Raw genomic sequence first — 461,373 nt, forward strand, 5'->3', positions numbered from 1 at the left:
GAGCCGGGCACGGAGAACGCGGTCTCGCGCAGCGCGAGGAACCGGTCGACGTACCACCGCTTGACGTCGGAGGTCCGCGCGTCGACGTAGATCGAGAAGTCGAAGAAGTCGCTGACGGCGAGCATCGACGAACGGTCGGCGGTGGGCCGCGCCGGCTGGAGGACGTTGAGCCCCTCGACGATGAGGATGTCCGGGTGCGTGACGACCTTCCGCTCGCCCGGCACGATGTCGTACCGCACGTGGTCGTAGACGGGCGTGGACACCGAGGTCGCGCCCGCCTTGACCGAGGCGACGAAGCGCAGCAGCGCGCGCCGGTCGTAGGACTCGGGGAAGCCCTTGCGGCCGAGCAGCCCGCGCCGCTCGAGCTCGGCGTTGGGGAAGAGGAACCCGTCGGTCGTCACGAGCTCGACCCGCGGTGTCTGGGGCCAGCGCCGCAGGAGCTCGCGCAGCAGCCGGGACGTCGACGACTTGCCGACCGCGACCGAACCGGCGACCCCGATGACGAACGGTGTGCGCTGGTAGCTGCCGCCGAGGAAGTGGGCCGTGCCGGCGTGCAGGTGGTCCGTCGCCGCGACGTACTGCTGGAGCAGCGCGGAGAGCGGTCGGTAGACGACGTCGACCTCGGACAGGTCGAGCGGGTCCCCGAGCCCGCGGAGGTTGACGACGTCGGCGTCGGTCAGCGGCAGCGGGGTCGTCTCGGCCAGGCGCGACCACGACTCGCGGTCGAGCTCCGTGTAGGGCGTGAGGTGGCGGCCGTGCTCGGCCCCGTCCCGGGATCCGTCGTCGGGTCGCTGGAGGTCCGCTGACACCCGGACATTCTGCCACCGGCGAGGCAGTTATCCTCGCTCCCATGTGTGGAATCGTCGGCTACGTCGGCCCCAGCGCCCCGTCCACCCGCCCCCTCGAGATCGCCATGGACGGTCTCGCGCGGCTCGAGTACCGCGGGTACGACTCCGCGGGCATCGCCGTGCACACGGGTGAGGAGATCGTCGTCCGCAAACGGGCGGGCAAGCTCCAGAACCTGCGCGACGCGATCGAGCAGGACCCCGTGCCGGACGGCGTGGCCTCGATCGGCCACACCCGCTGGGCCACCCACGGCGGCCCCACCGACGCCAACGCGCACCCGCACGTCGGGGGCGACGGAGCCGTCGCCGTCATCCACAACGGCATCATCGAGAACTTCGCCCCGCTGCGCCGCGAGCTCGTCGAGGCCGGCGTGGAGATGACGTCGCAGACCGACACCGAGGTCGTCGCCCACCTGCTCGCCGCCGCCTACGACGGCGACCTCACGGCCGCGATGCTCGCCGTCGTCGGCCGGCTCGAGGGCGCGTTCACGATCCTCGCCCAGCACCGCGACCAGCCCGGCACGGTGGTCGGCGCCCGCCGGTCCTCCCCGCTCGTGGTCGGGCTCGGCGAGGGCGAGAACTTCCTCGGCTCGGACGTCTCCGCGTTCATCTCCGGGACGAAGGAGGCCCTCGAGCTCGACGAGGACCAGGTCGTGACGATCACGCCCGGCTCGGTCGAGGTCGTCGGCTTCGACGGCTCGCCCGCCCAGGGACGCCGCTACACGGTGGACTGGGACGCGGCCGCGGCGGTCAAGGACGGGTTCCCCACCTTCATGGACAAGGAGATCCACGACCAGCCGGCCGCCGTGCGCGACACGCTGCTCGGGCGCCGCGACGAGGAGGGACGCCTCGTCCTCAACGAGATGCGGATCGAGGAGTCGGTGCTGCGCACCGTCGACAAGGTCATCATCATCGCCTGCGGCACCGCCGCGTACGCCGGGCACGTGGCCAAGTACGCCATCGAGCACTGGTGCCGGATCCCCTGCGAGGTCGAGCTCGCGAGCGAGTTCCGCTACCGCGACCCGGTCGTCACCGAGCGCACCCTCGTCGTCGCGATCTCCCAGTCGGGGGAGACGATGGACACGCTCATGGCCGTGCGGCACGCGCGCGAGCAGGGCTCGAAGGTCCTGGCCATCGTCAACACGTTCGGGTCGACGATCGCGCGCGAGGCCGACGCCGTGCTGTACACGCACGCGGGCCCCGAGATCGCCGTCGCCTCGACCAAGGCGTTCCTCGCCCAGATCACGGGCTGCTACCTGCTCGGCCTCTACCTCTCCCAGCTGCGCGGCAACAAGTACCCGGAGGAGGTGGCGGGCTACCTCGAGGAGCTCGCCGCGATGCCGGACAAGATCGCGGAGGTCCTCGAGAAGGAGGAGGAGCACGTCCGCGAGCTCGCCCGGTCGATGGCCGACACGGACTCGGTGCTCTTCCTCGGCCGGCACGTCGGCTTCCCCGTCGCCCTCGAGGGGGCGCTCAAGCTCAAGGAGCTCGCGTACATCCACGCGGAGGGCTTCGCCGCCGGCGAGCTCAAGCACGGGCCGATCGCGCTCGTCGACGAGGGGCAGCCGGTGTTCGTCGTCGTGCCCACGCCTCGGCGCCCCGTCCTCCACCAGAAGGTCGTCTCCAACATCCAGGAGGTCCGTGCGCGGGGCGCGCTGACGATCGTGGTCGCGGAGGAGGGGGACACGGACGTCGAGGAGGTCGCGGAGCACGTCATCCGCGTGCCGCGCACGCCCACCCTCATGATGCCGCTCGTGACGACCGTCCCGCTGCAGATCTTCGCCTCCGAGGTGGCCGCGGCGAAGGGGCTCGACGTCGACCAGCCCCGCAACCTCGCCAAGTCCGTCACGGTCGAGTAGCGGCCCGCGGTGGGGGTGCGGTCGGTGGGGATCGACGTCTGCTCGGTCGAGCGGTTCACGGAGGCCGTCGAACGGTCGCCGCGGCTGCTCACGCGGTTGTTCACGCCCGAGGAGCGCGACCTGCCGCCGGCGTCGCTCGCCGCGCGGTTCGCCGCGAAGGAGGCCATCGCGAAGGCGCTCGGTGCGCCCGCGGGCATGCGCTGGCACGACTGCACCGTGCGGCGGGTGAGCGGCGGCGCGCCGCTCGTCGAGATCCGGGGCACCGTGGCGGCCCGGGCGGCCGAGCTCGGCATCGTCCGGTGGCACCTCTCGATCTCGCACGACGCCGGGATCGCCGCCGCCGTGGCGATCGGGGAGGGAGACTGATGCGGACCGCACTGACGGCCGGGGCGATCAGGACGCTCGAGGAGCCGCACCTCGCGGCCGGCGTGCCGCTGATGGAACGGGCGGCCGGCACCGTGGCGGCCGCCGTCGAGGCGGAGCTGCGCGCGACCACGAAGGACCTCACGGGCACGCGCGTGCTCGTGCTCGTCGGCCCCGGTGCCAACGGCGGGGACGCGCTGCTGGCCGCGGCCCGGCTCGCCTCGACGGGCGTGCGGGTCGTCGCCCTCACGGTCGGCGACTCCGTGCACCCGCCGGGCCTGTACGCGGCGCGCACGGCCGGGGTCGACCTCCGGTCCGCCCCGGGCTCCGCCGTGCCCGACGTCCCCGAGGCGACCGACGTCCCCGACCTCGTGTCGTGGTCCGAGCTGATCGTCGACGGCATGCTGGGGATCGGGGCCACGGGCGGCCTGCGCGGGCCCGCCCGCGCGGTGGCCGAGACCGTGCTCGCGGGGCCGCGGCGCACGGTCGTGGCCGTCGACGTGCCCTCCGGGATCGGGGTCGACGACGGGACCCTGCCCGGGCCGGTCCTCCACGCCGACGTCACCGTGACGATGATCGCCGCGAAGCCGGGGATCCTCCTCCCGCCGGCGGCCGGCCGCGCCGGTCGCATCGAGGTGTCCGACATCGGGGTGGCGCCGACGGGCGAGCCGGCCGTGGTCGAACCGGGCTGGGCCGAGGTCGCGCGGAGCGTGCACACCCCCTCGTGGGAGGACGACAAGTACTCCCGCGGCGTCCTCGGGGTGGTCGCGGGCTCGGAGACCTACCCGGGCGCCGCCGTTCTCACGGTGGCGGGCGCGCTGCGCACCGGGGTCGGCATGGTCCGGCACCTCGCGGACCGGCGGTCCGTCGACCTCGTGCTCGCCGCCCACCCCGAGGTCGTCGGTGCCGACGGGCGCGTCCAGGCCCTCGTCGTCGGCCCCGGCACGGCCGACGGCGCCGACCGGGAGCGGCTCTCGGCCGCCCTCGAGCGGGCGCTGCGCGACGGCACCCCGACGGTCGTCGACGCCGGTGCGCTGCCGCTCGTGACCGGGCTCGACCGCAGCGGGCACGGGGTGACCGGCGACCTCGCCGGGACGGTGCCGTTCGTCCTCACCCCGCACCCCGGGGAGGCTGCGCGGCTGCTGAGCACGCTGCGGTCGGCGGAGGTGGACCGCGCGGAGGTCGAGGCCGCCCCCGCGGCCGCGGCGACCGAGATCGCCCACGGGACCGGCGCGGTGGTGCTCCTCAAGGGCGCCCGCACGGTCGTCGCCGGGGGCGGACCGCTGCGCGTGGCCTCCGCCGGCGTCCCGTGGCTCGCGACCGCCGGCTCCGGCGACGTCCTTGCCGGCGTGCTCGGCGCGCTCCTCACCTCGGCCGGCGCTCGGGCCGAGGCGGTGGGGCGCCCGCTCAGCCGCGCCGAGCTCGCCGACGCCGCCGTGGCGGCCGCCCACGTCCACGGCAGCGCGGGCCTGCGCGCGGCCGGGGACGCACCAGGTCGGCCGATCGTCGCCGGCGACGTCGCGGCCGCCCTGCCTGACGTCGTCGCCGACCTCGTGGCCGGGCGCGACCCGGCGGGCGAGCAGACGTCGGCCCGCGGCGGTGGGATCCTCCAGCGGTTCGGCCTGCGGTGAGCGGCGCCTGGCACACTGTCGCGGTGACGAACGAGGGCGGGAGCGTGAGCGCCGCGGAGAGCCACTGGCCGGCGCGGGCGCGGATCGACCACGAGGCCTTCGCGCACAACCTCCGCACCCTGCGGGACCGTGCCGGCGGGGTCGACGTCCTCGCCGTCGTCAAGGCCGACGCCTACGGGCACGGACTGCTGCCCGTCGCGCGGACCGCTCTCGAGGCCGGGGCCACCCTCCTCGGGGTGGCGCAGCTGGCCGAGGCGCTGACGCTGCGGCACGGGCTCGGCCCCGGCGGTCGCGTGCTCGCCTGGCTGTACGCCCCCGGCGCCCCGCTCGCCGCGGCGCTCCGGGCCGACATCGAGATCGGCATCGGTGCCCCGTGGATGCTCGACGAGGTCCTCGCCGCGACCCGGGAGACCGGCATCGCCGCGGACGTGCACCTCAAGCTCGACACGGGGATGGCCCGCAACGGCGTCGAGCCACGGCAGGTCGACGAGCTCGCCGCCAGGCTCGGCCCGGCGGTCGCCGAGGGGTCGGTCCGCGTGGCCTCGACCTTCTCCCACCTGGCGAGCGCGGACGAGCCCGGCAGCGGCGTGACGGAGCGTCAGACCGAGCTGTTCCTCGCGCTCGTCGACCGGCTCCGCGCCGCCGGGACCGAGCCCGGGCCGCTGCACCTCGCGGCGTCGTCGGGCGTGCTCCTGCACCCGGCCACCCATCTCGACATGATCCGTCCCGGCATCGCCCTGTACGGGGTCTCCCCGGCCGAGGACGTCGCCCCCGCGGCCGAGCACGGCCTGCGTCCGGTGATGACGGTGAGCGGCCGGCTCGTCCTCACGCGCGAGGCGCCCGCCGGCACGCCCGTGGGCTACGGGCACACCGCCGCCACGGAGCGGGACACGGTCCTCGGGCTCGTCCCGCTCGGGTACGCGGACGGCGTCCCGCGCGCGGCCTCGAACCAGGTCGCGCTCAGCGCCGCGGGGCGGCGCGTCCCTCAGGTCGGGCGCGTGAGCATGGACCAGGTCGTCGTCGACCTCGGGCCGGGGGCGGCGGACCGGCCCGGCGACGACATCGTCCTGTTCGGCGACCCCGCGCGCGGCGAGGCGTCGGCCTGGGACTGGGCGGAGGCGTCCGGGACCATCGCCTACGAGATGCTCACGTCGGTCGGCGTGCGGGTCCCGCGCGTGCACGTGGGCGCCGCCGGCGGCGCGGGGCGGGAGGAACGATGACGGGACGGACCGGGGACACCGGGCAGGTGGGCCAGTACAGACGGACCGGGCAGGCCGAGGTCGCGGGTCGGGGCGGGCAGGCCCGGCAGGTGAGCGCGACCTGGCGCGCGACGGCGCCGACGGCCGAGGACACGCGCGCCCTCGCGGCCCGGCTCGCCGCGCACCTGCGGGCCGGCGACCTGCTCGTGCTCACGGGCCCGCTCGGCGCCGGCAAGACGACCTTCGTCCAGGGCCTCGGGGCGGCGCTCGGGGTGCGCGGGACGATCGCCTCGCCGACCTTCGTCATCGCCCGCGAGCACGTGGGGCAGGGCGGCGGGCCGGGGCTCGTCCACGTCGACGCCTACCGCCTGGCCGGGGCCGGCGACCTCGACGCGCTCGACCTCGACAGCTCGCTCGAGGAGTCGGTGACGGTCGTCGAGTGGGGCGAGGGGACCGCCGAGGCGCTCGCCGAGAGCCGCCTCGACGTGGTGCTCACCCGGCCGGTGGGGGACGTGGCCGGCGAGGCGGAGGATTCGGCGGCCTCCGAGGAGGACGATCAGGAGACCGACCTCGCCCCGCCGGCCGACGAGCCCCGCACGATCGACATCACCGCGCACGGACCGCGCTGGGCCGGTACGGACCTCTCGGACGTGACGGGCCCCGGGTGAGGCGGGCATCCGCGGCGCTGCTCGTCCTGCTCGTCGCCGCGTTCCTCGCGGGACCGGCCGCGGCGTCGCCCGACGCCGGACCGGCCGCGACGGCGCTCGACGCGGGACCGGCCGCGACGGCGCTCGACGCGGGACCGGCCGCGACGGCGCTCGACGAGAGCGCGGCCACGGCGACCGCCGCACGCGCCGAGGTGCCGACCGAGGCCCCCTCGGAGTCCGACTCGGACGGGCCCGTCGAGCCCGACCCCGCGCTCGAGAACCTGCTCACGCTCCCGATGACCGTCGAGCGGTGGTTCACGGTCGAGGCGCAGGCGGTCGCGAGGTCCGGCGCGCCCACCGTGCTGGCCGATGCCGTGGACGGTCGGGCCGAGGACCTGACGGTGGGGACGCCACGACCCGTCCTCGCCTGGTCGTCCGACCTCATGGTCGGGAACGCGGTGGAGCCCGTCGTCGTGGCCACGACGAGGGTCGTGGCACCCGTGCTGCTCGACGGGACGGCGGTCGGCGTCGTCGTGCTGGAGACCGCGACCGGGACGTACGTCGGCGAGGTGCGGGACGTGCCCGGGCTCGGCCCGGCGCTCGCCGAGCTCGACCCCGAGGTCGGTGTCGTCGAGGACGGGCGGACCGGCGCCTGGTACGCCTACGCCCACGGCCGCGTCAGCCCCCTCGACGACCGGGCCGGCGGCATGCTCGCCGGCTCGACGGACCTTGCCGCCTACCTGCCGTTCCTCCTGGACCCGGAGCCTTCCGGAAGCGGCGGGGCGGAGCGCGAGGACTCTGTGCGCTGGGTCGTCGTCGGTGGCGTCGTGGCCGTCGGTGCGGTGCTGCTCGCGGCGGGGATCGCCGTCTGGCTGCGCGGCAGCGAGGAGGAGGACGAGTCGCCGGCCGCCCCGGCCACCGAGCGGCTCCGGGCGCGGGTCCGCGCCGAGCTCCGCGAGGGCCGCTCGGGCCGATGGAGCCACCGCGGCTGACGCGCGCCTACCCTTGACCGGTGCGCGTCCTCGTCATCGACACCTCGTCCCGCCCCGTCGCCGCGATGCTCGTCGCGGGGGACGCGCCCGACGCGTCGCCCCTCGTGCAGCACCTCGGACTGGTCGAGGGTGCCCACGACCGCCGGCACGCCGAGGAGCTCGCGCCGGCCGTCGCCGCGCTCGCCGCCGAGCACGGCCGCCCCGACCTCGTCGTCGTGGGCACCGGGCCCGGGCCGTTCACGGGGCTGCGGGTCGGACTCGTCACCGCGCGGACGCTGGCGCGCGGCTGGGGCGCCGCTCTGGCCGGCGTCCCCTCGCTCGACGCCGTCGCCCGGGTCGCGCTCGACGCGCACCCGGGTGCCACGGTCGTCGTCGCCACCGACGCGCGCCGCCGCGAGGTCTACCACGGGCGGTACCGGGCGGCCGGGCCGGACGAGGTTGAGGTGCTCGCCGGTCCCGCCGTGGCCGCGGGCGCGCAGGTCGGTGCCGATCTCGCGCCGGGCGTCGTCGTCGTGGGGGAGAAGGCCGACGAGGTCACCGGGGGCGACCGGCAGGCCGACGTCCCCACCCCCGACCCGGCCGCGTTCCCGCGCGCGCTCGCCCGGCTCGCCCTCGTGCGCCGCGCCGCCGGCGCGAGCCTCCCCACCGAGCCGCTCTACCTGCGCAGGCCCGACGCCGCCGTCCCCGCCCAGGTGGCGCCGTGAGCTATCGGCTGCGCCCGCTGCGCCCCTCGGACGTGCGCCGGGTCGCGGAGCTGGAGCCGGTGCTCTTCGGCCCCGACGACTGGTCGGCCTCCGTCTACCGCACCGAGCTCGAGCTCGTGGGGCGCACCTACCTCGCCGTCGTCGACGAGGAGGACCGGCTCGTCGGCTGGGCGGGCACGGCCGCGGGTGAGGAGGTCCAGGTGATGACGATCGGGATCGACCCGGACCACCGGCGCCGAGGCCTGGCGACCCGATTGATGGACGAGCTCGTCGACCGCGCGCGGCGTGACGGATCACGCAGCATGCTGCTCGAGGTGCGGGCCGACGACCCCGGCGCCCGCGCCCTGTACGCGCGTCGGGGCTTCGAGGAGATCGGGATCCGGCCGCGGTACTACCAGCGCTCGGGCCGCGACGCGGTCGTCATGCGGCTCGATCTCACAGCCCCCGAGGACGCCGGGAACACCGAGAAGGAATAGCGCACGAAAGGCGCACGAAAATACGCACGACAATTGTTCTTGACCGTGTCGAGAGGCTCCGGAAAGACAATCTCGGGACGATTCGTCTCGCATTCGGCGGGTGCCCGGATCGACCGATCTGCGGGGGTTAGGATCGGCCCGTGACCACCACTGCAGCGCCATCGAGGGCGCAGACGGTACGGAGGACGACGGTCGCGCTCAAGGCTTCGATGGCCGTCACGGGTGTGATCTTCGTGCTCTTCGTCCTGTCCCACATGTACGGCAACCTCAAGATGTTCCAGGGCGCCGAGGCGTTCGACGGATATGCGCACTGGCTCCGCGAGGCGTTCTACCCGATGCTGCCGCACCAGGGGATGCTGTGGATCATGCGGGTCGTGCTGCTCGCCTCGCTGGTGATCCACGCGGGCGCGGCGTTCACGCTGTGGAAGAGGGCCAAGGGCGCCCGCACCACGCGGTACGTCAAGAGGCGGTCGCTGCAGCAGAGCTATGCGTCGCGCACGATGCGGTGGGGCGGCGTCATCATCCTCGCCTTCCTCGTCTTCCACATCCTGCAGTTCACCACGATGACCATCGAGGTCGGCGGCTCGTTCGACAGCCCCTACGCCCGCATGGTCGAGGCGTTCCAGCCGGAGCACTGGTGGGTGTTCGCGATCTACCTCGTCGCGATCGTCCTCCTCGCGTTCCACGTGCGGCACGGCGTGTGGTCGGCGCTCGCCACGCTCGGACTGTCGACGAAGCGGCGCGAGGCGGCCTTCAACGGCCTGGCGATCGTCGTCGCCCTCCTGCTCCTCGTCGGGTTCATGGCGGGCCCGACGGCCATCCTCCTCGGCATCGTGAATTGAGGCGCCCCAGATGACTGCACTGATCCAGGACCTGTACCGCGAGGGCGCTCCGGTCGCGGACACCAAGGCGCCCGTGGGCCCCCTCGCCGAGCGGTGGGAGAAGCGCCAGTTCGGCGCCAAGCTCGTCAACCCGGCCAACCGCCGGAAGATCTCGGTCATCGTGGTCGGCACCGGGCTGGCCGGCGGCTCGGCGGCGGCGACGCTCGGCGAGGCCGGGTACCAGGTCAAGGCGTTCTGCTACCAGGACTCCCCGCGCCGGGCGCACTCGATCGCCGCGCAGGGCGGCATCAACGCCGCGAAGAACTACAAGAACGACGGCGACTCCGTCTACCGGCTGTTCTACGACACGGTCAAGGGCGGCGACTTCCGCTCGCGCGAGTCCAACGTCTACCGGCTGGCCGAGGTCTCCAAGCAGATCATCGACCAGTGCGTCGCCCAGGGCGTCCCCTTCGCCCGCGAGTACGGCGGCCTCCTCGACAACCGCTCCTTCGGCGGCGTGCAGGTCTCGCGGACCTTCTACGCGCGCGGCCAGACGGGCCAGCAGCTGCTCATCGGCGCCTACCAGGCCCTCGAGCGACAGATCGGCGCCGGCACGGTGCAGATGAACACCCGGCACGAGATGCTCGAGCTCGTCGTCGTCGAGGGTCGTGCCCGCGGGATCATCGTGCGCGACATGGTCACCGGCGAGATCGAGACCCACCTCGCCGACGCCGTCGTGCTCGCCTCGGGCGGCTACGGCAACGTCTTCTTCCTGTCGACCAACGCGATGGGCTGCAACGTCACCGCCACCTGGCGCGCGCACAAGAAGGGCGCCTACTTCGGCAACCCCTGCTACACGCAGATCCACCCCACGTGCATCCCGCAGGCGGGCGACTACCAGTCCAAGCTCACGCTGATGAGCGAGTCGCTGCGCAACGACGGCCGCATCTGGGTGCCGAAGAGCGCCGACGACTGCACGAAGGACCCGCGCGAGATCCCCGAGGGGGACCGCGACTACTACCTCGAGCGGATCTACCCCTCGTTCGGCAACCTCGTGCCGCGTGACATCGCCTCGCGACAGGCGAAGAACATGTGCGACGACGGGCGGGGGGTGGGCCCCGAGGTCGACGGTGTGCGGCGCGGCGTGTACCTCGACTTCGCCGAGGCCATCGGGCGGATGGGCCGCGGGGCGGTCGAGGCCAAGTACGGCAACCTCTTCGACATGTACGAGCGCATCACGGGGGAGAACCCCTACGAGGTGCCGATGCGCATCTACCCGGCCGTGCACTACACGATGGGCGGGCTGTGGGTCGACTACGACCTCCAGTCCTCGATCCCGGGCCTGTTCGTGGCCGGCGAGGCCAACTTCTCCGACCACGGGGCCAACCGGCTGGGCGCGTCGGCGCTCATGCAGGGCCTTGCGGACGGCTACTTCGTGCTGCCCAACACGATCAACGACTACCTGGCGGACAACCACGGCTCGCCGGTGGCGCCGGACCACCCGGACGTCGTCGCCGCGGCCGACCAGGTGCGCGAGCGCGTGGAGCACTTCCTGTCCAACGACGGGACGCGCTCCGTGGACTCCTTCCACAAGGAGCTCGGCTCGATCATGTGGGAGTACTGCGGGATGGAGCGCACCGAGGAGGGCCTGCGGACCGCGATCGAGAAGATCCGGGCGTTGCGCGAGGAGTTCTGGCGCGACGTCAAGGTGACCGGCACGAACGAGGAGCTCAACCAGAGCCTCGAGAAGGCCGGCCGCGTGGCCGACTTCTTCGAGCTGGGCGAGCTCATGTGCATCGACGCCCTGCACCGCAGGGAGTCGTGCGGCGGGCACTTCCGTGCCGAGTCGCAGACCGAGGAGGGGGAGGCCCTGCGGCACGACGACGAGTTCGCGTACGTCGCCGCCTGGGAGCACGGCGCCGACGGCGTCCCGGTGCTCCACAAGGAGGACCTCACCTACGAGTACGTCGAGATGAAGCAGCGGAGCTACAAGTGAAGATCACCATCAACGCGTGGCGTCAGTCCGGGCCCGAGGCGAAGGGGTCGATGCACTCCTACCGGCTCGACGACGTCTCCGAGCACATGTCCTTCCTCGAGATGCTCGACGTCCTCAACGAGCAGCTCTTCGCCGCCGGCGAGGACCCGATCGCGTTCGACCACGACTGCCGCGAGGGCATCTGCGGCGCGTGCGGCATCGTCATCGACGGCGTGGCCCACGGGCCCGAGGTGACGACCACCTGCCAGCTGCACATGCGGTCCTTCAAGGACGGCGACTCCATCACGATCGAGCCGTGGCGCGCCGACGCCTTCCCGGTGGTCAAGGACCTCGTGGTGGACCGCGGCGCCTTCGACCGCATCATCGCGGCCGGCGGGTACGTGTCCGTCAACACGGGCGCCGCCCCGGACGCGCACGCCACCCCGGTGCCGAAGAACGACGCGGACCGCGCGTTCGAGGCCGCCGCCTGCATCGGGTGCGGCGCGTGCGTGGCGGCCTGCCCCAACGCCTCGGGGATGCTCTTCCTCGGCGCGAAGGTCACGCACCTCGGGATGCTGCCGCAGGGCCAGCCCGAGCGACAGGCCCGCGTGGTCGACATGCTCGCCCAGCACGACGCCGAGGGCTTCGGCGGGTGCACGAACATCGGCGAGTGCGCTGCCGTGTGCCCCAAGGAGATCCCGCTCGACGTCATCTCCCAGCTCAACTCCGACCTCGGCCGCGCCGCGGTCGGCGGGCGCGCCTCGTCCTGATCGCGCGGCGCTCGCCGGTGGGCGCGCCTCGTCCTGACCGCGGCTACGACCTGACCGGCACGTACATGACGACGTGCAGGTCGACCGCGTCGGCGGGCACGAGCCGGTGGTGCTCGAACTCGAGCAGCCCGAGCTCTCGGTGCCGGAACGTGCGCGTGCGCGACTCGAACCGGGAGACGGCCATCTCGGCGGAGTGGGTGCGGAACTCCTCGCTCGCCGCCGACAGCCGGTCGACGACGGCCCTGTGCTCCGCGCCCGCCAGGCGGACGCCGGACTCCGCCCGGAACTCGGCGAGGAACCGCCGGCTGTCCTGCTCCCAGTCGGGGAGCATCTCCCGCAGGTCTGGGTCCGTGTAGACGAGCCAGAGCAGGTTCCGGTCGGCCGGGTCCACGTCCGCGATGCGCGGGTAGAGCCACGCGTAGCCCGCGTTCCAGGCGACGATCGCCCAGTCCGTCGTCACGACGAAGGCGGGGAAGTCGAGCGCGTCGACGAGCCGGCTCAGGTGGGCCGGGACGGCCTCGCGGCGCACCTGCGGGACGGCGACCTCCTGCTCGGCGAGACCGAGGACGTAGGCGGTCTCGTCGTCGGTGAGGCGCAGGACGCGGGCCACGGCGAGGAGGACCTGGCGCGAGACGTTGGTGTCGCGCCCCTGCTCGAGCCACGTGTACCAGCTGGCGCTCACGCCGGACAGGGTGGCGACCTCCTCGCGGCTGAGGCCCGCGCCGCCGCGGCGGGGCGGGGTCGGGAGGCCGAGCGCGGCACGGTCGGACGCGAGGCGCCGGACCCGGAGGAAGTCGCCCAGCTCGACGCGCCGGGGAGTGCGCGGACGGATCACCCGGAGATGGTACTGCGAGTACCGGTACCACCCGCATCCGGCTCTCGGCCCCGGATCGTCCGGTCGGCCGGCCGGGGCGGGGGAGGATGGGTGGATGCCCGCGTACCGCTCCCGCACCGTCACCCACGGCCGCAACATGGCCGGCGCCCGCGCCCTCATGCGCGCCTCCGGCGTGGCCGGCGGCGACATCGGCCGCAAGCCGGTGATCGCCGTGGCGAACTCCTTCACCGAGTTCGTCCCCGGCCACACCCACCTCGCCCCGGTCGGCCGGATCGTCTCCGAGGCCATCCAGGAGGCCGGCGGCATCGCCCGCGAGTTCAACACGATCGCGGTGGACGACGGCATCGCCATGGGGCACGACGGCATGCTCTACTCCCTGCCCTCGCGCGACCTCATCGCCGACTCGGTGGAGTACATGGTCAACGCGCACTGCGCGGACGCGCTCGTGTGCATCTCGAACTGCGACAAGATCACGCCCGGGATGCTGCTCGCCGCGCTGCGGCTCAACGTGCCCACGGTGTTCGTCTCGGGCGGGCCGATGGAGTCCGGCCGGGCCACGCTCGTCGACGGCACGGTGCGCACCCTCGACCTCGTCGACGCGATGTCCGAGGCCGTCAACGAGAGTGTGTCCGACGCCGACCTCATGCGCATCGAGGAGGCGGCCTGCCCCACGTGCGGCTCGTGCTCCGGCATGTTCACCGCGAACTCGATGAACTGCCTGACCGAGGCGATCGGCCTCTCGCTGCCCGGGAACGGCTCGGTCCTCGCCACCCACACCGCCCGTCGCGCGCTGTACGAGAAGGCCGGCTCGCTCGTCGTCGACATCACGCGCCGGTACTACGAGGACGACGACGACACCGTCCTCCCGCTGAGCATCGCGACGCCTGCGGCGTTCGGGAACGCGATGGCGCTCGACATCGCGATGGGCGGCTCGACCAACACGATCCTCCACCTGCTCGCGGCGGCGAGCGAGGCCGGGGTCGCGTTCGGGCTCGAGGAGATCGACGAGGTCTCGCGCCGCGTGCCGTGCCTGGCGAAGGTCGCCCCCAACGTCGCCGAGGGCCGGACCTACTATATGGAGGACGTCCACCGCGCCGGCGGCATCCCCGCCCTGCTGGGCGAGCTGCGCCGCGCCGGGCTGCTCGACGAGGACGTCCACACGGTGCACGCGCAGACGCTCGGCGCCTGGCTCGACGAGTGGGACGTGCGCAGCGGGCGCGCGACGGACGAGGCCGTCGAGCTGTGGCACGCCGCCCCCGGCGGGCGACGCTCCTCGACGGCGTTCTCCCAGTCCGAGCGCTGGGCCGGGCTCGACCTCGACGACACCCACGGCTGCATCCGCTCCTTCGCGCACGCCTACTCCAAGGACGGCGGCCTCGGCGTCCTGCGCGGCAACATCGCCCCCGACGGCGCCGTCGTCAAGACGGCAGGCGTCGACGAGTCGATCTGGACGTTCACCGGGCCCGCAGTGGTCTGCGAGTCGCAGGAGGAGGCCGTGCAGCGGATCCTCGGCAAGGAGGTGAGCGAGGGCGACGTCGTCGTCATCCGGTACGAAGGACCCAAGGGCGGACCGGGGATGCAGGAGATGCTCTACCCGACCTCCTACCTCAAGGGGCTCGGCCTCGGGAAGGCGTGCGCGCTCATCACCGACGGGCGGTTCTCCGGCGGCACCTCGGGGCTGTCGATCGGGCACGTCTCGCCCGAGGCAGCGGCAGGCGGCACGATCGCGCTCGTCGAGGAGGGGGACACGATCACCATCGACATCCCCCGGCGCAGCATGCGGCTCGAGGTCCCGGACGACGAGCTCGAGCGGCGTCGGGCGGCCCTCGAGGAGGGCGGAGGCTACCGGCCGCGGGAGCCGCGGCCCAGGAAGGTCACCCCGGCGCTCCGGGCCTATGCGGCGTTCGCCCAGTCCGCCGACAAGGGGGCGGTCCGGCTCGTCCCGGAGACCGTCTGAGCCGGAACCGCGCCGCGCGTACCATCCTCGGGTGACCTCACCGCTCGTCCTCGGCATCGAGACCTCCTGCGACGAGACCGGCGTGGCGCTGGTCCGGGGCACGGAGCTGCTCACCGACGTCACGGCGTCGTCGATGGACGACCACGCGAGGTTCGGCGGGATCATCCCGGAGATCGCGTCGCGCGCCCACCTCGAGGCGTTCGGGCCCACGCTCGACGCGGCCCTCGAGCGCGCGGAGGTCGACCTCACGGACGTCGACGCCGTCGCGGTGACGGCGGGCCCCGGGCTCGTCGGTTCGCTCACGGTGGGGGTGGCGGCGGCGAAGGCGCTCGCGCTGTCGATCGACCGGCCGCTCCTCGGCGTCAACCACGTCATCGGGCACGCGGCCGTCGACGCCCTCGTGCACGGGCCCGTCCCCGCCCGGTCGGTGGCGCTCGTCGTCTCCGGCGGGCACACGACCCTGCTCGCCGTCGGGGACGACATCACCGACGTCACGCTGCTCGGCGAGACCCTCGACGACGCCGCCGGCGAGGCCTTCGACAAGGTGGGTCGCCTGCTCGGCCTGCCGTACCCGGGCGGCCCGCACGTCGACCGGCTGGCCGCCACCGGCGACCGGGAGGCGATCCGCTACCCGCGGGGCCTGACCGCGCCGAAGGACCGCGAGCGGCACGCGTACAACTTCTCGTTCTCCGGCCTCAAGACCGCGGTCGCCCGCGACCTCGAGGCCCGGACGGCGCGCGGGGAGGAGATCCCGGCGGCGGACGTCGCGGCCGGCTTCTCCGAGGCGGTCGCCGACGTCCTCGTCACCAAGGCGCTCCGGGCGTGCGCGGACAGGGGGGCGGAGGTCCTCGTCGTCGGAGGGGGATTCTCCGCCAACTCCCGGCTGCGCGAGCTGCTCGCCGAGCGCGGGGCGGAGGCCGGGGTCGACGTGCGGATCCCGCCGATCAGGTTCTGCACCGACAACGGTGCGATGATCGCCGCGCTGGGGAGCGCGGTCGTCGAGGCGGGTCTTCCGGCGTCGGACCTGGACTTCGGTGCCGACTCCGCGATGCCGACGACCAGCGTGCTCGTCTGACGGGAGGGAACCTCAGCCCGTCAGCCCGTCAGCCCGTCAGCTCGTCAGCTCGTCAGCTCGTCAGCCCGTCAGCTCGCCGGCGAGCCGCAGCGCGACGCCGTCCCACCCGTCCGCCTCCGCCCAGGCCCGCTGACGCTCGTAGGACGCGCCGCGCCCCAGGATGTCCTCGACGAGCGCGAGCTCCGGCGCGCAGCCGAGGCGGTGCGCGGCCGGCGCGAGCTCGGTGAGTAGCGCGCGGACCGAGTCCCGCGCGTCGAGCGAGCCGCCGGAGCTGTCGGTGACGAAGTCGGTGTCGAGGCCGAAGCGCGCCGCGCGCCAGCGGTTCTCGGCCGTCAGCCAGCGGGGGAGCGCGGCGGGCTCCTCGCCGTCGTCGATGGCCTGGGAGACCGCGTCCACCAGGCAGACGTTGAGCGCGGTGAGGGCGGTGACCTCGGCGAGGGTCGGCGGTGAGTCGCAGATGCGGGACTCGACCGTGCCGAACTGCGTGGGCCGTACGTCCCAGCGCGTCTCGTTGCGCCGCGCGATGACGTCGGACGCGACGAGCTGCTCGACCACCCGCTCGTAGTCCTCCCACGTGCGCATGACGTCCGGGAGGCCCGCCGTGGGGAGCTGCTGGAACATCATCGTGCGGTTGGAGGCGTAGCCGGTGTCGGTGCCGCGCCATACGGGGGAGGCGGCCGAGAGGGCGAGGAGGGTGCCGATCCGGTCGAGGACGCCGCGCATGATCGGGAGCGCCTTCTCCCGCCGCTCGACCCCGACGTGCACGTGCAGCCCGTAGATGAGCATCTCGCGGCCCCACCACCCGGTGCGCCTGAGCAGCCGCTCGTAGCCCGTGGTCGTCGGCTGGGCCTGGGGGTCCGCCGTCGGGTGGGTGCCGCCGCCGGCGAGGACGAGCCCGCGCCGCCCGGCCGCCTCCGTGAGCTCGGCGAGGACGTCGCGGACCTCCGTGAGCGCGGAGGCGACGGAGTCGTGCACGCCCGTGACGATCTCGACCGTGTTGGCGAGCAGCTCGTGCGCGAGGCGCGGGTGCGGTGCTCCGCCGGGCGCCCGCAGGTCGTCGATGAGCTCGAGCCCGTCGCTGCGCAGCTCGCCCGTGCCCGCGTCGAGCACCTGGAGCTCCCACTCGACGCCGAGGGTCGAGCGCTCCGACGATCCGAACTCGACAGGCACGGCGACATTGTGCACCGGTGCTCGGCCCGTGCGCGTGCGCCGGAGGGGCCGTCCCGGATCGTGTCAGCGCGGGACGGTGATGTCGCCCGGGGTCTCAGACCGGCTCGACCAGGAGCGCCACGTGCCTGCCCTGCGCGCGCGTGAGCACGAGGGTCGCCCGGTTCGGGCCCGTGAGGCGCAGCCGACGGCGGACGTCCTCGACCTTGACCCCGGAGCCGCGCTGCTTGATGGTCAGATCCCCGATCTCGCGGGCCGCGAGGGCGCGGGCCAGGCCCTTCGCGCCGGCGTCGACCTGCTCGAGGACCCGGTAGGAGCGGGCGAACGGGGAACCGGCGGGCTCGTCGGAGGTGAGGTACGCGATCCGCTCGGAGACGACGCCTGCTCCGAGCCGGCGGCCGAGCTCGGCGACGAGACCGGCGCGGATGACGGCGCCGTCGGGCTCGTGCAGGTAGGCCCCGAGCGGCGCGACCGGCGCCTCCTCGTGCGGGGCGGACGGGGGCCGGGGCCCGCCCTGCTCGGGCGCGAGCAGGTGCGGCTGCTCGTCGGTCAGCACGAGGGCGGAGCGGCCGGGGCCTTCCGGGGCTGCGTCGCCGAACCAGAGGGCGGCCTCGACCACCTCGCGGTCGACGGACACCCACTGCGCGTGCGCGTCGTCGGGGACGTGGTCGAGGTCGATGCCGGGAGCGACCTTGATGCCGGCCGCGCGCACGGACCGGGCGCGGGCGACGACGGCGGACAGCGGCGGTCCCCAGCTCTCGGGGTCCGCGAGGCGCCGACCGGCCGCGTCGCGCCGGGCGGGGTCGGCCCACAGTGCGTCCGCGCCGACGTCGGGCAGGTCGATCTCGAGGGCGTCCCCCTCGCGGACCTCGGCGCCGTCGAAGGGCTCGAGGTTCGCCCGGGCGAACGTCGCGGTGACGGGGTCCCGCTCGACGGCGAGGACGCGCGTGCCGAGGCCCGCGATCGCGAGCGAGTCCAGGCCGAGCCCGCAGCCGAGGTCCGCGACGAGGTCGACCTCGGCGCGGCGGAAGCGGTGCGCGTGGTGCGCGGCGACGACGGTGCGGGTCGCCTGCTCGAGGCCGGTGCGCGTGAGGAGCAGGAGGTCGGCGACGGGGCCGAGGCGGTCGGCGGCCTCGGCGCGCAGGGCGAGCTGGGTGAGGGCGGCGGCGGCGAGGTCGGGGGCCATGCCGTGGGCGCGCAGCCGTGAGTTCATGTGGTCGGCGGTCGCCGCGGAGTAGGGCGGCAGCGCCGCGAGCATCGCGCGGCCCTCGGTCGAGGCGAGGGTGCGTGCGGTCTCGAGCTCCATCCGGTCATGGTCGCAGAGGGTGCCGCCGGCCGACGCCCGCTCACGGTTGGCACTCTGATTGCGCGAGTGCTAACTGGCGACCTAGTCTGGGCACTGACGGACTCACCACGCGCCCGACCCCCGCGACGGCGGGAGCGAGGCTGAGGACGACAGTCAGAGATCCATTCCATACGTAGGAAGGGGAGGTCCGCAGTGTCGGTCTCCATCAAGCCGCTCGAGGACCGCGTGGTCGTCCAGACCCTCGAGGCCGAGCAGACCACCGCGTCCGGTCTCGTCATCCCGGACACCGCCAAGGAGAAGCCCCAGGAGGGCACCGTCGTCGCGGTCGGCCCCGGCCGTGTCGACGACAACGGCCAGCGCGTGCCGATGGACGTCGCCGTGGGCGACGTCGTGCTCTACAGCAAGTACGGCGGCACCGAGGTCAAGTACGCGGGCGAGGAGTACCTCGTGCTGTCGGCCCGCGACCTGCTCGCGGTGGTCGACCGCTGACCAGCGTCACCAGCACAGCGAAGGGCCCCGCGACCATGTCGGTCGCGGGGCCCTTCCGTGTCTGTGGGCCGGCCGGGTGCGTCGGGTGGTCGGGGGTCGGTCCGGCTTCGGCTGGGCAGACCGGGTTGGTCAGCCGGCCTTCGGTGTCGCTCGCCGACGCTCGCTGCGGTAGACCGCCGCGCGCTCGTCCTCGCTCATCCCGCCCCAGACCCCGTACGGCTCGCGAACCGTCAGGGCGTGGTCCCGGCACTGCTCGATGACGGGGCAGCGGGAGCAGATGGCCTTGGCCGCGTCGTCACGCCGGCGTCGGACCCCGCCGCGTTCGCCCTCGGGGTGGAAGAACTGCTCCGGGTCCACCTGGCGGCACGAGCCGTCGGCCTGCCAGCTCCAGACGTCCAGGAGCGGGCCGGGAAGGCGGGACAGCTCGGCCATGGGGGCCTCCTCAGAAGTTCACCGTGGTCCGGACCGGGATCCGGCGCAGACCATTCATCAACAGGTTATTGCTTGCGCGAAAGTTGGGCAAGGGGGTGCGTGGCGGCACACCGTGCCGTCGTCGCTGTGTGTCTCCTGTTGCGCGTGCACCGGATCTGCATAGGTTGGACGTCTACGGATTGCCGACCCGGCCCGACCGACGGAGGATGGAGCATGGCTGCTCGCCAGGGAACCGACGGGGTCGCGCCCGGCGGAGCCATGGGTGAGCTGGCGGACGCGGTCGAGCAGATCGACGGCACGTACATCGACGGGTCCGTGCCGGTCCAGCCCGGGGCCGCCGTCGTGGGCGGATCCCTTAACGGACATGACGATGTTCGCGATCTCACCGGCGAGCGTGTGCGGGTAGGCCTCGACGGCGGAGAGCGCAACGACGCGGGGTCGAACGGTGTCGATCGAGACGTCGCCGCGTCCGACGACGAGCGGCCTGCCGGCGGGGCCGACGACGACGCTGATGCTGATGCTGATGCTGATGCCGATGCCGATGCCGATGCCGATGCCGGTGCGGGTGCGTCGCCCCAGGGCCGTACGCGCCCGGACTCGGGCGCCCGGTTCGACGTCCCGCGCGTTATGCACGGGGAGGCGCCGCTGACCGTCGGTGCGCTGGCCGAGCGGCTCGGCATCGCGACCTCGACGCTGCGCAGCTGGGACCGGCGCTACGGTCTCGGGCCGAGCGACCACCGCGCGGGGGACCGCCGTCGATACGGGCCGGCCGACGTCGTGCGCCTGGAGCGGATGCGGGCACTCACGCTCTCCGGGGTGAGCCCGTCCGACGCCGCCCGGGCGGTCACGCAGCGCCCGACCGGCCACGGCGAGGTCATGCCCGTCGCCAGCACGGCAACCAGTCTCGACGTCCAGTCCCTCGGCGCCGCGGCCGCGGCCGGCGACGTCAACGACGTGCGGCTCGCGATCTCGCGGCACGTCGACGCCCACGGGTGGAGCTCGACCTGGATGCGGCTGCTTGCTCCGACCTGCGACCTGCTCGCCGTCGGCGCGGAGCCGCAGGCTCCGGGCAGCGACGGCATCACGGTGCTCACGGGCTGCGCCCTCGAGGTCGTGCGCACGGACGTCCTGGCGCACGACGTCGAGGATCGCGTGCGGGTCGTCGTGCACACGACTCCCAAGCACGTCCTCGCCGCGCACGTGTTCGCCGGCGCGATGGGGGAGCGCGGGATCTCGAGCCTCCTGCGCCGGGTCGGTCGGCACCGCGTGCCCACGGAGGCGCTCGCCGACCTCACGGTCCGGGAGTCGGGGGTGACCGTCGTCGTCGGATTCGGACGTGCCGCGAGCGTGCGAGCCCTGGCGAGGTCGCGACGTGACCGCCGGCCCGAGGTCGTGCTCGTCGGGCCCGGTCTGCCGCGCCGCGTTCCGCCCGAGGCGATACTGGCCTCCGACCTCCCGTCCGCGGTGTCCACGGTCACTGCGCTGCTCGAGGACGCGGATCTAGCATGAGGGGATGACGGAGACCCCCGCACACGACCCGTTCGCGCTGGTCGGACTCACCTATGACGACGTGCTTCTCCTGCCGGGGGCCACGGACGTCATTCCCTCCGAGGTGACGACCGGCGCCCGACTCACGCGCGAGATCGAGCTGAGGATCCCGCTGGTGAGCGCGGCGATGGACACGGTGACCGAGGCGCGCATGGCGATCGCGATGGCGCGCCAGGGCGGGCTGGGCATCCTCCACCGCAACCTCTCCATCGAGGACCAGGCCCAGCAGGTCACGGTCGTCAAGCGCTCCGAGTCGGGGATGATCACGGACCCCGTGACCATCGGCCCGGACGCCACGCTCGCGGAGCTCGACGAGCTGTGCGCCCAGTACCGGATCTCCGGTCTTCCGGTAGTGGACGGCGAGGGCGTGCTGCTCGGCATCATCACGAACCGCGACCTCCGGTTCGTCCCCGGCGCCGAGATGGCGACTCGCACCGTGCGCTCCGCGATGACGCCGATGCCCCTCGTGACGGCCCCGGTCGGGATCAGCAACGACGACGCCGCCAAGCTTCTTGCCGAGAACAAGATCGAGAAGCTCCCTCTCGTCGACGACGGCGGCCACCTCCGCGGTCTCATCACCGTCAAGGACTTCGTCAAGTCCGAGCAGTACCCGCAGGCGACGAAGGACGCCGACGGGCGGCTGCGCGTGGGCGCGGCGATCGGCTACTGGGGCGACGCGTGGGAGCGTGCGACCGCGCTCGCGGACGCGGGTGTCGACGTGCTCGTGGCCGACACCGCGAACGGCGAGGCCCGTCTGCTCCTCGACATGGTGCGCAAGCTGAAGAACGACCCGGCCTTCGCTCACGTCCAGATCATCGGCGGGAACGTGGCGACCCGCGAGGGCGCGCAGGCCCTCGTCGACGCGGGCGTGGACGCCGTCAAGGTCGGCGTCGGGCCGGGGTCGATCTGCACGACGCGCGTGGTCGCCGGAGTCGGCGTCCCGCAGGTCACCGCCATCCACATGGCGGCCCAGGCCTGCCGGCCGGCCGGCATCCCCGTCATCGGCGACGGTGGGCTCCAGCACTCCGGCGACATCGCCAAGGCGCTGGTCGCCGGGGCCGACACGGTCATGCTCGGCTCGCTCCTTGCCGGCTGCGAGGAGTCGCCGGGCGACCTCGTGTTCGTCAACGGCAAGCAGTACAAGCACTACCGCGGCATGGGCTCGCTCGGTGCGATGGCCTCCCGCGGTCGGGTGTCCTACTCGAAGGACCGGTACTTCCAGGCCGACGTCAGCACGGACGACAAGATCGTCCCCGAGGGCATCGAGGGGCAGGTGCCCTACCGGGGTCCGCTGTCCGCCGTCGCGCACCAGCTCGTCGGGGGGCTGCACCAGTCGATGTTCTACGTCGGGGCGCGCACGACCGAGGAGCTCAAGGAGCGCGGCAAGTTCATCCGCATCACGCCGGCGGGTCTCAAGGAGTCGCACCCGCACGACGTGCGGATGATCGCCGAGGCGCCGAACTACTCGACGCGCTGATCGGAGCTGTCCGGTCGGTCGTCCCGCCGAACGGCGAGCAGGTAGGCCGGCACGCGGGTAGATAGCCGGTGTGGCAGGCGGGAACGCAACCGGGCCGGCACGCGCTAACCAGGTCGGTCAGGCATCGGGTGATCTGGATGACGAGCTCGGTCAGTCACCGGGCTGATCCGGATCCGGAGGGTCGCCGCCCGACGGCCCGCCTGTCGAGGATCCCGAGTCGGTCCGTGAGGGTCGGTCGTCCGGCCGGCGGACGCGCTCGGCCACCCGCTGCCTGAGCGCCTCGTACCGCTCCCGGGTCATCTCGGGTGGTGGCGTGGCCGGCCGCCGGTAAGGGAACGGTGACCGCGACCGCCGGTACCGGTGCCCCGTGGGCGTGCGGATCTCGGCGCTCTCGCCCGCCTCGTCGACCTCGTGGCGCCAACCGGGCCTGATCTTCAGGTAGTAGTGCTCCGCGCACAGCCCGGTGCCGTTGGCGGCGCTCGTCGCCCCGCCCCTCGCGTGCTCGACCACGTGGTCGACGTGCTGGATGGGGGCATTGCAGAAGGGCTCGGTGCACAGGTCGTCGCGCATGAGGATGAGGCGCCGGAGCCCGCCCTCGAACGTGCGACCCTGGGACTCCAGGGACACGACGCCGCCCGTGGCCGGATCGGTCCAGAGGCGACGGAACCAGACCCGACCCGCCTCGCGCACATGGTCCCGCGCCGCCTGTGCCGGCAGCGGCCCCTGGCCGGGCAGCCAGGCCGACTCCCGTCCGCCGGCGAGAGTCTCGCCGGTCATGACGATCGTGAGGTCGACGTCCCGTGGAGCGCTCGACGGCGTCCCGGTCACGTGCTCGACGAGCAGGTCCGCGGCAATCTGGCCCGGTGTGCGTCCATCGGCGTCGCCGGCCGTGACGATGCTCGCGGCCTGCTTGAGCAGCGATGCGTGGACACGGACGGCCTCCGTCATCGGCAGGAGGGCCGTCACGCGGGCCATCGATCCGGTGGCCGGCCGGATGCTCACGTGGCGCTGGCGCTTCTCGCGCAGGCGGCGCAGCTCGGCGGCGTCCTCCTCGCGCTCCTGCGCGGCCTTGCGGGCGTGCCGCCGAACCTGCTTGTCGCCCCAGCCCGGCAGGTCGGGAGCGAGAGCGGCGTCGACCTCTCGGCGGTCCTCAGGAGTGAGGCCGGCCGTCTCCTGGGCGAGGATCGTGGCACGCCACTCGCTGACCAGCCCCTGGGACATGAGGTCGAGGGTGCGGGGGAGCTCGTGGACCAGCGCGCGTGCCAGCCCGAGGTGCTGGTCGCCCCTGCTGGGCGAGTCGTTGCGCGCCAGTGCGACCTCGGCCTTCAGGCCGCGTCCCCGCTCGTCCGCGGGAATGCCACGCATCTCCTCGTCCGCCTCACGCCGCTCGGCGAGATCGGCCGACGCCACGGCCTGGCCGGCGGACGCGACCGCCTTGAGCTCCTCGAGGAACCGGATCTGGTCCACCGCGTCGGCATCGGAGTGGCGTTCGAGCCTGCCGATCGCGTCCCGCAGCGCACGGAGGTCGGCCAGCGTCGGGGGTGGCGGAGGTGTCGCGGTGAGCGCGGCGTCGTGCTCGTCCTGCTCCGTCGTCGTCATCGCCTGCCCCCTCCGCATCGTCGTCGGAACAGAACGCGTGTTCGATATGACTGCCACGCTACCTGCCGGGACTGACATCGAGAGCGGCCGATCCCGCGCCTGTGGATGCGACTGTCACCGGTGGATGTGTGGTGACGGCGTGGCGAGAACCGCGCGGGGGAGCGCGGGACGGCGTGGCGCCACGATCGTCTCAATCGTCGGCGAGCGTGAGAGTGGCGCCCCGTGCGCGACCCACACGTGCCAGTTCCTCCCCGACCTCGTGCGCCGTCGCCGCCTCGCGATCGTCGAACCACTCGACGGACACCTCGTGCCCTCGGAGCCGCCACGTCCCGACGACGACGCCGTCGCGCACGACGAGGTCCGCACCCCTCGACACGGCGGCGCGATGCGCCGTCGGGACGATGCGCTCGTCGGCGGTGCCGGGTCCGAGCACCCACGAGTCGTGGGCCGGCAGCAGGCGCACGACGCCGGACGGCCGGGCCGAGCGGATCTCGTCGAGATCCGCAGGACGCACCCACGAGTCCACGCCGTGCACCGTGACCGGGACCACCTCCGCCGCATCCAGCCAGCGGCGGATCCGGCTGCGCGGCGCGCTCAACCCCTCTCCCAGCCAGTAGAGGAGGTTGGCCTCCGTCGCCGGCGCGTAGGCGGCGAGGTACAGCTCGACCGCGGCGCGACCGGCCGCGTCGATCGCCGCGTCGGAGTCGGCCCCGATGCCGGTCTCGTCGCCCGAATCCGGCGCGAGCCTGAACGTCGCCCGCCCGTCACGAGTCGGCCCGAACGAGAGGTCGCCCCACCAGTGGAGCGGCTTGTACAGGGCGTCCGAGCCGCGCCCGTCGGCGGCCGGGACGAGGTGGGCGAGGGACGGGCTGCCGGCGAGGTGCACGGCGATCTCGTCGCGGCTCGCCGGTCCCTCGCCGAGCAGGTCGCGCACCGCGGCCCGGAAGGGGGCCCAGTCGTCGAGCTCGAACCCCGCCTGACGCTGGTAACGCGCCGACTCCCACACGCGCGTCGTCCGGCGCACCGTCAGCAGCACGGACGCCGCGCGAGCATCCATGACGTACGCGCCGCCGCGGAAGGCGTAGGCGAGCACGAGCTCGTCGTCGTCGAGCGCGGGCCGGAGCATCCCGGGACGCGGCGACGCCAGGCGCACGCCGACGGCCAGGTCGGCGCGATCCGCCGGCCAGCCGCGGAGGGCCACGACCCGTCGTACGACGTCGACCGCGTCCGTCGCGCCCTCGGTGCCGAGCCTGTGCCGGTCGAGCCGCCAGGCGAGTGCCTGGCGGACGTCGAGCCCGATCTCGCGAGTCATCTCTTCGACACTCCCGCCGTCGCCGTCGCCGTCGCCGTCGCCGTCGCCGTCGCCGTCGCCGTCGTCCCGTCCTCGCGTCCTAGGCCACCGGCTCGACCGGCCACGCCCGGGAGATGTGCGCGTCGGCGCGCCCCTTGCCGCGCAGGAACTCCTCGAAGTTCTCGGCCCACTCGGCGTGCCACGCGGCCTGCGACCGGTGCAGGTCGGCTGCCGCCATCTCCGCGACCTGGGGGTACTTGGCCGTCAGTGCCTCGAGCACGGCGAGCGTGTGCGCGACGTCCCCGTCGGCCGTGTGCGCCGCGTCGTTCGCCGCCACGCCGTACGCCTCGCCCATGGCCTCGAGCGTCTTCTTGCCCTTCCTGAACCGCTCGACCTTCCGGTCGACCACCAGTGGGTCGACCACGGGGGAGACGTCCCGGCCGAGCCGGTCCTCGAGCGTGGCCAGCCCGTGCCGGACGAGCTCGGCCCGCAGGATCGACAGGTCGTAGGTCGCGTTGAACGCCACGAGCACCGCACCGGAGCCCAGCGCCCCGGCGATCACCTGCGCGACCTCGTCGAGCACCTGAGCGGGCGGCGCGCCGTGCTCCCGCGCGTACTCGGTGGTGATGCCGTGCACCGCCGTCGCCTGCTCGGGGATCTCGATGCCGGGATCGGCGAGCCACGTCCTCGAGCTGCCGATCGAGCCGTCCGACTCGCGGACGACGAGCGCCGACGTCACGATGCGGTCGTGACCGACGTCGATCCCCGTGGTCTCGGTGTCGAAGCCCAGCCACACGTCCTGCGTCCACCCGGTCATGGATCCTCCTGTCGTCCCGGCCACTGTCGCAGAGCACCCCGACATCGTGCAGGTAGCCTCCACATGTGAGCATCGAGATCGAGATCGGACGCGGTAAGCGGGCCCGCCGCGCATACTCCTTCGACGACGTCGCGGTCGTCCCCTCCCGTCGCACCCGGGACCCGGAGGACGTGTCGATCGCCTGGCAGATCGACGCCTACCACGTCGACATCCCTGTCCTCGCGGCGCCGATGGACTCGGTGATGTCTCCCGCGACGGCCGTCGCGCTCGGACGGTTCGGGGGCATCGGCGTCCTCGACCTCGAGGGCCTGTGGACGCGCTACGAGGACCCCGAGCCCCTGTACGCGGAGATCGCGGGGCTCGACGCCGAGACCGCGATCACGCGCATGAAGGAGATCTACGCCGAGCCGATCAAGGCCGAGCTCATCACCTCGCGCCTGCAGGAGATCCGCGCGGCGGGCGTGACCGTGGCCGGCTCGCTGAGCCCGCAGCGCACCCAGGAGCACTGGCGCACCGTCGTCAGCGCCGGCGTCGACCTGTTCGTCATCCGCGGCACCACGGTCTCCGCCGAGCACGTCTCCTCCGCGGCCGAGCCCCTCAACCTCAAGCGGTTCATCTACGAGCTCGACGTGCCCGTGCTCGTCGGCGGCGCCGCGACCTACACCGCCGCGCTCCACCTCATGCGGACGGGCGCCGCGGGCGTCCTCGTCGGGTTCGGCGGCGGCGCCGCCTCGACGACCCGCCAGTCTCTCGGCATCCACGTGCCCATGGCCTCGGCCATCGCCGACGTCGCCGCCGCGCGCCGCGACTACCTCGACGAGTCCGGCGGGCGTTACGTCCACGTCGTCGCCGACGGCGGGGTCGGCCACTCGGGCAACCTCGTCAAGGCCGTGGCCTGCGGCGCCGACGCCGTCATGCTCGGCGCGGCGCTCGCCCGCGCCGAGGAGGCCCCCGGGCGCGGCTGGCACTGGGGCCCCGAGGCCTACCACCCCGACCTCCCGCGCGGCTCGCGCGTCAAGGTCGGCACCGCCGGGTCGCTCGAGGAGATCCTCCACGGCCCGTCCGACCGCGCGGACGGCACCGTCAACCTCATGGGCGCCCTGCGCCGCGCCATGGCCACGACCGGCTACTCCGACGTCAAGGAGTTCCAGCGGGTCGAGGTCGTCGTCTCGCCCTACCAGGCGTCCTGACCGGGACGCGCGCCAGGCTGGGGGCGCACCTCGCCTGCGCGCCCTCGTCGTCGGGCACCCGCCTTTCTCCCGGGTGCGAGGATGGACCCGGACGGGCGCGCGGACGCGCCTGCGACCCGCGCAGCGAAAGGGATACGACGACGTGACTGAGTACCGGATCGAGCACGACACCATGGGGGAGGTCCGCGTCCCCGCGGACGCCCTGTACGCCGCGCAGACGCAGCGGGCCGTGGAGAACTTCCCGATCTCGGGCAAGACCCTCACGCCGCACCACATCCACGCCATCGGCCAGATCAAGCGCGCCGCGGCGATCGCGAACGCCGAGCTCGGGGTCATCGCCGAGGACGTCTCCGCCGCGATCGTCGCCGCCGCCGAGCAGGTCATCGCCGGCGAGCACGACGCCGAGTTCCCCATCGACGTGTTCCAGACCGGCTCCGGCACGAGCTCGAACATGAACACCAACGAGGTCATCGCGACGATCGCCTCGCGGGACTCCGGCCTCGCCGTGCACCCGAACGACCACGTCAACGCGTCGCAGTCGTCGAACGACACGTTCCCGTCGTCGATCCACATCGCCGCCGTCGGCCTGGCCACGGGCGAGCTGGTCCCGAACCTCACCGTCCTCGCCGAGTCCCTCGAGCGCAAGGCCGAGGAGTTCGCGGACATCGTCAAGTCCGGCCGCACACACCTCATGGATGCCACCCCGATCACGCTCGGGCAGGAGTTCTCCGGCTACGCCCAGCAGATCCGCAACGGCATCGCCCGGATCGAGGCCACCCTCCCGCGCCTGGCCGAGCTCCCGCTGGGCGGCACCGCCGTCGGCACCGGCATCAACACCCCGGAGGGCTTCGCGCCGCGCGTCATCGGCCTCATCGCCGAGAACACCGGACTCCCGCTGACCGAGGCGCCCAACCACTTCGAGGCCCAGGCCGCCCTCGACGCCGCCGTCGAGACCTCGGGCGCCCTGCGCGCGACCGCCGTGTCCCTCACCAAGATCGCCAACGACCTGCGCTGGGGCGGCTCCGGCCCCCGCACCGGCCTCGGCGAGCTCCGCCTGCCCGACCTCCAGCCCGGCTCCTCGATCATGCCCGGCAAGGTCAACCCGGTCCTGCCCGAGGCCGCCGTCATGGTCGCCGCCCAGGTCATCGGCAACGACGCGGCCATCGCCTTCGCCGGCGCCCAGGGCAACTTCGACCTGCTCGTCATGCTGCCGGTGATGGCGCAGAACCTGCTCGAGTCGATGACGATCCTCGGCAACGTCTCGCGCGTGCTCGCCGAGCGGTGCGTCGACGGGCTCGAGGCCGACGAGGAGCGCTGCCTGCGCCTCGCCGAGTCGTCGCCGTCGATCGTCACCCCGCTCAACCGGGTCATCGGTTACGAGGCGGCCGCGGCGATCGCCAAGCACTCGGTGAAGGCCGATCTGACGATCCGTGAGGCCGTCGTCGACCTCGGACACGTCGAGCGCGGCGAGATCACCGAGGCCCAGCTCGACGAGCTCCTCGACGTCCGCTCGATGACGGGTCCGAACAAGGCCTGAGCGGCGGTCGGCGGTTGGTGGTCGCCGGGTGTTCGTCGTCGTCGGGAGTCGCTCGTGGTGCCTTGGTCGAGAGTGCGGTTCAGAGATCTCTGAGCCACACTCTCGACCACTGTCGAACCTCAGGCCCGACGACGATCCTCAGGCCCGACGACGAACCGCAATCTCGGCGGGCCCCAACCGCAATCTCGACGGGCCCCAACCGCAATCTCGACGGGCCCCAACCGCGATCTCGACGACGGAGACCGGGCCCGACGACGACGATCCTCAGGCGCCGCTGACCTCGATCGTATGGCGCGCGATGGCCAGCTCCTCGTTCGTCGGCACGACGAGCACGGTGACGGCCGACCCCGGCGCGCTGATCACGCGCGGCTCGCTCGAGCGCGCGGTGTTGGCGGCGTCGTCGAGCTCGATCCCGAGGAAGCCGAGGGGGGCGAGGACCTCGGCGCGGATCAGCGCGTCGTTCTCGCCCACGCCGGCGGTGAACGTCACCGCGTCGAGCCCACCCATGACGGCCGCGTAGGAGCCGACGTACTTCCGCAGCCGGTGCCCGTACACGTCGAGCGCGAGGCGGGCGTCGGCGTCGCCGGCACCGGCCAGCTCGCGGACCTCACGCATGTCGTTGTGGCCGGTCAGGCCCTTGAGGCCGGACCGCTTGTTGAGCAGGTCGTCGATCTCGTCGACCCCGAGCCCGCCGACCCGGCGCAGGTGGAAGACCACCGCCGGGTCCATGTCGCCGGTGCGCGTGCCCATCACGAGGCCCTCGAGCGGCGTGAGCCCCATCGAGGTGTCGACCGCGCGCCCGCCCACGACCGCCGACGCCGACGCCCCGTTGCCCAGGTGGAGGACGATCTGGCGCAGGTCGTCGCGGCCGAGCATGGTGCTGACGGCGTCGGAGACGAACTGGTGCGAGGTCCCGTGCGCGCCGTACCGCTTGATCGCGTACTTCTTGGCGGTCTCCTTCTCGAGCGCGTAGGTCGCCGCCGCCTCGGGCAGGTCGGCGAAGAACGCGGTGTCGAAGACGGCCACGTGCGGGACGTCGGGCAGCAGCTCGCGCGCCACGCGGATCCCGGCGACGTTCCCGGGGTTGTGCAGCGGCGCCAGCGGGGACAGGGCGTCGATCCGGCTGACTGCGTCGTCGTCGAGCGCGACCGGGCCGGAGAACTCGGCGCCGCCCTGCACGACCCGGTGGCCGACCGCTCGGATCCCGGCGTCGGCGAGGGCCGGCCCGAGCTCGTCGAAGGCCGCGAGGACCGCCGACAGCCCCGCCGTGTGGTCGACCTGCGGCAGGTCGCGCTCGTGCTTCTCGCCGTCGACGGTGTGCCGCAAGTGGCCCGACGGCTCGCCGATGCGCTCGAGCAGGCCGGAGGCGACGACGTCGCCGGAGTCCGGGTCGAGCAGCTGGTACTTGATCGACGACGAGCCCGAGTTGACGACGAGGACGGTGCCGCTCATGCGTTCTCCTTCTGCGCCTGGGCCTGGACGGCCGTGATGGCGACGGTGTTGACGATGTCGCTGACCAGCGCACCGCGTGAGAGGTCGTTGACCGGCTTGTTGAGGCCCTGGAGGACCGGGCCGACGGCGACAGCACCGGCAGATCGTTGGACGGCCTTGTAGGTGTTGTTGCCCGTGTTGAGGTCCGGGAAGATGAACACCGTGGCGCGGCCGGCGACCTCGCTGCCGGGCAGCTTCTTCGAGGCGACGGAGGCATCGACGGCGGCGTCGTACTGGATGGGTCCCTCGACGCTCAGCTCGGCCGCCCGCTCGCGGACGGCCTCCGTGGCGGCGCGCACCTTCTCCACCTCGGCGCCCGCGCCGGACGTCCCGGTCGAGTAGGAGAGCATGGCGATCCGCGGCTCGACCCCGAACTGTGCGGCGGTCTGCGCCGAGCTGATCGCGATGTCCGCGAGCTGGTCGGCGTTCGGGTCGGGGTTGACGGCGCAGTCGCCGTAGACGAGTACGCGGTCCGCCAGGCACATGAGGAACACCGAGCTGACGATCGAGACCCCGGGACGGGTCTTGATGATCTCGAACGACGGCTTGATCGTGTGCGCCGTGGTGTGGGCCGCGCCGGAGACCATGCCGCCGGCGAGCCCGAGGTGGACCATGAGGGTGCCGAAGTAGGAGACGTCCGTGATGACCTCGCGCGCCCGCTCGAGCGTCATGCCCTTGTGCTCGCGCAGTCGCGTGTACTCGGCCGCGAACTCCTCCACGTGCTCCGAGGTGGCGGGGTCGATGACGCGCGCGGCGTCGATGTCGAGGCCGAGCTCGGCGGCCCTCGCCCGCACCTCCGACTCCTTGCCGAGGATCGTCAGGTCCGCGACCTGCCGGGACAGGACGGTCGAGGCCGCGCGCAGGATCCGGTCGTCGTCGCCCTCGGGGAGCACGATGTGCTGCCGGTCGGAGCGGGCGCGGTCGAGCAAGGTGGCCTCGAACATCAGCGGGGTGACCACCTCGCTGGTGGGAACGTCGATGAGGGCGAGGAGCTTCTCGGAGTCGAGGTGCTGCTCGACCACGCCGAGCGCGAGGTCGAGCTTGCGCTGGGTGTTGCGGGAGAGCACGCCCCGCGTGCCCGAGACCTTGAGCGCCGTCTCGAACGTGTCGTCCTCGGTCGTGATGACGGGCAGGCGGTCGACGAGCCCCGACATCAGCTGGCGCACCTGCTCGCTCGGCAGGTGGCCTCCGTTGAGGACGAGGCCGGACAGCGAGGGGAACCCGTCCGCGGCGTGGGAGGCGATGACGGCGAGGACCGCGTCGACCCGGTCGGCGGGCGCGATGACGAGCGTGCCCTCGCGCAGCCGCTCGATGATGTGCTCGGCGTTCATCCCGGTGACGAGGATGTGCTCGGCCTCGCGGGCGAGCAGGTCGGGCTCACCCATGTAGAGCCGCCCGCCGAGGGCCTCGCGCACCTCGTCGACCGTCGGGGCGGAGAGCACGGGGAGCTCGGGCAGCACGCCGGTCTCGAGCTCGTCGTCCGCGAAGGCCGCCCGCACCTCGTCGAGCCGGTCGGACTCGCACCGGTTGACGACCACCCCCACCGTCGTTGCGTGCCCCTGGGCGATCTCGTGCTGCCCGACGGCCACGACCTGCCGGATCTCGTCGATGCTGCGCCCGAGGCCGAGCACCACGAGCAGCACCGGCGCGCCGAGGTTCGCCGCGATCCGCGCGTTCGAGGCGAGCTCCGTCGGCGTCGTCACGTCCGTGTAGTCCGAACCGACCACGACGACGACGTCGGTCTGCCGCGCCACCGCCCGGTACCGCTCGACGATCCTCGTCAGGGCCGCGTCCTCGTCCTCGAACCACTCGTCGTAGGTGACGCCCAGGCACTCGTCGAAGTCGAGGTCGACCGCGTCGTGCTCGAGGAGCAGCTCGAGGACGGAGTCGCGCTTCTCGCGGGACTCCACGAGCGGTCGGAAGACGCCGACCCGGGACGCGCGCCGTGCCAGCTGGTCGACCACCCCGAGCGCGACCAGCGACTTCCCCGTGAACCCCTCGATCGAGGCGATGTACAGGCTCTGGGTCATGCTCAGGGCTCCTATCGGGAGGTGGTGGCTCGCGAGGTCGATGCTTCCAGATCGGCGGCGCGCGTGCGGCACGGGAGTGGCGGGCCACGCAGAGCCCGGACCAGTCAACACCGTGGGCGCTCGCCTACCCTGGGACGATGGACCCCTCGGCCGAACGACCCCACGGCGAGCCGGTGGGCGACGCCGGGCGCGGGGGGCTCGCCGTCGCAGACGAGGGCGCGAGCGCGACGGCGGCACGAACCTCCGCGGACGACGTCACCTCGACGGGGCTCGACCCGGGGACGGACCGCGTGCGTGGGCTCGATCCCTGGCGCGATCCGGCCGCCATCGCCGCCGACGCGGCCGCTGCCGCTGAGGCCAGGGCCGACGCCGCGGCGCGGAAGGGCAGGCGCAAGGGACCGCGACGGCCGCGCGTCTCGGCGGGCGAGCTGTGGCGCTCCGCGATCTCCCCGCGGATGATCGGGCTCCTCGTCCTGCTCATCGCGGCCGCCGTCGTGTGCGTCCAGCTCGCCGCCTGGCAGCTCGACCGCGCCTCCCTGCGTGGGGCGGACCGAGCGATCGCCGCGCACGAGGCCACCCTCGAGGCCGACCCGGTCCCGCTCGACGACGTGCTGCCCGCCCAGTCGAGCTTCTCCATGGACGTCTACGCCACCGGCGTCACGGTGACGGGCGAGTGGGAGCGAGAGAACCAGGTCCTCGTCGTCGACCGGGCCGTCGAGGGCGAGCCAGCGGTCCTCGTCGTCGCCGCCCTGCGCGTGACCGAGGGACCTGACTCGGGTGCCATGATCCCGGTCCTGCGCGGCTGGCTGCCGGAGTCCGACGTCGAGGTGACCGACGCCGGCGCGAGCGTCGCCGCCCCGGCGGCCCTCGAGCTCCCGGACGGCGAGGTCGCCGTCACCGGGCACCTGTCGAACTCCGAGGCGCAGCGCGACGGCGAGACCGCGCCCGGGACCGCCCTGTCGATCTCCACCGCCGGCTTCGCCGGCACGTGGGGCGGGCCGACGTTCTCCGGCTACCTCGTCCAGGGTGCCCACGACGGCGAGCAGTGGGTCCCGCTCGAGGGCGCTCTCGAACAGGCGCCCGACCCCACGATCGCTGTCGAGACCGGCCTCAACCTGCAGAACCTCATGTACGCGATCGAGTGGCTCGTGTTCGGGGGCTTCGCCCTGTGGCTGTGGTGGCGCCTCGTCCGCGACGACGCCCTCGACCGCCGCGACGAGGAGCTGCTGCTCGCGGGTGGCGGCCGGGACCCCGATCGTCGCGACGCCGACGCCGACGCCGACCGGTCCGAGTAGTCCTCCCCGCCGCCCGGGCGGTGACCGCTCCGGCGCCGTCGGTCGCGCCGGCGCCGGGTGAAACGCCGATGTCAGGTGACGCGCCGACGCCAGGCGCGCCGGACGATGCGCCTCCCGGGACGGCTCCTGCTCAGTCCTGCTGCCAGCTCGCCCACAGGGCCGCGTACTCGCCGCCCGCGGCGACCAGCTCGTCGTGCGAGCCGAGCTCGACGATCCGCCCGCCCTCGACGACGGCGACCCGGTCGGCGTCGTGCGCCGTGTGCAGGCGGTGCGCGATCGCGACCACCGTGCGTCCGGCGAGCACGTTCGACAGCGACCGCTCGAGGTGCCGGGCGGCGCGCGGGTCGAGCAGCGAGGTCGCCTCGTCGAGGACGAGCGTGTGCGGGTCGAGCAGGACGAGCCGCGCGAGCGCGAGCTGCTGCGCCTGCGCCGGCGTCAGCTCGAGCGAGCCGGAGCCGACCTCGGTCTGCAGGCCGTCCTCGAGGCGGTCGACCCAGTCGAGCGCGTCGACGGCGTCGAGCGCCCGGCGCATCCCGGCGTCGTCGACACCCGCGTCCGCAAGGCGCAGGTTGTCCGCGAGCGTCCCGACGAACACGTGGTGCTCCTGCGTGACGAGGGCGACCTGGCGGCGCAGCTCCTCCTCGGGCAGGTCGACGAGGCGCACGCCACCGACCGTGACGGAGCCGCCGGTGGGCGGGTGGATGCCGGCGAGCATGCGGCCGAAGGTCGACTTGCCGGCCCCCGACGGGCCGACGATCGCGAGGCGCTCGCCGGGGCGCAGGTCGAGGTCGATCCCGTGCAGGACGTCCTTGCCCTCGACGTAGGCGTACCGCACGCCGCGGGCGGTGAGCTCGGCGCCGCGCGGCCGCTCGTCACGGGCGGTGCGGTCGGGCTCGACGAGGGAGATCCCGAAGATCCGGGCGAGGGAGGCCGCGGCCACCTGGAGCTCGTCGATCCACATGAGGAGCTCGGTGAACGGCGCCCGCACCTGCATCGCGTAGAGCGCCACCGTGGTGACCGCGCCGATCGACGCGAGGTCGTTCTCGATGAGGAACGCGCCCCACACGACGACGGCGCCCAGCGGGAGGACGAAGCTGAGCTCGAGGCTGCGGAACAGGTGCACGCGCAGCCAGATCGTCACGACCTCCCAGTGCCACGCGTCGGCCATCGCGCCGTCCGAGCGGCGCCGGCGCTGCCGCCCCAGGCTCAGGGCGTCGACCGTGCCGGCCTGCTCGACGTTCTCGGTGACGACGCCGTTGATGTCCGCGAAGGCGGCGGAGTCCGCGAGGTAGGCGGGCATGGCCTTGCGCAGGTATCGGCGGGCGCTCCACCACAGCAGGGGCAGCCCGACGAGCAGCCCGATCGCCACCTGCCAGTCGACGAGGAACGCGGCGCCGTAGGTGAGGGCGACCGTCGTGGCGCCGACGAGGAGTGCAGGGATGCCGAAGCGCAGCACCCACTGCACGCGGTCGATGTCGTTCGTCGTGCGGCCGAGCAGGTCGCCGGTCCCGGCGCGCTCGACGGTCGACAGCGGCAGGTGGGTGACCGTGCGGAGGAAGTCCTCGCGCAGCTCGGCGAACAGCTGCTCGCCCAGCACGAGGGAGGCCCGGTGGGCCCAGGCCGCGAGCAGGGTCTGCGCGACCACGGCCGCGACCAGCCAGAGCGCGGTCCGGTCCACCTCGGCGGCCGTCGTCCCGGTGGCGACCGAGTCGACGAGCCGGCCGAGGAGCCACGGCATCGCCAGGGCGGCGACGGCCGCGAGCGACTGGACGAGGACGACGACGGCGAGCTGGCCGGCGTGTCCCTTGAGGAACGCGAGCCCCTGCCGGGTGGTCGTGCGCGTGTCCGCGACGGGCAGCCTCATCGCACGGCCTCCTGCTCGTCGTCGGCCGTGGTCCGCGTGACGACGGACCGGTAGCGGCGGGCCGCGGGGTCGCCCTCGTGCGCCCGGCGGGCCAGCTCGGTGTGCGGGGCGTGCGCGGTGACCCGGCCGCCGTCGAGGAACGCGACGGAGTCGGCGTGCTCGAGCACGAGCGGCGAGGTGGTGACCACCACGGTGGTGCGTCCGGCCCGCCGGGCGGCGAGGGTGGCGGAGATCCGCGCCTCGGTGTGGGCGTCGACCGCCGAGGTGGGCTCGACGAGGACGAGCGCCGGTGCCTCGGTCAGCAGGGCGCGCGCCAGGGCCACGCGCTGGCGCTGGCCGCCGGACAGGGAACGGCCCTTCTCGGCGATCTCGCCGTCGAGCGTGCCGCCGACGGAGTCGAGGACGTCCTGGGCGTCGGCGGCGGCGAGGGCGCCGAGCAGCTCGTCGTCGTCGCCCCGGTCGCGGACGTCGAGCGTCTCGCGCAGCGTGCCGGCGAACAGCTCGGGGGTCGAACCGGCGACGACGACGCGCTCGCGCACCTCGGCCACCGGCAGCCGGTCGACCGGCGTGCCGTCGAGGGTGGCGGGGGAGCGGTCGGTGCCTGGCCGGTCGGCGTCGGGCCGGTCGGGTCCGGGCAGGGGCTCGCTCGCGTCCGGGACCAGCGCGGGGTCGACGAGACCGAGGTCGGACCGCTCCGGGTCGAGCAGCCGGCCGAGGCGCGCGGCGAGCGCGTTCGCGTCCTCGGGCGGGTCGGACACGACGGCGACGAACGTGCCCGCCTCGGCGACGAAGCCCGACGTCGGGTCCACGAGGCGCGCCCCCGTGGTCGCCGGCGCGGGCCACGGGCGCTCGTCCGCGGCCTCCGACTCGGCGAGGGTGCCGGCCGACGGCCCCGTACCGACGACCCGGATGACCTTGTCGGCGCCCACCCGCGCGCGGACGAGGAGCTGGATGAACTGGGTGAACGCCTGGAGCGGGGCCGCCAGGTAGGTGGTGTAGCCGAACAGGGCCACGAGGTCGCCCGGCGACATCTCGCCGGACAGCGCGAGGTGCGCGCCGAACCAGACGACGAACGCGACGAACAGGCCCGGCAGGAGGACCTGGAGACCGCGCATCGAGGCGGCGATCGTCGCCACCGAGACCCCGGCCGCCCGCACCTCCTGGGAGCGGGTGGCGTACCGGTCGGTGAAGACGTCCTCGCCGCCGATGCCGCGCAGGACCCGCAGGCCCGCCACCGTGTCGGTCGCGAGAGCGCCGAGGCGGCCCTGGGCCTCGCGCTGGACGCGCTGCCGGGTCTGGAGCGGGCGGACGAGCAGCGCGACGAGCACCGAGACGAGCGGCATGCCGACGAGCACGACGACGCCGAGCACGACCGAGGACCGCAGGAGCACCAGCGCCACGAACAGGACGCCCGCGAGGGAACCGACGAACCGCTGGGCCATCTCGAAGACGTTGCCGATGTGGAACGTGTCGTTCGTGATGGTCGCGACCACCTCGCCGGTCGCGGCACGGCGCGTGACGTTCGGGCCGATCCGCGTGACGTGGTGGCCGACGAGACGCCCCGTGTGGAACGTGCCGTAGACCCACGCGAGGGTCTCGAACAGGTGCCCGTAGGCGGAGGTGAGGGTCGCGGCGACGCCGACGAGCAGGACCGCTCCCGCGCCCCACCAGGTCGCCGCCGAGAGGCCGTCGGTGAGCCCGGCGTCCAGCGCGCGGCCGAGCACGAGCGGGATCGCCGCCGTCGAGAGGTTGCGTGCCACGCCGAACAGGACCGCGATCACGAGGGTGAGCCGCTGCCTGCGTGCGAGCCACAGCAGGAGCGCGTTCGCGGAGGTCAGCGGCGGCGTCCCGGGGTGGTCGATGGGCATGGTCAGCACCCCCGGGACGCTACGCCGCGCCCCCGACACCGGCCATCGGATTTGGGGTGACGGCCGACTCACCCGCACCGACCCAGGTCCGGGGGACAATGGGCCCATGTCGGAGACCGGTCCCACCACCACCTCGGCCGAGGCGCGAGCCGCCGGTCAGGCGGCCGCGCAGGCCGCCGAGACCAGGGCACACCGCGCGTTCGGCTGGTACCGCGCGATGGCGTTCGTCACGGGCGTCATGCTGCTCGTGCTCACCGCCGAGATGGTGCTCAAGTACGTGTTCGGCGTCGCCGGCTACGAGGACGAGACGAAGTGGTGGACCGCTCGGCCCGTCATGGGTGCGTGGGTGGCGATCCTGCACGGCTGGATCTACGTCGTCTACGCGGCCACCGTGCTCAATCTCTGGTCGGTCATGCGCTGGGGACTCGGCCGGGTGGTCGCCCTCGTGGCCGCCGGCGTCGTCCCCGTCCTGTCCTTCGTCCTCGAGCGCAAGGCGCACGGCTGGGTCGAGGCCGACCTGCCCGCCGTCACGGGACGTGCCCGGGTGGTCGCCGAGCGTCGGACTACCCTGGGCCGGTGAGCACGGACGCGCCGGACACCGCCGGCACCACGAACCACCGCCCGGTCCTCGTCGTCGACTTCGGCGCCCAGTACGCCCAGCTCATCGCGCGGCGCGTACGCGAGGCGAACGTCCTGTCCGAGGTGGTGCCCCACACCGCCTCGGTCGACGACATGCTCGCCAAGGAGCCCGCGGCGATCATCCTCTCCGGCGGCCCGTCCTCGGTGTACGCCGACGGCGCCCCGGGGGTCGACCCCGCGCTGTTCGACGCCGGGGTCCCGGTCCTCGGGATCTGCTACGGATTCCAGGCGATGGCCCAGGCGCTCGGTGGCACCGTCGACCGGACCGGCGAGCGCGAGTACGGCGGCACGATCGTGCGCGTCGCCGAGGAGCGCGAGGGCTCGACCCTGCTCGACGGCTCGGACGACGTCCAGACCGTGTGGATGTCCCACGGCGACGCCGTGTCGCAGGCTCCCGCCGGCTTCGAGGTCCTCGCGACCTCGACCGGGGCGCCCGTCGCGGCCTTCGAGGACCGGGAACGCCGGCTCTACGGCGTCCAGTGGCACCCCGAGGTCCACCACACCGAGCACGGGCAGACCCTGCTCACCCGCTTCCTGCGCGAGGGTGCCCGCGTCGACGCCGACTGGACGCCCGCCTCCGTCCTCGCCGAGCAGGTCGAGGCGATCCGCGCCCAGGTCGGCGACTCCCGCGTCATCTGCGGCCTCTCCGGCGGCGTCGACTCCTCCGTGGCCGCGGCGCTCGTCCAGCGCGCCGTCGGCGACCAGCTGACCTGCGTGTTCGTCGACCACGGGCTGCTGCGCTCCGGCGAGGCCGAGCAGGTCGAGCGCGACTTCGTCGCCGCGACCGGCGTCGACCTGCGGGTCGTCGACGCCTCGGAGACGTTCCTCGAGGCGCTCGCCGGCGTCACCGACCCAGAGCAGAAGCGCAAGATCATCGGCCGGGAGTTCATCCGCACCTTCGAGGAGGCGGCCGCGTCGATCGTCGCCGAGGCGGGGCACGGTGGGGCCGAGGTGAAGTTCCTCGTCCAGGGCACGCTCTACCCGGACGTCGTCGAGTCAGGCGGCGGCGAGGGTGCGGCCACCATCAAGTCGCACCACAACGTCGGCGGGCTGCCGGAGGACATGACGTTCGAGCTCGTCGAGCCGCTCCGCCTGCTGTTCAAGGACGAGGTCCGGGCCGTCGGCCGCGAGCTCGGCGTCCCCGAGGCCATCGTGTCCCGCCAGCCCTTCCCCGGGCCCGGGCTCGGTATCCGGATCGTCGGCGAGGTGACCCGCGAGCGCCTCGACATCCTGCGCGCCGCCGACCTCGTCGCCCGCGAGGAGCTCACCGCCGCCGGACTCGACGAGTCGATCTGGCAGTGCCCGGTCGTGCTCCTCGCCGACGTCCGCTCGGTGGGTGTCCAGGGCGACGGCCGCACGTACGGACACCCGATCGTGCTGCGCCCCGTGACGAGCGAGGACGCGATGACCGCCGACTGGTCGCGCGTGCCCTACGACGTCCTCGCCCGCATCTCGACCCGCATCACCAACTCCGTCCCGGAGGTCAACCGGGTGGTCCTCGACGTCACGTCGAAGCCCCCGGGCACCATCGAGTGGGAGTGACGCCGGGCGGGTGCCCGGCGTCACGCGCGTCGTTCGTCGTCGGGCAGTGCTCCGACCTCGGCCGACGTGAGTGACCTCTCCGGGCCCGGCCGACCGTTCTGACACGGTGACAGATAATCTGGATGCATGGACATCGTCACCGGCATCCTCCTCGTCATCCACCTCCTCGGCTGGGCGATGGCCCTCGGCATGGCGATCGCGGGCATGCGCGGCGGCGAGCTCCCCAAGGGGGCGACCCACGGCGTGCTCACGGCCCTCGTGGCCGGCATCCTGCTCGTCGGCATGGCCGAGATGGGTGACGGCGACGTCAACCACATGAAGATCGGCGTCAAGGCGCTCGTCGCGATCGGCGCGACCGTCGTCGCGTTCCTCGGCGACCGCGACCGCAAGGCCGGCAAGAAGGGGTCGCCGATGATCCCCACGCTCGCGGGCCTCATCGTCGTCAACGTCGCTGTCGCGGTGCTCTGGAACTGACCCCTGCGTACGATCTGAGCCGCGCGGCCGACCGGCGCGCGTCCTCGAGGCAGGAGCGCGACCATGGCCGAGCTGCTCACGATCCTCGCGATCGTCGTCGGGCTGGCGGGTGTCGTCAGCCAGGTCTTCCCCGGCGGCACGATCGTGGCCGGCGCCGTGGCGATCTGGGGCTGGTACCAGGGCGGGACGCTCGGCTGGACGGTGGCGATCGTCGCCGTCGTCGCCATGGTCGTGGCGATGGTGCTCAAGTACGTCCTCGCGGCGCGATACATGGAACGCGGCGGGGTCAAGAGCTCGACGCTCGTGATCGCGGCGATCGCCGGGGTCGTCGGCTTCTTCGTCGTCCCGGTGGTCGGGATGTTCCTCTTCTTCGTCGGCGCCGTGTTCCTCATCGAGCTCGGCCGCGCCCGAAGCGCCGCGCGCGCATGGCCGGCGACCGTCCGGGCGCTCGAGGCTGCCGGGCTGACGATCCTCATCGAGCTCGCGGATGCGATGGTCGCCGTCGGGGCGTTCGTCGTGGGATGGATCGTGCGGTAGTCCCGAGTGGGCATCGGTCTGTCACGAGACCTCCCGCGGACGGCACCAGGTGGGAGGCTGTCAGGCATGACGGGCGACGGACGGCGCGGCGGGAAGCACGTGGACGGGGGCCGAGCACATGCCCGCGCCCGGGCCGGGCTGGTGTCGCTCCTGCTCGTGCCCGCACTCGCCGCGTGCGGATCGTCCGGAGACGACGGGACGACGACACCGGGCGACGTGCCGTCTGCCGGCACCGCCACGGCGGAGTCGCCGACCGTGACCGAGCCGCACGGTGGTGAGGGCCCGACGGGTCCGCCCGTGCCCGCGCGCACGGTCGCAGAGACGGCACAGCCCGGCGACGTGGTGGTCGTCGACGCGGCACTGGTCGAGGACGAACGCGCCGAGCTGTGCGATGTCGTCGGGGAGACGTACCCGCCCGTCTGCTCGCCGGCGATCCTCGAGCTGACCGGTGCTCCGCTCGACGACCTCAACCTGTTCGAGGCGTCGGGCGTGCGGTGGGGAGGCGTCGTCATCGTTGTCGAGGTCGTCGACGAGGACACGGTCGCCTACGTCGACGTGATCGAGCAGAACGAGACGCCGTCCGGGGCTCCCGCGCCGCGCGAGACATGGACCGTCACGGACGCCCTCGAGATCGCGGAGCCGAACCTCGGGCTCGTCGTCGACGGCGTCCTCGTCACCACGGACGCACCCGCGGGTTCGGCGTACGTGTGCGACGAGGTCACGGGGACGGAACCGCCCGCGTGCGACGAGCCCCGGATCGAGGTCTCCGAGGTGCCGCTCGACCAGCTCGACCTCGACGTCTCGGGTGGCGAGCGCAGCGGTCCGGTGCGGCTGTCGATCGGGTTCGTCGACGACGGCACGGCGGTATTCCTCCGGGAGCACTAGACGGTCGCTCGTCTACCGGGCCTCGGGTTCCGCACGGTCGACGACGACGGCCACCTGGGTGCGGTTCGTCGCTCCGAGCTTGGCCTGCACGCTGCTGAGGTGCGACTTCACGGTCGTCTCGCCGAGGTGCAGCCTGCGCGCGATCTCGGCGTTGCCGTCCCCGCGGGCCACGAGCAGGGCCACCTCGAGCTCGCGACCCGTCAGGGTCGCCAACGCCGCGCGCGCCTCCCTGCGTCGGTCGCCACCGGCGTCGCGGATCCGCCGGAGCACGCCCGGCTGGACGCTCGGCGAGATCGCCCCGTGCCCGGCGGCCACCGCGTGGACCGAGGCAAGGATCTCCGCCGGCTCGGCCGTCTTGAGGAGGTAGCCGTCGGCGCCGGCCTGCAGTGCCGCGTCGACACTGGTGTCCAGGTCCCACGTGGTGAGGACGAGGACCGCCGGCGGCGATGGCCGTGCGCGGATCGCACGGGTGGCGGCCACGCCGTCCGTCCCGGGCATCGTCAGGTCCATGAGGACGACGTCCGGGTGGTGCGCGATGACCTCGTCGAGCGCCGCAGCGCCGTCGGTCGCCTCCCCGACCACCTCGAGCGTCGGGTCCGTCCCGATGATCCGTCGCACGAGGGTGCGCACCATCGGGTCGTCGTCGACGAGCACGCGGACCGGCGGGGACACCCGAGCAGTCTAGGAGCGGCCCCCGACATCGTTCACCGGCCACGGGAGGTGGACGGTCACCCGGAAGCGGTCGCCGTCGACCCCGTACCGGACGGATCCACCGAGCAGCTCGGCGCGCTCGACGATGCCGACCAGGCCGGAGGAGCTGCCGTCCGCGTGCCACTCGCCCGGCGAGGCCGCCGGGGCCGGCACGCGGTTCGCGCCCTCGATCTCGACCCCGTGCCCCGGACCACCGGTGACGCGCAGGCGGAGGATCTCACCCGGGGCGTGCTTGCGCGCGTTCGTCATGATCTCGGTGGTGATGCGGTGCACCGCGCGGGCGAGCGTGGCGGGGGCGGACGCGCCGTCGTCGATCCGCACGGTGGCCGAGAGGAGCTGCCCGGCGTCGGCGGACTCGTCGAGCACGGTCTGCAGGTGGTCGAGCGTGACGACCGGCTCGGGGGTGGGCTCGCGGAGCATGCCGACCAGCGAGCGGAGGTCCTCCGTGGCGGCAGCGGCCTGCGAGCGGACGCGGGCCGCCGACTCCGCCAGGCGGGGGTCGTCCTGCACCTCGAGCTGGAGCGCGCCGGCCTCGAGGCTGAGCAGGGAGAGCCGGTGCCCGATCCCGTCGTGGATCTCCCGGGCGACCTGCTCGCGCTCGGCCGTGCGGGACGCGGTGGTCACGGCGTCGTCGCGCTCGCGGCGCGCGTCGGTCTCGGCGGTCCGTGCCTGCTGCGCGGCGCTGCGGGCGGCCTCGGCGGCGGCGCGGGCCCGTCGGGCGTCCGCCCGTGAGCGACGCAGCAGGCCGATCCCGATCGCCGACCCGACGGCGAGCGCCACGAAGAGTGCGACACCCGGCCACGGCGCCGGGGCCGGTGCATGGTCCGACGGTGAGCTCGCGAGCATCACCCGTACCCACGAGGTCCACGTCGTCTGCCCGAGCAGGTCCCGCCACGTGCAGACCACGGTCGCCAGTGCGACGACCGAGCAGGCGAGCACCGGGCGGTCGAGCCGGCGGTGGGACAGGTGGCTCGAGAGGACGACGAGCGCGGCGAGCGGGGAGAACGGCAGCACGAGGGCGATCGCCGTCACCACCACGAGCGTCGCCGTCGGCCGACGGGCTCGGGCGCGCAGCACCAGGCCGTGCAGCATCGCCCCGAACATGAGCGCCATCAGCACGCCGACCTTCCAGCCGGCGACCGTGTCCGGGTCCTCCTCCATCCAGTCCCGCACCCACGGCGTGTAGATGAGGTCCATCAGGGCGACGACCGCCAGGACCACGCCGAGCACGAGCCCGCGTGCCGGGCGCAGCACACGACGACCGACGACGTCGCGCCGCGACGCGCCAGCACGGCCGGCCGGTCCGGCGCTCGCGGCAGACCGTCCGGCGGCGTTCGACATGGGCATGGCGGACATTGTCGCCGCAGGCGCCGACGCCGACCCCCTCCGGACGGTCCGGCAGGGCCGACCGATCGGAGGAGGGGAGCCGGACCGGTCGGGGGATCCGGCAGGCAGGGCCGGCGGGCGAGTCTTCACCCGTACCGCTCAGCCCCCACCGGAGGACATCATGACCACGCAGCACACCCCCGAGACCGGCGGCCCCGCCGCGCCGAACCCCTACGGCACGCCCGCGGCGCCGATGAGCAAGAAGGAGCTCAAGGTCCAGAAGCGGATGCAGAAGGCGGCGCGCCCCTGGGTCGCGCGGCACAAGATCCTCACCGGCGCGCTCGGCATCGTGGGTGTCGCGGCCGTCGCCGGCATCGCGGGCGGCGGCGAGGAGGACACCTCGGCCGACGCGGCCGCAGACTCCACCTCCGCAGCACCCGAGGCCCCCGAGGGCTCGGCCCCCGCCACGACCGAGGTACCGGCGGAGGAGCAGCCCGCCGCCGAGGAGGCCGTCGTCGAGGAGGCGCCGGCCGAGGAGGCCGCCGGCGCGCAGGTCGGCATGCCCGTCCAGGTCGGTGACCTCGACGTCACCGTCACCGAGGTCGAGCCCGGCATCGCGTCGGTCGGCGACGAGTACCTCGGCGAGCAGGCCCAGGGCCAGTTCGTGCTCGTCCAGGTGACGATGACGAACACCGGCGACAGCGCGGCCACCTTCTTCGAGCAGGACGCCGTGCTCGTCGACACCGAGGGCCGGCAGCACGAGACGTCGTCGGCGTCGATCTACCTCGACGAGTCGTCGTCCTGGCTGATCACGGACATCAACCCGGGCAACACCGCCGACGGCGCGCTGCTGTTCGACATCCCGGCCGACGCTGAGGCCGACCTCCTCCAGGTCTCCGCGGGCCTGTTCTCCGACGACGTCGACATCCGCCTGCGCTGACCCCCTGATCGCCCGGCCCGCGACCCTCCCCGGCGCGGGTCGGGCCCCGGGATCGTGCGACCCCCGGCGCGCGGCTCCCGGGCATCACTGCGGCCCGACGACGAACCCCACCCGGTCCGTCGTCGGGCCGCTGGTCGTCGTCCGGCCTGTTCCCGACCGGGGCAGATGGCACCAGGCAGAAGTTCCCGCCCTGGACGCCGTGGTCCCGGACGGTGTGATGGAAGTATCCGTGCGAGGGACGGCCCGAGGGGCGACGACGACCGGGGGAGGCGATGATGAGCGACACGGACGAGGCGGCGGCGAACCGTCGTGCGAGCGATGCCGGAGACGCGGTACCGACGAAGGGTTTGAGCGGGATCCGGGGCGGGGGCTCGACCTGGACGCGTCTGCTCGTCCTTCTCGTCGTCGCGATGGTCGCCGCCAACGTCTATCTCTGGTTCGACGGACGTCGGTTGCCGGCGTCCGGCCAGGCGCCCGACGACGATGCCGAGACCGTGGCGCTCGGTGAGCGGATCCCCGTCGGGGGGCGCATCTCCGCGGCGGGAGAGGACGTGCGCTCGAACGGCACGCTGCGCGTCGACGACGTCGAGGTCGGTGCCGACGTGCCTGCGGGCCTCGGCGAGCCCGACGGCCAGCTCGTCATCCTCGACCTCGTCCTCGAGAACGACAGGGAGGGCTCCACGGTCCAGCTCGACACGGAGCGGTTGAGGGTCGTCGACGACCAGGGCAGGCGTCACGGGGTGGACACGACCGAGGAGCTGTGGCAGGAGCACTCCTGGTTGCTGGAGGACCGCGTCTTCCTCGCGGGCGACGCCCGGACGAGCGGACGACTCGTCCTCGACATCCCCGTGGACGCCGTGCCCGAGCGCCTCTGGGTCCCCGACGAGACCACGACGTCGGGTGTCGGCGACGTCCTCGTGGAGCTGCGATGACCACCCGGACGACGAGAGGACGAGTCACCATGACGCGAACCCAGAAGGGGCTGTCGATCGTCGCCGCGGTCCTGCTCGCAATCGCCGTCGTCCAGGCGCTCGTCCTGGTCGGGGGATCGAACGACCTTCCCGGGCGGTTCGACACGGTCGAGGGCGACGGACCCGGTGTGGGGGACACCGTCCGGGTGGGCGAGCTCGACGTGCGGGTCGTCGAGACTGAGGACGACAACTTCTCGATGACGGTGAGCGACCTGTTCGCGGAGGAGAGCACCGGGTCGTACGCACGCGACGTCGAGCTCGTCACCGTCGCGATCAGCAACCCGACGGACGACCCGCACGAGATCGGACTCGTCAACAGCGTGCTCGTGGACCACGAGGGACGCTGGGACACGACGACCGAGCTCGACTGGCTCGACGGGCCCGGGCTCGCTGGGGTCGTCGCCGGCGACCGGGCCATGCCGCCGTCCCTCCACGTCAATCCCGGGCAGGAGGTCCGCCGCGTGCTCGTGTTCGATGCCGGGCACCTCGGGCCGCTCGACCACGTCCGCCTCGTCGGCGGGACCGAGTGGGGCGACCCGCTGACCGGTGAGCAACTAGTGGCGCTCACGGAGCCGTAGAGAGGCCCACTGCGCTCTCGTCCACAGCCTCGCTCTCGAGTGTCGGCCCGGCCAACTACCCTGGACCGACGATGAGCACCCTGTTCGACGGACTCGACCTCCCCGCGCGCCCGGGCCGCACCACTGCCCTGCCCGCGACCCTTGCCCCGCGCCCGGACGAGGACGGCTGGGTGCCCGCCCAGCCGCCGCCCGAGGAGGACGCGGGCCCCTCGGACTTGCTGCCCACCCAGGCCGACCCGTTCGCCGGGCTGCCGGGCGCCGGCTCGGGCGCGCAGCTGCCCAGCCGGGCGGAGCGCGACGCCGCGCGCGCCGCCGCACGTGGGAGCGACGAGGAGCGCGCCGAGTCCCTGCTCGTCGGCCTCAACCCGCAGCAGCGCGAGGCGGTCACGCACGCGGGCGCTCCGCTGCTCATCGTCGCCGGCGCCGGCTCGGGCAAGACCCGCGTCCTCACGCACCGCGTCGCGCACCTGCTCGCCACGGGCCGCTCCCGCCCGGGGGAGATCCTCGCGATCACGTTCACGAACAAGGCCGCCGCCGAGATGCGCGAGCGCGTCGAGGACCTCGTCGGCTCCTCCGCCCAGCGGATGTGGGTCTCGACCTTCCACTCCGCGTGCGTGCGGATCCTGCGCCGCGAGCACGAGGCGCTCGGCATGCGCTCGTCGTTCTCCATCTACGACTCCGCCGACAGCCAGCGGCTCATCACGCTCGTGGCCAAGGAGCTCGACGTCGAGCTCAAGCGCTTCCCTGCCAAGCTGCTCGCCCGCAAGATCTCCGACCTGAAGAACGAGCTCGTCGACCCGGACGACCACGCGGCCACCGTCATGGGCTCGGGCCAGGAGCTCGACGAGATCGTCTCCCAGGTCTACCGCGGCTACGACGCCCGGCTGCGCCAGGCCAGCGCGATGGACTTCGACGACCTCATCATGCGCACGGTCCATCTCCTCCAGGCGTTCCCCGCGATCGCCGAGCACTACCACCGCCGGTTCCGGCACGTCCTCGTCGACGAGTACCAGGACACCAACCACGCCCAGTACGTCCTCGTGCGCGAGCTCTCCGGCGGCACGGAGGAGGCGACGGCGCCCATGGGTCCCGGGGCGGCGGTCCCACCGGCCGAGCTCACGGTGGTGGGCGACGCCGACCAGTCGATCTACGCCTTCCGCGGCGCCACGATCCGCAACATCCTCGAGTTCGAGGCCGACTACCCGCAGGCCCGCACCATCCTGCTCGAGCAGAACTACCGCTCGACACAGAACATCCTCACCGCCGCCAACGCCGTCATCACGCCGAACCCGGGCCGGCGGCCGAAGAACCTGTGGACCGACTCCGGGTCGGGGCCGCGGATCGTCGGCTACGTGGCGGACAGCGAGCACGAGGAGGCGCGGTTCGTCGTCGAGGAGATCGACCGCCTGCGGGACGACGAGTCCGCGACCACGGGTGGTCCCGGTCCCGGCGAGCGCCGCATGCGCTACGGCGACATGGCGATCTTCTACCGCACCAACGCCCAGTCGCGGGCGCTCGAGGAGGTGCTCGTCCGCGCCGGGGTGCCGTACGTCGTCGTCGGGGGCACGCGGTTCTACGAGCGCCGCGAGATCAAGGATGCCGTCGCCTACCTGCGCGCGGTCGCGAATCCCGACGACGAGGCGAACCTCCGGCGCATCATCAACGTCCCGCGGCGCGGCCTCGGGACCAAGGCGGAGGAGGCGCTCGAGCGGCACGCGGCCCGCGAGCGCGTCTCGTTCGGCCAGGCGATCGCCGACGCCGCCGGCACCGTGGGGGAGGTCGTCGACGGCCGGTCGACCCCCGAGGTCCTCGGACTGGCCACCCGCAGCCGCACCGCGGTGGCCGGCTTCCACGAGCTGATGAGCGGTCTGCGCGAGCTCGCCGAGAACGGGTCGACGACGGCGGAGATCCTCGACGCCGCGCTCGACCGGTCCGGCTACCTCGCCGAGCTGCGCGCCTCGGAGGACCCGCAGGACGCGAGCCGCGTGGAGAACCTCGCCGAGCTCCACGCCGTGGCGCAGGAGTTCGCCGAGGCCGACCCGGAAGCCACCCTGGGGGACTTCCTCGAGCGGGTCGCGCTCGTGGCCGACGCCGATCAGATCCCCGGGCGCGCCGGGGACGAGGGCGTCGTCACCCTCATGACCGTCCACACCGCCAAGGGGCTCGAGTTCCCGGTCGTGTTCGTCACCGGCCTCGAGGACGGCACCTTCCCTCACCAGCGCTCCCTGGGGGAGTCCGACCAGATCGCCGAGGAGCGCCGGCTCGCCTACGTCGCGCTCACCCGCGCCCGCGAGCGGCTCTACCTCTCGCGCGCCGCCGTGCGCACCGCGTTCGGACTGCCCCAGGAGATGCCGGAGTCGCGGTTCGTCTCCGACATCCCGCCCGAGCTCGTCGAGTGGCGGCGCGAGCAGTCCTCGACCGACGCGATCCGCGGCTCCGGCCGGGGCGCCGACGGCCGCACGTGGGCGTCGGGCGTACGCGTCTCCCGGGCCGAACCGCGGTCGGTGCCGCGCGGCGGGGCGCCGAAGGGACCGTGGAAGCCGGGTGAGAACGTGCGCAAGGACGGCGAGGCCCGGTTCGGGTCCGCCACCCCGCGGGCCGACGTCGAGGTGCCCGACCTCAGTCCGGGCGACCGGGTCACCCACGACGCGTACGGGCTCGGCACCGTCGTCAGCCTCGAGAACCCCGGCCCGTCCGCCGTCGCCAAGGTCGACTTCGGCGGGGGACAGGTCAAGCGGCTCCTCCTGCGCTACGCGCCGGTCACCAAGCTCTGACGGAACGCAGCCGCCGATGCTCCGGCCCGGGGTGCGGGCGACGGAGCGTGAGGTGCCTGTGGTGCGCATGTGACGTGCGGGAACAGTGGTGCGCGGGGTCGGCCGATCGGGGACGTCTGTCCGCGCGTCGACCTGTTCGGTGTCGGAACGTGGTCATAGCGTGTGCGCTCAAGACGTGGTTCCGGCACGGCCGGGACAGCGAGCGACTGGTGGAGGAGCGATGGACGGCCGTCACGGGCCGGACGGGGGGTCCGGCGCACGACGCGGCCCCACCGCGCGCTCCGGGTCCCCGTTCGCCGGCGGTCCGCTCGCTCCGGGGCCCGGGGCGTCCGGCCGCTCCGGCCGGGAGACCCCCGGTGAGAGGTCGCCCCGCACCGGCGGTTCGACTCGCACGCACGCACCGGCCGGCAGCCGTGAACCGTCCCGCTCCCGCCAGGCGTCGCCGTCACGCTCCGAGCGCACCGGCGGTCACTCCGATCGCTCGACCGGCACCTCCGGGCGCTCAGCCGGCACCTCCGACCAGGCCCCGCCCCGCGGCGGCACCTCCGCCAAGGACATCGTCCGGTCGGGGCGCATCCCCGGGCTCGACGGCGTCCGGGCGCTCGCCGTCGGGGCCGTGCTCGTCTTCCACCTCTTCCCGGTGCTCGCCCCGGGCGGGTTCATCGGCGTCGACCTGTTCTTTGTGCTGTCCGGGTTCCTCATCACGACCCTGCTGCTGCGCGAGATCGGGCGCTCGGGCCGCATCGACCTGCCCGGGTTCTGGCGCAGGCGCGCGAGACGCCTGCTGCCGGCGCTCGCGCTCGTCGTCGTCGTCACCGTGCCGGTCGCGGCCCTGGTCGAGCGCGACCTCATGGTCAACATCGGGCGGCAGGTCCTCGGTGCCCTGACGTTCTCGTCGAACTGGCTCGAGATCGCCGCCGGCTCCTCCTACGCCGACCAGACCGCTCCGCAGCTCTTCGTCAACTTCTGGTCCCTCGCCGTCGAGGAGCAGTTCTACCTGCTGTGGCCGCTGCTCGCCCTGCCGCTCGTCAAGCTCGTCCGGGCGCCGCGGGCGCTGGCCCTCATCGCGATCGTCGTCGCGGTGCTCTCGGCCGTCCTCATGGCCGTCCTCGTCACGCCGGGCGCCGACCCGACCCGCGTCTACTACGGGACCGACACCCACCTGTTCGGGCTCATGCTCGGCATCGCGCTGGCGTTCGTCGCCCAGGACTCGCGCGGCCCGCTGACGACGCCCGCCTGGCAGCGGGCCCGCCCGTTCGTCCCGCTCGCGGGCCTCGCCGCCCTCCTCCTGCTCTCGACCCTCGTGCCCTTCGAGTCGGTGTGGACCTTCCGCGGCGGCCTGTTCGCGGCCTCGCTCGCCGGCGCCGTGCTCGTGGCCGCCCTGCTCGGCCCGCGCACCTGGTTCACCCGCGTGATGGAGCTGGCCCCGCTGCGCTGGCTCGGCGAGCGCTCCTACGGCATCTACCTGTGGCACTGGCCGGTCGTCATCATCCTCGACGCCCTCGTGCCCACCGCCGAGGGGTCGGCCGCCCGCACCGTGCTCCGGCTCGCCGCGCTCGTCGTCACCCTCGGCGTCTCGGCCGCCTCCTACGAGTGGCTCGAGCAGCCGGTCCGGCGCAACGGGATCCGCGCGACCCTGCGCGGCTGGCTGGCCGCCGTCACCGGCATGCGCCCCTCGTTCACCGCCCCCGCCCGGATCGCCGGCGCGCTCGGTCTCCTGCTCGTGGCCGGCACCGGGGTCGCCGTCGCCACGGCCCCCGAGCAGACGGACACCGCCGAGCAGATCGCGACCAACGAGGAGCGCCTCGCCCAGCAGCGCGCCGAGGAGCTCGCCGCCGCCGAGGACGCCCAGGGCGGGGAGGGGGAGAGCCCCTCCGACGACGCGCCCGCCGAGGGCGACCCGCCCCCCGAGGGCGAGGGATCCTCCGAGGGCGCTCCCGGCGAGGAGCCCGGCGAGGGTGAGACGCCTCCCGAGGGCGAGGAGACGCCGTCGGAGGAGGCCCCCGGCGACGAGGACCCGATCGAGACCGACGCCGACTTCTCCGTCCCCACGGGCGACGAGCTGTCCGTGTTCGGCGACTCCATGGTCGTCACGACCCTCGACGCGCTCGAGTACTACTACCCGGGCGTTCACGTCAGCGCGCTGTCGAACGACCAGTGGCCGCAGGGCGAGGCCGCCGTCGAGGCCGCGTTCGCGACCGACTCCGTGCGCCGCGCCGTCGTCATCCACTACGGCACCAACGGCGGCGTGCCCGACCCCAGCATCCCCGAGCGGATCCTCGACTCGCTCGGCCCGGACCGACCGGTCGTCCTCGTCAACCTCTACGGATCGTCGTCGTGGATCCCCGAGGCCAACGCCGAGCTCGAGCGCCTCGCCGAGGGGCGCGACAACGTGGCGATCGCCGACTGGAACGCGACCGCGTCCGCCAACCCCGGGGCGCTCCAGGCGGACAACATCCACCCGGACATCGACGGGGCGCACGAGTACACGCACACCCTGACCGCCGCCTTCGAGGAGCTCGCCGCACGCCACGGCCAGGGGTAGCACAACACCCCGCCACGGGCGTGCCAAGACTCGGCCACGACCGCGAGAAACGGCGGGAAACCGGCGTCGAACGTGGCCTGGCACACGGTGAGACGGCCCGGGAGGGACCTTCGTCCCGCGCTAGGCTCCGAGCGGTGTCCCGGAGCCGAGACACCGCCAATGAGCGAGGGAAGGAACCATCGGGTGGACCTCTTCGAGTATCAGGCGCGCGACATGTTCGAGAAGCACGGTGTCCCCGTGCTGCCGGGCATCGTCGCCTCGACCCCGGCCGAGGCGCGTGCCGCGTACGAGCAGCTCGGAGGCGAGCTCGCGGTCATCAAGGCGCAGGTGAAGATCGGCGGCCGCGGCAAGGCCGGCGGCGTCAAGCTCGCCCGCTCCGCGGACGAGGCCGAGCAGCACGCCCAGGCCATCCTCGGCATGGACATCAAGGGCCACACCGCCCGCAAGGTGCTCGTCGCCGCCGGTGCCGACATCGACACCGAGTACTACTTCTCCGTCCTCCTCGACCGTTCCGAGCGCCGCTACCTCGCGATGTGCTCCGTCGAGGGCGGCATGGAGATCGAGCAGCTCGCCGTCGAGCGCCCGGAGGCCCTCGCCCGCGTGCCCGTCGACCCGATCGTCGGCATCGACCAGGCCAAGGCCGACGAGATCGTCGCCGCCGCCGGGTTCGACGCGGACGTGGCCCCGAAGGTGGCCGACGCGATCCAGAAGCTGTGGACCGTCTACCGCGAGGAGGACGCCACGCTCGTCGAGGTCAACCCCCTCGTGCGCACCCCGGAGGGCGAGATCATCGCCCTCGACGGCAAGGTCTCGCTCGACGACAACGCCTCCTTCCGGCACGAGGACCACGAGGCGCTGGTCGACGCGGCGTCGGAGGACCCCCTCGAGGCCAAGGCCAAGGCCAAGGGGCTCAACTACGTCAAGCTCGACGGCTCGGTCGGCATCATCGGCAACGGCGCGGGCCTCGTGATGTCCACGCTCGACGTCGTCGCCTACGCGGGCGAGGCGCACGGGGTCGGCCCCGCGAACTTCCTCGACATCGGCGGCGGCGCCTCGGCGCAGGTCATGGCCGACGGCCTCGACGTCATCCTCGGCGATACGCAGGTCCGCTCGGTGTTCGTCAACGTCTTCGGCGGCATCACCGCCTGCGACGAGGTCGCCCGCGGCATCGTGCAGGCGCTCGAGATCATCGGCGACCAGGCGACCAAGCCGCTCGTCGTGCGGCTCGACGGCAACAACGTCGAGGAGGGCCGGGCGATCCTCGCCGAGGCCAACCACCCCCTGGTCACCCAGGCGGACACCATGGACGGCGGAGCGGCGAAGGCCGCCGAGCTCGCGGCTGCGAAGTAAGGAACGGGACCCACACATGTCGATCTTTCTCAACCGCGAGTCCAAGGTCATCGTCCAGGGCATCACGGGCTCCGAGGGCACCAAGCACACCGGCCGCATGCTCGCCGCCGGCACGAACGTCGTCGGCGGGACCAACCCCCGCAAGGCGGGCACGACCGTCGACTTCGACGTGACGCCGGTCGGCCCGGGCGCCGAGGAGCGCACCGGCGGGGCCGTCTCCGTCCCCGTGTTCGGCACGGTCGCCGAGGCCAAGGAGGCCACCGGCGCGAACGTGTCGATCATCTTCGTCCCGCCGAAGTTCGCCAAGGGCGCCGTCGTCGAGGCCGTCGACGCCGGCGTCGAGCTGGTCGTCATCATCACCGAGGGCATCCCGGTCAAGGACTCGGCGGAGTTCTTCACCTACGCCCAGTCCAAGGGCGTGCGCCTCATCGGCCCGAACTGCCCCGGCATCATCACGCCCGGCCAGTCCAACGTCGGCATCACGCCCCCGGACATCACAGGCCCCGGCCGCATCGGCCTGGTCTCGAAGTCCGGCACGCTGACCTACCAGATGATGTACGAGCTGTCCGACATCGGCTTCTCCACCGCCATCGGCATCGGCGGCGACCCGGTCATCGGCACCACCCACATCGACGCGCTCCGCGAGTTCGAGGCCGACCCGGACACCGACCTCATCGTCATGATCGGCGAGATCGGCGGCGACGCCGAGGAGCGCGCGGCGGCCTTCATCAAGGAGAACGTCACCAAGCCGGTCGTCGGCTACGTCGCGGGCTTCACCGCCCCCGAGGGCAAGACGATGGGCCACGCCGGCGCGATCGTCTCCGGCTCCGCCGGCACCGCGTCCGCCAAGAAGGAGGCCCTCGAGGCCGCCGGCGTCCGCGTGGGCAAGACCCCCACCGAGACGGCAAACCTCGCGAAGGAGATCCTCGCGGCGAAGGCCTGACCTTTCCGACGCACGCCCCCGGCGACCTCCGTGGTCGTCGGGGGCGTGCGTCGTCTGCGGGGTCGCGCCGTGGTGAGCGCCGACACCTGGGCGTGGCTCCCGCTCGCCGGGGGCGATCGGCGCGACCATGGCTCCGATGACCGCCACGACGACCCGACCCGAGGCGACCGGTGCCGCCCGCGCCTCGCTCCTGCCCGAGGGCTGGCTGCGCGCGCTCGTCGCCGCGCTCGAGGCCGCGCTGCTCGGCTGGCTCGTCTGCGTGGTCCCCGCGATCGCCGCGTACGTCGCCACCGCCGCCTCGCCGGCGCTCGGGGACAGCACGTGGCAGTCCGGGCTCGGCATCGGTTCCGCCGCCTGGTTGCTCGGCCACGGCGCCCCGGCCGGCTCGCTCTCCCTCGTCCCGCTCGGGCTCAGTGCCGTGCTCGCCGCCCTCGTCATGGGCACCGCCCGCCGGCACGTCCTCCGCGGCGGTGCGCACGTGGTGGTCGCGCTCGGGTACGTCGTGCTCGTCCAGCTCGTCAGCCTGCTCTCGCCGTTCGCGGTCGACCACGTGCGGCTCGCCGTCGGGTCCGCCGTCGTCGCGGCCGCGGGCTGCGCCTGGTCCTGGTGGCGGACCGGCGCGCGGACCCGGGACCTCATCGAGGACGACGCGGCCGGCGCCCCGAGCGACCGGTTCACCCACCGTGCGGGACTCGTCGGTGTGCGGGCGCTGCGCGGGGCGGGTGCCACGCTGGCCGTGCTCGTCGTCGTCGGGCTCGCCGCCGCCGTCGCCGCGATCGCGCTGCACGCGGACCGGGTCCTCGCCCTGCACGAGAGCTACGACGCCGGGATCGTCGGCGGAACCGTCCTCGTCCTCGGCCAGCTCGCCTACCTTCCGACACTCGGCGTGTGGGCGTTCGCCTACGTCGCCGGGCCCGGGTTCGCCGTGGGCACCGGGACGGCGGTCGGCCACGGGGGCGTCGAGCTGGGCGCGGTCCCGGCGATCCCGCTGCTCGGAGCCCTGCCGGAGTCCCCGTCCCCGCTGGGGATCTGGCCCACCCTGCTCGTCGTCCTCGCCGGTGCGGTCGGGGCCTGGTGGATGTGCCGTCCCGGGCACGCGCACCGCCTGCTCGACGCCGTCGCCTCCGCGCTCGGTGCTGCCCTCCTCGTCGGCGTCGCGACGCTGCTGGCGGGCCTCGTGTCGGCCGGCGCCATCGGCTCGGGTCGCATGGCGGACCTCGGGCCGGACGCCCTCGTCCTCGCCGGCCTCGTCACCGGGGAGGTCGCGCTCGGCGCCGTCCTCGTCGCCACCCTCCTCCACCCCCGCACCCGCACCGCGCTGGCCGGGGGAGTGGGCTCGGTCCGGGAGCGCCTCGAGCGCACCGACGGGACCACGGACGAGGCGCCCGACGACGACACACCCTCCGACGACGACACGCGCGGTTCGAGGCCTGGCACCGCCGCGTCGGGCGACGACACGCCCGGTGGAGGCGCGAGTGGCGGTGGTGCGCGCGCTGGTGCGGCAGGAGAGTCGGGCGCGACCGGGACAACGGGTGGCACGGCAACGAGCGGTGCGAAGGGCGCGGGCAGTGCAAAGGGCGGCACGGGCGCGGGCACTGCCGCCGGCTCGACGGGAGCGGGTAGCGCGAAGAGCGGCACGCGCACGGGCACGGGCTCCGGCGCGACCGCCACCCGCACAGCGTCGGCGGCCCAGGGGAACGCGTCCCGCTCCGGCCGCTGGTCGGCCACCGGGTCGATGGCCAGCGCGACGCCGACGCGCCGCGCGTACGGGCACGGCGCGACCGCGAGCGGCACCGCCGGCTGACCCGGGCGCCCCTCGCGTGCCGGCGTCGTCGTCGGTCCGGACCTGTCTCGCCCGGTACGGGCCCTTCGTCAGGCCCGGGGACCTGATCAGGCGCGGCCGGTGACCCGCGTCCCGGTGGCGCTGCGCGCGAGGTCGAGCGCGGCGTGGAGGTCGTCGACGAGGTCCCCGGCATCCTCGATGCCCACCGAGATGCGCACGAGGTCGTCGGGCACCTGCAGCGGCGTGCCGACGGCGGCGAGGTGGGTCATGGTCGCGGGGTGCTCGATGAGGGACTCGACCCCGCCGAGCGACTCGGCGAGGGTGAACAGCTCGGTGGACTCGACGAAGGTACGCGCGGTCTCGGCGTCGCGCAGGCGGACCGAGACCATGCCGCCGAAGCCGCTCATCTGGCGGGCGGCGACGTCGTGCCCCGGGTGCGTGGCGAGGCCGGGGTAGGCGACCTCGGTGACGAGGTCGTGGGCCGTCAGGGCGTCAGCCACCCTGGCGGCGTTCGTACAGTGCCGGTCCATGCGCACCGCGAGGGTCTTGATCCCGCGGCTGACGAGCCAGGAGTCGAACGGGGCCAGGCCCGTCCCGGTGTCGTTCTGCAGGTCGGCGAGCGACTCTCGCCACCGGTCGTCGGCCAGGACCACCGCGCCGCCGACGACGTCGGAGTGCCCGCCGAGGTACTTCGTCAGCGAGTGCAGGACGAGGTCCGCGCCGAGGGTGATCGGCTGCTGCAGGTAGGGCGTGGCGAACGTGTTGTCGACGACGACCACGGCCCCGACCGCGTGGGCGATCTCGGCGACGGCGGCGACGTCGACGATCCGCAGCAGCGGGTTGCTCGGCGTCTCGACCCACACGACGGTCGGCGCCTGCGCGGTCACGGAGGCGCGGACCGCGTCGACGTCCGTGAGGTCCACGGTGGCGAGCGTGACGCCCCAGGCGCCGTAGGTCGACTCGAGCAGCCGGTGGGTGCCGGCGTACGCGTCGTCCCCGAGGAGCACGTGGGCGCCCGGCCCGGTCAGCGCGCGCAGCACGGCGTCCTCGGCGGCCATCCCGCTCGCGAACGTCAGTGCCGACCGCCCGCCCTCGAGCTCGGCGAGCGTGTCCTGCAGCGCGGACCGGGTCGGGTTGCCCGTGCGGGTGTACTCGAAGCCGGCCCGCAGCACGCCGACGGAGTCGTGCCGGAAGGTCGAGGAGAGGTGGAGCGGTCTGCTCACGGCCCCCGTCGCCTCGTCGGGGGACTGACCTGCGTGGATGGTGCGTGTGCTCGGCTGCGTCATGCTCCCGACGCTAACGGTGCGAGCCGGGGGACCGGTGCGCGTGCCTCGCGGTGTCCGGGACGTGGGACGGGGACTTGACGGAGGGCTCGACGCGGGCCGACGCGAGCGGGCGTCGGCCCCGGTCAACCGGTCGGGAGGAGGCCCCGCAGCTGGTCGTCGAGCTCGTTCGCGCAGGCGTCGCGGCCCTGGTTCGTCACGGCGCCGTCGAGGCACTCCTGGTTCTCCATCTGCATGTTCCAGGCGAACGCCGGGACCAGGTGGAGGGCGGCGATGATCGAGCCGATGACGACGGTGACCGTGAGCGAGCGCTCGCGGCGCTGGGCGAGGGTCGGACCCGCGGGACGCTCCGACGACCCGCCGTCCTCGCTCGTGCCCCTGCCGGGAGGGCTGCTCCCGCCCCGCCTCGGCGGCAGCACGCCGGGCACGCCCGTTCCCGGGACGCCGGCACCGCCCCGGGGGTCCGTCGTCCGGCCCGCCGGCGCGCCCGCCGGGTTCGACCGCGCGTCCGTACCGCTCCTCGGCTCCCGGAACCGGCGGGCGTACACGGCCGCCGCCACGCCGAGGAGCGCGAGCACGCCCAGCCCGATCGTCGCGGGGAAGCGGGTGACGACCAGGGTGCCCAGCGCGCTGCCGATGACGAGCACGCTGGCCGCCGTCGACCACCGGCCGAGCTCGTGCGCGCGCTCCTCCTCGGAGCTCCGCGGCGGCGCCGGGTCCGTCGTCGGGGCGGGCTGCCGTCCGTTCGATGGCGTCGTCACCCGGTCATTGTCACCCGCCGGGCGTCTACCGTTGGACGTCGTGACCTCCGCACCCCCGCGCCCGCTCCGCCTCCTCGTGCTCGTCTCCGGCTCCGGGACCCTCCTGCAGGCCGTCCTCGACGCCGCCGCACCGGGCGCGCCGTTCGTCGTCGTCGGCGTGGGGACGGACCGGACCGGGACGCTCGGCGAGGAGCGGGCTCGGCGCGCGGGGATCCCGACCTTCGTGGCCCCCCTCCGTGACCACCCGGACCGCGCCGCCTGGGACGCCCACCTCGCCGGCGAGATCGCCGCGTACGAGCCGGACGTCGTCGTGAGCGCAGGCTTCATGAAGATCCTCGGCCCCGCCGTGCTCGGCGCGCGGCCCGTCCTCAACACCCACCCCGCGCTGCTGCCGTCCTTCCCCGGCGCCCACGGGGTCCGCGACGCCCTCGCCCACGGCGTGCGCGTCACCGGGTGCACGTGCCACGTGGTCGACGCCGGGGTGGACACCGGCCCGATCGTCGACCAGCGGGCCGTCCGGATCGAGGACGGCGATACCGAGGAGACCCTCCACGAGCGGATCAAGGTCGAGGAGCGGGCCATGCTCGTCGACGTCCTCACGCGTCTCGCGCGCAGCGATCTCAGCCTGCCGACCCCCCGGCACGGGGCGGTCCCGCCCGCGTAGACTCGGGGACGGCCGCGACTGGCGAACGAGGTGGGTGACCACCGGGGAGCGGCCGACGAACCCCTCACCGCGCCGCTCGCCTGGGCGCCGGGGCCGGGTGCGCACCGCGCCCGGGACCGCCGAGAAGAGGAGGACCCCGTGAACGCCCAGCCGACCCCCGACGCCGCTGCAGGCACCGCAACCGCCGGACCCGCTGCCGATGGCCCCGTAGCCGCCGGCCCCGTAGCCGACAGTCCCGTGGCCGACGCGACCCCGACCGCGGACACCGCCCCCGGCGCCGGGCCCGAGCGCACGACCCGCGCCGCCGCCGACCGCCACGCCGTGCGCCGCGCGCTGGTCTCCGTGTACGACAAGACCGGGCTGGTCGAGCTCGCGGGGGCGCTGGCGGAGGCGGGCGTCGAGATCGTCTCGACCGGGTCGACCGCTGCCCGCATCGCCGAGGCCGGCATCCCCGTCACCCCGGTCGAGCAGGTCACGGGATTCCCCGAGTGCCTCGACGGGCGCGTGAAGACCCTCCACCCCAACGTCCACGCCGGCGTGCTGGCGGACCGGCGGCTCGCCGACCACCGCGAGCAGCTCGACGAGCTGGGGATCGAGCCGTTCGACCTCGTGGTCGTCAACCTCTACCCGTTCGCGCAGACCGTCGCCTCCGGCGCCGGGTACGACGACGCCGTGGAGCAGATCGACATCGGGGGCCCCACGATGGTGCGGGCCGCGGCGAAGAACCACCCGTCGGTCGCGGTCGTGGTCGACCCGGACCGGTACGGCGAGGTGACCCGGGCGCTCGCCGAGGGCGGCTTCACGTTCGCCGAGCGGCGCGCCCTCGCCGCCGTGGCGTTCGCCCACACCGCCGCCTACGACGCCGCCGTGGCCACCTGGTTCGCCGAGCAGGCCGCCGACGCCGAGACGGCCACCTCCGGGTACGAGGCCGACGCCCCCGCCGCGCAGGCCCCCGCCTACGTCGGGCTCGGTCTCGAGCGGCGCGCCACCCTGCGCTACGGCGAGAACCCGCACCAGGCGGCCGCGCTCTACGCGGCCGCCGGCGTCGAGGGCGGGATCGCCGGCGCCACCCAGCTCCAGGGCAAGGCGATGAGCTACAACAACTACGTCGACGCCGACGCCGCCCTGCGCGCCGCGCTCGACCACGAGCGGCCCGCCGTGGCGATCATCAAGCACGCCAACCCGTGCGGGATCGCGGTCGGCGAGAGCGTCGAGGCCGCCTACCGTGCCGCGCACGCCTGTGACCCGGTTTCCGCCTACGGCGGCGTCATCGCGGCGAACCGGCCCGTGACCGCGGCGATGGCCGAGGCGATGGCGGGCGTGTTCACCGAGGTGCTCGTGGCGACCGAGGTCGAGGAGGCGGCGCGCGAGCTGCTCGCCCGGCGCAAGAACCTGCGCGTGCTCACCGTGACGCCCGAACCGCGCGGCGGCACCGAGATCCGGCCGATCACCGGCGGGGCGCTCGTCCAGGCCCGCGACGCCGTGGACGCGCCCGGCGACTCGATCGAGGGGTGGACCCACGTGTCCGGGGAGCCCGCCGACGAGGCGACCCTTGCCGACCTCGAGTTCGCGTGGCGCTCCGTGCGGGCCGTGCGATCGAACGCCGTGCTGCTCGCCGACGCCGGCGCGACGGTCGGCGTGGGCATGGGGCAGGTCAACCGCGTCGACTCGTGCCGTCTCGCGGTCGAGCGGGCGAACACGCTCGGGGTCGAGGTGAGCTCCGACGTCGAGTCCGCCGGTGGTGCGCAGGCCGGTGCGGAGGACGGTGCGGCCGGGGCGACGCCCGAGCGTGCGCGCGGCTCGGTCGCGGCGTCGGACGCGTTCTTCCCGTTCGCCGACGGACTGCAGGTGCTCATCGACGCCGGCGTCCGTGCGGTGGTCCACCCGGGCGGCTCGATCCGTGACGACGAGGTGACTGCGGCCGCCCAGGCCGCCGGCGTGACGATGTACCTCACGGGCACGCGCCACTTCGCCCACTGACGACGCACGTCCCCTCGTCGAGATTGCGGTTCGTCGTCGCCGAGATTGCGGTTCGTCGAGGTTGAGTTCGTCGAGAGTGCGGTTCAGGTGGCGGCGGTTTCAAGTGGTTGTTGCAACGAGTAGGTCGTTGAGTCGTTTCGCTGGAGTCTGCCAGCCCAGTGTCATGCGTGGTCGTGTGTTGAGCTCGCGGGCGACGGCGTCGAGGTCGCGCTGGGCGTAGGTGCGGAAGTCGGTACTCGAGCGGGGAAAGTACTGCCGCAGCAGGCCGTTGGTGTTCTCGTTCGAGCCTCGCTGCCAGGGCGAGTGCGGGTCGCAGAAGAAGACCCGGCAGTCTGTCGCCAGCGTGAAGTGGGCGTGCTTGGCCATCTCAGCGCCCTGATCCCAGGTCAGAGTCGCGGCCAGCTCGGCCGGCAGGCGGCCCATCGTGTCGATCAGCACGTCGATCACCTGCTCGGAGACCCTGCTCTCCGGTAGAGCGCCGAGCATGACGTACCGCGTGGAACGCTCGACCAGGGTGATGATCGCCGACGCGCTACGCGCACCGATGATCAGGTCACCTTCCCAGTGCCCGGGCACGGCCCGGTCTTCGACCTCGGCCGGCCGGGTGCTGATGTTCAGGCCATGGGTCCAGGCCTTGCCCGAGTGTGCCGCCCGCGCGAGGCGGGACTGGGGGCGCCGCCTGGTCCGCCCGGTACGGAGTGCGACCTGGCGTGCGATCTCGCTGCGCAGCCCGCCACGAGCTTGGTAGTAGATCGCTTGGTAGATCGTCTCGTGGGACACCCATCGCTCCGGCCGGTCGGGATACTCCTGACGAAGCCAGTGTGCGATCTGCTGCGGAGACCACCGCTGTTCGAGCTTGTCCCGCACCAGGGGCCATAGCCGGCCGCGACCCGAGGTCACCCCGCGGCGGCGATCGCCGGTCAACTTGCCGGGCCTGGGCCTGCGGGCCCGCTTGTCGGCCCTGCGCTGCGCGTTCCGGCACGAGTACGCCCACCGGTAGGCGCCACCACGACCGGCGGGATTGGCCTGCCGGCGTCCCGCCGGGGAACGCGTCCCGGGTGTGTCCAGGTGAGCGCCCCGGTAGGAGTTATTGCGAGTGACCTCGCGCCACACCGTGGTCCGGTGACGACCGATCCGCTCAGCGATCTGCGGGAACGTCAATCGCTGACCGAACAGCGCCTCGATCTTCGCCCGCTCCTCAAGTGTCAATCTCTTCCCAGCCATCCGTACACCCTCCCAAGGCGCACGTTGCAACAACCGATTGAAACCGCCGGCGGGAGGACCGCCTGACCCGCACTCTCGAGCAATCGTGGCTCCCAACCGCAATCTCGGCGTGCACCAACCGCAACCTCGATGGGCACCAACCGCAATCTCGACGACGGAGGGGTCAGGGGCGGGCGATCGCGTCGCGGAGGCGGCGGGCCGGGTCGGCGGCGACCTCCAGATCGAGCATCGGACGGGCGTCGCCGGCGAGGGACCGCCGCAGCGGCGGGACGTCGCGCGGGTGGTCCGCCGTCGCGGCCCCGGTGAGCCGGCCGGCCGCATCGGTCCACAGCCAGGTGGTGCCGGCGTCGTCGGACCGGACGACCGCGGGCTCGCCCGCGGGCGCGCCGAGCACCGCCACGTCGTGGCCGAACATCTCGGAGAACACGTACGACGCCGGGCGGGGCGGCGGCTCGAGACCGAGCAGTCCCGCGGCGACGGCCGCGGGATGGTGGAGGGCGCCCTTCCAGTGGGCGCCCGGCTCGACGGAGCCGTCGGGGAGAGCGGTGGCCGCGACGTCGCCGACCGCCCGCAGCCAGGCCGGCCCACCGATCGCGCGGCCGGTCGCGTCCACGAGGACGTGCCCGGAGCCGGTGAGCTCCGCGACGCCGGAGAGCCAGCCCGTCTCCGGCGCGGCGCCGAGGGCGGCGAGCACGGTGTCGGCCTGCAGCTCGCGGCCGTCCGCGAGCCTGACGGTCCGTCCGGCGGGCCGCACGGACGGGTGCGATCGCGCGGCCCCGTCGTCGGCCGATCCAGTGACGTCCCTGACCGCCGCGCCCGTGACGAGCCCGACCCCGGCCGCGTCGAACCACGCGCGCACGTGCGCGCCGAGGACCCCCGGCGCCCGTCCGAGCGGCTGCGCGCCGGCCTCGACCACGGTCACGTCGACGCCCGCCGCGGCCGCCGACCCGGCCACCTCCGCTCCTATCCACCCCGCCCCGACGACGACGAGCCGCGCACCGGGGGCCAACGCCTCGCGCAACGCGGCCGCGTCCGCCGCCGACCGGAGCACGCGCGCACCGGGCCACGGCGGGTCGACCGCCCGCGCCCCGGAGGCCGCGACGACGGTCCTCGCCCTCATGACGGCGCCGTCGTCGAGGGTGATCGCGGCCTCCTCGCCGAGGTCGCTGACCGAGGTGACCCTCGCGAGCCGGTGGTCGACGTCCAGCGCGGCGAGGTCGCCGAGCCCGGCGTCGGCAAGGGCCGGCGGAGCGTCCTGGGTCAGCAGGTGCGTCGAGAGGGTCGTGCGGTCGTACGGCGCGCGGTCCTCGGCCCCGACCAGCAGCATTGACCCGTCGAACCCGCCCTCGCGCAGCGCGGCGGCGGTCCTCAGGCCGGCCACGCCACCACCGACCACGAGCACGTCGACGGCGGTCTCGGGGGTGGCGTCGTCGTCGGAGGGGGAGCCGGGAGCCTGCATCCGGCCACGGTAGCCTCGCCGCGTGACGACCAACCGCGCACCCGTGCTGCCGGGGCTCGCGATCCTCGGGTGGCTCGTCGTCGTCGTGCTCGTGGGTGTCGTCGTCGACGTCCCCACGGCCTGCTACCTGCTCGCCGGGATGCTCGTCGTGGTCGCGGTGGTCCGGGCCGCCTTCGGGGCACGGGAGATCATCGGCGGACGGGCGCTCGCGATCGACCTGGTCACACTGCTCGGCGCGGCGGCGGTCCTCGCGTTCCTCGCGCCCTGGGGCGAGGCCGTCGCGGTCTGACCGGCCCGCCCGCGGGAGCGCGCCGCCCGGCGCGGGAGCGGTGCCCAGCACGAGCGCAGTGCCACACGCGGGCACGTGTCGCTCCCGGGCCCCCGACCTGATAATGGACGGGTGCACCCGTTACTGCAGGACTCCTTGCTCGTTCTCGTCTTCGTCCTCATCGGCGGTGTGTTCGCGGCCTCGGAGTTCGCGCTCGTCTCCCTGCGCGAGTCGCAGGTCCGGTCGATGGCCCAGAAGGGCGGCAGCGGCGCGACCGTCGCCAGGCTGACGGAGAACCCGAACACCTTCCTGTCCGCCGTGCAGGTCGGCGTCACGCTGGCCGGCTTCTTCTCGGCGTCCTACGGCGCGTCGACGATCGCCCCCTACGTCTCCCCGTACCTCGTGGACTGGGGTCTGTCCGAGAGCGCCGCCGGGACGGTCTCGTTCATCGGGATCACCCTCATCGTGTCCTACATGTCCCTCGTCTTCGGCGAGATGGTGCCCAAGCGTCTCGCCATGCAGGGGGCCGAGAAGTTCTCGATGGTGGTGGCCCGCCCGCTCAACCTCATCGCCCTCGTGCTGCGCCCGGTCATCTGGTTGCTCGACGTCTCGACGAACCTCGTGCTGCGCCTGCTCGGCCGCGACCCGCACGCCCGCGCCGAGGAGATGGACGCGGAGGAGCTGCGCCAGATCGTCGTCGGTCACGAGGGACTCGGGGACGAGGAGCGGCAGATCGTCGCCGACCTGCTGGCCGTGGGGGAGCGGTCCGTCCAGGAGGTGATGACGCCGCGCACCGAGGTCGAGTTCCTCGACGCCGACACGACGATCGACGAGGCCCGCGCCACCGTCGGCGCGATGGAGCACTCGCGCTACCCCGTCCGGGGCGAGAACGACGACGACATCCTCGGCTTCGTCCACGTCCGCGACTTCATCAACCCCGGGCCGGAGATCCGGTTCGTCCGCGACCTCGTGCGCGAGACCCTCTACTTCCCCACGGGCAAGGCGGTCCTGTCCACGCTCACCGAGATGCGCCGCACGCACGCGCACTTCGCCGTCATCGTCGACGAGTACGGCGGTACCGACGGCATCGTGACGATGGAGGACGTCGTCGAGGAGTTCGTCGGCGAGATCCACGACGAGTACGACCGGGAGGAGCCCGAGGTCGTCGAGGGCGCCGGTGCGGACGACGTCTCCGGGCTGCTCAGCCGCGCGGAGATCCAGCGGCTCTTCGAGGTCGAGCTGCCCGACGGGCCCTACGACACGCTCGCCGGCTACATCATGTCCGAGCTCGGCCGCCTGCCCGCCGAGGGCGACACCGTGGCCTGGGGCGACGCGACCCTCACGGTCCGCACGCTCGACGGCCGCCGGGTCGACCGCGTGACCGTCACCCGGGCCGAGCGCGACCCGGTCGACGACGGCGGACGCGATCTCGCCGTCGGTGCGGACGAGATCGGCGCCGACGGGCCGAAGGAGGCGGGAACCCCCAGGGGGCCGTCCGGCCCCCAGGTCGAGCTCCGGAACGCGGCGGAGCGGGGCGAGGACCCGCTTGCCGTCGACGGCCGGATCGAGAGCGGCGAGGGACGATCCGGCGCGGGCGGTACCGGGGCGCACTAGCCTGGGGTGGTGCGGGGCTCGACGGGCCGGTCGCGATCCGACCGGCTCGCACCCCACCGACCACGTCCACGTACCCCGACGAAGGAGTCCTGCATGTCCGCCACCCCCGTGAACGTCACCGTCACGGGCGCCGCCGGCCAGATCGGCTACGCCCTCCTGTTCCGCATCGCCTCGGGCCAGCTGCTCGGCCCCGACACCCCCGTGCGCCTGCGCCTGCTGGAGATCCCGCAGGCCGTCACGGCCGCCGAGGGCACGGCGATGGAGCTGGCCGACGGCGCGTTCCCGCTGATGGCCGGGGTCGACATCTTCGACGACCCGACGAAGGCGTTCGACGGCGCCAACGTCGGCCTGCTCGTGGGCGCGCGTCCGCGCGGCGCCGGCATGGAGCGCGGCGACCTGCTCGCCGCCAACGGCGGGATCTTCGGCCCGCAGGGCAAGGCGATCAACGCGGGGGCCGCGGACGACATCCGGGTCCTCGTCGTCGGGAACCCGGCCAACACCAACGCCCTCATCGCCGCGAAGAACGCGCCCGACGTGCCGGCCTCGCGATTCACCGCGATGACGCGGCTCGACCACAACCGGGCCGTCAGCCAGCTCGCCGCCAAGACCGGCGCCGCCGTCAGCGACATCGACCGGCTGACCATCTGGGGCAACCACTCCTCGACCCAGTACCCGGACCTCACGCAGACGACGATCGCCGGGGCGCCGGCGACCGACCTGCTCGCCGACCGCGAGTGGGTGGAGAACGACTTCATCCCGACCGTGGCCAAGCGCGGCGCCGCGATCATCGAGGCGCGCGGTGCGTCGTCGGCGGCCTCGGCCGCGTCGGCCGCGATCGACCACGTGCACGACTGGGTCAACGGTGTGACGGGCTCGTGGACCTCGGCCGCGATCTACTCCGACGGCTCGCACTACGGCGTGCCCGAGGGCGTCGTCTACTCGTTCCCCGTGACCTCGGAGAACGGGGAGTGGAGGGTCGTCGAGGGGCTCGAGATCGACGAGTTCTCGCGCGGGCGGATGGACGCGACGGCTGCCGAGCTGGTCGAGGAGCGCGACGCGGTTGCGGCGCTCGGGCTGATCTGACGGGGTTCCGTCGGCCGATGAGCCGGCGGTTGCCCGGCCGATGTGCTGGCGGAAGATCCGGCACGACGCCGGAGCGGACCTCACGGGGCCGCCACCTTCGGGTGGCGGCCCCGTCGTCGTGGGTCGACCGCCCCTCTTCGCTCGTCGAAGGATCAGGCGTCGATCGACCCCGAGGGGACAACTCCCCGTGGCCTGGATCATCCGTTCTTCAAGCAGGCGTTTTACTTGCCGGAACGCCCCATCTCGACCTGCGTGGCGGATCTTTGCCGATCAATTACCTCGACCATCCAGAAGGAGTCGCATGACCGAGGACAACCATGCCGGGCCGGAGCTCTCATTCGGTGTCGACGAGGGGCAGTTCGCACAGATTGGTGTGGACGAGGCCGGGCGGATCGCCTACGTGGAGATCGACGGCGGTTGGGCGTCCGAGCTGACCCCGGAGGAGCTGGCTGCAGCGCTGATGGAGGCATACGGTGCCGCTCAGATGGCGCGTGTACCGGCTGAGGGGGACGAGCCTGTGTCGGCCGGAGGACGACGGATTCCGCAGGTCACCCCGATCGCGGATGAGGTTCGCGCACGGCTGGAGGCGCGGCGCAACGGGACCGCCGGCGGTGCTAGGGATGCCGCCCGTCGCAGCACCGGTGCGCAGCCGGATAGCGGTATCGGGACAGAACCGAACCGCGGCGACCAGCTCGAACAGGCGAAACGCATGATCGAGCTTGCGCGTCGGGCACGGGAGGAGCGTGAGCTCTACCGCGACCGCCTGATGGAGATGTACTCGACCGAGTTCGAGGATGCGAACTCAGAGAAAAACTTGGCGGTCGTCTCACGTCACGGCTCTCCTGTCAGTTTGTCGATCGGGGAGATCTGGACGCGTCGACGGGCAGAGCCTCTCGCGCGCGCCCTGCTCGAGATCGTCGACGCCGCCGCCGCTCGTCTCGACGAGATGAACCGACGACTCGCGCAGGACTTCCCGGCAACCACCGAACTCATCACGCGCGCGCAGAACCGCTGACACTCTCACCAACGATCGGAGCAATGGAATGAACGTCAGGGTCGACACCGACGACCTTCGCACGGACGCCTCGCACTGGGAGGCGTTCTCGACCGATACCTTCACCCCCACCGCGAACCAGGTCGACGACCTCACGATGCCGGAAGGTGCACTTCCAGGTGCTGCGATCGAGCTCGGCGTGAAGGAGGCGTACGAGGCGGTCCGATCGACGGTCGACACGCTCGCGGGCGACGGGCCGACAGCCTTCACCGCCGTCGCCAGCGTGCTGCGGCGAGCGGCCGACATCTACGAGGACACCGACTACCAGTCCGAGATCGATTTCTCGCGCGTCTGAGCGCAGCACGATAGAAGGGACACCAAGACATGTCGCTCAAGGACTCGATCATCAGCGACGGAGGCGAGGCGCTACTCGAGATCGAGCAGCTCCTTGCCGACTGCACCGAGGTGCAGAACAGCTGCCCAGGCTTCCTCCGATATCTTGTGGACCCGACGATCGATCCTCTCCGTGAGGACGCCGAGGTGCTCATCGAATATGTCGAGGAGCTCATCGATCGTCTGGGCGATGCGGAACTCATCCGAGAGGTCGCACTGGACTGGCAGACCTGGGGCGATGACATGGGCGGTCATGCCACGAGCATCAGCCCGACGGGGACCAATCTTCCCTCGCTCGACTCATGGGACGACAACGGGGACGTCTATTCGACGGTGGCGGGGCAGCAGCACGCAGCAGTCGGTACCGCTCTGCCCGAGATCGCCTATGCGATCCATGATCAGCTCGAAGACATGGCGCAGCACCTGGAAAACTACTGGCGAGAAGCTTTCGAGTTCATCGGCCAGCTCGTTGGTGGGGTCGTCGGGGTCATCGGATCCATAGCGGGACTCATCGCGGCATGCCTTGCGACCGGCCTCACCGCAGGTCTCCTCGCGCTGGGAATCGTTGCGGCTGTCAGTGCGTTGATCGCGTCCATCACCGCGCTGGTCACCCTCCCGGGCAAGTGGGACGATGTCATGGCCGAACTTGATGGCATCACCGTCGATGCTCTCGGTGAGCTCCAGAGGATGCTCAACGATCCCATCGGCAATCACGCCAACCTTGACAGCGGCACGTGGCCGCCGCACATCGCGATCAACTGACGCGTCCGGTCCGGCACGGGACCGGACCTCACGGGGCCGCCACCTTCGGGTGGTGGCCCCGTCGTCGTGCGCGGCGAGGCATCCGTCGACGGCGCGCCGAGCCTCGCCGATCGGTCTCCCGGCAGGGCGTCCGAGGGCCCCGAACCGCACTCTCGACCAGTGAGCGGGGCCGTCTGAAATCGCGTGCGGAAAATTGCAGCACCTCTTGCAGGATGACTTGCAGCCTGGTTGGGTAGGCGCCAGCGCACCGCCGCGCCCGACGAAGGAGTCACCGGTCCATGAGCGTCACCCGACCTCGCCCAGTCACGTCCACCCTCGCCGTCCTCTCGGCGGTCGCTCTGCTGGGCTCCGGCCTCGCGGCCGGCGGAACGCTCGCCGCCGCGACGTCGGCCGGCGCGGTACAGGCCTCGCCCGCCGCCGGGACGGCACTGCCCGCGGCGCCGAGCCCCGCGGCGCCGCTTCCCGCGCCGGACACTCCCGCGGTACCCGCGCCCGACGCGAGCGACCGCCAGGTCGTCCTTGCAGGCGACCTCCAGACCGAACTCGGCTGCGCCGCCGACTGGGACACCGCCTGTGCGGAGACCACACTGACGGGCACCGACGTCGAGGGTGTCTACGAGCTCACCGCCGAGGTCCCGGCGGGCACCTGGCAGTTCAAGGCCGCGCTCGACGGTGTCTGGGACGGCGCGATCGGCGACGGCGAGGACAACTACTCGATCACCCTCGCCGCGCCCACCACGGTCACCTTCCGGGTCGACGACGCCGCCGGCACCCTCGCCATCGATCTGCCCGACCTCCCGGGCGAGTACGACGAGTCCACCGATGACGCGCTCGTCGCCGAGCCCTATCGCGACGCGGGAGCGGGGGAGAGCTTCTACTTCGTCCTCACCGACCGGTTCGAGAACGGCGACCCGTCGAACGACACCGGCGGGATCGCGGGCGACCGGCTCGACCACGGCTTCGACCCGACGAACCGAGGCTTCTACCAGGGCGGCGACATCGCCGGCCTGAGCGAGCAGCTCGACTACATCGAGGGCCTGGGCACGACCGCGATCTGGCTCACGCCGTCGTTCGTCAACCGCCCCGTCCAGGGCGAGGGCGAGGACGCCTCCGCGGGGTACCACGGCTACTGGATCACCGACTTCACGCAGATCGACCCGCACCTGGGCACGAACGCCGAGCTCGAGGCCTTCATCGACGACGCTCACGCCCGCGGCATCGACGTCTACTTCGACATCATCACCAACCACACGGCCGACAACTTCTCGTTCGCCGAGGGGGAGTACGCCTACCGGGACATCGCGACCTACCCCTACACGGACGCGGCCGGCACCGCCGTCGACGTCTCCGCGCTCGCCGGCTCGCCCGACTTCCCCGAGCTCGACCCGGCCACGTCGTTCCCCTACACGCCCGTGCGCAACGACGGCGCCGTCGACATGGTCCCCGAGCTGTTCAACGATCCCACCGTCTACCACCACCGCGGCAGCTCGACCTGGGAGGGCGAGTCCGTCACCTTCGGCGACTTCGAGAACCTCGACGACGTGATGACCGAGGACCCGCGCGTGGTCGCCGAGTTCATCGACATCTACACGACCTGGATGGACCTCGGCATCGACGGGTTCCGCATCGACACCGTCAAGCACGTCAACGTCGAGTTCTGGGAGGAGTTCACCGCCGCCCTCGACCTTCACGCCGAGGCTACGAACCCCGACTTCTTCACGTTCGGCGAGGTCTTCGACGCCGACGCGACGCTCACGTCCCCGTACGTGCGGGACACCGACATGACCTCGGTGCTCGACTTCGCTTACCAGTCCTCGGCCCTCAACTATGCGAGCGGCTACACCGCCCAGGGCCTCGCGGGTCTCTTCGCGTCCGACGACTACTACACGACCCCGCACTCGACCTCGACCTCCCTGCCGACCTTCCTCGGCAACCACGACATGGGGCGCGTCGGCTACCTCCTCCAGGGGCGCGGCGACGAGCTCGCCCGCTCCGAGCTCGGCCACTCCCTCATGTACCTCACGCGCGGTCAGCCGGTCGTCTACTACGGCGACGAGCAAGGGTTCGTCGGGACCGGCAACGACAAGGGCGCCCGGCAGTCGCTCTTCGCCTCCCGGACCGCCGAGTACACCGACCAGACCCTCCTCACCGGGGAGCAGGTCGGCTCCCGCGACCTCTTCGACACCGGCGCCCCGCTCTACACCCACATCGCCGAGCTCGCGCAGCTCCGCGAGGACCACCCCGCCCTCGTCACCGGCGCCCAGGTCGAGCTCTACGCCGAGTCGGGCGGCGGCGTGTACGCCTTCAGCCGCGTCGATCGCGCGGACCCCGTCGAGCACCTCGTGGCCGTCAACAACCTGACGACGCCGCAGACCGTCACCCTCGACACGCTCAGCCGCGACGCGACCTACACCCCGATCCTCGGCGACGGCGCCGCCCTCACCGCCGACGGCGCTCAGGTGACGATCGAGGTCCCGCCGCTCACGGCCCTCGCGTGGGTCGCCGACACCACCGTCGCACCGGTGGGCGACGGCACCCTCGAGATGTTCCCCGGCGGCACCGAGCTCGCCGGGTCCGGCAACACGCCGACCCTGGCACCGATCTCCGCCGACGTCCCGGACAACCACTACCTCGAGACCTCGTTCGCCTACCGGGTCGCCGGCGAGACCGACTGGCAGCCGCTCGGCGTCGCCGAGGACGACACCCCGCGCGTCTTCCACGACGTCGAGGGACTCGCCGCGGGCACCGTCGTCGAGTACCGCGCCGTGGCGACCGACGCCGACGGTGCCTCGTTCGCGGGCTCGACCTTCGGCGTCGTCGGATACGACCTCTCCGGCACGCCGGCGGACGACGGCCCGGGCGACGGCGAGATCGTCACCGTCCCCGGCTCCCACCAGGCCGCCATGGGCTGCCCCGGTGACTGGCAGCCCGGCTGCGCCGACTCCGCGCTCACCCTCGACGAGGCCTCCGGCCTCTACGTCGGCACCTTCGATCTCCCCGCCGGCGACTACGAGTACAAGATTGCGATCGGCGACAGCTGGGACGTCAACTACGGCGCCGGCGGCGTCCCCGGCGGAGACAACGTCAGCTACAGCCACGACGGCGGCGAGATCACCTTCGTCTACGACCCCGCCACCCACCTGTTCACGAGCACCGCCGAGGGGCCGCTCGTCACCCTTCCCGGATCGTTCCAGCCGGCGCTCGGCTGCGGCTCCGACTGGGCGCCCGACTGCCTCGCCTCGCTCATGTGGGACGCGGACGGCGACGGCGTCTACACCTTCACCACCACCGAGATCCCCGTGGGCAGCCACGAGGTCAAGGCCGCGCACGGCCGTTCCTGGGCCGAGAACTACGGGGTCGGCGGCGAGCTCGACGGCGCGAACTACCCGTTCGTCGTCTCCTCCGACGGCGAGGAGGTCACCTTCTCCTACGACCTCGCCACCCACGTGCTCGACATCTCGGTGGAGAACCCGGCGGTGCCGGGCACCGGCCAGACGCTGGCCCACTGGGTCGACCGGGGGACCATCCTGTGGCCCACCGACCTCGCCGGTGACGACCCGACCGGATCGACCTACACCCTCCATCACGCGGCCGACGGCGGCATGGCCGTCGTCGACGGGGCCGTGACCGGGGCTGACGGCTCGATCACCCTGAGCTACGACACGGCCGGTCCCACCGACGAGCAGGCCGCGACCTGGCCGCACCTCGCCGGCATGTCGGCCCTGAGCGTCGACGAGGCGGACCGCGCAGTCTTCGAGGAGGCCCTGCGCGGCCAGCTCCTCGTCACCCGCACCGGAGACACGGTCGAGGCGGCCACCGGCGTGCAGGTCCCCGGGGTGCTCGACGACCTCTACGCCGACGGCGCGAGGCAGACCGCGCTCGGCCCGGTCGTCGAGGGCGGGGTCCCGCACCTCGCGATCTGGGCGCCCACCGCCCGCACCGTCACCCTCCAGCTCTTCGACGACGCCGCCGGCACCGGTGAGCCCACCGAGGTCGAGATGACCCGGGACGAGGACGGCACGTGGTCCGCCGCGGGCAGCGCCGACTGGCTGGGCCGCGCCTACCGCTACGACGTCGAGGTGTTCGTCCCGTCGACCGGGCAGGTCGAGCACAACGTCGTCACCGACCCCTACTCCCTCGCACTGACGACGAACAGCACGCACTCGGTGCTGCTCGACCTCGACGACCCCGCGCTGGCCCCCGAGGTCTGGACGGACAGCGAGGCCCCCGTGATCGAGGACTTCGTCGACCGGTCGATCTACGAGCTGCACGTGCGCGACTTCTCCATCTCCGACGAGACGGTCCCCGAGGAGCTGCGCGGCACGTACGGCGCGTTCGCGCTCGAGGGCACCGACGGGGTCGAGCACCTCGAGGAGCTCGCCGACGCCGGGATGAACACCATCCACCTCCTGCCCACCTTCGACATCGCCACGATCGAGGAGGACCGGGCGGAGCAGGTCGTCCCGGAGATCCCCGACGCCGGACCGGCGTCCACCGAGCAGCAGGCCGCGGTGAGCGCGGTGGCCGACCAGGACGCCTTCAACTGGGGCTACGACCCGCTGCACTACTCCGTCCCGGAGGGCTCCTACGCGTCCGACGGGAACCAGGACGGCGGCGACCGCGTGGTCGAGTACCGCGAGATGGTCGGCGGGCTGCACCGCTCCGGCTACCAGGTGGTCCTCGACCAGGTCTTCAACCACACGGCCGCGTCGGGCCAGTCCGAGCAGTCCGTGCTCGACCGGGTCGTGCCCGGCTACTACCACCGGCTCTCGCTGACGGGGCAGGTGGAGACCTCGACCTGCTGCCAGAACATCGCCACCGAGCATGCGATGGCGGAGCAGCTGATGGTCGACTCGGTCGTCACGTGGGCGCGGGAGTACCGGGTCGACGGGTTCCGGTTCGACCTCATGGGCCACCACAGCCGGGAGAACATGGAGGCCGTCCGGGCCGCGCTCGACGAGCTCACCCTCGAGGACGACGGCGTCGACGGGTCCGAGATGTACATCTACGGCGAGGGCTGGAACTTCGGCGAGGTGACGGACAACGCCCGGTTCGAGCAGGCCACGCAGGGCCAGCTCGACGGCACCGACATCGGCGCCTTCAACGACCGGCTGCGCGACGCCGTCCACGGCGGCGGCCCGTTCGACGAGGACAAGCGGGAGAACCAGGGCTTCGGCACCGGACTGTTCACCGACCCCAACGGCGTCTCGACGGCGACACCCGAGGAGCAGCGCGCCGACCTTCTCCACCGCACGGACCTCGTCCGGCTCGGCATGGCGGGCAACCTGGCGGACTACACGTTCGTCACGAGCACCGGGTCCGAGCAGCGCGGCGACGAGCTCGACTACAACGGGGCGCCCGCCGGGTACGCCTCCTCGCCGTCGGAGTCCGTCAACTACGTCGACGCGCACGACAACGAGACGCTCTACGACCTCGGAATCTGGCGCCTGCCCACCGACACGTCGATGGCTGACCGGGTCCGGATGAACACCCTGTCCCTCGCCACGGTCGCGCTCGGGCAGTCCCCGGCGTTCTGGCACGCAGGCACCGACCAGCTCCGATCGAAGTCGATGGACCGGGACAGCTACAACTCCGGCGATCACTTCAATGCGGTCGACTGGTCCGGGCAGTCGAACAACTTCGGGGTCGGCCTGCCGCCGGAGGAGAAGAACGGCGCCCACTGGGACCTGCTCACGCCGCTGCTGGAGAATCCGGCGCTCACCCCCGAGCCGGCGGACATCGCGGCCGCGCACGAGCAGTCGCTCGACCTGATGCGGCTGCGGACATCGACCGAGCTGTTCCGCCTCGGGGACGCCGATGCGATCCAGGAGATGGTCACCTTCCCCAACGGGGGAGCGGACGCCACCCCCGGTCTGCTCGTCATGTCGGTGGACGACACGACGGGACGTGACGTCGACCCGGATCTCGACCGGCTCGTCACGGTCTTCAACGCCTCGCCCGAGCCGATCACCGAGGCCGTCGACGGACTGGCCGGTGTCGAGCTCGCCCTCCACGAGGTCCAGGCGAACGGCGACGACGAGGTGGTCCGCGGCACCACGTGGGACGCGGCCACCGGCACGGTGACGATCCCGGCGCGCACCGTCGCCGTCCTCGTGGCGGAGCAGGACGCCGAGCCGCCCGTCGAGCCGGCCCCGACCCACGGGTTCTTCCTCGACAACGGCTGGGACGACTCGCCCGACCACATCTTCCGCTTCGGCGTCCCGTCGGCCCAGGTCGTCGTGGGCGACTGGGACGGCGACGGCACCGACACCGTCGGCGTGCGCGACAACGCGACGTTCTTCCTGCGCAACCGGCACGCCGCCGGCTCGGCCGACGTCGTGCTGGTCTACGGGCACCGCGGGGACGAGGTGCTCGTCGGCGACTGGGACGGCGACGGTGTGGACACCTTCGCCGTCCGCCGCGGCAACCGGTTCCACCTGCGCAACTCTCTGACCAGCGGCCCGGCGGACGTCACGCTCGACTACGGCCGGGCGAGCGATCCGGTGCTCGTGGGGGACTGGGACGCCGACGGAGCGGACACCCTCGGCGTACGCCGGGGGAGCCGCTACTTCCTCGACGACTCCCTCGCTGGCGGGTGGGCGTCCCAGGAGTTCACCTACGGACGCGACGGTGACGTCGTGCTCGTGGGCGACTGGGACGGCGACGGTCACGACACGCTCGCGGTCCGCCGAGGCAACCGGTACCTCCTGCGCAACTCGTTCACCGACGGCTGGGCCGACCTCGACCTCACCTACGGACGCGCGGACGACGAGGTGCTCGTCGGCGACTGGGACGGCGACGGGACGGACACGCTGGGGGTGCGTCGTCGGCCGTCCTGACCGGGCCGAAGGTCCCGGCGGGCACGCCCGCTCTCGCGACGCCCGCGCTCCTCGCACTCGGGGTGGCGGCCTGCAGCGGTGACGACGAGCCGGCCGACGGCGACTCCGCGGCCTCCATCGACGAGACGCTGAGCGTCTACGGGCAGTGACCGCGTAGCGGGCAGGACCGCTGTCCGGGTGACGGCCCGCTGAACGCGGGATGACCGTTGGTGGGCGGGTCCGTGCGAGCGGTCCCGGCGTCGGTGCCGCGTGTCACCATGACCGCGCGCGGCACCGGACCGGTGCCGCCGACCGCACACCACCGAGGAGCTGCGCGACGTGACTGATCGCCCCACCACCGGACGACGGGGGGTGGGGCTGGGCGCCGTCGTCGCTCTCGGCCTGACCTCCGTGGTCGTCCCCGTGGCCGCCCTGCCGGCCGCCGCCGCACCCGACGACTCGGCCGTCGTCATCACCGAGTACTACGCGCGCGGCGGGTCCGCGAACGCGCCGTACCAGCAGAAGTTCGTCGAGCTGTACAACCCGACGGACGAGCCGATCGACCTGTCCGGGATGTCGCTGCAGTACCGGTCCGCGACCGGTAGCGGCGCGACGAACAACAACGTCGCCCTCGAGGGCACCATCGAGCCCGGTGAGCACTTCGTCGTCTCCGGTGCCTCGAACGGCGGCAACGGTGAGGACATCTCCGCGCTGGCCGACCAGGACGCTGGGGGCTCGTTCAACCCGGGCGGGACCAACGGGGTCGTCGTGCTGGTCGACGGCACGGACAACGTCACTCTCCCGCAGGGCACCGTGGCCACCGGTGACCTCGACGGCGCGATCGTCGACCTCGTCGGCACCGGCACCGCCACGACCTTCGAGACAGCCGCGGCCGCCTCCGAGGGAAACAACAGCACTCCGCTGTCCTGGCAGCGCGACGGGTTCGCCGACTCGGACGACAACTCGACCGACTTCACGATGGCCGCCCCGACCCCCGAGATCGAGGGCGGCGGCGATCCGGACCCCGACCCGGACCCCGAGCCCGGCGAGCCCGTGACGATCGAGGAGATCCAGGGCGAGGGCGACGCGACCCCGCTCGCGGGCCAGTCCGTCACCACTCGCGGCGTCGTCACCGCCGTCTACCCGACCGGCGGCTTCAACGGCTTCACGATCCAGACCGAGGGCACGGGCGGCGACCTGACGGAGCACACCGCGTCGTCGGGCATCTTCGTCTACGGACCCGACGTCGTGGGAGACGTCGAGATCGGTGACTTCGTCGAGGTCTCCGGCGAGGCCGGCGAGTACTTCGGGCTCACGCAGATCTCGGGCCCGACCGTCACGCCGCTCGAGGAGGAGTTCGCCGCCGTCGAGCCGGTCGAGGCCGCGTGGCCCGAGACGGACGCCGAGCGCGAGCTCTACGAGTCGATGCTCATGCTCCCGACCGACGAGTTCACCGTCTCGAACACGTACTGGACGCTCCAGTACGGCGAGGTCGGGCTCGCCACCGGCGACAGCCCGCTCGTCACCCCGACCGACGTCGCGAACCCGGTCACCGACCCCGAGGGCGTCGCCGCGGCCGAGGCCGACAACGCCGCCCGCGGCGTCGTGCTCAACGACGGCTCGAGCTTCAACCTCATCAACTTCAACTTCGAGGACCACGAGATCCCGCTGCCGTACGTCACGCCGGAGGCGCCGCTGCGGACCGGGGCGTCGGCCACGATCAGCTCGCCCGTCGTCGTTGACTTCCGTCGTGTCCAGAACGGGGACAGCGCGTGGAGCTTCCAGCCCACGACGCGTGCGACCGGCGAGAACTACACCGAGTGGGTCTCGTTCGAGAACGACCGCGCGGAGCACGCCGCACCCGCAGAGGTCGGCGGCAACATCCAGGTCGCCTCGTTCAACGTCCTCAACTACTTCTCCACCCTCGGCGAGGACGAGGAGGGCTGCGAGTTCTACCCCGACCGCGAAGGCAACCCGACGACCGCCGACTGGTGCGACGTCCGCGGCGCCTGGTCGAGCGAGGCGTTCGCCCGCCAGGAGGAGAAGATCGTCGAGGCGATCAACACCCTCGACGCCGACGTCGTCGCGCTCGAGGAGATCGAGAACTCGGCCGAGTTCGGCCAGGACCGCGACGCGGCCCTCGCCACGCTGACCGAGGCCCTCAACGAGGACGCCGGCGCCGGAACGTGGGGCTACGTCGAGTCGCCCGCCGAGCTGCCCGCCGACGAGGACGTCATCCGCACGGCCTTCATCTACCGGATCGACACGATCTCGCCCGTCGGCGACTCGGTGATCCTCACGGACAGCCCCGCGTTCGGCAACGCGCGCGAGCCGCTGGCCCAGGAGTTCGCCGCCGTCGGCGCGGACGAGGAGCTCTCGGAGACGACCTTCGTCGTCACCGCGAACCACTTCAAGTCCAAGGGCTCCGGCACGGACGACGGCACCGGGCAGGGCAACGCCAACCCGGACCGCATCGCCCAGGCCGAGGCGCTCGTCGAGTTCACCGAGGAGAACTGGGGCGCTGAGCAGCCCGTCCTCCACGCCGGTGACTTCAACGCCTACACCGCCGAGGACCCCATGCAGATCCTCTACGGCGCCGGCTACACCAACCTCACCGAGTTCGAGCGTTCCGGCGCCCACAGCTACAACTTCGACGGCATGGACGGGTCGCTCGACCACATCCTCGCCAACGAGGCCGCGCTGGAGCTGTTCACCGGCTCCGCGATCTGGGAGATCAACGCCAACGAGCCGCTCGCGCTCGAGTACAGCCGGCACAACTACAACGTGACGAACTTCCACGAGGTCTCGCCGTTCCGGTCCTCCGACCACAACCCGGGCATCGTCGGTCTCGACATCCCGGTCTCCGGTGGCGAGGAGCCGGAGGAGCCGGTCGTGGTGACTCCTGAGGACGTGGTGTTCACGGACGCGGACGGGACCGACGCGGACACCTTCACGGTCCCGGCGGTCGAGGGCGTGGAGTACCTGGTCGGCGACGAGGTCGTCGAGGCGGGCACGCACCCCGGCGAGGGGACCGTGACCGTCACGGCGCGCGCCGCCGACGGGTACGAGCTGGCCGAGGACGCCACCACCGAGTGGAGCCACACCTTCGACGACAGCACGACGCCGGACCCCGACCCCGAGCCGGTTCCCCCGACCCCGGGTCGTGGGTTCTACCTCAACGACGGCTGGGACATCTGGGCCGACCACGAGTTCTCCTTCGGTCGCCCCGGCGACCAGGTGCTCGTGGGTGACTGGGACGGCAACGGGTCCGACACGCTCGCCGTGCGCCGCGGGAACGCCTACTTCCTGTCCAACTCCCTCTACGGGGGCAACGCGGACATCGAGCTGACCTTCGGCCGCTCCGGGGACACCGTGCTCGTGGGTGACTGGGACGGCGACGGCGTGGACTCCTTCGCCGTCCGACGCGGGAACAGCTACTTCCTCACCAACCGCCACACCGGTGGGGACGCGGAGACCGAGCTGGACTACGGCCGCGCTGGCGACCAGGTCCTCGTCGGTGACTACGACGGCAACGGGACGGACACGTTCGCGGTGCGTCGTGGGGCCCGGTACTTCGTGTCCAACAGCCTGGCCAGTGGCTGGGCGGACGCGGAGTTCACCTACGGGCGCGGCAACGACCAGGTGCTCGTGGGTGACTGGGACGGGGACGGGAGCGACACGTTCGCCTCGCGTCGCGGGAACCTGTACCTGATGTCGAACACCCTCACCGGTGGTTGGGCGGACCGCGAGGTCCACTACGGCCGCTCGGGCGACGAGGTCTTCGTCGGCGACTGGAACGGCGACGGCTCCGACACCCTGGGTATCCGCCGCTGACATGATCGACGGGTGAGCGGGTGTCTGGCTGACAGGTGAGCCAGACCACGTAGCACGAGACAGCGTCCGTCTGCCGGATCCATGGCAGGCGGGCGCTGTCGTGCTGTCTGCCGGCCGAGCTCGGCCTGGTGGTTCGCGCACCGCTCATGCATGGCGGGTCCGTATCGAGCAACCCTCCTGACCAGGCCAGAAGGCCATGCATGGCCCGCTGCTGCCTGGCCGGGACCGTCGGGTGGACGGCAGGTGAACGACCGGAACATAGTTGACGACAAGATGGCGTTGACCGGGCGTTTCGTTTCCGGACGATGTGAGGATGGCTGAGGCGAGTCCTGCGCTCGTCGATTCCCTCCCCCCTGGTCAAGGAGCAGTTCAACGTGTCTCAACGCCCACTCAACGGACGGCGGGGGGTGGGACTCGGCGCAGTGGCTGCGATGGTCCTCACCCCTCTGGCCGTCCCCGTCGTCGCGGCACCCGCGGCGGCAGCCCCCGACGGCACCGACGTCATCATCAACGAGTACTACACGCGCGGCGGCTCCACCGGCCAGCCGTTCCAGCAGGACTTCGTCGAGCTCTACAACCCGACCGACGCCCCCGTCGACCTCAGCGAGATGTCGCTGCAGTACCGCGGACGCGGCAGCGGGCTGTCGCACGGCACGCACGACCTCTCCGGCACCATCCAGCCCGGCGAGTACTACGTCGTAGCCATGCGTGGCGGTGTCGACGCGCACGGCGAGGACCTCATCCCCTCGGCCGACGAGTACGCCGAGAACACCACGGCGAGCTACAACCTCGGCGTCATCGCGCTCGTCGACACGCAGGACACGATCGCGCTCCCGACCGGGTCGATCGACACGACGCAGCACGAGCAGATCATCGACCTCGTCGGCACCGGCTCCGTCAACGCGTACGAGGGCACCGCTGCCGCGGCGAGCCAGGGCGGTTCGACCGACCCCCGGTCGTGGCACCGCACGGACTTCGTCGACACCGACGACAACGCTGCCGACTTCACGATGGCCGCCCCGAGCCCGGGGACCGACGCCCCCGTCGTCGAGGACCCGATCGTCAGCTTCGCGATCAACGGCACGGACGGTGCGGCTGTCAACGGCACGCAGTGGACCTTCACCGACGCCGAGGGCTCGGCGTTCGTCGTCGTCGACGGTGGTACCGCCGACGGTGAGAACGTCCTCGGGGACACCGACCCGGCCCAGGGCGCGATCACGGTCGAGGGTCTGCCCGCCGGCGACTACACCGTGACCGACACGAGCTCGCTGCGCGCCTGGCAGCGCGCCGAGGCGTTCGAGGCGACCATCGAGGGTGGCGAGCAGTCGCTCGAGGACATCGTGCTCGACCTCAACGGCATCGCTCAGGTCCGGACGCACGACGCCGCCGGTGCATACGTCGAGGGCGCAACGGTCCGCTTCACGACCGCCAACGGCACGCAGATCGATGTTGTCGACAATGCCGAGGGCGACCACAACTCGCTCCCGGGTGTCATCAGCGTGGAGGGCCTGCCTCTCGGCGCCAGCACGTACGAGATCGTCGCGGCGCCCGAGGGCTACGAGATCCCGGCCGACGATGCCCGCTCGCGGACGTTCTCGCGCTCGGGCTTCAGCTTCGTCGATTACCGCGCCTTCGTGCTCCCCGCGACCCCCGTCGTTCCCGGCCCGCTCACGGTGAGCGTCGAGAACATGCAGGGCGACACGGTCGGCTCCACGGGCTGGCTGTTCACTGCTGAGGACGGCACGCAGTTCTACCTGGCGGACAACAACCGCAGCAACGGTGGCGAGATCACCACGCTGGAGGACACGGACAGCGCGTTCGGCTCGATCGTGGTCGACGGCCTCCCGGCCGGCGAGTACACGGTGACCAACGAGAGCGCGGGCTCCTCCGCCTACCGCGCTCCGGCGGCGGCCACGGTGACGGTCGACGGCGGCGAGCAGGCGCTCGTGCCGTTCGTCATGCTCGGCAACGGGCGCATCGCGGCATGGGTGACCGACGAGGCGGACGAGCCGATCGAGGGTGTGACCGTTCGGTTCACGCACTCCTCGGGTGAGTCCGTCGAGGTTGTCGACGGGTCCGAGCAGGACCTGGCTCCGGCGGCCGGCACGGTGCGTGCGGGCAACCTCGAGCTGGGTGACTACACGGTCGAGATCATCGAGGCCGAGGGTTACGACGTCGAGGCGGCCGAGGCCCTCACGACGACGATCGACTCCGGTACCTCCTCCCGGTTCGCCGGCGGCTGGGTCCTGACCGAGATCCCGGTCGTCCCGGGCCCGGTGACGTTCACGGTCGCCGACTCGTCCGACTACACCATCAGCAACACGGTGTGGCAGTTCACCGACGCCGAGGGCGAGACCTTCACGGTGGCGGACAACAACGCGCGTCAGGCCGACCTCGACGACGCGAACGACGCGAACGGTCAGGCGTCCGTCTCCGGCATCCCGGCCGGCGAGTACACGGTCGAGAACATCTCGGTGGCCTCGCCGTGGCGTGCCGCGGAGCCGGTCTCGGTGACGATCACCGGGGACGAGCAGGATCTGGGCGAGTTCGTCCTCCCGGGCAACGGGCGCATCGCGGCATGGGTGACCGATGAGGACGACGCGCCGATCGAGGGCGTGACCGTTCGGTTCACGCACGCCGACGGCACGAGCGTCGACGTTGTCGACGGGTCCGAGGCTGACCTTGCTCCGGCGGCCGGCACGGTGCGTGCGGGCAACCTCGAGCTGGGTGACTACACGGTCGAGATCATCGAGGCCGAGGGTTACGACGTCGAGGCGGCCGAGGCTCTCACGACGACGATCGACTCCGGTGCGGCGGCCGTCTGGGCCGGCGGCTGGGTCCTGGCCGAGATCCCGGGTCCGCTGAGCATCTCGGTGCTCAACACCCTGGGTGACACGGTCGGGTCGACGGCCTGGCTGTTCACCGCTGAGGACGGCACGCAGTTCTACGTGGCGGACAACAACCGCAGCAACGGTGGCGAGGTCACGACGTTGCGTGACTCGGACAACGCGTTCGGTTCGATCGTCGTCGACGGCATGCCTGCCGGCGAGTACACGGTGACGAACGAGCGTCACGGTTCCTCGGCCTACCGCGCCCCGGAGCCGGTCACGGTGACGGTCGACGGTGGCGAGCAGTCGCTCGAGCCGTTCGTCATGCTGGGCAACGCGTCCACGACCGTCTACCTGCAGGACGAGGCGGACGAGTACGTGGCGGGTGCGACCTTCCGGATCACCGACGCGGACGGCGAGAGCCGCGACGTCGTCGACGGTGGCGAGGGTGACGGCAACGACCGCGACGGTTACGTCGAGTTCGGTCAGCTCGAACTGGGCACCTACACGGTGACGATGGTCGAGGCGCCGGAGGGTTACTCCTTCGACGAGTCCCAGGAGCTCACGGTCACGCTGACCGCGGGCGCTCCGCACCGCTTCGCCGGTGGCCTCCGCGTCGCGGAGATCCCCGGCCCGGTCTCCTTCACGGTGGCCGACTCGTCCGACTACGCGATCAGCAACACCACGTGGCAGTTCACCGACGCCGAGGACAACGTCTTCGTCGTCGCGGACAACGACGCGCGGAACACTGACATCGCCAACCTGTCCGACTCGGACGAGGCGAACGGTGCCTTCTCGGTGATGGGCCTGCCGGCTGGTGAGTACACGGTGGAGAACATCGGCGTGGCCAGCCCCTGGCGCGCGTCCGAGCCCTTCTCGGTCACCATCACCGGGGACGAGCAGGACCTCGGCGAGTTGGTCCTGCCGGGCAACGGCCGCATCGCGGCCTGGGTGACCGACGAGGACGACGCTCCGATCGAGGGCGTGACGGTTCGGTTCACGCACGCCGACGGCACGAGCGTCGACGTTGTCGACGGGTCCGAGGCTGACCTTGCTCCGGCGGCCGGCACGGTGCGTGCCGGTGGTCTCGAGCTGGGTGAGTACACGGTCGAGATCATCGAGGCCGAGGGTTACGACGTCGAGGCGGCCGAGGCCCTCACGACAACGATCGACGCAGGGACGTCCTCCCGGTTCGCGGGTGGCTGGGTCCTCGCCGAGATCCCCGGCCCGGTCTCCTTCACGGTGGCCGACTCGTCCGACTACGCGATCAGCAACACCACGTGGCAGTTCACCGACGCCGAGGACAACGTCTTCGTCGTCGCGGACAACGACGCGCGGAACACTGACATCGCCAACCTGTCCGACTCGGACGAGGCGAACGGTGCCTTCTCGGTGATGGGCCTGCCGGCTGGTGAGTACACGGTGGAGAACATCGGCGTGGCCAGCCCCTGGCGCGCGTCCGAGCCCTTCTCGGTCACCATCACCGGGGACGAGCAGGACCTGGGCGAGTTCGTCCTCCCGGGCAACGGCCGCGTGAGCGTCTACGCGACCGGTCCGGACGAGGAGCCGGTCGCCGGCGTGACCTACCGCTTCACCGGGTCGAACGGCGACACGCTCGACGTCGTCGAGGGCTCCGAGCAGGACACGAGCGACGCCGAGGGCACCCTGCGTGTCGACGGCCTCGAGCTCGTGACCTGGACCGTCCAGGTCGTCGCGGTGCCCGAGGGCTTCGAGTTCGACGCCGAGGAGACCCGGGAGGCCGTGCTCAGCGCCGGCATCCCGGCGCGCTTCGCCGGCGGCTTCGACCTCACCGAGACGCCCGTCGAGCCGGAGCCCGAGCCGGAGCCGGTCCCGCCGACGCCGGGTCGTGGGTTCTACCTCAACGACGGCTGGGACATCTGGGCCGACCACGAGTTCTCCTTCGGGCGCCCCGGCGACGAGGTCCTGGTCGGTGACTGGGACGGCGACGGGTCCGACACGCTCGCGGTCCGCCGCGGGAACGCCTACTTCCTGTCCAACTCCCTCTACGGGGGCAACGCGGACATCGAGCTGACGTTCGGCCGCTCCGGGGACACCGTGCTCGTGGGTGACTGGAACGGCGACGGCGTGGACACCTTCGCCGTCCGACGCGGGAACAGCTACTTCCTCACCAACCGCCACACCGGTGGGGACGCGGAGACCGAGCTGGACTACGGCCGCGCGAACGACCAGGTCCTGGTCGGTGACTACGACGGCGACGGGACGGACACGTTCGCGGTGCGTCGTGGGGCCCGGTACTTCGTGTCCAACAGCCTGGCCAGTGGTTGGGCGGACGCGGAGTTCACCTACGGGCGCGCGGCCGACCAGGTGCTCGTGGGTGACTGGGACGGGGACGGCAGCGACACGTTCGCCTCGCGTCGCGGGAACCTGTACCTGATGTCCAACACCCTCACCGGTGGTTGGGCGGACCGCGAGGTCCACTACGGCCGCTCGGGCGACGAGGTGTTCGTCGGCGACTGGAACGGCGACGGCGCGGACACCCTGGGTATCCGCCGCTGATCCGACCTGACGGTCACGCGTGAGCGGGCCCCGCACCCTGATGGGTGCGGGGCCCGCTTCGTCGTCGTGGGCGGGGTGAGCGCTCACTCGTCAGACGGACAGCCGCTCACCCGCCGAGGGACCCCCACCCTCGTGACGGAAAGTCCCCGCAGTCGTCAGGGGAGGACGACGGTCCGGTGACCGTTGAGGAGCACCCGGTGCTCGGCGTGCCAGCGCACCGCCCGGGCCAGCACGCGCCGCTCGACGTCCTGCCCGCGCGCCACGAGCTCGGCGACCTCGTCGGCGTGGGTCACCCGTTCGACGTCCTGCTCGATGATCGGCCCCTCGTCGAGGTCCGCCGTCACGTAGTGCGCGCTCGCCCCGATGAGCTTGACGCCTCGCGCGTGCGCCTGGGCGTAGGGGCGCGCGCCCTTGAAGCTCGGCAGGAACGAGTGGTGGATGTTGATGGCCCGCCCGGCGAGCTTGCGGCACAGGTCGTCGGAGAGGATCTGCATGTACCGGGCGAGGACCACGAGCTCGATGCCGAGCTCGTCCACCAGCGTCATCAGCCGCGCCTCGGCCTCCGGCTTGGTCTCCTTCGTCACCGGCACGTGCAGGAACGGGACGTCGTAGAACCGCGCGAGGGGCTCGAGGTCGGGGTGGTTGGACACCACGGCCGCGACGTCGACCTGGAGGCGGTCCGAGCGCTGCCGGAACAGCAGGTCGGTGAGGCAGTGCGCCTCCTTGGAGACCAGCACGATCGTGCGCAGCGGGCGTCCGACGACGTCGAGCGTGTACGTCATGTCGAACCGCTCGGCGAGCCCCTCCACGGCGGCCCGCACGTCGTCGACGTCGTGCTCCGTGCGGACCTGGACCCGCATGAAGAACAGGCCGGTCTCGGGGTCGCCGTACTGCTGGGACTCCGTGATGTTGCCGCCGTGCTCGGAGAGCAGGCCGGAGACGGCGTGCACGATGCCGGGCCGGTCCGGGCAGGACAGGGCGAGGACGAGATGCTGCGGGTCGACGACTGTGGGGTTCACCGGCGGCACCCTAGTCGTCCGCGTCGGGCCGCCGCCGAGGTGACCACTCCGCGCGCCGAGGTCCGACGCGGGGGCGTCGGGGATGGAAGACTACCGACATGGACGTAACCATCGACGTGGTCGACGACGAGCACGCTGGCGAGCTGATGACGGTCCGTCGTGCCGCGTTCGTCACGGAGGCCCAGATCTACCAGGACCCGCACCTGCCGGCCCTCACGCAGTCGCTCACCGAGCTGCGCGCCGACCTGGCGCGCGCCGACGTCGTGACGATCGGCGGCTGGCTCGGCCACCGGCTCGTCGGCTCCGTCCGGGTCGAGCTCGGCGGGGACCGGGCGACCCTCAGCCGCCTCGCCGTCGTCCCCGACCTCCAGAACCAGGGCATCGGCACCGAGCTGCTCATGTCGGTCCTCGAGTACCTGCCCGAGGAGACCGCGGAGGTCTGGATCTCCACCGGCCAGGACTCGGTGCAGAACCTCGCGATGTACCAGAAGAACGGTTTCGAGCACCAGTTCGACCAGCACACCGGCGACCTCACGTACGCCTACCTGCGCCGCATCCTCGGCGAGGGGGACCCGGTCGGGGCGAGCGCCGACGCCGCGCGCAGCGCCGAGTAGCCGGACGGCGGAGGCTCCCGCGGGCCGGTAGGCTGACCACGTCGTGACTGGCGAGAGGTGGATCGACCACCGGGGAGCGACGCGACCGTGGTCCGCCACGGGGAGAAGTCTTCGGCCGTCCGCCTGGGTCGAGGTCACCACAGTCGTGAGAGCTCACGCCGTGGCGTGACCGACCGAGGAGAGAGATGACCACCGAGACCAGCCCCACCGCCCGTTCGCTCGACGCCCCGCTCGCGGAGGTGGACCCGGAGATCGCCGCGGTCCTCGAGGGCGAGCTCACCCGCCAGCGCGAGACCCTCGAGATGATCGCGTCGGAGAACTTCGTCCCGCGCGCCGTCCTCCAGGCCGCCGGCTCCGTCCTGACGAACAAGTACGCCGAGGGCTACCCGGGGCGCCGCTACTACGGCGGCTGCGAGCAGGTCGACATCGCGGAGAACCTCGCGATCGACCGCGCGAAGTCGCTCTTCGGCGCCGGTTGGGCCAACGTCCAGCCGCACTCCGGGGCCCAGGCCAACGCGGCCGTCCTCCACGCGCTGCTCACCCCGGGCGACCCGCTGCTGGGCCTCGACCTCGCCCACGGCGGTCACCTCACGCACGGGATGCGGATCAACTTCTCCGGCAAGCTCTACGACGTCTCCGCGTACGGCGTGGACGAGCAGACCCACCGGATCGAGATGGACGCCGTCCGCGAGACCGCCCTCGCCACCCGGCCCAAGGTCATCGTGGCCGGCTGGTCCGCCTACCCCCGCCAGCTCGACTTCGCCGCCTTCCGCGAGATCGCGGACGAGGTCGGCGCCTACCTGTGGACCGACATGGCGCACTTCGCGGGGCTCGTCGCCGCGGGCCTCCACCCGAACCCGGTCCCGCACTCCGACGTGGTGTCCACGACGATCCACAAGACGATCGGCGGTCCCCGCTCCGGCATGATCCTCGCGAAGGACCCCGAGCCGCTCGGCAAGAAGCTCAACTCGGCCGTGTTCCCCGGCCAGCAGGGCGGACCGCTCATGCACGTCGTCGCGGCCAAGGCCGTGGCCCTCAAGCTCGCCCACGGCGACGAGTTCAAGGACCGCCAGCGCCGCACGGTCCAGGGCGCGCAGATCCTCGCCGAGCGCCTCCTCGCGGAGGACGTCGCCTCGACCGGCGTCTCGCTCGTCACCGGAGGCACGGACGTCCACCTCGTGCTCGTCGACCTGCGCAACCACGCGCTCGACGGCCAGCAGGCCGAGGACCTCCTGCACGCGGCCGGCATCACGGTCAACCGCAACTCCGTCCCGTTCGACCCGCGTCCCCCGCGCGTGACGTCCGGCCTGCGAATCGGCACCCCCGCGCTCGCCACCCGCGGGTTCGGGGAGACCGAGTTCCGGGAGGTCGCCGACATCATCGCCATCGCCCTGCGGGACGGTCAGAGCGCCGACGTCGAGGCCCTGCACGCCCGCGTCGACGCCCTCACCGCCCAGTTCCCGCTCTACGAGGGCCTCGCCCAGTGACCGCCCGGCTGCTCCCCGGCGGCCCGGTCGCCGAGTCGGTCCTCGCGGACGTCCGCGAGCGCGCCGCCCGCCTCGTCGAGGGCGGCACGACGCCGGGCCTGGGCACGATCCTCGTCGGCTCCGACTCCGCCTCGGCCGGGTACATCCGGATGAAGCAGGCGAAGGCCGCCGAGCTCGGCTTCACCTCGCCCCACATCCACCTGCCCGACGACGCCACCCAGGCCGACGTGCTCGCCGCCGTGTCCGAGATGAACGACGCGGCGGACGTCCACGGCGTGCTCCTCCAGCACCCCACGCCACCGCAGATCGACTTCGACGCCGCGCTCCTCGCGCTCGACCCGGACAAGGACGTCGACGGCCTGCACCCGGTCAACATGGGGCGGCTCGCACTGGGCATGCCCGGCCCCGTCCCGTGCACGCCTGCGGGCATCGAGGCGCTGCTCGCGTTCCACGACATCCCGATCTCGGGGCGCGAGGTCGTCATCCTCGGCCGCGGCACCACCCTCGGCCGGCCGCTCGCGCTGCTGCTGTCGCAGAAGCGGGCGACGGCGAACGCCGCCGTCACGGTCGTCCACACCGGCGTGCCGGACTGGGAGCGGTACACGCGCCGCGCGGAGGTCGTCATCGCCGCCGCGGGCGTGCCCGGCATCCTCCGGCCCGAGCACCTCTCGCCGGGCGTCACGGTCGTCGGCGGTGGCGTGCGCTACGAGGGGCGGAAGCTCCTGCCCGACGTCGACGAGTCGTGCGCCGAGGTCGCCGGGGCCATCACGCCGCGGATCGGCGGGGTGGGACCGACGACGATCGCGCTGCTGTTCCGCAACGCGGTCGAGGCGGCGGAGCGGGCGACCGCCACCGGTACGGCCGCATAAGTCGACCCGGCTCCGACCCGGCCCCGACCGGCCCCGGGTGGTCGGTCCGCGGTTGCCGACCCTCGGACGCGGGTCTAGCGTCGAGCGACGCCGCCCACGATCCCGCGGAGGTACCTGTGGATCACCAGCTGGAACTCGTCGTCGACGGCGAGGAACGCACCGTGGCCGTCGACCCGCGCACCACCCTGCTCGATGCCCTTCGGGACCGGCTGGGCGTGATGTCGCCGAAGAAGGGCTGCGACCACGGCCAGTGCGGGGCGTGCACCGTCCTCGTCGACGGCCGCCGCCTCAACTCCTGCCTCGCGCTCGCCCTCGTCCACGACGGGGCCGAGGTCACCACGTCGGACGGTCTCGCCGAGGGCGACGCACCCGCCGCCCTGCACAGGGCCTTCCTCGAGCAGGACGCGTTCCAGTGCGGCTACTGCACGCCGGGACAGGTCTGCTCGGCCGCCGGCATGCTGCGGGAGGCGGCCGACGGCGCACCGAGCGCCGCGAGCGACGACCTCGAGGGACCGACGGAGCTGTCCGACGCGGAGATCCGTGAGCGGATGAGCGGCAACCTGTGCCGCTGCGGCGCCTACGTCAACATCGTGGCGGCCGTCCGGCAGGTGGCGGAGGAGCAGCGATGAGACCCTTCGACTACGAGCGGGCCGCCGACCCGCAGGGCGCGGTCGCCGCCGTCGCGGACCGCCCGGACGCCGCCTTCCTCGCGGGCGGCACGAACCTCGTCGACCACCTCAAGCTCGGCGTGCGCGAGCCGGACCTGCTGGTCGACATCAACCGGCTCGACCTGGCAGAGGTCGAGGACCTGGACGACGGCGGCGTGCGGATCGGGGCGATGGTGCGCAACAGCGACCTCGCCGCGCACCCCCGCATCCGCCGGAACTACCCGGTGCTCTCGCGCGCCCTGCTCTCTGGTGCCTCCGGGCAGCTGCGCAACGCGGCGACCACCGGCGGGAACCTGCTGCAGCGGACCCGCTGCGTGTACTTCCAGGACGTCAGCACGCCGTGCAACAAGCGCGAGCCCGGGTCCGGCTGCTCGGCGATCGGTGGCTACACCCGGTACCACGCCGTCCTCGGCGCGTCCGAGCACTGCGTCGCCACCCACCCCTCCGACATGGCCGTCGCCCTGGCCGCACTCGACGCCACGGTCGTCGTCCTCGGGCCCGACGGTGAACGCCGCCTCCCGGTCGTCGAGCTCCACCGGCTCCCGGGCGACCGGCCCGAGACGGACACGGTCCTCGCCCACGGCGAGCTGATCACGTCGGTGGAGCTGCCCCCGCCGACGCCGTCGTCCCGCTCCACCTACCGGAAGGTCCGCGACCGCGCCTCCTACGCCTTCGCGCTCGTCTCCGTCGCCGCGGTCGTCGACCTCGACGAGACCGGCCCTACGCCGAGGATCCGGGACGCACGGATCGCGCTCGGCGGCGTTGCCCACAAGCCGTGGCGGGCGCGGCCGGCCGAGGAGGTGCTGCGCGGCGCCGAGCCCACGCGCGAGGTGTTCCGCCGCGCCGCCGACGCCGAGCTCGAGGCGGCGAGGACGTTGGAGGGCAACGCGTTCAAGGTCCCCATGGCGCGCGGCACCCTCGTCGCCGTGCTCGCCGAGCTCACCGGCATCGAGGTGAGCGACGATGAGTGAGCTCCTCGCCGCCTCCGCGATCGGCACCGACCCGGCACGCCTCGAGGGCGCCGACAAGGTCCGCGGCCGCGTGCCCTACGCCTACGAGCACGAGGTCGGCACCGCGCTGTACCTCTACCCGCTGCAGGCCACCGTGGCCCGCGGCCGCGCGGCCGGCATCGACACCGCCGCCGCCGGGTCCGTCGACGGGGTCGTGCACGTCCTCACCTACCGGGACGCGCCGGCGCTCGGCGACACCTCCGACGGCGAGCTCGCCGTCCTGCAGAGCGCCGAGATCGGATTCCGTGGCCAGTACCTGGGCGCCGTGGTCGCCACGACGCCGGAGGTCGCGCGGCACGCCGCCGGCCTTGTCGAGATCCGCTACGAGCACCAGGAGCACGACGCCGACTTCCGCGCCGACCATCCGTCGCTGCGCGAGCCGGAAGGCGGCGCGGACGACGTCGACGACGGCGACCTGGACGCGGCCCTGGCCGACGCGGAGGTCGTCGTCGACGAGAGCTACGCGACGCCGATGGAGCACAACAACCCGATGGAGCCGCACACCACCGTCGCGCGCTGGGACGGCGACCGGCTCACCCTGTGGATGTCGACGCAGGGCGCGCACCCGGCACGGGAGGCGCTCGCCCCCGTCCTCGGGATCGAGCCGGAGCAGCTGCGGATCGTGGCCCCGCACATCGGCGGCGGCTTCGGCTCCAAGGGACTGCCGCACGCCGACGCCGTGCTCGCGGCGCTGGCCGCGCGCGGCGTGCCCGGGCGCGCGGTGAAGTACGCCGTCTCCCGGCAGCAGATGTTCGCGCTCACCGGCTACCGGGCGCCGACGCGTCAGCACGTGCGGCTCGGCGCCCGCGCCGACGGCACGCTCACCGCGTTCGGGTTCGACGCGGTCGCGATGTCCTCGCGCACCAAGGAGTTCACGGAGCTGGCCGCCAAGCCGGCGCGCATGATGTATGCCGGACGACACAGGCGGATCACCCAGCGCGTGGTGCCCCTCGACGTCCCCGTGCCGTCGTGGATGCGCGCCCCCGGCGAGGCGCCCGGCATGGTGGCGCTCGAGATCGCGATGGACGAGCTCGCCGCCCGCTGCGGCGTGGACCCGATCGTCCTTCGCGAGCGCAACGAGCCGGACGCCGACCCCGACACCGGCTTGCCGTTCAACCGGCGCCGGCTCATCGAGTGCCTGCACGTCGGCGCCGAGCGCTTCGGCTGGGCCGACCGCGATCCGGCCCCGCGCTCGCGACCCGAGGACGGCTGGCTGATCGGCACGGGGGTCGCCTCGGCGCTCTACCCCTCGTTCCGGCAGCCCGGCTCGGTCGCGCGCATCCGTCGCACGGACGGCGGCTACCGCGTCGACATCGGCGCGGCGGACCTCGGCACCGGAACCTGGACCACGCTGAGCCAGGTCGCTGCGGACGCGCTGCGCGTGCCGCTGTCCCAGATCGACCTGCGGATCGGCGACACGGACCTGCCGAACGCCACCGTGGCGGGCGGCTCGAGCGGGCTGTCCAGCTGGAGCGCCGCCGTCCTGACGGCCGCGGAGAACTTCCACGACGAGCACGGCGCCGACCCCGCCGCCGGGGCCGAGGCGGAGGGGACGGCCGACCCCAACCCGGCGTCGAAGGAGCTGTCGCTCAACTCGTTCGGGGCGCACTTCGCCCAGGTACGGATCAACGAGTCCACGGGCGAGATCCGGCTCGACCGCATGCTGGGCGTCTTCTCCGCCGGCCGGATCGTCAACCCCCGCACGGCGCGGTCGCAGCTCATCGGCGGCATGACGATGGGCGCGGGCATGGCCCTCCTCGAGAAGAGCGAGCTCGACCCTCGGTTCGGCCACGTCGTCAACCACGACCTCGCCGAGTACCACGTGCCGGTGAGCGCCGACATCCCCGAGATCGACGTCACCTGGCTCGACGAGGAGGACCCCGCCTCGGGACCGCTGGGCGCGCGCGGGATCGGCGAGATCGGCATCGTCGGCTCCCCGGCCGCGATCGCCAACGCCGCCTACCACGCCACCGGTGTGCGCGTGCGCGACCTGCCGCTCTTCGGGGACGCCTTCCTGCGCGGCTGACAGTCTCGGTCAGGACCGCCCGGTCAGCGCTTCGCGCGCCGTCCCCGACGCCGGGTGCAGCGGACCGTCGCCGGCGCTGAGCGGTGCGATCCGACGGGTCCCGGCACGGACGCCGAGCATCTCGGCGAGGATCGCGACGGCCACCTCGGCCGGCGTGACGGCTCCGAGGTCGAGCCCGATGGGGGAGTGCAGCCGCGCGAGCGCGGCCTCGCCGACGCCCTGCGCGCGGAGCGCCGCCCGCCGGTCGCGGTCGGCCGGCCGCGAGCCCATCGCTCCGACATAGGCGACGCCGAGGTCGAGCGCCCGGGCGATCGCCGGGAGGTCGACCTTGGGGTCGTGCGTGAGCACGCAGACGAGGCTGCGCGAGTCGAGGTCGCCCGACCGCGCCGCCTTCTCCAGGTACAGGTGCGGCCAGTCGCGCACCACCTCGGCGCCCGGGAAGCCGTCCGGGTCGGTGAAGGCGGGACGAGGGTCGCAGACGGTGATCCGGTGGCCGAGCGGGCGCGCGGCCTCGACGAGCGCGTGGCTGAAGGCGTTGGCACCCGCCACGACCAGGTGCACGGGCCGCGTGCGGGACTCCACACGAGCTCCAGCGGCTCCTCCTGCTCGTGGCCCGGCGATCCGCCCGGCGGCGCGCAGCGCACGCGGCCCGTCCGGCCCGAGCGCACCATCTCGCCCACCTGCGCCGTCGCCTGCTCGAGCGCAGGACCGGGGACCATCGGAGCGAGCGCCGACCGCACAGCGGCCTCGTCCTGGTCGAGGAGCACCACGGCGCCCGGGACCGAGGACGGGCGTCCGCCCCGCCCGCCCGACGTGCCGGACCCGCCGGGACCGGCGGCTCCCGGCAGCACGGCGACCATCGCGACCGGCTCCCGGGTCTGCACGGGCACGGCGTGGTCCGCGGGGAAGAACGGCTGGACCAGCACGTGGACGCTGCCGCCGCACATGAGGCCGACGGCCAGAGCGTCGTCGTCGCTGTAGCCGAACCGGTGCACCGCCGCGCGGCCGGTCGCCAGCGCGTCCTGGCAGGCCTCGAGCACCGCACCCTCGACACAGCCGCCCGTGAGCGAGCCTCGCACGGTCCCACCCGCGTCGACGAGCATCGACGTGCCGACGGGACGCGGCACGGATCCGGTCGTGGCCACGACGGTGGCCAGGGCGCACGCGCGAGGCCGGACAGGGTCGGTGAGCCGTTCCTGCAGCTCGGCGAAGGACTCCAGCACGTTCCCAGGCTAGGCGGGAGCGGAGTCGTATCCGCGCCCGTCGAGCGTCGGCACGTTCCCGGCCCTCGGCAGGGCCTGGCACGATGGCGGGGTGAAGATCGCAACCGTCAACGTCAACGGGGTCCGGGCCGCCTACCGCAAGGGCATGGGGGAGTGGCTCGCGGAGGCCGCCCCCGAGGTCGCGCTCCTCCAGGAGGTCCGCGCCGACGAGGCCACGCTCTCCGGTCTCCTCGGGGACGGGTGGACCGTGGTCCAGCAGGCCAGCGACCTCAAGGGCCGGGCGGGCGTCGCCATCGCCACGACGCTCGACGTCACGGCGGTGCGCATCGGCCTGGGGACCGAGAAGGAGGCCCCGGTCGACACGGGGCGGTGGGTCGAGGCCGACGTCGTCGTCCCCGGCCTCGACGTCCCGCTCACGCTGGTCTCCGCGTACATCCACTCGGGCACGGTCACCGACCAGCAGAAGATGGACAACAAGTACGCCCACCTGCGCCGCACCACGGCCCGGCTGTCCGAGCTCACCGAGCAGCACGCCGCAGGCGAGCGCGAGGTCCTGCTGGCCGGCGACCTCAACATCGTCCGCACCGAGCAGGACATCAAGAACTGGAAGGGCAACCACAACAAGACCTCCGGCGTGCTCGACGACGAGATCGCGTTCGTCGACACCTGGATCGACGAGCTCGGGCTCGTCGACGTCCACCGGCAGCTCTCCGGTGACGTCCAGGGCCCGTACACGTGGTGGTCGAACCGCGGCAAGGCGTTCGACAACGACGCCGGCTGGCGGATCGACTACCAGCTCGTCACCCCCGGGTTCGCCGGGCGTGCCCAGGAGTCGCAGGTCGACCGCGCCCCGAGCTGGGACACGCGCTGGTCCGACCACGCCCCGCTGGTGGTCACCTACGCCTGACCGGGCTCGCCCACCCGTACTCTCGACGGGCGTGGCCCGACCGCGCCCCGCTCGTCGTCGTCGTCGCCCTCGCCCGACCGGTCCGTGAGCGTGCGACGAACGCGCGCGAGGTCGATAACCTGCAGGGTGTGACCGAGACGACGAGGGTGACCGAGGCCGACGACCCCCGGCCCGCCGACGGGGCACCGACCCTGAAGGACCGCGCGCTCGCGGCCTGGGAGTGGGTGCAGAGCTCCCGGCTGTGGCGGGCGAACCAGCGCTACGGGACGGCGCGCGGCGCCATGCTCGCGGGCGGCATCGCGTACTCGGCCCTGTTCTCGATCTTCGCCGCGCTCGCCATCGGCTGGACGATCTTCAGCCGCATCATGGGCGGCAACGACGAGCTGCGCCAGACCGTCATCGACGCCGTCAACGACGCGATGCCCGGCATCATCGACGACGGCACCAACGGCGGCCTCGTCAGTCCCGACCAGCTCGTCGTGTCCACGGCGCTCAACCCGGCGTCGATCATCGCCCTCGCCGTCCTGGTCTGGACCGCGAGCTCGGTGATGAACAACCTCCGGCTCGCCATCCAGGCGATGTTCGGCATCAACGCGCCGCCCGAGAACTTCGTCGTCGGCCGGCTCGCGCGCCCCATCGCCGGGTTCGTCGTCCTCGCGCTCGCGGTGCTCACCACCGCGATCGCGTCGATCATGGTCAACACGATCGGCTCGACGGTGCTCGACCTCATCGGCATCGAGGGACAGACCGGCCAGTGGCTGCTGCGCATCGGGACGATCGCGGCCTCGTTCGTCATCGACGCGCTCGTCTTCGTCATGCTCATCTCCTTCACGGCGTCCGTGAAGCCGCCGCGGAAGGACCTCCTGGCGGGCGCCGCGATCGGCGCCGTCGGATCGGGTGTCCTGCGTGCGCTCGGCACCAGCGCGGTCGGGGCCGTCGACAACCCGCTCCTCGCCGGTTTCGCCGCGATCGCCACCCTGCTGCTCTGGGTCAATCTGCTCGCCCGCCTCATGCTCTACGTCAGCGCCTTCATCGCGAACCCGCCGCTGCCGCAGCTCGCCGAGGCTCCCGAGGAGGTCCACTTCACCGAGCGGCCGAACTACATCACCGAGTCCGTCCCGGAGACCAAGGACTGGCCGCACCAGCAGATCACGGGCGTCATCGACGTCGACCCGTCGCTCAATCCCGACGCCGTCGCGGCCCGCGAGCGCGAGGAGCGGATCGCCGAGGAGATGGGGTCGAACCCGGGCGGCTTCCTCGGGTCGTTCCGCGAGCGCCGCGTGCGCAGGCTCGAGGAGAAGGCCGCGGAGGCCCGCCGGGAGCTCGACGCCGACACGCGCAAGGTCTACGAGAAGTACGGGCCGAAGGACGAACGGTGAGCGTCCCGGTCGAGCCGGACGGCGTTCCGGTGATCCACGCGATCGTCCCGGCCGGCGGGGCGGGCACGCGCCTGTGGCCGCTCTCGCGCCGCGACCGCCCGAAGTTCCTCCTCGACCTCACCGGGTCCGGGCGCTCGCTCCTCGAGGCCACGGTCGGCCGCCTCGCACCGCTGGCGGCGACGACGACGATCGTCACCGGCGTCGCCCACGCGGAGGCCGTGGCCGAGCAGGTGGGGGACCGCGCCGAGGTCGTCGCCGAGCCCAGCCCGCGGGACTCGATGGCCGCGATCGGCCTCGCCGCCGCGATCCTCGCGGAACGGCACGGACCCGACGCGGTGATCGGCTCCTTCGCCGCGGACCACCTCGTCACCGACGAGGCGGCTTTCGTCTCCGCGGTCGCCCAGGCGGCCGTGGCCGCGCGGCGCGGCGACGTCTCCCTCGTCACCGTCGGCCTCACGCCGACCCACCCCGCCACCGGGTTCGGCTACATCGCCGTGGGCGAGCCGCTGGGGGAGGAGCACGCCCCCGACGCCCGCCGCGTCGACAGCTTCGTCGAGAAGCCCGATGCCGCCACCGCACGCACCTACGTCCACGGCGGCGCGCACCTGTGGAACGCGGGCATGTTCGTCGCCCTCGCCGGGGACCTCCTCGACGCGCTCGCGGAGCTGCACCCCGAGCTCGCGACCGGGCTCGGTGCCGTCGGCCGGGCCTGGGACACCCCCGAGCGCGACGCCGTGCTCGACGAGACCTGGCCGACCCTCACCCGCATCGCCATCGACCACGCCCTGGCCGAGCCGCTCGCCGCGGAGGGCCGCGTCGCCGTGGTGCCCGCCGACCTCGGGTGGACCGACGTCGGGGACGCCGACTCGCTGGCCTCGGTCCTCGTCCCCGACGACCGCGGGGTGGCCGCAGCGCCGGGGACCCGCATCGTCGCCGAGGACGCCGAGGGCGCCTTCGTCCACGCGCCCGGTCGCACGGTGGCCCTGCTCGGGGTGCCCGGCGTCGTCGTCGTCGACACCGGTGACGCGCTGCTCGTGACGACCCGCGAGCGGGCCCAGGGCGTCAAGGGGGTCGTCGACTCCCTCGAGGGGCGCGGCCTCGGTCACCTCGCCTGAGGGCACCTCGCACGGGGCGGGCCGGCCCCGGACCGCTCGACACCGGACCGCCCCGCCGGTGGCAGCCTCACCCAGGGCCGCCCGCGGGCCCGAGTACCGTTGAGCGGTGCCTGCCCCCGACCTGCTGTCCGCCGTCGTCTCCTCGATCGACGCCCGCTCCGACGATCTCGTCGCGTGGCGCCGCCGCATCCACATGAACCCGGAGACGGCGTTCACCGAGCACGAGACGGCTGCGTTCGTCGAGGAGGTCCTCATCGGCGCCGGCCTGAGCCCGCGCAGGGTCGCGGGGACCGGCGTCGTCGTCGACCTCGGTCCGGACCCCCGCCGCTCCCACCCCGCCCCGCCGAACGGCGCGAGCACCCCCGCCGACCGGTCCCGCCGATCGGGCGGCCGGCACGTGCCCGGCGGGCGGCTCGCGCTGCGCGCCGACATGGACGCGCTGCCGATCCCCGAGACCACGCGGCTGCCGTTCGCGTCGAAGCGGCGCGGGGCCGCCCACGCCTGCGGGCACGACATCCACACCACCGCCCTGCTCGGCGCCACCCTGGCGCTCGCCGAGCTCGACGCGGCGGGCCGACTGGCCCGCGGCGTGCGTGCGATCTTCCAGCCGGCCGAGGAGGCCCAGCCCTCGGGCGCTCGCACCCTGGTCGAGCACGGCGTGCTCGAGGGCGTGGGCGGGATCTTTGCGCTGCACTGCGACCCCAAGCTCGACGTCGGCCGGCTCGGGAGCCGCATCGGCGCGATCACCGCGGCCTCCGACGCCGTCACCGTCCACGTGCGCTCCGACGGCGGCCACACGTCGAGGCCGCACCTGACCGGGGACGTCGTCAACGCCCTGGCCACCGTCGTCACCGGCCTGCCCGCCGTGCTGCGCCGCCGACTCGACCCGCGCATCGGGGTCGACCTCACGTTCGGCGCGATCCAGGCCGGGACCGCCGCCAACGCCATGCCGTCGACCGGCGTGCTGCGCGGCACCCTGCGCTGCCTCGACGCCGACGCCTGGCAGGAGGCGGGTGCGCTCGTCGAGCCCGCCGTGCGCGCGATGCTCCAGCCCTTCGGGGTCGAGGTCGACGTCGAGGTGCTCCAGGGCATCCCGCCGGTCGTCAACGACGAGCGCGCCACCCGAGCCCTGGACCGGGCGGCCAAGTCGGTCCTCGGCGAGGACTCGACCGAGCTGACCGAGCAGTCGCTCGGTGGGGAGGACTTCGCCTGGTACCTGCGCAGGGTCCCCGGTGCGCTCGCGCGCCTCGGCACCCGCACCCCCGGGGGGACGACCTACGACCTCCACCGCGGGGACGCGCAGTTCGACGAGCGTGCCCTCGCCGCCGGCGCCAAGGTCCTCGCCGGTGTGGCCCTCACGGGTGCCTCCGACGCGTCCTCCTGACCGCCGGCCGGACCTCGCCGGGGACCGCGACGGGACCGGCTCGGCGCCGTCCGACAGGGCCTCCTCACCGCCGCGTCGCGGCCCGCCGGGTCCCACTCCTCGGACCCGCGATCCAGTGGGCGAACAACCGGTGTCGACCGGGTGACCGACGCGACAACGGGGCCGGTCACGGATGCGCATCAACTGGCCGGACGGGGCCGTCCGGGCCACTAGTGTGAGCCGCACTCACCCCGGTGCGTCGGCAATCGGAGCCGACGCCGGACGGATCGGAGATCGCGTGAAGAAGACCCTCACCCTCAGCAGCGTCGCCCTCGCTGCGGCCCTCGTGCTCGCCGCCTGCGGCGACGCGCCCGACGAGGAGGGCTCGGCCGACGGCGACGAGTCCACCCCCGCCGAGGACACGGGCGGCGAGACGGGCTCGGAGAGCGGCAGCGAGTCCGCCTCGGGCGGCGCCACCGGTGCCTCGTCCGACACGACCGCCTGCATGGTCTCCGACCAGGGCGGCTTCGACGACCAGTCGTTCAACCAGTCCGGCGCCGAGGGCCTGCAGGAGGCCGTCGACACGTACGGCATCGGCCAGATCCTCGTCGAGTCCCAGACGGACGCCGACTACACCCAGAACGTCGACTCCCTCATCTCGCAGGGCTGCAACCTCGTGTTCGGCGTCGGCTTCCTCCTCGAGAACGCCATCGAGCAGGCCGCGAACGACAACCCCGACGTCAGCTTCGCGCTCATCGACTCCGGCTTCCAGACCGACGACTTCCAGCCCGTCGAGCTCGAGAACGGCCGCCCGCTCATCTTCGACACCGTCCAGGCGGCCTTCCTCGCGGGCTACGCCTCGGCGGGCATGTCCGAGACCGGTATCGTCGCCACCTTCGGCGGCATCCAGCTCCCGTCGGTCACCATCTTCATGGACGGCTTCGCGCTCGGCGTCGACGCCTACAACGAGGACAACGGCACCGACGTCGCCGTCCTCGGCTGGGACGAGGAGGCCCAGGAGGGCTCCTTCACCGGCAACTTCGAGGACCAGGGGCAGGGCCAGACCCTCGCCGACCAGTTCATCGCCCAGGGCGCGGACATCATCATGCCGGTGGCCGGCCCCGTCGGCCTCGGTGCCGCCGCGGCCGCCGAGTCGGCCGGCGACGTCATGATCGTCGGCGTCGACTCCGACTGGTACGAGTCGACCGACTACGGCGACATCGTGCTCACCTCGGTCCTCAAGGAGATCGGCCAGTCCGTCGTCGACACCGTCGGGGACTACGAGGAGGACAGCTTCGACAACACCCCGTACGTGGGCACCCTCGAGAACGGTGGTGTGTCCATCGCCCCGTTCCACGACTTCGAGGCGGACGTGCCGTCCGAGCTCGTCGACCGGCTCGCGGAGCTCGAGGAGGAGATCATCTCCGGCGAGCGCACCGTGGAGTCGGTGTCCAGCCCGCAGCAGTGATCTCGCCGCGACCCTGAGCGGTCGTACGACCCACGGCGGCCCGGCCCGGTAGGCCGGGCCGCCGTGGCGTCCCCCTCGGTCGGCGCTAGTGTGACGACCGCCCCGACCCGCCCGCCGTCCCGCTCCCCGCGTCGGCCGGCCCAGACGAAGAGCGAAGGAGCTCAACTCCCGTGAAGCTCGAGCTGCGCGGCATCACCAAGGTCTTCGGGCCGCTCGTCGCCAACGACTCCGTCGACCTCGTGGTCCGGCCCGGCGAGATCCACGCCCTCCTGGGCGAGAACGGCGCCGGCAAGTCCACCCTGATGAACGTCCTGTACGGCCTCTACCGGCCCGACGGCGGACAGATCCTCATCGACGACGAGCCCGTCGAGCTCGACGGACCGGGCGACGCGGTGGCCGCCGGCATCGGCATGGTCCACCAGCACTTCATGCTCGTGCCCGTGTTCACCGTCGCCGAGTCGGTCGTCCTCGGCCAGGAGCCCACCGGCCCCTCGGGCCTCATCCGCAAGCGGGAGGCGGCCGGTCTCGTCCGGCAGATCTCCTCGCGCTTCGGGTTCGACCTCGATCCCGACGCGCGCATCGGCGACCTCCCCGTCGGCGCCCAGCAGCGCGTCGAGATCGTCAAGGCCCTGTCCCGCCAGGCCTCCATCCTCATCCTCGACGAGCCCACCGCCGTGCTCACCCCGCAGGAGACGGACGAGCTCATCGCCATCATGCGCGAGCTCAAGGCGGCGGGCACCTCGATCGTCTTCATCACCCACAAGCTCCGCGAGGTCCGCGCGGTCGCCGACACCATCACCGTCATCCGCAGGGGCAAGGTCGTCGCCACCGTCGAGCCGTCCCTGCCGGAGGCCGAGCTCGCCTCGCTCATGGTGGGGCGCCCCGTCGAGATGCAGGTCGCCAAGGAGCCGGCCCAGCCCTCCGGCGAGGGCTTCGCCCTCGAGAACGTCACCGTCCTCGACGACGAGAACCGGGTGGTGCTCGACGACGTGTCGCTCGACGTGCGCCGGGGCGAGATCCTCGTCGTCGCGGGCGTCCAGGGCAACGGGCAGACCGAGCTGACCGAGACGATCCTCGGCCTCACCCGACCGGTGCGCGGCCGCCTCACCCTCGACGGGAAGGACGTCACGCGCCGCGGCGTCAAGCAGCGCCTCCACGGCGGCCTCGGCTTCGTCCCGGAGGACCGGTCGACGGACGGCGTCATCTCCTCCTTCTCCGTGGCCGAGAACTACGTGCTCGACCTCTACGACACCGCCCCCTTCGCCGCGGGGCCGTCGATGCGGCCCGGCGAGGTGGCCCGCAACGCCGAGGAGCGCACGAAGGAGTTCGACGTGCGGCTGACCTCGGTCGACGACCCGATCTCCACCCTCTCGGGCGGCAACCAGCAGAAGGTCGTCATGGCCCGGGAGATGTCGAAGCCCCTGCGGCTGTTTGTCGCCTCCCAGCCCACCCGCGGGGTCGACGTCGGCTCCATCGAGTTCATGCACCAGCGGATCGTCGCCGAGCGCGACGCGGGCACGCCGGTCGTCATCGTCTCCACCGAGCTCGACGAGGTCGTCGCCCTCGGCGACCGCATCGCCGTGATGTACCGCGGCGCGATCGTCGGCGTCGTCCCCGGGGACACCGACCGGGACACCCTCGGGCTCATGATGGCGGGCGTGCCCGCAGACGAGGCGGCCGCTCAGGCCGCGACCCACCGCACGACCCTCGGCGCAGCCGACGAGGAGGAGGTCTCGTGACCGAGTCGAACGCCGCCGCGGCCCGCGTCCCGGGCGACCCGGCCGCCGGGCCCGTGGCCGGCCCGGGGGAGGAGGAGTCGACCGCGAGCGGCCGCCGCCGCGACTGGCCGCGCACGCTGCGGGACATCTCCACCAAGGGCTGGCTCGTCACGGTCCTCGCGATCGTCGTGGCCCTCGTCGTCGGGTCGATCCTCGTCATCGTGTCCTCCCCGCGGGTCGCCGAGACGTCGAGCTACTTCTTCGCGCGCCCCTGGGACACGATCTACGCCGCGATCGACGCCGTGTACGGCGCCTACCAGGCGATGTTCCGCGGGGCCATCTGGGACTTCCGCGCCGACTCGCTGACCGGCGCGCTCCAGCCCCTGTCCAACACCCTGGTCAACTCGGTCCCGCTCATCCTCGCCGGCCTCGGCCTGGCCATCGGCTTCCGCGCGGGCCTGTTCAACATCGGCGGCCAGGGCCAGATCATCCTCGGCGCCATCGTCGCCACCTACATCGGGTTCAGCTGGGACCTGCCGGTCGTCCTCCACCTGCTCGTGGCGATCGTCGGTGGTGCGGTCGGCGGGGCGGCGTACGCGTCGATCGCCGGCATCCTCAAGGCGCGCACGGGCGCCAACGAGGTGATCGTGACGATCATGCTCAACTCGATCGCCGGGTTCCTCGTCCTGTACGTCCTCAAGTCCACGGTGTTCGGCGGCGAGCGGCCCAACGGCCAGACGTCCTTCCGGGTGGACCCCGACGCGACCTACCCGCTGCTGCTCGGTGCCGACTTCCGCCTGCACGCCGGCCTGATCGTCGCGATCCTCGCCGCGGTCTTCACCTGGTGGTTCCTCGAGCGCTCGACCTGGGGCTTCGAGCTCCGCGCCGTCGGTGCCAACCCGGACGCCGCGCGCACCGCCGGCATCTCGGTGCCCAAGGCCACGATCGTGGCGATGGCCGTCTCGGGCGCGCTGTGCGGACTCGCCGCGACCGGCCCCGTCCTCGGGACCGAGAAGTACCTCTCCCTCGGCGTCGCCGGCACGTACGGGTTCGACGCGATCACCGTCGCCCTGCTCGGCCGGTCCCGACCGTGGGGCACGTTCTTCGCCGGCCTGCTCTTCGGCGCGCTGCGCGCCGGCGGCACCCTCATGTCGACGACGAACACCACCCCGCTCGAGGGTGCGCCCGCGGCGATGCCGATCGAGTTCATCCTCGTCCTGCAGTCCGTCATCGTCCTGTTCATCGCGGCGCCCCCGCTCGTGCGGTGGATCTTCCACCTGCCCGACCCGACGCGGCCCGCCAGGAAGCGCCGCGAGAGCAGGCGCAGCGGCACGTCCCGGTCCGCCCGCGGGTCCCGCCGCGGCACCGATGCCACCGCCCCCGCCGACGACGCCGCGGACGCCACCGCCACGGCCGACGCCCGTACCAGCACCTCGGAGGAGTCATGAGCGCCGCCGTCGCCGAGCGCGACCTCACGCCCGACCAGGGGCCCATCGAGCAGACCACGCGGGACGAGCTCGCCCCGCGGTCCTGGCGCTGGACGATCGTCCATGCCGTCCTCGCCCTCCTCGTGCTCGGCTGGTTCCTGCCGCGCACCCCCGAGGGCGCGACCACGTTCCAGTTCTCCCTGCGCAACGACGTCGTCCAGATCCCCAACGTCGAGCTGCCCGGCTTCACCACCGTGCTCGTCCTCGGGCTCGTCATCGTCGCGGTCCTCGGGGTCGTCACCTTCCTCGCGTGGTCCCGCAAGCGGGTGACCGTGTGGCTCCAGGTGATCAGCGTCCTCGCGCTCGTCATCGCGTTCCTCACCTGGGTCGGCGCGGGGCGGCCGACGATCATCCCCGTCACCTCGCTCGTGGCAGGCGGCCTCGCGCTGTCGGTCCCGCTCGTGTTCGGTGCGATGTCGGGCATCCTGTGCGAGCGCTCCGGCATCATCAACATCGCCATCGAGGGCCAGCTGCTCGCCGGCGCGTTCCTCGCGGCCGTCGTCGCCTCGATGACCGCGTCCGCCTACGTCGGCATGGTCGCCGCACCGGTCGCCGGCGCGCTCGTCGGCGGCCTGCTCGTGCTCTTCTCCGTGAAGTACCACGTCGACCAGATCATCGTCGGCGTCGTGCTCAACGTCCTCGTCCTCGGTGTCACCGGCTTCCTGTTCTCCACCGTGCTCTCCGGCGACGGCACGGACCTCAACCAGCGGATGCGGCTGCCCGAGCTGCCGATCCCGTGGCTGTCCGACATCCCGATCGTCGGTCCGGTGCTGTTCAACCAGTCGATCCTCGTCTACCTCATGTTCGCCGGCGTGATCGCGCTGCAGATCTACCTGTTCCGCTCCCGGTGGGGCCTGCGCCTGCGCGCCGTCGGCGAGCACCCCAAGGCGGCCGACACGGTGGGCATCGACGTCATCCGTACCCGCGTCTGGTCGACCATGCTCGGCGGCGCCGTCGCCGGGCTCGGCGGCGCGTTCCTCACGGTCGGCTCCGGGCTCGCCTTCGGCAAGGACATGTCCGCCGGGCAGGGGTACATCGCGCTCGCCGCGATGATCCTCGGGCGCTGGAACCCGGTCGGGGCGGTCGCCGCGGCCCTGCTGTTCGGGTTCGCCAAGAACGTCGGCAACGTCCTGTCGTCGATCAACTCGCCCGTGCCGTCCGAGATCCTGCTCATGCTGCCCTACGCGGTGACGATCGTCGCCGTCGCGGGCCTCGTGGGCCGCGTCCGCGCGCCCGCCGCGGAGAACATCCCCTACATCAAGGGCTGAGGCCCGAGGCCGCGCGGGCCGGCCCGCGCGAGGCAAGGAGTGCGATGGCCACCCCCGAACCGGTCGGGCCCGAGACCTGGGAGCGGCTCACGTCGCTCGCCCGCGAGGCGTGCGCGGCCGCGTACGTCCCCTACTCGGGGTTCCCGGTCGGCGCCGCCGCGCTCGTCGACGACGGCCGGTTCGTCTCCGGCTGCAACGTCGAGAACGCCGGCTACGGGGTCACGCTGTGCGCCGAGTGCGGGCTCGTGTCCGACCTCGTCCGCGGCGGCGGGGGCCGGCTCGTCGCGTTCGCCTGCGTCGGCGGCGACGGTGCGCCCCTGAGCCCGTGCGGGCGCTGCCGCCAGCTCCTCGTCGAGCACGCGGCGCCCGGCATGCCGCTCGCCCTTGCCGCGGGCATCCGCACCATCGAGGAGGTCGTCCCGTTCGCGTTCGGCGAGGACGACCTCGCCCGGGCCGCCCGGCGCGCCGAGCACCGGCCCGCCGAGCAGTGTCCTGCCGAGCACGACCCCGCCGGGGACCGCCCGACCCACGACCGCCCGACCCACGACCGCCCGACCCACGACCGACCGGGGGAGCACCCATGACCGAACGTCACGACGCCGTCGACGTCATCCGGACCAAGCGGGACGGCGGCCGACTGTCCGACGACCAGATCGACTGGGTGGTCGACGCCTACACGCGCGGCGTCGTCGCCGACGAGCAGATGTCCGCGCTCGCGATGGCGATCTACCTGCGCGGCATGGACGGCGCCGAGACCGCGCGGTGGACCGCGGCCATGATCGCCTCGGGCGAGCGGATGGACTTCTCCTCCCTCGGCCGCCCGACGGCGGACAAGCACTCCACCGGCGGTGTGGGCGACAAGATCACGCTGCCCCTCGCCCCTCTCGTGGCGGTCTTCGACGTCGCCGTTCCCCAGCTCTCCGGCCGCGGGCTCGGCCACACGGGCGGCACGCTCGACAAGCTCGAGGCGATCCCCGGGTGGCGGGCGAGCCTGACGAACGAGCAGATCATGGGGATGCTCGGCGACGTCGGGGCGGTCGTCTGCGCCGCCGGGTCCGGGCTCGCCCCGGCGGACAAGAAGCTCTACTCCCTGCGGGACACGACCGCCACGGTCGAGGCGATCCCGCTCATCGCCAGCTCGATCATGAGCAAGAAGATCGCCGAGGGCACCGACTCGCTCGTCCTCGACGTCAAGGTCGGCTCCGGTGCGTTCATGACGGACCTCGACCGCGCCCGCGAGCTCGCCACGACCATGGTCGACCTCGGCGAGCGCGCCGGGGTGCGCACCACCGCGCTGCTCACCGAGATGAGCACGCCGCTCGGCCGCACCGCCGGCAACGCGCTCGAGGTCCGCGAGTCAGTCGAGGTCCTCGCCGGCGGGGGACCGGCCGATGTCCGGGACCTCACGCTCGCCCTCGCCCGGGAGATGCTCGACGCCGCCGGCCGGCCCGACGCCGACCCGGCCGCCGCCCTCGACGACGGCCGTGCGATGGACGTGTGGCGCCGGATGATCGCCGGTCAGGGCGGCGACCCGGACGCGGACCTCCCGATCGCCCGGCACACGCACACCGTGACGGCCGACCGCGCCGGCGTCGTCGGCCGGCTCGACGCGCTCGGGATCGGGGTCGCCGCCTGGCGGCTCGGCGCCGGCCGCGCGCGGCAGGGCGACGCCGTCCAGGCCGGCGCCGGGGTCGAGATCCACGCCCGCGAGGGGGAGCGGGTCGCCGCCGGGCAGCCCGTCCTCACCCTGCACACCGACGACGAGGGGCGGGTCGCTCGCGCGCTCGAGGCGCTCGACGGCGCCCTCGCGATCAGCGACGACGCCCCGTCGGGGGCGGGGGAGGTCGTGCTCGGCCGGATCACCGCCTGACGGTGGCGCCGCGCGGCCGGGCGCGGCACCCTGGGCGCATGCCGACGCCGTCGCCCCGCCCGTGGGCCCACGTCACCCTGTCCACGCTGATCGACCCGTTCGCCCGACCCGTCCGGACCGGCCACCTGGCCCGCCGGCTCTCGAGCGCCGTCCTGCCCGCGCGGGCGGCAGGCCTGGCCGAGGACACCCAGCGGGCCGCGACCGCCGGTGAGGCGCGGGCGCTCGCGGGCGTGCGGGCCGAGATCGGCGGGGCGCACGCCGTCCAGCGCGACCCGACCACGTGCGGGTCCGCGTCCCTCGTGGTCCTCGCCGCGCTCGGGGACCCCGAGCTCGAGCGCTGGATCGCCGAGGGGACGGAGCCGACGGCGCCTCGGCCCGAGATCCCGGACGCGGCCCGGAGCGCCGAGCTCGCCGAGCTCGCCGAGCAGGGGTTGACGCTCGACTCCCCGGAGCACCGGTTCGACGCGGCGCAGCGGCTCGTCAAGGCCGCCACGTCCCACCGAGCCCTCGGGGTGGCCGACTGGCCCGACAGCCTCGGCACGCCGCCGTGGGCCGCCGCCCGCGAGGCGCGGTTCCCGGGCGTGCGGTACCGGTGGACCCCCGTCGACGACCGCTCCGAGCGTGCCGCCCACGTCCTCGCGGCCGTCCACTCGGCCACGCTGGCGGGACTGCCGGTCCCGCTGTACACCTCCGGCGACCTCGGTGGGGGCCTCGGTAAGGCCGTCCCCCGGCACGTGGTGCTCGCCCGGCCGGCGCAGGACCGGGGGAGCGGGCCCGGCCTCGACGCCTCGGGAGCGCCCGCCCTGACGATCTACGACCCGTCCCGCGGGCTCGACCACCTCGTCCCCGTGGCCGACCTCCTCGCTCGTTCAACGCCCCTCAAGGCGCTGGGCTCGTGGAGCCACGTGGTGATCGCGCTGCTCCCGGTGCCGCGGGCCGGCTGAGCGGCAGCTGCGGCCACGGAGTCTGCCGTCGGCGCGCGTGCGGTTGCGGCGCCACCACGCGTGGTCGACGCCGCGTGGGGCGGCGAAGGACCGGGCGCGCGCGGCTGCTACATCCCGATCGCGGCGGCGACGTCCTCGCGCAGGACGGCCATCCGGGTATCGGCGGCCTCGCGGGCGGCGGCGAGCCCGGCCCGGCCGACCGGCTGCACGACCTCGAGATAGCACTTGAGCTTCGGCTCGGTCCCCGAGGGGCGCACGACGACCCGGTCGCCGATCTCGGTCTCCCAGACGACCCCGTCGGTCGGCGGCAGGTCCGCGGACCCGTGGGCGAGGTCGAGGGAGACGGTGACGGGCGACCCGCCGAGCTCGGTGGGCGGCTGCTCGCGGACACGCGTCATCGCCCGGGAGATGAGGGTGAGGTCGGTGACACGGACCGTCAGCGGCGCGGTCACGTGGACGCCGTGGGCGAGCGCGAGGTCGTCGAGGAGGTCCTGGAGCGTGCGACCGGCGCGGTGGGTCTCGCCGGCGAGGGCGGCGAGCCGGACGGCCGCGGAGATGCCGTCCTTGTCCCGCACGCCCTCCGGGTCCACGCAGTAGCCGATCGCCTCCTCGTAGCCGAACACGATCCGCGGGGCGCGGGCGATCCACTTGAAGCCGGTGAGCGTGACGGCGTGGTCGATGCCGTGCGCGGCGGCGATCCGCCCGAGCAGGCGGGAGGACACCACCGAGCTGGCGAGCACGGGGCGCCCGTCGGAGGCGCTTGCGGAGGTGCCGTCCGGCGTCGAGCCGGAGGTCGTCGGGGTGCCGGTCCCCGCGCGTGCGGCCTGGTCGCCGAGGAGGGCACCGATCTCGTCGCCGGTCAGCTGCCGCCACCCGCCGGCCGCGTGCGATGCCGGGATCGCGGCCGAGCAGCGGTCGGCGTCGGGGTCGTTGGCGATGACGAGGTCGGCGCCGGTCCCGCGGGCGAGGGCGAGGGCGAGGTCGAGCGCGCCGGGCTCCTCGGGGTTGGGGAAGGCGACCGTGGGGAAGTCGGGGTCCGGCTCGGCCTGCTCGGCCACCTCGTGGAGCTCGCTCACCCCGGCGCGCGCGAGCGCCGCCCGCGCCGTCTCGGCGCCGACCCCGTGCATCGACGTGTGGACGATCGTCAGGCCCTCCGCGGCGCCCGCGGGCACGAGCGACGCGACCCGGTCGAGGTAGGCCTCGACGATCTCCTCGCCCAGCCCCTCGCGCTCCCCGCGGGGCAGCTCGCGCAGGTCCCCGACGGCGGCGATCGCCTCGGCGATCCGCGCGTCCCAGGGAGCCACGATCTGCGTCCCGCGCTCCTCGGCCGGGACGGCCCGTCCGCCGAGGTAGACCTTGTAGCCGTTGTCCCGCGGCGGGTTGTGGGAGGCCGTGACCATGATCCCGGCGTCGGTTCCCAGGTGACGGACCGCGAACGCGAGCACCGGGGTCGGCAGGGGGCGCGGCAGCAGGAGGGCGCGGCCGCCGGCGCCGGCGACGATCTCGGCGGCGTCGCGCGCGAACTCGTGGCTGCCGTGCCGGGCGTCGTGCCCGATCACCACGACCGGGTCCGGACCGATCTCGGCGGTGAGCGCGGCCATGAGCCCGGCGGTCGCCCGCGTGACGGTGGCCCGGTTCATCCGGGTCTCGCCGGCGCCGATCTCGCCGCGCAGGCCGGCGGTGCCGAACTCGAGCGGGCCGGCGAACCGGCTCGACAGCTCGGCGGCCGCGTCCTCGTCGGTCCCGGCGAGCGCGATGAGCCCCTCGAGCTCGGCCCGCGTGGCGGGGTCCGGATCCTGCTCGGCCCAGGTGCGGGCCCGGCCCAGCACGTCGGGTCCCAGGACGATCGGTGCGGTCTCGCTGCCCTGCGCGTCGGTCATCCCCCGAACCTACTGCGCGTGCGGGGTGCGAGCGACGCGGAGGCCGCCGGAGCGCGGGCGCGAACCGTGCGCGGGAGGGCCGCGACTCTGGAACCATGTCCGCCGTGAGCCAGACGACCAGCGCGCCGCCGAGCGCGTCCGCCGCCCCCGCCCCGACCACCGCGCCGCAGCACGGCGCCGAGCGTCCGGGCCCCTCGGGCGTCCGCGGCGGCTCGCGCGTCGTCATCCTCGGCGGCGGCCCCGGCGGCTACGAGGGGGCCCTCGTCGCCGCACAGCTCGGCGCCCGCGTCACGCTCGTCGAGCGCCAGGGACTCGGGGGCTCGGCCGTCCTCACCGACGTCGTCCCCTCGAAGACCCTCATCGCCACCGCCGAGTGGCTCACCGTCACCGAGTCCGCCCACGAGCTCGGCATCCGTTCCGACGAGGTGCCCGAGAGCGGCGTCGGCGTTCTGTACGCGGACCTCGGCGTCGTCAACGCGCGCGTGCGCGAGCTCGCGGCCCGCCAGTCCGAGGACATCCGCACCCGCCTCGAGCGCGAGGGTGTCGAGATCGTCGACGGCACCGGCGCGCTCGGCGGCACCCTCTCCGACGGCGGCACGCGCCGGGTGACCGCTACGCTCGCGGACGGCAGCGTGCGCGAGCTCGAGGCCGAGATGGTCCTCCTCGCCACCGGCGCGACCCCGCGGGTCCTGCCGACCGCGCAGCCCGACGGCGAGCGGATCCTCACCTGGGCGCAGATGTACGCGCTCGACACGCTCCCGGAGCACCTCATCGTCGTCGGGTCGGGCGTCACCGGTGCCGAGTTCGCCGGCGCCTACAACGCGCTCGGCGCCCGGGTGACCCTCGTCTCCTCCCGCGACCGCGTGCTCCCGGGCGAGGACGCGGACGCGGCCGAGCTCATCGAGGGCGTCTTCCGGCGCCGCGGGATGACCGTCCTGTCCCGCTCGCGCGCCGCGGCGGTGCGCCGGGTGGGCGACGCCGTCGAGGTCGAGCTGACCGACGGCCGCGTCGTCGAGGGCTCGCACTGCCTCGTCGCCGTCGGTGGCATCCCCGCCACGGACGGCATCGGGCTCGCGGAGGCGGGCGTCGAGACCACGGACTCCGGGCACGTCGTCGTCGACCGCGTCTCGCGCACCCGCGCGTTCCGCGTCTATGCCGCCGGCGACTGCACCGGCGTCCTCCCGCTCGCCTCGGTCGCCGCCATGCAGGGCCGGATCGCCATGTGGCACGCGCTCGGCGACGCCGTGCCGCCGCTCGACCTGTCCACCGTCTCCGCCAACATCTTCACGGCTCCGGAGATCGCCACGATCGGCGCCACGGCGCAGGACTGCGCCTCCGGACAGGTCGACGGATCGATCTCGATCCTGCCGCTGGGGCGCAACCCGCGGGCGAAGATGCTCGGCATCACCGACGGCTTCGTCAAGGTCATCTCCGACCGCGCCACGGGCACGGTGCTCGGCGGCGTCGTCGTCGCCCCGAGGGCCAGCGAGCTCATCCTGCCGATCACCCTCGCGGTCACGCACCGGCTGACGGTCGACCAGGTGGCCAACGCCTTCACCATCTACCCCTCGCTCAGCGGGTCGATCACGGAGGCGGCGCGCACCCTGCACGTGACCGGCGAGCAGGGCCAGGAGTGAGAACCACGGGCACCGACTACCCTGGGGCGGTGAGCGACCCCGCCGATACCGGCTCCCACCCCGCGCCGGCAGCCCCCGCCGCGCGCCTGCCCGACCTCGCGACCTGCGACCTCGTCGACCTCTTCCAGGCGGTGTGCGACGCCCCCTCCGTCTCCGGCGCGGAGGCGCCGCTCGCCGACGCGATCGAGACCGCCCTGCGCGCGACCGGTCACCTCGAGGTCCTGCGCGACGGGGACACGGTGGTCGCCCGCACGCAGCTCGGACGGGACTCGCGGATCGTCGTGGCCGGCCACATCGACACCGTGCCCCTGGCGGGCAACCTGCCGACCGAGCGGCGCGTCGAGGACGGCGCCGAGGTGCTGTGGGGCCGGGGGACGGTCGACATGAAGGGCGGCGTCGCGGTCGCCCTCTGGCTCGCGGCCCGGCTCGACGCACCGCATCACGACGTCACGTGGGTGCTCTACGACAACGAGGAGGTCGCCGCCGACCTCAACGGCCTGGGCCGGGTCGTGCGCGAGCACCCGGACTGGGTGACGGGCGACGTCGCCGTCCTCGGCGAGCCCACCGCCGGCGGGGTCGAGGGCGGCTGCAACGGGACGCTGCGCGTCGAGGTCACCACCCGCGGCGTCACCGCGCACTCCGCGCGTGCCTGGCGCGGCCACAACGCCGTGCACGCCGCCGGCGAGATCCTCGAGCGGCTCGCCGACTACGAGCCGGCGGAGGTCGCCGTCGACGGGCTCGTCTACCGCGAGGGCCTCAACGCGGTCGGCATCACCGGCGGGATCGCGACGAACATGATCCCCGACTCCTGCACGGTCACCGTCAACTACCGGTTCGCGCCGTCGCGCTCGGTCGAGGAGGCGACCGCGCACGTGCGGTCCGTGCTCGACGGCATCGATGCCGAGATCGTCCTGTCCGACGCCGCGGGCGGCGCCCGCCCCGGCCTCGACGACCCGGTGCTCGCCGCCGCCGTCGAGCAGCTGACCGGGGCCACCGGCGGGAGCGTCGGGCCGAAGTACGGCTGGACCGACGTCGCGCGGTTCGCCGAGCTCGGGATCCCCGCCCTCAACTTCGGCCCCGGGGACCCGATGCTCGCCCACGCCGACGACGAGCGCTGCCCGACCGCCCAGGTGCGCGACTGCGCGCGGGCGCTCGGCGCCTGGCTCGCCCCGGGTCTCGATCTCGACACCGCGGGCGGGGGAGACTGACCCGCGGATCCGTGCGCGCCGCACGCCGTCGGTGGGCCACACTGATGGCATGAGTGTCGAGAAGCGGTCCGCACGCCTGACGAACGGCACCTATCGGAAGGGACCGGTCCTCCTGAGACGCGACCTGATCCCCGACCAGACCACCGACGCGCGGCTGCTCGCGCCGGACCAGGACGGGTCCTTCGTCCACCAGGACCCCTGGCGGGTCATGCGCATCCAGTCCGAGTTCGTCGAGGGCTTCGGGGCGCTCGCCGACCTCGGGCCCGCGATCTCGGTCTTCGGCTCCGCCCGGCTGGGGGAGGGGGCCGCGGAGTACGAGATCGCCCGCGAGGTCGGCCGCCGGCTCGCCGCCGAGGGGTTCGCCACCGTCACGGGCGGTGGTCCCGGCGTGATGGAGGCCGCCAACCGCGGCGCCGTCGAGGGCGACGGCCTCAGCGTCGGTCTCGGCATCGAGCTCCCGCACGAGCAGGGCATGAACGAGTACGTCGACCTCGGCGTCAACTTCCGCTACTTCTTCGCCCGCAAGACGATGTTCCTCAAGTACAGCCAGGGCTTCGTCGTCCTGCCGGGCGGTCTCGGCACGATGGACGAGCTCTTCGAGGCACTCACGCTCGTCCAGACGCAGAAGGTGACGAGCTTCCCCATCGTCCTCGTGGGGAGCGACTTCTGGGGCGGGCTCGTCGACTGGGTCGCCGGCACGATGCTCGAGCGCGGCACGATCTCGGAGCACGACGTCGACCTCATGCCGGTCGTCGACACCGCCGAGGAGGCCGTCGACGCCGTCCTGTCCCGGGTCCAGCGGCTCGCCGACGAGAAGCGCGCCCAGCAGGCCGCCGAGGAGGAGGGCGACGGCCGGCCCGAGTAGCCGCCGCGCGCCCACCTGGCCCGACCCCGAGGTCGGAGGCCCGCCCCGGTCCGCCGAGCTGCCGGCGCTGTCCTGTGCGTCGCGTCCGTGTCCTCCGCGCGCCCGGGAGGTGGCGCACGCCCCGATCCGGGACACTGGCGGCGGCGGCCCGTCCCGTCGGCCGCCCACGACCACGCGCGCGAGGGAGCAGCACGGATGAGCACGAGGACCGAGGACGACCTGCTCGGGAGCGTCGAGGTGCCGTCGGATGCGTACTACGGCATCCATACTCAGCGGGCGATCGAGAACTTCCGGATCAGCTCGTCGACGATCGGTGACGTGCCGGCGATGGTGCGGTCGATGGTCCAGGTGAAGAAGGCCTGCGCGCTCGCCAACGGCGAGCTGAGGACCATCCCGCCGAAGGTCGCGCGGGCGATCGCCGACGGGTGCGACGAGATCCTCGTGGGCGGCCGGTGCATGGACCAGTTCCCCATCGACGTGTTCCAGGGCGGCGCGGGGACGTCGGTCAACATGAACACCAACGAGGTGGTCGCCAACCTCGCCCTCGAGCAGCTCGGCCTCGAGAAGGGCCGGTACGACGTGGTCAACCCCAACGACCACGTCAACAAGAGCCAGTCGACCAACGACGCCTACCCGACCGGCTTCCGCCTCGCCGTCTACGCGGTGGTGCGTGAGCTGTGGGAGGAGATCGACCGTCTGGCCGCGGCCTTCGAGGCCAAGGGCGAGGAGTTCGCGGACGTCCTCAAGATGGGCCGCACGCAGCTGCAGGACGCCGTCCCGATGACCCTGGGACAGGAGTTCACCGCGTTCGCCGTGCTCCTGCGCGAGGAGGTCCGCCACCTCTCCCGCCTCGCCGAGCTCCTGCTCGAGGTCAACCTCGGGGCCACCGCCATCGGCACGGGCCTCAACACCCCCGAGGGCTACTCGGAGCTCGCCGTCGCGCGCCTCGCCGACGTCTCCGGCCTGCCGGTCGTCCTCGCGGAGAACCTCATCGAGGCGACGTCGGACACCGGTGCCTACGTCTCCATGCACGCCGGGCTCAAGCGCGTCGCCGTCAAGCTGGGGAAGATCTGCAACGACCTGCGCCTGCTGTCCTCCGGCCCGCGGGCCGGGCTCAACGAGATCAACCTGCCCGAGCTCCAGGCCGGGTCGTCGATCATGCCGGCCAAGGTCAACCCGGTGATGCCCGAGGTCGTCAACCAGGTGTGCTTCAACATCATCGGCAACGACGTCACCGTGACGATGGCGTCCGAGGCGGGCCAGCTCCAGCTCAACGTCATGGAGCCCGTCATCGCCCAGGTCCTCTTCGAGTCCGTCTCGCTGCTCCGCAACGCCGCGATCGGGCTGCGCGAGAAGTGCGTCGACGGCATCACCGCGAATCCCGAGGTCGGCCTCGCGGACGTGCTCGGCTCGATCGGGATCGTCACCTACCTCAACCCGGTGATCGGCCACCACAACGGCGACCGCGTGGGCAAGGAGGCCGCCCGCTCCGGCCGGTCCGTCAAGGAGGTCGTCCTCGAGCTCGGGCTGCTCGACGAGGCGCGCATCGACGAGCTCTTCTCGCGCGAGAACCTCATGCACCCGAAGTACCAGGGCGAGATCTTCCCGGCCGAGGACCCCGACACCTACCCACGGCCCGACGGGTCGACCCCGGAGGACGACCGGGTCGGGTGAGGGGGCGCCCGGCAGGGCGCCCGGGTCGTGACGGGGGCGGACCCTACCGCACGATCCGGCACAGGTCCCGGTGTGACCTAGAATGGACGAGGCCATGGTGTCCGCGCAGACGGTTTCGGGGTAGGTCCCCGGTGCTGCGGGCCCGATCACGCAGGAGAACGAGAGGTGCGGCAATGGCAGCGATGAAGCCGAGGACCGGGGACGGGCCGCTCGAGGTGACGAAGGAGGGACGCGGCATCGTCATGCGCGTCCCGCTCGAGGGCGGCGGCCGCCTGGTGGTCGAGCTCAACGCGACCGAGGCCGGTGAGTTGAGCGAGGCGCTCGCCGCCGTCGCCTCCTGACACCGACCGACGCCAGACACCCCACCGACGGCCGGCCGCGCGACGCGGCCGGCCGTCGGCGTCCCCGAAGGAGTCCCGTGCCCAGTGAACCGAGCGACACCCCCGTCGTCGACCTGCCGCCCGTCGGCCTTCCCGGGCTCGACGTCAGCGACCGGCCGTGGTCGGACGCGCTCGCCACGGACCCCGTGCCCGACGCCGTTGCCCTCCTCGTCGGTGCGGACGGCCCCGGACCGCGCGCCGGCGAGGTCGCCGAGCGCTACGGCATCGACCTCGAGGCCGAGCTCACCGACGGCACCGCGGGCAGCGTCCGCACCGTCCGGCTCCCGCGCATGCGCGACGGCGTCGACGTGCCGTGGGCCGGACTGCCGGCCACCGTCCACCTCGTCCGCACCGGCGACGCCGGAGTCGCGGACCTGCGCGCCGCGGGCCTCGGGCTCGGTCGGGCGCTCGCGGGGGCGGCCTCCGGAGTCGTCGTCCTCGAGTCGGCTCGGGCCGCCGACCCGGCGGGCACGGCGGACCCGATCGGCCCCGACGACGCAGCGACCGAGCAGCCCGCCGGCGACCCGGCCGTCCCCGCGGCCCCTGCGGATGCCGTGGCGGCCCTCGCGGCCGGCCTGTGGCTCGACGCCTACCGGCTGCCGACGCGCGCGCGCACGAGCTCCGCGAAGCCCCCGGTCGGGGCGGTCGAGCTGCTCGTGCCCGGCTGGTCGGAGGGGACCGACGTGCCGGCCGCCGCGCGCGAGTCCGTCACCGCCACCCACCACGCGCGGGCGCTGACGGCGACCCGCTCGACCGTCAAGAACCCCGCGTGGACGGCCGCGGCCGCGCAGCACCTCGTCGACGGGCTCGAGCCGGAGGTCAGGGCGCGCGTGAGCGTCGACGTCCAGGACGAGGCGCGCCTCGCGGAGCGCGGGGCCGGCGCGATCCTCGCCGTCGGGGCCGGGTCGCCCACGCCGCCGCGGCTCGTCACCGTCACCTACACGCCCGCGTCGCCCGTCGGTCGCCGGGTCGCGCTCGTCGGCAAGGGCATCACGTTCGACACCGGCGGCCTGTCGAAGAAGCCGACCGACGGCATGCTGACGATGTCGACGGACATGGCGGGCTCGGCGGTCGTCCTCGCCACCGTCCTCGCGGCCGCCCGGCTCGGCCTGCCGCACACCGTCACCGCCGTGCTGCCGCTCGCGGAGAACGCATTCGGCGGCGGCGCCTACCGCCCCGGCGACGTCGTGCGCACGCTGTCCGGCCGCACCGTGGAGATCGGCAACACCGACGCCGAGGGCCGCCTCGTCCTTGCCGACGGACTGACGCACGCGATCGACGTGGCCGACCCGGACACGATCCTCGACGTCGCGACCCTCACGGGAGCCGCCAAGATCGCGCTGGGGACGACGGTCTCGGCGCTGTTCGCCACCGACGACGCGCTGGCGGAGGAGCTGGCCGCCGCCGGTGACGCCGCGGGGGAGAAGGTGTGGCGCCTGCCGATGCCCGACGACTCCGAGGCGGCACTCGACTCCGACCTCGCCGACGTGCGGCAGACCCCGCGCGCCGACGTCCACGCCGTGGGCGGCACGATCTTCGCCGCCATGTTCCTGCGCCGGTTCACCCAGGGGCGCCGGTGGGCGCACCTCGACATCGCTGGGACCGGCCGGTCGACGGGTGGGAAGCGGCTCGCCACGGGCGCGCCGACCGGGGTGGGCGCCGCGCTGCTCGTGCACTGGCTCGTGGGCCTCGGTCCGGACGGGCGCGAGGCCTGAGCCCGGTGGGTCGGACCTGTGTCGGCCGGACCTGTGTCGGCCGGACCCGCGTCGGTCAGACCCGGACGGCCGCGACCACGCCGGTGCCGGCGGTGAGCAGGGTCGGCAGGAGGCGCTCGTCGTCCCGCACGGAGCGGACGAGCTCGCGCGCGGTGACGGTCGTGTCGTCGCGGCGTGCCGGGTCGGCGACGCGGTCACCGGCGAGCGCGCCGGAGACGACGAGGACGCCGCCGGGACGCAGGAGGCGGACGGCCTGCTCGACGCACTCCGGTGCCTCGGCCGGGTCGCCGTCGACGTGGACGAGGTCGTAGGCGCTGTCCGCCAGGCGCGGCGCCACGTCGAGCGCGCGGCCCGAGATCAGGCGGGTGCGGGCGGGACGAACGCCGAACGCGAGGAACGACTCGCGGGCCGAACGCTGGTACTCGCCCTCGACGTCGATCGTGGTGAGGACGCCGTCGGACGGCATGCCGGCGAGGAGCCAGAGGCCCGAGACCCCGGTGCCGGTGCCGATCTCGGCGACGGCCTTGGCCCGGACGGTCGCGGCGAGCAGCCGGAGGACCGCGCCCGTCCCGGCGGAGACCGGCCCGACGCCGAGCTCCTCGGAGCGCGCACGCGCCTGGGTGATGACCTCGCCCTCGGCGGCGAACTCCTCCGCGTAGGCCCACGACTGCGCCTTGTCGACCGACATCCGGTCCTCCCTTCCCACGGCACGGCGTGCCGGACTGCGTCCGATCGTAGGCGGGCGCCCCACGTGGTGCCGGGAGGCGGGCCGGGGACGGGGTGAGGGCCGGGGGTGGGAACCGGGTGCGAGGAGCGGGCCACGAGGGGGCCCGGTGGTGGTGTGAGGTCCGAGGGGGGAGACGGCTCACGACGGGCCCGGTGGTGGTGCGAGGTCCGAGGGGGAGACGGGTCACGACGGGCCCGGTGGCGGGTGTCGCCCGGGGCGGGGACCAGGCGCAGGACGGGGAGCGCTCACCGTGCGTCCGCACCCGCGGGGGCGCCCGCGGCGATACCGTAAGCCCGGACGAAGGAGGGTCACATGGCCGACGAGAGACAGTTCCCCGCCGGGCCGGGTCGAGGCGACGACGCGCAGCACCCGGACGGGCGCCAGGGCCAGGACGGCCCGACGCAGGGGGGCCCGTACTCGCGGTTCGCCCCGCCCACGGACGACGGCGACGAGCCTGGCGGCCGGCACGCCCAGGGGGCGCCCGCCGGTGACCCCGGCCCCGCCCAGCGACCGGCCAACCCGGCGCGTCCCGTGGGGATGCCGCGGGACCGCGCCGACAACGGCGACGGCCGGTGGATGCCCTCCGGTGCGCGCCAGCCGATGCCCTCGGCGCGCCCCACCGGCACCGGCACGCACGAGGTCGGTGGCCGACCAGACTCCCCGATGGCGGGGTCCCCCGAGAGCGGGGCCACACGCCCCTTCCAGGGTGCTCCCGGCGAGAGCGGCCCCACCCCCGGTGGGCCCGGAGCGGCCCCCGGTCCGTACGGGCAGGGGGCGGCCGGCTCCGCCGCCCCGGGCCCGGGGGCCACGGGACCTGGCGCTCCTGCGTACACCTCGCCGAGCAACGGCTCGGCGGCCCACGGCGTGCCCTCCGCCGGTGCACCCGGCGCGGGCAGCTCCGAGACCACCCGGCCCGCGGGGCAGCCCGAGGCGGGCCCCGGTGGGGGTTCGTCGTCGTCCTTCTCCGGCTCCGCCGGTCCCACCGCGGCGGGAGTGGGCGCGGCCGCGGCCGGTTCGGGCTCCCCGGCGTCGGCCGCCGGCGCGGCGCACCAGCCCGGGCACGGCTTCGCGGCGCCCGTCGGGTCGCCCGGTCAGCCTGACCGGTCCGGCTCCTCGTTCGGCGGGTTCGGCAGCCCGTCGGCCCCCGGCAGCGGCTTCGGTGGCGGCTCCGGTGCGGGCCCGGGTTCCGGCTTCGGCGCCGGGTCGGGCGCAGCCGGTGGCTCGGGCTACGGCGCCGACCGCAGCGCGTCCGCGGGAGACGGCGGAGGCTCCGGCCGGTCGCAGCGCCGGGGCGTGGCCGTGCCGGTCGTCGCCCTCATCACGGCGGTCGCGCTGCTGGCGGGCCTCGTGCTCGGCGCGCTCGGCGGCCGCTGGCTGCTGTGGGACGAGTCGAGCGCCGTGATCGGCGAGGACGACTCCGAGGAGTCGGATCCGCCCGAGTCCGCGAGCGGGGCGGTCGGGGTCGACCGGCCCGACGCGTCGGTCGCCCAGATCTCGGACATCGCGCTCGCCTCGACCGTCTACATCGAGGCCCGCAACGGCCAGGTCGGCGGCTCCGGCACGGGGATGATCTACTCCGAGGACGGCCTCATCGTGACGAACAACCACGTGGTCGAGCCCGCGCTGGACGGTGGCCAGCTCACCGTGACGTTCCACGACGGGACGCAGGAGGAGGCCGAGCTCGTGGGCCGCTCGCCGGGATACGACCTCGCGGTCCTCCAGGTCCCGCGCGAGGGCCTCACGCCGCTCGTGCTCGCCGACTCGGACGAGGTCGTCGTCGGCGACCTGGTCATCGCCGTCGGCGCCCCGCTCGGTCTCACCGGCACGGTGACCGCCGGGATCATCTCCGCGCGGAACCGGCCCGTCACCGCGGGCGATCCCGGCGACGAGAGCTACATCAACGCCCTGCAGACCGACGCCGCGATCAACCCCGGCAACTCGGGCGGGCCGCTGCTCAACTACGACGGCGAGGTCGTCGGCATCAACTCGGTCATCTACTCCAGCGGCGAGGGCGGCGCGGGCAGCATCGGTCTCGGCTTCGCGATCCCCGCCAACCAGGTCGAGACCACCGTCGGCCAGCTCATCGAGGACGGCACGGCCTCGTTCGCCCAGATCGGCATCAGCCTCGACCCGAGCTACTTCGGTGAGGGCGTGCGGGTCGTCGAGGACGAGGACGGCGTGGTCCCCGACGGACCGGGTGACGACGCGGGCATCGAGCCCGGGGACATCATCACCGCGTTCGACGGCACGCCCGTGACCGAGCCGTCGGAGGTGATCGTGTTCGTCCGCTCCCACCAGGGCGGTGACGTCGTCACGCTCACCATCGAGCGCGACGGCGAGGAGCAGGAGGTCGACGTCACCCTCGCAGAGGTCGAGGAACCCCTCTGACCCCTGGGGCGGGGCCGGGACCCGGGACCCGGCCCGCCTAGGATGGTGCGTCATGGGGATCAGCGGGAGCGAGCTCGTCGTCCTGCTGCTCGTGGGCTTCCTCGTCGTCGGCCCCGAGAAGCTCCCCGAGCTCTCCCGTCAGCTCGCCCGCATCGTGCGCAAGGTCGCCGCGGTCGCCCGCGACACCGGGGACAAGGTCCGTGCCGAGCTCGGCGACGACCTCGAGGATCTCAAGTCGCTCGACCCGCGCCAGTACGACCCGCGCCGGATCGTCGCCGACGCGATGAAGGAGCCTGCGCGCACCGCGGGCCGGGCCGGCACCGCTACGGGTGCCGGCTCGAGCGCCGCCGCCACGGGTTCGGCGGCGGGCGTCACGGCGACCGCGAGCTCGGGCGCGGGCCCGGGACAGTCGCGCGGGACCGGGGCAGTGTCCGCGGCCGGCGCCGATGAGCGACGCCGCCCCGACCCCTTCGACCAGGCGCGGCCGGCGCCCCACGACCCCGACGCGACCTGACCCCGTCGCCGGCCCGAGCGGGTCAGACCGGCGTGACGCCCAACGAGCGGCCGGCGAGGCCGCGCGCCCGGGTGCCCAGCGTCGCCGCGAGGTCGAGCAGGGCGCCGGTGGCGGGGGAGGATGCCGCGTCGCCGGACAGCGTGGCCGGGACGCCGGAGTCGCCGGACTCGCGGATCGCCACCTCGAGGGGCAGCTGCGCGAGCAGCGGCACGTCGTAGCCGAGGGTCTCGCTCAGCCGCGTCGCGGTCTCCCCGCCGCCGCCCGAGCCGAACAGCTCGGTGCGCGAGCCGTCCGGGCCGTCGAACCAGCTCATGTTCTCGACCACGCCGACCACCTTCTGGCGGGTCTGGGTCGCGATCGTGCCGGCGCGCTCGGCCACCTCGGAGGCCGCGACCTGCGGCGTGGTGACGACGAGGATCTCCGAGCCGGGCAGCAGCTGGGCCACGGAGATCGCGATGTCGCCGGTCCCGGGCGGGAGGTCGAGGAGCAGGACGTCGAGGTCGCCCCAGAAGACGTCGGCGAGGAACTGCTGGAGCGCGCGGTGCAGCATCGGTCCGCGCCACACGACCGGGCTGCGGTCCTGGACGAACATGCCGATCGAGATGACCTTCACGTCGTGCGCGACCGGCGGGAGGATCATGTCGTCGACCTTGGTCGGCGGCAGCTCGACCCCGAGCATGCGCGGGATGGAGAAGCCGTAGATGTCGGCGTCGAGCACCCCGACCTTGAGGCCGGTCGCCGCCATCGCGGTGGCGAGGTTCGCGGTGACCGTCGACTTGCCGACGCCGCCCTTGCCGGACGTGACCGCGTAGATGCGGGTGAGGCTGCCGGGCTTGCTGAAGGGGATCTCCGGCTCCGGCGTGCCGCCGCGGAGCTGCGTCTTCAGCTCCTTGCGCTGCTCGTCGGTCATCACGCCCATCGCGACCCGGACGCCGCTCACACCCTCGAGCGCGGCCACGGCGTTCGTCACGTCCCGGGTGATCGTGTCCTTGAGCGGGCAGCCCGCGGTGGTGAGGTCGATGCCGACCTCGACCTCGCCCGACTCCTCGATCTCGATGCTGCGCACCATCCCCAGCTCGGTGATGGGGCGGCGGATCTCGGGGTCGATCACCGTGGTCAGCTCGGCGCGGACGGTCTCGACGGTGGGGGCGGTCATGCCTCCATGGTAGGCAGCCCCGGGCCCCGATCCTGGTGGCTCTGGTCACCCGCGGGTGCGGAGTCGCCCACCGGGGGTTCGTCGTCGGACATATCGCCCCCGGCCCGGCCACGCAGCTCGGTGACCTCCCGCTCGAGCTCGACGATCCGCCGGTCGCGGTCGGCCACCTCCTCGGCGAGGAGGTCGCGCAGCTCGGAGCGGACGAAGTCGCGGGTGGCGACCTCGCCGACCGCCATCCGCAGCGAGGCGATCTCGCGGGTGAGGTACTCCGTGTCCGCGAGCGTGCGCTCCGCGCGCTGGCGATCCTGCTCGGCCGAGACCCGGTCGCGGTCCACCTGCCGGCTCTGCGCGAGCAGGATGAGCGGCGAGGAGTAGGAGGCCTGCAGCGAGAGCATGAGCGTGAGCAGGGTGAACCCGAACTCCTGGGAGTCGAACCGCCAGGCCACGGGCGCGAACGAGTTCCACACGAGCCAGACCGTGACGAACACGGTGAGGTAGACGAGGAATCGGGGCGTGCCGAAGAAGACGGCCACCGACTCGGAGACGCGGCCGACCTTGTCCGGGTCGGACGGGCGCCGCGTGAACCAGGGGCGCCGGCTGGTGGGGGTGTCGAGCCGGTCAGTCATCGGTGCGCCGCTCCTCCACGCTCTCGTCCATGGCCTCGTCGGTCACGTCCTCGTCGGCCTCGCGCCAGTCCTCCGGCAGGAGGTGGTCGAGGACGTCGTCCACGGAGACGGCGCCGAGCAGGCGGCCGTCCTCGTCCCCCACCGGCAGGGCGGTGAGGTTGTAGGTCGCCAGCAGGCGGGTGACCTTGCCCAGGCCGTCGGTCGGCAGCACCGGGTCGATGTCCTTGTCGAGGATCGTGCCCACCGGAGTGGTCGGCGGCTCGCGCAGCGCGCGCTGGAGGTGGACCACGCCGAGCAGCCGGCCCGTCGGGGTCTCGAGCGGGGGGCGGGCGATGAACGTCAGGGCGCCGAGGGCGGCCGGGACGTCGCTGCGCCGCGCGTGGGCGAGCAGGGTCGCCACGGTCGCCTCCGGCGGGAGGATGACGGGCTCGGTCGTCATCAGACCACCGGCGGTGTGCTCGTCGTAGGCCAGGAGCCGGCGCACGTCCTCGGCCTCCTCGGGCTCCATCCGCTCGAGCAGGGTCGCGGCCGTGGTCTCGGGCAGCTCGGACATGAGGTCGGCGGCGTCGTCGGGCTGCATGACGTCGAGGACGTCGGCCGCCCGCTCGAGGTCGAGCCCGGAGACGATGTGCACCCGGTCGTCCTCGCCGAGCTCCTCGAGGACGTCGGCCAGCCGCTCGTCGGGCAGGTGCCGCGCCACGTCGAGGCGCCGCTGGTCGGGCAGGTCGTGGAGGACGTCCGCGACGTCGGCCGGCTTGAGGTCGGTGAGCTGCGCGAGCAGAGACTCGGTGCCCTGGGCGAGCGCGGCGCCCGTCAGGCCGGTCACCTCGTCGATCCCGACGACGAGGGTCTCCCCGCGCTGGAAGGTCGCGCGCGGCCTGATCCGCCGCACGAACAGCTTGGTGGCGAGCCAGTCGCGGTTGCGCTGCTGCTCGATCGCGATGTCGAGGACCGACGCGTCGCCCGACCCGTCCGTCAGCGTGACGCGGCGGTCGAGCAGCTCGCCGACCACCTGGCGCTCGGCCATCCGGGCCTGGAACCGGCGCAGGTTGAGCAGCCCGGTGGTGATGACGGCCCCGGGCTCGATCGCCGTCACCCGGGTGAGGGGGACGAAGATGCGGCGCCGGCCGGGCACCTCGACCACGAGCCCGACGGCGCGGGGCGCGGCGCGGACGCGGGTGAGCAGGACGACGTCACGGACCCGTCCCACCTGGTCACCGATCGGGTCGAACACGGTGGTGCCGGCGAGGCGGGCCACGTAGACGCGCGCGACGTTGGTCGGGCGGGGCGTGGTGGCTGACACGCGTCGAAGCGTAACCGCGGCCGTGCGGGCGGCGCCGGGGACGGGCCGTGATGACGCGGGGAGCGGGGCGCGGTCACGCCGGGAGCGGAGCGTTGTTTCGCCGGGAGTGGAGCGCGGTGGCGGCCCGGCCGCGCCGGGCGGGATACTGGACCCATGTCGATCCAGAACCAGCCGCTCGGCGCGAGGGCGCTGTCGATCCCCACGGGGGTCCAGCTCGCCGCGTACTCCAGCTACGAGGATGCGCAGCGTGCCGTCGACCACCTCTCGGACACGGACCACGACGTGCGGCTCGTGTCGATCGTCGGCGAGGACCTGCGGCTCGTCGAGCGCATCACGGGGCGGCTCGACTACGGGAAGGTGGCGGGCTCCGGCGCGCTGACCGGCGCCTGGTTCGGCCTGATGATGGCGCTGGTCATGTGGCTGGTCATCGGGAACTTCGGGCTCGTCGACTTCGTCATCCCCGTGCTCGTGGGCGCGGCCTTCGGCGTGCTTCTCGGGATCGTCAGCTACGCCGTGCGCCCCAAGACCCGCGACTTCACCTCCTCGAGCACCGTGGTCGCCAAGCGGTACGTCATCATCGCCGGGCCGACCGTGGCCGACGAGATGCGTGCCGCCCTCCAGAAGGAGGGGCTGCTCGGCAACGCGCCGGCCGCCCAACAGGGTGCGGGGGCGTACGGCGCGGGGCAGGGTGCGTACGGCGTGTCCGCGCACGGGGCACCGCAGCACGCGGGCGGGCCGGCGGGCACGCAGGGTCAGGCGGGCGCGCCCGGACACGGCGGCATGCCCGGACACGCGGGCACCCCCGGGACGAGCGGGCAGCCCGACGGCGGTCAGGACGCCTGGACCCCCGGCGCGCGCGGCGAGGGTGCGACCGGCTCGCACCCCGCCGGCACCCACGACGCGGGAGCGTCGGTGCACGGGGGCCATGACGCCGGCACCCCCGCGTACGGGGCCGAACAGCCCGCGGGTGCCGAGGCCGGCGCGGACAGCGCGCCTCGTCCCGCCCCCGCCGGGTTCGAGCCGACGGCGGACGGGGCGCCCCGCTACGGCGCCCGCCTCGAGGACCTCACCCCCGACCAGCGGGCCCACGCCGAGGCCCAGCTGCGCGCGGCGGACGAGCACCGGGGGGCCGCCGAGAACCGGACGGCCCCCGACGCGGGCGGGCACGACCAGCAGTGAGCATCCCGGTCGGCCTCTCGACGGCCTCGGTGATGCCCGGGTCGGTCGAGGACACGTTCGCCCTCGCGGCCGAGCTCGGCTACGACGGCGTCGAGATCATGGTGCTCACGGCGCCGGAGTCCCGCGAGCCGCGGCTCATCAACGCGCTGTCGAAGAAGTACGGCATCCCGGTCCACGCGATCCACGCGCCCACGCTGCTGCTCACCCAGGGCGTGTGGGGCCGGGAGCCGTGGGACAAGGTCGACCGCTCGGTGGACCTCGCGGGAGAGGTCGGGGCCGGCGTCGTCGTGCTCCATCCGCCGTTCCGGTGGCAGAGGAAGTACGCCAGGCGGTTCGTCGAGGCCATCGCCGAGCGGGAGGCGGCCGGCGACGGCGTGCGGCTCGCGGTGGAGAACATGTTCACCTGGCAGGCCCAGGCCGGCGGCGCCCACCTCAAGGCCTACTCGCCGGGCTGGGACCCGACCGAGCACGACTACGGCTCGGTGACGATCGACCTCTCGCACGCGGCCACGTCCGGGATGGACGCCGACGCCACGATGTCGATGGTGCGGTCCCTGGGGGACAAGCTCGCCCACCTCCACCTCACCGACGGCACGGGCACGATCAAGGACGAGCACCTCGTGCCCGGCCGCGGCAACCAGCCGTGCGCCGAGGTCCTCCACCACCTCCGGGACACGGGGTTCTCCGGCTCGGTGGTCGTCGAGATCAACACCCGGTCCGTGTCCACGCTCCAGCGCCGCACGATGAACATGGAGTCGCTGCGGTTCGCGCGCGAGCACCTGGCGCCGGTGCGAGACGGTGCGGCGCCGGGAACGTCGTCGTCGGGGGAGTCCGGGACCTCCGGGGACTAGGCGGTCCGTCAGCCGCGCAGGGCGGCCATCCACTCCTCGATCGCCTCGGGGGTGCGCGGCAGGGCCGCCGACAGGTTCTCCACGCCGGTCTCGGTGACGAGGACGTCGTCCTCGATCCGCACGCCGATCCCGCGCATGTCCTCGGGCACCTTGAGGTCGTCGGCGCGCAGGTAGAGGCCCGGCTCGATGGTGAAGACCATCCCGGGAACGAGCTCCGCGTCGAGGTACATCTCGCGGCGGGCCTGCGCGCAGTCGTGGACGTCGAGCCCGAGGTGGTGCGACGTCCCGTGGACCATCCAGCGCCGGTGGTACTGCCCCTCCGGCTCGAGCGAGGACGCGGCGTCGACGGGCAGCATCCCCCACTCGGCCAGCCGGGCGGCGACGACCTCCATCGCCGCGGCGTGGACGTCCCGGAACCGGACCCGCGACCCGTCCTCGTTCACCCGCCCGGCCACCGCGAACGCGGCGTCGGCGGCGTCGAGCACCGCCCGGTAGACGCGGCGCTGGGGCTCGGTGAACGTGCCGTCGACCGGGAGGGTGCGCGTGACGTCGGCCGTGTAGAGCGAGTCGACCTCCACCCCGGCGTCGATCAGGACGAGGTCGCCCGCGCGCACCTCACCGTCGTTGTGGATCCAGTGCAGGGTGTTCGCGTGGTTGCCGGCGGCGGCGATCGTGTCGTACCCGATGCCGTTGCCGTCGAGCCGCGCCCGCGCGGCGAACGCGCCCTCGACGATGCGCTCGCCCCGCGCGTGCCCGGACGCGCGCGGAAAGGACCGGACGACGTCCTCGAAGCCCCGCGCGGTGGCCGCGACGGCCGCCCGCAGCTCGCCGACCTCCCAGGAGACCTTGACGAGCCGGAGCTCCGAGAGTCGCTCGGTCAGCTCGGCGTCGACCGTCTCGGTCCCCGTGAGCCCCGCCTGCGCGCGCACCTGGTCGACGAGCTCGGTGACGGCCTGGTCGGCCCCGCGCACGAGCCGGACCTGGACCTGGCCGACCCCGGCGTCCTTCGCCAGGTCGTCGCGCAGGGTGTCGATGTGGGCCGTGCGCAGGCCGGTGGCCGCCGCGACCTCCTCGAGGGAGGGGCGCTCGCCGACCCACAGCTCGCCGTACCGGGCGTCCGCGTAGAACTCCTCGGTGTCCTTGCCGGCGCGTGGGCGGAAGTAGAGGACGGCCTCGTGGCCGGCGGTCGAGCCGTCCTCGCCCGCCTCGGCCGGGTGCAGCACGAGCACGGAGTCCGGCTCGGTCGCCGATCCCCAACCCGTGAGGTGGGCGAACGCCGAGTGCGCCCGGAAGATGTAGTCGGTGTCGTTGCTCCGCACCCGCAGGTCGCCGCCGGGCAGCACGAGGCGCTCGCCGGGCAGGTCGAGCGAGAGCGCCGCGCGGGCCGTGGCCGCCGTCGCCGCCGAGGCCAGCCGCTCCGGGAGCGGCGACTCCCGCTCCTCCCACCCGTCCGCGATGAAGGCGCGGAACGCCGCCGAGCTCGGCCGCTGCGACCGGTTCGACCCCCGGTCCTCGACCGGCTGGTCGTCGGTGGGCGTGGTCGTCGGGTGCTCATCGGCAGCGGTCGTCATGCGCTCATCGTCCCACCGCCGTCAGGTGGCCGGGAACGGGGCCGGCCGCCGGTGACGGGCCCCGGCCCCGCCGTCCCCCGGTGAGGAGCGACGGCGTCGGACCGGCCGCGGCGCGCCTCGTACACTCCGTCCGTGACGACGACGCGCATCGACCCCCACACCCACTCGTCGGTGTCGGACGGGACCGAGACCCCGGGCGAGCTGGTGGCCGCGGCGGCGCGGGCGGGGATCGACGTCCTCGGCCTCACCGACCACGACACGACCGCCGGCTGGTCGGAGGCCGTCGCCGCCGCGCAGGTCCACGGTGTCGCGCTCCTACGCGGCATGGAGATCTCCACCCAGTTCGAGGGGCGCTCGGTCCACCTGCTGTCCTACCTCCACGACCCGGTGAACCCCGCGCTCCTCGAGCGCACCGAACGGGCCCGCAGCTCGCGCGTGGAGCGGGCCCGGGAGATGGTCGAGCGCATCGCCGTCGACTTCCCCATCACCTGGGAGGACGTCCTCGCGCAGGTCACGGACGGCGCCACCGTCGGCCGTCCGCACATCGCCGACGCCCTCGTCGCCGCCGGGCACGTCCCCGACCGCGACGCCGCCTTCGCCCCCGGCGGCCCCTGCGCCAACCGGACGAGGTACTACGTCCCGCACTACGCCCCCGACGTCCGTGAGGCGATCGAGCTCGTCCGCGGCGCCGGGGGAGTGCCGGTGATGGCGCACCCGGGGGCCGTCCGCGGTCGCGCGCTCCCGGAGGCAGGCATGCGCGGGGCGATCGAGGCCGGCCTGCTCGGCCTCGAGGTCGACCACCTCGACCACGACGACGACACGCGCACCGCCCTGCGCGCCCTCGCCGAGCGCCTCGACCTCGTCGTCACGGGCAGCTCCGACTACCACGGCACCGGCAAGTCCAACCGCCTCGGGGACCACCTCACGGCGCCCGACCAGCTTGCGCGCATCGTCGCCGCCGGCACGCTCCCGCTCGTGGTCCCGGGGAACGCCGGATGAGCGGCGTGGTCGACTGGACGATCCTGCTGTCCACGTTCGTCACGCTGTTCGTCATCATGGACCCGGTGGGCAACCTGCCCATCTTCCTCTCCCTCACCTCGACGATGACGGTCAAGGAACGTCAGCGTGCCGCGTTCCTCGCCACCTCGGTCTCGTTCGGGGTGATCGGGGCGTTCGCCGTCGGTGGGCCCTACATCCTCGAGTTCCTGGGCATCACGGTGCCGGCGCTCCAGCTCGCGGGCGGCCTGCTCCTGCTCCTCGTCGCGATGCAGCTGCTCACCGGCGCCGCCGAGGAACCCGGGCCGTCCGGGTCCGGTGCCGCCGTCGCGCTCGTCCCCATGGGCACGCCGCTCATGGCCGGGCCCGGGTCGATCGTCGCGGCGATGCTCGCGGTGCAGCAGGCGGACACGGCACCCACCCTGGTCGGCGTGGCGATCGGCATCGTCGCCGTCCACCTCGTCATCTGGCTGTCCCTGCGGTTCTCCAGCATCGTCCACCGCGTGCTGGGGGCGTCCGGGACCACGCTCGTTACCCGCCTGTCCGGCATGCTGCTCGCCGCCATCGCTGTCCAGCTCATGGCCACGGCGACGTTCGCGTTCGTCGACATGTACCTGGGTCGGTAGGACCGGGCACGACGACGACGACGCCCGCCCGGTGGTCCCGGGCGGGCGTGGTCGGGGCGGCGAACCGCCGAGTGGGGATCCTTCGTCAGTCGCTGGACGAGGCGGGGGCTGCGGAGCCCGACCCGTCGCCGCCCGAACCGCCGGTGCGACGACGACGGCGCCGCCGCGGACGACCCGAGCCGCCCTCGCCGGAGCCCTCGGACCGGGTGCCGCCGGAGCGCTCGGAGCGCGACCGGCCCTCGCCGCCGGAGCGACCGCCACCGTTCCGGCCGCCGGAGCGGTCGCCACCGGAGCGGCCACGGCCGCCGCCGGACCGGGCGCTCTGGCGCGAGCCGGCGGACTTGCCGGTCTCGCCGAGGTCCTCGACCTGCTCGGCGTCGAGCCCCGCGCGGGTGCGGGCGGAGCGGGGCAGGGTGCCGCCGGTGCCCTCGGGGATGTCGAGGTCCGCGTAGAGGTGCTCGGAGGTGTGGTACGTCTCGGGCGGCTCGGCCAGGCCGAGGCCCAGCGCGTTGTTGACGACCGACCAGCGGGGGATGTCGTCCCAGTCGACGAACGTCACCGCGGTGCCGGAGTTGCCCGCGCGGCCGGTGCGGCCGATGCGGTGGAGGTAGATCTTCTCGTCCTCGGGGCACTGGTAGTTGATGACGTGCGTGACGTCGTCGACGTCGATGCCGCGGGCCGCCACGTCGGTGGCCACGAGGACGTCGACCTTGCCGGTGCGGAACGCGCGCAGCGCCTGCTCGCGGGCGCCCTGGCCGAGGTCGCCGTGGATGGACGCGGAGGCGAACCCGCGGTCGGCGAGGTCGTCGGCCACCTTGGCGGCGGTGCGCTTGGTGCGCGTGAAGACGATCGTCAGGCCGCGCTCGCGGGCCTGGAGGATGCGCGCGAGCATCTCGACCTTGTTCATCGCGTGCGCGCGGTAGACGACCTGACGGATGGCCTTGACGGTCGCACCCGTGTCGTCGGGGTCCTGCGCACGGATGTGGGTGGGCCGCGTCATGTACCGCCGAGCCAGCGAGACGACGGCGCCCGGCATCGTGGCCGAGAACAGCATGGTGTGGCGGTTCGCGGGGGTCCGCGAGAGCAGGGTCTCGACGTCGGGCAGGAAGCCGAGGTCGAGCATCTCGTCGGCCTCGTCGAGGACGACCGTGGACACCGAGCTCAGGCGCAGCACCTTCTGCTTGAGCAGGTCGATGAGGCGGCCCGGCGTGCCGACGACGACCTCGACGCCGGCCTCGAGCGCGGCGATCTGCGGCTCGTAGGCGCGGCCGCCGTAGACCTGGACGATCCGCACGGACCGGCGGCGCGAGGCGGCGACGAGGTCCTCGGCGACCTGCTTGGCGAGCTCGCGCGTGGGGACCACGACGAGGCCCTGCGGGGCGCCGGGGTCGAGCAGCTCGTCGTACCCGTCCTCGCCGGGGGCGACCGTGTGCTGGAGCAGCGGGATGCCGAAGCCGAGCGTCTTGCCGGTACCGGTCTTGGCCTGCCCGATGATGTCCGCGCGCTTGAGCGCGACCGGCAGCGTGAGCGCCTGGATGGGGAACGGGTGCGTGATCCCGACGTCGCGCAGGGCGCCGGCGATCGGCTCGGCCACGCCGATGTCGGCGAAGGTCTGCTCGACCGCGGCGGGCACGGTGCCGGCGTCGGTGATGTCGGGGGTGGCGGCGTCGATCTCGACGGGCGCGTGGGCGCCGGAGACGTCGACGACGCCGGAGGTGGCAGCGGTGGTCATGATCCTTCTTCGGTCGATCGGTGGGCGCCGGTTGGCGCGGGCAGCCGATCGCACACGAGGCAGGGCGCAGAGAGGCGCCCGAGGATTCACAAGGACAGCGACCGGTCATGCCGGGACGGGACCGACCATACTCCCCGCGCCGCCGAGGGGCGGGCGCGGGGGAGTGGCACCGGACTCAGCTGAGGCCGAACCCCACGCGGCGGTCCTCGACCGCGCCGATCTCGATGTGGCCGATCGCGGCGGCGGGGACGAGGTAGCGCTTGCCCTTGGAGTCTGTGACGTCGAGCGGCGCGTCCGTGGCGAGCGCCTCGCGGACCGACGCGACGAACGCGTCCTCCTCGGAGTCGATCTCCACGACGACGTCGCGCATGCTCGCCCGCATACCAATCGTGACCTGCATGGATGTCCCTCCGTCCGGCCCGCTGCGGCGGGCCTCGAGCGTGCGTGCGTGGCACCGTGACGGTGCCCCGACATCGTAAGCACGCTCACTGACAACGGTGGCGGCGGGCTGCCAGGATGGACGACGATGTCCACCTCCAGACGACGTTCGACGCTCCTCGGCGCCCTCGGGTGCGCCGCGCTGCTGACGGCTCCGGTCCTCTCCTCGCCCCTGACGGGCGCAGCGCCGGCCGTCGGGGCACACGCCTCCGACCCCGCCGCCGTCACCGCGCACGCCCCCGCGCGAGGCGCGGGCGCCCGGGACACGACAGCCCAGGACACCACCGTCGCGAACGACTCCGACGCGTCGGGCACGCCCGTGCTCTCCCCCCTCCTGCCCGACGACGACGACGATCCCACCCTCTTCGAGCTCGTCCGGCTCCCCGAGACCGCGCGGTCCGCCGCCGACGACCTCCCCGAGGGCGTGGACGAGGACGCCTACGCCGCCGGCATCCGGGGCGACCTCGCGGGCGCGGAGGGCTCCGGCTCGCTGCGCGTCGTCGAGGGCGCCGAGCCGGCCCCCCGCGAGGCGGAGCACACCTACCGGGTGCGGGTCGAGGTCGAGCGCGGCCTCCCGATCGACCGCGAGGCGTTCGCGGACTACGTGATGACCACGCTCAACGACGACCGCGGCTGGGGCCACGACGGCTCGGTCGCGTTCGAGCGGGTCGACGACGCGGACGCGGACTTCGGCGTCACGCTCGCGGACGGCCCCCTGAGCATCGAGCTGTGCGAGCCGCTCGACGTGGGCGGCATCTACTCGTGCGGCCGCAACGGCCGCGCCGTGCTCAACGCCGACCGGTTCGGGGAGTCGATCGAGCCGTTCCTCGAGGCCGGGGGCACGCTGCGGCAGTACCGGGAGTACCTCGTCAACCACGAGGTGGGCCACCTCATCGGGCACCAGCACGTCGACTGCCCGGCCCCCGGGGAGCCCGCGCCCGTCATGGTCCAGCAGTCGATCAGTCTCCAGGGCTGCGTGCCGAACGCCTGGGCCGCCGAGGAGTAGACGCCCGCGCGGATCCGGCCGGGAGGCCGGACCGGGTGTGCGCCCGCGGGCCTGATCGCGGACGGCGTCCTGGGCTCCGCGTGGGCCCGGACGTGGACGGCTCCTCGAGCTCCCTGACCGTCCGTGCGCGGACCGCCCCTCGGGCGCGCCCGGATGTCGGACCTGCGTGGTTGCATGTCCGCATGCCCTCCCCGGTCCGTCCTCGGCTGCGCCTCGACACCGCCCCGGAGGCCGCCGAGGTCCCGCTCGCACCGGCGGCCCGCGCGGTGGCGGACGAGGTCGCATCCGGTGCCGGCCCGCACCTCCTCGTGCTCGGCGCCCCCGGCTCGGGGCGCACCACGCTGGCGGTGCGGACGGTCGTCGAGGCCGCCCGCGCCGGACGGCGGGTCGCGCTCCTCAGCCCGTCGCGCCGGGTCGCCGGCCGGCTGCGGGACGAGGTCGCCCGCCGCGCCGGTGCGCACGACGACGCGGTGCAGGTCGTCACGCCGACCTCCTTCGCGTTCGCCCTCCTCAGGCAGCACGCCGCCTACTGGGGCGGCGCCGAGCCCGCACTCCTGTCCGGGCCGGACGAGGACGGCATCCTCGCCGAGCTCCTCGAGGGCCACGCCTCGGGCGAGGTGCGCGGGCCGGGCTGGTCGGACTCCGTCCCCCAGGAGGCCCTCGCCCTGGACGCGTTCCGCCACGAGCTGCGCGACATCCTCGCCCGGGCCGGCGAGCTCGCCCTCGAGCCGGAGGACCTGCGCCTGCTCGCCGCGCGGCACGACCGCCCCGCCTGGTCCGCCGTGGCCGCGGTCCTCGAGGAGTATCGCGAGACCCTCGGGCACCAGGACGACCCGGACGACGCCCCGACCCTTGGCGGCCGCGGGGCGGAGCGTCGCTTCCGGCGGTACGACTCCGCGCGCCTGGTGGACGAGGCGGCGCTCGTCCTCGCCTCGTGGCACCTTCCGCCGATAGGCGTGCGCGCCTCGGCGACCGACGTGCCGCAGACGCCGAGGTGGGACCTCGTGGTGGTCGACGACTACCAGGACGCCACGCGCTCGACCGCCCGGCTCCTGCGCGTCCTCGTGCGGGACGGCGCCCGGCTCGTCCTGCTCGGCGACCCGGACGTGGCCGTGCAGACCTTCCGCGGCGGCAGCCCCTCGCTCGTGCGCGAGGCGACGGCGGGGTACGCCGACGGCGGCTTCGGGGCCGAGGTCCGGCTCCTGCCCGAGGTGCACCGCGGCACGCCCGCGCTCCGGTCGGCCGTAGCCCGGCTCGCTGAACGGCTCCCCGCCGGGGGACCGGGCGTGGCCCGACGCCGATCGCACGTCGCCGGTGCGGACCGTGATGCGGCCGGTGCCGCGCGCGGTCGCCGTCCGGTCGCCGCGGCCGGAGGTGTGGCGGCAGACGATGCGCCGGCCTTTGGCCCGCCGGTCGAGGTGCTCACGCTGGGCTCCGCGGCGATCGAGGCCGACGCGATCGCGGACGCCGTGCGGCACGCGCACCTCGTCGACGCCGTGCCCTACGCGCGGTGCGCCGTCATCGTGCGGACGAGCGGGCAGGCGAGCGCGATCCGGTCCCTGCTCGGGGCCCGCCGAGTCCCGGTCTCGCCGGGCCGCCTTGGTGCGCTGCGCGACGAGCCGGCCGTCCGCCCGCTGCTCGCCGCCGTACGCGCCGCCGCGGAGGGCCCGACGGGCGCCGCCCTGCGCGACCTCATGCTCTCGCCCGTCGGCGGGGCCGACCCGGTCACGCTGCGCCGGCTCATGCGCACCCTGCGGGCGGCCAGCGAGGCCCGGGGCGGCGCGATCGACTCCGACACCGTGCTCCTCGAGGCCACCCGGGCGGTCGAGACCGGCGGCGTCGCGGCGCTGCCCGGATCGATGCCCGCGCCCTTGACCGACCCGCTCGAGCGGGTCGCCCGCGTGATCGTCCGGACCCGCGAGGCGCTGGCCGGCGGCGCGGGACCGACGCCGATGCTGTGGGCCGCCTGGGACGCGTCCGGGCTGGCCGAGCCGTGGCAGTCCCGGGCCATCGAGGGCGGTGCCGGCGCCGCGCAGGCGCACGCCGACCTCGACGCCGTCCTTGCCCTGTTCTACGCGGCCGAACGGTACGAGTTGCGCGGCGCGGGCGCCGGCGCGCTCGGGTTCGTCGACCGGATCGAGAGCCGGAAGGTCGCCGAGGACACGCTCGCGGCGCAGTCCGGTCGCCGCGACCTCGTCGAGGTGCTCACGCCCGCGCAGGCGGCGGGGCAGGAGTGGGACCTCGTCGTGGTCGCCGGACTGCAGGAGGACGTCTGGCCGGACCTGCGCCGGCGCGACACGATCCTCGGCAGCCAGGCACTCGTCGACGTCGTCACCGGCCGCGGCGACGGCGCCGACCGCTGGACCGAGGCGCGCAAGGAGGTCCGTGACGACGAGCTGCGCCAGCTCGTCCTCGCGGCCTCGCGGGCCACCACCCGGCTCCTCGTCACCGCGGTCGACGGCCCCGACTCGGGCCCCTCGCTCTTCCACGAGCTGCTCGCGAAGGACGCGGCCGGGCCCGGCGAGGAGGGGCATGACCACGGCGGAGCCGACGCCGTCGAGGACGCCGCGGCCGGCCGTCCCGGAGAAGCGGGCGGGAGCGGCGGGTCCACGTCCGCTGCACCGGGACGGACGACGGCGGGCCAGGCGGGACGTTCGTCGTCGGGCGCCGTCCCGGGTTCCGGCCCCCGCCCGGCGGACCGTGAGCAGCTCGTCGCCCGGGACCTGCGCGAGCTCGTCGCGCGGCTGCGCCACCGACTCACCGCCGACCCCGGCGACGCCGACGCCGCCCGGGTCCTCGCCCGGCTGCGGGCCGAGGGCGTGGCCGGCGCGGACCCGCGGGGCTGGGCGCTGGCCCACGAGCCGACCACCGACGCGCCGCTGCGTTCCGGGGACGAGCCCGTCACCGTCAGCCCGTCCGCGATCGAGTCCGTCACCACCTGCGGACTCAGGTGGGCGCTCACCCGGTTCGGCGGGCGCGGCGCCGACTCCGGCAGCCAGGCGCTCGGCACGCTCGTCCACGAGATCGCCGAGCAGCACCCGCACGGGACGCACGACGAGCTCCGCGCCGCCCTCGACGCCCGCATGGACGAGCTCGAGCTGGGAGAGGGGCTCGCGGCCGACCAGGAGCGAGCCAAGGCCGAGCGGCTCATCGAGAAGCTCGCGCAGTACACGGCGACCGACGCCGAGGTCAGGACCGAGGTCGACGTCGACGTGGTGGTGGGCGACGCCCGCATCAAAGGGCAGATCGACCGGCTCGAGACCCAGTCGGACGGCCGGGTCGTCGTCGCCGACCTCAAGACCGGCAACCACATCTCCCAGGCCGAGGCGGACCAGCACGCGCAGCTCGGCGCCTACCAGGTGGCCCTGCTCGAGCAGCACCGCAGGGGCGAGGGCCCCGAGCCCGCCGGTGCCCGGCTCGTCTACCTGGGGACGAGCAACGTTACGGTCGCCAAGCGGGAGCAGGAGGCCCTCGGCGCGCCGGAGGGCACGTGGGCGCACGAGCTGATCGGGCAGGCGGTCACCGAGATGTCGGGGTCCGCCGTCCACGTGCGGACCAACAAGTACTGCGGGTTCTGCGAGGTCAGGACGTCGTGCCCGTTGCAGACCTCGGGCCGGCGCGTCGGCGGGGACGGGACCACGGAGGAGAGCACATGAGCACCCACGGAGCGCACGGGCACGGGGCCGGCGACGCGTCGGGCGCGGGTGCGGCGTCGAGCGAGGGTGCGGCCTCCGGGACGAGCCCGACGTCGGAGACCGCCGTGACGCCGGAGGACACCGCCCGGCTCCTCGGCAGCCGGTACCTGCCCACCGCCGAGCAGGCGGCCGTCATGGCGCACCCGATGGAGCCACAGCTTGTGGTGGCGGGCGCGGGCTCGGGGAAGACCGAGACGATGTCGCTGCGCGTCGTCCACCTCGTCCACGCCGGGCTCGTGCGTCCCGACCAGGTCCTCGGCCTCACGTTCACCCGCAAGGCGGCCGGTGAGCTCGACGTCCGCCTGCGCGAGCGGCTCGGCACGCTGCGGCGGGCGCTCGGGCAGCGGCGGACCGAGCCGCGCGACGACCTCGAGGCCGAGCGCCCCGAGGTCAGCACGTACGACTCGTTCGCCGGCGCGATCTACAAGGACCACGCCCTGCGCCTCGGCCTGGACCCCACCGCGCGGCTCATCACCGCGGCCGAGACCTACGAGCTCGCGCACCGGGTCGTCGCGGGGTGGACGGGCCCGCTCGTGCACGGCGCCGACGCCGCGCTGTCCACCCTCGTCAAGGCGGTGCTCTCCCTCGACGCGGAGATGACCTCGCTGCTCGCCTCGGACCTCACCCCCCGGCTGCTCCGGGAGGAGCTCGAGGCCACCGCGTCGACCCTGCTCGAGGCCCCCGTGTCCGGCCGCAAGAAGGGCCCGAGCAAGGAGGTGAAGGACGTCGCCACGAGCCACCTCGCCCGGGTCGAGCTCCTCGAGATGGTCGAGGCGCTGCGGGCGGAGCGGCGGGCGACCGGCGTGGCCACGTTCGCCGACATCGCCGACGCCGCCCGCCGGATCGTCACGGAGATCCCCGAGGTGCGCGACGAGCTGCGCGCGCGGTACCGGCTCGTCCTGCTCGACGAGTACCAGGACACCTCCGTGGCCCAGACGGACCTCCTCGCTGCGGCGTTCGGCGGCGGGTGGCCCGTGACGGCGGTGGGCGACCCGCACCAGTCGATCTACGGCTGGCGCGGCGCCTCGGCGGCGGCCCTCGACGAGTTCCCCGAGCGGTTCGGCGGCGCCGAGCCCGCCACCGTGCGGAGCCTCGCGGTGTCCTGGCGCAACGACCACGCGATCCTCGACGTCGCCAACGCCGTGGCCGCGCCCCTGCGGTCCGGCGCCGGCCGGGACCTGCCCACGCTCGGCGCGCGGCCCGGTGCGGGCGTAGGCACCGTCCTCGGCGCCTGGTTCCCGACCGACGTCGACGAGGCGGAGGGGCTCGCGCACGCGCTCCGGCAGCGCTGGTACGAGCCGTTCCTCGCCGCCGAGGCCGCAGAGCCGGGCACGGGCCCGACGGCGGCGGTCCTCACCCGGACGAACGCCCAGCTCGCCCTGCTCGAGGACGCGCTGCGGCTCGAGGGCGTGCCGTGCCGGATCGTCGGCGTCGGCGGCCTGGTCACGCGCCCCGAGATCCTCGACGTGCGGGCGGCACTCGCCGTCGCGGTCGACCCCACGCGCGGCGACCAGCTCGTCCGGCTCGTCACCGGGCTCGGGCTGGGGCTGGCCGACCTGCGGACCCTGTGGGCGTGGGCCGGGCACATCGCCCGGCTCGGGCTGCGGCAGGGCGCGGAGGCCGGTGCCGACGGCTCGGGTTCCGACGGTGCCGCGGCGGGCGCGGTGCCGGTCGACGGTCCCGGTGGGGCCGCCGGGGTCGGGCCGGGTTCCGGTGCGGACGCGAGCGACGCAGGCGCCGACCGCGACGAGTCCGCCATCGACCCGCGCCAGGAGCAGTCGCTCGCCGAGGCGATCGACCACCTGCCGCGCGACGCGTTCGCCTCGGCCGGGCACGAGCTCACCGAGGCGGCGCGGGGCCGGCTGACCGAGCTGTCGCGGGCGCTGGCGCGCATCCGGTCCGCCGTGCGACTTCCCGTCCACGACGCCGTCGGCGTGGCGGTCGAGGCGCTCGGGCTCGACCTCGAGGTCGTCGCGGCGTCCACCGAGGACCCGGCGACCGCCCGGGCGGGCCTCGACGAGCTCGTCCGCATCGCCCGGACGTACGCCGCAGGTGTCGACGGCGCATCGGTGGCCGGCTTCCTCGGCTACCTCGACCGCGCGGAGGAGCAGGAGAACGGCCTCGGGGACGCGCCGGACGGCACGGAGGCCGAGGACGCGCAGCGCGGCGTCGTCGAGCTGCTGACGATGCACCGGTCGAAGGGACTCGAGTGGGACGTCGTGGCGATCCCGAGCCTCTCGCTGAAGTCGTTCCCCAAGGTCGACGGGTCGACGAGGGACGGGCCCGAGGCATGGGTCCCGACAGCGTCCGCGTGGCTCACGGACAAGGGCAAGCTCCCGGCGAGCGTCCGCGGCGACGCCGACCGGCTGCCGCAGCTCGAGCTCACGGGCGCCGTCGACCAGCACGGGATGGACGACGCGATCGAGGAGTTCAAGCGGGCGGCCGGGCAGCACGCCCTGACCGAGGAGCGCCGCCTCGCCTACGTCGCCGTCACCCGCGCGCGCAGCGAGCTGCTGCTCACCTGGGCGAGCTTCACCAAGGAGACGACGACGGAGCGGTTCCGCTCGCCGTTCCTCGACGAGGCGGTCGACACCGGCGCGGTGGTGGCGCTCGAGGACCACGTCCTCGACCGGCCCGAGGACGCCCCCACCGAGAACGCGCAGATCGGCCGTGTCCGCGCGGGCACCTGGCCGCTCCCGCCCGAGCAGCAGGGAGCCGCGGCGCGCCGCAGCCGGGCCGCCGCCCACGCTGTGGAGGCGGCCGCCGCGGGGCCGACCGACCTCGACGACGGCGCGGACGCCTCGCGCTGGGACCGGGCGGCCGCGCTGCTGCTCGCCGAGCGCGACGAGCTGCGCGCGCGCCGGGGCGAGGTGCCGCTCGGCGAGCACCTCGCCGCGACCGGCCTGGTCTCGCTCGCGAGCGACCCGGAGTGGTTCGCGCGCCAGATCCTCCGGCCGATCCCCCGGGCGCCGCGCCGCGAGGCCGACCTCGGTACCCGCTTCCACGAGTGGGTCGAGCACCGGTTCGAGTCGGAGGTCCTCACCGGGCTCGTCCCGGACCTCGACGACGCCGAGCGCGGCGCACTCGGCCTCGACCCGGACGTCGGGGACGCGGACTCGCTGCTCGGGGGTCTCGCCGGGTCGACCGGATCGGCGGACGGTGCCCGGGCGGGCGGCGGCGCCGGGGCGGACGGCGAGGACCCGGTGGCGACCTCGGCGGCGCCGGACGACGAGCGCGAGCTCCGCCGGCTCCAGGAGGCCTTCGAGTCCTCCGCGTGGGGGAGCCGCCGGCCGACCGCGGTGGAGGAGCCCGTCGAGGTCCGGGTCGGGCCGGTCGTGCTCCGGTGCCGGATCGACGCCGTCTACGCGAACGACGACGGCACGGTCGAGATCGTCGACTGGAAGACCGGGCGCGTGCCCGGGGTGAAGGATCGGGCGGCGAAGCTCCTGCAGCTCGACGTCAACCGGCTCGCCTGGTCGCGCGCGAAGAACGTCCCGATCGAGGACGTGCGCGCGCACCTGTACTACGTGCTCCACGCCGAGACGATCCCCGCGCGGACCGACGGCGAGGCCGAGGTCGAGGCACGGATCAGGTCAGCGATCGAGAACGGGGTGCGGATCGGCGCGTAGGAGTCAGATCTCGCGGCCCTCGCGCCGCCACTGCTCATACTCCTCGGTGAGGTCGGCCGTCGCGGCCGTCGGCTCCGGCACGCCGGGCGTCTCCGTGGGCTCGCCCGGGTGGACGTCGAACGCGGGCCACGCCTCGGTGTCGAGCCGGGCCCCCGAGCCGTCGTCGCGGGGAGCGGGCGCGTCGCCTCCCCGGTGCGCGTCGTCGTCGGGGCCCGCTCCGTGGGCCGCTCCGTCCTCACCGGGCTCGGGCCAGAACGACTCCCCGACGTCGGCCGCCGCGTCGACGTCGACCCGGCCGTGCCCCCACGGGTCGTCGTCGGTCCCGCCGCCGTGGCCGTGCTGCGCGGGAGCGTCCCCGTGCGCGTCGGACCCGCCCCCGTTCCCGGGCCCCCCGGCCGCGGCGGCGCCCGCCAGGGACGAGCCGGAGGAGACCGGGCCCGAGGAGGCCGAGCGGCCGAGGTGCTCGCGCATCTCGGCGCCGATGGACGGGGCGTCGGCGACGTCGCGCGCGAGCTCGTCGAGCATCTCCCGGGCGTCGCCGACCACCGCGTCGTCCTTCGTACGCAGCCCGAACATCAGCCAGCGGGTGAGCAGCAGCTCCGACGCGAGCTGGGCGCGGTCGAGGAGGAACGGGTCCTCCGGCGCCGCCGTGTGCCGGGCGTAGGACGCGAGGACCTCGTCGACGCTGTCGGGCTCGACGGACGTGACGAGCCAGGCGAGGTCCTCGGCCGGGTCGCCCACGTGGGCGTCCCCGAACTGGGACATCGCGACCACGCGGTCCTCGGACGCGCGCACGAGCTCGGCGTCGAGGTCGCCGTGGACGACCGTCGTGGCGGCGGGCCACAGGTCGTCCGACTCGAGGGCCGACTCCCAGCGGTGGACGAGCTCGGCGGGCAGGTGACGGGTCCGGGAGGCCTCGTCCACCTCGGTGAGTCGGCGCGCGCGGTAGGCCGCCATGTCGTAGACGGGCAGGCCGGCGCTGCCGACGAGGTCGGTGTCGAGGGAGTGCAGCGCGGCGAGGGCGCGGCCGAGGTGCTCGGCGAGCGCCGGGCTCTCCTCGACGTCGCGGGGGTCGATCGCGCGGCCGGGCAGCTCGCGGGAGACCATGGCGCGGCCGCCCTCCGGGAGGACCGTGAAGCCGGCGGGCCGCTCGACGTCGAACGGCAGCTCCCCGGCGTCGACCCGCTCGCCGAGCCGCTCGAGCAGGGCGACCTCGCCCTCGAGGGACGCTCCCGCGGCCGCGGTGCGCGGCATCCGGACCACCCAGTGGCGACCGCGGGCGTCGAGGACACCCGTGGTCTGGAAGTCGGTGGTGGCGCGGACCGGGGGTCGGGTGGCCACCACGTCGAGCCCCGGCACAGCCAGGGTCGCGAGCGCAGCCAGAGCGATGGGCGAGCGAGTCACGCGCCCACGTTAGGCGCTGCCCCCGGGGGCGGTGGGGCTGGCGCGCCGCCGCTCAGCCGATGTCCGGGCGTGCCGAAGCACTCACCAGGGCGGATGCACTCCGCAGGGCCCCGCCCACGGGATCGACCTCGGGAAGGGCGCCGAGCAGCGCGAGCGCGCCCTCGTGCAGGCTGGCGAGCGTGAGCGCGAGGTCGCGCGGGTCGGCCAGCCCGGCCTCCGTCGCGAGGCGTTCGAGCAGGTCGAGTAGCCACCGCTTCTCGTCGGCCGCCACGGCGTGCGCGGGGTGGTCCGGGTCCGGGAGCTCGGCGAGCGCGTTGATGAACGCGCAGCCGCGCGGGCTGGTGGTGGACCACGCGACGAGCGCGGCGAAGGGTGCGACCACACGCTCGACCGGAGACTCGGCGTCCGCGACCGTCTCCTCGACCAGCGCGCGCCACCGGCGGTCGCGGTCACGGAGGTACGTGGCCACGAGGACCTCCTTCGAGCCGAACCGGTCGTAGAGCGTGCGCTTGGTGACGCCGGACCGCTCGGCCACGAGATCCACGCCGACGGCCGTGATCCCGCGGTCGTAGAACAGCTGCGACGCGGCGTCGAGGATCCGCCGCGCCGCGGGGGTGAGGGTGTCGATGTCGAGGGGGGTTGACCTCACTGATCTGTGAACCATAGTGTCGAAGTCTAGTTCACCGATCGGTGAAGTCTGGGAGGAGGAGACCATGTCGGAGGAGACGATGGCCGCGGCGGTGCTGCGTCGGCACGGTGGTCCGGAGGCGGTCGAGCCGGCGCGGGTGCCGGTGCCCGTAGCCGGGGCCGGCGAGGTGCTCGTGCGCGTCGGCGCGGCGGCGCTCAACAACACCGACCTGTGGACGCGGGAGGGCGCGTACGGGAGGCCGGGCGACCCGGACGCCCGATCGGGCTGGCGCGGGCCGATCGGCTTCCCGCGCATCCAGGGGGCGGACGTGGTCGGGACCGTGGTCGGGCGTGGTCCCGGCGTCGACCCCGCGCTGGAGGGCCGGCGCGTCCTCGTGGACCCGGCGATCTACGACGGGGGCGGCGACGACGCGCATCCGGTGGGCCTGCTCGGGAGCGAGTGCGACGGCGGGTTCGCCGAGTACGTCGCGGTCCCGGCCGTGCGCGCGCATCCGGTCGACGACTCGCCGCTGACGGACCCGGAGCTCGCCGCCCTGCCCACCGCCTACGGGACGGCCCTCGGCATGCTCGAGCGCGGCGGTGTGACGGACGGCGAGACCGTGGTGGTCACCGGCGCGTCCGGCGGCGTGGGGCTCGCCCTCGTCCAGCTCGCCGCGGCGCGCGGGGCGGACGTCGTGGCCGTGAGCAGCGGCAACGAGGACGTCCTGCGGCAGGCGGGCGCGCGGGCCGTGGTGGACCGGCGCGCCGGGACCTGCCCGGGCGCCGACGCGGTCGCGCCCGGTGGTGCGGACGCCGTCCTCGACGTCGTCGCCGGGACGGGCGTGGCCGACGGGATCGAGAGGCTGCGCGACGGCGGGCGGTGGATCGTCGCCGGCGCCCTCGCCGGCCACGAGCTCGCGGTCGACGTCCGCCGCCTCTACCTGCACAACCGCAGCATCGTCGGCTCGAGCATGCACACCCCGGCGCACTTCCGCGCCCTCGTGGCGATCGCGCGGGCCGGGAGCGTGCGGCCCGTGATCGCCGCGACGTACCCGCTGGCGGACATCCGCGAGGCGCAGGACGAGCTCGCGTCGCGCCGCCACGTCGGCAAGCTGGTGGTCGACTCGATCTGACCGCTCCTGTCCGGCGGAACGACGCGGGCGCTATGTTGAGTGCGGCTCGTGATCCTCGCTCGCCGGTGCCCCGGTCGGGCGGGTGAACGTGGCGGCGGCCAGGGTCGCGGGTCGACCGGTCCGGCGCGTCGGCGCGGCGCGTCCGCGGGAACGAAGGGCGAGGAAGCCATGAGCGCGACCTACACGATCGACCTCTTCACCACCCTCGACGGCTACGGCTCCTACGGGCCCGGAGGCGACTGGGGCGGCTACTGGGGCAAGCAGGGCCCCGAGCTCCTCGAGCATCGTCGAGCGTCGTTCGACCGCGACCAGCGCATGGTGTTCGGTGCCACGACCTTCACGGAGTTCGTCGACATGCTCACGGACCCTCCACCGGGGTCCGAGGCCCTCGACCCTTGGGTGACCCGCATGCGGGACACCCCGGCGACGGTCGTCTCCGCCACCCTGGCGGGCCCCGTCAACTGGCCGGACGCGACGATCGTCGCCGGGGACGGCGTCGAGGTCGTCTCCCGCCTCAAGGAGTCGTCCGACGTCCCGCTCCGCTCGCACGGCAGCCTGACGCTCAACCGGTCCCTGCTTGCGGCGGGCCTCGTCGACCGTCTGCAGGTGACGCTCTTCCCGGTCGTCTCGGGCGTGACGGGGACGAGCCCGATCCTCGCCGGCGCACCGGACCTCGACCTCGAGCTGCTCGAGAGCACGACGCTCGACGGCCGCACCACGGTGCTCGTCTACCGCCCCATCCTGCATCCGGCGAACCGCTAGCCCGGGCCTCCCGGCGGGCCGGGGTCGGGACCGTAGAGTGCGCCCACCCGCTCGTGCTTTATACCCTCGGGGGGTATATGGTGGCTGCATGTCGGTCGAGCAGGAGCACAGCAGCGGTGGAGGCCACGGGCACGCGCACGCCGGGCATGACGCGCACGCGGGTCACGGTGACCATGAAGGCCACGGGGGTCACGGCGAGCACGTCGGGCACGGCGGGCACGCGGGTCACGGTGACCACGTGGCCCAGTTCCGGCGCCTGTTCTGGATCATGCTCGTGCTCGCGATCCCGACGACCGTCCTGGACCCGATGTTCGCGGACCTCGTCGGCTACTCGCTCCCGGACGCGACCTGGCTGACCTGGGTCGCCCCCGTGCTCGGCACGGTCATGTACGTGTGGGGAGGCCGCCCCTTCCTCACCGGCGGTGTCGACGAGCTGAGGTCGCGCACGCCCGGCATGATGCTGCTCATCGCCATGGCGATCACGGTCGCCCTCCTCGCCTCGTGGGGTGCGCACCTCGGACTGCTGCGGGGCGAGCTGACGTTCTGGTGGGAGCTCGCCCTCCTCGTCGTCATCATGCTGCTCGGCCACTGGGTGGAGATGGCCTCGCTCGCGAGCACCTCCTCCGCCCTCGACTCCCTCGCCGCCCTCCTGCCCGACGAGGCCGAGCGGGTCGAGGGTGACGACGTCGTGCGCGTGTCGCCGGCCGACCTCGTCGTCGGGGACGTCGTCGTCGTGCGCCCCGGGGCCACCGTGCCCGCCGACGGTCGCATCGTCGACGGCGCCGCCAGCATGGACGAGTCGCTCGTCACGGGCGAGTCGGCCGCCGTCCTGCGAGAGACCGGCGACCAGGTGGTCGCGGGCACCGTCGCCACCGACTCCGGGCTGCGCGTCGAGGTCACGGCGACCGGCGACGAGACGACGCTCGCCGGTATCCGTTCGCTCGTCGAGCAGGCGCAGAACTCGACCTCGCGGGCCCAGCGCCTGGCCGACCGCGCCGCGGGATGGCTGTTCTGGTTCGCCCTCGGGGCCGCGGCGCTCACCGCGATCACGTGGTTCGCGCTCGGCAGGCCGGACGCCGCCGTCGTCCGGGTCATCACCGTCCTCGTCATCGCCTGCCCCCACGCGCTCGGCCTCGCCATCCCGCTCGTCGTCTCGATCGCCACCGAGCGCGCTGCGCGTGGCGGTGTGCTCGTCACCGACCGGCTCGCGCTCGAGCTGATGCGCACGGTCGACGTCGTCCTGTTCGACAAGACGGGCACGCTCACGCGCGGCGAGCCCGCCGTCACCGCGGTCGATCCCGCCGCCGGCCGCTCCGAGGAGGACGTCCTGCGCCTGGCCGCGGCCGCCGAGGCGGACAGCGAGCACCCGCTGGCACGCGCCATCGTCGGAGCCGCCGCCGAGCGGAGCCTCGACGTCCCGGCGGCCACCGGGTTCACCGCCTCGCCGGCGGTCGGCGTCAGCGCCGACGTCGACGGCGCACGCGTGTCCGTGGGCGGACCGCACCTGCTCACCGAGCGCGGCGCCGAGCCGATGCCGGTGGCGGAGCACTGGGGCGCCGACGGCTCGACGGTGCTCCACGTCCTGATCGGCGACGAGGTCGTCGGCGCGCTGCGCCTCGCGGACGACGTCCGACCCGAGTCCCGCGAGGCCGTCGACGCCCTGCACTCGCTGGGCGTCGAGGTCGCCATGGTCACCGGGGACGCACGGCCCGTCGCCGAGGCGGTCGCCGCCGAGCTGGGGATCGACCGGGTCTTCGCCGGTGTGCGGCCGGAGGACAAGGAGGCGAAGGTCGCCTCGCTGCAGGGCGAGGGCCGCACGGTGGCGATGGTCGGCGACGGCGTCAACGACGCCCCCGCGCTCGCGCGGGCCGACGTCGGCATCGCCATCGGTGCCGGGACGGACGTGGCGATCGGCTCGGCCGGGGTGGTCCTCGCGAGCTCCGACCCGCGCTCGGTGCTCTCCGTCATCGAGCTGTCCCGGGCGAGCTACCGCAAGATGCGGCAGAACCTGTGGTGGGCCGCGGGCTACAACCTCCTCGCGGTGCCGCTGGCGGCCGGCATCCTCGCGCCGATCGGGTTCGTGCTGCCGATGTCGGTCGGGGCGATCCTCATGTCGCTCTCGACGATCGTCGTGGCGCTCAACGCGCAGACGCTCCGCCGCCTCGACCTGTCGCCCGAGGCGAGCGCGCGCATCGTGCTCGAGCGCGCGTGAGGTCCGGGCCCCGGATGTGTCGGATGCGTGGACGAGGGGGACGGACGGTGCGGTGGGTGTCGGCCCTCCCCGGCCGAGTGGCTCAGCCGTCGACGATCGTCACGAGGCCGTCGAGCCCGCGGTCCGGGTGGTAGGACCACTGGATCTGCAGGCCGTTCCATTCCGCGGTCTGGCGGCCGTCGAGCGAGGTCGTCTGCCCGATGTGGGTATCGATGCTCGCGGGAATGTCGAGCGCGTCGAGCACGCACCTGATCGATGCGTAGTCGGCGCCGAAGACGTCCTCGCCGCCACGGTTGTCGAACGTGATCGTCCGGCCGTCGTCGACGGCTGCGAGGCCCTCGGTCTCGGCCGCCGCGCATTCGGTGGCGGCCGCGCTCATGGCGATCTCGGCGGCCGACGGCCCCGCCGGCGCGTCCGTCGACCCGGCCTCCGCGGAACTTGTACCGCTCAGGGCGACGACCGCGAGGGTGGCACCCACTCCGAGAGCAAGGCCACCGGCACCCGTGAGGACCGCGGTCCAGGTCGGGACACGCCCGCCCCGGGTCCGCAGCTGGGGTGCGGACGTGTCATGGGGGCTCCAGGGCAGGGGGCGGTCCGGTTCCCGTAGCGGGTGTCGGTGGGGTGTGGTGGCGCGGAAGCTGGGGGACGCCGCGCCGCCGGGTCCGACCCTCGCACCCACCACCGACATCGAACCGCTCCCGGCCGATCGTCACGACCTCGACGTGCACCTGCGGGGAGCGTGAGCCGCTAGCTCTCGCCGTCGAAGAGCCCGCCGTCGAGAAGCCAGTGGTGGCGCAGTCGGAGCGCACGCTCGGTGCTGGCCAGGAGTGAGGCCACCACGAGCGAGAAGTTGAACCAGGCGGGCAGCTGGAACGGGGACGTGAAGGTGCCCAACCGCTCGGCCACCGGCGGGATCTGCGAGATCTCCTGGACCAGCTGGGGCACCCCGAGCACGAGCGCGACCGCGAGGATCGTCCACGAGACGGCCCCGATGAGGCGGCTCGCTCCCGGGTGGTTGTGCTCGAGCCGCGCGCGGCGCCCCTCGGCCGAGCGCGGGTCCGGGGAGAGCTGGTACTCCGTCCCGTCGTGGGCGACGAAGTGGCAGCGCCGGAGCCCGTACCCGCTCGTCGCGACCTCGATGGTCCCGCCGGGCACCGGGAACAGCGCCGGGGGCTTCGACCGCGCGTGCTGCTTCCCCGCTCGGTAGAGCACGGCCCAGACCTCGCCGTTGGAGTCACCGCCGTGGCGCACGTCGACGGACCAGATGGGTGCCTCGCCGGCGGCGTCCGGGATGCGCGCGTGGAACAGCGAGCGGAAGAACAGCTGCCACCAGCGGAAGCGCTTGAGCTCGCTGCCGTCGCCGGCCTTGATGCGGCGGGCCGCGCGTCGTCGCTTCCGGTCCGAGGCCACGGCTTCCACCGTACGGGGTGCGGGTCCGGGACCGCAGATCGCTCCGACCGGCGGCCGTCGGAGACGGCGACGGCCCGGACGAGCGGGGGCTCGTCCGGGGCCGTGCGGCCGGTCGTCGTGCGGAGGCACTGCCCGGCGGTGGGTGAGGCCGACGCGTGGGCCAGACCCATGGGGTGGGTCAGGCCGCCTGGGCGAAGGGCTGCGACGCGGCGTCGAGCCGGGCGATCTCGTCCTCGGTCAGGGTGAGCGACGGCGCTGCCATGAGGGCCGGCAGCTGCTCGACCTTGCTGGCCGAGGCGATCGGGGCGGTGACGCCCTTGGCGAGCAGCCAGGCGAGCGCCACGGTCGCGGGCTCGGCGCCGTGCGTCTCGGCGATCTCCACGAGCGCGTCCACGACGCCGAAGGTCGAATCGCCCAGGTACCCGGAGGCGAAGTCCTTGCGGGCGGCGCCCTCGAGGTCCTCGGCCGTGCGGTACTTGCCCGTCAGCAGGCCCGAGGCGAGCGAGAAGTACGACAGGACGGCGACGTCGAACTCCTGCGCGATCGCGCCGTAGCCGTTCTCGACGTCGGCGCGGTGGAGGAGGCTGTACTGCGGCTGGATGGCGACCGGCACGGTCAGCCCCTCGCGCGTCGCCGTCTCGAAGAACTCGCGCATGCGCTCGGGGGAGTGGTTCGACAGCGCGATGTGCCGGACCTTGCCGGACTCCACGAGCTCGTGCGCGGTGCGGACCTGGTCGGCGATCGCGACCTTCTCGTCGTCGTAGTGGAAGTAGTAGAGGTCGACGTAGTCGGTCTGCAGGCGGCGCAGCGAGTCGTCCAGGGCAGCCATGACGTTCTCGCGGCTCAAGCCCGGGCGGGTCGGCAGGCCGCCGACCTTCGTGGCGACCACGACGTCGGCGCGGTTGCCGCGCGCGGCCATCCAGTCACCGATGACCTGCTCGGACACGCCGCCCGTGCCGTCGACCCACACGGAGTACAGGTCCGCGGTGTCGAGGAGGTTGCCGCCGGCGGCGACGAACGCGTCGAGCACGGCGAAGGAGGCCTCGCGGTCCGAGGTCCAGCCGAACGTGTTGGTGCCGAGCGTGAGCGGGAAGATGTCGAGGTCGGTCCGGGGCAGGACAGGCATGTGTCACCTTTCATCGGGTGCGGTTGCGGTGCTCTGGGCACCGGGAGCAACAACGACGACCTGGGGGCACGCATTCCTGCGGGGTTGCTCAGCCCGCGAGGATGAGCCCGACGCCCGCCCCGATCACGCCGACCACCACTGAGATCCCACCGGCGGCGATGCACCAGCGCATTGCGTTCGGGCGCTGCGGGTCCCGGCCGATGACGGACAGGAAGAACCCGAGCGGCATGAGGATCGCGCCGAGCAGCACCCCGCCGGACATCGCCTCCGCCCACGCGGGGACCTCGGCGCCCCGCAGGTAGAGCCCGACGACGAGGCCGAGGATGACGAGCACGCCGGCGTGCGCGTGGCCGGCCCGGAAGTAGGTGCGCTGGAGCTCGTTGGCCGGCACGTCGCCACCGACGACGCGGAGCAGGAAGCTCCCGCCGAACGCGATGGCGACCACGGTCAGCAGGACGATCCCGGCGTTGAGGTCGGTCATGATCGGGCCCTTCGGAGGGGGAGCGGGAGTGCGTGGTGGCCGAGCGCGCGCCGCACGACGAGCGTCGTGACGAGCGCCGAGACGGCGAGGTGGAGGAGCGGGTGCATGAACCAGCGGGCGTCGGGGAGCTCCGCGACGCCGAGCAGCCGGGACGGGGCGGCGCCGTGGAGGAGGGCCTCCGGCGCGTCCGCGCCGCCGTCGTCGGGCGTGGGCGCTCCTGCCGCGAGCCAGGCGGCCGCGAGGTCGAGCGCCTCCGGCGGCAGCTCGTGCCCGACGCCGGGCAGAGAGACCGCAACAAGGTGTCCGTCGAGAGCCGCGCGCGAGCGTCGGACCGCCTCGGTGACGGGCACGATCCCGTCCTCGGCACCCCACAGGCCGAGCACCGGGACGTCGAGCGCGGCGAGGTCGGGCACCGGGACGGTGTCCGTGTAGTCGAACCGGTCGCGACCGGAGGCGAGGGCCGTCGCCGGGATGCGCCGGACCCAGTCGGGCGCGCCGTCGATGCGCGCGTCGGCGATCCAGGAGACCTGCTCGAGCGGGGTGACGGTGGGGGCGACGGCGAGGATCAGCAGATCGACGTCGGTCAGCCGCGCGGCGGCCGGCGCCAGCCACCCGCCCTCCGAGACGGACAGGATGCCCACGTGCCCGGCGCCCGTCCGCTCGCGGAGATGATCGACGGCGGCGGCCAGGTCCGCGGTCAGGGCCGGGTAGTCGCGGGTCAGGGGGGAGGGGCCGGTGTCCCGCTTGTCGTAGGTGAGGGCGGCGATGCCGAGGGCGGCCAGGTGCTCGGCGACCTCCCGCATCCGGTCCCGGTCGGCGGCCCCGGCGCCCGGCTGGAGGACGAGGGCGACGTCCGCGCCGTCGTCGGGCAGGGCGAGCCAGGCGTCGGCCCCCGTGGGGGCGACGACGTCGGAGGTGACCGTGAAGCCGCCGGTCGGCGGTGTCGTCAGGCCGAGATCCGCGACCGGCACCGTGTCCGGTGGGTCGAGCACGGGCGCCCGGCTCCATCCCGGTGCCGCGAGCGAGGACGCGAGCAGGAGGAGCGCGGCGGTCCCGGTGAACGCGAGGACGCCGAGCCCGGCCGCGCGGACCGTGCGCAGGCCGGTGCGCTGGTGCGCGCGGCGCTCGCGGGGCGGGGCGGTGGTCACGTCGGCGACCCGAAGAGCATGCCCGCGGCGCGCCGGGCGAGGTCGGTGACGTCCGGGTCGGGGAGCCGGCCGGAGGTGAGGTCCGCGCGTTCGAGGTTGCCGGTGAGGGCGAGCGTGGTGAGTCCGTGGACGAGCGACCACCCCGCGACGACGGCGGCGTGCGCGTCCTCGATGCGGCCGTTCGCGCTCATCGCCTCGACCCCGCCGCGCAGCTCGTCGAAGGCGCGCTCGCTCGCGCGGGTCAGCTCCGGGTCGTCGAGCAGGAGGTCCGGCGTGAACATCACGGCGAAGTGCGCCGGGTGGGTCGTGCCGTACTCGACGTAGGCGACGCCGACGTCGAGGAAGGCGCCGCCGGACTCGCGGGTGGCGACGAGCGCGTCGGCCAGGCCGTCGAAGCCCTCGGTGGCGATCGCGGTGAGCAGGCCGTCCCGCGAGCCGAAGTGGTGGCGCGGGGCGGTGTGCGAGACGCCGATCGCGGCGGCGATCGCGCGCAGGGAGAGGCTCTCGGGCCCGGTGGCGGAGACGACGCGCAGCGCCTCGTCGAGGACGGCGCGGCGCAGGTCGCCGTGGTGGTAGCTCGCGTGCATGCCGGAAAGTTACCACCGGTAAGTTGCCGGCGTAAAGATTATTCTCGATCGGGTTCGAGGCCGCGCAGGATCGTCGTGGCGACCTCCGGCAGCAGGGCGCCGAGATCGGCACCCAGGTCGCGCTGCAACACCGTGGTGGGGATGTCGATGACGTGCTCCACGAGGTCGACGGCCACGTCGAGCGGCATCCGCCGCACCACGCCGGCGGCCATTCCCTGGTCGAGGATGTCCCGCAGCAGCGCGGTGTCGTCGGTGTCGACCGTGAGGTAGACGGGCGTGCCGTCCGCGTCCCGGTGCGAGATGGCGATCTCGGCCCCCGCCGCGATCTCGGCCCGGTGTGAGTCGAGGTGGGTGAGGTACGCCTCGACGTAGGCGCGCAACCGCGCCGTCGGCTCCTCGTCCCGGCCGGCCGCGGCGGCGAGCGCCACCCCGAGATCGCCCCACACGTGCTCGAGGACGTGCAGCAGCAGGGCGTCCCGCGTGCCGAAGTAGTAGACGACCGCGCTCTTCGCGACGCCGGCGCGGCGCGCGACCTCGGCGAGCGAGGTGCGCGGGTAGCCGACCTCGTTGACGGTGGTGATGGCCGCGGCGACGATCTGCCGGCGCCGGGCCGCGGCCGTGAAGGAGGTGGGAGAGGCGGTCACGGTGTCATCGTGCCCGCTCGGGGACGGTGATCTCGTCGATCAGGCCGGGTGCGAACGCGGCGGCGAGCCCGACCGACTCGCGTGCGTCGACGTCGAACGCCTCGTACGCGCCCCACCCGCCGGCCGTCATCGCAGAGACGGAGCGCAGCCCGAGCCGGCGCTGCAGGAGCGAGCTCCGGACGGCGATCGTGCTCACGGCGTCCCGGCGCAGCGCGGTGGTGGTCCGAGCTGCCAGCCCGGAGCGCACGACGAGGTGCTCGCCCGCGATCGCGTGCCCGAGCGCGCGGTGGGCGATCACCGCGCCGAGCAGCCCGAGCAGCCAGACCACCAGCGGCGTCCACCCGGCCCACTCCGGGACCGATCCGGTGAGCAGGGGCGCCGCCAGGACGGCCGCGGTGACGGCGGCGAGCCCGGTCGCCCACACGGCGCGTCGGACCAGTGCGGTGCGGGGGTGGCGGCGTAGGGGCGCGTCGAACGGTGACGGGTCGCCGAGCACCAGGCCCGCGACCCGGCGGGCCACCCGGACCGGTCCGCGCGGGAGGATCGCCGTCGGCTCGGAGGGGTCCCACACGCTGAGGCCGGTCGTCACGATCTCGGTGTCCGCCATGCCGATGAGCCGCCCGAGCAGCGGCTCGCTGATCGACAGCCCCCTCATGCGCGCCTCGTCCCGGTTGACCTCGCGCGTGCTGAGCAGGCCGCGGCGCGTGCGGAGGAAGGTCGTGCCGTCCGCGGAGACGCGGGCGAGCTCGAAGTACCACCAGGAGACGAGGAAGTTGACGCCCATCCCGACGGCGCCGACCACCGCGCCGCCGGCGAGGACGACGGCGACCCTCCCGAGGGTGTCGAGCGAGTCCCAGTCCACGACGCGGCCGGAGATCTGCAGGAGGTCGACACCAAACGTCAGCGCGAACCAGTACCCTCCCCAGATGAGTCCAGCCGCCATGGCGAAGGACCAGATGCTGAACAGGTGGTAGACCGCCCACCAGGCACGGAAGGTCGCGAACACCGTCGCCTGGTCGTCGTCGGGTGACGGGTCGTCGGCGAGTGCGGACTCGTCGGCGGTCGCCGGCTCCTCCGTGGATGTCAGTTGCTCGGTGGTTGCCGGGGAGTCGACCGCCTGTGGTGCCGGCCTCCCCGGGGTGCGCAGGAGCTCCTCGCGCAGCTGCTCGGCGTCGGCACGTGCGAGCGCGTCGAGGCGCAGCGCCGACTCGCCCGCGGCCGTCTGCTGCCCGGCGCCGATGGCAACGACCCGGAGCCCGCCGAACCGGTGGTGGAGCCTAGCCTCGGTGTCGACGCTGCGGATGCGCTCCCGCCGGATCGTGCGGTGGGAGCGCACGAGCACCCCCGTGGGGCGCTCGACGTGGGTCGGCGTGATCCGGTAGCGGGTGAACGCCCACCGGACGAGGTCGGCGACCGCGCCGAGGACGCCGAGCACCGCGATGAGCACGAACGGCCACAGGGAACCCAGCTCGGGTCGGATGCCGAACGCGAGGGCGATCGGTACGGGGAGCGTGGCCACCAGGCTGCGGGCGAGGTCCACCCAGATCACCCGGTAGCTCAGGCGCAGCCATGGTTCGGTCGCGGCTGCGGTCTCCGTGCCGACGGCGTCGGTCTCCACGGTGTCGTCGGCGACGTCTCCGCTCATGTCGCGTCCCCCTCGGTGAGCTCGGCGGCCTTGGCCAGGCGGGTCGAGGCCTCCTCGGCGACGGCGCGGTCGAGCCCCTGGACCTTGACCGCGCCGTACGAGGACGCCGTGGTCACCCGCAGGGTGGAGAGCCCGAGGAGCTGCTCGAGGGGGCCGCGGACGGCGTCGACGGTCTGGATGCGGGAGGTGGGGGAGACCCGCCACTCCTGCACGAGCCAGCCCGTCGTGGCATAGACGGCGTGCTCGGTCAGCTCCCAGCGGTGCACCCGGAAGCGCCACCAGGGCTCGACGGCGAGTCGAACCACGAGGACGACGCCGACAGCCACCGTGGGCGCGAGCAGCCACGGGCGGGCGGACTCCCAGATCGCGGCGGGGACGAGGAGCGCGGCGAACGCTGCGCCCCAGACGACGAGTGCCCGCAGCGCCCACAGCGCCATGGCACGCCGGTCGACGGGGAGTGCCGGGCGACGAACCTGCAGGGCGTCGACGGTGTCGGTGGTGTCCATGGGTCCTCCAGCAATCTTGACCGATCGGTCCAATCCTATCCCGATCGGTCAAGGCCATTCCGTGACCCCGCTCGGACGCCCCCCACCGTCGACGAATGAGGGGACTTTTCGACGAGTGAGCGGACTTCCGCCTCGCGAATGAGCGGACTTCTGCTCGCCTCGCGTGGCCATGGGGCCGGAGAGGCACATCGGTCGGCTCTTGTGCGCGTGGACGGGTCGGCGAAGAATGGCGCTGGGAGGCCGATATGACCGAGTACCCCAGGCTGCTCCACACCGTCATCGACACGACCGACGTCCGCGGTCTCGCCGAGTTCTACCGCGAGCTGTTCGGCTATTCGTACCGACCGGGCGACGAGCCTGGCGGCACCGGGTTCCTCGACTGGTTGGTGCTCACGGACGACTCCGGAGCGCCGCGGCTCGCGTTCCAGGAGGTCGAGAGGCTCGAGCCCACCACGTGGCCCGACCACGACGTCCCCATGCAGCTGCACCTGGACTTCACGGTGCCGACCCGTGTGCGTACTGGACGTGCGTTCAGATACCCATGACGAGGCGGATGCCGTCGGCGATTCTCGTGAGGAGGTAGGACGGTGTTCGTCCGACCGGGTGTGGTTCGACGAACTCGCGACTGACGGGTCCGACCTGCGACACGACGGCGACGGAGTCCTTGTCGAGCCCGGCGGCGACCGCAGGGAGCAGCACATTCCCGGGGAATGCCTCGAGGGAGGTGTTCGACGTCAGCGGCGTGACGAGGACGGTCGAGATCTGTGTGGCGAGAAGCCAGTCCTCCTGCATGACGACGGCAGGGCGCCGCTTGGCAGGTTCAGACCCGCGAGGTGACCCGAAGTCGACCCAGACGATGTCGCCGTGCGAGATCACCAGTCGGTGCTCCGGAGCATCGTGCGCTCCGACTCGTGCAGGAACGGGCTGTCGGCGCCAGGCTGCCCGGCCCGCTCGATCACGGAGTCCGCCAGGGCTGTGAGTTCGGCTTCGCCCTCGAGCTCCTCGACCAGACGCTGTGCGGCCCGTCGAAAGAACTGCGACCTGTTCATTCCGTGTCGCGCAGCCACGCGCTCGAAGCGCTCGAAATCGCGGTCGGGAATCGAGATGGCAGTCTTCATGGAAGTGAGTATAACTCGTAATACCGTGCCTGCGTTGGCCTGTGGGCGCGCGCTCGCGAGCTCGGTCATCTGGGCGAGACTGGGGTGACATGCACGATCCTTTCGGCGTCACGCAACCCGGGCACTGCGGGCCGTGTCAGCACATCCTCATAGGGGAGAACAGGATGATCGATCCGTTGTCGATGCTCGAGTCCGAGGTGCGCGAGCTCGTCCGCAGGCGAGGCATCGACCCCGCCCGCGAGTCGGAGGCGACCCGGGCGCTCGTCGTCGCCGCGGCGGCCGAGTACGAGGAGCGGTCCACGCGCGGCCTCGTCCCACCCCTGGCCGACATCGACGCGGCGATCAAGCACGTGATGGACGCGGTGGTCGGCTTCGGCCCGCTCCAGTCGCTGCTCGACGACCCGGAGGTCGAGGAGCTGTGGATCAACGAGCCGGGGAAGGTGTTCGCCGCCCGCCACGGCCGTGCCGAGCTGACGACGGTCCTGCTCGACACACAGCAGGTGCGCGACCTCGTCGAGCGGATGCTCCGGTCGAGCGGACGGCGGATCGACCTCTCCTCGCCATTCGTCGATGCTGCCCTGCCGGGTGGGGAGCGGCTGCACGTCGTCATCCCGGAGATCACCCGGGAGCACTGGGCGGTCAACATCCGCAAGTACCTCGTGCGGGCCCGGTCGCTCGACGACCTCGTCGAGCGCGGATCACTCACCCCGCACGCCGCCCGCGTGCTCGACGCCTCGGTGCGCGCGGGCCTCAACGTCCTTGTGTCCGGAGCGACCCAGGCCGGCAAGACGACGATGCTCGCCGCGCTGTGCGGTTCGATCCCGGCGACCCAGCGCGTGGTGACGGTCGAGGAGGTCTTCGAGCTCAACCTCGCGCGCCGCGACGTCGTGGCCATGCAGACCCGCCAACCCAACCTCGAGGGGACGGGCGAGATCCCGCTGCGCCGGCTCGTCAAGGAGTCGCTGCGCATGCGACCGGACCGGATCATCGTCGGCGAGGTCCGGGAGGCCGAGGCGTTCGACCTGCTCGTGGCGCTCAACGCCGGCCTGCCCGGTGCGGCCACCCTGCATGCGAACTCTGCCCGGGAGGCCGTGTCGAAGCTGTGCACGCTTCCGCTGCTCGCAGGTGAGAACGTCACGTCGGACTTCACGGTGCCGACCGTCGCGACGTCGGTCGACCTCGTCGTCCACCTCGATCTCGACCACGACGGGCGGCGCACGGTCCGCGAGATCGTCCACGTCACCGGCCGGGTCGAGGGCGGGGTCGTCGAGACGTCGAGGCTCTTCGAGCGCCGGGACGGACGGCTCGTCCGGGCCGAGGGCCACATGGGGCAGGACCCCAGGTTCAAGCGGGCCGGGCTCGACGTCACCGCCCTTCTGGCCGCCGCCTGAGCACAGCGTCCGGCGCGCTCGCCAGGTTCTCTCGTCCAGTCCGCGAACAGGGTTGTGGAAAACGGCCCGCGGCGAGATGGGCCGAACTACGCTCACGAATGTGTCTCCGGACACCAGGACCACACCCAGGGGGCAGGGATGGCCGACGATCGGGCCAGGGCGTTGCGCGCCGTGTTGCGCGCCGACGCACCCCCGCGCGACGCCAAGCACCAGCGGGCGGGCGGCTGACATGGGAGTGGTCGCAGGACTCCTCCTGGGAGCGGGGCTGTGCCTCGTCTGGTTCTCGTTCTTCGAGCCGGCCGAGCGGACGTCGCGGGACGCGCGGTGGACCGACCACATCCAGGACGCACTCACGCGATCGGGCTCGCCGTCGGTGAGCCCGGCCTCGTTCCTCGCGGTCTCGACGGTGCTCGGGCTCGCGGTCCTCGTCGTCGTCCTCGCCCTCACCGCAGCGGCCCCGGTCGCGGTCGCGTTCGGTCTCATCGCGGCGGTCGTGCCGTGGCTCGTCGTCACCTCGCGCGCACGCACCCGGACGACCCGGCTGCGCGAGGTCTGGCCCGACGTCATCGACGGGCTCGTGTCCGCCGTCCGTGCCGGACGGTCGCTGCCCGAGGCGGTCGGCACGCTCGCCGAGCGCGGGCCCGAGTCGGTCCGGCCCGAGTTCCGCCGGTTCGTCGCCGACCACCGCGCCACCGGGAACCTCGTCGTCTCCCTCGACCGGCTCAAGGCCCGCCTTGCAGACCCGGTCGCCGACCGGATCGTCGAGGCGCTCAAGCTCACCCGGGAGGTCGGCGGCTCCGACCTCACCCGTCTCCTGCGCGCGCTCGCCCACATGCTGCGTGAGGACCAGCGCACGCGCGGCGAGCTCGAGGCTCGGCAGAGCTGGACCGTCAACGGCGCCCGGCTCGCCGTCGCCGCCCCGTGGGCCGTGCTCGCCGTCCTCGCCGGCCGACCCGAGGCGGCCGCGGCCTACGGGACGACCACCGGCGCCGTCGTCCTCGGTATCGGCGCCGGGACATCGGCGCTCGCCTACTGGCTCATGCTCCGCCTCGGCCGGCTCCCCGCCGAGGCCCGGGTGCTCCGATGAGCCCGGCCACCTACGGCGGACTCGCCGGCCTCCTGCTCGCCGTGGGCGTGTGGGTCGTCGTGGCCCGGCTGGGTGCCCGTCGGCCGCGGCTCGCCGATCGGCTCGCGCCCTACCTCGTCGAGCGCCCGACGTCCTCGCGGCTGCTCGCCGAGACGCCGGCGCGCTCGCCGTTCGCCGTCGTCGAGCGTCTGGTGGCCCCCGTGATCGACGACGTCGTGCCGATGCTCGAGAAGCTGGGGTCGACGACCACGACCGTGCGACGACGCCTCGCGGAGGCGGGGTCGACGACGACGGTGGCCCAGTTCCGCACCGAGCAGATGGTCTGGGGGGCGATCGGGCTTGCGGCCGGTCTCGTCGTGGCGCTCACGGTCGGCGCGGTGCGTGACGCCCCGGCCCTCCTCCTGCTGCTCGGCGTGGTGATCTTCGGTGTGGGCGGCGCCGTCATGCGCGACACCCATCTCACCGCCCAGGTCACCAGGCGTCGCGAGCGCCTGGCCGCCGAGCTCCCGGACATCGCGGAGCTCATCGCTCTCTCGGTCGGTGCGGGCGAGGGGCTCGTCCCTGCGCTCGAGCGCGTGCAGAAGGTCGCGCACGGCGCGGTGGCCGATGAGCTGCGGCGCACGCTCGCCGAGACCCGTGCCGGTGCGCCCATGGTCGTCGCCCTGGAGAATCTCGCCGGCCGCACCGGCTCGCCCGCGCTCAGCAGGTTCGCCGACGCCGTGGCCGGAGCGGTCGAGCGCGGCACGCCGCTGGCCGAGGTGCTGCGCGCGCAGGCCCAGGACGCGCGGGAGACCACCCGGCGCGAGCTCATGGAGCTTGCCGGCAAGAAGGAGGTCGCCATGATGGTGCCCGTCGTCTTCTTCATCCTCCCCACCACGGTCATGTTCGCCCTGTTCCCCGGGCTCGCTGCACTCCGGATGGGCCTGTGACCGCCACCGATCCCGTCGACCCGACCCCGTCCACCACCCCGAGAGGCGACCGCCATGCATCCGATCCTGTTCCTGCTCACCTGGTTGGGCGACCGACTCCGGGACGACGACCCGGAGCGGGGCGACGTCCCCGGGTGGGTGATGGTGACCCTGATGACCGCCGGTCTCGTGATCATCATCTGGGCGATCGCGGAGACCCAGCTCGGCGAGCTGTTCCAGACCGCGATCGACCGCGTCCTCGGTGGCGGCAGCTAGCTCGACCCGCCCGACGCGACGCCGAGTCCGGCTCGGCGATCGTCGACTTCGTCCTCGTCTCGGCACTCCTCCTCCTGCTGGTCGCGGCGGTCCTTCAGCTCGCGCTCCTGCTGCACGTCCGCAACACGCTCATCGACTCCGCCTCGGAGGGGGCGCGGCACGGCGCTCTCCTCGGCTCCGACCCCGCAGACGGCGCCGCCCGCGCCGCGGAGCTCATCCGTGCGGGCCTCGCCGACTCCTACGCCGACGACGTCACGGCGCAGGTCGTCACGGCGGACGGGGTCTCGCTCGTCCAGGTGACGGTGCGGGCGCCGATGCCTGTCGTCGGTCTGTTCGGCCCGGGCGACGGGCTCGAGGTCGTCGGCCACGCCGCTCTCGAGGTCGCGCCGTGAGTCGCCGTGCGGCGTCGACCGATCGCGACCCGGAGGCCGGCAGCGCGATCGTCGAGTACCTCGGGGTCGCCCTGCTGCTCCTGCTCCCGCTCATCTACCTCGTGGTGGCGATCAGCCGGATCCAGGCCGCCTCGTACGCAGCAGAGGGGGCCGCGCGGGAGGCCGGCCGGATCGTCGCCCAGGCGGACGACGAGGCCTCGGCGGCGGGACCGGCGGCGTTCGCGGTCGAGCTCGCCTTCGCCGACCAGGGGTTCGACGTCGACGGCGCGGGCTCCTTGGTCATCACGTGCGAGGCCGACCCGTGCCACACGCCGGGCGCCCGCATCGACGTCGAGGTCACGACAGTCGTGGCTCTGCCCCTGCTGCCGACCTCGATCGCCGGGGTCCCGACCTCGATGTCGGTCGAGGCCCGGCATCTCGTCCTCGTCGAGGACCACCGGGGGACCGGGTGAGCGCGTCCCGCGCCGGCAACCTCACCGGACGACCGTCTCCGGAAGCGACCGAGGACCCAGAGTCCGGCCGGATCATGGTGATGGGCATCGGCTTCGTCGTCGTGCTCGTGGCGCTCATCCTCGTCATCGCCTCCGTCTCGGCGATCCACCTCGACCGCAAGCGGGCCCTCGGGGTCGCGGACGCCGCAGCCGCAGCGGCCGCCGACGCCGTCGCGGAGGCCGCCTTCTACGGCGAGGACCGGGAGTCGATGCTCACCGACGAGCTCGTCCGCGCCGAAGCCGCCGAGTACCTCGAAAGGGTCGATCCCACCTCGTCCGGCGGACTGCGCAGCGTCGTGCTCGGCGAGCCAACGGGCACGGTCGACGGGGAGACCGCCGTCGTCACGCTCGTCGCCGTCATCGACCCGCCCTTCGCGCCGGCGCTCGTCTCCGGCGTCGTCGGCCCGGTCGAGGTCACCGTCACCGGGCGCGCCCGCGCGATCGACGTCGAGAACGGGTAGCCGGACCCGAGGGGCCGCGTCGAAATCGGGTGACGGCGGGCCTGTCCCGGGTGACGATGACGGGACCGATCGGAAGGAGAGTCGTGACGAGCGAGGCGCTGCGCGATGTCGGTCCGCTCCCGCGCACGCCCGACGACCGCGCCTGGGGATGGATCGGTCTGCCGCGCGCCACGGAGGAGCACCACCGCACCGCCCGGGCCAGCGCCGTCGTCGTGCTCACCAGGCCTGTCGGCGACGACCTCGCCTACCTCCTCGTGCGCCGCTCCACCCGCCTGCGCCACCACGCGGGCGAGTTCGCGTTCCCCGGCGGCGGGATCGACCCGGGGGAGACCCCGGTGGACGCGGCGATCCGCGAGTGCGGCGAGGAGACCGGGGTGCTCGTCGACCGGTCCCTGGTGATCGGGACGCTTCCGCCGCTCTACCTGTGGGCCAGCGGCAACGTCGTCACCCCCGTTCTCGCTCGCCTCGGGCCCGACGGGCACGTGCCGAGCTTCGCGCACGACGACGAGATCCACTCCGCCCACTGGGTCTCGCGCCGCCACCTCCTCGACCCGGAGAACCGCACCACCGTCTCGTACCGCGGCCGGCATGCGGGCCGGGCGTTCCGGTTCGAGGGCACCTACATCTGGGGATTCACGGCACGGGTGCTCGACTGGATCCTCGCCGAGGTCGACCCGGACAGCCCGGACCCGCCCCACGTGCCCGAGCTGGGCGAGGCGGCGATCGGCGACGGTCCGACCAGCGGCGTCGCGATCAGTGGCAGGGCGACTCGACCGACACCGTGACGGTGTCGGGGTCGACGCTCCAGGCCAGGGTGAGCAGGTAGCCGTCGGCGTCCTGGAAGGTGCGCGCCGTCGTCGCGCTCGTATCGACCGGCTCCCAGTCGTCGCCGAGACGGTCGGCGAGCCCGAGAACCTGCTCCTCCGGGTCCGCCGCGTCCATCTGTCCCCGCCCGGTCCACGACACCGGACCGCCGGAGCGCCCCGAGCACGCCGTGGTCGCCCCGTTCACCCAGCCGGCGGCCGCGACCGAGCCCGCGTCCACCGGCTCCAGCTCCGCTGCGACCTCGCGCACCATCGCCTCGACGATCGGCTCCTCGGCGCGCGCGGCCTCGCGGCCGTCGGGGGGTGAGGTCGTTCCAGGATCCCCGGTGCTCGACTCCTCGGTGCCGTTCTCACCCGTCGGATCCCCGCCCTCCCTCGGCCCGCACGCGCCGAGGCTGACGCCGAGGGCCAGCGCCGCGACCGCGGCCACCATCGAGCGGCGGGTGGCGTGCGTGGCACGGAGTGCCCCGGCGGTCCGATCGGTCACGGCAGCCACGTCTCTCGTCAGATGAACCGGAGCGACGCGGCGCTGCCCGACGCGGTCGCGTCATCCGGCTTGCTCGCGTCACCGTCCTCGCTCGAGACACCGTGCTCGTCGCCGTCGACGTCAACAGCGCCGTCGACGTCGACCGGTCCGGCTGCCTGCCCGTCGTCGTGCTCCTCGTTCTCCGCCCCGTCCGGCATCGGCCGGATCTCCTCGCGCAGGCGCCCCATCCGCTCGTCGAGCTCGGTGGCGAGGCGCGCCGCGTCGTCGAGCTCGCCGAGGAGGTGCTCCGGGATCTCGGCGTCGTACTTGTACTTCAGCTTGTGCTCGACGCTCGCCCAGAAGTCCATGGCGATCGTGCGGATCTGCAGCTCGACGGGCACGTGCTCGGTGTGTGTCGACAGGAACACCGGCACCTGGACGATGAGGTGGAGCGACCGGTAGCCGTTCGCCTTCGGCTCCGCGATGTAGTCCTTGACCTGGAGCACCGTGAGGTCGGGCTGCCGCTCGAGCATCTGCGCGATCCAGTAGACGTCGGACACGAAGCTGCACGTGATCCGGATCCCGGCGATGTCGAGGATCTGCCGGCGGATCGCGGGCAGCGAGAGCTCGTCGCAGGTCCGCAGCGCCTTGGTCAGCAGGCTCTCGGTCGATTTCAGGCGCGTCCGCACGTGCTCGATCGGGCTGTAGTCGTGGATCTGCTCGAACTCCTGGCGCAGGATGTCGACCTTGGTGCGGACCTCCTCGATCCCCGCCTGGTAGTGCATCCGCAGCGCCGCGAAACCGTCGAGCGCCTCGCGCAGCTGCTCGGCGAGGTCCTCCGGGTCGAGCCCCTGGGCGAGCTGCTCGCCGCGGCGCGTGGCCACGAGGGCACGCAGCTGGTCGGCGGTGCCGGGGACGGACTCGTCGGACGATCCGAGGACGAGCGATCGATCGGTGCGCATGGGTCCTTCGTCGGGGGAGCGGGGCGGTCGTTCGAGGGTAGTCGCGCGGTGGATCTCACGGAGATCGCGCGGGGCGGTCGGTCCGGTACCGAGGGTGCTCCGCGGGTGGGGGCCCCGAAGCGCACCCTGAACAGAGAACGATAATGATTCTCAGTAGTGTTAGTGTCGCCCGGTCAGCGTCACCGTCCGGAAGGAGCCGGGCCCGCCACCGCGGCGCCCCACCACCCATGAACACCACCACCGCCCCTCGACGCCGCCGCGCGTTCACCGCGCTCGCCGTCCTCCCGCTCGCCCTTCTCGCGGGCTGCTCCGGCGCCGCCGAGTCGGGGGAGGACGACGCGCCCGCCACCGACCAGGCCGGAGAGGAATCCACCTCCGGGGACACGGCAGCCACGGACGGGGAGACCTCCTCCGACGACGAGACCCCCGCCGACGACGGCCACGACCACGGCGAGGAGGAGGCCGGGGCCGCCACCGAGGCCGCTGCGGCGACGCCCCGGATCGCCCTGACCTACGACGGCGGGATCCAGGTTCTCGATGCCACCACCCTCGAGGTGGTCGAGGACATCGAGCTGCCCGGCTTCAACCGCCTCAACCCCGCGGGCGACGGCCGCCACCTCTACGTCTCGACCACCGGCGGCTTCCAGCTGCTCGACGCCGGTGCCTGGGCCGAGCCGCACGGCGACCACTCGCACTACTACACGGCGCCGCCGGCGCTGACCGAGACGCTGGTCGAGGCCGACATGCCCGGTCACGTCGTCCCGCACGAGGGCCGCACCGCCCTCTTCGACGACGCCACCGGCCAGGTCGTCGTCCTCGACTCCTCCGCGGTCGACGACCCCGACGCCGAGACGCGCGACCACACGACCCCCACTGCCCACCACGGCGTGGCGATCGAGCTGACCGACGGCTCCCTCGTGATCTCCGAGGGCACCGAGGACGCCCGCACCGGCATCCGCGTCCTCGACGGGTCGGGCGAGGAGATCGCCGCCTCCGACGAGTGCCCCGGCGTTCACGGCGAGGCGACGGCGGCGGACGAGGTCGTCGTCATCGGCTGCGAGGACGGCGCGCTCGTCTACTCCGGCGGCGAGATCACCCACGTCGACAGCCCCGACGACTACGGACGCATCGGCAACCAGGCCGGGAGCGACGCCTCCGCGATCGTGCTCGGTGACTACAAGACCGACCCGGACGCCGAGCTCGAGCGTCCCGAGCGCGTCTCCCTCATCGACACGACGACGAACGAGCTCACCCTCGTCGACCTGCCGTCGAGCTACAGCTTCCGCTCGCTGGCCCGCGGCGACGACGGCGAGGCGCTCGTGCTCGGCACCGACGGCAACCTGCACGTCATCGACCCCGAGACCGGGGCGATCACCGCGTCCCACCCCGTGGTCGGGCCCTGGGAGGAGCCGGTCGAGTGGCAGGAGCCCCGGCCCGCGCTCTGGGTGCACGACGGCACCGCGTACGTGACCGAGCCCGCGACGAGCTCGATCCACGCCGTCGACATCCTCACCGGCGAGGTGTGGAACACCGCCGAGCTCGAGGTCGAGCCGAACGAGGTCAACGGGATCTCCGGCAATGTCGAGGCCGGCTCGTCGGAGTACGGCGGCAGCGAGGACGGGCACGACAACGACGACGAGGCGGAGTCCGGCGACGGGCACGACCACGAGCACGACCACGACGACCACGACCACTGATCCGTCACGCCGCGGGGCCGGGTCTCACCGACCCGGCCCCGCGCCGTCCTGGAAGGACCTCCGTGCACCATCGCCACCACCGGACGAGCCGGACCGCCGCCGCGGCGCTCGCCGCCGCGACTCTCCTCGCCGCCTGCTCCGGCACCGGCTCCGCGGACCCCGACGAGGACAGCGACACGATCGAGGTGATGGCCGCCTTCTACCCGCTGCAGTTCGTGCTCGAGACCGTGGGCGGGGAACAGGTCTCGGTCGAGTCCCTCACGCCGCCCGGCGCCGACCCGCACAGCCTCGAGCTCTCGCCCGCGCAGGTGGCCGAGCTCGAGCAGGTCGACCTCGTCGCCTACGTCCCGGGCCTCCAGGCCGCCACGGACGACGCCATCGGGGCGACGTCGCCGGGCGCCGTGCTCGACGCCGCGGACGCCGCCGGGGTCGCCGACGACGACCTCGCCCGCGACCCCCACTTCTGGCTCGACCCCACACTCATGGTCCCGCTCGTCGAGGAGGTCGCCGCCACGCTCGCCGAGCTCGATCCCGCCCACGCCGAGGACTTCGAGGAACGGTCGGCCGGCCTCGTCACCGAGCTGACCGAGCTCGACGACGCCTACACCGAGGGCCTGGCCGACTGTGCCGGCGCCACCCTGGTGACCTCCCACGAGGCGTTCGGCTACCTCGCCGACCGGTACGGGCTCGAGCAGGTCGGGATCACCGGGGTCGACCCGGAGGTCGAACCGTCACCCGCCCGCATCCGCGAGGTCGGCGCAACCGTCCGGGCCGAGGGGGTGCAGACCGTGTACTTCGAGGTGATCGCCGGCCCCGACGTCGTCGAGGCGCTCGCCGGCGAGGTCGACGTCGCCACCGACGTCCTCGACCCGATCGAGGGCCGGACCGATCCGGAGGCCGACTACGTCGACGTCATGCGGTCGAACCTCGCCGCGCTCGAGCAGGGGCTCGTCTGCGAGGGCTGAGCAGGGGAGCGGTGCGCGTGCGACGCGCCGACCGCCGCCCACGGGCTCAGCTCCCGCTCGCGGGCCGCGGCGTCAGTCGCCGGCGCGCTCCCGGCAGGCCGCGCACCGGCCGTAGATGTCCACCACGTGGCGCACCTTCTCGAAGCCGTGCTGCCGGGCGACCTCGTCCATCCAGGACTCGTCCGGCGGCTCGACGTCGACCGTCGCCCCGCACGACTCGCACACGAGGTGGTGGTGGTGCCCCACCTCGCACGCCCGGTACAGGGTCTCGCCGTCCGTGGTCTGCAGCGCGTCGACCTGCCCGAGCGAGACGAGGCGCTTGAGGACCCGGTACACGGTGGCGAGCCCGACCTGACGCTCGGAGCCCTGCATCCTGCGGTGCAGCTCCTGGGCGCTGACGAACGTGGAGTCGGCCCCGATGGCCTCCTCCACGGCGGTCTGCTGCCAGGTGCGGCGCTGGGGGGTCATCGGCCCATCATCGCCGATCGCGGCGCTCGCGTCAGTGGGCGGCGCCACCACCCGGACAGGGGTACCCCTGGTCGGTCGGACGGGTGGCGCGGCCGACTGGCTACGGTGAGCGCGTGAACCAGTGGAGCGCGCAGAGTCCCGGCAGCGGTGCGCCGGGCGGCTGGGGGACCGGACAGGTCCCGCAGGGCGGCGGCTACGCCCAGGGTGGGTGGTCCGGCGGCGACCCCACGCAGGGCGTGCCGTACGGGACCACGCCGAACGAGCCGTACGGTGCCGCCCCGGCGCCCTACTCCGCCGTGCCGGCCGGCGCCTACCAGTCGCCGCAGGGGTCGGGCGGCGGTCCCTGGGGCGGGGGCGGACCCGACGACGGGAACCGCGCCGTCTACGTCGTGCTCGCGATCGCGGCGGTGCTCGTCGTCGTGCTCGTCGTGGTCGGGCTGTTCGTCCACCGCAGCTTCACGTCCACGGCGGGGACCCCGACCGAGACCACCTCGCCCGGCCCGGCACCCGGCCCCGGCGGGGGGACGACGACGGAACCCCCGCAGACGACCGAGCCGCCGGCGCCGACCGCACCGCCCGGGGTCGAGGAGTCGGGGGCGACGACCGTGTTCGACATCGACGTCGGCAACTGCGCCCTCTACTCCGACTACACCGCACTCTCGAACGACCTCGTCCTCACGCCGTGCGCGGAGCCCCATTTCATGGAGTTCTACCACGTGTTCGACGTCCCGGACCGGGAGGAGTTCCCGGGCGTGGACGGCATCCACGCCGAGGCGCAGGAGGGGTGCCGGGTCGCGTGGGACGCCCTGCCGGAGCCCTCACTCGACCTCGCCCGCGTCGAGCTGTCGACCCTCGCCCCGTCCCAGAGGACCTGGGACAACGGCGACCGCGAGGTGCTGTGCGTGGCCCGGACCGTCGACGAGACCGACTCGCTCCAGGGCAACTTCCAGGACGGTTCGGCCGTCCTCACCTCGTGAGCGCGCCGCGCGCGGGCGGCAGTGCGCCACCCGTCGTGCCGGCGGTGGCGGCAGGCATGGGGAGCGCAACCCATCACCCGCGCTGCCGATCGTTCGCCGCGTTATCTATCGTCGCTCCGTGACTCCCGGCTCCGCGCGCCTCCGCGACGGTCGGACCGCGCCCGCGCGGACCGGCCGGGCCGACGCGCACCCCGATCCCGCCCCGCGCGGCGAGGGCCGTCCGGGCGACGCGCAGACGCCGGACGAGGCGAGCCCCCACGCGTCGGCGCCGGACGAGCCGATCCGGGGCGGATCGGCGACGAACGGCGCCGCGTCGGTCGGCACCGCGGCGAACGACAGCCCGACGGACGAGAACCCGCCCGACGACGACCTGCCCGTCGAGCGCGCCCAGGTGCCCCTGCCGCCGGGCGCCGGCTGGCCGGCCCTTCGTACCGTCCCTGCCGCCGGCGGGGGCGCCGCGGACGGGCCGCAGGGCGGCACGGTCGACCCTGCGGCGGGGCGTCCGCACGTCGACGCCGACCCGCGAGCGGGAGCCGCCGCAGCCACCGACGACGCACCGGGCGACGCGTCCACCAGGTCCCGTTTCGCGCCCACGGCGGACTCCCCGCCGTCGGCGCCGCCGGGCGTCGCCTCGCGTCGAGGCTCCGGCGCCCGCCCGGCGCCCCTGCCCGGGACCGCGCGCCCGGCCCCGCGCGGCGCCCGCACCCCGTCCGCAGCGGACGAGCTGCGCAGCCTCGCCGACCGCCCCGCGGCGCCGGACGAGGACCCGCAGTCGACCCACACCGGACCGACCGCGCGCCGCGCGCTCCCGCGCACCGTCTTCCACGGGCTCCAGCCCCGCACCTCGCGCGCGCGTCCCGACCAGGCCAGCCCCAGCGCGGTGCCCACCTCCGTCGAGATCGACGGTCCCGGCGAGAGCGCGGCCCGCGCGGACGACGCGCGCGGCGGGGCGGGCGCGGCCGTGGGTCTGCCCCGCATGTCCGACGACGCCCCAGCGCGGACCGCCACCGGCGGCGCGCACGCCTGGCGGGACGCCCCGCCTCCGGGGGCGCCGCCATCGGGCCGCGCCCGTCCGGGCTCACCGGGCCGGCGGCGCCGGACGACGCGCCTGCTCGCGGCCGCCGCCGCCTTCGTCGTCGTGGCCGCCGTGGGGTGGACGACCTTCGCCTCCCTCGGCAGCGGCGACGACCTCTCGAGCAACCTCGGGCAGGCGCCGGCGGCCCCCGAGGCCACCGAGGCCCCGGCGGCCCCCGAGGCCCCCGGCGCCGCCGACTCCGAGCCGGACGGCGCGGCTCCCGCCCCGGCCGAGGAGGAGTCGGAGGAGGATGCCGAGGAGGAGACGGAGCTCGGCGGCGCGGACAGCGACGCCGACAGCGGTGTGGACAGCGATGCGGATGCCGACGGCGGGACCGAGGACGAGCCCACCCGGGCGCCGGGAGATCCGTACGCCCCGCCGGGCATCCGGCGCGGCGGCGGCATGGAGCTGCGCCCCGAGAGCAGGCCCGAGCGGCTCGGGAGTTCCGGCGACCTCGAGGTCGGCGACTGTCTGACGGCCGCGGCGCTCGCCGACCGGTCCGGGATGACCGTGGTGGTCCCGTGCGACGAGCCCTTCCAGGTGCAGGTCGTCGGCGAGACGACCCTCGCGGGCGACACCTGGCCGGGCGAGACCGCGATCCTGCGGCAGTCGGCCGAGACGTGCTCCCGGATCGTCGACTCCGAGGCGCCTCCGGGGCTCGCTGACGTCGGTGAGGTCGACGTGGTGGCGCTTCCGCCGACGGCCGAGACCTTCGCGGACGGCGACCGCACGATCCTCTGCGCCGTGACGACGACCAGCGACACCGAGTGGTTCGACGGCTCGCTCCTCGACGAGGATCCCGCCGCGGACGCGGGCAGCGGCCCCTCCTCGGACCCCGGGGCGGGCGGCTAGTAGAGTCGGCCCTCGTGGCTACAGACTTCTCCTCCGAGATCGCGGACCTGCGCAGCACCTACGCGACCATCTCGGCCGTGACCGACCCGGACGCCCTGCGTGCGCGGATCGCCGAGCTCACAGAGGAGTCGGCCGCGCCGGACCTGTGGGACGACCCCGAGGCGGCCCAGGTGGTGACGACGAAGCTCTCGCACGCGCAGCACGACCTCGAGCGGCTCGAGCGCGTGGGGGAGAAGATCGACGACCTCGAGGCGCTCGTCGAGCTCTCCGAGGAGGAGGACGACGACCTCGACGCCGAGGTGCAGTCCGAGCTCGCTGCCGTCCGCAAGGTCCTCGCCGACCTCGAGGTCCGCACGCTGCTCTCGGGCGAGTACGACCAGCGCGCCGCCGTCGTCACGATCCGCGCCGGCGCCGGCGGCGTCGACGCCGCGGACTTCGCCGAGATGCTCATGCGCATGTACCTGCGCTGGGCCGAGCGCCACGGCTACCCGACGTCGGTGATGGACACCTCCTACGCCGAGGAGGCGGGGCTGAAGTCGGCGACCTTCGAGGTCAACGCGCCGTACGCCTTCGGCACGCTCTCCGTCGAGGCCGGCACCCACCGGCTCGTGCGGATCTCCCCGTTCGACAACCAGGGGCGTCGTCAGACCTCCTTCGCCGCTGTCGAGGTCATCCCGCTCATCGAGCAGACCGACCACGTGGAGATCCCCGAGTCCGAGATCAAGGTGGACGTCTTCCGGTCCTCCGGACCGGGCGGGCAGTCCGTCAACACGACCGACTCGGCCGTGCGGATGACGCACATCCCCACCGGCATCGTCGTGTCGATGCAGAACGAGAAGTCCCAGATCCAGAACCGTGCGGCCGCCCTGCGCGTGCTCCAGTCCCGGCTGCTGCTCCAGCGCCAGGAGGAGGAGGCCGCCGAGAAGAAGGCCCTGTCCGGGGACGTCAAGGCGAGCTGGGGCGACCAGATGCGCTCCTACGTCCTCCAGCCGTACCAGATGGTCAAGGACCTGCGCACCGAGCACGAGTCCGGCAACCCGTCCGGCGTGTTCGACGGCGAGATCGACGATTTCATCGACGCCGGGATCCGCTGGCGCCGCTCGGGCGACTCCGAGGACTGACCCACCCCCGGTCACGGCGACCTGACGAGGACGGCAACGGTCCGGTGTCGGGGCGGCGTGGCGTCCGGGACCGGCGGCGTGCCGGGACGTAGCATCCAACCGGCCAGGTTCCACCTTCCCCGCCCCCGAGACTGGCCGCCGCTGCTGTGATCCGATTCGACAACGTCTCCAAGGTCTACAAGCGGGGCGCCAGGCCCGCGCTGGACGAGGTGACCCTCGAGATCGAGCGGGGCGAGTTCGTCTTCCTCGTCGGCGCCTCCGGATCCGGCAAGTCGACCTTCCTTCGGCTCGTGCTGCGCGAGGAGCGCGCCACCTCCGGCACCGTGTTCGGGCTCGGCCACGACCTCGCGCGCCTCTCGCGCTTCCGCATGCCGCGCCACCGCCGGCAGATCGGGATGGTCTTCCAGGACTACCGGCTCCTGCCGGGCAAGTCGGTGTTCGACAACGTGGCCATCACCATGCAGGTCACGGGCCGCCCGCGGCACCAGATCCTCACCGTGGTGCCGCAGACCCTCGAGCTCGTCGGGCTCACCGGCAAGGAGAAGCGGCTCCCGCACGAGCTCTCCGGCGGCGAGCAGCAGCGCGTGACGATCGCCCGCGCCATGGTCAACCGCCCCCAGGTCCTCCTCGCGGACGAGCCCACGGGCAACCTCGACCCGGACACGTCCGAGGGGATCATGGAGCTCCTCACCCGCATCAACTCCACCGGGACCACGGTGGTCATGGCGACGCACGACGACGACCTCGTCGACCGCGCACGCCGCCGCGTGGTCGAGCTCGTCGACGGCCGCGTGGTGCGCGACGAGGCCGGCGGCTCCTACCTCGCCGTGGTCGCGGCCGCGCGCCGGGCGGCAGGCGGCCGCGACGAGGCCGCGGAGGTCGCGCGGTGAGGCTCCGGTTCATCCTCGGCCAGGTCTCCCAGGGGATCCGCCGCAACGTCGCCATGACCGTCGCCGTCGTGCTCGTGACGTTCGTGTCCCTCGTCTTCGTCGGCGCCGGCCTGCTCCTGCAGACCCAGGTCGACCGGCTCAAGGACGACTGGTACGACCGCGTCGAGGTCGCCGTCTTCATGTGCCCCACGGCGTCGGAGAACCCGGCGTGCGCGGCGGGGGAGGCGACCGAGCAGGAGATCGACGCCGTCGGGAACCTCCTTCAGTCCTCCGACCTCGAGCCTTACGTCGCGGAGGTCTTCCTCGAGACCAAGGAGGAGGCCTACGAGAACTTCCGGGAGCGGCTCGAGGACTCCGCCTGGTCCCGGCAGGTCACGGCGGACCAGATGCAGGTCTCCTACCGGATCCGGCTCGAGGACCCCGAGCAGTTCCGGATCGTCGCCGACGAGCTCGAGGGCCGCGCCGGCGTCGACGTGGTCGTCGACCAGCGCGAGCAGCTCGAGCCCCTGTTCGTCATCCTCAACCGCTCCACCGCCGTCGCGCTCGGGCTCGCCGGCGTCATGGCCGTCGCCGCCGTCCTCCTCATCACGACGACGATCCGGCTCTCCGCGCTCTCGCGCAGGCGGGAGACGGGCATCATGCGCCTCGTCGGCGCCTCGAACTGGGTCATCCAGGCCCCCTTCATGCTCGAGGGCGCGATCGCCGCGCTGCTCGGGTCCGTCCTGTCCGTCGCGGGGCTGCTCGCGGCGGTACGGTACGGAGTCGAAGGGTGGCTCGCGCCCTCCGCACCCTGGGTCGCCTTCGTGACGACCGCGGACGTGTGGCGGGTGGCCCCACTTCTCGTCCTCGCCGCCGTCCTGGTGGCAGGCGTGTCCTCGGTCGTCTCGCTCGCCCGTTACACGAAGGTCTAGGTCACTGATGTCGACGTCCTCCTCCCACCCCGCGCCCGCGCGCACGTGGCTCGTCCGTCTGCGCGAGCGGGCCGCACTCGCGGCGACCCTCGCGCTCGCCGCGACCCTGGTCGGGCCGGGAGCCGTGGCCGACGACGACGACGAACCCACCCGGGAGGAGCTCGTCGAGCGGCTCGCGGACAACGCCGAGCGGCGCGAGGAGCTCGAGCACGACCTCGAGGGCGTCTCCGCCGACCTCGCGAGCTCGCTGGTCGACCTCCAGCTCACGCGCGAGCAGATCCCGGTGGCCCAGGAGGCGCTGCAGGTCGCCGAGGACGACCTGGCGGCCGCCGAGCGGCACCAGGAGCAGGTCGAGGGGCGCCTCGGGGTGGCCGAGTCCGACCTCGCGGCCCTCGAGGACGAGATCGCCGAGGGCGAGGAGGCCTCCGAGGAGACCCAGGACGCGCTCGGGGAGCTCGCCCGGTCGACCTACCGCGGCGACACCGCGCCCTCGACCCTCGCCCTCATCACCGAGTCCTCCTCGGCCGACGACTTCATCGGCTCCTACTCGGTGGTGAGCACCGCCGTGCGCACGCAGACCGGGCTGCTCGACCGGGTGGCCGAGGAGAACGCGACCAACCGCAACCAGAGGCTGCGCCAGGACACCCTCACCCAGCGGGTCGACGACCTCAACGACGAGGCCGTCGAGGCCGTGGAGACCGCGGACGAGCTGCGCGTCCGGCAGGAGGAGGCGCTCGCCGAGGTCGAGGACCTCGAGGCGCTGCAGGAGGAGCTCGTCGCGGACCTCGAGGACCGCGAGGAGGAGCTCAACTCCGACATCAACGCGATCGGCCTGTCCAGCCTCTCCACGCAGGAGCAGATCGCCGCGATCGACGAGGAGAACCGCCGCCTCGAGCGCGAGCGCCTCGAGCGGGAGCAGCGCGAGCGGGAGGCACGCGAGCAGGCCGAGCAGGAGCGGGCCGCCCAGGAGCGCGCCGAGCGGCTCCGACGCGAGCAGGCCGAGCGGGAGGCCGCCCCGGCCGCGCCACCCCCGCCCGCACCGGCACCGGCGCCCGCACCGGAACCCGACCCGGCGCCCGCGCCCGACCCCGCGCCGGCGCCGAGCGCGACCTTCGTCCCGCCCGTCCCGCGGCCGCTCATCATCACCTCGCCGTACGGGCCGCGGATCTACCCGATCACCGGGGCCTGGTCGATCCACCCGGGCGTCGACTTCCGCAGCGCCTGCGGCAACACCCAGGGGGCGATCGCCTCAGGGACGGTGTCCGCGACCAACCCGTCGGGCACCACCGGCACGAGCGGCAACCAGGTGATCATCAACCACGGGATCATCGACGGCCGCTCCACGGTGTCGATCTACAACCACCTCTCGTCGTTCGCCGTCTCGCCCGGCCAGACGGTGTCGCAGGGCCAGTCCATCGGCTCCACCGGCCAGACCGGCATGGTCACCGGCTGCCACGTGCACCTCGAGCTGTGGCTCGACGGCCAGATGACCGACCCGATGAACGTCCTCTGACCCTCGGCTCCCGCGGGGCTCGTGAGGGGGAGGGGCCGGTGCGTCCGGCGTCGTCGGGCGTCCGGTGGAATGGGCTGGACACGGCTCGGTAGACTCGATCCTCGGCCCAGAGGTCGCCCCTGCACGGGGCGCGGGCGAACGACCGCGCACCCGGCGCGGTCCCGGAACCATCGGACGGACGGAGGTCGGTCATGAGCAGGATGAGCAGGGCGGCCAAGCCGACCGCCGCGGAGAAGGCCAAGGCGGAGGCGGACGCCAAGAAGATCGTCGCCCGCAACAAGAAGGCGCGCCACGACTACCACCTCGACGAGATCCTCGAGGCCGGCATCTCCCTGTGGGGGACCGAGGTCAAGGCGATGCGCGCCGGCCGCGCGTCCCTCGTGGACGGCTGGGTCGAGTTCGATCGCGGCGAGGCCTGGCTGCGGGACGTCCACATCCCCGAGTACGCGCAGGGCACGTGGACCAACCACGCCCCGCGGCGGAAGCGCAAGCTGCTCCTGCACAAGGAGCAGATCGCCAAGTGGGCCGTGGCCTCGCGCGAGAAGGGGCACACCGTCATCCCGCTCGAGCTGTACTTCATCGGCGGCCGGGCGAAGGTCTCCATCGCGCTCGCCCGCGGCAAGCAGGAGTACGACAAGCGTCAGACCCTGCGCGAGCGGCAGGACGACATGGAGGCGCGGCGGATGATGAGCCTGCGCAACCACGGCTGACACCCACCACATCTGGTCGAGGGTGCGGGTCAGGGGCGCGTGGTCCGGCCCCCGACCGGTCGAGAGTGCGGCTCAGCGGCCGCACGGTGGCGTGGGTCGCCGGGAATGTCCTCGCCCGCCGCTACGTTGGGCACGTATGATGGACAGTCGCACCGCGGCAACCCGGCTCGTCCGGACCGCGGGGCGGAACAACTCAACAGGGGATGATCGGTTTCGACGATGGTCGTGCTTCCAGGAGAAGCGGGTAGAGGATGCAGAGTTATCTCTTTAACGCCCTCTGCAAACCAATAGGTGCCGATTCCAAGCGCACCGACTTCGCCCTCGCCGCCTGAGCGAGCCTCGAAGTCCGTCAGCCCGGGCCTGCTCTCGTCCCGGATCCTGGCGTCATCTAGAGAGCCACTGCTCGTAGCCCTCGTCAGCGGGGCTGCGGGAACACTCAGTTGACTGGGCCCGTCAGCAGCTTGTTCGCGTGACTGCTGGGGCCGAGAAAATCTACCAGCGGACTGCACCCGGAGAAGTCCTGTTCTCACGCCGTCGGACGCGGGTTCGATTCCCGCCATCTCCACTCATCCCTGTGAGGCCGAGAGGCCCCGGACCCGCAACGGTCCGGGGCCTCTCGTCGTTGGTGCGCGTGGCGGTTCGTGCGCGGAGCTAGGTCCGTATCAGGTCTGCCCGCCCGGGGCGCACGGCCGGCCGCATCTGCGTGATACCACGCTGGTATCGTTCGGTCATGGCGATGACGTTGCGTCTGAACGAGAACGACGAGCGGGCGCTTGCCGCCCTGGCCGAGGCCGACGGGGTGAGCAAGCAGGAGGCGACCATCCGTGCGATCCACGAGGTGGCGGAGCGCCGCGGGCACGTGAAGGCGGTGTCCGAGGCGTCGGCGCGCGCGCGGAGCCGCTACGCAGAGGTGCTCGAGCGGCTGGGGCGTTGACCGTCTACCTGACCACCGAGGATCTGCTCGCGCTGGTCGACGACCTCGGCGTCGGGCCGGTCAGGGACCTGGGGCTGCTGGGGTCGGCCGCCCACCGGCCGACGACCGTGCTGTGGGGCACGGATGTCTACCCGACCGTCGTCCTCAAGGCCGCCGCGCTGCACGACTCGCTGGTCAACAACCACGCCCTTCTCGACGGCAACAAGCGTCTCGGGTGGCTGGCGATGATCGTCTTCCTCGACGTGAACGGAATCTGGATCGAGGCCCCCGACGACGAGGCCTACGACCTGGTGGTCGCCGTCGCCGACAGGTCCGCGACGATCGACGAGATCTCGGACGCCCTGCTGCGATGGTCGCAGCCCTGACTGAGCCGCCGTGACGTGCGGGCTGCAGGATCAGCTGCCGAAGGCCTGGACGAGCTCGGGCACCTCGCGCAGGTGCGTGGCCACGGTGCGGGCGGCGCGCTCGGCATCGTGCTCCTCGAGGGCGGTGACGATCTCCCGGTGCTCGCGGGCGATCGTCTCGTAGCGCTGCGGCGCGGTGGTGATCGTGCGCAGCGCCAGGCGGATCTGTCGTGAGCGCAGCGACTCGTACATCTGCGTGAGGACGTCGTTGCCGTTCCACTGCACGAGCCGCTCGTGGAAGCGCTGGTCGAGCCTGGCGGAGTCGTTCCACCTCAGCTCCTCCGCCGCCGCGTCCATCTCGTCCGCGATGGCCGAAAGGTCGGGCGGCGCCCCGAGTCTCAGCTCGCAGATGCGGGCCACCACGTGGGACTCGACGACGAACCGCGCCTGGTAGATCTCGCCCATCTCGCGCGAGTTGACCGTCCGCACCTGTGCGCCACGGCGGGGGACGAGGTCGACGTACCGCTCGGCCTGGAGCCGCTGGAGGGCCTCGCGCACCGGCGTGCGGGAGGTGCCCACCCGCTCGGCGAGCGCGACCTCCTCGACGAACTCTCCCTCGGCGAGCTCGCCGGTGAGGATGGCCTCGACGACCCACTCGTAGGCGCGGGCGCCGGCCGGAGGGGTGCGCGGGGAGCGCCTGCGGGGCTCCTTCGCGGTCCGGCTCATGGGGCGAGCATATCGTTGCACCCGGAATATGCGCCGTGTATACATGGCGTGCACATGGTTCCCGGTGGCCACCGCCGCTCTCCGGGCACCTCCGACGAAGGAGGAAGATGAATACCCCCACGAACGCCCGGCACGCGGTCTGGCTCACCGAGCCGTCGACGGCCGCCGTCGAGATGGCACGCATCGCCGGGTACGACACGGTCGTCCTCGACATCGAGCACGGCCTCTTCGACCTCGCCGCCCTCGACTCGCTCATCCCGTTCATCCGCGCCAAGGGCATGCGCGTCATCGCCAAGGTCCTCGGCCCCGAGCGCGGCCCGATCCAGCAGGCGCTCGACTTCGGGGCGAACGCCGTGGCGATCCCGCACATCGAGTCCGCCGAGCACGCCGCCCAGATCTGCGGCTACGCGAAGTTCCCCCCGCTCGGCGACCGCTCCTTCGCGGGCGGCCGGACCTCCGCCTACCGCGGGTTCACCGACCAGTGGGTGACCGACCAGGACACCGGGACCGCCTGCTACCCGATGATCGAGGACGGTTCCGCGTTCGACGACATCGAGGGCATCCTCGCCCTCCCCGTCGTCGACGGCGTGTTCGTCGGCCCGTCCGACCTCTCGCTGCGCCGGGACCGTGGGGCGTACTCCGTGGGGCCCGACGACCTCGCGGACATCCGCACCGTCGCCCGCGCGGCGCGGGCCGCCGGCAAGCCGTGGGTCCTGCCCGCCTGGAGCCGTGCCGAGCAGGAGCTCGCGGTCGCCGAGGGGGCAGACACGATCGTGGCCGTCATGCAGTACGGCGCCATGCTCGGCGGCTTCACCGCGACGAGGGAGGCGCTGCTCGAGATCGAGAAGCGCGGGAAGGACGACTGACATGACTCTCACCGCAGCCGTGGTGCAGCTGGCACCGGGCAAGGACAAGCAGGCGAACCTCGCCACCATCGAGGGGCACCTCCGTGCGGCCGCCGCCCGTGGGGCGCGCCTCGCCGTGCTCCCCGAGTACGCCGTGTTCACCGTGCCCGCGATGGACGACCGGTTCGTCGAGAGCGCCGAGCCGCTGGACGGGCCGACGGTGACCCGCCTCGCGGAGATGGGCACCGAGCTCGACCTGACGATCGTCGCCGGCGTCAACGAGCCCGCCGGCGAGGGGCGCATCCACAACACCCTCGTCGGCCTCCAGGGCGGGGAGGTCCGGGCGGTCTACCGCAAGGTCCACCTCTACGACGCCTTCGGCTACAAGGAGTCCGACAAGGTCGACGCCGCCGACCCGTCCGTGCCCCAGCTCCTCGAGGTCGACGGCTTCACCGTCGGTATGCAGACCTGCTACGACCTCCGGTTCCCGGAGACGAGCCGCACCCTGGTCGACGCCGGGGCCGACGTCCTCGCGCTCCCGGCCGAGTGGGTCCCCGGGCCGCTCAAGGAGTACCACTGGAACACGCTCCTGCGCGCCCGGGCGATCGAGAACACGACCTACGTGCTCGCCGCCGACCAGTGCGCGCCCACCGGCGCCGGGAACAGCGTGGTCCTCGACCCCATGGGCATCGCCCTGGCCGGGGTGGGGGAGGCGGCCGGCATCGCCGTCGCCGAGCTCGACCGCGCCCGGCTCGACCACGTGCGCACGGTCAACCCTGCTCTTCAGCTGCGCCGCTACGCCGTCAACCCTCGGGAGGTGCGATGACGGCGCGCGCCTCGCGCCGTCGTCCGGTCTCGGTGATCGCCCTGGCCGGCGTGGCCGCGAGCCTCGGGCTCGCCGCCTGCGGCGGGTCGGGGGGCGCCGACGGGGACGAGGAGTTCGTCCTGCACTACACGACCTACTCGAACGCGACGTCGGACCAGAGCCGCACCGTCCAGCGGTGGGCCGAGGAGGTCGAGGAGCTGACCGACGGGGGAGTCCGGGTGGAGTTCCACTACTCCGAGAGCCTGGTCGGCGCCGACGAGTCGGTGCAGGCCACCCTGGACGGCCGCGCCGACCTCGCCCAGGTCGGGTCGCTGTACGCCGCGTCCGACCTGTCGATGTACACGGTCTCCGAGCTGCCCTTCGAGACGGAGAACCCGGAGGCCCACATGCGCACCCTCGCGCGGATGTTCGAGGAGGACCCGGTCTACCGGGAGGACTTCGACCGCCAGGGCGTCCGCCAGCTCTTCCCGCTGCCGCTCGCCAGCGCCGTCGTCGGCGTCAACGAGCCGGTCTCCTCCCTGGACGACCTCGCCGGCCGCAGCATCCGTGCCGGCGGGCTCACCTCCGAGGTCATGCTCGCGGCCGGCGCGAACCCGGTGGCGATGACCGCCACCGACGTGTACGAGTCGATGGAGCGTGGCGTCATCGGCGGCTACACCTCGCTCGCGCTCGCCAACCTGCCCACGTTCGGGCTCTCCGACGTCACCCCCTACATCCTCGACCCGGGGATCGGTGCCTACGGGTCGTCGATCGTCGTCGTCAACGAGGAGCTCTTCGACTCCATGCCCGCCGAGTATCAGGACGCGCTCCTCACGGCGTCCGGCCACGCGGTCGACAACGGGCTCGAGGAGCTCGGCGTGCTCGCCGACGAGGCGTGCGCCGACCTGCGCGAGTCCGATGCCGAGTTCACCTCGCTGCCCGACGAGGACGTGGCGGAGTGGCGCGAGCTGGCAGGGGCAGACGACGACTGGGTGGACCGCTACTCCGAGCGTGGCTACGACGCGGCAGGCGTCCTCGAGCGCTACCGCCGCATCATCGCGGAGGAGACCGAGGCGTCCAGCTACGTCGACCCGCTCCACGACTGCATGGGGGAGGCGTCATGACCGCCCCCCGCCTGCCCCGCGCCCTCACGGGCCTCGCCGGTGCGCTCAGCCTCCTGGCCGGCGCCCTCCTGCTCGTCCTCGCCGTGCTCACGGTCGCCGACGTCGCCGGACGGTCGCTGTTCGACCGCTCGATCGTCGGCACGGTCGACATCTCGACGATGCTGCTCGTCGGCGTCGCGTTCCTCGGTCTGGCCGCAGCGCAGGTCGACGGCAGGCACGTCGACGTCGACCTCGTGGAGGCGCGGCTCCCGCAGGGGGCCCGCGTGGTCCTCGCGATCGTGCGCTGCGTGCTTCTCGTCGGCCTCGGCGCCGTGCTCGTCTGGGGCCTGACCGACCAGCTGATGAGCGCCTACGACCGCGGCGAGACGACGAACGACATCCTGCGGCTGCCCACCTGGCCCGCGAAGCTCGCCCTCGTCGTCTCCTACGTGCTCTTCTTCGTCACGGCGATCTGGTCGACCGTCAACGACGTCCGGGTGCTGCGCCGGGGCGAGGACCTCGCGCCGTCCTGGGCCGACCAGGCCGCGGACGAGAGCCTGCTCGTCACGCCGGCGGGCAGCACCGGTGCTGCCGCGGGCGGCACGACCGACACCGCCACAGCCGGCACGACAGACACCGCCCCGGGCGGGACCACCGACACCGAGGGGGGTGCGCGATGAGCGCCGAGAACCTGTTCGCCCTGGCCACCGTGCTCGTCGTCTTCCTCGCGCTGCTGACGATCCGGTTCCACGTGGGCCTGTCGCTCATGCTCGCCGGGATGGTCGGCGTCATCCTGCTCCGCACGACCGACGCCGCCGTCAGCACCGTGGCCAGCCAGCCGTTCTCGGCCTCGGCCGACTACTCGCTGACGATCATCCCGCTGTTCATGCTCATGGGCGTGTTCGCGGTCCACGGCCGCCTCGCGGCCGCCGGGTTCGACGGCGCCTCCCGGATGCTCGGCCGGTTCCCCGGCGGCACGGCGCTCGCCTCGCTGGCGGGCTCGGGCATGTTCGCCGCCGTCACGGGGTCGAGCGTCGCCACCGTCGCCACGATGGCGCGCGTCTCGACCGACGCCATCGTCAAGGCCGGCCACGGCATCAAGCTGGCGGCGGGTGTGGTCAGCGCGGGCGGCACGCTCGGCGTCCTCATCCCGCCGTCGATCGTCCTCGTCCTCTACGGCGTGGTCACCGAGGAGAGCATCGGCCGGCTGCTGCTCGCCGGCATCGGCCCCGGGCTGCTGACGATCCTCGTCTACGCCGTGACGATCGTCCTGCTGGTCGTGCGCGAACGGCGGCGCTCGGCGGCGATCGAGGCCCAGGTGCCCGCGACGGTGGGTGCCGGTGCGGCCGGGACCTCGGCCGACGCGACCGGCGAGGGGCGGGCGAACGACGCGGGCGTGTCCGGCGTCGGGGACTCCGACCATCCCGAGGGTGAGGGGAACGCCCCGACGACGACGAACAGGCCCGACCGGGCCGGCGTCGCCTACCTCGCCGTGATCTTCCTCGTCTCGATCGGCACGATCTACGCCGGCGTGGCCACGCCCACCGAGGCCGCGTCGTTCGGTGCGATGACCGCGCTGATCATCCTGCTCATCCGGACGCGGCCGCCGCGGTGGATGGTCGTGCTCAAGGAGTCGGTGACGGAGGCCGTCGGGCTCACCGCCATGACGTTCCTGCTCATGGCCGGGGCCGGGGTCTTCACGTACTTCCTCGCCCTGTCCGGGGCGAGCAGCGCGCTCGTCGACGCGGTGGTCTCGGCGGAGCTCCCGCCCTACCTCGTCCTCGTGCTGTGCCTGCTCATCCTCCTGCCGCTGGGGATGTTCCTCGACGGCGTGTCGATGATCCTCGTCGCGGCCCCGCTGCTGCACCCGATCCTCACCGAGTACGGGTTCGACGGCATCTGGCTGGGCATCCTCGTGGTCAAGGTGGCCGAGATGGCGCTCATCACCCCGCCGGTCGGCATGAACGCGTTCGTCTACTCGGGCTCGGTGCCCGAGGCGGGCCTCGGCCGGGTCTTCCGCGGGATCGTGCCGTTCATCGTCGCGGACGTCGTGGTGGTCGCGATCCTCATCCTCGTGCCCGACATCGTCACGTTCCTGCCGGACATGGGTAACGCCTGACATCGGTGGGTCGCGAGCGTGCGGCCCGCCCCCGACGAGCCCCGGACCCCTCGCGGTCCGGGGCTCGTCGTCGTCGTGAGCGTGTGCCCGGGGGTGCTCGTGGACGTGGCTCAGAGGCTCCCGGCCGACCGGAAGACGTCGAGGAACGCCGACGCGGCGGGGCTGAGCTCGGTGCTGCGGTGCATGGCCACGAGGGTGAGTCCGACGTCGGTCCGCAGGTCGTTGACCTGGAGGCCCGCGTGCCGGGCGAGCGAGCGCCACCCTTCCGCCATGATCGCGGTGCCCGTCCCGGCGAGCACCATCGGCAGGATCGCCTCGCGGTGCTCGGACTCGATGACGATCGCCGTCGACCGGTTGGCGGCCACCACCTCGTCGGCCACCTTGCGCATGCCCGTCCCGTCCTGGCCGGCGATGAGGCGGATCCCCTCGAGGTCGGCGTAGCTCAGCGTGCGTCCGGCGGGCAGCCGGCTGTCCCGCGGCGCGACGACGATGAACCCCTGCTGCGCCACCGGGACGAGCGTGAGGCTGCCCGCGGAGAGCGGCGTGGTGGTCGCGGCGATCCCGACCTCGACCGCGCCGGACAGCACGAGCGCGCTGACGACGGCCGGGGTGCCGGCGGCGCGGATGACGACCTCGACGTGCGGATACTGGCGGGAGAACACGTCGAGCACGCCGGGCAGGGGGTCGACGGCCTGGGACGGCATCGTCGTGATGACGAGCCGGCCGCGCCGGAGGCCGGAGACGGCCTCGACGTTCGCGCGGGACAGGTCGAGCCAGTGCAGGACCTCGCGCGCCGGTGCCACGAGCGCCTCGCCCGCGGCCGTCAGCCGCAACGACCGCCCCGCGCGCGAGAACAGGTCGGTGCCCAGGCTGCGCTCGAGGGTGCGGATGGACTGGGAGACGGAGGGTTGGGCGACGTAGAGCTTCTCCGCCGCGGCGCGGACACCGCCCTCGTCGACGACGGCGAGGAAGTACTCGAGCTGGCGGGCGTCCACCGGCTGCACGTTACCGTGGCCGAAACCTATCGGCGAAGCGGACGCCACGACGAACGCCGCTCGGGTCGGCGCGTCATCAGATAGGCGTGACCTATCGGAGCGATCCGATGTTGGTCTTGGACGTCACACCCGGTGTCCGGCTCTACTGGTGGAGGACGCCGCGACGACGCGGCGCGCACGAGACCCGCACAGGAGCGAGACGTGACGAACGCGTACAGGATTGCCACCATCCCGGCCGACGGCGTGGGCCGCGAGGTCGTCGAGGTCGGCCGCCAGGTGCTCGAGGAGGCACTCGCGGTCGCCGGAGGCGATGCCACCTTCGAGTGGACGGAGTTCCCCTGGGGCTCGGACTACTACGCCGAGCACGGCGTGATGATGGCCGAGGACGGTCTCGAGCAGCTCAAGGGGCACGACGCCATCTACTTCGGCGCCGTGGGCTGGCCGGGCGTGCCCGACCACGTCAGCCTGTGGGGCCTGCGCCTCGCGATCTGCCAGGGCTTCGACCAGTGGGCCAACGTCCGCCCCGTCACCTTCCACCCCGGCATCACCAGCCCGCTGCGCAAGGCCGACACCACCCCGCTCGACTGGGTCGTCGTCCGTGAGAACAGCGAGGGCGAGTACGCGGGCGTGGGCGGCCGCAACTTCTCCGGACGGGAGTCCGGCGAGGTCGCCGTCCAGAGCTCGCTGTTCACCGAGGCCGGCTGCGAGCGGATCATGCGCTTCGCCTTCGACCTCGCCCGCACGCGCGACCGGAAGAAGGTCACGAGCGTGACCAAGTCCAACGCGCAGCAGTACGGCATGGTCCTGTGGGACGACGTCTTCAGGCGGGTCGCCGCCGACTACCCGGACGTCGAGACCGAGAGCGTCCTCGTCGACGCGATGGCCGCGAAGTTCGTGCTGCGGCCCGAGGACCTGTCCGTCGTCGTCGCCTCCAACCTCAACGCCGACATCCTCTCCGACCTCGGCAGCGCGCTCGCCGGCAGCCTCGGCCTCGCCAGCAGCGCCAACCTCAACCCCGAGCGCCGGTTCCCGTCGATGTTCGAGCCTGTGCACGGCTCGGCGCCGGACATCGCGGGCAAGGGCGTGGCCAACCCGATCGGCGCCGTGCTCAGCGGAGCCCTCATGCTCGACCACCTCGGCGAGACCGCGGCCGCCGATGCGGTGCGCGCCGCCGTCGACGCCGTCACCGGTGCCGGCGTCCTCACGCCCGACGTCGGGGGCACCTCCGGCACCGCCGACATCACGTCGGCGCTCATCGCCGAGCTGCGCGCCGCCGCCGGCTCCCGGCCCGCCGACGACGCGGCAGTCGTCTCCCAGTAGTCCGGCGGGCGCCCACCGCCCGCCGAACCGGTGCGGGAGCGGCACCGCTGCTGCCCTCGCACCCGCACGACCCGGTTCCACCACACGATCCAACGGAGGACGAGAGATGAACCGCCTGACGAAGATTGCCGCCCCCCTCGCCGGGGCCGCCCTGCTCCTGGCCGCCTGCGGCGGTGGCGACGACGCCGCCGACTACCCCGACCGCCCCATCGACTACGTCGTGGCGTTCGACGCCGGCGGCGAGTCCGACATCACCGCCCGGCTCCAGCAGGAGCCGCTCGCCGAGGCCCTCGGGGTCGACATCACCGTGTCCAACCAGCCCGGCGGCGGCGGCGCGCTCGCCTGGTCCGAGCTCACCCGCACCGAGCCCGACGGCTACACCGTCATGGGCCACAACATCCCGCACATCATCCTCCAGCCGATGATGCGCGACGACGCCGGGTACGAGACCGACGACCTCGAGCACGTCTACTTCTTCCAGAGCACGCCGAACGTCCTCATGGTCAGCGCCGACAGCGAGTACGAGACGATCGAGGACTTCATCGCCGCGGCCGAGGAGAACCCCGGCTCCCTGTCCGTCGGCGGCTCCGGCGACTACAGCGCCAACCACGTGGCCACGCTGCTGCTCAACGACGAGGCCGGCATCGAGACGACCTACACCCCGTTCTCGGGCACCGGCGCCGCGACCCCGGCCCTGCTCGGCGGGCACGTCGACGCGCTCATGACCTACACGCCGATGATCGACCAGCTCGGCGACCAGGTCCGGGTCCTCGCCGTCGCGACCGAGGAGCGCCTCCCGCAGTGGGAGGAGTACCCGACCTTCATCGAGAGCGGTGTCGAGCTCGCCGACGGCGCCTACCGCGGCGTCGCCGTCCCGCCCGAGACGCCCCAGGAGATCATCGACCAGCTGGTCACCGCCTTCGAGGAGGTCAATCAGGACCCCGAGCTCGTCGAGCAGTTCGAGCAGCAGGGCTTCGTGCTGGAGAACATCGGTCCGGAGGAGGCGCAGGAGCTCATCGACGAGCGTCGGGAGGTCTACACCGACCTCTTCGAGCGGCTCGGCCTGATCTGACCGTCCTCGACCGATAGCGAGACACCATGCTCGAGATGCTGAGCCAGGGATTCCTGGCGAACCTCGCGCCGTCCATGCTGCTCCTCGTGCTCGTGGGCACGGCGGGCGGCATGGCCATCGGCGCCATGCCGGGGCTGAGCGCCACCATGGGCCTGGCCCTGCTCGTCCCCTTCACCTTCACGATGGAACCCACCAGCGCGATGGTCCTGCTCGGGGCCTTCTACATGGGCGCCATCTACGGCGGGTCCTTCACCGCCATCCTCGTCAACGCCCCCGGCACGCCGTCCTCCGTGGCGACCGCCTTCGAGGGCTACAAGATGACGAAGAAGGGCAAGAGCGAGCTGGCCATCGTCGCCGCCACGATGGGTTCGCTCGTCGGCGGCATCATCGGTGTCATCGCCCTCATCTTCCTCGCGCCACCGCTCGCGGACTTCTCGCTGCGGTTCGGCCCGCAGGAGTACTTCTGGGTGGCGATCTTCGGTCTGACGATCATCGTCAGCATGTCGACCGGCTCGATCCTCAAGGGCCTCATCGGCGGCACGATCGGCCTGCTGCTGGCCACCATCGGGATCGCCCCGGTCGGCGGCGAGGTCCGCTTCACCTTCGGCGAGCCCATGCTCCAGGGTGGTGTCCCGCTGGTGCCGGCGATGGTCGGTCTGTTCACCATCCCCGAGGTCATCAAGCTCATCGCCCGCAAGGGTCGTGAGGCGGAGATGGAGCAGGCCCCTCGCGAGCGGGACAGCGTGTGGCAGATGATCGGTCAGACCGTCGGCAAGCCGTTCAACGCCATCCGTTCCGCGGTCATCGGCACGGTCGTCGGCATCCTGCCCGGCGCCGGCGGCAGCGTGGCCAACCTCGTGGCCTACAGCGAGGCCAAGCGCGCGTCGAAGGTCAAGGAGAACTACGGCAAGGGCGAGGTCGAGGGCGTCGTCGCGGCGGAGTCCGCCAACAACGCCACCGTCGGCGCGGGGCTCATCCCCACCCTGACGATCGGTGTGCCCGGCACGCCGCCCGACGCGATCATCCTCGGCGTGCTCCTCCTGCACGGGCTGCGGCCCGGCGCGGAGCTCTTCGAGACGTCGGGCGACCTCGTCGGCACGCTCATCGTGGCCCTCGCGGTCTCCGCGATCATGATGGTGCCGGTCGGCCTCATCGCGGGTCGCGGCCTGCAGCGCGGCGTCATCGCGCTGCCCGCGCGCTACCTCGCGCCGGGAATCATGGTGCTCACGATCGTCGGTGCGTTCGCCGTGCGCTCGTCGGTCGTCGACGTCGTCATCATGCTCGTGGTCGGCGTCGCCGCGTACTTCCTCGGGCTCGTCGGCATCAGCTCCGCGCCGATCGTCCTCGGCCTCATCCTCGGGACGATCGCCGAGACCGGGCTGGTCCAGGGCCTGCTCACCTCCCAGGGCGACGCCCACCCGTGGATGTCGTTCTTCACCCGACCGATCTGCATCGTCCTCATCGCGATGACCGTGCTCGCGCTCCTGTGGCCGATCGTCCAGGGCGTGCGCCGCCGCCGGGGCACGGGCGGCGACCTCGAGGCCGAGATGATCGATGCCAACGAGGCCGACAGGGCCGCGGCCACCGTCGGCGGGTCGACCGCCGTGTCCACGTCGGACGCGGGCACGACGGCGCACACCGGCGACGCCCGACCAGACGCGCCACCCTCACGGTCCGACCGACCGCAGGGTCACGAGGGGAAGGACTGACATGGCACGCGTACTGTCCGCCACCACGAAGGTCAACGTCCTCGTCGGGATCGTCGTCGTCGCCCTCGCCGGGTTGTTCTGGTCCCAGCGCAGCTACACGACCGAGCACGGCGGCACGTTCGCCGACCCGGTCATCCTCGTTCTCGGTGCGCTCGGGATCGTGCTGGTGATCCTCGGGCTGATCGGCCGCGACATCAGCGGGGGCGACGACCAGGACCTCGAGCGGCTGCCGATCATGCGGCTGGCGATCGCCGTCGCCGTGCTGGCCGCGTGGGTGCTCACGCTGCCCTACCTCGGGTACGTGGTCGGGGGGATCATCTTCTTCGTCCTCACCGCGCTGCTCATGCGCAAGGAGCGACCCTCGTGGAAGGGCGTCCTGCTCGACGTCGCCGTCGCGGTGGTCCTCCTCCTCGCGTTCAACTACGTGTTCAGCGAGTACCTCTACATCCGCCTGCCCGAGCTGGGCCTGTGAGCCCGGCCCGGGTGGCCGGTCCGAGTCCGGCCGACCGTCCCTGAGCCGGAGACCCCGGGCACGACGACGCACCCCTGGTGGGTGTCCGTCGTCGTGCCCGGGCGGGGGGCGGCCGGCCCACCCACGGCCCGCCGGCACCAGCGCCCTGACCGTCCGAACGACCCACCCATGCCCGAACCCGGGCGCCGCCGACCGGCGCCCGATCCCTGTGAGGAGTCCCGTTGAGAATCGTCGAGATCCGCGAGCGCACGTTCCCCATCAGCTCGCCCATCCGCAACGCGTACATCGACTTCAGCAAGATGACGCTCAGCCTCGTCGCCGTCGTCACCGACGTCGTGCGGGACGGCCGCCCCGTCGTCGGGTTCGGGTTCAACTCCAACGGCCGCTACGGGCAGGGCTCGATGATGCGTGAGCGGTTCATCCCGCGCGTCCTCGAGGCCGACCCGGCCTCCCTGCTCGACGAGACGGGCGACAACCTCGACCCGGCGGCCGTATGGGACGCGATGATGAGCAACGAGAAGCCGGGTGGGCACGGGGAACGCTCCGTCGCCGTCGGGACCATCGACATGGCCGTGTGGGACGCGGTCGCGAAGATCGCCGGGGTCCCGCTCTACCAGCTCCTCGCCGACCGGTACGGCGACGGGAGGCCGAACCGGGAGGTCTTCGTCTACGCCGCCGGCGGCTACTACTACCCCGGGCAGGACCTGGCGGCCCTGCAGGACGAGATGCGCGGCTACCTCGACCGCGGCTACACGGTGGTGAAGAAGAAGATCGGCGGGGCCGACCTCGCGACCGACCTCAGGCGCATCGACGCCATCCACGAGGTCATCGACGGCCGCGCCACGCTCGCCGTCGACGCCAACGGGCGCTTCGACCTCCCGACGGCGCTCGAGTACGGGGAGGCGCTGAGCAGCTATGACCTGTTCTGGTACGAGGAGGCCGGCGACCCGCTCGACTTCGAGCTCCAGGCGCAGCTCTCCCAGTCCTACGCCGGGCCGATGGCCACGGGGGAGAACCTGTTCTCCGTCCAGGACGCCCGCAACCTCATCCGGTACGGCGGGATGCGCCGGGACCGGGACTGGCTGCAGTTCGACTGCGCCCTCAGCTACGGGCTGGTCGAGTACCTGCGCATCCTCGACATGCTGCGCGAGCACGACTGGTCGCCGACCCGCTGCATCCCGCACGGCGGCCACCAGATGTCGCTGAGCATCGCCGCCGGGCTCGGCCTCGGCGGCAACGAGTCCTACCCCGACCTGTTCCAGCCGTTCGGCGGGTTCCCGGACGGTGCGAGCGTGGTGGATGGGGTAGTCACCCTGCCCGAGCTGCCGGGCATCGGGTTCGAGGGCAAGACCGACCTGTACGCGCTCATGGCGGAGCTCGCCGGCTGATCCGGCGGCGCAGGAGCAGCGCGACGGCGTCCGTCCGGGTGGGCCGGGCGGACGCCGTCGGGCGTCGCAGGGGCGTCAGCCGATGTTGAACATCCAGCCGATGCCGTAGCGGTCGGTCAGCATGCCGAACGAGGCGCCCCAGGGGGCCTCCTCGAGGGGCTGGGTGGCCTGTCCGCCCTCGGCCAGCCCGTGGAAGGCGGCGGTGAGGGCCTCCTTGTCGTCGGCGTCGCCGACGAGCGAGATCTGGACGCTCGAGCCCGGCTGGTGGGGCATCCCCGAGGGGACGTCCGCGGCCATGACCTGGAAGCCGAACGGCGTGGTCAGCTGGGCATGCATGACGAGGTCGGCGTCCTCGGGCGGCACCATGACCTCGCCGCCGGTGCTCTCGGCGAACGAGGCGTGCGTGTCGACCTCGAGCTCGCCGCCGAGGACGGACCGGTAGTGCTCCATCGCCTCCGCGGCGGTGCCCTGGAAGTTGAGGTAGGGGACGAGTGTGACGGTCATACGGGTTCCTCCCGTGCGACGCCGCCCGGCCGGGCGACTCGTTGTCCGGTCCCCGCGTCGTCGCGGGCACCCACCGGGCACCGGGCGCCCGACGCCGCACACGCTAGTGCGGGCCGCCGACACCGCGGAACCCCGGCACCGCCGCCCCGCGCCACTGATACGGATGTGACTCGTGGGGTCCGCGTGACGCCCCGCACCCCCAGAACGGCGCCACACCGCCAAAATCCGCCCGCCGCGCCACGCATCGGGGCCCATCTGTGCGTAGTCTCGTCGCACTGCGCCCCACCGGGCGCTCACCACGTACGACGAGAGGGATTACATGTCCGTCAACCGCACCGAGCTCGTGGCCGCCATCGCTGAGCGCGCCTCCCTGACGAAGGCCCAGGCCGACTCCGCCCTGGCCGCGTTCCAGGACGTCCTCATCGAGTCGCTCAAGGCCGGCGACCCCGTCAAGGTCACGGGTCTGCTCTCGGTCGAGCGCGTCGAGCGCGCCGCCCGCACGGGTCGCAACCCGCGCACCGGCGAGGCCATCGAGATCCCCGCCGGCTACGGCGTCAAGGTCTCGGCCGGCTCCAAGCTCAAGGACGCCGTCTCCTCGAAGTGACCTTCGGGAGCCCTGACGGGCGCGGTGCGGCTCCGGCCGCACCGCGCCCGTCGTCGTTCCGGCAGGCAACCCCCGCACCGCGCCCGGTCACGGCCCTCGACGACGAGGGTCGGCGCTCGTCGTCGGGCATGGACGTGGAGGCACACCCGGGGACGACGGCGACACACCCCCGTGGCGTTCCCGACCCCGAGGGGGACTGCCCGGCGTCGGACCGGCGTCCTAGACTGACGACCATGACCTCGATCCCGGACGAGAACCAGCCGCACTCCGCCCCGGCGGGCCCGGCGACGTCCACGGACGTCCTCGAGCGCACGGAGACCGAGCACGAGGAGCGGCTCGACTCCGGCGACGCCGAGCGGTTCGCCCACTACGTCCGCAAGGACAAGGTCGAGGCCGGCCGCCCCGTCGTCGCGCTGTGCGGCAAGGTCTGGACGCCGGGCCGGGACCCGAAGAAGTTCCCCGTCTGCCCCACCTGCAAGGAGATCTACGAGGGTCTCTCCGGCGGTGGCGAGGGCGATGGTGGCGGACGCCGCGGCTGGCCGTTCGGCCGGGGCCGCGGGGAGTGACCGCCGGACCCCACTCCCGGTCAGAGCCGACCACCTCGCACGCCGGACCTTCCGCGCCCCAGGCGCCGTCGACGGCGGCAGCCGAGCAGCTCTCGCCCGCGTTCCCGCAGCGCGCCGCGTGGGGCACGGCCGCGCCGCTGCGCGCGTGGCAGGCCGAGGCGCTCGAACGCTTCCGGGAGCGCGACTCGCGGGACTTCCTGGCCGTCGCGACCCCCGGGGCAGGCAAGACGACCTTCGCCCTGCGCGTGGCCACCGAGCTCCTCGCGAGCGGCCAGGTCCGGCGCGTGAGCGTGGTCTGCCCGACCGAGCACCTCAAGTCCCAGTGGGCCGCGGCCGCCGAGCGGGTGGGGATCGCGCTCGACCCCGCGTTCGCGAACGCCCAGGGCCGCCACGCCGCGCACTTCGACGGGGTCGCGCTGACCTACGCCCAGGTCGCCGCCAACCCGGGCCTGCACCGCGCCCGCACCGAGGCCGAGCCCACGCTCGTCATCCTCGACGAGATCCACCACGGCGGCGACGCCCTGTCCTGGGGCGACGCCGTTCGTGAGGCCTTCGAGCCCGCCCGCCGGCGCCTCGCGCTGACCGGTACCCCGTTCCGGTCCGACACGGCGGCGATCCCGTTCGTCGACTACGTGGCGGACGCCGACGGCATCCGACGCTCGCGCGCCGACGTCAGCTACAACTACGGCCAGGCGCTCGCCGACGGCGTGGTCCGGCCTGTCATCTTCCTCGCCTACTCCGGGCTCATGCGGTGGCGTACGCGCACGGGGGACGAGATCGCGGCCTCGCTCGGCGAGCCGCTGACGAAGGACCAGACTGCGCAGGCGCTGCGCACCGCCCTGGATCCCGACGGTGAGTGGGTGCCCTCCGTCCTCACCGCGGCCGACGCCCGGCTCACCGAGGTGCGCCGCACCGTCCCCGACGCCGGCGGGCTTGTCATCGCCACCGACCAGGCGGCCGCCCGGGCCTACGCGCGGGTGCTCGCGGCGATCAGCGGCGAGGAGCCGGTCGTCGTCCTCTCCGACGACGCCGGGTCGTCCGACCGCATCGAGGAGTTCGCGCGCGGCGAGCAGCGCTGGATGGTCGCCGTCCGCATGGTCTCCGAGGGCGTCGACGTGCCCCGGCTGTCCGTCGGCGTCTACGCGACGACGACGGCGACGCCCCTGTACTTCGCGCAGGCCGTGGGGCGGTTCGTGCGCGCGAGGCGGCGCGGCGAGACGGCGTCGCTGTTCCTCCCGTCGGTCGGGCCGCTGCTCGAGCTGGCCGGCGAGCTCGAGGCCGAGCGCGACCACGCGCTCGACCGGCCGGTGCGCGAGGGCGAGTTCGTCGTCCCCGAGGACCAGCTCATGGCCGAGGCCAACCGCGAGGAGAAGGCCTCCGACGAGCTCGCCCTGCCCGGGTTCGCTGCGCTCGGCTCGCAGGCCACGTTCGACCGGGTGCTCTTCGACGGCGGCCACTGGGGGACCGAGGCCGACGTCGGCTCGCCCGAGGAGCAGGAGTACCTCGGCATCCCCGGGCTGCTCGAGCCGGAGCAGGTGACGACCCTGCTGCGCGAGCGGCAGGCCAAGCAGGCCGCGGCGCAGAAGGACCAGGCGGCGGCCGCGCGCAAGCGAGCGGCGAACGCCGGCGTCGACGAGCACAAGAAGCGGGCCCGTGCGCGCAAGGAGCTGTCCTCCCTGGTGTCCGCGTGGTCGCGGCGGGCGGGCACACCGCACGGCGTCATCCACACCCAGCTGCGCTCGACGTGCGGCGGGCCCGAGATCGCCACGGCGTCGACCGAGGAGATCGAGGCCCGGATCGCGCTCGTGCGGAAGTGGTTCGTCGGCGGCCGCTGACCCAAGCTTCATCGAGATTGCGGTTCGTCGTCGTCGAGATTGCGGTTGGGAGCTGTACGACGGGTCGAGAGTGCGGGTGAGAACCGTGAGGCCTTCATCGAGATTGCGGTTCGTCGGTCACCCCGGACGCTGCGGACGCTGCGGTGGGGAGCTCGTCCCGGCGGCCGCCGGCCCATGGGGCCGCTCGCGTGAGAACCTGGACCCGACGTCGAACCTCAGGAGGATCCCGTGGGCTGGTGGCTGACCCCGATGCTGCTCGGCGCGCTCGCGATCACGATCGGCGTCGTCGAGCACGAGATCGGCTGGCTCCAATGGATCGGCGTGGGCCTCGTCGTCGTCGGACTGGCCGTGGGAATCGTCCGCCCCGGCGGCACGCGGCAGAAGCCGGGCCGCCCATCCGACCTGCGTGGGACGTCGACGCCGTACTTCGGCTGATCCCGGCCGGCGGCGAGTCGCGGCTGCCGATCACCAACCTCGCCGTCAACCTCGACGAACCGCAATCTCGACGTGCACCAACCGCAGTCTCGATGGGGCCGGCGCTGAGCCGCACTCTCGACCGTTCGTGCGGCTCCCAACCGCAATCTCGACGACGACGAACCGCAATCTCGACGAGCACCAACCGCTGTGAGTGTGGGGGTGGCTGGTCTGGGACTGGCTGGCAGGGTGGTGGCTGGTCGTTCCGCTCGTGGGTGTGACTCGGCGAACCGCAGACCCCTTGTTGGGGGTGTCTGGAGATTGATCTGTCCGCCCATGGGTGGGGTGGCCGGCACCGTCCTGGCCCATCTCGGAGACCTGATCAGAAGGTTGTCCGCCACTGGTGTGGCGTGACTCGTCACAGTGTTGTCCCGAGGTGACTCCTACCCAGAACGGCACCGGCCACCAGCGACCAGACCATCCACTCATTGGTAGGAAGGACACCAGGCCGCTATGGCTATCGTCGCGCACTCCCATCCGTTCGTCATCGGGGTCGACACCCACGCCCAGACCCATTCGTTGGCGGTGCTGGCCGCCCGCGGCGAGCTGATCGATTCTGCCCAGTTCCCGACCACGCCTGCGGGCATGGCCCGCGCGATCGCCTGGGCCGCTCGCCGCACCGGGGCCGATATGGCCGCGTTGTGGGTCATCGAGGGCGCCGCGTCCTACGGCGCGACCCTGGCCGGCGTTGTCCAGGACGCCGGCTATCAGGTCGTGGAGGCCGCGCGGATGAACCCGCGCGGGAACCGGGGCGTGGGTAAGTCCGATGCCCTGGATGCCTACCGCATCGCGGCCGCCGTCCTCCCGCTTCAGGTCAGCCGGCTGCGGCACCTCCGCGCCGCTAGTGGGGTCCGGGCCGCGCTGCGGGTCCTGCTCACCGCCCGCGAGCAGATGAACAGCGAACGTACCGCGGCCACGAACGCGCTGACCGCGCTGCTGCGCGTCAGCGACCTGGGTATCGATGCGCGCCGGGCCCCGGGCAAGAAGGTGATCGCCATGATCAGCCGGTGGCGCGAGCGCGATGAGGACATCGCCACCGCGACCGCCCGCAGCGAGGCCGTCCGCCTGGCCGCCCAGATCCTGGCCCTGGACGTCGAGCTCGCCACGAACAAGAAGCGCATCACCGTTCTGGTCAAGTCCAGCCTGGCCGCGCCGCTGCTCGAGATGCATGGTGTCGGGCCGATCACCGCGGCCGTGTCACTGACCGTGTTCTCCCACCCGGGCCGGTTGCGTTCCGAGGCCGCGTTCGCGGCCCTGGCCGGGGTCAGCCCGATCCCGGCCTCCTCGGGCAACACCGTGCGACACCGCCTCAACCGCGGGGGCGACCGGCAACTGAACAGGGTCCTGCATACCGCGGTCGTGACCCGGATGAGTCACGACCCCGAGACCCGCGCCTACGTCGAACGCCGCGCCGGCGAGCACCGCACCAAGGCCGAGATCCGCCGCTGCCTCAAGCGCTACCTCGCCCGCCGCATCTTCCGCACCCTCAACAGCACCCCCGAACCCACCATGGCCGCTTGACGAAACATAGAAGGATCAATCTCGACGTGCACCAACCGCAGTCTCGACGAACGGAGGGTGGACGTCAGGCGTGGCCGCTCGGGTCCTCGAGGGCGTCGTCGCTCGGGTCGACGTCGACGTGCCGGGTCGGGATCGCCGGCTCGCCCTCCGAAAGCCGCCACGCCGGGTACGGGAGCGCGGCGCGGGACTCGGCGTGCCGGGCCTTCGCGGCCTCGAGCGCGTCGGGGCCGTGGTGCTCGGCCACGGGTTCGCCGCCGACCACGAGGTCGACCATGAGGCGTCGCGCCCCCTGCCGGTCGACCTCGGCCCACACCTGGTCCGCCGAGGTCCCGGAGACGACGAGCTCCTCGACCGCGTGCCCGGCGCCGTCGACGATCCGCCCCGCGCGCTTGAGCCCGCCGACCGACTTCTTCGACGTCGACCGCTTGGCGACCTCCCGGGGCCGGCCGTCGGCGCCCTCGCGCGAGACGAGCTTGTAGACGAGCTCGGCGGTGGGGTGGCCGGACCCGGTGACGAGCTTGGTGCCCACCCCGTAGCTGTCCACGGGGGCGGCGTTGAGGGCGGCGATCGCGTACTCGTCGAGGTCGGAGGTCACGGTGATCCGCGTCGTCGTGGCGCCGAGGGCGTCGAGCTGTGCGCGCACGGTGAACGCCTGCGCCACGAGGTCGCCCGAGTCGAGGCGCACGGCCCCGAGCTCGCCACCCGCGGCGCGCGCGGCGGCGACGGCCCGCTCGACCCCGCGCTCGACGTCGTAGGTGTCGACGAGCAGCGTGGTGCCCGGCCCGAGGGCGTCGACCTGCGCGGCGAACGCGTCCTCCTCGGAGTCGTGCAGCAGCGTGAACGAGTGGGCGGCCGTGCCGATCGCGGTGATGCCGTACCGGCGCCCGGCCTCGAGGACCGAGGTCGCGGAGAAACCGCCGACGACGGCGGCCCGCGCGGCGGCCACGGCGGAGTCCTCGTGGGTGCGGCGCGCGCCCATCTCGAGCAGCGGCCGGCCGTGGGCAGCGGTCGCCATCCGGGACGCGGCGGCGGCCACGGCGGAGTCGTGGTTGAGGATCGACAGGACGAGGGTCTCGAGGATGACGGCCTCGGCGAACGTGCCCTCGACCACCACGATCGGGGAGCCGGGGAAGAACACCTCGCCCTCGGGGTAGCCCACGACGTTCCCGGTGAAGCGGTACTCGCGCAGCCGGTCGATCGTCTCGTCGGACACGATCTTCGCCCGGTGGAGGTAGTCGAGCTCGTCGGGGCCGAACGTGAAGTCGCCGATCGAGTCGAGCAGCCGCCCGATGCCGGCGACCACGGCGTACCTGCGCCTGGCCGGCAGTCGACGGTTGAAGACCTCGAAGACGCTCTGCCGGTCGGCGGTGCCCGAGCGGACGGCGGCCTCGACCATCGTCAGCTCGTACATGTCCGTCTTGAGCGCGGTCGATGCGCGGTGGCTCATGTGGGGAGAGTAGTCGCGCGTCGGACCGCGGCGGTTATCGTGGACGTCATGGTTCAACCCGCGGTCCCGGCCGCCCCGGCGGCACCCACCGCCCCGGAGACCGACCGGCAGGCCGAGGAGAGCGCCGAGGCGGCGGCACGCCGGGCCCCGTCGTGGCGCTGCGTCGTCCACGACGACCCGGTCAACCTCATGACCTACGTGACCTGGGTGTTCCAGAGCTACTTCGGCTACCCGGAGTCCCGGGCGCACCGCCTCATGCTCCAGGTCCACCACGAGGGCCGGGCGATCGTGTCGACGGGGTCGCGGGAGTCGGTCGAGGCCGACGCGGCCGCGATGCACGGCTACGGCCTGTGGGCCACCATCGAGGAGGGCGAGGACTGACATGGACCCCTTCCGGCGCGTGCGCGGCGGGATCGCCTCCCACCTCGACGTCCACGAGCGACTCTTCCTCGCCCGGCCGTTCTCCGACGTCGCCGAGCTCCTCGGCCATCGCGAGCCGCACACCACCCTGCCCGACGCCGCAGCCTCCTCCGCTGGCGCCGGCACCTCCGGGGGCGGGGCCGCCCCCGGCGACGACGACGCAGCCCCGGCGGACGGTTCCGCGAGACCGGACGGTTCCGCGCCGTCGGCGGGCGCCGCCCGGCGGGGTGAGGGCGCACCGACGGGCGACGACGCCGTCCTCGCCGCCCTCGACTTCGTCCCCTCCGACGCCGGCCCCGCGGGCGACCGGCCCCCGACCGACCCGGCACTGGCCCGGCTGCTGCCCTCGATGTCCGAGGACGAGGCGATCGCGGGCGAGCTGCGCGAGCTCACCGAGGCGCCGCTGCGGGCGGACAAGATCCGGCGGATCATGGCGGTCGTCGACGAGCTCGACACTCCGACCGGCCCGCGGGGCTCGTTCTTCGTCCGGGACGGCCAGGAGGCCGACGTCCTGCGGGCCGTCAACGACGTCCGGCTCGTCCTCGGCACCCGCCTCGGGGTGGGGGACACGCTCGCGGACGACGAGCTGTACGCGCGCGCCGAGGCGGCCGGCAAGGGCGCGAGCGACGGCCCGGACGCCGTGCTCGAGGCCATGGCGATCCTTTACACGTCCTTGACCTGGTGGCAGGAGTCACTGATCAACGCGCTGCACACCAGGCCGCGGTCGAACTAGCGTCGTCGCCATGAACGATGCGCCCATCGGCATCTTCGACTCAGGCGTCGGAGGTCTGACGGTGGCTCGCGCCGTCATCGACCAGCTCCCGCAGGAGGAGGTGGTCTACATCGGCGACACGGCGAACACCCCCTACGGTCCGCGCCCGATCAGCGAGGTCCGCCACCTCGCGCTCGAGGTGATGGACGAGCTCGTCACCGCCGGCGTCAAGCTCCTCGTCATCGCCTGCAACTCGGCCTCGGCGGCCGTCCTCGCGGACGCCCGGGAGCGGTACGCGCTCGACGCCGGGGTGCCCGTCGTCGAGGTCATCCGCCCCGCCGTCCGCCGCGCGGTAGCCGCCACCGGCAACGGGCGCGTGGGGGTCATCGCCACGCGGGCGACCGTCGACTCGGGCGCGTACCGCGACGCGTTCGCCGCGGCCCCCCGGCTCGACCTGACGGTCGCCCCCGCGCCGCGGTTCGTCGAGCTCGTCGAGGCCGGCATCACCTCGGGCCCCGAGGTCCTCGCCGTCGCCGAGGAGTACCTCGCGCCCGCGAAGGAGGCGGGCGTCGACACGCTCGTCCTCGGCTGCACGCACTACCCGCTGCTGACCGGCGCCATCTCCTACGTCATGGGTCCCGACGTCACGCTCGTCTCGTCCGCCGAGGAGACGGCGAAGGACGTCTACCGCACCCTCGTGGCGCACGACATCGAGCGGAGCCCCGACGCCGCGCCGCCGCAGCACCGGTTCCTGTCCACGGGCGACCCGGAGGAGTTCGGGCGCCTCGCCCGCCGCTTCCTCGGCCCCGAGGTGCGCAGCGTCGAGGCCACGCGGCGCGGGGCGGTGGCGCTGTGAGGCTCACCGTCGTCGGCTGCTCCGGCTCGATGTCCGGCCCCGACTCCGCGGCGTCCGCCTACCTCGTCGAGGCGCGCGGTCCGGGGGAGGACGGCGCGGAGCGCACCTGGTCGATCGTGCTCGACCTCGGCCCGGGTGCGATGGGCGCGCTGCTCAACCACGTGGACCCCCGTGAGCTCGACGCCGTCGTGCTCTCCCACCTGCACGCGGACCACATGGTCGACCTCATCGGGATGCAGGTCTACCGGCGGTGGCACCCGGACGGCCCGCTCCCGCCGCTCGACGTCCACGGGCCTGCCGGCACGCTCGAGCGCACGCGGGCGGTCGGCGGGGACGACGAGGACGAGGACTACTCCGACGTCCTCACCTTCCGCACCCTGTCCACCGGCACCCCGGTGGCGGTCGGTCCGATGACGGTCGAGGTCTTCGACGCGTGGCACCCGGTACCGGCGTTCGGGATCCGCGTGACCGGGCCGTCGGAGGACGGCGCCGGCACCGTCTCCCTGGGCTACACGGGAGACACCGACTCCTGCCCCGGCCAGGACGCGATGGCGCAGGGGCTCGACCTCCTCCTGTCCGAGGCCGCGTTCCAGGAGGACCGGGACGAGGCCCGCGGCATCCACCTCACCGGCCGGCGCGCCGGCGAGCTCGCGGTCACCGGCGGGGTCGGGCGCCTCGTCCTCACCCACGTCCAGCCCTGGACGGACAAGCCGACCGTGCTCGACGAGGCGCGCTCCGTGTACGACGGTCAGGTCGACCTCGCGGCACCCGGCGCCACCTGGGTGCTCTGACAGCCTCCCGGTTGCTCTGTCAGACTTCCGGTCGCTGCGTCCCGCTCCGCCGATCCCGCTCCGCCGAGAGCGGATCGGCCGCCGGGCCCGCCGGCGACCGGCCTACCATCGACCATGGCCGAGACCGGACCCGCACCGCTGCGATCCCTGCGTCGCACGCCGCAGGAACCCCTGTGGCGCCACATGCTCGGGGAGCGGCTGCGGGCGCTGCGGCACGCGCGGGGCGAGCGGCTCGGGGACACGGCCGGTCGTGCGGGCGTCTCGCCCCAGTACCTCTCGGAGATGGAGAGGGGCGTCAAGGACCCCTCGAGCGAGATGATCGCCGCCGTCGCGGGCGCGCTCGGTGTCTCGCTCGTCGACCTCACCGTCGCCGTCAGCCGGGAGCTCGTGGCCCACGAGGCGCACGGCGCTCAACGATCGCGTGGGGCCGAGGTGCGGGCGACGCTCGCCGTCGCCGCCTGAGCGACGCCCAGGACCCGGGCGACGTGCAGCACGCGGGCGACGCCCAGGACCCGCGCGACGCTCAGGACCCGGGCGACGTTCGTCTCCCGAGCACCGCTCGCCGCCGTCGGCCGACCGGCGTGCGCGGCCCGGCCGCGCCGCTCACCTGCCCGTGAGCACGCGGTCGACGATCCCGTAGTCGACCGCCCCCTGGGCGGTGAGGACGAGGTCCCGGTCGGTGTCCGCCCGCAGCCGCTCGACCCCCTGCCCGGTGTGCTCGGCCATGATCGACTCCATCTCGGACCGGGTCCGCACGAGCTCGTCGGCCTGGAGGATGAGGTCGGGGATCGAGCCGCGCCCCTGGGCCGCCGGCTGGTGCAGCACCACCCGCGAGTGCGGCAGGACGGCACGCTTGCCCGGGGCGCCCGCGGCGAGCAGCACGGCACCGACGGAGACGGCCTGACCGACGCACGTGGTGGCGACGTCGGGCCGGATGTACCGCATCGTGTCGTAGATACCGAGCATCGCGCTGGGGTCCCCGCCCTCGCACGTGATGTAGAGGTGGATGTCCGCGGCCGGGTCGTCCTGCTCGAGGTAGATGAGCTGGGCGATGAGCGCGCCGGCCACCCCGGAGTCGATGCCGGTGCCGAGGTAGACGATGCGCTCGCTCAGCAGGTGGGAGTAGACGTCCATCGCGCGCTCGCCGCGCGGATGACGCTGGACGACGTTCGGGATCGTGTAGGAGCTCATCGCGCGGCCCCCACGGCCCCGCCGAGCGCGGGGATGCGTCGCGCACGGCGGGGTGCGACGTCGTCGAAGTCGGTGACGATCTCGTCGACGAACCCGTACTCCCTCGCCTCGCCGGCCGTGTACCACCGGTCGTGCAGGGAGTCCTCGAGGACCTGGGCGAACGGCCGGCCCGTGTCCTCGGCGACGAGGCCGAGCACCGTGTCCCGGGTGTGCCGCAGGTCGTCCGCCTGCAGCTCGACGTCGACCGCGCTCCCGGCGATCCCCGCCGAGCCCTGGTGCATGAGGACCCGTGCGTGCGGCATCGCCCGGCGCAGCCCCGGCGTGCCCGCGGACAGGAGGAACTGGCCGGCGCTGTAGGCGATCCCGAGGGCGAGCGTGGCCACGTCGCACGGGATCGTGCGCATGACGTCGCGGATCGCGAGCATCGCCGGGACGGACCCGCCGGGGGAGTGGATCCACAGCGCGATCCCGGCGGTCGGGTCGTCGACGGCGAGCGTCATCAGCTGGGTGGCCAGGAGAGTGCCGTTGTCGTCGTCGAGCTGGCCGTCGAGGACGAGCACGCGCTGGTCGTAGAGCGACCGGCGTGCCTCGGCGTCGAACCGGGGTGGGGGTGGGTTCTCGCTCATGGGGCGACGCTCGCACCCCGGCAGGGGTGAGGTCGCGCCGTGCTGCTCACGGCAGGTCTGCCCTCGGCGGAACGGCCACCGGGTGGTCGCGTCTGCGCCCATGCCGGGCGCGCCGTTAGCCTGCACGCGTGATTGCACCAGGTGACCGCGCGTCCGACCCGCTCGACCCCACCACCGACCCCGCCGGCGGGGCGCCCACGGGCGCCGCACCCGCCGGCACCCCCACGGCGGGCATGCCGTCCACCGGCACGACCACGACGACGCCGAACGGCACCGCGTCCGGCGTCCCCGACGCCATGCGCGCCGACGTCCGCCTGCTCGGCAACATGCTCGGCCAGGTGCTCAAGGAGTCCGGGTCCGAGGGGCTGTACGACGACGTCGAGACGCTGCGCGAGCTCGTCATAGACGCGCGCCGGGCGAGCAGCGCCACGGACATCGCCCGCGCCGAGGAGGTCGTCGCCGGCTTCACGCCCGAGCGCGCCATCGAGGTGGCCCGGGCCTTCTCCTGCTACTTCCACCTCGCCAACCTCGCCGAGGAGCAGCAGCGCGTCCGCGTGCTGCGCGAGACCGAGGGCGGCGGCAGCCGCGGCTTCACGTCCCCCAGCTCGCTGCCGGGCGCCGTGCGCGCGCTCGCCGACGAGGTGGGCGAGGAGGAGGCCCGCCGCCGCCTCGGCGAGCTCCGCTTCCACCCCGTCTTCACGGCGCACCCGACCGAGGCGCGTCGCCGCGCGGTCACCCGGTCGATCCGCACGCTCGGCGAGCTCATCGACGCCCGCGACGACGACCGGCTCGGTCCGTTCGCCCTCGCCGAGATCGACCGCGAGCTCCTCGCCGCCGTCGACACGCTGTGGCGCACCGCCGAGCTGCGCCCCTACAGCCCCGGCCCGCTCGACGAGGTCCGCACCCTCATGCAGACCTTCGACAGCTCGCTCGTCGACGTCATCCCCGCCGTCTACCGGCGGCTCGACGACGCGCTGGACCCCGAGGGCGCCGGCATCGCCGAGCCCGTCGCGCCGGCGTTCGTCCGCCTCGGCAGCTGGATCGGTGGCGACCGGGACGGCAACCCCAACGTGGTCTCGCCCCTGACGATCGAGGCCTCGCGCATCATGTCCGAGCACGCGCTCGCCACCATCGGGGAGCGCACCCGGCACGTCGCCATGCACCTGACCGTCGCGGACTCCTTGGTCGCCCCGGCCGACGCGGTCTCGCGCCTGTGGCAGATGCAGCGCCAGCTGAGCCCGGCGCTCGCGGAGCAGGTCGCCTCGACCTCCCCGGGGGAGACCCACCGGCGCGTCCTGCTGTTCGTCGCCGGCCGCCTCGACGCCACGCGGGAGCGCGACGCCGACCTCGCCTACGCCGACCCGGAGGAGGCGCTCGACGACATCCGCACCGTCCGCGCCTCGCTCGCGGCCGCCGGCGCGCACCGGGCCGCGAACGGCGACATCGCCGACCTCGAGCGCCAGCTCGTCACCTTCGGCTTCCACGGCGCCGAGCTCGAGATGCGTCAGCACAGCAAGGTGCACCGCCAGGCGCTCGCGATCCTCGACGGGGAGGTGGACCCCGAGGAGCACCCGCCGGCCGTGCCGGTCGAGGAGGTGCTCGACACGATGCGGGCCGTCGCCCTCGTCCAGCGCCGGCTCGGCGAGGGGGCGGCGGGCCGCTACCTCGTCTCGTTCACCCAGTCGAGCGAGGACATCGCCAACGTCTACCGGCTCGCGCGGATCGCCGCGGGGGACGGACGCCACGCCCCGGTCATCGACGTCGTGCCCCTGTTCGAGACGTTCGAGGACCTGCGCAACGCGCCCCGGATCCTCACCGAGATGCTCGACATCCCGGACGTCCAGGAGCGGCTCGCCGCGAACGGGCGCCAGATCGAGGTCACGCTCGGCTACTCGGACTCCGCGAAGGACGTGGGGCCGGTGGCCGCCACGATCGCGCTCTACGACGCGCAGCGGCAGATCGCCGACTGGGCGAAGGAGCACGACATCGCGCTCACCCAGTTCCACGGGCGCGGCGGCGCGCTCGGCCGTGGCGGCGGCCCCGCCCACCGGGCCGTGCTCGCGCAGCCGCCGCACAGCGTCGACCTGCGGTTCAAGGTGACCGAGCAGGGCGAGGTCATCTCGGCGAGGTACTTCAACCAGGCCATCGGCATCCGGCACATCGAGTCCGTCGCCGCCGCCACGCTCATGGCCTCCGCACCGAGCGTGGAGCGGCGCAACGCCGAGGCGGCCGAGCGGTTCGCCGAGCTCGCCGAGCGGCTCACCACGACGTCCCGCGAGCGGTTCGACGCGCTCGTCGGCGCCGAGGGCTTCCCCGCCTGGTTCGCCCAGGTCACCCCGCAGGAGGAGGTCGGCCACCTCGCGATCGGCTCGCGGCCGGCCAAGCGCGGCCTGTCGGTCGAGTCGCTCGACGACCTGCGCGCCATCCCGTGGAACTTCGCCTGGTCGCAGGCCCGGACCAACCTGACCGGCTGGTTCGGCCTCGGGACGGCGCTCGCGGAGGTCGGCGACGTCGAGCTCCTGCGCTCCGCCTACGCGCAGTGGCCGCTGTTCGCCACGATGGTCGACAACATCGAGATGTCGCTGGCCAAGGCCGACGACCTCATCGCCGCCCGCTACCTCGCCCTCGGCGACCGCGAGGACCTGTCCGCCATGGTCCTCGAGGAGCTCGAGCTCACGCGCCGCTGGGTCCTCGAGGTCACGGGCCAGGACGAGCTGCTCCAGTCCCACCGGGTGCTCGGCCGCGCCGTGGCGCTGCGCAACCCGTACATCGACGCCCTCTCGCTCCTCCAGCTGCGGGCGCTGCGCGTGCTCCGTGGTGACGTGGACGAGGTGCCGGACGAGGTCCACCAGCTCCTCCTCATCACCCTCAAGGGAGCGGCCGCCGGCCTCCAGAACACGGGGTGACCCACCCCCCGACTCCTCGTCGAGACTGCGGTTGGTGCTCGCCGAGATTGCGGTTGGTGCACCTCGACGTCGGGCGGCTCCGATCGGTTGGTGCACCAACCGCAGTCTCGGAGAACGGATCCCGCGCGCGCTCACACGTGTCGACAGTGCGGTTCAGCGGCCTGAGCCGCACTCTCGACCAACGGCGGTGGAGGGGGGGCCGCCCGGGGTGCCGGACCGGACCGCCCACCTCGGCGCGCGCCGGTAGCCTCGACCCATGACCTCTGACTCGACGAGCACACCCGTGCCCCGCGCCGACGGCCGCGCGCCCGACCAGCTCCGCGACGTGCGGATCACCCGCGGCTGGCAGAAGGCGGGCGAGGGGTCGGTCCTCGTCGAGTTCGGCGACACCCGCGTGCTGTGCGTCGCGTCGTTCACGGCCGGCGTCCCGCGCTGGCGCAAGGACTCCGGCGAGGGCTGGGTGACCGCCGAGTACGCGATGCTCCCGCGCGCCACGAACGACCGCTCCCAGCGCGAGTCCGTGCGCGGGAAGATCGGCGGCCGCACGCACGAGATCAGCCGCCTCATCGGCCGGTCGCTGCGCGCCGTCGTCGACATGTCCGCGCTCGGCGAGAACTCGATCGTGCTCGACTGCGACGTCCTCCAGGCCGACGGCGGTACCCGCACCGCCGCCATCACCGGCGCCTACGTGGCGCTCGCCGACGCGATCACCTGGGGCCAGCGTGAGGGCCACGTCCGCAAGGGCGCCGGCGTGCTCAAGGACTCCGTCGCGGCGATCTCCGTGGGCGTCGTCGACGGGCGCCCCGTCCTCGACCTGCCCTACGTCGAGGACGTCGCCGCCGACACCGACATGAACGTCGTCGTCACCGGGGGCGGGAAGTTCATCGAGATCCAGGGCACCGCCGAGGGCGAGGCGTTCGACCGCGCCGAGCTCGACGCCCTCCTCGACCTCGCCCTCACCGGCACCGCCCGCCTCACCGAGCTCCAGCGCGAGGCTCTCGCCGGCGGGGCCGGCGCGTGACGAACCACCCGAGCCCGACGCCGGAGCCCGCCCCGGGCGGTCACGTCACCGGGCGTGACGGCACAGCCGGGCAGGTCCCGACGCCGGAGCCCGGCGCGGGCGCATCGATCCGTCCGCGGCTCGTGCTCGCCACCCACAACCCCGGCAAGCTCGCCGAGCTGCGCGAGATCCTCGCCCCGCTCGTCCCGGGCCTCGCGCCGGAGGAGGTCGTCACGGCCGGGGAGCTCGGCATCGACCCGCCGGTCGAGGACGGTGTGACGTTCGAGGCCAACGCGCTGCTCAAGGCGCGCGCGATCGCCACGGCCTCGGGCCTGCCCGCGGTGGCCGACGACTCCGGCCTCGCCGTCGACGTGCTCGGCGGATCGCCCGGTGTGTTCTCTGCACGCTGGTCCGGCCGGCACGGGGACGACGCCGCGAACAACGCGCTGCTGCTCGCCCAGCTCGCCGACGTGTCCGACGAGCATCGCGCGGCGCGGTTCGTGTGCGCGGCCGCGCTCGTGGTGCCCGGTGCTCCCGGCGCGACACCGGTCGAGGTCACGCGGTGCGGCGAGATGCCGGGGCGCCTGCTGCGCGAGGCGCGGGGGAGCGGCGGCTTCGGCTACGACCCGCTGTTCCTGCCCGACGGCGAGACGCGGTCCGCGGCCGAGCTCGCGCCCGCCGAGAAGCACGCGATCAGCCACCGGGGTGCGGCGTTCCGTGCCCTCGCCCCCGATGTTGTGCGCGTGCTCGACGCGCGCTGACTCCCGGTCCGGTCAGCTCCCGGTGCGACCCGCGCGTGCGGCCGCCTGTCGCGCGACGTCGGGCCGGTGGTGCGCCACCCATTCGCCGATCCGGTGGCGCGCCCACTGCTCGTCGAACTGGGACAGCGGGATCGCCGTTCTCGACTCACCGCTGTCCGGGTCGGTGCCGTAGCGCGCAGGGTCCTGGGCGTAGGTGCGCTCCGCCAGCGGACCGCCCGTGACCTCCGTGGTGCCGCGGCCCACCAGCCCCAGGCCCTCGCGGCGGAAGGCGCTGAACCCCTCCGTCGGAGCGCCGCCTCCGAGCGGGGTGATCGTCGGGATCACCTCGGCCGCCCGGACGTCGTCCCACGCCATCCGCCGGACGGAGGAGTCACCGACGTACTCGAGGCCGTCGGGGGACAGGGTGAGTGACAGGCCGGCCGCGGAGTCGCGGGCTGCCCGCCGGCCCAGCCAGGCGATGAGCGCGGTCGACACGGCGGCGGCACCCAGTGCGACGAGCACCGACCACGGGATCCCCGCGAGCGCGAAGAGGGGCCAGTAGACCAGGGCGGTCGCGACGAGCAGGCCGGCGATCCGCGCGGGCGTGCGCGTGATCGTCTCGGCCGCGTGTCGGGAACTGGTGCCGGCGACGAACTGCTCGGTGGTCACGAAGTCGTCATCCATCCGGGCTCCTTCATCGCTTGACTGGCATCTGGATCAGGGTGCGCGCGCCGCACGAGAAACGTACCGAGCACCGGCCCAATCAGGTCCGTCGACGCTACCTGCTCCCCGGCCGCGCCGGCGGGGGCTCTGCGGTTGCGTCCAGGATCGCGAGGGGGGGAGGACTCCCCGGCAACGGGGTCACGATTCGTGCTCGATCTCGGTAAAGATCGACGTCCATGACGAGACACCCGACGGCGAGGACCGGCACCACAGCATGAACACCACGAACAGCGGGCACTTCGAGGGCGGGGATTCGCAGGACGCAGTGCTGCTCGTCGTCGATGACGACGCTCGCACGGTCGGCATCGAGCTCGCCGCGGACTGGCCGGAGATCGTCGTAGAGAGGGACCTCGGTCTCCATCTGGTGGAGGCGTATCGCGCGGCGGTCGCCGCGCGCGACACGAGCCAGATGGACCAGGTTGATCTGGACGGGTTGCTCGCCAGGTTGCGGACACTGACCGAGATGACGCCTGAACAGCTCCGGGAGCACCTGGGAACTGCCGCGACCGACGCCTCCTGGCGTTCGTCGAGCGGGTCGGGGAACGACGATCTGCTCGATCCCGAGTTCCGTGCCACCCATGCCGAGCGGCTCCGCGAGATCCACAGTGAGACCGACGAGGTGACGTCGCCGGACGGTCTTCTCACGCTGCAAGGCATCGCAGGGCAGCCGACCGGACTGACGATCGCGCGCGGCTGGTCGACCCGGTACGAGGTCGACACACAGGCCGTACAGCTCTTCGCGTTGCTCGAGGAGCTGGCTCGGCGACATGACGAGCGTCTCGCCCAGCTCGACCTCGAGTTCCCGGGCCTGGCAGACCGCCAGCAGGCCACGATCGACCGTGGGCTCGACCTGGTACGGAGCATCCCGCTGACAGAGGACGACGAAGGACGGAGACAGACCGATGGCTGATATCGAGATCACCTACAGCGTCGTGCGTTCGGTGGCAACGACCTGGAACACGACGCTCGCCGACGAGTACACGAGCCTCAAGGGCCGGGCGGAGTCGTTCACGGTCGACAGCTCCTCCTGGAGCGGCGGGGTCGGCGGCGTCTACGACTCCATCCGTACGACGATGGCTGCGATCGCCGGTGGAGGTAGCGACGAGATGGAACTGATGGCGGGGGCCCTGACGGCCGCGTGCAACCACTACGAGGAGACGGACGAGGAGTCCGAGTACGAGTTCGATACTCGCACCTGACCTCCGCCTCTGGGTATGGACCACCACGACGACTCACCGACGACGAACTGAGAAGAGGACGATATGTCGAGCGCCGAGTTCCTGAGGTCCGAGCTACGCCGAGTCTCGGGCGAGCTGCGTGATGCCGAGGGCGGCCTGCGCAACTTTCCGAACCAGGTCCCGCCGGTGGTCAGCAGTGCGGTCAGTGGCCCCGCGAACGATCTTGCTGACGGCTGCGCGAACGCGGCCGGCGACGCCGATCGCGTCGAGCTGAACGTCCGGGACGACGCCGCGGTGCAGCAGGCGAAGGATGACTGGATCGCGTGGGCGGAGTCCGTGCTCGAGACCATCACGGACTTCCAGACCACCGAGGTCGGACCGCAGCACTGGTCGGCGGACGGTGCCACCGCCTACGCCAACGCCCGCACGCCGCAGAGCGACGCGATGACGTTCATCGAGCAGCACGCCCGCGACATCGCACGTGAGCTGGAGATCTACGGCGAAGCCATCGACGACTTCCGTAACTCGGGCCTGCTGTGGGTCGGGGAGATCGTCCTGCTGCTCGCGTCGATCGTCGCGATCCTCGCCACCCCCGTCACATTCGGGGTCTCGGGGGTCCTCGGCATCATCGGGCTCGTCGGCTCCCTCGTGATGATGGGCTTCACGATCGCCAACCTCATCGAGCTCGCCAACCAGCTGAAGGACACGACGCCGTTCGACGAGCTGCTTGCCACCATCTCCTCGACCCCGTCCCTCCGTTCGGGTGAGTGGCCCTACGCACTCAAGGCGCAGGACTGACGAGCGGAAGCTGCTTCCTCACGGTCGGGTGCGGTCGGAACCGGGTCGAGTCGCAAGCCGGACGACCAGCACCACGAGCCGCCAACCGAGGAAGCCGGCGGCGAACAGGCCGGCAGCCACGAGCACGAACGTCCATGCGGTCCCGCCGCCGGTGAGTGCGCGCAGTGCCATGCCGATCCCGAGGGTGCCGAGCCAGACGAGCACCCCGGTGGGCCACAGCGAGGTCGGGGCACGCCACAGCCGACCCGCCACCCACGTGATCGCGAGCGCGGCGAGGAACGGCCACGCAATGCGAGCCAGGTCCCCGGCGCCCCGCTCGTGGGCGTCCGCACCGCCGAGTGTGAAGGCCGCGACCACTGCCACGTCGAGGAGGAGCGCCCACCACACGACGCCACGACGCCGCGCGACCGGTGTCACGCCGTCGGGTCGGGTGGGCGAGGCTCCGGTCCCCGTACGACCGACGTCGTCGTGACGAGCGGGACGGTCCCCGACCCGCTCCCCGCCTCTCGTCACGGCAGGCGGCCGAGGTGCGCGAGCGCGCGGCGCACGAGGTCGGCGTGCCCCTCGGACATGTCGCCGGTGATCTCCGGGGTCACGACCTCGCGCGGGGTGAACCAGCTGAGCTCGAGGGTGTCGTTGGACGGGCTGCAGTCGCCGGCGACGGGCACGATGTAGGCCAGCGACACCGCGTGCTGGCGCGGGTCGAGGTAGTGCTCGCCGGGCGTGGGGAAGTACTGGCCGATCGCGTACGGCACCGGGGAGACCGGGAGCTGGGGGAGCGCGAGCGGGCCGAGGTCCTTGTCGAGGTGGCGCACGAGCGCCTGGCGCACCGTCTCCTGGAACAGGACGCGGCCGGAGACGAGCTCGCGGGTGATGGTCCCCTCGGGCCGCGCGCGCAGGAGGAGGCCGACCGCCTCGAGGGTGCCGTTCTCGCCGACCCGCACGGGGACGACGTCGACGTAGAGCATCGGCACCTTGCGGCGGACGAGCTCGAGCTCCTCCTCGGACAGCCAGGGACCCATGTCGTCGGACGCGATGTCGCTCACCCGTCGTTTCTACCCCGGCGGCGTGCGTCGGCGCGACTCCGCCGCGGCCGGGGAACGCACGACCTCGCCGGGACCTGTGCACGAGTCGGGACTCGTTCGGGCGCGGTCGCTAGGCCGACAGGCATGGCACGCGACACTGCAGGGTTGATCCGCGACGCGCTCGCGCTCGACGTGGACCAGCGCGCAGTCGTCGCGCGCGCCCTCATCGAGAGCCTCGAAGACGCGTCCGGCGTGGGTGAGAGCGAAGAAGAGTGGCGTGACGAGGCTGTTCGGCGGCTGGCCGAGGTCAGGGCCGGCACGGTGGAGGCGGTGGAGGCGTTGCATGCTGACGAGCACCATGCGCGTCTACGTGCCTCGCTTACTGCATGACCCTGGACCAGCGGGAACCGCAAGGTGCGCGAGGCGGGACTCGAACCCGCACGCCCGAAGGCACCAGGACCTAAACCTGGCGCGGCTGCCAGTTACGCCACTCGCGCTCGCGGGCACGGCCCGCGAAGGACGAGCCTACGTCGTCGTCGGCCGACGATCACCACGTCGACCGACGACGAACACCCCGGTGCTGAACGCGCCTACGCTGCCGCGGCGAGCCCCAGCTCGCGCGCGAGGAGTGCCATGTGCCCCTTGGCCCGCACGTTGTACCGCACCCAGCTCACGACGCCGTCCGGGTCAAGGACCGCGGTCGAGCGGATGAGCCCCTCGTAGGTGCGCCCGTAGTTCTTCTTCTCGCCCCACGTGCCCCATGCCTCGGAGACGGCGTGGTCCTCGTCGGAGAGCAGGTCGAACGGGATCGCGTCCTGCTCGACGGCGCGGGCGAGCCGCTCGACGGGGTCGGGCGAGATGCCGACGAGCGCGTACCCGGCGTCGGTGAAGACGTCGTACCGGTCGCGGGCGTCGCACGTCTGCTGCCGGCACGCCGGGGTCAGGGCCTGCGGGTAGAAGTAGACGATGAGTCCGGTGCGGCCCTCGGCGAGGAGCTCGTCGAGCGTGCGGACGGCGCCGGTGTGCGCGGGCAGCGAGAAACCGGGCGCGGCGCTCCCGATCGCGAGCCGCGCCCCTGCGGGGGCAGTCACGCGCCGAGGACCTCGCGCAGGCGCGCGACGTGGCCGTTGGGGTCCACGCCGTACTCGACGTGGGTCAGGCGCATCTCGGGGTCGACGACGAAGGTCGAGCGCTTGTTGCCCGTCTGGACGCCGAACGGGGTCTCGTGCGTGCCCCACGTGCCGTACGCGTCGCCGACCGCGTGGTCCTCGTCCGACGCGAAGGGGAAGGTCACGTGGTTGTCCGCCGCGAACGACTCGAGGTCGGCGACGGGGTCCGCGGAGATGCCGACCAGGGAGTAGCCGGCGGCGGCGAGGGCCGCCTCGTTGTCCCGGAAGTCGCACGCCTCGGTCGTGCAGCCGGGCGTTGCGGCCTTCGGGTAGAAGTAGACGATCGCGCCCTTGCCCGAGCCGACGAGCTCGGACAGGACGACCCGCGAACCGTCGTGCGCGGGGAGGTCGAAGTCGGGCGCCTGGTCACCGGCGGAGAGAGAAGTCATGCGCCCATCGTGGCATCACCCGCCCCGTCCGCGCCGGTGCGACCGAGGAAGAGACACGACGACGAGACCCGCGATCACGACCGCCGCCAGCAGCGCGCCGGCGCCCGCGGGCGAGGCGGCGAACAGAGGGAGGACGGCGGGTGCGGCGGCGCCGGCCGCGAACTGGGCCGACTGCGTGACCGAGGTCGCGCCGGCCTCGTTGGTGGGTGTCGAGGCGATCGCGAGGCTCGTGCACAGGATCCGCACGCACGAGGCGGTCGCCCCGCACAGCGCGACGGCGAGCACGAGCAGCCACAGTGCGGGGGAGACCTGGACGGCGAACGTGGCCGAGGCGAGGACGGCCGCCGCCACGGCGCCCATGGCGAGCATCCCGAACCGGTCCGCCCAGGCGCCGGCGAGCCGCGCCGTCGCGAACCCCGCCACCCCGAAGGCGACGACGACGAGCCCGCGCTGCGCCGGTGGCAGGCCGAACCTGTCGGTGGCGATGAGGGCGGCCGAGAGCACGACGAAGTTGGCGGCGAGCTGGGCGGTGGCCGCCATCACCGTCACGGAGCCGAGCCGAGGGTTGAGCAGGGCGCCCCAGGCGGCGGGTGCGGTGGGCACACGTGTGGGCCGGCCCGACGGGGTGAGCAGCGCGAGGACCACGGCGGCAAGTGCGGTGGCGACGAAGGCGATCCGCCAGTCGTGGCCGGCCGCGAGGCCCCCGGCGAGCGGTGACAGCGCCTGACCGGCTGCCTGTGCGGCGGCGAACCCGCCCAGCGCTCGCCCGACCCGGCCCCGGTCGGTCGCGGCCACGATGAGCGTGATGAGCACGGGTGTGAGGAAGGCGTTGGCCGCGCCCTGGACCGCGCGGGCGCCGAGGAACAGCGGGAGCGTGGGGACCAGGGCGCACGCCACCGAGGACGCCGCGTAGGAGGCGTAGCCCACGCGGACGACCGTGGCCCGGTCCCACCGGTCGGCCAGGGTGCCGGACACCAGGAGCAGGAGCGCGAAAGGGCCGAGGTACCAGGTGATCGACTGCGAGGCCCCGTGGACGGTGGTGCCGAGCCCCTCGGCGAGCTCGGGCAGCATCGTCGAGACCATCCCGCCGCCGAACGGACCCATGAACCCGCCCACGTAGAGCACCCACAGACGCCGGGGAGCGGTCGGGGGCGGCGTCGTCACCGCGCCAGGGTAGGCCGCGCGAAACGCGGACGCCTGCCGGCCGTCGGTCGTGAGAAGCGGCCTCCGTCTGGGCATCTCGATGCGGACGTCCCCGCTATCGTCAGGGATGGGGGCGCGCAATGCTGCGACGGGCCCCGAACTGCGGGTCGGCCGCGCCGCGGTACGACCGACATCGAGACCGAGCTCTCCGCGGCGCTCGGGGAGGCACAGAGGTGGGACATGGTGTCTGATCCGGTGGGCCGCGGTCCCTCGACCCGCACGGCTCGACGTCGAGCCCTCGTCCTGGTCGCCGGCGCCACGCTGCTGACCGCCGCGTGCCAGGGCGGCGGCGACGGCGGGTTGAGGGCGGGTGACGACTTCTCCGTCGTCGCCGCGATCGGTGAGATCCCGGCCGAGGTGGCGGAGGGCGCCGTCTACGTCAGCACGGCGGATCTCGACTCCGCCTGCGAGGCGAACGGGTGCACGCGTCCGGAGGACGCGGACGACGAGGAGGCCGTCCGGGACTGGATGAGTGCGCTGACCGGGGGGCCGGCCGCGCCCGACGGCCCCGTGCACGTCGATCTGCCCGACTCCTTGGGCGGCCGCACGGGAACGATGGCCGACTTCCGCGATCAGGTGGGCTGGTCGCTCGTCGACGTCGACTCGTACGTGTCGTTCGCGGTGCCTCCGTCCTCCTTCACCGTCGTCACCGGTCCCGAAGCGCTGAGCGACGAGCTCGTCGAGGTCGACGACCGCGTGCTCTCGACCAGCGACGCCGAGGACGGGTGGGTGGACCCGTCGTCGGCGTCGGCGATCGACAGCCTGGGTCGCCCCGTGCGTCTCACGCAGGACGAGGACCGGACCGCGCTCTCGCTCTCCACGGCCTCGGTGGCCGCGTGGCGTGCAGGGCCCGAGGCCACGCTCGCCGACGACGAGTCGCTCCTCGCCGTCGCCGGCGCGATGGACGACGCGGGGGTGGTCTCCTCGGTGCTCGCCCGGGACGACTTCACGGTGCCCGACGACGCGGTGGGTCCCGGGGCCGCGCGCCTGCCTCCCTTCGAGACCGTCGCCGTCGGCTGGAGCGGCGGTGACGACGCCGCGATCACCGTCGCCTACGGGACCGGTGCCGGCCAGGACGCCGAGCAGCTCGCCACCGCGCTGCAGGACATGTTCGACGAGGACGTGACGTCGGCGTCCGCGACGTCGGTGGGCCGCCCGCTGAGCGACGTCCTTGTCCTGGACGACGTCACGGTCGGGGACTCGCTCGTGACGGCCACCGTGCGACCCGCGGCCGAGGGGCGCCCCGGGACGGTCATGGAGATGCTGCACGTGCGCGACCTGCTGTTCAGTCACCGGTAGCCGCTGTCCCGGCCCCGACGGGTTGCCAGTCGGCGCCGCTGTGCGTGACCTCACGGCGTGCGGACGGGCCGCGGACTGGGAGGACGCGCCTCCGAGCGGTAGAGTGATTCCTCGGTTCACACGGGCCGGTCGCGCGCAGCGCGAGCCCCTCGGACCGCGCACCGCTAGCTCAACGGCAGAGCAGCTGACTCTTAATCAGCGGGTTCTGGGTTCGAATCCCAGGCGGTGTACAGCAGGAAGGCCCCGGCCGCGGACATCCGCGACCGGGGCCTTCGTCGTGCCGCTCGCCCGCCGTCGCCGTGCGCGTCCGGCGGCCTCCGAGTAGCGTCGTGTCACGAGGGCGTAACGGCGCACGGGGGAGCCCCGCGGAAGCGGGTTCCCGATGCGGGCGGCGAGCGCCCACACCCCAAGGAGGCACGCCATGAGTCACCACGGCAAGCATGTCGCCGATCCGCACGAGGGCGGCGACGAGGGCGAGGTCGGGTACAGCCCGAGCGAGTACCAGCACCGTCCGGACAACCCGGACCAGCCGGACAACCCGCAGGCCGAGCACACGGACCGTTCCGCCTACAAGCACGACGGGTCGGACGGCGGGGGCGGCGCCGGCCGCACCCACGACGGCGGCGTCCTCGGTGGCGCCGGTGTCGAGGGCGACGCGGGCGGGACCCTGCGCCCGGACGGCACGGACCGGCCCGACGCCTGACACCCCTGCACGTAGCTGAACAGTCCACCCGTACGACACATTCGAACGAGGGAGAAGCATGATCAGCATCAACGATGTCGGTGGCATCCTCGCCGCGAAGACGCCCGTCCACGGAAGCGACGGCAAGATCGGCACGGTGGGGCAGGTCTTCCTGGACGACTCCAGCAACGACCCCACCTGGATGACCGTCAACACCGGGCTGTTCGGCACCAAGGAGACGTTCGTCCCGCTCGACGGGGCGACCTACGAGAACGACGAGATCGTCGTGCCGTTCACGAAGGACGCGGTCAAGGACGCGCCGCGCCTGGACGTGGACGAGAACCTCACTCCCCAGCAGGAGAGCGAGCTCTTCGAACACTACGGACTGCAGGACCGCTACGCGGGCTGGGACCAGCAGCCCGGGGTCGCCGGCGACGCGCGCCAGGACGGGACCGCCCCCGTGGCGGACCAGCAGGGAGCACCCGTCGCCGGTGCCGGCCATGCCGGTGCCCCGGCCGAGGGGGGCGTGGCGGGCCCGACCTTCCGCGACGACCGTCCGGACTCCGCACGCCCGGACGCCCCCACCGCGGACGGTCGGCCCGTCCAGGCCGACTCCGACCTCGCGGCACCGGCTGCCGCTGCCGCCGGTGGCGCCGCCGCGGGTGGCGCGCTCGCCGGCCCGCCGCACGTCGGCCCGGGCCGGGTGTCCGAGGACGGCGCCCCTGCCGGTGCCCACGACGAGCGTCCCGTCCAGGCCGGAGCGCCCGTCGGCGACGCGCGCCTCGGCGACACGCCGGTCCAGCCGCGCGCCGGTGAGCACGGCGGTCCCGCGGGGGCTCCCGCCGCACCCCACGAGCAGGGGCATGCTGGAGCGGGCGAGGTCGACCGTCCGCCGCACGAGCGTGAGCACGGCGTCCCGGGCGAGGCTCCGGTCCCGCCGCACGAGCGTGAGCACGGCGGTCCGGGTGAGGCTCCGGTCCCGCCGCACGAGCGTGAGCACGGCGGTCCGGCCGGTGGTCCACCGGTCCCGCCGCACGAGCGTGAGCACGGCGTCCCGGGCGAGGCTCCGGTCCCGCCGCACGCGCAGGGTGGGGCCGCCGACCAGGCGGGCCAGCCGACGGGTCGGATGCGGCTGCGCCGCTACACGGTGACGGAGACCTTCGCCGAGGACGGCACCCCCGTCACGAGCGAGGACATCCACATCGAGCGCGACCCTGCGGGCCCCGACGCGGGTGCGGACGGGGACGCGGGGCGGCACGCCCGACCCTGACCCATCCTCCACCGGCCGGGAGCCGAGCCGCCTGACCCCCGGGTCGGCGGCCGGCCCCGGCCGGTGCCGTGTCCGCCGCGCGCGCCGTCAGGTGCGAGCGGTCAGCGCTTCTTTCGTCCCATCCGACGACCGGACTTGCGCATCGTGCTGCGCCGCTTGCCACCGCTGGAGCGGGAGCGACGCCGCGAGGACCCGGAGCCGAACCGTCCGCCGGAGCTCCGCCGGCTGGAACGACTCGACCTGAAGCTACCGCCGAAGCTGCCGCGACCGGACCCGCCGGAGCGTCCCGACCTGCGGGACCGGCCCGATCCCCAGCCGCTCCGGCGGTCACGACGGTCGTATCCGCCGTCGTACCCGCTGTGGCCCCTGCGCACGCGCGAGACCCCGCGGGCGATGTTGATGATCGCGAGGATGACGATGAGGATGATGACCCAGGTCATCGCTGCTCTCCCTTCGCACGGGAGCGGAGGTACTGTTCCTCGAGGCTGAGGCCCGCGCCGAACCCGGAGGGTGATCCGGCGTCGTCGGTCGGACCGTGGACCGCCGTCACTTCGGGCGCGGTCGGCTGCCGGCGACGCAGCTCGAGCATGCGGATCTCGTGCTCCCGCCGCCGCTGCGCCTCGCGGTGCGCCATGACGCGCTGAACGATCTTGACGACGATCGACAGCACCATCAGCGCAGGCACCACGTAGAACATCCACGGCACGCCCCCGGGAAAGGCGCCCGGGAAGCCCGCAGTGGCGGGGCCGACAAGGGCGGTGGTCGTCGTCATGGCGACAGCGTGCCACCGAAGAGCTGCCGCAGGAGGGGCTCCACCCGGGGAGTTCAAGCCATCGCCCGGACGGTTCAGCGCCGCATGACCTTCCGCGCCAGCCAGTTGCCGAAGAACTGCACGCCCTGGACGAGGATGACGATCACGATGACGGTGATGATCGTGAGGATCCAGTCGAAGCGCTGGTAGCCGTACGTGAGCGCGAAAGCGCCGAGCCCGCCGCCGGAGATCATCCCGGCGAGCGCGGACATGTCGACGATCGCCACGAAGATGAACGTGTACCCGAGGATGAGCGGTCCCAGCGCCTCGGGGATGACGACCGTGCGGATGATCCGCCACGGCGACGCGCCCATGGCGCGGGCCGCCTCGATGAGCCCGGGGTCGAGCGCCACGAGGTTCTGCTCGACGATGCGCCCGGTCGCGAAGGACGCCATGACCGCGGCGGGGACGATGAACGCCTCGGTCCCGATCCGCGACCCGACGATCTGGATCGTCACCGGTCCCATGACGGTGAGGAAGATGATGAACGGGATCGGCCGCACGAAGTTGGTCAGGACGTTGAGGAACCCGAAGACCCACCTGTTGGCGAGGACGCCGCCGCGCCGGGTGGCGTACAGCAGCGTCCCGAGGATCAGCCCGAGGACGCCGCCGATGAGCAGCGTGGTCCCGACGATCTGCAGCGTGACGAGGAAGGCCTCGAGGAAGACGTCCCAGTTGTTCGCCCAGTCGAACTTCATCGCTGCGCCTCCTCGTCGATGGTCGGTCCATGTGCGGACACGGGAGGCGCGGGGGGTTCGCCGTCGGGCTCGGGGACGTGGATCGTGACCTCCGCGACGTCGTACAGGGCGCCGACGAGCGCCTCGATCGCGGCGTCGGTCCCGGTGAGCGCGAACGTGAGCGATCCGAGCGGGCGGTTGCCGACGTCGGTGATACCGCCGTACACGAGCGCCGCCCGCACCTGTGGGTGCTCGCCGAGCGTCTCCGCGATGAGGGCGGACGAGCCACGCTCCTCGCGCACCGCCACGGTGGTGAGTACCGCGCCCGGGTGGGTCTCGCGCAGGGCGCGCAGCGTGTCGGTCCGGGGCTGGTCGCGCAGCGAGGTCGCGACGAAGCGCCGCGTCGTCTCGTGCTGCGGGTCCGCGAACACGTCGTAGACGGCGCCGGTCTCGACGATCTCGCCGTGCTCCATCACGGCCACCCGGTCGCAGAGGTGCTTGACGATGTCCATCTCGTGGGTGATGAGGACGATGGTGAGGCCGAGCTCGTCGTTGATCCGCCGCAGCAGGGCGAGGACCTCGCGCGTGGTCTCGGGGTCGAGCGCGGACGTGCACTCGTCGGCCAGCAGGATCCGCGGGCTCGGCGCGAGGGCGCGGGCGATGCCGACGCGCTGCTTCTGGCCGCCCGAGAGCTGGTCGGGGTAGGCGCGCTCCTTGTCGGCGAGGCCGACGAAGTCGAGCAGCTCCTTGACGCGGGCGGTGCGGCGCTCCTTCGACCAGCCGGCGAGGCGCAGCGGGTAGGCGATGTTCTCGGCCACGGACTTGCTGTTGAAGAGGTTGAACTGCTGGAAGATCATCCCGATCTCGGGGCGCACCGGCCGGATCTGCCTCTCCCGGAGCCCGGAGATCTCCCGGTCGAGCACGCGGACGCGGCCCGACGTGACCGGTTCGAGGCCGTTGACGAGGCGGACGAGCGTCGACTTCCCGGCGCCGGACCAGCCGATGACGCCGAAGATCTCACCCGCCTCGACGTCGAGGCTCACGTCGCGTACGGCGCGCACCTCCCCGGCCTTGCCGGAGTAGGTCTTCGACACGCCGTCGAAGGAGATGACTGTGCTCATGCGGGGTGCCCCTCACGGTGGCGGCGGAGCGCGACCGTGAGGGGTCGCGCTCCGCCGGTGACGGTTCGTCGGTCGTCCGGTCCCGGTCAGCCCTCGGCGAGGGAGGCCTCGACCTCGGCGAGGATCTCCTGCAGCTCGGCCGGGTCCTGGTCCGCGATCGAGGCGGTGCCGCCCGAGGCCTCCTGGAGCGCGTCGACGACCTCCTGCTCGTGGAAGATCTCGACGAGGCGGGCGTAGGTCTCGTTGTCCGCCTGGTCGGCGGGGGCGGCGAAGACGTTGATGTACGGGCGCGCACCCTCGGACTCGGCGGAGTCCTCGAAGATCGCGTCGGCGGGCGTGAGTCCGGCGTCGGCGACGAAGTCGTTGTTGACGACCGACGCGGCGACGGAGTCAAGCGCAACGACGGTCTGGGTGGCGTCCATCGGGGCGACGGTCACGCGCGAGGCGCCCTCGTCGACATCCGTGGGGTCGGGCACCACGCCGGCGTCCTCGTTGAGCGTAACGAGTCCGGCCTCCTCGAGGACGAACAGGGCGCGCGCCTGGTTGGTCACGTCGTTCGGGATGGCGATCTCGGAGCCGTCCGGGATCGACTCGACGTCGGTGAACTCGGTCGAGTACACGCCCAGCGGGTAGACGGCGGTGGCCCCGATCGGGGTGAGGTCGTCACCGGTGTCGGCGTTGTGCTGCGCGAGGTAGAGCAGGTGCTGGAACTGGTTGAGCTCGAGGTCGCCGTCCGCGAGCGCGGGGTTCGGCTGCGTGTACTCGGAGAAGTCCCCGATCTGGATGTAGATCCCCTCCTCCTCGGCGAGCTCGGTGAAGATGTCCCACTGCGGGTCGGCCGCGCCGACCACGCCGATGCGGATGGGGGAGTCGGCCGAGGCGCCGCGCTCCTCACCGTCGGCCGGCTCGTCGGACGAGCAGGCGGCGAGGGCGAGGGGGAGGGCGGCGGCGAGCGCGAGGAGCGTGCCTGCGCGGCGGGTGCGACGAGTGGTCATGGTGATCCCTGTTCGTGCGGAGAGGCCGGGGGGTGCCCGGGAGAACGAGGAGCACTCTGCATCGCGCCGCCGCGCCGGACGGGGCCGCATCGGGCTGTCTCACATGCTGACCAGGGCGTCGTGAGCCACGGCACGGACGGGCCCGCCGCGGCTCCCGGTGGCGTCGGGCAGCCCCGGTGCGGTGTCGCAGGTAGATTGCGGTTCATGTCGACGACGCCTGTAGTCACCCTTGCCACGTGGTCCGGAGCGCCGGAGCTGAGCGACGACGAGCGAGGACTGCCCGACGCGCTGCGTGCCCGCGGCATCGACGTGCGCGTGAAGGTGTGGGACGACCCCACCGTCGACTGGCAGGACGCGGGGCTCGTGGTGGTCCGTGGCGTGCGCGACTACGCCCAGAAGCTCGACCAGTTCCGCACGTGGACGAACTCGTTGCGCCGGGTGCTCAACCACCCCGACGTCATGGAGTGGAACACCGACAAGCACTATCTGCTCGAGCTCGAGAAGCGCGGCATGCCGATCATCCCCACCGTCTGGCTCGAGCCCGACCACGGCTACAACAAGCACCAGATCCACACGCGCATGCCGGCCTTCGGCGACTTCGTCGTCAAGCCCGCGGTGTCCTCGGGCGGGCGCGGCACGGGGCGGTACACCTCGACGGACGCGGCCTCGCGCCAGGAGGCGATCCTCCACGCCGAGCGTCAGCTGAAGAAGGGGCGCACCGTCATGGTCCAGCGCTACCTCGACCAGATCGACCGCGAGGGCGAGATCTCGCTCATCTACTTCAACGGCCTCTCCGAGCACATGGTCGTCAAGGAGCCGATGCTCCACCCCTCATTCCGTTCGGTCGACGACGTCCACGAGGAGGTCGTCTCCTCCCGGGAGGCCTCGGAGGAGGAGTGGCGCTGGGGCGAGCAGATCCGCAAGTCCATCCATGGCTACATCAAGGACCGGCTCGGCCGCGACGAGCAGCTGCTGTTCTGCCGTGTCGACCTCGTGCGCGACGGCAAGGGCGGCTTCTACGTCATGGAGATCTCGCTCATCGACGGCTCGCTGTACCTCGGCGCCGTGGACGACGGCCTCGAGGCGTTCGCGGACGCGATCGCGGTGCGCGCCTTCTGGTGACGCCGCCGGTGTGACGGAGGGGCCGGGTCCGCAGCGTGGCGGACCCGGCCCCTCGTTTCGTGCCGTTCCCGGTCGGTGACCGGGGTGGTGCGGTCAGTAGCAGCCGCAGCCCTGGCCACCGCAGCAGCCGCCGCCGGTGGCGGAGACGTCGGTGAGCCGGAAGGTCGTGGCGGTGTCCGAGCCGGTGGCGCGGGCGGTGTCCTCGGTCGCGTGCGTGCTCATGGGCACTCCCCTCTCGTCGCGTCGGGCCGCCGGGGATCGACGGCCGTCGGTGTCGACCCTACCCCCATATCGATGCCTGTCGATCCGTTCTATGCTGATCTCATGACGACACACCCCGACCTCGGCCTCGTGGCGGTCTCCCGCGAGCCGTCGGCGGACGGGTGCTGCGCCCCGGACGCTCCGGCGATGACGGAGTCGACCGCCGCGGAGGTCGCCGCTGTCGCGAAGGCGCTGGCCGATCCCGTCCGCGCCCGCCTCTACGCCCACATCGCTGCGACACCGGGCGCGCGGGTGTGCTCGTGCCACATGCCGGAGCAGCTCGGGGTGGGCCAGTCGACGCTCTCCCACCATCTCGGCCGGCTCGTCGCCGCCGGGCTCGTCGACCGCTCGCAGGCCGGTCGATGGGCGTACTACACGGCGCGGACCGTCCCGCTCGCCGAGGCGATCGTCGCGGCGGCCACACCTCCGACGACGTCGCCGCGCGACTGAGCGGACCGGACCTATCGTGGGGCGATGACCGGTCAGCGACCCGTCTGGGAGTTCGTCCACGCACCGCCGCGGTCCGTGCCCGGCGCCGTCACCGCTGTCGGCTACCGCGCCCACGGTGCTCCCGAGACCGTGCACCGTGGACTTCCGTCCGCCGGTCTCACCTTCATCATCGCCCTCGACGACGGGGTCCGCGCCGCCGCCTCGTCCGAGGAGCTGGCCGCGACCCGGCCGACGCGGATCCTCCTCGGCGGGCTGCACCGCACCGCGAGCCTTGTGGACCAGCGCAGCGACCAGGCGGGCGTCCAGCTGGCCCTGCACCCCCTTGCCGCCCGCTCCGTCCTCGGCGTGCCGGCGGCCGAGCTGAGCGTCACCGACTTCGACGGCACCTCTCTCGTGGGCGCGTGGGGCGACGAGCTCGCCGGTCGGGCGGCGGAGGCGAACGGCTGGCGGGAGGTCTTCGCCCACCTCGTCGGCGCCCTGGCCCGCCGGTACGACGATCGGGCGGCCGTCCGGCCGGAGCTCGCCCACGCGTGGCACCTGCTTCAGCGCACGGGCGGGCGGATCCCGGTGCGCCGGCTCGCGGGCGAGGTCGGGCTCTCGGAGCGGCACCTCTCGACCCTCTTCCGGCGCGAGATCGGTGCCGGCCCGAAGGCGGTCGGCGGGCTCATGCGGTTCGAGCGCGTGGTCGCTGCGATCTCCGCGCAGGTCCGTGAGGGTGGCACCGACCTCGCCCGAGCGGCAGCCGAGACCGGGTACGCCGACCAGGCCCACCTCACCCGGGAGTTCACGCGCCACGCGGGGATCCCGCCGACGGCCTGGATCGACGAGGAGCGCCGAAACATTCAAGCCGGCGGGCACGGCGGAACGGCAGCATCGGACCATGAGCGACAACGAGCAGGCCACCACGACCACCACCGACCCGGCCGTCTGGACCACGCTCCAGGCACGTGACGCGAAGGCCCTCATCGACTTCTTCGTCGACGCCCTCGGCTTCGTGTCGACAGCGACCTACGACGACGGCGACGTCGTCCACCACGCCGAGCTCCGCCGACCCGGCACCGCCGGCGGCATCATGCTCGGCACGTACGACGCCGACAAGCCGTGGGGGCGCGAGCCCGGCTCGGGGACGGCCTACGTGGTCGTCCCCGACGTCGACGCGCTGTACGAGCGCGCCACCGCCCAGGGCGCCACGATCATGCGTCCGCTCGACGACACGGACTACGGGAGCCGCGAGTTCGGCGTCGACGACCTCGAGGGCAACAGCTGGACGTTCGGCACCTACCCCGGGGCCCCGCTTCCCGAGTGACGTTGCGGCGGCCCGTCGGCTTGCGGACGCCCTGCCCGGTTGGCACCGTGGCGGGGTGGACCTCTCGCAGCAGATCGCGGCCGTCGGACGCGTCGTCGAGGCCGGGGACGGCGAGCACTCCGTGGTCCTCACCCAGACGTTCGGCGCGAAGGCCGCCGAGCTCTGGTCCGCCTTCACCGACCCGGCCCGCCTGGCGACGTGGCTCGAACCCGTCGAGGGCGACCTGCGCGAGGGCGGCCGCTACCGGCTGACCGGCAGCGGGACCGAGGGCACGGTCGAGCGGTGCGTGGAGCCCGGCGCGCTCGAGGTCACCTGGGAGTACGCGGGCGACTCGAGCCGGCTCGGCGTGTCGATCGTGCCTTCCGGCGGAGGCACCACGGTGACGCTGCGGCACACGGTGCCCGCCGACGACCACTGGGACGAGTTCGGTCCGGCCGCGACCGGGATCGGCTGGGACGGCGCGTTCCTCGCCCTGGCCCTGTTCCTCGCGGGCGACCCACGCTCCACGCCGGAGGCCATGGGCGAGTTCAGCACGTCGGCCGCCGGCCTGCGGTTCGTCGCGGAGCTGGCGCGCGCCTGGGAGTCCGCGCATCTCGCGACGGGGATCGACCCTGGGTCGGCCGCCGCAGCCGCCGCACGATCCTCCGCGTTCTACCGCGGCGAGTCCGAGGAGTAGGTCAGGACCGCAGGTCGATCTCGCCGACCGAGGGGACCACGCTCACGTCCGCGGCGACGTCGTCGGGGTCGATGATCCCGGGCAGGCCGACGAGCCATGCCTCGTAGCCCTCCGCCCGCAACCGCGCGACGAGGTCACCGAGCATCCGGGCCGCCGTCGCGTCGACCGACGTCGCGGACGTGGTGTCGACGACGACCGACCGGTGCTCCGGCGGGTTGTCCGTCACGACGCGGACCACGGCCTCCACGCTCGAGAAGCGCAGGGGGCCCTGGAGGACGTAGCTCGTCGCGGAGCGCCCGTCGATCAGATCGACGCTGCCGCGGTCCCGGATGACCGAGCGCGTCAGCGGCGGGACGCTCATGAGGTGCAGCCCGAAGTCGTGACTGAGCCGCTCGAAGATCTCCACGCCGCGGGCGCTCGACCCGTGCTCGTCCAACGGCGGGGAGAAGGAGGCGACGCCGAGCTGCCCGGGCAGGGCGCCGATGAGCCCGCCCCCGACCCCGCTCTTGGCCGGGATCCCGACGTCGGTGATCCAGTCGCCCGCGGCGTCGTACATCCCGCAGGCGAGCATGACGGACAGGGTCTGGCGCACGACGTCGACGGGGACGACCTGCTCACCGGTCACCGGGTTGGTGCCGCCGTTGGCGAGGGTGGCGGCCATGACGGACAGGTCGCGCGGGCTCGCACGGATCGCGCACTGGCGCGTGTACCCGCGGACGGCGGCGTGGGCATCGATGGTGAGGATGTCGTAGCCGTAGAGCATGTGGGCGATCGAGAAGTTGCGGTGCGCGGTGTCCATCTCGGAGCCGTGCACCTTCTCGTCCACCTCGAGGCGGCGCCCGGCGAACGCGGAGAGCCCGGCGAGGACCAGCTCGTCCCGTTCCTCGTCGGTGATGCCGGGCTCGCCGACGAGCGCGTGCGTGGCCAGCGCACCTGCGTTGATCATCGGGTTGTACGGGCGCTTGGACACCTCCTCGAGCGTCATCTCGTTGAACGCCTCGCCGGAGGGCTCGACGCCCACCTTCTCCTCGACGGCGGCGATGCCCCGGTCGCGCATCGCGAGGGCGTAGACGAACGGCTTCGAGATCGACTGGATCGAGAGCATCGTGTCGGCGTCGCCCGCCGCGTACGTCACGCCGTCCGTCGTGGTCAGGGCGACGCCGAGCAGCGTCGGGTCGACGTGGGCGAGCTCGGGGATGTAGGTCGCCGGTTCGCCGCGTGCCGGGCCCGTGGCTGTCGCGGCGACGATCTCGTCGAGGTACTCGGAGACCTGGGAACGCATGGCACCATCGTCACATGACCGACCCCTACGCGCCGTCGCCGACCGCCGGCGAGAAGCGCTCGTGGCTCGTGCCGCTGATCATCGGTCTCGCGGCGCTCGCAGCCTTCGGCGGGTTCGCCTGGGGCCACGCCGACGCGACGGCCCTCGGGCTCGACGAGGAGGGCGTGCAGACCGCGGCGATGGTGGTGGCCGGGGCGGCCGCCGTCGGCACCTTCGGGCTCGGCAACCTCGTGGCCACGCTGCTCGGGCGGGAGCCCGGCAAGGAACGGGCGGTGGCGGTCGGTATCGGGCTCTCGGTGCTGCTCCTCGTGGTGGCCGCCGTGCTCTTCCTCGTCGTCCACCCGATGGTCGTCGACCTGTAGCCGGTGCGGTCACGGGCGGCGGACGGTGCACCACCGGCAGGAACACGCGTCGCGCACGCGGTGTTGTCGTACACATGGAACCGACAGCAGTGCTGTACGAAGGAACGCCCGGTGCGCGCCTGAGCACGCCGAGCCTGACGGTCGTGGGGGCGGAGGCCAGCGACGTCGTCACCGAGGCCCTCCGGCTCGCGGGGGAGGGGTGGACCCGGCTCGAGCTGTGCGGGGGGCTCCCCGTCGACGTCGCGTCCGAGGTCCTCGACGCGCTCGCGACGGAGGAGCGCGAGGAACCGGTCCGGGTCGGGCTCAACCGCTACGGGTTCGAGTCCCTCGAGCTCGTCGCCGACTTCAAGCGCGCGTTCGACCGTGGCGAGGCCGCACCGCAGGTCTTCCTCGTGCCGGCCCGGCGGGAGGTCGCCCGCGTCGAGCACGCCGACGTGACGATCATCCCGGTCGGCTCGCTCCGCGAGACCGAGGGCCTCGCCGGCGACCTCGCCGCCACCGGCGTCGGGATGATCGAGCTGTACGGCGGGCTGGGGACCGACCACGCCGCCGCGGTCTGGCGCGGGTCGGGCGGGCGCATCCCCGTGGGCTTCGTCGGGTACGACGACTGAGCGCACGAGGAGGCGGCCATGACTGACGAACCCGGTGTCGGGCCCGCGGGCGGGGACCAGGACGGCCAACCACCCAGGATCGACTCGGACGCGACCGCCTCGGACGCCACCGCCGCCGATCGGCGTGCGGTGGAGACGGCCGAGCGTCGGGAGCGCGCGCGGCGCGAGCACGAGCGCGACATCCGGGTCACGCGTGAGGTGACCGAGCGCAGCGGGCAGCGCAACCGCTACTGGATGGTGGCAGTCCTCGCGGCCCTCACCATCTCGGCGGGGTACTTCGGCTTCACCTGGGGGGAGGTCGACGCCGCCGACGCCGGGGCGGACGAGCGGACGGCCACCGACGCGGGTGCCGTGCTGGCGCTGGCGGCGATGCTCGGCACGCTCGCGGTCGGACTGCTGCTCATGCCCCTGGTGCTGCGCCGGCGAGCCGTGACCACGATCGTGCTCGCCGTGCTCGCCCTCGTGCTCGCGGTGGGTGCCGCTGCGCTCGCGCTGTGGGCGTACCCCGCCGCGCTCGGCGGCTAGCACCCGAACGGCGCGAGTCCCGGTCACGTCGGCACCGGCCGGGCCGCCCCGGACGGGCCGGTCAGACCTGCACCGCACCGAGGACGTCGAGCACCTCCTCGGGTGAGCCGGCCGCGCGCAGCCGGTCGACCTCGGCCTCGTCGAGGAAGACCTGCGAGAGCCGGGAGAGCACCTGCAGGTGGTCGTCGCCGCTTCCTGCAATGGCGACGACGAACTCGGCCCGCTGCCCGCCCCAGTCGAGACCCTCGGCGTAGCGGACGAAGGACAACGAGGTGCGGCGGACGAGGCCCCGGGCGTCGTCGGTCCCGTGCGGGATCGCGAGCCCGTTGCCGACGAGGGTGGAGACCGAGCTCTCGCGCTCGTGCATCGCGGCCACGTACTCCTCGGGGACGGCGCCCGCGGCGACCAACAGTCGTCCTGCCTCGTCGATCGCGTCGTCGCGGGTGCGTGCGGTGCCGTCGAGGACGATCGACTCCGGCGCGAGCAGGCCGTGCCTCGGTGGCGCGGCGGTCGCGACCGCAGCGGCGCCGTTCTCGCTGCCGACCGGGGTGGCGGCCTGGGTGCCGGCTCCGCCCGGGGTGGCGCCCCCGCCGGCAGCTGCGGAGCCGTGCGCCGCCCCCGTCGTGCCGTCCGTCTGCTCCTGGAGCAGGGCGACGACGTCGTCGTACCGCGGGCTGGCGAGGAAGTCGTCGACGGAGACGTGGACGGCCGACGGCGTGCGCCCGCGGGCACGCTCGGTGAGGTCCTGGTGCGTGACGACGAGGTCGACGTCGTCGGTGAGGCTCGAGATCGCCCGGTTGACCACGGTGACGTCGGTGAAGCCTGCCGCGTGCACCTTCTTGCGCAGCACCGAGGCGCCCATCGCGGACGAGCCCATGCCGGCGTCGCACGCGAAGACGATCGTGCGGATCGGACCCGACCGGTCCCCGCCGGCGACGAGGGTGGAGGCGATCGAGCTGCGCCCCTTCATCGCCTCCATGTCGGCCGTGGCCCCGGCGAGGTCCTCGGAGCCCGACCGCCCCGTCCGCAGCAGGACGCCGGCGACCACGAAGGTGACGGCCGCCGACAGGACGACGGACAGCGTGACTCCGACGAGGCTGCCGGCGGGCGACTGCAGGAGCACCGCGATGATCGAGCCCGGCGCGGCCGGTGCGCGCAGCCCGGAGTCGAGCAGCAGGTTGGTCGCCACGCCGGTCATGCCGCCGGCGATCATCGCGACGATGAGCACGGGCTTCATCAGCACGTACGGGAAGTAGATCTCGTGGATGCCACCGACGAACTGGATGAGCGCGGCGCCCGGCGCGGACGCCTTCGCCATGCCCGTGCCGAACACGGTGAACGCGAGGAGCAGCCCGAGACCGGGGCCGGGGTTCGCCTCGATGAGGAAGAGGATCGACTGTCCCTCCGACGCGGCCTCGGCCGTCCCGAGCGGGGTGAAGACGCCGTGGTTGATCGCGTTGTTGAGGAAGAGGACCTTCGCGGGCTCGACGAGCACGGACGTCAGCGGCAGGACGCTGTTGTCCACGAGGAGGTCGACCACCCGCTCGGCCGCGCTCGAGAACGCGGAGACGAACGGCCCGGCGGCGAGGAACCCGACCACGGCGAGGACCATGCCCCAGATGCCGGCGGCGAAGTTGTTGACGAGCATCTCGAAGCCGGGACGGATCCGGTCGGCCCACAGCGCGTCGAGCTTCTTCATCGACCAGCCGCCGAGCGGGCCCATGACCATCGCGCCGAGGAACATCGGGACGTCGGCGCCGGCGATCGCGCCCATCGTGGCGATCGCGCCGACCACGCCGCCCCGGGCCGTGTCGCCGTACATCATCCGGCCGCCCGTGTAGCCGATGAGGATCGGCAGCAGGTAGGTGATGGTCGGCCCGACGATCCCGCCGCCCTCGGCGCCGGCACCCCAGCCGCCGAAGTGCTCGACGAACCCGTAGCCGCCCTCGTACCCGAGGACGCGGTCGCCGACGAGGGTGATCCACCCGGCCTCGATGAACAGGGCGGTGATGAGCCCCCACGCGATGAACGCGCCGATGTTGGGCATCACCATGTTCGACAGCGCCGTGCCGAACCGCTGCACGGCCACCCGGGCGCCCCGCCGGGGGCGGGCGTCCTCCAGGGCCGGCCTCGCGTCAGTGGGTGCGGACATCTCTCCTCCTCGAGATCGACGCCGGCCGCCGTCGGCCGACGCTCTGCCACGCGGCAATGTGACGATGAAACCACACGAACCCAACTGAAGCCAAGTAAACAACGCTGGCAGAATCTGTGAGCATGTGGCTATGCTGGGTGCTGGCGGCCGGAACCGGCGCCGACGGTCGACCGAGGAGGACCGATGAAGGCCCTGCGCTTCTACGCACCCGAGGACGTCCGGCTCGAGGACGTGCCGGAGCCGACGTGCGGACCCGACGAGGTGAGGATCCGCGTGCGGAACTGCTCGACGTGCGGCACCGACGTCAAGATCTTCCACAACGGGCACCAGAACCTCAGCCCCCCGCGGACCACCGGGCACGAGATCGCCGGCGAGATCGTCGAGGTCGGCGCCGACGCGGTCACTCCGGACGACCGGCCGTGGCAGGTCGGCGACCGCGTGCAGGTGATCGCCGCCGTGCCGTGCGGCCGGTGCCACGAGTGCCTGCGCGGCTGGATGGCCGTGTGCCAGAACCAGACCTCGGTCGGCTACCAGTACGAGGGCGGGTTCGCCGAGTACATGGTCGTGCCGCGCGAGGTCCTCGCCGTGCACGGTCTCAATCGGGTCCCCGACGGCATCGGGCTCGACGAGGCGTCCGTGGCCGAGCCGCTCGCCTGCGTCATCAACGCCCAGGAGCTCCTCGGGATCGAGGAGGGGGACACGGTCGTCGTGTTCGGCGCCGGCCCGATCGGCTGCCTCCACGTCCGCGTCGCCCGCGGCGTGCACGGCGCCGGCCAGGTCCACCTCGTCGACGTCAACGCCGATCGGCTGGCGATGTCCGCGGCCGCCGCCCGCCCGGACGGGACGATCGACGCCTCCCAGGTCGACGTCGTCGAGCGGGTGCTCGAGCTGACCGGCGGCCGCGGGGCCGACGTCGTCATCACGGCGACGGCGGCGAAGGTCGCCCAGGAGCAGGCCGTCGCGATGGCCGCCCGCAACGGGCGCATCTCCTTCTTCGGCGGCCTGCCGAAGAACGACCCGGTCATCGCCCTCGACTCCAACGTCGTGCACTACCGCCAGCTCCACATCCACGGCGCGAACGGGTCCGCCCCCGAGCACAACCGGCGGGCCCTCGAGCACATCGCCTCCGGGCGCGTCCCGGTCGCCGACCTCATCACCCACCGCGTGCCGCTGGGCGACGTGCTCCATGCGTTCGACCTCGTGCGCACCGGGGCCGGGATCAAGGTGACCGTCGAGCCGTGAGCGCCCGCCGCGCATAGCATCGGCATCGGCCCGTCGGGTCGCGAGGGAGGAGCACGGTGTACGCAGAGGAACGGCAGCAGGCCGCCGCGAGGCTCGTCCTCACGCGCGGCCGCGTCTCCGTCACGGAGCTCGCCGAGGAGTTCGACGTGACGAGCGAGACGGTGCGGCGCGACCTCGGCGTGCTCGAGCGGATGCGGCTCGTGCGCCGGGTGCACGGCGGCGCCGTGCCCGCCGCGTCCCTCTCGGCGATCGAGTCCGGGCTCGACGAGCGCGACGTCACGCGGTCGAGGGAGAAGGAGCGGATCGCGCTCGCGGCGCAGCGCTTCCTGCCGGACGACGGCGGCACGGTGGTGATCGACGCCGGGAGCACGACCGGACGCTTCGTCACTCTCATCGGCCCTGGCGCGACGTTCGTCGCCTTCACCCACGCGCTGCCGATCGCCGCCGGCCTCGCGCTCCTGCCCGAGGTCGACCTCCACCTGCTCCCCGGACGGGTCCGGCACACCACGCAGGCCGCCGTCGGCTCGCCCACGACCGAGGCCCTCGACCGGGTCCGCGTCGACGTCGCGTTCCTCGGGACGAACGGGATCAGCGCCGAGCACGGCCTGTCCACCCCCGACCCGGAGGAGGCGGCGGTCAAGGCGGCCCTCGTCCGGGCGGCGCGCGTCGTCGTCGTGCTCGCGGACTCCTCGAAGTTCGCCCGCGACGCGACGGTGAGCTTCGCCGACCTCGCCGACGTCGACGCGATCGTCACGGACGCGGCGGACGTGCCCCTCCCGCGCGCCCTCCTCGAGGACCTCGGGATCGAGCTCGTGGTCGCATGATCGTCACCCTGACGGCGAACCCGTCGACCGACCGGACGGTGGTCCTCGGCGGCCGGCTCGTCCGCGGCGGGGTCGCCCGCTCGACCGGGGCGAGCGCCCAGGCCGGGGGCAAGGGCGTCAACATCTCGCGCGCCGCGGTCGCCGCCGGCGTCCCCACTCTCGCCGTCCTCCCCGCCGACGAGGGATTCGCCCACGAGCTCGCCGCCGCGGGGATCGAGTGCCGCACCCGGCAGCCGGCCGGCCCGGTCCGGGTCAACCTCACGATCACGGAACCGGACGGCACGACGACGAAGATCAACCACCCCGGCCCGGTCGCGGACAGTCGTCTGCTCGACGGGCTGCGCGACGACGTCGTCTCCCTCGCGGCCGGCGCCGACTGGGTGGTCCTCGCGGGCTCGCTCCCGCCGGGCGCGCCGGACGGCTGGTACGCGGAGATCGTCGTCGACCTGCGGGGGGCCGGCGCGCGGATCGCCGTCGACACCAGCGGGGCACCCCTGGCGGCGCTCGCGGCGGCGCTGCCCGCGGCGGCGCCGGACCTCATGAAGCCCAACGGCGAGGAGCTGGCGAGCCTGACCGGCGCCGAGCCCGAGCGCCTGGAGCGGGACCACCGGGCCGCCGCGGACGCCGCCCTCGAGCTCGTCGCCCGAGGGGTCGGCGCGGTGCTCGTCACGCTCGGCGCCGGGGGAGCGGTGCTCGCCACGTCGGACGGGGCGTGGCATGCCCCGGCCCCGGTCACCGAGGTCGTCAGCACCGTGGGCGCCGGCGACTCCAGCCTGTTCGGCTACCTGCTCGCGAGCGAACGAGGCCTGGCGCCCGAGGAACGGCTCGCCCACGCGGTCGCCTACGGGAGCGCCGCCGCGGGACTCCCGGGCACCACCATCCCGCGCCCGGCCGACGTGGAGCCAGGTCGCGTCCGGCCCGTCCGGGTCGCGGCCGCCCGGCCCGCACCGACCGCCTGATCCGGGCAGGGGGGCGCCGGCCCGTGCGGGTCGGCCTCAGTCCCGCTCGACGGCGAACAGCCCGGGATAGCCGACGACCAGTCCGTCGTCGTCGACCGTGATCTCGCGGGAGAAGTCGGAGTCCATCGACTCGTAGAGGTAGAGGTGCGTGTCGAGGCGCGTGTAGCGCTGGGGGTCGGTCGTCACCTCGAGGGACGGGGTGTCGACGTAGGCGCAGACGATCTCCGCGGAGGCGCCGAGGTCGAGGTCGAGCCGGCGGATCGGCAGGGTGTTCGTGAACGGGCTGAACGACAGGTCGATGTCGAACGCGTCCGAGAGGTCGTCCCGGTCCTGGCCGTCGACGCTCCAGAGGCCCGTGGGTGAGCGATGGACCGACAGGGCGCGGCCGTCGCCGGAGCCCACCGTGAGGTGGAGGAAGTCCCAGTCGTGGGTGAGGGTCGCCCGGTAGGAGTACCGCTCCTCCCCGGCCGCGACCACGCCGATGGCGACGAGGCTCGCCGCCTGGTGGAGCTCGAGGTCCTCGTGCCCCTCGATGTCGAGGCGGTTCCACCTGCGGGTCGACGACTGCATGACGATCCTCCGGACGACGGGGGCGGTCGGGCCTCGACGAGGATCGCGCCGGACGACGCGGTCGTGCAACTCGGGCTGCGTCGTGCGGCCCGGGGTCATGGGGATCGCCCGGGCCGCTGTCGCGCAGGCCCTGCGCGCGGTCAGAGGATCGCGTCGGGCTCCTCGGGAAGGATCTGACCGCCGTCGACGATGATCGTCTGACCCGTGATGTACGCGGCCTCGTCGGAGGCGAGGAACACTGCCGCGGCCCCGATGTCCTTCGGGTCGCCGAGCCGGTGCATGGGGATCGAGCGCGACATCGCGGCGAGGTACTCCTCGCCCTGGGCCTTGAGCCCCTCGGACAGGACGTTGCCCGGCAGGACGGCGTTGACCGTGATGCCGTCCTTCGCGTACTCGAGCGCCGCGCTCCGCATGAAGCCCTGCTGGCCGGCCTTGCTCGCGCCGTAGTGCGCCCAGCCCGGGTAGCCGGTGATCGACCCGGTGATCGAGGAGGTGATGACGAGGCGGCCGTGGCCCTGGGTGCGCATCTGGGCGAGGGCCGGCTGCGTGGCGAGGAACGTGCCCTTGAGGTTGACCGAGTGCATGGTGTCCCACTGCTCCTCGGTCATGTCGGCGATCGACGCCTGCGGGAAGATCCCCGTGTTCGAGCAGAAGATGTCGAGCCGGCCGTGCTGCTCGACCACCCGGTTGACGAGCGCGCGGCACTTCTCGGCGTCGGTGACGTCGACGTGCTCGGCGCTCGCGCCGATCTCCTCGGCCGTCGCGCGGGCCTTCGCGTCGTCGATGTCGGCCACGACGACCGTGGCCCCGGCCTCGACGAGCCGCTCGGCGATGCCGCGTCCGATCCCGGAGGCACCCCCGGTGACGATCGCGATCTTGTCGGTGAGCGTGAACATGGCGGACCTCCGGTCGTCGAGCGGGTCGAGAGTGCTGTCGCCCTCTCAACCTATCGACGACCGACGTCGTCGCCCAGGCCCTTGGTCGCAGGCGCGGGGCGGGTGGCCGGGTGGCCGGGTGGCCGTGCTGTACGGGGAACGCCCTCAGTCCTCGGGCAGCGGGAACACGTCGAGGTAGACGCGGACCCGGCGGGTCTCGGCGTCGTTGCCCTGTGCCTCCGCGTTCTCCCGTCGGTCCTTCGCCGCCGTGACGTGCTCGTGGAGCACGGTCATGAGCGCGTCGCGCAGGTCGCGCATCTCGTCGAGGGTGAGCGAGGAGGTGATGGTCGAGTTCGTGGTCGCCGTCTGCCACGGCAGGGGCTCCGACTCGCTGCGCGCGTACCAGTCGGCGAGCTGGCGGGCGCGTCCCGCGACCTGGTTGCTCAGCACCGCCTCGACAGCGGGTCTCGTGCCGGCGTCCTGCGCGAGCTCGAACCCGTCCATCCGGAACCCGACCGACCTCCACCAGCGCTCGCGGCCGCTGCCCCGGCCCGGGTCCTCGGTGACGAACCCGTGCCGCTCGAGCTGGCGGAGGTGGTAGCTGGTCTGCCCGGTGCTCTCGCCGGTGTGCCGGGCGAGCATCGTCGCCGTCGCCGCCTCGTGATCGACGAGGTAGTCGTACATCGCCATCCGCAGGGGGTGGGCGAAGGCCTTCATCGCGCGCGCGTCGATCGCGGGGGCGAAGAACTCGGGCTCGTCGGGGTCGCGGGAGTCCGTCGGGGGGTTGTGCGTCGCCATATGCAGAGATACCTTTGCAGAGAGAACTTTGCATTGATCCTTCTGCACCGACTCTAGGGGAGACCGCCATGACCACGCCCACCGCACCCACGTCCGGTGTCGAGGACGCCCCGACCGTCCGGGAACCCCTCGGCCGGCGATTCGGCGTCCACCTCACGGGCGTCGGCTTCGCCAACCTGGCCGACGGGTTCGTCCTCGTCGGTGTCCCGCTCGTCGCCGTCACCCTCACGCGCTCGCCGGGGCAGATCTCGCTCATCCAGGCGGCGTTCTGGCTCCCGTGGCTGCTGCTCGGCATCGTCGCGGGAGTGGTCGTCGACCGGATGGACCGCCGGCACGTCCAGCTCCTCGGCATGGTCGTCCGCGTGGCCGTCATGGCAGGGCTGGCCGCGCTGGCCGCCACCGACCGGCTGACGATGCCCGTACTGATCGCCGGGGTCGGGCTCTACGGCGTCACCCAGGTCTTCGTCGACCTGGCCGGGTCCTCGATCGTCCCGCAGCTCGTCCCGCGCTCGCGGCTGTCCGCCGCCAACGGGCGCGTGATGGGGCTCGAGCAGGTCGGCACCAACTTTCTCGGTGCCCCGCTCGCCGGGCTCCTCGTCGCGATCGGCAGCGGATGGGTGTTCGGCGTACCGGCCGCGCTCGGCGTCGCCTTCCTCCTCGTCATCGGCCTCGGCATGCGCGGCAGCTACCGGGCGCAGCGGTCCGAGCCTGCCGCGACGAGGCTCCAGGAGGTGCTCGAGGGCATGCGGTTCCAGGTCCGCCACCCCGTGCTCCGGCCGCTGCTCATCGGCAACTCTCTCCTCAACTTCGCCAACACCGCCTACTTCTCGGTCGTCGTGCTGTGGGCGGTGGGTGAGGAGTCGCGGGTCGGGCTCGAGCCGGAGCAGTACGCGCTGCTCGGTGCGCTCCTCGCCGTCGGCGCCGTCCTCGGCGCGATGCTCGCCGAGCGGCTCGTGGCCCGGCTGCGGGAGGTGCCGCTTCTCGTCGGCAGCTGGCTCGTGTGCTTCTCGCTGCTCATCGTCCCGGTGATCGCCCCCAACCCCTGGGCCATGGCCGGCGCTCTCACGCTCATCGGGATGACCAACATGATCGGCAACGTGGTGTCGCGGACGATGCGCCAGCGGCTCGTCCCGCGCGACAAGCTCGGACGGGTCGGCGGCGCCGGCGGCATGATCGGGTACGGACTCATGCCCCTCGGGGCGCTGACCGCGGGCCTGGTCGGCGAGCTGTGGGGGCTGCCGACGGTGTTCGTCGGAGCCGTCGTGGTCTGCCTCGCCACGGTCGCCTACGTGGCCACCCGGATCAGCACCCGGCTCGTCACCGAGCACGAGATCGAGCACGACGACGCCGCCGCGGCGTGACCGTGCGCCGCTCGCGAGGCGGCGGCGCGGGGCGGCGGTGGCCACGCCGGCGGCGCGGGTCGGGCCGGCCGACCGGTGGTACGGCATCGGTGATGCGGGTCGGTGCCGGACGGGGACTACCGGCGGCGCAGCAGCAGGACTCCGTCCTCGAGCTCCGCGGGCTCGCCGTCCGGAGAGGTGGCGGCCCGGGTCCTCGTCTCGGCGAGCACGACCTCCCATTCGTCGCCGAGATCGAGCTCCGCGAGCTCCTCCGCGGGCGACGGCATGTCGTGGAGGTGCCCCTCCGGACCCGCCCACGGGGGAGGGGCCGCGTGGGTGACGGCGAGCAGGTGCCCGCCGGGTGCGACGGCGTCGGCCACCCGCCGCAGGATCTGCGTCCGGGGGAGCTCGACGCTCGAGTGGAGGAAGCTCGCGGTGACGAGGTCGTACGGCCCTTCCGGGGTCCACGTGGCGAGGTCCGCGACGTCGAACCGCACCGCGTCCTCGTCCAGCCCGAGCTCGCTCGCCGCGGCTCTCGCGCGACCCACGGCGACGGACGAGATGTCGACCCCGGTCGTGCGCCAGCCCTGCCGGGCCAGCCAGATCGCGTCGGCGCCCTCCCCGCAGCCGAGGTCGAGGGCGTTGCCGCGCGGCAGGTCGGCGGCGACGTCCGCCGTCGTCGCGTTGGGCCGGCCCGACCACATCCGCTCGGACTCCCCGTAGCGGCCCTCCCAGTACGCCGTCGGGTCCTGGTCCGGATCGACGCTCGCGTGGCCGCCGGGTGCGGCGTCGTCGTGCGCGTGGTCGTGCCCGTGCGGGCGCGGGGAGGGCGCGGTCATGCCGGGGACGCTACCGGTGCGCCGGGTCAGCCCGTCACGTGCCGCACGACCCGGGCGGGTGAGCCCACGACCACGGCGCCGGCCGGGACGTCGCGGGTGACCACGGAGGCCGCGCCGACCACGGCGTCGTCGCCGATCGTCACGCCCGGGAGGATCGTCGCGCGCGACCCGATCCACACGTTGGTCCCGATGACGACCGGGGCCGGCTTCATGTCGCCCCGGCGGGCCGGGTCGAGGTCGTGGTTGAGCGTCGCGATGATCGTGTCGTGGCCGATGAGGCAGTCGTCGCCGATGGTGATGCCGCCCTGGTCCTGGAACCGGCAGCCGGCGTTGATGAACACCCGCCGGCCGAGCCGGATGTTCCGACCGAAGTCGGTGCTGAACGGCGGGAACATCTGGACCGACGCGTCGACCGGGCGTCCCGTGAGCTCGGTGAGGAGCTCGCGGACCCGGTCCGGGGCGTTGTACCGGCCGTTGAGCTCGGCCGTGATCCGCAGCGCCGCCTGGCTCGCGGCGTGCATCGCCTCGTGCAGCGGCGAGTCGGACGGGATCGTGCGGCCGGAGTCGAGCTCGGCCAGGAGAGCGTCGAGGCTCATGCGGGGTCCTGTCGTCGAGGGGCGGCGGGCTGGCGCCGGCTCAGAACGTGAGCATGGCCTTGATCGCGCGGCGCTCGTCCATCGCACGGTAGCCCTCGGCCGCCTGGTCGAGCGGCAGGGTGAGGTCGAAGACCACGCCCGGGTCGATCTCGTCGGACATCACGAGGTCGACCAGCTCGGGCAGGTAGCGGCGCACGGGCGCCGGGCCGCCGTGGAGGTGGACGCCGGACAGGAACAGGGCGGCGCCGTCGAGCTCGACGCCGTGGCTCACGCCGACATAGCCGACGTGACCGCCCGGCCGGGTCGAGCTGATGGCCTGCATCATCGACTCCTGCGTGCCGACCGCCTCGATCGTCGAGTGCGCGCCGTAGCCGCCGGTGAGCTCCTTGACGCGTGCGACGCCGTCCTCGCCCCGTTCCTCGACGACGTCCGTGGCGCCGAGCCGCGTGGCGAGCGCCTGCCGGTCGGCGTGGCGGGACATCGCGATGATCCGCTCGGCGCCGAACCGCCTCGCGGCGAGGATCCCGAGGAGCCCGACGGCGCCGTCGCCGACGACCGCGACGGTCGTCCCCGGCCCGACGGCGGCCGCGTCGGCGGCGAACCAGCCGGTGCCCAGCACGTCGGAGGCCGCGAGCAGGCCGCGGGTCTGCGCCTCGGTGGGGGTGCCGGGGATCGTGACGAGTGTGCCGTCGGCGTGCGGGATCCGGGCGAGCTCGGACTGGGTGCCGATCGAGGCCATGAAGACGTGCTCGATGCAGCGCGACTGGTAGCCGGCGGCGCAGATCTCGCACGTGTTGTCCGACGCGACGAACGAGCCGACGACCCGGTCGCCGACGGCGAGGTCACGTACGTCCGCCCCGATCTCCTCGACGACGCCGACGTACTCGTGCCCCATCCGGGTCGGCCCGCCGATCTCCTCGAGCCCTCGGTAGGGCCACAGGTCCGAGCCGCACACGCAGGCGGCGGTGACGCGGATGATCGCGTCGGTGGGGTCGACGATCTCGGGGTCGTCGACCGTGTCGACCCGGACGTCACCGGGGGCGTGGAGGACGACGGCGCGCATGCTGGCTCCTTCGGTCGGGGGAGGTGGAGGTCGCCCGAGTGCAACCTCGGTCGTTGCCGAGCGGGACCGCGTGCGGGAGGGACCCTGTGCTCACTCGTCGCGGCGGGCGAGCGCCCGGCGGATCAGGACATAGATGACGAGTGCGATGACCGCGACGACGACGAGCCGCGCGAGGAAGGCGATGGCCTGGAAGACGAAGCCCACCAGCCACCACGCCACGACCACGGCGCCGATGACGATGAGCACCGTGGCGAGCGTGCTCCGTCCCTGCATGGCACCAGTCTCGCATTCGCGGGAGGAGACCGCGAGGGTCGGTGCAGCGGGTGCAGCGGATGCAGCGGGTGCAGCCCGTGCGTCAGGTGCCGGGCCGCTCCCGCCGTCGGACGCGGGTCGACGCGACGTGCCACCATGCCGGGCATGGCCACGGTGACGCGGGAGGAGCAGCGCCTGCGGGACATCGTCGCCATGCGCCGGGTGCGCGACCGCATCGACCGTGAGTACGCCCGCCCCCTCGACCTGGAGGCGCTCGCGCGTGGCGCTCACATGTCGGCGGGCCATCTCAGCCGCGAGTTCCGCCGCATCTTCGGCGAGCCGCCGTACTCCTACCTCATGACACGCCGGATCGAACGCGCGATGACGCTGCTCCGGCGCGGCGACCGCAGCGTCACCGAGGTGTGCTTCGAGGTCGGCTTCACCTCGCTGGGCACCTTCAGCACGCGGTTCACCGAGCTGGTCGGGGTGCCGCCGAGCGTGTACCGGAAGGACCACGGCGCGGCCGGCGCCGGGATCCTGCCGTGCCTCGCGCGGCAGGTCATGCGACCGATCAGGAATCGAGAAGCGAGCACCGAGATCGCGCCCCTAGCGTGACCGCCATGGATCTCACCATCGCCCTGGCCTTCCTCCCGCACACCGACGCCGACGCGGCGCTCGGCTTCTACCGCGACACCCTCGGGTTCGAGGTCCGCAAGGACGTCGGCTACGAGGGCATGCGCTGGATCACCGTCGGCCCGCCCGACCAGCCCGGGACCTCGATCCTCCTCCACCCGCCGGCGCTCGACCCGGGTCTGACGGACGAGGAGCGGGCCACCGTCCACACGCTCATCGCCAAGGGCGCCTACACTGCGCTGACCCTGGCGAGCCAGGACCTCGACGGCGTGTTCGAGGCCCTCGTGGCCGCCGGCGCGGACGTGGTCCAGGAACCGACCGACCAGGACTACGGCATCCGCGACGGTGCGGTGCGCGACCCGGCCGGCAACCTGCTCCGGATCAACCAGCTCTGAGCCGTCGTCGGGCCCTGCCCGCCCAGGCTGTGGCCGCCCCGCCGTCGCCGGCGGGGCGGCCGATCACCGTCAGGCGTGCGCCGCGGCCTCCTGCTCGGCCGCCCATGCCGCCACCCGCCGGGCGCTCTCCTCCTCGGAGAGGTCCTCGACCCGGCTCATGATGGTCCAGCGCACCCCGAACGGGTCGATGATCGAGGCGTACCTGTCGCCGGAGACGAACGTGGCCAGCGGCTCGCGGACCCGGGCGCCTGCGGCCTCGGCGCGCGCGACGACCGCGTCCGCGTCGGCGCAGAAGAGACCGAGCGAGTAGCAGGCGGCGTCGCCGTCGGGCGGCGGGACCAGGCCGTACTCGGGGTTGGGCTCGCCGATCTGGAGGCGGCCGTCGCCGAGGTCGAGCTCGGCGTGGACGACGACGCCGCCCATCTCGGTGACGTCGACGACGCGCGCCCCGAGCACGTCCCGGTAGAACTCGACGGCCTCGACGGCGCGGGGCACGGCGAGGAAAGGTGTGAGGCTCGTCGAGCCGTGCGGGACACCGTCCGTCGTGTGCTCGCCGGTCACCCCGGTGCGGGGTGCGTCGTCGTCGGAGGTCGTGGTGGGTGTGGTGGTCGTCGTGGCCGTGGTCTGCTCGGTGGTCATGGTGTGAGGCTAGGTTCGACGTCGAGAGTGCGGCTTGGAGATTCGCGACGACGTCGGAGGCGGGGGCGAGATGGCCGATCTGGCGGACGGCCGCGGGATCCTCTACCCGGCGCGGCTCCCGACCTTTCACCGCGCTGCGGCCCCGCCGGACCTCGCGGATCGCGTCCGCTGGTTCTGGGTGCCGCGCTGGCGCCTCGCCCCGGGACGGGTCTCGCGGCAGCGGCTCCTCCCGTTCCCCGCGGCCAACCTGGTCGTGGGACCGGACGGCGTCACGCTCTCCGGTCCGACGACGGGCGTCTCGCACCGCGACCTCTCCGGGACCGGCTGGGCGGTCGGCGCGCTGCTCCGGCCGGCCGGGATCGCGGCTCTCGCGGACGAGCCGCGCGACCTGCGGGACTCCGAGGTCGTGCTGGACCTCGCTGGTTGGGGGCTGGGGGAGCTGCACGCCGCGGTCGCAGGGGCGATGTCCGACCCGGACGAGGACGCCGGCCGGGACCGGGCCGTGGCGGCGCTCGCCGACTGGGTGCGTGTTCACCTGCCGGCCCCCGACGACGCGGGAGCGACGGCCAACGCGATGGAGGACCTCGTCGCCACCGACCCCGAGGTGGTGCGGGTCGAGCAGGTGGCGCAGCGGCTCGGGATGTCGGCGCGGGCGGTGCAGCGGCTCGCGCGCAGGTACGTGGGGCTCGCGCCGCTGGCGATCGTGCGGCGCTACCGCCTGCAGGAGGCGGCCCGGCGCCTGAGGGAGGAGCCGGGTCTCGGCATCGCGGACGTCGCGGCCGACCTCGGGTACGCCGACCACGCGCACCTCAGCTCCGACTTCCGCACGGTCCTCGGCCTCACGCCGAGCGAGTACCGGCGGCCCGATGCCGATGCCGATGCCGACGTTGGCGAGTGAGGGGATTCTCCTCCGACGAGTCAGGGGAGGGTCTGATCACCCGCCCTGAGCCGCACTCTCGACACGGGGTGTGCACGAACCGCAATCTCGACGTGCACCAACCGCAATCTCGACGAAGAGGAGCCGGTCAGATGCGGCCGATGTCCTCGCGCTTCTCCGCCTGGAACGCGTCCTCGATGCGGCCGTGCGCCCAGTAGGCCGAGATCGAGAGCTGGTCCTTCGCGAGCCCGCGGTCGTCGGTGAGGTACGGGCGCAGCGACTTCATCGCGCTGCGCTCGCCGTGGGCGAAGACCTGGACGCGCCCGTCCCGCCACGGGGTCTCGCGCACGGCGTCGGTGAGCAGGGAGGTGGTGCCGGGCTCGGCGCCGTCGCGGTGCAGCCACCGCACCTCGATGCCGTCCGGGGCGTCGATCTCCTGGTGATCGGCCGCGGAGTCGACCTCGAGGTGGGCGACGCCCACGGCGTCGCGCGGCATCGCCTCGAGGGCGGCGGCCACCGCCGGGAGCGCGGAGTCGTCGCCGGCGAGCAGGTGCCATTCGGCGTCGGGGTCCGGTGCATAGCCGCCGCCGATCCCGCCGAGGACGACCGCGTCCCCGGGGCGAGCCGCCATGGCCCACGGCCCGGCCACGCCGCGGTCCCCGTGCACGACGAAGTCGATCCAGATCCGACCATTCTCGAGGTCGAACCGCCGGATCGAGTACGTGCGCCGCGTGGGCATGAGCTCGGTCGGGAGCTCCTCGCGCAGCGCCTCCATGTCGTACGGCGGCGTGAGGTCGGTGTCCGGGTGCGGGAACAGCATCTTCGTGTACGCGTCCGTCTTCCCCGCGTCCTCGACCGCGGCGATCCCGGGTCCGCCGGCGACGATCCGCACCATGTGCGGCGTGAGCTGGATCCGCTCGAGCACCTCGAGGACGATCTGGGGCCGCTGCGGACGACGGGGACGCTCGGTGTGGGCAGTCATGTGCACCTTTCGGCTCGGGGGCCCGCCCGGGCGCGCGATGTGCGGGGGGCACGGCAACTTAGGCCAGCCTAACCGCGACCTTCGTGGGCGTCACGTGAGGAGGAGGTCACCCGGACCAGGCGGGGGCCCGCGAGAGGATGGCCGGCATGCGCGTGGTCGTCGAGGGGATGGAGCGGCACCAGGTGTCGCTCTACCTGGTGGCGCTGGTGCTCGGAGCCGCGGTCGGCCTCCTCGTCCCCGGCGCGGCGGGGGCGGCGCGTCACGCGGTCGATCCCGCGATCGCGCTGCTGCTGTACGCGACATTCTTGGGGGTGCCGTTCGCCCGGATCGGCGGGGCGGTGCGGGACGTGCGGTTCGTCGTCGTCGTGCTCGCGGTCAACTTCCTCGTCGTGCCGGTGGTGGTCGCGGTGCTCTCGCGGGTCGTCGCGCACGACCGGGCGTTGCTCGTCGGGGTCCTGCTCGTGCTGCTCACCCCCTGCGTGGACTACGTCATCGTCTTCACGGGCCTCGCCGGCGGCGCGCACGACCGGTTGCTCGCGGCGGCCCCGCTCCTCATGCTCGTACAGATGGCGCTGCTGCCCGCCTACCTGTGGCTGCTCGCCGGCCCCGACGCCGTCGCCGCGGTCGACCTCGCCCCGTTCGTCCGCGCGTTCGTCGTCCTCATCGCCCTCCCGCTCGCCGCCGCCGCGCTCACCCAGGCGATCGCCGCCCGCGCGAGCGCGGCCGCGGCCTGGTCGAGCGCAGTGGCGAGCGCGATGGTGCCGCTGATGATGCTCGCGCTCGGCGTCGTCGTGACCTCCCAGGTCGCGGCCGTCCGCGGAGAGCTCGGCGCGCTTCCGCTCGTGGTCCCGGTCTACGTCGCGTTCGCCGCCGTCATGCTCCCGGTCGGCGCCTGGGCGGGCCGGGTCGCCGGGCTCGACGTCCCCGGGCGGCGCGCCGTCACGTTCGCCGGGGTCACCCGCAACTCGCTCGTGGTGCTCCCGCTCGCGCTCGCGCTCCCCGCCGGCTTCGAGGTGGCGCCGATCGTCGTCGTCACGCAGACGCTCGTCGAGCTCCTCGTCATGGTGGCCCTCGTCCGCCTCGTTCCGCGGCTCGTGCGCTGACGGGCCGCTAGCCTTGGCCCGTGCCACGACACCGCTCGCCCGTCCCACCCGCGGACGGCCCGACTCCGGGCCGCCGCGCATGACCCGGGCCCCTGACGTCCGCGACCACCCGACGCCGATCCTCACCCCCGAGGAGGTCAGGCACCTCCTCGTCGAGGCCAACGCGGACCTCGGCGCGCGCGGGGGAGCGGTCGGCGGAGCCATCGGCGGCGGGATCGGCGGCGCCGCCGCCGGAGCCCTGGGCGGGAGTGTCGGTGGACGCTCCGGCGGCCGCAGCGGCGGCAGGCTGGGTGCCCGGCTGTTCACGAAGGTATACGGCTCGCAGCGCGTCGTCCCGATCCCGCCGACGCCGGAGCGAGAGGCGGCCCTGGCCGCCGTGCTGCACACCGTCCTGCGCCAGGATCGCCAGGCCCTCATCGGGCTCATGGGCTCGGGCTCGATGAACATGAACACGGCGGTCGTCCAGGTCCAGTGGCACCCGAACCAGGCGGTCATCACAGCCCACGGGCTCGAGGGGATCATCAAGCAGCGGACGTCGGGCAAGGCGATCGACCGGCTCGAGGCAGCCATGCGCGAGACCGCTGCCTAGCGGGCGCAGGCGTCCACCCGCGTCTCGCCACCCTCGGCCGGGCCCGCGATTCACCACCACAGGAAAGGACGGCTCGACATGGAGACGGTCGGAATCGGGATGGTCGGCGCGGGATTCGTGGCCGACCTGCACGTCGAGGCGTTCCGCCGGGTCGCGGGCCACGACGTCCGGGTCGTCGCGGTAGCCGCGCCGCCCACGCGGCGCGCGGCGTTCGCGGAGCGGCACGGGATCGACGCGGTCTACGAGGACCTCGACGAGCTGCTGGCCGACGACGCCGTGGACGTCGTCGACATCTGCACCCCGCCGTCGCTGCACGTCGAGATGGCGATCGCGGTGCTCGAGGCAGGCAAGCACGTCATCTGCGAGAAGCCGCTGACCGGGTTCTTCGACGTGCCGGCCGAGGGCGCGGACGGAGTGGATCGTCGTCGGATGGTCGAGTCGGTGACGGCCGAGATGGACCGGCTGCGGGAGGTCGTGGTCCGGGGTGACCGGGTCTTCGGGTACGCGGAGAACTACGTCTACGCGCCGTCGATCCAGAAGAGCCGTGAGGTGCTCGAGCGCTCCGGGTCGCGCATCACGATGATGCTCGGCGAGGAGTCCCACAACGGCTCGCACTCCGAGTACGCGCGCCACTGGCGCCACTCGGGCGGCGGGGCACTGATCCGGCAGGGCTGCCACCCGCTGTCGGCGATGCTCTACCTCAAGCAGGTCGAGGCACGGGCGGCGGGTCGCAGCGTGGCCGTCGAGTCGGTCCTCGCGGACACGACGGCGATCACGCCCACGCTCCCGGACGAGCGGCGGCGCTTCCTCCACGCCCGGCCCGCCGACGTCGAGGACGTCGCGAACGTCGTCCTCGCCTTCGACGACGGCACCCGGGGCGTGGTGACGGCGAGCGACGTGATCGTCGGCGGGGTCCGCAACACCGTCCAGGTCTTCACCACGGACAGCGTCCACCTGTGCCAGATCAGCCAGAACGACTCGATGCGTCTCTTCCACGCGGACCCGGCCTCGGTGGAGGACGTGTACGTCACCGAGAAGCTCGACCACAAGGCCGGCTGGCAGTACGTGCTGCTCGACGAGCTGCTGGCCCGCGGCTACGTCGGCGAGATGCAGGACTTCGTCGACTGCGTCGTCCACGGTGGGACTCCGCAGGCGGACATCGAGCTCGCGTACTCCTCGATGCAGGCGATCTACGCCGCGTACGAGTCGGCCGCCACGGACCGGCGGGTGCGGCTGTAGCGACCGGGTCGGTCAGTCGGCCCGGTCCTTGCGCACCTGCCGGATCTTCTCGTCCCGCCGGGCGTTGCGCTCGTCGACCCAGGCGGGGGACACCGACCCCAGCTGCTTCGGGATCCGCTCGGCGTCGACCTCGGGCAGGAGCCTGCGCGGTGGGTCGGTGAGCGCGCTCCCGCCGTGCGCCAGTCCGGGGAACGGGTCCCGGCCGCCGAGGTAGCTCGCGATCGTGTTGACGGCGGCGATCGCGGGGACCGCGAAGAGGGCGCCGACGATGCCCATGATGTACGAGCCCGTCGCCACGCCGAGGAGGACGACGATCGGGTGGACGTCGACGGCCCGGCCCATGAGGACCGGCTGGAGGAAGTTCGACTCGAGCTGCTGGACGCCCACGACGATGACGAGCATGATGATCGCCGCCGTCAGGCCCTGGGAGCCCAGGGCGACGAGCACGAACAGCGCGCCGGAGACGAACGCACCGACGACCGGGATGAAGCACAGCACGAAGGTCAGCACGGTGAGGGGGATGACGAACGGGACCCCGAGGATCGCCGCACCGATGCCGATACCGACCGCGTCGACGGCGGCGACGAGCGCCTGCGTCTTCGTGTACGTCCCGATGGTCACCCAGCCGCGGCGCGCCGCCTCGTAGGCCCGCTCGTGCCACTGGCGGGGCAGGCGCATGATCGCCCACGTGCCGAGGCGGTCGCCCTCGGCGAGGAAGAAGAACGTGGCGACGAGGCAGAGCACGGCCCCGACGACGACACCCGCCGCGCCGGTCCCGATGCCGACGGCCGACGTGGCGATTTGGGAGGAGTTCTCCTGCAGCCAGGTGCCCGCCTGGTCCATGGCCGACTGCACCTGGGCGGCGTCGACGGGCAGGGGCGAGCTGGCGATCGCGTTGACGATGTCCTGCACCTGCAGGGACGCGAGCTCCCCGACCTCACCGATCCCCTCGGAGATCTGGGTTCCGACGAGCGCGCCGACCCCGGTGAGGAAGGCGAGGGTGATGAGGATCGTCAGTGCCGCGGCGGCCAGGCGCGGCAGGCGCAGCCGGTGGTTGAGCAGCACCTGGAGCGGCATGAGCAGCCCCGTGAGCAGGATCGCCACCGCGGTCGGGATGAGGATCGAGCTGAGCAGCGCGCCGGCCTGGTTGATCGTCTGGACGGCCAGGCCGACCAGGACGATGGTCACCGAGGCGAGGATGACCACCCGGGTGCGTGGGTATCCGGCGAGAAAACCGGCACGGCCCGACGTCGAACCACCCGCGTCCGTGCCCTCCGGCACTGTTCCGGCGGCGGTCACCGCGTGGGCGGCCGAGGTGCGGGTGTCGGCGTCGTGCGGGGTCGATCCTCGGGAGAGGGCCGTGCGGCCGGCCTCGCGCCTGACGCTCCTGCGCGATCGCCTGCGGGGTACGCCCACCTCACGCGTCCGAGACGGCGGCGGCGAGCAGGTTGAGGGACTCCTCGAGGCTCTCGGCGGGGATCGCGGGGAAGACCGACGCGAGCTTCGGGTCCTCCACCTTCGACCAGTCGTACGTGAGGGTGACCTCGGTCGAGTCCGAGCCCTGGGACTTCAGCTCGTACAGCCACTCCCAGCCCCCGGGGCCGTCGGCGTCGGGGCTGTTCGGCTGCCAGCCGACCATGACGTTCTCGGCGTACGCCGTGACGTGGTTGCGCATCTGGTAGTCGCCGCCCTGCGACTCGGCGTGCATGTTCATGACGAACGTGTCGCCCACCTGCTGGATCCGGTCGGCGTAGTCGTCGGACCGGACCATCCCCGAGCCGTCGAACTCGGAGTGACGGGAGGGGAGGGTGAGGACGTCGAAGATGGCCTTCGCCGGGGCGTCGATCGTGCGGGAGACGGACAGGGACGTCTGCTCGGTGCTCATCCCTCCACTCTGCCCCCTCCGGCGTCGGCGCGCATGGTGGATCGGCGCGTCGGCCGGAGACGTGTGAGCGGGGCGACACGGACGGTCCGGCGGGGCCCGGGTCCGGGGCCGGAAGGGGGCGGGCCCCGACCGAGCTGCCTCGGCCGGGGCCCGAACCTGACTCCCTGGGGTGGCTAACGGGGCTTGAACCCGCGACCTCCTCGACCACAACGAGGCGCTCTACCAACTGAGCTATAGCCACCATGCGCCACCGACCGGCGGTAGCGACGCACCATGCTATCCGAGGCCCGAGGGCGTCGGCGCCGTGTGTGCGGTGCGCTCGCTCACGTCCGCGGGGGGTGGCGCGACGTCCCCGAGAGGTCGCGCAGAAAAAAGGTCACGCCCTGTCCGGGTGGGTCCGTAGCGTCCCGGTCATGGATACCAGCGGTACGCGAACCACCGACACCCAGACCGACACCCGCGCCGACGAGACCGTCCGTCCCTTCACCCTCGCCGTCCCCCAGGACACGATCGAGGACCTCCACCGTCGCCTGGCGGACACGCGCTGGCCGGACGAGAACCCGGAGGCCGGCTGGTCCGACGGTCTCCCGCTCGCTTTTGCGAAGGACCTCGCGACCTACTGGCGGGAGACCTTCGACTGGCGGGCGCAGGAGGACCGCCTCAACGCCGTCCCGCAGTTCACGACCGCGATCGACGGCCACGACGTCCACTTCGTCCACGTCCGTTCGCCCCGCCCCGACGCGAAGCCGCTCCTGCTCGTGCACGGCTGGCCGAGCGGACCGACGGACTTCCTGTCGATGATCCCGCTGCTCACCGAGCCCGCGGACGGCGGCCAGGCCTTCGACGTCGTCGCCCCGACGATCCCCGGCTTCGGTGTCTCGGGCCCCGTCGTCGGGTGGACGCTCACCCGGGTGGCCGACGCGTTCGCCACGCTCATGGACCGGCTCGGCTACGAGCGCTACCTGGCCCACGGCTACGACACGGGCGCCGGGGTCGTCCGCGACCTTGGGCTGCGCCACCCCGAGCACGTCGCCGGCATCCACTCCACCGGCCCGCTCGGCGGCGAGGAGCTGACCGAGGAGACCGCGGACATGTCGGTGCCCGCGGAGGCGGCCGCCGTGGCCGACGGGTACCGGTACATGTACGACATCGGCGCCTACGCGATGCTGCAGTCGACCCGGCCGCAGTCGATCTCCTACGCGCTGACGGACTCGCCGGTCGCGCAGATGTCGTGGATCGTCGAGCGGTTCAAGGACTGGTCGTCCGCCGAGGGCGACCCGGACCAGGTGCTCGACCGCGACGAGATGCTCACCGTGGTCTCGATCTACTGGTTCTTCCGGACCGCCGGCTCCTCCGCCCGGTACTACAAGTACGGGCTGCCCGACTGGGCGGAGCCGCTGCAGCCCTCGACCGTGCCGACGGCGATCCTCGTCATGCCGGACGACATCGGCCGGCCCGTGCGCCGGCTCGTCGAGCAGGTCGACCGGGTCGTGAGCTGGACCGAGGCCGAGCGGGGTGGGCACTTCGCGGCCTGGGAGCAGCCCGAGCTCGTCGCGGCCGACATCCGCGCCTCGATCGGGCACCTGGACTGAACCCGGCCGGCGGTGGGCCGTGGGGACGGTGCGCCACCGCCGGTGGGGGCGCCGGTCAGGGGTGGCGCTGGTCGGCGTCGGCTCGGGTCGGTGGCGGAGGTGGCTGGAGCGGTCCGGGGCACCGGGTCAGAGGGTCTCGTCGTCGGGCGTGGTTACGCGTCCGACGGCTTCGCGAGCTCGGTGATCGCGGCGCTCGTCGGGTGGTCGGAGACGGCCTTGGCGGCGGCGCGCGCCTCGGAGGTCGTCGGCCCCTCGCCCTCGGGCCACAGGACCGCGCGGTAGTACCGCAGCTCGTCGATCGACTCGAGGATGTCGGCGAGCGCGCGGTGGCCGCCGTTCTTCTGCGGCGACTGGAAGTAGGCCCGCGGGTACCAGCGGCGGGCGAGCTCCTTGATCGAGGAGACGTCGATGATCCGGTAGTGCAGGTGCTCGACCAGCTCGGGCATGTCCCGCGCGAGGAACACGCGGTCGGTCCCCACCGAGTTGCCGGCGAGCGGGGCGCGGCGCTTCTCCGGCACGAACCGCTTGACGTAGGCGAGGACCTGCTCCGCGGCGTCGGCCATCTCGAGGCCGTCGTCCAGCTCGGTGATGAGGCCGGAGGCCTTGTGCATCTCGACGACCACCTCGTCCATCGTCTCCACCGTGCCGGGGCGCGGCCGGATGACGAGGTCGAGCCCGGCGTCGAGCGGCGTCAGCTCGGAGTCGGTGACGACGACGGCGACCTCGACGAGCGAGTCGCGCTCGGCGTCGAGGCCCGTCATCTCGCAGTCGATCCAGACGATGGGGTCCTTGGCGCGGGAAGCAGCAGTCACCAGGGAATCGTAGGCGCGGACGACGGCGGCGGCGCGGTCCCGGCGTACGTCACACCGACGACCACACCGTCAATCCTTCGGCTGATGCCACCAGACGAGACGCGGTGTCTAGACTCAGCGACGGCGCGGCCGGTGGTCCGGCGCGATCCCCTCCCCGACGACCTCCCGGAGCACGCCCGTGGCGAACCTCGCCCGCTTCTCGCTGTCCAATCGCGCGCTCGTGGCCCTGTCCACGATCATCGCCGTGCTCGCCGGCCTGTGGGCCACGACCTCCCTGCGGCAGGAGCTCATCCCGGACCTCGAGCTGCCGATCGTCGCCGCCGTGACGACCATGCCCGGCGCCTCCCCGGAGATCGTCGAGGACCAGGTGACGGGCGTGGTCGAGGAGGCGGCGCGTGGTGTCCCCGGACTCGAGGGCACCACGTCCCAGTCCGGTCCCAGCGTCTCGGCGGTCATGCTCGAGCTCGAGTACGGCACCGACATTCTCACCGCGCAGCAGGAGCTCCAGGTGGCCCTCGGCCGGGTCGAGCAGCAGCTCCCCGAGGACGCCGAGACCCAGGTCATCGCCGGCTCCGTCGACGACCTCCCGGTCATCCAGCTCGCCGCCACGGGCGGCGCCGACGTCGCCGAGCTCCAGCAGCGCGTCGAGGAGGTGCTCGTCCCCGAGCTCTCCCGGGTCGACGGCGTCCGCCAGGTCCAGCTCTCCGGCATCACCGAGCAGCGCGTCGCCATCGACGTCGACCCCGAGGCGCTCGCCGCCGAGGGCCTCACGCTCGACTCCATCACGAGCTCGCTCGACGAGAACGGCGTGGTCACCCCCGCCGGCACCATCGAGTCCGACGGCAGCGAGCTGACGATCCAGGCCGGTGGCCGCCTCACGTCTCCCGAGGAGATCGCGGGGCTCCCGCTCGTCGCCGACTCGTCGTCGGGCGGCGCCGCGGGCGGGGACGCCCCTGCCGACGGGGGCCAGGCACCCGCCGACCCGGGGCAGGCACCGACCGACCCGGGGCAGGCGCCCACCGACCCGGGGCAGGCGCCCACCGACCCGGGGCAGGCGCCCACCGACCCGGGGCAGGCACCGACCGCCGGTGACGGCGCCGAGCAGGCGCCCCAGGCACCCGCCCCGGACGAGGTCGTGACGATCGACGACGTCGCGGACGTCGCCGTCGAGGACGTGCCCGCCACGTCGCTCACCCGCACCGACGGGGTCGCGAGCATCGGGCTGGCGATCACGGCCACGCCCGACGGCAACACGGTCGAGATCTCGGAGCAGATCCGCGAGCTCATGCCCGAGCTCGAGGGCTCCCTCGGCGACGGCGGCGAGCTCGTCGTCGCGTTCGACCAGGCCGTCTTCATCCAGCAGTCCATCGAGGACCTCGCCGTCGAGGGCGTGCTCGGCCTCGCGTTCGCCGTCCTCGTCATCCTGCTGTTCCTGCGCTCGATCCGCGCGACCACCGTCACGGCGATCTCGATCCCGCTCTCGCTGCTCGTCGCGCTGCTCGCGCTCAAGGTAGCCGACTACTCGCTCAACATGTTCACGCTGGCGGCGCTGACGATCTCGATCGGCCGCGTGGTCGACGACTCGATCGTCGTCATTGAGAACATCGCCCGGCATCAGTCCTACGGGACGTCGAAGCGGCAGTCCGTGCTCACGGGCGTCAAGGAGGTGGCCGGCGCCGTCACGTCCGCGACCGTCGCCACCGCCGCCGTGTTCGTCCCGCTCGGCCTCGTCGGCGGCATGGTCGGCGAGCTCCTGCGCCCCTTCGCGTTCACCGTGGCCCTCGCACTGGGCGCGTCCCTGCTCGTCGCCCTGACGATCGTCCCGGTGCTCGCCTACTGGTTCCTCCGCACGCCCGTCGACCCCGAGCGCGCCGCCACCGCCCGCGTCGAGGCGGAGGAGAAGGAGCGCAGGAGCATCCTGCAGCGCGGCTACGTCTCCTCGTTGCGCGGCGTCCTCGGGCACCGCTGGCTCACCATCGGCGGCGCCGTCGTCCTCATGGCGGCCACCGTGTTCGGTGCGACTCGCCTGCCCACCGACTTCATCGGCGACACGGGCGAGAACGCGATCTCGGTCACCCAGGACCTGCCCACGGGCGTCACGCTCGAGGCCCAGGACGCCGCCGCCCAGCAGGTCGAGGACGTGCTCGCCGACGTCGAGGAGGTCGAGAGCTACCAGGTCACGGTCGGGTCGGCCGATCCCGCGATGGCGGCCTTCGGCATGGCGCAGGACGTCACCTTCTCGGTGACGCTCGACGTCGACGCCGACGCGGGTGCCGTCGAGGACGACGTCCGCGAGCGGCTCGAGGCCCTCGGCGAGGACGCCGGCACCATCACCGTGGCGCCCGGCTCGGCCGGCGGGTTCTCCTCCGGGGTCGAGGTCATCGTCTCCGGGGCCGACGGCGAGGACGTCGCCGCAACCGCCGAGGAGGTCGAGGCGGCGATCGCCGGGATCGACGGGCTGCGCGACGTCGAGAGCTCGCTCGCCTCGGACCTGCCCTTCATCCAGGTCGCCGTCGACCGGCCCGCCGCGGCCTCGCTCGGCCTCACCGAGTCCGCCGTCGGCGGCATCGCCTACGCGGCGATCAACGGCCTCCCGGCCGGCGACGTCGACACCGAGGACGGCACCCTCCCGATCGTCCTGTTCTCCGGGGAGGCGCCGGCCACCGTCGACGAGCTGAGCGCCCTGCCGCTCGGCGGGTCGCCGGAGGCGCCGCTCGTGCTCGACGACGTCGCCGACGTCGCTGAGGAGCGCCAGCAGGCCTCGATCACCCGCCAGGACGGACTCCGCTCGGCGTCGATCACCGCGGCGACCGAGATCGCCGACCTGCAGACGGTCAACGCCGAGCTCGCCACGGCGCTCGACTCGGTCGACGAGCCCGAGGGCGTCAGCGTCGAGATCGGCGGCGTCAGCGCCGAGCAGGAGGACGCCTTCGGCAACCTCTTCCTCGCGCTCGGGCTCGCCGTGGCGCTCGTCTACCTCGTCATGGTGGCGACGTTCCGCTCGCTCGTGCAGCCGCTCGTGCTGCTCGTGTCGATCCCGTTCGCCGCCACCGGCGCGATCCTCGGTCTGTGGCTGACGGACACGCCGCTCGGGGTCGCGGCCCTCGTCGGTGCGCTCATGCTCGTCGGCGTCGTCGTGACGAACGCGATCGTCCTCATCGACCTCATCAACCAGTACCGCACGGCCGGAATGGACCTGCGCGAGGCGGTCGTCGAGGGCGGGCGGCACCGCCTGCGCCCGATCCTCATGACCTCGGCCGCGACGATCATGGCGCTCATCCCGATGGCGTTCGGCATCACGGGCGGCGGTGCCTTCATCTCGCAGCCGCTCGCGATCGTCGTCATCGGCGGCCTCATCACCTCGACGATCCTCACGCTGCTGCTCGTCCCGGTGCTCTACGAGCTGACCGAGGGGCGCGGCGAGCGGCGGGCACGGGAGAAGGAGATCGCTCGGCTGGAGAAGGTCGTGGCGGCGCGCGAGGAGCGCGGCGAGGACGCCGCTGCGCCCCGCGCCGAGCTCGAGCGGCTGCGCGCCGGGGGGGGAGCGGCCCGGGTCCGCGAGGAGGAGCGGGTCGGCGACGACGACGCCCCCGTGCTCGTGCATGCCGGCGCCGGCGAGGCCGAGGCTGGTGCGGGCGCGGCTGGTGCGGACGCTGGATCGGCCCCCGCGTCAGGTGCCCGGGCCGGCGAGGGGCGGAAGCCGTCCGACGGTTCCACCTCCGGGGCCCACGCGGCGGCACCGCCGGACGACGCCCACGTCCTGAACGAGGGTGACGACTCCGGCGGCGGCAAGCACGCCGCCGACTGAGGGTCGCGTCGGCCGGCCGTCGGGGGAGGCCGCCGACCGGCGGACGGCTGTGCCGTCGACGGCCCGCCGGGGGAGAATCGGACCATGACCGACAGCAAGATCGTGTTCCTCGACGTCGACGGCACCTACGCCCACCAGGGCGAGGTACCCCCGGGCCACGTGCGGGCTGTGCAGGCCGTCCGTGCGGCCGGCCACCGGGTGCTGCTGTGCACGGGGCGACCCCGGATCATGCTCCCCGAGCGCATCTCCGCCGCAGGTTTCGACGGGTACGTCGCCACGGCCGGGGCGTACGTCGAGGTCGACGGCGAGGTCGTCGCCGACGAGCGGTTCCCGGTCGAGCTCGGCGACCGGCTCATCGACGTGCTCGAGTCCTACGACGTGACCTTCGTGCTCGAGACGCCTGGGGCGCTCCTGGGAAACCGGCACGCGGAGCAGGTCATCAGCGCGGCGGTCGCCGGCCACGAGGCCTCCGTCGACGGCTCGAGGCACTCCGGTCCGTCCGACATCCTCGCCGGCATGTCCGTCGTCGACGACCTCAGGGGCCGCCCCTTCGCCAAGGCCGTCGTCGTCGAGTCGGGGGTCCCGAACGACCAGCTCGCCCGCGAGGCCGGCGAGGCCGTCCTGTCCCTCGAGGCCTCCGTGCCCGGCCTGCACCCCTCGTCCGGCGAGCTCTACCTCGCCGGTATGCACAAGGCGGTCGGCATGCGGGCCGCGCTCGCGCACCTCGGTGCCGACGTGGCCGACTCGATCGCCTTCGGCGACGGGATGAACGACCTCGAGATGTTGCGCGAGGCCGGCATCGGCGTGGCCATCGAGGGGTCCGACCCGCGTGTCCTGGCCGCCGCCGACCGGACGGCGCCGGGCCCCGAGCGCGAGGGCCTGACCCGCGCGTTCGCCGAGCTCGGCCTGCTCTGACCGCGCCCGCGTCGCCCCGACGCGCGAGGCGTGCGCCCGGGCCGTAGCCTGGCGGGACGACGAACGACCCGTGGCCCGGCGGCCGGAGTCGGGGTGCCCACGGGCCCGAGGAGGACTGCCCCGTGAAGCTCGCCGACCAGATCGTCGCCCAGCTGCAGGCCGTGGGGGTGCGGCGCATCTACGGGATTGTCGGTGACAGCCTCAACCCCGTCGTCGACGCCGTCCGCCGCACCGTCGGAAGCGCCGAGGGCGGCATCGACTGGATCCATGTCCGCCACGAGGAGGCAGCGGCCTTCGCTGCCGCCGCGGACGCCCAGATCTCCGGTGAGCTCGCGGTGTGCGCGGGATCGTGCGGTCCCGGCAACCTCCACCTCATCAACGGCCTGTACGACGCCAACCGGTCCGGCGCGCCCGTCCTCGCGATCGCCAGCCACATCCCCACACCGCAGATCGGCCAGGAGTTCTTCCAGGAGACCCACCCCGACCGACTCTTCACGGAGTGCTCCGTCTACAGCGAGCTCGTCAGCACGCCCACCCAGTCGCCGCGGATCGTGCACTCCGCGATCACGCACGCGCTCGCCGCCCCCGGCGTCGCCGTCGTCACCCTGCCCGGCGACGTCGCGGACGAGGAGGCCACCGCGGACGCACCCGCCTACGTGCCGACCGTGCGCGGCACGCTCGAGCCCGCGCAGTCGGCGCTCGACGCCGCGGCCGAGGCGATCGACGACGCCAAGCGGGTCGCGATCTTCGCCGGCGCCGGGGTGCGGGGCTCGCACGACGAGCTGATCGATCTCGCGGACAGGATCGGCGCGCCCGTGGGCCACTCGCTGCGCGGCAAGGAGTGGGTGCAGCACGACAACCCCTTCGACGTCGGCATGACCGGTCTGCTCGGGTACGGCGCAGCCGCGGAGGGCATGGACGACGCCGACCTGCTGCTCCTGCTCGGGACCGACTTCCCCTACGACCAGTTCCTGCCCGACGGGCCGACGACGATCCAGGTCGACCGCCGGGCCGAGGTGATCGGACGGCGCACCGGCGTCGACCTCCCCGTCCACGCCGACGTGGGCCCGTTCCTGCGCGGACTGCTCGACCGCGTGGCGGCGAAGCGCTCGCGCTCCTACCTGAAGAAGACCCTCAAGCGGCACGAGAAGCTGATGGACTCGACCGTCGGCGCCTACACGCGCAATGCCGAGGACCTCGTGCCGATCCACCCGGAGTACGCGGCCTCGCTCATCGACCAGGCGGCCGCCGACGACGCCGTGTTCACCGCGGACACCGGCATGTGCAACGTGTGGCAGGCCCGCTACGTCACCCCCAACGGCCGGCGCCGTGTCATCGGCTCGTTCCTGCACGGGTCGATGGCGAACGCCCTCCCGCACGCGCTCGGCGCCCAGGTGGCCGACCGGGACCGCCAGGTGGTCGCGTTCAGCGGGGACGGCGGTCTGTCGATGCTCATGGGCGACATGCTCACCGCCGTCCAGTGCGAGCTGCCGGTCAAGGTCATGCTCTTCAACAACTCGACGCTCGGCATGGTCAAGCTCGAGATGCTCGTGGACAAGCTGCCGGACCACGGCGTGGACGTGCCCGCGACGAACTACGCCGCGATCGCCGAGGCGATGGGCTGGCACGCCGTGCGGGTGGCCGACCCGAAGGAGCTCGAGGCGGGCATCGCCGAGGTGCTCGCCCACCCCGGTCCGGCGCTGCTCGACATCGTCACCGACCCCAACGCGCTCTCGCTGCCGCCGTCGATCACCGGCGAGCAGGTCTTCGGGTTCGCCACCGCGATGAGCAAGATCGTCTTCACCAAGGGCGCCGGCGAGGTCGTGTCGATGGCGCGCTCGAACCTGCGCAACATCCCGCGGCCGTAGCCGGGACGAGTGGATCATGACGACGATCGAGCTGATCGGCGTCGTCGGGGGCCTGGCGGAGACGTGGAGGGCACCCGGGCTCCTGCTGCTCGACGGCCACGAGGACACGATGCCGCTCGACGTCGTCGAGGACGGGGAGGCAGCCAACTGCGAGGTCGGCCTTCTCCTGGGGCTGACCGGGCGAACGCTGCGCGACGGGCTCGGGGTCCCGCTCCCGGCCCTCGACACCGACTCGCTGTGCCTGCTGGGGCAGCGGGACGCCGACTGGCGGCGGCGGTTCAACGTCGGCAGCCTCGCCGACCTCGGCGTATGGTCGCGGGATCTCACGTCGATGCGTGCCGATCCCGGTGGTGCAGCCCGTGACGCCGCTCGCCACCTGCGGGAGCGGACGAACGGGTGGTGGCTCCACGTCGACGTCGACGTCCTCGACCCGACAGTCGTCCCGGCGCAGGGCCTGCCCGACTACCCCGACGAGCCCGACGGCCTGGACCTCGGCCAGCTTGCCGTAGCGATGACGGCGGCCGTGGCGGAGGGCGGCTGCCTCGGCCTGAGCATGGCGATCTACGACCCGGACCAGGATCCGGCCGGCGACGACGCCGCCCACCTCGTCGAACTCGTCGGGACCACCGTCCGAGCACTCGCCTGAGGGACGCGTACCGACGCACGCGAGTTTCCTCCCGGCCGTCGTCGCCTCACCGCGAGGACCGCATCGCCGGTCGCTTCGTCACCGACTCGTCGGCCACGAGCTCGTCGTAGCGGTCGGAGCCGGGCTCGACGAGCGCGATGCGCCCCTCGGCGTCGAAGTGCACGGCTCAGCCGTAGGTCTTCGTCAGCGGCGAGGCGCGCAGGCACGGCTGCCCCTTCGAGAAGAACTCCTCCCGCGCCCGGTCGACGTCCGTCGCGGGGATCCCGCGGCGGACCATGTGGACGTCGAGGAGCAGCTCGTCGCTGGTGAGGGCGTAGTCGGTCGGTGCGAGCCGCTCGTACTGCAGCTCCGCGACCGTGCCCTTCCCGGTCGGCGGCTCCGTCGGGTGCGTCGCCCGGGTGTCGGGGGCCGGGGTGATCAGCGTGTCGCGGTAGTCGGTCGAGTGCGTCGCCATGGGGTGCCGTCCGTCCGTCGGGCCCGGGGCGGGGCCGTGTGGTCGGAGGCTAGCGAGGGCCGCCGACATCCGTGGCGAGATCAGGACCTTCTCACCGAGATTGCGGTTGGGAGGCGGCCCCGGGCAGGCCGCGGCGGCCCGGCGGCCCCGCCCGACCCGCCTCGAGGCGCGCGACCGTCAGGCGGCGGCCGCTGCGACCGCCAGGTCGGCGTCGGCCATGACGAGGTCCCCGTTGATGTGGCCCCCGGCCAGCGCCCCCTGCGCGGCAGCGGCACCGACCTGCATCGACACGTCCGCGAGGTTCCCGGCCACCCATACGCCGGGGACGTTCGTCGCGCCGGTCGGGGTGGCTGCGACCGCGGTGCCCATGACGTTCTCGGCGACCTCGAGGCCGAGCGCCGCGAACGGCTCGAGGCGCGGCTGGAGCACGGTCTGGACCGTCACCGCCCCGACCTCGAGGACTCGCCCGTCATCCATCCGTACGCCCGACACCCGGCCGCCCTCACGCACGATGCCATCGGGCGTGCCCGTGACGATCTCGACCCCGCGGGCGGCGAGTCGCTCGCGGTCGGTCGCGGCGAGCTCGAGGTCCCACGCGAACAGCCGGACCCGCTCGGAGAGCTGGCGGAACATCAACGCCTGGTGGACGGCCATCGGACGGGAGCCCAGCACGCCGATGACGCGGTCGCGGACCTCCCAGCCGTGGCAGAACGGGCAGTGCACGACGTCGGAACCCCAGCCCTCCCGCAGGCCCGGCAGCTCGGGCAGCTCGTCGAGCACCCCGGTGGCGAGGAGCAGCCTGCGGGCGCGGACCGTCGAGCCGTCCTCGGTGGTGACGACGAACAGGTCGCCGTCCTGCCGGGCGTCCCGGACCTTCGCGGGCCGGATCTCGCCCCCGTACCGCTCGACGTCGGCCCGCCCGCGGGCGAGCAGCTCGAGGGGCGGTGTGCCGTCGAGGGCGATGAGTGCGTGGACGGCGTCGGCCGGGGCGTTGCGGGGCTCGCCGCCGTCGAGGACGAGCACGCGACGCCGCGAGCGAGCGAGCATGAGTGCGCCGCTGAGCCCGGCCGCACCACCGCCCACCACGACGGCGTCGTAGGTCTCGGGGGAGGGGGAGTCGTTCGTCGTCGGGAGGGTGTCGTCGTTCGTGGCGGGATCGGACGGGGTGGTGGTCGTCGTCGTGGGCGAAGTGGTGCGGTCGGGCGTGGTCATGGTGGTCCTCACATGCGTCGGCGGGGCGCTCGCCCCGGGAGTCGGTGTGCTGACGAGCCTGCGCGGCCATTTCCCGTATGGCAAGCAGAGTTGCCGAATGGCAAACTGGGGGCATGGCACCCGACCTCGACCACACGCTCGACGCCGTCGGGCCGCGGCTGCGCCGCCTCCGGCAGCGTGGCGACGTCACGCTGGCGGAGCTCGCCGAGCGGACCGGGATCTCCGCGAGCACCCTGTCCCGCCTCGAGTCCGGCCTGCGCCGGCCCACCCTCGAGCAGCTGCTTCCGCTCGCCCGGGTGCACGGCGTGACGCTCGACGAGCTCGTCGACGCCCCGCCGACCGGCGACCCGCGCATCAACATGCGTCCCCTTGCCGGGGACCACGGCGCGGTGGTCCTGCCGCTCTCGCGCCGTCCCGGCGGGATCCAGGCCTACAAGTTCGTCCGGCCCGCCGGCCGGCCGGGAGAGGTCCCGCAGCCGCGCACGCACGAGGGGTTCGACTGGGTCTACGTCCTCGACGGCCGGCTGCGCCTCGTGCTCGGTGAGCAGGACATGATCCTCGGGCCGGGCGAGGCGGCCGAGTTCGACACCCGCACCCCGCACTGGTTCGGCGCCACCCCGGACGGACCTGTCGAGTACCTCAGCCTCATCGGCAAGCAGGGGGAGCGGGCGCACCTCCGCGCCGCCCCTTCTGTCGAGAGTGCGCCTCAGGACTGACCAGTTGGTCGAGAGTGCGGCTCAGCGCGAAGACTGGCTGCGCAGCTCTCCTCGAGATTGCGGTTCGGAGCGTCCGGCTTCCTGTCGAGAGTGCTGGGCAGGGGGCGCGTCGATTCGTCAACTGCTCTCGATGTCGGTGATGGTCCATACCTTGGCATCGACGCGTTCCCCCGGACGCGTCGTCCCCCCACCCGAATCAGCCAGGGAGCCCCCGTGCCTGACACCTTCCCCGACGGCGTGCCGCCGTCCTCGACGAACGGCGACGTCGCCGACACCTACGCCCCCGTGTACACGCCGACCTACGCGCCCGACGCCGGTCAGGGCCACGCCGACGCCCCGGCGTACGGCTGCGCCACCGCCACCGCCACCGCCACCGAGCAAGACCCGGCCGACGACGCGCCCTTTGCGACCTCCCCGGCGCGCCGCGGCGGCCGCGCCCGGATCGTCGCCCTCGCCACCCTCGTGGCGGCGCTCGCCCTGGTCGCCGGCTTCCTCGGCGGACGGATGACCGCCGACCCGACCGCATCGGAGGAGTACGCCGGCCTCGAGGGCCGGCTCACCACCGCCGAGTCCGAGCGGGACGAGGCACTGACGACGCTCGGCACCACCGAGGGCGACCTCGCGTCCGCGCAGCAGCAGGTCACCGACGTCACCGCGGAGCGCGACCAGGCGCTCACCGACCTCGACAACGCGACGGCTGGGCACGACGAGCGCGAGGCCGGCCTCGACGAGCGTGAGGTGGGCCTGGACGAGCGCGAGAGTGGCCTCGACACCCGTGAGACCGAGATCTCCGAACGTGAGACGGACATCGGCGAGCGCGAGACCGAGGTCGGCGAGCGCGAGGTCGCCGTCGGCGCCGTGGAGGAGGAGATCGACTCCGCCTCGTTCGGTGCGGGCACCCACCTGGTCGGGACCGACATCGCCCCGGGAACGTACCGGTCGACCGGCACCGGTGACGGGTGCTACTGGGAGCGCCTCGCCGGCACGTCGGGCGAGCTGTCGGACATCATCGCCAACGACTTCACGAGCAACCCGGGGTCGATCGTCACCATCGCCGCCTCCGACGTCGCCTTCAGCTCGAACCGCTGCGGCAGCTGGGAGCCGGTCCAGTAGGTGGGGCGCCGCTCAGCCCTGGAACTGCTGGAGCCCGTTGAGCGCGAGGACCACGCCGACGATGCCGACGACCCACGCGGTGGTCGACGCCGCGTTGCGCGTGAGCCAGCTGTCGAGCCTGCGCAGCGGTCCGTCGAGCTGACGAGCGGCGACGAGCCGGCCCGTGAGCAGGACGAGCGCCGGCGTGATCATCACGAGGCAGTAGGCGGCCAGCCACAGCACCGATGTCGGCCAGCCCGGCCCCTGGGTGGAGATGAGACCGATACCCGCGAGGTAGGGGAGCATCGAGGCCACCTCGATGGCCGCTGCCGCGAGGGCCAGGCCCATGAGCGCGCCGACCGATCCGCGCCCGCGCGTCGTCGTCGAGGTGGGAAGGGCCGACTCGGACCATGACACGGACCCGGTGCTGAGCCGACCGTTCACGGCACTGCCCACGCCACCGCCCCGCGCAGCGTTGTCGTCGGACTCGACCCCCATGGCGCGCTCGCGCCACCGGCCGATCCGACCGCCACCGTGCTCGGCCTGCTCGGCTGCCCGGCGCTTGGCGGCAGGGGAGTCGAGGGCGAAGCTGAGGAGGACCAGGCCGATGCCCACCACCATCATGAGGATCGCTGCTGGCCGGCCGGACAGCAGGTCTCCGAAGGCGCCGAGGAAGGCGTCGGCGCCGAGCATGACGGCGATCCCGACCGCGAGGTAGAACCCGGCGACGGTCCCGAGGAAGACCAGCACGCGCCCCGGGCGCAGGCGGCCGGGGGCGAGCATGAGCCACACCGGGATGAGCAGGGTGCCGAAGCTCGTCGAGTCGATGAGCGCGAGCACGGCCAGCACACCGGCGAGCGCCGGCTGCGACATCGCGCCGTCCGAGAAGGATCCGAGGAAGTCCATGACGCCAGTCTCCGGGGTGGCCCTCGCGTGCGCGTCCGTCGAACGGAGCGACGAACGGGTACATCCTTCGACGGACCTTCTCGACAAGGCGGGCGTGCTGGGATGGACCCCGTGACCCCGGACCGGACCAAGGACGTGCGTGCCGCCGGCTTCGTCGTCGGCATCGGGCTCCTCACGCTCGGGCTCGGGCTCTACCCGCTGACGAACCTGCCGTCGGTCTACGGGGCCGACGCCGGGTCGATCTCGCCGTGGTGGTTCGTCGTCACACTGGTCGCGGGCAGCGCCGTCGTCGCACTGCGCAGCCTCCACGCGGGCGGGTCGCTCGTCGTCGGGACGCTGCTGCTCCTCGTCGACCTCGCGCTCGGTGGAAGCGTGGCGATGCTGCTCGTCATCTGGGAGCTCATCCACCATGCGGCGCTCGTCGGGTCGCGGCGGATGCGGATCGGGTTGCTCGTCGGTGTCGGGGTGGTGGCGGTGCTCGCCGGCGTCGGCACTGCGATCGGTGAGAGCGATTCGCGCGTGTGGATCTCGACCGTGCTCCAGGTCGCCGGACTGGGCGTCATGCCGATCTGGTGGGCGACCGAGGTGCGGCGCGGGCACGAGCTCGCCGAGGTCTCCGCGCAGAAGGCGCGGCTCGAGGCGGAGCGTGCCGACGCCGTGGCCCTGGCCGCCGAGCGGGAGCGGGCCGACGCCGTCCGGGAGGAGCGGACGTCGATGGCCCGCGACCTGCACGACGTCATCTCCTCCCACCTGTCCGCGATCGCCATCCACTCCGGGGCCGCGCTCGCGGTACCGCCCGACGGGGAGCGCGACCGGGCGGCACTGACCGCGGTGCGGCGCGAGGCGGTGGCCTCTCTGGAGGAGATGCGGACGATGGTGGGGCTCCTGCGCTCCGGGTCCGACGAGCCGTGGGCGTCGCCCGCGGGACTTGACGAGCTCCCGGCGCTCGTCGAGCGGACCCGGGACGCGGGGCTCGCCCTCACCGTCGACCCGCACGTGCTCGCCCCGGACGGGAGCGTCGCGGTCACGGCTCCGACGCCGGTCGCGCAGTCGGCCCTGCGCATCGTCCAGGAGGCGCTGACGAACGCGCTGCGGCACGGCGCCGGCGACGCGCACCTCGAGCTCGAACGCACCGGCGGCACACTGTCCCTCGTGGTGACCAACGAGCTCCGCGACCCCCGCGCGGCCGACGTCGATCTTGCGACGCCGTCCCCCGGGATCGGGCTGCTCTCGATGCGCGAGCGCACCGAGGCGATGGGCGGCACGTTCGACGCCGGGGTCCGTGACGGGGTGTGGCAGGTCCGCGCCGATCTGCCGACCGATCCGGCGGGAACGACGGGAGTCCCCGAGCTACCGGGGCAAGCCGCCGGGGACGACGCCGTGACGGAGGCAACCGCATGATCCGGGTGCTGCTCGCCGACGACCACGCCGCGATCCGCGGGGGACTGCGCCTCCTGCTCGACGCCGCCGACGACGTCGAGGTGGTGGGGGAGGCCGCCGACGGTCGCGCCGCGATCCTCAACGCCCGCTCGCTGCGGCCCGACGTCGTCGTCATGGACGTCCGGATGCCCGGCGTCGACGGGGTGGAGGCGACGCGCACGATCGTCGGCGAGGACCTCGCCCAGGTGCTCGTGCTGACGACCTTCGACGTCGACGAGGTGGTGTTCGGCGCCCTGCGCGCCGGCGCGGCCGGGTTCCTCCTCAAGACCGCGGAGCCCGAGGCTCTCATCGACGCCGTCCGGACCGTCGCGGCCGGTGACGGCGTCGTCGCCCCCGAGGTCACGCGCCGGGTGCTCGCGGCGTTCGTCGGACCGGGGTTGCGGGGCGAGGGCGGGGGAGGGCTCGGTGCCGGAGTGGGCGGCGGTGGTCTCGGGGTGGTCGGCGGTGCGGCGGCCGGCGGCGCCGCCGGTGGCGCGGTCGACGACGGCTCAGGTTCAGCTGCAGCAGGCGGGCCCCCTGGTGCGAGCGGTCCGGGTCGTCCCGGCGGCATCGGCGTCGACCTCACGGACCGCGAGCGCGAGGTACTTGCCGCCCTGGGGCGGGGGCTGTCGAACGCGGCCATCGCCGCCGAGCTGTTCATCGCGGAGGCGACGGTGAAGACCCACGTCTCACGGGTGCTCGCCAAGCTCGGGGTCGCCTCGCGGATGCAGGCGGCAATCGTCGCCCGCGAGGCCGGCCTGGCCTGATCGCCGGGGCCGTCCGGACCGCCGGACCGCCCCTCGTCCGGGCCGGCCGGGACGCAGCCCCCGCCGAGGGAACCTCGCGCTCTCGATGTCGGTGCTCGGTGGTCGAATGGGACGAACGGCGGACGGGAGGCCGTCGTCGGGAAAAAGACCTGACATCGCGTGCACGGCCTGGTGAAGTTGTCCCTGTGAGACCGACCGGGACGATCCCGGCGGTCTCACCACCCGTCAGTCCGCACGACGCGAAGGAGGATCAGATGAATGCCACCGGCACTGGTCCGGCGTCGGCGCACGGCGGGGCTCTCCGCCTCGCCTAGCCGACACCGCTGAACGGCCCCGGTCGCCCACGAGCGACCGCGAACGAGGCGACGACGATCACCATCCGCGCAGCCGCGCGGTTCGACGTCGTGCCCATCTCCTCCGCCCGCAGGGGCGGGCATGCACCTCGGCGCGCTCATGCGCGCCGCTCGGGTTGGAGAATCATGAGCACAGCAACCACCACCGTCGTCTGCCCCGAGGCGATCCGTCGGCACGTCGCGACGGTCGTGCCGCGGACGTCCCGGCCGACTCCCCGTCCGTCCGTGGGCGCTCGCGTCGCGGCCGCCGCCCGGCGCACCCTGTCAGCGATCGTCCGCGACGAGGTCGGGGACCGCATCTCGGCCGACCGGACGCACCGCGGGGCGCAGGCCGCGTCGACGAGCTACGTCCTCGCGCGGGCCGACGCCCGCTGAGCAGGGTCGCGGTCCGGCGTGCCGGACGGCGACCCACGGCGACGACGCAGCTCGTCGTCGGGGATCGTCCGGCGCGGTCGACGCGGCCGCCCGGGCGCCCGACCGGATCCTCCTCGTCGAGATTGCGGTTCGTCGCCATTGTGCGACGTCGGGTGCCCGACGTCGCACGGATCCCCGCAGGCCCGCCCCGGGCACGGTGACTCGCACCCACCGTGACTGGGGCGGGCCTGCGCGCATACTGGGGCGAGGACCCAGGAGAGGAGCCGTGATGGCGACCGCGACCACGCCGACCACCGCGCCCGAGGAGGGCGTCGAGAGCCTGCTCGCCGAGCTGCGAGCGCTCGAGGATCCGCGGATGCGGGCCGTCAACGAGCGCCGCGGCGACGACCACGGCGTCAACCTGACGAAGCTCCGCGCGATCGCCAAGCGGCTGAAGACCCGGCACGAGCTCGCGACGGACCTTTGGGCGACCGAGGACACCGCCGCCCGACTGCTCGCACTGCTCGTGTGCCGGCCGAAGGCGTTCGAGCGCGCCGAGCTGGACGCGATGCTGCGCGACGCCCGCGCCCCGAAGGTCCAGGACTGGCTGGTCAGCTACGTGGTCGGCAAGAGCCCGCACGCCGAGGACCTGCGGGTGAGCTGGCTGACCGACCCCGACCCGGTGGTCGAGAGCGCCGGCTGGGACCTCACCTCGGTCCGGATCCGGAAGTCGCCGGCGGGGCTCGACCTCGACGGGCTGCTCGACGTCATCGACGCCCGGATGAAGGACGCCCCCGAGCGGCTCCAGTGGTCGATGAACACCTGCCTCGCCCACATCGGGATCGAGCACCCTGACCTGCGCCCGCGGGCGCTTCTCATCGGGGAGCGGCTCGAGGTCCTCAAGGACTACCCGACGCCGCCGAACTGCACCTCGCCCTACGCGCCCGACTGGATCAACGAGATGGTCCGCCGGTCAGGCGCCTGACGCTCTTCTTCGTCGAGATTGCGGTTGGTGCGCGTCGAGATTGCGGTTCGTCGGCGTTGCGCGTGTGCCCCGCGTGTGTCACGCGTGTGTCCCGTGTGCCGAGAGTGCGGTTGCGGGCCGCGTCATGAGCCAGGAACGGGCCTCCGGACGGACGACGACGCCGGGCCTCCTCGCGGGAGCCCGGCGTCGTCGTGCGTGTATCGGTGCTGACTGCCTCAGGCGGTGTCGGCGCGGTTCGGCGCGTCCTTGATCCCGGCGTCGACCGCGGGCGACGGCCCGGTGCTCTCGGGTGCTGCGTCGTCGGTGGCGGAGCGCTCGCGACGCTCCTCGACGGCCTCACCCACCTTGTCCTTCGCGGTGCGTGCGGCGGAGGCGGCAGCACCCGGCGCCTGCTTCGCGAGCTCCTCGGCCTTCTCGGCCGCCTGCTCGCGCACCTCCGCGACCTTGGGGTTCTCCCAGATCTGCGTGGCCTGGCGCTTCATCTTCTCGTACTGACCGCGGCCGGCGCGTGCGCCGAGCACGAACCCCACGCCCAGTCCGACCAGGAATGACACCTTGCTCATCTGACTGCCTCCTCATGACTCGGGAACGGGTACGAGCCTAGGGGGATCGGCGGCCTGGCGCGCGACGATGGCTGACGCGACGGGCGATCGTGTGCGGTGCCCGCACCTGTGCGCGGCGTCGCGCGGGCATGGTGCCCCCACCCGGACTCGAACCGGGAACCTACGGATTAGAAGGCCGGTGCTCTATCCATTGAGCTATGGAGGCGTGGGTGGCCACGGCCGGCCGCCACCGGGACAGTCTAGGTGTCTCGCTGCCGGCGGATCGGCCGATCCTCGGGCGCGGAGGGATCCTGTGCCGAGCACGGTGTCCTCGACGGGCGCGCGCACCAGGGGTGTGCGACCGTGGCGCCGGATGTCCGATCCGAGCTGCGGACCTCGAGCTCGGTACGGACTCCGCCGGGACTGTCGTGCACCCGAGAGGATCTCATGTCGCCGCCGAAGGATCAGGTGCCCGCTGGATCGGGCGGGCCGGGCCGGGGCGGACGCACCCGCGGACGTCCGGGGGAGGGCTCGGGCAGCCGGCTGCGAGAGCTTCTCGCGCGGCCCGAGCTCACGACCGAGCTGCTCCAGATCCTCAAGGGTGTCGTCGCCGCGACCGGCGCGTGGTGGCTGTCGGTCGCGGTGCTCGACTCCGAGCTGCCGTTCCTGGCGCCATGGACCGCTCTGCTCACCGTCCACGCCACCGTGTACCGGTCGATGTCGAGCGGCGTGCAGCTCACCCTCTCGTCGGCGCTCGGTGTCGGGATGTCGTTCCTCATCGGCAGCTATCTGGGCGTCAACGGGTGGACGTTCGCGCTCGCGATCCTGGTCGGCCTCGCCGTCGCGCGGACCCCGTGGATCCGGGACGAGGGGACGGCCGTCGCGACGACGGCGATCTTCGTCCTCGGCACCGGGTTCGACGAGCAGGCGCCGCTCCTGCTCGACCGCATCCTCGAGGTGGGTGTCGGCGTCGGGGTCGGGGTCGGTGTCAACCTGCTCGTGGTGCCCCCGCTGCGGGACGCGCAGGCCGCTCGACACGTGGATGCCGTCAACCGCCGGATGGGTGAGGTGCTCGTCGAGATGGCCGAGGAGTTCGCCGAGGACTGGGGCACGCAGCGGGCGACCGACTGGTTCGAGGCGACGGAGTCGATGAGCAGGTCCGTCGAGGTGGCGTGGCAATCGGTCGGCTTCGCCCGGGAGAGCAGGAGGGGGAACTACCGACTGTTCCTCCCCGAGCGCCACGCCGCCGGACGGCGGGGCGTCCGGCTCGGGTACGAGGACATCCTGCCGAGGCTGGACGAGGGGGTCTCGCACCTGCGGCACCTCGCGCGCACGCTGTACAACGCGACGTATGCCGAGGGCGAGTGGGACGAGCACTTCCGCGTGACCTGGGTGCGGATCGTGGGGGACTGCGGTCGCTCCGTCGCCGATCCCGACGCCGAGGTCGAGCCCGTCGCCGACAGACTCGAGGCGCTGGCCGAGGAGCTCAGCCGCGACCGGCAGCTCCCCGCACGGTCGTGGCCCGTGTACGGCTCGCTCATCACCAGCGTGCGCCACATCGCCGAGGTGGTCGACGACGTCGCCTCGGCCCGCCGTGCACGTGAGGCGGGTGCCCCGAACCCTGAGGCCTGACTTGCGGCCGACGGGCGATGATGCGGGAGCTCCGAATTGCCTCGCTCGTGCGCGGCGCCGGCTGCTTGGATCGCGGCGTGGATCTCCGTGTCTCCGCCTACGTCGTGGTCGTGCAGGACGACCGGCTCCTGCTCTCGCATCTCCGGGACCATCCGGACGACGCCTGGACGATGCCCGGTGGTGGCATCGACCCCGGCGAGCACCCTGAGGACGCCGCGGTGCGCGAGACACGCGAGGAGACCGGGTACGACGTCGAGATCACCGGCCTGATCGGGGTGAGCAGCATCGTCATCCCGCAGCCCGACCGGGTGCCGCCCGCCGACCGGCCGTTCCAGGGGATCCGGATCGTCTACGAGGCCCGGGTCGTCGGCGGGGACCTCCGCCCCGAGACTGACGGCACGACCGACCGCGCGGAGTGGATCCCGCTCGGCGTACTGGATGACATCGAGCTGGTCGAGCTCGTCGACGAGGTGCTCGAGCTCGCGGGCCTTCGGTGACCCTGCTCGTCGGTGGCTCGGATGGTGATCGCGGCACCATCCGGAGCGGGGGAGGCGAGTGACCTGGCCCTGAACCGCACTCTCGACGTCGCCCCGGCGGAGGGTCGACGACGACGATCCGCTGTGCCGACGTAGCGTTCGGTCCTCAACCGCAGTCTCGACCTACGGGGTGTGCACGAACCGCAATCTCGACGGGCACCAACCGCAATCTCGACGAAAGTAGTTCAGGCGGCGAGGAGGGCGCGCAGGACGTGCATGACGCCGTCCTCGTCGTTGGACGGGGCGACGAACCGGGCGGCGGAGCGGATCTCGGGCTCGGCGTTGGCCACGGCGAACGGCATCCCGACCGACTGCAGCATCGCGAGGTCGTTGAAGTGGTCGCCGAACGCGGCACTCGCCTCGCGGGGGATCCCGAGCGACTCGCGCAGGCGCGTGAGCGCGGCCCCCTTCGAGGCGCCGGCGCGCATGACGTCGGCCCAGTACTCGTGGGAGCGCACGATCGCGGCGTCGAGCTCGAGCGCCTGAAGCGCCGGGACGACCGCCTCGACGATCGGCTCCGCGTCCCAGGTGGCAAGCTTGACGACGTCCTCGGGAAGGTCGGTGAGGTCGTCGACGACCTCGACGACCGGGTAGAAGTGGCGCACGTGCGCGAGGAACGTCGCGTCGCTGCGCTCGACGTACGCCCGAGACGGCGCGCCGGCCACGAGCCCCGTGTCCCGCCCCTGGGCGGCCAGCGCGCGGACGGCGGTGGCGACGCGCACGGTCGTCTCGCGGTCGACGGTCTCGGCGCGCAGCACCTCCTCGCCCTGCCAGGCGACGGCACCGTTCTCCGAGAGCACGGTGATCCGGTCGCCGACGGGCGCCATGGTCTCCATGATCGCGCCGCGCTGCCGCCCGCTCGCGGCGACGAGCACGATGCCGCGCCCGATCAGCTCCTCGGCGACCGGCCAGAACTCGTCGTTCACCGTCTTGTCGGAGCGGACCAGCGTGCCGTCCATGTCGAGCGCCACGAGGCGCAGGTCCCGCGCCTCCTCGGCGGTCGGGAGGTCGAGGGCCGGGGCGAGGGAGGACTGTTCGAGCACGCCCCCAGTCTCCCAGCCTTTCGGGCCGACGTCGTCCGCCCTCGGACGCCGATCGGGTGGCGTCCGACGCTTCCGGACCTCCGGAAGTGCCGCACGCCACCCGAACGGTTCGATCAGCGGATCGCCCACCTCACAGCGCCCACCTCACAGCGCCCACCTCACAGCGCCCACCTCACAGCGCCCACCTCACAGCGCCCGCGTCACGACGACCGCGTCACAACGACCGCGCGAGGCTCCGGCGCATGGCCCACGAGCCGAGCAGCACGGCGAGGGCCGCCATCCCGGCGAGCACCCCGAGCATCGGCAGGATGTCGACGAGCCCGCCGTCGTGCCGCTGGATCTCGGCGAACGCGTCGTAGGCCCAGGCGTGCGGGGTGACGTGGGCGACCTGCCGCATCGTCTCGGGGAACACCTCGAGCGGGGCCATGCCGCCGCCGATGCCGGCGAGCACGAGGCCGAGCCCCACGCCCACCCCGGACGCGGCGCCCTCGTTGTCGAGCACCGAGCCGAGCAGCATCGCCACGCCCGCGGCCACCGCGGCGAACACGGCGAGCACGAGGGCGGACAGGGCGAGGTTGCCCCAGTCCACGCCGAAGAGGATCGCGGTGGCGGCCATGATGTAGAGGCCTTGGAACATCGCGATCACCCACCGCCCGAGGGTGAGCCCGCCCATCATCTGGCTCGTGCGTACCGGCGCGGCCAGCGACCGCCCGATGACCCCGTTGCGGCGGGCCTGGATGAGCGTCCCGGAGGCGGCGAGCGAGATGAGGAAGACGAACAGGAGCAGCTGGGAGACGCCGCCGAGGTCGAACTGGCCGAGACCCGAGAACTCCTGGGCGATCTCGTTCACGTCGGTGACGACGAGCTCCGGCGCCGCGACCTCCTCGCGGGTCTCGCCGAGCGCCTGCTCGGCGTCGGCCTGCTCGGCGCCGGCCGACACGAGCGCGTCGACCTGCGCGCGCTCGAGGGAGAGGGACTCGACGGCGGTCGACACGCGCTGCTCGATCGCGAACGCGTTCCCGCCCGAGCCGGAGACGACCTCGACGGTCACGGGCTCGCCGTCGGCCCAGGAGGTCTCGGCGCCCTCGGGGACGAACAGCCCCACGTCGGTCCGGCCGCGGGCGACGGCCGTCCGCGTCGCATCGGCGTCGTCGGAGGAGACCGTGAGGTCGTGCTCCTCGAGGGCGGTGACGAGCTCGGTGCGCAGCTCGCCGTCGGGTCCCGCCACGGTGACGCTGCCCTGGGAGCCGGCTGCTCCGAACTGGGAGCCGAGCACGAGGACGAGCAGGAGCGGGAAGAAGAAGACGAAGAAGATGTTGGAGCGGTCGCGCAGGAACCGGCGCAGCTCGGTGCCGGCGACCGTCAGGATGGCTCTCACAGCGACGTCCCCCTGTCCGGGACGAGGCGGGACACCGCGCCCATGACGAGTGTGAATCCGAGCAGGACGGCGACCGGGACGGCGATCTCGCCGAGCCCCCCGCCGCCGGAGGTGATCCCGAGTCCGCGCGTGAAGGCGCCGATCGGGTTGAGGTCGAGGATCTGCCCGAGCAGCCCGGAGGCGCTCATCGGGAAGAACGCGCCGCCCGCCATGCCGAGCACGAGCGCGACGATCGACTGGGCGATGTTCGCCTGCTCGCTCGAGCGCGTGACCCGGGCGATGACGAGCATGACGGCGGTGCCGGCGGCGGTCACGCACAGGACGAGCACGGCGACCGCGAACGGGTTGCCGAAGTCGACCCCGAACATCAGGCTGCCCGCGACCAGGAGCACGGTCGTGGCGACCGCGCCGAGGAGGAAGCTCGTCAGCGCCTTGGCGGCGCCGATGTGCCAGGTCGGCATCGGCATCGACCGGAGCCGGGCGAGCGTGCCCTGCTCCCGCTCGGTGACGAGCGCGAGCACGCCGAACCCGACCGTGAACAGGAGGAACAGCCCGGCCTGGCCCGCGACGAGGGTGGCGGAGGCGTCGAGCTGCTCGTCCGCCGTCGTGCCGGCCGTGAGGGCGAGCGCGGTGTCGCCCGCGCCGACCTGTTCGGCGAGCGCCCCGATCTGCTCGGGCGCCATGCCGAGCGCGGACCCGGCGCCGGCCGCCGTCGAGGCGGCGTGCATCCGGGTGAGCGTGCCCTGGAGGATCGACAGCACGACGTCGCCCTCGATCCCGGCGGCGTCACCCTCGATGACGGAGACGTCGAGCGCCTCACCTCCGCGCAGGCCCTCGCCGAAACCCTCGGGCACGACGACGCCGAGCGCGGCGTCGCCCTCCTCGGTCATCGTGCGGGCGTCCTCGGCGGAGGTCTCCTCGACCGTGACGTCGAAGCCCTCGATGCCGCCGAGGACGTCGATCAGGGTGGCGGCGGAGTCGTCGCCGTCGGGGACCGAGGCGGCCACCGTGACGGGGTCGAGCTCGTCGTCCTGCGTCCCGCCGACCACGAGGTTGAGGACCGTCATTAGGGCGAGCGGCACGACGATCGCGAAGATGATGACCGACTTGTCTCGTATGCGTTGACGCAGGTCCGACTGCGTCATGGTCCAGATGGTCCGCATGTCAGTCCCTCAGCGCCTTCCCGGTCAGGTGGAGGAAGACGGACTCGAGGTCGGGGCGCGAGATCTCGACGTCGGAGAGCGTGAGCCCGGCGCCGGTGGCCCGCGTGACGACGTCCGCGACCACGGCGGGCGCGTCACGGACGGTCAGGCGCAGGGTGCGCCGTTCGACGTCGACCTTCTCGACCGCGGCGAGCTCCCGCAGGGCGGCGGCCGCCGCCTCGGTGTCCCCGGTGCCGGACAGGACGATCTGGTCGACCCCGCCCACGATCCGCGTGAGCTCCTCGCGCGTGCCCTCCGCCTGGATCCGCCCGGCGTCGACGATCGCGATCCGGTCGCAGAGCCGCTCGGCCTCCTCCATGTAGTGGGTCGTGTACAGCACGGCCATGCCCTCGACCGAGAGCTTCTCGACCGACTCGAGGATCGAGTTGCGCGACTGCGGGTCCACGCCGACCGTCGGCTCGTCGAGGATGAGCAGCTCGGGGCGGTGGAGCAGGCCGATGCCGATGTTGAGGCGGCGCTGCATGCCGCCGGAGTAGTTCTTCGTCTGGTCCTTCGCGCGGTCGGTCAGGCCGATGAGCTCGAGCACCTCGTCGACCCGGCCCTTGAGCTCGGAGCCGGCGATGCCCTGGAGGCGGCCGAAGTACACGAGGTTCTCGCGCGCTGTGAGCTCGGGGTAGATCGCGAGGTCCTGGGGGACGAGCCCGATGTGACGCTTCGGCTCGACGGCGTGCGGGCCGACCCGTTCGCCGGCGATCGTCACGGTCCCGGAGTCGGCGGGGATGAGCCCGGCGACCATCGAGATCGTCGTCGTCTTCCCGGCGCCGTTCGGCCCGAGGAGACCGAAGGTCTCGCCCTTGTCGATGTGGAAGCTCACGCCGCCGACGGCGGTGAGGTCGCCGAACCTGCGGACGACCTCGTCGACCACGAGTACGGCGCTGTCGGGGACGGGGGTGGGTGGGACGTGCTCGGCCTGCTGCGTCATGGCGCCTCTCCTGGCTGGTGGGACGCTGACGACAGTAGGAGCGCGACGTCCGCCGGTCTCCGACATTTGTCATGCATCGACGGGCCACGTGTCACGAACCGACGGGCCACGTGTCACGAACGTCGCGGCGCGCCGGGCGGTGCGGACATGCACCGACACCGCGCGGGCGGCCACAATGACCCATGTGCCCACCCCCGAGAACCGACGCGCTGCGACGCCCGACGTCGCCCGCCGGTCCGCGCAGGCGGGCGACACCCCCGACCGTCTACCCCGGGTGGCCGTCATCGCCGACACGCTGAGCGACCTGCGCGAGCTGCGGCTCCCGCTCGACATCCCGGGCGCCGAGGAGGCGCGCGGGCGGCGACGACGCGTGCTCACGGAGCTCGAGGTCCGCCTCCTGCCGCGCCTGCGCGAGGACTCGGCGCCGGCGGTGGTCGTGCTGGGCGGCTCCTCGGGGGCCGGCAAGTCGACCCTGCTCAACTCACTCGTGGGCGACGAGATCTCCCTCGCCGGCGTGCTCCGGCCCACCACGCGCACCGCGATCCTCGCGGCGCACCCCGACGACGCCGACGCGCTCGTGGACAACCCGCTTCTCGAGCTGGCCCGCCTCGCGCCGACCGATCAGGTCCCGCGGGGCGTGGCCGTGCTCGACGCCCCGGACCTCGACTCGGTCGAGGCGCGCAACCGGCAGCTGTCCGCGCGGCTCGTCGAGGCCGCCGACCTGTGGGTATTCGTCACCACCCCCGTGCGGTACGGCGACGAGCTGCCGTGGTCGGCGCTCGCCGCCGCGCAGGCGCGCGGGGTGACGGTCGCGGTCGTCCTCAACCGGGCCAACGACCGGGTCCGGCGCGAGGTCGAGCAGGACCTCACCAGGAGGCTCCAGGCCCTCGGCGCCTCGGACGCCCCGATCTTCGTGGTGCCCGACGTCGGACCGAACCACGGTCCGCTCCCGCCCGAGAGGGTCTCCGAGCTGCGGCAGTGGCTCGGCCTCGTCGCGCGCTCCCGGGCGGGGTCGATGCTGCGCCGGCACACGACCCGGACCACGTGGGCGGCCCTTCGCGCCGACCTGCTCGCGATCGCCGACGCCGCCGACGCGCAGGTGCGGCGCGCCGAGGAGCTGACCGGGCTGGTCGACGACGCGATCGCCGGACCGCTGGCGGACGTCCGCGAGGCCGTGACCGACCCGTCGCTCGGGCACGGATCGCCCACCACGCGCTGGCTCGCGCTCGCCTCGACCGGCGGTCCGCTCGCCCGGGTCGCCACCCGTCCCGAGCGGCTGCGCTCCGGTCGCGCGCGGGTCAACGAGGAACGCCGGGCCGCCGCCGTCAGCGTGGGCGCCCAGGTCGACGGCCCCGTCCACGACACGATCCTGCGGCACGTGCGCGCCGCTGACTCGGCGATGACCTCGCGCTGGGAGGCCGGGGGTGCCGCCGAGATCCTCGCCGGCGAGCGGGTCCGCCGCGCGCGCGGCCCCGAGGCGCTCGCCGAGCGCGCTGTCGAGGCGTGGCAGGCCTCGGTCTCAGCGGCCGTCGACCCGGTCGCGTCCGGGACGACGGCGGGCGACGTGCTCGGGGCCGACGGGGTCGCCGGCCTCGTGCGCGCCGCTGCCGTGGGCCTCGCCGGCCCCGCCACCGCGCTGCGTGGGCTGTTCCCGGCCGACGGGGAGCGGCTCGTGACCGGCGCCCGCGAGAGCCTGACCGACCTGGCCCAGGGCGCCGTCCGCGACGTCGCCCGCCCCTACGCCGACGTCCTTGCGGACCTCGCCGTCGACCCCGGCACCGCCGTCCGCCTCCGCGCGGGCGAGCTCAAGGAGTTCACGTGACCCAGACCGCACCGATCGCGGCCGCCTCCGACCGTCCCGTCGCCGAGCGGCTGCGTGCCCGCATCGGCGCCCTCACCGAGGCGCTCGACCGTGCCGGCGACCGGGTGGACGCCGAGGCCGCGGCCACCGCGCGCGAGCGGTGCGCGGAGCTGCTCGACCGGCTCGAGCTCGGCGTGGACCACGCGGTCGTCGCGCTCGTCGGCGGGACCGGCTCGGGCAAGTCGTCGATGTTCAACCAGATCGCCACGCTCGAGGTGGCCGAGGTGGGGCCGCTGCGCCCGACCACCGAGGAGCCCACGGCCTGTGTGTGGGGTCCGGACGCGACACGTCTGCTCGACTTCCTCCTCGTCGAGCCCGGTCGCCGGGTGACGCGCGAGTCGCTGCTCGACGCCTCGGACGAGGAGCTCCTGCACGGCCTCGTCCTCCTCGACCTGCCGGACCACGACTCCCGCTCGGAGTCCAACCAGCGGATCGTCGAGCGGATGCTGCCGCTCGTCGACGTCCTCGTCTGGATCGTCGACCCGCAGAAGTACGCCGACCACGTCCTCCACGACAACTACCTCACGCACCTGCGCGGCCGCGAGGAGCACATGCTCGTGGTGGTCAACCAGATCGACAACCTGCGCGAGCAGGACGTCGACGTCGTCGTCGAGGACGTGCGGGAGGTGCTGCGCCGCGACGGCCTCGACGGGGTCGAGATCCTCACCGCCTCCGCGCTGACGGGGGAGGGGGTCGCCGACGTGCGGGAGTTCCTCGCCCGCGCGCTCGTGCGTCCCACGACTTCGTCGGCCACGCTCGACGCCGGGATCGACCGCCTCGCCGAGCGCCTCGCCGACCAGGTCGCCGACCGGCAGATCACCCCGCCCGCCGACGACGCCGTGGGCGCCCACCTCTCCCGCGCCGTCGGGACCGAGGCCGCCGCCGACTCGGTGCGCACCGCCGTCCGTTCGGGCGGCGCGGCCGCGAGGCCCGAGCCGGTCCGACCGCTCGCCGTGGCCGACGTGCGCGGCGACTGGCTCGCCGAGGTCACCGCGGGCGTGCCCGAGCGGTGGTCGAGGTCGCTCGACGACGCCGTCACCGACGCGCCGGACCTGGCCCGCGCGGTGGACGCCGCCGTCGCGGAGGTCCCGCTGCCCGCCACCGACGTGCCCCGCGCCCGCGGGCTGCAGATCGGGGGCGCGGTGGCGCTCGCGCTGGCGGTCGTCGTGGTGGTCGTCGGGCTGATTGCGTCCCTGCCGCTGGTCGCATGGGTGCTCGGGGCCGTGGTGCTCGCCGGCGTCGGGGCGGGTCTGCTCCTCGCGGCGCCGAGGGTGAGGGCCACGGCGGCCGACGAGCGCGCGACCGGCTACTCCCGCGAGCTCGACTCCCGGCTGCGCGACGTGGGGCGCTCCGCCCTGCGCGAGCCCGCCGAGCCGGTCCTCGCCGATCACGAGTCCCTCCGCACGGCCCTCGCCTGACAGTCCCCATCACTCACCTGTCGTCGAGATTGCGGTTCGTCGTCGTCGAGATTGCGGTTGGTGCCCGCCGAGATTGCGGTTGGGAGCCCCGCCTTCTGGTCGAGAGTGCGGGGTAGCGCCTCGACCTTCTGCCGAGAGCGCGGCTCGGGGTCTCGCTCCTCGTCGAGAGCGCGGCTCAGGGCCGTCCCGCCCGCCACGACGTCCCCACAGGTCCGCGGACTGCACCCTCGTCCACAGCCCCCGACGACGGTCCGCACATCGAGTGGGTCCCTCACGCCACGGTGGGCGCGAGTCGGCACGGCGCCGGCAGCGAAGGAGCACGTCATGTCCAACGAGATCCAGGTGACGGTGCGCGGCAACGCCGCCGCCGACGCCATCCTCCGTACCACCGAGTCCGGGACGCCCTGGGTGTCGTTCCGCCTCGGTTCGACCCCGCGCAAGTTCGACACCGTGAGCAACACCTGGGTGGACGGACCCACCCAGTGGTTCAACGTCAAGAACTTCGGCCGGATGGCGCCCCACATCGGGGCGTCAGTCAAGAAGGGGACGCCCGTGCTCGTACGCGGGAACCTCGCCACCGAGACGTGGACCGGCAAGGACGGCGGGGAGCGCACCAACCTCGTCATCAATGGCGAGTCCGTCGCTCTCGAGATGTCCCGCGGGCTGACCACCTACACGAAGGTCGACAACGGAACGGCGGGCCAGGGCGAGCAGCAGGGTCCGGCGTCGTCGGACGGCGATCTCTCCGGTGCGCCGGAGGTCGACGAGGCCGACGGCGTCGAGACCGGTCACGGGATCGAGTCCGAGCCCCTCGAGGTCGACCGCGAGCTCGAGTCGGCCTTCTGACCGCCCGGGGCGTCCGGCCGCGCGGGGAGAGTGGTCGGACGCCCGGGGTGATCGTCGTCGACAGGTCGGCGCCTCCCGGGTCGGATGCGAGGACGGGTTGGGCCCGGTTCCCCCGCCTCGCCTACGCTGGGGGACAGCGCCGCGGCCGCACGGGCCGGGCACACCCCACCACCCGATCGAGAGGGAGCTACGTGGCCGAGTACATCTACTCCATGGTCCGGGCCCGCAAGGCCCACGGGGACAAGGTCATCCTCGACGACGTGACGATGTCGTTCTACCCGGGCGCCAAGATCGGCATGGTCGGTCCGAACGGCGCGGGGAAGTCCACGATCCTCAAGATCATGGCCGGCCTCGACCAGCCGTCGAACGGCGACGCCGTCCTCACCCCCGGTCACACCGTGGGCATCCTCCTGCAGGAGCCGCCGCTCAACGAGGAGAAGACCGTCCTCGGCAACGTCCAGGAGGGTGTGGGCGAGATCCTGGGCAAGGTCGAGCGGTTCAACGAGATCGGCAACGAGATGGCCGAGCCGGACGCCGACTTCGACGCGCTCATGGAGGAGATGGGCAAGCTCCAGACCGAGATCGACGCCGCCAACGCGTGGGACATCGACGCCCAGCTCGCGCAGGCCATGGACGCGCTGCGCTGCCCGCCGCCGGACTCGCCGGTCACCAACCTCTCGGGTGGTGAGCGCCGCCGCGTCGCGCTGTGCAAGCTCCTGCTCGAGCAGCCCGACCTCCTGCTCCTCGACGAGCCCACCAACCACCTCGACGCCGAGTCCGTCCTCTGGCTCGAGCAGCACCTGTCGAAGTACCCCGGCGCCGTCATCGCCGTCACGCACGACCGGTACTTCCTCGACCACGTGGCCGAGTGGATCGCCGAGGTCGACCGCGGCCGCCTCTACCCGTACGAGGGCAACTACTCCACGTACCTGGAGAAGAAGCAGCAGCGCCTCGAGGTCCAGGGCAAGAAGGACGCCAAGATGGCCAAGCGCCTGGCCGACGAGCTCGAGTGGGTGCGCTCCAACGCCAAGGGCCGGCAGGCCAAGTCGAAGGCGCGACTCGCCCGCTACGAGGAGATGGCCGCCGAGGCCGAGCGCACGAGGAAGCTCGACTTCGAGGAGATCCAGATCCCGCCCGGTCCGCGGCTCGGCAGCGTGGTCATCGAGGCGCGCGACCTGCACAAGGGCTTCGACGACCGCGTGCTCATCGACGGACTCTCCTTCAGCCTCCCGCGCAACGGCATCGTCGGCGTCATCGGCCCCAACGGTGTCGGCAAGACGACGCTGTTCAAGACGATCGTCGGCCTGGAGCCGCTGGACTCCGGCGACCTGACGATCGGCGAGACGGTGAAGATCAGCTACGTCGACCAGTCGCGCGGCGGCATCGACCCGGACAAGAGCCTCTGGGAGGTCGTCTCGGACGGGATGGACTACATCCAAGTCGGCAACGTCGAGATGCCCTCGCGCGCGTACGTCTCGGCGTTCGGCTTCAAGGGGCCGGACCAGCAGAAGCGGGCCGGCGTGCTGTCCGGCGGTGAGCGCAACCGCCTCAACCTCGCGCTCACGCTCAAGCAGGGCGGCAACCTCCTGCTCCTCGACGAGCCCACCAACGACCTCGACGTCGAGACCCTCGGCTCCCTGGAGAACGCCCTGCTCGAGTTCCCCGGCTGCGCGGTCGTCGTCACGCACGACCGGTGGTTCCTCGACCGCGTCGCCACGCACATCCTCGCGTGGGAGGGCACCGAGGAGAACCCGGCCAGCTGGTACTGGTTCGAGGGCAACTTCGAGTCCTACGAGGCCAACAAGGTCCAGCGCCTCGGCCCGGAGGCCGTGCGCCCCCACTCCGTCACCTACCGCAAGCTCACGCGCGACTGACCTCGGTCCCACCGACGAACCGGCCGCGCGCGTCAGGCGCGGCCGGTTCGTTTGTGCTGTCGCGGGTCCGATATGGTCCCTCGCGGCCCATCCTCAACGACTCCAGGAGAGACAGTGACTGAGTACAACCCCTCGGCAGCATCGGCGCCCGGCCCCGGCGGGCAGCCCGGCCCCGACCACGGGTACGGACAGCAGCCGCAGGGCTACGGCCAGCCCGCCCCCGGGGCCGGCTACGGCCAGACGGGCGGCTACGCCCAGGGGCAGCCGGGACAGGCCCCCGCCGGCTACGGTGCGCCGGGTCAGCAGTACGCGCCGCAGGCCCAGGGCCAGGGGAACGTCTTCTCCGCCCTCTTCTCCGGCAGCTTCACCGAGTCGGCCGTCGCGCGATTCGCCTCGACGATCTTCTACATCGGCGTGGCGATCCTCGCCGTCGAGTGGATCGGCGAGATCTTCACCCTGACGAGCGCTTACGGCGATGCCCCGGCCGGCCTGTGGGTGCAGTGGGTGCTCAGCCTCGCCGTCGTGCTCCTCAAGGTCGCCGTGCTGCGCGGCTTCATCGAGATCGTCGTGGCGGTCTCGCGTCAGCGCAGGTAGGACGAGCGTGCGGCGCGAGTCGTCCGCCGCATACGCGAGCACCAGCTCCGACGACGAGTGAGCGCCGCCCGGTCACAGACCGGGCGGCGCTCGTTCGTGCTGGACAGTGGTCCGTTCGCTCGCCCGCCCGCCCGGCGAGTGAGGGGAAGTCCTCCCAACGAGTGAGCGCGTCGCCCCGGGGACGACGAAGCGGGCCCCGCACCCTGATGGGTGCGGGGCCCGCTCACTGGTCGAACCGACAGCCGCTCACTCGTCACTCACGGACGAGCAACCGGCAGTCAGCGGCGGACACCCAACGTGTCGGAGCCGTCGCCGTTCCAGTCACCGACGAAGACCTCGTCACCCGACCGGCCGTAACGAACCTCCTGGTCCGCCCAACCACCCGTGAGGGTGTTCGACATCAGGTACAGGTTCCCGCGACGCGAGGCGAACGTGTCGCTCCCGTCCCCGTCCCAGTCACCCACGAGCACCTGGTCGTTGCCGCGCCCGTAGGTGAACTCCGCATCCGCCCAGCCACTGGCCAGGCTGTTGGACACGAAGTACCGGGCCCCACGACGCACCGCGAACGTGTCCGTCCCGTCGCCGTCGTAGTCACCGACCAGGACCTGGTCATTGGCGCGGCCGTAGTCCAGCTCGGTCTCCGCGTCCCCACCCGCAAGCGAGTTGGTCAGGAAGTACGAGTTACCGCGACGAACGGCGAAGGAGTCCACGCCGTCACCGTCCCAGTCACCCACGAGCACGGTGTCCCCGGAGCGGCCGAAGGTCAGCTCGATGTCCGCGTTGCCCCCGTAGAGGGAGTTGGACAGGAAATAGGCGTTCCCGCGGCGCACGGCGAGCGTGTCGGACCCGTTGCCGTCCCAGTCGCCCACGAGCACCTGGTCGCCGGGGCGGCCGAAGGAGAACTCGTGGTCGGCCCAGATGTCCCAGCCGTCGTTGAGGTAGAACCCACGACCCGGGGTCGGGGGGACCGGCTCGGGGTCGGGGTCCGGCGTCGTGCTGTCGTCGAAGGTGTGGCTCCACTCGGTGGTGGCATCCTCGGCCAGCTCGTACCCGTCGGCGGCGCGCGCCGTGACGGTCACGGTCCCCTCACCGGGGTGCGTGCCCGCCTCGACGACCTCGTCGCCGACCAGGTACTCCACGCCCTCGACCTCGGGAACCGTGAAGGTGTCCGCGTCGGTCCCGTCCTCGTCCGTGAACACCACGTCCTCAGGAGTCACCACCACCGGCTCGGGCTCGTCGGTCCCGCACTGCCCGCTGGCCGCGCCCGCGACCGTGAAGGGCACGCCCGAGTCCGTCGGGACGACCGCGTTGCCCGTGCAGGCCAGCGAGCCGTCGACGGTAAGACCGGAGAGGATGGTCGCCATGCGGCCGCTGTTGTCCGCGATCGTCACGTCGTCGGCGACCTCCGAGCGGTCGATGACGACAGGGCCCGCCGTGCCGGTGACGCTGAGCGTGCCCCCGATCGTCGACTGCTCACACCCGGCGGTCGTGTCGCCCACCGAGACCTGGCCGGTCGTACCAGCGATGCTCACCGGTCCGGTGACGCCGGACCCGCAGATCGCGACGACGGAGGCGCCGTTGGTGGTGACAGAACCGGTGACCTCGGAGTCCTGGACGATGAGCCTGCCACCGTCCGCGACGGTGACGTCGCCGGTGACGCTCGCGTCGTCGAGGCAGAGCCCGCCCGCGCCGGCGGTGACCGATCCGTCGTGGGCGCCGGTGATCGTCTGCTCGCACGGCGGTGCGATCGAGACGTTCCGCGACCACACCTCCCACGGCGCCACACGCCCGCGGTCACCGGCGACGACGACGTTCATCGAGTCGAGCACCGTGAAGGCGCCGTTCTCGGAGTTGTTGTAGTCGACGCCGACCGGGACGCTCCAGTCGTCCCCGCGCCCGCTCTCGGACATCGTGAGCACGAGCCCGGGCCGCCCCACCATGAGGAGCAGCTCGCCCGAGGGGAGCATCTCCATCGTGGGCTGGACGCTCTCCAGGTCCTGCCCGGCCGGGCCGACGTCGATCGGCTCCGGCTCGCTCCAGGTCGCGCCGTCGTCCGTCGAGCGCGAGTGGAGCATCGGCAGGTGCCAGCCGGTGCGCATGACCATGTACAGCGAACCGTCGGCGAGCCGCTCGACCGCGCCCTCGCTCGGTCCGTCGTAGGCGGTGACGTCGGCGAGCTCCGGGTCCGGCTCGGCGGCCGTGCCCGCGACGTCCCAGTTGATGCCGCCGTCCTCGGAGACGAGCAGGAGCTGGCGGTAGTTCTCGTCGCCCTCGTAGTACCCGTAGGCCGAGATGTACAGCGTCCCGTCGGGGTCCTCGAGCAGGGTGTGGAGCAGCACGAAGCCGCCCAGCGTCGTCCCCGGCCGCGGTGAGGTGGCGCCGATCGGCCGCATCGGCTCGGGCGTGTCGAGCACACCGTCGCGGTACTCCCAGGTCGTGCCGCCGTCGGAGGAGACCGCGGTCTCCACGGTGGCCTGCTGGTTGCCGCTCCCGTCCACCATGAACGTGTTGAAGTCGACCGCGATGATGTCGCCGTTGCGGAGCCTCGACACGGTGATGCCCGAGGCGTCCGGCATGGGGTTGAGGTCCACGGCGGGGGTCCAGCTCGCGCCGTCGTCGTCCGACATCCCGAAGAGGAAGCCGGAGGCGTCGATGCGGTCCGGGCTGGCCGAGTACGGGAAGATGATGCGACGTCCGCCGTCGTCGGTCGGGACGAGGATCCCGCCGAGGGGGAAGCCGAGATCCTCGCCGTCGTCGTCGATCGTCACGGTGTCGCCGATGGTGAACGGCGCGGTGCCGACCGCCTCGGCCGGGGTCTCCTCGGCCGTGCCGAACGTGACGTCGTCGATGAAGAGATCGTCGACCGCAGCCCCGACGCCGGTCGCACCCGTGGTGAATGCGAGCCCGGTGATGGCCGTGACCGCGTTGGTCGCGCCCGAGTTGTTGCCGATCGTCGACCCCGCGGAGCCGACGTACTCGCCGCCGACACTCACCCGCGCGGCGGCGTTGTCGCTCGGCACCGCCACCTCGATCTGCGACCACTCGCCGAGCGGGACGCTGCCGGCCGGGGCCAGCTCGCGCCAGGTCCTCGTCCACTGCTCGTACCACTGGATGCTGCCGTCGTCGATCACCCGCAGGCGGAACAGCGAGTTGGCCGGGTGGCCGGTCGGGAGCAGGGAGTCGCCGACGATGTCGAACGTGAATCCCTCGAGTGCCGTGGGGTTGACGTCGAAGGCGAGGTAGGCGCCCTGTTGGGGAGCCACCGGGCAGGTCACGCCGACGGCCGCGTCGGAGCTCGTGTCCTGCACACGGAGCGAGCGCTCGCCCTCGGACGCGGCCTCGTCGCTGACGAGCGCCGGGTCGTAGCCGTCGAGCGTGGAGCACTCGGCCGGCACGGACCCGACGTCGTCGTTTTCGAAGGTGAGCGTGTCGAACTCGCCGGCGACCGTGACCTCCTGGGTGCTGTCGGACTCGTTGCCGGCGGTGTCGGTGACGACCGTGCGCAGCGTGTTGACGCCGGCCTGGGCGAAGGTGTGCGAGATCGACACCGTCACCCACCCGTCCTCGTCGGGCCCGCTGAGCACGGCCGGGATGGTCTCGCCCTGCCACTCGGCGACCGCCGTGTAGTCCGCGACGTCCGCGCCCTCGGGGAGCACGAACCGGGCGATGGGCTCGTCGGTGACCTCCGTGCCGACGGCGAGGCCGCTGTCGTCGAAGGTGGACTCGATGGTGAGGCCGGCGAAGGCGTCCTCGGGCAGCTCGCCGGAGACGGCGAGGTCGTCGATGTAGTAGTCGACGCCGACGGGACTCTGTCCGGCGGACCCGAAGAAGATCTCGCCCATCGTGGGCGACTCGGCGTTGCGTCGGTCGGTCTCGAAGCGGACGCCGTTGAGGACGAGCTCGGCGCGCTCGGTGGTCGCGTTGATGGTGACGTCGACCCACTCGTTGAGGGTGGCACCTCCCGGGATCGTGGCGACGTCGGCGAAGCTCGACCCGTCGTAGGCGGCGACGCGGATGTCGTCGCCGTCGCGGTTGAACGTGAACCGCCAGACGCCGTTGGCGCTGGTGCCCGGTGCGCCCTGGATGGCCACGTAGGGGCCGGCGTTGATCTGGGCGGGGGAGAACCGGTAGGAGACCGAGCGTTCCTCGGTCTGGGGGTAGTTGCACCAGGCGCGCGTGTAGACAGAGTTGTCCTGGTCGACCACGCGCATCGCCCGGTTGGTCTCGGCGGCGCCGCCGAAGGCCGCCTCGGCGACGGTGACGTCGCCGATGATGCGGCAGTCCGCGGGTGGCTCGCCGAGCGGTTCGTCGTCGAAGGTGCGCACGGTGCCGTCGGCCGGCGCCGCTACGGCCGGTGAGCTCGGTACGACGGCGCCCGACACCAGCGTCAGGGCACAGGCGGCCACGGCGGCCGCGAGCGCGGCGCGTCGTGGACGCGATCTGCGGAGTTTCATCTCTTCCACTTCCTCCTCGGTGGTGCGGCCGGCACGGTGTGGCGGCGCCTGGGGTCATGCGGGGGGCCCGCCCGGGGGCGGTGGGGACGTCGGTGATCGGGGGTTTGTCAGCGGCGGATGCCGAGGGTGTCGGTGCCGTCGCGGTTCCAGTCGCCGACGACGACCTCGTCGCCGGTGCGGCCGTAGAACTGCTCGATGTCGGCCCACCCGCCTGTGAGGGTGTTGGACACGAGGTACTGGTTCCCGCGTCGGGAGGCGAAGGTGTCTGCGCCGTCGCCGTCCCAGTCGCCCACGAGGACCTGGTCGTTCGCCCGGCCGTAGTCGAACTGCGCGTCCGCCCAACCCGAGGTCAGCGAGTTGGAGACGTAGTAGGTGGTGCCGCGCCGCACGGCGAACGTGTCCACGGAGTCGGCGTCGTAGTCACCGACGAGGACCTGGTCGGACGCCCGGCCGTAGTCCAGCTCGGTCTCCGCGTTCCCGCCGGTGAGCCGGTTGGTGAGGAAGTAGGAGTTCCCGCGTCGGATGGCGAAGGAGTCGGACCCGTCGCCGTCCCAGTCGCCCACGAGGACGGTGTCGCCGGAGCGGCCGAAGGTCAGCTCCACGTCCGCCGTCCCGCCGTAGAGGGTGTTGGACAGGTAGTACGCGTTCCCACGCCTGACCGCGAGGGTGTCGGAGCCGTCGCCGTCCCAGTCACCGACGAGGACCTCGTCGCCGGGGCGGCCGAAGCTGAACTCGTGGTCGGCCCAGATGTCCCAGTCGTCGTTGAGGTAGAACCCACGACCCGGCGACGGCGGAACGGGCTCAGGGTCCGGCTCCCCGGGCTCGCCCGGCTCCTCGTCGTCGATGAGCGTGACGAGGAACGGGTCGAGCGTGACGTCGGGCGTCTCCTCGGTGATCGCGGCAGTGGCCGTGGTCGCCTCGTGCTCGTAGCCCTCGGGCACGCCGGTCAGCGTGACCTCGTAGTCCCCGGCGCCCTCGACGACCACCGTGATGACGCCGTCGGCCTCGGCCAGGTCGGCCTCTCCGCCGTCGACGACCGTGATCTCCTCACCGTCACCGGGCGCCACGACCGTGATCGCGCCACCGGCAACAGCAGCACCGTCAACGTCCTCGACGGACGCCGTGATCGACCCCGCCACCGGCTCGGGCTCGTTCGGGTCCGCGGGATAGTCACCCAGGGAGCTGAACGTGCCGACGACGGCGTTGATGTTCGTGTCGTAGCTCACCGTGAGGTACTCGTCGCCGGAGACGACGGCGGAGCTCGGATCGCCCTGGTCGACGTTCTGCCGCGACATGTACAGGAGCACGGGAGTCGTGTCGGTCCAGGCCTGCCCCGGGTGCGCGAGCCGGCCGACGACGGGTTCGCTGGACCCGTAGTCGTTGCCGCCGTACGTGAGCAGCATCCGGCCGCCGGGCAGCGTGAGGATGTCGGGAGCCTGCATGCTCCACGGGACCGGGCTCGCGACGGACCACGTGCGACCGTGGTCGAACGACTCGCTGACGAGGCCGGGCCGGATGACGGCGGTCAGGTGGTCGTCGTCCAGGACGGCCACCTCGATCTCGGAGAGGCCGACCCCGGGCTCCGACGGGATCATCACCTCGTTCTCCAGCGGCCAGGTCCGTCCGCCGTCCGTGCTGCGCACGACGCTGGCGCGGCTCAGCGCGGCATCGGGGCGCGTCCCGTACAGGGGGACGAGCAGGTCGCCGTTGTCCAGCTCGACGACGTTGCCGGACTCGGCCGCCCAGCCGAGGAGGTAGTGGCCGCTGCGGGGCCCGCAGCCGCAGCTCATCGACGTCTCGACGAGGGCGGGGTCGGACCACGTCGTGCCGCCGTCCTCGGAGCGTGCCACGTAGGTGTCGATCGTGGCGCCCTCGGCGGGATAGTCGGTCCAGTCCGTCTGGAACCAGGTGAGCACGATGGTGCCGTCGCGCAGCTGCGTGATCTGGGGGTCGCGGTCGTCGTCGGGCGTGTCGATGACGACCCGCGGCTCCGACCAGGTCAGCCCCCCGTCGGTGCTCTCGGTCCACCGGATCTGACCGGGATCACCGCCGTCGCCCGGCGAGTGCCCGTTCGACCAGTAGTAGACGGTGACCAGGCGTCCGTCGTCGAGGCGTGCGACCTCCGGGAAGAAGGGCCGCTCGTCGCCGTCGCCCTCCGCGATGATGACGTCCGGCTGAATCCTGGAGCTCGCGCCGACGGACTGCGCGGCCACCGACTCGGTCCCGTCCGGGCCGGTGACGATCGTGCGCAGGATCCCGCGCTCCCCGTCACCGAAGGTGTGGGAGATCGAGATGGTCGCCCAGCCGTCGTCGTCGGGGCCTGTGAGCTCGGCGGGGATGGTTTCGCCCTGCCACTCGGCGACCGCGGTGTAGTCCGCGACGTCGGCGCCCTCGGGCAGTTGGACGCGCGCGACGGACAGGTCCACGACCTCGCCGGCGTCGATGAAGTCGTCGAGGAGGGGCTCGACGGCGAGGCCCGCGAAGGCATCGTCGGGCAGCTCGCCGGAGACGGCGAGGTCGTCGATGTAGTAGTCGACGCCGACGGCGCTGGCGCCGGCGGACCCGAAGTAGATCTCGCCCAACGTGGGCGAGGGTGCGTTGCGCCTCTCGGTCTGGAACCGGACGCCGTTGACGATGATCTCGGCGCGCTCGGTCGTGGCGTTGATGGTGACGTCCACCCACTCGTTGAGTGCCGCGCCACCCGCGACCCGGGCGACGTCGGCGAAGCTGGACCCGTCGTAGGCCGCGATCCGGATGTCGTCCCCGTCGCGGTTGAAGGTGAACCGCCAGACGCCGTTGGCACTGGTGCCCTCGGCACCTTGGATGGCGACGTAGGGGCCGGCGTTGAACTCGGCGGGAGAGAACCGGTAGGAGACGGACCGCTCCTCGGTCTGGGGGTAGGTGCACCAGGCTCGGGTGTAGACCGAGCTGCTCTGGTCGACCACCCGCATCGCCTGGTTCGTCTCGGCCGCGCCGCCGAAGGCGGCCTCGGCGACGGTGACGTCACCGATGATCCGGCAGTCCGCGGGTGGCTCGCCGAGCGGCTCGTCGTCGAACGTGCGCACGGCACCGTCCGCGGGCGCCGCAGCGGCGGGAGACCCGCGTAGCACCGCCACTGGCGCCAGTGCCAGGACGAGCGCGAGGAGCGCAGCGGTGGCGAGACCGAGCCACCGCCGGTGAGTAGAGGGACTGAACCTGACCAAGGGGAGGGCGATCACGAGTGGCTCCTTTGCCGACCGTTGAGACGCAACTATCAGCATGGACCCCCGTTCCATGTCGAGAGTGTCATGTCGCGTGACCGAATCGTGATGTGCCCGAGCATGGAGGTCTCATCGCACTCCGCGTGCCACGTCGCGACACGCATTCGTGACATGGAATGTGTTTCCATGTGGCCGATCCCCTGTTACGGTCCCCGACATGGAACAGCGTGCCAAGTCGTATCACTCGCAAGGGCTCGTCCGAGCCCTGGCGATCTTGCGACTGCTCGGCAAGGCACCCGCCCCCCTCACGCTGGCCTCGATCGCCACGGAGCTCGAGCTGCCGAAGTCGACCGCGGTCCGCCTCCTCCAGGTGATGGAGGAGGAGGGGTTCGTCCGCCGCTCCGGCGAGCACCCGGCGTACTCGATCGGGCATGCCGTCCACGAGATCGCCGAGGGCTACCGGCCGCCGAGCATGTCCGACGTCGCGGCCCCGGTCCTCAGCCGGCTCGCCGACGAGGTGGGCTTCACCGCAAACGTCGGCCTCCTCGAGGGCCCCTCGGTCCTCCACCTGCACGTGGCGGAGCCGCAGCGCGCGCTCCGCTTCGCCACCGGCGGCACGCTCGACCACGCGTACTGCACCGGACTCGGCAAGCTGCTCATGTCGGTCCTCCCGGAGGACGCCATCGACGCCCACCTCCCGGAGTCCGAGCCCTACTCGAGCTGGACCGCACGCACGATCACCACCCGGGCCGGCATCGTCGACGAGCTCGAGCGGATCCGCCGGGACGGCTACAGCGTCGACGACGAGGAGCGCAACCGCGGCGTCACCTGCATGGCCGTCCTCCTGCCGACGCACGGCGCCCCCACGTTGGCGATGTCCGTCTCCGCCCCGAGCGCCGAGCTCGAGGAGCCGGCCCGTGCGACGCTCCTCCCCGTCCTCAACGCCGCGGCGGCCGAGCTCGTCGCGGCGCCCGGTTTCGACGCCGCGCTCGAGCCGCTGCGCCCCCGGATGGCCACCGCATGATCGTCGACGTCCACAGCCACTGCCACCAGCCGGAGCACTGGGGGAGCGAGCACGAGGACCACTGGCAGGGCGCCTACGGCGGCGAGCCCTACCCGGTGGTCACGCCCGAGTCCTACGACCAGGTCATGCAGGAGGCCGGCGTCGACGTCGCGGTCGTCTTCGGCCTCGCGGCGTCGCAGGCCGGGGTGCGCACGCCGAACCGCTTCGTCGCCGACTTCGTGGCACGGATGCAGACCCCGGCGATCCCGTTCTGCTCGATCGACCCGCTCGACGCCGACTGGCGCGACCAGCTCGACGAGGCCGTCGAGCTCGGCTTCCAGGGTGTCAAGCTCTACCCGGTCCTGTCGCTGTTCGACCCGCTCGCCGACGAGTTCGACGACTTCTACACGACGCTTCGGGCGAACGGCATGGTCGCCCTGTGGCACATGGGCGCCACCCCCAGCCCCGTCGGCCGGCTCGCGGTCAGCCAGCCGATGGTCATCGACGAGGTCGCCCGCCGCCACCCGGACCTCACCCAGGTCATGGCGCACATGGGCCACCCCTGGCAGCGCGACACGAACGTCGTGCTGCGCAAGAACCCGCGCGTCTTCGCCGACGTGTCGGGCGTCCCGTCCCGGCCGATGGACGCGTTCTTCGCATTCGTCGGCGCCCAGGAGTGGCGCACGGTCGACAAGCTCGTGTTCGGCTCCGACTACCCCCTCTGGACCCCCGCGCAGGCGCTCGCCAACCTGCGCGCGATCGCCCGGTTCCGCGCCGGGAACCTGCCGTTCGTGGCCGACGACACGATCGAGCGGATCATCCACTGCGACGCGCTGACGATGCTCGAGCTCACCGCTCCCGCCGGCACGCACTCTTCGACACCTAGGAGCACCTCGTGACATCCGTCTCCCGCAGCCTCGCCGAGGCTGCCGAGCGCATCATCCCGGGCGGGGTCAACTCCGCCACCCGCAGCATCGGCGCACCATGGGCCTGGCGGTCGGCCAAGGGCGCCACGATGACCGACATGGACGGTGGCGTCTACACCGACTACCACGCCGCCTTCGGGGCGATCCTGCTCGGCCACAGCGACGAGCGGGTCAACGACGCCGTCACCCGCGCGATCGCCGACATCGACCTCGTGGGCGTCGGGACCACGGAGCTCGAGGTCGAGCTCGCCCGGCTCGTGGTCGACGCCATCCCGAGCGCCGAGATGGTCATCTCCACGATGAGCGGGTCGGAGGCCACGTTCCAGGCCGTCCGTCTCGCCCGTGGCGCGACGGGGCGCCCCTTCATCCTCAAGTTCCAGGGCAACTTCCACGGGTCCTACGACGCGCTCGCCCGCAACGTCATCTCGAGCCCCGACCTCGCCTGGGGCCGCGACCCGAACTCCTCGGGAATCCTCGACGACGCCATCGACCACACGCTGATCGCCGAGTTCAACGACCTCGCCTCGGTGCAGGAGCACTTCGCCCGGCACCCCGAGCAGATCGCCGCCGTCATCCTCGAGCCCGTGCCCCACAACGTCGGCGCGCTCCTGCCCGAGCAGGAGTTCCTCGAGGGCCTGCGCGAGATCACACGGGCGCACGGCAGCCTCCTGATCTTCGACGAGGTGATCTCCGGCTTCCGGCACGCGCTCGGCGGGTACCAGGAGCTGTGCGGCGTCACCCCGGACCTCACCACCTTCGGCAAGGCGATGGGCAACGGGTTCCCGGTCGCGGGCCTCGCCGGCTCCACCGAGGCGATGTCCCACTTCACGCCCGCCGGCGGCTCGGTCATGCTCGCCGGCACCTTCAACGGGAACGCCGCGTCGATGGCCGCCGCCATCGCCACGATCGAGGTCCTCAAGGACCCCGAGGTCGACTTCTACGGTCACGTGGGCCGCCTCGGCGACCGGATGCGCGTGGGTCTCCAGCAGATCGCCGACGACGCCGGGATCGCCGCGCACGTCACCGGTCTCGGCTCCGTCTTCATCCCGTACTTCCTCGACGGCGAGGTGCGTGGCTACCGCGACCTGCTGCGCAACGACGACCACGCCTACGCGACCTTCCACCGCCGCATGATCGACAAGGGCTCGTTCATGTACCCGATGGCGCTCAAGCGGAACCACATCTCGCTCGCGCACACCGAGGCCGACGTCGACCGCACGCTCGCCCAGGCCGAGGACGTCCTCGGTGCGATGGCGCGCGAGGGGATCTTCGCGGCGCAGGCGGCGAACGCCTGACATGTCCCCGATCTCCTCGACCGTGCTGACCGGAGGCCTCGTGGCCGACGGGCTCGGCGGCGACCCCTTCCTCGGTGACGTGCTCGTCGCCGACGGACGGGTCTCCGCCGTCGTCCCGGCGCGCGAGCGGCCCGCCGGCGGGTACGACGCGGAGATCGTCGACTGCACGGACCGGGTCGTCGCCCCCGGGTTCGTCGACCTCCACTGCCACTCCGACCTCAGCCTGCTCGCCTACCCGGGCAACGAGAGCAGGGTCGGTCAGGGAGTGACCACCGAGGTGGTGGGGAACTGCGGCATGAGCCCGGCCCCCGGGAACGCCGACGCCGCCGGCCTCGCCCGAGTCATCAGCACGATCGACGTCACGCCCGACCTCGGGTGGACCTGGACCGACGTCGCCGGCTGGCTCCAGGCGCTCGACGACTGCGAGACGGCGACCAACGTCGCCGCCCAGGTCGGGCACGGATCCGCACGGTTCGCCGTGACCGGCACGAGCACGGACCCGCTCGACGACGACGGGCTCGCCGCCCTCGAGCGGGAGGTCGAGGACGCCTTCGCGGCCGGCGTCGTCGGCGTGAGCCTCGGGCTGATGTACGCGCCCGGCGCCTCGGCCGGTGCGGACGAGCTCGCCGCCGTCGCCCGGATCGTCGCCGCGCACGACGGCCTGCTCTCGGCGCACCTGCGCGACTACCGCGCCGGGTCCCTGCGGCGCTCGATCGACGAGCTGGCCGGTGCGTCCGGCGAGGGCGGGCCGAGGCTCCAGGTCTCCCACCTGCGGGGCATCGGCGGGCAGCACGGGTTCCCGGAGGCGCTCGCCCACCTCGCGGCGCTGCGGGAGTCCGTCGACATCGACGCCGACGCGTACCCCTACGTCCACGGCCACACCACGCTCACCCAGCTGCTTCCGCCCGAGCTCCGCGACGGCGGGCCGGACGCCGTGGTCGCGGCCTGCCTCACCGACCCGGGCGCGGTCGCGAGGGAGCTCGCCGCCGCCGGGTACGGCCTCGACCAGATCCTCGTGATGAAGGCGACCGAGACGCCCGAGGCCGTCGGATCGGACCTCACGGAGGCGCCCGGGGACCCCTGGCTCTGGCTCGTCGACCTCCTCGTCGCCAACCGCGGCCTCGTCGACGTCGCGGCCGAGAGCGGCCGGTGGAGCGACATCGACCTCATGCTCGCCACCGACTGGGTCTCGATCGCCTCCGACGGCACCGCGCTCGACCGCACCCACCGCGCGTCCGTGGCCCACCCCCGCTCGTGGGGTGCCTTCTCCGCGGGGTACCGCATGCTGCGGCACCGCGGGACCGCGATCGGCGAGACCGTGCGCCGGCTCTCGACGGCGCCCGCCGCGCGTGCCGGCATCAGCAGCGGGATCGTGCCCGGGCGGCGGGCCGACCTCGTCGTCCTCGACGACCAGGCCTTCGACTCCGCGGCCACGTTCGGGGACCCGGCCCGGCCGTCCGTCGGGCTCGACCACGTGTACGTGGGCGGCATCGCCGTCGTCGACTCCGGGCGCCTGACCGGCGCCCGCCCGGGAGCGCTCATCAGAGGGAGAGAGCAGTGAACGAGGACAAGACGCCGCTCGGCGTCGGGATCGTGGGGGTCGGCGGCATCGCCCTGTCCCACATGGCCGCGCTGCGCACGATGCCCGGCGCGCGGCTCGTCGCGGTGTGCGACCTGGACGCCGCCCGTGCCGCCGAGGTGGCGCACACCGAGCGCTGCGCCGGCTACGGGTCGGTCGAGGAGCTCCTCGCGGACGACGAGGTCGAGGCCGTCATCGTCTGCACCCCGAACATGACGCACGAGAAGCTGGGCCACCAGGTCCTTCAGGCCGGCAGGCACCTGCTGATGGAGAAGCCGCTGGCGCTGACCCCGGAGGGGGCGCGCGGCGTCGCCGCCGAGGCCGAGGCGCGCGGGCTCGCGCTCGCCGTGGGCCACAGCCACCGGTTCTCCGACCAGAGCCTCGCGATCCGCGAGGTCATCGACGCCGGGGAGATCGGCACGCCCCGGTTCGTCCGGGTCGTCATCAACGGCGGCTGGATCTGGCCCGGCTGGCAGGCCTGGGTGCTCGACCCCGCCCTGTCCGGCGGCCACTCCCTGCACAACGGCGTCCACCTCGTCGACCTCGCGAGCTGGTGGATCGGCGAGCCCGCCACGAGCGTCCACTCGGTGGGGCAGCACGCCACGAGCGAGGCGCTCGACATCTACGACTACCTCGTCATGGGGCTCGGCTTCGCGAGCGGCGCCGCGGCCGTCTGCGAGATCAGCCGCGGCGAGCGGCCCCGCAGCGCGTCCTACCTCGAGCTCACCGTGGTGGGCACCGACGGCGTCCTCACGCGCTCGTGGGACGCCGAGGGCGTCCTCGCCTGGACCGACACCGGCCTCACCGCCTGGGGCGTCGACGGGTCCGGCCCCCGCACCTTCGTCCGCGAGCTCGAGGCGTTCGTCGCCGCGGCGCGCAGCGAGGCCGAGGTCGTCCCGCCGGTCTCGGCGGCGATCCACGCCGTCGACATCGCCGCGGCGTCCGAGGAGTCCCTGCGCACGGGCCGCACGATCGAGATCGGAGCCCTGTCATGACCGGACCGCTGGCCACCCGCCCGGGCCTCACGCGCGCGCTCGCCGCGGTCCGCAGCGGCGAGATCGGGCTCCTGCGCGCCGTCGCCCTCGATCTCGTCGCGACCGGCCCGGGGGACGCGCTGAGCGAGCTCGGCCCGGACGCGATCGAGGTCCTGCGCGGCGCGACCGGCCCGACCTCGGTCACGCTCCAGGCCCACGCGAGTGCCGACACGGGCGCCGCGACGTTCCTCGGTCGCGCCGACCACGGGGTCGCGGTGAGCGCCCACCTCTCCCTGGTCGCGGGGGAGCGCCGGGAGTATCTGCGCGCCGCCGTCCGGATCGTCGGCACGCACGGGTCGGTGCTCGTCGACCTCCTGAGCCCCGAGCTCGACGTCCGCACCGCGGCCGGCGTGCGCGCGGTGCCCTTCGGCCTGCCCGGCGCGGACGTCGCGCCGGACGAGGCGACCGAGACCCTGTCCGCGATCGCCGGTTCGGCGCGGTCCGGTGCGACGGCAGAGACCAGCTGGTGAGGAAGGAGCGGACATGAAGTGGTTGACGTTCGACGAGGACGGCGCGGTCCGGCACGGGTACGTCGAGGGCGACGAGATCGTCGTCACCGGCGACGGGGACCTGACCGCCGTCGTCCGGGGAGAGGCCGGCACGGCCGAGGCGGGCCGACGCCCGCTCGACGGCGCGCGCATCCTCGCCCCGCTGCTCGCCCCGGGCAAGGTGCTCGCGGTCGCCGCGAACTACCAGGAGCACGTCAAGGAGGCCGGGTTCGAGGCGCGCAAGCAGTCCACCGCGACGCCGCGGCTCTTCCTCAAGCCCGACACCTCGATCACGGGCCCGGGCGCCCCGGTGGCGCTCAACCCGATCACGAGCCAGCTCGACTGGGAGGTCGAGATCGCCGCGGTCATCGGCCGGCGTGCCCAGGGTGTGCCGGTGGACCGGGCGCTGGAGCACGTGTTCGGCTACGCCACGAGCAACGACATCTCGGCGCGCAGCCTCGACCTGGGTGTCGAGCGCGACGGCGAGGCGGCGACCGGGTTCTTCGACTGGCTCGAGGGCAAGTGGCTCGACGGCTCCGCGCCGCTGGGCCCCTACCTCGTCACGAGCGACGAGGTGCCCGACCCACAGAACCTCGGGCTGACGCTCGAGCTCAACGGACAGGTCATGCAGCGGGGGAGCTCGACCGACATGGTCCACACCGTCGCCGAGCTGGTGTCCTTCAGCTCGCGACTCATGACCCTCAACCCCGGTGACGTCATCCTCACCGGCACACCGTCCGGCGTCGGTGCCACCACCGGCGTCTTCCTCCAGCCCGGCGACACCATGGTCGCCGCGGTCGAGGGACTCGGGTCCCTCACCACCCCCATCGTGGCGGCATAGTCGCCGCCCGCACCAGCACCACCCGATCACGAGGAGCAATGATGCGATCACGAATCGCGAAGAGTGTCGTGGCAGTCGGCCTCACGACGGCCCTGCTCGCCGCCTGCGGGGGCGGCGGCGACGACGGTGACGGCGGCGAGTCCGGGTCGGACGGGGGCGAGGCCACGTCGGCGAACCTCTACCTGTACCAGGCGCCCGTCCAGTTCAACCCGCTCGCGCCCGGCCAGGGTGCCGAGCAGCTGACGATGTCGCTCGTCTACGACGGCCTGTTCAACCTGGGCCCGGACTTCGAGCCGGTCCCGCGCATCGCCGAGTCGTGGGACGTCTCGGACGACGCGACCACCTACACGTTCCACCTGCGCGAGGGACTCGAGTGGAGCGACGGTGAGCCGATCACCGCGGACGACGTCGTCTTCACGTACAACCTGTTCGCCAACCCGGACGTCGCCAGCCCCAACGTCGCCCCCTTCGACAACGTCGTCGGGTTCGACGCGGTCCAGGACGGCTCGGCCGAGACGCTCGAGGGCCTCGTGGCGGAGGACGAGCAGACGGTGTCGATCACGCTCACCGACCCGACCCCCGGGTACCTCGCGGAGTTCGGCATCGGCTTCGGGATCCTCCCCGAGCACGTCCTCGGCGAGGTCGCGCCCGGCGAGATCATGGAGCACGAGTTCTGGACGATGCCGACCGTGAGCTCCGGCCCCTACGTCATGCAGGAGTTCAACACCGACCAGAACGTCGTCCTCGAGGCCAACCCCAACTACTGGACCGAGGTCGGCATCGACACCCTCTACCTCCAGATGCTCACGACCGACGTCGCGACCGCGCAGCTCGCCACCGGCGAGATCGACCTCGTCCAGATCGCGCCGCAGGACCTCGAGACGGTCGAGGGGCTCGACGGCGTCACCGTCGGCTCGGCGCCGTCGCCCGGGTTCCTCCGCCTGCTCGTCAACTTCACCAAGTTCGAGGACGAGCGGATCCGTCAGGCGTTCCTCATGGCCATCGACCGCCAGGGCATCATCGACGGCATCCTCGGCGGCCACGGCGAGACGATCAACAGCACGATCATGACGCCGTGGGCGCTGCCCGACGACCTCGAGACGTACGACTACAACCCGGAGGAGGCGACGGCGCTCCTCGAGGAGGCGGGCTTCGACTTCGACCAGGAGGTCGCGATCAGCTACATCCCCGGGACGGCCGATCGTGACGCCGCCGTCCAGGTCGCCATCGAGAACCTCAACGCGATCGGCGTCAACGCCGTCGCGCAGCAGATCGAGAGCGCGAACCAGCTCTCGATGATCGAGAACGCGGAGTACGACCTCATGGTCTCGGGCGGTGGCTTCTACACCCCCGACCCGACGGTCTCTGCCAACGCGCTGACCTGCGACAACGTCTTCCCCGCCGGAGGCAACACGTCCCTGTTCTGCAACGAGGAGCTCGACGCCCTGCTCGCCGAGGGCGCCGTCACCGCCGACGAGGGCGAGCGCGAGTCGATCTACCAGGACGCCGTCCGCATGGACAACCAGCTGGTGCCCTACCTCTGGCTCTACGTCCCCGACACGCTGTGGGCGTCGAGCGACCGCCTCCAGGGCTTCGAGCCGCACGGCGACTTCGCCAACGGCTTCTGGAACGTCGCCGAGTGGACCGTGACGGAGTAGCTGCATGCTGAGAGCCCTCGTCCCACGTCTCCTCTCGAGCGTGGCTGTCTTCCTGCTCATCGCCATCGGACTGTTCGCGCTGGTCCGGCTCGCACCCGGCGACCCCATCGAGATGATGGTGCCGCCGGAGCTGGCCGGAGCCCAACGCGACGCGTACCTCGCGTCGGTCCGCGAGAGGTTCGGTCTCGACCAGCCGATCGTCGTGCAGTTCTGGCGCTGGCTCGGTGGGCTCCTGACGGGGGATCTCGGCTACTCGTACACCAACGGCCGGCCGGTCGGCGACCTCCTCGCCGACCGGCTGGGCCCCACGGCCCTGCTCATGGGCAGCGCCCTGACCATCGGTCTGATCGTCGCGGTCCCGGCCGGCGTCATCGCCGCCGTGCGCCGCAACACGATCGCCGACTACACGATCAGCTCGGTGAGCGTCATCGCGATCGCCGTCCCGAGCTTCTTCCTCGGCATGCTCGCCATCTACACCTTCGCGGTGCGGATGCAGGTCCTGCCCTCCTCGGGGATGCACTCGCCGGGTCGCGACGACCTCGGCGACCTGCTGCTCCACATGATCATGCCGGTGGGCCTGCTCGCCCTGGCCAACGCGGCCAACTTCATCCGGTACGTGCGCAGCGGCGTGCTCGAGGAGCTGAACAAGGACTACGTCCGCACGATCATCGCGAAGGGCGGCACCCGGGCACGGGCCCTGCGGCACGCCCTGCGCAACAGCCTGATGTCGCTGGTCACGGTGCTCGCGATGACGATCCCGATCGCCCTGTCCGGTGCGGTCGTGCTCGAGCAGATCTTCTCGTGGCCCGGGATGGGTCAGCTGGCGATCGACGCCCTCGGGCAGCGCGACTACCCGGTGCTCATCGGGTTCGGGCTCTACATCGCGGTGCTCGTGCTCATCTGCAACCTCATCGCCGACCTGTCCTACACGATCATCGACCCGAGGGTGAGGACCGCACGATGACGAGCCAGACCCCCGGTCCCGCCTCGAGCGTCGACCTGTCCCCGGGCCAGAGCCCCGGTCCCGTCACGGGGGCCGACGTCGCCGGGACGCAGTCGGAGTCGTCCCCCGACAAGCTCGCGGTGCGCCGGTTCCTCAAGAACCCGATCGCGGTGATCGGCGTCATCGCCCTGGTCATCACCGTGCTCGCGAGCGTGCTCGCCCCGTACATCAGCCCGCACCCGCCGAACGCGATCGACCTGACGAACGTCCGCCAGCCGCCGTCCGGGGAGCACTGGCTCGGCACGGACTCGACCGGGCGCGACGTCTTCAGCCGGCTGCTCGCGGGCGGCCAGATCTCGCTCATGGTGGGCTTCCTCGCCGCGCTCATGGCGGTGGTCATCGGCACGCTGGCCGGCGTCGTCGCCGGATGGTTCGGCGGCATCGTCGACGGGATCATCAGCCGCGTCATCGACATCATGCTCTCGGTGCCGCCGGTGCTCGTCATCATCGTCCTGGCCGGCGTCATCGGACCGAGCGTGCCGATGCTCATCATCGTCATCGCCGGCCTCGCGTGGCCCACGCCTGCGCGCATCGCGAGAGGCGTGGTGCTCAGTCTCCGGGAGGAGGAGTTCGTCCAGGCCGCGCGGGCCCTCGGCTCGCGGACCGGGTTCATCCTCATGAGGCACCTCGTGCCCGGCGTGCTGCCCCCGATCGTCGTCTCGGCGACCCTGCTCGTGGCGGAGTCCGTGCTCCTCGAGTCCTCGCTGTCGTTCCTCGGCGCCGGCGTCCAGCCCCCGGAGTCCAGCTGGGGCAACATGCTCAACGAGGCCCAGTCCCTCACCGTCCTGTCGTCGATGCCGTGGCTGTGGGTGCCGGCCGGTCTGATGATCGCCGTCACCGTCCTGTCGGCGATGGCGATCGGGGACGGCGTCCGGGACGCCATCGACCCGCGGAAGAACACCTGACATGACAGACGAGAAGACGACGACGACCACGTCGGACGGGCCGATCATGAACGGGTCGACCACGATCAGGTCGACGACGGACAGCACGTCGAGCGGCTCGACCACGGACGGGCAGACGACGACGAACCCCCTGCTGGCGGTCCGCGACCTCACCCTCGACATCCGGACGCCCCAGGGCAAGGCGCGCATCCTCGAGGACGTGTCGCTCGAGGTCCACGAGGGCGAGATCGTCGGCGTCGTGGGTGAGTCCGGCTCTGGCAAGAGCATGACCGCGCTCAGCGTCCTGCGGATCCTGCCCCCGACCGCCTCCATCCTCGGCGGTCACATCGAGTTCGAGGGCGTCGACCTCGCCACGCTGAGCCAGGGCGGGATGCGCAAGATCCGGGGGCGGCGCATCGCGATGGTCTTCCAGGACCACATGACGACCCTCGACCCGGTGATCTCCATCGGAGCGCAGATCGAGGAGGCCTACCTCATCCACCACCCGCGGGCCGGCCGGGCGAAGGCCCGCGCCCTGGTGGTCGAGACCCTCGAGCGGGTCGGCGTGCCGGACGCCGCGGAGCGGGCGAAGCAGTACCCGCACCAGTGGTCCGGCGGCATGCGCCAACGCGCGGTCATCGCGATGGCGCTCGTCAACGACCCGGACGTCATCATCGCCGACGAACCCACCACGGCCCTCGACGTGACGATCCAGGCGGAGATCCTCGCCCTCCTGCGCGCGATCCGCGACCGCCGCGGCCTGTCGATCCTGCTCATCACGCACGACATGGGCGTCATCGCCGACATGGCCGACCGCATCGTCGTCATGAAGGAGGGGCGGGTCGTCGAGACGGCGGAGTCGCACGCCCTCTTCGCGTCGCCGCAGCACCCCTACACGCGCAAGCTCCTCGACGCCGTGCCGCAGCCGACCGGCGAGGAACCCGTTCCCGCCGAGCCGGAGACCTCCGACCCGGTCGCGCTCGAGGTCACCGACCTCGTGGTCCAGTACAACCGCTCCTGGCGCCGGCAGGGCTTCCGCGCGGTGGACGGCGTCAGCTTCTCGGTGCCCGAGGGGTCCGTCGTCGGGCTCGTGGGCGAGTCGGGATCGGGCAAGTCGACGATCGGCAAGGCGATCGTCGGGCTCGCCCCGATCACGGCCGGCAGCATCCGGGTCGGCGACGTCGACCTCAAGGACCTGCGGGGAGGGGCCGCGCGCCGGTCGCGCGCGAACTACGGCATGGTCTTCCAGGACCCGGCCTCCTCGCTCAACCCGCGGATGACGATCGGCCAGTGCATCGCCGAGCCGCTCGTCGCGCACCGGCGCGAGATGACGAAGGCCGAGCGCAAGGCCCGCGTCGTCGAGCTCCTCGAGCAGGTCCAGCTGCCCGCCGCGTGGGTCACGCGCTTCCCGCACGAGCTCTCCGGCGGCCAGCGCCAGCGGGTCGGTATCGCCCGGGCGCTGGCGCTCGACCCGGAGCTGCTCATCGCGGACGAGCCGACCTCGGCGCTCGACGTGTCGGTCCAGGCCGCCGTGCTCGACGTGTTCCAGGACCTGCAGCAGCGGCTCGGCTTCTCCTGCCTCTTCATCAGCCACGACCTCGCGGTCGTCGAGCTGCTCTCGGAGAGCGTCGTCGTGCTCCAGGGCGGGCAGATCGTCGAGCGCGGGAACGCGCAGGCGGTCCTCAACGACCCGCAGACCGACTACACCCGTCGGCTCGTCGAGGCCGCGCCGGTCCCGGACCCCGAGCGTCAGCGGGACCGGCAGCTCACGCACGTCACCACCCACTAGATCTGCACGACCAACCCCACAACAGGAGTACACCCATGCGCGTCATGACCGTCTACGCCCATCCCGCCGACACGATCACCAACTGCGGTGGCACGCTGGCGCTCCACGCCGACGCCGGCGACGAGATCGTCGCCGTGATCCTCACGCACGGCGGACGGATCCACCCCAACGTCTACGCCGAGGAGGCGCGCAAGGAGGACGCCGCCGACCTCGCCCTCCTCGAGGCCGACCGCGAGGCGATCATCGAGAACAAGAAGGGCGAGCTGCGGCGCGCCGCCGAGATCGTCGGCATCGGCACGATCGAGTTCCTCGACCACGACGACGCCATCAGCGTGGTGCAGGAGGACATGGTCGACGAGGTCGCCGAGCTCATCGCCAAGCACCGGCCCGACGTCATCATCGCGGACTACCCGCAGAACCCCGCGGTGACGAACTCCGCGCACACGATCGCGACGATGACGCTCATCGCCGCCCTCGACCGTGCCTCCCAGTTCCTCAAGAACATCGACGGCAAGGAGGAGGTCAACGTCAAGCAGGTCTTCCTCGGCGGCCTCCCGGTCATGGCGGGCGACGCCCTGTCCACCTACGGCGTGCGCAACGACCTGTTCATCGACATCACCTCGGTGGTCGGCCGCAAGATCGCCGCGATGGACTGCTTCTCGAGCCAGGGCTACGACGGCCCGTTCGCCCGCAAGCTCATCGAGGCGAGCAACGGCGAGTTCGGCCGCACCGCCGGCGTCGCGCTCGCCGAGCCCTACGTCCGCTTCCGTGGCGAGACCCGGTCGCTGCTCCCGCTGACCGAGTACGCCGAGGCGGCCGACCCGCTCACCCGCCACGTGGCGTACTCGCAGTTCGACGTGCGTCGCGAGTTCCCGCTCGCCTAGTCACCCCGACGACGCCGCCGCCTCCGGCGTCGGTCCCGCCCGCCGGCCTGCCCGACCTGCCGACCTGACCGGCCGACCCCACCGAGACGCCCTGGAGGGCCCCGTGACCGTGACCGACCCCGCCGACGTCGTCGGCCGACCGCTCGAGGAGCTGCCGACCCCGGCGGTCCTCGTCGACCTGCCGACCGTGCGGCGCAACATCGCGCGGATGGCGGGGGTGGCGCGCGGCTTCGGCGTCGCGCTGCGTCCCCACTGGAAGACGAGCAAGTCCGCCGAGGTCGCCCGCATGCAGCTCGAGGCGGGGGCGGTCGGGCTCACGGCGGCGACGGCCGGCGAGGTCGAGGCGCTCGTCGCGGCCGGCGTGCCGGACGTCTTCTGGGCGTACCCGCCCGTCGGTCCGCACCGGGTCGCGACGGCGCTGGGCGCCGCGCGGCGCGCGCGCCTGATCGTCGGGGTCGACTCGCTCGCCTCGGCCCGGCCGCTCGCCGAGGCGGCGGCCGCGCAGGGCGTCGAGGTCGAGGTCCGCCTCGAGGTCGACACCGGCCTCGGGCGCACCGGCGTCGACCCCGAGGAGGCGCCGGCCGTGGCCCGGGACCTCGCGGACCTGCCGGGTCTCGTGCTCGAGGGGATCTTCACGCACGAGGGGCACGTCCAGGCCCTCGGGCCCGACCCGGAGCGGCGCCTCGAGGTCGGCACGGCGGCGGGGCGCCTCCTCGCCGATGTCGCCGACCGGCTGCGTGCGGACGGCCTCGAGGTCGGCAGCGTCTCGGTCGGCTCGACCGCCGGCTCACGGTCGGCCCCGAGCGCCGACGGCGTGACCGAGGCCCGTCCGGGCACCTACGTCTACGGCGACGAGAACCAGGTCGCCATCGGCACGATCGACCCGGCCGACACCGCGACGAGCGTGCTCAGCCGCGTGGTGAGCACGCAGCGGGGCGAGCCCGTCGTCGTCGACGCCGGGATCAAGGCCATGAGCTCCGACCCGAGCATGCACGGCGACGGACGGATCGGCACCGTCGTCACCGACGGCGGGGGAGTCCTCGCCAAGGGGTACGAGGAGCACGGCGTGCTCGGCGGCGCTGCGCCTTTGCAGGTCGGCGACCTCGTCCGGTTCCGCCCCAACCACGCCTGCGGGCTCACCAACATGCACAGCCACGTCCTCGTCGTCGACGGCGGTGTCGTCGTCGACGTCTGGCCCGTCCTGGGCCGTCACTAGAAGGGAACACCCCCATGCAGCAGATCACCTCGCCCGAGGCCCCCGCGCCGGCGGGCCCGTACTCGTCCGGCATCGTCAGCGGGGGGTTCCTCTTCCTCGCGGGGCAGGGGCCGTTCGACGCCGACAGCACCCTCGTCGGCGGCAGCTTCGCGGACCAGGTGCGGCGCACGTTCGCCAACCTCGAGGCCGTCGCCCAGGCGGCGGGGACCTCGATGAGCAATGCCGTGCGCATCGGCGTCTACCTCAACGACATGGCCGACTGGCCCGAGTTCAACGAGGTCTCGAAGGAGTGCCTGAGCGAGCCGTACCCGGCGCGGACCTCGATCCAGGCCGACCTCAGCGGCTTCCTCGTCGAGATCGACGCGGTCGTCGCGCTCGTCCCGGAGGCGTGACCGGCATGGAGCTCCTGCGTATCGGTCCGGTCGGCGGCGAGCGACCCGTGGTCCGGCAGGGCGGCACGACGTACGCGCTGGACGGCCTGACCGCCGACATCGACGGCGACTTCCTCGGCGGCGGCGGGATCGACCGCGTCGCCCGCGCGCTCGAGGCGGGCGAGCTGCCCGAGATGAGCATCGACGGCGCCCGCGTCGGCGCGCCGATCGCCCGCCCCACGGCGGTGATCTGCATCGGCCAGAACTACGCGGCCCACGCGGCGGAGTCCGGCGCCGAGCCCCCGAGCGAGCTCATCGTCTTCCTCAAGCACCCCAACACCGTCGTCGGCCCCTACGACGACGTCGTCATCCCCCCGGGCGCCGAGAAGCTCGACTGGGAGGTGGAGCTGGGCATCGTCGTCGGCCGCGCCGCGCACCGGCTCGCCTCCCGCGAGGAGGCGGAGGCCGTGATCGCCGGGTACGTCGTGTGCAACGACGTCTCCGAGCGCGAGCACCAGCTCGTCACCTCGCTCGGGCAGTGGTCGAAGGGTAAGACCGCGCCGACGTTCTGCCCCGTCGGTCCCGCGCTCGTGCCGGCGGGCGAGCTGGACCCGGGGGACCTGCGGATCTGGTCGACCGTCAACGGCGAGCCGCGGCAGGACTCGACGACGGCGGACCTCATCTTCGACGTCCCCACGATCGTCCACGAGCTCTCGCAGTACGTGCGGCTCGAGCCCGGCGACCTCATCAGCACGGGGACGCCGCAGGGCGTCGCCCTGTCGGGTCGCTTCCCCTACCTCACCGGCGGGGATGTCATGGAGATGGGCGTGGACGGCCTGGGCCACCAGCGCTCGCGCCTCGTGCCCGGCGACGGGAGCGCCGCCTAGCCCCGCCCGTCGTCGTCCGGCTCGTCGGTGCCCGTCGGGCGCCGTTCTCGTCGTCGGCCGTCCGGGCCGGTCCCGGTCGTCGGCCGTGCCTCCGCACGGCCGGTCACCATCGGACCCGGACGGTCGGGCGACAATGGCTCCCATGCCTCGCCTGACGATCCCCGTGCGCCTGCGCTGGTCGGACATCGACGCCTACCGGCACGTCAACAACGCGAAGATGCTCGGCATCCTCGAGGAGTGCCGCATCCAGGCGTTCTGGCAGCCGCGCCAGGGGGAGGACTCGCCCGCGATGGGCCCCGGGTCGGGCACGAACACGCTGATCGCCCGACAGGAGATCGAGTACCTCGCGCCCGTCGAGTACTCGCTCGAGCCCCTGCAGGTGGAGCTGTGGATCTCGCACATGGGCGGGGCGTCGATCGACGTCTGCTACGAGATCCCCGGGCCTGACGGGCCAGCCGCGCGGGCGACGACCACGCTCGTCCTCGTCGACGAGGAGACTGGACGTCCGCGCAGGATCACCGCGGCCGAACGTTCAGCGTGGTCCGAACTCACGGATGCTGCGATACGTTTCCGACGCCGGGACCGAGACACGTCCGACGGTGGCTCGTCGACGGTCGAGAACACGGCCTGAACCCCCTCTGGCCAGCTCGATGGAGAGCCCTCGGAGGCACTCATGTCCCACCATCCCCCCGAACCGCTCGGTCACCACCCCGGGCAGCCCGACGACCAGCACCAGGACTCCGGCCTGCACTCCGCGCAGTCGCCCGGGACCGGCCAGTACGCCGTCCATCCGAGCGCACCGTCGCCCGGCGGTCACGGCGGGTACGGGCCGCCCGGGGGCTACGGCGGCCCCGGAGGCCCCGGCCGGGCGGGAGGTCCCCCGGGCGTCGGCGACCCGTACCGCGCCACAGCCCCGGCGGACGCCGCGAAGGGGTTCTTCGCCAAGCTGTTCGACCTGTCCTTCAACGACTTCATCACCCTGACGTTCGCGAAGATCATCTATGTGCTGGTCATCGGGATCGCCGCGATCGGCTGGCTCATGCTCGTGGTCACCGGCTTCGCGACGGGAGAGGCGATGCTCGGCATCCTCGCCCTCCTGCTCGGCTGGGTGCCGGCCCTGCTCTACCTCGTCCTCGTCCGCGTCGGCCTCGAGTCGGCGATCGCGCTCATCCGGACGGCGCAGAACACGACCGACATGGTCCGCCGGGCCTGACGGCAGCCCCGGGGTCCCGGTGCCCCCGCGCCGGGACCCCGCGTGCTCCCCGGTCCTCGCGTGCTCCCGGGGTCTTGCCCGCCCTCGGGAGATCGCATGCCGCGGGGGACGTCTGGGCCGCGGGGACCCGGGTGCGGTGCCGGCGCGCACGAGGCCCGAGCCCGCGCCCGATCGGGCACGTCCTGCCCGGGCGCGCCTCGTCGTCGTGCAGGTGTCTATCGCAGGGACGGCCGGCGCCACTGCTCGCCGGGACCCGACCCCGAGACGTGCGGCTGGGGCTCGGGCACGCGGACCATGCCCTCCTGCCCGATGGTCGACACGAGCGCGCCGGAGCGGTCGTAGACCTCGGCGGTCCCGAGGCCACGGCCGCCCTGCGCGGACGGCGAGCGCTGGACGAACAGCAGCCAGTCGTCGACCCGCAGCTCTCGGTGCCACCACATCGAGTGGTCGAGCGAGGCCATCGAGAGCCCGTCCGTGCGCCACGTCAGTCCCTGTCGACGCAGCACCGGCTCGAGCATCACCTGGTCGCAGGCATAGGCGAGCAGGGCGCGGTGGAGGAGCTGGCTGCTGCCCTCGGGCAACGGGGCACGAGCCCGCATCCAGAGCATCTGCGTGTCGGACCTGTCCGGGTCCGGCCCCAGGTAGATGCTCGGCCCCACGTGCCGGATGTCGAACGCCGCGGTCGAGGACATGAACCGCGCGACGGGGTGGTCGACGGACTCGAACAGGTCGATCGCGCTCGGCAGCGTCTCCGGGTCCGGCGCGTCCGGTGCGGGGTCGTGGTGCTCGAGCCCCGGCTGGGTCTCCTGGAACGAGAAGATGATCGACAGGATCGGCTTCCCGCCCTGGAATGCGTGGCTGCGGCGGGTGGAGAACGAGCGGCCGTCGTGCAGGCGCTCGACGGCAAGGGTCACCCCGTGGTCGGCGTTGCCCGGGCGCAGGAAGTAGCCGTGGGCGGAGTGCAGCAGGCGTGGGCCGTCCCCGTCGTCGACGAGCGTGTCGTCGGCCGCGAGGATCGCCTGGGCGAGCACCTGCCCGCCGTAGATCCGCCCCGACAGCTGCGGCAGGGACTCCGCCGCGTACGTGTCGTCGCCGGTGCGCTCGAGGCGCATGGCGTCGAGGATGCGCCGCATCTGCTCCGAGTCGCTGCTCGGGACGTCGAGCACGCCCGACCGGTCGCCCGGCGGGGGAGGCACCGAGGGCACGCCGACGTGCGTCGTCTGCTCATCGCTCACGGCCGCGGCTCCAGCGTGTTGATCATCGCGTCGGCGGCGCGGACGAAGTAGTCCCACATGGCCTGCTCGGACTCGGGGTCGAGCCCGGCGTCGTCGAGGGCGGCGCGCATGTGCGTGAGCCACCGGTCCCGAGCGTCCGGGGTCACGCGGAACGGCGCGTGACGCATCCGCAGACGCGGGTGGCCGCGCTCCTCGGAGTACGTGGTGGGCCCGCCCCAGTACTGCTCGAGGAACATCCGCAGGCGCCGCTCGCCGCCCTCGACGTCGCCCTCGTACATCGGCGCGAGCACCTCGTCCGTGGCGACGCCCTCGTAGAAGCGACGGGCGAGCAGCTCGAAGGTCTCGTGGCCGCCGAGGCGGGCGAACAGCGCCGCGCGCTCGGCCAGCTGGGTCGATCGGTCGCTCGTCGTCATCGCCCCATTGTCACCCGTGGAACCCTTGCGGCAACACGGCACAACCTCACGGCGTCCGCCGTTCTGCTCTGGCAGGATCATGATGTTCCACCGAACCTCGACGGCCGGCCAGCGCGGGCCTCACGTAAGGAGCTCAATGATGGACGCCGACGACGCCGTGGCACCCTCGCAGGCCCTCGCGCGTCTGGCGGACCTCAAGGGGGTCGCCACCGAGTTCTGGGACTTCCACGGGAAGCACCGGACGATCAGCGCGGCCACGATCCGGTCGGCGCTGCGGGCCCTGGGTGTCCCGGCGGACACCGACGACGAGGTCGCCGAGTCCCTCGAGGAGCACGAGCTGGCGCCCTGGCGCGAGGTCCTGCCCGACTCGGTGGTCGTGCGGCAGGGGCACGAGTCCCGGCTGTCGGTCTACGTCCCGCTGGGCACCGACGTCCACGTCGAGGTGCGCCTCGAGGACGGCGAGCGGTGGGAGCTGAGCCCCGCGGCCGAGCCGCCCGAGATGCGGGAGGTCGACGGCCGCACGCAGTCGAGGGTGGAGTTCGTCGTCCCCGCCGACCTGCCGCTCGGCTGGCACACGGTGGTCGCCAAGCCCGCGGGTGCTCGGCGTCGTCGTGCACCCATGGCCGTGACGCCGGACCGCCTGCAGCTTCCCGAGCTCGAGGGCGGCCGCGGCTGGGGGCTCAGCGCCCAGCTGTACTCCGTGCGGTCGCGCCGCTCCTGGGGGCTGGGGGACGCCGCGGACCTCGCCGAGCTGGCCGCGCTCGCCGGGGGTTCCGGCGCCGACTTCATCCTCATCAACCCGCTGCACGCCGCGCAGCCGGTGCAGGGGATGGAGACGTCCCCCTACCTCCCGGTCACGCGCCGGTTCGTCAACCCGATCTACCTGCGCCCCGAGGAGATCCACGAGGCCACCTACCTCTCCGGCCCCGAGCGCTCGCTCGTGCAGTGGGCGGCGGACGAGGTGCGCCCCCTCAACGAGACGAACGAGCCCCTCGACCGCGACGCCGTGTGGGCGGCCAAGCTCCAGGCGCTCGAGGTGATCTTCGCCGCCGGCCGCAGCGCCGCGCGGCAGCAGGCGTTCGAGCGGTTCCGGGCGGACGAGGGCGAGGGCCTGGAGGACTTCGCCCTGTGGTGCGCGCTGCTCGAGGACCAGGCCGGCGAGCCGTGGCCGGTCGAGCTCACCGACCCCGCAAGCCCGCAGGTGGCGCTCAAGCGCTCCGAGCTCGCGGACCGGGTCGAATTCTTCGCGTGGCTCCAGTGGGTGCTCGACGAGCAGCTCGCGGCGGCGCAGCGCGCGGCAACGGAGTCCGGCATGCGGCTCGGCATCATGCACGACCTCGCCGTCGGGGTGGACTCCCAGGGCGCCGAGCGCTGGTCCGGCCAGGAGGTCTTCGCCGCCGGCATCGAGGTCGGCGCGCCGCCGGACATGTACAACCAGCAGGGCCAGAACTGGTCCCAGCCCCCGTGGCGGCCCGACGCTCTCGCGCGCACCGCCTACGCCCCGCTGCGGCAGATGCTGCGCACAGTGCTGCGCCACGCCGGCGCGATCCGGGTCGACCACGTGGCCGGCTTGTTCCGCCTGTGGTGGATCCCCACCGACGGCGGGGCCGACCAGGGCACCTACGTCAGCTACGACCACGAGGCGATGGTCGGCGTCCTGCTGCTCGAGGCGCACCGCGCGGGCGCGGTGGTCATCGGGGAGGACCTCGGCACGGTCGAGCCCTGGGTGCGCGACTACCTCGAGGAGCGCGGCGTCCTCGGCACGCAGGTGTTCTGGTTCGAGAAGGACGAGGACGGGCGGCCGAAGGAGCCCGCGGACTACCGGCGGCTCGCGCTCGCGACCGTCGACACGCACGACCTGCCGCCCGTCGCGGGGTACCTCGCCGACGAGCACGTCGACCTGCGCGAGCGCCTCGGCCTGCTGGTGGAGCCGGTCGAGCAGGTCCGGGCCGAGTCCGCGCTCGAGCGTCGCCGCACCGTGGAGCGCCTGCGCGAGCACGGGCTGGTCGGCGAGGACCCCTCGGAGCGCGAGATCCTCGAGGCGCTGCACGCCTACGTCGCCGCGACGCCGAGCTACCTCGTGGGCGTCTCGCTCGTCGACGCGGTGGGGGAGCGGCGCGCCCAGAACCAGCCCGGAACGCACACCGAGTACCCGAACTGGAAGGTGCCGCTCGCCGACGGCACCGAGCAGGTGGTCCTCCTCGACGACCTGCACGCCCACCCGCGCGTCCGCTCGCTCGTGGCGACGGTCGAGCGCGCGATGGGCCGCCAGGGTCGCTGACCCGGGCGCGGGTGCCTGCTCCGGCCCTCGACGTAGGGAATCGGGCGGTGAGTGCGGGGATCCGGTCCCCGCACTCACCACCCGATCGCCGCATTCGTCGCTGAGGGTGGTCGCCGGGCTGGTGCTTCACCGGCGGCCCCCTACCTCAGCGGCCCGCGTCGACCGCCTGGGCGCGTACCGCGCGCTCCGCCGTGTCGAGCCGCTCGGCGACGAGGCGGCGCAGGGCGGCCGGCGCGTCGGCGTTCGCCTCGAGCCAGGCGCGGGTCTCGGCCACGACGTCGACGCCGGCCTCGTCCGCGCGTCCCGCCAGTGCGGCCGGGAACGCGAGCGTGGCCACGTTCTGCGCCATCTCGTTCGTCTGCTCGGTCCACACCCGCACCAGCGCGTCGAGGTAGCGGCGCACGTACGGGGCGAGGAGCTGCGGGTCACGCACGTCGGCGAACCCGAGGGCGGCGTACCGCTGCTGGGTGTTCGGCAGGTTCGCGGCCTCGACGATGTTCTCCCACACCCACTGCTTGGCCTCCGCGGTGGGGCGGGCGGCCCGGACCCACACGGCGTACTCGCGGCCGGTCGCCGACGGGTCGGCCGCGAGGGCCGCCTCGACGTCGTCGTCCGTGACGGCCCCGGCGAGCGCGAGCCCGCGCAGGACCTCCCACCGCTGCTGGGCGTCGACCTCCTGGCCGGCCAGAGGCGCGGTGCCGTCGACCCAGCCGCGGACGGTCGCCACCTGCTCGTCGGTGACCACGAGCTGGGCGGCCGCCCGCGAGAGCTGGAGCTGGGCGTCGGACCCGGCCTCGGCGAGGACCGCGAGGTCGTCCGCCACGGCGGCCCGGACCTGGTCGCGCGTGGTCGGGTCGGAGTACCGCTCGACGGCGGTGCGCACGTTCGCGAGCAGCACCCGCATCGCGGTGGGCTGCTGCTCGGAGGCCAGCGCCCGCAGCGCGAGGTCGAGGTACCGGCTCGCGGCCCACTGACCGTCACGCGTCATGTCCCACGCGGACGCGAGCACGAGGGTGCGCGGCATCGCCTCGGCGAACGCGTCGACGTGCTTGGTGGCCGCGGCGAGCGAGCGGTCGTCGAGCCGGACCTTGGCGTAGGAGAGGTCCTCGTCGTTGACGAGCAGCACCGCGGGCCAGGGCCGGCCCACGATCTCCGGCAGCTCGGTGCGCGCGCCGTCGACGTCGACCTCCTCGGACCAGCTGCGCACGAGCCGTTCGCCGTCGAGCTCGTACCCCGCCACCGCGAGCCGGTGCGGGCGCTGGACCGGGTGCGCGTCCGGCACGGACTGGAGGATCGCGGCGGTGGCGATCCGCTCGACGCCCTCGTCGTCCTTCTCGGTCGTCACCTCCGGCGTGAGCGTCGTGACGCCGGCGGACTCGAGCCACACGGTCGACCACGCCCGCAGGTCGCGCCCGGAGGCGGCCTCGAGCTCGACGAGCAGGTCGGACAGCTCGGTGTTGCCGAAGGCGTGCGCGGCGAAGTAGCGGCGCAGGCCCGTGAGGAAGGCGTCCTTCCCGACGAAGGTGACGAGCTGGGTGAGGACCGAGGAGCCCTTGGCGTAGGTGATCCCGTCGAAGTTGACCTCGACGTCCTCGAGGTCCTCGATCGACGCGACGATCGGGTGGGTCGTCGGCAGCTGGTCCTGGTCGAGCGCCCAGGCCTTCTCCAGCGACGTGAAGGTCACCCACGAGTCGTCGATCCCCAGGCCCTCGGCGGCGGCGAGGTGGGACGCGTACTCGGCGAACGACTCGTTGAGCCACAGGTCGTTCCACCACCGCATGGTCACGAGGTCGCCGAACCACATGTGGGCGAGCTCGTGGAGGATCGTGATGACGCGGCGCTCGCGCACGGCGCCGGACACGGGCCCGCGGAAGACGTAGTTCTCGAGATAGGTGACGAGGCCGACGTTCTCCATCGCGCCCGCGTTGAACTCCGGGACGAACACCTGGTCGTACTTCGTGAACGGGTAGGGGCGGTCGAACGCCTCCTCGTAGAAGGCGAAGCCCTGGCGGGTGACGTCCATGATCGTCTCGGCGTCGAGGTGCTCGGCGATCGAGGCGCGCGCGTAGACGCCGAGGGGGATCGTCCGGCCGTCGCTCGAGGTGAGCTCGCCGGTGGTCCCGGCGTACGGGCCGGCGACGATCGCCGTGAGGTAGGTCGAGATGCGGGCGGTGGGGGCGAACGTCCAGGTCCGCGCGTCGGCCTCGGAGTCGCCGTCGGCACCGGGGTCGACCGGGGCGTCGCTCACCTCGGCGGCCGCCTCGTTGGAGAAGACCGTCCAGCTCGCGGGGGCCGTGACGACGAAGCTGAACTCGGCCTTGAGGTCCGGCTGCTCGAAGCACGCGAACACGCGACGCGCGTCGGCCACCTCGAACTGCGAGTAGAGGTAGACGTTCTCGTCGACCGGGTCGACGAACCGGTGCAGGCCCTCGCCGGTGGTCATGTAGGCGCCGTCGGCCTCGACGACGATCTCGTTGGTCTCCGCGAGGCCCGTCAGCTCGATGCGCGAGTCGGCGAACGCGGACGTGTCGACGTCGGACCCGTTGAGCGTGATCCGGTGGACGACCGGCGCGATGAGGTCGAGGAACGTGGACGCGCCGGGGGTGGCCGCGAAGGTGAGCGTCGTCGTCGAACCGAACACCTCGGGTCCACGGGTGAGGTCGAGCTCGACCCGGTAGGTCTGCGTGGCCACGACGGAGGCGCGCTCGGCGGCCTCCGCCCGGGTGAGGTTCTCTGCGGGCACGAGGGCTCCTGTGGATCGGGGGATGACGCACCGGGACCGCCGTGGTCCCGGCCGGGCGCAGGAGCGCCGTCAGGCAGCGTAACCGCGTCCGGGCGCGGGCCGCCGTCGACACCCTGTGCCGCTCCCGCCGACCGGCCCGACCCCGTGGGACGATGAGGTCATGACGGACTCCGCCTCGTTCCAGCCGCACGACGTCGACCTGTTCTTCGACCCCCACTGCCCCTGGGCGTGGATGACCTCCCGCTGGCTCACCGAGGTCGCCGAGGCCCGCGGGCTCAACCTCCACCTCCACCTCATGCCGCTCGTCATCGTCAACGAGGGCAAGGACGTCCCCGCCGACTACCGCGCGGGCCTCGACCGCCAGTGGGGCGTGGTGCGCGTCTTCCAGGCCGCCAAGGAGCGCCTGACCGCCGAGCAGTTCGCCGCGCTCTACACGGCCGTCGGCACGAAGTTCCACCCGGAGGACCGCAAGAGCGAGGAGCTCGCGGTCGTGACCGAGGCGCTCGCCGAGCTCGACCTGCCGGCGGACCTCGTCGAGGCCGCCGAGGACTCCTCTCTCGACGAGGCCTTCCGGGCGACGACGGCCACCGCCCAGAAGCTGGTCGGCGACGACGTCGGCGTGCCGGTCATCAAGTACGGCGACGGCGCGTTCTTCGGCCCGGTCGTCACCCCCGCCCCCACGGGCGAGGACGCGCTGCGCCTGTGGGACGGCTTCGCGCTCGTCGTCTCCGTGCCCGGGCTCTACGAGCTCAAGCGCACCCGGACCTCGGGTCCGATCCTCGCCTGACCCCCTGATCGACCCGACGCGTGCCGGCGCACCGGCACGGCGGTTCGTCCCCGTCCCCTGAGAAGGAGTCCCATGCGGCACGGTCGCACCCTCGGCGCCGGCGCGGCGCTCGTCCTCGCGGCGGCGCTCGCCGCCTGCTCACCCGTCGAGAGCCTCGACGACGAGGAGACGAGCGAGTCCCAGGAGTCCCCGTCCGGGTCCTCGAGCTCCGAGGGTCCGGCGGAGGAGGAGACCGAGGAGTCGAGCACGGCCGACGACGACGAGGGCGCCGGGTCCGCCGCTGAGCCCAACGGCCCCGCGGAGGACGAGCCCAGGGACTCCCCGAGCGACGGGGCCGGCGAGGAACCGACCTCCGAGGAGGGCGACGACGACGCGGAGGGCGAGGCGCCGGCCGCCGACGGCGAGCGGATCACGATCGAGCACGACGCCGGCACCGTGTCCTACGCGCTGCCCGAGGGCTGGAACGACCTGTCGTTCGCCTACGAGGGCCACCCGACGATCGTCCTCGGCGCCGCCCCCCTGGAGACCGCCGCCAACGGCACGCAGCTCACGCTCACGGCGATCGAGGGCGGAGCCGGCTCGTTCGAGGCCTACCGCGAGGCGCTCGAGGCCCAGCGGCCGCCGGACGCCGAGATGTCGGAGGCCGACGCGATCACCGTCGACGGTTCCTCGGTACCCGGCCTGCGGGTGGAGATGTCGACGCCGACGGGCGGGTTCGTCCAGTACACCTACCCGATCTACACGGACGGCTACCAGTGGGAGCTCCAGTTCGCGATGGACGCGGGGGACGAGGAGGCGGACCTTCCGGGCCTTCGTCAGGTCGCGGAGTCGATCGACATCGAGTAGACCCGCCAGGCCCCGGGTGATTCGGACGGACTCCCGGTGATGCCGGACGGTCGCGGTCCGACAGGTAGTCCGACCTGGTCAGACGTCCCCATGACAGCGGTTCACCGGACCTCGACCGGCGGATCAATCTGACGTCAGGACAACGCGAAAGATCTCCCCCCGCCACGCAGCCACCGCCACTCTCGCCCTCGCCGCCACGCTCACGCTCGCGGCGTGCGGTGGTGACGACGAGGTTGCTCCCTCGCCCGACGACGACGCCACGACGACCGAGCCCTCGGAGCCGGCCGAGGAGCCGTCGGAGGACGAGGACAGCGACACCGAGGACGACGCGGCCGAGGCGCCCAGCGAGGACGCCCCCGCGGAGGACGAGGACACCGAGGACGACGCGGCCGCCGCCCCGAGCGACGACGCGGCCGAGGCGCCCAGCGACTCCGACGAGCAGGCCCCGGGCGCCGGCGCGACCGGCGAGCTCCCGCAGGTCGAGGTCACCTGGCCCGACGAGTGGGTCGACATGTCCGACCAGGTCCCGGAGCAGCCCGGCATGGGCATGCAGATCTACGGCGTGCCGAGCCAGGACGGCTTCTCGATGAACGCCGTCATCACGACCTACCCGGCGGGCACCGCCCCCGCGGGCTCGTCCTACGGCGACGTGCTCGTCCAGGAGCTCGGCGGCGACTCCGGCTCCCTCAACGAGGTCGGCGAGCGCGACATCGACGGCCACACCGCGACCGGCTACCAGCAGGACGCGAGCGAGTCCGGCTTCACCTTCCGCCAGCGGCTCTACGGCGTGGTCCTCGAGGACGGCAGCATCGTCGAGTTCGTGCTCTCGGCGGAGGTCGACGAGATCACGGAGGGCATGGAGCTCTTCGAGTCGGTGCTCGACTCGGCCACCATCAACTGACCCGAGACCACCAACGACTGACGTCCGACGTCGCCCGCGGCCCGGGACCCCTGCAGGGGTCCCGGGCCTCGGTGCGTCCGCCGATCTGTGGAACCGTCGAACCGCGGAACCATGGGGAGAACTCGCCGCACGACGCATCTTGTCACCGTGTGCGGGATGAGAGACTTCGGCCATGCAGATCTCGACGTCCCCCCGCCACGCCGCCGCCGCGGCCCTCACCCTCGCGACCGCCCTCACCCTCGCCGCCTGCGGCGGTGACGACGACTCCGCGATCGCGCCCTCGCCCGACGAGAACCCTCCGGCGTCCGAGCCTGCCGAGGAGAGCGAGCCCACCGACGAGGAGACCTCCGAGACGGAGAGCGAGCCGGCGGAGGAGACCGAGCCTGCCGAGGAGACGCAGCCCGCCGACGAGGAGACGAGCGAGGACGGCTCCGACGACGCGACGGAGGAGCCGACCGAGGAGGGCTCCGACGCCGCCGCGGGGTCCGGCGACGTGCCCCAGGTCGAGATGCAGTTCCCTGAGGGCTGGACCGACGTGAGCGAGCAGCTCGCCGCCGGCACGGCACCGCTCGAGGTGCAGGCCTACGCGGTGCCGGACGCGGAGCCCGGGACCTTCACGTCCAACATCGTGGTCGTCGCCTACCCGGCCGGCACCGTCCCGAGCGGCTCGTACCGCGATCTTGCCGAGCCGCAGGTCGCGGACCCCTCCAGCCTGCGCGACCTGCCCGAGCGCGAGATCGGCGGGCACCCGGCCGAGGGGTACTCGACCGACGCGTCGCAGCAGGGCATCACGTACCGCCAGCAGCTATACGGGGTCGTCCTCGAGGACGGCAGCGCCGTCGAGATCGTGTACTCGGCGGGCATCGAGTCCGTCGACGAGCACCAGGAGGCCTTCGAGGCGGCGCTCGACTCGGTCGTCATCAACTGACCGACGCCTCCGCCTCCAGCTCGTCGTGACGAAGGATCCGGCCGTGAGTGTTCCCGCCGCGCGTCCGACCGGCCCGCAACCGTCCGCCTCGTCTCCCACCGCTCCGCGTCCGTCCGCCCGACGTCTCGGCGTCAGCGCTCTCGCCCTCTCCCTCACGTTCGTGCTCGCCGCCTGCGGCGGGGACGACGACTCGACGCCCGGCCCCGCTCCCGAGCCGCCGGCCTCGGTCGGCGCGCCCGAGGGCACCGTGGCCCCGAGCGAGGCGGCCCCGAGCGGGGAGACCTCGACCGGGGAGACGCCTTCGGAGGACGAGAGCGCCGAGGAGTCCGGCACGGACGACGCGACCTCCGCACCCGAGGAGTCGAGCTCGGACTCGCGCGTGACCGGGTCGGCCGGTTCCGACGACGACGCCGTCGAGCCGGGTGATCCGGCAGCCGTCGGGGACGGCCGCGTGACGGTCGCACTGCCCGAGGAATGGGAGGCTCAGCCCCAGGAGCCGGGCAGCGGGGGGGCAGGAGGAGACGCTCAGCGCGCTGACCCTCACCGGCCCCGCCGACGTCCGGATCACGCTGTGGGAGCCGGGCTACTGGGGTGACGACTACGCCGAGTCGATGGTGGATCACTGCCGCTCCACGCCGGACGGGCCCGGGCAGGACGCGGCGCTCATCGAGCCGCGGGAGATCCTCGGCACCGAGGCGGACGGGTACGAGGTCACCATCGTCTTCGAGACCGAAGGCGTGGAGGACCAGCTTCTGCACGGCTACGGGCTGATGACGGAGGACGACCAGTTCCTCGAGGTCGTCGTGGGTGCACCCCAGGCCACGTTCGGCGAGTTCGAGCCGGATTTCCAGGCGATCATCGACTCGATCTCGGTCGACTGAGGGGCGTCGACGGGTACCTCCGCGGCGTGTCGCGTGCGGTTCATCTCACGGCGGGCAGGGATGCGAGATCGCGCCGGTGGTGCAAGCGTGGGGGCGATGAGCACCCGACCGACGCACGTCCGCGCCGCCGCAGCACTCGCTGCGACCGCGGGTTGTGCGCTCCTCCTCGCCGCCTGCGGCGGGGGCGAGGACGACTCCGAGAGCACGTCGGGGGAGACCCCCTCGACGGAGAGCTCGGGCGAGTCGTCGTCCGAGTCGTCGTCGGAGTCGTCGTCGGAGAGCCCGACCGCCGAGCCGTTCGACGGCCCGGAGGTCGAGATCACCTGGCCCGAGGGCTGGGAAGACCTGTCGCCGTACATCTCGACCACCCCCGAGGGGGCCGAGGTCCAGGCGTACGGCGACCCGACGAACCAGTTCGCGACCTCCGTCGTCGTCATGTCGTTCGGGGAGTCCACCACCGAGGGTCGGTCGTACGCCGAGATCCTCGAGGAGCAGGGGACCGATCTCGCCGAGCTCCTCGAGCTGCCCGGACGGGAGGTGGACGGAACCCCCGTCACCCCGTACGAGCGCGTCACCGACCCCGGGACCGGCTCGGTCGTCCAGCACCTCTACCCGGTCGAGCTCGACGACGGCGGTCTCGTGGAGATCACCCTGGTCGCCGAGGAGACCGAGTTCGCCAGCCTCATACCGACCTTCGACGAGATCCTCGCATCCGTCGTCATCGACTGAGTGAGGAAGGTCCCACGGGGAGATCTCCCCGTCGATCCTTCCCGTACTCGACAGACCCCTACCGGAAAGTGGTTCACATGAACATCACCCACAAGCCTGTCCGTCGCTCCCTCGTCGCGGCCGCCGCGCTCGGCGCCGGCCTCACGCTCGCCGCCTGCGGCGGGGGCGACGACGAGGAGACGACCACCACCGAGGAGGAGGCTCCGGAGACCGAGGAGGAGCCCGAGGCTCCCTCGGACGGCGGGGAGACCGAGTCCGACGCCGCCGAGACCGGGTCCGAGACCGAGTCCGACGACGCAGCGGGCCTCCCCCCGGAGACCGAGAGCGAGGCCGGTTCGGCCGGCGCGGCGCCCGGCGGCGAGTCCGAGAGCGGCGCCACCGGCGAGGAGCGCATCGAGATCACCTGGCCCGAGGGCTGGGAGGACCTGTCCGCGGCCGCCGGCGAGATGCCGATCCCGGAGGGCGTCGAGGAGATGCACGCCTACGGCACGACCGACTCGGCCAGCTTCGCCACGAACGTCACGGCCATCCGTTACGCGCCCGGCATCATGGGCGACGGCTCCTACATCGAGCTGCTCGAGCAGAGCGGCCAGGACACCTCGGCCTACACCGAGCTCGAGCCGCGCGACATCGACGGGAACGAGGCCGAGGGCCTCGAGTTCGAGCAGGACGCCCAGGGCACCGCCATCGTGCAGCGCGCCTACGGCTTCCAGCTCGAGGACGGCTCGTTCGTCGAGATCGTCCTCTCGTCCTCCGCCGACGAGTTCGAGGCCAACGAGGAGGACTTCAACGCGATCCTCGACTCGATCACGATCAACTGACCCGCTGAGGTGAGGTCCTGAGGGACCGCCCCGCAGGTCGCACGACGGCGTCGCCCACCTCGGGCGGCGCCGTCGTCGTGCGTGATGGGTGTCGGCACGAATGGTGGGGGAGCCCCGTGCGGATCCCGGTCCCACGCCTGTGGCGCCCTGATGCACAGTGGAGGGCATGAGGATCATGCACACGCCTGTCCGTCGATCCCTTGTCGCGGCCGTCGCGCTCGGCGCCGGCCTCACGCTCGCCGCCTGCGGCGGGGGCGACGACGAGGAGACGACCACCACCGAGGACTCCCCGCAGACGTCGGAGGAGCCCGAGGTCACGTCGGGCGGCGCGGGGGACGGCGCGGAGTCCGGGTCCGACGACGGCGCCGAATCGGGCTCCGGGTCCGAGACCGGGTCCGACGACCCCGCGGGCCTGCCGCCCGAGACCGGGAGCGAGTCCGGCTCGGCCGGCCCCGGTGGAGAGTCGGGGAGCGCTGCCGCCGAGGAACGCATCGACATCACCTGGCCCGAGGGCTGGGAGGACCTGGAGACCGACAGCGCCGGCCTGCCCCAGGGGGTGGCCGAAACCCACGCCTACGCGCTCGACCCGGCCGAGCCGTTCCCGACCGGGGCACGCGTCATCCGGTACGCGCCCGGCACGATCGGCGAGGGCACGTTCATGGAGCTGTTCGCGCAGAGCGGCCAGGACACGTCGGAGTTCACCGAGCTCGAGCCGCGCGACATCGGCGGGCACGAGGCGGAGGGCATCGAGACGACGCAGGACCTGGGCGACGGCGAGATGCGCCAGCGCGCCTACGGCTTCCCGCTCGAGGACGGCTCGTACGTCGAGATCTCGGTCCAGTCCCCGGTGGACGACTTCGACAGCCACGAGGAGGACTTCGAGGCGATCCTCGACTCCATCGAGATCAGCTGACCGGCCGAGGGCCGTCCCGAGGGACCGCCTCGCGGGTCGCACGACGGCGTCGCCGATCGCGGGTGGCGCCGTCGTCGTTCGTCGTGGTGCGCCGTCCCGGTGGATGTGGACAGGTGGCGGTTCGGAGCGGACGTGTGGATGACGAGCCGCCCGAGGTGCTGCGCGCGGCCAGCCTGGCCGCATGCGCACACGCACACGCACACGCTCCGGGTCCAGCAACGCCGCTCGCGGCACCTCCCTCACGGCGCTCCTGCTCGCCGCCGGCCTCGCCCTCGCCGGGTGCGGCGACGGCGAGCCGACGGGCGCGTCGGACGGGACGGTCGCGCCCGACGGGGCCCGGTCCTCAGAGTCCGGGGCCGGGTCGGACACCCCGCCCGACGACGACGAACGACCGGTGGATCCCGACCCTGGCTCCGACACCTCGCCCTCGTCCGTACCCGCACCCGAGCCCGATCCGGAGACCGAGGAGACAGAGACGAGGACCGGCTCCGCATCGGAGGACGCGGCGCCGTCCGGCGACCGCGCCCCGGCACCGGACGGGGCGCTGGCCCTCTCGGTGACCTACCCGGACGCGTGGGAGGAGCAGTCCGCCGCGGCGGCGAACCTCCCGCCGGGCTCGCTCGCCATGGCCACAGCGACCGCGGACGGCACGATCGCCGGCTCGACGGTCGTGGTGGAACCGGCCGACGGTCCGGTCGCGGACATGCCCGGCCTCCTTGCGGCGCGCGGGAACGACCCGGCGAGCATCGTCGAGGCGGGGACGCGGGACGTGGCCGGCGAGAGCGTGACGCGCTGGGAGGCGCGCAGCACGTCGGGGGAGTGGGACACGATCGCCTATCCGGTGCCAGGACCGGACGGCGTCGTCGTGCTCGTCATGTTCGTCGTCACCGCCGAGAGGACCGACGTCGTCGAGGAGGACGTCGCGACCGTCCTCGACTCCCTGGCGCTCGGGTGACGTCGGAGGTCGGGACGGCGACTGCGGCGCACCGCCGTCGTGGCGGCGATGCGCCGTCCTGCGCGACTGTCGGCCGCGCGCTGCCCGCCCGGCTCACCAGATGGCGACGCGCTCCTCCGGGGCCCGGTAGCCACCGTCGCCCGGCTGGACGTCGAACGCCCGGTGGAAGGCGTCGAGGTTGGAGGCCGTGACGTTCGCGCGGAACTCGTCGGGGGAGTGCGGGTCGGTGGACATCTGCGTGCGCAGCACCTCGTCGCGGTGCTTCGAGCGCCACACGCGCGCCCACCCGGTGAAGAAGCGCTGCAGGCCGGTGCGGCCGTCGACCACCGGAGCGTCGTCGAGGCTGTCGACCCCCTGCGCGCGCAGGGCGATCGCGTAGGCCTTGAGGCCGATGTCGAGCCCGCCGAGGTCGCCGATGTTCTCGCCGACGGTGAGGGCGCCGTTGACCGAGACCTCCGAGCTCTCGCCGAGCTGGGCGGGCACGAGGCCGTCGTACTGGGCGATGAGGGCGTTCGCGCGCTCCATGAACCGCTCGCGGTCCTCGTCGGTCCACCAGTTCTCGAGCTGGCCGTCGGGGCCGAACTTCGAGCCCTGGTCGTCGAACCCGTGCCCGATCTCGTGGCCGATCACCGTGCCGATGCCGCCGTAGTTGAAGGCGTCGTCGGTCTCCGGGTCGAAGAACGGGGGCTGGAGGATCGCGGCCGGGAAGACGATCTCGTTCCACACCGGGTTGTAGTACGCGTTGACGGTCTGCGGCGTCATCAGCCACTCCCGCCGGTCGACCTCGCCGCCGTAGCGCGACATCTCGTCGTCCCACCAGTACGCGCGCCCGGCGCGCACGGTGGCGACGAGGTCGCCCTCGGTCACGGTGAGGCCCGAGGAGTCGCGGACGATCTCCGGGTACCCGATCTTCGGGTTGAACGCGGCGAGCTTCGCCTGGGCCCGCTCCTTGGTCTCGGGGCTCATCCAGTCCAGCCCGTCGATCGAGACGCGGTATGCCTCGACGAGGTTGGTCACGAGCTCGTCCATGCGCGCCTTGTGCGTGGGCGGGAAGTGCCGCGCGACGTACAGCCGGCCGACGTCCTCGCCGAGCAGGCCCTCGACGAGCCCGACGCCCCGGCGCCAGCGCTCGCGATTCTCCTGCGCGCCGGTGAGCGTGCGCCCCGCGAAGTCGAACCGCTCGGCCACGATCTCCTCGGTGAGCAGGGACGCACGGGAGGCCGCCGCGTGGAAGGACAGCCAGACCTTGAGGTCCTCGAGCGGCGTCTCCGCCCAGGTCTGCGCGGCGCCGACGAGCGCGGACGGCGTGGCGACCAGCAGCTTGAGCTCGCCCTCGGGCAGGCGCAGCCCCGCGTGGTAGGCGTCCCAGTCGAGCCCGGGGGCCGAGCCGGCGAGCTCGACGAAGGACATCGGGTTGTCGATCTTGTCCGCCTCGCGGGTGGCGACGACGTCCCAGTGGTGCGCGGCGATACGCGTCTCGAGCGCGAGGATCCGCTCCGCGGCGCCCGCGCCCTCCCCGGCCTCGACGGCACCGACGAGCTCGAGGAGCCGGGCGACGTGCCCCGCGTACGCCTCGCGTACGGCGGCGTGCTCCGCCTCGCGGTAGTAGGCCTCGTCCGGCAGGCCGATGCCGTCCTGCGCGAACCACACGAGGTAGTCCGGGTCGGAGATGCCGGGGGAGACGTCGATGCCGGCGATGCCGGAGACGCCCGTGCGCTGGAGCTCGCCCATGACGCGGGCGAGCGAGGAGTGGTCGTCGGCACCGCGGACGAGTGCGAGGTCCGCCTCCAGCGGGGCGGCGCCGGCGGCCTCGATCGCGGCCTCGTCCATGAACATCGCGTACACCGCGCCGATCTTGGGCGCGGCACCCGCGGGGTCGGGGTTCTCCGCGGCGGCGTCGGCGCCGGCCTCGGCGACCGACCCGGCGTCCTCGCCCGTCGCGGCCGCCTCGCCGAGCTCCTCGATGAGGGCGCGGACCCGCTCCTCGGAGCGGTCGCGCAGGTCGACGAACCCGCCGATGCGCGCGCGGTCGGACGGGATCTCGGTCTCGGCGATCCAGCGTCCGTTGACGTGGCGGAAGAGATCGTCCTGCGGGCGGACGCCGCGGTCCACGTAGCTCTCGAGGTCGACGGGCTGCTCGGTGCTCGGTGAGGTCATGGCATCCAGCGTATGCGTGGCATGCCGCGTGCCACACTGTGCGCCATGCGCGTCCACATCGCCGCCGACCACGCCGGCTTCGAGCTCAAGTCCGCCCTCTCGGCCCACCTCGCGTCCGCCGGTCACGAGGTCGTCGACCACGGCGCCGAGACCTACGACGCCGAGGACGACTACCCCGGCTTCTGCTTCCAGGCCGGGGAGGCGGTTGTCGCTGACCCCGGCTCGCTCGGGGTCGTCATCGGCGGGTCCGGCAACGGCGAGCAGATCGCCGCCAACAAGGTGCGCGGCGTGCGCGCCGGTCTGGCCTGGTCGGTCGAGACCGCTCGCCTGACCCGGGCGCACAACGACGCCAACGTGGTCGGCGTCGGCGCCCGCATGCACACCCAGGAGGAGGCGTTCGAGATCGTCGACGCCTTCCTCGCCGAGCCGTTCTCGGGCGAGGCGCGCCACCAGCGGCGCATCGACCAGGTGGCCGAGCTCGAGTCGTGAACGGATAGAGGGGCAACGGCATGAGGTCCATGAGCACGACGACGAACCGCCCGGCCGCCCCGCGCCGTGCCCCTGCGCTCGCGGGCGCCTCGCTCGCGACCGCACTGGTCCTCGCCGCGTGCGGGGGCGATGACAACGACGACACCACCGACGCCGCCACGACCGAGGCGCCGCCGGCAACGACCGAGCCGGCTGAGTCGGAGAGCTCCGACGGCACCGGCCAGGACGACGGCGGTTCGGAGACCGACTCCGACGCGGCTCCGTCCGACGAGGGCGAGGCCGAGGCTGAGGCCTCCTCCCGGGCGGACGAGGCAGCCTCCGATGCGGACGAGGCGGCCTCCGACGCGGGTGCGACCAGCGGCGAGGGCACGCCCGGCGGCATCGCCCCGGTGTCGCTGGTCTGGCCCGCCGAGTGGATGGACCTCACCGACATGCTTGCGCCGCCGCCGGAGGGCGCCGAGATCGAGATGGTCGGCTCCTCGGGGACGCTGATCTACCCGGCCGGGGTGCTCACCGTCTACACCGCCGAGTTCGTGGACGGTCGCAGCTACCTCGAGCTCGTGGAAGCCGACGGCGCCCCCGCCGACGCGCTCACCGAGATCGAGCCCCGCGAGGTCGCCGGCCAGACCGTGACGCCCTACGAGGTCGACCTCACGCCCTACAGCTTTCCGGCGATCCAGCGGATCTACCCGCTCGAGCTCGCGGACGGTGCGATGGCCGGGCTCACGCTGACGGCACCCATCGAGGAGCTCGAGGCGGCCGAGCCCCTGTTCGAGGCGATCCTCGACTCTGTGACGATCGAGGAGTAGCGCGTGGACGGCCGCCCCGCGCCGCTCGTGCTCCTGGGCGGCAGTGGCCTGGGCGGGTGGATCTGGGAACGCGTGACGCCGCTGCTCGAGGCGGCCGGCCACCGGGTGGTCACCCCGCGCCTGCGCGGCATCGACGGCGACCCGACCCCGGCCGCCGAGGTGACGCTGACCTCCTGGGTCGACGACGTCGTCGCCGCCCTTGAGACGGTCGAAACGGATGACGCCTCAGGTGCCGAGAGTGCGGGTGAGGGCCCGGATCTGGGCTCGCCGGGAGTCGAGAGTGCGGCTCAGGGTCCGCCCGGCCCGGAGGGCGTGACGATCGTGGCCCACTCGTTCGCGGCCTTCATCGTCGCGGGCGTCCTCGCCCGGCAGCGCGCGAGCACGCCTCCACCAGCGACGAGTGAGCGGATCTCGGCCCGGACTCCCGCGACGAGTGAGGGGATTCCTGCCCCGCGCACGACACCGGTCCGCAGCGTCGTCATGATCGACGCCGTCCTGCCGACGCCCGGCCGCTCGTGGTTCGACCAACAGGGACCCGGCGCGTCGGAGGTCATGCCGCTGCTCGCCGTCGACGGCGCGACGCCCTGGTTCACCCGCCAGGAGATCGACGCCCTGTTCCCCGGGCACGGCCTCACCGACGACGACTACGCATGGATGGCGGAGCGGGTGAGCGGCCAGCCGCTGGGCACCTACGCCGAGCCGGCCGCCGACCTCGAGCTGACGGACGCCGGGTTCGACCTCGGCTACGTGCGCTGCCTACGGACGGACCCGCCGACGTCGCACGTCACCGCCGAGAGCCCCGGCTGGCGCTACCGGGAGATCGACGCCGGCCACTGGCCGATGGTCACGGCGCCCGACGAGACCGCGCGCGTCATCCTCGATCTCGTGCAGTCACAAGGTTTGTCCAGGGAATGATCGACATCCGCCCACCTGAGGCAGACGACCGCTCCTGACCGCCTCAGCGGCGACGGGCCGAGCCCCGCACGCTGAGCGCGGCGCAGAGCGCGGCCAGGAGGACCACCGCTGCGGCGAGCGGCCCCGACAAGATCGCCGCCACACCCACCGCCGGACCCTGGACGAGCCAGGCGAGCGGCAGGTCGAGCCCCTCGTCCCGGCCGGCGATCGCCTGGACGCGCGCGGCCTCCGCCGCGTCACCCGGCTCGAACAGCGAGCGGCGCCAGGCCACGGTGGCGAGCGCGTCGGCGATCGCCGACGCCGCCCACCACGCGCCGCCCGCGACCAGCGTGGTCCACACGACCGGCGACACCCCGGTGAGCGCCGCCCCGGCGAGCCCGATGACGGGGCCGAGTGCCGCCGTCGTGGCAGCTCCGGCCGCGAGGCCGAGCCGGGAGGACCGGCGACCGAGGTGCCGGACGAGGAGCACGCCGAGCGCCGACGCGATGAGCCATCCGACGGCGACGACGAGCGCGAGGAGCCCGGCGCGCGCGCCGTCCCCGGTGACGAACGTGCCGACGAGCCCGACGACGAGGGGCACGGCGGCGATCGTGCAGACGAGCGCGGAACGGGTGCGTGAACGGCGGGCGGCGGCGGTGAGCTCGGCGCGGACGTCGATGTGCTCGTGGGGCACGGAGTCGTCGCAGTGTGAGCAACCAGCCCCGTGCGCGTCGGCGGAGGCGGGCGTGGGGAGGGTGGAGGAGGACATGATGCTGAGATCATAAGGAGCATGTCCGCACCGCAGCCCGTGGGGATCGCCACGACCGAGCTCGCCGAGCTCGTGCTGGAGGTCGCCCAGCAGGTCCCCGCCGGTCGCGCGACCACCTACGGCCTCGTGGCCGAGGCCGTCCGCGACGTCACCGGCCGGGGCAGCGCCCGTTATGTCGGCACCGTCCTCTCGCGCCACGGATACCGCGTGCCCTGGTGGCGGGTGGTCCGCGCAGACGGGACGCTCCCACGCCAGCTCCGCGCCGAGGCGAGCGCGCGGTACGAGAACGAGGGCACGCCGCTCGAGCCGCTGGTGCCGACGATGATCGACCTGCGCCGCGCGCTGTGGGACGCCCCGACCGAGTGGAAGGCACCCGACCGGCATGCCTGAGGGTCACTCGATCCGGCGCCTCGCGACCATGCTCGACTCGCTGTTCACCGGCGCGGTGGTGCGCGCGTCCTCCCCGCAGGGGCGGTTCGCCGCCGGCGCCGAGGCGATCGACGGGTGGCGCGTGACAGGCACCGGCGCGCACGGCAAGCACCTGTTCGTCGAGCTCGAGCCGCCCACGGGCGGGGAGCCGCGGTTCGTCCACGTCCACCTCGGCCTCTACGGCGCGTGGTCGTTCGTCACCGCGAACGGGTTCGCCCCGCACGCGATCGGGGCGCCGCGCCGGCCCGCGGAGGGTGGCCCGGCGAGCGACGGGACCGGTGCCGTCTCGCCCGGGGCGGGGCGGGGGACGACGCCGGGTGGCGTCGTCGACACCGGCGGGGACGACAGCCTGGCCGTCGACGTCGTGCCCTCCGATCCCATGGACACCGAGGACCACGGCTATGCCGAGCTCGTGGTGCCCGAGCCGCGCCCGACCGTCCGGCTGCGGCTCCTCACCGACGGGGTGGTCGCGGACCTCACGGGCCCGGCGCGCTGCGACCTCATCGACGAGGGTCAGAAGGACGCGGTGCACGAGCGGCTCGGGCCCGACCCGCTGCGCCCCGACGCCGACCCCGACCGCTTCGTGGCCGCCGTGCGCCGTACCCGCCGCGGCATCGGCGAGCTGCTCATGGACCAGTCGGTCATCGCGGGGGTCGGCAACATCTACCGGGCCGAGGCGCTCTACCGTGCGCGCATCCACCCCCGAACCGAGGGGCGGGCCGTGAGCGTGGCGCGGCTGCGGGCGATGTGGGACGACGTCGCGGGGCTGCTGGCCGACGGGGTCGAGCACGGCGTCATCGTCACGACCCGCCCGGAGGACCGCCGCGCGCCGCGGCCGGACTCGTGGGCGCGGGCCGCCGAGCGCGCCACCGACGAGGAGGCCGACTTCCGCTGGTACGTCTACCGGCGTGCGGGGCGCGCCTGCCACGTGTGCGGGCAGGCCGTATCGATCGACGACATGGCGGGCCGCACCGTGTTCTGGTGCGGGAAGTGTCAGCGTCTGCTGCGCTCGCGCGCGCGGGCGGCGTAGACGGGGAGGCGGCCGCCGGTGGCCACCGCCGACGCGGCGGAGGCTCCTCGGTTCGGGCATGCGACCAGCTGTCCCCCAGGGCGCCACCGAGGCACCACGAGACCTGTCGTCGCCTCTATCCTGGGCGCCACCGTCGATGCCGACCCTGGCACCGGCCATGCGGAAGGAGTCACCATGCCCCAGCGCTCAGTGATCGTCGCCTCCGAGCACGGGCTGCACGCCCGTCCCGCTCAGGAGTTCGTCGCGGCGGCGACGGCGTCCGGTGCGGAGGTGACCATCTCGAAGGTGGACGGCGCCCCGGTATCCGCGAGCTCGATCCTCTCCGTCATGTCCCTCGGCGTGAAGCAGGGTGACACCGTGGTTCTGGCGGCGGAGGGCGAGGGTGCCGACGAGGCCGTCGATTCGCTGGCGACGCGCCTCGAGAACCCGCAGGACAACTGATGGACGCGACGACCGAGGGCGTACTGGACGGCATCGGGGTGGGCCGACGCGGCGTCGTCGGCCCCGTGCGGCAGGTCCGGGGCGGGCCCGAGCTGCCTGCCGACGAGCCCGCGCCGGCGGACCCGGAGGCGGCGGTCGCCGAGATCGAGGCGGCGCTCGCCGCCGTCCAGGAGGACCTCACGGCACGGTCCGCTGCCGCGGAGGGCACCACCCTCGGCGAGGTGCTCGGTGCGGCCGCGCTCATGGCGGGTGACCCCGCGCTCTCCGCCCGCGCCGCCGAGCTCGTGCGCGCCGGCACCGGCCGCGCGCACGCCGTCCACGACGCGGTAGAGGAATTCGCCACCACGTTCGAGTCCATCGGCGGCTACATGGCCGAGCGCGTCACCGACCTGCGTTCGGTCGGCGACCGGGTGGTCGCGCGCCTGACCGGACAGCCGGAGCCGGGACTCGACCTGCAGGAGCCGGCGGTCGTCGTCGCGCGGGACCTCTCGCCCGCCGACACCTCGGCGCTCGACCTCGACCTCGTCCTCGGCATCGTCACCGAGGAGGGCGGGCCCACCTCCCACACGGCGATCATCGCGGGCCAGCTCGGCCTGCCGTGCGTGGTCCGGGCCGCCGGCGCGACGGGGCTCGCGGACGGGGAGATCGTCGCCGTCGACGCCGCGCACGGCCGTGTCGTTCTCGATCCCGACGACGAACTTCGGGGCGAGCTCGACCGCCGCTCGGCCGCGCTGGACGCGCTCGAGGCCGACCGGGAACCCGGGGCGACCGCCGACGGGCACGCCGTCCAGCTGCTCGCCAACATCGGCACGGTCGCCGACGCCGAGCGCGCGGCCGCGACCGCTGCCGAGGGCGTCGGGCTCTTCCGCACCGAGGTGCTCTTCCTCGACGCCACCGAGGCGCCGGCCGTCCAGGCTCAGGCCGAGACGTACGCGGCCGTGCTGCGGGCGTTCGCCGGACGGAAGGTTGTCGTCCGGACCCTCGACGCCGGCGCCGACAAGCCGCTCGCCTTCGCCAACCAGGCGGACGAGGACAATCCCGCGCTCGGCGTACGGGGCTACCGGCTCGTGCGCACGATGCCGGAGATCGTCCGCGACCAGCTGCGCGCGCTCGCGAGCGCGAGGGGCCAGGCCGGTGCCGACGCCGCCGAGCTCTGGGTGATGGCGCCGATGATCTCCACGGCCGGCGAGGCGGCGGAGTTCGTCGCGACCGCCCGCGAGGCCGGGCTCACCGACGGCGTGGGGCTCGGCGTCATGGTCGAGGTCCCGGCCGTGGCGCTGCGCGCGGACGGCGTCCTCGCCGACGTCGACTTCGCCTCGCTCGGCACGAACGACCTGGCCCAGTACACGATGGCGTCGGACCGGCTGCTCGGCGGGCTCGCCGACCTCCTCGACCGGTGGCAGCCGGCGGTGCTCGAGCTCGTCGCGCGCACGGCGGCGGCCGGGGTGTCCGCCCGGAAGCCTGTGGGCGTGTGTGGCGAGTCCGCCGGGGACCCCCTCATGGCGCTCGCCCTGACCGGCATGGGCGTGACGAGCTTGTCGATGTCGGCTGGTGCGCTGCCGGCGGTCCGGCACGCCCTGCGCTCGCATACGCTGGCCGAGTGCGAAGCGATGGCGCAGGCCGCGCTCGCGGCCGCCGACGCGGCGGGGGCGCGCGACGCCGTCGTCCATCTCCTGCGACCGGAGGCACGGGAGGTGCTCGCGGTCTGAGTGGACGACGGCGCCGTAGGCGTTTGTCGTGTCCGGCCCGGCTTGTCGTGTGTTCGCCAGGGTCCGATCAGGCGTCGGCGTCGACCGAAGCTGACTCTCTCGCAGCGGTCGCACGGCGTCGCCGACCCACGAGGGCACTGGCGACGAACATGAGGACGACCCCCAGCAGGATGCCCGCGACGATCGCCCACGTGCCCCCGAGCTGGTCGAGCCAGCCGATGAACAGACCGAACCCGTAGTCGGAGTCGCCGAACGTCGCGGCTGCCGACCCGAACTCGCCGAGCATGTCGAGAAGTGCAAGCGGGATGACCGTGATGAGCGCGCCGTTGGCAAACGCGCCGAGTACGGCACCGCGGCGGCCGCCCTGTGCGTTTCCGATGACTCCGGCTGCGCCGCCGGTCATGAAGTGGGCGATGATGCCCGGGATGATGACCGCGGTTCCTGCGAAGCCCATGATGGCCATGCCGATGATTCCGGCGATGAGCGAGGACAGGAACCCGATCATCACCGCGTTGGGCGCGAACGGGAATGTCACGGGCACGTCGAGCGCAGGCTTGGCATTCGGGACGAGCTTCTCGGAGATGCCCTTGAAGGCAGGCACGATCTCGGCGAGGATCACCCGGACACCGGCGAGGATGATGAACACGCCGGCGGCGAACTGTCCGGCTGCCATGAGTGCCCAGACCACATAGTTCTGACCGTCCGAGATCTCCGTCGAGACGTACGCCGGTCCGGCGATCAGCGCCACGACGAGGAAGATCAGCCCCATCGACAGAGCAACGATCACCGTGCTGTCCCGGACGAAGCCCAGTGACTTCGGCACGTTGACCTTCTCGGTCGAGTTCTCGGGGTCGCCCTTCGTCACCTTGGCGACAAGGCCGGACAGGGCGATGCCGACGCCACCCGTGTGGCCGAGCGCGATGTCGTCATTGCCCGTCACCTTGCGCATGAACGGTTGCACGAGCGCCGGAGAGATCGTCACGATCAGTGCTTCGGCGATCGAGCCCCAGAGGATGGCTTCCCACTGAGACATCCCTGCCGTGATGAGGAGAACCGCAATCATCGCGGACTGGTAGAGCGCGACGTGTCCGGACAGGTAGATGTACTTGAACTGCGTCAGACGCGCGAACAGGACGTTGAGGATCATCCCGAAGAAGAAGATGAGTGCGGCTGTGGTGCCGTAGTCGACGAGCACGGGGCCGACGATCGCCTCGTTGTTCGGCACGACACCTTGGACGCCGAACACCTCGGAGAACATGGCGCCGAACGGGTCGAGCGCGGTGACGACGACACCGGCGCCGGCAGAGAGCACGAGGAACCCCACGAACGTGCGGATCGTGCCCTTCATGACGTCCGAGCCGCTCTTGCGCTGCAGGGCGAGGCCGAGCAGCGCGATCAGGGCGACGAGGATCGCGGGTTGACTGAAGACGTCGACGAGGACGTTCAGGAACGAGTTCATGCGGGTCTGCTTCCTGTGTGGGCCGCGGCGGTGCGGCGAAGATTCAGCTCGTGTGGGGGATCCCGAGGCGCTCAGCCGTGGTGCGGACCTTCTCGACCAGCTCGTTCTGGTCGATGATCGAGTCGAGGACGACGACGTCGTCGAAGTGGGCGACCGAGTTCTCCAGGTCCTTGCCGACGAAGAACACGTCGGCGTCGGCGTTGGAGGCGGATCCGAGGTCGGCGTGCTCGACCTCGACGCCGTCAGCCCCGATCGTCTTCAGCGCCTTCTCGATGTTCATCCGGACCATGAGGGACGAGCCGAGTCCGGAGCTGCACATTGCCATGAACTTCACGAGTACTCCTTGAGTGGTGGTGTGCCGCTGAGCGGCGTGGTCGTGACGCCGGGTTCAGGCCGCGTCGACGACGGCGCGGACCTGGGCGTGGGTCGTGGAGGACAGGAGTGCACCGCGCCGCTCCTCGTCGGTGAGCATGGCGGCGATGTCGGCGAGCGTGTCCTGGTGGCTGGAACTGTCGGTCGCTCCCAGGACCACGACGGCGCGAACCGGGTGGTCGGGTGAGTCGGCGAGCTCGGTGGGGCGTGCGAGCAGGAGGAGCGCCACCGACGTGCGGTTGACTCCTGCCTCGGGACGAGCGTGCGCAAGCGTGATCCCGAAGCCGAGATCCATGTAGGTACCGCCGGGTTCGTTCACGTTGGTGACGATCTGATCGACGTAGCCCGTATCGACCGACCCGTCGGCGACGAGCGGAGCGGCGGCGCGACGGATCGCCTCCTCCCAGCCGAGGGTGTCGGCGAAGGTGATCCGATCGTCGGTCAGCAGAGTGGACAACATCATGCTCCTCGGGTCGTGGACGGCAGCCCCGCCGTGGCGGGGTCTCGGAGTGGTGATCCGGACGTGACCACGGTGAAGCTCGCGGTCGCGTCCGCCGAGGCGAATGTCGTCCGACCGTGCACGATCGGCCTGTGGTCGGGCGCGTACGCCGTGGAGGAGGTGTGCAGTCGGAGCGAACCGGCAGGTGCGTCCAGCAGCGCAGCGACGTCGCCCGTGGGGCGGACCATCGACACACTCACGCGGTCCTCGACGAGCTGGAGACCGTAGGTCTCGCGAAGGAAGTCGTACAGCGAGATCTCGTGAAAGTCGGTCGTCGCGACGGCGGGGTAGGCGTCGTGGGAGAGCCACACGCGGCTCAAATGATCCACGGTGCCGTCGACGGAGCGGAGGCGGTCGAGCCGGACGACCGGCGCGGTCGGGTGCACCCCGAGCTCGAGGGCGACGTCGGCGGCTGGTGCGAAGACACCCTGCGTGAGAACGCGGGACGTCACCCGCCGTCCCTCAGCCGCCATCTGATGGAAGAAGCCCGTGAGGTCGAAGACCTCGGTGCGCGGGCCGGCGCTCCGCCGTCGTCCCGTGGTGAAGGTCCCGCGGCCCTGCTCTCGCCGGACGATGCCGTCGCGGTCGAGCTCGTCGAGCGCTCGTCGGACCGTGATCCGCGATACGCCGTACTCCTCGCACAGCAGGGCCTCGCTCGGCAATGGGGTATCCGCCGGAGCCGGACCGAACCGGCGCATGAGGTCGTCGCGAACCGCTCCCCACTTTCCCCGGCGCCCGTTGACACGGACCGCTTCCGGAGGAGTGCTGGTGGTGGATGACATCTGCGCCTCGCTGCACATCATGACGACTGGGGAGAAACATTATGACAAGTTGCGGGAGCGTTCGTCAATCATCATGACAACTTGATGGGCTTCCCACCAACGTCGAGGGCCGAGAAGCGCGTGCTCCTCGGCCCTCGAATGGAAGCGCTCGGTGGTCGAGCGCGCCGGCTCAGATGTAGATCGCCGGGTCCATCCAGCGGGCCTCCTCGGCCGGCGGCTTCGGAGCCAGCTCCTTGGCCGGCACGCCGACGGCGGATCGTCCGGCGCCGACATCCTTGACCACCACGGCGTTGGCGCCCACGCGCGCGTCGGCCCCGAGGGTGACCGGCCCGAGCACCTTGGCGCCGGCGCCGATCGTCACGCGGTCGCCCACGGTGGGGTGCCGCTTGCCCTTGGACATCGAGACTCCGCCGAGCGTGGTGCCGTGGAAGATCACCACGTCCTCACCCACCTCGGCGGTCTCCCCGATGACCACGCCCATGCCGTGGTCGATAAACATCCGGCGGCCGATGACGGCGCCCGGGTGGATCTCGATGCCGGTCAGCGCGCGCGCCGCCTGCGAGAGGAGCCGCGCGGGCAGCCGGAGCCGCCCGCGCGAGCCGTCGGCGTGCCAGAGCCGGTGAGCCACCCGGTGCGCCCACAGGGCGTGGACGCCCGGGTACGCGAGGGCGACCTCGACCTTCGACCGCGCGGCGGGGTCGCCGTGCTGGGCCGCCTCGAGGTCCTCGCGCAGGAGGACCCAGAAGGGCACACCGGAATCATGCACGTCAGTCGACCAGGCCCTCGAAGAGCGCGGTCGACTGGTAGCGCTCGCCGAGGTCCGGGAGGACGACGACGATGGTCTTGCCCGCGAGCTCGGGCCGCTTGGCGACCTGGACCGCGGCGGCGATCGCGGCGCCCGAGGAGATGCCGACGAGGAGGCCCTCCTCGGTGGCAGCGCGGCGCGCGTAGGTCAGGGCGGCGTCGATGTTGATGTCGACGACCTCGTCGTAGAGCTCGGTGTCGAGGATCTCGGGCACGAAGTTCGCGCCGAGGCCCTGGATCTTGTGCGGGCCGGGCTTGCCGCCGGTGAGGATGGGCGACTCCTCGGGCTCGACGGCCACGAGGTGGAGCTCCGGCTTCTGCTGCTTGAGGTAGCCGCCGGCGCCGGTGATCGTGCCGCCGGTGCCGATGCCGGACACGAACACGTCGACCGCGCCGTCCGTGTCGTTCCAGACCTCCGGGCCGGTCGTGGCGCGGTGGACCTCGACGTTGGCCTGGTTGGCGAACTGGCGGGCGAGCACCGCACCGGGGCGCTCGGCGGCGACCTTCTCGGCGGCCTCGACCGCTCCGCGCATGCCGTCGGGCCCGGGCGTGAGGATGAGCTCGGCGCCGAAGGCCCGCAGAAGGGCGCGGCGCTCCTTCGACATCGTCTCGGGCATCGTGAGGACGACCGTGTAGCCGCGGGCCGCGCCGACCATCGCGAGGGCGATGCCGGTGTTGCCGGACGTCGCCTCGACCACGGTGCCGCCCTCGGTCAGCTCGCCGGACGCCTCGGCGGCGTCGATGATCGCCACTCCGATGCGGTCCTTGACCGAGTTCGCGGGGTTGAAGTGCTCGAGCTTGGCGAGGACGGTCGCGCCGGCGCCGTCGGTCACGCGGTTGAGACGGACGAGCGGGGTGCGGCCGACGGCCTGGGTGACGTCGTCGAAGATCTGGGCCATGAGGGTCCTCCGGTTGGTGGGGTCAACGGGCGTACTGGTCGGGAGCGCCTCGGGGGCGCGGCCGCACCCGTCGACGCCGGAGCGGGGCTCGGGCGGTGGGGGCCGGGTACGGCGGGGCGGGGGTCGGGAGGCCTGACGGCTCGTGCGGGCCCGACGCCCTAGCGACAGCCGCCGTCGGTGCAGAACGCGAAGTGCGGCGGAGGCACGAGGGACACCAGGTCGTCGCGCACGCGTCACCTCCCTACCGGGGCCGTCGTCGGCCATGAACGTTTGAACTCTCAACCACCTTAGCCGGTGGCCACCGTCCATGGTGCCTGATCGGTGGGGCCGGTCGGCACCAGTCCCACGCGCGTCCGGGATGTGGGCGCGTCAGTCACCCACGACGCCGGCGTCGCTCCCGCCGTCCGCTGCAGCCTTCCGGCCACCCGCCGCCGGCCCGTGCGGCTCGATCGCGTCGCGGGCCTGCGGACGGGGAGCGGCGTCGCCGAGCTCGGTGTCCTCGAGCCGGGAGACCGGCCGCGCGCGCTCCGCCATCGTGTTGAGCAGGGCGGCGCCGCGCCCGGCGTCGTCGATCGTCACGAGCTGGATGCGTCCGCCCGATCGCTCGACCCGGATCGCCTCGCCCCTGCGCGTGACGAGCCCGACGCGACCGTGGGCATCGGTCCGCAGCCCCCAGCCGCCGAACTCGGCGAACGGCTCGACCTGCACGACGTCGGACCGCACGACCTCGTCGGCCCGCGCCCGGAGCACGGTCATGCCGAGCATCGAGCGGGCGACGAGGCCGTCCGCGTCGACCCGCACGTGGAACCGGAGGAAGGCCAGCTCGAGGGCGATGAGCGCGATGGCGAAGACGGCGCCCCACAGCCAGCTGCCGAGCACGCCCATGAGAACTCCGATCGCGGCCATGACGAGGACGAGGGTGACGAGCACGCCCGTCGATACGCCGGTTCCCTGCGCCCACACCGCGCGCTGGGTCGGCCCGAGGTCGGCACGCTCGGCGTCCGCGGGCACGGGCTCGGTCGCGCGGACGACCGGGTCGTCCCCGGCGCCGGCGGCCGCGGCGATGCCGACGACGAGGCCCGCGACGGACGCCATGAGGATGCCGGCAAGCGGCTCGCCCGGCGGGTCGGTGAGGTTCACCTGCACCGTGGCGACGGCGATCCCCGCGAACATCGTGGCCAGTCCTGCCGAGAGGCCGACCGTCATCCGCCGCGTCATCGACTGCCGGCCGGTCAGGGCCGCAAGCGGGCACGTGATCGCCAGGCTGACCGCGCACAGGATGGCCGGCACGAGCAGCAGCTCGGTGCGGGAGCTCCACCGGTCCGGGCCGTCCGTGCCCCAGTGCACCGCCACCTGGCTCGGGAGGTCACTCGCGACCGCGGCGATGTAGATCCACGCGGCCGCCGTGACGAGGAGCGGGAGGGCGACCCCGAGCAGGAGTCGACGTCCGCGGTGGGGGACCGGGCCGCGACCGGTGCGGGTGGCTGTGGCGTCGGCGGTGGTCATGACTGCGGCTCCTTGAGGAGGTGGATGACGGTGTTGAGGGGGACGCCGGAGTCCGCGGCCGCCCGGCGCACGGTCTCGATCGCGCGCAGCAGCTTGGCGTCCGGGTAGGGGTGGTCGGCGCGGACCGTGGCGCCACGACCGCGGCGGAGCTCGATGAAGCCCTCGTCGCGCAGCGCCTGGTAGGCGTGCAGCACGGTGTGCTGGTTGACGTCGAGCCCGGCGGCGAGGTCCTTCGCCGACGGCAGCTTCTCGCCCGGACGGACCTCGCCGGCCAGGATGGCGCCCCGGATCTGGGCGACCACCTGCTCGAAGAGCGGTTCCGCCGAGGCGGTGTCGATGACGACCTGCATAGGTTCACTCTATAGTTCTATGAGAACTAGAACAAGCCGTCCAGGTTGATGCCGTGGGTCCCCGCACTCGCGGGGCGAGATCCCCTCATCCGTGGGGCAGCTCGACCTCGTGGGGTCCTGCGACGATCACCCGGGCCGTCCCGCCGGACAGCTCTGCCGCCCGCGCCTCGAGCGCCCCCGGGTCGTCGGTGGCGACGTCCAGCTCGACACCTTCCGCGTTCCACCGCACGTCCAGGACCGACGTCATCGACGACCCCGACGACAGCAGCTCCGCCTCGAGCCGCGGCCCGACCGCATGGTCGGCCGTCACCGTGCACCGCGTGAGCACCCGCACGCCGACCCGGGGCAGTTCCTCGAGCGCCCCACCGACGGCGTCGCCGTACGCACGCACGAGACCGCCGGTCCCCAGCAGCGTCCCGCCGAAGTACCGCACGACGACGACGGCCACCGCCTCGAGGCCCGCCCCGTCGAGCCGGTCGAGCATCGGTCGGCCCGCCGTCCCCGAGGGCTCGCCGTCGTCGGAGCTGTGCGCGACCGGGGGCCCGCCGTCCTCACCGGGCAGGATCCACGCCGAGCAGTGGTGCCGGGCCTGCGGGTGCGCGGCCCGCGCGTCGGCCAGGAGGGAGCGGGCGGCGTCCTCGTCGTCGGCCCGTGCGGCGAGTGCGAGGAACCGCGACCGCTTCTCCACGACCTCGAACTCGGCCCGGGCGCCGCGCGCGGGGCGGAGCGCGACGAGGGGTGCGCCGTCGTCGGGGGAGAAGGTCCCGGACCCGGCGCCGACACCCCCGGGGCCGACGCCGGACGTGCCGGCCTCGGACCCAGACCCAGACCCAGACCCAGACCCAGACCCGGACCCGCCGGTGGCACCGGCGGTCACTCGGCGGCCTGCTCCTCACGCCCGAGCAGGTGGGCGACCCGGTCGGCCTCCAGGGCCGCGACATGGGCGTCGGCCGGGGTTCTCGTGGTGAGGACGAAGTCCGTCAGCTGCTTGCGGACCGTCGCGCGCAGGGCATCGGGGTCCCAGGGCTTGCCGATGTAATGGTCGAGCCCGCCCTCGTTGACCGCCCGGATCGTGTCCGCCTGCTCGGCCTCGGCGGTGAGCAGGATCTTGCGCGAGTCGGACGTGCGCGGGTCGACCCATGCCTCGACGAGCATGTCGACGCCGTTGCGGCCGGGGAGCCCGTGGTCGACGAGCAGCATCGCGGGGATGTCCTCGTCCGCCATCACCTCGTCGACGATCTCCCACGCGTCGTCGACCGTGTCGGCCTCCTCGATGCGCACCGTCGCCGCGAACGGTTCGAGGTCACGCACGACGGCGGCCCGCACCCCGGGGTCGTCCTCCAGCACGACGATGGTCAGCCTCATCTCGTCTCCCTCCCGGCGGTCCCGTCCGCCACCTGCGCGCCCGGACCGGGCGGCAGCTCCACGATCATCTCCGTCAGTCCCTCGCGCGAGCGAGCCGTCATCGTCCCCCCGGCGTGCTCGACGATGTCACGCGACAGCGCAAGCCCCAGTCCCAGTCCACCGCCGCTGCCGCCGGACCGGGTGGTGAACCGCCGCGTGAAGATCCGTTCGAGGTCGCCGGCCGGGATCGGCGGCCCGTCGTTCCCGACGACGACGCGCACGTTCCCGTCCTCCGTCGCCGACACGTCGATCGACAGGGTGCCGTGCCCGCCCATGGCGTCGGCCGCGTTGACGAGGACGTTGGTCCAGACCTGGTCGAGACGGCCGGGCTCGGCGCGCACAGGTGGGACGTCGGCGAGCGTGACCTCGGTGGCGATGCCGCGGCGGCGGTGCTCGGTGAGGGTGAGGGCGGAGCGCAACGAGTCCGCGACGACGACGGACGCGGTGGGGTCGCCGCCAGGGCCTCCGCCGCCCGGTGCCCCGGGGTCCGCAGACGTCGTCGACGCGTCCTCGCCCTGTGCCACCGGGGCGCTCTGGTCGACGGAGCTGCCCGACGCCGCGGCACCCCCTTGCGGAGGGGAGTCTGCCTGGACGTGTGCGCGGATGCTCGCGACGAGCGCGCCGACCTGGCGGGTGCCGCCGTCGAGGTGCCGCAGCGCGTCGCCGACGGCGGTGGCGTGCGTGGCGCGCGCGATCGCCGACTCGTCGCCCGCGAGCCGCGCGGCCTCGGCCGGGTCCTCCACGCCGGCCGAGAGCAGTCGGCGTGCGAGCACGTCGTCCCCGACCTCGGCCGCGAGGGAGCGGCGCAGCGCACGGTCGTCCGCGCTCGCGCGCAGGGGGCGGTTGCGGGCGTGGGCGATGCGGCGCCGTGCGTCCTCGATCCGTCCGCGCAGGTCGGCGGCAGGAGAGTCGCCCGCGCGCGAGCCGTGCGCGAGCGAGTCGAGCAGGTCGTCGAGGTCGTCGGCAAGGTGGTCGAGGGCGCTGGCCATCGCCGCGACCGGGTTGGTCAGCTCGTGCGCGATCCCTGCGGTCAGGTCGCCGAGCAGGGCGGCGGACGCGCGGGTGGCCTCGTCGTCGTGCGGTGACGGGCTCGGCACGGCGGTCCTCTCCTCGGGCTCGGCTGCAGCTCGATCCTAGGCGGGCGGTGTGACGCGTCGCGCGCCCGAGGGCCTGGCGAGGGATCTCACACGACGCGTAGGCTGTGCAGGTTGGCCCCTGGGCGTCGTGCTCTGGCATCCTTGGGGGTCGTTGATCGTCCACCCGAGAAAGGAGCGGCAGGGCCATGGCAGTTCCCAAGCGCAAGATGTCCCGCAGCAACACCCGCTCTCGCCGGTCCCAGTGGAAGGCCGAGCTCACCGAGCTCGTCACCGTCCGCGTCAAGGGTCGCGAGATCAAGGTCCCCCGTCGTCTGGCGAAGGCCTACCAGAAGGGCCTCGTCGAGGCTGACTGACGCATCTTCACGCACGGCCCCGTACCCGTCAGGGTGCGGGGCCGTCGTCGTTCCACGGGCCCAGGTGCGTGGGACGGGTCGCGCGCCGGGGCGCACCGGACGCACGTCCGCCGTGGCGCGCCCACCGGCTACTCGACGCCCCCGGGGCGCGCGGCCGACACTCCTCACCCGCACACTCGAGCGCCCCGGCACGCACCCGTACCGGGCGGGCGGGACACACTCGTGCGGACCGGACGCGCCCCACGGACCGACGCCGCCCCGCACTCGACGTCCCCGGGGATCGGGACAACTCCCCGCCGCGATGTCGACCGACGCCTCCGCGTCCGGTGAGAATGGCGGGTCCCGCCGACCAGCGCGGGCACGATCGAAACGGAGTGAGCATGTCCGCCGTCCAGGGCCTGGTGCGCATCGAGGGAGCGCCGCGGGACTACGCATGGGGATCCGCGACCCGCATCCCCGAGCTCCTCGGCGTCGAGCCGGCGGGCGGTCCCGTCGCCGAGCTGTGGTTCGGCGCGCACCCCGAGGCCCAGGCCCGGACCCGCCCGTGCCGCCCCGCGGGATCGACACCCGTCACCACGCCCGACGGCGAACCTCCCCTGACCGCCGGCGGTCCCGGCGCGACGACCGACCCGCCCGACGGCGAACGGCGCACCACCGGCGGCGAACCGCGCTCCCTCGGCGACCACATCGCGGCCGACCCGTCCCGCACGCTCGGCGCCGACGTCGTCACCCGGTACGGCGAGCACCTGCCCTACCTGCTCAAGCTCATCGCGCCCGACCGCGCGCTCTCCCTCCAGGTCCACCCCGACCTCGAGCGGGCCCGGCGGAGGTTCGACGAGGAGGAGGCCGCCGGCATCCCGCGCGGCGACTTCGCGCGCAGCTACCGGGACCCCAACCACAAGCCGGAGATGGTCTACGCCCTCACGCGGTTCGAGGCCGTGTGCGGGTTCCGGGCCCCGCGGCGCGCGATCGAGGTGCTCGCCGGTCTCGGGACGCCTCTGACAGCGGAGCTCGAGGAGGCGCTGCGGGCGGCGCCGTCGGCGGACGGTGTGCGCTCCGTGGTCGAGCGGCTGCTGCGCGAGGAGACCCGGCCGAGCGCGGACGAGGTCGCTGCGGTGGCTGCCGCCTGCGCGCGGCGCCTGGCTGACGGGTCGTCGCCGTCGCCGCGCATGGACCGCATCGTCGGGCAGCTCGCGGGGGAGCACCCGGGGGACCCGGGCGTCGTCGTGGCCCTCCTGCTCAACCCCGTGACCCTGCACCCCGGCGAGGCGATGTTCGTGCCCGCCGGCGCGGTGCACGCCTACCTCTCCGGGTTCGCGGTCGAGATCATGGCGTCCTCGGACAACGTCCTGCGGGCAGGGCTGACGAGCAAGCACGTCGCCGTCGGGGAGGTGCTCGAGGCGCTCGAGTACGTGGCGGCGCCACCGGTCCGGATCGCGCCGGAGACCGTGAGCGAGAGCGTGGGCGTCTACTACGCGCCCGTCGACGACTTCGAGCTCGCCGTCGTCACGCTCGAGGCCGAGGGCGAGGCCGAGTCCCTCGTGCCCGGTCGCGGGCCGCGGATCCTGCTCGCGCTCGACGGCGAGGTCACCGTGACCGTCGACGGGCTCGCCGCCACGCTGCACCGCGGGCAGGCCGTGTTCGTGGCGGGCGACCTCGGTCCCGTGACGGTGACCGGACGAGGGCGGCTCGTCCAGGCCGACGTGCCCTGACCGACCCGGCTGCACGAGGTCGATCGCATGTCCGGCACCGACCGGAGCCGCCGGCGACACGCGCCGACGGGGGAGAACTAGCCGCACCTCGGGGTGCCGACGGCGATAGCGTGTTGCGAAGGTATGTTCGCGTCAGTTTCGCGCGCCCAGTCGTCAGAGCGGAGTCCATCGGTGGATCACGAGCCCGGCCAGCAGTTCGCCGGCTACACGATCGTGCGCGAGCTCGGTCGGGGCGGCATGGGGTCGGTGTATCTCGCGAAGCACCCGAGACTGCCGCGGCAGGACGCCCTCAAGATGCTCAGCACCTCGCTCGCGAAGGACGAGGCCTTCCGCACGCGGTTCGAGCGCGAGGCGGACCTGGCGGCGCAGATCTTCCACCGCAACGTCGTGGCGGTCTACGACCGCGGCGAGCACGAGGGCCAGCTGTGGATCGCCATGCAGTACGTCGAGGGCACGGACGCCGCCGCCGAGGTCAAGGCGGTCGAGGGCGGCCTGGACCCGGCGCGCGCCGTCCACATCGTCCACGAGGTCGCCGCCGGCCTCGACTTCGCCCACCGCAACGGGCTGCTCCACCGGGACGTCAAGCCCGCCAACATCCTGCTCGCCCCGCCGCTCGACCCGGACGACGAGGACGAGCCCGAGCAGGTCCTTCTCACCGACTTCGGCATCGCCAAGACCGTCGACGACGGCGACAACCTCACGGGCACCGGCAACCTGCTCGCGACCCTCGCCTACGCCGCCCCGGAGCAGATCGAGGCGCACCACCTGTCGCACAAGGTGGACGTCTATGCGCTGGGCTGCGTGCTCTACGAGCTCCTCACCGGCAGCATCCCGTTCCCCGCGGACACGCCGTTCAACAAGATGAACGCGCACCTCACCCTCCCGCCGCCGAAGCCCTCGGAGTCCGTGCCGGGGCTGGGGACCGCGTTCGACGCCGTCATCGCCAAGGCGATGGCCAAGGACCCGGCCGAGCGGTACGACACGTGCCGTGCGCTCGGTCGCGCCGCGTACAAGGCCTTGCGCGAGTCGCAGGCAGGTGGCGCGGGCGAGAGCTCCGAGGCCGGTGGGTCTTCGGGTGGTGTGGGATCCGGTGCTGGTGTCGCGGCCGCCGGTGCTGCAGCGGGCGCCGGATCGTCGGCGTCGGGTGGTGCGAGCGGCCTGCACACGGCGGGCCCGCCGACCGGCCGGCGCGTGGCCGGACCCGGCGAACGGACGGGCACCGGACGAACCGCCACCCCCGGCGCGGGTGCCCAGGCGGCGCCGGGCCGGACGCCCGGCGGCGGCCAGTACCCGAGCGAGTCCCAGACCGGCCCGCGCCCGCCGTTCACGCTGATGGTCCGCCGGTTCTTCGGCCCGGGCACGCAGTCGCTCCAGGTGGGGCCGGTCGACACGCGCCAGGCCTCGCCCCAGGACCGCGGCGCGATCGAGCAGCTGCTGCGCGAGTCCCAGTTCTTCGACCTCCCACCGCGTCTCCCGCTCGAGCGCGTGATCCCGGGCGACCACCTCGAGGAGATCACCGTGGGCAGCGGTGGCCGCACCTGGACGGTCGCGTACGAGTTCAAGGGGGCCCGGCACCCCGTCGTCCTCGACGGGATCAGCCAGCGGCTCGCCCGCCTGCAGCAGTGGCAGCCCACAGGGGCGATCCCCGTGTCCGAGCAGGCCGGCGGCCCCGGTGGCGGTCCCGTCCCTGGTCGGCCCGGCGGCGGGCCCGGTGGCCCAGGAGCCCCCGGTGGCCCGGGCGCCCCCGGTGGCCCAGGAGCCTCCGGGGGTCCGGTTGTGCCCGGACGTCCCGGTGCGCCCGGCAGCTCCCCGTCCGCGATGTCCGGCGCCACGGGAAGTCACGGAGTCCCGGGAGCGGCTGCTCCGGTGGCGGCGGGCCCGGGTTCGGGTGCCACGGGCACGGCCGGTCCGGGCGCCGGCTCACCCGTCTCGGCCGCGTCCGGTGCGACGGGCTCCCACGCGGTACCCGGACCCGGCGGCTCGGGCCCGCAGACCCAGCAGGCCCCCGGTGGTCCTGGCGGCCCTGGCCCGCAGCCTCAGCAGAGCCCCGGTGGTCCCGGCGGCTCGAGCCCGTCGGCCGTCTCCGGCGCGACCGGCAACCACGCCGTCCCGCCGCAGGGCGGCGCCGCGGCGACCGGCGCAGCCGGCCGTCCGGGTGGACCGGGCGGCACCGGCGGACCCGCTCCGTTCGCCGGCTCTCCCGCGTCGGCTGCCGGCCCGTCCGGTCCCGGCGGCTCAGCAGCTCCCGGGCGACCCGTGGGCCTCGGCGGTCCGGGCGGTCCCGCGCCGTTCGCGGGGTCGCCGGCGTCCACGGGTGGCCCGGCACCGTTCGCCGGCTCGCCCGCATCGGCTGCCGGCCCCGGACCGTACGGTGGCAGCGGCCAGTACGGCGGTCAGAGCCAGTACGGCAGCGCCGCCAAGGGGACGAAGCGCCGAGGCCTGCACCCGGCGGTGCTGGGCGCGATCGTCGTCGTCGGGCTGATCGTGGTGGGTGGCGTCATCTGGCTGCTGACCCGCGGGGGAGGGGAGGAGCCCCAGGGCGCGGAGGAGCTCGCCGACGCGTGGGGCACGGAGTCCTCGATCCCGGCCACGTTCCCCGACCTCGTCGCCTCGCAGGAGGGTGGCCAGGGCTACAACTCCGCCACCTGCGAGAACGGTGTCTCCGGCCACATGGATGACGTGCCCGCGGGCCTCGTGGCGGCGATGACCTGCACCCAGTCGGACGGCATCGAGTACTCGGTGCTCGAGTTCGAGAGCAGTATCGAGCGCGACGAGTTCACCTCAGAGGGCGACGAGAACCTGGGCTGGGAGCGGTCGGTCTGGGGCTACTCGGGCGGCGAGGACGGCATTGCGTTCCGCACGCCGCCCGACGTCACCGACCCGGGTGAGCACTACACAACCTTCTACGACGCCGAACGCTCGGGCATGGTCGTCGCCGTGTACGGCGACGGCATCGGATCGCAGACGCTGCACGACACCTGGTGGATTCCCTCGCCGTTCTGATCCGGGGAGCGGGCCACGGCGGCGCGCTCCTCGAGGGGCGTGAGCCGCTCACGCCTCCGGGCCGGTGATGCCGACGTCCGCGAGATCCTTCGCCGACTGGCTCTCGGGGTCGTACGGCTTGGCCGCCGACATGAGGACGCGGGCGTTCTCCGGGGTGACGACCTCGACGTCGACCGTGTTCCACGGCGTGTGGCGCGGTCCCTGCGTCGAGCCCGGCCGCAGCTCCTTGCACGCCTCGGCGATTCCGTCGACCTGGTCGAGGACGGCAGCGAAGGTCACGCTCGACGCCGGGGGTGCCGGGGTTTCCTCGTCGGTGGCGACGAGCAGGACGTCCTGGAACGCCCAGCGGCGCAGGTGGACCATCCGGCCCGGGATAGAGAAGAGGTCGACGAAGCCCAGCGCGCGCTGCCAGAAGTCGGCGGACACGTCGATGTCGGTCGTGGGGATCGTGACGAACATGGGCATGCCGTAGATGCCGCGGAAGATGTCGGGCGCGACGGCGTCGGGCCCGGGCTCGGGGACGGGACTGTGCTCGAAGGCGTCGTAGTAGGTGCTCATGTGGACCACCCTGAAGGCTCACCCAGCGTCAAGGTCAAGGGAGTTTCGGAGATCACCCCACCGCGACGTCGCGCGGGCGACCGGACCGGCTGGACCCCCGTCACCGGGGGTTCAACCGTCCACGATGTCCCGGGACATCACATCGGTCGGGGTGGCGGGACTTGAACCCACGGCCTTCCGCTCCCAAAGCGGACGCGCTACCACCTGCGCCACACCCCGTTCGCCCCGGTCTCCCGGCGACGAGGACCGTTCCTCCGGTGCACCGAGTGCTCGGTCCGGACGACGATCGCCCGCTCAGGGTACGGCGGGAGTCCGGCGACGGCGGCTCCCGACGCGGGCAGGAGAGACCGATCACTCACCCGGGCGCCGGCTTCGGCGAGGGCGTTCCGCCTTGCTAACCTGGGCGCTGCCCCTGGCCACGGTCGAGGGCGCGCGAGTGTAGCTCAATGGTAGAGCCTCTGCCTTCCAAGCAGATTACGCGGGTTCGATTCCCGTCACTCGCTCCGAGCTCCTCGGCCCGACGCCATCGACACGGAGTCGGGCCGAGATATTTCTCTAAGCCTGCGCCGAGAGCCGCGAACCGATCAGCTCCGTGACGCACGACGTCCCCGGCCCGGACGAGCGGGACGGGGACGTCGGAGTGAGCTGCCTGGGTGTCAGGCGCGGGCCTCGTAGGACAGGCAGTCGGCCTCGGCGCCGCCGACGCGGATGAAGTCGGCCGAGCACTCGAGGTTCTCGTTGTGCAGGCAGGACGTGCGCTGGCAGGCGCCGACCTGGGCGACGACCTTGTCGAGGCCGCCCTTGACGTTGAGCGGCAGGAACGTGGCGCACTGCGCGTCCTGGCCGACGGTGACGGCGAAGGCGGTGCAGCCGTCGTGGTTGTAGGAGCAGCCGTCGATGGAGCACTCGCTCACGCGCGGCATCTCGAGCACGGACATGGTGTCCTCCTGACGTCGAGGCGCGCTGGTCGCGCCGGATGAAAAGAATGTAGAACCAATGGAGGAATGCGTCCAGAAAGGTAATGCATGCCTTACCGTTCGATGCGAACAAATATGCATTTCTATTTCGGTGGCGTTTTCTTTATCGCCTATGTTGCGTAAATGGCTGGAGAGCTTCTCGTGTGCGCCCCTCTCCGAGGTCGACTGACACCGGGCTGCCGGACCGAGTCTCGCCCAGGAGCCGCGGCCGTCGGTTGACTTCGATATCGCAGTCATGATGCTTGACGTCAAAAAGGTAGTCACCTACGTTGACGTTATTATCGACGTCGGAGGTTCGGATGGCATACACCGGAACGGTGACGGGTCCCGAGTCCCTGGGCAGGATCCTTCAGCAGGCCCGGCTGCTCTCGGGGCTCACGCAACGTGAGCTGGCCGAGCAGCTGGGCACCACCCAGAAGTACGTCTGGGAGCTCGAGGCTGGCAAGCCGTCGATCCTCGTCGACCGTCTCTTCGCCTTCATGCGCGCGACCGGGATGGAGCTGAGCGCCACGATCACACCTCCCGACGACGATGGGTGACCTCTCCGTCGACCTGTACGGCACCCGCATCGGACGGCTGACCGGCGATCGCCGGACCTTCGACCTCGTGCCGGACCCGGGTGCCGTGGCGAGGTTCGGGCTCGACAGCCAGGTGCTGTCGGTCGCGATCCCGCTGTCCGCCGTGCCCGTTCGCGCGCGCCGGGCGCAGCGGCAGAACTACTTCGCCGAGCTGCTGCCGGAGGGGCGCATGCTCACCAGGCTCGCGCAACAGGCGCGCGTGCCCGAGACCGACGTGCTCGGGCTCCTGCGCGCGCATGGTCGCGACATCGCGGGTGCGCTCCAGATCTGGGACCCCGAGCAGCCCGGCGAGCCCCGCACTCCCGCCTTGGAACCGCGAGACGCGGCGGAGGTGGCCCAGATGCTGCGCGAGGTCGGGGGGCGACCGCTGGGGAACGCGCCCGGCCGGGGGAAGACGTCCCTCGCCGGTGTGCAGGACAAGATCGTCCTCGCCCGTGTCGGTGGCGGGTGGGCGCAGGTGCTCGACGGATGGCCGTCCACGCACATCCTCAAGCCCGTCCCCGTCGATGCGCCGACGACGATCTACGACGAGGAGTACGGCTCTCGGATCGCGCGGGCGCTGGGGCTCGCGTCGCACGCGACCTGGATCGACGACTTCGACGGTGTGCCGGCGCTCGTGATCGAGCGCTACGACCGGTCTCCCGACCTGTCCGAGGGGCGCCTGCATCAGGAGGACCTCAACCAGGTCCTCGGGGCGTCAGGGGACGAGAAGTACCAGCGGCACGGCGGCAGGGTGAGTCTCGCGAGGATCGCCGCCGCCCTCGGTGCTGCGGCGGGCCGCGAGTCCGTCGACGAGTTGTTCCGGCTCGTGGTTCTCAGCGTCGCCGTCGGCAATCTCGACATGCACGCCAAGAACGTCTCGCTCCTGCATCCCCCTGACGGGTCGATGCGTCTCGCGCCGGCCTACGACGTCGTTCCCCAGGCACACCAGCCCACCGACGGCGAGCTCGCGCTGTCGGTCGCAGGGGAGTACCGGCACGCCGCCGTCACCGGCGAGCACCTGCTCGATGAGACGCGATCGTGGGGTGTGCGAGGAGCCGAGGACCTGATGACGGCCACACTCGAGGCCGTCCTGGACGTGGTCGCGGCCCAGGAGCCGGAAGCTCGGGCGCATCCAGGGCTCGCCACCGACATCGCCGGCTTCGCCACGAGCCTCCTCGCCGGACGGCCCGCGGGTCAACCTGGCAGCTGACGCCCCGCGTTCCACCACGAGCGCGCGGACTCCTCGCCGAGCAGCCACGCCACCGCGATGGCCCCGGGGGCGTAGAACCAGACCGCGGGGCCGACAGCGGCATCCGCCACGTCGCGCCCGCTCCCGACGGCGGCGAGGAAGAAGACGCCGATGGTCGAGAGCACGAGGAGCCCGCCGATCGCCACGTCGACCCCGCGGCGCCTGCCGGAGTCCCGGTGCGCGGCGTGGAATCCCAGCGAGACGAGCGCGAGGATCGAGACGACGGCCGGCAGGGAGATGACGGTCGTCAGCAGGATCCCGCCCCCACCCTGCTCCTCGACGACCCCGTCGGCGAGGGCCTTGATGCCCGCCCAGGCCAGGGCGAACGACGTCGGTTCACCGTCGTCCGTGTAGCGCAGGAACGGGAGGACCAGACCCGCGACGAGCAGGGCGCCCGCCGCGCCCATGACGAGTCGGACGAGGGCGTTCTCGAGCGTACGCACGCGCGCCTCGAGGGCCCGCAGGTCGCGGCGCAGCTCGGTCGAACCAGGGTCGGTGGTCATGGGGTCTCCGTCGTCGTGCCCGTGGGTGTCGCGCCGACGGTAGCGGGCAGGTGAGGAGGCGGGGCGGGTCCCCGATGGGGTCCTCTCGCCTCGCATGCCGCGCACGGTCCGTCCGTGGGGTGCGTGGGGGCGAGCGCACGCACGAACCGCAATCTCGACGACGACGAACCGCAATCTCGACGGCGTGACCCGCACTCCCGGCCACGACGAACCGCAGTCTCGACGTGCACCAACCGCAATCTCGACGCGAGGAGAGGTGTGGCCCGGATGACGCCCGCGTGAGGCCGAGCACCCTCTACGCGAGGCGCGTCGTGCCGTAGGATCGTGAGGATCGTGCGTGCCCACGCCTGCTCGACGAGGCGTGCGGCGCCACCCCACGGGTCCCACCGCGCCGCCGTGCGCGCTGCCCCGTGCTCAAGTCATCTACCGACGAGTTGGAGTACCCCGCAGTGAAGACGGACGTGGAGAACCTCGAGGCCACCCGGGCCAGGCTGACCGTGACGGTCCCGTACGAGGACCTCAGCTCGGCGATCGACTCCGCCTACGCCACGGTCTCCCAGCAGGTGAGCATCCCCGGCTTCCGCAAGGGCAAGGTCCCGGCCCGGATCATCGACCAGCGCGTCGGCCGCGCCGCGGTCCTCGACCAGGCGATCAACAGCCAGATCGACTCCCTGTACCGCGGGGCCGTCGGCGAGGCCGGCATCAACCCGCTCGGCCGCCCGGAGATCGAGGTCACCGAGCTCCCGGCCGTCACCGGCCCCCTCGGCGGCCAGCTCGTCTTCACCGCCACGATGGACGTGCGCCCCGAGCTCGAGCTCCCGGACTTCTCGACGATCACCCTGACGGTGGCCGACTCCGAGGTGTCGGACGAGGACGTCGAGGAGCGCCTCACCGCCCTGCGCGAGCGCTTCGGCACGCTGACCGGCGTGGACCGCGCCGTCGAGACCGGTGACTTCGTCACCCTCGACCTGTCCGCCATGGTCGACGGCGAGGAGGTCGACACCGCCTCCGGCATCTCCTACGAGGTCGGTTCCGGCTCGATGCTCCCCGGCCAGGACGAGGCCCTCGTCGGCCTCACCGCCGGCAAGGAGGGCACGTTCACCACGACGCTCGCCGGCGGCGACCACGCCGGCAAGGAGGCCGACGTCTCCGTGACGCCGACCGCCGTCAAGGTGCGCGAGCTTCCCGAGGCCGACGACGACTTCGCCCAGCTCGCCTCCGAGTTCGACACGCTCGAGGAGCTGCGCGCCGACCTGCGCACCCAGGTGGCCTCGGACCGCGCGGGCAACCAGGCCGTCGAGGCCCGCGACCTCCTGCTCGCCCACCTGCGCGAGAACCTCGAGGTCCCGATCCCGTCCGGCGTGGTCGACGCCGAGATCGCGCGCCACCTCGAGGCCGAGGGCAAGCCCGAGGGCGACCCGCACGGCGAGGAGATCCGCGGCGAGACCGAGGAGCTGCTCCGCGACCAGATCATCCTCGACACGATCTCCGACCAGGTCGACGTCCAGGTCTCGCAGAACGAGCTTCTCGAGTTCCTCGTCCAGCAGGCCCAGCAGTACGGCATGGACCCGAACAACTTCATCCAGGCCGCCGGTCAGACCGGACAGCTGCCCGCCTTCATGGGCGAGGTGGCGCGCAACAAGGCCCTCGCGGTCGTGCTCCGCGACGTCACCGTCGTCGACGGCTCCGGCACCGAGCTCGACCTCAGCGAGTACCTCGGCTCCGAGGAGACCGACAAGACCGAGGCCGAGGGCGAGGAGTCCGAGGAGTCGGCCGACAGCGCGGACTCCGGCGACTCGGCGGACTCGGCCGACAGCGCCGACTCGGCGGACTCCCCGGACAGCCCCGACTCCGCCGACAGCGCGGACGAGGCCGAGGAGTCCGACGACGACGAGAGCTCCGACGACGAGCCCGCGGACGAGAAGCCGGCGGCCAAGAAGCCCGCCGCGAAGAAGCCGGCGGCCAAGAAGCCGGCTGCGAAGAAGCCGGCGGCCAAGAAGCCGACCGCCACCAAGGCGGCTGCCGACGAGGAGTCCGCCTCCGAGTAGCGTCGGGGCCCCTGCGCAACGCAGGTGCCGAGGTCGACATCGACCGCCGAGGGGCGGCCGGCCATCGCGGCCGGCCGCCCCTCGGCATCTCGTCGATCGGCGAGGCGTGTCGTGGACCGTCCGTGTGCAGCGCTGCGCACGGATGCGAACCCGCGGGTGTGAGATTGCCCATTCCGCACCGCTCCATGTCAGCGTTCGGTTCTAATGTCCGACCAGGACACGGCCGCCACCGCCAAGGCTCTCCCCCAGAGCACCGGCACCACGTCCGGAGCACTCGGAGGACCACATGCTCGTCGGACGCGCGTCCGAGCTCGATGCCCTGCACCACCTCGCCCAGGACGCACTGGCGTCCTCCCGGGTGGTCTGGTTCCTCGGCCCTGAAGGAGTGGGAAAGTCTGCGCTCGCCGAGCGCACCGCGGAGCTGGCCGGCCGTCCGGTGCTCCGGGTCGACCTGTTCCCCGAGGACCGGCACAACCGGCGCTACGCCGTCGAGGCGATGGCAGCCCTGGTCGACATCGACCTCGGTAGCGCCCCGCAGGCCGAGGGACGGGGCGCGTCCGACCCGGTCGAGAGCATCCTGCGCGCGCTCGCGTCCCGCGGACCGGTCTGCATCCGGATCGAGGACGCGCAGTGGCTCGACGACGAGTCGCGAGCGATCCTCTGGCAGCTCGTCCGACGGCTGCTCGACCTGCCCGTCCTGCTCCTGATCACGAGTCTCGACGACGAGGACGACGGTGTCCTCTTCGACGGACTGCGCCTCCTGCTCAGGCTGCCGGAGCGCGGCAGGGTCGTGGCCGTCGAGCCGCTCGGCCGGGCCGCCGTCGCCGAGCTCGTGAACTCGGGCCTCGGAACCGCGGTCACCGGGTGGACTCTCGACCGGATCGTGGCGGTGACCGGTGGGTACCCGGCCCTGGTGATGTCGCTCGTCGATCAGCTGAGGCGCGCCGAGTCCATCGCCGGAATCCGCACGGTCCTGCGGTCCCTCGGCGAGCAGGCCGCAGGCAGCGGCCTGCTGCGACGGCACGCCACGCGGGTCCTGACCGACACCACGCCGGCCCTGCGCACCGGCCTGCTCGCGCTCGGGCTGGGCCGGCAGCTGACGATCCGCCAGGTCGCGCACGTGACCCGGGAGCGTGGCGCGTCGTCCGTCTCGACCGCGGAGCTCGTGGCGACGGGGCTCGTCGAGGTCGTCGGCGTCGATCAGCTGCGGCTGCGGTACCGGATGACCGAGTCGGTGATCGTCGACCACTTCTCGCCCGACGACATCGCGGCCACGCACCGCGTGCTCGGCAGCCTCCTCCGTGGGCCGCGTGGGCTCGAGCACCGGGTGGCGGGCGCGGATCGCTCCGACGTCCCCGAGCTGGTCGCGGAGCTCGGCGCAGACCTGGAGGACGCCTTCCGCCGCGGTGACCGCGAGACCATGTACGAGCGGGCCGTCCTCGCCGCCTCCCTCGATCCCGAACGGGTCCCGGACCTCGTCTTCGCTGCGATCTGGTCCAACCAGCCGTCCCGGCTGGCCGATCACGAGGACGCGATCGAGAACCTTCCGTGGTCGGCCGAGCGCCTTGTCGGCATGAGCTTCCTCGGCGCTGTGGACCTCGACATCAGCGGCACCGCGCAGCTCCTGGAGAGTGTGGAGATCTCCTCCCGCACCTCCGACCGGCAGCTGTTCCTCCTGGGCTACTGGGTGCTCCACGTCGCTGCCCGACGTGGCGCCGTCTCGCTCGCCGAGCTCGCCGTCGCGACCCGACCGGTTCTGCGTGAGCTCCGGGTGCGCGGGCGCAAGCTGGTCGCCGACGGCCAGCTTCGGTTCGGCGAGCGGTTCCTCGGTGACGCCCTGCTCCTCGAGCTGACGCTCGAGCACCTGTTCGACGGAGAGGTGCCGTTGATCGACCGGATCCCGCGCATGGAGGCTCTGCGCGCCACGGCGGCGGCAGACGGGCTCGCCGACGGGGTGCCGGAGGCCGGCATCATCATCGACCTCGTGCGCAACGCGGCCGGGGACACGGCCGGGAGCGTCGACCGGCTGACCGCCGTCCCTGCGACCATGAACCCCACGTTGAGGCTGGAGGCCGGCCTCGGTGCCGCCTACACCTGGTTCCTCGCCGGCGACTGGGCCGCCGCCCAGCGGGTGGCCGAGCAGGCGTCGGGGCTCGCGCTCGACCGCCTCATGCTCGACCACTGGCAGCGAGCCTCCGACCTGGCGCGCCTCGTCCCGGTGGTGCAGGGGACGACGCCGACGGTCCCGGAGGTCGAGCTGAGCCATCAGGCGGTGGCCGGTCCGCTGGGCGAGGCGCTGCGCGAGGTCGTCGGCGCGTGGAAGGGCGTGGCCCACGACGGCGACCCGAGCGCGACCGGCCGTGCGCTCGACCGACTGTGGGCGGCCGGAACCTTTGATCGTGCGGGCGCCTACCTCACGGGCGTCCTGCGGGTGCGTGCCCACGTCGCGGCCGGAGACCTCGAGGCCGCACGGGCTGCCCGGACCGACCTGGCCGCCGCGTCCTACACGGCGCTGGGAAAGGACTATGCGCTCACCCACGCCGATGCGCTCATCGCGGCGGCCGAGGCGGAGCAGCCCGTCGTCGCCCGCGCGGACTTCGCCGAGGTCGCCCGGCGACTGGCCGCGCACCTCGACGACCAGGGACCGAGCGGCCCCCACCTTCTCGGTGCCGTGCTCGCCGAGGACTGGGGGCTCGCGGTCCTCGCGAGCGTTGCCGACGGCGACCCGGCCGGATCCGGGGCAGGCGATGCCGGCGACCTCTGCCCACCGGACGAGCTGCGGCAGCTGCTCGGCGCGACGTGCGTGCTCCTGGCGACCGCGGGTGCGGGGGAGTGGCAGGCGCGCCTCGAGCGGGTGCGCGAGCGGCTGACGGAGTCGCCCTCCGTCCGGGGGGCGGCCGATGCCTGGTCGACCCTGACCGTGCGCGAGCGAGAGGTGGCCGGACTCGTGTCGGACGGCCTGAGCAACAGGCAGATCGCGACGACACTCTTCGTCACCGTCCGCACGGCCGAGTACCACGTGGGCAACATCCTCGCGAAGCTCGGGCTGGAGTCCCGGCAGGAGCTGCGCCGCACCGTCCTGGCCGCCGACGGCTGAGCCTTCCCGCCGGCTTACCTGTCCGGCAGGGTGACGACGAGCGTGTCCGTCGCGACGGCCTGGACGGGAAGCGGGTGGTCGGTGCTCGTCACCGTGTACACGAACGTGTACCTCAGGGCGCGGGTGTCGTCCTCGACGTCCCCGACCAGCACCGAGGCACCGGCCGTGGAAGGCAGCAGCACGTCGGCCCCGGACGCCGTGACGAAGGGCTGGGTGACGGCGTCGTCGGGGACCGACTGCCACCCGTCGACGGTGAGCCGGTCGACCTCGACCGTCAGGGAGGCGAGCAGGGTCGCGCCGGGCGCGTCGGCCCCGACGACGAGCGTGAGCGGCTTGGTGCCCGACGGCGACCACTCGTCGCGCGGGAGCGTGGACCAGTAGTCCACCTCCAGCACGGCCGCACCGGCGACGAGCTGCCGTTCCGCCGAGCCGGTCGCGAGGTCGTCCACGACGGTGGGCACGCCCGGCCCCGCGACGGGCGCCGGGGAGCTCGCCTCCTCCGAGTCCGAGTCCGAGTCCGAGTCCGAGCCCTCGCTCGCGGCGCCGTCGTCGGACCCGGCCGTGCTCGACGGGCCGACGACCGGCAGGTCGCCGTCGTCCGCCTCGTCCACGACGGTGCCTGCCTCCGAGGCCGACTCGCCCGTGGTGGTGCCCTCCTCGGCCGCCGCACTCGCCTCCCAGGGAGGCGTGCCGCACCCGCCGAGAGCAACCGCCGCGCCGAGGGCGATCAGTGCCAGGGCGGGGGCCCGCCGTCGCCGTCGCGTCATGTCGTCCACATCCTTCTCCGTGCGGGCGCGGCCTGCGGCGCCCGGTCGGAGCCACTCTGCGGTGTCCGGGCGTCCCGGCCTAGACCTCGGGCCACCAGTCTCCGGATCCCGGTGGCGGCGAGCCCCGACCCCGTACCGCACCTGGGGCAGACCCGTACGGCACCGGTGGTCGTCGACGAGGGATTCACGTGGTCCGGCGGAAGGAACTGGTGGTCGCGCACCTGGTCACCACACGCGTCGGGGCGCAGGATCGAGGCCGTCCCCCACGCTGGAAGGCCCCCGCCATGACCGCAGAACCGCTGCTCGCCCCGGCTCCCCCCGCCGCGCGAGCCGCCCGAGACGCCGCGACCGCCCCCGCCGCCCGCCTCGGCACGACCACGTATGCCCCAACGACCTCCTACGCCTCAATCACCCCCGTCGTCGACGTCGACCTCGACGCCGATGCCGGCCCCCGTGCCGACGTCGAGGAGATCCTGCGCTCTCGACCGGGGCAGCAGTACGCCGGTGCAGCGCTCGAGCTGTACGGCACCGCGCCGGACCCCGGCGCCGAGCGGCGTCCTGTCGTGGGCTGCGTGATCCCCGCGTACAACGAGGAAGGGTCGATCGCACGCGTGCTCGAGGCGCTGCTGGCGCAGACCCGGCTGCCGGACGTCGTGCACGTGATCATCAACAACACGACCGACGACACGTTCTGGGTCGCCCGCGAGTTCGCGGGACGGCACGAGCGGCGCTACCGCGGCGAGACGATGACCTGCGACGTGCACGTCCACGACGTCGGCCGGCTCGCGGACCGGAAGGTGGGCGCGCTCAACACCGGCTTCCGGTTCGTCCAGGACTGCGACTACTTCCTCGGTGTCGACGGCGACACGATCCTGCACCGTCGCACGCTCGAGCGCCTGCTCGCCGAGATCCGGTCCGACCGGCGGATCGGCGGCATCAGCGCGGTCTACTCGATCGACTTCGACGAGGGTGCGGGGCTCGACGAGAAGTTCCTCATCGCGGGGCAGCGGCAGCAGTTCGCCGGCTTCAACCTCCTCAACCTCCTGCGCGGCCGGAACATGGCCGTCATCGGTGGTCAGTGCTCGATCTTCTCCGTCGAGGCGCTGACGACCGTCCGTGACACGTACCGGCAGGGCGGGCCCTGGGTCTCCGACTCCGAGGTCGAGGACTCCCTGCTCTCGCTCCAGCTCAAGAGCACGGGATTCTCGACGAAGATCAGCGCGTCCGCACGTGCCGACGTCGGTCCCATGCTCAGCCTCAAGTCCCTGGACGCGCAGCAGGTCAAGTGGAACTACGGCGCGATCGACCTCATGTGGCCGGGCCAGCGCGGAAACACCACGGGGCATCCGTTCCATCCCAACCTGCGTCTGCGGTGGCTCGAGAACTGGCAGATGCTGTTCAACCTGCTGGTGCGCGTCGGGTTCGTCCTGCTGCTCGCCGCCTCGCTGAGCATCGGCGCGTTCACCTTCTACTGGTGGTGGCTCCTGCCGCCCGCGGTCTCGATCCTGCTCAACGTGCGCATCGCCCTGACCATGAAGGACCGGACGGTGAAGGACCTGCTGTTCGCCCTGCTGTTCGTGCCGGGCGAGATCTACATGTGGATCCGGATCGGCCACTTCGTCCGTGCGTGGACGAAGTTCCTCTCCAGGCAGGAGGTCGACAACTGGGGTGCGCAGGCTGCAGCCGAGTCGGGCAGGGCCAACAACGACTACCTGCGCCCCGTCGTCTACGGCGTCGTGCTGCTCGCGCTCCTCGTCGTCGGATGGCTGCAGCTCCCGCTGCTCGCCCAGGAGGTCGTGCTGTGGATCTGCTGGCCGGCACTGGCCATGGTCGCCGCGCTGCAGTCGGTGGAGATGCTCGTCCGGCTCCTGCGCCGGCACCGTGGTTTCCGGGTCTGAGCCGCACCGCTGATCCCACCCGCCGCGGCGGTCGGCGCTCTCGTCGCGTCCTCCCGGGGACGCGGCGGGTCCGCCCGTGCCCCGCCCGTGCGCCGACAGCGAAAAGGCCTCGGACGGGGGCAGGATCGCTGCCCCCGCGCGGTTAGGGTCCAGTGACGACCCGCGGTCGGCGCATCCGCACCGCCGCCCCCACCTTCGATCAAGGAGCTGCACGTGAGCGAACCGATCGCGCGCACCGAGGCCAGCGGTCTCGGCCTGAACGACAGCATCTACAACCGGCTGCTCAAGGAGCGCATCATCTGGCTCGGCTCGGAGGTGCGCGACGAGAACGCGAACGCCATCTGCGCGCAGATGCTCCTCCTCGCCGCCGAGGACCCGGACGAGGACATCTTCCTCTACATCAACAGCCCTGGCGGCTCGATCACCGCGGGCATGGCCATCTACGACACGATGCAGTACGTCAAGCCGGACGTCGCCACGGTCGGCATGGGCCTCGCGGCCTCGATGGGCCAGTTCCTGCTCACCTCGGGCACCAAGGGCAAGCGCTACGCCACGCCCCACGCCCGCGTGATGATGCACCAGCCCTCGGGCGGCATCGGCGGCACGGCCACCGAGATCAAGATCAACGCCGAGCTCATCCTCCACATGAAGAAGGTGCTCGCCGAGCTGACGGCCGAGCAGACCGGCCAGCCGCTCGAGCGCATCAACTCCGACGCGGACCGCGACCGCTGGTTCACCGCCGCCGAGGCGCTCGAGTACGGCTTCATCGACCACGTGGTCGACAGCGCCGCGTCCGTCACCGGCGCCGGCGGCACCGGGTCCGACGGCGACTCGTCCGACAAGTCCTGAGCCCCGCGACCACCTAAAGGAGTCCGAATGAACCTCCCCATCATGGGCCGCGCCGGCTTCGCCCCGAACGGCTCCACCACGCAGATGCCCGGCGGGACCGCCCCCCAGGGCCCGTCCTCGCGCTACATCCTCCCGTCGTTCGAGGAGCGCACCGCCTACGGCTACAAGCGGCAGGACCCGTACGCCAAGCTCTTCGAGGACCGCATCATCTTCCTCGGCGTGCAGGTGGACGACGCCTCCGCGGACGACGTCATGGCTCAGCTCCTCGTCCTCGAGTCACAGGACCCGGACGGCGTCATCACCATGTACATCAACAGCCCCGGCGGCTCGTTCACGGCGCTGACGGCGATCTACGACACGATGCAGTACATCAAGCCGGAGATCCAGACGGTCTGCCTCGGTCAGGCCGCCTCGGCTGCCGCCGTGCTGCTCGCCGCGGGCTCGCCCGGGCGTCGTCTCGCACTGCCGAACGCCCGCGTGATGATCCACCAGCCCGCGCTCGAGGGCGGCGGCTACGCGCAGGCCTCGGACATCGAGATCCACGCCAACGAGGTCCAGCGCATGCGCCAGTGGCTCGAGCAGACGCTCGCGCACCACACCTCGCAGGACATCGAGACCATCTCGCGCGACATCGAGCGCGACAAGATCCTCACCGCCCAGCAGGCGCTGGAGTACGGGATCGTCGACCAGGTGCTCGAGTCCCGCAAGAACACCGAGCCGGTAACCATCCAGAAGTAGTCCCGCGCGGCGCCCCCGGACCAGTCGGTCCGGGGGCGCCGTCGTGCGTACGGAGCCCTGCCCGACGCCGTCGCGAGGGGTCGTACGGAGGCTGCCCTTCGGCGTCGGGCACGTGTGTACGGAAGCCCGCCCGACGCCGTCGCGAGCGCCCGTACGGAGGTCTCTCTCCGGCGTCGGGCACCAGGGAGCGCAGGCCCGGGTGGCGTGCGCGACGAGGCGCGCCGGGCAAACGCAGGTGCCTCCCGGGCCGAGCGTGTGCGAAGGTTGAGCCGAGAGCCGTACCCAGCGGCGAGCGGCCCCGGACCGCGAACGAGACAGGAGGACCCGATGGTGCGAACTGGACCCGCCACGGCGGACCTCCTCACCTGTTCGTTCTGCGGGAAGAGCCAGAAGCAGGTCAAGAAGCTCATCGGCGGCCCGGGCGTCTACATCTGCGACGAGTGCGTCGAGCTGTGCAACGAGATCATCGACGAGGAGCTGGCCGAGCTCGGCGAGTCCTCGCTCGAGAACCTGCCCAAGCCGCGCGAGATCTTCGACTTCCTCGGCGAGTACGTGGTGGGTCAGGAGGACGCGAAGCGCGGGCTGGCCGTCGCGGTCTACAACCACTACAAGCGGATCCGCTCGCTCGACGAGAAGCCCGCCCCGGACGCGGTCGAGATCCAGAAGTCCAACATCCTCATGATCGGCCCCACGGGGACCGGCAAGACGTACCTCGCCCAGTCGCTCGCGAAGATGCTCGACGTCCCGTTCGCGATCGCCGACGCCACCGCGCTGACCGAGGCCGGCTACGTGGGCGAGGACGTGGAGAACATCCTCCTCAAGCTCATTCAGGCCGCCGACTTCGACGTGAAGAAGGCCGAGGGCGGCATCATCTACATCGACGAGATCGACAAGGTGGCCCGCAAGGCCGAGAACCCGTCGATCACGCGCGACGTCTCGGGCGAGGGCGTCCAGCAGGCGCTGCTGAAGATCATCGAGGGGACCTCCGCGGCGGTGCCGCCGCAGGGCGGGCGGAAGCACCCGCACCAGGAGTTCCTCCAGATCGACACGACCAACGTGCTGTTCATCGTCGCCGGTGCGTTCGCCGGGCTCGAGGACATCGTCAGCTCGCGCGTGGGCCGGCACGGCATCGGGTTCGGCGCCGCGCTCAAGGGGACCGAGTCCGAGGCGGACCTGCTGACGAAGGTCTCGCCCGAGGACCTGCACAAGTTCGGGCTCATCCCGGAGCTCGTCGGGCGCCTCCCCGTGACGGCGACCGTCAACGCGCTCACGCAGTCCGACCTCGTGACGATCCTGACCGAGCCGAAGAACGCGCTCGTCAAGCAGTACCAGCGGATCTTCGACCTCGACGGCGTCCAGCTCGAGCTCACCGACGAGGCGGTCGAGGCCATTGCCGAGCTCGCGCTCGAGCGGGGGACCGGCGCGCGCGGCCTGCGGGCGATCATGGAGAGCACGCTGCGCGAGACGATGTTCGACGTCCCCTCACGGGAGGATGTCGAGAAGGTCGTCCTCACCGGGGAGTCCGTCCGCAGCGGCCAGGCGCCGACCCTCGTGCTGCGCTCGAAGCGGCGTCGCCAGCAGCGCTCCGCCTGAGAGTTCCTGCCCGCCCTCGTTGACGGGACCAGGACATTCAACGAGGCGGACCCACAGTTCCATATCACCGTTGACCGACCGGCTTGGTCGCTGTTATGCTGCCGTCGTAGGCAACAGCGACGATGCCTAGTAAGGGGGAACTGTCAGATGCATGTCAACGGCGACAGGAACTGTTCAACGCATAGCGACGGTAGGGTCAAGTGGCGAAGAAGCATCATTCGAGCCGCAATCGCCGCCGCAGTTGGCGCGGGAGGAGTATTCGCGGTCGCGACACCTGCTAGTGCTGCGGTGGCAAAGGACGGGACTACACACTGCAACCCGGGGGCTCGTCCGGACGCGTACGTGCGGTACGAGGTGCGGGGCAACGCAAACGTACGCCCGCCGGGCAACGCAACAACGTACTTTGTCCGCTCCGGACGTCCTGCAAGCGAGTGGTGGAGTTCGGCGCGCCAGGGCATTGGTTCCGGAGGCTATTGGTACGTTTCGGGGCAATACTCTCTCGACGTGCCCGGCACCTACGGATACTGCTCGCCACCGTGATCAGGCCAGCTACTCGGGGCGTGCTCGGGGCATCGCTCGTTTTCCTACTCGCCGGGGCCACGGCGTGTGCGTCTGAGCAGGACGAATCAGGGAACGGAACCGAGGTGGCCACCGAATACTCTGGCACCGTTGCCGAGTACTACGGTGAGTTGGTCGAATGCATGGCAGACCGCGGCTGGGACTCCCGCGTGGAGATCGATCCCCAGTATGGCCGAATTATGGCAACGGATTCCGGTCGCGGGCGCTCGGACGCGGCACTCTCGGACGACACGTTCGCATGCACAGGGACGTTGGCGGCGGCACCCGTACTCGACTCGCCCGAACGCTACAGAGAGATCTATCCGATCCGTGTCGAACGGTACGAGTGCATGGTTGATGCGGACTTCCAGCCCGATCCACCTCCGTCGATCGAGACCTTCGTCGAGTCCGGGATGGGCGAGTCGCGGGCGTGGGAGCCGGTGTCCGGGCTTTCCGTGGGGGAGGCAATGCGAGCCGCAGAGGCGTGTCCGGTCGACCCGGACCAGTGGCTCTACTGATGGCGGCAGTTTCGCGGCGATGGCAGCATCCGCTCCCTCTTGTTGAATTCTGGCATCGGTGAGTGTGATGAATGCATGAGTGAACGCGGGTGGGACGGCCCGGCGTCGCTAGAGGGGGACGGGTGGTCGATCTGAGCGAGGAAGCCCGTCGTAGGCCGCGGCTGGTTGTCATCGTCCTGCTCGCGACGCTGTGCCTGGCCGCTGGCGCCGTCGTCGGCTGGGCGTTGCGGGAAGTGGTGGCACCGGCCAGCTCCGACGAAGAGGTGGAGGACCACACGGTCGTCGAGGTCGTTTACGGCGACGTCGGTTCCACACTGTCGCTGACGGCGAGCGCCTGGTGGCCCACCACTCCACTCGCCACGCCCGCCGCCACAGGAACTGTCACGGCGGTCGCGGCCGACCCCGGGGCACGCGTCGAGAGCGGAGATGTGGTGATCCGGGTCGACGAGCGGCCCGTGGTCGTCCTTGACGGCGCGGTGCCTGCATACCGCCTGTTGGCGGCCGGGGCCACGGGGGAGGACGTACGCCAGCTGCAGGTCTTCCTGGTCCGCGCCGGGTACCTGACCGGCGACCCGGACGGCACCTACGGCCCCACGACCGCCGCAGCGGTACGCGCGTGGCAGCGCGAGCTCGGCACCACCGTGACCGGCGAGGTGGCGGAGGGGTCTGTCATGTTCGTCCCGGGCCTGCCGGCACGTGTCCGCGCAGCCGAGGGCATCGACGTCGGAGTGCGCCTTGCCGGAGGTGAGTCCGTCCTCGAACGGTTCGAGGACGCACCGCGGATCGAGGTCGCGATTGCGGGGAACCAGGCCGACCTCGTGTCCGTCGGCTCGACGGTCGTGGTGGACGGACCGAGCTCGTGGTCCATGGTCGTCGACGCGGTGACGGAGGACGAGGCGGGCGGCCTTGTCGCGGTGCTGGCCGCTCCCGACGGCGGGCCGGCTTGCGGGACGACCTGCGGTGAGATTCCCGTCGAGGGGTTCACCACGTACCCCGCGTCGGTCGAGCTCGTCCCGTCGACGCCCGGCCCGATGGTGCCGGCGGCCGCGCTTGCCACTCGGGCTGACGGTTCCTACGTCGTCGTCGACGCGGGTGGGACCGAAGTACCGGTCGACGTGCTCGCGCAGGGCAGCGGCTACGCGGTCGTCGACGGCATCGAGCCCGGTGCCGAGGTACGGGTCCCCGGATGATGCTGGTGGCTGATGACATCGGCTTTGCCTACCCGCGATCCGCTCTCCTGTTCGACGGACTCGATCTCCGGGTGCCGGGCGGTGCGATGGTGGCGCTCACCGGTCGGTCGGGGACGGGCAAGTCAACCCTTCTCTACATGTTGGGGTTGATGGTGACGCCGACGGAGGGGCGGATCGTCGTCGACGGCAAGGTAGCCAGCGGCCTGAATGACGCAGCCCGGGCCCGGCTGCGAGCCGAACGATTCGGGTTCGTCTTCCAGGACGCGGCGCTCGACCCGACGCGGACCGTCCTGGACAACGTCGTTGAGCCCGCCCTTTACCGAGGGCACGATCCGCGTGCTGTTCGCGATGCTGCCGGCGACCTGCTCGACGAGCTCGGCGTCGACGTGCCGGTGGACCGCGTGCCAGGTCAGGTCTCCGGCGGACAGGCGCAGCGAATTGCGCTCGCTCGGGCACTGTTGCACAGGCCGTCGATCGTGCTCGCGGACGAACCGACCGGCAACCTCGACGACGAGTCCTCGGACACCGTGCTGCGCACGCTGCGCTCCCAGGCGGAACGGGGGGCGGCCGTCGTCGTCTCGACGCACGACGACCGAGCACGGGAGCACTGCGACCGGGAGCACGCGCTGTGACCGTGCGGGCGATCGTGCTGCTCCGCGAGGCGTGGGCCTGGGCGCGAGCCGAACGGATCGGCAGCATATTGACGGTGGTCCTCGTGGCCGGACTGTGCCTCTCCGTGCTCATGACGTCTGGACGGACGGTCGGCGTGGAGCAGCAGGTTCTCGCGACCATCGATGCCGCGGGCACCCGGACGATCGTGGTGCGGGCCGAGCCCGAAGCCGCCGTGACCTCAGACGCGGTCGAGCGGATCGCGGCAATCGGAACCGTCGAGCAGGTGGTGGGCTTCGGTCCGGCCCAGGACGTCCGTAGCGCGACCATCACTGGCGGTCCCGCCGTCGCCTCGCGGACGGTGCATGCCTCAGATCTCTCGGACATCCTCGGCCATCGCGCCGACGCGGTGCCCGGATCGATCCTGCTCACCGGCCGGGGCGCCCAGACACTGGGCCTGGCCGACGGCGTCGGCCCGGTCACGACCGCGAACGGGACCATCGCGGCCGTGGTCGGCACCGTCGATCGCCCCGAGTTCCTCGACGCTCTGGGCTCGACGGCCTATGTCGTGACCGATGAGCCTGGCCCACTCGCCATCGTCGTGGTGATCGCCGACGCCGTCGACGCCGTCGACCAGCTCGTCCCGGTCGTGCAGGCAGCCCTGATGACGCAGCAGCCCGGATCTGTCAACGTCACGACGTCCGAGGCGTTCGCGCAGGTACAGGCTGTCATCGGCGGACAGCTCGGCGGCTTCGGCCGAAGCCTCGTGCTGGGAATCCTCCTCGCGCTCGGCGTCCTCGTCGCAGGGTTGCAGTACGGGGTCGTAATGATCCGGCGGAAGGACTTCGGTCGGCGCCGCGCGCTCGGTGCGTCCCGGCGGCTCATCGTAGGCCTGCTCCTGCTCAGGACGATGCTGTGCGCCGGTGTCGGAGCCCTGCTCGGAGCCACGACCGGGCTGGGCGTGACACGGGCACTCGGCGATCCCGCGCCGGGACTCTCGTTCGTCGTCGCCCTCATGGTGCTCGCGATCGCTGTGTGCGTCGTCGGAGCGATTGCACCAGCAATCGTCGCCTCGAGACGCGAACCCCTCGTCGAGCTTCGCGTCCCTTGACGGCGCCCAGGTCCAGCGGCCTCGGCGTACTTGAGGAGACGCCGATCGAGGCGGCGGACGCCGATCTGGACCAGACCCGGGACGCTGCGTCGGCACGCGTGAATGCTCGCGTGCACCTCGCCGCCGACTTCGGCGACAGCCAGTTTCTGTCAACCCCGGTTGACAGAGGGGCGGCTGTCAACGTAAGTTGACAGCATGAGTCGACACGACACGACCGTTGCGGCGCAGGACCCGGACCCAAGGACGGGGCTGAGGGGTGTGCGTGCCATGCGCGAGCTGGCGGACCGGCTCGAGATCCTGCAGGTGGATCGCGCACGGGATCTCGGGTGGTCGTGGCAGGAGATCGCCGACGAGCTCGGTGTGAGCCGCCAGGCCGCCCACAAGAAGCACGGCCGCGGACGCTGAGGAGGACCGGACATGTTCGAACGATTGACCACGGACACCAAGGCCGCCGTGACGCGCGCGCAGGAGGTGGCGCGGGAGACCGGTGCGGAGCGCATCGAGACCAGGCACGTCGCCGTCGGCGTGCTGGAGGCCGACGGCGACGCCGCCCGCGCGTTGTCCGGTCTCGGCGTCGACGTCGCGGCGTGCAGGTCCGCGCTGATCGGTCGGCCGCCCGGCGTGGACCCCGAGGCGCTCGCCTCGGTGGGCATCGACCTGGACGCGGTGCGCGGGGCGACTGACGAGGTCTTCGGGGACGGCTCGCTCGACCGTGCCGACCACGTCGCCCGGATCCGTGTCAGGCGACGCGGGCACATGCCGTTCGCGCCGGCCGCGAAGGACGCGCTCCGGGCGGCACTCCGTGAGGCGGTGCGCCTCGGTGACAAGGAGATCACCGACCGGCACCTCCTGCTCGCGCTCCTGCGGGACGGAGAGGTCGCGGTGGCGCTCGACGACGGGGTCGACCGCCCGACGCTGCGCTGCACGCTCGAGGGGCGGCCGCCGCGATGTAGGTCTCGGCGACGGTCCGGTGCTCGAGGTCCGGGGCCCGGGCACCGTCTGCGCGCTCGAGGGTTGTCGGTCTACCGTGACGGGCATGAGCGACGAGCGCACCCCCGAGCCGGACGACCTGCCCGAAGGGCTGCGCTCAGCCCGCGCGACGATCGACAACATCGACGCCGCCCTCATCCACCTGCTGGCCGAGCGGTTCCGCTGCACGCAGGCCGTCGGGCGGCTCAAGGCGGAGCAGGGGCTCCCGCCCTCGGACCCCGGACGTGAGGAGCGCCAGGTGGCCCGCCTGCGCGCGAAGGCCGAGGAGGCCGGGCTCGACCCGGTGTTCGCCCAGAAGTTCCTCGACTTCATCATCGCCGAGGTGATCCAGCACCACGAGAGCATCGCGGACGAGCACGGGCGACCCTGACCCGGTCCGTCACGCCGAGTCGCGACGGGGCCGGGCCGCGAACGCGCCTACGATCGTCCGTATGGACGCTCTCAACCTCCGCTACGGCAAGGGTTTCCCGATCGCCTTCATCGTGATCGGTGCGCTGCTCATCCTCACCGGCGTGCTCGGCGAACGGTGGATCTCGCTGTTCCCCGGCATCGTCATGCCGATCCTCGGGATCTTCATGCTCATCAACCCGATGGCGCGCATCGAGCCGCACGAGGCCCAACAGAGGAGCCCCATTGGCATCGTGACCAAGCGGTTCCCGCTGCGGGGCCCGGCCGACCTGCGCGCCGAGGAGAAGTACCTCGTGCACGTGCCGACCGGCAAGAAGGTGGCATCCATCGGCTTCATGTCGAACAAGGAGGACGTCGCCGCGATCCGCGCGCGGTACGGCGGCGGCCAGCCGGGGATGCCCCTGCAGGGAGCTCAGGCGCAGCAGCAGTACGGTCAGGGCGCTCAGGGAGGCCCGCAGCAGGGCTACGGACAGCCGCAGCAGGGCATGCCCCCGCAGGGTGCCCCGCAGCAGGCCTACGGCCAGCCCCAGGGTGCACCGCAGCAGGCGTACGGCGTGCCGGGCCAGCAGCCGTACGGCCAGCCGCAGCAGGGCGGCATGCCCCCGCAGGGCGCACCGCAGCAGCCGCAGCAGGGCGGCGCGCCCCAGCAGCCGCAGGCCGGCGAGCAGGGCGGCTACTGGCAGCCGGGTCCGCCGCAGCAGGGTTGAGCCGGCGCGGACTGACCGCGTCGCCTCGGCCCGCAGGGGCGCGGTCACCCGGCGTACGGCCGTGGCGGGCCGAGGAGCGTCCCTACGATGGTGCGCATGCTGGCGTTGACGTACCACCGCGTCGTCACGCGGATCGTCGCCGCCGTCGGGATCGTGACCGTCGTCGTCGGGATCGTGACCGTCGTCGTCGGGCTCGTGCTCGGCGAGAAGCTGGTGTGGGCGATCGGGCTCGGTGTCGCCGTCCTCGGTACCGCCTACGCGGTCGCCAAGCCGCTCGTCATCGTCCCGGGCGAGGTGCGGGTGCGCCCCGTACCGACGTCGATGCTCACGAGGAGATACCCGATCCGTTCGGGCAGCGACCTCCTCGCCGACGAGAAGGGCCTGTGGTACCTCCCGGACGGGACGCAGCTCGAGAGCTGGGGCCCCTGGTGGAACACGGACGAGGTCGCCGCGATCCGCGCCGAGTTCGGACCGCACCGACACCCCTGGGGAGCTGACGGCAGGGGCGCGCCGCGAAGCACGCCCCCGCCGCCCCACTACTTGGCGTAGATCTTCTCGATCTCGTCGGCGAACTTCTCGTGCACGGGCGCGCGCTTGACCTTCGACGACGGCGTGAGCAGGTCGTTCTCGAGCGTGAAGTCGGTGTCGAGGATCGTCACCTTGCGGATCGACTCGGCCCGGCTCACGGCCCGGTTCGTCCGCTCGACGGCGCGGTCGATGGCAGCGACCACGTCTGGGTGCTTCGCGGCCTCGGCCACGGTCATCTCCGGAAGGTCGTGGTTGGTCAACCACTGCGGGAGCATCTCGGCGTCGAGGGTGACGAGTGCGCCGATGAACGGCCGCCCCTCACCGACGACGACCACCTGCGAGACGATCGGGTGGCCGCGCAGCCGGTCCTCGAGCACGGCGGGGGCCACGTTCTTGCCGCCGGCAGTCACGATGATCTCCTTGGCGCGGCCGGTGATCGAGAGGTATCCGTCGTCGTCGATGGCGCCGAGGTCTCCCGTGCGGAACCAGCCGTCCTCGGTGAAGGCCTCCCGGGTGGCCTCCTCGTTCTCGTGGTACCCGCGGAACACGTGCGGGCCGCTGATCTCGATCTCGTTCGTCTCCGAGATCCGCACCGACGTGCCGGGGTAGGCGGGGCCCACGGTCCCGATCTTGATGCGTCCGGGCAGGTTGACCGAGGTGGGTGCGCCCGTCTCGGTCAGGCCGTAGCCCTCGAGGACGACGAGTCCCATGCCGCGGTAGAAGTGGCCGAGCCGTGTGCCGAGCGGCCCGCCGCCCGAGACCGCGTACTCCAGCCGGCCGCCCATGACCTCGCGCAGCGTGGAGAACACGAGCCGGTCGGCGACCTTGCGCTGGGCGGTGAGCACCCGCCCGAGACCCTGGCCCGACTCCTCCGCGCGCGACGCCCGCTCGGCGACCTTCGCGGCCCACCGGAAGATCCGGCGCCTCACGGTGGAGGCGGACGCCTTGGCGTCGGCGGAGTTGTAGACCTTCTCGAACACGCGCGGGACGGCGAGGAGGAAGGTGGGGGAGAAGCTCTGCAGGTTGGGTACGAGCTGCTTGATGTCCGGGCTGTGGCCGAGCACCGCCCCGGAGTGCACGCACAGGATCGAGACGAACCGGCCGAACACGTGCGCGAGGGGGATGAACAGGAGGGTGCGCGCGTCGTCGCCCGCCACCACGTGCCGGAGGTTGGGGTCCGCCACGCCGTTGGACACCAGCGCGACGAAGTTGCCGTGGGTCAGCTCGACGCCCTTGGGGCGCCCCGTGGTGCCGGAGGTGTAGATGATCGTGGCGAGGTCCGCACCCGTGCGTGCCGCCGTGCGGGCAGACACCTCCTCGTCGGGGACGTCGGCGCCGCGGCGGACGAGCTCGTCGATCGCACCGTCGGCGAGGACAAGCGTCTCGCGCAGCGCGGTCGCGCTCTCGGCGCCCTCGGCGAGGACGGCGCCGCGCTCGGCGTCGTCGACGAACGCCATGCTCACGCCGGCATCGGTGAGGATCCACTCGCACTGCTCCGCCGAGGACGTCTCGTAGATCGGCACGGGAACGGCGCCCGCGGTCCAGGCCGCGAAGTCCAGCAGCGTCCACTCGTACCGGGTGGGGGACATGATGGCGAGTCGGTCGCCGAGCTCGACACCCGAGGCGACGAGCCCCTTCGCCACCTCGAGGACCTGCCCGTGGAACTCGGCGACCGTCACCGGGTCCCAGCTCCCGTCGGCTCCGGCAACCTCGAACAGCGTGGCGGAGCCGTTGGCCGCGAGCCGCGCCTCGAGCAGGTGCGGGATCGTCGTCGACGCGTCGAACTGGCCGCGAGCCTCCGTGCTGGACATGGTCAGGGTCATCGCGTCCTCCGTGGTCGCAGTGGGGGCAGGGGCCGACGGTGGCCGAGGCGGTGCGAGCCGTCCCGCCTCGGCCGAGGGTACGTGCTCAGGCCGCAGGTTCGAGGGAGTGGTCGGTGACGGCCGTGGTGTCGGCGCCGTCGGTGATCGTCAGTTCGCCGCGCACCTTGGCGGCGTCGCGCAGGTCGCCCGCGACGGACCGGACGAAGTCCGCGTCCGCGGTCGGCACCGCGAGGGTGACCGCGGCGAACGGCACCTTCTGGGAGACCTTGGCCTCCGACTTCACCTTGCGAAGCGCGGCCAGCGCGCGCCCCGCGGCGGCGACGAGCCCCGCGTCCGCGTCACCTGCGGCGGCCCGCAGCGCGTCGCCGGTGGGCCAGTCGGCCCCGTGCACGGACCCGTCGCGGTACCAGGTCCACACCTCGTCGGTCGCGAAGGGCAGGAAGGGGGCGAGGAGGCGAACGTACGTGTCGACGGCGAGCGCGAGCGCCGCGCGGGCAGACTCCTTGGCACCCGGCTCGGCGGTGCCCTCGCGGTCGTAGGCGCGCTCCTTGACGAGCTCGAGGTAGTCGTCGCAGAACGTCCAGAAGGACGACTCGGTGTGCTCGAGCGCCTTGGCGTAGTCGTAGGCGTCCAGCGCGGTGGTCGCCGCGGCCACGACGTCGGCGAGGCCGGCGAGCATCGCCTGGTCGACGTCGTGGGTGACGAGCGCCGGGTCGAGCTCGAGGTCCGCGTCCCCGCCCATGGTCAGGGCGAACTTCGAGGCGTTGAGGACCTTGATCGCCAGGCGGCGGCCGATCTTCATCTGGGAGACCTCGAACGCCGTGTCGACGCCGAGCTTCGCGGAGGTCGCCCAGTAGCGCACCGCGTCGGAGCCGTGCTCCTCGAGCAGCCCCATCGGCGTGACGACGTTGCCCTTGGACTTGCTCATCTTCTTGCGGTCCGGGTCGAGGATCCAGCCCGAGATCGCGGCGTCGGTCCACGGCAGCCCGCCGAACTCGAGGTGCGCGCGCACGACCGACGAGAACAGCCAGGTCCGGATGATGTCGTGGCCCTGGGGGCGCAGGTCCATCGGGTACACGCGCTCGAACAGGTCCTGGTCACGGAGCCAACCGGCGGCGATCTGCGGGGTGAGCGAGGAGGTCGCCCAGGTGTCGAGGATGTCCGGCTCGCCGACGAACCCGCCCGGCACGCCGCGCTGCGACTCCTCGTAGCCGGGGGCTGTGTCGGAGGTCGGGTCCACCGGCAGTGACGCCTCGTCGGGCACGATCGGGGACTCGTGGCGCACGTCGCCGTGATCGTCGAGCGGGTACCACAGCGGGATCGGCACGCCGAAGAAGCGCTGGCGGCTCACGAGCCAGTCGGAGTTGAGCCCGTCGACCCAGTTCTCGTACCGCGAGTGCATGAATCCCGGGTGGAAGCTGAGCTCGCGACCCCGGTCGAGGAGGTTCGTCCGCAGGTCCACCCCGTTGGTGTCCTCGTGCGCGCGCCCGCCGTTGCGGATGTACCACTGGCGGGAGGTGACGATCTCGAGCGGCTTGTCGCCGCGCTCGTAGAAGTTCGCCTTGCGCTGCGTCGGTGTGGGGTCGCCGAGGAGCTCGCCCGACTCCTTCGCGGCGGTGGCCACGGCCTCGCGTGCGGAGAAGGTGGTCTTCCCGGCGAGCTGCTCGGCGTAGAGCTCGGCGCCCGACCCGGACAGCCACTCGGGGGTGGCGCGCAGCAGCCGGCCGTCCCGTCCCACCACGGCGCGTGTGGCGAGGTCGAGCTCGCGCCACCAGATGACGTCGGTGAGGTCGCCGAAGGTGCAGACCATCGCGATGCCCGTGCCCTTGTCCGCCTCGGCGGTCGGGTGGGCGAGGACGGGGACCTCGACGTCGAAGAGCGGGGTGCGCACGGTCCGGCCGAACAGGAAGCGGTAGCGCTCGTCGTCGGGGTGCGCGACGAGGGCGACGCAGGCCGGCAGCAGCTCGGGGCGCGTGGTCTCGATGACGACGTCGGCACCCTCGTCGGTGTGGAAGGCCAGCTTGTGGTAGTGCCCGGGATAGTCGCGGGCCTCGAGCTCGGCCTGGGCCACGGCGGTCTGGAACGTGACGTCCCACAGGCCCGGCGCCTCGGACTGGTAGGCCTCGCCGCGGGCGAGGTTGCGCAGGAACGCCGTCTGGGAGGCGCGCTGGGCGTCGGCCCCGATGGTCTGGTACGTCTGGCGCCAGTCCACGGACAGGCCGAGGCGGCGGAAGACCTGCTCGAACGCCTCCTCGTCCTGCGAGGCCAGGCGCAGGCACAGCTCGACGAAGTTCTTCCGGCTCACCGGCACCTGGTCGGCCGCCTTGATCGACTTCCCGTCGGTGCCCTCGTGCGGGGGGACGAAGTCCTCGACGTAGGGCAGCGACGGGTCGCAGCGCACGCCGTAGTAGTTCTGCACGCGCCGCTCGGTCGGCAGCCCGTTGTCGTCCCAGCCCATCGGGTAGAAGACCGACCTGCCGGTCATGCGCTGGTAGCGCGCGAGCACGTCCGTCTGCGTGTAGCTGAAGACGTGGCCGACGTGCAGGGACCCCGAGGCCGTGGGCGGCGGGGTGTCGATCGAGAACACGTTCGCGCGCTCGGCGGTGCGGTCGAAGTGGTAGGTGCCCAGCTCGCTCCACCGGGCGTCGTGCCGCTCCTCCAGGCCGTCCGTCCGTACCTTGTCCGGCGCCACGGGTGCGGGAAGGCGGGCAGGCGGCGGGGTGGCGGACGCAGTGCTCATGGTGGTCGATTGTTCCACGCGGTGGGCCGTGCCCGGGTGGGTCAGGAGGTGGTGGGCGCGATACCCGCGAGCTCCTCGACCAGCTCCCGGATCCGATCCCCGCCGGAGACCGGTCCTCCCGCGAGCAGCCCGTCGGCGCCGAGGACCACCGCCGACGGCGCGCCGAGGATCCCGAGTCGGCGGTACCCGCCGCGGGCGTCACCCTCGGTGACGCGGACGTCGACGTGGGGCAGCCGACGGCGCCACTCGGGCAGGGCGGCGAGCAGGTACTCGCGCTCCCGGCCGATCAGCGGCATCCGCACGAGGAGCTGGGCGCGCTCGCGCGCGAGATCGGTCAGCTCGACGGCGCGGCCGTCGACGACGACCTGCCCCTTCGGGATCGGGCGGCGCAGGTAGGGGCGCCCGCCGCGGTCGGTGTCCCCGCCGTTGCCGGACAGACCCCACAGGTGGGCCACGAGGGCGACGGCGCCGGCGATGCCCAGGACGATCGGCGGGAGGTCGTCGATGGCCCACCAGCCGCGGACCCCCGCGACGACGGCGACCACCGCTGCGACGACGAGCGCGACGTTGAGCGCGAGGTGCGCCGGTCCGACGACGCGGTCGTCGTCCCAGCCGAAGCAGTGGCAGCCGAGCGGCTCCGGGGAGCGCCAGGCGCGCCACGAGACGACGAGATAGGTGGCGGTGAGCACCGCGGCGGCGAGCGCCGGGGCGACCAGCCACGGGCCGGGCACGGTGACGAGGGCGAGGCCGACGACGATCTCGGCGACGGCGTGCAGCCGGATCGTCGCCGGGCGGTGGGCCCAGCGGGGCAGCCCGAGGGCCGCCAGCTGGGCGGGCGCCGGAGGGCGGGCGACCTTGCCCGTGCCGGCCGCGAGCAGGACGACCGCGAGCGCGACGACCGCGGCCCCGAGGAGGTGGTCGACGGCGGCCGCGGGCATGGGGGCACCCTAGTTCGTCGGGGCGGGCGCGTACGGGGAGGGGGCGGCGGCTGCGAGGTCCTCGGCGAGCTGTGCGATGGCGCGCGGACCGCGCACCGGTCCGCCGGCCGTGCGGCCGTCGGTGCCGAGGACGACGGCGAACGGGCGGTCCCGGCGAGGCAGCCCGAGGCGTGAGGGCTTCTTCTCGTCGATGACGTGGATGTCGAGGTGGGGGAGCCGGCTGCGCCACTGGGGGAGGATCCGGCTCAGGTGGCTCTGGTTCTCTGGGTCGCGGGGCGCCTGGACGAGGAGGACGTCGCGGCCGCGAAGGAGGTCGCCCGGATCGATCTCCTTGCCGTCGATCGTGGCGGGCCGGCCGTCGATGGTGGGCGCGCCGACGGGGTTCTCCCAGCGCCGGTACGTCCGGCCGCTCGCGGCGACCATCGCGGGAAGGCGGCCCCGGTGGACGAGGACGGCGACCTCTCCGGCGACGAGGAATATGACGAACCCCCAGCGCACGGAGGAGTTCGCGATGAACGACCATCCGCCGAGCCCCGCCGCGACGGTCGCGACCGAGCAGATCAGCATGGCCACCGCGAGGAGCATGTGGCGCCGGTCGGCCGGGCGGTCGTCCCTCCAGCCCACAAGGTAGGCGGCGCCCGGCTCGGGCGCGCGGCGCGCGCGAACGACGGCGCACAGCGCGGCGAGGGAGACGACGGTGCTGATCCCACCGGCGAGGGCAAGACCCCAGCCGGACGAGAGGAGGATTCCCGCGGCGAGCGCCACGGCCACCGCGGCCCGGAGCTCGGTGACGGACCGGCGACTGGCCCAGCCGGGGACGCCGAGCCGTGCGAGCCCGTCGTGCGACGGGTCCTTCCCGATCGAGAGGATCGCCGTCAGGAGCAGGGTGCAGGCGAGGAACGTGGACAGCGCCCCGAGGGCCGCGAGTGCGAGGTCGGTGTCCATGCCCGCAACCTATCGACGAGGCGGTGCACGGCGCCCGGGTCCCGGTGGGCCTCCCTCCCCGGTCAGAGGTCCCCGGTGTGACCCGCCGTGACGGCCGCCATCTGTCGAGAGTGCGGCTCAGGCGCCGGTCACTACTGGTCGAGAGTGCGGCTCAGGCGCCGGTCACTACTGGTCGAGAGTGCGGCTCAGGCGCCGGTCACTACTGGTCGAGCGTGCGGCTCAGGCGCCGGCCGCGTCGACGACCTTGGCGAGCAGCGCGTGCAGCTGGGCTGACTCCGCCTCGTCGAGGGGGGCGAGCAGCTCGGCGCCGTGCGTGGCACGTGCGGCGGCGACCTCGTCGGCGAGACTCAGCCCGGCGTCGGTGGGCACGACGAGGATCGCGCGACGGTCGGTCGGGCTCGGCGTGCGGCGGACGAGGCCCTTGTCCTCGAGGGAGTCGACGACCTCGGTCGCCGAGCGCGGGGCGATGCGCAGCCGGGCAGCGACGTCGGCGAGGCGGGCGCCCCCGTCGGCGGAGATCGCGGCCTTCAGCGCGCGGAACTCGTGGGGCGAGGGGCCGTGCGGCTCGAGCGTCTCCATCCACCGGCGGCGGACCTGGCGGGCGGCCCGGACGATGAGCTCGTAGGTGTCGGGCTCGTGGGAGTGCGCGTGGCCGGCGCCGTGCCCGTGCTCGGCATCGTGGGTGTGGCCGCCCGGGTGCTTGTGGGCGGGCGGGTGCGCGTGCCCACCAGGTGCTCGCTCAGCCGGGCTCGCGGGCTCCTTGGGGGACGTTCGGCGGTTCACGGGAATATCGTAGCCCCCTGGCGAGTTACCCTCATCGTGAGGTAACCTCACCATATGGCTCCGGCGTGGCCGTCACCCCGCCGTCGAGCCCGACGTCTCCTACAGCACAGGAGGTGGTGCGCCATGGCAGCACCCCAGAACTTCTCCACCCATACGTCCACGTCCACCTCGACCGGCCGCCGCGGCGGCACCCGCGGATCCCGCGGCGCCGACGGCCCCGAGATGCCCGGTGGCCCGGGCGGCCCCGGCGGCCACGGTGCGCCCGGCGGCTCGACCGGGCTCGGTGGCCCCGGGGGCAGGGTCGCCCAGCTCGACCCCGCCGACAAGGCCCAGCTCGACGAGCACCCGGTCAGCCTGCGCCGCATCGGCGCCCTCTTCTCGCCCTACCGCGGCACGATCGCCACGGTCATGGTGCTCATCGTCGCGACCTCGCTCGTGGGCCTCGCGACCCCGTTCATCACCCGGAGCCTCATCGACGACGCGATCCCGCACCAGGACGTCCCCCTCCTGCTCTGGCTGGTGGGCGGGCTCCTGGCGGTCACGGTCGTCACCGCGATCCTCGGCGTCGTGCAGACCTGGATGTCCACCACGGTGGGTCAGCGAGTGATGCACGGGCTGCGCACGGACGTCTTCAGCCACCTGCAGCGGCAGTCGGTCGACTTCTTCACCCGCACGCGCGGCGGCGAGGTCCAGGCCCGGCTCACCCAGGACATCCAGGGCATGCAGTCCGTCGTCACCTCGACTGCCACATCGATGGCGACCAACGTGACGACCGCGATCGGCACCGCCGTCGCGATGGTCGCCCTGTCCTGGCAGCTCTCGCTCCTCTCGCTCGCGGTGCTCCCGCCCGCGATCTGGCTCACGCGCCGGGTCGCGATCCTGCGCCGCGAGATCACCACGCGTCGCCAGCGGGCGATGGCCGACCTGCAGAGCCAGGTCGACGAGTCGCTGTCCGTCAGCGGCATCACGCTCGGCAAGATCCTCGGCACCGGCCCGGCCGCGTCGGCGACCTTCGCGACCACGTCGCAGCAGCTCGCGGACCTCGAGGTGCGCTCGCAGCTCGCCGGCCGCTGGCGCATGGCGAGCCTGAGCGTCGTCTTCGCCGCGATCCCCGCGCTCATCTACCTCGTCGCGGGTCTCCCGGCCACGTCGGGCGGGATGACGATCGGGACGCTCGTCGCCTTCACGGCCCTGCAGTCCCAGCTGTTCCGCCCGCTCATGGGCGTGCTCAACGTCGGCGTCCAGGTCGTCACCTCGCTCGCGCTGTTCAGCCGCGTGTTCGAGTACCTCGACCTCGTCGTCGAGATCGACGACCCCGCCGAGCCGGTCGAGATCGACCCTGGCACGGTCGCGGGCCACGTCCGCCTCGAGGGCGTCGAGTACCGGTACCCCGGCTCCGAGACCCCGGCGCTCACGGGCATCGACCTCGACGTGCCCGCCGGGTCCTCCCTCGCCCTGGTCGGGCACACGGGCTCCGGCAAGTCGACCCTCGGCTCGCTCGTCGCGCGCCTCGCGGACCCGAGCGAGGGTCGCGTGACCATCGACGGCGTGGACCTGAGGGACATGGCGCTCGCCGACCTCGCCTCCGTGGTCGGCGTCGTCTCGCAGGAGACCTACCTCCTGCACACGACGATCCGCGAAAACCTGCGCTACGCGCGTCCGGACGCGACGGACGCCGAGATCGAGTCAGCCGCCCGCGCCGCCCAGGTGCACGACCTCATCGCCGGACTGCCCGACGGCTACGACACCGTGGTCGGCTCGCGCGGCCACCGGTTCTCCGGCGGCGAGAAGCAGCGCATCGCGATCGCCCGCACGATCCTGCGCGACCCCCGCGTCCTCGTCCTCGACGAGGCGACCTCCGCGCTCGACACGGGCACGGAGCGGGCCGTCCAGGAGGCGCTCGACACGCTCGCGCAGGGACGGACGACGATCACGATCGCCCACCGGCTCTCGACGATCGCCGACGCCGACCAGATCGCCGTGCTCGACCACGGGCGGGTCGTCGAGCGCGGCACGCACTCCGAGCTCGTCTCCGCCGGCGGCGCGTTCGCGGCGCTCGCGGGCGCCCAGCAGGAGCTGGTCGAGGCCTGAGGGAACCCGCACCTGCGCACCGGCACGAGGGGCAGCCTCCCGAGAGGCTGCCCCTCGGACCGTTGGGTCAGTCCCCGGACAGCTCGGCGTCGCGGGTCATCACCGCGTTCGCGCCGGACACGACGGCGGCGGGGAAACCGGCGGCGTCGAGCGCGACCATCCCGGCGACCGTCGTGCCGCCGGGCGAGCACACCCGGTCGACGAGGTCCTGCGGGCTCGTGCCCTCGGCGGCGAGCTCGCGCGCCAGCGTGCCGGCGCCCGCGGCGGCCTGGGCGGCGATCCGCACGGCCTGGGCCTTCGGCATCCCGGCCGCCACCGCCGCGCGGGCGAGGGAGTCGATCAGCTGGAACACGAACGCGGGCGAGGACCCGGCGATCGCGGTGAACGCGCCGAACAGGCGCTCCTCGAGCACCTCGGCGGTGCCGACGGCCTCGAACAGGTCGACGACGGCGGACACCTGCTCCTCGGTGGTCGCCTCGTTCCCGCAGACGGCCGCGGCGCCGACCCCGACCTGGGCCGCGACGTTCGGCATCACGCGCACCACCGGGTGGCCGTCCGGGACGGCGGCGGTGAGGGTGGACAGCTGGAGGCCGGCCGCGATCGAGACGACCGGAGCCCCCGTCTCGGCCAGTGCCTCGCGGACCTGGTCGAGCACACCGAGGACGACGTGCGGCTTGACCGAGACGACCACGAGCCCGCCGGGACCGACCTCGCGAACGAGGGCTGCGGCGTCGGGCACGGCCGTGCCGCCCACCCCGGAGGCGAGGCGTTCCGCCGCGGCGGGGACCACGTCGGTGACGACGATGTCCCGCTCGCCGCCCGAGGCGGCGACCCCGTGGGCGATGGCCGAGGCCATGGCCCCCGAGCCGATGAAACCGATCCGCATGTCCGTCTCTCCTTCGCTGGTCCCCGCGCGCTGCCGAGGGCTCCATGATGGACCCATGAGCACGCCGATCTCAGCGCCGACCACCCCCGACAGCCCGCGCGCCCTCGTCACCGGGGCCTCCTCCGGCATCGGCCGGGCCACGGCCGTCCACCTCGCACGCGCCGGCTACCGCGTGGTCGCCACCGCCCGCCGCGCCGACCGCCTCGCCGCCCTCGCCGAGGAGATCGGCTGCGACACGTTCGTCGCCGACCTCACCGTCCAGGCCGACGTCGACGCGCTCGCCGCCCACGTCATCGCCGGCGGCCCGCTCACCTCGCTCGTCAACAACGCCGGCGGGGCCGTCGGCGCCGACCGGGTCGAGGACGGCGACCCGGCGGACTGGGCGCGGATGTACGACCTCAACGTGCTCACCACCCTGCGGGTGACCCGGGCGCTGCTGCCGCACCTGCGCGCGGACGGCGGCGGGGACGTCCTCGTCGTCACCTCGACGGCCGCGACCGGCACCTACCCCGGCGGCGCCGGGTACACCGGCGCCAAGCACGCGGCCCGGATGATCGTCGACACGCTCCGGCTCGAGCTCATGGGCGAGCCGATCCGCGTCCTCGACATCCAGCCGGGGATGGTCGCCACTCCGGAGTTCTCCGTCAACCGTTACCGGGGCGACGCGGCGGCCGCCGCCAAGGTCTACGAGGGTGTGGCCGAGCCGCTCACCGCCGACGACGTCGCCGACGTCATCACGTTCGCCCTCACCCGGCCGGCGCACGTCAACCTCGACTCGATCGTCATCCGGCCGCGCGCGCAGGCGACCCACACGCTCGTGCACCGGGAGCTCTGAGCGGGTCCGATCACTGCGTCGGCGACAGGTCCGGCTCGATCGGGTTCGTCGCGAGGACCTCGCCGGTCGTGCCGTCCAGGAGCACGCGCCACAGGCCGCCGTCCTCGCGCAGGACGCCGACGGCGAGGATCGGCCGGTCGGCGATGACCTGCTCGATGCCCGAGATCTGGCCCGGGACCGTCTCGGTCGCGGTGGTCGCGGCATCCGTGGCGGTCAGGCCCCACTCGGCGAGGATCGCGTCGTCGCTCGGCTCGATCTCCGGGCCCCACGAGGGCTCGTGCGACTCCGACAGGTGAAGCACGCCGATCTCGAGCTGCCCGGCGGCGGGGTCGCCGACGGTGCGGACGTACCACGTCGGCGGCTCGCCGGCCTGCGGCGCGATCGTCAGGACGGCGACCTGGCCGGTCGCCTCGAGCGCGGATGCTTCGATGGAGGCGACGTCGTCGACCGAGAGGGGGCGGCTGCCCGCCTGCCCCAGCGCGAGGTCGATGGCCGACAGGACGCTGGGGTCGATGCCGAGCTCGGCCGCCGGGTCGCCGCCGGTGTCGTCCGGCTCCTCGGCGGACGGTGCACCATCCGCGGCGCCGTCGTCGGTGCCCCCGTCGTCGGCGGTGCCGTCGTCGCCGTCCTCGGCCCCGTCCGTGGCACCCGGGGCGTCCTCCTCCGTGCTGCCGGCCGCCCCTCCGTCCTCGGGTGCGTCCGCGGACGGCGACCCCTCGGGCTCGGCGGGCGCCGTCGGTGTCGACTCGGGGGCGTCGGGCTCGGCCGCGACCGGGTCGTCCTCGCCGCCGGAGCATGCGGCGACGCCGAGGGCGGAGGCGAGGACGAGCGCGGTCAATGTCCGGATCGGGCGGGTGATCACGTGGGTGCGCGTCGACGAGCTCATGCGACGACGGTAGAAAGAACGGTGTCGTGGGTCACCATCGTCGAACGGGTACTTCAGCCCGTGTGTTCGCAGGTCGGGACGGAGCGGCCCGGCCAGGGCGCCGAGGTCAGGCCGTCGGTGCGTCGGAGGTGTCGTCCGGCGCGTGCGGGGCCGGGACAGCGCCCTTGTCCTGCTCCCCGTCCACCGGCCCGTCGGGGTGCACCTGCCCCGGGTCGTGCTCGGGGGTGACGACGTTGAGGACCTCGCCGGTCACCGCGTCGATCCCCACGCGCACGACGCTGCCGTCGTCGGCGCGGATGCCGACGAGGACGACCGACGCGGGCTCCTCCGGCGGCATGACGACGAGCACCTCGCCCGGGTGGATCGCGAGTGCGGTCACGGCCGCCTCGGAGGCCTGGACCCGCCAGCCCTGGACGACGTCGAGGGCCTCGGTCCCACCGGCCTCCTCCTCGGTCAGCGGGTACGTCTCCGCGTCGGCAGGGTCGACCCGTCCGTCGACGATCGCGGTCAGGCCCATCTCGTCGTCGGACACGGTCCAGGCGTCGAAGGCATCGTGGGAGCCCGTGTCGTCAGGGTTGATGCCGAGGTGGGTGTCGTGCCCGGTGTGGTCGAGCACCTGCTCCTCGATCGCCCGGAGCTCGTCGGGCGTCAGGGAGGGGACGGTCTCCTCGGTCTCGAGGAGCAGCGCGTCGATCGTGTCGAGCGCGGTGGGGCCGAGGTCGAGGACGTCGTCGGTGTCGGGGTAGGACTGCGCCGGACCGTCGGGGCCCGTCGTCGGGCCGTCCGGCGGGACGGTACCGACGGGGTCCCCGCCGGCGCAGGCCCCGGCGAGCGCGGCGACGAGGAGGAGGGCGGGGGCGCTGCGGCGGAGGCGGGTCGTGGGGGACATGGCGTCAAGGTAGGCGCGCGAGCGGTGCCGCGGGGCGGTACGGACCGGGCACGGCTCCCCGGTCAGAGGTCCCCGGCGGGGTGTCCTGCGCGGGGTGGGCGGACCCGCTGCGCGTTCGTCAGGAGTCGTGCTGGTCGGTCGGGATGTCGGAGCCGTCGAGCGGCCCCTCGCTACCGCCCTCGGCCTGTGCGGTCCCGCCGAGCTCGACGGCGTTGAGGACGTCGCCCGACTCGCCGTCGACGGTGATCCGGACGAGCGCGCCGTCGTCCTGGCGGATGCCGATCGCCATGAGCGGGTCCACGATGTCGTTCGTCGTGCCGGTGCCGAGGACCTCCCCCGGCCGCACCTCGAGGGCGCTGGTCACGGCCTCCGAGATGCCGACCGTCCACCGCTGCGTCGCGCCCTGGAGGCCCTCCGACGCGTTCGACATCGGACCCGACTGCGAGCCGAGCGGCGCCTCGCCCGGCCCCTCGACGTGGGCGAAGGCGACCTCGTCCGCCCCGAACGTCGAGATCTCCCAGGCGAACGTGTCGACGTCGCTGACGGAGACGGTCGTCGGGTACATCGACATCACGACGTCGTGCCCGGTCTCCTCGAGCGCGCTCGCCTCGAGCTCGGCGACCTCCTCGGCCGTCAGGCTCGGCGCGTCCGCGGGGGCGCCTGCCGTGTCGCGGTCGATGTTGGTGAAGTCGGCGGGATCGAGGCCGGCGTCCGCGTCGGTGGTCGGCACGTCGGGGGCAGGGGCGGGGGCGGACCCCGTGTCCGGCTCCGTGGTCGGGATGGTCGGGTCACCGCCGCAGGCTGCAGCACCGAGGCTGAGGGTGAGGAGGGTGAGGCCGAGGGGCGCGGGTCGTGAGCGGCGGCGCATGCCACTCAGCGTATTGAGGACCGCACCGGTCGTGATCTGGCGCGGCGGGGGAGTCCTGTCCGGGTTCGGGCACGGCTCCCCGGGAAAGTGGTGCCCGGGGAGCCGTGCCCGTCGGTGTCGGGCGATCAGTGTCAGCCGACGCGGACCTCGCCGGTGGCGGCGTCGACGTACACGTCCACGTCGTCGTCCTCGTCGAAGTCGAACTCCCAGTAGACCGTGCCGTCCTCGGTGTCGAGCTCGATCTCCTCGACCATCGGGTCGTCGCTGATCGCGCCCTCCTCCGCGGCGGCCGTGATGGCGTCGATCATCGTCAGCTCGGCGGCCTCGAGCTCGGCGAGCGTGTCGTCGTCCACGTCGTCGGACTCCTGCTCGACGATCGAGTGGTCGGGGCGCAGCGAGACCTCGATGAGGGTCTGGCCGTCGACGACGTCGACCTCGAAGCCGTCGTCGTCGCGCTCGATCATGACGACGTCACCCTCGGGGGCGACCTCGAGGGCCGCGGTGATGGCGGCGGCCAGGTCGGCCACGCCCGGCAGGTCGGCGGCCGCGCCCGCGTCGTCGCCCTGGTCGTCGGCGTCGTCGTTCTGGTCGTCGGCGTCGTCCGCGTCGTCGGTCCCGGTCTCGCCCTGGTCGTCCGCGTCGTTGTCGCCCGAGCCCGCGCCTGCGGCATCGGACCCGGTCTCGCCGGCGTCGTCGTTCTGGTCGTCGGACCCGGCCCCGGTGTCGGAGTCGGAGGTCGCGCCCTGGTCGTCCGAGGTCGTCTCCTCCTCGGTCGATGAGGAGCACCCGGCGAGAACCAGGGCCAGGGCGACGGTCGTGGTGGAGATGGCGGTGGTGAGTCGGTTCGTCGTCATGGCTCCATGGTGCGGCCGTGACGTGAGAGGCGGGTGAAGGACCAGGTGAGAGCCCTCTTATCCGCCCCGCGCGACCTGCGCTGAGAACCTTCTTATCGACGTGAACATAAGTGCGCCGTCCTGGATTTGATTCGCCGATCGACTGACATAGGGTGCGAGGAACGGGATCAACGAGCGCTCCCGTACCTCCCCCCGGTGCAGACGCTCAGGTAGGTCGTCGAGAGGGTATTTCCCATGTCTGACAGGACGTCATCCACCACGCAGCCGGCGAAGGTCGGTGCCTGGTTCATCGGTGCGCGCGGATCGCTGGCCACCACCGCCACGGTGGGCCTGCGTGCCCTCGCCCGCGGCCTCGCCGAGCCCTACGGCGTCACCACCGCCGCGGCCGACCTCGGCGGCGCGCCGTTCCCCGACTTCGACGACATCGTCGTCGGCGGGCACGACGTCGAAGGGACACCCCTGGAGAAGAAGGCCGCCGAGATCGCCGCCGGTGGCGTCTTCCCCGCCGAGATCGTCTCGATGGTCGCCTCGGACCTTGCCCGCATCGACCCCGAGGTGCGGATCGCGCCGACGGACGGCCCCACGCAGCAGCACGACATCGACCAGATGGCCGCCGACATCGCGGCCTTCCGGACGAACAACGGGCTGCGCACGGTCGTCGTCGTCGACATCTCCTCGACCGAGGCGCTTCCCGACGACCACCCGGCGTTCCACTCCGAGGAGGCGCTGCGCGAGGCACTCGACACCCCGGGCGGCGCGGTCCTGCCGCCGAGCGCGATCGGCGCCGCCGCGGCGATCCAGGCGGGCGCGCCCTACGCCTGCTTCACGCCGTCGGCCGGCATGAGCCTCCCGGTCCTGCGCGCGCGGGCCGAGGCGGCCGGCGTCCCGTTCGCCGGACAGGACGGCAAGACCGGCGAGACGCTGCTGCGCACCGTCCTCGCGCCGATGTTCACGGGCCGCAACCTCAAGGTGCTGTCCTGGGCCGGGACGAACATCCTCGGCGGCGGCGACGGCGCCACCCTCGCGGACCCGCAGGCCGTGCGCTCCAAGCTCGCCTCGAAGACCCGCGGCCTCCATTCGCTCGTCGGCGAGGACGTGGCCACCCCGCTGCACATCGACAACGTGCCGGACATGGGCAACCTCAAGACGGCCTGGGACCACGTCCACGCCGTCGGGTTCCTCGGCAGCCGGATCACGCTGCAGACCACGTGGAGCGCGCACGACTCGGCGCTCGCGGCCCCGCTCGTCATCGACCTCGTCCGCTCGCTCGCCCTCGCCTCCGACGCCGGCCTGTCCGGCGTGGTCCCCGAGCTCGGCTGCTTCTTCAAGGACCCGTGGGGCAGCGACGTCCACGCGTTCGCCGAGCAGACCCGGCGGTACGCCGCATGGGTCGAGCAGACCTCGCTGTTCGCGGCGGGTCGGCCGGCGGGCGGCGACGCGGCCTCGACCGGCGACGCGCCCTCGACCGACGACGCGGCCGGATCACCGGCTGCCGGCTCCGCGAACGGCACGGGCGAGCCGGCCGACGACTCCCGCGTCAGCGCCGGGCGATGACCACCCCGGGGGACCTGGCCGAGCTCGTCCGGGCGCCCGCCGCGCTCACGGTGCTCGGCGACACCCTCGTCGGCGCGGCGTCGGCCCGCGGGAGCGTGGGCGCGCGGGGGGTCGCGCTCTCGGCGTCCTCGGCCTGCATCTACCTGGCCGGGATGGCGCTCAACGACTACGCCGACGCCGACCTCGACGCCGTCGAGCGGCCCGAGCGGCCCATCCCGTCCGGGCGCGTGAGCCGTGAGATGGCGCTGGGCGTGGGCGCGGGACTGACGGCCGCGGGGATCGGCCTGGCGTTCGGCGCCGGCCGCGCGCACGGTCGCGTCTCGCTCGCGCTCGCCGCCTCGGTCTGGGCCTACGACCTGCTCGCGAAGTCGACGCCCGCCGGTCCGCCGGTCATGGCGGTGTGCCGCGGGCTCGACGTCCTCATGGGGGCCGCCGGCCCGGGCTGGCGCCGCGCCCTGCTGCCGGCCGGTCTCCTCGCCGTCCACACAGGGGCCGTCACCACGGTCTCGATGGGCGAGGTGCACGGCACGAGCAGCGCGCTCGCGTCGGGTGCCGCGGCCGTCACGGTCGGCACGGCCGCGACGATCCCCTTCGGCGCGCGCGAGGGCGCCACCGCCGGGGCGATCGTCGGCGCCGCCGTCTACGCCGGCTCCGTCCTGCCCCCGCAGCTCGACGCCGCCCGCGAGCCCACAGCCGCCAATGCCCGCACGGCCACCCGGCAGGGGATCCGCGGGATGGTCCCGCTGCAGACGGCGCTCGTCGCACGCACGGGACACGCGGCCGGGACCGCCGTGCTCCTCGCCGTCCAGGGCGTGAGCCGCCTCATCGCCCGCGCACGCACCAAGGGAGACGTGACATGACCACCGACGCGTTCGTGCTCGGCTACGGGACCAACGGGTTCGCCGACCACCGCCTGTCCGACGCGCTCGACGTCATGGCGGAGGCCGGCTACGGCGCCGTCGCCCTGACGATCGGCCACCCCCACCTCGACCCGTTCGCCGACGACTGGCGGGCGGCCACCGAGGCGCTCGCCGCGGACCTCGAGCGCCGGGGCTTCCGCTCCGTCGTCGAGACCGGTACCCGCTACCTCCTCGACCCCCGCGTCAAGCACCGCCCGACCCTCGTGGACCGCGAGGCCGACAGGCGCGTGGCGTTCCTGCGCCGCGCGGCCGAGATCGCCGAGATCCTCGGCTCCGACTGCGTCTCGCTGTGGAGCGGGGTCCTGCCGGGCGACGTCGACGCGGCCGAGGGGTGGGACCTCATGGTGGGGCGGCTCGCCGACCTCGTCGGGTCCGCCGCCGAGCGCGGCGTCGTCCTGTCCGTCGAGCCGGAGCCGGGCATGCTCGTCGAGACCGTCGCGGACGCCCTGCGCCTGCGCGCCGACCTCGGGAACCCGCCCGAGGTCGGGATCACGGTCGACCTCGGGCACTGCGTCGCCGTCGCGCCCGAGGGCGTGGTCGGCGCCCTGCGCGCGGCCGGCGACCTGCTGCGCAACGTCCAGGTCGACGACATGCTCCCCGGCGTCCACGAGCACCTCGAGCTCGGCGACGGCGAGCTCGACCTCACGGCCGCGATCGCGACCCTGCGGGAGATCGGCTACGCGGGCGTCGCGGCGGTCGAGCTCCCGCGGCACTCCCACGACGCCCCGCGCCTCGCGCGCACGTCCGCCGACGCGTGGCGGGCCGCGGCGGCCGAGGCGGGTGGAGCGCCGGCGGCAGGGGCTGACCGCGCCGGCGGCGCGACCGACTGGTCCGGGAGCAGTGGTCCGTCCGGCGCGGGAATGCGATCCGATTCCGGGGCCGGCGACCCCCGCTCGGCGGCCGGGCAGCACCCGTGGACGACGGGCGCCGTCGCGGCGGTCACTGCCGACCCCGCGCGCGTGACCCGGTTCTTCGCCGAGGCCGGCCGCAAGGTGGGCCGCGCGCCGCTCGACGAGGCCGACACGGGCGGGTTCGCCGGCACCGCCGACGACGCCGCCCGCGCCGCGCTCGTCCGCGCACTGCGCGCCGCAGGCGCCGACGTCGGGCATCTTCGTGCCCTCTACGAGCACGGCGACGACGCCGAACGACGCGGCGTGATCCGCGGCCTCGGCGCCGTGACCGCGGCCGGCGAGCTGCCCGAGGACTGGCGCGCCACCGGCCTCGACCTCACCGCCGACGCCCTGCGGACGAACGACCCCCGACTCGTCGCCGCCGCGATGGGCCCGTTCGCCGCCGCCTGCCTCGACGACCACGCGTGGCGCCACGGCGTGCTCAAGCTCGTGTTCATGGGCGTCCCGCTCGCCGTCGTCACCGACCTCGACCGGCGCCGGGACGCCGAGCTCGCCGCGATGGCCTCCCGGTTCGCCGAGGAGCGCCGCGCCGCCGGCCGCACCGTCCCCGACGACCTGCACCTCATCGACGAGACCCGCCAGGAGGCGTGACATGCGCATCTTCGACCCCCACATCCACATGACGTCGCGGACCACCGACGACTACGAGGCGATGTACGCGGCCGGCGTGCGGGCGCTCGTCGAGCCGGCGTTCTGGCTCGGCCAGCCCCGCAGCAACGTCGGGTCCTTCGTCGACTACTTCGACTCGCTCATCGGCTGGGAGCGGTTCCGCGCCGCGCAGTTCGGGATCCGCCACCACTGCACGATCGCGCTCAACCCGAAGGAGGCCGGCGACCCGCGCCTGGCCGAGGTCATGGACGTCCTGCCGCGCTACCTCGGCAAGGACGGGGTCGTCGCCGTCGGGGAGACCGGGTACGACTCGATGACGCCCGAGGAGGACGACATCCTCGCCCGCCACCTCGCCCTCGCCATCGAGTTCGAGCTGCCCGCCCTCGTCCACACGCCCCACCGCGACAAGGCGCCCGGCACGCGCCGCACGCTCGACGCCGTGGCGGAGGCCGGGATCGGCGTCGAGCGGGTGCTCGTCGACCACCTCAACGAGACGTGCGTCGACATGGTGGCCGACTCCGGGGCGTGGATGGGCTTCTCCATCTACCCGGACACGAAGATGGACGAGGACCGCGTGGTGGCGATCATGCAGCGCATCGGCATCGAGCGCGTCATCGTCAACTCCGCCGCCGACTGGGGTCGCTCCGACCCGCTGAAGACCGTCAAGACCGGCCGCGCGATGCTCGCGGCCGGGTTCTCCGACGACGACGTCGACCGCGTGCTGTGGCGCAACCCCGTCGAGTTCTACGGACAGTCCGGGCGCCTCGAGCTCGAGCCGATCCCCGGGTTCGAGCCGGAGAAGCAGGGCCCCGACCTGTTCGAGGGCAACTCGGTGCTACGCGGCATGAAGTCGCGGCGGGAGGACTGATGGAGCTCTCCTACTGCACCAACGTCCACCCCGCCGAGGACCTCGACGGGATCATCGATCAGCTCCACCGCCACGCCGGTCCCGTGCGGCGCGAGGCCGGGCTCGACACCCTCGGGGTCGGACTCTGGCTGCCCGTCGGCGCGGCGGCCGAGCTCGCCGGGGACGCCGCGGCGCGCGACCGGCTGAGGGATGCGCTGGCGAGCGAGGGGCTCACCCTGCGCACCGTCAACGCGTTCCCGTACACGGGCTTCCACGACGACGTCGTCAAGCTCGCCGTCTACCGCCCCGACTGGACCACGCCCGAGCGGCTGCGGTACACGACGGACTGCGCGACGGTGCTCGCGGAGCTGCTGCCGGAGGGCGGGACGGGGAGCATCTCCACGCTGCCGCTCGGCTGGCGCACCGGCTGGGACGCGAGCGCCGATGCCGCGGCGGAGGAGAACCTGCGCGCCGTCGTCGGGCACCTGCGTGGCCTCGAGGCGCGGACCGGGCGGACGGTGCGACTCGCGATCGAGCCCGAACCGGGCTGCATCCTCGACAACGTGTCCGACGTCGTCGCCTGGCTCGGCGCCCGACCCTCGCTCGTCGAGGACGGGTACGTGGGCCTGTGCCTCGATACCTGCCACCTCGCGGTCTCGTTCGCGGACCCCGTCGGCGCGGTGGCCGCGGCGACGGCGGCGGGCGTGTGGGTGGTCAAGGTCCAGGCCTCCGTGGCGCTCGAGGTGCCGGACCCGGGCGCGCCAGGCGCGATGGCCGCGCTCGAGCCGTTCGCCGAGGCGCGCTACGTCCACCAGGTGCGGGCGCAGCCGGTGGGGGGTGCGGGCGCGGGCGCCGAGGACTTCGGCGACGTGCCCCAGGCCGCCGGCGTGTGGCCGGACGCGGGAGACGCGGCTGACGCCGAGCGGCCGCTCGCCGCCGACGACCTCGTCGACGTCCTGCGCGCCGATCCGCCGTGGCCCGTCGACCGCCCGTGGCGCGTCCATGTCCACGTCCCCCTGCACGCCCGGCCGGCCGAGCCCCTGCGCGCGACCACCGAGGTGCTCGCCGCCGCCGTCGCTGCCGTCCTCGACGCCCCGCACGGCGAGGCGGCGCACCTCGACGTCGAGACGTACACGTGGCACGTCCTCCCGGACCAGCTGCAGCCGACCTCGCTGGTCGAGGGCATCGCCGCCGAGCTCCGATGGGCGACCGAGCACCTCGGCGCCGCCGTCCACCCGACCGCCGTCCACCCGACCGCCGATGCGGCCGATCTCGCGGCCGCCGGCACCACCCGCACGAGAGAGGAGGTGGCCCGATGAACCGCGTCCTGCTCCTCGACGTCGTCGGACTCACCCCGAAAACCCTGGCCGCCATGCCCCGACTCCGTGCCCTCGGTGAGCAGGGCCGGGCCGTGGGGCTCGAGACGATCCTGCCCGCCGTCACGTGCTCCGTGCAGTCGACGATCCTCACCGGCCGCCTGCCGCGCGAGCACGGGATCGTCGGCAACGGCTGGTACTTCCGCGGCGTCGGCGACCCGCTCCTGTGGCGCCAGCACAACCGGCTCGTCGAGGCGGAGAAGGTGTGGGAGACCGCGCGGCGGACCGCCCCGGACCTCCACGTGGCGAACATGGGCTGGTGGTACGCCATGGGCGCGACCACGGACATCACCGTCACGCCGCGCCCGATCTACCACGCCGACGGTCGCAAGAGCCCCGACGCCTACGTGCGGCCGCCCGAGCTGCACGACCGGCTCGTCGGCGAGCTGGGGGAGTTCCCGCTGTTCCAGTACTGGGGGCCGACCGCGTCGATCGTCTCCTCGCGCTGGCTCATCGACGCCACGCGCGGGCAGCTGCGGGGGCGGTTCGGTCAGCCGGCGTCGGACCTGGTGATGACGTACCTGCCGCACCTCGACTACGACCTCCAGCGCTTCGGCCCCGATGCGCCCGAGGCCGATGCGGCCGCCGCCGAGCTCGACCGGGAGCTCGCCCCGCTGCTCGACGACGCGCTCGAGCTGGGGTACTCGGTCATCGTGCTGAGCGAGTACGGGATCGAGAACGCCGACCGGCCCGTCGACATCAACCGGGCGCTGCGCCGCGAGGGCCTCCTCGAGGTCTACGTCCAGCAGGGGCTCGAGCAGCTCGACCCGTGGACGTCGCGGGCGTTCGCCGTCGCGGACCACCAGGTGGCGCACGTGTACGTGCCGGACCCGGCGGACCTGCCGCGCGTCAAGGCGGTCGTGCAGGGGCTCGCGGGGGTGGACGAGGTGCTCGACCGGACCGAGCAGGCCCGCTACGGCATCGACCACGAGCGCGCGGGCGACCTCGTGGCGGTCGCCGAGCCCGGCTCCTGGTTCACGTACTACTTCTGGCTCGACGACGATCGCGCGCCCGAGTACGCGCGCGGCGTCGACATCCACCGCAAGCCCGGCTACGACCCGGCCGAGCTGTTCTTCAACCCGGCCGACCGGCTCGCCAAGGCCAAGGCCGGGCTCAACCTCGTGAAGAAGAAGGCCGGGCTGCGCTACGCCATGAGCACGGTGCCGCTCGACCCGAGACTCGTGGGCGGGACGCACGGGCGGATCCCGGACTCGAGGGCGGATGCGCCGATGCTGCTGACGTCGGACGCGTCGCTGCTCGGGGACGCGGTCGAGTCGGTCGCCGCGACGGACGTGCGGGACCTCGTGCTCACCGCCCTCGGCACGCCGGAGGGGGCGCGGTGACGGCCCCCGAGCTGGTCGTGCTGCTCGACGAGGACGGGACGCCCGTGGGCAGCGCGCCGAAGGCCGAGGTGCACTCGACGGAGACGCCGCTGCACCTGGCGTTCTCCTGCTACGTGCTCGACGCGCGGGGGCGGACGCTCATCACCCGGCGCGCGCTGAGCAAGCAGACGTGGCCGGGCGTGTGGACGAACGCGTGCTGCGGGCACCCGGCGCCGGGGGAGGCGGTCGAGGTCGCGATCGCCCGACGGATGCGCGAGGAGCTCGGGCTCGAGGTCACGGGGATCCGGCCGGTGCTGCCGGACTTCCGCTACCGGGCGGTCGCGGCGGACGGGATCGTCGAGAACGAGATCTGCCCCGTGTTCGTCGGTCAGGTGGCCGGGGACCCGGCGCCCGCGCCCGACGAGGTCGAGGAGTGGGCCTGGCTCGAGGTCGACGAGCTCGTGACCGCGATCGGGGCCGCGCCGATGGTGTTCAGCCCCTGGTCGGTCGAGCAGGTGGCGCAGATGCGCGAGCAGGGGGTGCTGCCCCGTGCCGGGTAGCGCGGCGGTGGACGGGACGACGACGCCCGCCCCACCGTCGCCCGCCCCGTCGTCGGACGTCTCTGCGCTCGCCGCCCAGGTCGACGCGTTCATGTCCGGCGCCGCCACGCTGACGGAGGACCTGTGGGACGAGGTGGTCGCGGGCCCGGCGTCGTCGGAGGCTCTCACCGAGCTTGTCGCGGCCGCGCGAGCGGCCGACGGCGGCAAGTACCTGCGGCCCCGGCTCGTGGCCGCGTCCTGCTACGCCGCCGGAGGCGCGGACCTCCCGCTGCTGCGCCGCGTCGCCGGCGCGCAGCAGCTCCTGCACGTCGCCCTGTGCGTGCACGACGACCTCATCGACGGCGACGAGGTGCGGCACGGGCGCGTCGGCGTCGTCCCCCGTGTCGAGAGTGCGGCTCAGGCGGCGGGGGAGACCGCGACCGACGCCCGACGTCGCGGGTCCGCCGCCGGTGTCCTCGCCGGCGACCTCGCGATCACCACGGCGCTCGGGGCGCTCGTGTCGGCGCCCGCCCCGGCGGACGTGCGGCTGCGGCTCGCGCAGACCGCGCTGTCGGCGCTCCAGCAGGCGATCGCGGGCGAGACCCTTGACGTGTGGTCCGAGACCGCGCCGCCCGAGACGGCCCGGCCGCTGTCCGTGGCGGCGCTGAAGACCGCCTCGTACAGCATCACGCTGCCGCTCACGCTCGGGGCGGTCGCCGCCGGCGTGACCGACGAGGCCGCGCTGGCCGCCCTGGGCGAGGTGGGGGAGCCGCTCGGCATCGCCTACCAGCTCCGCGACGACGACCTCGGCCTGTTCGGGGAGCCCACGACGACGGGGAAGTCCGTCGTCTCCGACCTGCGCGACGGCAAGCGCACCGAGCACGTCCGGGTCGCGGCGCTGCGGGCCACGCCGGAGCAGCGGCGCGACCTCGACCGGCTGCTCGGCGATCCCGACCTCGACGACGACGGGGCAGAGGTCTTGCGCACGATCATCGTCTCCACCGGCGCGCGGGCCGCCGTCCTCGAGCAGGTCGACGCCCTGCTCGGGCAGGCCCTGGAGGCCGCCGAGGCAGGGCTGCCGCCCGCGCTGTCCACCTACCTCGTGGGTCTGACGGCCTCCCTGCGCGATCGCGAGAGGTAACCTCGAGAACTTATGACTACGCGTTGGCAACGACACTCCTGTCGTTGAGATGATGAGGATTTCCGATAGCGACCGCGATGCCCTGGAGGCGAGCAGCGGGGAGACGCCCGAGTGGCGTCTCCTGGAGCTCACCCGGTCCGACTCGATGAACGTCGTCGTCTCCGTCCTCATGAACCCGAGTCTCAGCGAAGCCGTGCTCCGCAGTCTCGTTGAGGCGCGCCCGGACATGGCCGAGTCGATCGCGAGGAAGAAGAATGCGCCGCTGGAGGTGATCGAGGCACAGCCGGTGAACCGCATCGGTGCGGCGATCGTCAACTACATGTGGCGGATCGGGGCCGACGACGACCTGTGGCGTCGATTCGTTTCCGCCCAGCGCGCGCACCCGCCGACCGGTGGCCCCCCGCTCGGTGAGATCACTCGCGAGTATCGGATCCGGCATGAGCGCGACGAGGTCGCGCACCGCGCGGCCACCGCGAGGCATCGCGCCATGCAGGACGAGAATTGGCACATGAATCGTCTGCACAAGGAAGTGGTGGACCCGGCCACGCCCCTTGCCCGTCTCCTCGAGATCGCTCGGGACGACTCGATGTACTTCGCGTCCGCAGTGCTGGCCAGGGAGCCGCTGCCCGTCGAGGTCCTCGCGGTGCTGCGCGAGCTGCATCCTCACGTGGCCGACGAGGCCGAGCGGATCGCCGCCCGGTCCCGTCAGGACCCGCCCCTGGCCCCAGAACGGAAGTCGGTCGAACCCCGAGACTGAGGGTGCAGGTGCGCAGATCAGGTGTCGCTCATCTGTTCTGCAGACCCCACGCCGAGAGTGCGGTCGGGGAGGGCCCCGACCGCACTCTCGACGATCCCGAACCGCACACTCGGCGATCCGGTCAGGTGGGGGAGCGGTCAGTCGTTGCGGCGGCGCTGATCGCCGAGCACCGTCGACTGCAGCGGCCGGCAGGTCTCCGCGGCCAGCAGCGTGAGGACCAGCCCCAGCGCCACGGTCGCCGCCATGACGAGGATCCCGGTCGTGCTCGGCGTGGCGAACGCGAGGAACGGCACCGAGAGCAGCAGCCCCACGCCGATCGAGATGGCGAGCGTGACGACGAGCGGCACGAGCACCTGGTGCCGGCGCAGCGCCGCGAACATCGTCCGAGGCGTCCCCGCGCGGTCCATCGCCACCGACTCGTCAGCCCGGTCGACCACGGTGGAGGCCTGGTTGACGAGCGTCGACGTCGCGGCCACCACCAGTCCGACGGCCAGGGTGATGACCACGCCGGTGCGCATGTCGGTCGCCATGATGATGTCGCTCGGCTGCGACCCGAGGGTGTCGGCGTCCGAGGGCAGCAGCGCGGTGAACGTGGCGATCATGCCGAGCAGGGCCACGCTCGAGACGTTGCGCCAGGCGGCCCGCGGGTCGTCGACGATCCGGCGCGCCGCGAGCAGCTGCGGCACCGAGGAGGTGTGGGCGAGCGGGCGGGCCACGAGCTGGAGGACCCACGGGCCCACGAGGTTGAGCGCCCCGATGACCAGCAGCATCATGCCGACGAGGAACGCGTAGCCGATGAGTTCCGAGATCTGGATGAGGTCGGTGAACGACTGGGAGACCAGGCCGAACGCGAGCACGGCGGCGACCATGATGACGAGCCGCCACATCTTGAGCCGCGGCGGGACCTGCTGCGCGGCCACGCCGAGCGGGCTGATCCGCACGCGCTGCAGGCCGACCACGGTGGACAGCGCGGCGAGCGCGATGAGGACCACCACGGTGGCGAGCCCGAGCCAGATCGGCACGAGCATCTCCGTCGCGCCGATCGGGACGCCCTGGAAGGACACGGCCTGCCACAGCGGGAGGGAGAGCAGCCACAGGACGCCGCCGGCCAGCGTGCCGAGCGCGGCCTGGACGAGCGTCTCGAGCACGGACAGGGTGACGATCTCGCCGCCGGTCATGCCGACGAGGCGCAGCGAGGCGAGCCGGCGGGACCGGCCCCGCGCTCCGAGCCGGGAGGCCGCGGCCCCGAGACCGAGGACCGGCAGGACGAGGAGCGCACACGCGATGGCGGCGAGCACCACGTACATCTGCATCTGCCCGTCGACCATGGCGGCGGGGACGTCGGGGCTGTCGAACCCCATGGCGGTGACGACGGACTGCGGTGTCTCCCGGAAGCGGGTGATGAACATCCACGTGCCGCCGACCACGGTGAGGGTGAGGAACGAGCTGACGGCGAAGGTGATGACGGCGAGCACGTCTAGCGTCGCGCCGGCCCTCGCTCCGCGCATGCGGGCCAGGGCGAGCCTGGGGGCGAGGGAGAGGACCTGGTTCATCGCGCGGCCTCCATCTTCGTGTCGGCGTGGATCATGGCGTCGCGGAGCTCGACGAGCCGCTCGCACCAGCTGGCCACCTGCGTGTCGTGGGTGACGACGACGAGGGTCGCGCCGGTCATGCGTGTCGTCGTCGTCAGCACCTGCATGACCTCGTGGCCGGTGGCCTGGTCGAGCGCCCCCGTGGGCTCGTCGGCGAACACGACCGACGGGCCGTGGACCATCGCTCGCGCCACCGCCACGCGCTGCGCCTGCCCCCCGGACATCTCGCCCGGCCGGCGCCCGGCGGCGTGCCCGATGCCGAGGCGCTCGAGCCAGGACTCGGCCTCCTTGAGCGCGGGGCCGCGCGAGGTGCCGCCCAGCATGAGCGGCAGTGCCACGTTCTCCCGCGCCGAGAGCTCGGGGACGAGCTGGCCGTCCTGGAAGACGAAGCCGAGGCGCTCGCGCCGCAGCCGGGACCGGGCGGCGTCGCCGAGAGAGGAGACGGGGACGTCGCCGAGGCGGACCTCGCCGGAGTCCGGCACGCGGATGCCGGCGAGGCAGTGCAGGAGGGTGGTCTTGCCGGAGCCGGAGGGCCCCATGACGGCGAGGGACTGGCCGGCCGGGACGGCGAGACTGACGCCGGCCAGGGCGCGGACCTGCCCGTACGTGGTGGTGAGGTCGCTGGCGATGAGGGCTGCTGGGCCGTTGCTCTGTGTCATGCCTCCACCTCACTGCCTGCCGGACGGGTTTCCCATGGTGCCCGGTGCCGACCTGGGGTGGTGCTGGCACCACCGCCGTGCGGGCGCCGGCACTCCGGGCCGGTGGGCCGGGCCTCGGTACGGTAGCGGGGTGTCGTCCCTGAGCAGGCCCGAGCGCCGCGCGCGTCGCCTGTTCTGGCTGCAGGTCGGCGTCGGCCTCGTCGGTGGGATCGTCCTGTTCGGCACGGTCCTCGCCTCTCTCAGCGCCGGCCCGTGGTGGGCCTACGCGGCCGTCCTTGCGCTGGTCTGCCTCGGCGTCCTCGTCGGTGCGCTGCTCGCCCTCGAGCGCCGCAAGCCGTTCGCGGAGGACGTCCCGGACGTGCCGGAGTGGGCGCAGCGCGTTGCCGACCTGCGCACCTCGCGCCGGGAGATCGTCGCGGCCTTCGAGCTCGAGCGGCGCCGCATCGAGCGCGACCTCCACGACGGAGCCCAGCAGCACCTCGTCACCGCCGGCATGAAGCTGGGGGAGGCGGCGATGCTCGTCGAGCAGCAGGCCGGTACCTCTCCGGGTCACGACCACGCCCCCGACGACGACGCCGCCACGCCCGGTGCCGACCGCCTCGCGGAGGCGGCCCGGCTGCTGTCCGCCGCGCAGGACGACGCCGACCGGGCGCTCGCCGCCCTGCGCGAGACGGTCTCCGGCATCCACCCCACGGTGCTGTCCGACCGGGGGCTCGAGGCGGCCGTCCGCGAGCTCGCCGAGCGTGCCGTCGTCCCCGTCACCGTGCAGGTCCCGCACGCACTGCCCGCGCTGCCGGAGGGCGTCGCCGCGGTCGCCTACTTCGTCGTCAGCGAGGCGCTGACGAACGTGGTGAAGTACGCGCCGGACGCGTCGGTCACCGTGCTCCTCGTCGTCGACGACGCCCTGCACGTCTCGATCGTCGACGACGGACCCGGCGGGGCGGAGATCGTGCCCGGGCGCGGGTTGGCCGGCATGTCCGAGCGGCTAGGGCGTGTCTCCTAAGCGGTGGCCCGGGTGTGCGTGAGTCTGGGTGGATGAGTCGCAGAAGTGTGTTGTCCGACGCGCAGTGGGAGACGATCGAGTCGCTGTTGCCTGCTCAACGTCCCTGGTCAGGTAGACCCAGGCGGGATCACCGCCAGGTGATCGAGGGAATCATCTACCGCTACCGGTGCGGTCTGGCCTGGCGAGATCTGCCCGAGGAGTTCGGGCCCTGGCAGACCGTCTGGAAGCGCCATCGAGCCTGGGCTCAGGACGGAACCTGGGACCGGGTCCTCGACGCTCTCCTGGTCCGCGCCGACGCCCAAGGAGAGCTGGACTGGTCGGTCGCGGTCGACTCCACGATCTGCCGCGCTCACCAGCACGGCACGAACCTGGCCCGCACCACAGGGGGAGCTGTGGAATCACAAGAATCTGCGCGTCGAGCCTCCTGATCACGCGTTGGGCCGTTCCCGAGGCGGACTGTCGACAAAGATCCATCAGCTCGTCGACGGGCACGGACTACCCCTGGTGATCCTGTGCGGGCCCGGCCAGGGCGGCGACTCACCCATGCTGCGCCCGTTGCTCGATGCCCTCTCGATCGACCGAGCCGGGCCCGGTCGCCCTCGAACGAGACCGGACATGCTGCGTGGCGACAAGGCCTACTCCTCGCGCGCCACCCGGCAGGCTCTGCGCCGTCGCGGCATCAAATGCGTCATCCCCGAGCCCCGCGACCAGCAGCAACACCGGCGCAACCGCGGCTCACGCGGTGGCCGGCCCGTCGGACTGGACACCGAGGCCTACCGCGGCCGCAACGTCATCGAACGCGGATACAGCGATGTCAAACAATGGCGCGCGCTGGCCACCCGCTACGACAAGCTCGCACTGACCTACCGAGCAGGAGCCGTCCTGCGAGCCGTCACCCAATGGCTCAACCACCTGCTTTAGAGACATGCCCTAGCCGCCGTCGGGAGCGCGCTCGAGGTCTCCAGCCCCGCCGGCGGCCCGACGATCGTCGCCGCCCACGTGCCCCTGCTGCTCGACCAGGGGGACGCCGCCGTCGTCGTCGAGCTCGGAGGTCGGTCGTGAGACTGGTGGTGGCGGACGACGCGGCGCTGCTGCGGGAGGGCCTCGTGGGGCTGCTCGAGCGGCAGGGGCACGACGTGGTGGCCCAGGCGGCGTCGGCGCCCGAGCTCGAGGCCGTCGTCGAGAAGGTGGCGGACAGCGGCGAGGCGATCGACGTCGTCGTCACCGACGTGCGGATGCCGCCCGGCGACGGCGAGGACGGCCTGCGCGCCGCCGCCCGGATCCGCGCAGCGCACCCGGAGATCGGCATCCTCGTGCTGTCCCAGTACGCGGCCCCGGCGTACGCCGCGGAACTGTTCGCGCCGCTCTCCGACCCGGCCGCGGCTTCGTCCCGGCCCGACGTCGGTGGGCTGGGCTATCTGCTCAAGGAGCGGGTGGCGCGGGTGGCGGACTTCATGCGCTCGCTCGGGATCGTCGCGGCCGGGGGAGTGGTGGCGGACCCCGACGTCGTCTCGCGCCTCGTGGCGGGGCGCCGCACCGCCGTCGACACGCTGACCGTGCGCGAGCGGGAGGTGCTCGAGCTCATGGCCTCCGGGCTGAGCAACTCCCAGATCGCGGAGCGGCTCGTGCTGTCGAACGGGGCGGTGGCCAAGCACGTGGCCAACGTGTTCAGCGGGCTGGGGCTCGCGGCGAACGAGGAGAACCGCCGCGTGCGGGCGGTGCTCGCCTACCTCACGGCGGTCGGTCCCTGAGCCGGCACCACCCGTCAGGTGGTGGTGCCGCCCTCGTCGGGCTCCTCGCTCTCGTCGCGGTCGTCCCGGGACCTGCCGTCCGAGGCACCGTCGCCGACCGGCACCGCGTTGAGCACCTCACCGGTGGCGGCGTCGACGGTCACCCGCAACGCGGTCCCGTCGTCCTGGAGGATCCCGACCGCGAGGAACGGGCGGGCCGACACGTCGTCCGTCGTGGCGACGATGACGACGGGCCCCGGGCGTGCGGTCACCGCTGCCGCCACTGCATCCGTCAGTCCGACCTCGTGGGCGGCCAGCTGGTCCTCGGCGCCGGTATCCAGCTCCTCGTTGCCGAATGTCTCGACCTCGAGCGGCTCCCAGGCCTGCGGGTCAGGGTCGAGCGGGGCCGGCCAGCTGACGATGCTCACCTCGTCGGCAGCAGCCGTGTAGACCTGCCACACGTCCTGATCGAACCGGCCCTCGGTGCCGTCAGTCGTGCCGTGCTCCTCCGGAAGCGCGATCGTCGAGTGCTCGACCACCCAGGCGATCCGTTGCCCGGTCTCGCCGAGGGAGAGCTCTTCGAGAGTTGCGATGTCGGCGATGCTCGGCGTCGGGCTCTACTCGTCCGCGTCGCGCAGCGCACGATCGATGGTGTCGAACGCATTGTCGGGCAGCCCGAGCCCGTCGTCCGTCGACGGGAGTTCTGCGGGCGATGCGGGCGCGGTGTCGCACTCCGCCCAGTCCGGGCAGGGGGCCGACGGCGTTTCGGTGGGACCGGTGGGACCGGTGGGTCCGGTGGGGCCGCCGGAGGGAGCGATCGGGTCGCCCGCGCACGCACCGAGCGTCAGCGCGATGCCGGCCACGGCGGCGAGGGACCAGGTGGTGCGGTGCGGAGACATGCCGCGACCGTAGCCGTGCCACGGTGCGATGCTCCGGTGCGGACGAGGGGAGCGGTGCCCCGGGGCACCGCTCCCCTCGCTGGGTGCGGGTGGGTGCGGGCGGCGCGCCGGGCCGAGGGGTGCGGACAGGCCCGGCCGGCCGGCGATCGTGGCCGTCAGCCGACCGGGCTGACGTTCTCCCCGGTGACGGCGTCGTAGACGACCGAGAAGTCGTGCGGGCCGTAGAACAGGAAGTTCCACGCCGCATCGCCCTCCCAGACTGCCGTCAGGGACACGCTGTGCAGGATGAACTCCCCGCCGCCGAGGCTGGTCTCGGCGAGCGCGAGCTCGATGGCGTCGTCGATGGTCAGCGCCGCGACGTCGAGGTGTCCGAGGATCTCCGAGTCGGCGGGCGTCGAGGTTTCGTCGACGACGGCGCCCGACGGGTCGAGGGTGATCGTCAGCAGCTGGTCGCCGCTGACCGCCTCGACCACGGTGCCGTTGCCCTCGGGCTCCTCGGGGTACTCGCTGGTGTCGTTGTGCGAGACGGCGACGACCTGGGCGTCGGGGTGGGCGTCCTGGACGGTCGCGATCGCCCCGAACAGCTCCACGGAGCCGGGGACGTCGGTCGGGTGCGCGCTGCCGGCGTCCCCGCTCCCATCACCCTCGTCGTCCCCCTGGTCCTCGGACGGCGACTCCTCGGTCGGAGCGTCGTCGGACGGCGTCTCCTCCGCGGGCGGTTCCTCTGTGGTCGGGTCCTCGGACGGAGTCTCGTCGGAGGGTGCTTCTTCCGTCGTCGGTTCCTCGGTCGGCTCGGGCGCCGGCTCCGACGTGGCCGGTGGGGCGGGTTCGGTGGTGTCGACGTCGTCGTCCGAGCATGCGGCGAGGCTCAGTGCAAGAGCTGCCGCTGCCGTCGCTGCCAGTGTCTGCCTCGTCGTCGAGTACCGCATCGCGCCACTGTGGCGCCGTCGCGCCTGATGCGCACCGGACGCGCATGGGGAGGTCAGCCCGCCATGGTCATCCGCGCAGGTCGGGGGGGGGCTGGCGGTGCAGGGGCGAGGAGGAAGGTCGCGTACGCGTGGCCCCACCCGGACGCTCGACGACCACGACGAACCGCAACCTTGACGACGACGAACCGCAACCTCGACGAACCGCATTTTCGACGGAGACGAACCGCAACCTCGACGAACCGCAACTTCGACAAACCGCAATCTCGACGGGCACCAACCGCAATCTCGACGCAGCGGTAGGATGGGCACACAGGCATCGACCCGGCCCGCGCGAGCGGGGCATCACCGGCGAGCCTCCGGAAGAACAGGCGCCTCCGCGCAGCGGGTGCGCCCCAGTAGAACCGGACGGGGCAGGCCCGTGACAGCCGGAGCAGAGCGGCCGCACCCGCGCGCGAGCAGGGGTGCGGCAAGCGGGGTGGTACCGCGGCACCGACCGCGCGGAGACGCGCGGCAGGAGAGTCGTCCTCGCACGGCAGGCAACCCGTGACGAGAAGGACCGCGATGAGCACCCAGGGCCACTACCCCCTCCACCGCGACGGCGACGTCGACCCCTCGCCGCGCCTGCCCCAGATCGAGGAGTCCGTCCTCGCGCACTGGAGGGCCGACGGCACGTTCCAGGCCTCGATCGACAACCGCGAGCCGGGCGAGAACGGGGACAACGAGTTCGTCTTCTACGACGGCCCGCCCTTCGCCAACGGCCTGCCCCACTACGGCCACCTGCTGACGAGCTACGTCAAGGACCTCGTCGCGCGCTTCCAGACGCAGCGCGGCAAGCGCGTCGAGCGCCGCTTCGGCTGGGACACGCACGGCCTGCCCGCCGAGCTCGAGGCCGAGCGGATCCTCGGCATCACCGACAAGTCCCAGATCGACGAGATGGGCATCGAGGCCTTCAACAAGGCCTGCCACGACTCCGTGCTCCGCTACACCGGCGAGTGGCAGGACTACGTCACCCGCATGGCCCGCTGGGTCGACTTCGAGCACGACTACAAGACCCTCGACGTCACCTACATGGAGTCGGTGATCTGGGCGTTCAAGCAGCTCTACGACAAGGGCCTGGCCTACGAGGGTTACCGCGTCCTGCCGTACTGCTGGAACGACCAGACGCCGCTGTCCAACCACGAGCTCCGCATGGACGACGACGTCTATCAGGACCGCCAGGACGAGACCGCCACCGTCGGAGTGCGGCTCGAGACCGGCGAGCTCGCCCTGATCTGGACCACCACCCCGTGGACGCTGCCCTCGAACCTGGCCATCGCCGTCGGGCCGGATATCGACTACGTGGTGGTGCGCCCGGCCGACGGCCCCGCCGCCGGCGAGCGCGTCATCCTCGCCGAGGCCCTCCTCGGCGCCTACGCCAAGGAGCTCGGCGAGGAGCCCGAGATCGTCGAGCGGCTCACGGGACGCGACCTCGCCGGGCGCAGCTACGCCCCGATCTTCGACTACTTCACCGGCCGCGACGACGACGCCGCCCCGGGACCGCACGCCTGGCAGATCATCCTCGGCGACTTCGTCACCACCGAGGACGGCACCGGCCTCGTCCACCTCGCCCCCGCCTTCGGTGAGGACGACATGACGGTGTGCGACGCCGTCGGGATCCGCCCCGTGGTGCCCGTCGACGCCGCGGGGCGCTTCACCGCCGAGGTGAGCGACTATGCGGGGCAGCAGGTGTTCGACGCCAACAAGTCGATCCTCACCGACCTGCGCGACGGCAGCGGACCGCTCGCCCGCCGCCCCGAGGCCGAGCGCGCGCTGCTCGTGCGCCGCGCGTCCTACGTGCACTCCTACCCGCACTGCTGGCGCTGCCGCACCCCGCTCATCTACAAGGCCGTGACCAGCTGGTTCGTCCGCGTCACCCAGTTCCGGGACCGCATGGTCGAGCTCAACCAGGACATCACGTGGGTGCCGGAGCACATCAAGGACGGCATCTTCGGCAACTGGCTCGCCGGCGCCCGCGACTGGTCGATCTCCCGCAACCGCTACTGGGGCACCCCGATCCCCGTGTGGGTGAGCGACGACCCCGCGTTCCCGCGCACGGACGTCTACGGGTCCCTCGCCGAGCTCGAGGCCGACTTCGGCCGCCTGCCGACGGACCGGGACGGGAACCCCGACCTGCACCGCCCGTTCATCGACGAGCTCACGCGCCCCAACCCGGACGACCCGTCGGGCAGGGCGACGATGCGCCGCATCCCCGACATCCTCGACGTCTGGTTCGACTCCGGGTCGATGCCGTTCGCGCAGGTGCACTACCCGTTCGAGAACGCCGACTGGTTCGAGCACCACTACCCGGGCGACTTCATCGTGGAGTACATCGGTCAGACGCGCGGCTGGTTCTACACACTGCACGTCCTCGCCACCGCCCTGTTCGACCGGCCGTCGTTCCGCACCTCGGTGAGCCACGGCATCGTGCTCGGCTCCGACGGCCGGAAGATGAGCAAGTCGCTGCGCAACTACCCCGACGTCTCCGAGGTCCTCGACCGCGACGGCGCCGACGCGATGCGCTGGTTCCTCATGGCCTCCCCGATCCTGCGCGGCGGCAACCTCGTGGTCACCGAGGAGGGCATCCGCGAGGTGGTCCGGCAGGTGCACCTCCCGCTGTGGAACGCCTGGTACTTCTACGCGCTCTATGCCGGGACGCTCGACGGCGGGGCGGGCTACGTCTCGGACGGCGTGGACCTGACCGACGCCGAGGCGGTCGAGGCGCTCGACGTCATGGACCGCTACCTGCTGGCGCGGACCGGGGTGCTCGCCGACGAGGTTGGCGCCGCCCTCGAGACCTACGACGTGCCGCGGGGGACCCAGCTCGTCCGTGAGCACCTCGACCTGCTGACCAACTGGTACGTGCGGACCTCCCGCGACCGGTTCTGGGCCGAGGAGCGCGGGGCGTTCGACACGCTGCGCACGGCCCTGGAGGTGCTCACCCGCGTGATGGCTCCGCTCGCGCCGATGGTCACCGAGGAGGTCTGGCGGGGGCTCACCGGCGGCCGCTCCGTGCACCTCACGGACTGGCCCTCCCTGGGTGAGTCGGTCGTGGCGCCGGAGATCGTCGCGGCGATGGACCAGGTCCGCGAGGCCGTCTCCGCCGCGCACGCGCTGCGCAAGGCGGCGTCCCTGCGGGTGCGCCAGCCGCTGCGCACCCTCACCGTGGCCGTCGACGACCCGGCGGCGCTCGAGCCGTACGCGTCGCTGATCGCCCGCGAGGTCAACGTCCGGGCGGTCGAGCTCGTCCGCCCCGAGGACGCCGCCCTCGAGGTCCGCACCGACCTCGCCGTGCTGCCGCGCGAGCTGCCGAAGGAGCTGCGCCGCCTGACGTCCCAGCTGTTCGCCGCCGCGAAGGCAGGGGAGTGGCAGGAGATCGACGACGGCGGAGCGACGTTCCCGGGCGTCGTGGTCCCGGACGGCCTGCCAGGCGCCGGCGCGTCGGTGACTCTGGGCGCCGAGCAGGTCGAGCGCACCACGACCGTCAACCGGGCCGAGGGGGCCTCCGAGGACGTGACGGCGGGCGTCCTCCCGGGCGGCGGCTTCGTCGCGCTGGACACGTCCATCGACGACGAGCTCGAGGCCGAGGGCTACGCCCGCGACGTCGTGCGCGCCGTGCAGGACGAGCGCAAGAACGCCGGCCTGCACGTGTCCGACCGGATCGCGCTCACGCTCGCCGTGCCCGCGGAGAGGGTCGCGGTGGTCGAGGCGCACCGGGAGCTCGTCATGGACGAGACGCTCTCGCTCGAGCTCACGGTGTCCGCCGGGGCGGGCGAGGCGATCGTGCCGCAGGTGCGCAAGGTCGGCTAGCGCGGGTTTGCCCGCTGCCCGATGTGGCGAGCGGATTCTTGACCCAGGTGTTAGAACGATGTGCTCTTTACGCATGAGACGCAGAGCGGCGTCGATAGCGGCGCAAGCAATATTCCTTATTGGCATGCTTCTACTTGGCTTAGGGGGTAGCGGTTCGTCGGCTAACGAACTAGCTGTAGTCGACACGGCAGGTCCGCATCCTCCGGCATTGGAGGGGCCAGTGACGGCGCCTCTTGCAACTTGGGTGTATGTGGATGGCACTGCCACCGAAAATACCCACCATCGAAGCCCAACGAACAACATGAATGCCACTTCTGTGCTTACTTCGGTGGCATTCGCGCAGCAGGCAACCGGTCACTACGCTCCGCCGCCTGGTGGTCAGACGTGGTGTTTTCTGACTGGCCCTACGGGTGGAACCACTTTGTGCGGTGATTCGCAGTTGCGGTCAGCGATCGCTCAGTGTTGGTGGTGGGGCGGAACTAGTTCGGTGCCAATCTATTGTACCTGGCGTGACTAATTCGGCGCGAATTGTCTTCCTTGCGGAATCTGAACAGTTCGATAAGAAACAATGGTTAATGAATCGGCCATGGTTTTCGTGAACGCGTAGTCTTGGAGGAGACATGAGTGTTCGAACAGTCGCTTTGTCGCTAGCAGGAGGTGCCGGGATCTTGCTCGGTTCCTGGGGCGTGGTGTCCAGTGTAGGTGCTGTTGATTCACCTGACGAAGTCGCATCGTCGCACGAGGTGTCCGAGGACATAGTTGATCTGGCTCCCGTATTGGGGGAATATCAGGAGCCCTCCGACGAACTGCCAGATCAGATCCTCTCGTATGACCTCGTGACCCCCTCGTCGGCGCGCTTTATCGGTGAGGATGACGGAGTGCGCTACTGGTTAGGTTTATCCGAACAGAGTGAGATGTGTGTCGTGGTGCTTCTGCCGCCTTCAGACTCTGCATTGATCGGAAATGCTGGGGTAACGGGTATATCGTGCGTCCGTCCCGCGCAGTTTTCGGAGCGCGGTATATCGATGACCGTTGACGGACATGATGCGGAGCGCGGGGTGGCAGCTCATGCACTTCCTGCGGGCGCTCGACTTAACGGCATGGAAACGGCGTCCTCGGGCAGCGCAGAAGGCGGTGTCGGAGTGGTCGGGCGCGATGGAATGAGTATAATCGCCCTGGAAACGGACAGTGTCCTTAACTCGGGAAGTTTAACTGTGAGTCTTTCTGATGGTTCATCATTCGTACTGCCGGGACTGCCGGAATGCGGTCAAGGCTGCAGCGATTGAGGTGATCGAGTTCTCGGTCTGGGATTGTTGAATCGCAGCCTTAGGATCTTCGTGGTTCTGCAACTAGAGTATGTTTAGTTTGGAGTTCTGCGGTGCGGTCACTTCATAGTGGATTGAGCGCGATCCGGGCGCTAAAGAACATGAACCACTGTGCCCAGTTTCGTCGTGGCGGTAGTGAACTATTCTGACTCATCACTCGATGGCAATGCCTGCCGAGAAGTGCAGTCGTGACAGCGGGATCACGCAATGTGCCGGCAGGTGCGTTGACGTTGGGGCGCGATTGGTGTGGCACCGGGGACGATTCGATGCCTGGCGCCGATGACATCCAGGGAATGACTGGGTCTCATCCGGTCTCCTGACCGTGCTGGCATGCTGCTCGTCGCGCTGGCGCGACCACTCGGAGACCGAGCCGTGCGTTCCCGAGCCGCAACGGGTGCTCTCTTGGCGCAGGCCCGATTGTTCCGGGAGCGCGACAGACCGTGGCGTGGTCGGCGCTGTTCCCGGTCGTGCTGGCGCTCCTGGTCGGGTCCGTCGATGCCTGCTTGTTTGTGCTCCGCGCTCTTGGCCTCGGCTTCACGGATTTCGAACTCGCGGCCATTCTTCTGGTTGCGTGCGGAGTCGCGGCCGTCTCTCTAGTTGTCGTCGCGATCGCGTTGTTGTCGTCGGGGTGTGTGTCCAGCGGCACGGCAATCGCCGCGTCCTAGGAGCCTGCTCTTACCGCGTGAGAACGCGCTCGACGTCAGGAGGTGCGAGCTCGGCGACGCGATCATGCCGGCGGTGCGCAATGGTGGGTGAGTCGGGGAACTTGAGTGACGATAGGTGTGCGGGGGTGGTGATCCCGCCTGCCAGAGCGGCTCCTCGAGTCACGGAGCCGTCACGATCGCGCGCGCCCGCTTGGACGCGGAGGGTACGGCCGCTATGTTATTAGAACAATGACTAGTCCGTGGATTGGTGCGGACGACGACGAGTTGCCGAGGTGATGACGATGACGACGTCGCTGACGACGTACCGCCGCCGGGCGTTGGCAGGGGCGACAGCGGTCGTCTTGGTGGCGCTCGCCGGGTGCGGTGAAAGCGACGACTCCATTCCGGCGACCGACACCGACGGCATCGTCACTTACGCGTGCAGCCTGGTCGGGGAGTTTGAGCACGGTGAACCGGTCGATGCCTGGGACTGGGATTCCATCCCGGGCCCCGATTCAGGAGAGGGGTTCGTCAATGGTACGGCAATCCATGCGCTCGTGGGCGCCGGATCGACGGCACCGTTGGTGGGGCACGAGAATCTGTCGGAGGCGGCGGATGCACTATTCCGCGGCATCAGCGAGGGTGAGGCCGACGACGTCGAGAACGCGATCGGTGATCTCGTGTCGGCGTGTGAGGAAGGCGGGTTTGCGGACGACGAGGTCGATGTAACGGCTAACGGCCGAATCGCCTACGCGTGCGCGCTCGTCGATGACAACCTCGCGACCGACCAACCTGTGGACGAGTGGATCGGGTCTGCTGCGCATGCGGACGTCGAGGATCGGCTGGTTCTCACCCAGGCGGTCGGGGCGGCGGGCCTTCTGGGCGCCCCGATAGCCTACGAGGCTCCTGACCACTCGGAGATCTCGGCAGAGGCTCAGCGACTGTACGCGGGAATCACACGCGCGGACACCGAGATGATCGGGGAATCGCTCGACGAACTGAGTGGCCTCTGCTCAGACGTGTAACGGCACGCGGCAGCGTGGGGCCCGTTACGCATGTCCCGGTACGCGTCGGCCCGGCCGATGTGCGAGGCAGATGTGCTCGGCCGTGGGCGCCTCGTCGCCCGTCTCTGGCCCTACGGGATCAGCAGGTCCAGGCCGATGTCGAGGACGGGCGCCGAGTGGGTCAGCCAGCCGGCCGACACCAGGTCCACACCGCTGGCGGCCACGGCGGGCGCCGTCTCGGCCGTGAGGCGGCCGGACGCCTCGGTGACCATCCGGCCGTCCACGAGCTCGACCGCCTCCGCCAGCTGGTCGGGCGTCATGTTGTCCAGCAGGACGGCGTCGACAGGGGTGGCCAGCAGCTCGCGCAGCTGGTCGAGCGTGTCCACCTCCACCTCGATCGGCACGAGGTGCCCGGCCGCCTCGCGCACCCGGGCCACGGCCGCGCCGACGCCGCCGGCCAGCGCGACGTGGTTGTCCTTGATGAGCACCGCGTCGTCCAGGCCGAAGCGGTGGTTGACGCCCCCGCCCGCGACCACGGCGTGCTTCTCGACCGTCCGCAGGCCCGGCGTGGTCTTGCGGGTGCAGCACACCCGCGTGCCGGTGCCGGAGATTGCTCCGGCGATCTGGGCGGTCGCGGTGGCGACGCCGGACAGGTGCCCGAGGAAGTTCAGTGCCACCCGCTCCGCGGTCAGCAGCGCGCGGGCGGGCCCGCTCACCGTGGCGACCCGGTCGCCGGGCGCGACGGCGGTCCCGTCGGGCCGCTCGACGTCGACCGTCACCCGCGGGTCGAGCAGGGAGAAGGCGAGCACGACGAGGTCCGTGCCCGCGACGACGCCCGGGTCCCGCGCCACGAGCTCCGCGGTGGCCTCCCGGTCGGCGGGGACGACCCAGTCGGTCGTCACGTCGCCGGCGCGGCCGAGGTCCTCGCGCAGGGCGTCGCGGACGAGCGGTTCGATCAGGACGGTCGGCAGGTGCCTCATGCGGTGCTCCATTCCAGGGCGTGGTCATACGCGTCGGCCAGGGTGAGGTCCTGGTGGGCCGCCGGCGCGGGGGACGGGTGGTCGGTGCGGTGGTGCGCCCCTCGGCTCTCCTCGCGGCGCAGCGCGCCGGTGACGAGCAGGAGGGCGACGAGCGTGTCGTCGTCGTCGGGATCCGCGAGGTGGGCTGCGCGGAGCCGGTCACGGGCCGCGGTCAGGGTGGGGCCGTCCCGCACGACGCCGACGGCGGACGACACGAGGCCGCGCACCTCGGCGAGGTCGAGCGCGTCGGGCGTGTCCTGCGCGGGCCCGCTTCTCGCGGGATGAGGGACAGGTCGAGGGAGCGACGACGACCGTCGCTCGCCCCCGCGCGAGCGCCCGTCCCGGTCCGGGTGGAGGAGGGCGCCACCGTGGTCGCGCTGGTCGTTCCTGCCTGGACGGCCGCGGTCGACATCCTCGGCCACCCATCGGGAGCACACCGCCGCCTCGAGGAGCGAGTTCGACGCGAGCCGGTTGGCGCCGTGCAGCCCCGTGCTCGCGACCTCCCCGACCGCCCACAGCCCCGGGACCGTGCTGCGGCCGTGCTCGTCGACCGCGACGCCGCCCATCTGGTAGTGCGCAGCCGGCCTCACGGGGAGCAGGTCGCGGGCGGGATCGATCCCCGCGGTCCGGCACGCGGCGGTGACGGTGGGGAAGTGCTCGGCGACGTCCGGGACGTCGCGGGCATCGAGGAAGGCGCGGCCGCCGTCGGCCAGGTGCGTCCACACCCGGCGGGCGACGACGTCGCGCGACGCGAGCGGGTCACCCGGCAGGTCGCGGCCGGAGGCGTCCACCAGGCGCGCGCCGGCGCCACGGAGCGCCTCGCTGACCAGCGGCATGGGCCGCAGGCCGACGTCGAGGGCGGTGGGGTGGAACTGCACCATCTCCAGGTCCCGCAGCACCGCGCCGGCACGCGCCGCGAGTGCGAGGCCCTGGCCGCGCGAGGACGAGGGGTTGGTCGAGTGCGCGAACAGGCCGCCGATCCCGCCGGTGGCCAGCACGACCCGGTCGGTCGGCAGGAACGCCGGCTGGTCGCCCTGCAGGACGACCTCGAGGCGGCGGACCGCCCCGTCCTCGACGACGACCCGGACCGCCCGCGCGTGCTCGAGCACCATGACCGACGGCGTGCGCCGCACTGCGGCCGTCGCGGCCCGCAGCAGCTCGCGCCCGGTGGCGTCGCCGCCCGCGTGCGCGATGCGATGCCGGCTGTGCGCGCCCTCGAGGCCGAGGAGCAATGCGCCGTCGTCGTCCCGGTCGAGCTCGGCGCCGAGGTCCACGAGGTAGGCGAGGGCCTCGGCGGCCCCGCCCGTCACCCGCTCGATCGCCTTCCGCTCGCCGAGGCCCGCGCCGGCGGCCAGCGTGTCGAGGGCGTGCAGTGCCGCCGAGTCACCGGGTGCCACGGCCGCGGCGATCCCGCCCTGGGCGAGACCGGTCGAGCTGCCCGCGCCGAGCGGTCCGGCGCTGAGGACGAGGCACGGGGCGGGGGCCAGTCGGAGCGCCGTGAGCAGGCCGGCGAGCCCCGCGCCGACGATCACCGGCCGATCGCTGCTCATCGGACCGCGAGCATGCGCTCGACGGCGGCGCGGGCGCGCTCTGCGACGTCGGGGTCGATCGTCACCTCGTGTCGCATCTCCTCCAGCGCGACCCGGATGTTGCCGAGGTTGTTGCGCTTCATGTGTGGGCACAGGTTGCAGGGGCGGACGAACTCCACGCCGGCGGAGGCGGCGGCGATGTTGTCGCTCATCGAGCACTCGGTGATGAGCGCGACCTGGCGGGGCCGGCGGTCCTGGACGTAGTCGATCATCTGGGCGGTGGAGCCGGACATGTCGGAGACGTCGACGACGTCGGGCGGGCACTCCGGGTGGCTGACCACGACGACGCCGGGGTAGTCGCGGCGGACCTGGGCGATGTCGCCGGGCGTGAAGCGCTCATGCACCTCGCAGCGGCCGGCCCACGTGATGACCTCGACGCCGGTCTGCCGGGCGATGTTCTGGGCGAGGTACTCGTCGGGGATCATGATCACCCGGTCCACGCCGAGGGACTCGATGATCTTCACGGCGTTGCCGGACGTGCAGCAGATGTCGGACTCGGCCTTCACGGCGGCCGAGGTGTTGACGTAGGTGACGACCGGGACGCCGGGGTGCTGGGCCCGCAGGCCGCGCACGTCGGCGGCGGTGATGGACTCGGCCAGCGAGCAGCCGGCGCGCAGGTCGGGCACGAGCACGGTCCGGGACGGGTTGAGCAGCTTCGCGGTCTCGGCCATGAAGTGGACGCCTGCCAGGACGATGACGTCGGCGTCGACGTCCTGGGCCTCGCGCGCCAGGGCGAGGGAGTCCCCGACGATGTCGGACACCCCGTGGAAGATCTCCGGGGTCTGGTAGTTGTGCGCGAGGATCACCGCGTTGCGCTCGGCCTTGAGCCGCCAGATCGCCGCGACGTCGTCCTCCATCGTCGCCCACTCCACGCTCGGCACGGACCCGCGGACCCGCTCGTAGAGGGCGTCGGTGCTGATGCTGACCGTCGTCATGGTGCCTTCCCTGCCTGGTCGTCGGTGACCACTAGTGATGCTCAGACTGAGCATTAGTGATGCTCGAGGTGAGCATAACCAGAGGGGCAGCGCGGTGCAAACGACTCGGCGTCGTGTCGTGCCGCGGCATTCTCTGTGGCTCAGCGGGTTCGGGACGTGCCCACCGCCGCTCGTCCGGCCATCAGCCGTGCCGGCTCGGCAGATGGCTACGCTCGCGGCGTGGAGCTGACGGGCGAAATCGGGCGTGGGGTGTGGCTGCTCGAGCGCGTCGGCAGCTGGGGCAGGGTCGGGGGCTCCGCGGGAACCGGGTTCGAGGCGTACGCACGGATCCTGCACCCCGTCGACGCACGCCGTGTGGTCTCGCCGGACGCCGACGAGCCGGGCGAGCGCACGGCGATCGACGCTGCCCGGTGGACGTGGGCGGAGGTCGCCGCCCGCAACGGCCGGGTGATGCACCCGCTCGTGCAGTGGTGCCGCCTCACGGACGACGAGACGGCCCTGTCCTTCGCCGACGGTTGGCAGGTCTCGCCGAGTGTCGAGGGGATGCTCGAGCCCGACCAGCTCGCCGCCCTGACGGAGCATCTGAGGCTCTCCACCGCCGCTGCCGATGATGTGACCGCCGGCGTCTGGAACGGGTGGGGCGAGCTCCACGGCAACGGTGCCGTCTACGTGTTCGTCGACGCCGACGCAGACCCGGTCGAGAGGGCGACCGAGCGTGCTCGAGCTGAGGCGGAGCGGAGGGATTCCGTCTGCGCTGACGTCCGTCGCGCGGCGGTGTCGGGGCCGTTCCTCGAATGGCCGGGCCGGGACTTCCTGCTGTTCGGCACGAGTCTGACCGAGCTCGCCGACCTGAGGCGGGTGAGTGCCGGCGAGTGTGATCCGGGCTGGGGGATCGGAGGAGTGCTGCCCCAGCTGCTGTGGCCTGCGGACCGGTCGTGGGTGGTGGCGAGCGAGATCGACTGGGACTCGACGATCGTCGCCGGCTCCCGCACGCTCGTCGAGGAGATCCTCGCCGACCCGCGGTTCGAGGCGTACGAGGTGGACGAGGACTCGGACCTCACCTGGGACGGCGACACTCTCAATGCCGAGACATCCGCTCGTCGACCCGACCTATAAGCGCACAGGTAACGGCGTGACGGAGCGACTGGGTCCGGGGCTGACCGGAGCGCTTCGGCCGGACCGTGCAGGTCGCAGGCGTCAGCGCGAGCGGACGATCGGCAGCTTCGTCCCCGCGGCCTCGCGCTCGTCGAGGACCTCGCGGCGGAACCGGAACAGCTTGGCGGGACGCCCGCCTGTGGAGTGCTCCACCTCGCCGGTCTCCTCGACCAGCTCCTGGTGCTCGACCAGCCGGCGGAAGTTCTGCTTGTGCAGGTGGTGGCCGGCCACCGCCTCGACCGTGGACTGGAGGCGGCCGAGCGTGAACGACTCCGGGACGAGCTCGAAGATCACCGGCCGGTACTGGATCTTGGCGCGCAGCCGACCGATCCCGGTGGCGAGGATCCGCCGGTGGTCGCGGTCCATCGGCCGCCCGGTCACCTCCGGGTCGGCGCTCGCACCGGCCTCCGGGACGAGCCCCGCCTCGTAGAGCAGCTCGTAGCGCTGCAGCGCCATGCCCGGCAGCCACGGCTGGCCCTCCAGGCCGAAGGTGACGGCGCACCGCAGGCGCCGGCGCTCGGCCAGCTCACGGTCCGGCGGCTCGTCCGCCCAGCGGCTCAAGGCTGGCGCGAGGTGGGCGTCGACGAGGTCGTCGCCCGCGCGTCGGTCCTCCCAGGGGAAGTACTCCAGCCAGCTCACCCACGAGTCCGTGGGGGAGGCGACCGTCGTGAGCCCGAGGTAGGAGATCTCCAGGGCCGGGTGGGGCGCGCGCCGCCGGTCGGCGAACGTGTAGAGCTGCTCGACGTACCCGAGGTCGTGGCCGGTCTGCCGGGTCACCCACGAGCGCATCCCGGCCTGCATCGACCGGTGCTCGGTCTGCAGGGGCCCCGACGGCAGCCGTCGCCCGTCCTCGGTGGTCAGGGCCAGGGGTTCGCCGTCGTGCACCGCCGTGATGACGGCGACCAGCTCGGCCTCCACCTGCTCGGCCACCTCGGTCATAGACCCTCCCGTCGTCGGACCGGGACCATCATGCCGCCTGTGGAGACACCGGGGCGCCGTCGGCCCGACTGACCGTGCACCTGTGCCACCTGGTCGCATGTTCGCCGGATTGACGGAAGAGTGGCCCCATGAGCGACTGGAGCGAGCACGCGATCTGGTGGCACGTGTACCCGCTCGGGTTCACGGGCGCCCCGGTGCGACCCACCGAGGAGGAGCGCGCCGCCGTCGAGGCCGAGCCCGCCCACCGCCTGGGCCACCTGACCGCGTGGCTCGACCACGTCGTCGAGCTCGGGACCAACGGGCTGCTCCTCGGCCCGATCTTCGCCGCCGAGACCCACGGCTACGACACCACCGACTTCTTCCGCATCGACCCGCGCCTCGGGGACGAGTCCGACCTCGATGACCTCGTCGCCGAGTGCCGCTCCCGCGGGATCCGGGTCCTGCTCGACGGCGTCTTCAACCACGTGGGCCGCGCCCACCCGCTGTACGAGGCGGCGCTCGCGGCGGGCGAGGGCTCGACCGAGGCCGACCTGTTCCGCATCGACTTCTCCGGGGACGAGCCCGTCGCCGAGGACTTCGAGGGGCACGACGCGCTCGTCGAGCTCAACCACGCGAGCCCGGCCGTCGAGGACCTCGTCGTCGAGGTGATGACCCACTGGCTCGCCCGCGGCGTCGACGGATGGCGCCTCGACGCCGCCTACTCCGTGCCGAACGACTTCTGGGCCCGCGTCCTGCCGCGCGTGCGCGAGGAGTTCCCGGACGCCTGGTTCATCGGCGAGGTCATCCACGGCGACTACGCGGAGTTCGTCGTCGAGGGCACGGTCGACGCCGTCACCCAGTACGAGCTGTGGAAGGCCACGTGGAGCTCGCTCAAGGAGGGCAACTTCTTCGAGCTCGACTGGACCCTCCAGCGGCACGACGAGTTCCTCGACGCCTTCGTCCCGCAGACCTTCATCGGCAACCACGACACCACGCGCATCGCCAGCCAGGTCGGCCAGGACCGGGCGGCGCTCGCGGCCGTTGCGCTCCTGACGGTCGGCGGTATCCCGTCGATCTACGGCGGCGACGAGTACGGCTGGGAGGGCGTGAAGGAGGAGCGAATCGGGGGCGACGACGAGGTCCGCCCGATCTTCCCGCCCACCCCCGAGGACCCCGACGAGCTCGACCCGGTCCACGCGCGGATGCTGCGCACCCACCAGGAGCTGATCGCCCTGCGCCGGCGCCATCCCTGGCTGACGACGGCGCGCACCGAGACCGTCGAGCTCACCAACGTCCGCTACGTCTACGAACCGGTCGGCGCGGAGGGGGAGCGCCTGCGGGTCACGCTCGACATCGAGGGCGCCCCGTGGGCGGAGATCGCCGACGCATCGGGCGAGGTGCTGCTCGTCGTCGGTCGCTGAGACCGACTCCCGTCCGCGGAGGGCCTGTGCAGTATTCGCGTGATCGCAGTGGAAGCGTCCTCGTAGCCTGACGACATGCACGCAGCACTCCCGCACGCGGACTGGCGGCCGCTTGTCGCGGCGCTCGCCAACCCGCACTGCCGACTCGTGTTCGCACAGATCGTGGTCGGCGAGTCGCCGGACAGCATCGGCGCGGACCTCGGGCCGACACGGCGGCGGCGCACGATCGACGCTCTCGTACGATCCGGTCTCGTCCGCGAGGAGGCCGGCACGTTCGAGGTCTGCGGCGACGTGCTGACCGACGCCCTGGCAGCCGGTGCGCCGGACCGGCCCGCGGGCCCCGAGAGATTTCTCGACGGCGACGGTCGCATCGATCGCTACCCCACCGACCTCGATGAGCGCCGCGCCCTGCTCCTGCTCCTCGCGAGGAAGACGGTCGGCGAGGGTGAGGTCATCCCTGAGCGGGAGCTGACCGACCGGCTGACGGCGGTCACCGACGATCCGGCCCGACTCCGGCGCGAGATGATCGACCACGAGGTGATGGAGAGGACCCGGTCCGGGTCCGAGTACGCGCGAGTCCGCGACGACGGGCACGTGGATCCTGATGCGAGCGCGACCAGCGGAGCCACGGCAGGCGGCGTGAGCAATCAGGGCTCGGACGAGCCCTCGCGGTAGATCTTCGCTCCCGAGATGAGGCCGTCGGCGATGTCGAGGACGGCCACGAGCGCGGCAGTCCGTGTCTCGTTCTCGTGCGTCCACCGCTCGGTCATCTCGACGGCGATCGCGCGCCCACCGTCGATCACCCGATGCAGGGTCAGCCGGGGCCGCAACGAGCGCATCGCGCCCCGGAAGAACTCCTGGAGCTCCCCCGCCGGTGCCGAGTAGTCGCCGGTCACCCATGTGGCATCGGGCGTGAAGTCTGCGAGCAGGCGGTCCGCATCGCCCTCGTTGAAGGCGTCGACATGGCGCCGGGCCAGATCTTCGGCTGTCGTCATCCCGGAAATGTAGCTGCCGGACCGCAGGCGGCCCTGACCGGCGCTCCGCCGTCGCCGTCCTGCTGCTCCCGACCGCATTCTCGACGCAGGGAGGGCACGTGGAAGGATCAGCAGGTGAGTGCAGCCGGTGGAACCCCGAACCCGCACGACGTCGCACCCGACGACGTGCTCGAGGCCGGTGGCGCCACGTACCGCATCGGCCGGGCGAGCGCGGAGGACGTGCCGGCGATCGTCGACCTGCTCCGCGACGACGAGCTCGGCGCCACACGCGAGCAGCACGACCTCGCCGTCTACGAGCAAGCGTTTGCGGCCATCGACCGCGACCCGAGCCACTACCTCGCGGTCGTGAGGGACGGGGAGGGCGTCGTCGTCGGGGTCATGCAGCTCACGCTCGTGCCCGGGCTCTCGCGCGGGGGAGCGCTGCGGCTCCACATCGAGGCTGTGCGGGTGGGCGCAACGACCCGAGGATCCGGCCTCGGGCGCGCGATGTTCGCGTGGGCGCACGACTACGGCCGCAGCCGGAGCGCCCGCCTCGTCCAGCTGACGTCAGACAAGTCGCGCACGGACGCGCACCGGTTCTACGACCGGCTCGGCTACCGCGCGACCCACGAGGGATACAAGCTCTCGTTGGAGTGATGGGGAGTGGGAGAGGCGGTGAGGGGCAGGTGGTCCTGGCCGTACAGCAGACCCCCGCACGTCGACCGTCCTGCCGCTCCCAACCGCAATCTCGACGACGACGAACCGCAATCTCGACGACGACGAACCGCAATCTCGACGAGCACCAACCGCAGTCTCGACGACGGGGTGGGGGCGGCGCGTGGGAGGATCGAGCCGTGAGCACTCCCGGCGGACCCCAGAGCCCCGACGACGCCGACACGCCCGACGAGTCGGCGATCAGCGAGTCCTTCCCGACGATCGACGAGGCGATCTCGGCCGCGGAGGACGACGCCGACCCCGAGCTCGCCGAGCGCATGGCCGAGGCCCGCGCCGAGGACGACGAGCGCGAGGCCGACCTCCAGGTGGTCCTGCGCTCGGGCCTGTTCGGCGGGCCCGACGACGACGTCGTCCGCGAGATCGCCGGCGACGCCGGCCGGGACGCGGAGTTCGACGACGACTACGAGGAGCTGTTCGTCAGCGACGACGAGCGGATCGACCCCGACGACGCGCACGTCCCCGACGACGACCCCCACGCGCCCCACGACGACGACCTCCCCTCCGGCGGCCCCGGGTCCTCGGACAACCCGACCGGCGAGGGCACGCCCGAGGAGGAGGCCGCGCTCGCCGAGCTCACCGCGCAGATCCTCGCCCGCACCCCGGAGCACGCCCCGCAGCCGAGCCTCGAGCGCGTCCGCGAGGCGCTCGACCTGCTCGGCAACCCGCAGGACTCCTACCCGGTCGTCCACCTCACCGGCACCAACGGCAAGACCTCGACCGCCCGGATGATCGAGGCGCTGCTGCGCGAGCGCGGCCTGCGCACCGGCCGCTTCACGTCCCCGCACCTGCACACGGTGCGCGAGCGGATCGCCCTGGACGGCGCGCCGATCTCCACCCCGGACTTCATCTCGGCCTACCACGACGTCGCGCCCTACCTCGATCTCGTCGACGAGCGGAACGTGGAGAACGGCGGCGTCCGCCTCAGCTTCTTCGAGCTCCTCACCGTGCTCGGCTACGCCGCGTTCGCGGACACCCCGGTCGACGCCGCCATCGTCGAGGTCGGCCTCGGCGGACGGTGGGACGCCACCAACGTGGCCCGCGGTCAGGTCGCCGTCCTCACCACCATCGAGCGGGACCACATGCGCTGGCTCGGCTCCACGCTGACCGAGATCGCCAACGAGAAGGTCGGCATCATCGAGGAGGGCGCGACCGTCGTCGTGGCCCGGCAGCACGAGGAGGTCGAGGACATCGTCCTCACCGCCGCGGCCACCGCCGGCGCCCGCCTCGTCCGCGAGGGCACCGAGCTCGAGGTCGTCGACCGGGAGACCGCCGTCGGCGGGCAGGTCCTCACGCTGAGCACCCCCGCGGGCGTCTACGAGGGGATCTTCCTCCCGCTCCACGGCGAGCACCAGGCCCGCAACGCGCTCCTCGCGCTCGCCGCCGTCGAGCAGTTCTTCGGCGGGGCGGCGCTCGCGGGCGACGTCGTCGAGCAGGCCTTCGCCGGCGTCTCCTCGCCGGGTCGCCTCGAGGTGGTCCGCGCCTCGCCGCTCATCATCGTCGACGCCGCGCACAACACCGCCGGCGTCGAGGCCCTGCGGGAGGGGCTGGCCGAGGCGTTCGACCTCGAGCACGTCGTCGGCGTCGTCGGCGTCATGTACGACAAGGAGGCGGAGACGATGCTCGGCGAGCTCGAGCCCCTCCTCGACGAGGTCGTCGTCACCGACGCCGGCACCGACCGCGCGATGCCCGCCGAGGAGCTCGCCGAGATCGCCCGCGACGTGTTCGGCGAGGACCGCGTCCACCTCGTCCCGCGCCTCGACGCCGCCCTCGACCGGGCCGCCACGCTCGCCGAGGCCGACCAGGAGGAGATCGTCACGAAGACGGCGGTCGTCGTCGTCGGGTCCGTGGTGCTCGCCGGCCGCGCGCGCGAGGTCACGGGACACACGCGCGGCTGAGAATCCGTCCACCGCCGACCCGCGGGAGTGACGCCGCCCCCGCGAGGCGGCAGGATGGTGCCCACCAGCCATCGAGGGAGATGCCATGAAGAAGTTCCTCAACGACCCGGCCCAGTTCGTCGACCAGTCCGTGGCCGCGTTCGGTCTCGCCCACGCCGACATCCTCAGCGTCCACCCCGACCCCCTGTACGTCGTGCGCAACGGTGCGCCGGTCGCCGGCCGGGTCGGCGTCATCTCCGGCGGCGGCTCCGGCCACGAGCCGATGCACGCCGGGTTCGTCGGGGAGGGCATGCTCGACGCCGCCGTCCCCGGTCCCGTCTTCACCTCGCCCTCGCCCGACCCGATCGAGGCCGCGACCCGCGCCGTCGACTCCGGCGCCGGCGTCCTCCACATCGTCAAGAACTACACGGGCGACGTCCTCAACTTCGAGACGGCCGCCGAGCTCGCGGACGACGTCGAGATCACCACCGTGCTCGTCAACGACGACGTCGCCGTCGAGGACTCCCTCTACACGGCCGGCCGACGCGGCGTGGCCGGCACGATCCTCGTCGAGAAGATCGCCGGCGCCTCGGCCGCCCGCGGCGACGACCTCGCCACCGTCACCGCCCTCGCCCAGCGCGCCGCGGACAACGTCCGCTCGATGGGCCTCGCGCTCGACTCGCCCGTCTCGCCCAGCACCGGCGAGCACTCCTTCGACCTCGGCGACGACGAGGTGGAGATCGGCATCGGCATCCACGGCGAGCCGGGCCGCCGTCGCATCCCGATGACGACCTCGGACGAGCTGACCGACCAGCTCACCGACCCCGTGATCGAGGACCTCGCGCTGACCGGCGGCGAGAAGGTCGTCCTCCTCGTCAACGGCATGGGCGCCACGCCCGACTCCGAGCTCTACCTCATCTACGGCCGCGCCCGCGCGCGCCTCGAGGAGAAGGGCGTCGAGGTCGTCCGCTCGAAGGTCGGCAGCCTCGTGACCAGCCTCGACATGGCCGGCGCCTCGGTCACCGTCCTCAAGGTCGACGACGAGCTGCTCGCCCTGTACGACGCCCCGGCCACGACCGTCGCCTGGACGCAGGGCTGAACGACGCCGGTCCGGCTGCCTCGGTGGCCGGGCCGGCGCACCGGCGCGGGTCGCCCGCGCCCACCGACGACGCGCACGCGGCAGGACCCCTGGCGGGCTGCGCACACCGACGACGCACGTGACGACCGACCGGAGGAGAGACATGAGCACGCTGGGCACGGACTGGGCGCTGGACTGGGTGAGCAGGGCGACGGCGACGATCGCCGAGCACCGCATCGAGCTCATCGACCTCGACCGCGCGATCGGGGACGCCGACCACGGCGAGAACCTCGACCGTGGCTTCTCCGCGATCGCGCCGCGCTTCGAGTCCGGCCCGCCCACCACGGTCCCCGAGGTGCTCAAGGGGGTGGCCAGCACGCTGATGTCCGTCGTGGGCGGCGCGGCCGGCCCGCTCTACGGGACGGCCTTCCTGCGCGGCTCGAAGCAGATCGGTGAGGAGGTCGACGCCGCCGGCGTGGCCGCCTTCCTCGAGGCCGCCCTCGAGGGCGTCAAGGCCCGCGGCCGCGCGACGGCGGGGGAGAAGACGATGGTCGACGCCCTCGTCCCGGCCCTCGAGGCCGCCCAGAAGGTCGCGACCGACGGCGGGGACGCCGCCGCCGCGCTCGAGGCCGCCGCCACCGCCGCCCAGGAGGGCGCCGAGGCCACCGTGCCGCTCGTGGCCACCAAGGGCCGCGCGTCCTACCTCGGCGAGCGCTCCGCGGGCCACATGGACCCGGGCGCTCGCTCGACGGCGCTCATCATCCGGGCGGCCGCCGACGCCGCCGCGGCACAGGCGTCCTGATGGGCCGCGTGGCGCTCGTCGCCGTCTCGCACTCGAAGGGGCTGGCCGACGGGGTCGTCGAGCTCGCGGCCCAGATGGCGGCCGACGTGCGGGTCGTCGGCGTGGGTGGCACGGACGACGGCCGGATCGGGACGAGCTTCGACGCCGTCGAAGCCGCCGTCACCGACCTGCTCGACGACGCTGAGGTGACCGGGGTCGTGCTCGTGGCCGACCTCGGGTCGGCGGCGATGACGATCGACTCGGTCCTCGAGATGCACGACGACGAGCCCGTCCGGCACGCCTCCGGTCCGCTCGTCGAAGGCGTCGTCGCGGCCGCCGTCGAGGCGCAGGGCGGCGGGGACCTCGCGGCCGTGGCCGGAGCGGTCGCGGCTGCGGCGCGCAGCCTCGTCGAGAGTGCGGGTGGGGACGACGCGGGGCCGGCCGGAGCCGACGGGGCCGAGGTCTCGACCGGTGACTCCGACGACGACGCGGGCTCGGCACCCGCGGGAGACGCCGTCACGGAGACCGTCGTCATCGAGGACCCGATGGGCATGCACGCGCGTCCCGCGGCAGCCATCGCCACGACCGCCGCCGGGTTCACCGCGGCCGTGACGATCGACGGCGCCGACGCCCGCAGCGTGCTCGCCCTCATGGCGAAGAACATCAAGGCCGGCACCGAGCTCACCGTCCAGGGCACCGGGGCGGACGCCGCCGAGGCCGTCGCCGCCGTCGTCAAGGTGATCGCGGACGCCACGGGCTGACGGACGGTCAGCCGTCGAGTGCGGCGTAGACGATGAAGTTGTCCTCGAGCATCCCGGTCTCCGGGTTGAGGCCGTCGCAGGTGATGAGCCGGAGCTCGGGCCCCGGCGTGTTCCCGTAGACGTCGAGCGTGGGGAACTCCTGCTGGTAGAACTGCTCGGTCCGGTAGACGGTGAAGGTCGCCACCGAGCCGTCGTCCCGCGTGACCTCCACGGTGTCGCCGACCTCCGTGCTGGGCAGGTCGGCGAAGATCCCGGGGCCGCCCTCGCTGCCGTTGCGGTGCCCGAGGACGACGGACGGTCCGGCCTCGCCCGGGGTGGGCGAGTGGACGTACCAGCCGGCCGGCGACCCGAGGTTGTACGGCGGGACCTCGATGACCCCGTTGTCCTGGATCCCGAGGTCCATGACGTCGGAGTCGACGCCGAGGCCGGGGATCTCGATCCGGGCGGGCTCCGAGGCGGGTAGGGCGGCCGGCACGGCATCCTCCGGCGCACCGTCCTCGCCTTCCGCGCCCGCGCCGTTCGCGCCCTCGCCGCCGTCGCCCGGACCCGTCGACGGAGCCTCCGTCGCCGATCCGCTCCCGGACCCGGTGTCCGACTCGCTCCCGGGGGAGGGAGCAGGACCCGCCGACGCCGGCGGTGCGCCGGGGGTCGCGCCGTCGGTGGGCGAGTCCTGCTCCCCGTCCGGGGCGCTCGACGACGACGGGCCGACCGGGTCGGAGTACTCGGGCTCGTCGGCCCCCGAGCAGGAGCCGAGAGCCAGGAGCGCGGCCGCCGCGCAGGCCGTGAGGCCCACGCGGCGGCCGTGGATGCGAGGCATCGTCAGTCGCTCCTCGTCGCTCAGGCGGTGGCGGCGCGACGCTTGAGCGCCCAGGCTCCGCCGCCGACGACGCCCAGACCCAGGACGCCCGCGCCGATCGCGAGGGCGGCGCCGTCGTCGGACTGCTGCACCGGCGAGCCGGTGTCGGCCCCGCCGTGCGGCATCTCGCCGACCTGCGAGACCGTCACCGCGCCGCAGGCGGCGGGCAGGGTCGCCGCGAGGGGCAGCGCCGGGTCGAGCTCGCTCTGGGCGCCGGCCGCGGCGTCGGACAGGTTGGCGGGGTCGACGCCGTGGACGACCACGACGGCGGTCCCGTCCGCGAGGGCGGCCACGGTGTCGTCGTCGAGCTCGACGGTCCGCTCGTAGGTGTAGGACGAGCCGCCCGGGAAGCGGTCGACGGCGAGCCCCGAGTCAGGGCTCGTGTCGCCCTCGGTCGTCAGCGAGGTCGCGATCATCCCGTAGAACGGGTGTCCCTCCTCGACGTTGACGGCGTCGTCGCCGTTCATGTCCGCCTCGGGGCCGGGGCACACGCCCTCGGCGCCGATGTGGATGTGCTGGGCGTGCGGGAACGGGCCGTCCATGAACGTCTCGGCCGCGCCGGAGACGTTCATGGACACGGTCGCCTCGTGGCCGTCGAGCTCGAGCCAGAAGTCGCCCGTGGTGCCGCTGTTGTTGAGCTCGCCGAGGTGGGCCTGGCCGGACCACGTGCCCTCGGCGTGGCTCCCGCCGTCGCCGCTGCCGTCGTCGTGCCCGTCGCCGTGCGCCAGGGCGGGAGCCGCCGCCAGCGTGAGCGCGCCGAGCGCGAGGGCGGGTGCCGCCAAGAACTTCGTCGTTCGCATGATGAGCTCCTTCGTGTTCCGTCGATCGGACACTCAGGGTTCGGAGCGGGTGGGCATCCGGATGGGTCCGGATTCCACGCAGTTCTCGTGCGGCTCGACCGGGCGCTGCTCGCGTTCCTCGGCCTCGCCGGCTGACCACGCCCGGCCGCGCGGCGGGCAGCGAGCCTAGGATCGAGTTTCCGCCGACCCACTCAGGGAGCCCCCGTGCCCATGCCCGCCCTCGTCGCCTTCGACCTCGACGACACCCTCGCGCCCTCGAAGCAGCCCCTGCCGGACCCGATGGTCCGCGCCCTGGCCGATCTGCTCGCGCGCGTGCCGGTCTGCGTCATCTCGGGCGGCGACGTCTCGCAGTTCCGCACCCAGGTGGTCGAGCGGATGGCCGGCCACGACCTCACCGACCTCCACCTCCTGCCGACCTGCGGGACCCGCTACCTGCGGATCGAGTCCGGTGAGCTCGTGCAGGTCTACGCCAACGAGCTCGAAGCCGAGCTCCGCGCGGCCGCGGCCGGCTCCCTCGAGCGGCGCGCCCGCGAGCTCGGCCTGTGGGAGAGCGAGACGTGGGGGCCGATCATCGAGGACCGCGGGACCCAGATGACGTTCTCGGCCCTCGGCCAACGCGCCCCCGTGGACGCGAAGAAGGCGTGGGACCCGACGGGGGAGAAGAAGGAGCGGCTGCGTGCCGCCGTCGCCGCCGACCTCCCTGAGCTCGAGGTCCGCTCCGGCGGGTCGACGTCGGTCGACATCACCGCCCACGGCATCGACAAAGCCTACGGCATGACGCGGCTCGCCGAGCGGACCGGCATCGACCTGGCCGACATGCTGTTCGTCGGCGACCGCCTCGACGAGGGCGGCAACGACCGGCCCGTCCTCGACCTCGGGGTGCCCTGCCGCGCGGTCGAGGGCTGGGAGGAGACGGCCGAGCTCGTGACGTCCCTCGTGGCAGATCTGGACGCCGCCCGTCGCTCGGCCGGCTGACCAGCACCGCCGACTGCGCGACCACCACCTCCTGCCGATCCTGCCCGAACGGCCTACCGTGGACGCGGTTCCGACCGGGAGGGGTGACATGAGCACCGTTCGATCACCACGCAGGGCCGCGCTCGCCGCGGCCGCCGCCACCGCGCTCGTCCTCGCCGCGTGCGGCACGGGCGGGGACGACACCGACGCCGGGCAGGAGTCCGGCTCCGGCGGCGGGTCGGCGGAGTCCGAATCGGCCGACAACGTCGCGGAGAGCGTGGCACCGACCGAGTCGCTCGTCCTCGAGGGCGACGGCACCGCGCGCTCGGTCGCCGCCTCCGAGACCTACTTCGCCTCCTCGCCGATCGTCGTCCTCGCCCCCGACGGCGCACCCCGTTCCGTCGAGGCAACCTCCGCCGCCGTGCACCTGGGCGTCCCGGTGCTCGTGGACGGCGACGACGCCGCCGAGGCCGCCGAGATCGAGCGGCTGGGCGCATCGACGGTCGTCGCCGTCGGGCCGGTCACGGTCCCCGACGACGTCGACGTGGACGTCGCCGCCCCGGCCGACGACGCCGAGCTGGCCGCGCTCGTCGGCGGGCCCGAGCTCGCCGAGGTGGGCGCGGCCGACGCCGTCCAGACCGTCGCCGCGAGCGCCGACGAGCTCGCCGTGGCCGCCCACGACTGGGATCCGGCCGCGGCGTCGGACGCGTCCGAGGAGGGAGGCGGCGCACAGGACGGCGCCGAGACTCCGAGCGACGCGACCGACGGAGGCGCCACCGACGAGTCGCCCTCCGACGCTCCCGGCGAGACTGCGACCGACAGCGCTGACGGCGCCGACGCCACCGACGACGCCACGACCGACGGCCCCGCCGAGACCGGCGATCACGAGATCGTCACCCAGCTTCCCGACCTCGGCGACACGGAGCCGGCCGGGGCCGAGACCGTCGCGCTGGGTGGCGGGACGCTCGACGAGCTCGCCGTCGCTGCCACGGCCCGGGCGGCCGGTGCCAACGTCGTCGTCGCGAACGGGGGAGACCCGCGCGCGAGCGCGGCGGGCGTCGAGGCCGTCCATTCTCTCGCGAACGACCTCGGCCTGGCGTCCGGTGGGGAGAGCGACTCCGACGCGCCCGGAGAGTCGACGAGCGACGGCACGGGGACCGAGGAGTCGGACACCGGCGCGGACGAGTCGGCCTCGGACCCGTCCGGCCCCGGGGCGGAGGGCACGGACGCGGCGGGGCTCGTCGTCGTCGGGCTCTCTCCCGACCTCGGTGACGCCGAGCAGCTGAGGAGCCGCACCGAGTCGGCCGCCACTGGTGTCCAGCTCCCGGCCGGCGGGCAGCTCGTCCTGCCTGAGCCGTCCGGCGACCAGGCCGGCGCGATGTACGTCGCCCTCTACGGCAGCCCGGACGGGGCCGCCCTCGGCGTGCTCGGGGAGCAGGGGCCGGAGGACACGATCACGCGCGCCGAGGAGGTCGCCGCCGAGTTCGACGGGCTCACCGACGAGACGGTGGTGCCGACCCTCGAGATCATCGCGACCGTGGCCTCGAGCGAGGCGGGCGACGACGGCGACTACTCCAGCGAGACGCCCGTCGAGCGCATCCGACCGCTCGTCGACCTCGCCGCCGAGCACGGGATGTACGTGGTCCTCGACCTGCAGCCCGGACGGACCGACTTCGTCACGCAGGCGCGGTTGTACGAGGAGCTGCTGCTCGAGCCGCACGTGGGGCTCGCGCTCGACCCCGAGTGGCGGCTGAGGCCCGACCAGGTCCACCTCACGCAGATCGGTCAGGTGCCGGTCGAGGAGGTCAACGAGGTCGTCACCTACCTCGCCGACCTCACCGACGAGCACGACCTGCCGCAGAAGCTCCTCGTCCTCCACCAGTTCCAGGTGCGGATGATCCCGGACGTCGACCAGGTCGACCAGTCGCGGGACGAGGTGCGGGTGCTCATCCACGCCGACGGCCAGGGCGGGCAGGGCGACAAGCAGGCCACGTGGCGCACGCTGCTGGCCAACGCCCCGTCCGTGACGGCGTGGGGCTGGAAGAACTTCTACGACGAGGACACGCCGCTGCTCGGCCCCGATGGCACGATGGCGGTCCAGCCGACGCCGGACCTCGTGACCTACCAGTAGCCGCGCGGGACGGAGCGAGAGACCGCCTCACCTGTCGAGAGTGCGGCTCAGGACCGAGCTTCTCGTCGAGAGTGCGGGTCAGGCGGCGCCGTGGCCCTCCGCGACCTCCTCGCCCTCGGCCACCGGGCCCGGGGGAGTGCCGTCGCCGAACGGCCGCCCGCCGAGCGCCTCGCGGCCGTGCGGCGTCAGCCAGCTCCACAGGTCCGGCCCCTTCGGCACGATCCCGGACGGGTTGATGTCCGTGTGCACCTCGTAGTAGTGCTGCTTGATCTGGACGAAGTCGATCGTGTCGCCGAACCCGGGCGTCTGGAACAGGTCCCGGGCGTACCCCCACAGGGCCGGCATCTCGCGCAGCAGGTTCCGGTTGCACTTGAAGTGCCCGTGGTAGACGGCGTCGAACCGGGCGAGCGTGGTGAACAGCCGGACGTCGGCCTCGGTGATCGTGTCGCCCACGAGGTAGCGGCGCTCCGTCAGCCGGTCCTCGAGCGTGTCGAGGGCGGTCCACAGGCGGTCGTACGCGGCGTCGTAGGCGTCCTGCGAGCCGGCGAACCCGCACCGGTACACGCCGTTGTTGACCTCGGTGTAGACGTGCCGCATGACCTGCTCCATCTCGTCGCGGTGCTCCGCGGGGAGGAGGTCGGGCGCGCCGTCGCGGTGGTGCTCGGTCCACTCCGTCGACAGGTCGAGCGTGATCTGGCCGAAGTCGTTGGTGACGACCTGGCCCGTGCGCTCGTCGACGATCGCGGGCACCGTGATGCCGCGCGAGTAGTGCGGGTCGCGCGCGAGGAAGGCGTCCTTGAGGCGCGGGATCCCGAGGACGGGGTCGACGCCGCCGGGGTCGAGCTCGAAGGTCCACGAGTCGGCGTCGTGGGTGGGGCCGGGCTGCCCGAGGGAGATGACGCCCTCGAGGCCGAGGAGGCGGCGAACGATGACCGTGCGGTTCGCCCACGGGCACGCGCGCGCCGCGACGAGGCGGTATCGGTTCGGCTCGACCGGGAAGTCGCCCGAGTCGGGTGCCGGGTCGCGGACGATCCGGGTGGGGATGTAGTTCGTGTCCCGGGAGAACTCCTTGCCCGGGACGGAGTAGGTCCCGCCGGTGGAGTGCTCGGGACGGCTCTCGGACGGCTGCTCGCTCATCGCCCCAGCCTACGAGGGCGGGTCTGCCGGGGACGGGACGAGAGCAAGGGCCGGAGGACGCACGGCACCGGGAGACGACGAGAGCCGGGCGACACCGAGAGCCGGGAGACGACGAGGGCCGGGCGACGACGAGGGCCGCGGCCCGAGAAGCTCGTGCTTCCCGGGACGCGGCCCTCGACCGGCCCGACGGTTCGGTGTCCGAGCGCTACACGAGGCCCATGAGCTGCGGCAGCCACATCGACAGCTGCGGCACGAACACCACGAGGAACAGCATGGCGATGATCGCGAAGAGGAACGGCCACAGCTTGGCGATGACCGGCTCGATCCGGAGTCGCGCCACCCGGGCGCCGACGAACAGCACGTTGCCGACGGGCGGTGTGATCGTCCCGATCGACAGGTTCATGACGACCATCGCACCGAAGTGGATCGGGTCGATCCCGAACTCCTGCACGATCGGCAGGAAGACCGGCACGAAGATGAGGATCGCCGGCGTCGGGTCCATGAAGGTGCCGACGATCAGCAGCACGACCATCATCAGCAGCGACGGGAAGGCGCGCCACAGCACGAGCATCGCCTGGCGGAACGTCACCCGGTCCGCCGTCTTCAGCCTGCCCGGCTGGCGCACGGCATAGATCGCGACGACGATCATGCAGGCGGCAGCCCACAGGAGCCCCGGGATGAGGCCCGACATGAACAGCGCCGCGATCGACGTGCCGGAGACCAGCGAGTAGACGATGAACGTGTTCGACGGCGGGATGAGCATGCCGGACGGCGCGGAGGCGACGTTGACCGCAGCCGCGAAGCCGCGGTCGTACTTCTCGGCGACCATCCGGTTGTTCATCACGTTGCCGACGGCGGCGGCCGCAGCGACCGCGGCGCCGGAGACGGCCCCGAACATCGCGTTCGCCGCCACGTTCGTCTGGGCGAGCGAGGCCGGCATGCGTCCGATGAGCACCTTCGCGGCGTCCACGAGCCGCCCGGCGATACAGCCCGAGTTCATGATGACGCCCGCCAGCACGAACATCGGGATCGCGAGGAGCGGGAAGCTGTTGATCCCCGTGAACATGCGCTGCGCGGAGATGAGCACCGCCTGCTCGGAACCGAGGATCGGGATCGTCGCGAGGAAGGACGAGACGCCGATGACGACGGCGATCGGCACGGAGAGCACGATGCCGATGACGATCCCGCCGACGAGGATCAGGGCTGCGAGGGTCGTGGGGTCCATCACGCCTCCTTCGTCGGGCCGGCGGACGAGTCGCCGGGGGTGCCAGGACCGTCGGCCGCAGCGGCCGCGTCGTCGGACACGGACCGACGGTTGCCGGTGCCGTCGTCGGTGGGTGCCAGGACGATCGACTCGACCTCATCGGCACCGACCCGGACGTCGGGGTCGTCCTCGTCGGTGTGGTCGCCGTACGGCGCCTCGGCGCCGGTGGCGACCTGGAGGATGTAGTAGATCGAGTAGAACGCGATGAGCACGCCGGAGATCGGCAGCGCGAGGTACATCTGACCCAGCGTGAACGGCAGGGCCGACAGGTTCTGCAGCCACGCGTTGTCCGACGCACGCATCCCGCCCCAGATGAGGACGACGACGGCGAACGCCAGGACGACGAGCTGGACGACGATGGCCAGGACGCGCTCGGCGCCGCCGGGCAGCTTGCGGGCGAGGAACTCGACCGCGATGTGCCCGCGCTCGCCGAACACGAACGCCGAGGCGAACAGGCCGAGCCAGACGAAGGTCAGCCTGGCGCCCTCCTCCGTCCAGGTGGCGGGGTCGCCCAGCACCTGCCGGGTGAAGATCTGCCACACGAGGACCACGACGAGCAGGGCGAACAGCACCACCGTGATCCAGTACAGGGCTGTGTCGAGCACCCTATTGATGGCTCTCATGCGTCACCTCCTTCGGTCATGACTCGGCCTGTCCGGATCACTCGGCCGCTGCGCGCGCCGCGTCGTAGAGCTCGCGCTGCGAGTCGGTGGTGATGAACTCGTCGGCCAGGGCCTCGAGCGGCTCCGCGAAGGCGGCGTCGTCGACCTCGGTGAAGGTCGCGCCGCCCTCGGTGGCGCCGTCGATGGCCTCCTGCGTGGCGTCGGCCCAGAGCTGGGTGTGCTCCTCGTAGGCCGCGGTCCAGGCCTCGTCGAACGCGGCCCGGTCCTCCTCCGACATGCTCTCGAGCAGGTCGGTGTTGATGATGAGGTAGTCGAGGCCGACGAGGTGGTTGGTGTACGACCAGTACGGCGCCACCTCGTAGTGGCGCTGGGTGAAGTAGGAGACCTCGTTGTTCTCCGCGGCGTCGACGACCCCGGACTGCAGGCCCGTGTACAGCTCGCCGTAGGCCATCGGCGTGCCGTTGCCGCCGAGGGCCTCGGCCATGGCGATGTGGAGGTCCGACTCCTGGACGCGGATGTCCATGCCGGCGAGGTCCTCGGGCGTCTCGACCGGGCCCTCGGTCGTGTAGATCGACCGCGCACCCTGCGTGAAGCCGCCGAGGACGGTGAAGCCGTTGGACTCCTCGAGCGAGGTGTACAGCTCGCCCGTGATCTCCGGGTCGTGGATGACGTTCATCTGGTGCTCGACGTCGTCGAAGACGGGGGGGAGGTTGAAGGTGACGAAGTCGTCGTTGAGGTTCTCCAGCTGGGTGCCGGAGACGATCGCCATGTCGACGCTGCCGTCGGAGACGAGCTGGAGGGCCTCGGCCTGCGCGCCGAGCGTCTAGTTGGGGAAGACCTCGATGTCCCAGCCGTCGGTGTTCTCCTCGAGGTAGGTGCCGAAGTTGTCGAGCGCCACGTAGGAGGGGTGGTCCTCGGTCTGGTTGAGCGCCAGGCGCATGCTGGAGCCTGAGGCGTTCCCCTCCTCACCACCGCCGTCCCCGCCGCCGCACGCCGCCAGGAGCAGCGCGGCGCCCGCGGCGCCGGCCACAGCGATGACCGAGTTCTTGTGGTTTCTCGTGAGATGTCCGTCCTTGGCTCGGGGGAGACTCCGTCGTCAGACCCTGGGTGTGGCGTACCTTGCCGCGTCGTGCGTCCCGGGCGGGCAGCGATGCCGTGCCCCGATCGAAGGGGCGGCTGGCCGACGGAGGTGCAGCTGTTGTCGGTGGACGACATTCAGTCAGATCGACGGCGACGACGAACACCGGTTGCCACGAGTTGTCAGACCCGCGGCATCGACGGTATCGCCCCTCGACGGGCCCACGACGGTCACGCTCCCGGAGGACCTACGACGCGCGTGGACCGTCCGGTCGGTCAGGGCGCCGTGATCTGCGCGGCCAGGTGACCGGCGCCGTACCCGTTGTCGATGTTGACGACCGCGACCCCGGGGGCGCACGCGTTGAGCATGGCGAGCAGCGCGGCCACGCCCCCGAACGACGCGCCGTAGCCCACAGACGTGGGGACCGCGACGACGGGAGCCGCCACGAGGCCCGCGACGACGCTCGGCAGCGCCCCGTCCATCCCGGCCGCGACGACGATCGCCGCCGCCGAGCGCAGGAGCTCGAGCCGCCCGAGCACGCGGTGGAGGCCGGCGACCCCGACGTCGACGACGAGCTCGGTCCGACGCCCCAGGTGCTCCGCGGTGTGCCGGGCCTCGAGCGCGACCGGCAGGTCCGACGTTCCCGCACTGAGGACGACGACGAGACCACCCGTGGGCTCGGGCGGCTCCGGCGGCCACGCGAGGAGGTTGGCCTCCGCGTGGTGCGCGGCGTCCGGGAGCGCCTCGAGGACCGCGCGGGCGCGCGCGTCGTCCGCACGGGTGAACAGGGCACGGGTGCCGCGCTGCGCGACCTCCGCGGCGATCGCGGCGACCTGGCTGGGCGACTTCGGCCCGCACAGGACCGCCTCCGGGTAGCCCCGCCGCTCGGCCCGCTCGTGGTCCAGGTACGCGACGGCCTCGAGCTCGGGCCCCGGCCGCCACCCGTCGCCCCCGGGAGCGCGGTCGGAAGCCGGGGGTTCGACGTCGGGCACGCCGGAATTCTCGTCAGCGGCCATGGGTGACGTCGACGAGGGGGAGGGTGAAGGCGCCGGACTGGATGCCCCGCAGGTCGACGGCGGCGAACCGGAAGCCGGCCGCCGTGACGGCCGCGTGGACCTCGTCGTGGAGCTCGGCGGCACGGACGATCTCGTCGGCCGGGAGCTCGATGCGGGCGACCTCTCCGTGGTGCCGCACGCGCCCGTCGGAGAAGCCGAGCCGGCGCAGCGCGCTCTCGGCGGCGTCGACCTGCGCGAGCTTCTCGGGGGTGACCTCCTCGAAGTGCGGGATGCGGGAGGCCAGGCACGGCGCCGCGGGCTTGTCCGCCACCCGCACGCCGAGCTCGCGGGCGATTCGGCGGACGTCCCGCTTGGTCAGTCCGGCCTCGGCCAGCGGGCGGAGCACGCGGTGGTTCGTCGCGGCCTGCGCGCCGGGGCGGTCCGGGCGCAGCGCGTCGTCGGCGTTCTCCCCGTACGCGACGGCGGCCAGACCGAGCTCGACCACGAGCTCGTCGGAGATGCGGGTGAACAGCTCGTCCTTGCAGTGGAAGCAGCGGTCGGGCCCGTTCGCCCGGTAGGCGGGGTTGTCGCCCTCGTGGGTGGCGACCTCGACGACGCGCGCGCCGATCTGCCGCGCGGTCTCGTGGGCGGCCGTGCGCTCGTCGGATGCGAGCGACGGCGAGACGCCGAGGATCGCGACGACGCCGTCCGCGCCGAGGGTGCGCACCGCGACGGCGAGCAGCGTGGCGGAGTCGACGCCGCCCGAGTAGGCCACGCCGAGCGGGGCGTGGCCGGACAGGAGCCGGCCGACGCGCTCGACGTCGCCGGGCAGCAGCTCGCCGGCTCCGGAAGCCTCGCCGGCCGGTTCGCCGCCGGCGTCGCGGACTGTGGCGGACGGGACGGAGCTCGTCGTCGCAGGGGTGCTCATCGCTGGTCTCCCTCGTTCTTCGGCGCGCCCGTCGTCGGATGCGCCACGGTACCCATGACCGGCATCGTCACCGAGCCCGCATGCCTCACCAGCCTCGTTGCCACGGGTTGCCATCCGGTTGCCGCGCGACCGCCTCGGCGTCCCCGCTGCCTGACGGACACCGCCCGGCTACCGTGTGGACATGGAGAAGGAAGGGGTGCCGCCGAAGATCCCCACGATCTACGACGTCGCCGCCGCTGCCGGCGTGTCGCCGTCGACCGTCTCCCGCGCGCTCGCCCGTCCCGGGCGCGTGAGCGCGGAGACGGCGGAGCGCGTGCGCGCCGTGGCCGAGGAGATCGGCTACCGGCGCTCGGTGGTCGCGCCCGCGCTCGGTACGGTTCCCAGCAAGCTCTTGGCGATGGTGGTGGCGGACATCGGCAACCCGCTGTTCGTCGACGTCTTCCGGGGCGCCGAGGTGGCTGCCGGTCGCGCCGGCTACACCATGCTGCTGTTCGACGCCCGCGAGGCGGAGGCCCGCGAGCGCGCCGCCGCCGAGTCGTTCCTCGACTTCGTCGAGGGCTTCATCCTCGCCAGCCCGCGCATGTCCGACTCGGCCCTTCTCCGCCTCGCCAAGCAGCGGCCCGTGGTGGTCCTCAACCGGATCGTCAGCGGGTTGCCGAGCGTGCTGACCGACGGCGCACGGGGCGTGCGACGGGTGGCGGAGCACCTCGGGTCGCTCGGCCACACCGACGTGACGTACGTCGGCGGTCCGGAGGCGTCATGGGCCGACGGCGTGCGGTGGCGCGGTCTCCAGGAGGCGGGGGAGGAGCTCTCCCTGCGCGTGCGCCGGATCGGGCCCAACGAGCCCACGGTCTCCGGCGGTGAGATGGCCGTCGCGCGCTGGGCGCGGAACCCGGCCACGGCGGTGGTCGCGTTCAACGACGTCATGGCGATCGGGTTCGTCCGTGGCCTGCGGGCCCAGGGGCTCGAGGTCCCGCGGGACGTCAGCGTGGTGGGGTTCGACAACAGCCGCCTGGGCGCGCTCGCGACGCCCGCGATCTCGTCGGTGGCCTCGCCGCTCGCCCTCCAGGGCCGCACCGCCGTGGGCGACCTGCTCGCCATCGTCCGCGGGGCGCGTCCGCCGCAGCAGCCGGTCCTGCTACCGGTCAAGCTCGTACCGCGGGAGTCGACGGGTCCGGTCCCCGGCGGAGCGGTGCAGGTCGGGTGAGCCGGTCCGGTCATCCTGCCGGCGCGCGGAACGGTCCGGTCGGGTGACGCGGTCGCGTCAGCAGGTCGGTGCGGGTCGCTGGCAACATGTGGCCACCCGCACGCACCTGGCACTGCGGCGCCCATACTGAGGGCTGAGCACCGCAGAGTCGCCGAGGAAGGGACGACCCCTATGACCGTCAACGACACCACCGCGAGCGCGCAGATCGGGGTGATCGGGCTTGCCGTCATGGGCAGCAACCTCGCCCGCAACTTCGCGCGCAACGGCTACGCCGTAGCCCTGTACAACCGGACGACGGCGAAGACCGACGACCTCGTCGCCCAGCACGGTGGCGACGGGACGTTCGTGCCGTCGGAGTCCCTCGAGGACTTCGTCGCGAGCCTCGAGCGCCCGCGCAAGATGATCATCATGGTCAAGGCCGGTGGTGGCACCGACGCGGTCATCGAGCAGCTCATCCCGCTGCTCGAGGAGGGCGACATCGTCGTCGACGGCGGCAACGCCCACTACGAGGACACCCGCCGCCGGGAGAAGGCGCTGCGTGAGGTCGGCCTGCACTTCGTCGGCGCCGGCATCTCCGGCGGCGAGGAGGGCGCGCTCAACGGCCCGAGCATCATGCCCGGCGGCCCGGCCGAGTCCTACGAGACCCTCGGCCCGATCCTCGAGGCGATCTCGGCGAAGGTCGACGGCGAGCCGTGCTGCGTGCACATCGGCCCCGACGGTGCCGGCCACTTCGTCAAGATGGTCCACAACGGCATCGAGTACGCCGACATGCAGTTCATCGCCGAGGCGTTCGACGTCCTGCACTCCGCCGGCCTCACGCCCAAGGAGATCTCCGAGGTCTTCACGCAGTGGAACACCGGCGACCTCGACTCCTACCTCATCGAGATCACCGCCGAGGTCCTCGCGCACGTCGACGCCGCCACCGGCGCCCCGTTCGTGTCCGTCGTCGAGGACGCCGCCGAGCAGAAGGGCACGGGCCGCTGGACCGTGCAGATCGCGCTCGAGCTCGGCGTCCCGGTCAACACGATCGCCGAGTCCGTCTTCGCCCGCTCGACCTCGGGCCACGCGGCCCTGCGCACCGCTGCCCGCGCCGCGCTGACCGGGCCGCAGCGCTCGGCGGTCGACGCCTCCGAGCGTGAGGCCCTCGTGGAGAACGTGCGTCAGGCGCTGTGGTCGGCGAAGGTCGTCGCCTACGCGCAGGGACTCGACCAGATCCGCACCGCGTCCGAGGAGTTCGGCTGGGACGTCGACATCGCCGAGGTCGCGAAGATCTGGCGCGGCGGCTGCATCATCCGCGCCAAGCTGCTCGAGCGGATCCGCTCCGAGTACGCCGCCGGCAACCTCACCACCCTGCTCGAGGCCCCGTCCGTGGCCGCCGGCCTCGCCGACAGCCAGGACGGCTGGCGCGCAGCGGTCTCCCACGCGGTCGCCTCCGGCGTCCCGGTGCCGGGCTTCTCGGCTGCGCTCGCGTACTACGACACCGTCCGCGCCGAGCGCCTGCCGGCCGCCCTCGTCCAGGGGCAGCGCGACTACTTCGGTGCGCACACCTACCGGCGCAACGACCGCGACGGCGTCTTCCACACCGAGTGGTCGGCCGACCGGAGCGAGACCCAGCAGTCCTGACGAATGCGGGGAGAGTCCCTCACGAGTGAGGGGCCGGTTCCACGAGTGAGGGGACGGTCCTTCACGAGTGAGGAGCAGGTTCCACGAGTGAGGGGCCGATCCTTCACGAGTGAGGGGCCAGTTCCGCGAGTGAGCGGACGTCCTCCCGACGAGTGAGCGGGCTCAGGCCCGGCACGCACCGAGCGCTCCTCCACCTGACCACGGTGGGGGAGCGCTCGGTCGTTCGCGGGGAGCGTCCGACGGCGGCTCCTCGCCCGGGTGGGACGCGCACCTCGCGCAGGGGTTCGTCGTCGGGGGCCGTGCCGGCCAGGGACGGGCATCGTGCGGCCCGTCCCACGGTCGCCACGCCGGCCGTCCCGTACTGGTCGGCAACAGGCGGCAAGCGGGTGACCACCGCCGCGAGCCGGGCGATCGTCGACAGGTCGGTGAGGGGCAGCACCGAGGACGGAGCATCCCCCTCATCGTGCTTGCCGTGACCCCCGCGGCGAGGCAGGTCGACGACGACTGCAGGAGGAAACGATGTCCACAACCCCGAGGATGGGGCGGAGACGAGCGGCGATCGGAGCGGCGCTCGCCGTCCCGCTCACGCTGACCGTCGCGCTGGCCGGAGGAGCCGCCGCGACACCCGAGCCGACCGACGACGCGGCGGGCGACCAGGCACCCGCCGCCGAGCCGGCGCAGGAGCTCGAGCAGCCCGTGCTCGAGAGCCGGACCACCGAGATCATCGAGGTCGACGGGTACGAGTTCCGCGACCTCAACGACAACGGTGAGCTCGACCCCTACGAGGACTGGCGGCTCAGCGTCGCCGAGCGGACCGAGGACCTCGTCGGGCAGATGACGCTCGAGGAGCGCGCCGGGCTCATGCTCATCGACACGCTCAACGCGGCGTGCGTCGACGGCGTGCGCGGTGTGGTGCCGGAGAGCGGCACCGACTTCATCGAGAACCAGCACATGCACCGGTTCATCTTCCGCAACACGGTGACCAGCCCGGACGACGCCGAGTGCGGCGAGGCGGGCGGCGGCTTCAGCGCCTCCACCTCCGTCACGCCGGCCGAGGCCGCCGGCTTCACCAACGCGGTCCAGGAGATGTCCGAGTCCACCCGCCTCGGCATCCCGGTGCTGTTCAAGTCCAACGCCCGCAACCACATCGACCCCGACGCCCGCGCGGGCATCAACGAGTCGGCAGGCGCGTTCACCTCCTTCCCCAAGGAGGCCGGCATCGCGGCGGCGGCTCTCGGTGCCGAGGCCGCGGCCACCGGTGAGGACCCGAGGACGGGCGACATGTCCGTGGTCGAGGACTTCGCCGACGTCATGGGCGACGAGTGGGCGTCGATCGGGCTGCGCGGCATGTACGGCTACATGGCCGACCTGTCCACCGAGCCCCGCTGGTACCGCACCCACGAGACGTTCACCGAGGACGCCGAGCACGCGGCGGCGATCATGTCGACCCTCGTCGGCACGCTGCAGGGCGAGATCCCGGCCGACAGCGAGAACGGACTGGCGCTGAGCCCCGACACCCGCGTGGCCCTCACGCTCAAGCACTTCCCGGGCGGCGGCCCGCAGGAGCTCGGGCTCGACCCGCACTATGCGTTCGGCCGTGCGCAGGTCTACCCGCAGGGCCTCTTCGCGGCGCACATGCTGCCGTTCGAGGCGGCCATCGACGCCAGCGTCTCGTCGATCATGCCGTACTACGGCGTGCCGGTGGACGTGCCCGAGATCGGCAACGAGGACGAGGACTACCCGCTCACGGGCTTCGCGTTCTCCGACTCGATCGTCAACGGGCTGCTCCGTGACCAGCTCGGCTTCGGCGGCTACGTCAACTCCGACACCGGGATCATCAACGACCGGGCCTGGGGCCTCGAGGATGCCACCGTCCCCGAGCGCGTGGCGGCGGCCATCAACGGCGGCACCGACACGCTCTCCGGCTTCAACGACGTCCAGGTCATCATCGACCTCGTCGAGGACGGCCTCGTCACCGAGGAGCGCGTGGATGAGGCGGCCGTCCGGCTGCTCGAGCCGCTGTTCCGGCTCGGCCTGTTCGAGGACCCCTACGTGGACCCGGACGTCGCGACCGCCACGATCGGCAACGAGGAGAACCGCAAGGTCGGCCTCGAGACGCAGCGCGACTCGCTCGTGCTCCTGGAGAACCAGGAGACCGAGGACGGTCCCGTGCTGCCGCTGCAGGCGGACTCCGACGTCTACATCCTCGGTGACTTCACCGAGGAGACCGTCGAGAGCTACGGCTTCGACGTGACCGACGGCAACGTCGAGGAGGGCGAGGAGCGGCCCAGCGCCGCGGACAGCGACTACGTCCTCATCTCGATGACGGCCAGCGCCGACGGCTCGGACTACGTCAGCAACAGCGAGGAGTTCGGTCTCAACCCCGAGTTCGGCGTCAACCCGAGCGTCATCGACGGCATCCGCGGGCTCGACGGCGAGAGCCTCTGGGGCGCCTCCGACGCCTGCGTCACGCACGGCGCGGAGTCCTGCACCGACGACGGGCTGCGCTTCGGCGGCTCCTACCCCTGGGAGTCGATCATCCTCGACTTCACCGGCATGGAGGCCGCGGAGTCCTGGGAGGTCACGCCCTCGCTCGAGACCATCCAGGAGGTCATGGCCGAGGTCGACGACCCGAGCCAGGTCATCCTTCAGGTCTACTTCCGCCAGCCCTACGTCCTCGACGAGGAGAGCGGCCTGCGCGACGCCGGTGCGATCCTCGCCGGCTTCGGCGTCAGCGACACCGCGCTGATGGACGTCCTCACGGGCGAGCACGCGCCCCAGGGGCGGATGCCGTTCGCCCTCGCCGGGACGCCCGAGGCGATCCTCGAGCAGGACACCGACGCGCCCGGGTACGAGGAGACCACAGACGGCGCCCTCTACCCGTTCGGGTACGGCCTGACCTACGAGGACGACGACGAGGAGCCGGGTGAGCCGGTTCCGCCGTCGCCGGGTCGTGGGTTCTACCTCAACGACGGCTGGGACATCTGGGCGGACCACGAGTTCTCCTTCGGTCGCCCCGGCGACCAGGTGCTCGTGGGTGACTGGGACGGCAACGGGTCCGACACGCTCGCGGTGCGTCGCGGGAACGCGTATTTCCTGTCCAACTCGCTGTACGGCGGGAACGCGGACGTGGAGCTGACGTTCGGCCGCGACGGCGACACCGTCCTGGTCGGTGACTGGGACGGCGACGGCGTGGACTCCTTCGCCGTGCGGCGGGGCAACTCGTACTTCCTGACCAACTCGCTTGCGGGTGGGGATGCGGAGACCGAGCTGGATTACGGCCGCGCCGACGACGCCGTCCTCGTGGGTGACTACGACGCCGACGGCATCGACACCTTCGCCGTGCGACGCGGGAACACCTATTACGTGTCCAACTCGCTGAGCTCGGGCTGGGCGGACGAGGAGTTCGACTACGGCCGCGCCAACGACGAGGTCCTGGTCGGTGACTGGGACGGCAACGGGAGCGACACGTTCGCCTCACGTCGCGGGAACCTCTACCTGGTCTCCAACACCTTCGACGGTGGCTGGGCCGACCGCGAGGTCCGCTACGGCCGCTCGGGCGACGAGGTCTTCGTCGGCGACTGGAACGCCGACGGCAGCGACACCCTCGGGGTCCGGCGCTGATCCGACCTGACGGTCACGCGTGAGCGGGCCCTGCACCCATCAGGGTGCGGGGCCCGCTTCGTCGTCGTCGGAGGGGGTGGTGGTGAGGGGAGGTCTGCTCACTCGCCAGGCCGAAAGCCGCTCACTCGTGGCGTTCGTGGGTGGCGCGCTGGTCGAGCTTGGCGCGCGTCGACCACAGGCCGGCGGACGGGGTCGAGATGTAGAAGACGCGCTCGCCGTCGGGCATGGTGTTCCACCCGTCGACCATGACCTCCGGGTCGTACCGGGTCAGTGCCTCGTCGACGTCCATGTATCGGTACCCGACCCCCTCGATGTCCTCGCGCGTGAGCTTGCCCGGCGCGTAGGTGATGGTGAACCGGCCCTCGGACGAGCCGTGGGGGAGGTGCGCGGTCCCGTGGGGGATGTCCTGCATGTCGGCCTGGCTCTGATAGAGCTCGACCGCCTCGGACTGCGAGATGTAGCCGTACTTCCGGATGAGCGCGTCGACCTCGGGCTGCTCGCCGAACCGCTCGACGCCGGGGGCGATGACGAGGAGCTCCCCGCCGTCGGCGATGGCCATGCGCGTACGGTAGACGGCCTTGTTCGCCACCCACGTGGCCCGGAACTCGTCGGCCTGCATGACGGCGACGATCTTGTCGACCGGCTCGTCGAACTGGGTGATGTTCTGCTCCTGCGAGGCACGCGCGGCCTCGAGGTAGGTCTCGAGGTCGTCGCCGACGTAGACGCCGGTGTGCCGCAGCGCGCCGGAGTCGTCGTAGTCCATGACGACCTGGAGGTAGACGTCGGGCAGGTCGGCGAGGAAGTGGTCCTCGGCGTAGTTGAAGCACTGCCGCACGGGGGTGAGCAGGTTCCCGAGGTTGTTCTCGATGCCGTACACGGCCGAGGCCATGTGCGAGGCGCCGAGCAGGCGCTTTCCGCCGAGCCCGATGAAGTAGTTCTTGTTGTGGTTGGCGAACCCGAGGACCTCGTGGGGGACCACGTGGCCGACGTTGACCACGAGGTCCCACTGCTCGGTCACGAGCATCGTGTTGAGATCGACTGGCATCTCCCAGTCGACGGCGCCGCCGGTCGCCTCGCGCACGACCTCCGCCGGCACGGTGCCGACATTGGTGACCCCGTTCTTCCAGTCGTGCGCGTGGATGCGCTCCTCGGGGATCGAGCCGAACATCCACTCGTTGTCCTCGCGCGTGTGCGGCACGTGCTGCCCGAGGGTGGGGATGACGTGCACCTCGGCGCCGGCGGCGTCGAGCCGCTTGTACAGGTACTCCGTCATCCACCCCGTGCCGGAGTGCGCGCGCGTGAGGTCCGGCGGCAGCAGCAGCACGCGCCGCAGCTCGGCGATCGAGAGCCGGTCGACGGCCTCGTCGATCATGCGGTCGCACAGCTCCTCGATGCGCTCGCGGGAGAGGAACCGGGCTTCGTCCTTGAACCACGTCATGCGGGAGAGCATGGCCCGAGCGGCGCCCGTCGCGCCACCGGTTGGCAACGGTTGGCAACGTTGTGGCCATCCCCGTGGGTCTTCGGGACGATGCTGGCATGAGCGACGACGCCCACGACTCCATGCTCGCGCACCCCGACCGCCTGCTCCCCGCCGATCCGGCCGTGCGGGACGTGGCGCGACGCCTCTACGCGAGCACCAAGGACCTGCCGATCATCTCGCCGCACAGCCACGTCCCGCCGGCCTGGCTGGTCGACGACGAGCCGTTCCCCGACCCGGCGTCGCTGCTCCTCGTCCCCGACCACTACGTGCTGCGGCTCCTCCACGCGAACGGCGCGGAGCTCAGCGACCTCGGCCGCGGGCCCAACGGGCCGCTCGAGCTCGACGAGGCGGCGGCGCGCAAGGCGTGGCGCATCCTCTTCGAGAACTACCACCTCTTCCGCGGCACGCCGGTGAAGTACTGGTTCGACACCACGTTCGCCGACGTCTTCGGGATCACCGAGGCGCCGTCCGCGGCCAACGCCGACGCGGTCTACGACCAGGTCGCCGAGGCCCTGACCACGCCCGAGTTCCGCCCCCGTGCGCTGTTCGAGCGGTTCGGGATCGAGGTGCTCGCCACCACGGACGACCCGCTCGACGACCTCGCCGCCCACCGCGCGCTCGCCGCCGACCCGACGTTCACCGGCCGGGTCGTCCCCACCTTCCGACCGGACCGGTTTCTCGAGCCCGCCCGGGGCGACTGGCCGGACCTCGTCCGCCGCCTGGGGGAGTCCGCGGACACCGACACCGGCACGTACGCCGGGTACGTGGCCGCCCTCGAGGCCCGGCGCCGGTACTTCAGGGACAACGGGGCGGTCTCTTCGGACCACTCGCACCTCGACCTCGGCACGGAGCCGCTCGCGACCCCCGACGCCGAGCGGATCTACGCCGCGGCGCTGCGCGGCGAGGCCACGACCGACGAGGCGACGGCGTTCCGCCGCCACATGATGAGCGAGACCGCCCGCATGGCAACCGAGGACGGCCTGGTGATGACGCTCCACCCGGGCGTGCGCCGGGACCACGACGTCGACAACCTCGCCCGGTACGGGCACGACGTCGGCTCCGACATCCCCGTCTCAGTCGAGGTCACCGACTCGCTGCGCCCGCTGCTCGGGCGCTACGGCAACCACCCGGACCTCCACCTCGTCCTGTTCACCATCGACGAGACGGTGTTCTCCCGCGAGATCGCCCCGCTGGCCGGCTTCTACCGGTCCTTCTACGCGGGCGTCCCGTGGTGGTTCATCGACGCCCCGGAGGCCATCCGCCGCTTCCGCGGCGCGGTCACCGAGACCGCCGGGTTCTACCGGACGTCCGGCTTCATCGACGACACCCGGGCCTTCCTGTCGATCCCCACACGCCACGACATGTCCCGCCGGCTCGACGCCGCCTACCTCGCCGAGCTCGTGTCCACCCACCGCCTCACCGAGGAGGAGGCGGCAGCGACCGCCCTCGATCTCGTCACCACGATCCCGAAAAAGGTGTTCAAGCTGTGAGCGCTCGGCTCTCCCGCGGCCCGGAGCACCCGGCCGCCCCGGTCCGCCTCGTCCACGTGGGGCTCGGCAACTTCTTCCGCGCCCACCAGGCCTGGTACACCCACCACAGCCCCGACTCCGCCGACTGGGGCTACGCCGCCTTCACCGGCCGGAGCCCCGCCGCGGCCGAGGCGCTCGCCCCGCAGGGCGGCCGCTACACACTCGTCACCCGGGGGCCCGACGGCGACGAGCTCGAGGTGATCGATTCCGTCGTCGCCGTCCACGCCGCCGACGACCACGACGCGTGGCTCGGCTACCTGCGCGACCCCGACGTCGCCGTCGTCACCCTCACCGTCACCGAGGCCGGCTACCTGCGCGGCCCCGACGGCGGGCTCGACCTCGCGCACGAGGGCGTGGCCGCCGACGTCGAGGCCCTGCGCGCCGACCCGACCGCATCCGTCGGCACCGCACCCGGCCGCCTCGCCGCGGGCCTCATCGCCCGGCGCGCCGCCGGCGCCGGTCCGATCACCCTGCTGTCCTGCGACAACCTGCCGGGCAACGGCGAGGTCCTGCGCCGGGTCGTCACCGACCTGCTCGCGGCTCTCGGCGCGGACCCGTCGGTCGCCGAGGGGGTCGACTTCGCGGCCTCGATGGTCGACCGCATCACCCCCGCCGCCACCGACGACGACGCGGCCCTGGTCGAGCGCGAGCTCGGCGTCGTCGACGCGTCGCCCGTGACCACCGAGCCGTTCAGCGAGTGGGTCGTGGCCGGGACGTTCCCCGCCGGACGCCCGCGCTGGGAGGACGCCGGGGCAACGATCGTCGACGACGTCGAGCCGTACGAGCGGCGCAAGCTCCTTCTCCTCAACGGCGCGCACTCGCTCATGGCCTACGCGGGCCCGGTGCTCGGCCACGAGACCGTGGACCAGGCGTTCGGCGACCCGCAGGTGCGCGCGTGGGTCGAGGAGCTGTGGGACGACGCGTCCGAGACGCTCGACCTGCCGTCCGACGAGCTGGACGCCTACCGGGCCGCCCTGCGCGATCGCTTCGCCAACCCGCGGATGCGCGACTCCCTGGCCCGCATCGCGATGGACGGCTCCCAGAAGCTGCCGGTCCGTCACGTCCCCGTGCTGCGCTCCGCGCGCGAGGTCGGCCGCCTGCCCGGTGGTGCCGTCCTGGCCGTCGCCGCCTGGATCACCCACCTGCGCGGCTGCGGGGTCCCCGTCAACGACGTCCACGGCGACCGCTGGCGCGAGCTCGCCGCGGGACCGGCCGGCGAGGCGGTCGCCCACGTCCTCGGCGAGCTCGTCCCCGACCTCGCCGGTGACGACGAGCTGCAGGCCGCAGTCGCCCGCGAGCTCGAGGCGCTCGAGGCGCCCGGCGGTCCGGGCGACACCTCGGCGGGGAGGGGGACGACGCCGTGGGAGTGATCGTCGGCCTCGACGTCGGCACGACCGCGGCCAAGGCCGTCGCGGTCGACCCGGCCACCGGCTGGCGCACGGCCGCGACCGCCGAGTACCACCTCGCCTCCCCGCACCCACGGTGGCAGGTACAGGACCCCGGCGAGCTGCTCGGCGCCGTCGACTCGGTCCTCGCCCGGGTGGTCGCCGCGGCCGGTGACCGGACGGTCGACGTCCTCGGCGTGGGCACGGCCATGCACGGGCTCATCGGGCTCGACGACGGACTGCGCCCCGTCACCGACCTCATCACCTGGGCGGACACGCGCTCCCACGCGGAGGCGGCCGAGCTGCGCCGCGAGGGCCGGGCGGCGGGGCTGCTCGCCCGCTCCGGCACTCCCGTGCACCCGATGAGCCCGCTGACCAAGCTCATGTGGTTCGGCCGCAACGACGCCGCCACGCTGCACGGCGCCTACCGCTGGGTCGGCCTCAAGGACCTCGTCCTGCTCCACCTCACGGGCTGGGTCGTCACCGAGCTCTCCACCGCGTCCGCCACAGGCCTGCTCGACCTCACCACGCGCGACTGGTCGCCGGCCTCCCTCGAGCTCGCCGGCGTGGAGCGTGAGCAGCTCCCCGACATCCTCTCGACGACCGCGCTGCTCGAGGTCTCGCCCGACGCCGCGCGGACCACCGGCGTCCCGGCCGGCACGCCCGTCAACGTCGGCGCCACGGACGGGCCCCTCGGCAACCTCGGCACCGGAGCGATCCAGCCCGGCGTCGCCGGCATGTCCATCGGCACGAGCGGCGCCGTGCGGACCGTCGTGCCCGAGCCGCGCACCGACGAGCGCGGGCGCCTGTTCTGCTACGCCCTGACCGACGACGCCTGGGTGGTCGGCGGCGCCATCAGCAACGGCGGCGTGGTCGCGCGGTGGGCGGCGGAGAGCTTCCTCCCGCAGGCCGACGGCACGGCGCGGGATGCCGAGGCCCTCGCCCTGGCGGCCACCGCCCCGCCCGGCAGCGACGGCCTCGTCATGCTGCCCTACCTCCTCGGCGAGCGCGCCCCCCTGTGGGACCCCGACCTCACGGGCGCCTTCCTCGGAGTGCGGCACGGGCACGGCCGCCAGCACTTCCTCCGTGCCGCGGTCGAGGGAGTGTGCCTCCAGATGGCCGACCTCGTCGACGTGCTCGACGGCGTCACACCGGTCACGGAGGTCCGCTGCACCGGCGGGGTCTTCCGCTCCGAGCTGTGGCGCACGAGCATGGCGGGCGCGCTCGGGCGGCCGCTCGTCCCCACCGACGACGCCGAGGGCTCCGCCCTCGGGTCCGTGGCCCTCGCGGTCCTGGCCACCGGCCGCGCGGACGACCTCGCCGGCGCCCTCGCCCAGGTCGCGCCCCCGGGCGGGGTGGACGCGCCGGTCGAGGTCCCCGCCGAGGACGTCGCGACCTACGCCGACATGCGCGGCCGCACCCTCGACCTCCTGCGCGCCTACGGGGAGCTCGCCGAGCACCTCGGGGCGCTGGCCGGCGCACGGGGCTGACTCACGCGCGCATCGCGCGCAGCCCGATCCCGAGGCCGACGACCAGCGTGAGCACGGTCGCGACCACCCCCGTGGCGACGTCCCGGGACAGGAGGTCGCCGGCGGCGAGCGCCCGCTCGGCGTCGATGAGGTGTGTCAGCGGGTTGACGGCGGCGGCCCCCTGCATCCAGCGTGGCCCGTCCTCGAGCGGCAGCAGCATTCCGGACAGGAGCAGCAGCGGGAAGATCATCGTCTGCTGGATCGCCCAGAACATCCATTCCGTCGAGGCCGTGGCGACCCCGAGGGCGTAGGACAGCGACGCGAGCCCGACGGCGAACAACCCGAGCAGCACGAGGCCGAGCAGTGTGCCGACGACGTCCGCCCGGTAGCCGAGGAGAACCGCTACGACGAGGAGGACCGCGCTCTGGGCCAGGACGGGAGCGAACTCCTTGAGCGCCCGCCCCACGAGGAGGGCGGAGCGAGGGACCGGCGTGACCAGCGTCCGTTCGTGACTGCCGGCGTGGATCTCGAACTGGAGGTTCGAACCTGTCATCCCGACGCCGAACAGGACGATCATGCCGAGCACCCCCGGCACGAACCAGGTGAGCGACTCGGCGAGCGGAACTCCGACGGTCCCGGCCAGGAGCGGCCCGAACAGCAGGAGGAACGTCAACGGCTGGACGAGGTTGAAGGTGACGGAGAACGGGTCGTGCAGGACGGGTCGGAGCTCGCGGAGCATGATTGTCCAGGTGGCCTCCACCAGACCCGGACGACGAGGCGTGAGGGTGGGCGGCGTGTCGTGCGTCGCGGTCATCGTGCACCTCCCGAGGTGACGGCCTCGGCGGGCGTGTGCTCGCCGTCGCGGAGCGACCGGCCCGTGAGGCCGAGGAAGACGTCGTCGAGGGTGGGGTGCTCGGCCCAGGCCCCGACGACGCCGCGGCCGGCGAGATCGGCGACGAGCGTCGGCAGGGCGGCGCGCGCGTCGGGGACGGGCACGCTGATCGTCGTCGTGCCTGTGCCTGTGCCTGTGCCTGTGCGTGTGCCTGTCGCCGTCGGGTGGTGGCCGGCCACTCTCAGGCCGGCCGAGACCTCGTCCAGACGCGCGGACTCGACGTCGAGGTGGATGCGGTCGCTCGCGAGGTCGCGCTTGAGGGACTCGCCGGTGCCGTCGGCGACGATCCGACCGCCGTCGACGACGAGGACGCGCTCGGCGTAGCGGTCCGCCTCCTCCAGGTAGTGGGTCGTCAGCAGGACGGTCATGTCGTCCTCGCGCCGCAGCCGCGTGACGTGCTCCCAGAGGTTGGCGCGCGCCTGCGGGTCGAGCCCCGTCGTCGGCTCGTCGAGGACGAGAAGGCGCGGCGCCGGGACCAGGCCGAGGGCGATGTCGACCCGGCGGCGCTGACCACCCGAGAGCGTGAGGACCTGGCGCTCGGCGAGGCCGGCGAGGTCGAGGGCGTCGAGGAGGTCGTCCACCCGTCGGCGGACGGCACGGGCGGGAAGGCCGAACAGCGCGCCCTGGGCGAGCAGCTCGTCGCGCACCCGCTGGTTCTGGCTGGCGCCGTGCTTCTGACCGACGTAGCCGATGCGGGCCCGGACCTCGTCCGGGTCGCGGCTGACGTCGAACCCGCAGACCCGGGCGGCGCCGGAGGTGGGGGTGAGCAGCGTGGTGAGCATGCGCATCGCGGTCGACTTGCCGGCGCCGTTGGGGCCGAGGAAGGCCGTGAGGGTGCCGGGGGCGACGTCGACCGTGAGCTCGTCGACGGCGCGCACGGGCGTCCCGCCGCTTCGGTCGAAGACTTTGCTGAGCCGTTCTGTGCGGATGATGGGTTCCATGGGCTCGAAGCTACGAAGGTATGCGGCCACATCCTGACCGCGTCGGCGGGCAGGATTCAGGTATGACCGATCCGACGAGGCGTGCCCTCCGGCTGCTCGACCTCCTGCAGGCGCGGCGCAGCTGGACGGGCGCCGAGCTCGCGGGCGAGCTGGGTGTCTCGCCCCGGACGGTGCGGCGCGACGTCGAGCGCCTGCGCGACCTCGGCTACGCGGTCGAGTCGACGCCGGGGGAGGAGGGCGGGTACCGACTGCAGGCCGGCAACGCGCTGCCCCCGCTGCTGCTCGACGACGAGGAGGCGCTCGCGCTGGCGGTCGGACTGCGGACCGCTGCCGTCACCGGACGTGGGCCGGAGGCGGCGGCCCGCACGATGGCGAAGATCGACCAGTTCCTGCCCTCCCACCTGCGGCGCCGCGCGGCTGCGCTCACCGACCACGTCGTCGAGATCGGTCCCGGACCGCGGGCGGACGCCACGCTCCTCGGGGAGCTCGCGCTCGGCTGCCGCCTGGGCGAGCGCGTGAGGTTCACCTATCGCGACGTGCAGGGGACGGTGTCCGGCCGGCACGTCGAGCCGCACACGCTCGTGGCGCGCCACGGCCGCTGGTACCTCGTCTGCTCCGACCTCGACCGGGACGCCTGGCGCACCTTCCGGCTCGACCGGATGACGGACGCGCGCCGCACCGGCGCGACCTTCCGCCCCCGCGAGCTGCCCGAGGGCGGGATCGCCACGCTCTTCCGGCGCGACGAACCGGTGCAGCACCGCGCCGAGGTGACGATCGAGGTCGGGACCGACGAGCTGATGGCGTCGTTCGGACGATGGATCCGGCGGGACGCGGTCGAGGAGCTCGGTACCCACCGGGTCCGGTGGACGATCGAGGCGCCGTCCGCCGTCGAGATCCTCGGCCACGTGCTGTGGCTCCCGCCGCAGTGGGCGTGGTCGATCCGGTGCGACGAGGACGTCGCGACGGCGCTGACGGCCGTCCGCGACCGGCTCTCCGCGGTCGACGTCGAGCGGTGGTAGCGCCCGGGCGCGCAGGGCATGCGTGTCCGACGCGGACGGCGTTCTCACCGGTCCGTACCGGGTGCAACCGTGTTCGCCGAGAGCGGCTCGACCTGCGCGGCTCCCGCCGCCCGCCTAGGTTGAGGAGGTGACGGACGTAGGAAACGCGAGCTTCCGGTACCGCGACACCGCGGTGCTGTCGGTGACGCACATCGAGGCGCCGGTCAGGGTGCCGTCGCGCCATTTCGAGGACGAGCTGGCGGAGACCCGCAAGCGGCTGCGGATCCCGGACCACCTGCTCGAACGGGTCTCCGGCGTCGTCGAGCGCCGCTGGTGGGAGCCCGGGACACTGTTCGACGACCCGGCGATCGAGGCCGGAGCGAAGGCGCTCGCCGACGCGGGAATCGAGCCCTCGCGCGTGGGCCTGCTCATCAACACGTCGGTCACGCGCACGCACCTCGAGCCGTCGGTCGCCGTGCGGATCCACGACGGGCTGTCGCTGCCGAGCTCTGCGATGAACTTCGACCTCGCCAACGCCTGCCTCGGGTTCGTCAACGGCATCATGCTCGCCGCCACGATGATCGACGCCGGTCAGATCGAGTACGCCCTCATCGTCAACAGCGAGGACCCGCGCGAGACCCAGCGCACGACCATCGAGCGCCTCGGCCGCCCCGGTGCGACGCGCGAGGACTACCACCGCGAGTTCGCCTCCCTCACCCTCGGCGCCGGGGCTGCGGCCGCCGTCCTCGGGCCCGCCGACCGGCACCCCGGCAGCCACCGGGTCGTCGGCGGGGTGAGCCGCGCCGGCACCGAGCACCACGAGCTGTGCGTCGGCGACCTCGACGGGATGTTCACCGACACCAAGGGGCTCCTCGACGGCGGGCTCGCCCTCGTCACCGATGCCTGGCGGGAGGCCCACGACGTCGGTGGCTTCGACTGGACCGACATGGACCGGTACGTCACCCACCAGATCTCCACGCCGTACACCAAGGCCGTCATCGACGCGATCGACCTGCCCGCGGACCGCGTGCCGATCACGTTCTCCCACTGGGGCAACGTGGGTCCGGCGTCGTTGCCGATGACCCTCGCCGCGCAGTCGGAGAAGCTGGAGACCGGCGACCGCGTGCTGTGCATGGGCGTGGGCTCGGGACTCAACACCGCGATGCTCGAGCTCGCCTGGTGACGCGCGCAGTGCCCGACCTGATCGACCCGAACGACCGACCCGACCCGCGCGACACGGCCCCCTCGACCGACCGACCGCGCCTGCCCGACCTCCCGGGACTGGATCCGCGCTGGAGCCGCCACGTCACGGAGCCGGGCCCGCCGGGGGAGCGGCCCACCTCCTGGCACGTCCTCGACAACGCGGCCGACCTCGTCGGCCCCGCCCGCGGCACCCTCCTCGCCGTGCACGGCAACCCGACGTGGTCCTACCTGTGGCGCGACCTCCTGCGGGAGGGCGCCGAGACGGGGTGGCGCGTCGTCGCCGTCGACCAGCCCGGCATGGGGTACTCGGCGCGCGACGGCCGCCGGCGCGGCCTCGCCGACCGCGTCGCCGACCTCGGCGCGCTCACCGACGAGCTCGGCCTCACGGCGCCCGTCGTCACCGTGGGCCACGACTGGGGCGGCGTCGTCTCGCTGGGCTGGGCGACCGACCACCCCGACCTGCTCGCCGGCATCGTCCTCACCAACACGGCCGTCCACCACGACGGCGCCGCACCGATCCCCGGCCTCCTGCGCCTCGCGGGCCACCGCGCGGTCCACGGGTGGGCCACCCGCGGCACGACCGCGTTCCTCGACGCCACCCTCTCCCTCGCCGACCCGCCGCTGCCGCCCGAGGTCCGGCGGGCCTACCGCGCGCCCTACGGCACGGCCGACGAGCGGGCCGCGATCGCGGACTTCGTCGCCGACATCCCCGCGACCGCCGACCACCCGAGCCGCGCCGAGCTCGACCGCATCGCCGCGGGCGCCGCTCGGCTGCACGTCCCGGCGCTCGTCATGTGGGGCCCGCGCGACCCCGTCTTCCAGGAGCGCTACCTGCGCGACCTGCTCGCCCGCCTCCCGCACGCCGACGTCCACCGGTTCGAGGGGGCCGGCCACCTCCTACCGGAGGACGCCGACGTCGCCGGCACCGTGGTGCGCTGGCTGGGCGCGACCTACGGCGACCGCCATGGGGCACCTACCCGCGCGTCCGAGGGCACGCCCGCGGAATCCGTCGACACCACGCCCCGGCTCGACGACGACGCGGCCCGCGACGGTGCGCCGACCTCCGGCGCGACGACAGGAACGGCAGCCGACCGCACCCCTGCGTACCGACCGCTCACCGCGGTCCTCGACGAGCACCGGGACAGCGATCATCCCGCCGTCGTGTCCCTCTCTCCGGCGGGTACCGACACGGTGAGCTGGCGCGATCTCGCCACGCGGGCCCGCCACCTCGCGCTCGGCCTCCACGACCTCGGGGTACGACCCGGTCAGCGGGTCAGCCTGCTCGTCACTCCCGGCGTCGGCCTGACAACCGCCCTGTTCGCCTGCCTGCGCCTCGGCGCGGTGGTGGTCCTCGCCGACCAGGGCCTCGGCCTGCGCGGCATGAGCCGGGCCCTGCGCGGCGCCGACCCGGATCTGATCATCGGCATCGAGCGCGGCCTCGTCGGCGCGCGCCTGCTGGGCTGGCCCGGCCGGCGCGTGGCCGCCACGGAGCTGTCTCCCGCCCGGACGCGCGTCCTCGGGGCGGAGAGCGACGTCGAGACCCTCGTCGCCCGTGGCGCGCAGCTCGAGCGGACCGGCGCGGTGCTCCCCGGCGCCCCCGACCCCGACGACGACGCCGCCGTCCTCTTCACCTCCGGGTCGACCGGCCCGGCCAAGGGCGTCGTCTACACCCACCGCCGGCTCGCCGGCATGCGGGACGCCCTGGCCGCGACCTACGACCTCGGCCCGGGCGCGTCGTTCGTCGCCGGGTTCGCCCCGTTCGCGCTCATCGGTACCGCGCTCGGCTCGGTCGCGGTGACCCCGGACATGGACGTCACCGCGCCGGCCACGCTCACGGCGACGGCGCTGGCCGATGCCGTCGCCGCGGGGCGCGCCACCGCCGTCTTCACCTCGCCGTCGGCACTCGAGGGGGTCCTGCGGACGGCGGACGCCCTCGACGACGACCAGCGCGCCGCGCTCACCGGCGTCGGGCTCTTCCTCTCGGCCGGTGCACCGATCGCCCCCGAGCTGCTCGCGCGCGTCGCCGAGGTCATGCCGTCCGCCGCCGTGCACACCCCCTACGGCATGACCGAGATGCTGCCGGTCACCGACATCGACCTGCCGGGCATCCGGGCGGCCGCCGACGACGCCGTGGCCGCCACGGCCACCTGTGACACCACGCGCGCCCCTGACATCACGGCCACCCACCTCGTCGTCGGCGCCGGCGGCGGTACCTGCGTCGGCCGGCCCGCCGTCGGCGCCGAGGTCCAGATCGTCCCGCTCGACGCCGCGGGCGACGCCACGGGGGAGCCGACCACCGCGCCCGGCGTCACCGGCGAGGTCCTCGTCACCGGCCCCCACCGCAAGGACCGGTACGACCGGCTCTGGGGTACCCAGGCCGCGAGCGCCGACCACCCGGGATGGCACCGCACCGGCGACGTCGGGCACCTCGACGCGACGGGCCGGCTGTGGATCGAGGGGCGCCTCGGCCACGCCGTCACCACGCCCGCCGGGGTCGTCACGCCGGTCGCCGCCGAGCAGGCTGCGCAGCGGGTGCGGGGCGTGCGTCGGGCCGGCGTCGTCGGGGTCGGGCCGGCCGGGGTGCAGCAGGTCGTCGTCGTCCTCGAGACCGATCCGGAGATCGACCCGCGCGCCGGGGCGCGCCCCGCCCTCGCGACGCCCGGCCTCACGCGGGCCATGCGTGGTGCCGTCAGGGACGACCGGGGCATCGACGTCGCGGCCGTGCTGCGGGTGCCCGAGCTGCCGACCGACGTCCGGCACAACGCCAAGATCGAGCGCGGCCGGATCGGGCGGTGGGCCGAGGCGTTCCTCGCCGGCGAACGGGCAGGCACGCCGTGAACCGCGTCGGGCACACCCCGGACACGGGGTACGAGGAGCACACCGCGAGCCGCGGTGTGCTCACGTCGGAGGTCGGCGCACCCGCACGCTCCGCCGCTGCCCGCGTCCTCGTCACCGGCGCCAGCGGCATGCTCGGGCGTCGCACGGCCGAGCGCCTCGTGGCCGCCGGCCACGACGTCCGCACCTTCCAGCGCAGGCAGGCAGGTGTCCCCGGCGCCGCCGACTCGCTCGGGTCCCTCGCCGACGACGACGCCGTGCGCCGCGCCGTCGAGGGCCGCGACGCCGTCGTGCACCTCGCCGCGAAGGTCTCGGTGAGCGGGCCGCGCCGCGAGTACGAGGAGATCAACGTCGAGGGCACCCGGCGGCTGCTCGCGGCGGCGCGGGCCGCGGGTGTCACCCGGTTCGTCCAGGTGTCCTCACCCTCGGTCGCGCACGCCGGCGACTCCCTCGTGGGTGTCCCGGCGGGGCGCGCGGAGCCGGAGCTCGCTCGCGGCCACTACGCGCGCACGAAGGCTGCGGCGGAGCGGCTTGCGCTCGCGGCCGACGGGCCGGGCCTCGCCGTGGTCGCCGTCCGGCCCCACCTGGTCTGGGGGCCGGGGGACACCCAGCTGGTGGGCCGGATCGTCGAGCGGGCCCGCGCGGGCCGGCTGCCGCTGCTCGACCAGGGGGCCGCCCTCATCGACTCGGTCTACGTGGACAACGCCGCCGACGCGCTCGTGGCCGCGCTGGACCGTGCCGAGGACGCCCACGGCGAGGCCTTCGTCGTCACCAACGGCGAGCCGCGGCCCGTGGGCGACCTGCTCGCCGGGATCTGCCTCGCCGCGGGCGTGCGACCGCCCGCCTGGCGCGTGCCCGCTGTGGTCGCTCGTGCGGCCGGGGCGCTCGTCGAGGCCGTGTGGGCCGTGCGCCCCGGCCCGGACGAGCCGCCGATGACCCGGTTCCTCGCCGAGCAGCTCTCCACGGCGCACTGGTTCGACCAGCGGCGCACCCGCGCGGGGCTCGACTGGACCCCGGCCGTGACGATCGACGAAGGCTTGGCGCGCCTCGCGGCGCACGAGCGCGGCGCCTGACCCGCCGACCTGGTACCTCGCGCCGCCCGGTGCCCCGCCTTGCGGCGGAGCTCCCGACGTGCGGCGGACGTCGCGCCTCGTGGCGCACCGGCGGGCCGTCCGGCTCGCGGCCGGCCCGCCGGGTGGAGCGTCAGCCCGCGAAGCGCTCGGCCCGCTCGACTACGCCGCCCTCGCGCGTGTAGACCTCGCGGCCCGCGATGAGGGTGCGCTCGACGTGCGCGGTCGTGTCGAGCGGGTCGCCGCTCCACACGACGACGTCGCCGTCGCGCCCCACCTCGAGGGCGCCGACGCGCTCGTCGAGGCGGAGGAACTCGGCGGGGTTCGTCGTCAGTGCGCGCAGCGCCGTCTCCGGGTCGAGCCCGTCCTTGACGGCGAGGCTGGCCTGGAGGACGAGCAGGTTGATCGGGACCACCGGGTGGTCGGTGGTGATGGCGACCCGGACGCCGGCGTTCGCGATCTGGGCCAGGTGCGGGGTGGCGCGGTCGACGATCTCCACCTTCGAGCGGCTCGTGATCATCGGCCCGTAGATCACCGGGATGTCGCGCTCGGCGAGGACGTCGGCGATCTTGTGCGCCTCGGTGCCGTGGTTGAGGACGAGGCGGTACCCGAACTCGTCGGCCAGGCGCACCGCGGTGGCGAGGTCGTCGTGCCGGTGCGAGTGCTGGTCCCAGGCGAGGGTGCCGTCGAGGACCGAGGCGAGCGCCTCCATCGTCACGTCCCGCTCGAACGGCTTGCCCTCGGCTGCGGCGTGATCGCGCTTCGCGGCGTAGTTCTGTGCGGCGACGAACGCCTCGCGGATGATCTTCGCGACGCCGAGCCGGGTCGACGGCGTGACCTTCTGCTCGCCGTAGACGCGCTTGGGGTTCTCTCCGAGGGCGGACTTCACGGACACGGCGTCCGAGATCACCTGCTCGTCGACCGTGCGGCCGCCCCAGGTCTTGATGGCCACGGTCTGGCCGCCGATCGGGTTCCCGGAGCCGGGCTTGATCACCGCGGTCGTCACGCCGCCGGCGAGCGCGTCGCGGAAGCCCTCCTCGTCGATGTCGATCGCGTCGATCGCGCGGACGCCGGCCTGGTTCGGGCCCGTCATCTCGTTGACGTCGTTGCCGGCCCAGCCGCGCCCCTCCTCGGACACGCCGAGGTGCGCGTGCGACTCGACGAAGCCGGGGACCACGACCTGGCCGGTGGTGTCGATCCGCGTGACGCCGTCGGGGATCTCGACCTCGCCGACCGGACCGACCGCGGCGATGACGCCGTCGACCACGAGCACGGTGCCGGACTCGATGTCAGGGCCGGATACGGGGCGGACGAGCCCGCCGGTCAGGGCCACGGTCGCGCCGGGGCGGTCGGAGGTGGGCACGGGGAAGAACGGGGTCGCAGAGGTCATGCCCTCGATCATCGCACCGGCGCGCTCACGGCTGTGGCATCGGTCGAGCTGCCGCGACGCTCATGGCCGCGTCACCGACCGCAGCCGCCGCGCTCACGGCTGCGGCACCGGCCAGAGCGCCACGGGGGTGTTGGTGTCCATGTTGCGGCGGTAGTCGGCGAGCATCTTGGCGATCGCGACCTCGCGGGTCACCCCGCCGGCCTCGTACGCGCTCACGGCGGCGACCTGCCAGGACGCCCCGTTCTGCCGCCGCTCGATCCGCTGCGCGATGACGCCGAGGTAGTGCTCGGCCACGTCCTTGTCCACCCCGAGGCTCGCCAGCCCCGACCGCGCCATCGGCAGCAGCGTCCCCTCGATGAGCGACAGGCCGTCGATCTCCAGCTCGCCCGGCCAGCTGAGCCGGGCGTCGATCCCGTGCCGGGCGGCGGCCTCGAAGTTGTCCCGCGCCGCGGAGAACGGCATCCGCGTCCACGTGGGCCGGTCCTCGCGGACGAGGGCCTCGACGGCGCCGTAGAAGAACGCCGCGTTGGCCACGGTGTCCACGACGGTCGGCCCCGCCGGCAGCACCCGGTTCTCCACGCGCAGGTGCGGCCGCCCGCCCGCCACGGCGTAGATCGGCCGGTTCCACCGGTACACGGTGCCGTTGTGCAGCGTGAGCTCGTCGAGCGTGGGCGTGCCGCCGGCGGCGATGACCTCGAACGGGTCGTCGTCGGTGGTCTCGGGCAGCAGCGCCGGGTAGTAGCGGACGTTCTCCTCGAACAGGTCGAAGATCGAGGTGATCCACCGCTCGCCGAACGTGACGATCGGCCGTACGCCCTGGTGCCGCAGCTCCGGCGCGCGCGTGTCCGTGGCCTGGAGGAACACCACCGGCCGCGTCTCGGCCCACAGGCGGTGCCCGAACAGCAGGGGCGAGTTGGCGCCGAGCACGAGCTGCGGCCCCGCGAGCAGCTGAGCCGAGTTCCAGTAGCGGGCGAACTGCTCCGGCCGCACCTGGAGGTGGAGCTGGGTCGACGTGCACACCGACTCCACCGCGATCGACTCGAACGTGGCGGCGAGCGGCTCGGGCCCGGCGATCTCGAGGGAGATGTCCTCGTGCCGCGCCATGCGGATGGCGGTGTCGAGCGCGAGGTACCGCTCGTCGTCGGAGATCCAGTCCCGCTCGGCGTGCTCGGGACCGAGGGTGGGCAGGATGCCGGTCATGACGATGTCGGTGCCGAGTGCGCGCGCCCGGTCGCGCGCGTGGTTGAGCGTGGCGCGCAGGTCCGCCTCGAGGTCCGTGAGCGCCGTGCCGGACAGGACCCGCGGCTCGACGTTGAGCTCGATCGTGTACCGGCCCAGCTCGCTCTGGTAGCTGGGGTCGGCGATCTCGGCGAGCACCTCGGCGTTCGCGTTCGCCGGCGACCCGCTCTCGGTGACGAGGGCGAGCTCGATCTCCAGCCCCGTGCTCGCGACGTCCTCCGCGAAGTGCCCGCGCGCGAGCATGACCTCGAGCGCGTCGAGGCACTGCGCCACCTTGGCGCGGTAGCGCGTCCGGTCGGCGCCGGAATAGCTCGTCTGCGTGATCTCGCGTCCCATGACCAGATGCTCCCACCGCGGGGCCTCCCGCGCGCGACCGATCGACCCGCCCGCTCCGTGGGCACCTGACGCTCGCCCCTAGACTGCAGCGATGACCTCGGACGACGCGGATCGCGCGCGCCGGACATCGTCCGACGACGAGAAGCGCCCTGACGACGAGCTTCCCGACGACGACCGGTTCCGCCCGGAAGAGGACCGCGTCGAACGGTCCGAGCGGGTCGAGGAGCCCGACGACGAGCGCACTGACGGTGACCACCTCGACGGTGCGCCCGACTACGAGAACCTCGATGAGGCACGCCACGACGACGACGGGCGCGCCGAGGAGCCCGTGGCCGAGCTGCACGCGCGACGGGCCGGCGAGCTGCGCCGCCCGATGCCCTGGTGGGCGGCCGGCGTCGTCGTGCTCCTCGTCGTTCTGGGTTCCCTCGCGATCGGCATCGGGACCGCCCACGTCGAGACCACGGTGGGCCCGCACCGCGCGGAGGTCGAGGTCACCATCGACTCCGACATCACGATCGACCTGGGGCCGGCGGGGGACGTCGTCCTCGCGTCGCCGCTCCCGGCCGGGCTCGGGGTCACGGCGGTCATCAAGGAGCTCCCGGCGGACGCCACGATCGGCACCGACGGCGGGCTCGTGCCCGGCCTGCTGGCGGACGCCGAGTCCTACGCGCGTCTCATGGCCTACCCCGAGGCGGCGTTCGCCGAGCCGACCCGAGCGATCGTCACCGACGCCCTGTCCCGCGCCGCCCTCATCGCGACGCTCACCCTCGCGGGGATCGCTGCCGTCCACGCCGGCCTCCACGGGGCGTGGTCTCAGTCGTTCCGCGTCGTCACCGACCGCCCCGTCGTCGGCTTCCTCACGGGGACGGCCGTCGCCGTAGGGGCCCTCGCTGTGATCATCCCCGCGACCCGCAGCGACTCGCCGCCGGGCGTGACGATCGCGTCGTTCCACGGCACGCCGCTCGAGGACGCGACGATCTCGGGCCGGCTGGGGGACCTGCTCCAGGCCTACGGTCCGACGATCCGGCTCTTCTACGACGGCAACACCGAGTTCGCCTCGGACGCCGCCGCGTCGCTCGAGGCTGGCCTCGAGGAGCAGGGACGGTGGTCCACCGGGCCCGGCGGCGAGCAGCCCGAGGGCGTGACGACGGCGATGTTCTACACCGACGTGCACTGCAACGTCGGCGCGGCCGAGGTCGTCGGGCACGCGGCGGACCTCGTCGAGGCGGACATGGTCATCGACGGCGGTGACACGACGATCGCCGGGACCGCCATCGAGCAGTTCTGCGTCGACGCGATCGAGAGCTCGATGCCCGAGGACACGCCCTACGTCGTGGCGGCGGGCAACCACGACTCGATCGTGACCGTCGACCAGATGCGGCGGGCCGGCTGGACCGTGCTCGACGGGTCGATCGTCGAGGTCGGCGGCGTCCGGATCATCGGGGACACCGACCCGCGGATCACCACGCTCGACCAGCCCACCGTCCAGGAGCGGTCCGAGACCTGGGAGGAGACGGCCGAGCGGATCGCCGCTGACTCCTGCGAGGCGCTCGCCGACGAGGACCCGGTCGACCTCGCCGTCATCCACGACGCGTTCGGCGGACGACGCGTGGCGTGGACCGGCTGCGTGCCGCTCACCCTGTCCGGGCACATCCACACGCACGTCGGTCCCGAGGTCGACGGGCTCGGGGTGCGCTGGGTCGAGGGCGCCGCGGGCGGACAGGGCCAGGGGGTGCCGACGCTCGGCGCGGTGCGCGAACCCGCGCCGATGGGGCAGATCGAGTTCGACTCCGAGACCGGCGAGGCGCTGCGCTACCGGCGGATCGTCCTGCAGCCCGACTCGAGCGTCGAGGTGAGCGACTGGACGGACATGCCCGCCAACCTGCCCATCCCCAAGACGGACGTCGACGGCGACGAGCTCGACTCCGAGAGCCGGTCGGGCGGGCCGGGGGAGAGCCCGAGCGGGTTCGGCGACGAGGTGCCCTCCGAGGGCCCCCCGCCGACGGACGAGCCGTCGGACGGGGACGGCGGCGAGACCTCGACCTCGGGCGGCTGACGCACTGGTCGTCGAGCCGGCCGATGAGCCGGCCGACCGACTCAGGACGGGTGGGCCGCGGACGGCTGTCTCACGTCAGCCTGGACGAATCGGCCCGGCACCGGACGAGGGCACATGCGGAGTCATACTGTCCGCGTGAACCCACGCAGTGCCCGCCGCCCCGGCGACACCTCTCCCGCCGGCCGCCGGAACGGGACCCACGACGACGCGCGCGGCGTCGTCGGCGGGGATCGTCAGCGGGATGCCCACGACGACGACGACCTCGGCGACGACGACTTCGACGACGAGGACTACGACGACGAGGTGGGCGACGTCGTCGACCGCGCGGCGCCGAGCGCGGCTCAGCTCGCCGGCGGCGCCCCGCGCGAGCTGTCGATCCTGCTGGTGATCGCCGGCCTCGCGGGACTGTGGGCGTCGATCCAGCTCGTCCGCTCGGAGCTGCTCGTGGCGGCGGATCCGAACGCGGCCCTCGGCTGCGACATCAACATCCTCATCGGCTGCGGCACGTTCATCACCACGTGGCAGGCGCACGCGCTGGGGATCTCGAACGCGATCCTCGGGACGGCCGCGTTCGGGGGGCTGCTGGCGACCGGACTCGTCCTGCTCTCCGGCGGGCGGCTCGGCCGGTGGTTCTGGTGGCTGCTGACCGCCGGCGTCGGGTTCGCGCTCGTCGCGCTCGTGTTCTTCGTCTACACCGCGTTCTACGAGATCCGCGCGCTGTGCCCCTACTGCCTCGTGGTGTGGGCGGTGGTCGTCCCCCTCGTCGTCCACGTGCCCGCCCGGGCCGCGCAGGCCGGGCACCTGCGGCTCGGCGAGCGGCTCACCCGCACCCTCGTGCTCGACCGGTGGATCATCACCGGCGCCCTCTACGCGGTCGTCGTCCTGTACGCGCTGGTTCATTTCTGGGACCAGTGGATGCTCATGGCGCGCTGAGCGTGTTCCCGTCCGGTGGCACGTCGGCTCCGAACCCCGTGTGACGATGACCCACCGACGCGACGGCGAGGAGCCGCACATGACCCGCACGACCGAGGTCCGGACACGGGCCGTACGACCGAGGTCCGGACACGGGCCGTACGAGCGAGGTCCGGACACGGCGGGCACGTGCGTGGGCCGGGCATGACGGACGCGAACGGGAGCCGTGGCGACGAGACCCGCGCGGAACGTGCGCGCCGCCTCGCCGACCTCGTGGCGCGGGTCGCGACCGGCGACCAGGCGGCGTTCGCCGAGCTCTACGACCAGACGGCGCCCATGGTCCACGGGACGTGCCTGCGGGTCCTGCGCGACCCCGACCTGGCCGCCGAGGTCACGCAGGAGGTGATGCTCGAGGTGTGGACGCGGCCCCACCGGTTCGACGCCTCGAGGGGGACCGTGCCGGCGTGGCTGGCCACGATGGCGCACCGCCGGGCGATCGACCGGGTGCGTGCCGTCCAGGCGCAGCGGGACCGGGACGAGACCGCGGGCGTGCGGGGCTACGGGCGCCCGTACGACGACGTGAGCGAGACCGTCGAGCGACGCGACGACCGGGAGCTGCTGATGGAGTGCCTGGGCTCGCTGACCGACGTCCAGCGCGATGCCGTGGAACGCGCCTACTTCGGCGGCCGGACCTACCGGGAGGTCGCCCGCGACCTCGGCGCCGCGCTGCCGACCGTCAAGTCGAGGATCCGGGACGGCCTCGCGCGGCTGCGGACCTGCCTGGGGGTGGCGTGATGAGGGGAGACGCGATGGACGACGACGCGGCGCGGCGCGCGGGCGACCGTGCGGACGTGCGCGGGCGGGACGGCCGCGAGCCCGCGGACGCGAGCGACGACGTCGACGCCCTGCTCCACGCGTGGGCGCTCGACGCGGTCGACGACGCCGAACGCGCGCGAGTCGAGCGTGCGGTGGAGGACGACCCCGAGCTCGCGGCGGAGGCCCGCGCCCTGCGCGAGACGGCGGCCCTGCTGGCGAGTGCGGGCAGCATCGAGCCCCCGGCCACGCTGCGCGACCACGTGCTCGACGCCGCCGCGCGGACGCCGCAGGAGCGTGACGACACCGACACCGGTAGCGACACCGCTGCCGACGGCACTCCCGTTGCGCCCGCGGACGACCCCGGCGAGCACCGGGGCGCGCGGGAGCCGAACACGTCTGCGCGTGGCGGCGCGGCAGGAGACCGGGCCGGCGACGCGCCTCGGGACGAGCTCGCCGAGGCCCGCCGTCGTCGGCGCCTGCCGCGCGTGCTCGTAGCGGCGGCCGCCGCGGTCGCCCTCGTCGTCACCGGCGCGATCGCGGTGCAGCAGTACCGGCGCGCGGAGGAGGCGCGGGACGAGATCGCGGCGATCCACGACCTGCTCGCGAGCCCCGGGAGCGAGCTCGTCGTCGCGGAGGTGGCCGGCGGCGGGACCGCGGGCGCGGTGGTCGCGGACGGTGAGGCGGTGTTCGTGGCCGCCGGGCTGCCCGAGCTCGACGACGACCGCGACTACCAGCTGTGGGTGATCGACGCCGCCGGCGCACAGTCGGCGGGCGTCCTCACGTCCGACGACGGCCGGGCACGCACCGAGGTGCCCGCGGTCGACGACGGCGACACGCTCGGCGTCACCGTCGAGCCGGCGGGAGGCTCCGACGCCCCCACGACCGACCCGATCGTCACGCTCGCGGGCGGGTAGCGCGCGATACGGATGTGCCGGGCCCGGACCGGGACCCGGGCGCGAGGGCGGAGGCGTCACCTGGGCGCAGCCACGGGACGTGGCCCTGTGCGTGACCGCCGTCGCCCCGGGTCAGGGTTCGTCCCACGTGTAGGTCACCTCGGGGCGCCCGCTCCCGCCGAGCCGTTGCCCGCGCTGTGCCCGGCCGGAGTCGGCGAGGTACTGCAGGTAGCGGCGCGCGGTCACGCGTGAGACCCCGACCTCGTCGCCGACCTGGGAGGCGGACAGGCCGTCGCTACCGCCCGCGCGCAGGGCGGCGATCACCGTGTCGAGCACGCCGCCGACCAGTCCCTTGGGGGCGTTGTCGGTCGCGAGCACGGGGCGGCGCAGCTCGCGGAAGATCGCGTCGACGCCGGACTGGCTGGCGGCGTCCGAGGAGTCGAGGCCCTCCCGGTACCGGCGGTAGGACTCGAGGCGGTCGCGCAGGTCGGCGAACGTGAAGGGCTTGAGCAGGTACCCCACGCCGCCGAGCGAGACGGCGGCGCGCACGAGCTCGATCTCGCGGGCCGCGGTGATCGCCATGACGTCCGCCGGGTGGTTCGCCGTGCGGATGGCCCGGGCGATCTCGAGCCCGTGCCCGTCCGGCAGGTTGAGGTCGAGCAGCACGAGGTCCACCCGTGCGCTGCCCAGGAACCGCAGGGCGTCCTGCTTCGTGCGGGCCGTGCCCGCCACCCCGAAGCCGGGGATGCGCCCCACGTACGCGCTGTGGCCGGTCACCGCGACGTCCTCGTCGTCCACGATGAGGACCTGCAGGTCATCCACGGTCCGCCCCCGTCGTCGTGCTCGTCGTCGTGCCTCGGTCCGCGACCGGCGCCCCCGGCGACGGTGTCCTCGTCGTCCTGCCTCGTGCCCCCGCGGGCACCCCGAGAGGTGCTCCGCGAGGGGCGCCGAGCGGCACCCGTACCTCGAAGGTGGCTCCCGGCGGGTCGTCGACGGCGATCCGACCGCGCAGCGACTCGACCGTCTGCCGCACGAGCGCGAGTCCGATCCCACGGGCGGCGTGCGGGGCGTCCTTGGTGGTCCACCCCCGGTCGAAGGCGCGCTCCGCGGCCTCGGCCTCCAGGCCCGGGCCGGTGTCGCTCACGGTCAGCAGCACCTCCTCGGGTCCCACCTGCAGGTCGACCGTCACCCGGCGCTCGGCGGGGGCCGGCAGGTCGGCCACCGCGTCGATGGCGTTGTCGACGAGGTTGCCCAGCACGGTGACCGTCTGCCGCGGTGGCATCACGTCCGCCGGCAGGTGTGCGTCCGGGTCGAGCTCGAGGGTGACCCCGCGCTCGGACGCCTGCGCGACCTTGCCGAGCAGGAGCGCCGCGACCGCCGGTTCCTCGATCGCGGCGTTGATCCGGTCGCGCTGGTACTGGGTGGCCCGCAGCTCGTCGGTGGCGAGGTGGAGGGCCTCGTCGGTGCGGTCGAGCTCGATGAGCGTGATGACGGTGTGCAGCCGGTTCGACGCCTCGTGGGCCTGCGCCTGCAGCGCGTCGGCGAGGCTGTGCACGGTGCCGAGCTGGCCGGTCAGCTGCTCGAGCTCCGTGCGGTCCCGCAGCGTGGTCAGGGTCGCGATCCGTTCCCCGTCCCGGACCACCCCGGTGGACGAGACCAGGAGGATCCGGCCGCCGTGGACCTGCGCCTGGTCGTGCTGGTCCGAGCCGGCAAGCGTGTCCTGGAGGTCCGCGGGGATGTCCAGCTCGTCGACGAGCCGGCCCACCACGTCCTCGTCGAGCTCGAGCAGCCGACGGGCCTCGTCGTTGGCGACCTGCACCCGGCCGCGGGCGTCGGTGATGACCAGCCCCTCCCGGACCGCGTGCAGCACCGCCTCGTGGTGGTCGTGCAGCCGGCGCAGCTCGACGTGGTTGAGACCGAGGGTCTCCCGGCGCACGCGTCGCGCCACCACGACGGCGGCCCCCGCGGCGACCGCTCCGGCCGCGAGGCCGATGAGCAGCACCCGGGGCACGGCGTCTCGCAGGTTGTCCGCGACCCGGTCGCGGGTGATGCCGACCGCGACCAGGCCGACGACCTCGCCGTCCTGCAGGACCGGGACGACCGCCCGGGTCGAGGGGCCGAGCGTGCCCGTGTACTGCTCGAGCACGATGCCCCCGCGCTGGGCCTCGGCGATGGTGCCGATGAACTCCTCACCCACCCGGTCCGCGGTGGGGTGGGTGTAGCGGGTCCCGTCCGGCGCCATGATGACGACGAAGTCGGTGGCGGTGCGCTCGAGCTCGCGGGCGGCGAGACCCTCGAGCGCGGCCGCGGGATCGGGGGAGGACAGGCCCTCGAGGACGTCGTCGGTGGCGGCGATCGTCTCGGCCACCATCGTCACCTTGGTGGCCGCGGTCGCCTCCACCTCCCGACGCGCGGAGTCGTAGGCCGCCACCAGCGAGATCGCCATCATCAGCACCGCCACAGCGCTGAGCACGACGAGCACCTCGGTCGCGACGCTCCGCGAGCGCGCGTGCGTGGACTTAGTGAACACAAGCGTGCGCCCCCCTGGAGCCGGTCGGCAGCCTTGGCCGACGTCGCGCCGACGCGGCACCGAACAAGGAGGTCGGAATGATAGCCCTGCACACCGCGATCGCCATCGTGGCGATCATCGCGCTGATCATCAGGTTCAAGGTCGACCCCATCATCGCGCTGGTGCTCGGCAGCTTCTACCTCGGCCTGGCCACCGGGGTCGGGTTCGAGGGCACGGTGGGAGCGATCACCGGCGGCTTCGGCGAGATCATGGCCGACATCGGTCTGCTCATCGGGTTCGGCGTGCTCATGGGCTCGCTGCTCAACCGGATGGGGGCCTTCCGCGCCCTGGTGGATGCCCTGGTCCGCCTGGTGCCGCCGGGCGGCCTGCCCTACGCGCTCGGGGTGGCGCTGAGCACCGTGGCCCCGTCGATCTACGTCGACGTCCAGGTGGTCCTCGCCGCACCGGTGGCCCGCTCGTCCGCCCCGCACGTGGGCAGGCACGGGCTCGCGTGGCTCGCCGGCGCGCTCGGGACCGGCATCTTCTGCGGCTACGTGTTCGTCATCCCCGGCCTCGCCGCACTCTCGGTGGTCTCCCTGCTCGGCGTCGAGATGGGGACCTACCTCATCTACGGCATCATCATCGGCCCGGTCACGGCCGTGGCGACGATCTGGATCTTCCGGCGCATGCTCGGCCGCGGCTGGTGGAACGCCGCGACGGACGAGGAGGAGTCCGACGCGCTGCAGCAGCAGGAGGCCGCGGCCAGGACCACCGACGACGGCGACCGGCGCCCCCCGCTGTGGCTGGCCCTCATGCCCATCGTCGTGCCGCTGCTGATGATCGCCTTCGGGGCGTTCGCCGGCCTCGCCGGGTGGGAGAACTCGTTCGTCGCCTTCCTCGGCGACGCGACCGTCGCCCTGTTCGTCGGCCTGCTCGGCGCGTTCGTCATGAGCCGCGTCCTCGTCGGCGCCGAGAAGACCGACTCCGCCCTCGGCGACGGTCTGCGCACGAGCGGCGAGATCCTGCTCGTCACCGGCGTCGGCGGCTCGCTGGGCGCGGTCATCGACGCGAGCGGCCTGGCCGACGTGCTCGGCGGCCTGTTCTCCGTGGGCCAGGGCGTGACCGTCGTCGTCAGCATCCTGCTGGCCTGGGCGGTCGCGGCCCTCATGCACCTCGCCATCGGCTCGGTGTCCGTGGCGGCGATCGCGGCCGCCGGCGTCATCGCCCCGATCCTCGGCTCGCTCGACGTCGCCCCCGTCATCATCGCCCTGGCCATCGCCTCGGGCGCCCTGTTCGCACTGCAGGTCAACAGCAACTTCTTCTGGCTGTTCAAGTCCCTGCTCGGCCTGTCGACCAAGGGCACGCTGAAGACGATGACGACGGTGACGTCGATCGCCGCCGTCGTGTCCCTCGTGCTCGTGCTCGGGGCGTCGCTCCTGCCCGTATAGCCGGGTGGCGTGGCTCGCGGCGCTCGGGCGTCGGCCCGGCCCGGACAGTCGAATCGCCCGCCGCCCGCCACGCGGGCCGAGCCTCTGAGCCGCCCTGCCGAGCTCAGGCCCGGTCGCCCGGCTCCGCCGGTACGTTCGACGGGAACCCGGTCTCGCGGATCGCGGCGCGCAGGCGGGCGGCGGCGGCGTCCATCTCGTCGTCGGGCACGTCCGAGCGCGCGACCGCGGGGTTGATGACCGACTCGTCCCACGCCGGATACACGTGGACGTGGAGGTGGGGCACCTCGAAGCCGGCGACGGCGACGATCGCCCGGGGCGCACCCGTCGCGACACGCTGGGCGGCGCCGATCCGCCGCGCCACGACGGCGAGGTGGGCGACGAGCGCGTCCTCGGCGTCGAGCAGGTTGTCGATCTCGAGGCGGGGGACGACCAGCGTGTGGCCCTCCGTGTGCGGGCCGGTCGAGAGGAAGGCGACGCACAGGTCGTCGCTCCAGACGAAGCGTCCCGGGATCTCGCCGTCGATGATGCGGGAGAAGATGGTGGCCATGTCACCAGGCTAGGGGTCCGGCCCGGCAACAGCATGGTCGAGAGTGCTGGCAGGGCTGGTCGAGAGTGCGGCACGGACGGGCCCCGCGCCCCTCGACTATCGTGCGCATCTCGGGGAGATCGAAAGGACTATCGGGTGGATACGACGCGCGCAGGGGACGGGGACGAGGAGACCCCGGACCGGGGGATGCGCCTGACGAGCACCACCTGGGAGGCGCTCCTGCGGGCCGAGGTCTCGCTCATGCGCACGTACGAGGCGTCCGGCGACTTTCACCCGCTGTCGAAGACCGAGTACGACGTCCTGTTCATCCTCGCCTCCGCGCCGGACCACAGCCTGCGCATGCGCGACCTCAACGAGCAGGTCCTCATGGCCCAGCCGAGCCTGAGCCGGATGGCGGACCGCCTCGGCCGCAAGGGATTCCTGCGCCGGACGCCCGCGATCAACGACGCCCGGGGCACGAACCTCGTCCTCACCGAGGCGGGGCTGGCGATGCAGCGCGAGATCGGTCGGCGGCACGTGCGGACCATCCACTCGACGATGTCGGTCCTCGACGACGACGAGCTCCTCGAGCTGCGCCGCCTCCTGCGCAAGGTGCGGGTCGAGTCGCCCGTCGCGATGCCACGCACGCCCCGGTACCGGTGAGCGTTCCGTCGACAGGCGGCGCTGAGCCGCACTCTCGACGACGACGAACCGCAATCTCGATGAACAGGGCGGCTCCCAACCGCAGTCTCGACGACGACGAACCGCAATCTCGATGAGGGCGGCGCGAGGCCCGGTGGTAATCTGCCGGGCATGACTTTCGTGCTGCTCCTTACCGGGCCGCGCTGAGCAGTCCACCGCCCGGACGGGCCGGTGGCTCGGCGCGGCGGACCTCCCATGTCGGGAGGTTTTTTTCTGCCCGGAGGCGAGCGATCCACGAACGAGACGAGCTGAGGACATGACGACCGAGACCCCTGCCGCGCACCCGACCGACGACGCCACTCCGCCGCACCGCTACACGGCGGCGCTCGCCGGCGAGATCGAGCAGCGCTGGCAGGACCGCTGGGCCGCGGAGGGCACGTTCCACGCTCACAACCCGACCGGGCCGCTGGCCGGCCCGCGCGCCGAGCGCCCCCGGTTCTACCTCCTCGACATGTTCCCGTACCCCTCGGGCAAGGGCCTGCACGTCGGGCACCCGCTCGGTTACATCGCGACCGACGTCGTCGGGCGGTTCCGCCGCATGCGCGGGGACAACGTCCTGCACACCCTGGGCTACGACGCGTTCGGCCTGCCGGCCGAGCAGTTCGCCGTGCAGACCGGCCAGCACCCCCGCATCACCACCGAGGAGAACATCGCGACGATGCGCCGCCAGCTGCGGCGCCTCGGGCTCGGGCACGACGAGCGCCGCTCGATCTCCACCACGGACCCGGACTACGTCCGCTGGACCCAGTGGATCTTCACGCAGGTCTTCAACTCCTGGTACGACCCGACCCACGTCCGCCCCGACGGCGGCACCGGCTCGGCCCGCCCGATCGCCGACCTCGTCGCCCAGCTGGAGTCCGGGGAGCGACAGGTCCCTGGCGGCCGCGCCTGGGCGGAGCTCACCGAGCTCGAGCGCGCCGACGTCGTGGCCGGGTACCGACTGGCCTACGTCTCCGACCAGCCGGTCAACTGGTGCCCCGGCCTGGGCACGGTGCTGGCGAACGAGGAGGTCACCGCCGACGGCCGCTCCGAGCGCGGAAACTTCCCCGTCTTCACGCGCAACCTGCGCCAGTGGACGATGCGCATCACCGCCTACGGCGACCGCCTCATCGAGGGCCTGGACTCGATCGACTGGCCCGAGAAGGTCAAGACGATGCAGCGCAACTGGATCGGGCGCTCCGAGGGCGCGCGGGTCCGGTTCGAGGTCGCGGGCCACGGCCCGCTCGAGGTCTTCACCACGCGCCCCGACACGCTGTTCGGCGCCACCTTCATGGTGGTCTCGCCCGAGCACCCCGTGCTCGACGGCGACCTGCCGACCTCCTGGCCCGCCGACGTCCCCGAGGTCTGGACGGGTGGGGCCACGGACCCGACCACCGCCGTCGGGCAGTACCAGGCGCAGGCCGCCGCGCGGACGGACGAGGAGCGGACCGACGACGCACGGGCGAAGACCGGTGTCTTCACGGGCCTGTTCGCGACGAACCCGGTCGACGGCCGCGAGATCCCCGTCTTCACGGCCGACTACGTCCTCATGGGTTACGGCACGGGCGCGATCATGGCCGTCCCCGGCGGTGACCAGCGCGACTTCGAGTTCGCGACCGCGTACGAGCTGCCGGTCATCCACACCGTCGAGCCGCCCGCGGACCACGAGGGCGGCGCGTGGACCGGCGACGGTGCGGTGACGCGCTCGAGCAACGACGAGATCAGCCTCGACGGGATGACCGTCGAGGATGCGAAGGCCGCGATCACCACCTGGCTCGAGGCCAAGGGCCTGGGCGAGGCCACGGTGACCTACCGGCTCCGGGACTGGCTGTTCTCCCGCCAGCGGTACTGGGGCGAGCCCTTCCCGGTCGTCTACGACGAGGACGGCGTCGCGCACACGCTGCCCGAGGAGATGCTGCCCGTCGACCTGCCCGAGGTCGAGGACTACTCGCCGCGCACCTTCGCTCCCGACGACGCCGACTCGACCCCCGAGGCGCCGCTGGGCCGCGTGCCCGAGTGGGTCGACGTCGAGCTCGACCTCGGCGACGGCCGCGGCGTGCAGACCTACCGGCGGGACACGAACACGATGCCCCAGTGGGCGGGCTCGTGCTGGTACGAGCTGCGCTACCTCGACCCCACCAACGACGAGCGCTTCGTCGACCCGGCCATCGAGCAGTACTGGATGGGCCCCCGCACGGCCGGGGGAGTGGGCGGCACCGACCTGTACGTCGGCGGCGTCGAGCACGCGGTGCTCCACCTGCTCTACGCGCGGTTCTGGCACAAGGTCCTGTTCGACCTCGGCCACCTGTCGAGCTCGGAGCCGTTCCACGAGCTGTTCAACCAGGGGTACATCCAGGCGTACGCGTACGTCGACGAGCGCGGCCAGCACGTCCCGGCCGACGAGGTCGAGGGCGACGAGTCCGCCGGCTTCACGTGGCAGGGCGCGCCCGTCACGCAGGAGTACGGGAAGATGGGCAAGTCGCTGAAGAACATGGTGACGCCCGACGAGATGTACGCCGCGTACGGCGCCGACACCTTCCGGCTGTACGAGATGTCGATGGGGCCGCTCGCCGACTCGCGCCCATGGGACACGCGCGCGGTCGTCGGTTCGCTGCGCTTCCTCCAGCGCCTGTGGCGCAACGCGGTCGACGAGACCACCGGCGCGCTCACGGTCACGGACGAGGAGCCCGACGACGAGACCGCCCGCCTCGTGGCCCGCACCGTCGCCGACGTGACGGACGAGCTCGAGGGGATGCGCGTCAACACCGCGATCGCCCGGCTGATCGTGCTCAACAACCACCTCACCACGCTCGAGCGCGTGCCGCGTGCGGCGATCGAGCCGCTCGTGCTCATGCTCGCGCCGATGGCCCCGCACGTGGCCGAGGAGCTGTGGGAGCGCCTCGGGCACGCCGAGTCGCTGGCCTACGAGCCGTTCCCGGAGGCGGACCCCGACCTGCTGGTCGAGGACACGGTCACCGCGATCGTCCAGGTCAAGGGCAAGGTGCGGGCGAAGCTCGAGGTGTCGGCCTCGATCGGCGAGGACGAGCTGCGCGAGCTGGCGCTGGCCACGGGGCCCGTGGTCAAGCAGCTCGACGGCGCCGAGCCGCGTCGCGTCATCGTGCGCGCACCGAACCTCGTCAACGTCGTCCCGTAGCGGCGATCGTCGGCGTCACGCCCCGAACGGCGCGTCGCCGGCCCACGTCAGCACCCGAGGACGCGGGCCGGCGACAGGCGTGTCGTCGTCGTGCGTGCCGACGTCCAGACAGGGCCGGTGCGCTCAGCGCCTGCGGTTGCCGAAGATCGAGCGGACGATCGACGTGCCGGCGGTGCGGACCATCGAGGTGATGACGGAGTCGCGCTGCCGGGCGCGCCGCTCGGCCTCGCGCTCCTCCCGCTTCCGTGCGGCCTCGAGCTCCTTGTCCTGCCGCTTGCGCTCCGCCTCGAGCTCCTTCTCCATCTCCTTGAGGCGCTTCTCGTCGGCCTTCTTCCGCTCGGCCTCGAGCTTCGCCTGCTCCTCGGCGAGCCGGGCCGCCTCGGCCTCGGCGGCAGCGGTCTGCGCCGCGGCCTCGATCTGGGCGGCGAGCAGCTCGGTGGCCGACTCCGGGTCGATGCGCTCCCCGTACCGGGCCGCCAAGGGGGAGGCGGACAGAGCGGCTGCGGCTGCGTCGTCGTCGGCGGCTCCCATGACCGCGGCGGGGGCGAGGACCCGCGTGACCGCCACCGGTGTCGGGGCGCCGTCCTCGTCGAGCACGGTGACGACGGCCTCTCCGGTGCCGAGCGAGGTGAGGACCTCGGCGAGGTCGTAGGGCGAGGTCGGGAAGGTGGTCACGGCTTCCTTCAGCGTGCGTGCGTCCTTGGGGGTGTGGGCGCGCAGGGCGTGCTGGACGCGGCCGCCGAGCTGGGCGAGGACGGCCTCCGGCACGTCGGTCGGGGACTGGGTGACGAAGACGATCCCGATGCCCTTGGACCGGATGAGACGGACGGTCTGGACGACCTGGTTGAGGAACTCGTCCGAGGCGTCGGCGAAGAGCAGGTGCGCCTCGTCGAAGAAGAAGACGAGTCGCGGCTTCCCGGCGTCGCCCACCTCGGGCGAGGAGCCGAACAGGTCGGCGAGCAGCCACATGACGAAGGTGGACAGCAGGGCCGGGCGCTGCTGCAGGTCCGGGAGGCGGAGCACGGACAGCACGCCGCGGCCGTCGGCGGCGGTACGGAGCAGGTCCGCCGTGTCGAAGGCCGGCTGGCCGAAGAACTCGTCGGCCCCCTGGGTGGCGAGGGCCGACACCTCGCGCAGGATGACGCCGGCCGTGGCGGTGGAGATGCCCCCGATCTCCTTGAGCTCGGCCTTGCCGGTGTCGGACGTGAGGTGGTTGACGACCGAGCGGAGGTCGCCGAGGTCGACGAGCGCGAGCCCCTCGGTGTCCGCCCAGTGGAAGATCAGCTGGAGCGCGGACTCCTGCGTCTCGTTGAGTCCGAGGACCTTGGCGAGCAGGAGGGGGCCGAAGTCGGAGACCGTGGTGCGGACCGGCACGGCGCCCTCGGCCTCGCCCACCGTCAGCAGCTCGACGGGGAACCCCGCCCCTGTCCAGTCCTGACCGAGCGAGGTGGTGCGCTCGAGCAGCTTGTCGTTGGCGGTGCCCGGCTGGAGGAGGCCCGTGAGGTCGCCCTTGACGTCCGTGACGAGCGCCGGGACGCCCGCCTCCGAGAGCCCCTCGGCCATGAGCTGGAGCGTGCGGGTCTTGCCGGTGCCGGTGGCGCCCGCGACGAGCGCGTGCCGGTTGAGCGTGGCCAGCGGCAGCCCGACGCGCACCGCCGGGACCGGCTCGTCGTCCTCCAGCAGCACGCCGACGGGGAGCAGCGCGCCCTCCGCCGTGTAGCCGGCCTTGATCTCGGCCGCGTGTTCTGACAGGTCTGCTGGTGCGGGGGTCTCGGTCTCGTCCGGCGCCCCGCCCTGTCCCGCGGCCTCTGCCTCCGTGCCCGCCGCCGCACCCTCGGCAAGCAGCGCGGCCTCCAGCTGGGCCTGGGCGGCGGCCGCCTTGGCCTCCGCCGCCTCGGCCGCCGCCTTCGCGGCCTGCGCCTTGAGGCGTGCGATCTCGATCGAGGAGCTGTCGTCCGTCGTGTCCGTCACGGACGTCACCCTAGGGCCCCGACGACGTCCACCGGATCCCACAACGACAGTTGATGCGTCGGTGTCCACAGGTCCGGGCGATGACCCCGATCCGCGCGGCACCGCGTCTCTAGCGTCGTCGGCATGGATCACCGGCGGAGCGAGTCGACCCGGAGGCTGCGCGACCTCACGCGCGTCGCCTACACGGCCGCGGCAGGGCATCTCGAGGTGGACCCCGAGGAGGGCGAGGACCGGGCGGTGCGTGCCTGGCCGTCGAGACGGGCGGTCGTGGCGGTAATCGTCGTCCTCGCGCTCGTGGTCACCGCGCTCGGCGCGCGCTACCTGCTGTCGCGACCGGGAGCCGGGGAGGAGCTCGGTGCCTCCGGGGCCGACGCCGAACGAGCGGCCGTCGCCTCCGACGAGCTGCCCGGTTCATCGACCGACGGCGAGGATCCGGGCGCGCCCGGAGGCGGCGGGAGCGCCGAGGACGGCGGGACCGGGGCCGAGGAGTCGGGCAGCGGCGCTGCCGGCACGGACACGGCCGGGAACGGGACCGGCGGGCCGGACGGTACGGGCAACGCGGACGGCACGGGGCAGGCGGGCGCGGACGGCACGGGCAGCGCGGACGGCACGGGGGAGACCGGTGCGGGCGGCACGGGGCAGCCGGGTGCGAGCGGTGGCGCCGACGCGGGTGCCGACGTCGTCGTGCATGTCGCCGGTGCCGTCGTCCGGCCGGGCCTCGTCGCACTCCCGCCCGGGGCGCGGGTCGGCGACGCGGTCGACGCGTCGGGCGGCGCCCTCGCGGATGCCGACCTCACCCTGGTCAACCTTGCGCGACCGCTCGTCGACGGCGAGCAGGTCTACGTGCCGGTGGTCGGGGAGGAACCCCGCGAGCCGCCGGCCGCACCGCCGGACCAGCAGGCGGGGCCCGGCTCCGCCGGGGCTCCGGGTGGAACCGGGTCCGGAGCCGGGCCGGGAGCCGGGGCCGACCCCGGTGGGTCGGGCGGCTCCGGGGTCGTCGACCTCAATCTCGCCGGCGAGGCCGAGCTCGAGACCCTGCCGGGCATCGGACCGGCGCTCGCCGGCAGGATCACCGCGCACCGCGAGGAGATCGGCGGCTTCACGTCGGTCGACGAGCTCGACGACGTCTCCGGGATCGGGCCCGTCCTCATGGAACAGCTGCGTGACCTCGTCACCGTCTGACACCGGGACGACTGTCCGGCCGGAGACCCTGGCCGCCGACACCTCCGACGAGCCGGTCGCGCCCCGACCGCCCGACCCGCACGACGTCCGGCTCGTCCCGCTCGCGCTCGCCACCTGGGTGGCCATGGGTGTGGGACTCGGGCTGTCGACCCCGGTGGTGGCCGGCGGGTCGGTGCTGGCGGGCGCGGGTGCGGTCCTCGCCGCGGTCGTCGCTACCAGGAGGCGGTCGTCCACCCCGTCGGTGGTCCTGCGGCAGGCGGCGCTGGTGCTCGCGGGCGTCGCCATGGCCCTCGCCGTCGTCGGGCTCCACCACGCGGCGCGCGAGGGACAGCCGCTCGCCCAGCTCGCCGAGGAGGGCGCGTCCGTCGTCGTCGAGGCGGTCGTGCTCACCGACCCGGACGGCGCCGGCCGAGGTCAGGATCGGTTCACCGTCGATGTCCGGTCGGTCGGGCCGGCACGCGACCCGACGCGGTCGGGTGCCGACGGCACGGTACTGGTGCTCGCTCCACCGGGCGAGGACCGCCTGCGGGTAGGGGCGACGGTCGAGATCGTGGGGGACGCCCGCGCGACCGGCCGGGCAGAGGTGGACCTCGCGGTCGTGTTCGCCGACGAGCCGCCGCGGGAGACCGCCCCGCCGACCGGCCCGCTCGGCCTCGCCGACCACCTGCGTGAGGGGCTGCGGGCCGCCGTCGCACCGCTCTCCGGGCAGGCGCAGGGCCTCGTCCCGGGGATCGCCCTCGGCGACGACCGCGCGCTGCCCGCCACCCTCGAGGACGCTGCGCGCGTCACCGGGCTCACGCACCTGACGGCCGTGAGCGGGGCCCACGTCTCCCTCGTCCTCGCCGGAGTCCTCGGGGTCGTGGGCCGGGGGCGTCCGCGCCTGGCGGTGCTTCTCGGTTCCGCCGTCGTCGTCTCCCTCGTGGTCCTCGTGCGCCCGGAGCCGTCCGTGCTGCGTGCCGGCGCGACCGGCGGGGTCGTCCTGCTCGCGGGGCTGCTCGGCCGGCCGGCCCGCGCCCTGCCGGCGCTCGCCACCGCCGTCGTCGTGCTGGTGCTCGTCGATCCGCCGCTGGCGAGGTCGTACGGGCTCGTGCTGTCCGCCGGCGCGACCGCGGCCATCGTCGTCCTCGCCCGCCCCCTCGCCCGGCAGCTCTCGGCCGGCGTGCCGCGCTGGCTCGCACACGCGCTCGCGATCCCCGCGGCCGCCCAGCTCGTCTGCGCCCCGGTCCTCGTCCTGCTCGACCCCCGGCTCGCCCTCACCTCGGTGCCGGCCAACGTCCTCGCGGCACCCGCGGTGCCCGGCGCCACCGTGCTGGGGCTCGGCGCGGCACTCCTCTCACCCGTCTCGCCGGAGCTCGCCGAGCTGCTCGCCGTCGTCGCCTCCTGGCACACAGCGTGGATCGCGTGGGTCGCGGAGACGCTCGCCGGCGCTCCCGCCGCGACGATCGCGTGGCCCGGGGGAGCGGCTGGCGTCCTCCTGCTCGCCGGCGCCACGGTCGCGTGCTGTCTGGTCGTCGTCCGCACCGTGACGACCGGCGGACGCGTCCGGGCGCTGGTGGTCCTCGTCCTGGCACCGGGGATGCTGTCGCTCGTTCCGGTCGCCCCGGGGACCGGCGCGCCCGACGGCTGGGCCGTCCGCCAGTGCGACGTCGGGCAGGCGTCGGCGCTGCTCGTGCGCACGGGCGCCACCTCGGCGGTCCTCGTCGACGCGGGGGACGCCGACGGGGCCGCGGCCGCCTGCGTGCGCGATGCAGGGATCGCCACCCTCGACGCCGTGGTGCTCACCCACGACCACGCCGACCACACCGCCGGACTGCCCGCGGTCCTCGATGTCGCGGCGGTGACCGAGGTGCTCGTCCCCGCCGTCGACGGACCCAGCCTGCAGGTCGCGGCGCGCGAGGCGGTCGAGGCCGCCGCGAGCGAGGCGTCCGTGCGCGAGATCGCCGCCGGCGAGTCGCTCGACTGGCACGGGGTACGGGCGGACGTCCTCCATCCCCGGCCGGGCGTCCGAGCATCCGCCGACGACTCCTCGTCAGTCAACGAGTCCTCGATCGCGCTGCTCGTCGAGATCCCCACGGACGTCGCGACCGCCCGGGCAGCGCCTGCAGCCGGCCCGCCTGACGCCCACCCACCCGACGTCCGTCAGCTCGACGCCGACCTGGCCGGTGCCCACCAGCCCGGCGCCGAGACGTCCGGCGTCGGAACGCGCTTGCACGACTCGTCAGGCACGGGCGCCTCGGAAGCCGCTCCTTCCAGTGCCGCAGCCATCCGGCTGGTCGTCGCCGGAGACCTCGAGGAGGACGGGCAGGGCCGCCTCGCCCGCGCGCTGCGGGAGAGGGTGCCGGACGGGGTCGATGTCGTCGTCGTCCCGCACCACGGGTCGGGCAACCTCGACCCCGCCCTCGCGGAGGTGACGACGCCCCTGGTCGCGTTCGTCTCGTCCGGGCTGGACAACGACCACGGACACCCGGCGCCGCGTGCGGTCGACGTCTGGGCCGACTCCGGGGCGCGGGTGGCCCGTGCGGACGAGTGCGGCGACATGTGGCTCGTCCCTGGCGGCGACGGATCGCTCACACTCGTCGGGTGCGAGTGACGGCCGGTCGCGGCGCGGGCGGCGGCTCGCCTCGGTGCGGCCGGAGGCGCGACCGCGCTGGGACGACGGGCGGACGAAGGATCGACGACCGGCGGGTGCCGGGCGGACGCCCGCCCGCCCACATGCCCGCGAGCATGCCCGCAGGGAAGTGGTACCCACACGTTCCGGTGTCCGCCGCGCGTGCCCGCCCATAGGCTGGGAGGGACCATGGGCGTCCGCGCACCGCGCGGATCGTCGGCCGACCCCGGGTACCGAGGAGCTGCGATGACGCGCATCCAGACCCTCGCCGCCACGCTCGTGACTCTCGCCGTCCTGTCGCTCGTCGTCACGGGCTGGCGCACCGGGGCACTCGGTCCCGCCGGAGGGGTCAACCTTCCCGATCTCGGTGCGTACGGTCACGGCCCGACGACGCCGAACAGCCCCGGCGCTCCGTCCGACCCGGACGCTCCTGGCACGGGCCTGCCCGACGACTCGAGGACGCCGGGCGACGCGCCGGACCCAGGTGAGTTCGATCACGGCGAGGGGGCGCCGGGGATCTTCACCGCCGCCCCGGGCGACTGCCTCGTCAGCAGCGAGAACA

408 protein-coding genes, 6 tRNA genes, 1 other RNA gene, 3 pseudogenes and 2 riboswitches (2 of these 420 cut by a window edge) are annotated in these 461,373 nt (G+C 73.0%); of the genes and pseudogenes, 269 read left to right on the top strand and 149 right to left on the bottom strand.

Annotated elements, in window-relative coordinates; all coding sequences use genetic code 11:
- A protein-coding gene (coaA, locus tag AC24FB_RS11180; protein ID WP_425713549.1) for a type I pantothenate kinase crosses the window boundary here: on the bottom strand, positions 1–809 show its 5' portion. The gene continues 184 nt to the left of window position 1, outside the view; the window shows 809 of its 993 coding nt (coding positions 1–809); the start codon lies at positions 807–809; the stop codon falls past the left edge of the window.
- A gap of 41 nt (positions 810–850) precedes the next feature.
- Between coaA and glmS the strand changes: the two genes are divergently transcribed.
- The 11 genes from glmS (at position 851) to AC24FB_RS11235 (ending at position 12,282) form a co-directional block, all read left to right on the top strand.
- The gene (gene glmS / locus AC24FB_RS11185) at positions 851–2,704 is read left to right on the top strand and encodes a glutamine--fructose-6-phosphate transaminase (isomerizing) (protein WP_425713548.1); all 1,854 of its coding nucleotides are present in this window, start codon (positions 851–853) and stop codon (positions 2,702–2,704) included.
- 24 nt (positions 2,705–2,728) lie between these two features.
- Positions 2,729–3,070, top strand: a complete 342-nt coding sequence (locus AC24FB_RS11190) for a holo-ACP synthase (RefSeq protein WP_425713547.1) — start codon at positions 2,729–2,731, stop codon at positions 3,068–3,070.
- Entirely contained in the window at positions 3,070–4,698 is a 1,629-nt protein-coding gene (locus AC24FB_RS11195; RefSeq protein ID WP_425713546.1) for an NAD(P)H-hydrate epimerase, read from the top strand. Before AC24FB_RS11190 ends, AC24FB_RS11195 begins: the two co-directional genes overlap by 1 nt.
- Positions 4,699–4,721: 23 nt before the next feature.
- Positions 4,722–5,918 carry an alanine racemase gene (gene alr / locus AC24FB_RS11200; RefSeq protein WP_425713545.1) on the top strand — a complete coding sequence of 399 codons (1,197 nt, stop codon included), beginning with the start codon at positions 4,722–4,724 and terminating at the stop codon, positions 5,916–5,918.
- On the top strand, positions 5,915–6,565 hold the full coding sequence (tsaE, locus tag AC24FB_RS11205) for a tRNA (adenosine(37)-N6)-threonylcarbamoyltransferase complex ATPase subunit type 1 TsaE (RefSeq protein ID WP_425713544.1): 651 nt from the start codon (positions 5,915–5,917) through the stop codon (positions 6,563–6,565). Before alr ends, tsaE begins: the two co-directional genes overlap by 4 nt.
- Positions 6,562–7,536, top strand: a complete 975-nt coding sequence (locus tag AC24FB_RS11210; RefSeq protein ID WP_425713543.1) for a hypothetical protein — start codon at positions 6,562–6,564, stop codon at positions 7,534–7,536. The genes tsaE and AC24FB_RS11210 overlap by 4 nt, the downstream gene beginning before the upstream one ends.
- Before the next feature lie 20 nt (positions 7,537–7,556).
- On the top strand, positions 7,557–8,240 hold the full coding sequence (tsaB, locus tag AC24FB_RS11215) for a tRNA (adenosine(37)-N6)-threonylcarbamoyltransferase complex dimerization subunit type 1 TsaB (RefSeq protein WP_425713542.1): 684 nt from the start codon (positions 7,557–7,559) through the stop codon (positions 8,238–8,240).
- Positions 8,237–8,716, top strand: a complete 480-nt coding sequence (rimI, locus tag AC24FB_RS11220) for a ribosomal protein S18-alanine N-acetyltransferase (protein WP_425713541.1) — start codon at positions 8,237–8,239, stop codon at positions 8,714–8,716. The genes tsaB and rimI overlap by 4 nt, the downstream gene beginning before the upstream one ends.
- Positions 8,717–8,856: 140 nt before the next feature.
- On the top strand, positions 8,857–9,558 hold the full coding sequence (locus AC24FB_RS11225; RefSeq protein ID WP_425713540.1) for a succinate dehydrogenase cytochrome b subunit: 702 nt from the start codon (positions 8,857–8,859) through the stop codon (positions 9,556–9,558).
- A gap of 10 nt (positions 9,559–9,568) precedes the next feature.
- Positions 9,569–11,533: a fumarate reductase/succinate dehydrogenase flavoprotein subunit gene (locus AC24FB_RS11230; RefSeq protein WP_425713539.1), complete on the top strand. Its 1,965-nt coding sequence runs from the start codon at positions 9,569–9,571 to the stop codon at positions 11,531–11,533.
- Positions 11,534–11,583: 50 nt separating this feature from the next.
- Positions 11,584–12,282: a succinate dehydrogenase/fumarate reductase iron-sulfur subunit gene (locus AC24FB_RS11235; protein WP_487561467.1), complete on the top strand. Its 699-nt coding sequence runs from the start codon at positions 11,584–11,586 to the stop codon at positions 12,280–12,282.
- Between the two features lie 43 nt (positions 12,283–12,325).
- Here the strand turns inward: AC24FB_RS11235 and AC24FB_RS11240 are convergent, their stop codons facing one another.
- Positions 12,326–13,114 carry a helix-turn-helix transcriptional regulator gene (locus AC24FB_RS11240; protein ID WP_463653116.1) on the bottom strand — a complete coding sequence of 263 codons (789 nt, stop codon included), beginning with the start codon at positions 13,112–13,114 and terminating at the stop codon, positions 12,326–12,328.
- Between the two features lie 97 nt (positions 13,115–13,211).
- Here AC24FB_RS11240 and ilvD point away from each other — a divergent pair, with 97 nt between their 5' ends.
- Entirely contained in the window at positions 13,212–15,074 is a 1,863-nt protein-coding gene (ilvD, locus tag AC24FB_RS11245) for a dihydroxy-acid dehydratase (protein WP_425713536.1), read from the top strand.
- A gap of 31 nt (positions 15,075–15,105) precedes the next feature.
- On the top strand, positions 15,106–16,149 hold the full coding sequence (tsaD, locus tag AC24FB_RS11250) for a tRNA (adenosine(37)-N6)-threonylcarbamoyltransferase complex transferase subunit TsaD (protein WP_425713535.1): 1,044 nt from the start codon (positions 15,106–15,108) through the stop codon (positions 16,147–16,149).
- 60 nt (positions 16,150–16,209) lie between these two features.
- On the opposite strand, the gene AC24FB_RS11255 is transcribed toward tsaD, so the two are convergent.
- Both AC24FB_RS11255 and AC24FB_RS11260 read right to left on the bottom strand, forming a co-directional pair.
- On the bottom strand, positions 16,210–17,319 hold the full coding sequence (locus AC24FB_RS11255; protein WP_425713534.1) for a glutamate--cysteine ligase 2: 1,110 nt from the start codon (positions 17,317–17,319) through the stop codon (positions 16,210–16,212).
- A gap of 94 nt (positions 17,320–17,413) precedes the next feature.
- Positions 17,414–18,622, bottom strand: a complete 1,209-nt coding sequence (locus tag AC24FB_RS11260) for a class I SAM-dependent methyltransferase (protein WP_425713533.1) — start codon at positions 18,620–18,622, stop codon at positions 17,414–17,416.
- A 192-nt stretch (positions 18,623–18,814) separates the two neighbouring features.
- Between AC24FB_RS11260 and groES the strand changes: the two genes are divergently transcribed.
- Positions 18,815–19,111, top strand: coding sequence for a co-chaperone GroES (groES, locus tag AC24FB_RS11265; RefSeq protein WP_425713532.1), 297 nt, complete (start codon positions 18,815–18,817; stop codon positions 19,109–19,111).
- 129 nt (positions 19,112–19,240) lie between these two features.
- Here the strand turns inward: groES and AC24FB_RS11270 are convergent, their stop codons facing one another.
- Positions 19,241–19,543 carry a WhiB family transcriptional regulator gene (locus AC24FB_RS11270; RefSeq protein ID WP_425713531.1) on the bottom strand — a complete coding sequence of 101 codons (303 nt, stop codon included), beginning with the start codon at positions 19,541–19,543 and terminating at the stop codon, positions 19,241–19,243.
- 213 nt (positions 19,544–19,756) lie between these two features.
- Between AC24FB_RS11270 and AC24FB_RS11275 the strand changes: the two genes are divergently transcribed.
- Both AC24FB_RS11275 and guaB read left to right on the top strand, forming a co-directional pair.
- Complete coding sequence (locus tag AC24FB_RS11275) at positions 19,757–21,052, top strand: MerR family transcriptional regulator (RefSeq protein ID WP_425713530.1); 1,296 nt, start codon at positions 19,757–19,759, stop codon at positions 21,050–21,052.
- 4 nt (positions 21,053–21,056) lie between these two features.
- A complete protein-coding gene (gene guaB, locus AC24FB_RS11280) occupies positions 21,057–22,568 on the top strand; it encodes an IMP dehydrogenase (protein ID WP_425713529.1) in 1,512 nt (503 codons plus the stop codon).
- 150 nt (positions 22,569–22,718) lie between these two features.
- Here guaB and AC24FB_RS11285 read toward each other — a convergent pair whose 3' ends face one another.
- The 3 genes from AC24FB_RS11285 to AC24FB_RS11295 form a co-directional block, all read right to left on the bottom strand.
- Positions 22,719–24,167 (bottom strand): HNH endonuclease, encoded by a 1,449-nt coding sequence (locus tag AC24FB_RS11285; RefSeq protein WP_425713528.1) that lies wholly within the window; start codon positions 24,165–24,167, stop codon positions 22,719–22,721.
- A 190-nt stretch (positions 24,168–24,357) separates the two neighbouring features.
- Positions 24,358–25,479, bottom strand: coding sequence for a DNA glycosylase AlkZ-like family protein (locus AC24FB_RS11290; RefSeq protein WP_425713527.1), 1,122 nt, complete (start codon positions 25,477–25,479; stop codon positions 24,358–24,360).
- 79 nt (positions 25,480–25,558) lie between these two features.
- Positions 25,559–26,275, bottom strand: coding sequence for an exonuclease domain-containing protein (locus AC24FB_RS11295; protein WP_425713526.1), 717 nt, complete (start codon positions 26,273–26,275; stop codon positions 25,559–25,561).
- Between the two features lie 65 nt (positions 26,276–26,340).
- Here AC24FB_RS11295 and AC24FB_RS11300 point away from each other — a divergent pair, with 65 nt between their 5' ends.
- Both AC24FB_RS11300 and AC24FB_RS11305 read left to right on the top strand, forming a co-directional pair.
- A complete protein-coding gene (locus AC24FB_RS11300; RefSeq protein ID WP_425713525.1) occupies positions 26,341–27,465 on the top strand; it encodes a GuaB3 family IMP dehydrogenase-related protein in 1,125 nt (374 codons plus the stop codon).
- A gap of 172 nt (positions 27,466–27,637) precedes the next feature.
- Entirely contained in the window at positions 27,638–29,002 is a 1,365-nt protein-coding gene (locus tag AC24FB_RS11305) for a class II fumarate hydratase (protein WP_487561470.1), read from the top strand.
- A 264-nt stretch (positions 29,003–29,266) separates the two neighbouring features.
- Here the strand turns inward: AC24FB_RS11305 and AC24FB_RS11310 are convergent, their stop codons facing one another.
- A complete protein-coding gene (locus AC24FB_RS11310) occupies positions 29,267–30,454 on the bottom strand; it encodes an acetate/propionate family kinase (protein WP_425713523.1) in 1,188 nt (395 codons plus the stop codon).
- Entirely contained in the window at positions 30,451–32,523 is a 2,073-nt protein-coding gene (gene pta, locus AC24FB_RS11315) for a phosphate acetyltransferase (RefSeq protein WP_425713522.1), read from the bottom strand. The genes AC24FB_RS11310 and pta overlap by 4 nt, the downstream gene beginning before the upstream one ends.
- Before the next feature lie 137 nt (positions 32,524–32,660).
- On the opposite strand from pta, the gene AC24FB_RS11320 reads away from it, so the two are divergent.
- Entirely contained in the window at positions 32,661–33,818 is a 1,158-nt protein-coding gene (locus tag AC24FB_RS11320; RefSeq protein ID WP_425713521.1) for an SURF1 family protein, read from the top strand.
- A gap of 130 nt (positions 33,819–33,948) precedes the next feature.
- Here AC24FB_RS11320 and AC24FB_RS11325 read toward each other — a convergent pair whose 3' ends face one another.
- Together AC24FB_RS11325 and AC24FB_RS11330 are read right to left on the bottom strand one after the other, a co-directional pair.
- Entirely contained in the window at positions 33,949–35,682 is a 1,734-nt protein-coding gene (locus AC24FB_RS11325) for an ABC transporter ATP-binding protein (protein ID WP_425713520.1), read from the bottom strand.
- Positions 35,679–37,550, bottom strand: a complete 1,872-nt coding sequence (locus AC24FB_RS11330; protein WP_425713780.1) for an ABC transporter transmembrane domain-containing protein — start codon at positions 37,548–37,550, stop codon at positions 35,679–35,681. Before AC24FB_RS11330 ends, AC24FB_RS11325 begins: the two co-directional genes overlap by 4 nt.
- A 106-nt stretch (positions 37,551–37,656) precedes the next feature.
- On the opposite strand from AC24FB_RS11330, the gene AC24FB_RS11335 reads away from it, so the two are divergent.
- The 5 genes from AC24FB_RS11335 to AC24FB_RS11355 all read left to right on the top strand — a co-directional run bounded on the left by AC24FB_RS11335 (position 37,657) and on the right by AC24FB_RS11355 (position 41,627).
- The gene (locus AC24FB_RS11335) at positions 37,657–38,130 is read left to right on the top strand and encodes a DUF3817 domain-containing protein (protein WP_425713519.1); all 474 of its coding nucleotides are present in this window, start codon (positions 37,657–37,659) and stop codon (positions 38,128–38,130) included.
- Entirely contained in the window at positions 38,127–39,731 is a 1,605-nt protein-coding gene (gene guaA / locus AC24FB_RS11340; protein ID WP_425713518.1) for a glutamine-hydrolyzing GMP synthase, read from the top strand. The genes AC24FB_RS11335 and guaA overlap by 4 nt, the downstream gene beginning before the upstream one ends.
- 126 nt (positions 39,732–39,857) lie before the next feature.
- Positions 39,858–40,205, top strand: a complete 348-nt coding sequence (locus tag AC24FB_RS11345; RefSeq protein ID WP_425713517.1) for a hypothetical protein — start codon at positions 39,858–39,860, stop codon at positions 40,203–40,205.
- A gap of 63 nt (positions 40,206–40,268) precedes the next feature.
- The gene (locus tag AC24FB_RS11350) at positions 40,269–40,742 is read left to right on the top strand and encodes a DUF456 domain-containing protein (protein WP_425713516.1); all 474 of its coding nucleotides are present in this window, start codon (positions 40,269–40,271) and stop codon (positions 40,740–40,742) included.
- Positions 40,743–40,808: 66 nt separating this feature from the next.
- Positions 40,809–41,627, top strand: a complete 819-nt coding sequence (locus tag AC24FB_RS11355) for a hypothetical protein (protein ID WP_425713515.1) — start codon at positions 40,809–40,811, stop codon at positions 41,625–41,627.
- A gap of 12 nt (positions 41,628–41,639) precedes the next feature.
- Here the strand turns inward: AC24FB_RS11355 and AC24FB_RS11360 are convergent, their stop codons facing one another.
- Together AC24FB_RS11360 and AC24FB_RS11365 are read right to left on the bottom strand one after the other, a co-directional pair.
- Positions 41,640–42,299 carry a response regulator gene (locus tag AC24FB_RS11360; protein ID WP_425713514.1) on the bottom strand — a complete coding sequence of 220 codons (660 nt, stop codon included), beginning with the start codon at positions 42,297–42,299 and terminating at the stop codon, positions 41,640–41,642.
- A gap of 9 nt (positions 42,300–42,308) precedes the next feature.
- Positions 42,309–43,685 (bottom strand): sensor histidine kinase, encoded by a 1,377-nt coding sequence (locus AC24FB_RS11365; RefSeq protein ID WP_425713513.1) that lies wholly within the window; start codon positions 43,683–43,685, stop codon positions 42,309–42,311.
- Between the two features lie 160 nt (positions 43,686–43,845).
- Between AC24FB_RS11365 and AC24FB_RS11370 the strand changes: the two genes are divergently transcribed.
- The 8 genes from AC24FB_RS11370 to AC24FB_RS11405 all read left to right on the top strand — a co-directional run bounded on the left by AC24FB_RS11370 (position 43,846) and on the right by AC24FB_RS11405 (position 55,569).
- Positions 43,846–44,604 carry a DUF4352 domain-containing protein gene (locus AC24FB_RS11370; RefSeq protein ID WP_425713512.1) on the top strand — a complete coding sequence of 253 codons (759 nt, stop codon included), beginning with the start codon at positions 43,846–43,848 and terminating at the stop codon, positions 44,602–44,604.
- Positions 44,605–44,879: 275 nt separating this feature from the next.
- Positions 44,880–45,536, top strand: coding sequence for a hypothetical protein (locus tag AC24FB_RS11375; RefSeq protein ID WP_425713511.1), 657 nt, complete (start codon positions 44,880–44,882; stop codon positions 45,534–45,536).
- A 29-nt stretch (positions 45,537–45,565) separates the two neighbouring features.
- On the top strand, positions 45,566–46,153 hold the full coding sequence (locus AC24FB_RS11380; RefSeq protein WP_425713510.1) for a DUF4352 domain-containing protein: 588 nt from the start codon (positions 45,566–45,568) through the stop codon (positions 46,151–46,153).
- A 71-nt stretch (positions 46,154–46,224) separates the two neighbouring features.
- Entirely contained in the window at positions 46,225–48,927 is a 2,703-nt protein-coding gene (locus AC24FB_RS11385) for a UvrD-helicase domain-containing protein (RefSeq protein WP_425713509.1), read from the top strand.
- 220 nt (positions 48,928–49,147) lie between these two features.
- The gene (locus AC24FB_RS11390) at positions 49,148–51,472 is read left to right on the top strand and encodes an acyltransferase family protein (RefSeq protein WP_425713508.1); all 2,325 of its coding nucleotides are present in this window, start codon (positions 49,148–49,150) and stop codon (positions 51,470–51,472) included.
- Positions 51,473–51,655: 183 nt separating this feature from the next.
- Positions 51,656–52,822 carry an ADP-forming succinate--CoA ligase subunit beta gene (sucC, locus tag AC24FB_RS11395; RefSeq protein WP_425713507.1) on the top strand — a complete coding sequence of 389 codons (1,167 nt, stop codon included), beginning with the start codon at positions 51,656–51,658 and terminating at the stop codon, positions 52,820–52,822.
- Positions 52,823–52,838: 16 nt separating this feature from the next.
- A complete protein-coding gene (sucD, locus tag AC24FB_RS11400; RefSeq protein WP_425713506.1) occupies positions 52,839–53,765 on the top strand; it encodes a succinate--CoA ligase subunit alpha in 927 nt (308 codons plus the stop codon).
- Between the two features lie 136 nt (positions 53,766–53,901).
- Positions 53,902–55,569, top strand: coding sequence for a cell division protein PerM (locus AC24FB_RS11405; protein ID WP_425713505.1), 1,668 nt, complete (start codon positions 53,902–53,904; stop codon positions 55,567–55,569).
- An 86-nt stretch (positions 55,570–55,655) separates the two neighbouring features.
- On the opposite strand, the gene AC24FB_RS11410 is transcribed toward AC24FB_RS11405, so the two are convergent.
- A complete protein-coding gene (locus AC24FB_RS11410; RefSeq protein WP_425713504.1) occupies positions 55,656–56,834 on the bottom strand; it encodes a cystathionine gamma-synthase in 1,179 nt (392 codons plus the stop codon).
- 122 nt (positions 56,835–56,956) lie between these two features.
- Positions 56,957–57,592, bottom strand: coding sequence for a hypothetical protein (locus tag AC24FB_RS11415; RefSeq protein WP_425713503.1), 636 nt, complete (start codon positions 57,590–57,592; stop codon positions 56,957–56,959).
- Positions 57,593–57,632: 40 nt separating this feature from the next.
- Here AC24FB_RS11415 and purN point away from each other — a divergent pair, with 40 nt between their 5' ends.
- Positions 57,633–58,256 carry a phosphoribosylglycinamide formyltransferase gene (purN, locus tag AC24FB_RS11420; RefSeq protein ID WP_425713502.1) on the top strand — a complete coding sequence of 208 codons (624 nt, stop codon included), beginning with the start codon at positions 57,633–57,635 and terminating at the stop codon, positions 58,254–58,256.
- A 4-nt stretch (positions 58,257–58,260) separates the two neighbouring features.
- Positions 58,261–58,349, top strand: a riboswitch (ZMP/ZTP riboswitch).
- A gap of 144 nt (positions 58,350–58,493) precedes the next feature.
- Positions 58,494–60,236: a bifunctional phosphoribosylaminoimidazolecarboxamide formyltransferase/IMP cyclohydrolase gene (gene purH / locus AC24FB_RS11425; protein WP_463653118.1), complete on the top strand. Its 1,743-nt coding sequence runs from the start codon at positions 58,494–58,496 to the stop codon at positions 60,234–60,236.
- Positions 60,237–60,335: 99 nt separating this feature from the next.
- On the opposite strand, the gene AC24FB_RS11430 is transcribed toward purH, so the two are convergent.
- Positions 60,336–61,460 carry an IS30 family transposase gene (locus tag AC24FB_RS11430; protein ID WP_487560220.1) on the bottom strand — a complete coding sequence of 375 codons (1,125 nt, stop codon included), beginning with the start codon at positions 61,458–61,460 and terminating at the stop codon, positions 60,336–60,338.
- A gap of 163 nt (positions 61,461–61,623) precedes the next feature.
- Positions 61,624–62,919, bottom strand: coding sequence for an FAD-dependent oxidoreductase (locus AC24FB_RS11435; RefSeq protein ID WP_425715417.1), 1,296 nt, complete (start codon positions 62,917–62,919; stop codon positions 61,624–61,626).
- A 22-nt stretch (positions 62,920–62,941) separates the two neighbouring features.
- Between AC24FB_RS11435 and AC24FB_RS11440 the strand changes: the two genes are divergently transcribed.
- From AC24FB_RS11440 to AC24FB_RS11480, 9 genes are all read left to right on the top strand, one after another.
- Entirely contained in the window at positions 62,942–63,208 is a 267-nt protein-coding gene (locus AC24FB_RS11440) for a hypothetical protein (RefSeq protein WP_425715418.1), read from the top strand.
- 111 nt (positions 63,209–63,319) lie between these two features.
- Positions 63,320–64,801 (top strand): hemolysin family protein, encoded by a 1,482-nt coding sequence (locus AC24FB_RS11445; protein ID WP_425715419.1) that lies wholly within the window; start codon positions 63,320–63,322, stop codon positions 64,799–64,801.
- A 93-nt stretch (positions 64,802–64,894) separates the two neighbouring features.
- Positions 64,895–65,884 (top strand): malate dehydrogenase, encoded by a 990-nt coding sequence (locus tag AC24FB_RS11450; protein ID WP_425715421.1) that lies wholly within the window; start codon positions 64,895–64,897, stop codon positions 65,882–65,884.
- Between the two features lie 301 nt (positions 65,885–66,185).
- Complete coding sequence (locus AC24FB_RS11455) at positions 66,186–66,899, top strand: hypothetical protein (RefSeq protein WP_425715422.1); 714 nt, start codon at positions 66,186–66,188, stop codon at positions 66,897–66,899.
- A gap of 28 nt (positions 66,900–66,927) precedes the next feature.
- Positions 66,928–67,233, top strand: a complete 306-nt coding sequence (locus AC24FB_RS11460; protein WP_425715424.1) for a hypothetical protein — start codon at positions 66,928–66,930, stop codon at positions 67,231–67,233.
- 29 nt (positions 67,234–67,262) lie between these two features.
- Positions 67,263–68,033 (top strand): hypothetical protein, encoded by a 771-nt coding sequence (locus AC24FB_RS11465; RefSeq protein WP_425715425.1) that lies wholly within the window; start codon positions 67,263–67,265, stop codon positions 68,031–68,033.
- A 278-nt stretch (positions 68,034–68,311) separates the two neighbouring features.
- Positions 68,312–74,872 (top strand): pullulanase-type alpha-1,6-glucosidase, encoded by a 6,561-nt coding sequence (pulA, locus tag AC24FB_RS11470; protein ID WP_425715426.1) that lies wholly within the window; start codon positions 68,312–68,314, stop codon positions 74,870–74,872.
- A gap of 318 nt (positions 74,873–75,190) precedes the next feature.
- Positions 75,191–78,685, top strand: coding sequence for an ExeM/NucH family extracellular endonuclease (locus AC24FB_RS11475; RefSeq protein ID WP_425715427.1), 3,495 nt, complete (start codon positions 75,191–75,193; stop codon positions 78,683–78,685).
- A gap of 407 nt (positions 78,686–79,092) precedes the next feature.
- Positions 79,093–84,051, top strand: a complete 4,959-nt coding sequence (locus AC24FB_RS11480) for a SpaA isopeptide-forming pilin-related protein (protein ID WP_487560221.1) — start codon at positions 79,093–79,095, stop codon at positions 84,049–84,051.
- Between the two features lie 155 nt (positions 84,052–84,206).
- Here AC24FB_RS11480 and purU read toward each other — a convergent pair whose 3' ends face one another.
- Complete coding sequence (purU, locus tag AC24FB_RS11485) at positions 84,207–85,070, bottom strand: formyltetrahydrofolate deformylase (RefSeq protein ID WP_425715429.1); 864 nt, start codon at positions 85,068–85,070, stop codon at positions 84,207–84,209.
- A gap of 98 nt (positions 85,071–85,168) precedes the next feature.
- Between purU and AC24FB_RS11490 the strand changes: the two genes are divergently transcribed.
- From AC24FB_RS11490 to AC24FB_RS11515, 6 genes are all read left to right on the top strand, one after another.
- The gene (locus AC24FB_RS11490; RefSeq protein ID WP_425715430.1) at positions 85,169–85,684 is read left to right on the top strand and encodes a GNAT family N-acetyltransferase; all 516 of its coding nucleotides are present in this window, start codon (positions 85,169–85,171) and stop codon (positions 85,682–85,684) included.
- Between the two features lie 33 nt (positions 85,685–85,717).
- Positions 85,718–85,820: riboswitch (ZMP/ZTP riboswitch) on the top strand.
- Positions 85,821–85,869: 49 nt separating this feature from the next.
- A complete protein-coding gene (glyA, locus tag AC24FB_RS11495; RefSeq protein WP_425715431.1) occupies positions 85,870–87,171 on the top strand; it encodes a serine hydroxymethyltransferase in 1,302 nt (433 codons plus the stop codon).
- On the top strand, positions 87,168–88,040 hold the full coding sequence (locus AC24FB_RS11500) for a bifunctional 5,10-methylenetetrahydrofolate dehydrogenase/5,10-methenyltetrahydrofolate cyclohydrolase (protein ID WP_425715432.1): 873 nt from the start codon (positions 87,168–87,170) through the stop codon (positions 88,038–88,040). The genes glyA and AC24FB_RS11500 overlap by 4 nt, the downstream gene beginning before the upstream one ends.
- A 116-nt stretch (positions 88,041–88,156) precedes the next feature.
- Complete coding sequence (locus AC24FB_RS11505) at positions 88,157–88,669, top strand: (2Fe-2S)-binding protein (protein ID WP_425715433.1); 513 nt, start codon at positions 88,157–88,159, stop codon at positions 88,667–88,669.
- Positions 88,666–89,679: an FAD binding domain-containing protein gene (locus AC24FB_RS11510; protein ID WP_425715434.1), complete on the top strand. Its 1,014-nt coding sequence runs from the start codon at positions 88,666–88,668 to the stop codon at positions 89,677–89,679. Before AC24FB_RS11505 ends, AC24FB_RS11510 begins: the two co-directional genes overlap by 4 nt.
- A complete protein-coding gene (locus AC24FB_RS11515) occupies positions 89,672–91,744 on the top strand; it encodes a xanthine dehydrogenase family protein molybdopterin-binding subunit (RefSeq protein WP_425715435.1) in 2,073 nt (690 codons plus the stop codon). The genes AC24FB_RS11510 and AC24FB_RS11515 overlap by 8 nt, the downstream gene beginning before the upstream one ends.
- A gap of 9 nt (positions 91,745–91,753) precedes the next feature.
- Here AC24FB_RS11515 and AC24FB_RS11520 read toward each other — a convergent pair whose 3' ends face one another.
- Both AC24FB_RS11520 and AC24FB_RS11525 read right to left on the bottom strand, forming a co-directional pair.
- The gene (locus AC24FB_RS11520) at positions 91,754–92,326 is read right to left on the bottom strand and encodes an XdhC family protein (protein WP_425715436.1); all 573 of its coding nucleotides are present in this window, start codon (positions 92,324–92,326) and stop codon (positions 91,754–91,756) included.
- Between the two features lie 458 nt (positions 92,327–92,784).
- A pseudogene (locus AC24FB_RS11525) lies at positions 92,785–92,967 on the bottom strand (XdhC family protein); the annotation flags it as partial.
- 91 nt (positions 92,968–93,058) lie between these two features.
- Here AC24FB_RS11525 and AC24FB_RS11530 point away from each other — a divergent pair.
- From AC24FB_RS11530 to AC24FB_RS11580, 11 genes and pseudogenes are all read left to right on the top strand, one after another.
- Complete coding sequence (locus AC24FB_RS11530; RefSeq protein ID WP_425715437.1) at positions 93,059–93,874, top strand: exodeoxyribonuclease III; 816 nt, start codon at positions 93,059–93,061, stop codon at positions 93,872–93,874.
- A 128-nt stretch (positions 93,875–94,002) separates the two neighbouring features.
- Positions 94,003–95,253, top strand: coding sequence for a YihY/virulence factor BrkB family protein (locus tag AC24FB_RS11535; protein WP_425715438.1), 1,251 nt, complete (start codon positions 94,003–94,005; stop codon positions 95,251–95,253).
- Entirely contained in the window at positions 95,250–96,368 is a 1,119-nt protein-coding gene (locus tag AC24FB_RS11540; RefSeq protein ID WP_425715439.1) for a mannose-1-phosphate guanylyltransferase, read from the top strand. Before AC24FB_RS11535 ends, AC24FB_RS11540 begins: the two co-directional genes overlap by 4 nt.
- 106 nt (positions 96,369–96,474) lie before the next feature.
- Positions 96,475–97,752 (top strand): amidohydrolase, encoded by a 1,278-nt coding sequence (locus AC24FB_RS11545; protein ID WP_425715440.1) that lies wholly within the window; start codon positions 96,475–96,477, stop codon positions 97,750–97,752.
- Positions 97,753–98,029: 277 nt separating this feature from the next.
- Entirely contained in the window at positions 98,030–99,199 is a 1,170-nt protein-coding gene (locus AC24FB_RS11550) for a BMP family lipoprotein (protein WP_425715441.1), read from the top strand.
- Between the two features lie 170 nt (positions 99,200–99,369).
- Positions 99,370–100,938 (top strand): ABC transporter ATP-binding protein, encoded by a 1,569-nt coding sequence (locus tag AC24FB_RS11555; protein WP_425715442.1) that lies wholly within the window; start codon positions 99,370–99,372, stop codon positions 100,936–100,938.
- Positions 100,935–102,365: an ABC transporter permease gene (locus tag AC24FB_RS11560; RefSeq protein ID WP_425715443.1), complete on the top strand. Its 1,431-nt coding sequence runs from the start codon at positions 100,935–100,937 to the stop codon at positions 102,363–102,365. The genes AC24FB_RS11555 and AC24FB_RS11560 overlap by 4 nt, the downstream gene beginning before the upstream one ends.
- Positions 102,362–103,672: an ABC transporter permease gene (locus tag AC24FB_RS11565; RefSeq protein ID WP_425715444.1), complete on the top strand. Its 1,311-nt coding sequence runs from the start codon at positions 102,362–102,364 to the stop codon at positions 103,670–103,672. Before AC24FB_RS11560 ends, AC24FB_RS11565 begins: the two co-directional genes overlap by 4 nt.
- 44 nt (positions 103,673–103,716) lie before the next feature.
- Positions 103,717–104,124 (top strand): annotated as a pseudogene (locus AC24FB_RS11570) (cytidine deaminase); the annotation flags it as partial.
- Between the two features lie 128 nt (positions 104,125–104,252).
- Positions 104,253–105,542, top strand: a complete 1,290-nt coding sequence (locus tag AC24FB_RS11575; protein WP_425715445.1) for a thymidine phosphorylase — start codon at positions 104,253–104,255, stop codon at positions 105,540–105,542.
- Between the two features lie 38 nt (positions 105,543–105,580).
- Entirely contained in the window at positions 105,581–106,486 is a 906-nt protein-coding gene (locus AC24FB_RS11580) for a hypothetical protein (RefSeq protein ID WP_425715446.1), read from the top strand.
- Between the two features lie 107 nt (positions 106,487–106,593).
- Here the strand turns inward: AC24FB_RS11580 and AC24FB_RS11585 are convergent, their stop codons facing one another.
- Positions 106,594–108,366: a phospho-sugar mutase gene (locus AC24FB_RS11585; RefSeq protein ID WP_425715447.1), complete on the bottom strand. Its 1,773-nt coding sequence runs from the start codon at positions 108,364–108,366 to the stop codon at positions 106,594–106,596.
- Between the two features lie 104 nt (positions 108,367–108,470).
- On the opposite strand from AC24FB_RS11585, the gene AC24FB_RS11590 reads away from it, so the two are divergent.
- From AC24FB_RS11590 to AC24FB_RS11615, 6 genes are all read left to right on the top strand, one after another.
- Positions 108,471–110,003 carry an NAD(P)H-quinone dehydrogenase gene (locus AC24FB_RS11590; protein WP_425715448.1) on the top strand — a complete coding sequence of 511 codons (1,533 nt, stop codon included), beginning with the start codon at positions 108,471–108,473 and terminating at the stop codon, positions 110,001–110,003.
- 29 nt (positions 110,004–110,032) lie between these two features.
- The gene (gene dapE / locus AC24FB_RS11595; protein WP_425715449.1) at positions 110,033–111,211 is read left to right on the top strand and encodes a succinyl-diaminopimelate desuccinylase; all 1,179 of its coding nucleotides are present in this window, start codon (positions 110,033–110,035) and stop codon (positions 111,209–111,211) included.
- A 49-nt stretch (positions 111,212–111,260) separates the two neighbouring features.
- Positions 111,261–112,076, top strand: a complete 816-nt coding sequence (locus tag AC24FB_RS11600; protein WP_425715450.1) for an LOG family protein — start codon at positions 111,261–111,263, stop codon at positions 112,074–112,076.
- A gap of 195 nt (positions 112,077–112,271) precedes the next feature.
- Positions 112,272–113,750, top strand: coding sequence for an aspartate ammonia-lyase (gene aspA / locus AC24FB_RS11605; RefSeq protein ID WP_425715451.1), 1,479 nt, complete (start codon positions 112,272–112,274; stop codon positions 113,748–113,750).
- Between the two features lie 173 nt (positions 113,751–113,923).
- Positions 113,924–114,091, top strand: coding sequence for a DUF3117 domain-containing protein (locus AC24FB_RS11610; protein WP_425715452.1), 168 nt, complete (start codon positions 113,924–113,926; stop codon positions 114,089–114,091).
- Between the two features lie 77 nt (positions 114,092–114,168).
- Positions 114,169–115,845, top strand: a complete 1,677-nt coding sequence (locus tag AC24FB_RS11615) for a leucyl aminopeptidase family protein (RefSeq protein WP_425715453.1) — start codon at positions 114,169–114,171, stop codon at positions 115,843–115,845.
- A gap of 55 nt (positions 115,846–115,900) precedes the next feature.
- Here AC24FB_RS11615 and AC24FB_RS11620 read toward each other — a convergent pair whose 3' ends face one another.
- Positions 115,901–116,533 (bottom strand): O-methyltransferase, encoded by a 633-nt coding sequence (locus AC24FB_RS11620; protein WP_425715454.1) that lies wholly within the window; start codon positions 116,531–116,533, stop codon positions 115,901–115,903.
- 351 nt (positions 116,534–116,884) lie between these two features.
- On the opposite strand from AC24FB_RS11620, the gene AC24FB_RS11625 reads away from it, so the two are divergent.
- Both AC24FB_RS11625 and AC24FB_RS11630 read left to right on the top strand, forming a co-directional pair.
- Positions 116,885–118,960: a S1C family serine protease gene (locus tag AC24FB_RS11625; protein WP_425715455.1), complete on the top strand. Its 2,076-nt coding sequence runs from the start codon at positions 116,885–116,887 to the stop codon at positions 118,958–118,960.
- 52 nt (positions 118,961–119,012) lie between these two features.
- Positions 119,013–119,474 carry a twin-arginine translocase TatA/TatE family subunit gene (locus AC24FB_RS11630; protein WP_425715456.1) on the top strand — a complete coding sequence of 154 codons (462 nt, stop codon included), beginning with the start codon at positions 119,013–119,015 and terminating at the stop codon, positions 119,472–119,474.
- A 22-nt stretch (positions 119,475–119,496) separates the two neighbouring features.
- Here the strand turns inward: AC24FB_RS11630 and AC24FB_RS11635 are convergent, their stop codons facing one another.
- Genes AC24FB_RS11635 through AC24FB_RS11645 form a run of 3 tightly spaced genes read right to left on the bottom strand, consistent with a single transcriptional unit; the run spans position 119,497 to position 122,559 of the window.
- The gene (locus AC24FB_RS11635; RefSeq protein WP_425715457.1) at positions 119,497–120,630 is read right to left on the bottom strand and encodes an Mrp/NBP35 family ATP-binding protein; all 1,134 of its coding nucleotides are present in this window, start codon (positions 120,628–120,630) and stop codon (positions 119,497–119,499) included.
- Positions 120,627–121,256, bottom strand: a complete 630-nt coding sequence (locus AC24FB_RS11640) for a DUF1003 domain-containing protein (protein ID WP_425715458.1) — start codon at positions 121,254–121,256, stop codon at positions 120,627–120,629. Before AC24FB_RS11640 ends, AC24FB_RS11635 begins: the two co-directional genes overlap by 4 nt.
- The gene (locus AC24FB_RS11645) at positions 121,249–122,559 is read right to left on the bottom strand and encodes a magnesium transporter MgtE N-terminal domain-containing protein (RefSeq protein ID WP_425715459.1); all 1,311 of its coding nucleotides are present in this window, start codon (positions 122,557–122,559) and stop codon (positions 121,249–121,251) included. Before AC24FB_RS11645 ends, AC24FB_RS11640 begins: the two co-directional genes overlap by 8 nt.
- Positions 122,560–122,712: 153 nt before the next feature.
- On the opposite strand from AC24FB_RS11645, the gene AC24FB_RS11650 reads away from it, so the two are divergent.
- Both AC24FB_RS11650 and AC24FB_RS11655 read left to right on the top strand, forming a co-directional pair.
- Positions 122,713–123,738, top strand: a complete 1,026-nt coding sequence (locus AC24FB_RS11650; protein WP_425715460.1) for a YflT domain-containing protein — start codon at positions 122,713–122,715, stop codon at positions 123,736–123,738.
- A complete protein-coding gene (locus AC24FB_RS11655) occupies positions 123,735–124,589 on the top strand; it encodes a sugar phosphate isomerase/epimerase family protein (protein ID WP_425715461.1) in 855 nt (284 codons plus the stop codon). Before AC24FB_RS11650 ends, AC24FB_RS11655 begins: the two co-directional genes overlap by 4 nt.
- A gap of 8 nt (positions 124,590–124,597) precedes the next feature.
- Here the strand turns inward: AC24FB_RS11655 and AC24FB_RS11660 are convergent, their stop codons facing one another.
- A complete protein-coding gene (locus AC24FB_RS11660) occupies positions 124,598–126,160 on the bottom strand; it encodes an aminopeptidase P family protein (protein ID WP_425715462.1) in 1,563 nt (520 codons plus the stop codon).
- A gap of 132 nt (positions 126,161–126,292) precedes the next feature.
- Here AC24FB_RS11660 and AC24FB_RS11665 point away from each other — a divergent pair, with 132 nt between their 5' ends.
- Both AC24FB_RS11665 and AC24FB_RS11670 read left to right on the top strand, forming a co-directional pair.
- Complete coding sequence (locus tag AC24FB_RS11665) at positions 126,293–127,159, top strand: PHP domain-containing protein (RefSeq protein ID WP_425715463.1); 867 nt, start codon at positions 126,293–126,295, stop codon at positions 127,157–127,159.
- Positions 127,156–127,782, top strand: a complete 627-nt coding sequence (locus AC24FB_RS11670) for a MarC family protein (RefSeq protein ID WP_425715464.1) — start codon at positions 127,156–127,158, stop codon at positions 127,780–127,782. The genes AC24FB_RS11665 and AC24FB_RS11670 overlap by 4 nt, the downstream gene beginning before the upstream one ends.
- Before the next feature lie 85 nt (positions 127,783–127,867).
- Here AC24FB_RS11670 and AC24FB_RS11675 read toward each other — a convergent pair whose 3' ends face one another.
- Complete coding sequence (locus AC24FB_RS11675; protein WP_425715465.1) at positions 127,868–129,514, bottom strand: DEAD/DEAH box helicase; 1,647 nt, start codon at positions 129,512–129,514, stop codon at positions 127,868–127,870.
- A gap of 175 nt (positions 129,515–129,689) precedes the next feature.
- Positions 129,690–129,914: a DUF3107 domain-containing protein gene (locus tag AC24FB_RS11680; RefSeq protein WP_425715466.1), complete on the bottom strand. Its 225-nt coding sequence runs from the start codon at positions 129,912–129,914 to the stop codon at positions 129,690–129,692.
- A 126-nt stretch (positions 129,915–130,040) separates the two neighbouring features.
- Between AC24FB_RS11680 and AC24FB_RS11685 the strand changes: the two genes are divergently transcribed.
- The 3 genes from AC24FB_RS11685 to AC24FB_RS11695 all read left to right on the top strand — a co-directional run bounded on the left by AC24FB_RS11685 (position 130,041) and on the right by AC24FB_RS11695 (position 138,282).
- Positions 130,041–130,958 (top strand): DUF3152 domain-containing protein, encoded by a 918-nt coding sequence (locus tag AC24FB_RS11685; RefSeq protein WP_425715467.1) that lies wholly within the window; start codon positions 130,041–130,043, stop codon positions 130,956–130,958.
- A gap of 182 nt (positions 130,959–131,140) precedes the next feature.
- Complete coding sequence (locus AC24FB_RS11690) at positions 131,141–134,614, top strand: PD-(D/E)XK nuclease family protein (protein WP_425715468.1); 3,474 nt, start codon at positions 131,141–131,143, stop codon at positions 134,612–134,614.
- Positions 134,611–138,282, top strand: coding sequence for an ATP-dependent helicase (locus AC24FB_RS11695; RefSeq protein ID WP_425715469.1), 3,672 nt, complete (start codon positions 134,611–134,613; stop codon positions 138,280–138,282). The genes AC24FB_RS11690 and AC24FB_RS11695 overlap by 4 nt, the downstream gene beginning before the upstream one ends.
- Positions 138,283–138,285: 3 nt before the next feature.
- Here AC24FB_RS11695 and AC24FB_RS11700 read toward each other — a convergent pair whose 3' ends face one another.
- Positions 138,286–139,686: a phosphotransferase gene (locus AC24FB_RS11700; protein WP_425715470.1), complete on the bottom strand. Its 1,401-nt coding sequence runs from the start codon at positions 139,684–139,686 to the stop codon at positions 138,286–138,288.
- Positions 139,687–139,738: 52 nt separating this feature from the next.
- Entirely contained in the window at positions 139,739–140,350 is a 612-nt protein-coding gene (locus tag AC24FB_RS11705) for a TetR/AcrR family transcriptional regulator (RefSeq protein WP_487560222.1), read from the bottom strand.
- Between the two features lie 49 nt (positions 140,351–140,399).
- On the opposite strand from AC24FB_RS11705, the gene AC24FB_RS11710 reads away from it, so the two are divergent.
- The 3 genes from AC24FB_RS11710 to AC24FB_RS11720 all read left to right on the top strand — a co-directional run bounded on the left by AC24FB_RS11710 (position 140,400) and on the right by AC24FB_RS11720 (position 144,420).
- On the top strand, positions 140,400–141,446 hold the full coding sequence (locus tag AC24FB_RS11710) for a zinc-binding dehydrogenase (protein WP_425715472.1): 1,047 nt from the start codon (positions 140,400–140,402) through the stop codon (positions 141,444–141,446).
- 168 nt (positions 141,447–141,614) lie between these two features.
- Positions 141,615–142,208: a dihydrofolate reductase family protein gene (locus AC24FB_RS11715; RefSeq protein ID WP_425715473.1), complete on the top strand. Its 594-nt coding sequence runs from the start codon at positions 141,615–141,617 to the stop codon at positions 142,206–142,208.
- An 88-nt stretch (positions 142,209–142,296) separates the two neighbouring features.
- Positions 142,297–144,420 carry a heavy metal translocating P-type ATPase gene (locus AC24FB_RS11720; protein ID WP_425715474.1) on the top strand — a complete coding sequence of 708 codons (2,124 nt, stop codon included), beginning with the start codon at positions 142,297–142,299 and terminating at the stop codon, positions 144,418–144,420.
- 82 nt (positions 144,421–144,502) lie between these two features.
- On the opposite strand, the gene AC24FB_RS11725 is transcribed toward AC24FB_RS11720, so the two are convergent.
- The 9 genes from AC24FB_RS11725 to AC24FB_RS11765 all read right to left on the bottom strand — a co-directional run bounded on the left by AC24FB_RS11725 (position 144,503) and on the right by AC24FB_RS11765 (position 151,967).
- On the bottom strand, positions 144,503–144,898 hold the full coding sequence (locus tag AC24FB_RS11725; protein ID WP_425715475.1) for a hypothetical protein: 396 nt from the start codon (positions 144,896–144,898) through the stop codon (positions 144,503–144,505).
- Positions 144,899–145,167: 269 nt separating this feature from the next.
- Positions 145,168–145,830, bottom strand: a complete 663-nt coding sequence (locus tag AC24FB_RS11730) for a hypothetical protein (protein ID WP_425715476.1) — start codon at positions 145,828–145,830, stop codon at positions 145,168–145,170.
- A gap of 178 nt (positions 145,831–146,008) precedes the next feature.
- Complete coding sequence (locus AC24FB_RS11735) at positions 146,009–146,956, bottom strand: aldo/keto reductase (protein WP_425715477.1); 948 nt, start codon at positions 146,954–146,956, stop codon at positions 146,009–146,011.
- Positions 146,957–147,044: 88 nt separating this feature from the next.
- Positions 147,045–147,437 (bottom strand): hypothetical protein, encoded by a 393-nt coding sequence (locus AC24FB_RS11740; protein ID WP_425715478.1) that lies wholly within the window; start codon positions 147,435–147,437, stop codon positions 147,045–147,047.
- Complete coding sequence (locus tag AC24FB_RS11745; RefSeq protein WP_425715479.1) at positions 147,434–148,585, bottom strand: alpha/beta hydrolase; 1,152 nt, start codon at positions 148,583–148,585, stop codon at positions 147,434–147,436. The genes AC24FB_RS11740 and AC24FB_RS11745 overlap by 4 nt, the downstream gene beginning before the upstream one ends.
- The gene (locus AC24FB_RS11750) at positions 148,582–149,172 is read right to left on the bottom strand and encodes a TetR/AcrR family transcriptional regulator (RefSeq protein WP_425715480.1); all 591 of its coding nucleotides are present in this window, start codon (positions 149,170–149,172) and stop codon (positions 148,582–148,584) included. The genes AC24FB_RS11745 and AC24FB_RS11750 overlap by 4 nt, the downstream gene beginning before the upstream one ends.
- A gap of 38 nt (positions 149,173–149,210) precedes the next feature.
- On the bottom strand, positions 149,211–149,816 hold the full coding sequence (locus tag AC24FB_RS11755; RefSeq protein ID WP_425715481.1) for a TetR/AcrR family transcriptional regulator: 606 nt from the start codon (positions 149,814–149,816) through the stop codon (positions 149,211–149,213).
- Positions 149,817–149,820: 4 nt separating this feature from the next.
- Complete coding sequence (locus tag AC24FB_RS11760) at positions 149,821–151,461, bottom strand: PH domain-containing protein (protein ID WP_425715482.1); 1,641 nt, start codon at positions 151,459–151,461, stop codon at positions 149,821–149,823.
- The gene (locus tag AC24FB_RS11765) at positions 151,458–151,967 is read right to left on the bottom strand and encodes a PH domain-containing protein (RefSeq protein WP_425715483.1); all 510 of its coding nucleotides are present in this window, start codon (positions 151,965–151,967) and stop codon (positions 151,458–151,460) included. Before AC24FB_RS11765 ends, AC24FB_RS11760 begins: the two co-directional genes overlap by 4 nt.
- Positions 151,968–152,212: 245 nt before the next feature.
- Between AC24FB_RS11765 and AC24FB_RS11770 the strand changes: the two genes are divergently transcribed.
- Positions 152,213–152,512 (top strand): VOC family protein, encoded by a 300-nt coding sequence (locus AC24FB_RS11770; protein ID WP_425715484.1) that lies wholly within the window; start codon positions 152,213–152,215, stop codon positions 152,510–152,512.
- On the opposite strand, the gene AC24FB_RS11775 is transcribed toward AC24FB_RS11770, so the two are convergent.
- Positions 152,499–152,843: a type II toxin-antitoxin system PemK/MazF family toxin gene (locus AC24FB_RS11775; RefSeq protein ID WP_425715485.1), complete on the bottom strand. Its 345-nt coding sequence runs from the start codon at positions 152,841–152,843 to the stop codon at positions 152,499–152,501. The genes AC24FB_RS11770 and AC24FB_RS11775 overlap by 14 nt on opposite strands.
- The gene (locus AC24FB_RS11780) at positions 152,840–153,085 is read right to left on the bottom strand and encodes a ribbon-helix-helix domain-containing protein (protein WP_425715486.1); all 246 of its coding nucleotides are present in this window, start codon (positions 153,083–153,085) and stop codon (positions 152,840–152,842) included. Before AC24FB_RS11780 ends, AC24FB_RS11775 begins: the two co-directional genes overlap by 4 nt.
- Positions 153,086–153,249: 164 nt before the next feature.
- On the opposite strand from AC24FB_RS11780, the gene AC24FB_RS11785 reads away from it, so the two are divergent.
- The 8 genes from AC24FB_RS11785 (at position 153,250) to AC24FB_RS11820 (ending at position 158,876) form a co-directional block, all read left to right on the top strand.
- On the top strand, positions 153,250–154,476 hold the full coding sequence (locus AC24FB_RS11785; protein ID WP_425715487.1) for a TadA family conjugal transfer-associated ATPase: 1,227 nt from the start codon (positions 153,250–153,252) through the stop codon (positions 154,474–154,476).
- Between the two features lie 229 nt (positions 154,477–154,705).
- The gene (locus tag AC24FB_RS11790) at positions 154,706–155,563 is read left to right on the top strand and encodes a type II secretion system F family protein (RefSeq protein WP_425715488.1); all 858 of its coding nucleotides are present in this window, start codon (positions 154,706–154,708) and stop codon (positions 155,561–155,563) included.
- Positions 155,560–156,492: a type II secretion system F family protein gene (locus AC24FB_RS11795; protein ID WP_425715489.1), complete on the top strand. Its 933-nt coding sequence runs from the start codon at positions 155,560–155,562 to the stop codon at positions 156,490–156,492. The genes AC24FB_RS11790 and AC24FB_RS11795 overlap by 4 nt, the downstream gene beginning before the upstream one ends.
- 54 nt (positions 156,493–156,546) lie before the next feature.
- Positions 156,547–156,747 carry a hypothetical protein gene (locus AC24FB_RS11800; protein ID WP_425715490.1) on the top strand — a complete coding sequence of 67 codons (201 nt, stop codon included), beginning with the start codon at positions 156,547–156,549 and terminating at the stop codon, positions 156,745–156,747.
- Positions 156,748–156,824: 77 nt separating this feature from the next.
- Positions 156,825–157,139: a pilus assembly protein gene (locus AC24FB_RS11805; RefSeq protein ID WP_425715526.1), complete on the top strand. Its 315-nt coding sequence runs from the start codon at positions 156,825–156,827 to the stop codon at positions 157,137–157,139.
- Positions 157,136–157,591 carry a pilus assembly protein gene (locus AC24FB_RS11810; RefSeq protein WP_425715491.1) on the top strand — a complete coding sequence of 152 codons (456 nt, stop codon included), beginning with the start codon at positions 157,136–157,138 and terminating at the stop codon, positions 157,589–157,591. The genes AC24FB_RS11805 and AC24FB_RS11810 overlap by 4 nt, the downstream gene beginning before the upstream one ends.
- Positions 157,588–158,091: a pilus assembly protein TadG-related protein gene (locus AC24FB_RS11815; protein ID WP_425715492.1), complete on the top strand. Its 504-nt coding sequence runs from the start codon at positions 157,588–157,590 to the stop codon at positions 158,089–158,091. Before AC24FB_RS11810 ends, AC24FB_RS11815 begins: the two co-directional genes overlap by 4 nt.
- An 83-nt stretch (positions 158,092–158,174) precedes the next feature.
- Positions 158,175–158,876: an NUDIX hydrolase gene (locus AC24FB_RS11820; protein WP_425715493.1), complete on the top strand. Its 702-nt coding sequence runs from the start codon at positions 158,175–158,177 to the stop codon at positions 158,874–158,876.
- Here AC24FB_RS11820 and AC24FB_RS11825 read toward each other — a convergent pair.
- Both AC24FB_RS11825 and AC24FB_RS11830 read right to left on the bottom strand, forming a co-directional pair.
- Complete coding sequence (locus AC24FB_RS11825; protein WP_425715494.1) at positions 158,845–159,402, bottom strand: hypothetical protein; 558 nt, start codon at positions 159,400–159,402, stop codon at positions 158,845–158,847. The two genes, AC24FB_RS11820 and AC24FB_RS11825, sit on opposite strands and share 32 nt — an antisense overlap.
- A 17-nt stretch (positions 159,403–159,419) precedes the next feature.
- Positions 159,420–160,343: a GTP pyrophosphokinase gene (locus AC24FB_RS11830; RefSeq protein ID WP_425715495.1), complete on the bottom strand. Its 924-nt coding sequence runs from the start codon at positions 160,341–160,343 to the stop codon at positions 159,420–159,422.
- Positions 160,344–160,570: 227 nt separating this feature from the next.
- Here AC24FB_RS11830 and aztD point away from each other — a divergent pair, with 227 nt between their 5' ends.
- Entirely contained in the window at positions 160,571–162,040 is a 1,470-nt protein-coding gene (gene aztD, locus AC24FB_RS11835; RefSeq protein ID WP_425715496.1) for a zinc metallochaperone AztD, read from the top strand.
- 62 nt (positions 162,041–162,102) lie between these two features.
- Entirely contained in the window at positions 162,103–163,005 is a 903-nt protein-coding gene (locus tag AC24FB_RS11840; protein WP_487560223.1) for a metal ABC transporter substrate-binding protein, read from the top strand.
- A gap of 72 nt (positions 163,006–163,077) precedes the next feature.
- Here AC24FB_RS11840 and AC24FB_RS11845 read toward each other — a convergent pair whose 3' ends face one another.
- Positions 163,078–163,473, bottom strand: coding sequence for a Fur family transcriptional regulator (locus tag AC24FB_RS11845; RefSeq protein WP_425715498.1), 396 nt, complete (start codon positions 163,471–163,473; stop codon positions 163,078–163,080).
- Between the two features lie 113 nt (positions 163,474–163,586).
- Here AC24FB_RS11845 and AC24FB_RS11850 point away from each other — a divergent pair, with 113 nt between their 5' ends.
- The 10 genes from AC24FB_RS11850 (at position 163,587) to AC24FB_RS11895 (ending at position 172,821) form a co-directional block, all read left to right on the top strand.
- Positions 163,587–164,450 carry a septum formation family protein gene (locus AC24FB_RS11850; RefSeq protein ID WP_425715499.1) on the top strand — a complete coding sequence of 288 codons (864 nt, stop codon included), beginning with the start codon at positions 163,587–163,589 and terminating at the stop codon, positions 164,448–164,450.
- A gap of 118 nt (positions 164,451–164,568) precedes the next feature.
- A complete protein-coding gene (locus AC24FB_RS11855) occupies positions 164,569–166,377 on the top strand; it encodes a septum formation family protein (protein WP_425715500.1) in 1,809 nt (602 codons plus the stop codon).
- Positions 166,378–166,391: 14 nt separating this feature from the next.
- Positions 166,392–167,498 (top strand): peptide chain release factor 2, encoded by a 1,107-nt coding sequence (gene prfB / locus AC24FB_RS11860; RefSeq protein WP_425715501.1) that lies wholly within the window; start codon positions 166,392–166,394, stop codon positions 167,496–167,498.
- Between the two features lie 146 nt (positions 167,499–167,644).
- Positions 167,645–168,388, top strand: coding sequence for a cell division ATP-binding protein FtsE (gene ftsE, locus AC24FB_RS11865; RefSeq protein ID WP_425715503.1), 744 nt, complete (start codon positions 167,645–167,647; stop codon positions 168,386–168,388).
- A complete protein-coding gene (ftsX, locus tag AC24FB_RS11870) occupies positions 168,385–169,299 on the top strand; it encodes a permease-like cell division protein FtsX (protein ID WP_425715504.1) in 915 nt (304 codons plus the stop codon). The genes ftsE and ftsX overlap by 4 nt, the downstream gene beginning before the upstream one ends.
- A gap of 7 nt (positions 169,300–169,306) precedes the next feature.
- Positions 169,307–170,812 carry a peptidoglycan DD-metalloendopeptidase family protein gene (locus AC24FB_RS11875; RefSeq protein ID WP_425715505.1) on the top strand — a complete coding sequence of 502 codons (1,506 nt, stop codon included), beginning with the start codon at positions 169,307–169,309 and terminating at the stop codon, positions 170,810–170,812.
- Between the two features lie 191 nt (positions 170,813–171,003).
- Positions 171,004–171,522: an SsrA-binding protein SmpB gene (gene smpB, locus AC24FB_RS11880; protein WP_425715506.1), complete on the top strand. Its 519-nt coding sequence runs from the start codon at positions 171,004–171,006 to the stop codon at positions 171,520–171,522.
- 199 nt (positions 171,523–171,721) lie between these two features.
- Positions 171,722–172,090, top strand: a transfer-messenger RNA (tmRNA) gene (gene ssrA, locus AC24FB_RS11885).
- Positions 172,091–172,252: 162 nt separating this feature from the next.
- The gene (locus AC24FB_RS11890; protein ID WP_425715507.1) at positions 172,253–172,456 is read left to right on the top strand and encodes a CopG family transcriptional regulator; all 204 of its coding nucleotides are present in this window, start codon (positions 172,253–172,255) and stop codon (positions 172,454–172,456) included.
- The gene (locus AC24FB_RS11895; RefSeq protein ID WP_425715508.1) at positions 172,453–172,821 is read left to right on the top strand and encodes a type II toxin-antitoxin system death-on-curing family toxin; all 369 of its coding nucleotides are present in this window, start codon (positions 172,453–172,455) and stop codon (positions 172,819–172,821) included. The genes AC24FB_RS11890 and AC24FB_RS11895 overlap by 4 nt, the downstream gene beginning before the upstream one ends.
- Before the next feature lie 30 nt (positions 172,822–172,851).
- Here AC24FB_RS11895 and AC24FB_RS11900 read toward each other — a convergent pair whose 3' ends face one another.
- Complete coding sequence (locus tag AC24FB_RS11900; RefSeq protein WP_425715509.1) at positions 172,852–173,526, bottom strand: GntR family transcriptional regulator; 675 nt, start codon at positions 173,524–173,526, stop codon at positions 172,852–172,854.
- A 107-nt stretch (positions 173,527–173,633) separates the two neighbouring features.
- On the opposite strand from AC24FB_RS11900, the gene AC24FB_RS11905 reads away from it, so the two are divergent.
- The 5 genes from AC24FB_RS11905 to AC24FB_RS11925 are packed head-to-tail and all read left to right on the top strand — an operon-like array spanning position 173,634 to position 178,398.
- A complete protein-coding gene (locus AC24FB_RS11905; RefSeq protein ID WP_425715510.1) occupies positions 173,634–174,392 on the top strand; it encodes an HpcH/HpaI aldolase family protein in 759 nt (252 codons plus the stop codon).
- A gap of 1 nt (position 174,393) precedes the next feature.
- A complete protein-coding gene (locus AC24FB_RS11910; protein WP_425715511.1) occupies positions 174,394–175,197 on the top strand; it encodes a carbon-nitrogen hydrolase family protein in 804 nt (267 codons plus the stop codon).
- Positions 175,194–176,300: a C4-dicarboxylate TRAP transporter substrate-binding protein gene (locus AC24FB_RS11915; protein ID WP_425715512.1), complete on the top strand. Its 1,107-nt coding sequence runs from the start codon at positions 175,194–175,196 to the stop codon at positions 176,298–176,300. The genes AC24FB_RS11910 and AC24FB_RS11915 overlap by 4 nt, the downstream gene beginning before the upstream one ends.
- The gene (locus AC24FB_RS11920; RefSeq protein WP_425715513.1) at positions 176,297–176,959 is read left to right on the top strand and encodes a TRAP transporter small permease subunit; all 663 of its coding nucleotides are present in this window, start codon (positions 176,297–176,299) and stop codon (positions 176,957–176,959) included. Before AC24FB_RS11915 ends, AC24FB_RS11920 begins: the two co-directional genes overlap by 4 nt.
- A complete protein-coding gene (locus AC24FB_RS11925) occupies positions 176,956–178,398 on the top strand; it encodes a TRAP transporter large permease (RefSeq protein WP_425715514.1) in 1,443 nt (480 codons plus the stop codon). The genes AC24FB_RS11920 and AC24FB_RS11925 overlap by 4 nt, the downstream gene beginning before the upstream one ends.
- 110 nt (positions 178,399–178,508) lie before the next feature.
- On the opposite strand, the gene AC24FB_RS11930 is transcribed toward AC24FB_RS11925, so the two are convergent.
- Positions 178,509–179,393: a LysR family transcriptional regulator gene (locus tag AC24FB_RS11930; protein WP_425715515.1), complete on the bottom strand. Its 885-nt coding sequence runs from the start codon at positions 179,391–179,393 to the stop codon at positions 178,509–178,511.
- 201 nt (positions 179,394–179,594) lie between these two features.
- Between AC24FB_RS11930 and AC24FB_RS11935 the strand changes: the two genes are divergently transcribed.
- The 5 genes from AC24FB_RS11935 to AC24FB_RS11955 all read left to right on the top strand — a co-directional run bounded on the left by AC24FB_RS11935 (position 179,595) and on the right by AC24FB_RS11955 (position 185,354).
- Entirely contained in the window at positions 179,595–180,713 is a 1,119-nt protein-coding gene (locus tag AC24FB_RS11935) for a tartrate dehydrogenase (RefSeq protein WP_425715516.1), read from the top strand.
- 106 nt (positions 180,714–180,819) lie between these two features.
- The gene (locus AC24FB_RS11940; RefSeq protein ID WP_425715517.1) at positions 180,820–181,785 is read left to right on the top strand and encodes a tripartite tricarboxylate transporter substrate binding protein; all 966 of its coding nucleotides are present in this window, start codon (positions 180,820–180,822) and stop codon (positions 181,783–181,785) included.
- A 26-nt stretch (positions 181,786–181,811) separates the two neighbouring features.
- The gene (locus AC24FB_RS11945; protein ID WP_425715518.1) at positions 181,812–183,494 is read left to right on the top strand and encodes a tripartite tricarboxylate transporter permease; all 1,683 of its coding nucleotides are present in this window, start codon (positions 181,812–181,814) and stop codon (positions 183,492–183,494) included.
- Position 183,495: 1 nt separating this feature from the next.
- A complete protein-coding gene (locus AC24FB_RS11950; protein ID WP_425715519.1) occupies positions 183,496–183,966 on the top strand; it encodes a tripartite tricarboxylate transporter TctB family protein in 471 nt (156 codons plus the stop codon).
- Positions 183,967–184,187: 221 nt separating this feature from the next.
- The gene (locus tag AC24FB_RS11955) at positions 184,188–185,354 is read left to right on the top strand and encodes a mandelate racemase/muconate lactonizing enzyme family protein (protein WP_425715520.1); all 1,167 of its coding nucleotides are present in this window, start codon (positions 184,188–184,190) and stop codon (positions 185,352–185,354) included.
- 75 nt (positions 185,355–185,429) lie between these two features.
- On the opposite strand, the gene AC24FB_RS11960 is transcribed toward AC24FB_RS11955, so the two are convergent.
- Positions 185,430–185,858 (bottom strand): VOC family protein, encoded by a 429-nt coding sequence (locus AC24FB_RS11960; RefSeq protein ID WP_425715521.1) that lies wholly within the window; start codon positions 185,856–185,858, stop codon positions 185,430–185,432.
- A 319-nt stretch (positions 185,859–186,177) separates the two neighbouring features.
- On the opposite strand from AC24FB_RS11960, the gene AC24FB_RS11965 reads away from it, so the two are divergent.
- The 5 genes from AC24FB_RS11965 to AC24FB_RS11985 all read left to right on the top strand — a co-directional run bounded on the left by AC24FB_RS11965 (position 186,178) and on the right by AC24FB_RS11985 (position 190,858).
- Positions 186,178–186,462 (top strand): HU family DNA-binding protein, encoded by a 285-nt coding sequence (locus tag AC24FB_RS11965; protein WP_425715522.1) that lies wholly within the window; start codon positions 186,178–186,180, stop codon positions 186,460–186,462.
- 233 nt (positions 186,463–186,695) lie between these two features.
- A complete protein-coding gene (locus AC24FB_RS11970; protein WP_425715523.1) occupies positions 186,696–187,028 on the top strand; it encodes a DUF3039 domain-containing protein in 333 nt (110 codons plus the stop codon).
- On the top strand, positions 187,025–188,863 hold the full coding sequence (locus AC24FB_RS11975; RefSeq protein ID WP_425715524.1) for a DEAD/DEAH box helicase: 1,839 nt from the start codon (positions 187,025–187,027) through the stop codon (positions 188,861–188,863). Before AC24FB_RS11970 ends, AC24FB_RS11975 begins: the two co-directional genes overlap by 4 nt.
- Positions 188,864–189,091: 228 nt before the next feature.
- Complete coding sequence (locus AC24FB_RS11980; RefSeq protein WP_425715525.1) at positions 189,092–189,298, top strand: hypothetical protein; 207 nt, start codon at positions 189,092–189,094, stop codon at positions 189,296–189,298.
- 492 nt (positions 189,299–189,790) lie between these two features.
- Positions 189,791–190,858 (top strand): IS110 family RNA-guided transposase, encoded by a 1,068-nt coding sequence (locus AC24FB_RS11985; protein WP_463653755.1) that lies wholly within the window; start codon positions 189,791–189,793, stop codon positions 190,856–190,858.
- Between the two features lie 64 nt (positions 190,859–190,922).
- On the opposite strand, the gene AC24FB_RS11990 is transcribed toward AC24FB_RS11985, so the two are convergent.
- The gene (locus AC24FB_RS11990) at positions 190,923–192,305 is read right to left on the bottom strand and encodes a nicotinate phosphoribosyltransferase (RefSeq protein ID WP_425715049.1); all 1,383 of its coding nucleotides are present in this window, start codon (positions 192,303–192,305) and stop codon (positions 190,923–190,925) included.
- A 48-nt stretch (positions 192,306–192,353) separates the two neighbouring features.
- Here AC24FB_RS11990 and clpS point away from each other — a divergent pair, with 48 nt between their 5' ends.
- From clpS to AC24FB_RS12015, 5 genes are all read left to right on the top strand, one after another.
- Positions 192,354–192,686 (top strand): ATP-dependent Clp protease adapter ClpS, encoded by a 333-nt coding sequence (gene clpS, locus AC24FB_RS11995; protein WP_425715048.1) that lies wholly within the window; start codon positions 192,354–192,356, stop codon positions 192,684–192,686.
- Between the two features lies 1 nt (position 192,687).
- Positions 192,688–193,458 carry a DUF2017 family protein gene (locus tag AC24FB_RS12000; protein WP_425715047.1) on the top strand — a complete coding sequence of 257 codons (771 nt, stop codon included), beginning with the start codon at positions 192,688–192,690 and terminating at the stop codon, positions 193,456–193,458.
- Positions 193,459–193,468: 10 nt separating this feature from the next.
- Entirely contained in the window at positions 193,469–194,293 is an 825-nt protein-coding gene (gene murI, locus AC24FB_RS12005; RefSeq protein WP_425715045.1) for a glutamate racemase, read from the top strand.
- Entirely contained in the window at positions 194,290–195,084 is a 795-nt protein-coding gene (locus AC24FB_RS12010) for an MBL fold metallo-hydrolase (protein WP_425715043.1), read from the top strand. Before murI ends, AC24FB_RS12010 begins: the two co-directional genes overlap by 4 nt.
- Before the next feature lie 114 nt (positions 195,085–195,198).
- Positions 195,199–195,546 carry a helix-turn-helix domain-containing protein gene (locus AC24FB_RS12015; protein ID WP_425715042.1) on the top strand — a complete coding sequence of 116 codons (348 nt, stop codon included), beginning with the start codon at positions 195,199–195,201 and terminating at the stop codon, positions 195,544–195,546.
- Between the two features lie 141 nt (positions 195,547–195,687).
- On the opposite strand, the gene AC24FB_RS12020 is transcribed toward AC24FB_RS12015, so the two are convergent.
- Positions 195,688–196,275, bottom strand: a complete 588-nt coding sequence (locus tag AC24FB_RS12020) for a ClpP family protease (RefSeq protein ID WP_425715041.1) — start codon at positions 196,273–196,275, stop codon at positions 195,688–195,690.
- Complete coding sequence (locus AC24FB_RS12025) at positions 196,272–196,901, bottom strand: ClpP family protease (RefSeq protein ID WP_425715040.1); 630 nt, start codon at positions 196,899–196,901, stop codon at positions 196,272–196,274. The genes AC24FB_RS12020 and AC24FB_RS12025 overlap by 4 nt, the downstream gene beginning before the upstream one ends.
- Before the next feature lie 233 nt (positions 196,902–197,134).
- On the opposite strand from AC24FB_RS12025, the gene AC24FB_RS12030 reads away from it, so the two are divergent.
- From AC24FB_RS12030 to rdgB, 3 genes are all read left to right on the top strand, one after another.
- On the top strand, positions 197,135–199,807 hold the full coding sequence (locus AC24FB_RS12030; RefSeq protein WP_425715058.1) for a phosphoenolpyruvate carboxylase: 2,673 nt from the start codon (positions 197,135–197,137) through the stop codon (positions 199,805–199,807).
- 256 nt (positions 199,808–200,063) lie between these two features.
- On the top strand, positions 200,064–200,828 hold the full coding sequence (gene rph / locus AC24FB_RS12035) for a ribonuclease PH (RefSeq protein WP_425715038.1): 765 nt from the start codon (positions 200,064–200,066) through the stop codon (positions 200,826–200,828).
- Between the two features lie 107 nt (positions 200,829–200,935).
- A complete protein-coding gene (rdgB, locus tag AC24FB_RS12040; protein ID WP_425715056.1) occupies positions 200,936–201,568 on the top strand; it encodes an RdgB/HAM1 family non-canonical purine NTP pyrophosphatase in 633 nt (210 codons plus the stop codon).
- A gap of 12 nt (positions 201,569–201,580) precedes the next feature.
- On the opposite strand, the gene AC24FB_RS12045 is transcribed toward rdgB, so the two are convergent.
- A complete protein-coding gene (locus AC24FB_RS12045) occupies positions 201,581–202,231 on the bottom strand; it encodes a hypothetical protein (protein ID WP_425715037.1) in 651 nt (216 codons plus the stop codon).
- A 253-nt stretch (positions 202,232–202,484) separates the two neighbouring features.
- Here AC24FB_RS12045 and AC24FB_RS12050 point away from each other — a divergent pair, with 253 nt between their 5' ends.
- The 3 genes from AC24FB_RS12050 (at position 202,485) to AC24FB_RS12060 (ending at position 204,246) form a co-directional block, all read left to right on the top strand.
- A complete protein-coding gene (locus tag AC24FB_RS12050) occupies positions 202,485–203,180 on the top strand; it encodes a hypothetical protein (RefSeq protein ID WP_425715036.1) in 696 nt (231 codons plus the stop codon).
- The gene (locus tag AC24FB_RS12055; RefSeq protein WP_425715035.1) at positions 203,173–203,469 is read left to right on the top strand and encodes a hypothetical protein; all 297 of its coding nucleotides are present in this window, start codon (positions 203,173–203,175) and stop codon (positions 203,467–203,469) included. The genes AC24FB_RS12050 and AC24FB_RS12055 overlap by 8 nt, the downstream gene beginning before the upstream one ends.
- 63 nt (positions 203,470–203,532) lie before the next feature.
- Positions 203,533–204,246 (top strand): hypothetical protein, encoded by a 714-nt coding sequence (locus tag AC24FB_RS12060; protein WP_425715034.1) that lies wholly within the window; start codon positions 203,533–203,535, stop codon positions 204,244–204,246.
- Between the two features lie 18 nt (positions 204,247–204,264).
- Here the strand turns inward: AC24FB_RS12060 and AC24FB_RS12065 are convergent, their stop codons facing one another.
- Together AC24FB_RS12065 and AC24FB_RS12070 are read right to left on the bottom strand one after the other, a co-directional pair.
- On the bottom strand, positions 204,265–204,663 hold the full coding sequence (locus AC24FB_RS12065; protein ID WP_425715033.1) for a DUF3054 domain-containing protein: 399 nt from the start codon (positions 204,661–204,663) through the stop codon (positions 204,265–204,267).
- Positions 204,664–204,755: 92 nt separating this feature from the next.
- Entirely contained in the window at positions 204,756–205,292 is a 537-nt protein-coding gene (locus AC24FB_RS12070; RefSeq protein ID WP_425715032.1) for a DUF4916 domain-containing protein, read from the bottom strand.
- A gap of 123 nt (positions 205,293–205,415) precedes the next feature.
- On the opposite strand from AC24FB_RS12070, the gene AC24FB_RS12075 reads away from it, so the two are divergent.
- Entirely contained in the window at positions 205,416–205,661 is a 246-nt protein-coding gene (locus AC24FB_RS12075; protein ID WP_425715031.1) for an addiction module protein, read from the top strand.
- Between the two features lie 25 nt (positions 205,662–205,686).
- Here AC24FB_RS12075 and AC24FB_RS12080 read toward each other — a convergent pair.
- From AC24FB_RS12080 to AC24FB_RS12095, 4 genes are all read right to left on the bottom strand, one after another.
- Positions 205,687–205,768: transfer RNA gene (locus AC24FB_RS12080), tRNA-Leu, on the bottom strand.
- 93 nt (positions 205,769–205,861) lie between these two features.
- Entirely contained in the window at positions 205,862–206,362 is a 501-nt protein-coding gene (locus AC24FB_RS12085) for a peroxiredoxin (RefSeq protein WP_425715030.1), read from the bottom strand.
- The gene (locus AC24FB_RS12090) at positions 206,359–206,829 is read right to left on the bottom strand and encodes a peroxiredoxin (protein WP_425715029.1); all 471 of its coding nucleotides are present in this window, start codon (positions 206,827–206,829) and stop codon (positions 206,359–206,361) included. Before AC24FB_RS12090 ends, AC24FB_RS12085 begins: the two co-directional genes overlap by 4 nt.
- Before the next feature lie 15 nt (positions 206,830–206,844).
- Positions 206,845–207,993: an MFS transporter gene (locus AC24FB_RS12095; protein ID WP_425715028.1), complete on the bottom strand. Its 1,149-nt coding sequence runs from the start codon at positions 207,991–207,993 to the stop codon at positions 206,845–206,847.
- A gap of 219 nt (positions 207,994–208,212) precedes the next feature.
- Here AC24FB_RS12095 and AC24FB_RS12100 point away from each other — a divergent pair, with 219 nt between their 5' ends.
- From AC24FB_RS12100 to AC24FB_RS12115, 4 genes are all read left to right on the top strand, one after another.
- Positions 208,213–209,331, top strand: coding sequence for a hypothetical protein (locus AC24FB_RS12100; protein WP_425715027.1), 1,119 nt, complete (start codon positions 208,213–208,215; stop codon positions 209,329–209,331).
- Positions 209,332–209,489: 158 nt separating this feature from the next.
- A tRNA-Lys gene (locus AC24FB_RS12105) sits at positions 209,490–209,561 on the top strand.
- A 191-nt stretch (positions 209,562–209,752) separates the two neighbouring features.
- A complete protein-coding gene (locus tag AC24FB_RS12110; RefSeq protein WP_425715026.1) occupies positions 209,753–210,034 on the top strand; it encodes a hypothetical protein in 282 nt (93 codons plus the stop codon).
- A 58-nt stretch (positions 210,035–210,092) separates the two neighbouring features.
- Positions 210,093–211,283, top strand: coding sequence for a PRC-barrel domain-containing protein (locus tag AC24FB_RS12115; protein WP_425715025.1), 1,191 nt, complete (start codon positions 210,093–210,095; stop codon positions 211,281–211,283).
- Positions 211,284–211,384: 101 nt separating this feature from the next.
- Here AC24FB_RS12115 and AC24FB_RS12120 read toward each other — a convergent pair whose 3' ends face one another.
- The 5 genes from AC24FB_RS12120 to AC24FB_RS12140 all read right to left on the bottom strand — a co-directional run bounded on the left by AC24FB_RS12120 (position 211,385) and on the right by AC24FB_RS12140 (position 214,887).
- Positions 211,385–211,723: a hypothetical protein gene (locus AC24FB_RS12120; protein ID WP_425715024.1), complete on the bottom strand. Its 339-nt coding sequence runs from the start codon at positions 211,721–211,723 to the stop codon at positions 211,385–211,387.
- The gene (locus AC24FB_RS12125) at positions 211,720–212,055 is read right to left on the bottom strand and encodes a hypothetical protein (protein ID WP_425715023.1); all 336 of its coding nucleotides are present in this window, start codon (positions 212,053–212,055) and stop codon (positions 211,720–211,722) included. The genes AC24FB_RS12120 and AC24FB_RS12125 overlap by 4 nt, the downstream gene beginning before the upstream one ends.
- A 74-nt stretch (positions 212,056–212,129) precedes the next feature.
- Positions 212,130–212,792, bottom strand: coding sequence for a methionine ABC transporter permease (locus tag AC24FB_RS12130; protein WP_425715022.1), 663 nt, complete (start codon positions 212,790–212,792; stop codon positions 212,130–212,132).
- The gene (locus AC24FB_RS12135; protein WP_425715021.1) at positions 212,789–213,892 is read right to left on the bottom strand and encodes a methionine ABC transporter ATP-binding protein; all 1,104 of its coding nucleotides are present in this window, start codon (positions 213,890–213,892) and stop codon (positions 212,789–212,791) included. The genes AC24FB_RS12130 and AC24FB_RS12135 overlap by 4 nt, the downstream gene beginning before the upstream one ends.
- Before the next feature lie 86 nt (positions 213,893–213,978).
- Complete coding sequence (locus AC24FB_RS12140) at positions 213,979–214,887, bottom strand: MetQ/NlpA family ABC transporter substrate-binding protein (RefSeq protein ID WP_425715020.1); 909 nt, start codon at positions 214,885–214,887, stop codon at positions 213,979–213,981.
- Between the two features lie 204 nt (positions 214,888–215,091).
- Here AC24FB_RS12140 and AC24FB_RS12145 point away from each other — a divergent pair, with 204 nt between their 5' ends.
- On the top strand, positions 215,092–216,009 hold the full coding sequence (locus tag AC24FB_RS12145) for an ATP-grasp domain-containing protein (protein ID WP_425715018.1): 918 nt from the start codon (positions 215,092–215,094) through the stop codon (positions 216,007–216,009).
- A 93-nt stretch (positions 216,010–216,102) separates the two neighbouring features.
- Here the strand turns inward: AC24FB_RS12145 and AC24FB_RS12150 are convergent, their stop codons facing one another.
- A complete protein-coding gene (locus AC24FB_RS12150) occupies positions 216,103–216,231 on the bottom strand; it encodes a hypothetical protein (protein WP_425715017.1) in 129 nt (42 codons plus the stop codon).
- Positions 216,232–216,333: 102 nt separating this feature from the next.
- Between AC24FB_RS12150 and AC24FB_RS12155 the strand changes: the two genes are divergently transcribed.
- From AC24FB_RS12155 to AC24FB_RS12170, 4 genes are read left to right on the top strand one after another with little or no spacing between them, the layout of a single operon-like run.
- Positions 216,334–216,720, top strand: a complete 387-nt coding sequence (locus AC24FB_RS12155) for an ArsR/SmtB family transcription factor (RefSeq protein WP_425715016.1) — start codon at positions 216,334–216,336, stop codon at positions 216,718–216,720.
- A 24-nt stretch (positions 216,721–216,744) separates the two neighbouring features.
- Positions 216,745–217,671: a helix-turn-helix domain-containing protein gene (locus tag AC24FB_RS12160; RefSeq protein WP_425715015.1), complete on the top strand. Its 927-nt coding sequence runs from the start codon at positions 216,745–216,747 to the stop codon at positions 217,669–217,671.
- Positions 217,601–218,026: a VOC family protein gene (locus tag AC24FB_RS12165; RefSeq protein ID WP_425715013.1), complete on the top strand. Its 426-nt coding sequence runs from the start codon at positions 217,601–217,603 to the stop codon at positions 218,024–218,026. Before AC24FB_RS12160 ends, AC24FB_RS12165 begins: the two co-directional genes overlap by 71 nt.
- Positions 218,027–218,081: 55 nt before the next feature.
- Entirely contained in the window at positions 218,082–218,702 is a 621-nt protein-coding gene (locus AC24FB_RS12170; RefSeq protein WP_425715012.1) for an SRPBCC domain-containing protein, read from the top strand.
- A 1-nt stretch (position 218,703) separates the two neighbouring features.
- Here AC24FB_RS12170 and glsA read toward each other — a convergent pair whose 3' ends face one another.
- Positions 218,704–219,984: a glutaminase A gene (gene glsA, locus AC24FB_RS12175; RefSeq protein WP_425715011.1), complete on the bottom strand. Its 1,281-nt coding sequence runs from the start codon at positions 219,982–219,984 to the stop codon at positions 218,704–218,706.
- A 14-nt stretch (positions 219,985–219,998) separates the two neighbouring features.
- Here glsA and AC24FB_RS12180 point away from each other — a divergent pair, with 14 nt between their 5' ends.
- The 3 genes from AC24FB_RS12180 to AC24FB_RS12190 all read left to right on the top strand — a co-directional run bounded on the left by AC24FB_RS12180 (position 219,999) and on the right by AC24FB_RS12190 (position 221,482).
- Positions 219,999–220,346, top strand: coding sequence for a hypothetical protein (locus AC24FB_RS12180; protein ID WP_425715010.1), 348 nt, complete (start codon positions 219,999–220,001; stop codon positions 220,344–220,346).
- Between the two features lie 74 nt (positions 220,347–220,420).
- Positions 220,421–220,957, top strand: coding sequence for a DUF6506 family protein (locus tag AC24FB_RS12185; RefSeq protein WP_425715009.1), 537 nt, complete (start codon positions 220,421–220,423; stop codon positions 220,955–220,957).
- Positions 220,958–220,975: 18 nt separating this feature from the next.
- Positions 220,976–221,482 (top strand): hypothetical protein, encoded by a 507-nt coding sequence (locus AC24FB_RS12190; protein ID WP_425715008.1) that lies wholly within the window; start codon positions 220,976–220,978, stop codon positions 221,480–221,482.
- A gap of 61 nt (positions 221,483–221,543) precedes the next feature.
- Here AC24FB_RS12190 and AC24FB_RS12195 read toward each other — a convergent pair whose 3' ends face one another.
- The gene (locus AC24FB_RS12195) at positions 221,544–223,634 is read right to left on the bottom strand and encodes a PTS mannitol transporter subunit IICBA (protein ID WP_425715007.1); all 2,091 of its coding nucleotides are present in this window, start codon (positions 223,632–223,634) and stop codon (positions 221,544–221,546) included.
- A gap of 183 nt (positions 223,635–223,817) precedes the next feature.
- Here AC24FB_RS12195 and AC24FB_RS12200 point away from each other — a divergent pair, with 183 nt between their 5' ends.
- From AC24FB_RS12200 to AC24FB_RS12210, 3 genes are read left to right on the top strand one after another with little or no spacing between them, the layout of a single operon-like run.
- The gene (locus AC24FB_RS12200; RefSeq protein ID WP_425715006.1) at positions 223,818–224,876 is read left to right on the top strand and encodes a zinc-dependent dehydrogenase; all 1,059 of its coding nucleotides are present in this window, start codon (positions 223,818–223,820) and stop codon (positions 224,874–224,876) included.
- Between the two features lie 56 nt (positions 224,877–224,932).
- Entirely contained in the window at positions 224,933–225,700 is a 768-nt protein-coding gene (locus tag AC24FB_RS12205) for a DeoR/GlpR family DNA-binding transcription regulator (RefSeq protein ID WP_425715005.1), read from the top strand.
- Positions 225,697–226,659, top strand: coding sequence for a 1-phosphofructokinase family hexose kinase (locus tag AC24FB_RS12210; protein ID WP_425715004.1), 963 nt, complete (start codon positions 225,697–225,699; stop codon positions 226,657–226,659). Before AC24FB_RS12205 ends, AC24FB_RS12210 begins: the two co-directional genes overlap by 4 nt.
- Before the next feature lie 36 nt (positions 226,660–226,695).
- Here the strand turns inward: AC24FB_RS12210 and AC24FB_RS12215 are convergent, their stop codons facing one another.
- From AC24FB_RS12215 to AC24FB_RS12225, 3 genes are all read right to left on the bottom strand, one after another.
- The gene (locus AC24FB_RS12215) at positions 226,696–227,229 is read right to left on the bottom strand and encodes a putative glycolipid-binding domain-containing protein (protein ID WP_425715003.1); all 534 of its coding nucleotides are present in this window, start codon (positions 227,227–227,229) and stop codon (positions 226,696–226,698) included.
- A gap of 140 nt (positions 227,230–227,369) precedes the next feature.
- Positions 227,370–228,125 (bottom strand): 3-oxoacyl-ACP reductase FabG, encoded by a 756-nt coding sequence (fabG, locus tag AC24FB_RS12220; protein ID WP_425715002.1) that lies wholly within the window; start codon positions 228,123–228,125, stop codon positions 227,370–227,372.
- 144 nt (positions 228,126–228,269) lie between these two features.
- Positions 228,270–228,902 (bottom strand): ArsR/SmtB family transcription factor, encoded by a 633-nt coding sequence (locus AC24FB_RS12225; RefSeq protein WP_425715001.1) that lies wholly within the window; start codon positions 228,900–228,902, stop codon positions 228,270–228,272.
- 68 nt (positions 228,903–228,970) lie between these two features.
- On the opposite strand from AC24FB_RS12225, the gene AC24FB_RS12230 reads away from it, so the two are divergent.
- Positions 228,971–230,263, top strand: coding sequence for an MFS transporter (locus tag AC24FB_RS12230; protein ID WP_425715000.1), 1,293 nt, complete (start codon positions 228,971–228,973; stop codon positions 230,261–230,263).
- Positions 230,264–230,379: 116 nt separating this feature from the next.
- On the opposite strand, the gene AC24FB_RS12235 is transcribed toward AC24FB_RS12230, so the two are convergent.
- The 4 genes from AC24FB_RS12235 to AC24FB_RS12250 all read right to left on the bottom strand — a co-directional run bounded on the left by AC24FB_RS12235 (position 230,380) and on the right by AC24FB_RS12250 (position 233,013).
- Complete coding sequence (locus AC24FB_RS12235) at positions 230,380–231,081, bottom strand: class I SAM-dependent methyltransferase (protein WP_425714998.1); 702 nt, start codon at positions 231,079–231,081, stop codon at positions 230,380–230,382.
- 26 nt (positions 231,082–231,107) lie between these two features.
- Positions 231,108–231,677, bottom strand: a complete 570-nt coding sequence (locus AC24FB_RS12240) for a DapH/DapD/GlmU-related protein (protein WP_425714997.1) — start codon at positions 231,675–231,677, stop codon at positions 231,108–231,110.
- 40 nt (positions 231,678–231,717) lie between these two features.
- On the bottom strand, positions 231,718–232,740 hold the full coding sequence (locus tag AC24FB_RS12245) for a zinc-dependent alcohol dehydrogenase family protein (protein WP_425714996.1): 1,023 nt from the start codon (positions 232,738–232,740) through the stop codon (positions 231,718–231,720).
- Between the two features lie 90 nt (positions 232,741–232,830).
- Complete coding sequence (locus tag AC24FB_RS12250; protein WP_425714995.1) at positions 232,831–233,013, bottom strand: hypothetical protein; 183 nt, start codon at positions 233,011–233,013, stop codon at positions 232,831–232,833.
- Between the two features lie 144 nt (positions 233,014–233,157).
- Here AC24FB_RS12250 and AC24FB_RS12255 point away from each other — a divergent pair, with 144 nt between their 5' ends.
- Both AC24FB_RS12255 and AC24FB_RS12260 read left to right on the top strand, forming a co-directional pair.
- Positions 233,158–233,607, top strand: a complete 450-nt coding sequence (locus tag AC24FB_RS12255) for a helix-turn-helix transcriptional regulator (protein WP_425714994.1) — start codon at positions 233,158–233,160, stop codon at positions 233,605–233,607.
- Between the two features lie 5 nt (positions 233,608–233,612).
- Entirely contained in the window at positions 233,613–234,020 is a 408-nt protein-coding gene (locus AC24FB_RS12260; RefSeq protein WP_425714993.1) for a VOC family protein, read from the top strand.
- Between the two features lie 69 nt (positions 234,021–234,089).
- Here AC24FB_RS12260 and AC24FB_RS12265 read toward each other — a convergent pair whose 3' ends face one another.
- Positions 234,090–234,659 (bottom strand): VOC family protein, encoded by a 570-nt coding sequence (locus tag AC24FB_RS12265; RefSeq protein ID WP_425714992.1) that lies wholly within the window; start codon positions 234,657–234,659, stop codon positions 234,090–234,092.
- A gap of 70 nt (positions 234,660–234,729) precedes the next feature.
- Between AC24FB_RS12265 and AC24FB_RS12270 the strand changes: the two genes are divergently transcribed.
- Complete coding sequence (locus AC24FB_RS12270) at positions 234,730–235,557, top strand: AraC family transcriptional regulator (RefSeq protein ID WP_487560224.1); 828 nt, start codon at positions 234,730–234,732, stop codon at positions 235,555–235,557.
- A 127-nt stretch (positions 235,558–235,684) separates the two neighbouring features.
- Here the strand turns inward: AC24FB_RS12270 and AC24FB_RS12275 are convergent, their stop codons facing one another.
- Positions 235,685–236,518 carry a siderophore-interacting protein gene (locus AC24FB_RS12275; protein WP_425714990.1) on the bottom strand — a complete coding sequence of 278 codons (834 nt, stop codon included), beginning with the start codon at positions 236,516–236,518 and terminating at the stop codon, positions 235,685–235,687.
- A gap of 146 nt (positions 236,519–236,664) precedes the next feature.
- Here AC24FB_RS12275 and AC24FB_RS12280 point away from each other — a divergent pair, with 146 nt between their 5' ends.
- From AC24FB_RS12280 to AC24FB_RS12290, 3 genes are all read left to right on the top strand, one after another.
- Positions 236,665–237,621: a bile acid:sodium symporter gene (locus AC24FB_RS12280; protein WP_425714989.1), complete on the top strand. Its 957-nt coding sequence runs from the start codon at positions 236,665–236,667 to the stop codon at positions 237,619–237,621.
- A gap of 79 nt (positions 237,622–237,700) precedes the next feature.
- Entirely contained in the window at positions 237,701–238,210 is a 510-nt protein-coding gene (locus tag AC24FB_RS12285; RefSeq protein ID WP_425714988.1) for a hypothetical protein, read from the top strand.
- Positions 238,211–238,288: 78 nt separating this feature from the next.
- Entirely contained in the window at positions 238,289–239,449 is a 1,161-nt protein-coding gene (locus AC24FB_RS12290) for a Gfo/Idh/MocA family protein (protein ID WP_425714986.1), read from the top strand.
- Between the two features lie 12 nt (positions 239,450–239,461).
- Here AC24FB_RS12290 and AC24FB_RS12295 read toward each other — a convergent pair whose 3' ends face one another.
- From AC24FB_RS12295 to AC24FB_RS12305, 3 genes are all read right to left on the bottom strand, one after another.
- Positions 239,462–240,637: an AI-2E family transporter gene (locus tag AC24FB_RS12295; RefSeq protein ID WP_425714985.1), complete on the bottom strand. Its 1,176-nt coding sequence runs from the start codon at positions 240,635–240,637 to the stop codon at positions 239,462–239,464.
- A 229-nt stretch (positions 240,638–240,866) separates the two neighbouring features.
- Positions 240,867–241,334, bottom strand: a complete 468-nt coding sequence (locus AC24FB_RS12300) for an SRPBCC family protein (protein ID WP_425714984.1) — start codon at positions 241,332–241,334, stop codon at positions 240,867–240,869.
- Between the two features lie 165 nt (positions 241,335–241,499).
- Positions 241,500–241,575 (bottom strand) — tRNA-His (locus tag AC24FB_RS12305).
- A 172-nt stretch (positions 241,576–241,747) separates the two neighbouring features.
- On the opposite strand from AC24FB_RS12305, the gene AC24FB_RS12310 reads away from it, so the two are divergent.
- Positions 241,748–242,926, top strand: coding sequence for an epoxide hydrolase family protein (locus AC24FB_RS12310; protein WP_425714983.1), 1,179 nt, complete (start codon positions 241,748–241,750; stop codon positions 242,924–242,926).
- A 152-nt stretch (positions 242,927–243,078) separates the two neighbouring features.
- Here AC24FB_RS12310 and orn read toward each other — a convergent pair whose 3' ends face one another.
- Positions 243,079–243,687 carry an oligoribonuclease gene (gene orn / locus AC24FB_RS12315; protein WP_487561475.1) on the bottom strand — a complete coding sequence of 203 codons (609 nt, stop codon included), beginning with the start codon at positions 243,685–243,687 and terminating at the stop codon, positions 243,079–243,081.
- A 229-nt stretch (positions 243,688–243,916) separates the two neighbouring features.
- Between orn and AC24FB_RS12320 the strand changes: the two genes are divergently transcribed.
- The 4 genes from AC24FB_RS12320 to AC24FB_RS12335 all read left to right on the top strand — a co-directional run bounded on the left by AC24FB_RS12320 (position 243,917) and on the right by AC24FB_RS12335 (position 250,975).
- Positions 243,917–247,546: an efflux RND transporter permease subunit gene (locus AC24FB_RS12320; protein ID WP_425714981.1), complete on the top strand. Its 3,630-nt coding sequence runs from the start codon at positions 243,917–243,919 to the stop codon at positions 247,544–247,546.
- Positions 247,547–247,630: 84 nt separating this feature from the next.
- The gene (locus AC24FB_RS12325) at positions 247,631–248,461 is read left to right on the top strand and encodes an HAD hydrolase family protein (RefSeq protein ID WP_425714980.1); all 831 of its coding nucleotides are present in this window, start codon (positions 247,631–247,633) and stop codon (positions 248,459–248,461) included.
- 122 nt (positions 248,462–248,583) lie between these two features.
- Positions 248,584–250,329 carry a pyruvate dehydrogenase gene (locus AC24FB_RS12330; protein ID WP_425714979.1) on the top strand — a complete coding sequence of 582 codons (1,746 nt, stop codon included), beginning with the start codon at positions 248,584–248,586 and terminating at the stop codon, positions 250,327–250,329.
- A 16-nt stretch (positions 250,330–250,345) separates the two neighbouring features.
- The gene (locus AC24FB_RS12335; RefSeq protein ID WP_425714978.1) at positions 250,346–250,975 is read left to right on the top strand and encodes an arginase family protein; all 630 of its coding nucleotides are present in this window, start codon (positions 250,346–250,348) and stop codon (positions 250,973–250,975) included.
- Positions 250,976–251,021: 46 nt separating this feature from the next.
- On the opposite strand, the pseudogene AC24FB_RS12340 reads toward AC24FB_RS12335, so the two are convergent.
- Together AC24FB_RS12340 and AC24FB_RS12345 are read right to left on the bottom strand one after the other, a co-directional pair.
- Positions 251,022–251,498: pseudogene (locus tag AC24FB_RS12340) on the bottom strand (DUF6157 family protein).
- A 108-nt stretch (positions 251,499–251,606) separates the two neighbouring features.
- Positions 251,607–252,641, bottom strand: a complete 1,035-nt coding sequence (locus AC24FB_RS12345; protein WP_425714977.1) for an NAD(P)/FAD-dependent oxidoreductase — start codon at positions 252,639–252,641, stop codon at positions 251,607–251,609.
- Positions 252,642–252,754: 113 nt separating this feature from the next.
- On the opposite strand from AC24FB_RS12345, the gene AC24FB_RS12350 reads away from it, so the two are divergent.
- Positions 252,755–253,357: a helix-turn-helix domain-containing protein gene (locus AC24FB_RS12350; RefSeq protein WP_425714976.1), complete on the top strand. Its 603-nt coding sequence runs from the start codon at positions 252,755–252,757 to the stop codon at positions 253,355–253,357.
- 213 nt (positions 253,358–253,570) lie between these two features.
- A complete protein-coding gene (locus AC24FB_RS12355) occupies positions 253,571–254,470 on the top strand; it encodes an Rv1352/Rv1906c domain-containing protein (protein WP_425714975.1) in 900 nt (299 codons plus the stop codon).
- A 12-nt stretch (positions 254,471–254,482) separates the two neighbouring features.
- Here the strand turns inward: AC24FB_RS12355 and AC24FB_RS12360 are convergent, their stop codons facing one another.
- Complete coding sequence (locus AC24FB_RS12360) at positions 254,483–255,355, bottom strand: GAP family protein (RefSeq protein WP_425714974.1); 873 nt, start codon at positions 255,353–255,355, stop codon at positions 254,483–254,485.
- 102 nt (positions 255,356–255,457) lie between these two features.
- Here AC24FB_RS12360 and AC24FB_RS12365 point away from each other — a divergent pair, with 102 nt between their 5' ends.
- The 4 genes from AC24FB_RS12365 to AC24FB_RS12380 all read left to right on the top strand — a co-directional run bounded on the left by AC24FB_RS12365 (position 255,458) and on the right by AC24FB_RS12380 (position 259,233).
- Entirely contained in the window at positions 255,458–256,756 is a 1,299-nt protein-coding gene (locus AC24FB_RS12365; protein WP_425714973.1) for a sensor histidine kinase, read from the top strand.
- Positions 256,753–257,541: a response regulator gene (locus AC24FB_RS12370; RefSeq protein WP_425714972.1), complete on the top strand. Its 789-nt coding sequence runs from the start codon at positions 256,753–256,755 to the stop codon at positions 257,539–257,541. Before AC24FB_RS12365 ends, AC24FB_RS12370 begins: the two co-directional genes overlap by 4 nt.
- Positions 257,542–258,020: 479 nt before the next feature.
- Positions 258,021–258,269, top strand: coding sequence for a hypothetical protein (locus AC24FB_RS12375; protein WP_425714971.1), 249 nt, complete (start codon positions 258,021–258,023; stop codon positions 258,267–258,269).
- A gap of 268 nt (positions 258,270–258,537) precedes the next feature.
- Positions 258,538–259,233, top strand: coding sequence for a DNA alkylation repair protein (locus tag AC24FB_RS12380; protein WP_425714970.1), 696 nt, complete (start codon positions 258,538–258,540; stop codon positions 259,231–259,233).
- A 215-nt stretch (positions 259,234–259,448) separates the two neighbouring features.
- On the opposite strand, the gene AC24FB_RS12385 is transcribed toward AC24FB_RS12380, so the two are convergent.
- Complete coding sequence (locus AC24FB_RS12385; protein WP_425714969.1) at positions 259,449–259,796, bottom strand: YtxH domain-containing protein; 348 nt, start codon at positions 259,794–259,796, stop codon at positions 259,449–259,451.
- Between the two features lie 129 nt (positions 259,797–259,925).
- Positions 259,926–260,001, bottom strand: a tRNA-Arg gene (locus AC24FB_RS12390).
- Between the two features lie 221 nt (positions 260,002–260,222).
- Here AC24FB_RS12390 and AC24FB_RS12395 point away from each other — a divergent pair.
- Positions 260,223–261,407, top strand: coding sequence for an FUSC family protein (locus AC24FB_RS12395; RefSeq protein WP_425714968.1), 1,185 nt, complete (start codon positions 260,223–260,225; stop codon positions 261,405–261,407).
- A gap of 77 nt (positions 261,408–261,484) precedes the next feature.
- Positions 261,485–261,904, top strand: a complete 420-nt coding sequence (locus AC24FB_RS12400; RefSeq protein ID WP_425714967.1) for an NUDIX hydrolase — start codon at positions 261,485–261,487, stop codon at positions 261,902–261,904.
- Between the two features lie 224 nt (positions 261,905–262,128).
- Here AC24FB_RS12400 and AC24FB_RS12405 read toward each other — a convergent pair whose 3' ends face one another.
- The 4 genes from AC24FB_RS12405 to AC24FB_RS12420 all read right to left on the bottom strand — a co-directional run bounded on the left by AC24FB_RS12405 (position 262,129) and on the right by AC24FB_RS12420 (position 266,509).
- Positions 262,129–262,986 (bottom strand): HAD family hydrolase, encoded by an 858-nt coding sequence (locus AC24FB_RS12405; RefSeq protein WP_425714966.1) that lies wholly within the window; start codon positions 262,984–262,986, stop codon positions 262,129–262,131.
- A 214-nt stretch (positions 262,987–263,200) separates the two neighbouring features.
- Entirely contained in the window at positions 263,201–264,364 is a 1,164-nt protein-coding gene (locus tag AC24FB_RS12410; RefSeq protein WP_425714965.1) for an ABC transporter permease, read from the bottom strand.
- Positions 264,361–265,509 (bottom strand): ABC transporter permease, encoded by a 1,149-nt coding sequence (locus tag AC24FB_RS12415; protein WP_425714964.1) that lies wholly within the window; start codon positions 265,507–265,509, stop codon positions 264,361–264,363. Before AC24FB_RS12415 ends, AC24FB_RS12410 begins: the two co-directional genes overlap by 4 nt.
- Before the next feature lie 19 nt (positions 265,510–265,528).
- Positions 265,529–266,509, bottom strand: a complete 981-nt coding sequence (locus AC24FB_RS12420) for an ABC transporter ATP-binding protein (RefSeq protein WP_425714963.1) — start codon at positions 266,507–266,509, stop codon at positions 265,529–265,531.
- Positions 266,510–266,693: 184 nt separating this feature from the next.
- Between AC24FB_RS12420 and AC24FB_RS12425 the strand changes: the two genes are divergently transcribed.
- From AC24FB_RS12425 to AC24FB_RS12445, 5 genes are all read left to right on the top strand, one after another.
- A complete protein-coding gene (locus AC24FB_RS12425) occupies positions 266,694–268,331 on the top strand; it encodes a hypothetical protein (RefSeq protein WP_425714961.1) in 1,638 nt (545 codons plus the stop codon).
- Entirely contained in the window at positions 268,328–269,788 is a 1,461-nt protein-coding gene (locus AC24FB_RS12430) for a GTPase (RefSeq protein ID WP_425714960.1), read from the top strand. The genes AC24FB_RS12425 and AC24FB_RS12430 overlap by 4 nt, the downstream gene beginning before the upstream one ends.
- A gap of 324 nt (positions 269,789–270,112) precedes the next feature.
- Positions 270,113–270,634, top strand: a complete 522-nt coding sequence (locus AC24FB_RS12435) for a single-stranded DNA-binding protein (protein ID WP_425714959.1) — start codon at positions 270,113–270,115, stop codon at positions 270,632–270,634.
- 191 nt (positions 270,635–270,825) lie between these two features.
- Positions 270,826–272,508, top strand: a complete 1,683-nt coding sequence (gene ettA / locus AC24FB_RS12440) for an energy-dependent translational throttle protein EttA (RefSeq protein ID WP_425714958.1) — start codon at positions 270,826–270,828, stop codon at positions 272,506–272,508.
- 114 nt (positions 272,509–272,622) lie between these two features.
- Positions 272,623–273,102, top strand: a complete 480-nt coding sequence (locus tag AC24FB_RS12445; RefSeq protein ID WP_425714957.1) for a DUF4282 domain-containing protein — start codon at positions 272,623–272,625, stop codon at positions 273,100–273,102.
- Positions 273,103–273,380: 278 nt separating this feature from the next.
- Here the strand turns inward: AC24FB_RS12445 and AC24FB_RS12450 are convergent, their stop codons facing one another.
- Positions 273,381–277,556, bottom strand: coding sequence for an exo-alpha-sialidase (locus tag AC24FB_RS12450; RefSeq protein WP_425714956.1), 4,176 nt, complete (start codon positions 277,554–277,556; stop codon positions 273,381–273,383).
- 107 nt (positions 277,557–277,663) lie between these two features.
- Positions 277,664–280,774, bottom strand: coding sequence for a sialidase family protein (locus tag AC24FB_RS12455; protein ID WP_425714955.1), 3,111 nt, complete (start codon positions 280,772–280,774; stop codon positions 277,664–277,666).
- A 199-nt stretch (positions 280,775–280,973) separates the two neighbouring features.
- Between AC24FB_RS12455 and AC24FB_RS12460 the strand changes: the two genes are divergently transcribed.
- The 17 genes from AC24FB_RS12460 (at position 280,974) to AC24FB_RS12540 (ending at position 297,827) form a co-directional block, all read left to right on the top strand.
- Positions 280,974–281,780: an IclR family transcriptional regulator gene (locus AC24FB_RS12460; protein WP_425714954.1), complete on the top strand. Its 807-nt coding sequence runs from the start codon at positions 280,974–280,976 to the stop codon at positions 281,778–281,780.
- A complete protein-coding gene (locus AC24FB_RS12465; RefSeq protein ID WP_425714953.1) occupies positions 281,777–282,658 on the top strand; it encodes an amidohydrolase family protein in 882 nt (293 codons plus the stop codon). The genes AC24FB_RS12460 and AC24FB_RS12465 overlap by 4 nt, the downstream gene beginning before the upstream one ends.
- A complete protein-coding gene (locus tag AC24FB_RS12470; RefSeq protein WP_425714952.1) occupies positions 282,655–283,980 on the top strand; it encodes an aspartate aminotransferase family protein in 1,326 nt (441 codons plus the stop codon). The genes AC24FB_RS12465 and AC24FB_RS12470 overlap by 4 nt, the downstream gene beginning before the upstream one ends.
- A 1-nt stretch (position 283,981) precedes the next feature.
- Positions 283,982–285,541: an N-acyl-D-amino-acid deacylase family protein gene (locus AC24FB_RS12475; protein WP_425714951.1), complete on the top strand. Its 1,560-nt coding sequence runs from the start codon at positions 283,982–283,984 to the stop codon at positions 285,539–285,541.
- Complete coding sequence (locus AC24FB_RS12480; RefSeq protein ID WP_425714950.1) at positions 285,538–286,554, top strand: Gfo/Idh/MocA family protein; 1,017 nt, start codon at positions 285,538–285,540, stop codon at positions 286,552–286,554. The genes AC24FB_RS12475 and AC24FB_RS12480 overlap by 4 nt, the downstream gene beginning before the upstream one ends.
- On the top strand, positions 286,551–287,063 hold the full coding sequence (locus tag AC24FB_RS12485; protein WP_425714949.1) for a Gfo/Idh/MocA family oxidoreductase: 513 nt from the start codon (positions 286,551–286,553) through the stop codon (positions 287,061–287,063). The genes AC24FB_RS12480 and AC24FB_RS12485 overlap by 4 nt, the downstream gene beginning before the upstream one ends.
- Positions 287,064–287,076: 13 nt before the next feature.
- A complete protein-coding gene (locus AC24FB_RS12490) occupies positions 287,077–287,922 on the top strand; it encodes a fumarylacetoacetate hydrolase family protein (RefSeq protein WP_425714948.1) in 846 nt (281 codons plus the stop codon).
- A 68-nt stretch (positions 287,923–287,990) separates the two neighbouring features.
- Positions 287,991–289,580, top strand: a complete 1,590-nt coding sequence (locus AC24FB_RS12495; RefSeq protein WP_425714946.1) for an ABC transporter substrate-binding protein — start codon at positions 287,991–287,993, stop codon at positions 289,578–289,580.
- A gap of 4 nt (positions 289,581–289,584) precedes the next feature.
- Positions 289,585–290,544, top strand: a complete 960-nt coding sequence (locus tag AC24FB_RS12500) for an ABC transporter permease (protein WP_425714944.1) — start codon at positions 289,585–289,587, stop codon at positions 290,542–290,544.
- Complete coding sequence (gene opp4C, locus AC24FB_RS12505; RefSeq protein ID WP_425714943.1) at positions 290,541–291,488, top strand: oligopeptide ABC transporter permease; 948 nt, start codon at positions 290,541–290,543, stop codon at positions 291,486–291,488. The genes AC24FB_RS12500 and opp4C overlap by 4 nt, the downstream gene beginning before the upstream one ends.
- Before the next feature lie 46 nt (positions 291,489–291,534).
- The gene (locus AC24FB_RS12510) at positions 291,535–293,256 is read left to right on the top strand and encodes an ABC transporter ATP-binding protein (RefSeq protein ID WP_487561477.1); all 1,722 of its coding nucleotides are present in this window, start codon (positions 291,535–291,537) and stop codon (positions 293,254–293,256) included.
- Positions 293,257–293,291: 35 nt separating this feature from the next.
- A complete protein-coding gene (locus AC24FB_RS12515) occupies positions 293,292–294,140 on the top strand; it encodes a PIG-L deacetylase family protein (protein WP_425714941.1) in 849 nt (282 codons plus the stop codon).
- 103 nt (positions 294,141–294,243) lie between these two features.
- Positions 294,244–295,356, top strand: coding sequence for an alanine racemase (locus AC24FB_RS12520; protein WP_425714940.1), 1,113 nt, complete (start codon positions 294,244–294,246; stop codon positions 295,354–295,356).
- A 14-nt stretch (positions 295,357–295,370) separates the two neighbouring features.
- Positions 295,371–295,748, top strand: a complete 378-nt coding sequence (locus AC24FB_RS12525) for a RidA family protein (protein WP_425714939.1) — start codon at positions 295,371–295,373, stop codon at positions 295,746–295,748.
- 5 nt (positions 295,749–295,753) lie between these two features.
- Positions 295,754–296,614, top strand: a complete 861-nt coding sequence (locus AC24FB_RS12530; protein ID WP_425714937.1) for a fumarylacetoacetate hydrolase family protein — start codon at positions 295,754–295,756, stop codon at positions 296,612–296,614.
- Positions 296,615–296,756: 142 nt separating this feature from the next.
- The gene (locus AC24FB_RS12535) at positions 296,757–297,245 is read left to right on the top strand and encodes an acyl-CoA thioesterase (RefSeq protein ID WP_425714936.1); all 489 of its coding nucleotides are present in this window, start codon (positions 296,757–296,759) and stop codon (positions 297,243–297,245) included.
- 42 nt (positions 297,246–297,287) lie between these two features.
- Positions 297,288–297,827 (top strand): DUF4282 domain-containing protein, encoded by a 540-nt coding sequence (locus AC24FB_RS12540; RefSeq protein ID WP_425714935.1) that lies wholly within the window; start codon positions 297,288–297,290, stop codon positions 297,825–297,827.
- Positions 297,828–298,042: 215 nt separating this feature from the next.
- Here the strand turns inward: AC24FB_RS12540 and AC24FB_RS12545 are convergent, their stop codons facing one another.
- Both AC24FB_RS12545 and AC24FB_RS12550 read right to left on the bottom strand, forming a co-directional pair.
- Complete coding sequence (locus AC24FB_RS12545; RefSeq protein ID WP_463654185.1) at positions 298,043–298,960, bottom strand: acyl-CoA thioesterase; 918 nt, start codon at positions 298,958–298,960, stop codon at positions 298,043–298,045.
- 98 nt (positions 298,961–299,058) lie between these two features.
- Positions 299,059–299,475 (bottom strand): globin, encoded by a 417-nt coding sequence (locus AC24FB_RS12550; RefSeq protein ID WP_425714933.1) that lies wholly within the window; start codon positions 299,473–299,475, stop codon positions 299,059–299,061.
- 136 nt (positions 299,476–299,611) lie between these two features.
- On the opposite strand from AC24FB_RS12550, the gene malQ reads away from it, so the two are divergent.
- The gene (malQ, locus tag AC24FB_RS12555) at positions 299,612–301,756 is read left to right on the top strand and encodes a 4-alpha-glucanotransferase (protein WP_487560225.1); all 2,145 of its coding nucleotides are present in this window, start codon (positions 299,612–299,614) and stop codon (positions 301,754–301,756) included.
- Positions 301,757–301,901: 145 nt separating this feature from the next.
- On the opposite strand, the gene pepN is transcribed toward malQ, so the two are convergent.
- Complete coding sequence (pepN, locus tag AC24FB_RS12560; protein WP_425714932.1) at positions 301,902–304,499, bottom strand: aminopeptidase N; 2,598 nt, start codon at positions 304,497–304,499, stop codon at positions 301,902–301,904.
- 160 nt (positions 304,500–304,659) lie between these two features.
- On the opposite strand from pepN, the gene AC24FB_RS12565 reads away from it, so the two are divergent.
- From AC24FB_RS12565 to AC24FB_RS12610, 10 genes are all read left to right on the top strand, one after another.
- Positions 304,660–305,286 carry a mycothiol-dependent nitroreductase Rv2466c family protein gene (locus tag AC24FB_RS12565; RefSeq protein ID WP_425714931.1) on the top strand — a complete coding sequence of 209 codons (627 nt, stop codon included), beginning with the start codon at positions 304,660–304,662 and terminating at the stop codon, positions 305,284–305,286.
- 72 nt (positions 305,287–305,358) lie between these two features.
- Positions 305,359–306,132, top strand: coding sequence for a hypothetical protein (locus AC24FB_RS12570; RefSeq protein ID WP_425714930.1), 774 nt, complete (start codon positions 305,359–305,361; stop codon positions 306,130–306,132).
- Positions 306,133–306,643: 511 nt separating this feature from the next.
- Positions 306,644–307,033 (top strand): hypothetical protein, encoded by a 390-nt coding sequence (locus AC24FB_RS12575; protein WP_425714929.1) that lies wholly within the window; start codon positions 306,644–306,646, stop codon positions 307,031–307,033.
- Between the two features lie 172 nt (positions 307,034–307,205).
- The gene (locus AC24FB_RS12580) at positions 307,206–307,961 is read left to right on the top strand and encodes a hypothetical protein (RefSeq protein ID WP_425714928.1); all 756 of its coding nucleotides are present in this window, start codon (positions 307,206–307,208) and stop codon (positions 307,959–307,961) included.
- 43 nt (positions 307,962–308,004) lie between these two features.
- Complete coding sequence (locus tag AC24FB_RS12585; protein ID WP_425714927.1) at positions 308,005–308,556, top strand: prolipoprotein diacylglyceryl transferase; 552 nt, start codon at positions 308,005–308,007, stop codon at positions 308,554–308,556.
- A 16-nt stretch (positions 308,557–308,572) separates the two neighbouring features.
- A complete protein-coding gene (locus tag AC24FB_RS12590) occupies positions 308,573–308,842 on the top strand; it encodes a hypothetical protein (protein WP_425714926.1) in 270 nt (89 codons plus the stop codon).
- Between the two features lie 96 nt (positions 308,843–308,938).
- Complete coding sequence (locus AC24FB_RS12595; RefSeq protein ID WP_425714925.1) at positions 308,939–309,571, top strand: hypothetical protein; 633 nt, start codon at positions 308,939–308,941, stop codon at positions 309,569–309,571.
- 77 nt (positions 309,572–309,648) lie between these two features.
- The gene (locus tag AC24FB_RS12600) at positions 309,649–310,392 is read left to right on the top strand and encodes a hypothetical protein (RefSeq protein ID WP_425714924.1); all 744 of its coding nucleotides are present in this window, start codon (positions 309,649–309,651) and stop codon (positions 310,390–310,392) included.
- 166 nt (positions 310,393–310,558) lie between these two features.
- Positions 310,559–311,305: a hypothetical protein gene (locus AC24FB_RS12605; RefSeq protein ID WP_425714923.1), complete on the top strand. Its 747-nt coding sequence runs from the start codon at positions 310,559–310,561 to the stop codon at positions 311,303–311,305.
- A 181-nt stretch (positions 311,306–311,486) separates the two neighbouring features.
- A complete protein-coding gene (locus AC24FB_RS12610) occupies positions 311,487–312,260 on the top strand; it encodes a hypothetical protein (protein WP_425714922.1) in 774 nt (257 codons plus the stop codon).
- A 93-nt stretch (positions 312,261–312,353) separates the two neighbouring features.
- Here the strand turns inward: AC24FB_RS12610 and AC24FB_RS12615 are convergent, their stop codons facing one another.
- Positions 312,354–314,417 (bottom strand): M13 family metallopeptidase, encoded by a 2,064-nt coding sequence (locus tag AC24FB_RS12615; protein WP_425714921.1) that lies wholly within the window; start codon positions 314,415–314,417, stop codon positions 312,354–312,356.
- Between the two features lie 45 nt (positions 314,418–314,462).
- Here AC24FB_RS12615 and AC24FB_RS12620 point away from each other — a divergent pair, with 45 nt between their 5' ends.
- Genes AC24FB_RS12620 through AC24FB_RS12630 form a run of 3 tightly spaced genes read left to right on the top strand, consistent with a single transcriptional unit; the run spans position 314,463 to position 316,630 of the window.
- Positions 314,463–314,906, top strand: a complete 444-nt coding sequence (locus AC24FB_RS12620; protein WP_425714920.1) for a ribose-5-phosphate isomerase — start codon at positions 314,463–314,465, stop codon at positions 314,904–314,906.
- 29 nt (positions 314,907–314,935) lie between these two features.
- Positions 314,936–315,715, top strand: coding sequence for a hypothetical protein (locus AC24FB_RS12625; protein ID WP_425714919.1), 780 nt, complete (start codon positions 314,936–314,938; stop codon positions 315,713–315,715).
- Positions 315,716–315,718: 3 nt separating this feature from the next.
- Positions 315,719–316,630 (top strand): alpha/beta fold hydrolase, encoded by a 912-nt coding sequence (locus AC24FB_RS12630; protein WP_425714918.1) that lies wholly within the window; start codon positions 315,719–315,721, stop codon positions 316,628–316,630.
- Positions 316,631–316,673: 43 nt separating this feature from the next.
- Here AC24FB_RS12630 and AC24FB_RS12635 read toward each other — a convergent pair whose 3' ends face one another.
- Positions 316,674–317,378 (bottom strand): hypothetical protein, encoded by a 705-nt coding sequence (locus AC24FB_RS12635; RefSeq protein WP_425714917.1) that lies wholly within the window; start codon positions 317,376–317,378, stop codon positions 316,674–316,676.
- A 21-nt stretch (positions 317,379–317,399) separates the two neighbouring features.
- Between AC24FB_RS12635 and AC24FB_RS12640 the strand changes: the two genes are divergently transcribed.
- The 4 genes from AC24FB_RS12640 (at position 317,400) to ptsP (ending at position 320,987) form a co-directional block, all read left to right on the top strand.
- The gene (locus tag AC24FB_RS12640) at positions 317,400–317,768 is read left to right on the top strand and encodes an MGMT family protein (protein ID WP_425714916.1); all 369 of its coding nucleotides are present in this window, start codon (positions 317,400–317,402) and stop codon (positions 317,766–317,768) included.
- Positions 317,761–318,837: an Fpg/Nei family DNA glycosylase gene (locus AC24FB_RS12645; protein WP_425714915.1), complete on the top strand. Its 1,077-nt coding sequence runs from the start codon at positions 317,761–317,763 to the stop codon at positions 318,835–318,837. The genes AC24FB_RS12640 and AC24FB_RS12645 overlap by 8 nt, the downstream gene beginning before the upstream one ends.
- Positions 318,838–319,011: 174 nt before the next feature.
- Positions 319,012–319,278 (top strand): HPr family phosphocarrier protein, encoded by a 267-nt coding sequence (locus AC24FB_RS12650; RefSeq protein WP_425714914.1) that lies wholly within the window; start codon positions 319,012–319,014, stop codon positions 319,276–319,278.
- Complete coding sequence (ptsP, locus tag AC24FB_RS12655) at positions 319,278–320,987, top strand: phosphoenolpyruvate--protein phosphotransferase (protein WP_425714913.1); 1,710 nt, start codon at positions 319,278–319,280, stop codon at positions 320,985–320,987. The genes AC24FB_RS12650 and ptsP overlap by 1 nt, the downstream gene beginning before the upstream one ends.
- 67 nt (positions 320,988–321,054) lie before the next feature.
- Here the strand turns inward: ptsP and ulaA are convergent, their stop codons facing one another.
- The 11 genes from ulaA to AC24FB_RS12710 form a co-directional block, all read right to left on the bottom strand.
- A complete protein-coding gene (gene ulaA, locus AC24FB_RS12660; RefSeq protein WP_425714912.1) occupies positions 321,055–322,446 on the bottom strand; it encodes a PTS ascorbate transporter subunit IIC in 1,392 nt (463 codons plus the stop codon).
- A 43-nt stretch (positions 322,447–322,489) separates the two neighbouring features.
- A complete protein-coding gene (locus tag AC24FB_RS12665) occupies positions 322,490–322,780 on the bottom strand; it encodes a PTS sugar transporter subunit IIB (RefSeq protein ID WP_463654173.1) in 291 nt (96 codons plus the stop codon).
- Between the two features lie 54 nt (positions 322,781–322,834).
- Positions 322,835–323,281 (bottom strand): PTS sugar transporter subunit IIA, encoded by a 447-nt coding sequence (locus AC24FB_RS12670; RefSeq protein ID WP_425714911.1) that lies wholly within the window; start codon positions 323,279–323,281, stop codon positions 322,835–322,837.
- Positions 323,278–323,979, bottom strand: a complete 702-nt coding sequence (locus tag AC24FB_RS12675) for a GntR family transcriptional regulator (RefSeq protein WP_487560226.1) — start codon at positions 323,977–323,979, stop codon at positions 323,278–323,280. Before AC24FB_RS12675 ends, AC24FB_RS12670 begins: the two co-directional genes overlap by 4 nt.
- A 289-nt stretch (positions 323,980–324,268) precedes the next feature.
- The gene (epsC, locus tag AC24FB_RS12680) at positions 324,269–324,850 is read right to left on the bottom strand and encodes a serine O-acetyltransferase EpsC (RefSeq protein ID WP_425714910.1); all 582 of its coding nucleotides are present in this window, start codon (positions 324,848–324,850) and stop codon (positions 324,269–324,271) included.
- Between the two features lie 16 nt (positions 324,851–324,866).
- Complete coding sequence (gene cysK, locus AC24FB_RS12685; RefSeq protein WP_425714908.1) at positions 324,867–325,802, bottom strand: cysteine synthase A; 936 nt, start codon at positions 325,800–325,802, stop codon at positions 324,867–324,869.
- A 369-nt stretch (positions 325,803–326,171) separates the two neighbouring features.
- Positions 326,172–327,308, bottom strand: a complete 1,137-nt coding sequence (locus AC24FB_RS12690; RefSeq protein ID WP_425714907.1) for a DUF1648 domain-containing protein — start codon at positions 327,306–327,308, stop codon at positions 326,172–326,174.
- Positions 327,305–327,658 carry a GntR family transcriptional regulator gene (locus AC24FB_RS12695; protein WP_425714906.1) on the bottom strand — a complete coding sequence of 118 codons (354 nt, stop codon included), beginning with the start codon at positions 327,656–327,658 and terminating at the stop codon, positions 327,305–327,307. The genes AC24FB_RS12690 and AC24FB_RS12695 overlap by 4 nt, the downstream gene beginning before the upstream one ends.
- A gap of 85 nt (positions 327,659–327,743) precedes the next feature.
- Entirely contained in the window at positions 327,744–328,346 is a 603-nt protein-coding gene (locus tag AC24FB_RS12700; protein ID WP_425714905.1) for an IMPACT family protein, read from the bottom strand.
- Positions 328,347–328,531: 185 nt separating this feature from the next.
- Positions 328,532–329,023, bottom strand: coding sequence for a response regulator (locus AC24FB_RS12705; RefSeq protein ID WP_425714904.1), 492 nt, complete (start codon positions 329,021–329,023; stop codon positions 328,532–328,534).
- Positions 329,020–330,159 (bottom strand): ATP-binding protein, encoded by a 1,140-nt coding sequence (locus tag AC24FB_RS12710; RefSeq protein ID WP_425714903.1) that lies wholly within the window; start codon positions 330,157–330,159, stop codon positions 329,020–329,022. Before AC24FB_RS12710 ends, AC24FB_RS12705 begins: the two co-directional genes overlap by 4 nt.
- A gap of 185 nt (positions 330,160–330,344) precedes the next feature.
- On the opposite strand from AC24FB_RS12710, the gene rpmF reads away from it, so the two are divergent.
- From rpmF to AC24FB_RS12725, 3 genes are all read left to right on the top strand, one after another.
- Positions 330,345–330,512, top strand: coding sequence for a 50S ribosomal protein L32 (rpmF, locus tag AC24FB_RS12715; protein ID WP_425714902.1), 168 nt, complete (start codon positions 330,345–330,347; stop codon positions 330,510–330,512).
- 380 nt (positions 330,513–330,892) lie between these two features.
- A complete protein-coding gene (manA, locus tag AC24FB_RS12720) occupies positions 330,893–332,224 on the top strand; it encodes a mannose-6-phosphate isomerase, class I (RefSeq protein WP_425714901.1) in 1,332 nt (443 codons plus the stop codon).
- Between the two features lie 171 nt (positions 332,225–332,395).
- On the top strand, positions 332,396–335,227 hold the full coding sequence (locus AC24FB_RS12725; protein ID WP_425714900.1) for a serine/threonine-protein kinase: 2,832 nt from the start codon (positions 332,396–332,398) through the stop codon (positions 335,225–335,227).
- Positions 335,228–335,275: 48 nt separating this feature from the next.
- Here the strand turns inward: AC24FB_RS12725 and AC24FB_RS12730 are convergent, their stop codons facing one another.
- Positions 335,276–335,785, bottom strand: a complete 510-nt coding sequence (locus AC24FB_RS12730) for a VOC family protein (protein ID WP_425714899.1) — start codon at positions 335,783–335,785, stop codon at positions 335,276–335,278.
- A gap of 146 nt (positions 335,786–335,931) precedes the next feature.
- Positions 335,932–336,004, bottom strand: a tRNA-Pro gene (locus AC24FB_RS12735).
- Between the two features lie 213 nt (positions 336,005–336,217).
- Between AC24FB_RS12735 and AC24FB_RS12740 the strand changes: the two genes are divergently transcribed.
- Positions 336,218–336,288 (top strand) — tRNA-Gly (locus AC24FB_RS12740).
- Between the two features lie 153 nt (positions 336,289–336,441).
- On the opposite strand, the gene AC24FB_RS12745 is transcribed toward AC24FB_RS12740, so the two are convergent.
- Positions 336,442–336,723, bottom strand: coding sequence for a DUF1540 domain-containing protein (locus AC24FB_RS12745; RefSeq protein WP_425714898.1), 282 nt, complete (start codon positions 336,721–336,723; stop codon positions 336,442–336,444).
- A gap of 338 nt (positions 336,724–337,061) precedes the next feature.
- Between AC24FB_RS12745 and AC24FB_RS12750 the strand changes: the two genes are divergently transcribed.
- Both AC24FB_RS12750 and AC24FB_RS12755 read left to right on the top strand, forming a co-directional pair.
- Positions 337,062–337,301, top strand: a complete 240-nt coding sequence (locus AC24FB_RS12750; RefSeq protein WP_425714897.1) for a helix-turn-helix domain-containing protein — start codon at positions 337,062–337,064, stop codon at positions 337,299–337,301.
- On the top strand, positions 337,294–338,532 hold the full coding sequence (locus AC24FB_RS12755) for a type II toxin-antitoxin system HipA family toxin (protein ID WP_425714896.1): 1,239 nt from the start codon (positions 337,294–337,296) through the stop codon (positions 338,530–338,532). Before AC24FB_RS12750 ends, AC24FB_RS12755 begins: the two co-directional genes overlap by 8 nt.
- Here AC24FB_RS12755 and AC24FB_RS12760 read toward each other — a convergent pair.
- The gene (locus tag AC24FB_RS12760) at positions 338,517–339,074 is read right to left on the bottom strand and encodes a hypothetical protein (RefSeq protein WP_425714895.1); all 558 of its coding nucleotides are present in this window, start codon (positions 339,072–339,074) and stop codon (positions 338,517–338,519) included. The two genes, AC24FB_RS12755 and AC24FB_RS12760, sit on opposite strands and share 16 nt — an antisense overlap.
- 449 nt (positions 339,075–339,523) lie before the next feature.
- On the opposite strand from AC24FB_RS12760, the gene tig reads away from it, so the two are divergent.
- The gene (tig, locus tag AC24FB_RS12765) at positions 339,524–341,122 is read left to right on the top strand and encodes a trigger factor (RefSeq protein ID WP_425715060.1); all 1,599 of its coding nucleotides are present in this window, start codon (positions 339,524–339,526) and stop codon (positions 341,120–341,122) included.
- Between the two features lie 286 nt (positions 341,123–341,408).
- Entirely contained in the window at positions 341,409–344,219 is a 2,811-nt protein-coding gene (locus AC24FB_RS12770; RefSeq protein WP_425714893.1) for a helix-turn-helix transcriptional regulator, read from the top strand.
- Positions 344,220–344,233: 14 nt separating this feature from the next.
- Here AC24FB_RS12770 and AC24FB_RS12775 read toward each other — a convergent pair whose 3' ends face one another.
- The gene (locus AC24FB_RS12775; protein ID WP_425714892.1) at positions 344,234–344,986 is read right to left on the bottom strand and encodes a hypothetical protein; all 753 of its coding nucleotides are present in this window, start codon (positions 344,984–344,986) and stop codon (positions 344,234–344,236) included.
- A 284-nt stretch (positions 344,987–345,270) separates the two neighbouring features.
- Between AC24FB_RS12775 and AC24FB_RS12780 the strand changes: the two genes are divergently transcribed.
- From AC24FB_RS12780 to AC24FB_RS12840, 13 genes are all read left to right on the top strand, one after another.
- Positions 345,271–346,884 (top strand): glycosyltransferase family 2 protein, encoded by a 1,614-nt coding sequence (locus AC24FB_RS12780; protein ID WP_425714891.1) that lies wholly within the window; start codon positions 345,271–345,273, stop codon positions 346,882–346,884.
- Positions 346,885–347,097: 213 nt separating this feature from the next.
- Complete coding sequence (locus tag AC24FB_RS12785; RefSeq protein ID WP_425714890.1) at positions 347,098–347,733, top strand: ATP-dependent Clp protease proteolytic subunit; 636 nt, start codon at positions 347,098–347,100, stop codon at positions 347,731–347,733.
- Positions 347,734–347,817: 84 nt separating this feature from the next.
- Positions 347,818–348,471, top strand: coding sequence for an ATP-dependent Clp protease proteolytic subunit (locus AC24FB_RS12790; RefSeq protein WP_463653552.1), 654 nt, complete (start codon positions 347,818–347,820; stop codon positions 348,469–348,471).
- Between the two features lie 327 nt (positions 348,472–348,798).
- A complete protein-coding gene (gene clpX, locus AC24FB_RS12795) occupies positions 348,799–350,064 on the top strand; it encodes an ATP-dependent Clp protease ATP-binding subunit ClpX (protein ID WP_425714888.1) in 1,266 nt (421 codons plus the stop codon).
- A 644-nt stretch (positions 350,065–350,708) separates the two neighbouring features.
- Positions 350,709–351,140 (top strand): hypothetical protein, encoded by a 432-nt coding sequence (locus tag AC24FB_RS12800; protein ID WP_425714887.1) that lies wholly within the window; start codon positions 350,709–350,711, stop codon positions 351,138–351,140.
- A gap of 122 nt (positions 351,141–351,262) precedes the next feature.
- Positions 351,263–352,330: a peptidoglycan-binding protein gene (locus AC24FB_RS12805; RefSeq protein ID WP_425714886.1), complete on the top strand. Its 1,068-nt coding sequence runs from the start codon at positions 351,263–351,265 to the stop codon at positions 352,328–352,330.
- The gene (locus AC24FB_RS12810; RefSeq protein WP_425714885.1) at positions 352,327–352,962 is read left to right on the top strand and encodes an ABC transporter ATP-binding protein; all 636 of its coding nucleotides are present in this window, start codon (positions 352,327–352,329) and stop codon (positions 352,960–352,962) included. The genes AC24FB_RS12805 and AC24FB_RS12810 overlap by 4 nt, the downstream gene beginning before the upstream one ends.
- Complete coding sequence (locus AC24FB_RS12815) at positions 352,959–354,050, top strand: ABC transporter permease (protein WP_425714884.1); 1,092 nt, start codon at positions 352,959–352,961, stop codon at positions 354,048–354,050. Before AC24FB_RS12810 ends, AC24FB_RS12815 begins: the two co-directional genes overlap by 4 nt.
- A 195-nt stretch (positions 354,051–354,245) precedes the next feature.
- Positions 354,246–354,455: an RNA polymerase subunit sigma-70 gene (locus AC24FB_RS12820; RefSeq protein WP_425714883.1), complete on the top strand. Its 210-nt coding sequence runs from the start codon at positions 354,246–354,248 to the stop codon at positions 354,453–354,455.
- Between the two features lie 12 nt (positions 354,456–354,467).
- Positions 354,468–355,268, top strand: a complete 801-nt coding sequence (locus AC24FB_RS12825; protein WP_487560227.1) for a Clp protease N-terminal domain-containing protein — start codon at positions 354,468–354,470, stop codon at positions 355,266–355,268.
- Entirely contained in the window at positions 355,162–355,410 is a 249-nt protein-coding gene (locus AC24FB_RS12830) for a chorismate mutase (RefSeq protein WP_487561482.1), read from the top strand. The genes AC24FB_RS12825 and AC24FB_RS12830 overlap by 107 nt, the downstream gene beginning before the upstream one ends.
- A gap of 61 nt (positions 355,411–355,471) precedes the next feature.
- Entirely contained in the window at positions 355,472–356,155 is a 684-nt protein-coding gene (locus tag AC24FB_RS12835; protein ID WP_425714881.1) for a hypothetical protein, read from the top strand.
- Positions 356,156–356,251: 96 nt separating this feature from the next.
- A complete protein-coding gene (locus AC24FB_RS12840) occupies positions 356,252–356,704 on the top strand; it encodes a hypothetical protein (RefSeq protein WP_425714880.1) in 453 nt (150 codons plus the stop codon).
- Here AC24FB_RS12840 and AC24FB_RS12845 read toward each other — a convergent pair.
- From AC24FB_RS12845 to AC24FB_RS12865, 5 genes are all read right to left on the bottom strand, one after another.
- The gene (locus tag AC24FB_RS12845) at positions 356,692–358,506 is read right to left on the bottom strand and encodes an AMP-dependent synthetase/ligase (protein ID WP_425714879.1); all 1,815 of its coding nucleotides are present in this window, start codon (positions 358,504–358,506) and stop codon (positions 356,692–356,694) included. The two genes, AC24FB_RS12840 and AC24FB_RS12845, sit on opposite strands and share 13 nt — an antisense overlap.
- An 85-nt stretch (positions 358,507–358,591) precedes the next feature.
- Complete coding sequence (valS, locus tag AC24FB_RS12850; RefSeq protein ID WP_425714878.1) at positions 358,592–361,246, bottom strand: valine--tRNA ligase; 2,655 nt, start codon at positions 361,244–361,246, stop codon at positions 358,592–358,594.
- A gap of 41 nt (positions 361,247–361,287) precedes the next feature.
- Positions 361,288–362,184 (bottom strand): MauE/DoxX family redox-associated membrane protein, encoded by an 897-nt coding sequence (locus AC24FB_RS12855; protein WP_425714877.1) that lies wholly within the window; start codon positions 362,182–362,184, stop codon positions 361,288–361,290.
- Positions 362,185–362,193: 9 nt separating this feature from the next.
- Positions 362,194–363,129 carry a hypothetical protein gene (locus tag AC24FB_RS12860; RefSeq protein WP_425714876.1) on the bottom strand — a complete coding sequence of 312 codons (936 nt, stop codon included), beginning with the start codon at positions 363,127–363,129 and terminating at the stop codon, positions 362,194–362,196.
- Positions 363,130–363,348: 219 nt separating this feature from the next.
- A complete protein-coding gene (locus tag AC24FB_RS12865; protein WP_425714875.1) occupies positions 363,349–363,912 on the bottom strand; it encodes a MarR family winged helix-turn-helix transcriptional regulator in 564 nt (187 codons plus the stop codon).
- Between the two features lie 222 nt (positions 363,913–364,134).
- Here AC24FB_RS12865 and AC24FB_RS12870 point away from each other — a divergent pair, with 222 nt between their 5' ends.
- Positions 364,135–366,003, top strand: a complete 1,869-nt coding sequence (locus AC24FB_RS12870; RefSeq protein WP_425715050.1) for an ABC transporter ATP-binding protein — start codon at positions 364,135–364,137, stop codon at positions 366,001–366,003.
- A gap of 67 nt (positions 366,004–366,070) precedes the next feature.
- Here AC24FB_RS12870 and proC read toward each other — a convergent pair whose 3' ends face one another.
- Entirely contained in the window at positions 366,071–366,889 is an 819-nt protein-coding gene (proC, locus tag AC24FB_RS12875; RefSeq protein ID WP_425714874.1) for a pyrroline-5-carboxylate reductase, read from the bottom strand.
- A 55-nt stretch (positions 366,890–366,944) separates the two neighbouring features.
- Between proC and AC24FB_RS12880 the strand changes: the two genes are divergently transcribed.
- Positions 366,945–367,724 (top strand): SDR family NAD(P)-dependent oxidoreductase, encoded by a 780-nt coding sequence (locus AC24FB_RS12880; RefSeq protein ID WP_425714873.1) that lies wholly within the window; start codon positions 366,945–366,947, stop codon positions 367,722–367,724.
- Positions 367,725–367,734: 10 nt separating this feature from the next.
- Here AC24FB_RS12880 and AC24FB_RS12885 read toward each other — a convergent pair whose 3' ends face one another.
- From AC24FB_RS12885 to AC24FB_RS12900, 4 genes are all read right to left on the bottom strand, one after another.
- Entirely contained in the window at positions 367,735–368,610 is an 876-nt protein-coding gene (locus AC24FB_RS12885) for a hypothetical protein (protein ID WP_425714872.1), read from the bottom strand.
- A 106-nt stretch (positions 368,611–368,716) separates the two neighbouring features.
- A complete protein-coding gene (locus AC24FB_RS12890; protein WP_425714871.1) occupies positions 368,717–369,499 on the bottom strand; it encodes a hypothetical protein in 783 nt (260 codons plus the stop codon).
- Positions 369,500–369,617: 118 nt separating this feature from the next.
- Entirely contained in the window at positions 369,618–370,367 is a 750-nt protein-coding gene (locus AC24FB_RS12895) for a hypothetical protein (protein ID WP_425714870.1), read from the bottom strand.
- Between the two features lie 131 nt (positions 370,368–370,498).
- Positions 370,499–371,221, bottom strand: a complete 723-nt coding sequence (locus tag AC24FB_RS12900) for a PepSY domain-containing protein (protein WP_425714869.1) — start codon at positions 371,219–371,221, stop codon at positions 370,499–370,501.
- Positions 371,222–371,455: 234 nt separating this feature from the next.
- Here AC24FB_RS12900 and AC24FB_RS12905 point away from each other — a divergent pair, with 234 nt between their 5' ends.
- Genes AC24FB_RS12905 through AC24FB_RS12945 form a run of 9 tightly spaced genes read left to right on the top strand, consistent with a single transcriptional unit; the run spans position 371,456 to position 381,197 of the window.
- A complete protein-coding gene (locus tag AC24FB_RS12905; protein ID WP_425714868.1) occupies positions 371,456–372,775 on the top strand; it encodes an inositol-3-phosphate synthase in 1,320 nt (439 codons plus the stop codon).
- Positions 372,772–373,635, top strand: coding sequence for an SCO3242 family prenyltransferase (locus tag AC24FB_RS12910; RefSeq protein WP_425714867.1), 864 nt, complete (start codon positions 372,772–372,774; stop codon positions 373,633–373,635). Before AC24FB_RS12905 ends, AC24FB_RS12910 begins: the two co-directional genes overlap by 4 nt.
- A complete protein-coding gene (locus AC24FB_RS12915) occupies positions 373,632–375,197 on the top strand; it encodes an EboA domain-containing protein (protein ID WP_425714866.1) in 1,566 nt (521 codons plus the stop codon). Before AC24FB_RS12910 ends, AC24FB_RS12915 begins: the two co-directional genes overlap by 4 nt.
- A gap of 1 nt (position 375,198) precedes the next feature.
- A complete protein-coding gene (locus AC24FB_RS12920) occupies positions 375,199–376,083 on the top strand; it encodes a TatD family hydrolase (RefSeq protein ID WP_425714864.1) in 885 nt (294 codons plus the stop codon).
- Positions 376,083–377,381, top strand: a complete 1,299-nt coding sequence (eboE, locus tag AC24FB_RS12925) for a metabolite traffic protein EboE (protein ID WP_425714862.1) — start codon at positions 376,083–376,085, stop codon at positions 377,379–377,381. The genes AC24FB_RS12920 and eboE overlap by 1 nt, the downstream gene beginning before the upstream one ends.
- Positions 377,378–378,781, top strand: coding sequence for an alkaline phosphatase family protein (locus AC24FB_RS12930; protein WP_425714861.1), 1,404 nt, complete (start codon positions 377,378–377,380; stop codon positions 378,779–378,781). The genes eboE and AC24FB_RS12930 overlap by 4 nt, the downstream gene beginning before the upstream one ends.
- Positions 378,778–379,320, top strand: coding sequence for an isopentenyl-diphosphate Delta-isomerase (gene idi / locus AC24FB_RS12935; RefSeq protein WP_425714860.1), 543 nt, complete (start codon positions 378,778–378,780; stop codon positions 379,318–379,320). Before AC24FB_RS12930 ends, idi begins: the two co-directional genes overlap by 4 nt.
- Positions 379,310–380,440 carry a polyprenyl synthetase family protein gene (locus AC24FB_RS12940; protein ID WP_425714859.1) on the top strand — a complete coding sequence of 377 codons (1,131 nt, stop codon included), beginning with the start codon at positions 379,310–379,312 and terminating at the stop codon, positions 380,438–380,440. The genes idi and AC24FB_RS12940 overlap by 11 nt, the downstream gene beginning before the upstream one ends.
- Positions 380,441–380,489: 49 nt before the next feature.
- Entirely contained in the window at positions 380,490–381,197 is a 708-nt protein-coding gene (locus AC24FB_RS12945) for a hypothetical protein (RefSeq protein WP_487560228.1), read from the top strand.
- A 137-nt stretch (positions 381,198–381,334) separates the two neighbouring features.
- On the opposite strand, the gene AC24FB_RS12950 is transcribed toward AC24FB_RS12945, so the two are convergent.
- A complete protein-coding gene (locus AC24FB_RS12950; RefSeq protein WP_425714857.1) occupies positions 381,335–382,750 on the bottom strand; it encodes an ABC transporter permease family protein in 1,416 nt (471 codons plus the stop codon).
- On the bottom strand, positions 382,747–383,448 hold the full coding sequence (locus AC24FB_RS12955; protein WP_425714856.1) for an ABC transporter ATP-binding protein: 702 nt from the start codon (positions 383,446–383,448) through the stop codon (positions 382,747–382,749). The genes AC24FB_RS12950 and AC24FB_RS12955 overlap by 4 nt, the downstream gene beginning before the upstream one ends.
- A gap of 130 nt (positions 383,449–383,578) precedes the next feature.
- On the opposite strand from AC24FB_RS12955, the gene AC24FB_RS12960 reads away from it, so the two are divergent.
- The 3 genes from AC24FB_RS12960 (at position 383,579) to AC24FB_RS12970 (ending at position 386,202) form a co-directional block, all read left to right on the top strand.
- On the top strand, positions 383,579–384,451 hold the full coding sequence (locus tag AC24FB_RS12960) for a sensor histidine kinase (RefSeq protein ID WP_425714855.1): 873 nt from the start codon (positions 383,579–383,581) through the stop codon (positions 384,449–384,451).
- A gap of 32 nt (positions 384,452–384,483) precedes the next feature.
- Positions 384,484–385,372, top strand: a protein-coding gene (locus tag AC24FB_RS12965; RefSeq protein WP_487560162.1) for an IS5 family transposase whose coding sequence is annotated in 2 segments (ribosomal slippage) — positions 384,484–384,878 and positions 384,877–385,372 — 891 coding nt in all. Because the reading frame shifts where the segments join, the coding sequence is not laid out codon by codon here.
- A gap of 137 nt (positions 385,373–385,509) precedes the next feature.
- Entirely contained in the window at positions 385,510–386,202 is a 693-nt protein-coding gene (locus tag AC24FB_RS12970) for a LuxR C-terminal-related transcriptional regulator (RefSeq protein ID WP_425715244.1), read from the top strand.
- A gap of 14 nt (positions 386,203–386,216) precedes the next feature.
- Here the strand turns inward: AC24FB_RS12970 and AC24FB_RS12975 are convergent, their stop codons facing one another.
- The 3 genes from AC24FB_RS12975 to AC24FB_RS12985 form a co-directional block, all read right to left on the bottom strand.
- Positions 386,217–386,720: a PepSY domain-containing protein gene (locus tag AC24FB_RS12975; RefSeq protein ID WP_425715243.1), complete on the bottom strand. Its 504-nt coding sequence runs from the start codon at positions 386,718–386,720 to the stop codon at positions 386,217–386,219.
- Between the two features lie 78 nt (positions 386,721–386,798).
- A complete protein-coding gene (locus AC24FB_RS12980; protein WP_425715242.1) occupies positions 386,799–387,080 on the bottom strand; it encodes a hypothetical protein in 282 nt (93 codons plus the stop codon).
- A 155-nt stretch (positions 387,081–387,235) separates the two neighbouring features.
- The gene (locus AC24FB_RS12985) at positions 387,236–388,009 is read right to left on the bottom strand and encodes a hypothetical protein (protein WP_425715241.1); all 774 of its coding nucleotides are present in this window, start codon (positions 388,007–388,009) and stop codon (positions 387,236–387,238) included.
- Positions 388,010–388,570: 561 nt separating this feature from the next.
- Here AC24FB_RS12985 and ileS point away from each other — a divergent pair.
- From ileS to AC24FB_RS13000, 3 genes are all read left to right on the top strand, one after another.
- A complete protein-coding gene (ileS, locus tag AC24FB_RS12990) occupies positions 388,571–391,855 on the top strand; it encodes an isoleucine--tRNA ligase (protein WP_425715240.1) in 3,285 nt (1,094 codons plus the stop codon).
- Positions 391,856–392,475: 620 nt separating this feature from the next.
- Positions 392,476–393,141, top strand: coding sequence for a hypothetical protein (locus tag AC24FB_RS12995; protein ID WP_425715239.1), 666 nt, complete (start codon positions 392,476–392,478; stop codon positions 393,139–393,141).
- Between the two features lie 985 nt (positions 393,142–394,126).
- The gene (locus AC24FB_RS13000) at positions 394,127–394,849 is read left to right on the top strand and encodes a hypothetical protein (protein WP_425715238.1); all 723 of its coding nucleotides are present in this window, start codon (positions 394,127–394,129) and stop codon (positions 394,847–394,849) included.
- A 110-nt stretch (positions 394,850–394,959) separates the two neighbouring features.
- Here the strand turns inward: AC24FB_RS13000 and nadC are convergent, their stop codons facing one another.
- The 3 genes from nadC to nadA are packed head-to-tail and all read right to left on the bottom strand — an operon-like array spanning position 394,960 to position 398,371.
- The gene (gene nadC / locus AC24FB_RS13005; RefSeq protein WP_425715237.1) at positions 394,960–395,808 is read right to left on the bottom strand and encodes a carboxylating nicotinate-nucleotide diphosphorylase; all 849 of its coding nucleotides are present in this window, start codon (positions 395,806–395,808) and stop codon (positions 394,960–394,962) included.
- Complete coding sequence (locus AC24FB_RS13010; RefSeq protein ID WP_425715236.1) at positions 395,805–397,397, bottom strand: L-aspartate oxidase; 1,593 nt, start codon at positions 397,395–397,397, stop codon at positions 395,805–395,807. The genes nadC and AC24FB_RS13010 overlap by 4 nt, the downstream gene beginning before the upstream one ends.
- Complete coding sequence (gene nadA, locus AC24FB_RS13015; protein ID WP_425715235.1) at positions 397,394–398,371, bottom strand: quinolinate synthase NadA; 978 nt, start codon at positions 398,369–398,371, stop codon at positions 397,394–397,396. Before nadA ends, AC24FB_RS13010 begins: the two co-directional genes overlap by 4 nt.
- 219 nt (positions 398,372–398,590) lie before the next feature.
- On the opposite strand from nadA, the gene AC24FB_RS13020 reads away from it, so the two are divergent.
- Positions 398,591–399,487, top strand: coding sequence for a hypothetical protein (locus AC24FB_RS13020; RefSeq protein WP_425715234.1), 897 nt, complete (start codon positions 398,591–398,593; stop codon positions 399,485–399,487).
- A gap of 81 nt (positions 399,488–399,568) precedes the next feature.
- Here the strand turns inward: AC24FB_RS13020 and AC24FB_RS13025 are convergent, their stop codons facing one another.
- Positions 399,569–400,465: an NUDIX hydrolase gene (locus AC24FB_RS13025; protein WP_425715233.1), complete on the bottom strand. Its 897-nt coding sequence runs from the start codon at positions 400,463–400,465 to the stop codon at positions 399,569–399,571.
- Between the two features lie 128 nt (positions 400,466–400,593).
- On the opposite strand from AC24FB_RS13025, the gene AC24FB_RS13030 reads away from it, so the two are divergent.
- Both AC24FB_RS13030 and AC24FB_RS13035 read left to right on the top strand, forming a co-directional pair.
- Positions 400,594–401,865, top strand: a complete 1,272-nt coding sequence (locus tag AC24FB_RS13030; protein ID WP_425715232.1) for an alpha-amylase family protein — start codon at positions 400,594–400,596, stop codon at positions 401,863–401,865.
- A gap of 75 nt (positions 401,866–401,940) precedes the next feature.
- Entirely contained in the window at positions 401,941–402,540 is a 600-nt protein-coding gene (locus AC24FB_RS13035; RefSeq protein WP_425715231.1) for a DUF2087 domain-containing protein, read from the top strand.
- On the opposite strand, the gene AC24FB_RS13040 is transcribed toward AC24FB_RS13035, so the two are convergent.
- Entirely contained in the window at positions 402,513–402,860 is a 348-nt protein-coding gene (locus AC24FB_RS13040) for a nuclear transport factor 2 family protein (RefSeq protein ID WP_425715230.1), read from the bottom strand. The two genes, AC24FB_RS13035 and AC24FB_RS13040, sit on opposite strands and share 28 nt — an antisense overlap.
- Positions 402,861–402,974: 114 nt before the next feature.
- On the opposite strand from AC24FB_RS13040, the gene AC24FB_RS13045 reads away from it, so the two are divergent.
- The 5 genes from AC24FB_RS13045 to dhaM all read left to right on the top strand — a co-directional run bounded on the left by AC24FB_RS13045 (position 402,975) and on the right by dhaM (position 408,068).
- Entirely contained in the window at positions 402,975–403,496 is a 522-nt protein-coding gene (locus AC24FB_RS13045; protein ID WP_425715229.1) for a GNAT family N-acetyltransferase, read from the top strand.
- 197 nt (positions 403,497–403,693) lie between these two features.
- Positions 403,694–405,469 carry a bifunctional folylpolyglutamate synthase/dihydrofolate synthase gene (locus AC24FB_RS13050; RefSeq protein WP_425715228.1) on the top strand — a complete coding sequence of 592 codons (1,776 nt, stop codon included), beginning with the start codon at positions 403,694–403,696 and terminating at the stop codon, positions 405,467–405,469.
- A gap of 85 nt (positions 405,470–405,554) precedes the next feature.
- Complete coding sequence (dhaK, locus tag AC24FB_RS13055) at positions 405,555–406,547, top strand: dihydroxyacetone kinase subunit DhaK (protein ID WP_425715227.1); 993 nt, start codon at positions 405,555–405,557, stop codon at positions 406,545–406,547.
- A gap of 142 nt (positions 406,548–406,689) precedes the next feature.
- Entirely contained in the window at positions 406,690–407,328 is a 639-nt protein-coding gene (gene dhaL, locus AC24FB_RS13060) for a dihydroxyacetone kinase subunit DhaL (RefSeq protein WP_425715225.1), read from the top strand.
- Positions 407,328–408,068: a dihydroxyacetone kinase phosphoryl donor subunit DhaM gene (gene dhaM / locus AC24FB_RS13065; protein ID WP_425715224.1), complete on the top strand. Its 741-nt coding sequence runs from the start codon at positions 407,328–407,330 to the stop codon at positions 408,066–408,068. The genes dhaL and dhaM overlap by 1 nt, the downstream gene beginning before the upstream one ends.
- A gap of 7 nt (positions 408,069–408,075) precedes the next feature.
- Here dhaM and AC24FB_RS13070 read toward each other — a convergent pair whose 3' ends face one another.
- Together AC24FB_RS13070 and AC24FB_RS13075 are read right to left on the bottom strand one after the other, a co-directional pair.
- Complete coding sequence (locus AC24FB_RS13070; RefSeq protein ID WP_425715223.1) at positions 408,076–408,885, bottom strand: class F sortase; 810 nt, start codon at positions 408,883–408,885, stop codon at positions 408,076–408,078.
- Between the two features lie 20 nt (positions 408,886–408,905).
- Positions 408,906–409,724 (bottom strand): hypothetical protein, encoded by an 819-nt coding sequence (locus AC24FB_RS13075; protein WP_425715222.1) that lies wholly within the window; start codon positions 409,722–409,724, stop codon positions 408,906–408,908.
- A 210-nt stretch (positions 409,725–409,934) separates the two neighbouring features.
- On the opposite strand from AC24FB_RS13075, the gene AC24FB_RS13080 reads away from it, so the two are divergent.
- Both AC24FB_RS13080 and AC24FB_RS13085 read left to right on the top strand, forming a co-directional pair.
- Positions 409,935–410,699, top strand: coding sequence for an HAD-IIB family hydrolase (locus AC24FB_RS13080; protein WP_425715248.1), 765 nt, complete (start codon positions 409,935–409,937; stop codon positions 410,697–410,699).
- An 88-nt stretch (positions 410,700–410,787) separates the two neighbouring features.
- Positions 410,788–412,809, top strand: a complete 2,022-nt coding sequence (locus tag AC24FB_RS13085) for a hypothetical protein (RefSeq protein ID WP_425715221.1) — start codon at positions 410,788–410,790, stop codon at positions 412,807–412,809.
- A 78-nt stretch (positions 412,810–412,887) separates the two neighbouring features.
- Here the strand turns inward: AC24FB_RS13085 and AC24FB_RS13090 are convergent, their stop codons facing one another.
- From AC24FB_RS13090 to larE, 7 genes are all read right to left on the bottom strand, one after another.
- Positions 412,888–413,946, bottom strand: coding sequence for a glutathione S-transferase family protein (locus AC24FB_RS13090; protein WP_425715220.1), 1,059 nt, complete (start codon positions 413,944–413,946; stop codon positions 412,888–412,890).
- 205 nt (positions 413,947–414,151) lie between these two features.
- On the bottom strand, positions 414,152–415,171 hold the full coding sequence (locus AC24FB_RS13095) for a TRAP transporter large permease (RefSeq protein WP_425715219.1): 1,020 nt from the start codon (positions 415,169–415,171) through the stop codon (positions 414,152–414,154).
- Entirely contained in the window at positions 415,171–415,833 is a 663-nt protein-coding gene (locus tag AC24FB_RS13100; RefSeq protein WP_425715218.1) for a TRAP transporter small permease, read from the bottom strand. The genes AC24FB_RS13095 and AC24FB_RS13100 overlap by 1 nt, the downstream gene beginning before the upstream one ends.
- Before the next feature lie 37 nt (positions 415,834–415,870).
- Positions 415,871–416,602, bottom strand: coding sequence for a TRAP transporter substrate-binding protein DctP (gene dctP, locus AC24FB_RS13105; protein ID WP_487560229.1), 732 nt, complete (start codon positions 416,600–416,602; stop codon positions 415,871–415,873).
- Positions 416,603–416,656: 54 nt separating this feature from the next.
- Complete coding sequence (locus tag AC24FB_RS13110) at positions 416,657–416,863, bottom strand: hypothetical protein (protein ID WP_425715217.1); 207 nt, start codon at positions 416,861–416,863, stop codon at positions 416,657–416,659.
- Between the two features lie 323 nt (positions 416,864–417,186).
- Positions 417,187–417,903 (bottom strand): nickel pincer cofactor biosynthesis protein LarB, encoded by a 717-nt coding sequence (gene larB, locus AC24FB_RS13115; protein ID WP_425715216.1) that lies wholly within the window; start codon positions 417,901–417,903, stop codon positions 417,187–417,189.
- Between the two features lie 13 nt (positions 417,904–417,916).
- Positions 417,917–418,834, bottom strand: a complete 918-nt coding sequence (larE, locus tag AC24FB_RS13120) for an ATP-dependent sacrificial sulfur transferase LarE (RefSeq protein WP_425715215.1) — start codon at positions 418,832–418,834, stop codon at positions 417,917–417,919.
- A gap of 181 nt (positions 418,835–419,015) precedes the next feature.
- Between larE and AC24FB_RS13125 the strand changes: the two genes are divergently transcribed.
- From AC24FB_RS13125 to AC24FB_RS13135, 3 genes are all read left to right on the top strand, one after another.
- Positions 419,016–420,041, top strand: coding sequence for a LacI family DNA-binding transcriptional regulator (locus AC24FB_RS13125; protein WP_425715213.1), 1,026 nt, complete (start codon positions 419,016–419,018; stop codon positions 420,039–420,041).
- A 171-nt stretch (positions 420,042–420,212) separates the two neighbouring features.
- Positions 420,213–421,664, top strand: coding sequence for an NADP-dependent phosphogluconate dehydrogenase (gndA, locus tag AC24FB_RS13130; protein WP_425715212.1), 1,452 nt, complete (start codon positions 420,213–420,215; stop codon positions 421,662–421,664).
- Between the two features lie 519 nt (positions 421,665–422,183).
- Positions 422,184–425,288: a glycoside hydrolase family 3 protein gene (locus AC24FB_RS13135; protein ID WP_425715211.1), complete on the top strand. Its 3,105-nt coding sequence runs from the start codon at positions 422,184–422,186 to the stop codon at positions 425,286–425,288.
- 121 nt (positions 425,289–425,409) lie between these two features.
- Here the strand turns inward: AC24FB_RS13135 and AC24FB_RS13140 are convergent, their stop codons facing one another.
- Positions 425,410–426,726 (bottom strand): nickel-dependent putative hexonate epimerase, encoded by a 1,317-nt coding sequence (locus AC24FB_RS13140; RefSeq protein WP_425715210.1) that lies wholly within the window; start codon positions 426,724–426,726, stop codon positions 425,410–425,412.
- A gap of 98 nt (positions 426,727–426,824) precedes the next feature.
- Between AC24FB_RS13140 and uxaC the strand changes: the two genes are divergently transcribed.
- From uxaC to AC24FB_RS13155, 3 genes are read left to right on the top strand one after another with little or no spacing between them, the layout of a single operon-like run.
- Positions 426,825–428,258: a glucuronate isomerase gene (uxaC, locus tag AC24FB_RS13145; protein ID WP_425715209.1), complete on the top strand. Its 1,434-nt coding sequence runs from the start codon at positions 426,825–426,827 to the stop codon at positions 428,256–428,258.
- Positions 428,255–429,667, top strand: a complete 1,413-nt coding sequence (locus AC24FB_RS13150) for a mannitol dehydrogenase family protein (RefSeq protein ID WP_425715208.1) — start codon at positions 428,255–428,257, stop codon at positions 429,665–429,667. The genes uxaC and AC24FB_RS13150 overlap by 4 nt, the downstream gene beginning before the upstream one ends.
- Positions 429,658–431,172 (top strand): gluconokinase, encoded by a 1,515-nt coding sequence (locus AC24FB_RS13155; protein WP_425715207.1) that lies wholly within the window; start codon positions 429,658–429,660, stop codon positions 431,170–431,172. Before AC24FB_RS13150 ends, AC24FB_RS13155 begins: the two co-directional genes overlap by 10 nt.
- A 1-nt stretch (position 431,173) precedes the next feature.
- Here AC24FB_RS13155 and AC24FB_RS13160 read toward each other — a convergent pair whose 3' ends face one another.
- Both AC24FB_RS13160 and AC24FB_RS13165 read right to left on the bottom strand, forming a co-directional pair.
- Positions 431,174–431,965 (bottom strand): ABC transporter permease, encoded by a 792-nt coding sequence (locus tag AC24FB_RS13160; protein WP_425715206.1) that lies wholly within the window; start codon positions 431,963–431,965, stop codon positions 431,174–431,176.
- Positions 431,962–432,984 (bottom strand): ABC transporter ATP-binding protein, encoded by a 1,023-nt coding sequence (locus AC24FB_RS13165; protein ID WP_425715205.1) that lies wholly within the window; start codon positions 432,982–432,984, stop codon positions 431,962–431,964. Before AC24FB_RS13165 ends, AC24FB_RS13160 begins: the two co-directional genes overlap by 4 nt.
- A gap of 62 nt (positions 432,985–433,046) precedes the next feature.
- Between AC24FB_RS13165 and AC24FB_RS13170 the strand changes: the two genes are divergently transcribed.
- The 4 genes from AC24FB_RS13170 (at position 433,047) to AC24FB_RS13185 (ending at position 439,093) form a co-directional block, all read left to right on the top strand.
- Positions 433,047–434,003 (top strand): helix-turn-helix transcriptional regulator, encoded by a 957-nt coding sequence (locus AC24FB_RS13170; protein WP_425715204.1) that lies wholly within the window; start codon positions 433,047–433,049, stop codon positions 434,001–434,003.
- A 127-nt stretch (positions 434,004–434,130) separates the two neighbouring features.
- Complete coding sequence (locus AC24FB_RS13175) at positions 434,131–435,165, top strand: 3-oxoacyl-ACP synthase III (protein WP_425715203.1); 1,035 nt, start codon at positions 434,131–434,133, stop codon at positions 435,163–435,165.
- 8 nt (positions 435,166–435,173) lie between these two features.
- On the top strand, positions 435,174–438,023 hold the full coding sequence (locus AC24FB_RS13180; RefSeq protein WP_487560230.1) for an alpha/beta fold hydrolase: 2,850 nt from the start codon (positions 435,174–435,176) through the stop codon (positions 438,021–438,023).
- A 128-nt stretch (positions 438,024–438,151) separates the two neighbouring features.
- Positions 438,152–439,093, top strand: a complete 942-nt coding sequence (locus AC24FB_RS13185) for an NAD-dependent epimerase/dehydratase family protein (protein ID WP_487561485.1) — start codon at positions 438,152–438,154, stop codon at positions 439,091–439,093.
- 130 nt (positions 439,094–439,223) lie between these two features.
- Here the strand turns inward: AC24FB_RS13185 and AC24FB_RS13190 are convergent, their stop codons facing one another.
- Together AC24FB_RS13190 and AC24FB_RS13195 are read right to left on the bottom strand one after the other, a co-directional pair.
- The gene (locus AC24FB_RS13190) at positions 439,224–440,480 is read right to left on the bottom strand and encodes an amidohydrolase (protein ID WP_425715201.1); all 1,257 of its coding nucleotides are present in this window, start codon (positions 440,478–440,480) and stop codon (positions 439,224–439,226) included.
- Between the two features lie 93 nt (positions 440,481–440,573).
- Positions 440,574–442,055, bottom strand: coding sequence for a glutamate-cysteine ligase family protein (locus AC24FB_RS13195; RefSeq protein WP_425715200.1), 1,482 nt, complete (start codon positions 442,053–442,055; stop codon positions 440,574–440,576).
- Positions 442,056–442,146: 91 nt separating this feature from the next.
- Between AC24FB_RS13195 and AC24FB_RS13200 the strand changes: the two genes are divergently transcribed.
- From AC24FB_RS13200 to AC24FB_RS13215, 4 genes are all read left to right on the top strand, one after another.
- A complete protein-coding gene (locus AC24FB_RS13200; RefSeq protein ID WP_425715198.1) occupies positions 442,147–444,111 on the top strand; it encodes a metallophosphoesterase family protein in 1,965 nt (654 codons plus the stop codon).
- A 135-nt stretch (positions 444,112–444,246) separates the two neighbouring features.
- Positions 444,247–445,044 carry a vitamin K epoxide reductase family protein gene (locus AC24FB_RS13205; RefSeq protein WP_425715196.1) on the top strand — a complete coding sequence of 266 codons (798 nt, stop codon included), beginning with the start codon at positions 444,247–444,249 and terminating at the stop codon, positions 445,042–445,044.
- Between the two features lie 183 nt (positions 445,045–445,227).
- Complete coding sequence (gene sigK / locus AC24FB_RS13210) at positions 445,228–445,818, top strand: ECF RNA polymerase sigma factor SigK (protein ID WP_425715194.1); 591 nt, start codon at positions 445,228–445,230, stop codon at positions 445,816–445,818.
- A 14-nt stretch (positions 445,819–445,832) separates the two neighbouring features.
- Positions 445,833–446,753 carry an anti-sigma factor gene (locus AC24FB_RS13215; RefSeq protein WP_425715192.1) on the top strand — a complete coding sequence of 307 codons (921 nt, stop codon included), beginning with the start codon at positions 445,833–445,835 and terminating at the stop codon, positions 446,751–446,753.
- A gap of 111 nt (positions 446,754–446,864) precedes the next feature.
- On the opposite strand, the gene AC24FB_RS13220 is transcribed toward AC24FB_RS13215, so the two are convergent.
- Both AC24FB_RS13220 and AC24FB_RS13225 read right to left on the bottom strand, forming a co-directional pair.
- Positions 446,865–447,554, bottom strand: coding sequence for a response regulator (locus AC24FB_RS13220; protein WP_425715190.1), 690 nt, complete (start codon positions 447,552–447,554; stop codon positions 446,865–446,867).
- The gene (locus tag AC24FB_RS13225) at positions 447,547–449,205 is read right to left on the bottom strand and encodes a sensor histidine kinase (RefSeq protein ID WP_425715188.1); all 1,659 of its coding nucleotides are present in this window, start codon (positions 449,203–449,205) and stop codon (positions 447,547–447,549) included. Before AC24FB_RS13225 ends, AC24FB_RS13220 begins: the two co-directional genes overlap by 8 nt.
- A 134-nt stretch (positions 449,206–449,339) precedes the next feature.
- Here AC24FB_RS13225 and AC24FB_RS13230 point away from each other — a divergent pair, with 134 nt between their 5' ends.
- Complete coding sequence (locus tag AC24FB_RS13230; RefSeq protein ID WP_425715186.1) at positions 449,340–450,689, top strand: GntP family permease; 1,350 nt, start codon at positions 449,340–449,342, stop codon at positions 450,687–450,689.
- A 103-nt stretch (positions 450,690–450,792) separates the two neighbouring features.
- On the opposite strand, the gene AC24FB_RS13235 is transcribed toward AC24FB_RS13230, so the two are convergent.
- Positions 450,793–451,236 carry an HIT family protein gene (locus AC24FB_RS13235; protein WP_425715184.1) on the bottom strand — a complete coding sequence of 148 codons (444 nt, stop codon included), beginning with the start codon at positions 451,234–451,236 and terminating at the stop codon, positions 450,793–450,795.
- A 135-nt stretch (positions 451,237–451,371) separates the two neighbouring features.
- Here AC24FB_RS13235 and AC24FB_RS13240 point away from each other — a divergent pair, with 135 nt between their 5' ends.
- Positions 451,372–451,878 carry a MarR family winged helix-turn-helix transcriptional regulator gene (locus AC24FB_RS13240; protein WP_425715182.1) on the top strand — a complete coding sequence of 169 codons (507 nt, stop codon included), beginning with the start codon at positions 451,372–451,374 and terminating at the stop codon, positions 451,876–451,878.
- Between the two features lie 295 nt (positions 451,879–452,173).
- Positions 452,174–455,050 carry a leucine--tRNA ligase gene (gene leuS, locus AC24FB_RS13245; RefSeq protein ID WP_425715181.1) on the top strand — a complete coding sequence of 959 codons (2,877 nt, stop codon included), beginning with the start codon at positions 452,174–452,176 and terminating at the stop codon, positions 455,048–455,050.
- 123 nt (positions 455,051–455,173) lie between these two features.
- On the opposite strand, the gene AC24FB_RS13250 is transcribed toward leuS, so the two are convergent.
- Positions 455,174–457,021 carry a helicase HerA-like domain-containing protein gene (locus tag AC24FB_RS13250; RefSeq protein ID WP_425715179.1) on the bottom strand — a complete coding sequence of 616 codons (1,848 nt, stop codon included), beginning with the start codon at positions 457,019–457,021 and terminating at the stop codon, positions 455,174–455,176.
- A 123-nt stretch (positions 457,022–457,144) separates the two neighbouring features.
- Here AC24FB_RS13250 and AC24FB_RS13255 point away from each other — a divergent pair, with 123 nt between their 5' ends.
- The 3 genes from AC24FB_RS13255 to AC24FB_RS13265 all read left to right on the top strand — a co-directional run.
- Positions 457,145–458,203 carry a ComEA family DNA-binding protein gene (locus tag AC24FB_RS13255; RefSeq protein WP_425715177.1) on the top strand — a complete coding sequence of 353 codons (1,059 nt, stop codon included), beginning with the start codon at positions 457,145–457,147 and terminating at the stop codon, positions 458,201–458,203.
- Positions 458,184–460,793 (top strand): ComEC/Rec2 family competence protein, encoded by a 2,610-nt coding sequence (locus AC24FB_RS13260; protein WP_425715175.1) that lies wholly within the window; start codon positions 458,184–458,186, stop codon positions 460,791–460,793. The genes AC24FB_RS13255 and AC24FB_RS13260 overlap by 20 nt, the downstream gene beginning before the upstream one ends.
- 264 nt (positions 460,794–461,057) lie before the next feature.
- Positions 461,058–461,373, top strand: partial view of a septum formation family protein gene (locus AC24FB_RS13265; RefSeq protein ID WP_425715173.1) — the 5' portion only. The gene runs 287 nt beyond the window's last position; the window shows 316 of its 603 coding nt (coding positions 1–316); its start codon is at positions 461,058–461,060; the stop codon falls past the right edge of the window.

It is taken from the genome of Georgenia sp. Z1344 (assembly GCF_057652375.1).

Coding starts and splice junctions, on each gene's coding strand:
- glmS (WP_425713548.1), top strand. CDS start 851: ATGTGTGGAATCGTCGGCTACGTCGGCCCCAGCGCCCCGTCCACCCGC.
- AC24FB_RS11195 (WP_425713546.1), top strand. CDS start 3,070: ATGCGGACCGCACTGACGGCCGGGGCGATCAGGACGCTCGAGGAGCCG.
- tsaE (WP_425713544.1), top strand. CDS start 5,915: ATGACGGGACGGACCGGGGACACCGGGCAGGTGGGCCAGTACAGACGG.
- AC24FB_RS11230 (WP_425713539.1), top strand. CDS start 9,569: ATGACTGCACTGATCCAGGACCTGTACCGCGAGGGCGCTCCGGTCGCG.
- AC24FB_RS11235 (WP_487561467.1), top strand. CDS start 11,584: ATGCACTCCTACCGGCTCGACGACGTCTCCGAGCACATGTCCTTCCTC.
- ilvD (WP_425713536.1), top strand. CDS start 13,212: ATGCCCGCGTACCGCTCCCGCACCGTCACCCACGGCCGCAACATGGCC.
- AC24FB_RS11260 (WP_425713533.1), bottom strand. CDS start 18,622: ATGGAGCTCGAGACCGCACGCACCCTCGCCTCGACCGAGGGCCGCGCG.
- AC24FB_RS11270 (WP_425713531.1), bottom strand. CDS start 19,543: ATGGCCGAGCTGTCCCGCCTTCCCGGCCCGCTCCTGGACGTCTGGAGC.
- AC24FB_RS11275 (WP_425713530.1), top strand. CDS start 19,757: ATGGCTGCTCGCCAGGGAACCGACGGGGTCGCGCCCGGCGGAGCCATG.
- guaB (WP_425713529.1), top strand. CDS start 21,057: ATGACGGAGACCCCCGCACACGACCCGTTCGCGCTGGTCGGACTCACC.
- AC24FB_RS11285 (WP_425713528.1), bottom strand. CDS start 24,167: ATGACGACGACGGAGCAGGACGAGCACGACGCCGCGCTCACCGCGACA.
- AC24FB_RS11290 (WP_425713527.1), bottom strand. CDS start 25,479: ATGACTCGCGAGATCGGGCTCGACGTCCGCCAGGCACTCGCCTGGCGG.
- AC24FB_RS11295 (WP_425713526.1), bottom strand. CDS start 26,275: ATGACCGGGTGGACGCAGGACGTGTGGCTGGGCTTCGACACCGAGACC.
- AC24FB_RS11305 (WP_487561470.1), top strand. CDS start 27,638: ATGGGGGAGGTCCGCGTCCCCGCGGACGCCCTGTACGCCGCGCAGACG.
- AC24FB_RS11310 (WP_425713523.1), bottom strand. CDS start 30,454: ATGAGCGGCACCGTCCTCGTCGTCAACTCGGGCTCGTCGTCGATCAAG.
- pta (WP_425713522.1), bottom strand. CDS start 32,523: ATGACCCAGAGCCTGTACATCGCCTCGATCGAGGGGTTCACGGGGAAG.
- AC24FB_RS11320 (WP_425713521.1), top strand. CDS start 32,661: ATGGACCCCTCGGCCGAACGACCCCACGGCGAGCCGGTGGGCGACGCC.
- AC24FB_RS11325 (WP_425713520.1), bottom strand. CDS start 35,682: ATGAGGCTGCCCGTCGCGGACACGCGCACGACCACCCGGCAGGGGCTC.
- AC24FB_RS11330 (WP_425713780.1), bottom strand. CDS start 37,550: ATGCCCATCGACCACCCCGGGACGCCGCCGCTGACCTCCGCGAACGCG.
- AC24FB_RS11335 (WP_425713519.1), top strand. CDS start 37,657: ATGTCGGAGACCGGTCCCACCACCACCTCGGCCGAGGCGCGAGCCGCC.
- AC24FB_RS11345 (WP_425713517.1), top strand. CDS start 39,858: ATGGACATCGTCACCGGCATCCTCCTCGTCATCCACCTCCTCGGCTGG.
- AC24FB_RS11350 (WP_425713516.1), top strand. CDS start 40,269: ATGGCCGAGCTGCTCACGATCCTCGCGATCGTCGTCGGGCTGGCGGGT.
- AC24FB_RS11355 (WP_425713515.1), top strand. CDS start 40,809: ATGACGGGCGACGGACGGCGCGGCGGGAAGCACGTGGACGGGGGCCGA.
- AC24FB_RS11365 (WP_425713513.1), bottom strand. CDS start 43,685: ATGCCCATGTCGAACGCCGCCGGACGGTCTGCCGCGAGCGCCGGACCG.
- AC24FB_RS11370 (WP_425713512.1), top strand. CDS start 43,846: ATGACCACGCAGCACACCCCCGAGACCGGCGGCCCCGCCGCGCCGAAC.
- AC24FB_RS11375 (WP_425713511.1), top strand. CDS start 44,880: ATGAGCGACACGGACGAGGCGGCGGCGAACCGTCGTGCGAGCGATGCC.
- AC24FB_RS11380 (WP_425713510.1), top strand. CDS start 45,566: ATGACGCGAACCCAGAAGGGGCTGTCGATCGTCGCCGCGGTCCTGCTC.
- AC24FB_RS11385 (WP_425713509.1), top strand. CDS start 46,225: ATGAGCACCCTGTTCGACGGACTCGACCTCCCCGCGCGCCCGGGCCGC.
- AC24FB_RS11390 (WP_425713508.1), top strand. CDS start 49,148: ATGGACGGCCGTCACGGGCCGGACGGGGGGTCCGGCGCACGACGCGGC.
- sucD (WP_425713506.1), top strand. CDS start 52,839: ATGTCGATCTTTCTCAACCGCGAGTCCAAGGTCATCGTCCAGGGCATC.
- AC24FB_RS11405 (WP_425713505.1), top strand. CDS start 53,902: ATGACCGCCACGACGACCCGACCCGAGGCGACCGGTGCCGCCCGCGCC.
- AC24FB_RS11410 (WP_425713504.1), bottom strand. CDS start 56,834: ATGACGCAGCCGAGCACACGCACCATCCACGCAGGTCAGTCCCCCGAC.
- AC24FB_RS11430 (WP_487560220.1), bottom strand. CDS start 61,460: ATGGCTGGGAAGAGATTGACACTTGAGGAGCGGGCGAAGATCGAGGCG.
- AC24FB_RS11435 (WP_425715417.1), bottom strand. CDS start 62,919: ATGCAGGCTCCCGGCTCCCCCTCCGACGACGACGCCACCCCCGAGACC.
- AC24FB_RS11450 (WP_425715421.1), top strand. CDS start 64,895: ATGTCCGCCACCCCCGTGAACGTCACCGTCACGGGCGCCGCCGGCCAG.
- AC24FB_RS11455 (WP_425715422.1), top strand. CDS start 66,186: ATGACCGAGGACAACCATGCCGGGCCGGAGCTCTCATTCGGTGTCGAC.
- AC24FB_RS11460 (WP_425715424.1), top strand. CDS start 66,928: ATGAACGTCAGGGTCGACACCGACGACCTTCGCACGGACGCCTCGCAC.
- AC24FB_RS11465 (WP_425715425.1), top strand. CDS start 67,263: ATGTCGCTCAAGGACTCGATCATCAGCGACGGAGGCGAGGCGCTACTC.
- pulA (WP_425715426.1), top strand. CDS start 68,312: ATGAGCGTCACCCGACCTCGCCCAGTCACGTCCACCCTCGCCGTCCTC.
- AC24FB_RS11490 (WP_425715430.1), top strand. CDS start 85,169: ATGGACGTAACCATCGACGTGGTCGACGACGAGCACGCTGGCGAGCTG.
- glyA (WP_425715431.1), top strand. CDS start 85,870: ATGACCACCGAGACCAGCCCCACCGCCCGTTCGCTCGACGCCCCGCTC.
- AC24FB_RS11510 (WP_425715434.1), top strand. CDS start 88,666: ATGAGACCCTTCGACTACGAGCGGGCCGCCGACCCGCAGGGCGCGGTC.
- AC24FB_RS11515 (WP_425715435.1), top strand. CDS start 89,672: ATGAGTGAGCTCCTCGCCGCCTCCGCGATCGGCACCGACCCGGCACGC.
- AC24FB_RS11565 (WP_425715444.1), top strand. CDS start 102,362: ATGAGCGCCGCCGTCGCCGAGCGCGACCTCACGCCCGACCAGGGGCCC.
- AC24FB_RS11575 (WP_425715445.1), top strand. CDS start 104,253: ATGACCGAACGTCACGACGCCGTCGACGTCATCCGGACCAAGCGGGAC.
- AC24FB_RS11580 (WP_425715446.1), top strand. CDS start 105,581: ATGCCGACGCCGTCGCCCCGCCCGTGGGCCCACGTCACCCTGTCCACG.
- AC24FB_RS11585 (WP_425715447.1), bottom strand. CDS start 108,366: ATGACCGACGCGCAGGGCAGCGAGACCGCACCGATCGTCCTGGGACCC.
- AC24FB_RS11600 (WP_425715450.1), top strand. CDS start 111,261: ATGAGTGTCGAGAAGCGGTCCGCACGCCTGACGAACGGCACCTATCGG.
- aspA (WP_425715451.1), top strand. CDS start 112,272: ATGAGCACGAGGACCGAGGACGACCTGCTCGGGAGCGTCGAGGTGCCG.
- AC24FB_RS11610 (WP_425715452.1), top strand. CDS start 113,924: ATGGCAGCGATGAAGCCGAGGACCGGGGACGGGCCGCTCGAGGTGACG.
- AC24FB_RS11620 (WP_425715454.1), bottom strand. CDS start 116,533: ATGTCGGTCGACAAGGCGCAGTCGTGGGCCTACGCGGAGGAGTTCGCC.
- AC24FB_RS11625 (WP_425715455.1), top strand. CDS start 116,885: ATGGCCGACGAGAGACAGTTCCCCGCCGGGCCGGGTCGAGGCGACGAC.
- AC24FB_RS11630 (WP_425715456.1), top strand. CDS start 119,013: ATGGGGATCAGCGGGAGCGAGCTCGTCGTCCTGCTGCTCGTGGGCTTC.
- AC24FB_RS11635 (WP_425715457.1), bottom strand. CDS start 120,630: ATGACCGCCCCCACCGTCGAGACCGTCCGCGCCGAGCTGACCACGGTG.
- AC24FB_RS11640 (WP_425715458.1), bottom strand. CDS start 121,256: ATGACTGACCGGCTCGACACCCCCACCAGCCGGCGCCCCTGGTTCACG.
- AC24FB_RS11650 (WP_425715460.1), top strand. CDS start 122,713: ATGTCGATCCAGAACCAGCCGCTCGGCGCGAGGGCGCTGTCGATCCCC.
- AC24FB_RS11660 (WP_425715462.1), bottom strand. CDS start 126,160: ATGACGACCGCTGCCGATGAGCACCCGACGACCACGCCCACCGACGAC.
- AC24FB_RS11670 (WP_425715464.1), top strand. CDS start 127,156: ATGAGCGGCGTGGTCGACTGGACGATCCTGCTGTCCACGTTCGTCACG.
- AC24FB_RS11675 (WP_425715465.1), bottom strand. CDS start 129,514: ATGACCACCGCTGCCACCTCCGGCGTCGTCGACGTCTCCGGCGCCCAC.
- AC24FB_RS11680 (WP_425715466.1), bottom strand. CDS start 129,914: ATGCAGGTCACGATTGGTATGCGGGCGAGCATGCGCGACGTCGTCGTG.
- AC24FB_RS11685 (WP_425715467.1), top strand. CDS start 130,041: ATGTCCACCTCCAGACGACGTTCGACGCTCCTCGGCGCCCTCGGGTGC.
- AC24FB_RS11690 (WP_425715468.1), top strand. CDS start 131,141: ATGCCCTCCCCGGTCCGTCCTCGGCTGCGCCTCGACACCGCCCCGGAG.
- AC24FB_RS11695 (WP_425715469.1), top strand. CDS start 134,611: ATGAGCACCCACGGAGCGCACGGGCACGGGGCCGGCGACGCGTCGGGC.
- AC24FB_RS11705 (WP_487560222.1), bottom strand. CDS start 140,350: ATGGTTCACAGATCAGTGAGGTCAACCCCCCTCGACATCGACACCCTC.
- AC24FB_RS11710 (WP_425715472.1), top strand. CDS start 140,400: ATGTCGGAGGAGACGATGGCCGCGGCGGTGCTGCGTCGGCACGGTGGT.
- AC24FB_RS11715 (WP_425715473.1), top strand. CDS start 141,615: ATGAGCGCGACCTACACGATCGACCTCTTCACCACCCTCGACGGCTAC.
- AC24FB_RS11720 (WP_425715474.1), top strand. CDS start 142,297: ATGTCGGTCGAGCAGGAGCACAGCAGCGGTGGAGGCCACGGGCACGCG.
- AC24FB_RS11735 (WP_425715477.1), bottom strand. CDS start 146,956: ATGCCTGTCCTGCCCCGGACCGACCTCGACATCTTCCCGCTCACGCTC.
- AC24FB_RS11740 (WP_425715478.1), bottom strand. CDS start 147,437: ATGACCGACCTCAACGCCGGGATCGTCCTGCTGACCGTGGTCGCCATC.
- AC24FB_RS11750 (WP_425715480.1), bottom strand. CDS start 149,172: ATGCACGCGAGCTACCACCACGGCGACCTGCGCCGCGCCGTCCTCGAC.
- AC24FB_RS11760 (WP_425715482.1), bottom strand. CDS start 151,461: ATGAGCGGAGACGTCGCCGACGACACCGTGGAGACCGACGCCGTCGGC.
- AC24FB_RS11765 (WP_425715483.1), bottom strand. CDS start 151,967: ATGGACACCACCGACACCGTCGACGCCCTGCAGGTTCGTCGCCCGGCA.
- AC24FB_RS11770 (WP_425715484.1), top strand. CDS start 152,213: ATGACCGAGTACCCCAGGCTGCTCCACACCGTCATCGACACGACCGAC.
- AC24FB_RS11780 (WP_425715486.1), bottom strand. CDS start 153,085: ATGAAGACTGCCATCTCGATTCCCGACCGCGATTTCGAGCGCTTCGAG.
- AC24FB_RS11785 (WP_425715487.1), top strand. CDS start 153,250: ATGATCGATCCGTTGTCGATGCTCGAGTCCGAGGTGCGCGAGCTCGTC.
- AC24FB_RS11790 (WP_425715488.1), top strand. CDS start 154,706: ATGGGAGTGGTCGCAGGACTCCTCCTGGGAGCGGGGCTGTGCCTCGTC.
- AC24FB_RS11795 (WP_425715489.1), top strand. CDS start 155,560: ATGAGCCCGGCCACCTACGGCGGACTCGCCGGCCTCCTGCTCGCCGTG.
- AC24FB_RS11800 (WP_425715490.1), top strand. CDS start 156,547: ATGCATCCGATCCTGTTCCTGCTCACCTGGTTGGGCGACCGACTCCGG.
- AC24FB_RS11830 (WP_425715495.1), bottom strand. CDS start 160,343: ATGCGCACCGATCGATCGCTCGTCCTCGGATCGTCCGACGAGTCCGTC.
- aztD (WP_425715496.1), top strand. CDS start 160,571: ATGAACACCACCACCGCCCCTCGACGCCGCCGCGCGTTCACCGCGCTC.
- AC24FB_RS11845 (WP_425715498.1), bottom strand. CDS start 163,473: ATGACCCCCCAGCGCCGCACCTGGCAGCAGACCGCCGTGGAGGAGGCC.
- AC24FB_RS11875 (WP_425715505.1), top strand. CDS start 169,307: ATGTCGACGTCCTCCTCCCACCCCGCGCCCGCGCGCACGTGGCTCGTC.
- smpB (WP_425715506.1), top strand. CDS start 171,004: ATGAGCAGGATGAGCAGGGCGGCCAAGCCGACCGCCGCGGAGAAGGCC.
- AC24FB_RS11890 (WP_425715507.1), top strand. CDS start 172,253: ATGGCGATGACGTTGCGTCTGAACGAGAACGACGAGCGGGCGCTTGCC.
- AC24FB_RS11900 (WP_425715509.1), bottom strand. CDS start 173,526: ATGAGCCGGACCGCGAAGGAGCCCCGCAGGCGCTCCCCGCGCACCCCT.
- AC24FB_RS11905 (WP_425715510.1), top strand. CDS start 173,634: ATGAATACCCCCACGAACGCCCGGCACGCGGTCTGGCTCACCGAGCCG.
- AC24FB_RS11910 (WP_425715511.1), top strand. CDS start 174,394: ATGACTCTCACCGCAGCCGTGGTGCAGCTGGCACCGGGCAAGGACAAG.
- AC24FB_RS11915 (WP_425715512.1), top strand. CDS start 175,194: ATGACGGCGCGCGCCTCGCGCCGTCGTCCGGTCTCGGTGATCGCCCTG.
- AC24FB_RS11920 (WP_425715513.1), top strand. CDS start 176,297: ATGACCGCCCCCCGCCTGCCCCGCGCCCTCACGGGCCTCGCCGGTGCG.
- AC24FB_RS11925 (WP_425715514.1), top strand. CDS start 176,956: ATGAGCGCCGAGAACCTGTTCGCCCTGGCCACCGTGCTCGTCGTCTTC.
- AC24FB_RS11940 (WP_425715517.1), top strand. CDS start 180,820: ATGAACCGCCTGACGAAGATTGCCGCCCCCCTCGCCGGGGCCGCCCTG.
- AC24FB_RS11945 (WP_425715518.1), top strand. CDS start 181,812: ATGCTCGAGATGCTGAGCCAGGGATTCCTGGCGAACCTCGCGCCGTCC.
- AC24FB_RS11950 (WP_425715519.1), top strand. CDS start 183,496: ATGGCACGCGTACTGTCCGCCACCACGAAGGTCAACGTCCTCGTCGGG.
- AC24FB_RS11960 (WP_425715521.1), bottom strand. CDS start 185,858: ATGACCGTCACACTCGTCCCCTACCTCAACTTCCAGGGCACCGCCGCG.
- AC24FB_RS11965 (WP_425715522.1), top strand. CDS start 186,178: ATGTCCGTCAACCGCACCGAGCTCGTGGCCGCCATCGCTGAGCGCGCC.
- AC24FB_RS11970 (WP_425715523.1), top strand. CDS start 186,696: ATGACCTCGATCCCGGACGAGAACCAGCCGCACTCCGCCCCGGCGGGC.
- AC24FB_RS11985 (WP_463653755.1), top strand. CDS start 189,791: ATGGCTATCGTCGCGCACTCCCATCCGTTCGTCATCGGGGTCGACACC.
- AC24FB_RS11990 (WP_425715049.1), bottom strand. CDS start 192,305: ATGAGCCACCGCGCATCGACCGCGCTCAAGACGGACATGTACGAGCTG.
- clpS (WP_425715048.1), top strand. CDS start 192,354: ATGGTTCAACCCGCGGTCCCGGCCGCCCCGGCGGCACCCACCGCCCCG.
- AC24FB_RS12000 (WP_425715047.1), top strand. CDS start 192,688: ATGGACCCCTTCCGGCGCGTGCGCGGCGGGATCGCCTCCCACCTCGAC.
- murI (WP_425715045.1), top strand. CDS start 193,469: ATGAACGATGCGCCCATCGGCATCTTCGACTCAGGCGTCGGAGGTCTG.
- AC24FB_RS12015 (WP_425715042.1), top strand. CDS start 195,199: ATGGCCGAGACCGGACCCGCACCGCTGCGATCCCTGCGTCGCACGCCG.
- AC24FB_RS12020 (WP_425715041.1), bottom strand. CDS start 196,275: ATGAGCTCCTACACGATCCCGAACGTCGTCCAGCGTCATCCGCGCGGC.
- AC24FB_RS12025 (WP_425715040.1), bottom strand. CDS start 196,901: ATGAGCGAGAACCCACCCCCACCCCGGTTCGACGCCGAGGCACGCCGG.
- AC24FB_RS12030 (WP_425715058.1), top strand. CDS start 197,135: ATGCCGTCCACCGGCACGACCACGACGACGCCGAACGGCACCGCGTCC.
- rph (WP_425715038.1), top strand. CDS start 200,064: ATGACCTCTGACTCGACGAGCACACCCGTGCCCCGCGCCGACGGCCGC.
- AC24FB_RS12045 (WP_425715037.1), bottom strand. CDS start 202,231: ATGGATGACGACTTCGTGACCACCGAGCAGTTCGTCGCCGGCACCAGT.
- AC24FB_RS12050 (WP_425715036.1), top strand. CDS start 202,485: ATGAACACCACGAACAGCGGGCACTTCGAGGGCGGGGATTCGCAGGAC.
- AC24FB_RS12055 (WP_425715035.1), top strand. CDS start 203,173: ATGGCTGATATCGAGATCACCTACAGCGTCGTGCGTTCGGTGGCAACG.
- AC24FB_RS12060 (WP_425715034.1), top strand. CDS start 203,533: ATGTCGAGCGCCGAGTTCCTGAGGTCCGAGCTACGCCGAGTCTCGGGC.
- AC24FB_RS12075 (WP_425715031.1), top strand. CDS start 205,416: ATGGCACGCGACACTGCAGGGTTGATCCGCGACGCGCTCGCGCTCGAC.
- AC24FB_RS12090 (WP_425715029.1), bottom strand. CDS start 206,829: ATGACTTCTCTCTCCGCCGGTGACCAGGCGCCCGACTTCGACCTCCCC.
- AC24FB_RS12100 (WP_425715027.1), top strand. CDS start 208,213: ATGGTGTCTGATCCGGTGGGCCGCGGTCCCTCGACCCGCACGGCTCGA.
- AC24FB_RS12110 (WP_425715026.1), top strand. CDS start 209,753: ATGAGTCACCACGGCAAGCATGTCGCCGATCCGCACGAGGGCGGCGAC.
- AC24FB_RS12115 (WP_425715025.1), top strand. CDS start 210,093: ATGATCAGCATCAACGATGTCGGTGGCATCCTCGCCGCGAAGACGCCC.
- AC24FB_RS12120 (WP_425715024.1), bottom strand. CDS start 211,723: ATGACCTGGGTCATCATCCTCATCGTCATCCTCGCGATCATCAACATC.
- AC24FB_RS12125 (WP_425715023.1), bottom strand. CDS start 212,055: ATGACGACGACCACCGCCCTTGTCGGCCCCGCCACTGCGGGCTTCCCG.
- AC24FB_RS12130 (WP_425715022.1), bottom strand. CDS start 212,792: ATGAAGTTCGACTGGGCGAACAACTGGGACGTCTTCCTCGAGGCCTTC.
- AC24FB_RS12135 (WP_425715021.1), bottom strand. CDS start 213,892: ATGAGCACAGTCATCTCCTTCGACGGCGTGTCGAAGACCTACTCCGGC.
- AC24FB_RS12140 (WP_425715020.1), bottom strand. CDS start 214,887: ATGACCACTCGTCGCACCCGCCGCGCAGGCACGCTCCTCGCGCTCGCC.
- AC24FB_RS12145 (WP_425715018.1), top strand. CDS start 215,092: ATGTCGACGACGCCTGTAGTCACCCTTGCCACGTGGTCCGGAGCGCCG.
- AC24FB_RS12150 (WP_425715017.1), bottom strand. CDS start 216,231: ATGAGCACGCACGCGACCGAGGACACCGCCCGCGCCACCGGCTCGGAC.
- AC24FB_RS12155 (WP_425715016.1), top strand. CDS start 216,334: ATGACGACACACCCCGACCTCGGCCTCGTGGCGGTCTCCCGCGAGCCG.
- AC24FB_RS12160 (WP_425715015.1), top strand. CDS start 216,745: ATGACCGGTCAGCGACCCGTCTGGGAGTTCGTCCACGCACCGCCGCGG.
- AC24FB_RS12165 (WP_425715013.1), top strand. CDS start 217,601: ATGAGCGACAACGAGCAGGCCACCACGACCACCACCGACCCGGCCGTC.
- glsA (WP_425715011.1), bottom strand. CDS start 219,984: ATGCGTTCCCAGGTCTCCGAGTACCTCGACGAGATCGTCGCCGCGACA.
- AC24FB_RS12180 (WP_425715010.1), top strand. CDS start 219,999: ATGACCGACCCCTACGCGCCGTCGCCGACCGCCGGCGAGAAGCGCTCG.
- AC24FB_RS12185 (WP_425715009.1), top strand. CDS start 220,421: ATGGAACCGACAGCAGTGCTGTACGAAGGAACGCCCGGTGCGCGCCTG.
- AC24FB_RS12190 (WP_425715008.1), top strand. CDS start 220,976: ATGACTGACGAACCCGGTGTCGGGCCCGCGGGCGGGGACCAGGACGGC.
- AC24FB_RS12195 (WP_425715007.1), bottom strand. CDS start 223,634: ATGTCCGCACCCACTGACGCGAGGCCGGCCCTGGAGGACGCCCGCCCC.
- AC24FB_RS12200 (WP_425715006.1), top strand. CDS start 223,818: ATGAAGGCCCTGCGCTTCTACGCACCCGAGGACGTCCGGCTCGAGGAC.
- AC24FB_RS12210 (WP_425715004.1), top strand. CDS start 225,697: ATGATCGTCACCCTGACGGCGAACCCGTCGACCGACCGGACGGTGGTC.
- AC24FB_RS12215 (WP_425715003.1), bottom strand. CDS start 227,229: ATGCAGTCGTCGACCCGCAGGTGGAACCGCCTCGACATCGAGGGGCAC.
- fabG (WP_425715002.1), bottom strand. CDS start 228,125: ATGTTCACGCTCACCGACAAGATCGCGATCGTCACCGGGGGTGCCTCC.
- AC24FB_RS12225 (WP_425715001.1), bottom strand. CDS start 228,902: ATGGCGACGCACAACCCCCCGACGGACTCCCGCGACCCCGACGAGCCC.
- AC24FB_RS12230 (WP_425715000.1), top strand. CDS start 228,971: ATGACCACGCCCACCGCACCCACGTCCGGTGTCGAGGACGCCCCGACC.
- AC24FB_RS12235 (WP_425714998.1), bottom strand. CDS start 231,081: ATGACCGCGCCCTCCCCGCGCCCGCACGGGCACGACCACGCGCACGAC.
- AC24FB_RS12240 (WP_425714997.1), bottom strand. CDS start 231,677: ATGAGCCTCGACGCTCTCCTGGCCGAGCTCGACTCCGGCCGCACGATC.
- AC24FB_RS12245 (WP_425714996.1), bottom strand. CDS start 232,740: ATGCGCGCCGTCGTCCTCCACGCCCCCGGTGACGTCCGGGTCGACACG.
- AC24FB_RS12250 (WP_425714995.1), bottom strand. CDS start 233,013: ATGCAGGGACGGAGCACGCTCGCCACGGTGCTCATCGTCATCGGCGCC.
- AC24FB_RS12255 (WP_425714994.1), top strand. CDS start 233,158: ATGGCCACGGTGACGCGGGAGGAGCAGCGCCTGCGGGACATCGTCGCC.
- AC24FB_RS12260 (WP_425714993.1), top strand. CDS start 233,613: ATGGATCTCACCATCGCCCTGGCCTTCCTCCCGCACACCGACGCCGAC.
- AC24FB_RS12265 (WP_425714992.1), bottom strand. CDS start 234,659: ATGACCACCGAGCAGACCACGGCCACGACGACCACCACACCCACCACG.
- AC24FB_RS12270 (WP_487560224.1), top strand. CDS start 234,730: ATGGCCGATCTGGCGGACGGCCGCGGGATCCTCTACCCGGCGCGGCTC.
- AC24FB_RS12275 (WP_425714990.1), bottom strand. CDS start 236,518: ATGACTGCCCACACCGAGCGTCCCCGTCGTCCGCAGCGGCCCCAGATC.
- AC24FB_RS12280 (WP_425714989.1), top strand. CDS start 236,665: ATGCGCGTGGTCGTCGAGGGGATGGAGCGGCACCAGGTGTCGCTCTAC.
- AC24FB_RS12285 (WP_425714988.1), top strand. CDS start 237,701: ATGACCCGGGCCCCTGACGTCCGCGACCACCCGACGCCGATCCTCACC.
- AC24FB_RS12290 (WP_425714986.1), top strand. CDS start 238,289: ATGGAGACGGTCGGAATCGGGATGGTCGGCGCGGGATTCGTGGCCGAC.
- AC24FB_RS12300 (WP_425714984.1), bottom strand. CDS start 241,334: ATGAGCACCGAGCAGACGTCCCTGTCCGTCTCCCGCACGATCGACGCC.
- AC24FB_RS12310 (WP_425714983.1), top strand. CDS start 241,748: ATGGATACCAGCGGTACGCGAACCACCGACACCCAGACCGACACCCGC.
- orn (WP_487561475.1), bottom strand. CDS start 243,687: ATGACGGGCCTCGACGCCGAGCGCGACTCGCTCGTCGAGGTCGCCGTC.
- AC24FB_RS12325 (WP_425714980.1), top strand. CDS start 247,631: ATGACCGACAGCAAGATCGTGTTCCTCGACGTCGACGGCACCTACGCC.
- AC24FB_RS12335 (WP_425714978.1), top strand. CDS start 250,346: ATGACGACGATCGAGCTGATCGGCGTCGTCGGGGGCCTGGCGGAGACG.
- AC24FB_RS12345 (WP_425714977.1), bottom strand. CDS start 252,641: ATGACCACGCCCGACCGCACCACTTCGCCCACGACGACGACCACCACC.
- AC24FB_RS12350 (WP_425714976.1), top strand. CDS start 252,755: ATGGCACCCGACCTCGACCACACGCTCGACGCCGTCGGGCCGCGGCTG.
- AC24FB_RS12360 (WP_425714974.1), bottom strand. CDS start 255,355: ATGGACTTCCTCGGATCCTTCTCGGACGGCGCGATGTCGCAGCCGGCG.
- AC24FB_RS12365 (WP_425714973.1), top strand. CDS start 255,458: ATGGACCCCGTGACCCCGGACCGGACCAAGGACGTGCGTGCCGCCGGC.
- AC24FB_RS12370 (WP_425714972.1), top strand. CDS start 256,753: ATGATCCGGGTGCTGCTCGCCGACGACCACGCCGCGATCCGCGGGGGA.
- AC24FB_RS12375 (WP_425714971.1), top strand. CDS start 258,021: ATGAGCACAGCAACCACCACCGTCGTCTGCCCCGAGGCGATCCGTCGG.
- AC24FB_RS12380 (WP_425714970.1), top strand. CDS start 258,538: ATGGCGACCGCGACCACGCCGACCACCGCGCCCGAGGAGGGCGTCGAG.
- AC24FB_RS12385 (WP_425714969.1), bottom strand. CDS start 259,796: ATGAGCAAGGTGTCATTCCTGGTCGGACTGGGCGTGGGGTTCGTGCTC.
- AC24FB_RS12395 (WP_425714968.1), top strand. CDS start 260,223: ATGTCGCCGCCGAAGGATCAGGTGCCCGCTGGATCGGGCGGGCCGGGC.
- AC24FB_RS12415 (WP_425714964.1), bottom strand. CDS start 265,509: ATGACGCAGTCGGACCTGCGTCAACGCATACGAGACAAGTCGGTCATC.
- AC24FB_RS12420 (WP_425714963.1), bottom strand. CDS start 266,509: ATGACGCAGCAGGCCGAGCACGTCCCACCCACCCCCGTCCCCGACAGC.
- AC24FB_RS12435 (WP_425714959.1), top strand. CDS start 270,113: ATGTCCAACGAGATCCAGGTGACGGTGCGCGGCAACGCCGCCGCCGAC.
- AC24FB_RS12450 (WP_425714956.1), bottom strand. CDS start 277,556: ATGAAACTCCGCAGATCGCGTCCACGACGCGCCGCGCTCGCGGCCGCC.
- AC24FB_RS12460 (WP_425714954.1), top strand. CDS start 280,974: ATGGAACAGCGTGCCAAGTCGTATCACTCGCAAGGGCTCGTCCGAGCC.
- AC24FB_RS12465 (WP_425714953.1), top strand. CDS start 281,777: ATGATCGTCGACGTCCACAGCCACTGCCACCAGCCGGAGCACTGGGGG.
- AC24FB_RS12475 (WP_425714951.1), top strand. CDS start 283,982: ATGTCCCCGATCTCCTCGACCGTGCTGACCGGAGGCCTCGTGGCCGAC.
- AC24FB_RS12485 (WP_425714949.1), top strand. CDS start 286,551: ATGACCGGACCGCTGGCCACCCGCCCGGGCCTCACGCGCGCGCTCGCC.
- AC24FB_RS12490 (WP_425714948.1), top strand. CDS start 287,077: ATGAAGTGGTTGACGTTCGACGAGGACGGCGCGGTCCGGCACGGGTAC.
- AC24FB_RS12500 (WP_425714944.1), top strand. CDS start 289,585: ATGCTGAGAGCCCTCGTCCCACGTCTCCTCTCGAGCGTGGCTGTCTTC.
- opp4C (WP_425714943.1), top strand. CDS start 290,541: ATGACGAGCCAGACCCCCGGTCCCGCCTCGAGCGTCGACCTGTCCCCG.
- AC24FB_RS12510 (WP_487561477.1), top strand. CDS start 291,535: ATGAACGGGTCGACCACGATCAGGTCGACGACGGACAGCACGTCGAGC.
- AC24FB_RS12515 (WP_425714941.1), top strand. CDS start 293,292: ATGCGCGTCATGACCGTCTACGCCCATCCCGCCGACACGATCACCAAC.
- AC24FB_RS12525 (WP_425714939.1), top strand. CDS start 295,371: ATGCAGCAGATCACCTCGCCCGAGGCCCCCGCGCCGGCGGGCCCGTAC.
- AC24FB_RS12530 (WP_425714937.1), top strand. CDS start 295,754: ATGGAGCTCCTGCGTATCGGTCCGGTCGGCGGCGAGCGACCCGTGGTC.
- AC24FB_RS12535 (WP_425714936.1), top strand. CDS start 296,757: ATGCCTCGCCTGACGATCCCCGTGCGCCTGCGCTGGTCGGACATCGAC.
- AC24FB_RS12540 (WP_425714935.1), top strand. CDS start 297,288: ATGTCCCACCATCCCCCCGAACCGCTCGGTCACCACCCCGGGCAGCCC.
- AC24FB_RS12545 (WP_463654185.1), bottom strand. CDS start 298,960: ATGCGGCGCATCCTCGACGCCATGCGCCTCGAGCGCACCGGCGACGAC.
- AC24FB_RS12550 (WP_425714933.1), bottom strand. CDS start 299,475: ATGACGACGAGCGACCGATCGACCCAGCTGGCCGAGCGCGCGGCGCTG.
- malQ (WP_487560225.1), top strand. CDS start 299,612: ATGATGGACGCCGACGACGCCGTGGCACCCTCGCAGGCCCTCGCGCGT.
- AC24FB_RS12565 (WP_425714931.1), top strand. CDS start 304,660: ATGACGGACTCCGCCTCGTTCCAGCCGCACGACGTCGACCTGTTCTTC.
- AC24FB_RS12570 (WP_425714930.1), top strand. CDS start 305,359: ATGCGGCACGGTCGCACCCTCGGCGCCGGCGCGGCGCTCGTCCTCGCG.
- AC24FB_RS12575 (WP_425714929.1), top strand. CDS start 306,644: ATGTCCGACCAGGTCCCGGAGCAGCCCGGCATGGGCATGCAGATCTAC.
- AC24FB_RS12580 (WP_425714928.1), top strand. CDS start 307,206: ATGCAGATCTCGACGTCCCCCCGCCACGCCGCCGCCGCGGCCCTCACC.
- AC24FB_RS12590 (WP_425714926.1), top strand. CDS start 308,573: ATGGTGGATCACTGCCGCTCCACGCCGGACGGGCCCGGGCAGGACGCG.
- AC24FB_RS12595 (WP_425714925.1), top strand. CDS start 308,939: ATGAGCACCCGACCGACGCACGTCCGCGCCGCCGCAGCACTCGCTGCG.
- AC24FB_RS12600 (WP_425714924.1), top strand. CDS start 309,649: ATGAACATCACCCACAAGCCTGTCCGTCGCTCCCTCGTCGCGGCCGCC.
- AC24FB_RS12605 (WP_425714923.1), top strand. CDS start 310,559: ATGAGGATCATGCACACGCCTGTCCGTCGATCCCTTGTCGCGGCCGTC.
- AC24FB_RS12610 (WP_425714922.1), top strand. CDS start 311,487: ATGCGCACACGCACACGCACACGCTCCGGGTCCAGCAACGCCGCTCGC.
- AC24FB_RS12615 (WP_425714921.1), bottom strand. CDS start 314,417: ATGACCTCACCGAGCACCGAGCAGCCCGTCGACCTCGAGAGCTACGTG.
- AC24FB_RS12620 (WP_425714920.1), top strand. CDS start 314,463: ATGCGCGTCCACATCGCCGCCGACCACGCCGGCTTCGAGCTCAAGTCC.
- AC24FB_RS12625 (WP_425714919.1), top strand. CDS start 314,936: ATGAGCACGACGACGAACCGCCCGGCCGCCCCGCGCCGTGCCCCTGCG.
- AC24FB_RS12635 (WP_425714917.1), bottom strand. CDS start 317,378: ATGTCCTCCTCCACCCTCCCCACGCCCGCCTCCGCCGACGCGCACGGG.
- AC24FB_RS12640 (WP_425714916.1), top strand. CDS start 317,400: ATGTCCGCACCGCAGCCCGTGGGGATCGCCACGACCGAGCTCGCCGAG.
- AC24FB_RS12645 (WP_425714915.1), top strand. CDS start 317,761: ATGCCTGAGGGTCACTCGATCCGGCGCCTCGCGACCATGCTCGACTCG.
- AC24FB_RS12650 (WP_425714914.1), top strand. CDS start 319,012: ATGCCCCAGCGCTCAGTGATCGTCGCCTCCGAGCACGGGCTGCACGCC.
- ptsP (WP_425714913.1), top strand. CDS start 319,278: ATGGACGCGACGACCGAGGGCGTACTGGACGGCATCGGGGTGGGCCGA.
- ulaA (WP_425714912.1), bottom strand. CDS start 322,446: ATGAACTCGTTCCTGAACGTCCTCGTCGACGTCTTCAGTCAACCCGCG.
- AC24FB_RS12670 (WP_425714911.1), bottom strand. CDS start 323,281: ATGATGTTGTCCACTCTGCTGACCGACGATCGGATCACCTTCGCCGAC.
- cysK (WP_425714908.1), bottom strand. CDS start 325,802: ATGGCCCAGATCTTCGACGACGTCACCCAGGCCGTCGGCCGCACCCCG.
- AC24FB_RS12690 (WP_425714907.1), bottom strand. CDS start 327,308: ATGACCACCGCCGACGCCACAGCCACCCGCACCGGTCGCGGCCCGGTC.
- AC24FB_RS12695 (WP_425714906.1), bottom strand. CDS start 327,658: ATGCAGGTCGTCATCGACACCGCCTCGGCGGAACCGCTCTTCGAGCAG.
- AC24FB_RS12705 (WP_425714904.1), bottom strand. CDS start 329,023: ATGAGGCTGACCATCGTCGTGCTGGAGGACGACCCCGGGGTGCGGGCC.
- rpmF (WP_425714902.1), top strand. CDS start 330,345: ATGGCAGTTCCCAAGCGCAAGATGTCCCGCAGCAACACCCGCTCTCGC.
- manA (WP_425714901.1), top strand. CDS start 330,893: ATGTCCGCCGTCCAGGGCCTGGTGCGCATCGAGGGAGCGCCGCGGGAC.
- AC24FB_RS12730 (WP_425714899.1), bottom strand. CDS start 335,785: ATGAGCACCTACTACGACGCCTTCGAGCACAGTCCCGTCCCCGAGCCC.
- AC24FB_RS12745 (WP_425714898.1), bottom strand. CDS start 336,723: ATGTCCGTGCTCGAGATGCCGCGCGTGAGCGAGTGCTCCATCGACGGC.
- AC24FB_RS12750 (WP_425714897.1), top strand. CDS start 337,062: ATGGCATACACCGGAACGGTGACGGGTCCCGAGTCCCTGGGCAGGATC.
- AC24FB_RS12755 (WP_425714896.1), top strand. CDS start 337,294: ATGGGTGACCTCTCCGTCGACCTGTACGGCACCCGCATCGGACGGCTG.
- AC24FB_RS12760 (WP_425714895.1), bottom strand. CDS start 339,074: ATGACCACCGACCCTGGTTCGACCGAGCTGCGCCGCGACCTGCGGGCC.
- AC24FB_RS12770 (WP_425714893.1), top strand. CDS start 341,409: ATGCTCGTCGGACGCGCGTCCGAGCTCGATGCCCTGCACCACCTCGCC.
- AC24FB_RS12775 (WP_425714892.1), bottom strand. CDS start 344,986: ATGACGCGACGGCGACGGCGGGCCCCCGCCCTGGCACTGATCGCCCTC.
- AC24FB_RS12780 (WP_425714891.1), top strand. CDS start 345,271: ATGACCGCAGAACCGCTGCTCGCCCCGGCTCCCCCCGCCGCGCGAGCC.
- AC24FB_RS12790 (WP_463653552.1), top strand. CDS start 347,818: ATGCCCGGCGGGACCGCCCCCCAGGGCCCGTCCTCGCGCTACATCCTC.
- clpX (WP_425714888.1), top strand. CDS start 348,799: ATGGTGCGAACTGGACCCGCCACGGCGGACCTCCTCACCTGTTCGTTC.
- AC24FB_RS12810 (WP_425714885.1), top strand. CDS start 352,327: ATGATGCTGGTGGCTGATGACATCGGCTTTGCCTACCCGCGATCCGCT.
- AC24FB_RS12820 (WP_425714883.1), top strand. CDS start 354,246: ATGAGTCGACACGACACGACCGTTGCGGCGCAGGACCCGGACCCAAGG.
- AC24FB_RS12825 (WP_487560227.1), top strand. CDS start 354,468: ATGTTCGAACGATTGACCACGGACACCAAGGCCGCCGTGACGCGCGCG.
- AC24FB_RS12835 (WP_425714881.1), top strand. CDS start 355,472: ATGGACGCTCTCAACCTCCGCTACGGCAAGGGTTTCCCGATCGCCTTC.
- AC24FB_RS12840 (WP_425714880.1), top strand. CDS start 356,252: ATGCTGGCGTTGACGTACCACCGCGTCGTCACGCGGATCGTCGCCGCC.
- AC24FB_RS12845 (WP_425714879.1), bottom strand. CDS start 358,506: ATGACCCTGACCATGTCCAGCACGGAGGCTCGCGGCCAGTTCGACGCG.
- valS (WP_425714878.1), bottom strand. CDS start 361,246: ATGAGCACTGCGTCCGCCACCCCGCCGCCTGCCCGCCTTCCCGCACCC.
- AC24FB_RS12855 (WP_425714877.1), bottom strand. CDS start 362,184: ATGCCCGCGGCCGCCGTCGACCACCTCCTCGGGGCCGCGGTCGTCGCG.
- AC24FB_RS12860 (WP_425714876.1), bottom strand. CDS start 363,129: ATGGACACCGACCTCGCACTCGCGGCCCTCGGGGCGCTGTCCACGTTC.
- AC24FB_RS12870 (WP_425715050.1), top strand. CDS start 364,135: ATGCCCGGTGGCCCGGGCGGCCCCGGCGGCCACGGTGCGCCCGGCGGC.
- proC (WP_425714874.1), bottom strand. CDS start 366,889: ATGCGGATCGGTTTCATCGGCTCGGGGGCCATGGCCTCGGCCATCGCC.
- AC24FB_RS12880 (WP_425714873.1), top strand. CDS start 366,945: ATGAGCACGCCGATCTCAGCGCCGACCACCCCCGACAGCCCGCGCGCC.
- AC24FB_RS12885 (WP_425714872.1), bottom strand. CDS start 368,610: ATGAGCTCGTCGACGCGCACCCACGTGATCACCCGCCCGATCCGGACA.
- AC24FB_RS12890 (WP_425714871.1), bottom strand. CDS start 369,499: ATGTCCCCCACGACCCGCCTCCGCCGCAGCGCCCCCGCCCTCCTCCTC.
- AC24FB_RS12895 (WP_425714870.1), bottom strand. CDS start 370,367: ATGCGCCGCCGCTCACGACCCGCGCCCCTCGGCCTCACCCTCCTCACC.
- AC24FB_RS12900 (WP_425714869.1), bottom strand. CDS start 371,221: ATGACGACGAACCGACTCACCACCGCCATCTCCACCACGACCGTCGCC.
- AC24FB_RS12905 (WP_425714868.1), top strand. CDS start 371,456: ATGTCTGACAGGACGTCATCCACCACGCAGCCGGCGAAGGTCGGTGCC.
- AC24FB_RS12910 (WP_425714867.1), top strand. CDS start 372,772: ATGACCACCCCGGGGGACCTGGCCGAGCTCGTCCGGGCGCCCGCCGCG.
- AC24FB_RS12915 (WP_425714866.1), top strand. CDS start 373,632: ATGACCACCGACGCGTTCGTGCTCGGCTACGGGACCAACGGGTTCGCC.
- AC24FB_RS12920 (WP_425714864.1), top strand. CDS start 375,199: ATGCGCATCTTCGACCCCCACATCCACATGACGTCGCGGACCACCGAC.
- eboE (WP_425714862.1), top strand. CDS start 376,083: ATGGAGCTCTCCTACTGCACCAACGTCCACCCCGCCGAGGACCTCGAC.
- AC24FB_RS12930 (WP_425714861.1), top strand. CDS start 377,378: ATGAACCGCGTCCTGCTCCTCGACGTCGTCGGACTCACCCCGAAAACC.
- AC24FB_RS12945 (WP_487560228.1), top strand. CDS start 380,490: ATGATGAGGATTTCCGATAGCGACCGCGATGCCCTGGAGGCGAGCAGC.
- AC24FB_RS12950 (WP_425714857.1), bottom strand. CDS start 382,750: ATGAACCAGGTCCTCTCCCTCGCCCCCAGGCTCGCCCTGGCCCGCATG.
- AC24FB_RS12955 (WP_425714856.1), bottom strand. CDS start 383,448: ATGACACAGAGCAACGGCCCAGCAGCCCTCATCGCCAGCGACCTCACC.
- AC24FB_RS12980 (WP_425715242.1), bottom strand. CDS start 387,080: ATGTCTCCGCACCGCACCACCTGGTCCCTCGCCGCCGTGGCCGGCATC.
- AC24FB_RS12985 (WP_425715241.1), bottom strand. CDS start 388,009: ATGCGGTACTCGACGACGAGGCAGACACTGGCAGCGACGGCAGCGGCA.
- ileS (WP_425715240.1), top strand. CDS start 388,571: ATGAGCACCCAGGGCCACTACCCCCTCCACCGCGACGGCGACGTCGAC.
- AC24FB_RS12995 (WP_425715239.1), top strand. CDS start 392,476: ATGAGTGTTCGAACAGTCGCTTTGTCGCTAGCAGGAGGTGCCGGGATC.
- AC24FB_RS13000 (WP_425715238.1), top strand. CDS start 394,127: ATGACGACGTCGCTGACGACGTACCGCCGCCGGGCGTTGGCAGGGGCG.
- nadC (WP_425715237.1), bottom strand. CDS start 395,808: ATGAGGCACCTGCCGACCGTCCTGATCGAACCGCTCGTCCGCGACGCC.
- AC24FB_RS13010 (WP_425715236.1), bottom strand. CDS start 397,397: ATGAGCAGCGATCGGCCGGTGATCGTCGGCGCGGGGCTCGCCGGCCTG.
- nadA (WP_425715235.1), bottom strand. CDS start 398,371: ATGACGACGGTCAGCATCAGCACCGACGCCCTCTACGAGCGGGTCCGC.
- AC24FB_RS13025 (WP_425715233.1), bottom strand. CDS start 400,465: ATGACCGAGGTGGCCGAGCAGGTGGAGGCCGAGCTGGTCGCCGTCATC.
- AC24FB_RS13030 (WP_425715232.1), top strand. CDS start 400,594: ATGAGCGACTGGAGCGAGCACGCGATCTGGTGGCACGTGTACCCGCTC.
- AC24FB_RS13035 (WP_425715231.1), top strand. CDS start 401,941: ATGCACGCAGCACTCCCGCACGCGGACTGGCGGCCGCTTGTCGCGGCG.
- AC24FB_RS13040 (WP_425715230.1), bottom strand. CDS start 402,860: ATGACGACAGCCGAAGATCTGGCCCGGCGCCATGTCGACGCCTTCAAC.
- dhaK (WP_425715227.1), top strand. CDS start 405,555: ATGAAGAAGTTCCTCAACGACCCGGCCCAGTTCGTCGACCAGTCCGTG.
- dhaL (WP_425715225.1), top strand. CDS start 406,690: ATGAGCACGCTGGGCACGGACTGGGCGCTGGACTGGGTGAGCAGGGCG.
- dhaM (WP_425715224.1), top strand. CDS start 407,328: ATGGGCCGCGTGGCGCTCGTCGCCGTCTCGCACTCGAAGGGGCTGGCC.
- AC24FB_RS13070 (WP_425715223.1), bottom strand. CDS start 408,885: ATGCCTCGCATCCACGGCCGCCGCGTGGGCCTCACGGCCTGCGCGGCG.
- AC24FB_RS13075 (WP_425715222.1), bottom strand. CDS start 409,724: ATGCGAACGACGAAGTTCTTGGCGGCACCCGCCCTCGCGCTCGGCGCG.
- AC24FB_RS13080 (WP_425715248.1), top strand. CDS start 409,935: ATGCCCGCCCTCGTCGCCTTCGACCTCGACGACACCCTCGCGCCCTCG.
- AC24FB_RS13085 (WP_425715221.1), top strand. CDS start 410,788: ATGAGCACCGTTCGATCACCACGCAGGGCCGCGCTCGCCGCGGCCGCC.
- AC24FB_RS13090 (WP_425715220.1), bottom strand. CDS start 413,946: ATGAGCGAGCAGCCGTCCGAGAGCCGTCCCGAGCACTCCACCGGCGGG.
- AC24FB_RS13095 (WP_425715219.1), bottom strand. CDS start 415,171: ATGGACCCCACGACCCTCGCAGCCCTGATCCTCGTCGGCGGGATCGTC.
- AC24FB_RS13100 (WP_425715218.1), bottom strand. CDS start 415,833: ATGAGAGCCATCAATAGGGTGCTCGACACAGCCCTGTACTGGATCACG.
- dctP (WP_487560229.1), bottom strand. CDS start 416,602: ATGGCGATCGTCTCCGGCACCCAGCTGGAGAACCTCAACGACGACTTC.
- larE (WP_425715215.1), bottom strand. CDS start 418,834: ATGAGCACCCCTGCGACGACGAGCTCCGTCCCGTCCGCCACAGTCCGC.
- AC24FB_RS13125 (WP_425715213.1), top strand. CDS start 419,016: ATGGAGAAGGAAGGGGTGCCGCCGAAGATCCCCACGATCTACGACGTC.
- gndA (WP_425715212.1), top strand. CDS start 420,213: ATGACCGTCAACGACACCACCGCGAGCGCGCAGATCGGGGTGATCGGG.
- AC24FB_RS13135 (WP_425715211.1), top strand. CDS start 422,184: ATGTCCACAACCCCGAGGATGGGGCGGAGACGAGCGGCGATCGGAGCG.
- AC24FB_RS13140 (WP_425715210.1), bottom strand. CDS start 426,726: ATGACGTGGTTCAAGGACGAAGCCCGGTTCCTCTCCCGCGAGCGCATC.
- uxaC (WP_425715209.1), top strand. CDS start 426,825: ATGAGCGACGACGCCCACGACTCCATGCTCGCGCACCCCGACCGCCTG.
- AC24FB_RS13160 (WP_425715206.1), bottom strand. CDS start 431,965: ATGACCGCGACGCACGACACGCCGCCCACCCTCACGCCTCGTCGTCCG.
- AC24FB_RS13165 (WP_425715205.1), bottom strand. CDS start 432,984: ATGGAACCCATCATCCGCACAGAACGGCTCAGCAAAGTCTTCGACCGA.
- AC24FB_RS13170 (WP_425715204.1), top strand. CDS start 433,047: ATGACCGATCCGACGAGGCGTGCCCTCCGGCTGCTCGACCTCCTGCAG.
- AC24FB_RS13185 (WP_487561485.1), top strand. CDS start 438,152: ATGCTCGGGCGTCGCACGGCCGAGCGCCTCGTGGCCGCCGGCCACGAC.
- AC24FB_RS13190 (WP_425715201.1), bottom strand. CDS start 440,480: ATGACCTCTGCGACCCCGTTCTTCCCCGTGCCCACCTCCGACCGCCCC.
- AC24FB_RS13195 (WP_425715200.1), bottom strand. CDS start 442,055: ATGGGACGCGAGATCACGCAGACGAGCTATTCCGGCGCCGACCGGACG.
- AC24FB_RS13200 (WP_425715198.1), top strand. CDS start 442,147: ATGACCTCGGACGACGCGGATCGCGCGCGCCGGACATCGTCCGACGAC.
- sigK (WP_425715194.1), top strand. CDS start 445,228: ATGACGGACGCGAACGGGAGCCGTGGCGACGAGACCCGCGCGGAACGT.
- AC24FB_RS13215 (WP_425715192.1), top strand. CDS start 445,833: ATGGACGACGACGCGGCGCGGCGCGCGGGCGACCGTGCGGACGTGCGC.
- AC24FB_RS13230 (WP_425715186.1), top strand. CDS start 449,340: ATGATAGCCCTGCACACCGCGATCGCCATCGTGGCGATCATCGCGCTG.
- AC24FB_RS13235 (WP_425715184.1), bottom strand. CDS start 451,236: ATGGCCACCATCTTCTCCCGCATCATCGACGGCGAGATCCCGGGACGC.
- leuS (WP_425715181.1), top strand. CDS start 452,174: ATGACGACCGAGACCCCTGCCGCGCACCCGACCGACGACGCCACTCCG.
- AC24FB_RS13255 (WP_425715177.1), top strand. CDS start 457,145: ATGGATCACCGGCGGAGCGAGTCGACCCGGAGGCTGCGCGACCTCACG.